The organism is Pseudomonas tolaasii NCPPB 2192 (genome assembly GCF_002813445.1).
GTDB lineage: Bacteria > Pseudomonadota > Gammaproteobacteria > Pseudomonadales > Pseudomonadaceae > Aquipseudomonas > Aquipseudomonas tolaasii.
In genome coordinates this window covers 3,038,478-3,490,305 of record NZ_PHHD01000001.1, presented here as the reverse complement: position 1 = coordinate 3,490,305, position 451,828 = coordinate 3,038,478, and the positions used below count along the sequence as shown (strand labels likewise).

General features: G+C 60.4%; 422 protein-coding genes, 2 tRNA genes, 1 other RNA gene, 5 pseudogenes and 1 riboswitch (2 of these 431 only partly in view). Of the genes and pseudogenes, 227 read left to right on the top strand and 203 right to left on the bottom strand.

Going from position 1 to position 451,828, the window contains the following annotated elements:
* A protein-coding gene (locus ATI14_RS16225; protein ID WP_016972433.1) for a PQQ-dependent sugar dehydrogenase crosses the window boundary here: on the top strand, nt 1–1,151 show its 3' portion. It extends 163 nt beyond the left edge of the window; 1,151 of the gene's 1,314 nt are visible here — the last part of the coding sequence; its start codon lies beyond the left edge, outside the window; its stop codon occupies nt 1,149–1,151.
* Between the two features lie 146 nt (nt 1,152–1,297).
* Here the strand turns inward: ATI14_RS16225 and ATI14_RS16215 are convergent, their stop codons facing one another.
* From ATI14_RS16215 to ATI14_RS16195, 5 genes are all read right to left on the bottom strand, one after another.
* On the bottom strand, nt 1,298–1,837 hold the full coding sequence (locus ATI14_RS16215) for a C40 family peptidase (protein ID WP_016972432.1): 540 nt from the start codon (nt 1,835–1,837) through the stop codon (nt 1,298–1,300).
* 145 nt (nt 1,838–1,982) lie between these two features.
* Nucleotides 1,983–2,612, bottom strand: a complete 630-nt coding sequence (locus tag ATI14_RS16210) for a C40 family peptidase (RefSeq protein WP_016972431.1) — start codon at nt 2,610–2,612, stop codon at nt 1,983–1,985.
* Nucleotides 2,613–2,825: 213 nt separating this feature from the next.
* Entirely contained in the window at nt 2,826–3,530 is a 705-nt protein-coding gene (hda, locus tag ATI14_RS16205; protein WP_016972430.1) for a DnaA regulatory inactivator Hda, read from the bottom strand.
* Nucleotides 3,531–3,733: 203 nt separating this feature from the next.
* Nucleotides 3,734–4,807, bottom strand: a complete 1,074-nt coding sequence (locus ATI14_RS16200; protein ID WP_016972429.1) for an AI-2E family transporter — start codon at nt 4,805–4,807, stop codon at nt 3,734–3,736.
* A 54-nt stretch (nt 4,808–4,861) separates the two neighbouring features.
* Entirely contained in the window at nt 4,862–5,902 is a 1,041-nt protein-coding gene (locus ATI14_RS16195; RefSeq protein WP_016972428.1) for a DUF2066 domain-containing protein, read from the bottom strand.
* A gap of 344 nt (nt 5,903–6,246) precedes the next feature.
* On the opposite strand from ATI14_RS16195, the gene purM reads away from it, so the two are divergent.
* From purM to ATI14_RS16160, 7 genes are all read left to right on the top strand, one after another.
* Complete coding sequence (gene purM / locus ATI14_RS16190) at nt 6,247–7,305, top strand: phosphoribosylformylglycinamidine cyclo-ligase (RefSeq protein WP_016972427.1); 1,059 nt, start codon at nt 6,247–6,249, stop codon at nt 7,303–7,305.
* Nucleotides 7,305–7,955, top strand: a complete 651-nt coding sequence (purN, locus tag ATI14_RS16185) for a phosphoribosylglycinamide formyltransferase (RefSeq protein ID WP_016972426.1) — start codon at nt 7,305–7,307, stop codon at nt 7,953–7,955. Before purM ends, purN begins: the two co-directional genes overlap by 1 nt.
* Before the next feature lie 8 nt (nt 7,956–7,963).
* A complete protein-coding gene (locus ATI14_RS16180; protein WP_016972425.1) occupies nt 7,964–8,677 on the top strand; it encodes a DUF3108 domain-containing protein in 714 nt (237 codons plus the stop codon).
* A 369-nt stretch (nt 8,678–9,046) separates the two neighbouring features.
* Entirely contained in the window at nt 9,047–9,235 is a 189-nt protein-coding gene (locus tag ATI14_RS16175) for a hypothetical protein (protein WP_016972424.1), read from the top strand.
* A 383-nt stretch (nt 9,236–9,618) separates the two neighbouring features.
* A complete protein-coding gene (locus ATI14_RS16170) occupies nt 9,619–11,544 on the top strand; it encodes an IucA/IucC family protein (protein WP_080520775.1) in 1,926 nt (641 codons plus the stop codon).
* A complete protein-coding gene (locus tag ATI14_RS16165; protein WP_016972422.1) occupies nt 11,534–12,760 on the top strand; it encodes an MFS transporter in 1,227 nt (408 codons plus the stop codon). Before ATI14_RS16170 ends, ATI14_RS16165 begins: the two co-directional genes overlap by 11 nt.
* On the top strand, nt 12,757–14,877 hold the full coding sequence (locus ATI14_RS16160) for a TonB-dependent receptor (RefSeq protein WP_016972421.1): 2,121 nt from the start codon (nt 12,757–12,759) through the stop codon (nt 14,875–14,877). The genes ATI14_RS16165 and ATI14_RS16160 overlap by 4 nt, the downstream gene beginning before the upstream one ends.
* 167 nt (nt 14,878–15,044) lie before the next feature.
* Here the strand turns inward: ATI14_RS16160 and ATI14_RS16155 are convergent, their stop codons facing one another.
* The 7 genes from ATI14_RS16155 to ATI14_RS16125 all read right to left on the bottom strand — a co-directional run bounded on the left by ATI14_RS16155 (nt 15,045) and on the right by ATI14_RS16125 (nt 22,979).
* Entirely contained in the window at nt 15,045–15,590 is a 546-nt protein-coding gene (locus ATI14_RS16155; RefSeq protein ID WP_016972420.1) for a DUF2058 domain-containing protein, read from the bottom strand.
* 25 nt (nt 15,591–15,615) lie between these two features.
* The gene (gene mazG / locus ATI14_RS16150; protein ID WP_080520136.1) at nt 15,616–16,449 is read right to left on the bottom strand and encodes a nucleoside triphosphate pyrophosphohydrolase; all 834 of its coding nucleotides are present in this window, start codon (nt 16,447–16,449) and stop codon (nt 15,616–15,618) included.
* 158 nt (nt 16,450–16,607) lie between these two features.
* The gene (gene relA / locus ATI14_RS16145) at nt 16,608–18,851 is read right to left on the bottom strand and encodes a GTP diphosphokinase (RefSeq protein WP_016973364.1); all 2,244 of its coding nucleotides are present in this window, start codon (nt 18,849–18,851) and stop codon (nt 16,608–16,610) included.
* A 151-nt stretch (nt 18,852–19,002) separates the two neighbouring features.
* Nucleotides 19,003–20,355: a 23S rRNA (uracil(1939)-C(5))-methyltransferase RlmD gene (gene rlmD / locus ATI14_RS16140; RefSeq protein ID WP_016973363.1), complete on the bottom strand. Its 1,353-nt coding sequence runs from the start codon at nt 20,353–20,355 to the stop codon at nt 19,003–19,005.
* On the bottom strand, nt 20,355–21,257 hold the full coding sequence (gene cysM / locus ATI14_RS16135) for a cysteine synthase CysM (RefSeq protein WP_016973362.1): 903 nt from the start codon (nt 21,255–21,257) through the stop codon (nt 20,355–20,357). The genes rlmD and cysM overlap by 1 nt, the downstream gene beginning before the upstream one ends.
* A gap of 218 nt (nt 21,258–21,475) precedes the next feature.
* Nucleotides 21,476–22,081 (bottom strand): tRNA-uridine aminocarboxypropyltransferase, encoded by a 606-nt coding sequence (locus ATI14_RS16130; protein ID WP_016973361.1) that lies wholly within the window; start codon nt 22,079–22,081, stop codon nt 21,476–21,478.
* Between the two features lie 4 nt (nt 22,082–22,085).
* Nucleotides 22,086–22,979 (bottom strand): LysR family transcriptional regulator, encoded by an 894-nt coding sequence (locus ATI14_RS16125; protein ID WP_016973360.1) that lies wholly within the window; start codon nt 22,977–22,979, stop codon nt 22,086–22,088.
* 256 nt (nt 22,980–23,235) lie between these two features.
* On the opposite strand from ATI14_RS16125, the gene speB reads away from it, so the two are divergent.
* From speB to ATI14_RS16105, 4 genes are all read left to right on the top strand, one after another.
* Nucleotides 23,236–24,186, top strand: coding sequence for an agmatinase (gene speB / locus ATI14_RS16120; RefSeq protein ID WP_016973359.1), 951 nt, complete (start codon nt 23,236–23,238; stop codon nt 24,184–24,186).
* Nucleotides 24,186–24,608: a YybH family protein gene (locus ATI14_RS16115; protein WP_016973358.1), complete on the top strand. Its 423-nt coding sequence runs from the start codon at nt 24,186–24,188 to the stop codon at nt 24,606–24,608. The genes speB and ATI14_RS16115 overlap by 1 nt, the downstream gene beginning before the upstream one ends.
* Before the next feature lie 21 nt (nt 24,609–24,629).
* On the top strand, nt 24,630–26,138 hold the full coding sequence (locus ATI14_RS16110) for a purine-cytosine permease family protein (RefSeq protein WP_016973357.1): 1,509 nt from the start codon (nt 24,630–24,632) through the stop codon (nt 26,136–26,138).
* Between the two features lie 96 nt (nt 26,139–26,234).
* Nucleotides 26,235–27,617 (top strand): sodium:solute symporter family protein, encoded by a 1,383-nt coding sequence (locus ATI14_RS16105; RefSeq protein WP_016973356.1) that lies wholly within the window; start codon nt 26,235–26,237, stop codon nt 27,615–27,617.
* Nucleotides 27,618–28,058: 441 nt separating this feature from the next.
* Here the strand turns inward: ATI14_RS16105 and ATI14_RS16095 are convergent, their stop codons facing one another.
* The 3 genes from ATI14_RS16095 to ptrR all read right to left on the bottom strand — a co-directional run bounded on the left by ATI14_RS16095 (nt 28,059) and on the right by ptrR (nt 30,057).
* Nucleotides 28,059–28,661 (bottom strand): peptidoglycan recognition protein family protein, encoded by a 603-nt coding sequence (locus ATI14_RS16095; protein ID WP_016973354.1) that lies wholly within the window; start codon nt 28,659–28,661, stop codon nt 28,059–28,061.
* A 237-nt stretch (nt 28,662–28,898) separates the two neighbouring features.
* Nucleotides 28,899–29,021, bottom strand: a complete 123-nt coding sequence (locus ATI14_RS31860; RefSeq protein WP_003193089.1) for a PA1414 family protein — start codon at nt 29,019–29,021, stop codon at nt 28,899–28,901.
* Nucleotides 29,022–29,163: 142 nt separating this feature from the next.
* Nucleotides 29,164–30,057, bottom strand: a complete 894-nt coding sequence (ptrR, locus tag ATI14_RS16090) for a putrescine utilization regulator PtrR (protein WP_016973353.1) — start codon at nt 30,055–30,057, stop codon at nt 29,164–29,166.
* A 103-nt stretch (nt 30,058–30,160) separates the two neighbouring features.
* Between ptrR and ATI14_RS16085 the strand changes: the two genes are divergently transcribed.
* Nucleotides 30,161–31,369, top strand: coding sequence for an MFS transporter (locus ATI14_RS16085; RefSeq protein WP_016973352.1), 1,209 nt, complete (start codon nt 30,161–30,163; stop codon nt 31,367–31,369).
* Here the strand turns inward: ATI14_RS16085 and ATI14_RS16080 are convergent.
* The 3 genes from ATI14_RS16080 to ATI14_RS16070 form a co-directional block, all read right to left on the bottom strand.
* Nucleotides 31,281–32,723, bottom strand: a complete 1,443-nt coding sequence (locus tag ATI14_RS16080) for an NCS1 family nucleobase:cation symporter-1 (protein ID WP_016973351.1) — start codon at nt 32,721–32,723, stop codon at nt 31,281–31,283. The two genes, ATI14_RS16085 and ATI14_RS16080, sit on opposite strands and share 89 nt — an antisense overlap.
* Nucleotides 32,724–32,920: 197 nt before the next feature.
* Nucleotides 32,921–33,319, bottom strand: coding sequence for a DUF2177 family protein (locus ATI14_RS16075; RefSeq protein WP_016973350.1), 399 nt, complete (start codon nt 33,317–33,319; stop codon nt 32,921–32,923).
* A gap of 52 nt (nt 33,320–33,371) precedes the next feature.
* A complete protein-coding gene (locus tag ATI14_RS16070; RefSeq protein ID WP_010208634.1) occupies nt 33,372–34,208 on the bottom strand; it encodes a CvfB family protein in 837 nt (278 codons plus the stop codon).
* Between the two features lie 323 nt (nt 34,209–34,531).
* Between ATI14_RS16070 and ATI14_RS16065 the strand changes: the two genes are divergently transcribed.
* The 3 genes from ATI14_RS16065 (at nt 34,532) to ATI14_RS16055 (ending at nt 36,572) form a co-directional block, all read left to right on the top strand.
* Nucleotides 34,532–34,711 (top strand): hypothetical protein, encoded by a 180-nt coding sequence (locus ATI14_RS16065; RefSeq protein WP_003193095.1) that lies wholly within the window; start codon nt 34,532–34,534, stop codon nt 34,709–34,711.
* Between the two features lie 206 nt (nt 34,712–34,917).
* Nucleotides 34,918–35,640 carry a TorF family putative porin gene (locus ATI14_RS16060; RefSeq protein ID WP_016973348.1) on the top strand — a complete coding sequence of 241 codons (723 nt, stop codon included), beginning with the start codon at nt 34,918–34,920 and terminating at the stop codon, nt 35,638–35,640.
* Between the two features lie 65 nt (nt 35,641–35,705).
* Nucleotides 35,706–36,572, top strand: coding sequence for a DUF6279 family lipoprotein (locus ATI14_RS16055; RefSeq protein ID WP_016973347.1), 867 nt, complete (start codon nt 35,706–35,708; stop codon nt 36,570–36,572).
* 135 nt (nt 36,573–36,707) lie between these two features.
* On the opposite strand, the gene ATI14_RS16050 is transcribed toward ATI14_RS16055, so the two are convergent.
* A complete protein-coding gene (locus ATI14_RS16050; protein WP_016973346.1) occupies nt 36,708–37,097 on the bottom strand; it encodes a hypothetical protein in 390 nt (129 codons plus the stop codon).
* 154 nt (nt 37,098–37,251) lie between these two features.
* Here ATI14_RS16050 and ATI14_RS16045 point away from each other — a divergent pair, with 154 nt between their 5' ends.
* The gene (locus ATI14_RS16045) at nt 37,252–37,527 is read left to right on the top strand and encodes a hypothetical protein (RefSeq protein ID WP_016973345.1); all 276 of its coding nucleotides are present in this window, start codon (nt 37,252–37,254) and stop codon (nt 37,525–37,527) included.
* Nucleotides 37,528–37,574: 47 nt separating this feature from the next.
* Here the strand turns inward: ATI14_RS16045 and ATI14_RS16040 are convergent, their stop codons facing one another.
* Complete coding sequence (locus tag ATI14_RS16040) at nt 37,575–38,921, bottom strand: DEAD/DEAH box helicase (RefSeq protein WP_016973344.1); 1,347 nt, start codon at nt 38,919–38,921, stop codon at nt 37,575–37,577.
* A 193-nt stretch (nt 38,922–39,114) separates the two neighbouring features.
* Between ATI14_RS16040 and ATI14_RS16035 the strand changes: the two genes are divergently transcribed.
* Complete coding sequence (locus tag ATI14_RS16035; protein ID WP_016973343.1) at nt 39,115–40,413, top strand: mechanosensitive ion channel family protein; 1,299 nt, start codon at nt 39,115–39,117, stop codon at nt 40,411–40,413.
* Between the two features lie 110 nt (nt 40,414–40,523).
* Here the strand turns inward: ATI14_RS16035 and ATI14_RS16030 are convergent, their stop codons facing one another.
* The 3 genes from ATI14_RS16030 to ATI14_RS16020 all read right to left on the bottom strand — a co-directional run bounded on the left by ATI14_RS16030 (nt 40,524) and on the right by ATI14_RS16020 (nt 42,659).
* The gene (locus tag ATI14_RS16030; RefSeq protein WP_016973342.1) at nt 40,524–41,390 is read right to left on the bottom strand and encodes a carboxylate/amino acid/amine transporter; all 867 of its coding nucleotides are present in this window, start codon (nt 41,388–41,390) and stop codon (nt 40,524–40,526) included.
* Between the two features lie 203 nt (nt 41,391–41,593).
* Nucleotides 41,594–42,193 carry an FMN-dependent NADH-azoreductase gene (locus tag ATI14_RS16025; protein WP_016973341.1) on the bottom strand — a complete coding sequence of 200 codons (600 nt, stop codon included), beginning with the start codon at nt 42,191–42,193 and terminating at the stop codon, nt 41,594–41,596.
* A gap of 151 nt (nt 42,194–42,344) precedes the next feature.
* Entirely contained in the window at nt 42,345–42,659 is a 315-nt protein-coding gene (locus tag ATI14_RS16020) for a hypothetical protein (RefSeq protein WP_026083246.1), read from the bottom strand.
* Nucleotides 42,660–42,708: 49 nt separating this feature from the next.
* Here ATI14_RS16020 and ATI14_RS16015 point away from each other — a divergent pair, with 49 nt between their 5' ends.
* The 4 genes from ATI14_RS16015 (at nt 42,709) to ATI14_RS16000 (ending at nt 46,932) form a co-directional block, all read left to right on the top strand.
* Complete coding sequence (locus ATI14_RS16015; protein ID WP_017255849.1) at nt 42,709–43,632, top strand: PA3225 family LysR-type transcriptional regulator; 924 nt, start codon at nt 42,709–42,711, stop codon at nt 43,630–43,632.
* Between the two features lie 14 nt (nt 43,633–43,646).
* Complete coding sequence (locus tag ATI14_RS16010) at nt 43,647–44,450, top strand: alpha/beta fold hydrolase (protein ID WP_016973338.1); 804 nt, start codon at nt 43,647–43,649, stop codon at nt 44,448–44,450.
* A gap of 3 nt (nt 44,451–44,453) precedes the next feature.
* Nucleotides 44,454–45,017, top strand: coding sequence for a peptidylprolyl isomerase A (locus ATI14_RS16005; RefSeq protein WP_016973337.1), 564 nt, complete (start codon nt 44,454–44,456; stop codon nt 45,015–45,017).
* 82 nt (nt 45,018–45,099) lie between these two features.
* Nucleotides 45,100–46,932, top strand: a complete 1,833-nt coding sequence (locus tag ATI14_RS16000; RefSeq protein ID WP_016973336.1) for an ABC transporter ATP-binding protein — start codon at nt 45,100–45,102, stop codon at nt 46,930–46,932.
* Between the two features lie 117 nt (nt 46,933–47,049).
* Here ATI14_RS16000 and ATI14_RS15995 read toward each other — a convergent pair whose 3' ends face one another.
* Complete coding sequence (locus tag ATI14_RS15995; RefSeq protein WP_020372610.1) at nt 47,050–48,174, bottom strand: GNAT family N-acetyltransferase; 1,125 nt, start codon at nt 48,172–48,174, stop codon at nt 47,050–47,052.
* A gap of 257 nt (nt 48,175–48,431) precedes the next feature.
* Here ATI14_RS15995 and ATI14_RS15990 point away from each other — a divergent pair, with 257 nt between their 5' ends.
* A complete protein-coding gene (locus ATI14_RS15990) occupies nt 48,432–49,754 on the top strand; it encodes a putative porin (protein WP_016973334.1) in 1,323 nt (440 codons plus the stop codon).
* 115 nt (nt 49,755–49,869) lie between these two features.
* On the opposite strand, the gene ATI14_RS15985 is transcribed toward ATI14_RS15990, so the two are convergent.
* The 5 genes from ATI14_RS15985 to aceK all read right to left on the bottom strand — a co-directional run bounded on the left by ATI14_RS15985 (nt 49,870) and on the right by aceK (nt 58,141).
* On the bottom strand, nt 49,870–50,103 hold the full coding sequence (locus ATI14_RS15985) for an anti-sigma factor family protein (RefSeq protein ID WP_016973333.1): 234 nt from the start codon (nt 50,101–50,103) through the stop codon (nt 49,870–49,872).
* Nucleotides 50,097–50,711, bottom strand: coding sequence for an RNA polymerase sigma factor (locus tag ATI14_RS15980; RefSeq protein ID WP_016973332.1), 615 nt, complete (start codon nt 50,709–50,711; stop codon nt 50,097–50,099). The genes ATI14_RS15985 and ATI14_RS15980 overlap by 7 nt, the downstream gene beginning before the upstream one ends.
* Nucleotides 50,712–50,833: 122 nt before the next feature.
* Entirely contained in the window at nt 50,834–51,955 is a 1,122-nt protein-coding gene (locus ATI14_RS15975) for a beta-ketoacyl-ACP synthase III (protein ID WP_016973331.1), read from the bottom strand.
* Between the two features lie 345 nt (nt 51,956–52,300).
* A complete protein-coding gene (gene hrpA, locus ATI14_RS15970; protein ID WP_031320237.1) occupies nt 52,301–56,212 on the bottom strand; it encodes an ATP-dependent RNA helicase HrpA in 3,912 nt (1,303 codons plus the stop codon).
* Between the two features lie 219 nt (nt 56,213–56,431).
* On the bottom strand, nt 56,432–58,141 hold the full coding sequence (gene aceK, locus ATI14_RS15965; protein WP_080520118.1) for a bifunctional isocitrate dehydrogenase kinase/phosphatase: 1,710 nt from the start codon (nt 58,139–58,141) through the stop codon (nt 56,432–56,434).
* Between the two features lie 389 nt (nt 58,142–58,530).
* Between aceK and ATI14_RS15960 the strand changes: the two genes are divergently transcribed.
* Complete coding sequence (locus ATI14_RS15960) at nt 58,531–60,156, top strand: methyl-accepting chemotaxis protein (RefSeq protein ID WP_080520119.1); 1,626 nt, start codon at nt 58,531–58,533, stop codon at nt 60,154–60,156.
* Between the two features lie 64 nt (nt 60,157–60,220).
* Nucleotides 60,221–61,117 carry a DMT family transporter gene (locus tag ATI14_RS15955; RefSeq protein ID WP_016973327.1) on the top strand — a complete coding sequence of 299 codons (897 nt, stop codon included), beginning with the start codon at nt 60,221–60,223 and terminating at the stop codon, nt 61,115–61,117.
* A gap of 64 nt (nt 61,118–61,181) precedes the next feature.
* Here ATI14_RS15955 and rfbC (ATI14_RS15950) read toward each other — a convergent pair whose 3' ends face one another.
* The 3 genes from rfbC (ATI14_RS15950) to rfbD (ATI14_RS15940) form a co-directional block, all read right to left on the bottom strand.
* Complete coding sequence (rfbC, locus tag ATI14_RS15950) at nt 61,182–61,727, bottom strand: dTDP-4-dehydrorhamnose 3,5-epimerase (RefSeq protein WP_016973326.1); 546 nt, start codon at nt 61,725–61,727, stop codon at nt 61,182–61,184.
* Between the two features lie 102 nt (nt 61,728–61,829).
* A complete protein-coding gene (gene rfbA / locus ATI14_RS15945) occupies nt 61,830–62,720 on the bottom strand; it encodes a glucose-1-phosphate thymidylyltransferase RfbA (RefSeq protein WP_016973325.1) in 891 nt (296 codons plus the stop codon).
* Nucleotides 62,717–63,700, bottom strand: coding sequence for a dTDP-4-dehydrorhamnose reductase (gene rfbD, locus ATI14_RS15940; RefSeq protein WP_256345982.1), 984 nt, complete (start codon nt 63,698–63,700; stop codon nt 62,717–62,719). Before rfbD (ATI14_RS15940) ends, rfbA (ATI14_RS15945) begins: the two co-directional genes overlap by 4 nt.
* Before the next feature lie 685 nt (nt 63,701–64,385).
* On the opposite strand from rfbD (ATI14_RS15940), the gene cysD reads away from it, so the two are divergent.
* Together cysD and cysN are read left to right on the top strand one after the other, a co-directional pair.
* Nucleotides 64,386–65,282 carry a sulfate adenylyltransferase subunit CysD gene (cysD, locus tag ATI14_RS15935; protein WP_231124431.1) on the top strand — a complete coding sequence of 299 codons (897 nt, stop codon included), beginning with the start codon at nt 64,386–64,388 and terminating at the stop codon, nt 65,280–65,282.
* Nucleotides 65,282–67,165, top strand: a complete 1,884-nt coding sequence (gene cysN / locus ATI14_RS15930) for a sulfate adenylyltransferase subunit CysN (RefSeq protein ID WP_016973322.1) — start codon at nt 65,282–65,284, stop codon at nt 67,163–67,165. Before cysD ends, cysN begins: the two co-directional genes overlap by 1 nt.
* A gap of 127 nt (nt 67,166–67,292) precedes the next feature.
* On the opposite strand, the gene ATI14_RS15925 is transcribed toward cysN, so the two are convergent.
* The 16 genes from ATI14_RS15925 to ATI14_RS31850 all read right to left on the bottom strand — a co-directional run bounded on the left by ATI14_RS15925 (nt 67,293) and on the right by ATI14_RS31850 (nt 81,759).
* On the bottom strand, nt 67,293–67,739 hold the full coding sequence (locus ATI14_RS15925) for a hypothetical protein (RefSeq protein ID WP_016973321.1): 447 nt from the start codon (nt 67,737–67,739) through the stop codon (nt 67,293–67,295).
* A 24-nt stretch (nt 67,740–67,763) separates the two neighbouring features.
* Entirely contained in the window at nt 67,764–68,834 is a 1,071-nt protein-coding gene (locus tag ATI14_RS15920; protein WP_016973320.1) for a glycosyltransferase, read from the bottom strand.
* Nucleotides 68,834–69,790, bottom strand: coding sequence for a glycosyltransferase (locus ATI14_RS15915; protein ID WP_016973319.1), 957 nt, complete (start codon nt 69,788–69,790; stop codon nt 68,834–68,836). Before ATI14_RS15915 ends, ATI14_RS15920 begins: the two co-directional genes overlap by 1 nt.
* A complete protein-coding gene (locus ATI14_RS15910; RefSeq protein WP_016973318.1) occupies nt 69,791–70,252 on the bottom strand; it encodes a MaoC family dehydratase in 462 nt (153 codons plus the stop codon). It lies immediately after the preceding gene.
* Nucleotides 70,249–70,920: an acetyltransferase gene (locus tag ATI14_RS15905; RefSeq protein ID WP_016973317.1), complete on the bottom strand. Its 672-nt coding sequence runs from the start codon at nt 70,918–70,920 to the stop codon at nt 70,249–70,251. The genes ATI14_RS15910 and ATI14_RS15905 overlap by 4 nt, the downstream gene beginning before the upstream one ends.
* Before the next feature lie 24 nt (nt 70,921–70,944).
* On the bottom strand, nt 70,945–71,871 hold the full coding sequence (locus tag ATI14_RS15900; RefSeq protein WP_218166446.1) for an acyltransferase family protein: 927 nt from the start codon (nt 71,869–71,871) through the stop codon (nt 70,945–70,947).
* Nucleotides 71,872–72,019: 148 nt separating this feature from the next.
* Nucleotides 72,020–73,102 carry a DegT/DnrJ/EryC1/StrS family aminotransferase gene (locus ATI14_RS15895; RefSeq protein ID WP_080520120.1) on the bottom strand — a complete coding sequence of 361 codons (1,083 nt, stop codon included), beginning with the start codon at nt 73,100–73,102 and terminating at the stop codon, nt 72,020–72,022.
* A gap of 14 nt (nt 73,103–73,116) precedes the next feature.
* Nucleotides 73,117–75,243, bottom strand: coding sequence for a sulfotransferase (locus ATI14_RS15890; RefSeq protein WP_016973314.1), 2,127 nt, complete (start codon nt 75,241–75,243; stop codon nt 73,117–73,119).
* Nucleotides 75,244–75,320: 77 nt separating this feature from the next.
* Nucleotides 75,321–76,652, bottom strand: coding sequence for an ABC transporter ATP-binding protein (locus ATI14_RS15885; protein WP_016973313.1), 1,332 nt, complete (start codon nt 76,650–76,652; stop codon nt 75,321–75,323).
* A complete protein-coding gene (locus ATI14_RS15880; protein WP_016973312.1) occupies nt 76,642–77,460 on the bottom strand; it encodes an ABC transporter permease in 819 nt (272 codons plus the stop codon). Before ATI14_RS15880 ends, ATI14_RS15885 begins: the two co-directional genes overlap by 11 nt.
* Nucleotides 77,460–78,005: a dTDP-4-dehydrorhamnose 3,5-epimerase gene (gene rfbC / locus ATI14_RS15875; protein ID WP_016973311.1), complete on the bottom strand. Its 546-nt coding sequence runs from the start codon at nt 78,003–78,005 to the stop codon at nt 77,460–77,462. The genes ATI14_RS15880 and rfbC (ATI14_RS15875) overlap by 1 nt, the downstream gene beginning before the upstream one ends.
* Nucleotides 78,005–78,889: a glucose-1-phosphate thymidylyltransferase RfbA gene (gene rfbA, locus ATI14_RS15870; RefSeq protein WP_016973310.1), complete on the bottom strand. Its 885-nt coding sequence runs from the start codon at nt 78,887–78,889 to the stop codon at nt 78,005–78,007. The genes rfbC (ATI14_RS15875) and rfbA (ATI14_RS15870) overlap by 1 nt, the downstream gene beginning before the upstream one ends.
* 2 nt (nt 78,890–78,891) lie before the next feature.
* Nucleotides 78,892–79,788, bottom strand: a complete 897-nt coding sequence (gene rfbD / locus ATI14_RS15865; RefSeq protein ID WP_016973309.1) for a dTDP-4-dehydrorhamnose reductase — start codon at nt 79,786–79,788, stop codon at nt 78,892–78,894.
* Nucleotides 79,785–80,855: a dTDP-glucose 4,6-dehydratase gene (rfbB, locus tag ATI14_RS15860; RefSeq protein WP_016973308.1), complete on the bottom strand. Its 1,071-nt coding sequence runs from the start codon at nt 80,853–80,855 to the stop codon at nt 79,785–79,787. The genes rfbD (ATI14_RS15865) and rfbB overlap by 4 nt, the downstream gene beginning before the upstream one ends.
* Nucleotides 80,856–80,859: 4 nt before the next feature.
* Nucleotides 80,860–81,432: a glycosyltransferase family protein gene (locus tag ATI14_RS31855; protein ID WP_278045759.1), complete on the bottom strand. Its 573-nt coding sequence runs from the start codon at nt 81,430–81,432 to the stop codon at nt 80,860–80,862.
* A 186-nt stretch (nt 81,433–81,618) separates the two neighbouring features.
* The gene (locus ATI14_RS31850; protein ID WP_278045760.1) at nt 81,619–81,759 is read right to left on the bottom strand and encodes a glycosyltransferase; all 141 of its coding nucleotides are present in this window, start codon (nt 81,757–81,759) and stop codon (nt 81,619–81,621) included.
* A 642-nt stretch (nt 81,760–82,401) separates the two neighbouring features.
* Between ATI14_RS31850 and ATI14_RS15850 the strand changes: the two genes are divergently transcribed.
* Entirely contained in the window at nt 82,402–83,805 is a 1,404-nt protein-coding gene (locus ATI14_RS15850; RefSeq protein WP_080520121.1) for an FAD/NAD(P)-binding protein, read from the top strand.
* Nucleotides 83,806–83,863: 58 nt separating this feature from the next.
* On the opposite strand, the gene ATI14_RS15845 is transcribed toward ATI14_RS15850, so the two are convergent.
* On the bottom strand, nt 83,864–84,724 hold the full coding sequence (locus ATI14_RS15845; RefSeq protein ID WP_016973305.1) for a DMT family transporter: 861 nt from the start codon (nt 84,722–84,724) through the stop codon (nt 83,864–83,866).
* A 421-nt stretch (nt 84,725–85,145) separates the two neighbouring features.
* Between ATI14_RS15845 and ATI14_RS15840 the strand changes: the two genes are divergently transcribed.
* Nucleotides 85,146–85,937, top strand: coding sequence for a CPBP family intramembrane glutamic endopeptidase (locus tag ATI14_RS15840; RefSeq protein WP_026083391.1), 792 nt, complete (start codon nt 85,146–85,148; stop codon nt 85,935–85,937).
* Nucleotides 85,938–86,010: 73 nt separating this feature from the next.
* A complete protein-coding gene (locus tag ATI14_RS15835) occupies nt 86,011–87,576 on the top strand; it encodes a methyl-accepting chemotaxis protein (RefSeq protein WP_016973303.1) in 1,566 nt (521 codons plus the stop codon).
* A gap of 102 nt (nt 87,577–87,678) precedes the next feature.
* On the opposite strand, the gene ATI14_RS15830 is transcribed toward ATI14_RS15835, so the two are convergent.
* The gene (locus ATI14_RS15830; RefSeq protein WP_016973302.1) at nt 87,679–88,362 is read right to left on the bottom strand and encodes an alpha/beta family hydrolase; all 684 of its coding nucleotides are present in this window, start codon (nt 88,360–88,362) and stop codon (nt 87,679–87,681) included.
* Nucleotides 88,363–88,441: 79 nt separating this feature from the next.
* Between ATI14_RS15830 and ccoN (ATI14_RS15825) the strand changes: the two genes are divergently transcribed.
* From ccoN (ATI14_RS15825) to hemN, 16 genes are all read left to right on the top strand, one after another.
* Nucleotides 88,442–89,866: a cytochrome-c oxidase, cbb3-type subunit I gene (ccoN, locus tag ATI14_RS15825; RefSeq protein WP_100831504.1), complete on the top strand. Its 1,425-nt coding sequence runs from the start codon at nt 88,442–88,444 to the stop codon at nt 89,864–89,866.
* A gap of 10 nt (nt 89,867–89,876) precedes the next feature.
* Nucleotides 89,877–90,485 carry a cytochrome-c oxidase, cbb3-type subunit II gene (gene ccoO, locus ATI14_RS15820; RefSeq protein WP_016973300.1) on the top strand — a complete coding sequence of 203 codons (609 nt, stop codon included), beginning with the start codon at nt 89,877–89,879 and terminating at the stop codon, nt 90,483–90,485.
* 3 nt (nt 90,486–90,488) lie between these two features.
* Nucleotides 90,489–90,689 carry a cbb3-type cytochrome oxidase subunit 3 gene (locus ATI14_RS15815; protein WP_016973299.1) on the top strand — a complete coding sequence of 67 codons (201 nt, stop codon included), beginning with the start codon at nt 90,489–90,491 and terminating at the stop codon, nt 90,687–90,689.
* A complete protein-coding gene (gene ccoP, locus ATI14_RS15810) occupies nt 90,686–91,621 on the top strand; it encodes a cytochrome-c oxidase, cbb3-type subunit III (protein ID WP_016973298.1) in 936 nt (311 codons plus the stop codon). Before ATI14_RS15815 ends, ccoP (ATI14_RS15810) begins: the two co-directional genes overlap by 4 nt.
* 144 nt (nt 91,622–91,765) lie before the next feature.
* Nucleotides 91,766–92,020 (top strand): type II toxin-antitoxin system Phd/YefM family antitoxin, encoded by a 255-nt coding sequence (locus ATI14_RS15805; protein ID WP_016973297.1) that lies wholly within the window; start codon nt 91,766–91,768, stop codon nt 92,018–92,020.
* Nucleotides 92,020–92,430, top strand: a complete 411-nt coding sequence (locus ATI14_RS15800) for a type II toxin-antitoxin system VapC family toxin (RefSeq protein ID WP_016973296.1) — start codon at nt 92,020–92,022, stop codon at nt 92,428–92,430. The genes ATI14_RS15805 and ATI14_RS15800 overlap by 1 nt, the downstream gene beginning before the upstream one ends.
* 495 nt (nt 92,431–92,925) lie before the next feature.
* On the top strand, nt 92,926–94,368 hold the full coding sequence (gene ccoN / locus ATI14_RS15795) for a cytochrome-c oxidase, cbb3-type subunit I (protein WP_016973295.1): 1,443 nt from the start codon (nt 92,926–92,928) through the stop codon (nt 94,366–94,368).
* On the top strand, nt 94,368–94,976 hold the full coding sequence (ccoO, locus tag ATI14_RS15790; RefSeq protein WP_017256665.1) for a cytochrome-c oxidase, cbb3-type subunit II: 609 nt from the start codon (nt 94,368–94,370) through the stop codon (nt 94,974–94,976). Before ccoN (ATI14_RS15795) ends, ccoO (ATI14_RS15790) begins: the two co-directional genes overlap by 1 nt.
* Nucleotides 94,977–94,981: 5 nt before the next feature.
* On the top strand, nt 94,982–95,167 hold the full coding sequence (locus ATI14_RS15785) for a CcoQ/FixQ family Cbb3-type cytochrome c oxidase assembly chaperone (RefSeq protein ID WP_020372609.1): 186 nt from the start codon (nt 94,982–94,984) through the stop codon (nt 95,165–95,167).
* Nucleotides 95,164–96,141 (top strand): cytochrome-c oxidase, cbb3-type subunit III, encoded by a 978-nt coding sequence (gene ccoP, locus ATI14_RS15780; RefSeq protein WP_016973293.1) that lies wholly within the window; start codon nt 95,164–95,166, stop codon nt 96,139–96,141. Before ATI14_RS15785 ends, ccoP (ATI14_RS15780) begins: the two co-directional genes overlap by 4 nt.
* A gap of 273 nt (nt 96,142–96,414) precedes the next feature.
* Nucleotides 96,415–97,818, top strand: a complete 1,404-nt coding sequence (gene ccoG, locus ATI14_RS15775) for a cytochrome c oxidase accessory protein CcoG (RefSeq protein WP_016973292.1) — start codon at nt 96,415–96,417, stop codon at nt 97,816–97,818.
* Between the two features lie 16 nt (nt 97,819–97,834).
* On the top strand, nt 97,835–98,374 hold the full coding sequence (locus tag ATI14_RS15770) for a FixH family protein (protein WP_016973291.1): 540 nt from the start codon (nt 97,835–97,837) through the stop codon (nt 98,372–98,374).
* 116 nt (nt 98,375–98,490) lie between these two features.
* The gene (locus tag ATI14_RS15765; protein ID WP_016973290.1) at nt 98,491–100,935 is read left to right on the top strand and encodes a heavy metal translocating P-type ATPase; all 2,445 of its coding nucleotides are present in this window, start codon (nt 98,491–98,493) and stop codon (nt 100,933–100,935) included.
* A gap of 22 nt (nt 100,936–100,957) precedes the next feature.
* Nucleotides 100,958–101,182: a cbb3-type cytochrome oxidase assembly protein CcoS gene (gene ccoS, locus ATI14_RS15760; RefSeq protein ID WP_016973289.1), complete on the top strand. Its 225-nt coding sequence runs from the start codon at nt 100,958–100,960 to the stop codon at nt 101,180–101,182.
* On the top strand, nt 101,175–101,858 hold the full coding sequence (locus tag ATI14_RS15755) for a sulfite exporter TauE/SafE family protein (protein ID WP_017256344.1): 684 nt from the start codon (nt 101,175–101,177) through the stop codon (nt 101,856–101,858). Before ccoS ends, ATI14_RS15755 begins: the two co-directional genes overlap by 8 nt.
* 330 nt (nt 101,859–102,188) lie before the next feature.
* Nucleotides 102,189–103,571 carry an oxygen-independent coproporphyrinogen III oxidase gene (hemN, locus tag ATI14_RS15750; RefSeq protein ID WP_016973174.1) on the top strand — a complete coding sequence of 461 codons (1,383 nt, stop codon included), beginning with the start codon at nt 102,189–102,191 and terminating at the stop codon, nt 103,569–103,571.
* Nucleotides 103,572–103,578: 7 nt separating this feature from the next.
* Here hemN and ATI14_RS15745 read toward each other — a convergent pair whose 3' ends face one another.
* On the bottom strand, nt 103,579–104,049 hold the full coding sequence (locus tag ATI14_RS15745) for a hypothetical protein (protein ID WP_016973175.1): 471 nt from the start codon (nt 104,047–104,049) through the stop codon (nt 103,579–103,581).
* A 153-nt stretch (nt 104,050–104,202) separates the two neighbouring features.
* Here ATI14_RS15745 and fnr point away from each other — a divergent pair, with 153 nt between their 5' ends.
* Nucleotides 104,203–104,937: a fumarate/nitrate reduction transcriptional regulator Fnr gene (gene fnr, locus ATI14_RS15740; protein WP_016973176.1), complete on the top strand. Its 735-nt coding sequence runs from the start codon at nt 104,203–104,205 to the stop codon at nt 104,935–104,937.
* An 80-nt stretch (nt 104,938–105,017) separates the two neighbouring features.
* On the top strand, nt 105,018–105,566 hold the full coding sequence (locus tag ATI14_RS15735) for an adenine phosphoribosyltransferase (protein WP_016973177.1): 549 nt from the start codon (nt 105,018–105,020) through the stop codon (nt 105,564–105,566).
* Between the two features lie 115 nt (nt 105,567–105,681).
* Here ATI14_RS15735 and ATI14_RS15730 read toward each other — a convergent pair whose 3' ends face one another.
* The 5 genes from ATI14_RS15730 to dnaX all read right to left on the bottom strand — a co-directional run bounded on the left by ATI14_RS15730 (nt 105,682) and on the right by dnaX (nt 111,378).
* Entirely contained in the window at nt 105,682–106,830 is a 1,149-nt protein-coding gene (locus tag ATI14_RS15730; RefSeq protein ID WP_016973178.1) for an acyl-CoA dehydrogenase family protein, read from the bottom strand.
* A gap of 214 nt (nt 106,831–107,044) precedes the next feature.
* Entirely contained in the window at nt 107,045–107,647 is a 603-nt protein-coding gene (gene recR, locus ATI14_RS15725) for a recombination mediator RecR (RefSeq protein WP_016973179.1), read from the bottom strand.
* 65 nt (nt 107,648–107,712) lie between these two features.
* Nucleotides 107,713–108,747: an NADP-dependent oxidoreductase gene (locus ATI14_RS15720; RefSeq protein WP_016973180.1), complete on the bottom strand. Its 1,035-nt coding sequence runs from the start codon at nt 108,745–108,747 to the stop codon at nt 107,713–107,715.
* A gap of 204 nt (nt 108,748–108,951) precedes the next feature.
* On the bottom strand, nt 108,952–109,290 hold the full coding sequence (locus tag ATI14_RS15715; protein WP_003175481.1) for a YbaB/EbfC family nucleoid-associated protein: 339 nt from the start codon (nt 109,288–109,290) through the stop codon (nt 108,952–108,954).
* A gap of 42 nt (nt 109,291–109,332) precedes the next feature.
* Nucleotides 109,333–111,378 carry a DNA polymerase III subunit gamma/tau gene (gene dnaX / locus ATI14_RS15710; protein WP_016973181.1) on the bottom strand — a complete coding sequence of 682 codons (2,046 nt, stop codon included), beginning with the start codon at nt 111,376–111,378 and terminating at the stop codon, nt 109,333–109,335.
* A 133-nt stretch (nt 111,379–111,511) separates the two neighbouring features.
* Between dnaX and ATI14_RS15705 the strand changes: the two genes are divergently transcribed.
* The gene (locus ATI14_RS15705) at nt 111,512–112,279 is read left to right on the top strand and encodes a substrate-binding periplasmic protein (protein WP_016973182.1); all 768 of its coding nucleotides are present in this window, start codon (nt 111,512–111,514) and stop codon (nt 112,277–112,279) included.
* Between the two features lie 53 nt (nt 112,280–112,332).
* On the top strand, nt 112,333–112,704 hold the full coding sequence (locus ATI14_RS15700; protein ID WP_016973183.1) for a VOC family protein: 372 nt from the start codon (nt 112,333–112,335) through the stop codon (nt 112,702–112,704).
* Here ATI14_RS15700 and ATI14_RS15695 read toward each other — a convergent pair.
* On the bottom strand, nt 112,618–113,577 hold the full coding sequence (locus ATI14_RS15695; RefSeq protein WP_016973184.1) for a DMT family transporter: 960 nt from the start codon (nt 113,575–113,577) through the stop codon (nt 112,618–112,620). The two genes, ATI14_RS15700 and ATI14_RS15695, sit on opposite strands and share 87 nt — an antisense overlap.
* 102 nt (nt 113,578–113,679) lie before the next feature.
* Here ATI14_RS15695 and ATI14_RS15690 point away from each other — a divergent pair, with 102 nt between their 5' ends.
* Nucleotides 113,680–114,543 carry a LysR family transcriptional regulator gene (locus ATI14_RS15690; RefSeq protein WP_016973185.1) on the top strand — a complete coding sequence of 288 codons (864 nt, stop codon included), beginning with the start codon at nt 113,680–113,682 and terminating at the stop codon, nt 114,541–114,543.
* 127 nt (nt 114,544–114,670) lie between these two features.
* Here ATI14_RS15690 and ATI14_RS15685 read toward each other — a convergent pair whose 3' ends face one another.
* From ATI14_RS15685 to ATI14_RS15645, 9 genes are all read right to left on the bottom strand, one after another.
* Nucleotides 114,671–115,261, bottom strand: a complete 591-nt coding sequence (locus ATI14_RS15685; RefSeq protein WP_016973186.1) for an SH3 domain-containing protein — start codon at nt 115,259–115,261, stop codon at nt 114,671–114,673.
* A gap of 1 nt (nt 115,262) precedes the next feature.
* Nucleotides 115,263–116,309 (bottom strand): N-acetylmuramidase family protein, encoded by a 1,047-nt coding sequence (locus tag ATI14_RS15680; protein WP_016973187.1) that lies wholly within the window; start codon nt 116,307–116,309, stop codon nt 115,263–115,265.
* Between the two features lie 187 nt (nt 116,310–116,496).
* Complete coding sequence (locus ATI14_RS15675; RefSeq protein ID WP_016973188.1) at nt 116,497–117,429, bottom strand: N-acetylmuramidase family protein; 933 nt, start codon at nt 117,427–117,429, stop codon at nt 116,497–116,499.
* A 202-nt stretch (nt 117,430–117,631) separates the two neighbouring features.
* Nucleotides 117,632–117,728, bottom strand: an RNA gene (ffs, locus tag ATI14_RS15670) — signal recognition particle sRNA small type.
* Nucleotides 117,729–117,966: 238 nt separating this feature from the next.
* Nucleotides 117,967–119,133: a zinc-binding metallopeptidase family protein gene (locus ATI14_RS15665; protein WP_080519953.1), complete on the bottom strand. Its 1,167-nt coding sequence runs from the start codon at nt 119,131–119,133 to the stop codon at nt 117,967–117,969.
* A 115-nt stretch (nt 119,134–119,248) separates the two neighbouring features.
* Complete coding sequence (gene ligA / locus ATI14_RS15660) at nt 119,249–121,606, bottom strand: NAD-dependent DNA ligase LigA (RefSeq protein ID WP_016973189.1); 2,358 nt, start codon at nt 121,604–121,606, stop codon at nt 119,249–119,251.
* A gap of 88 nt (nt 121,607–121,694) precedes the next feature.
* Nucleotides 121,695–122,561, bottom strand: a complete 867-nt coding sequence (zipA, locus tag ATI14_RS15655; protein ID WP_016973190.1) for a cell division protein ZipA — start codon at nt 122,559–122,561, stop codon at nt 121,695–121,697.
* A gap of 259 nt (nt 122,562–122,820) precedes the next feature.
* Nucleotides 122,821–126,309, bottom strand: a complete 3,489-nt coding sequence (gene smc / locus ATI14_RS15650) for a chromosome segregation protein SMC (RefSeq protein ID WP_016973191.1) — start codon at nt 126,307–126,309, stop codon at nt 122,821–122,823.
* A 2-nt stretch (nt 126,310–126,311) separates the two neighbouring features.
* The gene (locus tag ATI14_RS15645; protein ID WP_016973192.1) at nt 126,312–126,971 is read right to left on the bottom strand and encodes a GntR family transcriptional regulator; all 660 of its coding nucleotides are present in this window, start codon (nt 126,969–126,971) and stop codon (nt 126,312–126,314) included.
* 280 nt (nt 126,972–127,251) lie between these two features.
* Here ATI14_RS15645 and xdhA point away from each other — a divergent pair, with 280 nt between their 5' ends.
* From xdhA to guaD, 4 genes are all read left to right on the top strand, one after another.
* Nucleotides 127,252–128,700: a xanthine dehydrogenase small subunit gene (xdhA, locus tag ATI14_RS15640; RefSeq protein ID WP_016973193.1), complete on the top strand. Its 1,449-nt coding sequence runs from the start codon at nt 127,252–127,254 to the stop codon at nt 128,698–128,700.
* Nucleotides 128,693–131,080 (top strand): xanthine dehydrogenase molybdopterin binding subunit, encoded by a 2,388-nt coding sequence (xdhB, locus tag ATI14_RS15635; protein ID WP_016973194.1) that lies wholly within the window; start codon nt 128,693–128,695, stop codon nt 131,078–131,080. The genes xdhA and xdhB overlap by 8 nt, the downstream gene beginning before the upstream one ends.
* Nucleotides 131,081–131,200: 120 nt before the next feature.
* Complete coding sequence (gene xdhC, locus ATI14_RS15630; protein ID WP_016973195.1) at nt 131,201–132,040, top strand: xanthine dehydrogenase accessory protein XdhC; 840 nt, start codon at nt 131,201–131,203, stop codon at nt 132,038–132,040.
* A gap of 12 nt (nt 132,041–132,052) precedes the next feature.
* The gene (gene guaD, locus ATI14_RS15625) at nt 132,053–133,357 is read left to right on the top strand and encodes a guanine deaminase (RefSeq protein WP_080519952.1); all 1,305 of its coding nucleotides are present in this window, start codon (nt 132,053–132,055) and stop codon (nt 133,355–133,357) included.
* Between the two features lie 156 nt (nt 133,358–133,513).
* Here guaD and ATI14_RS15620 read toward each other — a convergent pair whose 3' ends face one another.
* On the bottom strand, nt 133,514–134,278 hold the full coding sequence (locus ATI14_RS15620; RefSeq protein WP_016973197.1) for a GntR family transcriptional regulator: 765 nt from the start codon (nt 134,276–134,278) through the stop codon (nt 133,514–133,516).
* Nucleotides 134,279–134,504: 226 nt separating this feature from the next.
* Between ATI14_RS15620 and ATI14_RS15615 the strand changes: the two genes are divergently transcribed.
* The gene (locus tag ATI14_RS15615) at nt 134,505–135,695 is read left to right on the top strand and encodes a benzoate/H(+) symporter BenE family transporter (protein WP_080519951.1); all 1,191 of its coding nucleotides are present in this window, start codon (nt 134,505–134,507) and stop codon (nt 135,693–135,695) included.
* Between the two features lie 33 nt (nt 135,696–135,728).
* Here ATI14_RS15615 and ATI14_RS15610 read toward each other — a convergent pair whose 3' ends face one another.
* On the bottom strand, nt 135,729–136,073 hold the full coding sequence (locus ATI14_RS15610; RefSeq protein WP_016973199.1) for a YggL family protein: 345 nt from the start codon (nt 136,071–136,073) through the stop codon (nt 135,729–135,731).
* Between the two features lie 236 nt (nt 136,074–136,309).
* On the opposite strand from ATI14_RS15610, the gene dacB reads away from it, so the two are divergent.
* Nucleotides 136,310–137,770, top strand: coding sequence for a D-alanyl-D-alanine carboxypeptidase/D-alanyl-D-alanine endopeptidase (gene dacB / locus ATI14_RS15605; RefSeq protein ID WP_016973200.1), 1,461 nt, complete (start codon nt 136,310–136,312; stop codon nt 137,768–137,770).
* Nucleotides 137,771–137,895: 125 nt separating this feature from the next.
* On the opposite strand, the gene ATI14_RS15600 is transcribed toward dacB, so the two are convergent.
* Nucleotides 137,896–140,280: a sensor domain-containing diguanylate cyclase gene (locus ATI14_RS15600; RefSeq protein ID WP_016973201.1), complete on the bottom strand. Its 2,385-nt coding sequence runs from the start codon at nt 140,278–140,280 to the stop codon at nt 137,896–137,898.
* 150 nt (nt 140,281–140,430) lie between these two features.
* Entirely contained in the window at nt 140,431–142,695 is a 2,265-nt protein-coding gene (gene rlmKL / locus ATI14_RS15595; RefSeq protein ID WP_016973577.1) for a bifunctional 23S rRNA (guanine(2069)-N(7))-methyltransferase RlmK/23S rRNA (guanine(2445)-N(2))-methyltransferase RlmL, read from the bottom strand.
* A 533-nt stretch (nt 142,696–143,228) separates the two neighbouring features.
* Between rlmKL and rmf the strand changes: the two genes are divergently transcribed.
* The gene (gene rmf, locus ATI14_RS15590) at nt 143,229–143,444 is read left to right on the top strand and encodes a ribosome modulation factor (protein ID WP_002553055.1); all 216 of its coding nucleotides are present in this window, start codon (nt 143,229–143,231) and stop codon (nt 143,442–143,444) included.
* 116 nt (nt 143,445–143,560) lie between these two features.
* Here the strand turns inward: rmf and ATI14_RS15585 are convergent, their stop codons facing one another.
* The 4 genes from ATI14_RS15585 to sctC form a co-directional block, all read right to left on the bottom strand.
* Entirely contained in the window at nt 143,561–144,586 is a 1,026-nt protein-coding gene (locus tag ATI14_RS15585) for a quinone-dependent dihydroorotate dehydrogenase (protein WP_016973578.1), read from the bottom strand.
* An 86-nt stretch (nt 144,587–144,672) separates the two neighbouring features.
* On the bottom strand, nt 144,673–145,128 hold the full coding sequence (locus tag ATI14_RS15580; protein ID WP_016973579.1) for a transglycosylase SLT domain-containing protein: 456 nt from the start codon (nt 145,126–145,128) through the stop codon (nt 144,673–144,675).
* Nucleotides 145,121–145,522, bottom strand: coding sequence for a winged helix-turn-helix domain-containing protein (locus ATI14_RS15575; protein WP_016973580.1), 402 nt, complete (start codon nt 145,520–145,522; stop codon nt 145,121–145,123). Before ATI14_RS15575 ends, ATI14_RS15580 begins: the two co-directional genes overlap by 8 nt.
* A gap of 172 nt (nt 145,523–145,694) precedes the next feature.
* Entirely contained in the window at nt 145,695–147,179 is a 1,485-nt protein-coding gene (gene sctC, locus ATI14_RS15570; RefSeq protein ID WP_080519950.1) for a type III secretion system outer membrane ring subunit SctC, read from the bottom strand.
* 246 nt (nt 147,180–147,425) lie between these two features.
* On the opposite strand from sctC, the gene ATI14_RS15565 reads away from it, so the two are divergent.
* From ATI14_RS15565 to cobA, 8 genes are all read left to right on the top strand, one after another.
* Nucleotides 147,426–148,652 carry a CmpA/NrtA family ABC transporter substrate-binding protein gene (locus tag ATI14_RS15565; RefSeq protein ID WP_016973582.1) on the top strand — a complete coding sequence of 409 codons (1,227 nt, stop codon included), beginning with the start codon at nt 147,426–147,428 and terminating at the stop codon, nt 148,650–148,652.
* Nucleotides 148,653–148,665: 13 nt separating this feature from the next.
* Complete coding sequence (locus ATI14_RS15560) at nt 148,666–149,241, top strand: ANTAR domain-containing response regulator (RefSeq protein WP_016973583.1); 576 nt, start codon at nt 148,666–148,668, stop codon at nt 149,239–149,241.
* 210 nt (nt 149,242–149,451) lie between these two features.
* Nucleotides 149,452–150,663 (top strand): nitrate/nitrite transporter, encoded by a 1,212-nt coding sequence (locus ATI14_RS15555; protein ID WP_016973584.1) that lies wholly within the window; start codon nt 149,452–149,454, stop codon nt 150,661–150,663.
* Nucleotides 150,663–152,333: a bifunctional protein-serine/threonine kinase/phosphatase gene (locus tag ATI14_RS15550; RefSeq protein WP_016973585.1), complete on the top strand. Its 1,671-nt coding sequence runs from the start codon at nt 150,663–150,665 to the stop codon at nt 152,331–152,333. Before ATI14_RS15555 ends, ATI14_RS15550 begins: the two co-directional genes overlap by 1 nt.
* 233 nt (nt 152,334–152,566) lie before the next feature.
* Nucleotides 152,567–155,020, top strand: a complete 2,454-nt coding sequence (gene nirB / locus ATI14_RS15545; RefSeq protein WP_080519949.1) for a nitrite reductase large subunit NirB — start codon at nt 152,567–152,569, stop codon at nt 155,018–155,020.
* On the top strand, nt 155,017–155,334 hold the full coding sequence (gene nirD / locus ATI14_RS15540; RefSeq protein WP_016973587.1) for a nitrite reductase small subunit NirD: 318 nt from the start codon (nt 155,017–155,019) through the stop codon (nt 155,332–155,334). Before nirB ends, nirD begins: the two co-directional genes overlap by 4 nt.
* Nucleotides 155,334–158,042 (top strand): nitrate reductase, encoded by a 2,709-nt coding sequence (locus ATI14_RS15535; protein ID WP_016973588.1) that lies wholly within the window; start codon nt 155,334–155,336, stop codon nt 158,040–158,042. The genes nirD and ATI14_RS15535 overlap by 1 nt, the downstream gene beginning before the upstream one ends.
* A gap of 10 nt (nt 158,043–158,052) precedes the next feature.
* The gene (gene cobA, locus ATI14_RS15530; RefSeq protein WP_080519948.1) at nt 158,053–158,796 is read left to right on the top strand and encodes a uroporphyrinogen-III C-methyltransferase; all 744 of its coding nucleotides are present in this window, start codon (nt 158,053–158,055) and stop codon (nt 158,794–158,796) included.
* Between the two features lie 60 nt (nt 158,797–158,856).
* Here cobA and ATI14_RS15525 read toward each other — a convergent pair whose 3' ends face one another.
* The 8 genes from ATI14_RS15525 to ppsA form a co-directional block, all read right to left on the bottom strand.
* Nucleotides 158,857–159,840 carry an OmpA family protein gene (locus ATI14_RS15525; protein ID WP_016973589.1) on the bottom strand — a complete coding sequence of 328 codons (984 nt, stop codon included), beginning with the start codon at nt 159,838–159,840 and terminating at the stop codon, nt 158,857–158,859.
* A 107-nt stretch (nt 159,841–159,947) separates the two neighbouring features.
* Nucleotides 159,948–160,538, bottom strand: coding sequence for an RNA polymerase sigma factor SigX (gene sigX / locus ATI14_RS15520; RefSeq protein ID WP_016973590.1), 591 nt, complete (start codon nt 160,536–160,538; stop codon nt 159,948–159,950).
* A gap of 87 nt (nt 160,539–160,625) precedes the next feature.
* A complete protein-coding gene (locus ATI14_RS15515) occupies nt 160,626–161,450 on the bottom strand; it encodes a mechanosensitive ion channel family protein (protein ID WP_016973591.1) in 825 nt (274 codons plus the stop codon).
* Nucleotides 161,451–161,452: 2 nt separating this feature from the next.
* Entirely contained in the window at nt 161,453–161,698 is a 246-nt protein-coding gene (locus ATI14_RS15510; RefSeq protein WP_005790375.1) for a hypothetical protein, read from the bottom strand.
* An 86-nt stretch (nt 161,699–161,784) separates the two neighbouring features.
* On the bottom strand, nt 161,785–162,780 hold the full coding sequence (locus ATI14_RS15505) for a zinc transporter ZntB (RefSeq protein ID WP_016973592.1): 996 nt from the start codon (nt 162,778–162,780) through the stop codon (nt 161,785–161,787).
* A gap of 25 nt (nt 162,781–162,805) precedes the next feature.
* The gene (rraA, locus tag ATI14_RS15500) at nt 162,806–163,297 is read right to left on the bottom strand and encodes a ribonuclease E activity regulator RraA (RefSeq protein WP_016973593.1); all 492 of its coding nucleotides are present in this window, start codon (nt 163,295–163,297) and stop codon (nt 162,806–162,808) included.
* 188 nt (nt 163,298–163,485) lie between these two features.
* Nucleotides 163,486–164,475, bottom strand: coding sequence for an alpha/beta fold hydrolase (locus ATI14_RS15495; protein ID WP_016973594.1), 990 nt, complete (start codon nt 164,473–164,475; stop codon nt 163,486–163,488).
* 106 nt (nt 164,476–164,581) lie between these two features.
* Nucleotides 164,582–166,957, bottom strand: coding sequence for a phosphoenolpyruvate synthase (gene ppsA, locus ATI14_RS15490; RefSeq protein ID WP_016973595.1), 2,376 nt, complete (start codon nt 166,955–166,957; stop codon nt 164,582–164,584).
* A 178-nt stretch (nt 166,958–167,135) separates the two neighbouring features.
* Between ppsA and ppsR the strand changes: the two genes are divergently transcribed.
* Complete coding sequence (ppsR, locus tag ATI14_RS15485; RefSeq protein WP_016973596.1) at nt 167,136–167,954, top strand: posphoenolpyruvate synthetase regulatory kinase/phosphorylase PpsR; 819 nt, start codon at nt 167,136–167,138, stop codon at nt 167,952–167,954.
* A gap of 118 nt (nt 167,955–168,072) precedes the next feature.
* Here ppsR and ATI14_RS15480 read toward each other — a convergent pair whose 3' ends face one another.
* On the bottom strand, nt 168,073–169,497 hold the full coding sequence (locus tag ATI14_RS15480; RefSeq protein WP_016973597.1) for an aminotransferase-like domain-containing protein: 1,425 nt from the start codon (nt 169,495–169,497) through the stop codon (nt 168,073–168,075).
* A gap of 160 nt (nt 169,498–169,657) precedes the next feature.
* Between ATI14_RS15480 and ATI14_RS15475 the strand changes: the two genes are divergently transcribed.
* From ATI14_RS15475 to ATI14_RS15455, 5 genes are read left to right on the top strand one after another with little or no spacing between them, the layout of a single operon-like run.
* Nucleotides 169,658–170,551 (top strand): DMT family transporter, encoded by an 894-nt coding sequence (locus ATI14_RS15475; RefSeq protein ID WP_165448226.1) that lies wholly within the window; start codon nt 169,658–169,660, stop codon nt 170,549–170,551.
* 38 nt (nt 170,552–170,589) lie between these two features.
* Entirely contained in the window at nt 170,590–172,452 is a 1,863-nt protein-coding gene (gene moeB / locus ATI14_RS15470) for a molybdopterin-synthase adenylyltransferase MoeB (RefSeq protein WP_031320320.1), read from the top strand.
* Between the two features lie 15 nt (nt 172,453–172,467).
* Nucleotides 172,468–173,382: a PLP-dependent cysteine synthase family protein gene (locus ATI14_RS15465; protein ID WP_016973600.1), complete on the top strand. Its 915-nt coding sequence runs from the start codon at nt 172,468–172,470 to the stop codon at nt 173,380–173,382.
* A 37-nt stretch (nt 173,383–173,419) separates the two neighbouring features.
* Entirely contained in the window at nt 173,420–174,412 is a 993-nt protein-coding gene (locus ATI14_RS15460) for a serine O-acetyltransferase (protein WP_016973601.1), read from the top strand.
* Nucleotides 174,413–174,414: 2 nt separating this feature from the next.
* Nucleotides 174,415–175,146 carry an alanyl-tRNA editing protein gene (locus ATI14_RS15455; RefSeq protein WP_016973602.1) on the top strand — a complete coding sequence of 244 codons (732 nt, stop codon included), beginning with the start codon at nt 174,415–174,417 and terminating at the stop codon, nt 175,144–175,146.
* 61 nt (nt 175,147–175,207) lie between these two features.
* Here ATI14_RS15455 and ATI14_RS15450 read toward each other — a convergent pair whose 3' ends face one another.
* Nucleotides 175,208–176,044 (bottom strand): hypothetical protein, encoded by an 837-nt coding sequence (locus tag ATI14_RS15450; RefSeq protein WP_020372615.1) that lies wholly within the window; start codon nt 176,042–176,044, stop codon nt 175,208–175,210.
* Nucleotides 176,045–176,454: 410 nt separating this feature from the next.
* On the opposite strand from ATI14_RS15450, the gene ATI14_RS15445 reads away from it, so the two are divergent.
* Complete coding sequence (locus ATI14_RS15445) at nt 176,455–178,200, top strand: ABC transporter permease (RefSeq protein ID WP_017255497.1); 1,746 nt, start codon at nt 176,455–176,457, stop codon at nt 178,198–178,200.
* A 14-nt stretch (nt 178,201–178,214) separates the two neighbouring features.
* Entirely contained in the window at nt 178,215–179,537 is a 1,323-nt protein-coding gene (locus ATI14_RS15440; protein ID WP_017255496.1) for an ABC transporter ATP-binding protein, read from the top strand.
* 129 nt (nt 179,538–179,666) lie between these two features.
* Here the strand turns inward: ATI14_RS15440 and prpD are convergent, their stop codons facing one another.
* The 6 genes from prpD to ATI14_RS15410 form a co-directional block, all read right to left on the bottom strand.
* Nucleotides 179,667–181,151, bottom strand: coding sequence for a 2-methylcitrate dehydratase (gene prpD, locus ATI14_RS15435; RefSeq protein WP_016973606.1), 1,485 nt, complete (start codon nt 181,149–181,151; stop codon nt 179,667–179,669).
* A gap of 217 nt (nt 181,152–181,368) precedes the next feature.
* Nucleotides 181,369–182,559, bottom strand: a complete 1,191-nt coding sequence (prpF, locus tag ATI14_RS15430; RefSeq protein WP_016973607.1) for a 2-methylaconitate cis-trans isomerase PrpF — start codon at nt 182,557–182,559, stop codon at nt 181,369–181,371.
* A 10-nt stretch (nt 182,560–182,569) separates the two neighbouring features.
* Nucleotides 182,570–185,164 (bottom strand): Fe/S-dependent 2-methylisocitrate dehydratase AcnD, encoded by a 2,595-nt coding sequence (acnD, locus tag ATI14_RS15425; protein WP_016973608.1) that lies wholly within the window; start codon nt 185,162–185,164, stop codon nt 182,570–182,572.
* Nucleotides 185,165–185,348: 184 nt separating this feature from the next.
* Complete coding sequence (gene prpC / locus ATI14_RS15420) at nt 185,349–186,476, bottom strand: bifunctional 2-methylcitrate synthase/citrate synthase (protein ID WP_016973609.1); 1,128 nt, start codon at nt 186,474–186,476, stop codon at nt 185,349–185,351.
* A 34-nt stretch (nt 186,477–186,510) separates the two neighbouring features.
* Entirely contained in the window at nt 186,511–187,404 is an 894-nt protein-coding gene (gene prpB / locus ATI14_RS15415) for a methylisocitrate lyase (RefSeq protein ID WP_016973610.1), read from the bottom strand.
* On the bottom strand, nt 187,401–188,111 hold the full coding sequence (locus ATI14_RS15410; RefSeq protein ID WP_016973611.1) for a GntR family transcriptional regulator: 711 nt from the start codon (nt 188,109–188,111) through the stop codon (nt 187,401–187,403). The genes prpB and ATI14_RS15410 overlap by 4 nt, the downstream gene beginning before the upstream one ends.
* 270 nt (nt 188,112–188,381) lie before the next feature.
* On the opposite strand from ATI14_RS15410, the gene rloA reads away from it, so the two are divergent.
* The 4 genes from rloA to pabB all read left to right on the top strand — a co-directional run bounded on the left by rloA (nt 188,382) and on the right by pabB (nt 192,985).
* The gene (gene rloA, locus ATI14_RS15405) at nt 188,382–188,918 is read left to right on the top strand and encodes a retropepsin-like aspartic peptidase RloA (protein WP_016973612.1); all 537 of its coding nucleotides are present in this window, start codon (nt 188,382–188,384) and stop codon (nt 188,916–188,918) included.
* A gap of 5 nt (nt 188,919–188,923) precedes the next feature.
* Nucleotides 188,924–190,456 carry an osmotic stress tolerance membrane protein RloB gene (rloB, locus tag ATI14_RS15400; protein ID WP_016973613.1) on the top strand — a complete coding sequence of 511 codons (1,533 nt, stop codon included), beginning with the start codon at nt 188,924–188,926 and terminating at the stop codon, nt 190,454–190,456.
* Nucleotides 190,456–191,442 carry an alpha-L-glutamate ligase-like protein gene (locus ATI14_RS15395; RefSeq protein WP_016973614.1) on the top strand — a complete coding sequence of 329 codons (987 nt, stop codon included), beginning with the start codon at nt 190,456–190,458 and terminating at the stop codon, nt 191,440–191,442. Before rloB ends, ATI14_RS15395 begins: the two co-directional genes overlap by 1 nt.
* A gap of 199 nt (nt 191,443–191,641) precedes the next feature.
* Complete coding sequence (gene pabB, locus ATI14_RS15390; protein WP_016973615.1) at nt 191,642–192,985, top strand: aminodeoxychorismate synthase component I; 1,344 nt, start codon at nt 191,642–191,644, stop codon at nt 192,983–192,985.
* Between the two features lie 112 nt (nt 192,986–193,097).
* Here the strand turns inward: pabB and thrH are convergent, their stop codons facing one another.
* Nucleotides 193,098–193,715, bottom strand: coding sequence for a bifunctional phosphoserine phosphatase/homoserine phosphotransferase ThrH (gene thrH, locus ATI14_RS15385; protein ID WP_016973616.1), 618 nt, complete (start codon nt 193,713–193,715; stop codon nt 193,098–193,100).
* Nucleotides 193,716–193,868: 153 nt separating this feature from the next.
* Here thrH and ATI14_RS15380 point away from each other — a divergent pair, with 153 nt between their 5' ends.
* The 3 genes from ATI14_RS15380 to ATI14_RS15370 all read left to right on the top strand — a co-directional run bounded on the left by ATI14_RS15380 (nt 193,869) and on the right by ATI14_RS15370 (nt 197,374).
* Nucleotides 193,869–194,603, top strand: coding sequence for a phosphoadenylyl-sulfate reductase (locus ATI14_RS15380; RefSeq protein WP_016973617.1), 735 nt, complete (start codon nt 193,869–193,871; stop codon nt 194,601–194,603).
* Between the two features lie 499 nt (nt 194,604–195,102).
* Entirely contained in the window at nt 195,103–196,632 is a 1,530-nt protein-coding gene (locus ATI14_RS15375; RefSeq protein WP_016973618.1) for an NCS1 family nucleobase:cation symporter-1, read from the top strand.
* Between the two features lie 13 nt (nt 196,633–196,645).
* The gene (locus ATI14_RS15370) at nt 196,646–197,374 is read left to right on the top strand and encodes an aspartate/glutamate racemase family protein (protein WP_016973619.1); all 729 of its coding nucleotides are present in this window, start codon (nt 196,646–196,648) and stop codon (nt 197,372–197,374) included.
* Between the two features lie 18 nt (nt 197,375–197,392).
* On the opposite strand, the gene ATI14_RS15365 is transcribed toward ATI14_RS15370, so the two are convergent.
* Nucleotides 197,393–198,316, bottom strand: a complete 924-nt coding sequence (locus tag ATI14_RS15365; protein WP_016973620.1) for a LysR family transcriptional regulator — start codon at nt 198,314–198,316, stop codon at nt 197,393–197,395.
* A 127-nt stretch (nt 198,317–198,443) separates the two neighbouring features.
* Here ATI14_RS15365 and ATI14_RS15360 point away from each other — a divergent pair, with 127 nt between their 5' ends.
* Nucleotides 198,444–199,190 (top strand): 3-oxoacyl-ACP reductase family protein, encoded by a 747-nt coding sequence (locus ATI14_RS15360; protein WP_016973621.1) that lies wholly within the window; start codon nt 198,444–198,446, stop codon nt 199,188–199,190.
* 127 nt (nt 199,191–199,317) lie between these two features.
* Here the strand turns inward: ATI14_RS15360 and ATI14_RS15355 are convergent, their stop codons facing one another.
* Entirely contained in the window at nt 199,318–200,007 is a 690-nt protein-coding gene (locus ATI14_RS15355; protein ID WP_016973622.1) for an HAD-IA family hydrolase, read from the bottom strand.
* Nucleotides 200,008–200,109: 102 nt separating this feature from the next.
* Nucleotides 200,110–201,069 (bottom strand): SDR family oxidoreductase, encoded by a 960-nt coding sequence (locus ATI14_RS15350; RefSeq protein WP_016973623.1) that lies wholly within the window; start codon nt 201,067–201,069, stop codon nt 200,110–200,112.
* Between the two features lie 96 nt (nt 201,070–201,165).
* Here ATI14_RS15350 and ATI14_RS15345 point away from each other — a divergent pair, with 96 nt between their 5' ends.
* The 6 genes from ATI14_RS15345 (at nt 201,166) to ATI14_RS15320 (ending at nt 206,542) form a co-directional block, all read left to right on the top strand.
* Entirely contained in the window at nt 201,166–202,050 is an 885-nt protein-coding gene (locus ATI14_RS15345; RefSeq protein ID WP_016973624.1) for a LysR family transcriptional regulator, read from the top strand.
* A 54-nt stretch (nt 202,051–202,104) separates the two neighbouring features.
* A complete protein-coding gene (locus ATI14_RS15340) occupies nt 202,105–202,683 on the top strand; it encodes a DUF4337 domain-containing protein (RefSeq protein ID WP_016973625.1) in 579 nt (192 codons plus the stop codon).
* Between the two features lie 185 nt (nt 202,684–202,868).
* Complete coding sequence (locus ATI14_RS15335; protein ID WP_016973626.1) at nt 202,869–203,204, top strand: hypothetical protein; 336 nt, start codon at nt 202,869–202,871, stop codon at nt 203,202–203,204.
* An 81-nt stretch (nt 203,205–203,285) separates the two neighbouring features.
* Nucleotides 203,286–204,326: a DMT family transporter gene (locus tag ATI14_RS15330; protein WP_016973627.1), complete on the top strand. Its 1,041-nt coding sequence runs from the start codon at nt 203,286–203,288 to the stop codon at nt 204,324–204,326.
* 1,172 nt (nt 204,327–205,498) lie between these two features.
* Nucleotides 205,499–205,837 (top strand): hypothetical protein, encoded by a 339-nt coding sequence (locus ATI14_RS15325; protein ID WP_100831503.1) that lies wholly within the window; start codon nt 205,499–205,501, stop codon nt 205,835–205,837.
* 24 nt (nt 205,838–205,861) lie between these two features.
* Nucleotides 205,862–206,542 (top strand): SOS response-associated peptidase family protein, encoded by a 681-nt coding sequence (locus ATI14_RS15320; protein WP_100831502.1) that lies wholly within the window; start codon nt 205,862–205,864, stop codon nt 206,540–206,542.
* Here the strand turns inward: ATI14_RS15320 and ATI14_RS15315 are convergent.
* The 3 genes from ATI14_RS15315 to ATI14_RS15305 all read right to left on the bottom strand — a co-directional run bounded on the left by ATI14_RS15315 (nt 206,539) and on the right by ATI14_RS15305 (nt 210,273).
* Complete coding sequence (locus ATI14_RS15315; protein ID WP_100831501.1) at nt 206,539–207,333, bottom strand: DNA adenine methylase; 795 nt, start codon at nt 207,331–207,333, stop codon at nt 206,539–206,541. The two genes, ATI14_RS15320 and ATI14_RS15315, sit on opposite strands and share 4 nt — an antisense overlap.
* A 157-nt stretch (nt 207,334–207,490) precedes the next feature.
* Nucleotides 207,491–208,513 carry a phage portal protein gene (locus ATI14_RS15310; protein WP_080520700.1) on the bottom strand — a complete coding sequence of 341 codons (1,023 nt, stop codon included), beginning with the start codon at nt 208,511–208,513 and terminating at the stop codon, nt 207,491–207,493.
* A complete protein-coding gene (locus ATI14_RS15305) occupies nt 208,513–210,273 on the bottom strand; it encodes a terminase ATPase subunit family protein (RefSeq protein WP_080520699.1) in 1,761 nt (586 codons plus the stop codon). Before ATI14_RS15305 ends, ATI14_RS15310 begins: the two co-directional genes overlap by 1 nt.
* A 153-nt stretch (nt 210,274–210,426) precedes the next feature.
* Here ATI14_RS15305 and ATI14_RS15300 point away from each other — a divergent pair, with 153 nt between their 5' ends.
* The 27 genes and pseudogenes from ATI14_RS15300 (at nt 210,427) to ATI14_RS15175 (ending at nt 229,853) form a co-directional block, all read left to right on the top strand.
* Nucleotides 210,427–211,272 (top strand): GPO family capsid scaffolding protein, encoded by an 846-nt coding sequence (locus ATI14_RS15300; RefSeq protein ID WP_080520698.1) that lies wholly within the window; start codon nt 210,427–210,429, stop codon nt 211,270–211,272.
* A 46-nt stretch (nt 211,273–211,318) separates the two neighbouring features.
* On the top strand, nt 211,319–212,371 hold the full coding sequence (locus ATI14_RS15295; RefSeq protein ID WP_080520697.1) for a phage major capsid protein, P2 family: 1,053 nt from the start codon (nt 211,319–211,321) through the stop codon (nt 212,369–212,371).
* 10 nt (nt 212,372–212,381) lie between these two features.
* On the top strand, nt 212,382–213,089 hold the full coding sequence (gene gpM / locus ATI14_RS15290; RefSeq protein WP_100831500.1) for a phage terminase small subunit: 708 nt from the start codon (nt 212,382–212,384) through the stop codon (nt 213,087–213,089).
* 104 nt (nt 213,090–213,193) lie between these two features.
* Nucleotides 213,194–213,655, top strand: a complete 462-nt coding sequence (locus ATI14_RS15285) for a head completion/stabilization protein (RefSeq protein ID WP_100831499.1) — start codon at nt 213,194–213,196, stop codon at nt 213,653–213,655.
* Nucleotides 213,655–213,867, top strand: a complete 213-nt coding sequence (locus ATI14_RS15280) for a tail protein X (RefSeq protein WP_100831498.1) — start codon at nt 213,655–213,657, stop codon at nt 213,865–213,867. Before ATI14_RS15285 ends, ATI14_RS15280 begins: the two co-directional genes overlap by 1 nt.
* Nucleotides 213,868–213,894: 27 nt before the next feature.
* Complete coding sequence (locus ATI14_RS15275) at nt 213,895–214,248, top strand: putative holin (protein WP_064451435.1); 354 nt, start codon at nt 213,895–213,897, stop codon at nt 214,246–214,248.
* Between the two features lies 1 nt (nt 214,249).
* Nucleotides 214,250–214,528: a phage holin family protein gene (locus ATI14_RS15270; RefSeq protein ID WP_100831497.1), complete on the top strand. Its 279-nt coding sequence runs from the start codon at nt 214,250–214,252 to the stop codon at nt 214,526–214,528.
* Nucleotides 214,525–215,370 (top strand): N-acetylmuramidase domain-containing protein, encoded by an 846-nt coding sequence (locus tag ATI14_RS15265; protein ID WP_100831496.1) that lies wholly within the window; start codon nt 214,525–214,527, stop codon nt 215,368–215,370. Before ATI14_RS15270 ends, ATI14_RS15265 begins: the two co-directional genes overlap by 4 nt.
* Nucleotides 215,367–215,570, top strand: coding sequence for a hypothetical protein (locus ATI14_RS15260; protein WP_100831495.1), 204 nt, complete (start codon nt 215,367–215,369; stop codon nt 215,568–215,570). Before ATI14_RS15265 ends, ATI14_RS15260 begins: the two co-directional genes overlap by 4 nt.
* Complete coding sequence (gene lysB / locus ATI14_RS15255) at nt 215,567–216,010, top strand: Rz-like lysis system protein LysB (RefSeq protein WP_100831494.1); 444 nt, start codon at nt 215,567–215,569, stop codon at nt 216,008–216,010. Before ATI14_RS15260 ends, lysB begins: the two co-directional genes overlap by 4 nt.
* Nucleotides 215,928–216,110: pseudogene (lysC, locus tag ATI14_RS31665) on the top strand (Rz1-like lysis system protein LysC); the annotation flags it as partial. The gene lysB and the pseudogene lysC, both read left to right, overlap by 83 nt.
* On the top strand, nt 216,107–216,589 hold the full coding sequence (locus ATI14_RS15250; protein ID WP_100831493.1) for a phage tail protein: 483 nt from the start codon (nt 216,107–216,109) through the stop codon (nt 216,587–216,589). The pseudogene lysC and the gene ATI14_RS15250, both read left to right, overlap by 4 nt.
* Complete coding sequence (locus tag ATI14_RS15245; RefSeq protein WP_080520432.1) at nt 216,579–217,037, top strand: phage virion morphogenesis protein; 459 nt, start codon at nt 216,579–216,581, stop codon at nt 217,035–217,037. Before ATI14_RS15250 ends, ATI14_RS15245 begins: the two co-directional genes overlap by 11 nt.
* A gap of 88 nt (nt 217,038–217,125) precedes the next feature.
* Complete coding sequence (locus tag ATI14_RS15240) at nt 217,126–217,845, top strand: DUF4145 domain-containing protein (protein ID WP_080520433.1); 720 nt, start codon at nt 217,126–217,128, stop codon at nt 217,843–217,845.
* A gap of 68 nt (nt 217,846–217,913) precedes the next feature.
* Nucleotides 217,914–218,492, top strand: coding sequence for a phage baseplate assembly protein V (locus tag ATI14_RS15235; protein ID WP_100831492.1), 579 nt, complete (start codon nt 217,914–217,916; stop codon nt 218,490–218,492).
* Complete coding sequence (locus ATI14_RS15230; protein ID WP_100831491.1) at nt 218,489–218,833, top strand: GPW/gp25 family protein; 345 nt, start codon at nt 218,489–218,491, stop codon at nt 218,831–218,833. Before ATI14_RS15235 ends, ATI14_RS15230 begins: the two co-directional genes overlap by 4 nt.
* The gene (locus ATI14_RS15225) at nt 218,830–219,741 is read left to right on the top strand and encodes a baseplate assembly protein (protein ID WP_080520584.1); all 912 of its coding nucleotides are present in this window, start codon (nt 218,830–218,832) and stop codon (nt 219,739–219,741) included. Before ATI14_RS15230 ends, ATI14_RS15225 begins: the two co-directional genes overlap by 4 nt.
* Complete coding sequence (locus ATI14_RS15220) at nt 219,741–220,361, top strand: phage tail protein I (protein WP_080520583.1); 621 nt, start codon at nt 219,741–219,743, stop codon at nt 220,359–220,361. Before ATI14_RS15225 ends, ATI14_RS15220 begins: the two co-directional genes overlap by 1 nt.
* Complete coding sequence (locus tag ATI14_RS15215; RefSeq protein WP_100831490.1) at nt 220,354–221,895, top strand: phage tail protein; 1,542 nt, start codon at nt 220,354–220,356, stop codon at nt 221,893–221,895. Before ATI14_RS15220 ends, ATI14_RS15215 begins: the two co-directional genes overlap by 8 nt.
* Nucleotides 221,896–221,916: 21 nt before the next feature.
* Complete coding sequence (locus ATI14_RS15210) at nt 221,917–222,342, top strand: tail fiber assembly protein (RefSeq protein WP_080520582.1); 426 nt, start codon at nt 221,917–221,919, stop codon at nt 222,340–222,342.
* Nucleotides 222,343–222,468: 126 nt separating this feature from the next.
* Nucleotides 222,469–223,638, top strand: coding sequence for a phage tail sheath protein (locus ATI14_RS15205; RefSeq protein WP_080520581.1), 1,170 nt, complete (start codon nt 222,469–222,471; stop codon nt 223,636–223,638).
* A gap of 57 nt (nt 223,639–223,695) precedes the next feature.
* Nucleotides 223,696–224,211, top strand: a complete 516-nt coding sequence (locus ATI14_RS15200; protein ID WP_080520580.1) for a phage major tail tube protein — start codon at nt 223,696–223,698, stop codon at nt 224,209–224,211.
* 49 nt (nt 224,212–224,260) lie between these two features.
* Nucleotides 224,261–224,596, top strand: a complete 336-nt coding sequence (locus ATI14_RS15195) for a phage tail assembly protein (RefSeq protein ID WP_064451420.1) — start codon at nt 224,261–224,263, stop codon at nt 224,594–224,596.
* An 8-nt stretch (nt 224,597–224,604) separates the two neighbouring features.
* Nucleotides 224,605–224,724, top strand: a complete 120-nt coding sequence (locus tag ATI14_RS15190) for a GpE family phage tail protein (RefSeq protein ID WP_080520579.1) — start codon at nt 224,605–224,607, stop codon at nt 224,722–224,724.
* Nucleotides 224,714–228,151 (top strand): phage tail tape measure protein, encoded by a 3,438-nt coding sequence (locus ATI14_RS15185; RefSeq protein WP_100831489.1) that lies wholly within the window; start codon nt 224,714–224,716, stop codon nt 228,149–228,151. The genes ATI14_RS15190 and ATI14_RS15185 overlap by 11 nt, the downstream gene beginning before the upstream one ends.
* A gap of 5 nt (nt 228,152–228,156) precedes the next feature.
* Nucleotides 228,157–228,597 (top strand): phage tail protein, encoded by a 441-nt coding sequence (locus ATI14_RS15180; RefSeq protein ID WP_080520008.1) that lies wholly within the window; start codon nt 228,157–228,159, stop codon nt 228,595–228,597.
* Complete coding sequence (locus ATI14_RS15175; protein WP_080520007.1) at nt 228,594–229,853, top strand: phage late control D family protein; 1,260 nt, start codon at nt 228,594–228,596, stop codon at nt 229,851–229,853. The genes ATI14_RS15180 and ATI14_RS15175 overlap by 4 nt, the downstream gene beginning before the upstream one ends.
* 30 nt (nt 229,854–229,883) lie before the next feature.
* Here ATI14_RS15175 and ATI14_RS15170 read toward each other — a convergent pair whose 3' ends face one another.
* The 3 genes from ATI14_RS15170 to ATI14_RS15160 all read right to left on the bottom strand — a co-directional run bounded on the left by ATI14_RS15170 (nt 229,884) and on the right by ATI14_RS15160 (nt 232,856).
* Nucleotides 229,884–231,068 carry a hypothetical protein gene (locus tag ATI14_RS15170; protein ID WP_080520006.1) on the bottom strand — a complete coding sequence of 395 codons (1,185 nt, stop codon included), beginning with the start codon at nt 231,066–231,068 and terminating at the stop codon, nt 229,884–229,886.
* Nucleotides 231,052–232,125 (bottom strand): nucleoid-associated protein, encoded by a 1,074-nt coding sequence (locus ATI14_RS15165; RefSeq protein WP_080520005.1) that lies wholly within the window; start codon nt 232,123–232,125, stop codon nt 231,052–231,054. Before ATI14_RS15165 ends, ATI14_RS15170 begins: the two co-directional genes overlap by 17 nt.
* A 323-nt stretch (nt 232,126–232,448) precedes the next feature.
* On the bottom strand, nt 232,449–232,856 hold the full coding sequence (locus ATI14_RS15160; RefSeq protein WP_080520004.1) for a helix-turn-helix domain-containing protein: 408 nt from the start codon (nt 232,854–232,856) through the stop codon (nt 232,449–232,451).
* Nucleotides 232,857–232,957: 101 nt separating this feature from the next.
* Between ATI14_RS15160 and ATI14_RS15155 the strand changes: the two genes are divergently transcribed.
* From ATI14_RS15155 to ATI14_RS15110, 9 genes are all read left to right on the top strand, one after another.
* Nucleotides 232,958–233,206, top strand: coding sequence for a helix-turn-helix domain-containing protein (locus ATI14_RS15155; RefSeq protein WP_044483570.1), 249 nt, complete (start codon nt 232,958–232,960; stop codon nt 233,204–233,206).
* 40 nt (nt 233,207–233,246) lie between these two features.
* A complete protein-coding gene (locus ATI14_RS15150) occupies nt 233,247–233,720 on the top strand; it encodes a YmfL family putative regulatory protein (protein WP_014717543.1) in 474 nt (157 codons plus the stop codon).
* Nucleotides 233,717–234,019: an ogr/Delta-like zinc finger family protein gene (locus tag ATI14_RS15145; RefSeq protein ID WP_054919910.1), complete on the top strand. Its 303-nt coding sequence runs from the start codon at nt 233,717–233,719 to the stop codon at nt 234,017–234,019. The genes ATI14_RS15150 and ATI14_RS15145 overlap by 4 nt, the downstream gene beginning before the upstream one ends.
* Nucleotides 234,016–234,390 carry a hypothetical protein gene (locus tag ATI14_RS15140; protein ID WP_080520003.1) on the top strand — a complete coding sequence of 125 codons (375 nt, stop codon included), beginning with the start codon at nt 234,016–234,018 and terminating at the stop codon, nt 234,388–234,390. Before ATI14_RS15145 ends, ATI14_RS15140 begins: the two co-directional genes overlap by 4 nt.
* A 70-nt stretch (nt 234,391–234,460) precedes the next feature.
* Nucleotides 234,461–234,706 carry a hypothetical protein gene (locus ATI14_RS15135; protein WP_014717540.1) on the top strand — a complete coding sequence of 82 codons (246 nt, stop codon included), beginning with the start codon at nt 234,461–234,463 and terminating at the stop codon, nt 234,704–234,706.
* A gap of 11 nt (nt 234,707–234,717) precedes the next feature.
* The gene (locus tag ATI14_RS15130) at nt 234,718–237,516 is read left to right on the top strand and encodes a toprim domain-containing protein (RefSeq protein WP_177030869.1); all 2,799 of its coding nucleotides are present in this window, start codon (nt 234,718–234,720) and stop codon (nt 237,514–237,516) included.
* A 62-nt stretch (nt 237,517–237,578) separates the two neighbouring features.
* Nucleotides 237,579–237,890, top strand: a complete 312-nt coding sequence (locus ATI14_RS15125) for a hypothetical protein (RefSeq protein ID WP_080520001.1) — start codon at nt 237,579–237,581, stop codon at nt 237,888–237,890.
* A 58-nt stretch (nt 237,891–237,948) separates the two neighbouring features.
* Nucleotides 237,949–238,209 (top strand): hypothetical protein, encoded by a 261-nt coding sequence (locus tag ATI14_RS15120; protein ID WP_080520000.1) that lies wholly within the window; start codon nt 237,949–237,951, stop codon nt 238,207–238,209.
* Nucleotides 238,210–238,474: 265 nt separating this feature from the next.
* On the top strand, nt 238,475–238,750 hold the full coding sequence (locus tag ATI14_RS15110; RefSeq protein ID WP_064451408.1) for a pyocin activator PrtN family protein: 276 nt from the start codon (nt 238,475–238,477) through the stop codon (nt 238,748–238,750).
* Here ATI14_RS15110 and ATI14_RS15105 read toward each other — a convergent pair.
* Entirely contained in the window at nt 238,725–239,876 is a 1,152-nt protein-coding gene (locus ATI14_RS15105; protein WP_080519998.1) for a site-specific integrase, read from the bottom strand. The two genes, ATI14_RS15110 and ATI14_RS15105, sit on opposite strands and share 26 nt — an antisense overlap.
* A 103-nt stretch (nt 239,877–239,979) precedes the next feature.
* On the opposite strand from ATI14_RS15105, the gene dusA reads away from it, so the two are divergent.
* Nucleotides 239,980–240,990 carry a tRNA dihydrouridine(20/20a) synthase DusA gene (gene dusA, locus ATI14_RS15100; RefSeq protein ID WP_080519997.1) on the top strand — a complete coding sequence of 337 codons (1,011 nt, stop codon included), beginning with the start codon at nt 239,980–239,982 and terminating at the stop codon, nt 240,988–240,990.
* Nucleotides 240,991–240,996: 6 nt separating this feature from the next.
* Here the strand turns inward: dusA and ATI14_RS15095 are convergent, their stop codons facing one another.
* Complete coding sequence (locus ATI14_RS15095) at nt 240,997–241,881, bottom strand: LysR family transcriptional regulator (protein WP_016971447.1); 885 nt, start codon at nt 241,879–241,881, stop codon at nt 240,997–240,999.
* Nucleotides 241,882–242,001: 120 nt separating this feature from the next.
* Here ATI14_RS15095 and ATI14_RS15090 point away from each other — a divergent pair, with 120 nt between their 5' ends.
* The 3 genes from ATI14_RS15090 (at nt 242,002) to tal (ending at nt 245,914) form a co-directional block, all read left to right on the top strand.
* The gene (locus tag ATI14_RS15090) at nt 242,002–243,387 is read left to right on the top strand and encodes a M20 family metallopeptidase (protein WP_017254182.1); all 1,386 of its coding nucleotides are present in this window, start codon (nt 242,002–242,004) and stop codon (nt 243,385–243,387) included.
* 66 nt (nt 243,388–243,453) lie between these two features.
* On the top strand, nt 243,454–244,743 hold the full coding sequence (locus ATI14_RS15085; protein ID WP_016971445.1) for an MFS transporter: 1,290 nt from the start codon (nt 243,454–243,456) through the stop codon (nt 244,741–244,743).
* 244 nt (nt 244,744–244,987) lie between these two features.
* Nucleotides 244,988–245,914 (top strand): transaldolase, encoded by a 927-nt coding sequence (gene tal / locus ATI14_RS15080; RefSeq protein WP_016971444.1) that lies wholly within the window; start codon nt 244,988–244,990, stop codon nt 245,912–245,914.
* Nucleotides 245,915–246,149: 235 nt separating this feature from the next.
* Here tal and rssC read toward each other — a convergent pair whose 3' ends face one another.
* Nucleotides 246,150–246,632: an anti-sigma factor antagonist RssC gene (rssC, locus tag ATI14_RS15075; RefSeq protein ID WP_003172602.1), complete on the bottom strand. Its 483-nt coding sequence runs from the start codon at nt 246,630–246,632 to the stop codon at nt 246,150–246,152.
* Nucleotides 246,632–247,813, bottom strand: a complete 1,182-nt coding sequence (gene rssB, locus ATI14_RS15070; protein WP_016971443.1) for a two-component system response regulator RssB — start codon at nt 247,811–247,813, stop codon at nt 246,632–246,634. The genes rssC and rssB overlap by 1 nt, the downstream gene beginning before the upstream one ends.
* 276 nt (nt 247,814–248,089) lie before the next feature.
* On the opposite strand from rssB, the gene ATI14_RS15060 reads away from it, so the two are divergent.
* The gene (locus ATI14_RS15060) at nt 248,090–248,386 is read left to right on the top strand and encodes a PilZ domain-containing protein (protein ID WP_016971441.1); all 297 of its coding nucleotides are present in this window, start codon (nt 248,090–248,092) and stop codon (nt 248,384–248,386) included.
* Nucleotides 248,387–248,448: 62 nt separating this feature from the next.
* On the opposite strand, the gene ATI14_RS15055 is transcribed toward ATI14_RS15060, so the two are convergent.
* Entirely contained in the window at nt 248,449–249,138 is a 690-nt protein-coding gene (locus tag ATI14_RS15055) for an MlaA family lipoprotein (RefSeq protein WP_016971440.1), read from the bottom strand.
* 196 nt (nt 249,139–249,334) lie between these two features.
* Between ATI14_RS15055 and pcrP the strand changes: the two genes are divergently transcribed.
* Both pcrP and ATI14_RS15045 read left to right on the top strand, forming a co-directional pair.
* Nucleotides 249,335–249,943 (top strand): HAD superfamily inactivated hydrolase PcrP, encoded by a 609-nt coding sequence (pcrP, locus tag ATI14_RS15050; protein ID WP_080519996.1) that lies wholly within the window; start codon nt 249,335–249,337, stop codon nt 249,941–249,943.
* Nucleotides 249,944–250,053: 110 nt separating this feature from the next.
* Nucleotides 250,054–250,320, top strand: a complete 267-nt coding sequence (locus tag ATI14_RS15045; RefSeq protein ID WP_016971438.1) for a DUF4404 family protein — start codon at nt 250,054–250,056, stop codon at nt 250,318–250,320.
* A 135-nt stretch (nt 250,321–250,455) separates the two neighbouring features.
* Here ATI14_RS15045 and queF read toward each other — a convergent pair whose 3' ends face one another.
* Both queF and copI read right to left on the bottom strand, forming a co-directional pair.
* A complete protein-coding gene (queF, locus tag ATI14_RS15040; RefSeq protein ID WP_016971437.1) occupies nt 250,456–251,286 on the bottom strand; it encodes an NADPH-dependent 7-cyano-7-deazaguanine reductase QueF in 831 nt (276 codons plus the stop codon).
* 66 nt (nt 251,287–251,352) lie between these two features.
* Nucleotides 251,353–251,865 (bottom strand): copper-resistant cuproprotein CopI, encoded by a 513-nt coding sequence (copI, locus tag ATI14_RS15035; protein WP_016971436.1) that lies wholly within the window; start codon nt 251,863–251,865, stop codon nt 251,353–251,355.
* A 154-nt stretch (nt 251,866–252,019) separates the two neighbouring features.
* Between copI and ATI14_RS15030 the strand changes: the two genes are divergently transcribed.
* On the top strand, nt 252,020–252,700 hold the full coding sequence (locus ATI14_RS15030; RefSeq protein ID WP_016971435.1) for a heavy metal response regulator transcription factor: 681 nt from the start codon (nt 252,020–252,022) through the stop codon (nt 252,698–252,700).
* Nucleotides 252,697–254,043 (top strand): heavy metal sensor histidine kinase, encoded by a 1,347-nt coding sequence (locus ATI14_RS15025; protein WP_080519995.1) that lies wholly within the window; start codon nt 252,697–252,699, stop codon nt 254,041–254,043. The genes ATI14_RS15030 and ATI14_RS15025 overlap by 4 nt, the downstream gene beginning before the upstream one ends.
* A gap of 107 nt (nt 254,044–254,150) precedes the next feature.
* On the opposite strand, the gene ATI14_RS15020 is transcribed toward ATI14_RS15025, so the two are convergent.
* The 3 genes from ATI14_RS15020 to ATI14_RS15010 form a co-directional block, all read right to left on the bottom strand.
* On the bottom strand, nt 254,151–255,398 hold the full coding sequence (locus ATI14_RS15020) for a lipoprotein-releasing ABC transporter permease subunit (RefSeq protein ID WP_016971433.1): 1,248 nt from the start codon (nt 255,396–255,398) through the stop codon (nt 254,151–254,153).
* A gap of 64 nt (nt 255,399–255,462) precedes the next feature.
* Nucleotides 255,463–256,146, bottom strand: a complete 684-nt coding sequence (gene lolD / locus ATI14_RS15015; protein ID WP_016971432.1) for a lipoprotein-releasing ABC transporter ATP-binding protein LolD — start codon at nt 256,144–256,146, stop codon at nt 255,463–255,465.
* Between the two features lie 7 nt (nt 256,147–256,153).
* Complete coding sequence (locus tag ATI14_RS15010; protein WP_016971431.1) at nt 256,154–257,404, bottom strand: lipoprotein-releasing ABC transporter permease subunit; 1,251 nt, start codon at nt 257,402–257,404, stop codon at nt 256,154–256,156.
* 94 nt (nt 257,405–257,498) lie between these two features.
* Here ATI14_RS15010 and ATI14_RS15005 point away from each other — a divergent pair, with 94 nt between their 5' ends.
* Both ATI14_RS15005 and ATI14_RS15000 read left to right on the top strand, forming a co-directional pair.
* Nucleotides 257,499–258,083 (top strand): PilZ domain-containing protein, encoded by a 585-nt coding sequence (locus ATI14_RS15005; RefSeq protein ID WP_080519994.1) that lies wholly within the window; start codon nt 257,499–257,501, stop codon nt 258,081–258,083.
* A gap of 43 nt (nt 258,084–258,126) precedes the next feature.
* A complete protein-coding gene (locus tag ATI14_RS15000; RefSeq protein ID WP_016971430.1) occupies nt 258,127–258,849 on the top strand; it encodes a glycerophosphodiester phosphodiesterase in 723 nt (240 codons plus the stop codon).
* 42 nt (nt 258,850–258,891) lie between these two features.
* Here the strand turns inward: ATI14_RS15000 and sthA are convergent, their stop codons facing one another.
* Nucleotides 258,892–260,286, bottom strand: a complete 1,395-nt coding sequence (sthA, locus tag ATI14_RS14995; RefSeq protein ID WP_016971429.1) for a Si-specific NAD(P)(+) transhydrogenase — start codon at nt 260,284–260,286, stop codon at nt 258,892–258,894.
* Between the two features lie 234 nt (nt 260,287–260,520).
* Here sthA and ATI14_RS14990 point away from each other — a divergent pair, with 234 nt between their 5' ends.
* Together ATI14_RS14990 and tcuC (ATI14_RS14985) are read left to right on the top strand one after the other, a co-directional pair.
* On the top strand, nt 260,521–261,063 hold the full coding sequence (locus tag ATI14_RS14990; protein ID WP_016971428.1) for a chalcone isomerase family protein: 543 nt from the start codon (nt 260,521–260,523) through the stop codon (nt 261,061–261,063).
* Between the two features lie 273 nt (nt 261,064–261,336).
* The gene (gene tcuC / locus ATI14_RS14985) at nt 261,337–262,635 is read left to right on the top strand and encodes an MFS transporter (protein ID WP_016971427.1); all 1,299 of its coding nucleotides are present in this window, start codon (nt 261,337–261,339) and stop codon (nt 262,633–262,635) included.
* A gap of 163 nt (nt 262,636–262,798) precedes the next feature.
* On the opposite strand, the gene ATI14_RS14980 is transcribed toward tcuC (ATI14_RS14985), so the two are convergent.
* Nucleotides 262,799–264,262 carry a glyceraldehyde-3-phosphate dehydrogenase gene (locus ATI14_RS14980; RefSeq protein ID WP_026083084.1) on the bottom strand — a complete coding sequence of 488 codons (1,464 nt, stop codon included), beginning with the start codon at nt 264,260–264,262 and terminating at the stop codon, nt 262,799–262,801.
* 340 nt (nt 264,263–264,602) lie between these two features.
* Here ATI14_RS14980 and mfd point away from each other — a divergent pair, with 340 nt between their 5' ends.
* Genes mfd through ATI14_RS14965 form a run of 3 tightly spaced genes read left to right on the top strand, consistent with a single transcriptional unit; the run spans nt 264,603 to nt 271,330 of the window.
* Complete coding sequence (gene mfd / locus ATI14_RS14975) at nt 264,603–268,052, top strand: transcription-repair coupling factor (RefSeq protein WP_017254792.1); 3,450 nt, start codon at nt 264,603–264,605, stop codon at nt 268,050–268,052.
* Nucleotides 268,053–268,063: 11 nt separating this feature from the next.
* On the top strand, nt 268,064–268,630 hold the full coding sequence (locus ATI14_RS14970) for a CsiV family protein (RefSeq protein ID WP_016971424.1): 567 nt from the start codon (nt 268,064–268,066) through the stop codon (nt 268,628–268,630).
* A 9-nt stretch (nt 268,631–268,639) separates the two neighbouring features.
* Nucleotides 268,640–271,330, top strand: a complete 2,691-nt coding sequence (locus tag ATI14_RS14965) for a DEAD/DEAH box helicase (protein WP_080519993.1) — start codon at nt 268,640–268,642, stop codon at nt 271,328–271,330.
* Nucleotides 271,331–271,431: 101 nt separating this feature from the next.
* Here the strand turns inward: ATI14_RS14965 and nagZ are convergent, their stop codons facing one another.
* Both nagZ and ATI14_RS14955 read right to left on the bottom strand, forming a co-directional pair.
* Nucleotides 271,432–272,442 (bottom strand): beta-N-acetylhexosaminidase, encoded by a 1,011-nt coding sequence (gene nagZ, locus ATI14_RS14960; protein ID WP_016971422.1) that lies wholly within the window; start codon nt 272,440–272,442, stop codon nt 271,432–271,434.
* A gap of 144 nt (nt 272,443–272,586) precedes the next feature.
* Nucleotides 272,587–273,294 (bottom strand): TetR/AcrR family transcriptional regulator, encoded by a 708-nt coding sequence (locus ATI14_RS14955; RefSeq protein WP_016971421.1) that lies wholly within the window; start codon nt 273,292–273,294, stop codon nt 272,587–272,589.
* 263 nt (nt 273,295–273,557) lie between these two features.
* Between ATI14_RS14955 and lexA the strand changes: the two genes are divergently transcribed.
* A complete protein-coding gene (lexA, locus tag ATI14_RS14950) occupies nt 273,558–274,166 on the top strand; it encodes a transcriptional repressor LexA (RefSeq protein ID WP_003172575.1) in 609 nt (202 codons plus the stop codon).
* 10 nt (nt 274,167–274,176) lie between these two features.
* The gene (gene sulA, locus ATI14_RS14945; RefSeq protein ID WP_016971420.1) at nt 274,177–274,650 is read left to right on the top strand and encodes an SOS-induced cell division inhibitor SulA; all 474 of its coding nucleotides are present in this window, start codon (nt 274,177–274,179) and stop codon (nt 274,648–274,650) included.
* 218 nt (nt 274,651–274,868) lie between these two features.
* On the opposite strand, the gene ATI14_RS14940 is transcribed toward sulA, so the two are convergent.
* The 7 genes from ATI14_RS14940 to ATI14_RS14905 form a co-directional block, all read right to left on the bottom strand.
* Complete coding sequence (locus ATI14_RS14940; RefSeq protein WP_017254451.1) at nt 274,869–275,102, bottom strand: hypothetical protein; 234 nt, start codon at nt 275,100–275,102, stop codon at nt 274,869–274,871.
* Between the two features lie 226 nt (nt 275,103–275,328).
* Nucleotides 275,329–275,850 (bottom strand): DUF6586 family protein, encoded by a 522-nt coding sequence (locus ATI14_RS14935; RefSeq protein WP_016971418.1) that lies wholly within the window; start codon nt 275,848–275,850, stop codon nt 275,329–275,331.
* Between the two features lie 173 nt (nt 275,851–276,023).
* Nucleotides 276,024–278,645, bottom strand: coding sequence for a type I DNA topoisomerase (topA, locus tag ATI14_RS14930; RefSeq protein ID WP_016971417.1), 2,622 nt, complete (start codon nt 278,643–278,645; stop codon nt 276,024–276,026).
* 114 nt (nt 278,646–278,759) lie between these two features.
* On the bottom strand, nt 278,760–278,996 hold the full coding sequence (locus ATI14_RS14925) for a DUF1653 domain-containing protein (protein ID WP_026083045.1): 237 nt from the start codon (nt 278,994–278,996) through the stop codon (nt 278,760–278,762).
* A 97-nt stretch (nt 278,997–279,093) separates the two neighbouring features.
* Nucleotides 279,094–280,269 carry an acetyl-CoA C-acyltransferase FadA gene (gene fadA / locus ATI14_RS14920; protein WP_016971415.1) on the bottom strand — a complete coding sequence of 392 codons (1,176 nt, stop codon included), beginning with the start codon at nt 280,267–280,269 and terminating at the stop codon, nt 279,094–279,096.
* Between the two features lie 29 nt (nt 280,270–280,298).
* Nucleotides 280,299–282,446: a fatty acid oxidation complex subunit alpha FadB gene (gene fadB, locus ATI14_RS14915; protein WP_016971414.1), complete on the bottom strand. Its 2,148-nt coding sequence runs from the start codon at nt 282,444–282,446 to the stop codon at nt 280,299–280,301.
* A gap of 495 nt (nt 282,447–282,941) precedes the next feature.
* Nucleotides 282,942–283,379, bottom strand: coding sequence for a hypothetical protein (locus tag ATI14_RS14905; RefSeq protein ID WP_016971413.1), 438 nt, complete (start codon nt 283,377–283,379; stop codon nt 282,942–282,944).
* Nucleotides 283,380–283,484: 105 nt separating this feature from the next.
* On the opposite strand from ATI14_RS14905, the gene ATI14_RS14900 reads away from it, so the two are divergent.
* Entirely contained in the window at nt 283,485–283,931 is a 447-nt protein-coding gene (locus tag ATI14_RS14900; RefSeq protein ID WP_016971412.1) for a universal stress protein, read from the top strand.
* 166 nt (nt 283,932–284,097) lie between these two features.
* Here ATI14_RS14900 and ATI14_RS14895 read toward each other — a convergent pair whose 3' ends face one another.
* Nucleotides 284,098–286,020, bottom strand: coding sequence for an ATP-binding cassette domain-containing protein (locus ATI14_RS14895; protein WP_016971411.1), 1,923 nt, complete (start codon nt 286,018–286,020; stop codon nt 284,098–284,100).
* 213 nt (nt 286,021–286,233) lie between these two features.
* Between ATI14_RS14895 and ATI14_RS14890 the strand changes: the two genes are divergently transcribed.
* Nucleotides 286,234–288,162, top strand: coding sequence for a transglycosylase SLT domain-containing protein (locus ATI14_RS14890; protein WP_016971410.1), 1,929 nt, complete (start codon nt 286,234–286,236; stop codon nt 288,160–288,162).
* 54 nt (nt 288,163–288,216) lie between these two features.
* Here ATI14_RS14890 and ATI14_RS14885 read toward each other — a convergent pair whose 3' ends face one another.
* Nucleotides 288,217–289,995 (bottom strand): ABC transporter transmembrane domain-containing protein, encoded by a 1,779-nt coding sequence (locus tag ATI14_RS14885; protein ID WP_165448238.1) that lies wholly within the window; start codon nt 289,993–289,995, stop codon nt 288,217–288,219.
* A 248-nt stretch (nt 289,996–290,243) separates the two neighbouring features.
* On the opposite strand from ATI14_RS14885, the gene ATI14_RS14880 reads away from it, so the two are divergent.
* Nucleotides 290,244–290,423, top strand: coding sequence for a PA1571 family protein (locus ATI14_RS14880; protein ID WP_016971408.1), 180 nt, complete (start codon nt 290,244–290,246; stop codon nt 290,421–290,423).
* A gap of 55 nt (nt 290,424–290,478) precedes the next feature.
* On the opposite strand, the gene pdxB is transcribed toward ATI14_RS14880, so the two are convergent.
* Nucleotides 290,479–291,621, bottom strand: coding sequence for a 4-phosphoerythronate dehydrogenase PdxB (gene pdxB / locus ATI14_RS14875; protein ID WP_016971407.1), 1,143 nt, complete (start codon nt 291,619–291,621; stop codon nt 290,479–290,481).
* A 256-nt stretch (nt 291,622–291,877) separates the two neighbouring features.
* On the opposite strand from pdxB, the gene ATI14_RS14870 reads away from it, so the two are divergent.
* A complete protein-coding gene (locus tag ATI14_RS14870; protein WP_016971406.1) occupies nt 291,878–293,272 on the top strand; it encodes an MATE family efflux transporter in 1,395 nt (464 codons plus the stop codon).
* On the opposite strand, the gene tusA is transcribed toward ATI14_RS14870, so the two are convergent.
* Both tusA and rlmM read right to left on the bottom strand, forming a co-directional pair.
* The gene (gene tusA / locus ATI14_RS14865; RefSeq protein ID WP_016971405.1) at nt 293,269–293,514 is read right to left on the bottom strand and encodes a sulfurtransferase TusA; all 246 of its coding nucleotides are present in this window, start codon (nt 293,512–293,514) and stop codon (nt 293,269–293,271) included. The genes ATI14_RS14870 and tusA overlap by 4 nt on opposite strands.
* A gap of 126 nt (nt 293,515–293,640) precedes the next feature.
* The gene (gene rlmM, locus ATI14_RS14860; RefSeq protein WP_016971404.1) at nt 293,641–294,717 is read right to left on the bottom strand and encodes a 23S rRNA (cytidine(2498)-2'-O)-methyltransferase RlmM; all 1,077 of its coding nucleotides are present in this window, start codon (nt 294,715–294,717) and stop codon (nt 293,641–293,643) included.
* 196 nt (nt 294,718–294,913) lie between these two features.
* Between rlmM and acnA the strand changes: the two genes are divergently transcribed.
* Entirely contained in the window at nt 294,914–297,655 is a 2,742-nt protein-coding gene (acnA, locus tag ATI14_RS14855; RefSeq protein ID WP_016971403.1) for an aconitate hydratase AcnA, read from the top strand.
* A gap of 128 nt (nt 297,656–297,783) precedes the next feature.
* On the opposite strand, the gene ATI14_RS14850 is transcribed toward acnA, so the two are convergent.
* Together ATI14_RS14850 and cysK are read right to left on the bottom strand one after the other, a co-directional pair.
* Nucleotides 297,784–298,722, bottom strand: a complete 939-nt coding sequence (locus tag ATI14_RS14850) for an aspartyl/asparaginyl beta-hydroxylase domain-containing protein (protein ID WP_016971402.1) — start codon at nt 298,720–298,722, stop codon at nt 297,784–297,786.
* A gap of 153 nt (nt 298,723–298,875) precedes the next feature.
* Nucleotides 298,876–299,850 (bottom strand): cysteine synthase A, encoded by a 975-nt coding sequence (cysK, locus tag ATI14_RS14845; protein WP_016971401.1) that lies wholly within the window; start codon nt 299,848–299,850, stop codon nt 298,876–298,878.
* 125 nt (nt 299,851–299,975) lie between these two features.
* On the opposite strand from cysK, the gene ATI14_RS14840 reads away from it, so the two are divergent.
* The 3 genes from ATI14_RS14840 to ATI14_RS14830 all read left to right on the top strand — a co-directional run bounded on the left by ATI14_RS14840 (nt 299,976) and on the right by ATI14_RS14830 (nt 303,292).
* Complete coding sequence (locus ATI14_RS14840) at nt 299,976–301,049, top strand: DUF748 domain-containing protein (protein ID WP_016971400.1); 1,074 nt, start codon at nt 299,976–299,978, stop codon at nt 301,047–301,049.
* Between the two features lie 219 nt (nt 301,050–301,268).
* Nucleotides 301,269–302,114 carry an AAA family ATPase gene (locus ATI14_RS14835; protein WP_003210690.1) on the top strand — a complete coding sequence of 282 codons (846 nt, stop codon included), beginning with the start codon at nt 301,269–301,271 and terminating at the stop codon, nt 302,112–302,114.
* A complete protein-coding gene (locus tag ATI14_RS14830) occupies nt 302,114–303,292 on the top strand; it encodes a vWA domain-containing protein (protein ID WP_016971399.1) in 1,179 nt (392 codons plus the stop codon). The genes ATI14_RS14835 and ATI14_RS14830 overlap by 1 nt, the downstream gene beginning before the upstream one ends.
* Nucleotides 303,293–303,396: 104 nt before the next feature.
* Here ATI14_RS14830 and ATI14_RS14825 read toward each other — a convergent pair whose 3' ends face one another.
* Genes ATI14_RS14825 through ATI14_RS14815 form a run of 3 tightly spaced genes read right to left on the bottom strand, consistent with a single transcriptional unit; the run spans nt 303,397 to nt 305,743 of the window.
* A complete protein-coding gene (locus ATI14_RS14825) occupies nt 303,397–304,305 on the bottom strand; it encodes a 5-oxoprolinase subunit C family protein (protein ID WP_016971398.1) in 909 nt (302 codons plus the stop codon).
* Nucleotides 304,302–305,006, bottom strand: coding sequence for a 5-oxoprolinase subunit B family protein (locus ATI14_RS14820; protein ID WP_016971397.1), 705 nt, complete (start codon nt 305,004–305,006; stop codon nt 304,302–304,304). The genes ATI14_RS14825 and ATI14_RS14820 overlap by 4 nt, the downstream gene beginning before the upstream one ends.
* Entirely contained in the window at nt 305,003–305,743 is a 741-nt protein-coding gene (locus tag ATI14_RS14815) for a 5-oxoprolinase subunit PxpA (protein WP_016971396.1), read from the bottom strand. Before ATI14_RS14815 ends, ATI14_RS14820 begins: the two co-directional genes overlap by 4 nt.
* Nucleotides 305,744–305,918: 175 nt before the next feature.
* Between ATI14_RS14815 and ATI14_RS14810 the strand changes: the two genes are divergently transcribed.
* A complete protein-coding gene (locus tag ATI14_RS14810; RefSeq protein WP_016971395.1) occupies nt 305,919–306,839 on the top strand; it encodes a LysR family transcriptional regulator in 921 nt (306 codons plus the stop codon).
* A 127-nt stretch (nt 306,840–306,966) separates the two neighbouring features.
* Here ATI14_RS14810 and ATI14_RS14805 read toward each other — a convergent pair whose 3' ends face one another.
* Genes ATI14_RS14805 through ATI14_RS14795 form a run of 3 tightly spaced genes read right to left on the bottom strand, consistent with a single transcriptional unit; the run spans nt 306,967 to nt 308,792 of the window.
* Nucleotides 306,967–307,509 carry a DUF2937 family protein gene (locus ATI14_RS14805; protein ID WP_016971394.1) on the bottom strand — a complete coding sequence of 181 codons (543 nt, stop codon included), beginning with the start codon at nt 307,507–307,509 and terminating at the stop codon, nt 306,967–306,969.
* An 11-nt stretch (nt 307,510–307,520) separates the two neighbouring features.
* Nucleotides 307,521–308,297 carry a class II glutamine amidotransferase gene (locus ATI14_RS14800; protein WP_016971393.1) on the bottom strand — a complete coding sequence of 259 codons (777 nt, stop codon included), beginning with the start codon at nt 308,295–308,297 and terminating at the stop codon, nt 307,521–307,523.
* A gap of 30 nt (nt 308,298–308,327) precedes the next feature.
* Nucleotides 308,328–308,792, bottom strand: coding sequence for a hypothetical protein (locus ATI14_RS14795; RefSeq protein WP_016971392.1), 465 nt, complete (start codon nt 308,790–308,792; stop codon nt 308,328–308,330).
* Between the two features lie 90 nt (nt 308,793–308,882).
* On the opposite strand from ATI14_RS14795, the gene ATI14_RS14790 reads away from it, so the two are divergent.
* Complete coding sequence (locus tag ATI14_RS14790; protein WP_016971391.1) at nt 308,883–310,925, top strand: S9 family peptidase; 2,043 nt, start codon at nt 308,883–308,885, stop codon at nt 310,923–310,925.
* A gap of 69 nt (nt 310,926–310,994) precedes the next feature.
* Entirely contained in the window at nt 310,995–311,468 is a 474-nt protein-coding gene (locus tag ATI14_RS14785; protein ID WP_016971390.1) for a cyclic nucleotide-binding domain-containing protein, read from the top strand.
* Here ATI14_RS14785 and ATI14_RS14780 read toward each other — a convergent pair.
* On the bottom strand, nt 311,465–311,749 hold the full coding sequence (locus ATI14_RS14780) for a hypothetical protein (protein WP_026083034.1): 285 nt from the start codon (nt 311,747–311,749) through the stop codon (nt 311,465–311,467). The two genes, ATI14_RS14785 and ATI14_RS14780, sit on opposite strands and share 4 nt — an antisense overlap.
* Nucleotides 311,750–311,827: 78 nt before the next feature.
* Here ATI14_RS14780 and ATI14_RS14775 point away from each other — a divergent pair, with 78 nt between their 5' ends.
* Complete coding sequence (locus tag ATI14_RS14775; protein ID WP_016971388.1) at nt 311,828–312,514, top strand: spermidine synthase; 687 nt, start codon at nt 311,828–311,830, stop codon at nt 312,512–312,514.
* Nucleotides 312,515–312,638: 124 nt separating this feature from the next.
* Here ATI14_RS14775 and ATI14_RS14770 read toward each other — a convergent pair whose 3' ends face one another.
* Entirely contained in the window at nt 312,639–313,559 is a 921-nt protein-coding gene (locus ATI14_RS14770) for a ParB/Srx family N-terminal domain-containing protein (RefSeq protein WP_016971387.1), read from the bottom strand.
* 151 nt (nt 313,560–313,710) lie between these two features.
* On the opposite strand from ATI14_RS14770, the gene ATI14_RS14765 reads away from it, so the two are divergent.
* The 3 genes from ATI14_RS14765 (at nt 313,711) to ATI14_RS14755 (ending at nt 315,143) form a co-directional block, all read left to right on the top strand.
* Nucleotides 313,711–314,085, top strand: a complete 375-nt coding sequence (locus ATI14_RS14765) for a YajD family HNH nuclease (protein WP_016971386.1) — start codon at nt 313,711–313,713, stop codon at nt 314,083–314,085.
* 171 nt (nt 314,086–314,256) lie between these two features.
* The gene (locus ATI14_RS14760; RefSeq protein ID WP_016971385.1) at nt 314,257–314,724 is read left to right on the top strand and encodes an RNA methyltransferase; all 468 of its coding nucleotides are present in this window, start codon (nt 314,257–314,259) and stop codon (nt 314,722–314,724) included.
* Nucleotides 314,725–314,792: 68 nt separating this feature from the next.
* A complete protein-coding gene (locus ATI14_RS14755; protein WP_016971384.1) occupies nt 314,793–315,143 on the top strand; it encodes a YgaP family membrane protein in 351 nt (116 codons plus the stop codon).
* 158 nt (nt 315,144–315,301) lie between these two features.
* On the opposite strand, the gene ATI14_RS14750 is transcribed toward ATI14_RS14755, so the two are convergent.
* The gene (locus tag ATI14_RS14750; RefSeq protein ID WP_016971383.1) at nt 315,302–316,522 is read right to left on the bottom strand and encodes a hypothetical protein; all 1,221 of its coding nucleotides are present in this window, start codon (nt 316,520–316,522) and stop codon (nt 315,302–315,304) included.
* 13 nt (nt 316,523–316,535) lie between these two features.
* Nucleotides 316,536–316,985, bottom strand: coding sequence for a YcgN family cysteine cluster protein (locus ATI14_RS14745; RefSeq protein ID WP_016971382.1), 450 nt, complete (start codon nt 316,983–316,985; stop codon nt 316,536–316,538).
* Between the two features lie 154 nt (nt 316,986–317,139).
* Here ATI14_RS14745 and ATI14_RS14740 point away from each other — a divergent pair, with 154 nt between their 5' ends.
* Nucleotides 317,140–317,724 (top strand): nitroreductase family protein, encoded by a 585-nt coding sequence (locus ATI14_RS14740; RefSeq protein ID WP_016971381.1) that lies wholly within the window; start codon nt 317,140–317,142, stop codon nt 317,722–317,724.
* A gap of 54 nt (nt 317,725–317,778) precedes the next feature.
* Here the strand turns inward: ATI14_RS14740 and ATI14_RS14735 are convergent, their stop codons facing one another.
* The 6 genes from ATI14_RS14735 to ATI14_RS14710 form a co-directional block, all read right to left on the bottom strand.
* The gene (locus ATI14_RS14735; protein ID WP_231124399.1) at nt 317,779–321,309 is read right to left on the bottom strand and encodes an OspG family effector kinase; all 3,531 of its coding nucleotides are present in this window, start codon (nt 321,307–321,309) and stop codon (nt 317,779–317,781) included.
* 140 nt (nt 321,310–321,449) lie between these two features.
* Nucleotides 321,450–322,382 carry a D-2-hydroxyacid dehydrogenase gene (locus tag ATI14_RS14730; RefSeq protein WP_016971379.1) on the bottom strand — a complete coding sequence of 311 codons (933 nt, stop codon included), beginning with the start codon at nt 322,380–322,382 and terminating at the stop codon, nt 321,450–321,452.
* Between the two features lie 108 nt (nt 322,383–322,490).
* A complete protein-coding gene (locus ATI14_RS14725; protein ID WP_016971378.1) occupies nt 322,491–322,784 on the bottom strand; it encodes a YcgL domain-containing protein in 294 nt (97 codons plus the stop codon).
* The gene (gene rnd / locus ATI14_RS14720; protein WP_016971377.1) at nt 322,781–323,914 is read right to left on the bottom strand and encodes a ribonuclease D; all 1,134 of its coding nucleotides are present in this window, start codon (nt 323,912–323,914) and stop codon (nt 322,781–322,783) included. The genes ATI14_RS14725 and rnd overlap by 4 nt, the downstream gene beginning before the upstream one ends.
* 122 nt (nt 323,915–324,036) lie before the next feature.
* Complete coding sequence (locus ATI14_RS14715; RefSeq protein ID WP_016971376.1) at nt 324,037–324,636, bottom strand: class I SAM-dependent methyltransferase; 600 nt, start codon at nt 324,634–324,636, stop codon at nt 324,037–324,039.
* Nucleotides 324,637–324,855: 219 nt separating this feature from the next.
* Nucleotides 324,856–326,226 carry a glutamine synthetase family protein gene (locus ATI14_RS14710; RefSeq protein ID WP_016971375.1) on the bottom strand — a complete coding sequence of 457 codons (1,371 nt, stop codon included), beginning with the start codon at nt 326,224–326,226 and terminating at the stop codon, nt 324,856–324,858.
* 403 nt (nt 326,227–326,629) lie between these two features.
* Here ATI14_RS14710 and ATI14_RS14705 point away from each other — a divergent pair, with 403 nt between their 5' ends.
* Complete coding sequence (locus tag ATI14_RS14705) at nt 326,630–327,394, top strand: transporter substrate-binding domain-containing protein (RefSeq protein WP_016971374.1); 765 nt, start codon at nt 326,630–326,632, stop codon at nt 327,392–327,394.
* A 51-nt stretch (nt 327,395–327,445) separates the two neighbouring features.
* Complete coding sequence (locus ATI14_RS14700; protein WP_080519991.1) at nt 327,446–328,285, top strand: cache domain-containing protein; 840 nt, start codon at nt 327,446–327,448, stop codon at nt 328,283–328,285.
* Nucleotides 328,286–328,417: 132 nt separating this feature from the next.
* Here the strand turns inward: ATI14_RS14700 and ATI14_RS14695 are convergent.
* Together ATI14_RS14695 and pobA are read right to left on the bottom strand one after the other, a co-directional pair.
* Nucleotides 328,418–329,950 (bottom strand): annotated as a pseudogene (locus ATI14_RS14695) (MDR family MFS transporter); the annotation flags it as partial.
* Nucleotides 329,951–330,009: 59 nt separating this feature from the next.
* Entirely contained in the window at nt 330,010–331,194 is a 1,185-nt protein-coding gene (pobA, locus tag ATI14_RS14690) for a 4-hydroxybenzoate 3-monooxygenase (protein WP_177007913.1), read from the bottom strand.
* A gap of 188 nt (nt 331,195–331,382) precedes the next feature.
* Between pobA and ATI14_RS14685 the strand changes: the two genes are divergently transcribed.
* Entirely contained in the window at nt 331,383–332,270 is an 888-nt protein-coding gene (locus ATI14_RS14685; RefSeq protein WP_016971371.1) for a helix-turn-helix domain-containing protein, read from the top strand.
* On the opposite strand, the gene ATI14_RS14680 is transcribed toward ATI14_RS14685, so the two are convergent.
* Both ATI14_RS14680 and ATI14_RS14675 read right to left on the bottom strand, forming a co-directional pair.
* Entirely contained in the window at nt 332,263–332,442 is a 180-nt protein-coding gene (locus tag ATI14_RS14680) for a hypothetical protein (protein WP_026083015.1), read from the bottom strand. The two genes, ATI14_RS14685 and ATI14_RS14680, sit on opposite strands and share 8 nt — an antisense overlap.
* A gap of 191 nt (nt 332,443–332,633) precedes the next feature.
* On the bottom strand, nt 332,634–333,539 hold the full coding sequence (locus ATI14_RS14675; RefSeq protein ID WP_016971369.1) for a LysR family transcriptional regulator: 906 nt from the start codon (nt 333,537–333,539) through the stop codon (nt 332,634–332,636).
* A gap of 104 nt (nt 333,540–333,643) precedes the next feature.
* Here ATI14_RS14675 and ATI14_RS14670 point away from each other — a divergent pair, with 104 nt between their 5' ends.
* Nucleotides 333,644–334,510 carry an MBL fold metallo-hydrolase gene (locus ATI14_RS14670; protein ID WP_080519990.1) on the top strand — a complete coding sequence of 289 codons (867 nt, stop codon included), beginning with the start codon at nt 333,644–333,646 and terminating at the stop codon, nt 334,508–334,510.
* Nucleotides 334,511–334,544: 34 nt separating this feature from the next.
* A complete protein-coding gene (locus tag ATI14_RS14665) occupies nt 334,545–335,159 on the top strand; it encodes an NAD(P)-dependent oxidoreductase (RefSeq protein ID WP_016971367.1) in 615 nt (204 codons plus the stop codon).
* Nucleotides 335,160–335,298: 139 nt separating this feature from the next.
* Here the strand turns inward: ATI14_RS14665 and ATI14_RS14660 are convergent, their stop codons facing one another.
* Entirely contained in the window at nt 335,299–336,171 is an 873-nt protein-coding gene (locus ATI14_RS14660; RefSeq protein WP_016971366.1) for a LysR substrate-binding domain-containing protein, read from the bottom strand.
* Between the two features lie 110 nt (nt 336,172–336,281).
* On the opposite strand from ATI14_RS14660, the gene ATI14_RS14655 reads away from it, so the two are divergent.
* The 3 genes from ATI14_RS14655 to ATI14_RS14645 all read left to right on the top strand — a co-directional run bounded on the left by ATI14_RS14655 (nt 336,282) and on the right by ATI14_RS14645 (nt 340,595).
* Complete coding sequence (locus tag ATI14_RS14655; protein ID WP_016971365.1) at nt 336,282–337,907, top strand: 5-guanidino-2-oxopentanoate decarboxylase; 1,626 nt, start codon at nt 336,282–336,284, stop codon at nt 337,905–337,907.
* The gene (locus ATI14_RS14650) at nt 337,904–339,346 is read left to right on the top strand and encodes an aldehyde dehydrogenase family protein (protein ID WP_016971364.1); all 1,443 of its coding nucleotides are present in this window, start codon (nt 337,904–337,906) and stop codon (nt 339,344–339,346) included. The genes ATI14_RS14655 and ATI14_RS14650 overlap by 4 nt, the downstream gene beginning before the upstream one ends.
* A 313-nt stretch (nt 339,347–339,659) precedes the next feature.
* Nucleotides 339,660–340,595 (top strand): LysR family transcriptional regulator, encoded by a 936-nt coding sequence (locus ATI14_RS14645; protein WP_016971363.1) that lies wholly within the window; start codon nt 339,660–339,662, stop codon nt 340,593–340,595.
* Between the two features lie 3 nt (nt 340,596–340,598).
* Here ATI14_RS14645 and ATI14_RS14640 read toward each other — a convergent pair whose 3' ends face one another.
* From ATI14_RS14640 to ATI14_RS31415, 3 genes are all read right to left on the bottom strand, one after another.
* A complete protein-coding gene (locus ATI14_RS14640) occupies nt 340,599–340,961 on the bottom strand; it encodes a 5-carboxymethyl-2-hydroxymuconate Delta-isomerase (RefSeq protein ID WP_016971362.1) in 363 nt (120 codons plus the stop codon).
* Between the two features lie 75 nt (nt 340,962–341,036).
* Nucleotides 341,037–341,960 (bottom strand): LysR substrate-binding domain-containing protein, encoded by a 924-nt coding sequence (locus ATI14_RS14635; RefSeq protein ID WP_016971361.1) that lies wholly within the window; start codon nt 341,958–341,960, stop codon nt 341,037–341,039.
* A 224-nt stretch (nt 341,961–342,184) separates the two neighbouring features.
* Entirely contained in the window at nt 342,185–342,328 is a 144-nt protein-coding gene (locus ATI14_RS31415) for a hypothetical protein (protein WP_016971360.1), read from the bottom strand.
* Nucleotides 342,329–342,526: 198 nt separating this feature from the next.
* On the opposite strand from ATI14_RS31415, the gene tcuC (ATI14_RS14625) reads away from it, so the two are divergent.
* The gene (gene tcuC / locus ATI14_RS14625; protein WP_016971359.1) at nt 342,527–343,831 is read left to right on the top strand and encodes an MFS transporter; all 1,305 of its coding nucleotides are present in this window, start codon (nt 342,527–342,529) and stop codon (nt 343,829–343,831) included.
* Nucleotides 343,831–344,589, top strand: coding sequence for a substrate-binding domain-containing protein (locus ATI14_RS14620; RefSeq protein WP_016971358.1), 759 nt, complete (start codon nt 343,831–343,833; stop codon nt 344,587–344,589). Before tcuC (ATI14_RS14625) ends, ATI14_RS14620 begins: the two co-directional genes overlap by 1 nt.
* On the opposite strand, the gene ATI14_RS14615 is transcribed toward ATI14_RS14620, so the two are convergent.
* Nucleotides 344,581–345,483 (bottom strand): LysR family transcriptional regulator, encoded by a 903-nt coding sequence (locus ATI14_RS14615; protein WP_016971357.1) that lies wholly within the window; start codon nt 345,481–345,483, stop codon nt 344,581–344,583. The two genes, ATI14_RS14620 and ATI14_RS14615, sit on opposite strands and share 9 nt — an antisense overlap.
* A gap of 267 nt (nt 345,484–345,750) precedes the next feature.
* Between ATI14_RS14615 and ATI14_RS14610 the strand changes: the two genes are divergently transcribed.
* Complete coding sequence (locus ATI14_RS14610; RefSeq protein WP_231124398.1) at nt 345,751–346,623, top strand: SMP-30/gluconolactonase/LRE family protein; 873 nt, start codon at nt 345,751–345,753, stop codon at nt 346,621–346,623.
* Between the two features lie 40 nt (nt 346,624–346,663).
* Here ATI14_RS14610 and ATI14_RS14605 read toward each other — a convergent pair whose 3' ends face one another.
* From ATI14_RS14605 to ATI14_RS14595, 3 genes are all read right to left on the bottom strand, one after another.
* Nucleotides 346,664–347,689 carry a histone deacetylase family protein gene (locus ATI14_RS14605; RefSeq protein WP_016971355.1) on the bottom strand — a complete coding sequence of 342 codons (1,026 nt, stop codon included), beginning with the start codon at nt 347,687–347,689 and terminating at the stop codon, nt 346,664–346,666.
* Between the two features lie 61 nt (nt 347,690–347,750).
* Nucleotides 347,751–348,980 carry a Zn-dependent hydrolase gene (locus ATI14_RS14600; RefSeq protein ID WP_016971354.1) on the bottom strand — a complete coding sequence of 410 codons (1,230 nt, stop codon included), beginning with the start codon at nt 348,978–348,980 and terminating at the stop codon, nt 347,751–347,753.
* Nucleotides 348,981–348,992: 12 nt separating this feature from the next.
* Complete coding sequence (locus ATI14_RS14595) at nt 348,993–350,312, bottom strand: MFS transporter (RefSeq protein ID WP_016971353.1); 1,320 nt, start codon at nt 350,310–350,312, stop codon at nt 348,993–348,995.
* 157 nt (nt 350,313–350,469) lie between these two features.
* Here ATI14_RS14595 and ATI14_RS14590 point away from each other — a divergent pair, with 157 nt between their 5' ends.
* The 3 genes from ATI14_RS14590 (at nt 350,470) to ATI14_RS14580 (ending at nt 353,399) form a co-directional block, all read left to right on the top strand.
* Nucleotides 350,470–351,450 carry a LysR family transcriptional regulator gene (locus tag ATI14_RS14590; RefSeq protein ID WP_016971352.1) on the top strand — a complete coding sequence of 327 codons (981 nt, stop codon included), beginning with the start codon at nt 350,470–350,472 and terminating at the stop codon, nt 351,448–351,450.
* A 74-nt stretch (nt 351,451–351,524) separates the two neighbouring features.
* A complete protein-coding gene (locus tag ATI14_RS14585; protein WP_016971351.1) occupies nt 351,525–352,346 on the top strand; it encodes an SDR family NAD(P)-dependent oxidoreductase in 822 nt (273 codons plus the stop codon).
* Nucleotides 352,347–352,373: 27 nt separating this feature from the next.
* Nucleotides 352,374–353,399, top strand: a complete 1,026-nt coding sequence (locus tag ATI14_RS14580) for an AraC family transcriptional regulator (RefSeq protein ID WP_016971350.1) — start codon at nt 352,374–352,376, stop codon at nt 353,397–353,399.
* Here ATI14_RS14580 and ATI14_RS14575 read toward each other — a convergent pair.
* From ATI14_RS14575 to ATI14_RS14560, 4 genes are read right to left on the bottom strand one after another with little or no spacing between them, the layout of a single operon-like run.
* The gene (locus ATI14_RS14575) at nt 353,388–354,155 is read right to left on the bottom strand and encodes an anti-sigma factor family protein (RefSeq protein ID WP_016971349.1); all 768 of its coding nucleotides are present in this window, start codon (nt 354,153–354,155) and stop codon (nt 353,388–353,390) included. The two genes, ATI14_RS14580 and ATI14_RS14575, sit on opposite strands and share 12 nt — an antisense overlap.
* Nucleotides 354,152–354,649: an RNA polymerase sigma factor gene (locus ATI14_RS14570; protein ID WP_016971348.1), complete on the bottom strand. Its 498-nt coding sequence runs from the start codon at nt 354,647–354,649 to the stop codon at nt 354,152–354,154. Before ATI14_RS14570 ends, ATI14_RS14575 begins: the two co-directional genes overlap by 4 nt.
* 60 nt (nt 354,650–354,709) lie before the next feature.
* Nucleotides 354,710–355,261, bottom strand: coding sequence for a tetratricopeptide repeat protein (locus tag ATI14_RS14565; RefSeq protein WP_031319812.1), 552 nt, complete (start codon nt 355,259–355,261; stop codon nt 354,710–354,712).
* A 43-nt stretch (nt 355,262–355,304) separates the two neighbouring features.
* Nucleotides 355,305–355,853, bottom strand: coding sequence for a cytochrome b (locus tag ATI14_RS14560; RefSeq protein WP_016971346.1), 549 nt, complete (start codon nt 355,851–355,853; stop codon nt 355,305–355,307).
* A 468-nt stretch (nt 355,854–356,321) separates the two neighbouring features.
* Between ATI14_RS14560 and ATI14_RS14555 the strand changes: the two genes are divergently transcribed.
* From ATI14_RS14555 to ATI14_RS14545, 3 genes are all read left to right on the top strand, one after another.
* Complete coding sequence (locus tag ATI14_RS14555; protein ID WP_080519989.1) at nt 356,322–357,548, top strand: MFS transporter; 1,227 nt, start codon at nt 356,322–356,324, stop codon at nt 357,546–357,548.
* 188 nt (nt 357,549–357,736) lie between these two features.
* On the top strand, nt 357,737–357,976 hold the full coding sequence (locus tag ATI14_RS14550) for a type II toxin-antitoxin system RelB/DinJ family antitoxin (protein ID WP_026083362.1): 240 nt from the start codon (nt 357,737–357,739) through the stop codon (nt 357,974–357,976).
* A complete protein-coding gene (locus tag ATI14_RS14545) occupies nt 357,966–358,253 on the top strand; it encodes a type II toxin-antitoxin system RelE family toxin (RefSeq protein ID WP_016971342.1) in 288 nt (95 codons plus the stop codon). Before ATI14_RS14550 ends, ATI14_RS14545 begins: the two co-directional genes overlap by 11 nt.
* Before the next feature lie 88 nt (nt 358,254–358,341).
* Here the strand turns inward: ATI14_RS14545 and ATI14_RS14540 are convergent.
* From ATI14_RS14540 to dapA, 5 genes are all read right to left on the bottom strand, one after another.
* Nucleotides 358,342–358,431: transfer RNA gene (locus tag ATI14_RS14540), tRNA-Ser, on the bottom strand.
* Nucleotides 358,432–358,514: 83 nt separating this feature from the next.
* Nucleotides 358,515–359,228: a phosphoribosylaminoimidazolesuccinocarboxamide synthase gene (purC, locus tag ATI14_RS14535; RefSeq protein WP_016971341.1), complete on the bottom strand. Its 714-nt coding sequence runs from the start codon at nt 359,226–359,228 to the stop codon at nt 358,515–358,517.
* Nucleotides 359,229–359,255: 27 nt separating this feature from the next.
* Nucleotides 359,256–360,014, bottom strand: coding sequence for an MBL fold metallo-hydrolase (locus ATI14_RS14530; RefSeq protein WP_016971340.1), 759 nt, complete (start codon nt 360,012–360,014; stop codon nt 359,256–359,258).
* 4 nt (nt 360,015–360,018) lie between these two features.
* Nucleotides 360,019–361,134: an outer membrane protein assembly factor BamC gene (gene bamC / locus ATI14_RS14525; RefSeq protein ID WP_016971339.1), complete on the bottom strand. Its 1,116-nt coding sequence runs from the start codon at nt 361,132–361,134 to the stop codon at nt 360,019–360,021.
* A 17-nt stretch (nt 361,135–361,151) separates the two neighbouring features.
* Nucleotides 361,152–362,030, bottom strand: a complete 879-nt coding sequence (gene dapA, locus ATI14_RS14520; RefSeq protein ID WP_016971338.1) for a 4-hydroxy-tetrahydrodipicolinate synthase — start codon at nt 362,028–362,030, stop codon at nt 361,152–361,154.
* Nucleotides 362,031–362,303: 273 nt separating this feature from the next.
* Between dapA and ATI14_RS14515 the strand changes: the two genes are divergently transcribed.
* Both ATI14_RS14515 and ATI14_RS14510 read left to right on the top strand, forming a co-directional pair.
* The gene (locus ATI14_RS14515) at nt 362,304–362,864 is read left to right on the top strand and encodes a glycine cleavage system transcriptional repressor (RefSeq protein WP_003189463.1); all 561 of its coding nucleotides are present in this window, start codon (nt 362,304–362,306) and stop codon (nt 362,862–362,864) included.
* Between the two features lie 11 nt (nt 362,865–362,875).
* A complete protein-coding gene (locus ATI14_RS14510) occupies nt 362,876–363,349 on the top strand; it encodes a peroxiredoxin (protein WP_016971337.1) in 474 nt (157 codons plus the stop codon).
* A 112-nt stretch (nt 363,350–363,461) separates the two neighbouring features.
* Here ATI14_RS14510 and ATI14_RS14505 read toward each other — a convergent pair whose 3' ends face one another.
* Nucleotides 363,462–364,532 carry an AI-2E family transporter gene (locus ATI14_RS14505; RefSeq protein WP_016971336.1) on the bottom strand — a complete coding sequence of 357 codons (1,071 nt, stop codon included), beginning with the start codon at nt 364,530–364,532 and terminating at the stop codon, nt 363,462–363,464.
* A gap of 32 nt (nt 364,533–364,564) precedes the next feature.
* Nucleotides 364,565–364,804: a sulfurtransferase TusA family protein gene (locus tag ATI14_RS14500; protein WP_010212198.1), complete on the bottom strand. Its 240-nt coding sequence runs from the start codon at nt 364,802–364,804 to the stop codon at nt 364,565–364,567.
* A 95-nt stretch (nt 364,805–364,899) separates the two neighbouring features.
* Here ATI14_RS14500 and ATI14_RS14495 point away from each other — a divergent pair, with 95 nt between their 5' ends.
* On the top strand, nt 364,900–366,333 hold the full coding sequence (locus tag ATI14_RS14495; protein ID WP_016971335.1) for a M48 family metalloprotease: 1,434 nt from the start codon (nt 364,900–364,902) through the stop codon (nt 366,331–366,333).
* Nucleotides 366,334–366,406: 73 nt separating this feature from the next.
* Here the strand turns inward: ATI14_RS14495 and ATI14_RS14490 are convergent, their stop codons facing one another.
* Nucleotides 366,407–367,846: a DegQ family serine endoprotease gene (locus ATI14_RS14490; protein ID WP_016971334.1), complete on the bottom strand. Its 1,440-nt coding sequence runs from the start codon at nt 367,844–367,846 to the stop codon at nt 366,407–366,409.
* A gap of 25 nt (nt 367,847–367,871) precedes the next feature.
* Between ATI14_RS14490 and ATI14_RS31410 the strand changes: the two genes are divergently transcribed.
* The gene (locus tag ATI14_RS31410; protein WP_165448237.1) at nt 367,872–368,051 is read left to right on the top strand and encodes a hypothetical protein; all 180 of its coding nucleotides are present in this window, start codon (nt 367,872–367,874) and stop codon (nt 368,049–368,051) included.
* Nucleotides 368,052–368,080: 29 nt separating this feature from the next.
* Here ATI14_RS31410 and ATI14_RS14485 read toward each other — a convergent pair whose 3' ends face one another.
* The 3 genes from ATI14_RS14485 to rpoE are packed head-to-tail and all read right to left on the bottom strand — an operon-like array spanning nt 368,081 to nt 370,258.
* Nucleotides 368,081–369,040, bottom strand: coding sequence for a MucB/RseB C-terminal domain-containing protein (locus tag ATI14_RS14485; protein WP_016971333.1), 960 nt, complete (start codon nt 369,038–369,040; stop codon nt 368,081–368,083).
* A 16-nt stretch (nt 369,041–369,056) separates the two neighbouring features.
* Complete coding sequence (locus tag ATI14_RS14480) at nt 369,057–369,644, bottom strand: sigma-E factor negative regulatory protein (RefSeq protein ID WP_016971332.1); 588 nt, start codon at nt 369,642–369,644, stop codon at nt 369,057–369,059.
* 32 nt (nt 369,645–369,676) lie between these two features.
* The gene (gene rpoE / locus ATI14_RS14475) at nt 369,677–370,258 is read right to left on the bottom strand and encodes an RNA polymerase sigma factor RpoE/AlgU (RefSeq protein WP_003172477.1); all 582 of its coding nucleotides are present in this window, start codon (nt 370,256–370,258) and stop codon (nt 369,677–369,679) included.
* Between the two features lie 463 nt (nt 370,259–370,721).
* On the opposite strand from rpoE, the gene nadB reads away from it, so the two are divergent.
* Nucleotides 370,722–372,338 (top strand): L-aspartate oxidase, encoded by a 1,617-nt coding sequence (gene nadB, locus ATI14_RS14470; protein WP_016971331.1) that lies wholly within the window; start codon nt 370,722–370,724, stop codon nt 372,336–372,338.
* On the opposite strand, the pseudogene ATI14_RS14465 reads toward nadB, so the two are convergent.
* Both ATI14_RS14465 and ATI14_RS14460 read right to left on the bottom strand, forming a co-directional pair.
* Nucleotides 372,307–372,752, bottom strand: a pseudogene (locus ATI14_RS14465) (protein YgfX). The gene nadB and the pseudogene ATI14_RS14465 sit on opposite strands and share 32 nt — an antisense overlap.
* The gene (locus tag ATI14_RS14460) at nt 372,736–372,990 is read right to left on the bottom strand and encodes an FAD assembly factor SdhE (protein WP_016971329.1); all 255 of its coding nucleotides are present in this window, start codon (nt 372,988–372,990) and stop codon (nt 372,736–372,738) included. The pseudogene ATI14_RS14465 and the gene ATI14_RS14460 overlap by 17 nt, the downstream one beginning before the upstream one ends.
* Nucleotides 372,991–373,130: 140 nt before the next feature.
* On the opposite strand from ATI14_RS14460, the gene ygfZ reads away from it, so the two are divergent.
* Both ygfZ and ATI14_RS14450 read left to right on the top strand, forming a co-directional pair.
* Nucleotides 373,131–374,072, top strand: coding sequence for a CAF17-like 4Fe-4S cluster assembly/insertion protein YgfZ (ygfZ, locus tag ATI14_RS14455; RefSeq protein ID WP_016971328.1), 942 nt, complete (start codon nt 373,131–373,133; stop codon nt 374,070–374,072).
* Nucleotides 374,073–374,109: 37 nt separating this feature from the next.
* The gene (locus tag ATI14_RS14450; RefSeq protein ID WP_016971327.1) at nt 374,110–374,931 is read left to right on the top strand and encodes an HDOD domain-containing protein; all 822 of its coding nucleotides are present in this window, start codon (nt 374,110–374,112) and stop codon (nt 374,929–374,931) included.
* On the opposite strand, the gene ATI14_RS14445 is transcribed toward ATI14_RS14450, so the two are convergent.
* Both ATI14_RS14445 and ATI14_RS14440 read right to left on the bottom strand, forming a co-directional pair.
* Complete coding sequence (locus ATI14_RS14445) at nt 374,932–376,317, bottom strand: sensor histidine kinase (protein ID WP_016971326.1); 1,386 nt, start codon at nt 376,315–376,317, stop codon at nt 374,932–374,934.
* The gene (locus ATI14_RS14440; RefSeq protein WP_016971325.1) at nt 376,310–376,981 is read right to left on the bottom strand and encodes a response regulator; all 672 of its coding nucleotides are present in this window, start codon (nt 376,979–376,981) and stop codon (nt 376,310–376,312) included. The genes ATI14_RS14445 and ATI14_RS14440 overlap by 8 nt, the downstream gene beginning before the upstream one ends.
* Nucleotides 376,982–377,216: 235 nt before the next feature.
* Here ATI14_RS14440 and ATI14_RS14435 point away from each other — a divergent pair, with 235 nt between their 5' ends.
* Genes ATI14_RS14435 through ATI14_RS14415 form a run of 5 tightly spaced genes read left to right on the top strand, consistent with a single transcriptional unit; the run spans nt 377,217 to nt 382,605 of the window.
* Nucleotides 377,217–378,509, top strand: a complete 1,293-nt coding sequence (locus ATI14_RS14435; RefSeq protein WP_016971324.1) for an OprD family porin — start codon at nt 377,217–377,219, stop codon at nt 378,507–378,509.
* Nucleotides 378,510–378,556: 47 nt separating this feature from the next.
* Nucleotides 378,557–379,540, top strand: coding sequence for a Bug family tripartite tricarboxylate transporter substrate binding protein (locus ATI14_RS14430; protein ID WP_016971323.1), 984 nt, complete (start codon nt 378,557–378,559; stop codon nt 379,538–379,540).
* A gap of 60 nt (nt 379,541–379,600) precedes the next feature.
* The gene (locus ATI14_RS14425) at nt 379,601–380,059 is read left to right on the top strand and encodes a tripartite tricarboxylate transporter TctB family protein (RefSeq protein ID WP_016971322.1); all 459 of its coding nucleotides are present in this window, start codon (nt 379,601–379,603) and stop codon (nt 380,057–380,059) included.
* 1 nt (nt 380,060) lies between these two features.
* Complete coding sequence (locus tag ATI14_RS14420; protein WP_016971321.1) at nt 380,061–381,575, top strand: tripartite tricarboxylate transporter permease; 1,515 nt, start codon at nt 380,061–380,063, stop codon at nt 381,573–381,575.
* Entirely contained in the window at nt 381,568–382,605 is a 1,038-nt protein-coding gene (locus ATI14_RS14415; protein WP_020372588.1) for an AbrB family transcriptional regulator, read from the top strand. The genes ATI14_RS14420 and ATI14_RS14415 overlap by 8 nt, the downstream gene beginning before the upstream one ends.
* A gap of 127 nt (nt 382,606–382,732) precedes the next feature.
* On the opposite strand, the gene ung is transcribed toward ATI14_RS14415, so the two are convergent.
* Nucleotides 382,733–383,425: a uracil-DNA glycosylase gene (gene ung / locus ATI14_RS14410; RefSeq protein ID WP_016971319.1), complete on the bottom strand. Its 693-nt coding sequence runs from the start codon at nt 383,423–383,425 to the stop codon at nt 382,733–382,735.
* A gap of 135 nt (nt 383,426–383,560) precedes the next feature.
* Here ung and ATI14_RS14405 point away from each other — a divergent pair, with 135 nt between their 5' ends.
* On the top strand, nt 383,561–384,673 hold the full coding sequence (locus ATI14_RS14405; protein ID WP_016971318.1) for an enoyl-CoA hydratase/isomerase family protein: 1,113 nt from the start codon (nt 383,561–383,563) through the stop codon (nt 384,671–384,673).
* On the opposite strand, the gene ATI14_RS14400 is transcribed toward ATI14_RS14405, so the two are convergent.
* Entirely contained in the window at nt 384,670–384,996 is a 327-nt protein-coding gene (locus ATI14_RS14400; RefSeq protein ID WP_016971317.1) for a hypothetical protein, read from the bottom strand. The two genes, ATI14_RS14405 and ATI14_RS14400, sit on opposite strands and share 4 nt — an antisense overlap.
* 313 nt (nt 384,997–385,309) lie before the next feature.
* Nucleotides 385,310–385,411, top strand: a riboswitch (guanidine-I (ykkC/yxkD leader).
* Nucleotides 385,412–385,471: 60 nt separating this feature from the next.
* Between ATI14_RS14400 and ATI14_RS14390 the strand changes: the two genes are divergently transcribed.
* The 14 genes and pseudogenes from ATI14_RS14390 (at nt 385,472) to ATI14_RS14325 (ending at nt 401,319) form a co-directional block, all read left to right on the top strand.
* On the top strand, nt 385,472–386,539 hold the full coding sequence (locus ATI14_RS14390; protein ID WP_016971316.1) for a putative urea ABC transporter substrate-binding protein: 1,068 nt from the start codon (nt 385,472–385,474) through the stop codon (nt 386,537–386,539).
* A 12-nt stretch (nt 386,540–386,551) separates the two neighbouring features.
* Nucleotides 386,552–387,367, top strand: coding sequence for an ABC transporter permease (locus tag ATI14_RS14385; RefSeq protein ID WP_016971315.1), 816 nt, complete (start codon nt 386,552–386,554; stop codon nt 387,365–387,367).
* On the top strand, nt 387,364–388,128 hold the full coding sequence (locus ATI14_RS14380; protein ID WP_080519988.1) for an ABC transporter ATP-binding protein: 765 nt from the start codon (nt 387,364–387,366) through the stop codon (nt 388,126–388,128). The genes ATI14_RS14385 and ATI14_RS14380 overlap by 4 nt, the downstream gene beginning before the upstream one ends.
* Entirely contained in the window at nt 388,125–388,850 is a 726-nt protein-coding gene (locus tag ATI14_RS14375; RefSeq protein WP_016971313.1) for an urea amidolyase associated protein UAAP1, read from the top strand. Before ATI14_RS14380 ends, ATI14_RS14375 begins: the two co-directional genes overlap by 4 nt.
* Before the next feature lie 9 nt (nt 388,851–388,859).
* Complete coding sequence (locus ATI14_RS14370) at nt 388,860–389,489, top strand: urea amidolyase associated protein UAAP2 (protein ID WP_016971312.1); 630 nt, start codon at nt 388,860–388,862, stop codon at nt 389,487–389,489.
* 258 nt (nt 389,490–389,747) lie between these two features.
* A pseudogene (gene uca, locus ATI14_RS14365) lies at nt 389,748–393,386 on the top strand (urea carboxylase).
* A gap of 28 nt (nt 393,387–393,414) precedes the next feature.
* Nucleotides 393,415–395,187: an allophanate hydrolase gene (gene atzF, locus ATI14_RS14360; RefSeq protein WP_080519822.1), complete on the top strand. Its 1,773-nt coding sequence runs from the start codon at nt 393,415–393,417 to the stop codon at nt 395,185–395,187.
* A gap of 64 nt (nt 395,188–395,251) precedes the next feature.
* On the top strand, nt 395,252–395,464 hold the full coding sequence (locus tag ATI14_RS14355) for a cysteine-rich CWC family protein (RefSeq protein ID WP_016971309.1): 213 nt from the start codon (nt 395,252–395,254) through the stop codon (nt 395,462–395,464).
* Entirely contained in the window at nt 395,464–396,156 is a 693-nt protein-coding gene (locus tag ATI14_RS14350; RefSeq protein WP_016971308.1) for a pseudouridine synthase, read from the top strand. Before ATI14_RS14355 ends, ATI14_RS14350 begins: the two co-directional genes overlap by 1 nt.
* Nucleotides 396,157–396,461: 305 nt before the next feature.
* A complete protein-coding gene (locus ATI14_RS14345; protein WP_016971307.1) occupies nt 396,462–397,346 on the top strand; it encodes an alpha/beta fold hydrolase in 885 nt (294 codons plus the stop codon).
* A 209-nt stretch (nt 397,347–397,555) separates the two neighbouring features.
* Nucleotides 397,556–397,629: transfer RNA gene (locus ATI14_RS14340), tRNA-Gly, on the top strand.
* A gap of 426 nt (nt 397,630–398,055) precedes the next feature.
* Nucleotides 398,056–399,138, top strand: a complete 1,083-nt coding sequence (locus tag ATI14_RS14335) for a SagB family peptide dehydrogenase (protein ID WP_016971306.1) — start codon at nt 398,056–398,058, stop codon at nt 399,136–399,138.
* Nucleotides 399,138–400,106, top strand: coding sequence for a diiron oxygenase (locus ATI14_RS14330; protein ID WP_016971305.1), 969 nt, complete (start codon nt 399,138–399,140; stop codon nt 400,104–400,106). Before ATI14_RS14335 ends, ATI14_RS14330 begins: the two co-directional genes overlap by 1 nt.
* Nucleotides 400,099–401,319: a multidrug effflux MFS transporter gene (locus ATI14_RS14325; RefSeq protein ID WP_016971304.1), complete on the top strand. Its 1,221-nt coding sequence runs from the start codon at nt 400,099–400,101 to the stop codon at nt 401,317–401,319. Before ATI14_RS14330 ends, ATI14_RS14325 begins: the two co-directional genes overlap by 8 nt.
* A gap of 11 nt (nt 401,320–401,330) precedes the next feature.
* Here ATI14_RS14325 and ATI14_RS14320 read toward each other — a convergent pair whose 3' ends face one another.
* Both ATI14_RS14320 and ATI14_RS14315 read right to left on the bottom strand, forming a co-directional pair.
* Complete coding sequence (locus ATI14_RS14320; protein ID WP_016971303.1) at nt 401,331–402,521, bottom strand: MFS transporter; 1,191 nt, start codon at nt 402,519–402,521, stop codon at nt 401,331–401,333.
* On the bottom strand, nt 402,518–403,681 hold the full coding sequence (locus ATI14_RS14315; protein WP_016971302.1) for an MFS transporter: 1,164 nt from the start codon (nt 403,679–403,681) through the stop codon (nt 402,518–402,520). The genes ATI14_RS14320 and ATI14_RS14315 overlap by 4 nt, the downstream gene beginning before the upstream one ends.
* A gap of 96 nt (nt 403,682–403,777) precedes the next feature.
* Between ATI14_RS14315 and ATI14_RS14310 the strand changes: the two genes are divergently transcribed.
* The 6 genes and pseudogenes from ATI14_RS14310 (at nt 403,778) to ATI14_RS14285 (ending at nt 407,009) form a co-directional block, all read left to right on the top strand.
* The gene (locus ATI14_RS14310; protein ID WP_016971301.1) at nt 403,778–404,671 is read left to right on the top strand and encodes a LysR family transcriptional regulator; all 894 of its coding nucleotides are present in this window, start codon (nt 403,778–403,780) and stop codon (nt 404,669–404,671) included.
* Nucleotides 404,672–404,839: 168 nt separating this feature from the next.
* Nucleotides 404,840–405,021 (top strand): annotated as a pseudogene (locus ATI14_RS14305) (type II toxin-antitoxin system HicA family toxin).
* A 22-nt stretch (nt 405,022–405,043) separates the two neighbouring features.
* Nucleotides 405,044–405,457 (top strand): type II toxin-antitoxin system HicB family antitoxin, encoded by a 414-nt coding sequence (locus ATI14_RS14300; RefSeq protein WP_016971300.1) that lies wholly within the window; start codon nt 405,044–405,046, stop codon nt 405,455–405,457.
* An 81-nt stretch (nt 405,458–405,538) separates the two neighbouring features.
* Complete coding sequence (locus ATI14_RS14295) at nt 405,539–405,871, top strand: hypothetical protein (protein ID WP_016971299.1); 333 nt, start codon at nt 405,539–405,541, stop codon at nt 405,869–405,871.
* Nucleotides 405,872–405,970: 99 nt separating this feature from the next.
* Nucleotides 405,971–406,471 (top strand): methylated-DNA--[protein]-cysteine S-methyltransferase, encoded by a 501-nt coding sequence (locus ATI14_RS14290; protein WP_016971298.1) that lies wholly within the window; start codon nt 405,971–405,973, stop codon nt 406,469–406,471.
* A 112-nt stretch (nt 406,472–406,583) separates the two neighbouring features.
* Entirely contained in the window at nt 406,584–407,009 is a 426-nt protein-coding gene (locus tag ATI14_RS14285; protein WP_016971297.1) for a low affinity iron permease family protein, read from the top strand.
* 53 nt (nt 407,010–407,062) lie between these two features.
* Here the strand turns inward: ATI14_RS14285 and ATI14_RS14280 are convergent, their stop codons facing one another.
* The 4 genes from ATI14_RS14280 to ATI14_RS14265 form a co-directional block, all read right to left on the bottom strand.
* Nucleotides 407,063–407,590 carry a DUF4142 domain-containing protein gene (locus ATI14_RS14280; RefSeq protein WP_016970450.1) on the bottom strand — a complete coding sequence of 176 codons (528 nt, stop codon included), beginning with the start codon at nt 407,588–407,590 and terminating at the stop codon, nt 407,063–407,065.
* Between the two features lie 119 nt (nt 407,591–407,709).
* Nucleotides 407,710–408,351 (bottom strand): LysE family translocator, encoded by a 642-nt coding sequence (locus tag ATI14_RS14275; protein WP_016970449.1) that lies wholly within the window; start codon nt 408,349–408,351, stop codon nt 407,710–407,712.
* 54 nt (nt 408,352–408,405) lie between these two features.
* Nucleotides 408,406–408,816: a fosfomycin resistance glutathione transferase gene (gene fos, locus ATI14_RS14270; RefSeq protein ID WP_016970448.1), complete on the bottom strand. Its 411-nt coding sequence runs from the start codon at nt 408,814–408,816 to the stop codon at nt 408,406–408,408.
* Between the two features lie 15 nt (nt 408,817–408,831).
* Complete coding sequence (locus ATI14_RS14265; protein ID WP_418330251.1) at nt 408,832–409,749, bottom strand: LysR family transcriptional regulator; 918 nt, start codon at nt 409,747–409,749, stop codon at nt 408,832–408,834.
* A gap of 77 nt (nt 409,750–409,826) precedes the next feature.
* On the opposite strand from ATI14_RS14265, the gene ATI14_RS14260 reads away from it, so the two are divergent.
* Nucleotides 409,827–410,315 (top strand): DMT family transporter, encoded by a 489-nt coding sequence (locus tag ATI14_RS14260; RefSeq protein ID WP_016970446.1) that lies wholly within the window; start codon nt 409,827–409,829, stop codon nt 410,313–410,315.
* Here ATI14_RS14260 and ATI14_RS14255 read toward each other — a convergent pair whose 3' ends face one another.
* The 6 genes from ATI14_RS14255 to yiaY form a co-directional block, all read right to left on the bottom strand.
* Nucleotides 410,316–411,647 carry an MFS transporter gene (locus tag ATI14_RS14255; RefSeq protein ID WP_016970445.1) on the bottom strand — a complete coding sequence of 444 codons (1,332 nt, stop codon included), beginning with the start codon at nt 411,645–411,647 and terminating at the stop codon, nt 410,316–410,318.
* A 59-nt stretch (nt 411,648–411,706) separates the two neighbouring features.
* A complete protein-coding gene (locus tag ATI14_RS14250) occupies nt 411,707–412,648 on the bottom strand; it encodes a hydroxymethylglutaryl-CoA lyase (RefSeq protein ID WP_016970444.1) in 942 nt (313 codons plus the stop codon).
* On the bottom strand, nt 412,645–413,838 hold the full coding sequence (locus tag ATI14_RS14245; RefSeq protein ID WP_016970443.1) for a CaiB/BaiF CoA transferase family protein: 1,194 nt from the start codon (nt 413,836–413,838) through the stop codon (nt 412,645–412,647). Before ATI14_RS14245 ends, ATI14_RS14250 begins: the two co-directional genes overlap by 4 nt.
* A gap of 199 nt (nt 413,839–414,037) precedes the next feature.
* The gene (locus ATI14_RS14240; RefSeq protein ID WP_016970442.1) at nt 414,038–414,949 is read right to left on the bottom strand and encodes a LysR family transcriptional regulator; all 912 of its coding nucleotides are present in this window, start codon (nt 414,947–414,949) and stop codon (nt 414,038–414,040) included.
* On the bottom strand, nt 414,949–415,623 hold the full coding sequence (locus ATI14_RS14235) for an NAD(P)H-binding protein (RefSeq protein WP_016970441.1): 675 nt from the start codon (nt 415,621–415,623) through the stop codon (nt 414,949–414,951). Before ATI14_RS14235 ends, ATI14_RS14240 begins: the two co-directional genes overlap by 1 nt.
* Before the next feature lie 93 nt (nt 415,624–415,716).
* Entirely contained in the window at nt 415,717–416,865 is a 1,149-nt protein-coding gene (yiaY, locus tag ATI14_RS14230; protein WP_016970440.1) for an L-threonine dehydrogenase, read from the bottom strand.
* A 123-nt stretch (nt 416,866–416,988) separates the two neighbouring features.
* Between yiaY and ATI14_RS14225 the strand changes: the two genes are divergently transcribed.
* Entirely contained in the window at nt 416,989–418,005 is a 1,017-nt protein-coding gene (locus ATI14_RS14225) for a DUF4917 family protein (RefSeq protein WP_016970439.1), read from the top strand.
* 141 nt (nt 418,006–418,146) lie between these two features.
* Here the strand turns inward: ATI14_RS14225 and ATI14_RS14220 are convergent, their stop codons facing one another.
* Complete coding sequence (locus ATI14_RS14220; protein ID WP_016970438.1) at nt 418,147–418,674, bottom strand: helix-turn-helix domain-containing protein; 528 nt, start codon at nt 418,672–418,674, stop codon at nt 418,147–418,149.
* Between the two features lie 105 nt (nt 418,675–418,779).
* Here ATI14_RS14220 and ATI14_RS14215 point away from each other — a divergent pair, with 105 nt between their 5' ends.
* From ATI14_RS14215 to ATI14_RS14190, 6 genes are all read left to right on the top strand, one after another.
* Entirely contained in the window at nt 418,780–419,562 is a 783-nt protein-coding gene (locus tag ATI14_RS14215) for an aldolase (RefSeq protein WP_016970437.1), read from the top strand.
* Nucleotides 419,563–419,586: 24 nt separating this feature from the next.
* Nucleotides 419,587–420,459 carry a dihydrodipicolinate synthase family protein gene (locus ATI14_RS14210; RefSeq protein ID WP_016970436.1) on the top strand — a complete coding sequence of 291 codons (873 nt, stop codon included), beginning with the start codon at nt 419,587–419,589 and terminating at the stop codon, nt 420,457–420,459.
* A 213-nt stretch (nt 420,460–420,672) separates the two neighbouring features.
* Nucleotides 420,673–421,212 carry an RNA polymerase sigma factor gene (locus tag ATI14_RS14205; protein ID WP_016970435.1) on the top strand — a complete coding sequence of 180 codons (540 nt, stop codon included), beginning with the start codon at nt 420,673–420,675 and terminating at the stop codon, nt 421,210–421,212.
* The gene (locus tag ATI14_RS14200; RefSeq protein ID WP_016970434.1) at nt 421,209–422,177 is read left to right on the top strand and encodes a FecR family protein; all 969 of its coding nucleotides are present in this window, start codon (nt 421,209–421,211) and stop codon (nt 422,175–422,177) included. The genes ATI14_RS14205 and ATI14_RS14200 overlap by 4 nt, the downstream gene beginning before the upstream one ends.
* A gap of 128 nt (nt 422,178–422,305) precedes the next feature.
* Complete coding sequence (locus tag ATI14_RS14195; RefSeq protein WP_016970433.1) at nt 422,306–424,864, top strand: TonB-dependent receptor; 2,559 nt, start codon at nt 422,306–422,308, stop codon at nt 424,862–424,864.
* Nucleotides 424,865–425,108: 244 nt separating this feature from the next.
* Nucleotides 425,109–426,008, top strand: a complete 900-nt coding sequence (locus tag ATI14_RS14190; RefSeq protein WP_016970432.1) for a DMT family transporter — start codon at nt 425,109–425,111, stop codon at nt 426,006–426,008.
* 116 nt (nt 426,009–426,124) lie between these two features.
* Here ATI14_RS14190 and ATI14_RS14185 read toward each other — a convergent pair whose 3' ends face one another.
* The 5 genes from ATI14_RS14185 to ATI14_RS14165 all read right to left on the bottom strand — a co-directional run bounded on the left by ATI14_RS14185 (nt 426,125) and on the right by ATI14_RS14165 (nt 430,434).
* On the bottom strand, nt 426,125–427,342 hold the full coding sequence (locus ATI14_RS14185) for a class I SAM-dependent methyltransferase (RefSeq protein ID WP_016970431.1): 1,218 nt from the start codon (nt 427,340–427,342) through the stop codon (nt 426,125–426,127).
* 349 nt (nt 427,343–427,691) lie between these two features.
* Nucleotides 427,692–428,309 (bottom strand): TPM domain-containing protein, encoded by a 618-nt coding sequence (locus tag ATI14_RS14180; RefSeq protein WP_016970430.1) that lies wholly within the window; start codon nt 428,307–428,309, stop codon nt 427,692–427,694.
* A gap of 28 nt (nt 428,310–428,337) precedes the next feature.
* On the bottom strand, nt 428,338–429,066 hold the full coding sequence (locus tag ATI14_RS31845) for a TPM domain-containing protein (protein WP_026083182.1): 729 nt from the start codon (nt 429,064–429,066) through the stop codon (nt 428,338–428,340).
* Between the two features lie 28 nt (nt 429,067–429,094).
* Nucleotides 429,095–429,826: a TPM domain-containing protein gene (locus tag ATI14_RS14170; RefSeq protein WP_016970428.1), complete on the bottom strand. Its 732-nt coding sequence runs from the start codon at nt 429,824–429,826 to the stop codon at nt 429,095–429,097.
* On the bottom strand, nt 429,826–430,434 hold the full coding sequence (locus tag ATI14_RS14165; RefSeq protein WP_026083181.1) for a LemA family protein: 609 nt from the start codon (nt 430,432–430,434) through the stop codon (nt 429,826–429,828). The genes ATI14_RS14170 and ATI14_RS14165 overlap by 1 nt, the downstream gene beginning before the upstream one ends.
* 238 nt (nt 430,435–430,672) lie before the next feature.
* Between ATI14_RS14165 and bglX the strand changes: the two genes are divergently transcribed.
* The gene (gene bglX, locus ATI14_RS14160) at nt 430,673–432,964 is read left to right on the top strand and encodes a beta-glucosidase BglX (RefSeq protein WP_016970426.1); all 2,292 of its coding nucleotides are present in this window, start codon (nt 430,673–430,675) and stop codon (nt 432,962–432,964) included.
* A 115-nt stretch (nt 432,965–433,079) separates the two neighbouring features.
* On the opposite strand, the gene ATI14_RS14155 is transcribed toward bglX, so the two are convergent.
* From ATI14_RS14155 to ATI14_RS14140, 4 genes are all read right to left on the bottom strand, one after another.
* A complete protein-coding gene (locus tag ATI14_RS14155) occupies nt 433,080–434,237 on the bottom strand; it encodes a phospholipase D-like domain-containing protein (RefSeq protein WP_016970425.1) in 1,158 nt (385 codons plus the stop codon).
* A 1-nt stretch (nt 434,238) separates the two neighbouring features.
* On the bottom strand, nt 434,239–434,817 hold the full coding sequence (locus ATI14_RS14150) for a YceI family protein (RefSeq protein ID WP_016970424.1): 579 nt from the start codon (nt 434,815–434,817) through the stop codon (nt 434,239–434,241).
* Between the two features lie 182 nt (nt 434,818–434,999).
* Entirely contained in the window at nt 435,000–435,314 is a 315-nt protein-coding gene (locus ATI14_RS14145) for a hypothetical protein (RefSeq protein WP_016970423.1), read from the bottom strand.
* Complete coding sequence (locus tag ATI14_RS14140; RefSeq protein ID WP_016970422.1) at nt 435,311–436,393, bottom strand: serine hydrolase domain-containing protein; 1,083 nt, start codon at nt 436,391–436,393, stop codon at nt 435,311–435,313. The genes ATI14_RS14145 and ATI14_RS14140 overlap by 4 nt, the downstream gene beginning before the upstream one ends.
* Before the next feature lie 233 nt (nt 436,394–436,626).
* Between ATI14_RS14140 and olsB the strand changes: the two genes are divergently transcribed.
* Together olsB and ATI14_RS14130 are read left to right on the top strand one after the other, a co-directional pair.
* Complete coding sequence (gene olsB / locus ATI14_RS14135) at nt 436,627–437,382, top strand: L-ornithine N(alpha)-acyltransferase (RefSeq protein ID WP_016970421.1); 756 nt, start codon at nt 436,627–436,629, stop codon at nt 437,380–437,382.
* Nucleotides 437,382–438,173 carry a lysophospholipid acyltransferase family protein gene (locus ATI14_RS14130; RefSeq protein WP_016970420.1) on the top strand — a complete coding sequence of 264 codons (792 nt, stop codon included), beginning with the start codon at nt 437,382–437,384 and terminating at the stop codon, nt 438,171–438,173. Before olsB ends, ATI14_RS14130 begins: the two co-directional genes overlap by 1 nt.
* A 92-nt stretch (nt 438,174–438,265) precedes the next feature.
* On the opposite strand, the gene ATI14_RS14125 is transcribed toward ATI14_RS14130, so the two are convergent.
* On the bottom strand, nt 438,266–438,850 hold the full coding sequence (locus tag ATI14_RS14125; protein ID WP_016970419.1) for an acyl carrier protein phosphodiesterase: 585 nt from the start codon (nt 438,848–438,850) through the stop codon (nt 438,266–438,268).
* Nucleotides 438,851–439,004: 154 nt separating this feature from the next.
* Between ATI14_RS14125 and ATI14_RS14120 the strand changes: the two genes are divergently transcribed.
* Genes ATI14_RS14120 through ATI14_RS14110 form a run of 3 tightly spaced genes read left to right on the top strand, consistent with a single transcriptional unit; the run spans nt 439,005 to nt 441,601 of the window.
* Nucleotides 439,005–439,334: an ArsR/SmtB family transcription factor gene (locus tag ATI14_RS14120; protein ID WP_016970418.1), complete on the top strand. Its 330-nt coding sequence runs from the start codon at nt 439,005–439,007 to the stop codon at nt 439,332–439,334.
* Nucleotides 439,335–439,347: 13 nt separating this feature from the next.
* Entirely contained in the window at nt 439,348–440,514 is a 1,167-nt protein-coding gene (locus ATI14_RS14115; protein WP_016970417.1) for an MFS transporter, read from the top strand.
* A 31-nt stretch (nt 440,515–440,545) separates the two neighbouring features.
* A complete protein-coding gene (locus ATI14_RS14110) occupies nt 440,546–441,601 on the top strand; it encodes an alkene reductase (protein WP_016970416.1) in 1,056 nt (351 codons plus the stop codon).
* Between the two features lie 383 nt (nt 441,602–441,984).
* Here the strand turns inward: ATI14_RS14110 and ATI14_RS14105 are convergent, their stop codons facing one another.
* A complete protein-coding gene (locus ATI14_RS14105; protein ID WP_016970415.1) occupies nt 441,985–442,617 on the bottom strand; it encodes a TetR family transcriptional regulator in 633 nt (210 codons plus the stop codon).
* 265 nt (nt 442,618–442,882) lie between these two features.
* Between ATI14_RS14105 and ATI14_RS14100 the strand changes: the two genes are divergently transcribed.
* The 5 genes from ATI14_RS14100 to ATI14_RS14080 all read left to right on the top strand — a co-directional run bounded on the left by ATI14_RS14100 (nt 442,883) and on the right by ATI14_RS14080 (nt 451,045).
* The gene (locus ATI14_RS14100; RefSeq protein ID WP_016970414.1) at nt 442,883–444,031 is read left to right on the top strand and encodes an efflux RND transporter periplasmic adaptor subunit; all 1,149 of its coding nucleotides are present in this window, start codon (nt 442,883–442,885) and stop codon (nt 444,029–444,031) included.
* Between the two features lie 3 nt (nt 444,032–444,034).
* Nucleotides 444,035–447,196 carry an efflux RND transporter permease subunit gene (locus tag ATI14_RS14095; RefSeq protein WP_016970413.1) on the top strand — a complete coding sequence of 1,054 codons (3,162 nt, stop codon included), beginning with the start codon at nt 444,035–444,037 and terminating at the stop codon, nt 447,194–447,196.
* Complete coding sequence (adeC, locus tag ATI14_RS14090) at nt 447,193–448,650, top strand: AdeC/AdeK/OprM family multidrug efflux complex outer membrane factor (protein ID WP_016970412.1); 1,458 nt, start codon at nt 447,193–447,195, stop codon at nt 448,648–448,650. The genes ATI14_RS14095 and adeC overlap by 4 nt, the downstream gene beginning before the upstream one ends.
* 170 nt (nt 448,651–448,820) lie before the next feature.
* Nucleotides 448,821–450,071 carry an OprD family porin gene (locus tag ATI14_RS14085; RefSeq protein WP_016970411.1) on the top strand — a complete coding sequence of 417 codons (1,251 nt, stop codon included), beginning with the start codon at nt 448,821–448,823 and terminating at the stop codon, nt 450,069–450,071.
* An 83-nt stretch (nt 450,072–450,154) separates the two neighbouring features.
* Nucleotides 450,155–451,045 carry a polysaccharide deacetylase family protein gene (locus tag ATI14_RS14080; RefSeq protein WP_016970410.1) on the top strand — a complete coding sequence of 297 codons (891 nt, stop codon included), beginning with the start codon at nt 450,155–450,157 and terminating at the stop codon, nt 451,043–451,045.
* Between the two features lie 159 nt (nt 451,046–451,204).
* On the opposite strand, the gene pcaC is transcribed toward ATI14_RS14080, so the two are convergent.
* Together pcaC and pcaD are read right to left on the bottom strand one after the other, a co-directional pair.
* Nucleotides 451,205–451,603, bottom strand: coding sequence for a 4-carboxymuconolactone decarboxylase (pcaC, locus tag ATI14_RS14075; protein ID WP_016970409.1), 399 nt, complete (start codon nt 451,601–451,603; stop codon nt 451,205–451,207).
* A 10-nt stretch (nt 451,604–451,613) separates the two neighbouring features.
* Nucleotides 451,614–451,828, bottom strand: the 3' end of a protein-coding gene (gene pcaD, locus ATI14_RS14070; protein WP_016970408.1) for a 3-oxoadipate enol-lactonase. The gene runs 577 nt beyond the window's last position; only the last 215 of its 792 coding nucleotides appear in the window; its start codon lies off the right edge, out of view; it ends in the stop codon at nt 451,614–451,616.

Here is a 451,828-nt window from a genome sequence, read left to right as displayed (position 1 = left end):
GCTGGCCTGCTGGCGTAAAGCCGACTCCGGCTGCAGGCACTCAGGTAGCGGCCTTCGCCGAAGGCCTGGACCACCCGCGCTGGCTGTATGTGCTGCCCAATGGCGACGTGCTGGTGGCGGAAACCAACGCGCCGCCCAAGCCGGATGACGCTAAGGGCATTCGTGGCTGGGTAATGGAGAAAGTCATGGGCCGCGCCGGTGCCGGCGTACCGAGCCCGAATCGCATCACACTGCTGCGTGATGCCGACCACGACGGCGTGGCCGAGACGCGCACGGTGTTCCTCGAGAACCTGAATTCACCCTTCGGTATGACGCTGGTGGGCAACGACCTGTATGTGGCCGACTCCGACAAGCTGCTGCGCTTCGCCTACACGCCGGGGGAAACCGCGATCAAGGGCGCTGGCACCACGGTCGTCGACCTGCCGGGCGGCAGCATCAACCACCACTGGACGAAAAACGTGGTGGCCAGCAAAGACGGCAGCAAGCTGTACGTGAGCGTCGGCTCCAACAGCAACGTCGGCGAAAATGGCCTGGAAGCGGAGGAAGGCCGGGCGGCCATCTGGGAGGTGGACCGCGCCACAGGCCAGCATCGCATTTTCGCCTCGGGCCTGCGCAACCCCAATGGCATGGCCTGGGAACCGCAGAGCGGCAAGCTGTGGACCGCCGTGAACGAGCGCGACGAGATCGGCAGCGACCTGGTGCCGGACTACATCACCTCGGTCAAGGACGGCGCGTTTTATGGCTGGCCTTTCAGCTATTACGGCCAGCATGTGGATGCGCGCGTGACGCCGCAAAACCCGGATCTGGTGGCCAAGGCCATTGCGCCGGACTATGCCGTGGGCCCGCACACCGCCTCGCTGGGCCTGTCCTTCGCCGAGGGCAACAAACTCCCGGCGCAATTCAGCAGCGGCGCGTTTATCGGCCAGCATGGGTCGTGGAACCGCAAGCCGCACAGTGGCTATAAGGTGATCTTCGTGCCGTTTGAAGGGGGCCAGCCCAAAGGGCAGCCGGTGGATGTGCTGACCGGTTTCCTCGACAAGGACGAGAAAGCCATGGGCCGGCCGGTGGGTGTGGTGATTGATCAGCAAGGGGACTTGCTGGTGGCCGATGATGTGGGGAATAAAGTGTGGCGGGTGTCGGCGGCGAAGTAAGCGGCTTCAAGACCTCCACAAACCCAATGTGGGAGCTGGCTCGCCCGCGATAGCATCGCCGCTGTGCAACTGATGCACCGAGGTGACTGCATCGCAGGCAAGCCAGCTCCCACACAAGCCCGCCCCCACATTGATTTCGGCTTGCCTTAAGGGTTGCGCGCCAGGTTGCCCGGCAATACGCGCTTGGCACTCAAGTAGGCATTTTGCCAATAGGCCTTGGACAAGGTGTCCAGCTTCACCGTCCCGCCGGTTTGCGGTGCGTGTACAAAGCGGCCTTCACCGACGTAGATCCCCGCGTGACTCACCTGCGAACCGCCACCGGTGGCGAAGAACAGTAGATCCCCCGTCTGCAGGTTCTGTTCGCTGACGTCCTGTGCACGCATCACGATCAGCTCGCGGGTGGTACGGGGCAAAGAGATGCCGGCGGCATCACGAAACACAAAACCGATCAAGCCACTGCAATCAAACCCGGAGTCCGGCGTGTTGCCACCCCAACGATAAGGCGTGCCGACCAGGCCCAACGCGCGAAAGAGCACGTCTTCAGCGGCAGGCGAATAACTTTGCGTGGAATAATTGAACACCGGCTTGGGCTTGACGGCTACGGGAGCCGGCGGCGGTGGGCGGCTTGCGCAGGCGCTGAGAAGCGCGGCGCAAACGAGAAGAAAGAGGCGGGCTGAGGTCGACATGGGCAGAACAATCCTGGTCTGGATGCGGCTTTTCGCTGCCGAACGCTGAAAACCAGAACGCGCAAGCAAAGCTCGCGCGAACGGATTACAACAACATCCAGGGATTCTAGCGCTTACACGTCAAACTTCAAGTATCACTTTAAGTTTACTTGCTGGCGGTAACCGTAGTCGGGGCCATGGCGAGGGCACGCTTGGCTTCGATGAAGGTTTTGCTCCAGTAGCTGTCGCCCAGGTTGTCGACTCGAACACCGCCACTACGGCGGCTGCTGGAGTGGATAAACTGGTTATCGCCCAGATAGATACCGGCGTGGCTAACGCGCCCACGACCTGCCGTGCTAAAGAAAAGCAGATCACCGGGCTTGAGGTTGTTGCGGGCGACCAACGGTGCATCCACGTTGATCATTTCGCGAGTAGAGCGCGGCAGGTTCATGCCGGCCTCTTCGCGAAACAGGTAGCCGATGAAGCCGCTGCAGTCGAAACCGGCTTCAGAGGTACCGCCGAAACGGTAACGGGTACCGATCAGGGACATGCCGCGTTCAAGAATGCTGTCGGCCAGAACGGGAAGCTGGTAAGGCTTGCTGCCGGCGAAGTCGGCAAGTTCTTTCTCGGTTGCAACTTCTTCCTCATAGACCGTGGAAGACTGCGATGCAACGAACTTTGCCTGGGACTGATGTTGGGTTTTTTGCTGCTCGACCACCTGTTGAGGGTGGGAGGCGCAACCAAACAACAGGGTAACGAGTGCGAGTGGCACGAGGGGTGCGAAGCGATTTAGCATGGGCACGACCGTGGCTGATGTGTAAAGAAGTCGAGACTATGCCCTCTATCACATCGATTTGCAAATTCAATCGTGATCTATGTGACTTCTTGTTCGGACTATGACATCTAAGCCCTTAACACCCATTTCTTGCCATTTACGTGGTCAAACCGGCCAAAACGCAGGTTTTCTGGCGCCTGAAATATGCCGAAAGCCTTGATTTGACTGGGCTGGCTACCAGCCGAGGGTTTCTTTCAGGAAGGGAATGGTGAGCTTGCGCTGGGCCTGCAAAGAGGCCTGATCGAGTTGTTCGAGCAAGTCGAACAACGCACTCATGCTGCGAGTGCCGCGGGTGAGGATGAAGTGCCCGACTTCGTCGGTCAGGTGCAAACCGCGACGGGAAGCACGCAATTGCAAGGCACGCAATTTGTCTTCGTCAGACAGCGGGCGCATCTGGAAGATCAGCGCCAGTGTCATGCGCGATTTGAGGTCAGCGAGCTTGATCGGCAGTTCACGCGGCGACGTGGACGCCGCGATCAGCAAACGCCTGCCACTGTCCCGCAGGCGGTTGAACAAGTGAAACAGCGCTTCTTCCCAATCCGCCTTGCCGGCGATGGCCTGCAAGTCATCCAGGCACACCAGTTCGTATTGCTCAAGGTGGTCGAAGATACCGGTTCCGCGGTCCATCAATTCAGCCAGCGGCAGATAAACCGCCGGTTCCCCCATCTGCTCGAAACGCAGGCACGCCGCCTGCAACAGGTGGGTACGCCCCACGCCGTGCTTGCCCCACAGATAGATCAGGCTTTCAGTCCACCCGGCGTCGGCTTCGCAGAGCCGCTCGACATAGCCGAGTGCAGCGGCATTGGCGCCTGGGTAGTAATTGATGAAGGTGGCGTCGTCACGCAGACGCACACCCAAGGGCAGCTGAATCGGTTTCATGCTGACTGAACGGCTCCAAACGAACCGTTAGTGGCCTCTGTGTAAAGTTTGCAAAGTTTATACCCGTGACGCCGGGCGCACAATGCAGCAGACCACAAGCAAAATCAAAGGTTTGCGTTAACTCGGAGCGATTTGCGCAAATTATTTGACCCCCACCCCCAGAAACAACAAACCCGGCCTGAGCCGGGTTTGTGACTTGATGGTTACAAGTCGGGGTCTTCGACGCCCGTGTACACATCCGAATCCTTGTACAGATCATGCACATGGCGCACCAGCACCATGATCACCGCCGCCACCGGCAGCGCCAGCAGGATACCGGTAAAGCCGAACAGCTCACCGCCTGCGAGGATCGCAAAGATCACCGCCACCGGGTGCAGGCCGATGCGGTCACCGACCAGCAGCGGCGTGAGCACCATACCTTCCAGCGCCTGGCCGACCATAAATACCGCGACAATCCCCAGCATCGGGTACAGGTCGCCGCCAAACTGGAACAGCCCCGCCACCAGCGCGGCACCAATGCCGATCACAAAGCCCATGTACGGCACGATCGCCGCCAGGCCTGCAATCAAGCCGATCAACAACCCCAGCTCCAGGCCGATGGCCATCAGGCCGGCGGCATAGATGATGCCGAGCGCCAGCATCACCAGCAACTGGCCACGCACGAACGCGCCAAGCACTTCATGACATTCCTCAGCCAGAGAAACGATGCGCTCCTCGCGATCACGCGGCAGCAGGCTGCGGATCTTGGCCATCATGATGTCCCAGTCGCGCAGCAGGTAGAACGCCACCACCGGGATCAGCACCAGGTTAGTCAGCCAGCCGATCAACGCCAGGCTGGACGCCGTGGCCTGGCTGAGGACCACGCCGACAATATCGGTGGTCTGGCCCATATGCTCGCTGATCGCGGCCTTGACCTTGTCGAACTTCCAGAAGCCATCTGCCAGCCCCAGTTTGGCCTGCGCCCACGGCATGGCCGTGTGCTGCAACCAGTCGAGCATCTGCGGCGCCAGTTCATACAAGCGAAACAGCTGTTTGGCGAGCATTGGCACCAGCACCAGCACCAACGCAGTGATGATCAAGGTGAACAAGGCAAACACCGCCACCACGCCCCAGGTGCGCGAAAGACCGACTTTCTCCAGGCGATCCACCACGGGATCGAACAGATAGGCGAGCAACAACGCGACCAGGAACGGCGTCAGAATCGAATGCAGCAAGAACACAAACACGCACAGCAGGACAATCCCGCCAAGCCACACCCAACGACGCGTATCCGCCATATACCACTCCTTCTGTTATCTATTTCCCGCTTCTATATATAGAAGGAAGAACGCTTACCAACGAAAACGCAGTTGTGCCTGAGGCTCAGGTGCAGCAGGCGGCTGCGTGCCGTCGGCTGCCGGTTGCTGGACAGGCGCCTCACCCGCAGGCACCTCCTGCAACTTGGCCAGGCTCAACTGGGTACGTAACTGATCGGCACTGCCGTTGACGCGATACACAATGCGGGTGCCGTCCACGAGCTGCGGCTGGCCGCCAAACGGCTCCAGCAAATGCCCCAGCGCGGCGTAGCGCTCCAGGGTCATGCCCTGCACTTCGAGCAATTGTTCGGTGCTGACACCCGGCTTGACCGCAAAACGTGGCGCCAGTTTCTGGCTGACGGCCAGCATCACGGCGTCGGCCACTGCGCCGGTGTCGGCCCCCTGAGCCGTGCCCTGCTCGCTCTTGTCGCCCAACCACAGGCGCCATTTGGCCTGCCATTGGTTACCTTCCTGACGGGCGTGCACGGCGAGCAACGCATCGGCGCCGTAGCGCTCGGAAGCGGCGCGCAGTGGCGTGGCGTCGGCACTTTCCAGATTCGGGGCGGTGGCGACGACCTGCTCATCAAGATCGCCCAGCGGCAAGCGCAGCGGCAAACCACGATGCTGCGCGGCACGACGCAGCGCCTGGGCGACGGCCTGGCCATCGCCGATCAGGCTGCTGCCTTCGGTGGAATCGTTCAGCCACCAGGCGAGCATTGACGGCCGATTGCTGCCCCAGATCGACAGGCCGGCTTCACGCAGCGCACGGTCGGCGCTCACCGGGTCGAAATCCACCTGCAGACTTTCTGGCGGACCGGCGTCGTAGCCGTATTGGCTGATGATTTGTTGCGGGTCCTTGCGGATCGCCGCCAGGCCCGGGCCATCGGCGGCCTTGGCGTCGCCGGTCAGACGGATGACCAGGGTTTGCACGGCCCGCTGGATGGCCTGGTCGCGCTCTTGCGGCGACTGGCTGCTGACCGGTTCAAGTACTTGATAAAGACCATTGAGGGTTTCGGCATGACTCGCCAGGCTGACCAACGACAAGCAGCCTACAAAAAAGAATTTACACAGACGCATGGAAGATTCCCGAACGACAAATTTAGCGGCTGGAAGAGACCGCGTGAACTCGGCTTGGCAAGGCTGTGACAGCAGCGGCCGGTAAAACATTCACAGGGTCTTGGTAAGTTTTCGCAACGTCATAACGATAGCGGATCCAAGGCTATACCTTAATACGTGGCGCAACAGGCCCGAATGGCATTTTTTTAACACCATATCGCCCTGCCCGTCGGCCCGAGGATGGCCGCTGCCCCTCAAGCCTGATAAAATCGCGCGCCTTCGCAGACCGTCAACGGCTGAGCCTCTTCATTGAAAGCCCTGCCAGCCCGGTCGTTACCCAGAAATCCCCCCTAAAGGCCTGGATCATGAGCAAGCAACCCTCCCTGAGCTACAAGGACGCCGGTGTAGACATCGACGCCGGTGAAGCATTGGTCGAACGCATCAAGAGCGTCGCCAAGCGCACTGCGCGCCCTGAAGTCATGGGCGGCCTGGGCGGTTTTGGCGCCCTCTGCGAAATCCCGGCCGGCTACAAGCAGCCTGTACTGGTCTCCGGCACCGACGGCGTGGGCACCAAGCTGCGCCTGGCGTTGAACCTGAACAAACACGACACCATCGGCATCGACCTGGTGGCCATGTGCGTGAACGACTTGGTGGTGTGCGGCGCAGAGCCGCTGTTCTTCCTCGACTATTACGCCACCGGCAAGCTGAACGTGGACACTGCTGCACAAGTGGTGACCGGCATCGGCGCTGGCTGCGAACTGTCGGGTTGCTCCCTGGTCGGCGGCGAAACCGCTGAAATGCCGGGCATGTACGAAGGCGAAGACTACGACCTGGCCGGCTTCTGCGTCGGCGTTGTGGAAAAAGCCGAAATCATCGACGGCTCCAAAGTCGCTGCCGGCGACGCCCTGCTGGCCCTGCCATCGTCCGGCCCGCACTCCAACGGTTACTCGCTGATCCGCAAGATCATCGAAGTATCGGGTGCCGAGATCGAGAACACCCAACTCGACGGCAAACCACTGACCGACCTGCTGATGGCGCCGACCCGCATCTACGTCAAGCCACTGCTCAAGCTGATCAAGGACACTGGCGCAGTTAAAGCCATGGCCCACATCACCGGTGGCGGCCTGCTGGACAACATCCCGCGCGTACTGCCAAAAGGCGCCCAGGCGATCGTCGACGTGGCCAGCTGGACCCGCCCGGCCGTCTTCGACTGGCTGCAAGAGAAAGGCAACGTCAACGAAACCGAAATGCACCGCGTGCTGAACTGCGGCGTGGGCATGGTCATCTGCGTGGCTCAAGAGCACGTCGAAACTGCGCTGAACGTACTGCGCGAAGCAGGCGAGCAACCTTGGGTCATCGGCCAGATCGCAACCGCTCCGGAAGGCGCGGCTCAGGTTGAACTGAAAAACCTCAAGGCGCACTGATGCCTGCAACCTGTAATGTCGTGGTGCTGCTCTCCGGCACCGGCAGTAACTTGCAGGCCCTGATCGACAGCACGCGTACCGGCGACAGCCCGGTGCGCATCGCTGCGGTGGTTTCCAACCGCAGCGACGCCTACGGCCTGCAACGCGCCAGGGACGCGGGCATCGAAACCCGCTCGCTGGACCACAAGGCCTTCGAAGGCCGTGAAGCCTTCGACAGCGCCCTGATCGAACTGATAGACGCCTTCAGCCCCCAACTCGTGGTTCTCGCCGGGTTCATGCGCATCCTCAGCGCCGATTTCGTGCGTCACTATGAAGGGCGCCTGCTCAATATCCACCCTTCCCTGTTGCCCAAGTACAAAGGCATGCACACGCACCAGCGCGCGCTCGATGCCGGCGACAGCGAGCACGGCTGCAGTGTGCACTTTGTGACCGAGGAACTCGATGGCGGGCCTCTGGTCGTACAGGCAGTGGTTCCGGTAGAGTCTGCAGACTCGGCGCAGACACTTGCGCAACGGGTTCACACTCAGGAACACAGAATTTATCCACTGGCTGTTCGCTGGTTTGCCGAGGGCCGGTTGATTCTCGGTGAACAGGGTGCATTATTGGACGGTCAGTTACTCGCGGCCAGCGGCCACTTGATTCGAACCTAGGAGATTTTATGCGTCGCGCCTTGCTCTTCGCTTTTGCGCTGTTCGCCTTGCCAGCCGTGCAAGCAGCAGACCTTCACCCCTTCTCCGCCAGCTACACCGCCGACTGGAAACAGTTGCCCATGAGTGGTTCGGCCGAGCGCAGCCTGACCAAGAATGACAACGGCTCGTGGACCTTGAATTTCAAGGCCTCCATGATGATCGCCAGCCTCACCGAAACCAGCGTCATCAATTTCGACAAGGACACCCTGCAACCGAAGAGCTATTCCTTCGAACGCGGTGGCCTGGGCAAGGCAAAGAAGATCAACCTGGACTTCGACCAGACCGCCAAGAAAGTCACCGGTTTCGAGAACAAGGACCCGGTCAATGTCACCCTCGAAAGTGGCATGCTCGACAAATCGACCTACCAGCTCGCCTTGCAGCGTGACGTGGCTGCCGGCAAGAAAAGCATGAGCTACCGCGTAGTCGAAGGCACCGACGTCGACACCTACGACTTCCGCGTGATCGGCCCGGAAAAGGTCCAGACCAAAGCCGGCTCCATCGATGCGATCAAGGTTGAGCGCGTGCGTGACCCGTCGCAAAGCAAACGCATCACCCAGATGTGGTTTGCCAAGGATTGGGGAGGCATCCTGGTGGCCCTGCGTCAGGTGGAAACCGACGGCAAGGAATACAACATCATGCTGTTGGACGGCACCGTTGACGGCAAGGCTGTCAAAGGTAGCTGATGGGTTGATGAGTCAGGAAAGAGCCTCGCGGAATGCGGGGCTTTTTTTCGTCTGCAGATTTTGTTGTGAAGCCATCGCAGGCAAGCCAGCTCCCACATTTGGAATGCACTTCAAAAGGTGGGAGCTGGCTTGCCTGCGATAGCGGCGGCCTGGTCAGTACGAGGCTAAAGCCTTACGCCAACATGAAACTTTTGTCATAAAACTCAGCGCCCTGTGACCAAATGCCACGGTTTACGAGGCCTGCAGCACTGTTGCGTTTTGTGCAATGAATTGTTGCGCGCAAAATCGGTTTACTTAGCAAGCTAACAAAACATATAAAAGAGGCCTGCGACGACTTGCCGCAGATCAACCAGAGATTGGAGCAAGCAGATGACTGTAAAAGTAACTGAACGCGACGATGAGCATATGTCCCACGAAGCAGTAGCCCACGGGATTCACATCTGGGATGTACATCAGCAAGACCAACTGGTCGGTATGTTTCACAACGAGAACGAAGCCCACAATTACAAAAACGAGCTCGAATCTCTCGAACTGAAACGCCAGACGCAAAGCTCCTGAAGCGCTGAAATCTCGCAGGTATCCAGCCCCACACAGCAGCTGGATGATCCGCAAACAAAACCCCGCCATTGAGCGGGGTTTTTCGTTTGAGGCCCATCGCTTTTTGGAACAGCGCAGTGATTCTTGTATAAATCGATACATCCTACAGAGCTTGAAGACCCGCACTACAACCCCCGCAAAAACGCTCAACTAGCCTGTTCCAGAGGCTTCCCGCTGGTATTTTCCCGTTCTATCACCAGGCACCTCCCTTGTGCGCCCTCCATTTTTCCCTGCGCGAATAATCGTTTCTGCAATTAATGTAACAACAAATAGACATTTGGTAATGATTCTCGATAGTATCGCGCCGCCTCTCACTCAGGCTCACGGATAAGGAGTTCAACATGATGAACGGGAACCGCAGGACGCCGGAAAAATCGTTGCTTGAGCGCTGGGGCGAAGCACTTGCCACGCCGCAATTCCAGGCCAACCACATCACCCTGGACGCTTTGATCGGCACCCTGGCGCCGGCCGCCGAGCGCAGCTTCCAACGCCTGATCCAGGCATTGTTCCGTGAAGGCCTCCTGGACCCCGGCACCCGCACCTACGACGAACACGGCCGATGCTGGCTGACATTGCCCGACCAAACCCGCCTTCGCTTCGATTATCTGCGCCCTGGCCGCATGGCGAGTTGGGAACTGCGCGGCGAAGTCACCCTCCTGCGCGAAGACCGGCCAGAACAGAAAATTCAATTTCCGTCGCAATTATTGACGCTATTGAACGGCGCGCTTGAATCGTCGGCCGACCTGCACGTCCTGAACCGCCTCAACACAGAAATCGACGACAGCTTCGTCAACGACACCCTGTGCCTGGCTTTTCACCAACAGTGGTCGCTCACACTGCAAGCCGCCATGGCCCCGGAGCACCAGCACAACCTGCTGACCCATCTCAAGAATGATCCAGGCGTCAGCAACCCCACTTCAGTACTCGAACAGTGGGGCACCCTGGGTCATCCATGGCACCCCAACTACAAGACCAAGTTGGGTCTGACCACCGATCAGGTCATCGATTTTTCGCCGGAGTTCGAAGCGCGCTTCCCGGTGTTCCTCTGTGCATTGCATCGCCAGTACGCGCATGTTGAAACATTGGCCAACACCGCCGATTACTGGACGTGGTGGAAGAACCACTTCCCGCAAGCCGCCCAGCAATTGACCGAAACCCTTGCCACCCAAGGCCTTGAGGCCTGCGACTACCTGCCCCTGCCAGCCCACCCCTGGCAAATACGCCAGGAGTTGCCGCAACTGTTCGCCAATGAAATCGGTGACAAGCTGCTGGTGCTGACCGACATCGTCGCCTTCACCGCCAACCCCACCATGTCCTTCAGAACCGTGCTGCCTGACGGCCGCGGCGACGCACCGATGGTCAAACTCCCGGTATCGCTGCGGTTGACGAGCGTGCAGCGCACCGTCTCGCCGCGCTCGGCGCGCATGGGTCCGCGGATCAGCCATCTGCTGCAGACCATTCTGGAGCGCGAGCCCGGGATTCAACAAATCCTCAGCATCGTTCCCGAGCGCATCGGCGTACATTTCAAGCCACAGCCTGCCAATGACGAGCATTCCCGCCACTTGGCCGTGCTCTATCGGGACAACCCGCAAAGCCTGCTGCAACCTGGCGAAATGGCCGTGCCGGTGGGCAGCCTGTTTGCCATTGATCAACACGGGCAACCCTTGCTGCGCCAGTGGGTTCGTTTGAGCAAAGGCCGGGACGATGGGCAGGCCATGCTCGCCTTCTTCCGCGACTACGCAGCGATAGCCGTACCCGCGTTGCTGGGCATGTACCTGCGCTACGGCGTGGCGTTCGAGGCCCACCAGCAGAACTCCTTCATGGTGATGGCCGCAGACGGGCAATTGAGCCGCCTGCTGTTGCGCGATTTCGGCGACATCCGCATCGACCGCAAAACCCTGCACGCCCATGGCCTGGACATTGAACTGCACGACCCGAAGATGACCCTGTATGACGACGCAGGCTTCGTACGCGACAAGCTGCTGCACACGGTATTCATGTGCCACCTGGGGGAATTGGTACTGCTCGGCGCGCGTCACTTTGACATTCCCCAGGCACTCCTCTGGAATGAGCTGTCGGCGCAGGTCAGCCAGTGCTTCGACCAAGTGCGCAGCGCGGTCGACCCCCTGCGCTGGGAGACAGAGCGCGAAGCGCTGCTGGTGCAGGACTGGCCGGCCAAATCGTTCATGCGCATGCGCCTGCTGGAAAGCCATGCCGATATTGTCGGGCGGCTGCCCAACCCACTGAGTGCCGCCGCCAATGCAGGCTAACAACACCGCGCTACGGCTGCTGGTGGTGATTCAACTGGTGTCGATGGGGGCCATGGAAATGAGCGGCCCCTTCTGGCCGCTGCAAATCCAGAAGCTGCTGGGTGTTGCCAATGCCCACTACACCGGCCTGTTGTCGTCACTGGTGTATGCCGGGCCGATGATGGCGGCGATGGTCCTCACGCCCATGTGGGGGCGATTGGGTGACCGTACCGGCCACAAACCGATGATCATCCGTGCGCTGCTGGCGCTGGCGGTGTGCCAGGCGTTGGCAGCGGTCACGTTCGATCCTTGGCTGCTGGTGGCGATCCGCGTGGCGCAAGGGGCGCTGGCGGGCTTCATTGCGGCGGCCCAAGCCTACGCGCTGGCCTGCTGCAGGGACGGCGGGCGCGGGCATATTCTGGCCCGGTTGCAATCGGCCACTGCCGTGGGCTCGCTGGCCGGGCCGGTGTTGGGCGGCTGGTTGATGGACGTGTCAGGCTTTGCCTTGCTGTGTTACAGCGCCACGGCCGTCTGCCTGTTGTGCGCAGTGATCAGCGTCTTGCTGCCGGCCGACTCGCCGCGATCACGCCCACTCACCGCCTCCAAATCCGTCGCACTGCCCAAAGGCTGGCTCGGCGCCATGCTGGGCATCATCGTGTTGATCCAGGCCGCGAAGATGATGCCCCAGCCGTTTTACGCCCTCTACGTCGCCGATGTTCTGCACGCACCGGCGTGGCTGATCGGCGCCAGCTACGCCGCCAGCGCACTGACCCTGGCGCTGTCCGCGCCGTTGTGGGGCCGCCTGTTTGACCGGCATCAACCGGCGCACACGCTGCGCGTTATCGAATGGGTCACCTGGTCCTGTGCCCTGACGCTGGCCTTTACAGCATTGGCCAGCGAATGGCTGGGCTTCCTCGCCAGTCGCCTGCTGTGGGGCGTGTGGCAAGGGGCGTTGCTGCCGGTCGCCTACACCTTGATCGCCAATACCGTAGCGTCCGGCCAGCAGGGGTTTGCCCTCGGCCTGGGCAACAGCGCCGCCAAGGGCGGGGCGCTGTGCGGGGCACTGATCGGCGGTATCGGCATGGGCATAGTGGGCCTGGCGCACAGCTTCTGGCTGGTCGCGCTGACCTATGCCCTCGCCGCCGTGGGCATTCGCGCCATCCGTTCGTTCACCCGCCCCCCCGAAACATCCGGTTTCTCTGTCAATACTTCTAATAACTCAAAGGCAAGTTCATGACCAAATCGCAATGGGCAGTTCTGCTGCCGCTTCTCGGGTCGATCAGCGCTCCTACCTGGGCTGATCAACCTGAGGAAACCCAGGCAGCGCCCGCCAACCTGCAGTTGCAGGCCACCGTGGTTTCGGCCACACGCAATGAAACCAGCATTGCGCAGATTCCCGGCTCCGTGCAGGTGATCAACGAAGACCAGGTCCGCCAGCAGGCCGCCGCCGGCCGTCGCGTCGCAGATATCCTCGGCCAATTGGTACCGGGCATTGCCCCCTCCAGCGGCGGCATGAGCAACTTCGGCCAGACGCTGCGCGGGCGCAACACGCTGATCCTGATCGACGGCGTTTCCCAGAACGCCACGCGCGACAATTTCCGCCAGCTCAACAGCGTGGCCCCGGAAAGCATCGAGCGCATCGAAGTGATCTCCGGCGCCAGCAGCGTTTACGGCGCGGGCGCCTCAGGCGGCATCATCAACATCATCACCAAGCGCAACAAAGGTGAAGATCTGGCGTTCAGCAGCAAAATCGGCATGACCACCGGCAACAATTTCAGCCACAAAGGGTTCTCCTACGACGCCTTTCAAAGCGCCACAGGCCGCAATGGCCCGGTGGATTGGTACCTCTCCGGCAACACCGTGCAACGTAACGACCAGTTTGACGGCAACGGCAAGCGCATTCCCCAGGACACGTCCCAGGGCAGCAACATGGACACCGACACCTACGATCTGCAAGGGCGTTTCGGTTACGAGCTGGATGACGACAAGAAAATCAGCCTGTCGCTGCAAGACTACAAAGACGAGCAAGACACGCGTTACACCAAAAACCCGCGTATCTCCAACGCAGCCGTCGCCGTAAAAGGCCTGGACCTGGACGACCAACCGTTCACCCACAACCAGGCGGTCAACCTGAACTACGCCGACAAGGATTTCTACGGCCAGGGTTTGCAGGTTGAAAGTTACTGGCGGCGTGCCGATGCGCTGTTCTTCCCGGACCTGTCCCGGGGCCGCGCCGGGGTTTCCGACAACAACAGCGTGCAGGACGTGTATGGCCTGCGTGCAGCCATCGATACGCAAATGCCGGATATAGGCCGCGCGACCGGCAACGTGGTCTGGGGGGCCGACTACGATCACGAAACCTCACGCCAGCGCGGCGACCAGTACCGGGTCAATGGCCTGACCTATACCAAGACCGGCACCACGTTTGAACTGGGGCCGGACATCACGACCACCACCAAAGCCATCTTTGGCCAGCTGTCCTACGACATCGATGACTGGACCCTGCGCGGTGGTATACGTCGCGAGTGGATCCAGAGCGAAATTTCCGACAGCATCGCCTATGGCGAAATCGTCCAGACCGGTAATCGCGCAACATTGCCGGGCGGCACACTCAAATACGATGACACCCTCTATAACCTGGGGGCCGTGTATCACCTGAGCGAAAACCAGGATGTGTTCTTCAACTTCAGTCAGGGCTTTTCCCTGCCGGATATCCAGCGCTTCCTGCGCGACGTGAACAGCAAGTACGACATTCAGAACCTGAATGCCCAGGCACTCAAAGTCGATAGCTATGAGCTGGGCTGGCGCGGCAATTGGGACAAGTGGCTGGCCAGCGTCACGGCGTATGAAAATACCTCGGATGTCACCCAGTTTTACGATGCCAATGACCGCGTACTGCGCCTGATCAACCAGAAAGAACGTGTACGCGGCGTCGAAACCACCCTGACCTACAACGTCACAGACCAGTGGTCGGTGGGCGGCACTTACGCCTACGCCAAAGGCGAAACACGCCAGAACGGCCAATGGATCGACCTGCCCGCCACGCGCATATCCCCGGCCAAAACCACTGCCTTCATCGGCTATGACCATGGCGACTACAGCCTGCGTTTGCAGGGCATGCGTCTGGACGACTATGACGCCGCGTTCAAGGACAACAACGGCCGCGACATCAAGGGTTACACCCTGGCCGATTTGCTCGGTTCAGTCAGGTTGCCGGTCGGCCGTCTGGAGGGTGCGGTGTACAACCTCACCAACCGCAACTACCAGAACATGTTCGCCCAGGCCAATGCCCGTGCACCGTACCCGAATGCCGAGGGTCGTACCTTCAGCGTGAGTTACGCGGTGGATTGGTAATCGGCTTGGCCAAGCGATAGAAAAGATAAACGCCACTGTGGCGAGGGAGCTTGCTCTCGGCGGGCGGCGAAGCGGCCCCAGTGCTTTGTTTGAAAAGACTGGGACTGCTGCGCAGTCCAGCGGGAGCAAGCTCCCTCGCCACAATTACCACTATTGGTTCCAGCGGCTTACCACATCAGATCGTCAGGGATCTGGTAGGCGGCGTACGGATCATCCTCATCCGGCACCTGGCTTTCGGTGAGGATGTTGAGTTGCACGATACGCTCCGGCGCACGTTCCTGAATCTTCAGTGCCGCTTCGCGCGGGATCACTTCATAGCCGCCACCGTGATGCACGATCGCCAGGGAGCCGTTGCTCAGCTTGTTGCGCATCAGCGTGTTGACCGACAGGCGCTTGACCTTCTTGTCGTCCACGAAGTTGTAGTAGTCCTCAGTCGTCAGCTTGGGCAGGCGCGAGGTTTCAATCAGTTGCTTGACCTGCGCGGTACGGGCTTTGGCTTCGGCCTTTTCCTGCTGCTGGCGGTTCAGTTCCTGGTCGCGCTTGACCTTCTCGGCCTGCGCTTCAGCCGCCAGACGTGCCTGGCTGTCGTCCGCCTCGATCTGGCCTTTGTGCACCAGACGCTGCTGTTTCTGTTTCTCTTTGCCGACCTGCTTGGCCTGCTTTTGGTTGACCAGCCCTGCTTTAAGCAACTGGTCGCGAAGGGAAAGGCTCATGGTGCTTACTCACTTAGGCAGCCGCTCAACCGCAGCTGGACACATTCTTTTCCTGACGTTTGGCTTCGCCCCACAGGGCGTCCAACTCTTCGAGGGTGCAATCTTCTATGGGTTTGTGCGTGTCGCGCAATGCCTGTTCGATAAATCGGAAACGTCGTTCGAACTTGGCATTGGCGCCACGCAGCGCGGTTTCCGGGTCAACCTTGAGGTGACGGGCCAGGTTGACCGCTGCAAACAGCAGGTCACCGACCTCATCGGCGATGGCCGCCGAGTCGTTGTCGGCCATGGCTTCGAGTACTTCATCCAGCTCTTCGCGCACGTTGTCCACCACCGGCAGGACCGAGGGCCAGTCGAAACCGACCTGGCTGGCACGCTTCTGCAACTTGGCGGCACGGGACAAGGACGGTAAGGCCGTGGGTACGTCATCAAGCAGGGAAAGTTGCTCCGGCGCGTCGGACTTTTCCGCACGCTCTTCGGCCTTGATCTGCTCCCAGCGCGCCTTGACCTGCTCCTCGCTCAGCTGCGGGATATCCAGCGGTGCATACAAATCGCCGGTGGGGAACACGTGAGGATGGCGACGGATGAGCTTGCGGGTGATGCTGTCGATCACGCCGGCAAATTCAAAGCGCCCTTCTTCCCGCGCCAGTTGGCTGTAATACACCACCTGAAACAGCAGGTCGCCGAGCTCACCTTGCAGGTGGTCGAAGTCACCGCGCTCGATGGCGTCGGCGACTTCATAGGCTTCTTCCAGGGTGTGCGGGACGATGGTGGCGTAGGTTTGCTTGATGTCCCACGGGCACCCGTATTGCGGGTCGCGCAAGCGGCTCATCAGGTGGAGCAGGTCTTCAAGTGAATACATCGGTCAATCTCTGCGTATATTTCCAGAACACTGAAAATCAAATGTGGGAGCTGGCTTGCCTGCGATTGCATCGCCTCGGTCTGACTCGTAGACCGAGGTGTTCGCATCGCAGGCAAGCCAGCTCCCACACAAGCCCGGTTCCCACAGGCTGAACCGCATCATGGGGTGCGGTTACGCCGCGTCTCGATGATGTTCGGCAACTGCGAAATCCGCCCCAACAACCGCCCCAATGCATCCAGCCCCGGAATCTCGATGGTCAGGGACATCAACGCGGTGTTGTCTTCTTTGTTCGAGCGGGTGTTGACCGCCAGCACGTTGATCCGCTCGTTGAGCAACACTTGCGACACATCACGCAGCAAACCGGAACGGTCGTAGGCACGGATCACGATGTCCACCGGGTAAGTAAGCACCGGCACCGGGCCCCAGCTGACCTGAATGATTCGCTCAGGCTCACGCCCGCCCAGTTGCAGCACCGAGGCGCAGTCCTGGCGGTGAATGCTCACGCCACGGCCCTGGGTGATGTAACCGACGATGGCGTCGCCCGGCAACGGCTGGCAGCAACCGGCCATTTGCGTCATCAGGTTGCCCACGCCCTGAATCTGGATATCGCCGCGCTTGCCCGGTTTGTAGCCCGTGGCCTTGCGCGGGATCAGCTCCAGCTGTTCGCTGCCGCGCTCCGGCTCGACCAGTTGCTGCGCCAGGTTGACCAGTTGAGCCAGGCGCAAATCACCGGCGCCGAGGGCAGCGAACATGTCTTCGGCGATCTTCATGTTGGCCTTTTCGGCCAGCTTGTCGAAGTCCACCTGCGGCAGGCCCAGGCGCGCCAATTCACGTTCAAGCAGGGTTTTGCCGGCGGCGACGTTCTGGTCACGCGCCTGCAGTTTGAACCAGTGGACGATCTTCGCCCGCGCCCGCGACGTGGTGATATAGCCCAGGTTCGGGTTCAGCCAGTCGCGGCTCGGCGTGCCGTGCTTGCTGGTGATGATCTCGACCTGCTCACCGGTTTGCAGGCTGTAGTTGAGCGGCACGATGCGCCCGTTGATCTTGGCGCCCCGGCAGTTGTGGCCGATTTCGGTGTGCACGCGGTAGGCGAAATCCAGCGGCGTGGCGCCCTTGGGCAGGTCGATGGCGTGGCCGTCGGGGGTGAAGATATAAACCCGGTCCGGCTCGATATCCACACGCAACTGTTCGGCGAGGCCGCCGATGTCGCCCAGTTCTTCGTGCCATTCCAGCACTTGGCGCAGCCAGGAAATTTTCTCTTCGTACTGGTTGGACCCGGCCTTGACGTCGGTGCCCTTGTAGCGCCAGTGCGCACACACCCCCAGCTCGGCTTCTTCGTGCATGGCATGGGTGCGGATCTGCACTTCCAGCACCTTGCCCTCGGGGCCGATCACAGCGGTGTGCAACGAGCGGTAACCGTTTTCCTTGGGGTTGGCGATGTAGTCGTCAAACTCCTTGGGAATGTGCCGCCACAGGGTGTGGACGATACCCAGCGCGGTGTAGCAGTCGCGCATTTCCGGCACCAGCACGCGCACGGCGCGCACATCATAGATCTGGCTGAAGGCCAGGCCCTTGCGCTGCATTTTGCGCCAGATGGAATAGATGTGCTTGGCGCGACCGCTGATGTCGGCGTCCACGCCGGTGGCCTGCAACTCTGAACGCAACTGGCTCATCACATCGGTGATAAAGCGCTCGCGGTCAAGCCGCCGCTCGTGCAGCAACGTTGCAATTTGTTTGTATTGATCGGGCTCGAGGTAGCGGAAGGACAAGTCCTCCAGCTCCCATTTGATATGGCCGATGCCCAGGCGATGGGCCAGCGGCGCGTAGATGTCGAACACCTCGCGGGCCACACGGTTGCGTTTTTCGTCATCGGCGGTCTTCACCGCGCGGATCGCGCACGTACGCTCGGCCAGCTTGATCAACGCGACGCGTACGTCGTCGACCATCGCCACCAGCATCTTGCGCAGGTTCTCGACCTGGCCCTGGGTGCCCAGCACCATGGACTGACGCGGGCTGAGGCTGGCGCTGATGGCGGCCATGCGCAGCACGCCGTCGATCAGCTTGGCCACCACGGCGCCGAAACGCTGGCTGACCAGCGGCAACGCAATATGCCCTTCGCGCACACCGCGATAGAGCACGGCGGCGATCAGCGAATCCTGATCCAGTTTGAGATCGGCGAGAATCTCGGCGATTTCCAACCCGGTGCGAAAGCTTGAAGTGCCTTCGGCCCACAGGTTCTTGGCCGCATTGTCTTGCTGCTCCGCCTCACGCGCGAACTCGCAGGCGGCCTTCAAGGCTTCACGGTCCAGTGCCGGGTCGACACTGACGGCATGATCCAGCCATGCCTCGAGATTGATACTGCCGTCGGTGTTGATCGGCTGGTGCGCTCTCACCTGTACCATCTTGCTTACCTTCCCTACGACGCATCTTCGATGCGCCAGAAATCATCGCTGACCTGCTGCGTAACCCGGGCCTTGCAACCTCTGGTTACTGACCACTCCCTGACAGGTCACGGCCCAGGAGACTACAGGCCAGTCGGATTAAACGGGCATCCTAGCCCGCTTCAAATAACGCCATGGCCTCGACATGTGCTGTCTGCGGAAACATGTCGAGGATCCCGGCACGCTTTAGCCGGTAGCCTTGCTTGACCAACTCAACCGTGTCCCGCGCCAGCGTGGCCGGGTTGCAGGACACATACACCAAACGTTTGGCCCCCAACGTGGCGAGCTCTCGCACAACCTCCAGGGCACCATCACGGGGTGGGTCCAAGAGTACCGCAGAAAAGCCCTGTTTGGCCCATTCCGCGTCGGTCAAAGGCTGGGACAAATCGGCCTGAAAAAACTGTGCATTATGCAAATTGTTGTTGATGGCGTTGAGTGCGGCACGGTCGACCATGGTCTGCACGCCCTCCACCGCCACCACTTCACGTACCTGCCTGGCCAGCGGCAACGCGAAGTTGCCCAGCCCGCAAAACAGATCCAGCACCCGTTCGTCGGGCTGTGGCGCCAGCCATTCCAGCGCCTGGGCAACCATCGCGTCGTTGACCCCGGCGTTGACCTGCACGAAGTCGCCAGGCCGGTAAGCCAGCTCCAGATCCCACTGCTGCAATCGAAAGCCCAACACCGAATCGGCCTCGACCGGCTCCGGCCCGCCCTCACCCTGCAGCCACAACTGGGCTTCATGGAAGGCACAAAATTCCTTCAATACCTGCAAGTCGCCTTCGGACAGTGGCGCCATGTGCCGCAACAGTACGGCGATGGACGTGCCGCTGAACAACTCCACATGGCCCAGGGCCTGCGGCTTGCTCAGGCGACGCAACATATTCGGCAAACGCTGCATGATCGGCTGCAAGGCCTGTACCAGCACCGGGCAATCGTCAATGGCGACAATGTCCTGGCTGGCCACCGCGCGGAAACCTACTTCAAGATGTTTCGCCTTGGCGTCCCAGCGCACCGCCACACGGGCGCGGCGGCGGTAACCAAACTCGGGGCCACTCAAAGGCGCTGCCCACGCTTGCGGTTCGACACCGGCCACACGGGACAGTTGCTCGGCGAGCATGCGCTGTTTCAGGGCAAGCTGTTCAACATGGGGCAGGTGTTGCACGCTGCAACCGCCACAGCGGCCGACGTGGGCGCACGGCGCCGGGCGGCGCAGTTCGCTGGCCTTGAACACACGCTCGGCGCGGGCCTCGACCACTTTGCCGTGGGCGCCCAGCACCCGCGCTTCCACCTCTTCGCCGGCCAGCGCGCCATTCACAAACCAGGTACGGCCTTCGAAGAACACGATGCCACGGCCGTCATTGGCCAGGCGCTCGATGGTCAGTTTTTGCTTCTTGCCCACCGGAATCTGCGGGGCCCGGCTGCCGCCCGTTGGCTGGAAGCGCAGGCCTCTCTCGTGCCTGGCCATCAGTTGGGCGCGTCGAAAATGCCGGTCGACAGGTAGCGGTCGCCTCGGTCACAGATGATCGCGACGATCACCGCGTTTTCCAGTTCTTTGGACAAGCGCAACATGCCGGCCACGGCGCCACCGGACGAGACGCCGCAGAAGATGCCTTCTTCACGGGCCAGGCGGCGGGTGGTGTCTTCGGCTTCACGCTGGGCCATGTCGATGATGCGGTCCACGCGAGTCGCGTTGTAGATCTTCGGCAGATATTCTTCAGGCCAGCGGCGGATACCCGGGATCGCCGCGCCTTCCATCGGTTGCAGGCCGACGATTTGGATCGCCGGGTTCTGTTCCTTGAGGTAGCGCGAGTTGCCCATGATGGTGCCGGTGGTGCCCATGGAGCTGACGAAATGGGTGATGGTGCCGCCCGTCTGCTGCCAGATTTCCGGACCGGTGGTGGTGTAGTGCGCTTCGGGGTTGTCACCGTTGGCGAACTGGTCCAGCACCAGGCCACGGCCTTCGGCGGCCATACGCTCGGCAAGGTCGCGGGCGCCTTCCATGCCTTCTTCCTGGGTCACCAGGATCAGTTGGGCACCGTAGGCGGTCATGGCGGCCTTGCGTTCGGCGCTGCCGTTGTCGGGCATGATCAGGATCATCTTGTAACCCTTGATCGCCGCGGCCATGGCCAGGGCGATGCCGGTGTTGCCCGAGGTGGCTTCGATCAGGGTGTCACCGGGCTTGATCTGCCCGCGCAGCTCGGCGCGGGTGATCATCGACAGCGCCGGGCGGTCCTTGACGGAACCGGCCGGGTTGTTCCCTTCGAGCTTGAGCAACAAGGTGTTGCTGGTTTCACCCGCCATGCGTTGCAAGCGGACCAGGGGCGTGTTGCCGACGCAATCGGCGATTGTAGGGTACTGCAAGGTCATGGCGTATTCGCAATCCAGACTGCGGGGCGCACATCATACCGGGAAAGGTCGGCGGGCCATATCACGCAAAGTGTGGTGCTTATGGCTTTAAGGAATAAGTAGAAGGTGTGCTGGCAGGGAGGACGCCATCGCAGGCAAGCCAGCTCCCACAGTTGAATTGCATTCATCTCCCCTGTGGGAGCTGGCTTGCCTGCGATGGCCGCAACTCGGTAAACCCGCTACCCCAACCGCCCGTCGCCATGATTGCGCTGAAACACCTCATCCCCCATCGCCGCAATCTGCCCCTCGATCAACGCTTCGAAAGGTTTGAGCAATGGCGCAAAAGAAGCGGGAGCCTCCAGCACCTCCAGTGCCTGCACAATGGCCTCCACCGTCGATAAAGCCCCCGGCCCCGGCGCCTTGCGCAATCGATAGCGCGACTCGGCCCCCTCGGCCAGGGTCACGCGGGGCAATGCTGCCAGCAATGGATTGAGGTGCAGCAATTTGCGCGCCTTGCGCCAGGTGCCGTCGGGGACAACCAAGAGCAATGGCTGGTCGCTGGGCGCATAGGCCTGCAACGGCTGGGCATCGTCGGCGGGAAACAACAACCGCGCCTGATAGCCCGGCGGGCTCAACAACGTCGCCAGGTCCTCAAACACCTCCCCCACCACCAACTGCGCATGGGTGAGGCCCAACGCCGCCAGCCGCGCCGTATTCAGCGCATGGTTGACCTCGCTCGGGTGCTGCAACAGCAATACGCGGGTGCGGCTGTCAAGGCTTGGAATCAGCGTGCAAAGGCAGTGGGTAACAGGCCGCAGGCAGCGGGAACATTGGGGTCTGGACATGATTTCAGGCCTGATTGAGCTGGGCTTTGAGCAAATCGCGGAACGTCTGGATCAGCGGTTCGCGGCTGCGGCCACGACGAATGATCATCGAGAATGGCGCCTGATAACCAAATGTCGCCGGCAGCAGTACCCGCAGGTCACCTTTGTCGGCCCAGGCCTGGGCGTAATGCTCGGGCAAGTAGCCGATGTAGGCGCCGGACAGCACCAGAATCAGCTGCGCCTCCATACTTTCCACCGTGGCGGCGCTGTGTTTGAAGCCGTGACGCGCCAGCTCCGCCTGGCTCCAATAACCGCGCCCGACCATGCGCTGCTGGGTGATGACCTGTTCGGGAATGCGCCGCTCGTTGAACAACGGATGCCGCGTGCTGCAATACAGCCAGTGTTGCTCGCGGTACAGCGGCATGTAGATCAGCCCGCTCATGCGGTTGGAGAAGCAGCCGATGGCCAGGTCCAGGCGGTTGTCCTGCACGCCGAGCTGCAGCTCGTAAGGGCTCATCACCGACAAATGCAGGTGCACCGCCGGATGTTCCAGGCTGTATGCGCCAATCGCTTCAGCAAACGGCAACGCGTTGTCGCTGACGGTGGAGTCGAGCACGCCGAGTTTGAGGGTGCCGCGCAACTCGCCTTTGAGCGCGGCGGCGTACTGCTCGAAGCCTTCGAGCTCGGCCAACAGACGCAGGGTTTCCTGATGAAACAACTCGCCCTTGCTGGTCAGGCTGAAACCACCGCGCCCGCGGTGGCACAACACCAGGCCCAACGCCGACTCCAGCTGGCTCATATAAGTGCTGATGGCCGAAGTGGACAAGTTGAGCTCGTGCTGAGCATTGGCAAACCCCTGATGGCGCACCACGCTGACGAAGATGCGCAGGAGTTTCAGGTCGGGCAAGGCGTTGGCCATCGGTTCTCCAGCTACACCTGAGGCACCGCAACCCCCTGTGGGAGCTGGCTTGCCTGCGATAGCGGTGGATCAATAAAGGAAGGGGTGGCTGGCAGACCGCTATCGCAGGCGAGCCAGCTCCCACAGTTGAGCGGAGTTTACCTCAGGCATTAGTTTAGAAAAATCTGAACTAAGTATTTGCCTCTGCCGATTCTTCCCGTCCCGGGCTTTTCGCAGAATCGGCCTCTAATAAACAAAACAACGATGAGGCACTCCCGTGGACAAGATTTTCCACCAACCACTGGGCGGCAACGAAATGCCGCGCTTCGCCGGCATCGCCACCATGATGCGTCTTCCCCACCTGCAAACAGCCAAAGGCCTGGACGCCGCCTTTGTCGGCGTGCCACTGGACATCGGCACCTCCCTGCGCGCCGGCACCCGTTTCGGGCCGCGTGAAATCCGCGCCGAATCCGTGATGATCCGCCCCTACAACATGGCCACCGGCGCCGCACCGTTCGACTCGCTGTCGGTTGCCGACATCGGCGACGTGGCGATCAACACCTTTAACCTGCTCGACGCCGTGCGCATCATCGAAGAAGCTTACGACGAGATCCTTGAGCACGACGTGATCCCGATGACCCTGGGCGGTGACCACACCATCACCCTGCCGATCCTGCGGGCGATCCACAAGAAACACGGCAAGGTCGGGCTGGTGCACATCGATGCCCACGCCGACGTCAACGACCATATGTTCGGCGAGAAAATCGCCCACGGCACCACCTTCCGCCGCGCCGTGGAAGAAGGTTTGCTGGACTGCGACCGCGTGGTGCAGATCGGCCTGCGCGCCCAGGGTTATACCGCCGAAGACTTCAACTGGAGCCGCAAGCAGGGCTTCCGTGTGGTTCAGGCCGAAGAATGCTGGCACCAGTCGCTGGCACCGCTGATGGCTGAAGTGCGTGAAAAAGTCGGCGGCGGCCCGGTGTACCTGAGCTTTGATATCGACGGCATCGACCCGGCTTGGGCGCCCGGCACCGGCACGCCGGAAATTGGCGGGCTGACCACCATCCAGGCCATCGAAATCATCCGTGGCTGCCAGGGCCTCGACCTGATTGGTTGTGATCTGGTAGAAGTTTCGCCGCCGTACGACACCACCGGCAACACCTCGCTGCTCGGCGCCAACCTGCTGTACGAGATGCTCTGCGTACTGCCCGGCGTGGCGCACCGCTGATGAGCGCGCAAGCCGTGCTTAACGCCGCCGCCGAGCTGGTGTCGGCGTTCGCCCGCAATGACCGCGCCGCGTATTTCGGCGCGTTCACGGCTGATGCCAGCTTTGTGTTTTACACCCTCCCCCAGCCATTGCTGAGTCGCGATGCCTACCAGGCCTTGTGGGACAGCTGGCGCGCGGATGAGGGGTTCGAAGTGCTGTCGTGCACGTCGAGCAACGCCTTTGTCAGCCTGCAGGGCGACGTGGCGATTTTTATTCATGACGTGGCCACCGAGCTGCGCATGAACGGGGAGCAATTCTTTAGCCAGGAACGCGAGACCATTGTCTTCAAACGGCAAGGGTCTGGCACACAACAACAAGAAGGCCTGTGGCTGGCCTGTCACGAACATTTGTCCGCAATGCCGGAAGGGCTGCCGCCCCCTTAGCCAATGTGATCGGAGCTGATCATGAATAATAAAAACAACGATAAAAGTATTCGAAAGATAGAAACCAACGGGGTCGAACAGATCCCGGACCACGAACGTACTGCCGGCCCCAGGGATCTGTTCCGACTGATCTTCGGCGGTGCCAACACCTTTGCCACCGCGGTGCTGGGCTCGTTCCCGGTACTGTTCGGTTTGTCGTTCCAGGCCGGCGTGTGGGCGATTGTGCTGGGCGTGCTGGTAGGCGCGCTGATCCTGGCGCCCATGGGCCTGTTCGGGCCGATCAATGGCACCAACAACGCCGTGTCTTCCGGTGCGCACTTCGGCGTGCACGGGCGCATTGTCGGCTCGTTTCTGTCATTGCTGACGGCGATTGCGTTCTTCTCATTGTCGGTGTGGAGTTCAGGCGATGCGTTGGTCGGCGGTGCGAAACGTCTGGTGGGCTTGCCGGAAACTGACCTGACGCTAGGCCTGGCTTACGGCCTGTTCGCCCTCCTCGTCCTCACGGTTTGCATCTACGGCTTTCGCTTCATGCTGTGGGTCAACCGCATTGCGGTGTGGGCGGCGAGCCTGCTGTTCCTGTTGGGCATTTTTGCCTTTGCACCCGCGTTTGACAGTCACTTCGCCGGCACCGTCGCCCTCGGCCAGACCGGTTTCTGGGCGGCGTTTATCGGGGCTGCGCTGGTGGCCATGAGCAACCCGATTTCCTTCGGGGCGTTCCTGGGTGACTGGTCGCGCTACATTCCGCGAGAAACGCCGAAAATGCGCATCATGGCGGCGGTGGTGCTGGCACAGATTGCCACGTTGATCCCTTTCCTCTTCGGCCTGGCCACCGCGACCATCGTCGCGATCAAGGCTCCTGACTATATCGCGGCCAACAACTATGTCGGCGGTTTGCTGGCGGTGGCACCGAGCTGGTTCTTCCTGCCGGTGTGCCTGATCGCGGTGATCGGCGGCATGTCCACCGGCACCACGTCGCTGTATGGCACCGGGTTGGACATGTCCAGCGTGTTCCCGCGTTTGCTCTCACGGGTCAAGGCGACGTTGCTGATCGGGGTGATGTCGATTGCCTTCATCTTCATCGGACGTTTCGCTGCCAATCTGGTGCAGAGCGTGTCGACCTTCGCCGTGCTGATCATCACCTGCACTACACCGTGGATGGTAATGATGATCATCGGCCTGATCGTGCGTCGCGGCTTCTACTGCCCGGATGACCTGCAAGTGTTTACCCGCGGTGAAACCGGCGGGCGCTACTGGTTCAACCATGGCTGGAACTGGCGCGGGCTGGGCGCGTGGATCCCGAGCGCGCTGGTGGGCCTGTGCTTCGTCAACCTGCCGGGGCAGTTCGTTGGGCCGTTGGGCAATCTGGCCGATGGCATCGACATCAGTTTGCCGGTGACGCTGGGGCTGGCGTCGGTGGTGTACCTGACGTTGCTGCGGGTGTTTCCAGAGCCGGCGGCGGTGTATGGACCGGCCGTTGTGGCGAGGGAGCTTGCTCCCGTTCGACTGCGCAGCAGTCGCGAAGCTGCATAGATCACAAGGGGCTGCTTCGCAGCCCAGCGGGAGCAAGCTCCCTCGCCACAAAAACCGCGCCTACAACATAAGAAAGACAATCGGAGACCCGCCGTCATGGCTTTGGATTTATTCGTCGTACTCATCTACGCCGCCGGCATGCTCGTGCTCGGCTATTACGGCATGCGCCGCGCCAAGACCCACGAAGACTACCTGGTGGCCGGGCGCAACCTGGGCCCGTCGCTGTACATGGGCACCATGGCCGCCACGGTTCTGGGCGGTGCATCCACCGTCGGCACCGTGCGCCTGGGTTATGTGCACGGTATCTCCGGCTTCTGGCTGTGCGCCGCGCTCGGTGCCGGGATCATCGCGCTGAACCTGTTCCTGGCCAAGCCGCTGCTGAAGCTGAAAATCTTCACCGTCACCCAGGTCCTTGAGAAACGCTACAACCCCATGGCCCGCCAGGCGAGCGCGGTGATCATGCTGGCCTACGCCTTGATGATCGGCGTGACCTCGATCCTGGCTATCGGCACCGTGCTGCAAGTGCTGTTCGGCCTGCCGTTCTGGGTCTCGGTGTTGCTCGGTGGTGGCGTGGTGGTGGTGTATTCGACCATCGGCGGCATGTGGTCGCTGACCCTGACCGACATTGTGCAGTTCGTGATCAAGACCGTCGGCCTGATGTTTATTCTGCTGCCGATCTGCCTGTACCGCGTCGGCGGCTGGGATGAGTTGGTGGCCAAGTTGCCGGCGTCGAATTTCAGCTTCACCGAAATCGGCTGGGACACGATCATCACCTACTTCATGATCTACTTCTTCGGCATCCTGATCGGCCAGGACATCTGGCAACGGGTGTTCACCGCCCGTGACGAAAAGGTCGCCAAGTATGCAGGCACCTTCGCCGGCTTCTACTGCATCCTCTACGGCCTGGCGTGCGCGCTGATCGGCATGGCGGCGCATGTACTGCTGCCAAACCTGGACAACGTAAACAACGCCTTCGCCGCCATCGTCAAAGCCTCGCTGCCGGACGGTATTCGCGGCCTGGTGATTGCCGCCGCGCTGGCCGCAATGATGTCCACCGCCAGCGCCGGTTTGCTGGCCGCCTCCACCGTGTTGACCGAAGACCTGCTGCCACGCCTGCGCGGCGGTAAACAGTCGAGCCTGGCGGTCAATCGCCTGTTCACCCTGCTGACCGGCATCGCCGTGCTGGGCATCGCCCTGGTGGTGAACGACGTGATCAGCGCCCTGACCCTGGCTTACAACCTGCTGGTGGGCGGCATGCTGATCCCGCTCATCGGGGCGATTTTCTGGAAACGCGCCACCACGTCCGGGGCGATCACCTCCATGACCCTGGGTTTTGTGACCGCGCTGGCGTTCATGATCAAGGACGGGCTGGATGCGAACACGCCGATCTACTACAGCCTGGCGATCGGGCTGGTCAGCTTTGTGGTGGTGAGCCTGCTGTCGCGCAGCTCCCAGCCACAGACGGCCCGGGCGATTTGATAACTGACAGGATTTAAAGCGGTTTCTTCAGCGGGTGTGGCGTCGGATGCCACACCCGTTTTTTTGTTATTCGGTGCTACTGTTTGATTCCTTTGAACAAATCGCCGCAGTCATTGCAGCCAAAGTACTGCTCGGTGGTCGAACACTCGATCTGCCCTGTAGCCCCCGCCCTCACCTGCCAGCTACACGCCTGTCCCTGAAACTTCAACTTACCTTCAAGGTAGCACGGCGCCCAGTCGTATTCGTTGTGCAGCGTTCGAGCATCGATTTGCTCGGCACGCCTGAAAAAGGCCACAACCTGTTGCTCATTCAACCCAACGTCTGACGGGCGGCAGCGTTCAGGCTCTTCGGATTGAAAGCGGCTAATGGATATCTCACTGAAATCTTGAGGGGCGGGCGAACATCCCGCTATTAGTACGCCCAACGAAAGACACACGTTCCTCATTGCCACACCGCACTGCTGGCTTCGCCGGGGTGTTTGTAAGAGATCTGCGGGTGCGTGTAGAAATCTGCTGAGGCCAGACCATAGTGACCGAACAACTCTGAGACCAGCCACTGAAGGGACTGGGTCTGCATAGCCGTAATGGCCTCGTAGCGGGCTGCATCCAAATGTTTGCCGACCAACTCGATACCCAGAGAATCCGAATTCATCGGGTATCGCTCAGGGTAGTTCTTCGTGCGCTCGTGGCGATCCAAAGCCCGGATCTGCAACGTCCAGGAAAGTGTATGAATTTTGGCCATTTGAGCGGTGTCGCAGGACGCCTTATCTACGGCCATGCATTTGGACCGAATGTAACGCCCTACGTGAAAACAGCGCTTTTTCATACTGGCGGTCTGGTAAATCACACCATTTTTTTCGATTAGAAAATGAGCCCCGCTCCCTTTGGAGCGGTAGCCATTGAACGTGTGCTCTGCAGTCGGCGCATCCGTCTGGTGGACAACCAACGCGCTGACGCTGCGCAAATCACCCTGCTCAATCGTTTGAAATCGACGATGTTCGACCTTGCTGGAAATCAACATTCCTTCACCATCCATGCTCGACATATCAGCGCCTTTCTTCCATGTGAAGACGAAAATATAGAAGGTCGAATGGAGAAAAAGATCAGATGACGAAACAACAGGAAGGGTCCGACATCGAGGCTCGATGAGTCGGACGTCCAGAGATGGCTGGCAGGTAAAGGAAGGGCTGAACTCAAGTCACAGGGATTGGCTCGGCCCCTGATTAAAAATCCGCTCGGTCAGCGTCCACGTAACCAACTACGTGAACGCTGTGAAATTGACTTACCTGCGACGCGGCCGGCGCTGCTCGTCATCCGTGCGAATCGGCACTGGTTGCAGCGGGGGCTCGATCAGGCCCAGCGCAACGCCGAGGTCGTGGAGCCAGTTTTGAATTTTCTCTTTCATGGTTGCCCCCTTTGAGGGTAATGCACGTTGGCGATGGTTCTGTCGCCTTTTCCTACAGTGATAGTAGCCCTAAGTCCTACGTAATGCTTGAACGAAACCACAACGAACTATTACTGAATTGATCTGAATCCTGACGGTTCGTTCAAGCAATTGCGCGGGTGTCTTGCTCAAACCCGGACTTGCCTTCCTGCTGCAGGTCGATCCATGCGTTGAGGTTAGCGCCGAGCATACCCTTTCGCCACATCAGCCAGGTGGTGGCCGTGGCAAAAGGCCCGGTCAGGGGATGAACGGACACGCTGTCCTTGCCGGGCAGGCTGTCGAGCATGGATTCGGACATCAAGGCCACGCCGGAGCCGGCGATCACACAGGCGAGCATGCCTTGATAAGACTCGATCTCGATGGCCCGGCCCATTGCCACATGATCGTGGGAAAACCAGGTTTCCAAGCGGGTGCGGTAAGCGCAACTGCGGCGAAAGGTAAACACCGAACGCCCGGCTACGTCCTGGGGACCGCGTACCGGCGGGTGGTCGGCTTCGCAAATCAGCACCAGGCGCTCCTCGCACAGGGGCACGCCGTCCAGGGAAGCAATGGTGATCGGGCCATCCACGAATGCCGCGTCCAGTCGCCCGGTGATCAAACCTTCGAGCAACTCCCCGCTCGGCGCCGACTGCACCTGAAGGTTCACCATCGGATACGCCTTGTGGTAGCGCGCCAGCAGTTTAGGTAAATGCACTGCGGCCGTGCTGTACATGCTGCCCAGTACAAATTCGCCAGCCGGCTGCCCGCCCTGCACCGCGCCATGGGCTTCGTCGTGCAACGCCAACAGACGGGTGCTGTAGTCCAGCAACACTTTGCCCGCAGGAGAAAGCTGCAAGCGCTGTCGCTCGCGGACGAACAGCTCAACCCCCAGTTGCTCTTCCATTTGCTTGAGCCGCGTCGACAGGTTTGACGGCACGCGGTGCAAACGGTCAGCCGCACGGGTAATGGAGCCCTCTTCCGCTACGGCCTGGAAAATCCGCAATTGACTGAATTCCACACCTTTCTCCAAAACTGAACAAGTTACTCACTATTATTCATTTTTACAGAAAGTCAATCCGCTTTAGCCTGAAGGTTATTCGCTTTCCTACAGGAACCAGAGCATGTCTCCCCTGATTCGCTTACTCGCCAGCTTTGTCGCCCTGATGATGGCCATGGGCATTGGCCGCTTCGCCCTCACGCCGCAGATGCCGCATTTGCTCAGCGAAGGGCAGATTGACCTGACCGGGGCGGGCCTGATCGCCGCCGCCAATTACCTGGGGTATTTCGTGGGTGCGGTGGATTCGATCTTCGCGCGCAGCCATCACCACGTGCGCGGGCGGTTGTACGGCGGCCTGTGGCTGTGTGTGCTGCTGACCTTCGCGTCCTATTGGGCACACGGGTTCTGGCCACATTTGCTGTTGCGCTTCGGTACGGGCGTCGCGAGTGCATGGGCGCTGGTGATGATCACCAGCTTGAGCCAGCCGCTGGCAATGGCTGCCGGGCGCCCTCGCTTGGGCGCCCTGGTATTTGCCGGACCTGGCTTGGGGATTATGCTCACAGGCTTGCTGGCGCTGGGCTCCAATTTGTTGAAACAAGACTCTGCAATCTTGTGGCTGGTCTATGGCGTGGTGGCGCTGGTGATGTTGCTGGCCATCCTGCCATTCCTGCCCAAACCCTCCGCGGCGAGCACGCCGGTGGTCAATCACAATGAAGCGGGCAGCAATGGCAGCATTGCACACCTGTGCTGGATCTATGTGTTGTACGGCCTGGGCTACATCATTCCGGCGACCTTTCTGTCGCAAATGGCCAGCGCGCAGTTCAAGGGCGCCTGGCAGGCCGACCTGTTCTGGCCATGTTTTGGCCTGGCGGCGGCGATTGGCGTGGTGGTGGCGAGCCTGCGCCGTAAAGACATGGACACCACTCGCCGCTGGCTGATGACTACTTTGTGGCTGCAAGCCGTCGGTGTGTTTGCCTGTCTGTTAGGCAATGGCTGGGGCCTGGCCCTCGGCGTTTTACTGTGCGGCGCGCCGTTCCTGGCGTGCATGCAGTTGGTGATGGCTCGCCTGCGTGAGGTAGCCCCCCACGGCTATCAGCGCAGCACCGGGCTGCTGACCGCCAGCTTTGCCATCGGCCAACTGAGTGGTCCGTTGCTGGCCTCGGTGAGCAGCCACCTCAGTGGCGGCCTGCAACCGGCGCTGATCGTCGCCGGCTGCGGGTTGGTGGTGGCCGGCGGGATCCTGGTCAACCGGCAACCAGCGGCGCGGGGATGCGAACCTGCTCGCGCCGAGCCAGCATCAGGAAAAACAGCCCTCCCAGGAAGCAGCCGGTAAACCAAGCGAAGTTGGCCATGCCCTGCAACGCCGGGGTGAAGGTAATCGCGACGCCCACCAGCGTCGCGGGCACCAGGGCCTTGACCGCCGTCCAGTTCACGCCACCGTCGAAGTAGTAGCGCCCGCGCGGGCTGTCATCGAACAGCGCGTCCACGTCGATCTGCTGCTTTTTGATCAGGTAGAAGTCCACCAGCAGAATGCCGAACAACGGCCCGATGAAGGCCGCGAGAATGTCCAGGGTGTAGTGGATCATCAGCGGGTTGTTGAACAGGTTCCACGGCGTGATAAAGATCGAGGCGACAGCAGCGATCATGCCGCCGGCGCGCCAACTGATTTTGCTCGGCGCGACGTTGGCGAAGTCAAACGCCGGGGAAACGAAATTGGCCACGATGTTGATGCCGATAGTCGCGGTGACAAAGGCGAAGGCACCGAGCAGCACCGCCATGCTGTTGTCGATGCGCGAAACGGTGGCGATCGGGTCATGGAGCATCTCGCCAAACACCGGCAAAGTACCCGACACAATCACCACAGTCACCAGCGAAAACGCCAGGAAATTCACCGGCAAGCCCCAGAAATTACCGCGGCGCACGTCCTGCATGGTCCGGCAATAACGGCTGAAATCACCGAAATTCAGCGTAGGCCCGGAGAAGTACGACACCACCAGCGCCGTGGCCACGATCACCTGACCGAACGCTTGCCAGCCCGGCAGGGATTTTTCCGACAGCGTGAAGTTGATATTCGCCCAGCCCGCTTTCCACACAATCCAGCCCGCCAGGGCAAACATCACCGCGTACACCACCGGCCCGGCCCAATCGATAAAGCGGCGAATGGACTCCATACCCGCCCAGAACACCGCCGCCTGCAGTACCCACAAGCTGAGGAAACCCATCCAGCCCAGGTAGGACAGGCCCGCAAAATGCGGCTCTGCATAGGCCGCCATTTGTGGGAAAAAGCGCAACACCACGATGATCAGGGCGCTCGAGGCCAAATACGTCTGAATCCCGTACCAGGCCACGGCGATCAAGCCACGGATGACCGCAGGAATATTCGCGCCAAACACGCCAAAGGCCAGCCGGCAGATGACCGGATACGGCACCGCGGCCTGCTGGCTTGGTTTGGCGACCAGATTGGCGATCCCTTGAACGATGCAAATGCCGGCGAGCAAGGCGATCAGCACCTGCCAGCTGGCCAGGCCAAGTGCGAACAGGCTCGCGGCGAACACATAGCCGCCGACGCTGTGCACGTCACTCATCCAGAAGGCGAAAATGTTGTACCAGTTCCATTTTTGCGGCAGCGGGCCCAAGTCCTTGTTGTACAGGCGTGGGCTGTAGCCATTGGGCAAGTGTTCGGTCATCGCGGGGCTCCTCGAAATACCGGCCTGCGCTACCGTCGCGGGTGCATACGGGAGGCGGCATGGTTTGTATACGAGGCATTCAGCAGAATGCGTGCCAATGGCACACAATCCCCGTGGCACGGCGTGCCAAAGGGTTTCATCGCGCTCAATGGATAGCGGTGATGCTCAGCAAAGGTGCACGCAAATCCTGTACACAATCACCGGTGCACTCGATGTGCACACAGATGGCCGACGGTGCAGCTGACCGCCGTGAGAAAGGTGCCCCAGGCCATGTCCATGGCGGACAAACCAGCGGACCAGCCGTGCAACGTGGCCCAGTTGCTCAGGTCGTAGGTACCGTAAGCCACCAGCCCAAGGAACGCACCCAGGCGCGCAGCACGTCGCCAGCTGCTACTTGGCAGGACCACAAACACCACACAACCGGTGACATACAGGAGATAAAACAAAACGGCGGGAAGCAGATTGGGCTGATCAAGCATCAGCGGCCCCAGCAGGCCTTTGTAGGTCGGGCCCATGAAGACGCCGAGCCAGAGGCCATCAAGCACCAGGAAAGCGAGCAAGGTGCCCAGGTAGGCAAAGAGGGTTTTTCGGGACATGGGTACAACCTCCGCAGGTGCCGACGGGCACCTACGGAAGAGCCGGCATCGATCAGCTTAGTTCAATGCGATCGGCGTGAATCACAATCTGGCCCTGCTTGTAGAGCGCACCAATGGCCTTCTTGAAGTTGCCTTTGCTGACGCCGAACAAGTTGCTGATCACCGCCGGGTCGCTTTTATCGCTGACCGGCAAGCTGCCATTGTTTTCACGCAACTTGGCGAGGATCTTGGAGTTGAGGCTGGAGGCGGCTTCCTGGCCGACCGGCTGCAGGCTCAGGCTGATGTTGCCGTCAGCGCGGATCTCCTTGATAAAGCCTTTCTCTTCTTTGCCCGGGCGCAGGAACTTGAACACTTCGTTCTTGTGAATCAGGCCCCAGTGCTTGTTGTTGATGATCGCCTTGAAGCCCATGTCGGTGGCTTCGGCCACCAGCAGGTCGACTTCCTGGCCGACCTGGTAGTTGGCCGGGGTCTTGTCCAGGTAGCGATCCAGGCGCGCGGTGGCGGTGATGCGCTTGGTGTGCTTATCGAGGTAGACGTGCACCACGCAATATTCACCGGCGCTCAACTGGCGTTTTTCTTCCGAATACGGCAGCAACAAATCCTTCGGCAACCCCCAATCGAGGAAGACACCAATACTGTTGACTTCCACAACTTTCAAACTGGCAAATTCGCCTACTTGAACTTTCGGCTTTTCAGTTGTAGCGATAAGTTTGTCATCGCTGTCCAGATAAATGAAAACGTTAAGCCAGTCTTCATCTTCGCTGGGAATATCTTTGGGGATATACCGATTGGGCAAGAGGATTTCGCCATCTTGCGCACCGTCCAGGTACAAACCAAAGTTAGTGTGTTTAACCACTTGCAAGCTGTTGTAGCGCCCGACTAAAGCCATTTCCAGATACCCTCGTTACGTGGGCGGCATTCTACCCGAGTTGAGGCCCGGACGCGCGCACGCCTGAAAAATCGCGGGCCGGCGTGGCGTTCTACTGGCATCGCCCCGCTCGTCAGATCAAATGAATGAATTTTGCCGCTGCCGCGCGCGCCGTTCGGCACAGGGTTTCGAGTTAAAACAGCAAGTTAGGGGATTAATTCGAAGATAAACTTTGTCGGATTTCAGCCCTGCTATTAATTTCTGGGGGATATTTGCCAAGCAATTGTCAAGTATTTCCTGTACGATGCCTGGCCAAGTTAATTTTCTACAGGTTAGTGGCCGCCATGCGCGTAAAAGCATCCAACAGCAAAGCAAAGCCAGCTCCCGCCGTTGAAACGAGCGAATCGATCAACAGCCAAATTGCTGCTTTTCTCAAATCCGGCGGCGAAATCCAGCAGATTGCCAAAGGTGTGAGTGGCCAGACTTTCGGCCCGTCCAAGCAAATCAGCCTGGGCAAAAAGTAAAATCTGCGCAACACGCCTGGTCCCTAAGCGCCTTGCCCTCAAGGCGCTAGGACTGGAGCCCGAAACACCCTCTTGCATCACCCTCTATCGTGCAAATCGACGAACGGACCTCATCCCCCGACATTCATCGGTATGCTTGCACACGTCTAGCACGGGCCTCTTCCCGATTTTTTCGTTAGTGCTCCTCGCTTTTCATGGAGTGAAGCGTGTTCAAACCCTGCATTTTCCTGCTCGCGGCCCTCACAGCCAGCCCCTTCGCGCAAGCACAGATCTTCCAGCGCGAACTGGGTGACTTCGACCTGAAGTTGGGCACCACGCCCAGCCGCAGCATGGCCCAGGGCCTGGTCAAGCCAACCTCGCCGGGAAGCGACTCATTTCATGGCGGTCTCGACTTGAGCCATGACAGCGGCCTTTATTTCGGCCAGTTCTCACCCAATCTGGGCTTGTCCTCGGCCAACAACCTCGAGGTCGATTCCTACATGGGTTTCAAACGTCCCTTCGACCAGACACTGGGCTACGAAGTCGGGCTGATCCACTACAGCTACCCCAAGCTCAGCCCCCTCGACAGTCAAGAGTTCTATGGCGGCCTGAACCTGCTGGGCAATCGTTTCGGCGCCTCCTTCAGCAATGACCCCGACCGCCACGACAGCACCCTGTTCGCCGACCTCGGTGGCACCCAGCCTTTCGGCATCGGCGTGAGCATGAAATACACCACCCACCAGTTGGGCACACCGGTCTCGGTCGAGGGCGGCTCGATCAGCAGCTTCAGCGATTGGTCAATTCAGTTTTCCCGCGCCTGGAAAGGCATCGACCTGGACCTTATCTACAGCGACTCCAGCCTCAGCGGCGGCGATTGCTCGGCCTACTCCGGACACAATTCGCAATGCGACGGCCTGTTGACCTTGAAGGCCGCCCGGTCGTTTTATTGAGGGGCTGAACTGTCGCACCTCACGCGGGTTCACATGCATACCCCTCATTGCGCAAGGACCTGCCCATGTTGCGTCGGCTCAAACTGCTGGTGGTATTGCTCACCCTGAGCCTGGCGCTCACCGCGTGCAACCGCGTGGGCCTGGCCTACCGCAACCTTGATGTGATCATTCCCTGGACACTCAACGACTATCTGGGCATGCACGCCGAGCAGAAAAGCTGGTTCAACGACACCCTTAAAGAACACCTGGCCTGGCATTGCACCACGCAGTTGCCCGGTTATCTGGATTGGCTCGACCGCCTGCAGCAGATGGTCGACACCCACCAGGTCACCGACGCCGCGCTGCAAGCCCGTACCGTCGAAGCCAAGCAGGCCATCGCCGAGATCGCACGCACCATCACTCCGTCGGCGGTCGAGCTGCTGCAGGGCCTGGACGACCAGCAGGTCAAGGACATGAATGACGCCCTGGCCAAGGATTTGCGCAAGCGCCAGGACGAATACCTCAAGCCTCCATTGGCGCAGCAGATCAGGGAGCGCGCGGAGCGCATGAGCAAACGTCTGGACGACTGGATGGGCCCGCTCAGCGACAGCCAGCAAAACCGCGTCACCGCCTGGTCAATAGCCCTGGGCGAGCAGAACCAGGAATGGATCGGCAACCGCGCACACTGGCAGGCGCAATTTATCGACGCCGTGCAGCAGCGCCACAGCCCTGATTTCCCGCAGAGAATCCAGCAGCTATTGGTGGACCGCGAAAGCCTGTGGACGCCGCAATACCAGCAAGCCTACGCCAGAACAGAGGCCGCAGCCCGCGGCCTGATCGTCGACCTGATGGCCGAGAGCAGCGTGCAACAACGCTTGAAACTCACCCAAAAGATCAACAAGGTACGGAGCGACTTCAAGGCGCTCAAATGCCTGAAAGCCACCTCAACCTAGAACTGGTTTTGTGTGGAAGCTTGCTTGTGTGGGAGCTGGCTTGCCTGCGATAGCATCGCCTCGGTCCGGCAGAAACACCGAGCGGCCTGCATCGCGGGCAAGCCCGCCCCCACATGTGATTTGAATTGTTCCTGGTTAAGCAATCTGCGCCTTGGACGCCACTTCAGCAAACGTCGCCGGGTCCAGCGCGTCCGACTGCTCATCCAATACCTGACGCGGGTGATCATTGCCCGGAATCGAACTGTCGATCAATGCCAGCAACTGGGCGCCGAGGGCCGTCAGGATAAAGTTCTCACCGTTACCGCCCTCTTCCGTCGGGCGCGACTCAATGAACCCGCGCTTGAACAGCAGCGCTTCGTAATCGGCAGCGGTCTTTTTCAATGTATCCAGGTTGCCGGTGGACTCGCCCGCCGTTGCCTTTTCGGCCGCTTCCTGCTCGGCGTATTTGCGCGGCGCGAAGCTGCCCTCGCCGTTCTGCACTTCATGCAGCAGACGTTCGATCAGATCCCAGTTGTAAGTCGTCATCCTGATTCCTCCTGCAGGCCGGTGGAAGTTAGCCCGTCAAAAGGTGTGACAGGCCGCACTCGTGGCCGTTCAGCCGGATAGACAGGCGTCATTACTGTGAACTTTCCGGTGCGCGGCGCCCTCCACTGAATATCCCTGCCAAGGAGGTCGAACCATGAAAGCCCTGAAAAACCTGGCCCTTGCGGCCACGCTGTTAAGCGCTTTGCCCGTGTGGGCCTGCACACCCGAAGAGGCCACCGCCAAACGCGAGCAATTGGCCAAGGAAGTTACCAAACTTACCCAGCAGAACCCGGCCAAGGCCAAGGAAATCAACGCAGAACTGCAGAAAATGGACATGGACACGGCTTCGGCCGACTTGCCCGACAAATGTCAGTTGATCGATGAGCGCCTCAAAGACCTCGACGACGCGGCGGCCAAAGCCAAAAACTGAGGCAAAAAAAACCGGACAATCGTCCGGTTTTTCATATCAAGGCAGGCTTACTCGGCAGCAGGCGCTTGCGGCTTGCGGCGCTTGAGCGGGGCCATGCCGTCCTTGCTGACGAGCGACAGATTGTCGGTCTTCGGCCGGTTGGCGATCTTGCGCTTGGTCGGCGACTTGGCGCCGGTTTTCTTCTTGTCGCCCTTGGCGTCGGTCTTTTTCTTTTTCACGCCAACGGCCTTGCCCGAGGCCTTGACCTTCTTCGGCCCGGTGTAGGTGCCTTTGACTTCCTTGATGGTGCGGCGCTCGAACGACTGCTTGAGGTAGCGCTCGATACTCGACATCAGGTTCCAGTCGCCGTGGCAGATCAGCGAGATGGCCAGGCCATCGTTGCCGGCACGCCCGGTACGGCCGATACGGTGTACATATTCGTCGCCGCTGCGCGGCATGTCGAAGTTGATCACCAGGTCCAGGCCGTCAACGTCCAGGCCGCGCGCAGCTACGTCGGTGGCCACGAGGATCTTCACGCCGCCGGCCTTCAGGCGGTCGATGGCCAGCTTGCGATCCTTCTGGTCCTTCTCGCCGTGCAGCACGAACGCCTTGTATTCCTGGGCCACCAGACGACCGTAGATACGGTCGGCGGCAGCGCGGGTGTTGGTGAACACGATGGCCTTCTGATAGGTCTCGTTGGCCAACAGCCAGTTGAGAATCTGCTCTTTGTGCACATTGTGGTCGGCGGTGACGATCTGCTGACGCGTGGTTTCGTTCAGGTCGCTGACGTTGTTGACCTGCAGGTGCTCAGGGTTATTCAGCACCTTGGCGACCATGTCGCGCAGGGTCGAACCGCCGGTGGTGGCGGAGAACAGCATGGTTTGCTGACGGTTGACGCACTCGCCGACCAGGCGCTGCACGTCATCGGCAAAACCCATGTCGAGCATGCGATCGGCCTCGTCGAGCACCAGCACTTCGACTTCCTTGAGGTCCAGGTTGCCGGCGTTGAGTTGCTCGATCATGCGGCCCGGGGTACCGATCAGGATATCCGGCACCTTGCGCAGCATGGCGGCCTGGACCTTGAAATCTTCGCCGCCGGTAATGATGCCGGACTTGATAAAGGTGAACTGCGAAAAGCGCTCGACTTCCTTCAACGTCTGCTGGGCCAGCTCGCGGGTCGGCAGCAGGATCAGGGTCTTGATGCTGACACGCACCTTGGCCGGGCCGATCAGGCGGTTCAGAACGGGCAGAACGAAAGCTGCGGTCTTGCCGCTGCCGGTTTGAGCTGTCACCCGCAGGTCACGCCCTTCGAGCGCGAGCGGGATGGCCGCTGCTTGCACAGGCGTAGGCTCGACAAATTTAAGCTCGGCCACGGCTTTGAGCAGGCGTTCGTGCAGGGCGAATTGGGAAAACACGGGTGCTACCTCGAAGAAATACAAAATATCAGCGGCATAGGTTACCGGTTTCGGGCGTCCAAACCGAGTTTCTTTACGCGAACGGTGCCAATCAGCCGGTTTTTTGTCAGTGATTTTGTCTGTAAAGCCAACTTTGTTGCACTTAAATGCTCTAATCGGCCCGTCATGCCTTACAGAAGAATCGCTTTCACCCATGGATATCAAACAGCTCTGGCGTAACATCCAAGACCTTTGGGGCGCCCTCGATGAACACCCGGTGTTGCATTCCAGCCTGGGTTTACTGGTGTTGCTGGTGGTCGCCCTGTTGCTCGGACGAGTGGCGCGCTACCTGATCCTGCACGCCGTCAAATTGCTCGGCCGCCAGCCGGCGCTGCATTGGCTCAACGACCTGCGGCACAACAAAGTGTTTCATCGCCTGGCGCAGATGACGCCGTCACTGGTGATTCAATTCGGCCTGTACCTGGTGCCGGACCTGAGCAAGACCGCCACCCTGTTCATCGGCAACGTGGCCCTGGCCTTCACCATCCTGTTCATGACCCTGGCGGTGAGCGCCCTGCTCAACGCGCTGCTGGACATCTACGCGCGCACCGAGCATGCACGCACACGCTCCATCAAAGGCTACGTGCAACTGGCCAAGATGGTGTTGTTTGTGTTTGCCGCGATCATCATCGTCGCCACCCTGATCGACCGCTCGCCGCTGTTGTTGCTCTCGGGTCTGGGCGCCATGTCGGCGGTCATTTTGCTGGTGTACAAGGACACGCTGCTGTCGTTCGTCGCCAGCGTGCAGCTGACCAGCAATGACATGTTGCGCGTGGGCGACTGGATCGAAATGCCCCAGGTCGGCGCGGATGGCGACGTGGTGGACATCACCCTGCACACCGTCAAGGTGCAGAATTTCGACAAAACCATCGTCTCCATCCCCACTTGGCGCCTGATGTCCGAGTCGTTCAAGAACTGGCGCGGCATGCAGGCTTCGGGCGGGCGGCGGATCAAGCGCAGCCTGTTCATCGACGCCAGCGGCGTGCGTTTTCTGCGTGACGATGAAGAAGTGCGCATGACCCAGGTGCACCTGCTCACCGACTACATCAGCCGCAAACAGGCCGAACTCAAGGCCTGGAACGAGGCCCAGGGCCACAGCGCGCAGCTGTCGGCCAACCGCCGGCGCATGACCAACCTCGGCACCTTCCGCGCCTACGCCCTGGCGTATTTGAAAAGCCACCCGGACATCCAGCCGAACATGACCTGCATGGTGCGCCAGATGCAAACCACCGCGCAGGGCGTGCCGCTGGAGATCTACTGCTTCACCCGCACCACGGCCTGGGCCGACTACGAGCGGATTCAGGGGGATATTTTTGATTATTTGCTGGCGGTATTGCCGGAGTTTGGCTTGAGCCTGTATCAGCAGCCCAGTGGCAATGACTTGCGGGCAGGGGTATTGCCGGCGGTGTTGGGGGCGAGTCATTTGCCGGCTCTGGAAAACAATTCGGCCTGACGCCACCCATCTCCTGTGGGAGCGGGCTTGCCCGCGATGGCGGTGTATCAGTTGAGATATCTGCAAACTGACACTCCGCTATCGCGGGCAAGCCCGCTCCCACAAGGGGTTCAGCGTGGGATTGGCTGTTTGCGCACACCCACTCGGCTGATCCACACCGCCCCCAGAATCACCAACCCGCCCAACGCCAGACGCCCCAGCGGCTCGTGCTGGTTCCAGATCAGCAGATTCAGCAGCAGCCCCACCGGCACATGCAGGTTGTTCATCACCGCCAACGTGCCGCCGTTGACCTGGCACGCACCCTTGTTCCACCAGTACATGCCCAGCGCGGTGCTGACCAGACCGAGGAACACCAGCACGCCCCATTGCAGCGGCGCTTCGGGCAAATAGTTGGCCTTGCCGAACAGCAGGAATGCCGGCAGCACCACTATCAAGGCGCCCAGGTAGAAGTAGCCGAAGCGTCGATAGTGCGGCAGGTCGCTCGGGTGGCGCGCCACCAGGTGCTTGTACATCACCTGCCCGGCGGCATAGGTGAAGTTGGCCAGTTGCAGAAGCAAGAAACCGCCGAGGAAGTTCGGGGTGATCTGGTCGAAACGGATCACCGCCGCGCCGCCTACCGCCACCAGCGCCGCCACCAGCGCCCACGGATTGAAGCGCCGGTTGAGGGCGTCTTCGATCAAGGTGACGTGCAACGGCGTGAGGATGGTGAACAGCAACACTTCCGGCACCGTGAGCACGCGAAAGCTCAGGTACAGGCACACATAGGTCACGCCGAACTGCAGCGCGCCGATCATCAGCATGCCGCGCATGAACGCGGGCTCCACCGAGCGCCAGCGGGTCAGCGGGATAAATACCAGCCCGGCCAGCACCACGCGCACCAGCACCGCAAAGTAGCTGTCGACATGACCGGCGAGGTATTCGCCGATCAAGCTGAAGGAAAATGCCTGAATCAGGGTGACAACCAGTAAATAGCCCATGCGCGCCTCATTTCGAATGGGCGGGACATTAAAGGTTTTCGGCGTTTACTGAAACTCGGGGCAAAAAAAACCCGACCTCGCTAAAGCGTCAGTCGGGCAGGAGCACTCAGGAGCAACAAGTGCAAAGGGAGGTTTGGTACGCGTACTTGAAGGGTTTGCGTGGGCCTAGATAAACACCGCGCGATTATCTGGCGATTAACGCATCAGGCGACCTGCGCCAGCAGCGCTTTCGCATGGTTGATGCCCTTTTCCTGGAAGTCACCGCTCAGGTTCACGCCTTCGGCGTGAATGAAGGTCACGTCATGAATCCCGATAAACGCCATGACCTGGCGCAGGTACGGTTCCTGGTGATCGGAGGCCGCACCGGTATGAATCCCGCCCCGCGCAGTCAGCACAATGGCGCGTTTGCCGGTGAGCAACCCCTGCGGGCCGGTGGCGGTGTACTTGAAGGTCACACCGGCCCGCAACACGTGGTCCAGCCAGGCCTTGAGGGTGCTGGGAATGGCGAAGTTGTACATCGGCGCGGCCATCACCAGCACGTCCGCGGCGAGCAATTCGTCAGTCAATTCGTTGGAGCGGTCCAGGGAGGCCTGTTCAACCGTGCTGCGCTGTTCGGCCGGTTTCATCCAGCCGCCGAGCAGGTTGGCGTCCAGGTGGGGAACCGGGTTCAGCGCGACGTCACGCACAGTGATCTGATCCGCCGGGTGTGCGACCTGCCATTGGCTGATGAACTGTTGAGTCAGTTGGCGGGAAATCGAATCCTGCTGGCGGGCGCTGCTTTCGATGATCAGAACGTTGGACATGGCGGTGTAGGCTCCATCTGTAAGTGCTGTAAGGCGATGGAGAAAAGATTAAGCCGGGCTCATTCGATTAAAAAGCGCAAATAACTGCTATAACCTATCCAGAAATTTGTTTATAAGCGGAGTCATGCGGTAGGCATGCTCCGCCGCTGCGTTATTTCGGGGCGCAGGTCAGCTTGATGCGCATTTTGATGATGCTGCGGCTGAAATTGACCGTGGTGTTGGTGCTTTGGCCCGCCTCAACCGTGACCTTGCGCGCACGGGGGGCTTCCGGGCCATTGGTGAAGACCAGCTTGCACACCGCGTCATTGGCGCCGTAATTGGTCAAGCGGATCGAGCTGATGTTGCTGTCGATGTCGGACGCACTGTAATCAATCTTCACCCCCTGAATATCCTTGGACACATCGGTGGTATAGGCAAACGCCGTCAATGGCAGCAGCGCCAGCAGCACACAACAGAATTTTCTCATTCGGCAGTCTCCAATAAGGACCGCCAGCTTAGGACAAGAGGAGCTCATCTTGAAAGCGCCCCGCGTTACCCTCGATCAATGGCGCACCTTGCAGGCCGTGGTCGACCATGGCGGCTTCGCCCAGGCGGCTGAAGCGCTGCACCGTTCGCAATCCTCGGTGAGTTACACCGTGGCCCGCATGCAGGACCAGCTCGGCGTGCCACTGCTGCGCATCGACGGGCGCAAGGCCGTGCTCACCGACGCCGGTGAAGTGCTGCTGCGCCGCTCCCGCCAACTGGTGAAAAACGCCAGCCAGCTGGAAGACCTCGCCCACCATATGGAGCAGGGCTGGGAGGCCGAAGTACGGCTGGTGGTGGACGCCGCCTACCCCAACGCACGCCTGGTGCGCGCCCTCACCGCCTTCATGCCGCAAAGCCGCGGCTGCCGGGTGCGGCTGCGTGAAGAAGTGCTCTCCGGCGTCGAAGAATTGTTACTGGATGGCATGGCTGACTTGGCAATCAGCGGCTTCATCATTCCGGGCTACCTGGGCACCGAAATGAGCGATGTGGAATTCATCGCCGTCGCCCACCCCGACCACTCGCTGCACCGCTTGAACCGCGAGCTGAGCTTTCAGGACCTCGAGAGCCAGATGCAGGTGGTCATCCGCGACTCCGGCCGCCAACAGCCGCGGGATGTGGGCTGGCTCGGTGCCGAACAACGCTGGACGGTCGGCAGCCTGCCCACCGCCGCGACCTTCGTCAGCAGCGGACTGGGCTTCGCCTGGCTGCCCAGGCACATGATCGAGCGCGAGCTCAACGAAGGCCTGCTCAAGCAGCTACCCTTGGAAAAAGGCGGCAGCCGCAACCCGACGTTTTACCTGTACTCGAACAAAGACAAACCCTTGGGGCCCGCCACGCAGATTCTGATCGACCTGCTGCGCACCTTTGACACCGCCCCTCTGGACGCGCCTTTCGCCGCACCACAACAAGCCTGAAACGGAGTTCACCCATGGCCTGGTTCGACCATGAAGGCTGCAGCCTGCATTACGAGGAATATGGCCATGGCGCCCCGCTGATTCTGATCCACGGCCTGGGTTCGAGCAGCCAGGATTGGGAGCTGCAGATTCCGGTGCTGGCCCGGCATTACCGCCTGATCGTGGTGGACGTGCGCGGCCACGGGCGCTCCGACAAACCCCGCGAGCGCTACAGCATTCGGGGCTTCACCTTCGACCTGATCGCGCTGATCGAGCACCTGGATCTGCCGCCGGCCCACGTAGTGGGCTTGTCCATGGGCGGCATGATCGCCTTCCAGTTGGCGGTGGACGAACCCGCGCGACTCAAGAGCCTGTGCATCGTCAACAGCGCGCCCGAGGTCAAGGTGCGCAGCGTCGATGACTATTGGCAGTGGGCCAAGCGCTGGAGCCTGGCGCGTGTGCTCAGCCTGGCCACCATCGGCAAGGCGTTGGGCGAGCGGCTGTTCCCCCAACCGCACCAAGCCGACCTGCGGCGCAAAATGGCCGAACGCTGGGCAAAAAACGACAAACGTGCTTATCTCGCCAGCTTTGATGCGATTGTGGGCTGGGGCGTGCAGGAACAACTTTCGCGAATTGCCTGTCCTACGCTGGTCATCAGCGCCGACCACGACTACACCCCCGTGGCGCAAAAAGAAAACTATGTAAAACTGCTGCCCGATGCGCGGCTGGTGGTGATCGCAGATTCCCGCCACGCCACGCCCTTGGATCAACCCGAAGTCTTTAACGCTACCTTGCTCGATTTTCTAAAGACAGTCGAAACCACTACCCAGGATCACTGACCCATGCTGAAAAAAATCGCCTTCTTCGCCGGTTCCGTATTGTTCGCCGCCAACCTGATGGCCGCCGAACCCGCCAAGGCCCAGCACGTACTGATCACCACCACCAACGGCGACATTGAAATCGAACTGGACCCGGTCAAGGCGCCGATCAGTACCAAGAACTTCCTGGCCTATGTCGACAAGGGTTTCTACACCAACACGATTTTCCACCGTGTGATCCCGGGCTTCATGGTTCAGGGCGGCGGGTTCACCGCGCAGATGTCGCAAAAACCGACCGACGCGCCGATCAAGAACGAAGCCAGCAACGGCCTGCATAACGTGCGTGGCACCCTGTCGATGGCGCGCACCAATGACCCGAACTCGGCCACCAGCCAGTTCTTCATCAACGTGGCCGACAATGCCTTCCTCGACCCGGGCCGCGACGCCGGTTATGCCGTGTTCGCCAAGGTCGTCAAAGGCATGGATGTGGTGGATATCATCGTCAACTCCCAGACCACCACCAAGCAGGGCATGCAGAACGTGCCAATCGATCCTGTTGTGATCAAGTCGGCCAAGCGCATCGACTGAGGTCTGCAGGAAACTCCGCGCGCAGCCCACAAGGCGGCGCGCGCATTTGAAAGGAGAGCCCGCCCGGCGGGCGTCAACCCCAATGCTCTATCGTCGTTTTGAACAACTGATCGATATCTTCCGCGACGCACCCAGCGCCGCGCCTCCCGATAAAGTCCTGCCGTTTTATATCTACTACCTGCGCCAGGTATGGCCGCATTTCGCCGCCTTGCTGGTGGTGGGCCTGATTGGCGCGCTGATCGAGGTGGCGCTGTTCAGCTACCTGAGCCGCATCATCGACCTGGCGCAGGGCACGCCGCCCGAGAATTTCTTCCAGCTTCACAGCAGCGAGCTGATCTGGATGGCCGTGGTCGCCCTGTTGCTGCGCCCGATTTTCGGCGCCCTGCATGACTTGCTGGTGCACCAGACCATCAGCCCCGGCATGACCAGCCTGATTCGCTGGCAAAACCACAGTTACGTGCTCAAACAGAGCCTGAACTTCTTCCAGAACGACTTCGCCGGGCGTATCGCCCAGCGCATCATGCAAACCGGCAACTCCCTGCGCGACTCCGCCGTGGCGGCCGTGGACGCGATCTGGCACGTGGCGATCTACGCCATCAGCTCGCTCGTGCTGTTTGCCGAAGCCGACTGGCGCTTGATGATCCCGTTGGTGACCTGGATCATCTGCTACAGCCTGGCCCTGCGTTACTTCGTGCCTCGGGTGAAGGAGCGCTCGGTGATTTCCTCCGAGGCGCGCTCCAAGCTGATGGGCCGTATCGTCGACGGCTACACCAACATCACCACCTTGAAGCTGTTCGCCCATACCCGCTATGAGCAGGAATACGCCAAGGAAGCGATCATCGAGCAAACCGAAAAAACCCAGCTGGCCAGCCGCGTGGTGACCAGCATGGACATCGTGATCACCAGCATGAACGGCCTGCTGATCGTGACCACCACCGGCCTGGCCCTGTGGTTGTGGACCCAGTCGCTGATCTCCGTCGGCGCCATCGCGCTGGCCACCGGTTTGGTGATTCGCATCGTCAACATGTCCGGCTGGATCATGTGGGTGGTCAACGGCATTTTCGAAAACATCGGCCAGGTGCAGGACGGCCTGAAGACCATCGCCCAGCCCCTGGCGGTGATCGACCGCGAGAACGCGCCGCGCCTGGTAGTGCCTCAAGGTGAAGTGCGCTTTGAGCAGGTAGATTTTCACTACGGCAAAAAGAGCGGGATCATTGGCGGCCTGAACCTTGAGATCAGGGCGGGCGAGAAAATCGGCTTGATCGGCCCGTCGGGCGCGGGCAAGTCGACTCTGGTCAACCTGCTGCTGCGTCTTTACGACCTGCAAGGCGGACGCATCCTGATCGACGGCCAGAACATTGCCGAAGTCGCCCAGGAATCATTGCGCGAGCAGATCGGCATGATCACCCAGGACACCTCGCTGCTGCACCGCTCGATCCGTGACAACCTGCTGTACGGCAAGCCGGACGCCACCGACGAAGAACTCTGGGCCGCCGTGCACAAGGCCCGCGCCGATGAGTTTATCCCGCTACTGTCGGACGCCGAAGGGCGCACCGGGCTGGATGCTCACGTGGGCGAGCGCGGGGTGAAACTCTCCGGCGGGCAACGCCAACGCATTGCCATCGCCCGCGTACTGCTCAAGGACGCGCCGATCCTGATCATGGACGAAGCCACCTCGGCGCTGGACTCGGAAGTGGAAGCGGCGATCCAGGAAAGCCTGGAAACCCTGATGCAGGGCAAAACCGTGATCGCGATTGCACACCGGCTGTCGACCATCGCCCGCATGGACCGCCTGGTGGTGCTGGAAAAAGGCCAGATTGCCGAGAGTGGCAGCCATGCCGAATTGCTGGCCCACGGCGGGCTGTACGCGCGGTTGTGGCAGCACCAGACCGGCGGGTTTGTCGGGATCGACTGAACACACACCAGTCAAACCTGTGGGAGCTGGCTTGCCTGCGACAGCGTTAGATCAGCCACTGAAGAGTTGGCTGACAGACCGTCATCGCAGGCAAGCCAGCTCCCACACTGGCCTCGCTCAACCTTGCCGATAAGGCAAGGCCGCCCTCGCCTCTTGCGCATACGCCACAATGCCCACGCGCTCGCGCTCGAGAAAATCCTCCACGGCATTTTTCAGGCCCGGGTGGCGCAGGTAATGCCACGATCGTGTGATCACCGGTTCAAACCCGCGAATCAGCTTGTGTTCGCCCTGAGCACCGGCGTCGAAACGTTGCAGGCCATGGGCGATGGCGTAGTCCATGCCCTGATAGAAACAGGTTTCGAAGTGCAGCCGGTCAAATTCCGCCAGGCAGCCCCAGTAGCGACCGTAGAAGCTGTCGCCGCCGATCAGGCTGAAGGCCATGGCCACCGGGCGTGCGCCCTGTTTGGCCAGCACCACGCGGATGGCTTCGGGCATGCGCTCGGCCAGCAGGCTGAAAAACGCGCGGGTCAGGTAGGGCGATTGGCGGCGCACCGCGTAGGTGTTGGCGTAGCAGGCGTAGACAAAATCCCACTGGGCTTCGCTCAGTTCATGGCCTAGCAGCCACTCAAAATCAATGCCCTGCCCCGCCACTTGCTCGCGCTCCTTGCGCATCTGTTTGCGCTTGCGTGAACTCAAGGCGTCAAGGAAATCCTGAAAATCGCGATAACCCCGGTTTTGCCAATGGAACTGGCAACCCAGGCGCTGCAGCCAGCCCGGTTGCTGCATCAGCGCTTCGTCGGCCAATGGGTCGGTGAAGTTGATGTGAGCGCTGGAGAGCCCTTCGATTTCCAGATAACCCGGCAACGCCTTCAGCAACTCGAAACCGTCCTGCGCATTTGCCGCCAACAAGCGAGGGCCGCTGACCGGGCTGAACGGCACCGCCGTGAGCAATTTGGGGTAGTAATCAATGCCCGCACGTTCGCAAGCATCCGCCCAGCCGTGATCAAACACGTACTCGCCGTAGGAATGCCATTTGCGGTAGCTGGGCAACGCTGCCACCAGCCGCTCGCCTTCCCAGTGCAGAAGATGTTCCGGCTGCCAGCCCGATTGCGGCCCCAGGCTGGCGCTGTCCTCCAGAGCACTTAAAAACGCATGCCGCACAAAGGGCTGGGCCTGCGGCACCAGGGCATCCCACACCTGCGGGGCGATTTCGGACAGGCTGTCCAGGCGTTGCAACGGCATCGGCATCCTCACTACTTCAGGGCGTGAAAGCCTGGCGAGTATCGCTTATCACCGGGGCTTCACGCATCTGTAAATGGCCGGACAAAACCCATGCCAGATAGTTCCTTTATAAATAAATTGTCATCTACATGACATCACTTAGCCACTGCTCCGTCATAAACGATCGTGATACTGACGCCTGTTTTTAGAGCGCCTGGTTCTAGCAGGCGGTTGTGTCCTGGAGGGTTTGCCTTCCCTCCTCACTTTCGGAGATTGATATGCGTCTTGCTTCCACCAAAACTGCGGCGGCCCTGTGTGGCGGCCTGTTGCTGGCACTCAGCCACCCGGCCAGCGCTGCAGTCGACGCTAAATTGCTCGACATGCTCAAGGCCAACGGCCAGATCACCGCGGCGCAGTACACTGAGCTGCAAGCGGAACTGGCGAAGGACCAGAAGGAAAAGCAGATCGCACAGCAAGCTCAACAAGAGACCAACGAGCAGATCGCCGCTACCGCGAAAAAAACCACCGAGTTGAGCAGCTTCGACCAGAAGCTGGCCTGGGCCGCGAAAACCCAGTTCAAGGGTGACGTGCGTTTCCGTCAGGAAACCGTGAAGATCCAGGGCGAATCCAACAACGGTGGCCGCGACAAGGACCGTCAGCGCATCCGTGCCCGTCTGGGCGCCTACACCGAGATCAACTCCCAGGTCGATACCGGCATCCGTATCGCCACCGGCAGCAGCGACGACGCTCGTTCGACCAACCAGGACCAGGACAACTACTTCGACAAGAAGTCGATCTGGCTGGACCTGGGCTACATCGACTACCACCCGGACCAGATCAAGAACCTGCACGTGATCGGCGGCAAGATGCTGCAGCCGTGGGTCAACATGGGCGACGTGATCTGGGATAGCGACATCAACCCGGAAGGTCTGGCCCTGACCTACAAATACCCGCTGGGCAGCAGCGCCGAGCTGTTCGGCAGCATCGGTAACTACAACCTCAAGGACAACGTGGACGGCGACGGCGTGCAGTTCCGTCACGACCTGCGCTTGACCTCGGGCCAGTTGGGTACGCGTTTCTCGGTCACCGACAACCTGAAAATGACCCTGGGCGGCAGCGTCTACGCCTACCAGAACGACAAGGACAGCCGCTGCACAACCACCACCACGCCTTGCGCGCTGGCAGTGAACGGCAACTCGGCCGACAACCAGTTCCGCCTGTATGAAGGTTTTGCCCAGGCTGACATCGGTGGCCTGGCAGTGCCGCTGGCGTTCTACGGCCAGTACGTGAAAAACAACGATGCCGTGACCGATCAGGACACCGCCTGGCTGGTAGGTGCCAAGTCCAAAGTGTTCGGTTTCAACCTGGACTACAACTACCGCGATATTCAACGTAACGCAGTGGTTGGCGCCTTCACTGACTCGGACTTCGCCAACGGCACCACCGGCTCGCGCGGTCACAAGATGAAGGTCAGCTACGACATCGACAAGAACTTCGCCCTGGGCGCCACGTACTTCCTGACCAAGGCTGACTACGCCAGCCGCACGCAGCGTGATGCCAACACCAACACCCTGCAGCTGGATGCCGAAGCCAAGTTCTAAATGTTCGTGTAACAAGCCTCGGGCCAGGACGGCCCGGGGTGGCTGCAACAGCCTTGCGTGGGGCCGGTCCCCATCATCCGTCCGGCTCACCCACGCGAGTCTGCCTTTCCCGCCTTTACTGATCTTTCAGCCGTTCGGCTACCAGCCGATCTGCCAATGCATCAGCGTCCTTTACCGGCTCTTCCGGCATAATCTTCAAAGTCGCCTGCATCAGGCGCATCTGACGGATAAATCGCCGACAGTTGGGGCAGAACATCAGGTGGTGACGCACCATCAGACGTTCGCGAAAGGTCAGTTGCCCATCGAGATAGTCACTGGAACGCGCCACTTGTTCTTTACAGGTCAACATTCGCCCGTTTCCTCAAAATGCTCCACCGTGGCGAAGACTTTAAGCCGTGCTCGATGCAACAGCACACGGACATTGGAGAGCGACAGCGTCAGAAGATTACAAATCTCTTCCAACTCCAGGCCCTGGCGTTCTCGCAGCACCAGCACGCTGCTTTGCAACTCGGACAAACTCAGAATCGTATGTTCCAGGCATTTGCGCAGTTCGTCTTCGGTGAGCAGTGCTTCCGGGGTGTCCTGATGCCAGGCATAGGGCGCGACGGCCCAGTGGCCATCGTCCGGCACGAAGCGGTCATCGCCGATGGTGCCGTGGGGCGAAGGCAAATCATCGAGCAAAACTTCCCGGCGGTTCTGTTTGTAACGGCCTTTGGCGGAGTTGGCAGTGATGGTCAGCAGCCAGGTCTTGAGGCTGGAGCGCCCTTCGAACTTGGCCAGGTTGCGTACCACCGACAGCCACGCGTCCTGCACCACTTCGTCGGCGTGGCGCTGGCCGACAATGGCATAGGCCACAGCGCGCATGGCGCTCTGGTAGGTGGTGACCAGTTCCTTGTAGGCCCGCTGCTCACCCTTGAGCAATCGTTCTAGCAGGTGCGCGTCGTCCGCTGCTGCCATCGTTTACCTCAATCCTGCTGTGGATACCTGTGGGAGCTGGCATGCCTGCGATAGCGGCGGTGAATTCACCCTCGTCATCGCAGGCAAGCCAGCTCCCACATTAACCGCATTCCGGCGCTATATCAGCGTTTACGCAGGATTACGCTGCCGATCGAGTAACCCGCGCCGAACGAGCTGAGCACCGCGACGGAGCCTTTCGGCAAATCGTCCTGATATTTGTGAAACGCAATCACCGATCCTGCGGAACTGGTGTTGGCGTAGGTGTCGAGAATCACCGGCGCTTCTTCCACCGAGGCTTCGCGGCCCAGCAGTTTCTTCACGATCAGGTGGTTCATGCTCAGGTTGGCCTGGTGCAGCCAGAATCGCTTCACATCGGCCACATCCAGTTGGTTTTCTTCCAGGTGCACACCAATCAGCTCGGCGACCATCGGGCACACATCGCGAAACACCTTGCGGCCTTCCTGCACGAACAGTTTGTCGGGCGCGCCGATGCCCTCTTCCGCCGTGCGGTTGAGGAAGCCAAAGTTGTTGCGGATGTTGTTGGAAAACTTGGTCAGCAGCTTGGTGCTCACCACATCGAACTGGTGCGCCGACGTCGCCAGGTCAGCACGCTCCAGCACCACTGCCGTGGCCGCATCGCCGAAGATGAAGTGGCTGTCGCGGTCACGGAAGTTCAGGTGGCCGGTGCAAACTTCCGGGTTGACCATCAAAATCGCCCGGGCCTGGCCCAGCTGGATGCTGTTGGCGGCGTTCTGAATGCCGAAGGTCGCCGAGGAGCAGGCCACGTTCATGTCGAAACCGAAGCCTTGGATACCCAGGGCTTCCTGCACTTCAATGGCGATGGCCGGGTAGGCGCGCTGCAGGTTGGAGCACGCGACGATCACGCCGTCGATGTCGGCGGCGGTTTTACCGGCGCGCTGCAGGGCTTGTTCGGCGGCGCCGACGGCCATCTGGCAGAGCACCGACCATTCGTCGTTGCTGCGCTCGGGCAGGCGCGGGGCCATGCGTTGCGGGTCGAGAATGCCGTCCTTGTCCATCACAAAACGGCTCTTGATGCCCGATGCCTTCTCGATAAAGGCCGCGCTGGACTCGGTTAGCGCTTGCACTTCGCCGCGCTCGATGGCTTCGGCATTGTCTTCGTTGAACTGTTGCACGTAAGCATTGAAAGACTGCACCAGCTCTTCGTTGGAGATGCTGTTGGCCGGGGTGTACAGGCCAGTGCCGCTGATGACGACGTTATGCACGGTCGTTCCTCTAAATCTGTCAGGCAGAAGATATTGGTACCGTCGTACCAAACTGTAAGTAGTCCGATCCCGCCCAGCGGACATCAAACTGGCATCGCTTTATTCCATCGCGTCGCAGCATTGCGCGACGATCCCGGCATTTATGACCGGGAAGTTTGCCACAACCCCACGGATTTGGCGCCATCCACCGGAAAAACCCCGAGTACGCCTTCGGGAGCTGGCTTGTGTGGGAGCTGGCTTGCCTTCGATATCATCACTGCGTCCTGCTGACATACCGAGGTGTCTGCATCGCAGGCAACCAGCTCCCACATTTGACCTGAGCAACTTTCAAAACCGGGAACGGCCTCAAGCCTCCACCAAACTCCACTGCTTGCTCAAACGCTTGTCGGAAATCGGCACCTTGGTGCCCAGCTGCTGGGCAAACAACGACACCCGGTATTCCTCCAGCCACCAGCGGTAAAGCTCCAGTTGAGGGTCGCGCTTGCCTTCCTGGGCATGTTTTTTCAGGCGGTTTTCGTATTGCGTCCACAAGCCCGCCAACTCACCACTCCACACGCGGTCCTTTTGCACCTGACTCGGCAGCTTTTCCAGGCGCAGTTCGATGGCCTTCAGGAACCGCGGCAATTCCTTGAACCATTGCGACGGGGTTTCCCGCACAAAGCCCGGGTACACCAGATTGCTCAATTGTTGCTTGATGTCGTTCAGGGCCACGGCCTGGGCCAGGTCGATCTTGCCCTTGAAGCGCTTTTGCAGGCCATGCCACAGCTTCAACACCTCCAGCGTGTGGCGCGCCAGGCGTTCAGCATGCTCGGTCCAACTGCCACGCTTGCGTTCAGCCAGCGCCGCCAGGCCGGCGCCATCGCGAGGCAAACTCGCTTCGCCTTCCAGCACGCAGGTGTCGAGGCTCGCCAGCAGAATGTCTTCCACCAAGGCGTCGACGCGCCCCAGTTCGCGGTACATCAGGCCCAATTCGGTCAGGCCGGGTAGCTTGCCGCGCAGGAATTTGGCCGGTTCGGCCAATTGCTGCATCAACAAACGCTGCAATGCGCGGCGGTGCTGGAACTCGGCTTCGGCGGCGGTGGAGAAACGCCCCTCCTTGACCGTGCCGTTGTCTTCGACCAGCGCCGGATACACCGTCATCGACAGCCCGGCAATCTTCTGCTGGGTCTTCTCGGCCACCGCCGCAAATACCTTGGCTTCCACCGGCTGCTGGCTTTTCGCGGTTTGCGGCACGGCCAACGCGGCCTGGCTGGCCTCGGCAAAGCGTGCGGTCAACTCGGCGAGGTCGCGGCCTTCTCCGAGGAACTTGCCCTGGCCGTCGACCACTTCCAGGTTCATCTTCAGGTGGTTCTCTACCTGCTGCGCCGCCTCGGCCCACGCCTCATCGCTGACGCGCGCGCCGGTCATGCGCAGCAATTCGCGCCCCAGCGCCTGAGGCAGCGAACCCTGGCCGAATTCGATCCGTTGCAGCGCAGCCTTGACGAAATCCGGCACCGGCACGAAGTTCTTGCGCAGCGCCTTCGGCAAGTTGCGCACCAGCGCAATGCATTTGGCTTCAATCACCCCCGGCACCAGCCACTCCAGGCGCTCCGGCGGCAAGGCCGGCAGCAGCGGCGCCGGCACGCGCAGAGTCACGCCGTCGCGCGGGTGGTTGGGCTCGAAGTGATAACTCAGGGCCAGCTCCAGGTCGCCCAGGTGCAGGGCGTCCGGGTAATGCAGCGCGGTGACTTCACTGGCCTCGCGGGCCAGCACGTCTTCTTCGCGCATGATCAGCAATTGCGGGTTTTTCTGGCTGTTGACCTTGTACCAGCTGTCGAACGTCGCGGTCTGGTGAATCTCCGCGGGTAAACGCGCGTCGTAGAAGGCGTACAGGGTTTCTTCGTCGGCCAGAATGTCGCGGCGGCGCGCCTTGGCTTCCAGCTCGTCCAGCTGCTCCAGCAATTGCTGGTTGGCCGTCAGGCACTTGGCCCGCGACTGAATCTCGCCGCGCACCAGCCCCTCGCGGATAAACAGCTCGCGCGACACCACCGGGTCAATCGGCCCGTAATGCACCGGGCGACGCCCGACCACAATCAGCCCAAACAGGGTGATTTGCTCAAACGCCACGACCTGGCCGCGCTTCTTCTCCCAATGCGGTTCGAAGTGATTTTTCTTGATCAAATGCCCGGCCAGGGGCTCGATCCAGTCGGCGTCTATTTTGGCGACCATGCGCGCATACAGCTTGGTGGTTTCCACCAGTTCGGCGGTCATCAGCCATTGCGGGCGTTTTTTGCCGATGCCCGACGAAGGGTGAATCCAGAAACGCCGCTGACGCGCCCCCAGGTAGTCACCGTCTTCGGTCTTCTGGCCGATCTGGCTGAGCAGGCCGGACAGCACCGCTTTGTGCAGCTTCGGATAATCCGCCGGGTCTTTGTTGATCGTCAGCTGCAGGTCGCGGCAAATCAGGCTGAGCTGGCGATGGGAATCGCGCCACTCGCGCAACCGCAGGTAGTTCAGGAAGTTCTTGCGGCACCAGTTGCGCAACGGGCTGGCGGTCAGTTCCTGACGCTGTTCTTCAAAGCCGCGCCACAGGTTCACCAGCCCGGCGAAGTCCGAATCCGCGTCTTTCCACTGTGCGTGGGCCTGGTCGGCGGCTTGCTGGCGCTCCGGCGGGCGCTCGCGCGGGTCCTGGATCGACATGGCACTGGCGACGATCAGCACCTCCTGCAAACTGCCGAGTTTGGCCGCTTCCAGCAACATGCGGCCCATGCGCGGGTCCACCGGCAGACGCGCCAACTGACGGCCCAACGGCGTGAGCTGGCTGTTGCGATCCACCGCCGAGAGTTCTTGCAGCAGGTTGAAACCGTCGCTGATGGCCTTGCCGTCCGGCGGCTCGATAAACGGGAAATCGGTGATCTCGCCGAGGCGCAGGTGCAGCATTTGCAGGATCACGGCCGCGAGGTTGGTGCGCAGGATCTCCGGGTCGGTAAATTCCGGACGCCCGATGAAATCCTCTTCGCTGTACAAGCGGATGCAGATGCCCGGCTCGACCCGGCCGCAGCGGCCTTTGCGCTGGTTCGCACTGGCCTGGGAAATCGCCTCGATCGGCAGGCGCTGCACCTTGGCGCGGTAGCTGTAGCGGCTGATGCGCGCGGTGCCACTGTCGATCACATAGCGAATGCCCGGCACGGTCAGCGAGGTTTCGGCGACATTGGTCGCCAGCACCACGCGACGGCCCGGGTGAGACTGGAAAATGCGCTGCTGCTCGGCCGGCGACAGGCGCGCGTACAGCGGCAGGATTTCGGTGTGTTTGAGCTGGGCTTTGCGCAGCATGTCGGCGGCGTCGCGAATCTCGCGCTCGCCCGGCAGAAACACCAGCACATCGCCGGGGCTGCGCCGTTCGCTGCGCTCGTAGGCGGCGATTTCATCGAGGGCGGCGAGGATCGCCTGGTCAACCGTCAAGTCATCTTCGACGCGGTTGCCCTCTTCGTCCTGTTCCAGGGTCAGCGGGCGGTACCAGGTATCGACCGGGAAGGTGCGGCCCGACACCTCGACAATCGGCGCGTCATCAAAATGCTTGGAAAAGCGCTCAAGATCGATGGTCGCCGAGGTGATGATGACTTTCAGGTCGGGGCGGCGCGGCAGCAGGGTTTTCAGGTAGCCCAGCAGAAAGTCGATGTTCAGGCTGCGCTCGTGGGCTTCGTCGACGATGATCGTGTCGTAGCGTTCGAGGTAGCGGTCGTTCTGGGTTTCGGCGAGCAGAATGCCGTCGGTCATCAATTTGATCAGGGTGTTGGAATCACTCTGATCTTCGAAACGCACCTGATAGCCGACCAGCGCGCCCAATGGCGTCGCCAGTTCTTCGGCAACCCGGCTGGCCACGCTGCGCGCAGCAATCCGGCGCGGCTGGGTGTGGCCGATCAGGCCGAACTGGCCGCGGCCGATTTCCAGGCAGATCTTCGGCAACTGGGTGGTTTTACCCGAACCGGTTTCACCGGCGATGATCAGCACCTGATGTTTGTTCAGCGCGGCTTTGATCTCGTCGCGCTTGGCGGCAATCGGCAGGCTGTCGTCATAACGAATCACCGGCAGGCTGGCGCGCCGCGCCGTGACCTGGGCGCAGGACGCCTGCATGCGCGCCACCCACTGCGCCAGCTTTTCCTCGTCGGGCTTTTTACGCAGCTCAAGCAACTGCCGCCGCAAGCGGTGGCGGTCGGCGAGCATGGCGTGGTCGAGGGTTTTGAGCAGTTGGTCGATAGTGGGCGCTTGGTCAGTCATCAGGTACTTGACGGTCATCTATATAGGCACGGCCGCCAAGTGTGGCAGAAAAGCGCCTCATCTGGCAGACGGCTGAGCGGCATCACGGATAAACCCAATCAAAGGTGGGAGCGGGCTTGCCCGCGATTACGTTCTGTCAGCAACACATCTACCGCCTGATACACCGCTATCGCGGGCAAGGCCGCTCCCACGCAAACCCGTCCCACAGGGGGATAGGTGTTACAGAGGGTCTTTGCGCCGGTACGGGAACACATCGATCACCTTGCCGGCGCGAATGGCTTCCTGCAGGCCTTTCCAGTAGTCGGCGTTGTACAGCTCGCCATGCAGCTCATCAAACAGCTTGCGCTGGCTGGCATCGGCGAACAGAAACGGCGGAAACTCTTCCGGAAACACGTCGTGCGGGCCGATGGAATACCAGGGTTCGGAGGCCATTTCATCCTCGGGCGTGCGTGGCGCGGGGATGTGGCGAAAGTTGGCCTCGGTGAGAAAGCAGATTTCGTCGTAGTCATAGAACACCACGCGACCATGGCGGGTGACGCCGAAGTTTTTCAGCAGCATGTCACCGGGAAAGATATTCGCCGCCGCCAGTTGCTTGATGGCCAGGCCGTAGTCTTCCAGCGCTTCGCGTATCTGCGCGGGGTTGGCATTGTCGAGGTAGAGGTTGAGCGGGGTCATGCGCCGTTCGGTCCAGCAGTGGCGAATCAGCACGGTGTCGCCTTCAACTTCGACGGTGCCGGCGGCGACTTCCAGCAATTCGGCCAGGCATTCGGGCTCGAACTTGCTCAGGGGAAAACGGAAATCGGCGAACTCCTGAGTGTCGGCCATGCGCCCTACCCGATCGACGCTTTTAACCAGCCGGTACTTTTCGATCACCGTGGCACGGTTGACGTTTTTCGACGGCGAGAAACGATCCTTGATGATCTTGAACACGGTGTTGAAGCCCGGCAGCGTGAACACGCTCATGACCATGCCGCGCACGCCGGGCGCCATGATGAAGCGGTCATCGGTGGTCGCCAGGTGATTGATCAGCGCGCGATAGAACTCTGACTTGCCGTGTTTGTAAAAGCCAATGGAGGTGTACAACTCGGCAATGTGTTTGCCCGGCAGGATGCGCTTGAGAAAGCCGATGAACTCGGCGGGCACCGGTACGTCCACCATGAAGTAGGAGCGGGTGAACGAGAAGATGATCGACACTTCGGCTTCGTCGGTAATCAGCGCGTCGATCTGAATGCCCCGCCCTTCGCGGTGCAGCAGCGGAATCACCAACGGCCATTGTTCGTCGCGGGTATAGAGGCGCCCGACCAGGTACGCGCCCTTGTTGCGGTAAAGCACCGAGGAAAACAGCTCGACGGTGAGATCCGGGTCTTTGCACACCCAGTCCGGCAGGTTTTCCCGCAGTTGTGCTTCGAGGCGGCGCAGGTCGGCGGGCAAATCGGCGTAGGGCTCGTTGAAACTGTAGTCGGCGAAGATCTGCGCGAGCATCTCGGTGATCTTGCCTGCCGGTGCGTACAGGCGGGTTTGCGCCGCCCGCGCGCGGCGCAGGCTGGGCCGGGTGGTGTGGATGAACATGCAGCCGTCGCTGATCAGGTCATGGCTGAACAGGCTGCAGAAAATCGAGTTGTACCAGGTCTCGGACAGCTCATCGTCGAAGCGCAGGTCGATCAAGCCGATATAAGCGCTTTTGACCACGGGCCACGCCTCGACATCCAGCAGGGTTTTCGCCTCAAAACCGCCACGCAGGCGCGCCGTCACTTCGGCGACTTTTTCTTCATACAAATTGATACGCGCCGCCGAGGCCGCTTGCCCGATTTGCCACTGCGCCTTCTCGAAACGTTCGCGGGCGCCAATGGTGATCCGGCGGAAATGCTCACGGTAATCGTCGAAGCCATCGAGGATCATCCGGGCGATGGCGAGGGCGGATTGCGGCATGCGAAAAACCTCGAACGGGTATCTGGAAGTCCTGAGCTTAGCCAGTGATCGCGGGCAGGAGAAGGAAGAATTTTCCAGCGACGTTGTACCTGCAAACCAACTTTGTACATTTATTTTCACTGCCCATAACTCGACCGACTGGTCAGGAAATGCACCAAAAAGTCGCACACTTAATCAGCACAGGCCTGAAACCCCGTGGCTTTGCGCTGGCAGTGTGAAAAGTCGGGCCCGCCGCGCTTTCACAACCTTTGTAGCCGCTTCGATACGGCGTAAGGGAAACCCTAGTTACCAGATTAATGGCACTTTGCTATATAGCGCGCCCTCTCCCACCCTAACAAGGTCTGAAGACCGATCCGGGAACAGGTTCTACCCGCCTAAGGAGCATTGAGATGTCATTGAGGAATGTGAGGATCGGTCTGCGCGCCAGCCTGAGTTTTGGGGTGTTGGCGAGCATGCTGGTGATTGTCGGCATGTTTGGCCTGGGGCAGATGGCCAAGCTGCGCGAAAGTGCATTGGTGATCGAAGAATCGTGGATGCCGAGCATCGAAAATATCCACGATGCGGCTGCCTGTATCGCAGCCATTCGTCTGGAATCCTTGCGTCTGGCGACCACCGACGAATCGCGCGTACGCGACACCAGCAAAAGCCTGATCACCCGTCAGCGCAGCGAACTGCAAACCCTGCTTGAACACCATGAAGAACTGCTGAGCGGCGACGAAGAGCGCGTGATGTTCAAACAGCTCAAGGCCGACGTGAACACCTACGTCACCATCGTCGCCCAGATGGTCGACCTGGTGGACAAAGACCAGCAGCAAGACGCCATCGACCTGCTCACCAGCCGCCTGGCCCCCCAGGGCACCGTGCTCAACAAAAGCCTGGAGGACATGATCAGCTTCAACCAGCAAGGCGTACAGAATGCGGCTGACTCGGCGGCGCAAATGTATTCCAGCGCCCAGTGGGTGGTCGGCCTGATCATCCTGTGTGCCCTGGTGGCCACCTTGCTGCTGGCCTGGCTGCTGACCCGCAGCATCACCGCACCGATCGCCCAGGCCTTGACCGTGGCGCGCACCATCGCCGCCGGCGACCTGAGCCAGCCGGTCGTGGTCACAGGCCATGACGAGCCGGCGCAACTGCTGACCGCACTGGCGACCATGCAGCAACAGTTGCGATCCACCATTCATGGCATCAGCGAATCCACCCAGCAGCTGGCTTCGGCCGCCGAGGAAATGAGCTCGGTGATGGAACAGAGCACCCGTGGCCTGCAGGCGCAGAACGATGAAATCGAACAAGCCGCCACCGCCGTCAACGAGATGAGTGCGGCAGTGGATGAAGTGGCGGGTAATGCGGTGTCCAGCGCCGAGGCCTCCAAGGCTTCCGATGAAGACAGCAAGCACGGCCACTATCAGATCAGCGAAACCATCAGCTCGATCCAGAACCTGGTGGACGAGGTACTCGGGGCGTCCAACAAGGCCGAAGGCCTGGCGGTACAGGCCCAGGACATCAGCAAGGTGCTGGAAGTGATTCGCGGCATCGCCGGGCAAACCAACTTGCTGGCCCTGAACGCCGCCATCGAAGCCGCCCGTGCAGGCGAAGCCGGGCGCGGGTTCGCGGTGGTGGCCGATGAGGTGCGTTCCCTGGCGCAACGAACCCAGGACTCCACCGAAGAAATCGAGCAGATGATCACCGGCATCCAGCAAGGCACGCAGGATACGGTCGGCGCCCTCAACAGCAGCGCCGAGCACGCCGGGCAGACCTTGCAGCGGGCCAACAGCGCGGGCAGCGCCCTGGAAAAAATCACCGCCGCCATCTCACAGATCAGCCAGCGCAACCTGGTGATCGCCAGCGCTGCCGAGCAACAGGCGCTGGTGGCCCGAGAAGTGGACCGCAGCCTGGTGAACATCCGCGACCTGTCCACGCAGACCGCCGCCGGCGCGACCCAGACCTCGGCCGCCAGCCAGGAACTGTCACGCCTGGCCGTGGACCTCAACGCGATGGTCACGCGGTTTGTTTTGTAATTAGTCATTGTGCCGGACAGGCCAGTGGGCAAAAATCGCCGCCTTATTTACAGAGGCGCGCGCCGTGAGACCTGTCGACACCTTGTACTTGCTGGGGCTCGCTGCCATTTGGGGCGCGAGCTTCCTGTTCATGCGCATCATCGCGCCGGAAATCGGTACGGTGCCCACCGCGTTTTTTCGTGTGTCGATTGCCGCCGCCGGTTTGTTGGTAATCCTTACGCTGATGCGCGTGAACTGGGACTTCCAGGGCAAATTCAAGACCGTGCTGCTGCTGGGCGTGATCAACTCCGGCATTCCCGCGACCCTGTATTCCGTAGCGGCCCAAGTGCTGCCGGCGGGTTACTCGGCCATCTTCAACGCCACCACGCCCTTGATGGGGGTGTTGATCGGCGGGCTGTTTTTCAGCGAGCGCCTCACGCCGTCAAAAATTGCCGGGGTATGCCTGGGCCTGTTCGGCGTGGGCGTGCTGACCCGCGCCGGGCCGGTGGCGTTTGATCTGGAATTGCTGACGGGCGCCCTCGCCTGCCTGTTGGCGACGACTTGCTATGGCTTCGCCGGCTTCCTGGCGCGGCGCTGGCTGGATCAACGCGGTGGCCTCGACAGCCGCCTTGCAGCCCTGGGCAGCATGCTCGGCGCCACCCTCTTCCTGCTGCCGATTTTCGCCTACAACGCCATCAGCCATCCGCCTGCAAGCTGGGGCGGCTGGCAGGTGTGGTCTTCGCTTTTGGGATTGGGGCTGGTGTGTACGGCATTTGCGTACATCCTGTACTTCCGCTTGCTGACGTCGATCGGGCCCGTCAAGTCGATGACCGTGACGTTCATGATTCCGCCGTTCGGGGTGTTGTGGGGCGCCTTGCTGCTGGATGAGCCGTTTTCGATGGCACACGTGTATGGCGGGGTGTTGATCGGGGGGGCGTTGTGGCTGGTGTTGCGCGCGGGAAAAGTGGCCAGGACCGCGTAGAGGCAGGCGTGCCCTGCCACTCGATGGTTAAACGCGCACGCCGCCGACGGGCCCGGCCCGATGGTTACGGGAAGACTTGCGCGTCCACAAAACGCACGGCATTTGCGTCTTTGGCGGAGAGCACCGGCGCGCCGGGCAGCGGCCAATCGATAGCCAGGTCAACGTCATTCCACACAAGGCTGCGCTCATGTTCGGGTGCCCAGTAATCGGTGGTTTTGTAGAGAAACTCGGCACTTTCCGAAAGCACTACAAAACCATGGGCAAACCCTTCAGGGATCCATAGCTGGGCCCGATTGCTCTCGCTGAGATACGCCCCCGTCCACTTGCCAAATGTCGGCGAGCTTTTGCGCAAATCCACCGCGACGTCAAAGACTTCACCCTGTGTCACCCGCACCAGCTTTCCTTGAGTTTGCTGAATCTGGTAGTGCAGGCCACGAAGAACCCCTTTCGCAGATTTCGAGTGGTTGTCCTGCACGAAATCAACGGACCTTCCGACAGCACTCTCAAACACTTTCTGATTGAAGCTTTCGTAAAAAAAACCTCGTTCATCTCCGAAAACTTTTGGCTCAAACAAAATAACGTCCGGAATGGCAAGTGAGGTGGTTTTCATCTTTACAACATCTCCAACGTGTTGCCAGGTTCGGCGCTCAAGCGCTGCTGGCAAATAGTGATCAAGGCAACGATTGCAAACGTCATGCGCCAGCCTGCCCCGTCAATAGATTTTCTGATGCAGCAATCGCATCAGGTACTGACCGTACCCACTCTTGGACAGCGGGGCAGCCAGCCTCTCCAGCTGCTGGGCATCAATCCATTTCTGACGAAACGCAATCTCTTCAGGGCAGGCTACTTTGAGTCCCTGACGATGCTCAAGGGTGGCGATGAAGCTGCTGGCATCCAGCAGCGAATCATGAGTGCCGGTGTCGAGCCACGCGTAGCCACGCCCCATGATTTCTACCGAGAGTTTGCCCCGCTCCATATAGAGGCGGTTGATGTCGGTGATCTCCAGCTCACCCCGCGCAGAGGGCTTGATGCCCTTCGCGATTTCGACCACATCCTGGTCGTAAAAATAAAGGCCGGTTACCGCGTAGCTTGACTTGGGTTTGAGCGGCTTCTCTTCCAGGCTGATCGCGTTGCCATGCCGATCAAAATCCACCACGCCGTAACGCTCGGGATCATTGACGTGGTAAGCGAAAACGGTAGCGCCATCCTTACGAAGCATCGCGCTCCGGAGCAGCTCGATAAAATCATGACCGTGATAGAGGTTGTCACCCAATACCAGGGCTGACAGGTCGTTGCCGATAAATTCTTTACCAATAATGAACGCCTGGGCCAGGCCATCCGGAGACGCCTGTACGGCGTAGGTAATATTCAACCCCCAATGGCTGCCGTCCCCCAGCAGTTGCTCGAAACGCGGGGTGTCCTGGGGTGTGGAAATGATCAGGATGTCGCGGATGCCCGCCAGCATGAGCGTGGTCAGCGGATAGTAGATCATCGGTTTGTCATAAACCGGCAGCAACTGCTTGGATATCGCCAGGGTTGCAGGGTGCAGGCGTGTGCCGGAACCGCCGGCCAGGATTAGTCCTTTACGTTTCGGCCTGTTCATTTCTCGAGAACCTCCGTGAGCATCCGTGCCACGCCGTCTTGCCAGTCAGGCAGGCGCAACGAAAAGGCCTTCTGCAGCTTTTGCGTGTTGAGCCGTGAATTGCCGGGGCGCCTGGCCGGCGTCGGATAGGCCGATGTGGGGATTGCACCTACGGCCTGTGGAGCCACCTTGAGCTGTACACCTGCGGCCCGGGCGTGTTCAAGCACGAAGCAGGCATAGCGGTACCATGTTGTTTCACCCGCTGGCGCAAGGTGATAACACCCGCTCAGCTGTGGCTGCTGGCCCACGCTACGGATCGCGTGGGCAGTGACATCGGCCAACAGGTCGGCGCCGGTCGGAGCACCGAATTGGTCGTCAATCACGTTCAAACTGTCACGTTCACTGGCCAGTCGCAGCATGGTCTTGGCGAAGTTGTTGCCCCGCGCGGCGTAGACCCAACTGGTGCGAAAGATCAGATGCGCACATCCGGACGCCTCAATGGCCTGCTCGCCTTGTAGCTTGGACGCCCCGTATACGCTGAGCGGCCCGACAGAATCGCTTTCCTTCCACGGCGTATCGCCGGTGCCATCAAACACATAATCGGTGGAATAGTGCACCAGCAGCGCCCCTGTCTTCAGGGCTTCTGCAGCCAATATCGCGGGCGCTTGCGCATTGACGAGCAACGCTTGAGCGGGCTCGCTCTCGGCCTTGTCCACTGCAGTGTAAGCCGCTGCATTGACGATAACGTCGGGAGCAAACCGCCGTACGGTAGACGCCAGCCCCTGCAAGTCACTCAGGTCACCGCAGTAATCCGTGCTTTTGGAGCTCAACGCCAGCACCGTGCCCAAAGGGGCCAAACTGCGTTGGAGTTCCCAGCCGACCTGCCCATTTTTGCCTAGCAGTAGAATTTTCATGCCTGCGGTCTGCACCTGCGTCTCGAGATAACACGACAGTATAGAGCGGCAAAAAAGGAACGGAGGGTCAGCTTGGGCATCTGGCATTTGACGTTGCCGTACGACAAGGCCACCAACTTCAACGTCGCAATTTGCTAAAGATCAAAAAAACCAAAGCAAAATCACACAAACATACGTAAATTGCACTCATCGAATACAGCATTTGAATAGTGCGACAAGGATAAAGATGCCTGAGCCAGACTTTTTCGGATTGGACGCTCCCCGGGTATGGGATACGCATTCAGCATTCCAGCATCTGCACGCTCTGCATAAGGCAGACACCAAGCGCACGGCAGAACGACGCTTGCATGAGTTGGGCTTGCTGACTGGCGAGTTGACCGCATCGAACCTGAAAGACGAACTGGGCCGCTCGCCCACTCCATCCGTTCTGGCCTGGGATATCGAAAGAGCGCGCGCCAAACGCAGGTTGGTGATATTCGCGCAGTTATTCCGCACATCGAGCGTTCAAGACTTCCTGCACATCAACGATGCAAGAGGTGGACGTTACTGGCTGCCACTGGGAGCCGAGCCGTTGAGTGCTCAGGCGCTGGGTGAGGCCCTGCAACGCGTGCAAGCCCACATCGGCAAATACCTCGTCGTCTTCCCGAGCGGACGCCTGACCGGCATTTGCAGGCAGACCCGCGCGCCGGCCAACGTAGAGTTCGGGCTGCTGAGCTACCCACCCGTACTGAATGAAGACGCCTTGCGCGCGCCACACGTCAGCTCACGCCAGCTGCCGCCTCACCTCCAACAGCTGGAAGCGCAAAGCGTACACATCCTGCGCGAAGCCGTGGCCGAATCAGGGAACCCGGCAATGCTTTACTCCATGGGCAAAGACAGTGCGGTCATGCTCCACCTTGCGCGCAAAGCCTTTTATCCGTCAGCGCCCCCCTTCCCGTTGCTGCATGTCGACAGCCGCTGGAAATTTCAGGAAATGTATATGTTCCGGGACTTCATGGCGCGGGAAAGCGGCATGGATCTTCTCGTGCATACCAACCCCGAAGCGGTCAGCAAGAATATCAACCCCTTCGACCACGGCTCGGCGCTGCACACCGATTTGACCAAGACCGAGGGGTTGAAGCAGGCGCTCGACAAGTATCAGTTTGACCTCGTATTCGGCGGAGCCCGTCGCGATGAAGAGACGTCTCGCGCCAAGGAGCGGGTTTTTTCGTTTCGCAGCAAAAGTCATCAATGGGACCCGAAAAATCAGCGACCCGAAGTGTGGAATCTCTACAACACGCACAAGAATCCGGGTGAGGCCATTCGCGTATTTCCGTTGTCCAACTGGACAGAACTCGATATCTGGCAATACATCCACCTGGAAAACATCCCCTTGGTATCCCTGTATTTTGCAAAACAAAGACCTGTCGTTATCCGTAATGGCATTGCACTCATGGTGGACGACTCACGCATGAAACTGCTACCGGATGAAAAAATTGAAGCGCGCAATGTGCGCTTTCGAACGCTGGGCTGCTACCCGCTGACCGGCGCCGTGGAGTCGAACGCCCTCACCGCCGCCGATGTATTGCTGGAGCTTCTGGGGACCACCCACTCCGAGCGACAAGGCCGAGCGATAGACAATGACGGCCCCTCGAGTATGGAAAAGAAGAAAAAAGAGGGCTATTTCTGATGCCCCTCCAACCATCGGCTTGTATTCCAAGCCTCGACAATTATCTGGCTCAACAACAACACCAGGATCTGCTGCGCTTCATTACATGTGGAAGCGTGGACGACGGCAAAAGCACCCTGATAGGACGCCTCTTGTGGGAGGCGCAGCAACTGACGGACGAGCAATTGGCTGCGCTGCAAGTCGACTCGAAAAAACACGGCACACAGGGCAAGGAACTCGACTTTGCACTGCTCGTCGATGGCCTGTCGGCGGAGCGTGAGCAAGGCATCACCATTGATGTTGCCTACCGCTTTTTCTCCACGCTCAAACGCAAATTTATCGTCGCCGATACCCCGGGACACGAGCAGTACACGCGCAATATGATCACAGGCGCGTCAACTGCCGAGGTCGCGGTGATTTTGATCGACGCACGCCAGGGTGTGCTCACGCAAACACGCCGGCATGCCTATCTGGTGTCAGTGATGGGCATTCGCCAAGTGGTTCTGGCCGTCAACAAAATGGACCTGGCGGGTTTCGATGAGACTGTATTTCGCCAGATCACCGATGAGTTTCTCCAGTTCTCGCAACCCCTGGGTTTGGGCAAGGTCGTTCCCATCCCGGTGAGTGCGTTGAAGGGTGACAACATCACGCAACGCTCAACCAACACCCCCTGGTACAACGGCCCGACCCTGATAGGCTGCCTTGAAACACTGGAAATTCCGGCGCCTGAATCCAAGCGTCTGGTGTTCCCTGTGCAATGGGTGAATCACCCCGATGCCTCTTTCCGGGGATTCAGTGGCTCTATCGCCGAAGGCCAGGTGCAGGTTGGCGACGAAGTACGCAACAGCATTTCCGGGCAGGTCGCTGTGGTCACCGACATCATCGGCATGGCCGGTCCCGTGCAGTCAGCCAGTGACCCGCAGGCCATTACCCTGCAGTTGAACCAGGCAATCGACATCTCGCGCGGTGACATCCTGTCCCTGAGCCGCAACCCGCTGGAAGTCACCGACCAGTTTGAAGCCGTGCTGATCTGGATGAACGAAGACGCGGGTCTGAACGGCCGCAGTTACGAGATCAAACTGGCAACACAATCTGCGTCCGCTGCCATCACCAACATCAAATACCGGATCGACACCAACACCCTCGCCCATCAGGCCAGCAAGCATCTGTCACTGAACGACATCAGCGTCTGCACGCTTGCAACCAGCAAACCCTTGGTATTCGACACCTACCAAAACTCCAAAACCCTCGGCAGTTTCATTCTGGTCGATCGCATCACCCATGCCACGGTGGCAGCAGGAATGATCAACCACAGCCTGCGACGGGCGCAAAACGTCCACAGGCAAGCCCTCTCAATCACTCGGGAGGACCGTGAAAAGCTCAACGGCCACAAAGGCAAGGTGATCTGGTTTACCGGCTTGTCCGGATCAGGCAAATCGACGCTGGCCAATGCCCTCGAACTGGAACTGCACGCCAACGGCCACCGAACCTACATCCTTGACGGCGATAACGTGCGCCAGGGGCTCAACAGGGATTTGGGGTTCACTGACGCGGATCGTGTCGAAAATATTCGACGGATCGCCGAAGTGGCCAAACTGATGATGGATGCGGGACTGATTGTTTTAACCGCCTTCATTTCCCCGTTCAGAAGAGAGCGGCAAATGGCGAAGGAATTGATCGGGGAGGATCGGTTTATTGAGGTGTACGTGAGCACATCACTTGAAGTGTGCGAAGAACGGGATGTGAAGGGGCTTTATAAAAAAGCCAGGGCCGGGCAACTGCCTAACTTATCGGGGGTAGGCAGTCCATACGAACCTCCTGAGCAGGCCGATGTGGAAATTGATGCCGCACGCATGGAAGTCAACAGCGCCACATCACTGCTGGCAAGCATGATCAAGGTTTAAGAACGCCGGCGGGTAAAAGGAAACACTCCAATTCAATGGAATGTTTCCTTTTGGCATCAACCCTTGGCATAAAAAGAGTGAGGCCCCCTAGCTTGCAAACATACCGGCTGCGTCAACTCGACTCGCATCAGGCCTTGGGCGCGACAACCTTGAACTTGACCGGGCTCTTGCAGACATAACGACGGGGCCCGTCTTCCTGAATGACGTTAATGCCATAAACGCCTGGCTTCAACGCACTGATATTGATATTACCGCCGAAACCCGCCATTTCCAGATCAGGTTTGCCAAACACTTTGGCAACATCCGGTCGGGACGAACGAATAACAGGTGCGGTCAGCACAACGTCTTTACTCGAAGAAATGATTTCGATGGAAACGTTCTTCGGGATGCTTCCATCACTGACGTTATACGCCCAGCCCCACGGCTCGAACGGCTTGTTATTCACCACGTCGACGGTGTTGGTCGGACTGTCCACCGAGCAGTAATCATTCGCCGCCACTTTCAACGTCTTATCTGCATCGCAGCCCGCCAGCACACCCAGCAGTACAATGGCAGGTACATAGAGATAACGCATATAACCTCCTTATAAAATCGCTCTTCAAGATTTAAAAAATTTCTTGAACGCTTGACGCGCGCCCAATGTTTTCTCACCAATAACGGCTACCATTTTCGGGCGCAACACGTCAATTTCGCCCATCTGCGCCTGAAACCAGCGGTCGTCTATACTGTAATCACGTTGGAGAATACTGAAATGCGCCGGGCTATTCAAAAGCGCGTTCAGCTTCAATAACCCGATCATTTTGTAAGGTGCACCCAACCATTGATTGTGATTAAAGAACAATAACGCACTTTCAATATCGACATGTTCCTGAGTAGGAACATCCTTGCACACCAGAATATCTGAAAAGCCTTCAATCAGGACTTTTGCCGATACATTATCAAAGAACGATTCCGCGATCAGGTAATGCTCATTGATCGTGCGAATAGAATTGGTGGCCGTTTGGCTGCTCGCGTTTTCACCCGGCATAATTCGGAAATTAATCAATTCATGTTCAGAAACGTGAATATCATATTTCTTGACCACCTTGACCCACATATCAAAATCAGGCAGTTGACGCATACGATTGCTGTAAAGACCTACGTCGTCATAGCACGCCTTGCGAATAAGCATGGTTGGGTGGCAAATACAGTTACCCAAATCAAAAAACCGCCGAAGCCAAAGCCCCTGTGAGCGGTTGTCCTGATCAAATACAGAGCCCGTAGGGAAGGATGACTTGTCCATCGGGACATCATGCTTGTCTACAAAACGCGCCCGACCAAAGGTGGCACCAATAGTGGGGTACTCACGCAGTATTTTTACCTGATACGCCAACTTGTCATCGACCGACCAATGGTCATCCGAGTTGATCAGAGCAATAAATTCACCCGAGGAACGCTGTATGAGCTCGTTGGTAACAACGCAAGCGCCCCGGTTGACCGTGTTGGGGAAAAAAGTGATTCGCTCATCCTTGATGGACGCCACCACGTCACGCGTGGTGTCGCTGGAGCCATCATCGGAAACAAGCAGTTCAAAATCGACATCCCGTTGCGACAACACGCTTCTGATAGCCTGCTCCACAAAGGGGGCATGGTTATAGGTGGGCATGATCACAGAAACAGTAGGTTTCATCAGGAACTCCTTCTATAAAGCGCTTTTAACAGCGCACGTTTGAACCTGACGGGCATGACGGCACGAAGGAATCTCATGACGAACTGGGGGATGTAATCTATAAAACCTGGCAACGCGCGAACGACAGGCTGCACCACAGCTTCAACGGCGTGCTCAACCTGAGAGGACGCAATCACATGCCGCAGACGGCTGGCCAACACTTCGAACTCATAGTGAAACACGTGATTGGTGAGCGCATCATAGGCGGGAATCACTTCAAGCTGAATTTTCAGCTGATTAACGTGAGACGTTTGCGTCCAGACCCCTTTGGAATGCAGGCGATACACCGACATCGGTTCTTCGAGGAACCCGATAAGGTTGGACCTGGAGATGCAAATATTGACGATCCAGTCATAGGAGCGGATGTCGAAGAGCGCCGGCGGAAGGGCATCCAGGGCGCTTTTGCGATACAGGCAAGTCGAAAAGTTGCCCACGAGATTATCGGCGATCAGGTCACGTGCCCCGATCATTTTATAAGAAGTGCCGGCGGGAATTCTCGGCGTAAATTGCGAGCGATCTTCTTCGTAGACGAGGTAGTTCACCGAACACAGTGAACATTCCCAATGGTTTTCCAGAAACTCAATCTGACGCGCCAACTTCAGCGGGCTGCACCAGTAGTCATCACCTTCCAAAACCGCAATATACTCACCGGCGCACGCAGCAAAGCTTCGCTGGTAGTTTTTGGTAATGCCCAGGTTTCCGTTGAATTCCAGAAAATTGAAAACAAACCGGGCGTCCTTACCCTCATACTCCCTGATAATCGCAAGGGTGTTGTCGCTTGACCCATCGTCTGCGATTACGAGTTCAATTTTTTCATCCAGCACTTGCCTGAAAAGGCCATCCAGCGCTTCGCGAATATACTTCTCGTGGTTATAGGTCACCAACAGAACAGACAGTTTATAAGCAGCGTGTGTCATTTAATTATTCTCCAGCCGACGAGAGGCACGCGGAATATATATTTCCGCCTCGCCTTCGATCACAATCTTCCCTTTTACCGAGCACAACGTGTCGAAAGTGACGACTTTCTTTTCGACGTTGATGCCCGTGACACGCACTTCTGCAACAACCGTGTCGCCCAAATAAACCGGCTTCTTGAATCGCAGGTTTTGCGATAAATAAACACAACCTGGACCAGGCAGACGGGTGCCGAAAAGAGCAGAAAAAAATCCGGCAGAGAATAAACCGTGAGCAATACGCGCCTTGAAGCGCGACTTCTCGGCGTATTCGTCACTCATGTGCACGGGGTTGTTGTCACCCGAGAGCCCGGCATAGGCTTTCACGTCAGCGTCGGTGATCGTATGCGAGTAGAAAGCCTGCATACCCAACTCAACCTGATCGATAGGCATCCCGCCAAAATTGTGTCCGTTGATACCCGTCACTTTTTCAACCCTTCTCTCGTCAGTGGTCGCGCAGGATTGCCTATTACGGTAACGCCCGCTGGCACACTTTTAGTGACGACAGCTCCCATTCCGACAATCGCACCACGCCCGATGACCAGGGGCTTGCCCTGCTTGCCCTGGATAATGGAAGCACCGGTACCGATGTAGGCATGATCTTCGATTGTTACGTTCCCGTTGCACTTAGCAGAAGGCGCAAAGGTCACGTAATCTCCAATAATGCAGTCATGCGCAACATAGGCATACAAGTTGGCGTGGAAATGACGGCCGATTTTGGCATTGGACGTGATGGTCACAAACGGGGAGAGCACAGCCCCTTCCGCGATCTCATTACAATCAAGAATGACCACGTTCTGCGCCACAATGGAAAACGCGGCAGCGCCCGCCTCTTCGCAAATAGAACTGATTCGTTCGCGCGCCGACGACGCACCGATAGCGATGTTAAAAAACCTGTCGCCCGGAAAGTTCAGGAACGTTTCCAAAGAGACAACAGGGTAATCATTAATAAGGTCGTGCTCGACGTCGCCCTCCACCACAAAATAGAGCTTCGCAGCACCGGATGACAATGCGTCTTTCAATTGTGCACGGGCAAGAGGCATCACCTCTCGACCGTAACCACCCGCACCCACTATTCCGTAAACAGCCGTCATACGTTCCCTCCCCTAAAAACAATCTTAAACTTTAAAGCGCAGCACTCGTTTCTCCAGCAAATGCCAGGATGCCATTGCCAGCACGTGCGTCACCGCCAACGACGACACGAACAAAATCAGTGGCGGCGGTGAAAACAAAGCAATTAGAGACTGCTGGACAGGCCAGGCATAAATGTAGAGACCATAAGAGTAATCATTGCGCAAATTAAGAACCGGCTTCACATACAACGCCAGCCAGATCAGTGCAAACGACAATGCAAAGAGAAAGAGCAGCGTGTAGTAATCCATGACGGACATGCCCGGTCCGTATAGAAAGGGAATCTGCTCAAAAAACCAGGTCCCGATCGAACCGCCGGTATCAACGCACAAGACAATCAGCAGCACAAAAAAGACAGGGCCGGAAATACGCAGATTGAATTGCTGCTCATTGAGAGCAATAACACTGCCGGTAAAAAACAGCAGGATCATGGGCGAAATGACAGCACTGGCATCGTTACTGCCAGGAATCAGGCAATACAACCCCCACGCAACCACAACAATAGCGGTCAGGACATTTTTATTTAATGCGCCGAACCACCACAAAAAGCCACACAGGGCGTAGCAAAGTACCTCCCAGGACAAGGTCCACACGGGGCCATTGACAATATACTCAACCGGATTACCGATGAATTTATTGAAATACACGCCAATAAAGTGACTGAATATCAGCGCCACGATCAGCGCGGGCGCAATTCGCAGGGTGCGATTCAGAGCAAACCCATACAAACTTGCCGAGCGAAGGCAACTGAGCGTGATCAAATAGCCGCTTAATGCAAAAAAGCATTTCACCGCCAGCGTGCCGAACCCATAACGGAATACGCCAGCCTCAGGCAGCCCCAGCAACCCAAAGGAATGCGAATAGATCACCAGGGCCGCCAGCACGTACCTCAGTAAGTGAAAGTTGTTCCCCATTTTAGCCGGCTTGCCATCCGGCAAGATTTCAACATGTTTTATCATAATGCCCCACTGTGTCCGTTCTGCCCGCAGATACTATTCTTTTATATTTTTTATTTACGCCAAGGGGTGAATCTCTTCACCCCTTGGCGAGCCGACGCGCGGCTTATTGCTCTATCGCCTTCTTCAACAACACGCATACCATGTCAACTTCCTCAGTCGACAGTGAGTGGTACAGCGGCAGGCAAATGATACGGCGAGAAATATCTTCAGCAATCGGCGAAGACTGGCCCTCAACGTAATGCAACTCAGACAGCGATGGATAAAAATAACGACGCGGGTAGATACTATGAAGGTTCAAATACTCAATAACCGCCAGCACGACCGCTTCACTTTCCATTATGACCGGAAAGTAGGCGTGGTTATAAACGGTGTTTTCGGCTATCTTCTGATACTTGAAGCCGCAGCCTTTCAAGTTCAGCAAGTAGCGTTGCGACAGCAGCTTGCGCTGTTCCAGAATGCTATCCACATATTTCAGATTGCACAGGCCCATCGCGGCATGGACTTCGGAGTTTTTACCGTTGATACCAATTTCGCCAAACTCGGTTGCCGACGAGTGGCCGAAGTTACGCATCATCGCCAAACGTTTGATCACGTGGGCGTCATTCGCGACGACAGCGCCCCCTTCAATGGTGTGAAAGAGTTTTGTCGCATGGAAACTGCACGTCGCAATATCACCATAGGCGAGCAATGAGCGCTCTTTGTAGGTCGTGCCAAACGCATGGACGGCATCGTAAATCACGTGCAGATTATGTTTTTTTGCAATCGCCTCGATGGCATCGACATCGCAAGGGTTACCAAATACATGCGTTGCCAGAATGGCTGACGTCTCGGCCGTGATGGCGGCCTCGATTTTGGCAGGGTCGATATTCAGGCTGTCCGGGCAAATATCAACCATCACCGGTGAGCAGTGCTCCCAGACGATGCTTGAGGTCGTCGCCACATAACTAAAAGGTGTCGTGATAATTTCACCCTTTAAGTCCAGGGCGCGAATCGCGATTTGCAAAGCGACAGTACCGTTACTCAGGAACAACAACTTTTCGACACCGAGGTTCTTTTTCAGCTCAATTTCAAGCTCATTAACCAAAGGTCCGTTATTGGTTAGCCACTCTCGCGCCCAAATCCCGGAAAGGTAGTTTTGGAATTCTGCAAAGGGCGGAATGAATGGTTTTGTCACGGTGATGTTCATAATGTACCGATCAATTATTTATGAAATTTTTGCCGAAAAGCCTGAAGTCTGCCGCACCAGGAAGCATTCAGTTGATCCAGAGACTCTTGCAAGCGCTGAGCGTCCATGCGCAGTTCATCGATCGTGGCTTGCTGTGCCATGACATCATGTTGCAACCCGCGAATCTCAGCGCCCTTAACATTGCTCTGCTCTTCCAGTTCACCGATACGGTCTAAACGCATTGATAACTGCGCACTCAACTCGCCGACTTGCTGGGTCATCCGGGCGCCAATGTCATTGAGCCCGACAATATGGTCTTCACGCGCAAGCAGCGTTTGTTCGAGCACGGACTTTTGTTCTTGAGCGGTTGATACCGCCTCTTCAAGACGGTGAATGTGTTGAGCCTGGGCACCGATGGTTTTGTCGAGTTCGACCGTATGCTCTTTCAGCACGGCAGCAGCGGTCTCTTGCTCGGACAAGCGCTCGCTATACAACGCCAGTTCAGAACCGAGGTGCTGAATGTGTTGTGCCTGGTCGGCCAGCGCCTGTTCAAGTATCGCTTTACGTTCACCGCACGCGATGACCTCAGCCTCATACGCTGTGTATTGCTCGACTCTCATCGCCAGCTCGGCGCTGAGTGCGGCGATATGTTTCGCCTGATCATCAAGCAGCTGGTTCAGCTCACAGATATAGTCGGCTCGTGCAGCAAACTCTTCAGTCAATTCCGAGTGCTGCCGAATCCGCGCCAGGCGATCTGCCTCGTGATCCTCCACGGACCGCGCAAGGTTTTCGATGGTTTGGTCCAGGCCTGATATATGTCGGGCGTGGGCTTTCAGTTCCGCCTCAAAATCCGCGATCAGTTTCGCACGTTGCGACAACTCAATATCGAGCCCAGAGATATGCTGGATCTGCTCATTGATGGTGTTGTTCAAACCCGCAATGTGCTGTCCACGATCGGTAAGCTCCTTCTCCAGCGCAGCGGTTCGTCCGGCGCGCAGAGCAAGCTCGGCATCCAGGCTGGAGATATGCTGGGTTTGATCATTGATCGTACTGGCCAGGCCGGCAATGTGTTCTCCACGTGCCTTTAGTGCTTGCTCAAATTCGACAATGCGCTTGGCACGTACTGCCAATTCAGACTCGACACTGCGTATATGCACGGACTGATCATTTATCGTCAGCTCCCTGCCCCCCACCGCCTCAGAAAGATCGGCGACCTTCGCCTCCAGGGAGGAGACGTAAAGCTTTACATTGTAATAGGGAGAGGCATTCTGCGAAGCGGCCTTGCCCTCTTCGGGGACGTCATAACCAAATAAGCTCAAGGACGCTTTTACATGCTCCGGCAGGTGTTCAAACCGGGAGCTTTTATCTTGTTTCCAGGCGTACGCACTGCCCTGAAACGAAGAAGACGATCCCTTGTTTTTTTTCCATGCCAGGTACGCCGCCGAAGAGAGGTTATCCATGTCAAACCGGCAGTAGCTGTCGTAATCGATAAAACCTTTGGGGTCCAGCTGGGCCGCTTCCAGGGTAATGCCGAGAAAGTCACAGATTCGCGAAACTTCAGCCTGTGTATCGGCCACCAGGTGTTCATATTTGACAACCAGGTAGTTTTCCGGACTGAGCAATGTTGCCGCGTCCGCCGCAATCTTTTTGATTTCCGTCGCCCAGCGCGTCAAGTTCAATTCGGCCTTTTTGAACCACCAAGGCGTGCGTGCGAATGATAAAGCCACGTCCCGACCGTCCCTGACGACGTGGATATATTTGGCGCTCGGAAACACCTGCGTCATGATATCCAGGCGTTGCCCGTACCACGGCGTTTGCTCAATCAGGACTTCTTTATTGTGCGACTTTGCAATCGCCTCATAATAACCAGCAAAAAAGTCCTGAATTGACGACAACGGATAGGTCAACCCGGCGCAGTAATCACGAAAGTTAAAGAACCGGGCCAGATCGTGCGGGCAACTGCGCTCAAGCAAATCAGCGGCGGCTTCGGCATCCGCAATCGCACCCAATGCAATATTTTCATAAAATCGGCTGCCGTTGGTGTCGTACTCAAAGACACACTGCATTTCCGGAGGCACACAGACCTTCGAGTGCGCATTGAGTATTTGCGCCAGGTAAGTAGTACCACAGCGACCCGTACCGATGATGAATGCGTTATTCATGATCGGTACAATCTAGGCGTGGCGCGAGTAAACACACCGGGGCCGCAAAGGCTTTCAAACGCAAACGATGTGACATGTTACACCTCAAACTCATGCAATTTCAGCTGCGAGAATCCGTGCACTTTTGACCACACCCTGGCCTTTTCCCAACGTCCCACTCTGAACACAACCGCATCACTGACGACATCAATAAATTCGGCAGTTTCATTTTCAACAATTGTCGAAGATATATTCACTCGAAGCGAATAATTGCCTTCCTGCAACGGCAGTTTAAGTGCGTATTCGGCCAAGTACCGCGCGCCGGCCTTAGTGACAAGATACGGCTGATCGATGTGCGGAAAGCCACAGCCGATAATATTGTTTTTCTTGTCGTCAAAAACGCTGATGTTCACTGAAATTTCTTTTTCGGCATAAGCCTCAAAATACACTTTTACAATGACTTCCTGATTAAACTCGACAAACACCAGGTCCTGGCCATCGGTATCAACCAATTCAACACAGGTCGATCTGACCTCTGCGCTGCCAAAACGAAACTGAGCAACCCGGGTTTCAAACTCGCTCGATCTCTTGAAATTGAGTTCATCCTTTTGTGCAACACGGTTACCCGATTGCGCCGCCGGTTTACCCGCAAAGCCCGGTACAGTCGTCTGCTTGCGGTGTTCGGCGTTCATTTCTTCCTGCATCGTGCGTATGTACCGCTCTGCCACGTCCGCGGCCGGCCCGACAGTGACCAGCCTGCCACGCTCAAGATAAACGCCGCGCGAGCACAGGCTCTTCACCGAGCCCACATCGTGACTGACGAACAAGATGGTCGCACCGTCATCCTGGATGCGAGTCAATGCGGTCATGCACTTGGCCTGGAAGTTCATGTCGCCGACAGAGAGCGCCTCGTCGACAATCATGATTTCCGGCCTGGACATAATGTTCGAGGCAAACGCCAATCGAACGAACATGCCACTGGAGTACGTTTTCACGGGCTGTTCAATGAAGTCGCCAATGTCGGCAAACGCGGCAATCTCTTCAAACCGGGCATCGACCTGATCTTCGGTCAACCCCAGAATAGCGCCGTTCATATAGACGTTTTCACGACCGGTAAACTCAGGGTTGAACCCGGCGCCCAGCTCAAGCAGCGCCGCGATTCGTCCGTTAGTGCGCACCGTACCGCTGGTGGGGTTCAACGTACCGCAGATCATCTGCAGCAACGTCGATTTACCACTGCCATTACGACCAATGATCCCGACCGTCTCGCCTTTCTTTATTTCAAACGAAACATCCCGCAGCGCCCAAAACTCTTTGAAGTACTGGCGGCGGCCGCGCATCAGCATTTGTTTCAGTCGATCATGGGGCTTGTCATAAATGTGGTAACACTTATTGAGGCCCTCGACTTGAATAGCGATATCAGAGGACATCGGCAAACCCCTTACGTGTCTTTTGGAACCAAGCAAAGCCTAACCACGCAAACAAGGCCGACCCGACCATATAGATGGACAAGACCTTCATATCCGGCAGCCGCCCCCAAAACAACACATCCCTGACGCCTTCAACCGCTGGCGTAAGAGGATTGAGCAAAAGAATATGCGCGTACTGCTGGGGCAAGGCACTCGAGGGATAAAAGATGGGCGACAGAAACATCAATACCGTGGTCAGAATTCCGATGAACTGGCTGACATCACGCAGGTAAACCCCCAGCGAAGCGAGCCCCCACGACAGCCCCATCACCAGAAATATCAGCGGCAGCATGATGATCGGCAACATCAAGGCCGTCAGGTGCGGGAGACCGAACAGGCAGAGGTAGGCAATCAACCAAACGCTGAGGCTGACCAGGAAATGGAACATTGCCGATCCGAGGTTGACCCAGGGCAGGATTTCCAACGGAAAAACCACCTTTTTGACATAGTTTGCATTGGCCAGAATGACACCTGGCGCCCGATTCACGCACTCTGCGAACAGGTTGAATACCATCAGGCCGCCGAACAGTACCAACGCAAATTCGGTCTTTGAATCCGTACCGCCACTCCATCGCGCCTTGAAAATCACGCTGAACACGAACGTGTAAACAGCGAGCATCAGCACCGGATTGAAAAAAGACCAAAAAATCCCCAGGAAGGAGCCTTTATAACGACCAATGACTTCCCGCTTGATCATGGCCTTGATCAGGCTGCGATTGCTCCAGACACTCTTGACGAGCGCCGTTGGGGATATCGAGTGCAATTGCATCAGGCAAACACCTCGGCATCACTCAGCAACTTTCCTTGCTGATCTTTACCCGAGAGTGTCGGCTCGCCGACAACAGGCCATTTAATGCCCAATGCAGGATCGTTCCAGGCAATGCAACGCTCATGCGTCGGCGCGTAGTAGTCCGTGGTCTTGTACAAAAACTCGGCAGACTCCGAGAGCACCACAAAGCCGTGAGCGAAGCCTTCAGGCACCCACAGTTGCCGCTTGTTTTCTGCGGAAAGCACTTCACCCACCCATTGACCAAACGTCGGCGAAGATTTGCGGATATCAACGACCACATCAAATACTTCGCCCGCGACGACCCTCACCAACTTGCCCTGCGGCTGCTGGATTTGATAATGCAGGCCACGCAATACGTTTTTTACGGAGCGCGAGTGATTGTCCTGAACAAACGTGACTTCTTTGCCAACCGCGGCTGAAAATTGCGCGTCATTGAAGCTTTCAAAGAAAAAGCCACGATCATCGCCAAATACCTTCGGCTCAAACAATACGACGTCAGATATGGCTAATGGTGTGGCTTTCATCAGTAAATCTTCTCTCGCAAAATACGTTGCAGGTATTGGCCGTAGCCATTTTTGGAAAGCGGTGCAGCAAGCTTTTCGAGCTGTTCGGTTCCAATCCAACCCTGCCTGAAGGCGATTTCTTCCGGACACGCCACTTTCAGCCCCTGGCGATGTTCGAGAGTGGCAATAAAGTGACTGGCTTCCAGCAGAGATTCGTGAGTGCCCGTATCCAGCCACGCGTAACCGCGGCCCATGATTTCCACGGACAGGCTGCCCTGTTCAAGGTAAATACGATTGACGTCGGTAATTTCCAGCTCGCCGCGCGGCGACGGTTTGATGCTTTTAGCGATATCAACCACTTGCTGGTCATAGAAGTACAGACCGGTAACCGCGTAATTCGACTTTGGCTTGAGCGGTTTCTCTTCCAGGCTGACGGCTTTGCCACCGGCATCAAAATCCACAACCCCATAACGCTCCGGGTCGTTTACGTGGTAAGCAAAGACGCTGGCGCCTTCATCGCGCGTCATTGCACTTTTGAGCAGTTGGCCAAAATCGTGACCGTGATAAATGTTATCGCCCAACACCAGTGCCGACAGATCGTTGCCGATAAAGTCTTTGCCAATAATGAAGGCTTGCGCCAGGCCATCGGGAGAGGCCTGCACGGCGTAGGAAATATTCAAACCCCAATTGCTGCCGTCACCCAAAAGCTGTTCGAACCGAGGGGTGTCCTGGGGCGTGGAAATGATCAGAATGTCGCGAATACCCGCCAGCATCAGCGTGGTCAACGGGTAGTAGATCATCGGTTTGTCGTACACCGGCAGCAACTGCTTGGAGATTGCCAGCGTTGCAGGGTGCAGCCGTGTGCCAGAGCCGCCTGCCAGAATGATTCCTTTACGTTTGAGCATGTTTATTTCTCTAGTGTCTCTATGAGCATCCGTGCCACACCGGCTTGCCATTCGGGCAAGCGCAATGAGAAGGCATTCTGCAGTTTTTGGGTATTGAGTCGGGAGTTGCCAGGGCGTCTGGCAGGTGTGGGGTACTGCGCGGTCGTAATTGCGCCTAACGCGGCAGGGTCAACCTTAAGCGACTCACCTGCGGTTTGGGCATGCTCCAGTACGAAGCGGGCATAACGATACCAAGTGGTCTCGCCCGAAGCAGCGAGGTGATAAACCCCTGCCAGTTGCGGGTTCGCACGCGTAGCGCGAATGGCATGTGCAGTCACATCAGCCAGTAACTCCGCACCGGTCGGGGTACCAAACTGATCATCGATAACGTTCAGGCTGTCTCGCTCACGCGCCAGGCGCAGCATGGTCTTGGCGAAATTGTTGCCTCGCGCCGCGTATACCCAGCTGGTGCGGAAGATCAAGTGCGCACAACCTGCGGCCTCAATGGCCTGCTCGCCCTGGAGTTTGGTCTGGCCATACACACTCAGCGGTCCTACCGGATCGTTTTCCTGCCAGGGTGTATCGCCATCGCCGGCGAACACGTAGTCCGTCGAATAGTGCACCAGCAAGGCGTTCAGCTTGCGAGCTTGGGCAGCCAGCATCGCCGGCGCTTCGGCATTGACGCGCAATGCCTGTGCGGGCTCGCTCTCGGCTTTGTCGACGGCGGTGTAGGCCGCCGCATTGACGATGATGTCCGGTGCAAAGCGCTGCACCGTAGCCGCCAACCCTTCCAAGTCGTTCAGGTCACCGCAGTAGTCCCGGCTTTTGGAGTCGAGCGCAAGCAACTGGCCCAATGGAGCCAGGCTGCGTTGAAGCTCCCAGCCCACTTGGCCATTTTTGCCAAGCAAAAGGATTTTCATGCCGAGCGCCCGGCGTAATTCTTTTCTACCCATTCACGATAGGAACCGGACTGGATATTGCTGACCCAAGCCTGGTTGTCCAGGTACCACTCTACTGTCTTGCGGATACCGGTCTCGAAGGTCTCGGCAGGCTTCCAGCCCAACTCACGCTCCAGTTTACGAGCGTCGATGGCGTAACGGCGGTCATGCCCGGGGCGGTCGGTCACGTAGGCGATCTGCTCGCTGTAAGGTTTGCCATCTGCCTTGGGGCGCAGTTCATCGAGCAGCGCACAAACGGTGTGCACGATGTCCAGGTTTGGCTTTTCATTCCAGCCACCCACGTTATAGACCTCGCCCACCGTGCCCGCTTCCAGCACACGACGGATTGCGCTGCAGTGATCTTTCACGTACAGCCAGTCACGAATTTGCTGACCATCGCCATACACCGGCAGCGCTTTACCGGCCAGTGCGTTAACGATCATCAACGGAATCAGTTTTTCGGGAAAGTGATACGGACCGTAGTTGTTCGAGCAGTTGGTGGTCAGTACCGGCAGGCCATAGGTGTGATGGTAGGCGCGCACCAAGTGATCGCTGGCAGCCTTGCTGGCCGAGTACGGGCTGTTGGGCTCGTACTGATGGTTTTCGGTGAACGCAGGATCGTCTTTGGCGAGCGAGCCGTAGACTTCGTCGGTGGACACGTGCAGAAAACGAAAAGCCTGACCCGCGCCTGCATCCAGCCCCTTCCAATACGCACGCACGGCTTCCAGCAAACGGAAGGTGCCTACGACGTTGGTCTCAATGAAGTCTTCAGGACCGTGAATGGAGCGATCAACATGAGACTCGGCAGCGAAATTCAGGATGGCGCGCGGCTGGTATTGCGCGAGCAAACGCTGAACCAACTGGCTATCGGCAATATCGCCATGCACAAATACGTGGCGTTTGTCGCCCTCGAGCGAGCTGAGGTTATCCAGGTTACCGGCGTACGTCAGCTTATCCAGGTTAATGACCGGCTCATCCGCCTGTGCTACCCAGTCCAATACAAAGTTTGCACCGATAAAGCCAGCGCCGCCGGTTACTAAGATAGTCATTGAGTCAGATCTTTTTCAGTAGTGTTGCAAGGATTAGCCCGAGGTTGCCCATCAACGTTTGCCGATATAACCCGGCGGAACGAAACCCCAGTATTCGTCTAAGTAGCGTTTGGCTGCGCGCGCTTTTAAACCGCGCAAGTGTCGCACGCTGCTCTTCGCAAAGACGGTGTTCCATGGCTTCGAGCGCACGAATATTTTGGTCGTTCCACTCGTGAAAACGTCCTTGAAAGATCATCCGTAGCCGAACCAGGCGCGCCGCCCAGCTGGAGTTGCTGCCAATCAGATTTTCATCATGCTGGCGGTACTGCATTTGAGGCTCGGGATCGTAATAAACGACGCCTCCAGCCCCCGTGACCAGTTGGTATGCCCACCAATCGTGAGAAGGCACGACCACATCCATGCCGGCTTCCATGATCAGTTGGCGGGCCGCCTGGTTGAAAACCATGGTGTTACCGCCCGCGATGCTCTGAACGAGGGCGTTCGAAAAATGGGGAGGCAACGAGAAAAGGGGAGAAAAACCGAGCATAACGCCGGAGTCGCCAACCAGGCGCGTACGCCCACAGTAGAGCGCCGGCATGTCCGACGGCTGGCTCTGCAACCAGTTAACCGCTACCTGTAGCTTTTCGTCGCCCCAGATATCGTCCTGGTCACACCATGCGAAATAATCCGCGTGAATGTCGTCGCGGCAGGTCAGCGAGAGGAAATTGGTAACAAAGCCCCTCTGGGGTCCGGCGACGACACTGAGCCGCTCATCCCCCCAACGTCAACGGTACGCCTGAAATACTTCCAGCGTCCTATCCGTTGACCCGTCATCGGAAACGACCAGCTGCCACCGGCTGTGACGCTGCCGTTCGATGGAGTCCAGCTGTTCAGCAACGAATGCCTCACCATTGTACGAGCACATCAAAACCGCGACCTTTGCTAAGCAAACATCGTTCGGTTGGATACAGGAAAAGCTATGCGAGGCGAAAATAGACACGACATCCCTTTGCGAACAAAGAACTCTTCCTGGACAGCTGAGAACAGTAGGATTCAAACGAATATATTGTAAGAATTATTACAGCATTACTCTGTAAGCACAATCTTACATCCTACGGCGACATCGGCCTACCGAACCCGCCTCTTCTTGCGTCAAAAAAGGGCGCGCTGCTCGCTCTTGAGAATGCCCCTCGGGATCGCAAGGAGAAGCCGCCCTCCCCCTGCGCATGAAGGGTGGCGAAGGGTGCTGAGCGCTCCAGGACAACGTGATCGGACGTGCGCGCTTGATTCAGGGCGATAAACGCAGCGTTTTTCCTGCCAGGCTGCCCAGGCCGAGGAGACGAGTTAATATTCAGTTATGCTATATCGCCAACCGCGTCGTTCGCTCAAACTGATATATATCAACGACCTCCAATCGCTGCCGTTGCACACTGGATGACATACCCGGCCCGCTTCATTATTTCGCCTATAACCTCCACCACCTTTACCAAACCTCTGTTGGCTCTAACAAAATCAAAAAAACTTCCTTGTCAAATGAGAAATGGACGGCGTTGAATCGGGAGCTGGAATGAGTACCAAGACCATCGCAATTGTCGGCGCAGGCTTCTGCGGCTCGACGCTGGCTATACATTTGTTGCGCCACCCACCGGCCAACCCTCTGAAGATCCTGCTTTTCAGCAAGCCTGGCAGCACGGCCCGGGGCGTTGCCTACGGCACGCTTGCCCCTGCTCACGTGCTCAATGTTCCGGCGGGCAGAATGGATGCGCTCGCAGGCGAAGACGGCAGTTTCCATAACTACGTCAAACGCAGCCTCCCTACCGCCGGCCCTGGCAGTTTCGTCGAACGGCGTCTTTACGGTGACTATCTGGAAGCGTTACTTCGCGAAGCCATCTGCAATGCTCCACCCCAGTGCGATTTTCAGGAAGTCGCGGGAGAAGTGATCAAGATAATTCCCCAGCCAGACGCAGGGGGCGGGATTTTATTAATGGAGAATGGCGAGCATTTCCGGGCCGACTCCATTGTCTTGAGCGTCGGTAACTGCGCCCGCCGCCCACCCTCCATTGCCCCTGAATTCCGTCCGTTCTACGACAGCCCACGCTACGTAAACGACCCCTGGCAACCGGGTGCACTCAATGGCATCGGCAATGATGACCCGGTATTTCTGATCGGTAGCGGCTTGACGATGCTGGATGTCGTGCTGGACCTTCGTGACCGGGGACACAGAGGCACTATCCACGCGGTGTCCCGCCGAGGCCTTTTGCCACAGCCTCATCGTGAATTGAGCGCACACCCTTCCTACGACAGCGGGTTGTCCGAGCACATGCTGACCCACTGCAGTGCACGTCACTATCTACGCTCAGTGCGCAGCGCGGTCAGGCAGCACGCGCTGGCCGATGGAGACTGGCGAGACATCATTGGAGGCTTGCGGTCTGCAACTCAGCAATTGTGGCATGCCCTACCCCTTGTTGAACGCCGGCGGTTCCTGAGGCACATACGCCCTTACTGGGACGCCCATCGCCATCGCTGCGCCCCGCAACCCGGCGCCCGTCTGCACGCAGAACTGGCAAGCGGTACGCTCAAGCTGTCGGCTGCACGCATCATCGGGTACAGATCAAACCCTCACAGCGTGAGCGTTTCCCTGCGTCGTCGCGGGGCATGCGCCGAAGAACAATTGCAAGCCACAGCGGTTATCAACTGCACAACACCTGCGCTGGATTTTCAGCAACTGGACACCCCTCTTCTCAACTCTTTACGTGAAGAAGGCCTTTTAACGCCCGACGCGCTCGGAACGGGTCTGAACATCGCCCCCTCCGGCGCCTTGCTGGACGGCAATGCCACGCCTTCAGGCTGGCTGTTTTACGTCGGCCCCTTCCTTCAGGCACGTGACTGGGAAGCCACGGCGGTCCCCGAACTGCGGGAATACGTGAAGCGTATGGCGGATACGCTCTGCGCATCACTCGCGCGCCCCTAGCTCTACCGCACACACCTCCCTGCTGCGCCTTAACGACGCAGGAGGGAGGCCTGGGTATTCAACCTTTGCGGAACACAAACACCAACCCGACAATGATCAACCCCATGCCCGCGATGCTTAACAGCGCAAGCCGGTTGCCAAAAATCAGGAAATCCATCACGGCCGTCACCGCCGGCACCAGATAAAACAGGCTGGTGACATTCACAAGATTGCCCCGGGCGATCAGGCGGTACAGCAACAGTGTCGCCAGCAGCGACACCACCAACCCCATCCACAACACCGGCAGGTAAAAACCGGCACTGTGCTCAATGTGAAAAGGCTGGAACGGCACGAACACCGAGCACAGCACCAGGCCCGCCAGGTATTGCACCGGCAGCGTACCCAGCGGATTGTCGGTGATGCGCTTCTGCATGATCGACCCGAACGTCATGCTCGCCAGGGCCAACAAGCCAAACAGCATCCCGGCGAGGGACATGCCGGACAGTCCGATGCCCTGATAAACCACCATGATCAACCCTGCCAACCCCAGCGCAAGCCCGAAGACACGCCTCCACGAACGCTGACGTTCCACCAGCACCACCGTGAGGATCGGCTGCACTCCCATGATGGTTGCCATCACGCCGGGAGTAACCTTGAGGTCCAGGGCCAGCAGATAAAAAATCTGATACGCCCCCAGCAACACCACCCCGGTGGCCGCCGCATACCACAGCGGCTTGCCGGGGCACGGCAGTTTCAACTTCAGCACGGGCACCAGAATTACCAGCCCCGCAAGGGCGATGGCAAAACGGGCCAACAGAAAGGCAAAGGGCGACGCGTGGACCAGGCCCAGCTTGGAGAAAATCGCGCCGCTGCTCCACAGCAGCACAAACAGGCTCGTCGAGGCCGCCGCGGCCGCGGATTGTTTCGAAATAACAGACATGAATACCACCTGTAATCAGGCAAAAAGCCAATTCAGCCAGAGCTGAAATTCAGTAGTTTTTTTCAGGCAGGCAGAGGGGAACAGCGGTTCGCTGATCAGCCCGAAATGCCGACACCCGGCGGTGATACGACTGCGTACACCGGTGTGCTACTGACAGGTGGGGGGTAGTGACTGATCTGCGCAGGCTGCTTGCTCCCGCACGGCACGACCACAGCGCTGACCGCTGAGTCGACTACCGCTATGCACCGGGAAGAAGCTGGCATGGGCTGATCTGTATGAAAGGATGAGGACCCGGCGACTATAACCAGCGGCTTACACACTTTGCAATCACTTCACCGCAGCCTTTTGCGTGGCGGAGTTTTCATGCCCGCGCGCACTGGCGGTCGTTATAATGCCGCCCAGTTTTTTCCAAGGATTTCACATGATCACTTTGCCCTGGCTGTATTTGCTGCTTCTTTCCGTTGGCTATGTACTGGCCCTGACCTACGGGCAATTGGGCGTGCTGGCTGTGGTGTCGGTTGCACTGCTGCTGATCGCCGGTTACGCCGTTCGCCAGCAACGTACCCCTTGGGCACGCTACCTCGGCCATGGCCTGTTCATCGTACTGGCCCTGGGCCTTGCGATGCACTGGCTGCCCGGCTTCTACAATGGACGCGGCATCGCGCCCCAGCGTCTGACGCCCGATGCCGTACCGTTTTCGCTGTACCTGAACCAAGACAAACCGCTGATCGGCTTCTGGCTGTTGCTCGCCTGCCCGTGGATTGTGGCGCGCCGCTCGTTGCGCCTGACGCTGTGTGTCAGCGCCCTCGCCCTGGCCCTCACGGCAGTCGCCGCACTGGGTGGCGCCGCCCTGCTGGGCATCATCAGTTGGGCACCGAAATGGCCGGAGCAGGCCTGGCTGTGGGTGCTCAATAACCTGCTGCTGGTGACCCTGGTCGAGGAAGCCCTGTTTCGGGGCTACGTTCAGGGCGGCCTCAGCCGACGCTTCAAACATCTGCCCTACGGCGAGAACCTTGCCTTGCTGCTGGCTTCGTTGCTGTTCGGTCTGGTGCACCTGGGCGCGGGCTGGCACTGGGTGCTGCTGGCGGGCATCGCCGGGCTCGGATACGGCCTGGCTTACCGTTTCGGCGGCTTGGGGGCTGCGATTGTCACGCACTTCGGCCTGAATCTGCTTCACTTCGGGCTGTTTACCTACCCGATGCTGGCCGGCTGATTGTTGCGAAAATAAGTTAAATAAATGCCCGCATCGGCCGACAACCCCTGAAAGCCTTGCGGATTGAACAACCATGCGTAATAACCAACCCGTTACCCAGCGCGAACGTACCTTCCCCGCTCAGCAACGGTTGATCTCCACCACAGACGCCAAAGGGGTGATCACTTACTGCAACGACGCCTTCGTCGAAATCAGTGGGTTCACCCGTGACGAACTGGTCCGTGCCCCGCACAACCTCGTGCGCCACCCCGACGTGCCGTCGGCCGTGTTCGCGCACATGTGGTCCACGCTCAAACAAGGCTTGCCATGGATGGGCATCGTCAAGAACCGCTGCAAGAGTGGTGATCACTATTGGGTAAACGCCTATGTGACGCCGGTCTTCGACGGCAATCAGGTGATCGGCTACGAATCAGTACGCATCAAGCCCACCGCCGAGCAGATCCGCCGCGCCGAAGCGCTCTATCAACGCATCAACCAGGGCAAGTCAGCCGTTCCCCAACGCGATAAATGGCTGCCGGTGTTGCAGGACTGGCTGCCGTTCATTCTGGTCAGCCAGTTGAGCTTCATGATCGGCGCCTCGCTCAACTCCCACTGGGGCTTTGCACTGGCTGCGGCGCTGTCGGTGCCGCTGGGCCTGCTGGGCCTGAGCTGGCAACAGCGCGGCCTCAAGCGCTTGCTGCGCCTGGCCGAGCAGACCACGTCCGACCCGCTCATCGCGCAGATGTACACCGACAGCCGTGGTGCTCAGGCGCGACTGGAAATGTCGATCCTCAGCCAGGAAGCGCGCCTGAAGACGTGCCTCACACGCCTGCAGGACACCGCCGAGCACCTCAACAGCCAGGCGGCGCAGTCCAACACCCTGGCGCACAACAGCTCCAGCGGCCTGGAGCGCCAGCGCGTGGAAACCGAGCAAGTGGCCACCGCCGTCAACCAGATGGCGGCGACCACTCAGGAAGTCGCCAGCCACGTGCAGCGCACGGCTGACGCGACTCAGGAAGCCAACCGCCTGACCGGGCGCGGGCGCGATATCGCCGGGGAAACCCGCGAGGCGATTCAGCGTCTGTCCGTTGCCGTGGGCGAAACCGGCGTGACCGTCACCCAACTGGCCAAGGACAGCGATGAAATCGGCGGTGTGGTGGACGTGATCAAAGGCATTGCCGACCAGACCAACCTGCTGGCACTGAACGCCGCCATCGAAGCCGCACGTGCCGGCGAGATGGGCCGTGGTTTTGCGGTAGTGGCTGACGAAGTCCGCCAGCTGGCCCAGCGCACCGCCGAATCCACCGGGCAAATCCATGCCCTGATCGCCAAGTTGCAGCAGACGGCCAGCGCCGCCGTGCAAACCATGGATGCCGGGCATCGCCAGGCGGAAGAAGGCGTGGCGCGGGTGATGGAAGCGGATCAGGCGCTGGTGGGCATCAGCGAGGCAGTGGCGCACATCACCGACATGACCACCCAGATCGCGGCGGCAACTGAAGAGCAAAGCTCGGTGGCCGAAGAGATCAGCCGTAACATCAGCACCATTGCATTGCTGGCGGATCAGACGTCGGAGCAAGCGTTGAATTCGGCGCAGTTGAGTGAAGAATTGACTCACACAGCCAATACCCAGTACTCCCTGGTCGAGCGTTTCAACCGGTAAACCGCTATCGCAGGCAAGCCAGCTCCCACATTGGATCGGGTTCACACATTTCTATTTGTGAATACCGTCAAATGTGGGAGCTGGCTTGCCTGCGATGAGGCCCTAACAGCCGCCGATGAACTTAGCCACCTGAACCGCCGTAACCTCCAAATGCTGCTCATGAGTGAACCCCGACGCCTTCAACGGCTTCAAGTCATGATCCCCTGCCACCAGCCACATCACCTCGATATTCGGCGATAAGTCATACCCCTCCACCGCCGCCCGATTACCCAGCGCATCCCGCTCGCCCTGCACAATCAAAGTCGGCGTCTTCAACCCGGCCAGATGCTCAGTCCGTGGTTTCTCCGGTTTACCCACCGCATAGAACGGATAACCCAGGCACACCAAGCCATCAACGCCCAATTCGTCAGCCAACAAACTGGCCATGCGCCCGCCCATGGACTTGCCGCCAATGGCAAGTTTCCCAGCGACATGACGTCGCACCTCGGTATGCACCTCGCGCCATGCTTGCAGCAGTTTCGGCGCCGGATTTGGCGGGCGCTTGCCGCCGTCCACACGGCGCTGGGCCATGTAGGGAAATTCGAAGCGCAACACGTTCACGCCCTGTGCGGCAAGGCGTGCCGCCATGTCGGTCATGAAACCCGAGTCCATCGGTGCGCCCGCGCCGTGAGCCAAAATCAACGTGCCTTGCGCCTTGCCTGACGCGGCATTCCACAACCACCCGCGCTCGCGCACACACTGCGCCCATTGATCCCCGTCAATACTGGCCTTGTGCTCTTCTCCCATGCTTGCCTCGCTTTTTAGTCTGCCTATAACTCCAGCCCAAGTGCCGCATCTGCTTGGGTTGAACCGTGGATGGGGAACCATGAACACTACTTTAAGTACCGCCTATAACTACAAGGTGGTCCGCCAATTCGCCATTATGACGGTGGTGTGGGGCATCGTCGGCATGGGGCTCGGGGTTTTTCTCGCGGCCCAATTGGTCTGGCCTGCTCTGAACTTCGATCTGCCGTGGACCAGCTTCGGTCGCCTGCGTCCGCTGCACACCAACGCGGTGATCTTCGCCTTCGGCGGCTGCGCGCTGTTCGCCAGCTCCTTCTACTCGGTGCAACGCACCTGCCAAACCCAGCTGTTCGCGCCGAAAATCGCCGCGTTCTGCTTCTGGGGCTGGCAGTTGGTCATCGTCCTGGCCGCGATCACCTTGCCGCTGGGCTACACCAGCTCCAAGGAATACGCCGAGCTGGAATGGCCGATCGACATTCTGATCACCATCGTCTGGGTGGCCTACGCCATCGTATTCTTCGGCACGGTGATGAAGCGCAACACCGAGCACATCTACGTCGGCAACTGGTTCTTCGGTGCGTTCATCATCACCGTGGCCATTCTGCACATCGTCAACAACCTGGAAATCCCGGTCAGCCTGACCAAGTCCTATTCCCTCTACGGCGGTGCGACAGATGCCATGGTGCAGTGGTGGTACGGGCATAACGCGGTAGGCTTTTTCCTCACTGCCGGCTTCCTGGGGATGATGTACTACTTCGTGCCCAAGCAAGCCGAACGTCCGGTGTATTCCTATCGCTTGTCCATCGTGCACTTCTGGGCGCTGATCACCCTGTACATCTGGGCAGGTCCCCACCACTTGCACTACACCGCGCTGCCGGACTGGGCACAGTCCCTGGGCATGGTGATGTCGCTGGTGCTGCTGGCACCGAGCTGGGGCGGCATGATCAACGGCATGATGACCCTGTCGGGCGCCTGGCATAAGTTGCGCAGCGACCCGATCCTGCGCTTCCTGGTGGTGTCCCTGGCGTTCTACGGCATGTCGACCTTCGAAGGCCCGATGATGGCGATCAAGACCGTCAACGCCCTCTCCCACTACACCGACTGGACCATCGGCCACGTACACGCCGGCGCGCTGGGCTGGGTGGCGATGATCTCCATCGGCGCGCTGTACCACATGATCCCGAAAATTTTCGGCCGCGAGCAGATGTACAGCCTCGGCCTGATCAACGCGCACTTTTGGCTGGCCACCATCGGCACCGTGCTCTACATCGCCTCGATGTGGGTCAACGGCATCGCCCAGGGCCTGATGTGGCGCGCGGTCAACGAAGACGGCACCCTGACCTACTCCTTCGTCGAAACCCTGGTGGCCAGCCACCCCGGCTTCATCGTGCGGCTGGTGGGCGGCGCGGTGTTCCTCAGCGGCATGTTCCTGATGGCTTACAACACTTGGCGCACCGTGCGTTCGGCGCAGCCTGCCCAAGTCACCGCAGCGGCGCAGATGGCCTGAGGAGTCGATGATGAAACACGAAACCATTGAAAAGAACGTCGGCCTGCTGATGCTGCTCATGGTGCTCGCCGTGAGCATCGGCGGCCTGACCCAGATCGTCCCGCTGTTCTTCCAGGACGTGACCAACAAGCCGGTGGAAGGCATGAAGCCCTACACCGCGCTGCAACTCGAGGGCCGTGACATCTATATCCGCGAAGGCTGCGTACAGTGCCACTCGCAGATGATCCGCCCGTTCCGCGCCGAGACCGAACGCTACGGCCATTACTCGGTAGCGGGCGAAAGCGTGTGGGACCACCCGTTCCTGTGGGGTTCCAAGCGCACCGGCCCGGACCTGGCGCGCGTCGGCGCCCGCTACTCGGACGACTGGCACCGCGCGCACTTGTACAACCCGCGCAACGTGGTGCCCGAGTCGAAAATGCCGGCCTACCCATGGCTGGTCACCGCCCAGGTCGACAGCAGCCACACCGAGACCAAATTGAAAGTGATGCGCACCCTCGGCGTGCCCTACACCGACGACAACATCAGTGGCGCCGTCGCTAGCCTCAAGGGCAAGACCGAGATGGACGCGCTGGTGGCGTACCTGCAAGTGCTCGGCACTGCCATCAAGAGCAAGAGGTGAGCCATGGGATTTGAATTCGATGCAGGCACCATCCGCGGCCTTGGCACGCTGGTGGTTGCCATCGCCTTTATCGGTCTGTCGCTGTGGGTATTCAACAACCGGCGCAACGCGGAATTCGAGCAGGCGCGCCTGCTGCCGTTTGCCGATGAACTTTCCCCAACCGACGCTCAAGAAGAGCCTGCAACAAGGAGCAACCAGCCATGACCCTGTTCTGGAGTACATGGATCTGCGTACTGACCCTCGGCAGCCTGATCGGCCTGACCTGGCTGCTGGTCGGCACCCGCAAGGGCGAAACCAAAGGCAGCGTGGACCAGACCATGGGCCACGCCTTCGACGGTATCGAGGAATACGACAACCCGCTGCCCCAGTGGTGGTTCATGCTGTTCGCCGGCACCCTGGTGTTTGCGGTCGGCTACCTGATCCTCTACCCGGGCCTGGGCAACTGGAAAGGTGTGCTGCCGGGTTATGAAGACGGCTGGACCCAGACCAAGGAATGGGACAAGGAAATGGCCAGGGCCGACGCCAAGTTCGGACCGATCTTCGCCAAATTCTCGGCCATGCCGGTGGAAGAAGTCGCCAAAGACCCGCAGGCGCTGAAAATGGGCGGCCGCCTGTTCGCCTCCAACTGCGCGGTGTGCCACGGCTCGGATGCCAAGGGCGCGTATGGCTTCCCGAACCTGGCCGATAACCTGTGGCGCTGGGGCGGTTCAGCCGAGGCGATCAAGGCGACGATCATGAACGGCCGCCACGCGGCGATGCCTGCCTGGGGTGAAGTGCTGGGCGAAGACGGAGTGAAAAACGTCGCAGCGTACGTGCGTCACGATCTGGCCAAATTGCCATTACCCGCCGACAGCACGGCCGACCTTGCCGCTGGCCAGGCCGCATTCAACACAACCTGCGTGGCGTGCCACGGCCCGCAAGGCCACGGCGTGGAAGCCATGGGCGCGCCGAACCTGACTGAGCCCGCCGGGTTCATCTACGGCACCAGCCTTGCGCAGCTGCAGCAAACCATTCGCCACGGCCGCCAGGGTCAGATGCCCGCGCAGGAGGTGCTGCAAGGCAACGACAAGGTGCACCTGCTGGCGGCTTACGTGTACAGCCTGTCTCATGGAGACACCAAGGCGGAAGAACGCTGAACCGCCTTCAACCATCAAGCCCCGCTCAGTGACCACTGGCGGGGCTTTTTTTGTAAGCGATGACCGCTCGTTCCCCCGTCCTTGCCCCCCGCGCCAGCGAAGTAGTAACGTCACTACATTCAAACTGATGAGGGGATCACTCCCATGACCATCACCACCATTTCCAGCCGTGAATTCAACCAGGACACAAGCGGTGCCAAAAAAGCCACCCGCCAGGGGCCGGTTTTTATTACCGACCGCGGCAAACCCGCCCATGTGCTGCTAAGCATTGAGGACTACCAGAAATTGACCGGCCTGAACGCCGACATCGTTGACTTGCTGGTCATGCCGGACGCTGCCGATATCGAACTCGAAACCGAACGCGCCGTGATCACTCATCGCCCCGTGGACCTCTCTTGATGTATCTACTCGACACCAATGTTATTTCCGAGCTGCGTAAACCCCAGGCAAACGCGAACGTCGTCGCCTGGGCCAAAAGCGTCATCGCTGCGCGTCTGTTCATCTCGGCAATTACACTCAAAGAGCTTGAGACCGGGGTGCTGCGCATTGAGCGCCGCGATGCGGCTCAGGGCAAGGTGTTACGCACCTGGCTCAAGCGTCATGTGATGCCCGCGTTCGATGCCAGGATTTTGCCAGTCGACGCCGCCGTCGCGCTGCGGTGTGCCCACCTGCATGTTCCCGACAAGGCCAACGAAAGTGACGCCCTGATCGCCGCGACCGCTTTGGTGCACGGGTTCACGGTAGTCACACGCAACGTCAGCGATTTCATATTCAGCGGCGTCAACGTGATCAATCCCTGGGAGGAATGACCGGCGCGCCTGCGACACCCCTCCCTGCTTCACACCTCAACTGACCCGAATGCTTGACGACGTCACCGCGCGACCTGTTGTCGCACCCTTCCCGCCCTCAACTTTCCCCTCCTGCCATTCGGGTCTACGCTTGTTCCCACAGTGGATCGGTATTGACCGGTCGACGGCCGATTTGCACTCGATGGGTTGAACATTTCTGCTCGATGACAGGCGCAAAGGCTGGCAGTGACCGGCTGTCATGCCACTGACCCCTTGTCATCCGCACAGCGTGTTTACACACACCAAGTTACAAGTCTTCCCGAACCGCAAAAATTCCTGTCTACTTGATCAGCTTTCCATTTTGGATTTTGTCCCTACGCAAAACATGGAAAGGGCGCAGAATCTGGCGTGGAACGCATTGATACAGGTCAGTCATTGCGTTGCAATGGCCCCTCGGTTTCTACATACTTGCGGCCGATTTTACCTATAAAAAAACCTAAACCGTGGAACCTTAGAATGAGCACAGCAATCAGTCCGACTGCTTATAACTATAAGGTCGTCCGCCAGTTCGCCATCATGACGGTGGTCTGGGGGATCCTTGGCATGGGGCTCGGGGTGTTCATCGCCTCGCAACTGGTTTGGCCGGAATTGAATTTCGGTTTGCCATGGACGACCTTCGGTCGCCTGCGCCCGCTGCACACCAACCTGGTGATTTTCGCCTTCGGCGGATGTGCATTGTTTGCCACCTCCTACTATGTCGTGCAGCGAACCTGCCAGACGCGACTGATCTCCGACGGCCTCGCCGCCTTCACCTTCTGGGGCTGGCAAGCCGTGATCCTCGGCGCCATCATCACCCTGCCGCTGGGTTACACCACCACCAAGGAATACGCCGAGCTGGAATGGCCGATCGCCATTTTGCTGGCCATCGTCTGGGTGACTTACGCCGTGGTGTTCTTCGGCACCATCGTCAAGCGCAAGACCAAGCATATTTATGTGGGCAACTGGTTCTACGGTGCCTTCATTCTGGTGACGGCGATGCTGCACATCGTCAACCACGCCTCGCTGCCGGTGAGCTGGTTCAAGTCCTACTCGGCCTACGCCGGCGCGACGGACGCGATGATCCAGTGGTGGTACGGCCACAACGCCGTGGGGTTCTTCCTCACCACCGGCTTCCTGGGAATGATGTACTACTTCGTGCCGAAACAGGCCGAACGCCCGATCTACTCCTATCGCCTGTCCATCGTGCACTTCTGGGCACTGATCACCCTGTACATCTGGGCGGGCCCGCACCACCTGCACTACACCGCATTGCCGGACTGGGCCCAGTCGCTGGGCATGGCGATGTCGATCATCCTGCTGGCGCCGAGCTGGGGCGGCATGATCAACGGCATGATGACCCTGTCGGGTGCCTGGCATAAATTGCGCACCGACCCGATTTTGCGTTTCCTCGTGGTGTCGCTGGCGTTCTACGGCATGTCGACCTTCGAAGGCCCGATGATGGCCATCAAGACGGTCAACTCGCTGTCCCACTACACCGACTGGACCATCGGCCACGTACACGCCGGCGCGCTGGGCTGGGTGGCGATGATCTCCATCGGCGCGCTGTACCACATGATTCCCAAGCTCTACGGCCGCGTGCAGATGCACAGCGTCGGGCTGATCAACGCGCACTTCTGGCTGGCCACCATCGGCACCGTGCTCTACATCGCCTCGATGTGGGTCAACGGCATCACCCAGGGCCTGATGTGGCGTGCGATCAACGATGACGGCACGCTGACTTACTCCTTCGTCGAAGCGCTGCAAGCCAGCCACCCGGGCTACATCGTGCGCGCCCTGGGCGGTGCATTCTTTGCCAGCGGCATGTTCCTGATGGCCTACAACGTGTGGCGCACCGTGCGTGCCGCCAACCCGGAAGAAGCCGAAGCCGCCGCCAAGATCGCCGTTGTGGGAGCTCACTGATGAAGCATGAAGTCGTCGAGAAGAATATTGGCCTGCTGGCCTTCTTCATGGTCATCGCCGTCAGCATCGGTGGCCTGACCCAAATCGTTCCGCTGTTTTTCCAGGACGTGACCAACAAGCCGGTCGAAGGCATGAAGCCGCGCACCGCCCTAGAAGTCGAGGGCCGTGACGTCTATATCGCCAACGGCTGCGTGGGTTGCCACTCGCAGATGATCCGCCCGTTCCGCGCCGAAACCGAACGCTATGGCCACTACTCGGTCGCCGGTGAAAGCGTGTGGGACCACCCGTTCCTGTGGGGCTCCAAACGCACCGGCCCGGACCTGGCCCGTGTGGGCGGGCGTTACTCCGATGACTGGCAGCGTGCGCACCTCTACAACCCGCGCAACGTGGTGCCCGAATCAAAAATGCCGGCCTACCCGTTCCTCGTGGAAAACAAGCTCGACGGCAAGGACACCGCGAAGAAACTTGAAGTCCTGCGTAGCCTGGGTGTGCCCTATACCGACGAAGACATCGCCGGTGCGGCCGCTGCCGTGAAGGGCAAGACCGAAATGGACGCATTGGTGGCCTACCTGCAAGGCCTGGGCACCCTCATCAAAAGCAAACGGTGATCTTCATGGATATAGGGATGATTCGAGGCCTGGGCACCGTTGTGGTGATGGTGGCCTTTGTCGGCCTGGCGTTGTGGGTGTTCAGCCCCAAGCGCAAGTCGGAGTTTGACGACGCAACCATGCTGCCCTTTGCGGATGATCCCGAAGCCATCAAGCACGTCGAGCAAGCTTCTAGGAGTAACAAAGAATGACTACGTTCTGGAGTCTGTACGTCACAGTCCTCAGTCTGGGTACCATCTTCGCCCTGACCTGGCTGCTGTTGTCGACCCGCCGGGGCCAGCGCAGCGAGCAAACGGACGAGACCGTCGGCCACTCGTTCGACGGCATCGAGGAATACGACAACCCGCTGCCCAAATGGTGGTTCATGCTGTTTGTCGGCACCATTATCTTCGCCCTCGGTTACCTGGCGCTGTACCCCGGCCTGGGCAACTGGAAAGGCCTGCTGCCCGGCTACAACTACCTCGACAACGACAAGCAAACCCCTTTCGCCAACGGCCAGACCGGCTGGACCGGCGTGCACGAATGGGAAAAGGAAATGGCCCGCTCGGACGCCAAGTTCGGGCCGATCTTCGCCAAATTCGCCTCGATGCCGATTGAAGAAGTGGCCAAGGACCCGCAAGCCTTGAAAATGGGCGGCCGCCTGTTTGCGTCCAACTGCTCGGTGTGCCACGGCTCCGACGCCAAGGGCGCATACGGCTTCCCTAACCTGACCGACGCCGACTGGCGCTGGGGCGGCGAGCCGGCCACCATCAAGGAAACCATCATGAAAGGCCGCCACGCGGTGATGCCGGCCTGGGCCGAGGTCATTGGCGAGCAAGGCGTGGCAGACGTGGCCGGTTTTGTGGTGACCAACCTCGATGGCCGCAAACTGCCGGAAGGCGCCAAGGCCGACGTGGCCAATGGCGCGAAACTCTTCGCCGCCAACTGCGTGGCCTGCCACGGCCCGGCCGGTAAAGGCACCCCGGCCATGGGCGCGCCCGATCTGACCCACCCGGGCGCCTTCATCTACGGCTCGAGCTTCGCCCAACTGCAACAAACCATCCGTTATGGCCGCCAGGGCCAGATGCCTGCACAGGAACAATTGCAGGGCAACGACAAGGTGCACTTGCTGGCGGCGTATGTTTACAGCTTGTCCCATGGGGACAAAAAAGCTGAAGAGCAGTAAATGTGGGAGCGGGCTTGCCCGCGAATAGCGGTGTATCAGTCAACTTATTTGTGACTGATACACCCTAATCGCGGGCAAGCCCGCTCCCACATTGGATCTCCTTCGCTTTCACGATCGGGCTAGTCAAACTGCCAGGTCCATTGATCCAGATCATGCAGGTCGCCCCCGATCGGCAGCAACGCAGGCGTATCATAACGCCACTGCAACAGCCTGTTTCGACCCCGGTTGGCACGTACTGGCCGAGGCAAATCTCCACCGCCGTGGGATGCAATGATGAGCGACCAAATACCGGTACATGACGTTACCCCGCCTGCCAAAACCGTCGACCTCTACGCCTCGCGCGAAAAGATCTACACCCGCGCCTTCACCGGCCTGTTCCGCAACTTGCGCATGCTCGGCGGCGCCGGTTTGTTCCTGCTCTACTTCGGCACCGTGTGGCTGAACTGGGGTGGCCACCAGGCTGTGTGGTGGAACCTGCCGGAGCGCAAATTCTTCATTTTTGGCGCGACCTTCTGGCCTCAGGATTTCATCCTGCTCTCGGGCATTCTCATCGTCGCCGCGTTCGGCCTGTTCTTCATCACCGTGTACGCCGGCCGCGTGTGGTGCGGTTATACCTGCCCGCAAAGCGTGTGGACGTGGATCTTCATGTGGTGTGAAAAAATCACCGAAGGTGACCGTAACCAACGCATCAAGCTCGACAAGGCCCCCATGGGCGCCAACAAATTCCTGCGCAAATTCAGCAAACACACGCTGTGGCTGTTGATCGGCTTTGTGACCGGCATGACCTTCGTCGGTTACTTCTCGCCGATCCGCGAACTGGTGTTCGACTTCTTCACCGGCCAGGCCGATGGCTGGTCGTATTTCTGGGTGGGGTTCTTCACCCTCGCCACTTACGGCAACGCCGGCTGGCTGCGCGAACAGGTGTGCATCTACATGTGCCCGTATGCGCGCTTCCAGAGCGTGATGTTCGACAAGGACACCCTGATCGTGTCCTACGACCCGCGCCGCGGCGAACTGCGCGGGCCGCGTAAAAAGGGCACCGACTACAAGGCCCAGGGCCTGGGCGACTGCATCGACTGCACGATGTGTGTGCAGGTCTGCCCCACCGGCATCGACATCCGCGACGGCCTGCAAATCGAGTGCATCGGCTGCGCCGCGTGCATCGACGCCTGCGACAACATCATGGACAAGATGGAGTACCCGCGAGGCCTGATCAGCTACACCACCGAGCACAATTTGTCCGGGCAAAAAACCCACAAGCTGCGCCCGCGCCTGATCGGTTACGCGCTGGTGCTGCTGGCGATGATCAGCTTGCTGGTCGCGGCATTTTTCATGCGCTCGCTGGTGGGGTTCGACGTCAGCAAAGACCGCGTGCTGTACCGCGAAAACGCCGAAGGCCGCATCGAAAACGTCTACAGCCTGAAGATCATGAACAAGGACCAGCGCGACCACACTTACGTGCTCGACGCCGCCGGCCTGCCGGACCTCAAACTGCAAGGCCGCCGCGAAATCAAGGTGGCCGCCGGTGATATCGTCAGCATGCCGGTGGAACTGTCGAGCGCGCCGGAGCAATTGCCGTCGAGCACCAATGAGGTGAAATTCATCCTCACCGATGCCGATGACGCCAGCGTTCACATTGAAGCCAAGAGCCGATTTATCGGCCCCCAAGTCCGTTAATTCAAGAGAGCAGACAATGCCCGCAGCCACCGCCGCAAGCCCCTGGTACAAACACCTCTGGCCCTGGATCATCATCGCAATCCTGGCCTGCTCGGTGACCCTGACCCTGTCCATGGTGACCATCGCGGTAAACAACCCGGACAACCTGGTCAATGACAACTACTACGAGGCCGGCAAGGGCATCAACCGTTCCCTTGACCGCGAACGGCTGGCGCAGACCCTGCAACTGCGCGCCAAGGTGCATTTGGACGAGCTGACCGGCGAGGTCGAGGTGAACCTCACGGGCTACAGCAACCCGAAAACCCTGGAACTGAACCTGATTTCCCCGACCCAGCCGGGCAAGGATCGCAAGATCAGCCTGGCGCGCAGCGACAGCGAGCCTGGCCGCTACATCGGCCAGGTCACCGACAAGGTCGAAGGCCGGCGTTTTGTAGAATTGCTTGGCGTCGAAGGCGACCGCACCTGGCGGATGTTCGAAGAAGAACAGGTCAGCCACGACAAGGATTTGCTTCTGGGCGATGAGCCGTTGCAGGGGGCCGAAGACCTGAAAAAGTAAAAAGCCTGCGCTTCGCGCATCGCGGGCAAGCCCGGCTCCTACATTGGATTGCGGTCCCCTGTGGGAGCCGGGCTTGCCCGCGATGAGGCCCTCCCAGCCACCACAGATTTCAACCCATGACCACCCCCTGCTACCACTGCGCCCTGCCCGTCCCCTCGGGCAGCCGCTTCACCACCCTCATCCTCGGCGAGCGCCGCGAGCTCTGCTGCCCGGGCTGTCAGGCGGTGGCCGAAGCCATTGTGGCCGGCGGCCTGGAAAGTTATTACCAGCACCGCAGCGAAGCCTCGACCAACCCCGACGCATTGCCGGTGCAGTTGGTGGACGAACTTGCGCTGTACGACCGCGCCGACGTCCAGCAGCCCTTCGTGCACCACACGGGCGAACTGGCCGAAACCACCCTGTTGATGGAAGGCATCAGTTGCGCAGCCTGCGGCTGGCTGATCGAAAAACACCTGCGCGGCCTGCCCGCCGTGGCCGAGGCGCGGTTGAACCTGTCCAACCATCGCCTGCATGTGCAATGGGCCGATGGGCAACTGCCGCTCAGCCAATTGCTCAGCGAACTGCGCCATATCGGTTACGCCGCCCACCCGTATCAGGCGGATCGCGCCGCCGAGCAACTGGCCGGCGAAAACCGCCTGGCCTTGCGCCAACTGGGCGTGGCCGGTTTGCTGTGGTTCCAGGCGATGATGGCAACCATGGCCACCTGGCCCGAATTCAATATCGACCTGAGCCCGGAACTGCACGTCATCCTGCGCTGGGTGGCGATGTTTCTGACAACCCCCATCGTGTTTTACAGCTGCGCACCGTTTTTCAAAGGTGCCCTGCGCGACCTGCGCACCCGCCACCTGACCATGGACGTGTCGGTGTCCCTGGCGATTGGCGGCGCCTATCTGGCCGGCATCTGGACCGCAATCACCGGCACCGGCGAGTTGTATTTCGATGCAGTGGGCATGTTCGCGCTGTTCCTGCTGGCCGGCCGCTACCTGGAACGCCGCGCCCGGGAACGTACGGCGGCCGCCACCGCGCAGTTGGTCAACCTGCTGCCGGCGTCGTGCCTGCGCCTGCACCATGACGGGCAAAGTGAACGCATCCTGCTCAGTGAATTGGCCCTGGGTGACCGCGTGCTGGTACACCCCGGCGCCGTGCTGCCGGCAGATGGCGTGATTCTCGACGGCCAATCGAGCATTGATGAATCGCTGCTCACCGGCGAATACCTGCCACAACCCCGGCATGCCGGCGACAGCGTCACTGCGGGCACACTCAATGTTGAAGGCGCGTTGACCGTCGAAGTTCGCGCCCTGGGCCATGACACGCGCCTGTCCGCCATCGTGCGCCTGCTGGAGCGCGCCCAGGCCGAGAAACCGCGTCTGGCGCAAATCGCCGACCGCGCGGCCCAGTGGTTCCTGCTGTGTTCGTTGATTGCGGCGGCGGTGATTGGCCTGGTGTGGTGGGAGCTGGACGCGTCGCGCGCGTTCTGGATCGTGCTGGCCATGCTGGTGGCGACCTGCCCGTGCGCGCTGTCCCTCGCCACACCGACCGCCCTGACCGCCGCCACCGGCTCCCTGCACAAACTCGGGCTGTTGCTGACGCGCGGCCATGTACTCGAAGGCCTGAACCAGATCGACACGGTGATCTTCGACAAGACCGGCACCCTCACCGAAGGCCGGCTGGCGCTGCGCGCAATTCGCCCGCTGGGCACGCTGAACAGCGATGAATGCCTGAGCCTCGCCGCTGCGCTGGAAAACCGCTCCGAACACCCGATTGCCCGCGCCTTTGGCCGCGCGCCGCTGGCCGCTGACGAAGTGCACAGTTCCCCCGGTCTGGGGCTCGAAGGCCGAGTGGGCGAACGCCTGATGCGCATCGGCCAGCCCGGCTATGTCTGCGAGTTAAGTGGGTGCCCGATACCCGCGTCACCCGACGAAGCCGGCCAATGGCTGCTGCTCGGCGACCGCGACGGTGCCCTTGCCTGGTTCGTGCTGGACGACCGCCTGCGCAGTGACGCCCCCGCCCTGTTGGCCGCGTGCAAGGCGCGCGGCTGGCGGACATTGCTGCTGTCGGGCGACAGTTCGCCGATGGTTGCCAGTGTCGCCGCCGAGCTGGGTATCGACGAGGCCCGCGGCGGCCTGCGCCCCGACGACAAGCTGCAGGTGCTGCAACAACTGCACAAGGAAGGCCGCAAGGTGTTGATGCTCGGCGATGGCGTCAACGACGTGCCGGTGCTCGCCGCCGCCGATATCAGTGTGGCCATGGGCTCGGCCACGGACCTGGCGAAAACCAGCGCCGATGCCGTGCTGCTTTCCAACCGGCTCGATGCGTTGGTGCAAGCCTTCGCCCTCGCGCGGCGCACACGGCGGGTGATCATCGAAAACCTGCTGTGGGCCGGGTTGTACAATGGGCTTATGCTGCCGTTTGCCGCCCTCGGCTGGGTCACGCCGATCTGGGCCGCGGTCGGCATGTCCGTCAGTTCGTTGACCGTGGTGCTCAATGCCCTGCGCCTGACTCGCCTGCCGGGCGCGCACGCTGCCAGCGCCCCTTTATCAACCCGCCCGCTGCCGGCATGAGCCGCACAGGCATGGAGTACCGATGCCAGCTTTATACGTGATGATTCCGGCGGCGCTGTTGTTGGTGGGTGTGGCCATCTACATCTTCTTCTGGGCGGTGGACAGCGGTCAGTACGACGACCTCGACGGCCCCGCCCACAGCGTGCTGTTCGACGACCAGGACCCCAACCACCTGGCCGCCGTCGACGAAGCCAACCGCCCCGAACAACCGGCCGAGCAGCCGCCCAAAGCGCCGCCCCATGCTTGAATTGGCGCCGCTGCTGGTTTCCGCGCTGATCCTCGGTCTGCTCGGCGGCGGGCATTGCCTGGGCATGTGCGGCGGGCTGATGGGCGCGTTGACCCTGGCGATTCCCAGGGAACAACGCAGCCGGCGTTTTCGCCTGCTGCTGGCGTACAACCTGGGGCGTATTCTCAGCTATGCCACGGCCGGGTTGTTGATCGGCCTGGCGGGCTGGGCAGTGGCCAACAGCCCGGCGGCGATGGTCCTGCGTGTGCTCGCCGGGTTGTTGCTGATCAGCATGGGCCTGTACCTGGCCGGCTGGTGGAGCGGCCTGACCCGCATCGAACGCCTCGGGCGCGGCCTGTGGCGCTTTATCCAGCCGGTCGCCAACCGTTTGCTGCCGGTGTCCAGCCTGCCGCGTGCCTTGCTGCTCGGCGCGCTGTGGGGCTGGCTGCCATGCGGATTGGTCTACAGCACCCTGCTGTGGGCGGCGAGCCAGGGCAATGCGTGGGACAGCGCGCTCTTGATGCTCGCGTTTGGCTTGGGCACCTGGCCCGTGCTGCTGGCAACCGGGCTGGCCGCTGAACGTGTCACCGCCTTGCTGCGCAAACGCAGCGTTCGCGTGGCCGGAGGGTTGCTGGTGATGCTGTTTGGCGTGTGGACATTGCCGGGGCCTCACCAACACTGGTTAATGGGTCATTGAACCAAGCCTTTCAGCCGGTATGGAGCCTGACATTGTGGCGAGCGGGCTTGTCCCGCGTTGGACTGCGAAGCAGCCCCATTTCAGACAACCGCGTTCCTTCATATGGGCCTTGGTCTTCAGGTTTTGGGGCTGCTGCGCAGCCCGACGCGGGGCAAGCCCGCTCGCCACAGGTTCCTGTGGTCCCCATCCTGTCTCTGACTCACTTGAGTTCCAGGATTGGCCATTGAACCACCCTGTGGCATAGCGCCGCTGCCCGTTGATGCAAATCAAGATGCCACCGGCGACACGCCCCTAGACTCGGTCCACTAGCCAATCCGGGGGACCGCCCGCATGCTCGACGCCATTCGTTGGGACACCGATCTGATTCACCGCTACGACCTGCCGGGGCCGCGCTATACGTCCTACCCCACCGCCGTACAATTCGACAGCCAGGTCGGCACCTTCGACCTGCTCCACGCCCTGCGCGACAGCCGCAAGGCAGCACGGCCCTTGTCGCTGTATGTGCACGTGCCGTTCTGCGCCAACATTTGCTACTACTGCGCCTGCAACAAGGTCATCACCAAAGACCGTGGCCGCGCCCAGGCCTACCTGCAGCGCCTGGAACAGGAAATCCAGCTGGTGGCCTGCCACCTCGACCCGAAACAGCCCGTGGAGCAATTGCACTTCGGCGGCGGTACGCCGACGTTTCTCAGCCACGACGAACTGCGCCAGGTCATGACGCGCCTGCGCCAGCACTTCAACGTGCTGGACGACGATTCCGGCGACTACGGCATCGAAATCGACCCGCGCGAGGCTGACTGGGCAACCATGGGCCTGCTGCGCGAATTGGGCTTCAACCGCGTCAGCATCGGCCTGCAAGACCTCGACCCCGAGGTGCAGCGCGCCGTGAACCGCCTGCAAAGCCTGGAAGAAACCCGCGCGGTGATTGATGCGGCGCGCACCCTGCAGTTTCGCTCGATCAACATCGACCTGATCTACGGCCTGCCCAAACAATCGCCGCTGAGCTTTGCGCGCACGGTGGAAGAAGTGATCAGGCTGCAACCGGACCGCCTGTCAGTGTTCAACTACGCGCATCTGCCCGAGCGTTTCATGCCCCAGCGGCGCATCAACAGCGATGACTTGCCCTCGCCGGCGGCCAAGCTGCTGATGCTGCAAACCACCATTGAACAACTGACCCAGGCCGGTTACCGCTACATCGGCATGGACCACTTTGCCCTGCCGGACGACGAACTGGCGGTGGCCCAGGAAGAAGGCACGCTGCAGCGCAATTTCCAGGGTTACACCACCCACGGGCATTGCGATTTGATCGGCTTGGGCGTCTCGGCGATCAGCCAGATCGGCGACTTGTATTGCCAGAACAGCAGCGACCTCAATCACTACCAAAATGCTCTAGCCGGGGCGCAACTGGCCACCAGCCGGGGCCTGGTATGCACCACCGATGATCGGTTGCGGCGGGCAGTGATTCAGCAGTTGATCTGCAACTTCAGCCTGTCATTCGACAGCATTGAACACGCCTTCAACGTCGACTTTCGCGGTTATTTCGCCGACGTTTGGCCACAGCTGGAGACAATGGCCGCAGACGGCCTGATCGAACTGAATGCCCAGGGAATCCACGTGCTGCCGGCCGGGCGCCTGCTGGTGCGCTCGGTGTGCATGGTGTTCGACGCCTGCCTGGAGCACCAGAACCGGCAGCGCTTCTCGCGGGTGATCTAGGCCCGGCTTACTTCGCCAGCAGCGACATGGCTTTCAACTGAGCCTCAGGTGATTCATTTTTCAGCGACTTGGCCAGTTGGGACTGGGCCGTCATCAACCCGGCCTGGATTGTCGCGATATCCCCCTGCAGGCTGGAGACCTTGGCCTGACGTGCTTCCGGGGACAAGGTGGTGTCATTCATGGCTGCCGACAGTTGAGCCATCTTTTCGGCGAGCTGTTTGCGCAGTTCGCGGATCATCTTCAACAATTGCTTGATGTTGTCTTTCAGGCCGCTGTCGTCGATGTCCTTGTTCGGGTTGCTACCGGCCTGGGAGGCTTTCATCCCGGCGCCGGAGATGGTCACCACCACCCCTTCGCCGGGCGTCGGTGGAGGCGCAGGTTTGTCGTCGACCTTTTTGCCCGCAAGTGCATCAGCCGCCGTCAGAATCTTCGGCGTCTTGGTTGTAATGACAGGGTTATTCAAGGGTGTTACCGACATGACCTGAGCTCCAGCCCATAGGGATTCACCGATGTATCGGCATCGATACACAAAGCTTTATACCGTTGCCGGTTTTTTGTACACGCTGGCCTCATCGCCCCCCGGTGCGTTACCCTTACGTCTTATGTGTGTTTTCCCACAAGGATTTAAGAAATGTCCGAGCCAGTCAAACTGCGCGCTCACAGCCAGGCTCATTGCAAGGATTGCAGCCTGGCCCCCCTCTGCCTGCCACTTTCGCTGAATCTGGAAGACATGGATGCGCTGGACGACATCGTTAAACGCGGCCGCCCGCTGAAAAAAGGCGAGTTTCTGTTTCGCCAGGGCGACAAGTTTGACTCCGTGTATGCCGTCCGTTCAGGCGCGCTGAAAACGTTTAGCCTGAGTGACAGCGGCGAAGAACAAATCACCGGTTTCCACCTGCCCAGCGAGTTGGTCGGGCTGTCCGGCATGGACACCGAGATTCATCCGGTGTCGGCCCAGGCGCTGGAGACTACGTCAGTGTGCGAAATTCCCTTCGATCGTCTCGACGAATTGGCCTTGCAGTTGCCGCAACTGCGCCGCCAACTGATGCGCGTGATGAGCCGTGAAATTCGCGACGACCAACAGATGATGCTGTTGCTGTCGAAGAAAACCGCCGACGAGCGGATTGCCACATTCCTGGTCAACCTGTCGGCCCGTTTCCGCGCACGGGGATTTTCGGCCAACCAGTTCCGCCTGAGCATGTCGCGCAATGAAATCGGCAATTACCTGGGCCTGGCGGTGGAAACCGTGTCCCGCGTGTTCACGCGCTTCCAGCAGAACGAGCTGATCGCCGCCGAAGGCAAAGAGGTGCATATCCTCGACCCGATCCAGCTGTGCGCACTGGCCGGCGGCACCCTCGACAGCTGATCCAGACACTCGCGGCCGCGCCAACCGGCGAGGCCGCAGGTATACTTCGAGTCCGTTTTCAGCCCCAGGACTCCTCGACGATGACTTTCGATTCGTTCGACATCAAATCCCTGATCCGCCCTGTCATCGACTTCCCCAAGCCTGGGGTGATCTTTCGTGATATCACGCCGCTGTTCCAGTCGCCCCGCGCCCTGCGCCTGGTGGCTGACAGCTTTGCGCACCGCTATGTCGAAGCCGACTTCACCCACATCGGCGCGATGGATGCGCGGGGTTTCCTGATCGGCTCGATCATCGCTTACCAATTGAACAAGCCACTGATCCTGTTCCGCAAACAGGGCAAACTGCCGGCTGACGTGCTGGCCGAGGGTTATCAGACCGAATACGGCGAAGCCTTCCTGGAAGTGCACGCCGACAGCCTGTGTGAAGGTGATTCAGTGCTGATGTTCGATGATTTGATCGCGACCGGTGGCACCCTGATCGCAGCGGCGAACCTGGTGCGGCGCATGGGGGCGAAGATTTTTGAAGCGGCGGCGATTATTGATTTGCCGGAGCTGGGTGGGTCGCAGCGCCTGGAAGACATGGGCATCCCGACCTTCTGCCTGACGCAGTTCGGCTTGACTGAAAAATAGCAGTCGCCTGGAACCGCCTCATCGCAGGCAAGCCAGCTCCCACATTTGAATGTATTCACACATCCAAATGTGGGAGCTGGCTTGCCTGCGATGGGGGCCTCAAGAACACCCTGGCTTACAACCCCATCTGCTTGCTGATGATTTCATTCATCACTTCCCGCGTCCCCCCGCCGATCGACAGAATGCGGTTGTCCCGGTACAGCCGCTCCACCAGGCTGCCGCGCATATACCCCTGCCCTCCAAGAATCTGCACGGCGTCATACGTCACGCGGTCAGCCGTGTCGGTCGCCAGGTTCTTGGCCATGGAAATCTCTTTGATCACACTTTTGCCGGCCGCCATTTTCGCCGCCTGGCGGTAGGTGAACTCCCGGGAAACCTCCACCGCCGTGGCCATTTCCGCCAGGCGATGCTTGATCACCTGGAATTTACCGATGGGTTTGCCAAATGCCTCGCGCTCGGCCGCCCATTTCAGGCTTTCTTCCAGCGCAAGTTGTGCGGTCATATTGGCCATCAAGGCCAGGGCCAGGCGCTCGCTCTGGAAGTTGCCCATGATGCAGGCAAAGCCCATGTTCTCGGCGCCGATCAAATGGCCGACGGGTACGCGGCAATCGTCGAAGAACAATTGCGCCGTGTCTGACGCCCACCAACCCATTTTTTTCAACGGCTGGCCGACGCTGAAACCGGGCGTGCCTTTTTCGATGAGCAACAGGCTGATGCCGCCAAACCCCGGGCCTCCAGTGCGCACGGCCACGGTGTAGAAGTCGGCACGGATGCCGCTGGTGATGAAGGTTTTGCTGCCGCTGACGCGGTAATGGTCGCCCTCACGCACGGCGCGGGTTTGCAGGTTGGCCACATCCGAACCGCCCCCGGGCTCGGTCACTGCGAGTGCGCAAATCTTCTCGCCAGCCAATACCGGCGGCGCCACCCGCTCGCGCACCTCGGGGCGCGCCCATTTGACGATCGGCGGCAGGCCGATATCCAGCGATCCAAGCCCGGCCACTACGCCGCCAGACCCACAGCGCATCAGTTCTTCGCTGGCGGCGACCTTCGCAAACAGGTCGCCCTCATGGCTACCGCCCAGGCTTTCGGGGTAACCGATGCCGAGAATGCCTGCCGCGCCGGCCTTGAGGTACAACGCTCGGGGAAAGCTCTCGGCTTCTTCCCACTGCTCGACGTTCGGCAACATCTCGCGCTCGACGAAACGGCGCACGCTGTCGCGGACCAATTGGTGGCTGGGATCGAAGTAGTCCTGAAAGGCAGACATCGGCAAGCTCCACGGAGAGGTGGAGCGAACTTACCAAGCGCTTGCTTGGTTATCAAGCCTGAGGCCAATATCGCTGACGCTGCAAAACTAATGTGGGAGCTGGCTTGTGTGGGAGCCGGGCTTGCCCGCGATGCAGGCACTGAGGTGTATCAGTCACGCTGCGGTGATGCTATCGCAGGCAAGCCAGCTCCCACATTTTGATGTGTGTCGCTCTTTAGAGGGCGATGGGTTTGCGGCCGGCGAAGGAGTGCGCCAGCGTGCCGCCATCCACCAGTTCCAGCTCGCCACCCAGCGGCACGCCGTGGGCGATGCGCGAGGTGATCAGGCCTTTATTGGTCAGTAGTTGAGCGATGTAATGCGCGGTCGCCTCGCCTTCCACCGTCGGGTTAGTGGCCAGGATCACTTCAGTGAACGTGCCCTGCTCTTCGATGCGCGCCACCAACTGCGGAATGCCGATAGCTTCAGGGCCCAGCCCGTCCAGCGGCGACAGATGCCCCTTGAGTACAAAGTAGCGCCCGCGATAGCCGGTCTGCTCCACTGCATACACGTCCATTGGCCCTTCCACCACGCACAGCAGCGTGTCGTCACGGCGCGGGTCGGCGCACTGCGGGCAGAGTTCTTCTTCGGTAAGCGTACGGCATTGGCGGCAGTGGCCTACGCCGGTCATGGCCTGGCTCAGGGCCTGTGCCAATCGGGTGCCGCCGCTGCGGTCGCGCTCCAGCAGCTGCAGGGCCATGCGCTGGGCGGTTTTCTGGCCGACACCCGGCAAAATGCGCAGGGCGTCGATCAGTTGGCGAATCAGGGGGCTGAAGCTCATGGGGAAAGGTCCGACAAAACAACGAGACGCGGTTTATACCCGCGCCCCGGATTAGCGTCAAATGCTCAATCCTGCGCGACGCGTACCACCAACTTGCCGAAGTTGCGCCCTTCCAGCAGGCCAATAAAGGCCTCGGGCGCCTGCTCCAGGCCGTTGACCACGTCTTCGCGGAACTTGATCTTGCCGTCGCGTACCCACGGCGCCATCGCGCTGAGAAACTCGGGTTGGCGATCGCCATAGTCGTCAAACACGATAAAGCCCTGGATGCGCACGCGCTTGGTCAGCAAGGTGCGTTGCAACGCCGGTAGACGATCCGGACCGCTGGGCGCCTCATGGGCGTTATAGCCGGCGATCAGCCCGCACAGTGGAATTCGCGCCTTGGGGTTGAGCAGCGGCACCACGGCGTCAAAGACCTTGCCGCCGACGTTTTCAAAGTAGATGTCCACGCCCTTGAAACAGGCCAGGGCCAGCTCATTGGCAAAATCAGCACTCTTGTGGTCGATACAGGCATCAAAGCCCAGCTCGTCCACCACATAGCGGCACTTGTCAGCGCCACCGGCGATACCCACCACGCGCAAGCCCTTGAGCTTGGCCACCTGCCCCACCACCGAGCCCACAGCGCCCGACGCCGCGGCCACCACCAGGGTTTCCCCGGCCTTGGGCTGGCCGATGTCCATCAAGCCCATGTAAGCGGTCATGCCCGGCATGCCGAGCACACCCAGGGCCATCGACGGGCTGGCGAGCCCCTTGGGCACCGGGATCAGGTTGCGGCCGTCGGAAATGCTGTGGCTCTGCCAGCCGGTAGAGCCGACCACCAGGTCGCCCACTTCGAATTTCGGATTACGCGACTGCTCGATACGGCTGACAGCGCCACCGGTCATGACCTCGTCGATTTCCACCGGCGCTGCGTAGGACGGCGCGTCGCTCATGCGCCCCCGCATGTAGGGATCGAGGGACAGGTACAGGGTTTTCAACAACACCTGGCCGTCCGCCAATTCCGGCAGGTTCACCCGTTCCAGGCGGAAATTCTCCGGGGTCGGCGCGCCGTGCGGGCGTGAAACCAGGACGATGCGCTGGTTCAGAATCGGTTCTTGAGGCATCTGGGGCTCCTTTCGCAAATCCATCGGTATAGGGTGCAGACCATGACAGAGCGGTTGGGGTTCGATGTTTTATCAGTAGCACCGTAGTGAATGCATCGCAGCGGTGCGGCGATCCGACAAGCCAACTCCCACAGGGGGCGCGGCGCGCGCAAAAAAAATGCCAGGCACAAGGCCTGGCATTGGAGTCTAGCCAAGGCTAGCGAATCAGAACGGCAGTTTCATGCCCGGCGGCAGTTGCATGCCGGCGGTCACGCCGCCCATTTTTTCCTGGCTGTTGGCTTCGATCTTGCGCACGGCGTCGTTGACGGCCGCAGCGAACAAGGCCTCGAGCATTTCCAGGTCATCTTCGCCCACGCCCGGCAATACGCTTGGGTCGATGCTCACACGCTTGATGTCGTGACGACCGGTCATCACCACGCTGACCATATCGCCACCGGCTTTACCGGTGACTTCGGCGTTGGCCAGTTCTTCCTGCATCTTGGCCATTTTTTCCTGCATCTGCTGCGCCTGCTTCATCAGGCCGGCCATGCCACCTTTCATCATGGGAATCACCTCAAAGTACGTGGATCAATTAGTTGCCCGGTGTTACGAAGCCTGGGGCACCGGGGCGTCGACAGGTTCAATAGTATCGTGACGAACGACCGCACCGAACTGTTGCATCATTTGCTGGATGAGCGGGTCGGCGTGGATCGAGCTTTCCGCATCACGCTGACGGTTCAGGCGCCGACGGGTCGCGGCCTGGGCCGGGGTCTCCTGCTCGGGCTTGATCAGTTCGATGGCGATGGTCAGCGTGCGCTCATGGTACTGGTTCAGCGCGTCGTTAAGGCGGCGCTGCTGGGTTGCGTTGAACAGGGCGCTGTGGGCCGGGTCCAGGTGCAACAGCCAGTGGTCGCCCTCAATGGAAATCAGGGTACAGTTGGCGGCGATGCTGCCGGTCATGCCGGAAATCGGCAGTTTCGGGAACAGTTCCAGCCATTGCAGGGCCAGGCCGGTGGCGGGCGCCGCAGCAGGTTCGGGCTCAGGCTCCGGGACCGGTTCGGCGGTGTGTTCGCTGGCCAGGTCATCCAGGTAGCTATAGGCCGAATCCATGTCCGGCTCGATGTAGTCTTCGTCCAGCGGCGGCTCGTCATCCAGGTCGATGCCCGGCGTAGCGGCGTCAACCTGGGCCACGGTGGGCTCGGGAACCGGCGCGGACACCCATTCCGGCGCATCCGGCACCACGCTGTCCGGAGTCGGCGTGGGCATCGGCGTGAGCTCGGGCTGTTCGCCGGTGGTTTCCAGCACGGGCTCTACGGCAGGTTGCAACTCGGCTTCCGGTTCGGCCTCGGCTTCTACCGGGTCATTCCACGGCAAATCGACGACGGGTTCAGGTTCGATGACCGGCACAGTTTCGGCGGCCACGGGCTCAGGCACGGGCGGCGCGACCGGAACAGGCGCAGCCGCCACTGGCGCAACAATTGCCGCGCCAGCCACTGGTTTGGCGGAATCAACTGTGGCCTGGCTGATCCCCACTGGCTTTAGCGGCTGTCTCGGCGCGTCTGCCGAGTCGGCGGGCCGGAACGCCAGCATTCGCAGCAGCACCATTTCAAAACCGCCGCGCGGGTCCGGCGCCAGGGGCAGGTCGCGACGACCGATCAGGCCCATCTGGTAGTAGAACTGCACATCTTCAGCAGGTAACGCCTGGGCCAGGGCCAGCACGCGGTCGCGGTCGCCGTGGCCGTTGTCGACGCCTTCAGGCAAGGCCTGAGCGATGGCGACGCGGTGCAGCACGTTGAGGATTTCCGACAGCACGCCGTTCCAGTCCGGGCCTTGCTCCGACAAGTGGCGCACGGCTTCGAGCAACGCCTTGGCGTCGCCGTCGATCAGCGCGTGCAGCACGTCGAACACCTGGCCATGGTCGAGGGTACCGAGCATGGCGCGCACGTCGGCGGCCATGACCTTGCCTTCACCAAAGGCGATGGCCTGGTCGGTAAGGCTCATGGCGTCACGCATCGAGCCGTCGGCAGCGCGGCCGAGCAGCCACAGCGCGTCGTCCTCGAACGGCACGTTCTCGACGCCCAGCACATGGGTCAAATGCTCGACCACGCGCTCGGGGGTCATGTTTTTCAGGGAGAACTGCAGGCACCGCGACAAAATCGTTGCAGGAAGTTTCTGCGGGTCGGTGGTGGCCAGGATGAATTTGACGTAGGGCGGTGGCTCTTCCAGGGTTTTCAACAGCGCGTTGAAAGAGTGGCTGGACAGCATGTGCACTTCGTCGATCAGGTAGACCTTGAAACGGCCACGGCTCGGCGCGTACTGCACGTTGTCGAGCAGCTCGCGGGTGTCTTCGACCTTGGTGCGGCTCGCGGCGTCGATCTCGATCAGGTCGACAAAGCGCCCTTCGTCGATTTCCCGGCACACCGAGCAGGTGCCGCACGGCGTGGAAGTGATACCGGTTTCACAATTCAGGCATTTGGCGATGATGCGCGCGATGGTGGTCTTGCCCACCCCGCGCGTTCCCGTGAACAGATAGGCGTGGTGCAGCCGTTGGCTGTCCAAGGCATTGATCAGAGCCTTGAGCACATGGGTCTGGCCGACCATTTCGCGGAACGAGCGCGGACGCCATTTACGTGCAAGAACCTGATAACTCATCGAAAACCGTCGCAACTGGGAAGCGGAAGCCGGTAATGCTAGCGGAGCAAGGGGGAAATTGCATCCGGCACGCTCGCCTAATCTGACTAAGCTCACCTCGTTGGCCCCGCAAAGGCCTGAACCCGGAGGGTGTATGCGCGTAGTCCTGGGCGCTTTATGGATGATTTCCCTCGCCAGCCTCGCGGCCCCTGCCCCGTTGCGCTTCGCAGTTTCCGACAGCTGGGCGATGCCGATGGCCGAGGTGGAAGACGACCGCCCCACCCAGGGCATCCTGTATGACCTGATGCTGAGCCTGGCCACTCAAGTGGGGCACCCCGCCGAATTTCACGTGCTGCCACGGGCACGCATCGCCGGTGCGATGGAGCATGGCGACATTGATGTGCGCTGTTATGTCGCCCAGGCCTGGCTCGACGAGGCGTCCGGGGACTACACCTGGAGCGTCCCGTTGATGGTGCAACGCAATGTGCTGGTCAGCCGGCACACAACCCCGCAGCCTGTGCACGTCGAAGGGTTGGTGCAGCAGTCGATCGGCACGGTGCTGAACTATCGCTACGCCACCCTTGACCCCTTGTTCGCAACCGGCCGCCTCAGCCGCGACGACTCGCGCAGCGAGGACCTGGTGCTGCACAAGCTGGTGGCGGGGCGATTCAACTACGCCGTGATCAATGAATGGATTCTGGACCGCTTCAACCTGGGCCTGCCCCCCGGCAAAAAACTGCACAACGTGGCCGTCATCGGCGAGCAGAGCCTGGGCTGCATCGTGCGCAACGACCCGAACGTGCCGGTACAGCGAATATTGCGCACGTTGTTGCGCATGAAGATGTCGGGCGAGATCGACGACATCATCCAGTTGTACACCGGCGAAAACGCGTCACCCTTGCAGACTCCTGACAAGAACTGACAGTACCGGCTTTTAGACTGGGCACCTCAACCCGCCGCTCTCAAGGAGATTGCATGAACACCGTCGCCCATTACTTCCTGCTGTACGTCGACAGCCCGGCCACCAGCGCCAACTTCTACAGCCGCCTGCTGGGCAAGCCGCCGGTGGAGTTGAACCCGACCTTCGCCCTGTTCATCCTCGACAACGGCGTGAAGCTGGGGCTGTGGTCGCGCCACACCGTGGAACCTGCCGCGACCATCACCGGCGGTGGCGGCGAAGTCGGCTTCTCCCTGCCAGACACCGCCGCCATCGACGCGCTGCACGCGCAGTGGGTGGAGCGTGGCGCGACGATCATCCAGTCACCGACTACCCTGGACTTTGGCTACACCTTTGTCGCCGAGGACCTCGACGGCCACCGGCTGCGGGCGTTCAGCCTGAGCGAGTGAACGCCAGCGCCCCTCCAGGCTGATGGCCGCCACGCTGGCCAGCACGATCACCGCGCCGAGCATCACTTGTACGGCAACGTGCTCGCCCAGCAGCGTCGCGGCCAGCAGCATGGCGACCGGCGGGATCAGGTACATCGCCACCGACGCGCGGCTGACGTCCACGTGTTTGAGCACATACCCCCAGGCCAGATACGCCAGCGCGCTCGGGAAAATCCCCAGCACCAGCACCGCCAGGTTTTCCGGCAAGGGCGCTTGCACCACGGCAGCGGGCAGGCCTGGCAGGTTCACGCAGAGCATCAGGGTGCCGGACCAGACCATGTAGCACGCCATGGTCAGCGGGCTGTAACGGTGTGCGTAGTGCTTCTGAATGGCGAAATACACACTCCACGACAGCGCGGCCAGCAGGATCAGCAAGCCGCGCGGGTCAATGTCCCCTACGCCGTGATCACCCCAGATCACCACCAGCACGCCGAGCAACCCGAGCAGCACGCAGCTCCAGCGCCACAGGCTGACGCGCTCTTTCAAGCAGAAAAACGCAATCAACACACTGAACAGCGGCGCCGACTGCGCCAGCACGCTGGACGCCGCTGCCGTGACCCACTGCTGCCCGTTATTCAGGCTGGTGTGGTGCAGGAACACGCCGAAAAAACCCAGCACCAGCAGCCACGGCACGTCACGCCACTGCGGCCGGCCAATGCCCATCACCAGTGCCACGCCGCCCATGAACACCGACGCGATCAGAAATCGCAGCAATGCCAGTTGCCCGGGGCTGTAGCTGTGCAGCCCCATGTGCACGCCAATCGGCGAATACGCCCAGCAGAGGATGACGCCGGCAATGACTAGCGTAAGCTTTAGAGGTGAAGGGGTATTCATCAACGGCACTCGGAAACCGGGAAGGAGTGCCGTCAGTCTTCGCCCTCGCAAGGCGCAGGACAATTAAGCGTTTCTGACTTCTGAAATCACTGGAACTGAGCAATGGAACTGGCCCAACTGAAAATGGTGCGAGCCGTGGCGCAAACCGGCAGCGTGGCCCAGGCCGCGCTGCAATTGCACTGTGTGCCGTCCAACATCACCACACGCATCAAACAGCTGGAAAGCGAGTTGGGTACACCGTTGTTTATTCGCGCGGGGCGCGGGCTGGCGATCAGCGCCGCCGGTGAGATCTTCCTGGATTACTGCGAGCGCATCCTGGCGCTGGTGGACGAATCCAAGCGTGCGGTCGACGCCAACGCCATCCCCCGTGGCACGTTGCGCATCGGCGCGGTGGAGTCCAGCGCCAGCGGCCGTTTGCCGCCGCTGCTGGCCGAATATCACCGGCGCTACCCGGACGTCAGCCTGGAACTGGTGACGGGCGCCTGGGCCGAGTTGCTCGATGACCTGCAGCACCACCGCCTCGACGTCGCGCTGGTGGCGGCCGGCGGCAAGCGCGCCAAGCTTGAACACAGCGTGGTCTACAGCGAGCGGCTGGTGCTGATCGCCAGCGCGTCCAGCGAGCCGATCAACAGTGCCGAAGACCTGGCCGGGCGCACCTTGCTCGTGTGGCCGCCCGGCTGCCCGTATCGCGCGGCGCTGGAAAACTGGGTCAAGCCCCACGACTTCAAACCCAGCATTGCCAGCTATGCCAGTTGGGGCACGATCATCGGCTGCGTGAGTGCAGGCATTGGCGTGGCGCTGGCGCCGGAAGGCATTCTGGCGCGCTATGAGCAGGCCAATCAGTTGGCGTCTTACCGTTTCGAGGAATTGCAGGCCGTGGACAACCTGCTGTTCTGGCACAAGGACACCCAACGGCACCTGGCGCGGGATGCGTTTGCCGGCCTGTTGCGGGAAACGTTCGGCTGACAGCTGTCGAAACTATGGGAGCGGGCTTGCTCGCGAATATGGAGTGTCAGTCGACATAAGCCTTGGCTGATACACCGCTTTCGCGAGCAAGCCCGCTCCCACACCTGGAAAGGCGTTGTCGCTCACCTCAGCCTTTCGGCGCAACCAGGTGTGCATATTGGTCCTGGCTGATCCAGCCGGTATACGTATGATCCTTGGCGTTGGTGAACTCAACCTGCGCCCAGCCATCCTTGTAGGCCAGTACGCCCACCACGTCATCCTTGACGATATACGGACGCTTGGCCGCATCGGCGCCAGGCTCTGTCAGCAAGTAGGCCTTGTCGGCCGAGACCGTGACCAGGCCAATCCATTGCGCCTTGGCGGTCTGGGTCAGCTCAAGGCCCGTGGCGATTTCCGGCATCAGCACACTCATGCAGCCGGGGTGCTGACGGCCCTGCTCCACGGTCAGTGTCACGCCATCGGACGAAGGCGCCACGCTGCCGGGGTAAGACTCATCCAGCCAGGTCGTCAGCGCTTGCGGCTCGCCTTGCAGGTAGAAGGCGCAGCTGCGGGTCACGCCCTCGCCCAGTTCCTCCGCGTAATAACCTTCAACCTGATGCTGCGGCGTCACTGCCAGCATCAAGCCTTCGTACTTGCCCGAATGCAACGCTGTTTCGCCTGCGAAGGCCGGTGCAACCGCGCACAACGACAAGACACCCACTGCCAGAAAACGCATCATCTTATTTTTTCCCTTCAAGTGCCTCGTAGGCCTTTTTGATTCGGTTGTCATAGTCGCCGTAATCCTTGCCGTTATAGTTGCGCGCCATGGCGACATAATCTTTATCTTTCATGGCTTTAATCAAAGCCGGGCTTTGGCTGCAAAAACCGATAAAAGCCTTAAGTTGATTGCCGGCATTAACCTTTAAGGCGGCGGCAAACTCAAACACGGTTTTGTAACCGCACGACGTAAAGTTGAACCCCATGATCTGAAACATGCCCCAGGAGGCCGACATCAATGCCGCCTCCTGGTCCAGGGCAAAGGCCGTGGCCATGGTTTCCCAGGCTTTGGTCTGGTCCTTGTTATTGGCCTGCCACTGCGGCCCGGCTTTCTTCACGTAGGGGTAGGACAGCAGCGGGTGCGCCTGGTCGTAGATGTGCTTGGTGTACTTGCGAAACAGGTGCCCTTCAAAGGCGATCACCGGCAGTTTGGCCGGGCCAAAACCCGAGCGCCCGCCGGATTCCACGGTGGCGAAGGCCTTGATGATGTTCACCGAAATGCCGCTGCCCAACTGCGTGGCGGCATTCTGGAAGTCGGTGTCGGTGAGGGTCATGCCCCCGTCGCACGTGGCCTGCAGCATCAGCTGGCGGTTGCGCCGCTCGGCCTCGACCATCGCGCGCATGCGGTCCAGATACACATTCACCGTAGCCTGCACCGCGTCGCCATTGTTATTGCCGAACACGTTCAGAAAGCTCGGAATGCGCATCGTCGGAAAGGCCTTTACCGGCACCTTCACCGCTTCTTCGATCAGGCTGTTGAAGGTACGGCCCGTCGGATCGATCACACCATCGGGGTGCGCGTACTTGAGGTGACGGAACTGATATTGACTGATGCACTGCACCAACTGGCCATCGCACTTGCCGTTTTCAGCCAGCGGAAAGCCCATCTTGGGAATGATCAAATTAAATAAATACTGGATGCACTGAACATCGGCGGGCAAGTTGCGCGCTTTACCCGGAGCGCCGACGGAAGCACTGATAAGACGGGGCAACCCTTGCAGGCTTTTCATGACAGACATCCCTGTTAGTTAAAGAAGTGATAGCACTTCAATATCAACTTATTACTGTTGTCACACTCTGAAACAAGTGGCTGGCGCACGCTAACAAGTTGGTTTTGGGTTGTCCAGTAGGCGCATTGATTGCTGTGAGACAGCTATCAATGCGCCGTGCACTTAACCTGGAAACGGTGTTGTTGGGCTACTTTTTCTTCTCCAGTGCTTCATAGGTTTTCTGGATTCGCTTGTCGTAGTCGCCAAAGTCCTTGCCGTTGTAGTTGCGGGCCATGCCCACATAATCCTTGGTCTTCATGGCCTTGATCAACGCCGGGTTCTTGCTGCAAAAACCCACGAACGCCTTCAATTGCTGCCCGGCATTGAGCTTCAACGCGGCCACAAAATCGAACACGTTCTTGTACCCGCAGGCTGCGAAGTTGAAGCCCATGATTTGAAACATGCCGTAGGACGCCGACATCAAGGCAGCCTCAGGGTCGAGGTTGAATGCCGCCAGCATGGTTTTCCAGGCCGTGGCCTGGTCCTTGTTATTGGCACGCCATTGCGGGCCGGCCTTTTCCAGGTAGGGGTAGGACAAAAAGGGGTAAGCCTTGTCGTATTTTTGCTGGGTGTACTTGCGGAAAATGTGCCCTTCATAGGCCACGACCGGCATCAATGCCGGGCTGAACCCGGAACGCCCGCCGGATTCCACAATGGCGAAGGCCTTGATGATGTTCACCGCAATGCCGTTGCCCAATTGAGCGGCGGCGTTCTGGAAATCAGCGTCGGTCAATGTCACGTTGCCGTCGCAGGTGGCCTTGGTCACCAGGTGTTGCTTGTCCGAGCCGGGGGCTTGAGCTGCCTTGCGCGCCTCATCGAGCAGGCTATTGAAAGTCCGTCCGGCGGGGTCAATGATCCCGTCAGGTTTGGTGGCTTTCAGGCGGCTCACTTGATAATCCGTGATGCGCTGCATCAGTTTGGGGCCGGACTTGCCGTCCTCGACCAAGGGCAATTCGGACGTTGACTTGATCAGATTGAACAGGCGCTGGATGTTTCGGACATCGGCAGGCTCATTGACCGCCTTGCCAGGGGTGCCGACGGAAGTCTTGATGGAAAGGGGTAAATCCTGGGGGCTGGGCATGGCAATCATCCTTAATCAGGGATTGAGTGCCATCACTTCTTCACTACTCCAGCACTGGGGTCGTTTGCATCATTGACGCTAGCAGGCGGCGTGAGGTTGTCCAGCCGTCATCGACCGCGCCATAAACATGGGCAGGTGACTGAAAAGTGGTTTTTTGATTTGAAATGCAGGGTTACAGCGAGGAAGAGCGTTATGGAGGCAACCCCACCAGCCACACCCCGGCACACAATGTTCCCGCTGTGGCTGCTGCCTTCCGGCTCTGACCAGGTTCACGGGTAATCGTTGCGGGGGGACCGATGGGGTCACCATAACGACGCCTGCCTCTCGGCAAGCCGCGCCATTGTACCGATCTCATCGGAAGTTACAACTGTTGGTTCCGGATTAAAAACATTCGATGGTTCAAGCACTTGCCCGCGGCCCCTAACCCGCACCGCCCCCCTCTGGGAGCCGGGCTTGCCCGCGATGCAGGCAACGCGGTGTGTCAGCGGTATCGCGCTGATACTATCGCGGGCAAGCCCGGCTCCCACACAAAGCAGGTTAGTGCGCCTGCACTGCCTCATCCGCCCGGCCGCCCTCTTCCTGGATCACCAGGTGAATGAAGTGCAGCTTGGCGATCACCGCCGGCGGCAACACGAAGGGATAAAAATCCGGCTGCCCCATACTGCGCGACAGTTCATTGAGCATGCCCGCCAGTTCGATCCAGGCGTTGACGAATGACAGAAACGCCGCGCCGCCGGGGTGTTCGGGGTCGTAAAGGGTGGTGAGCGGGAACGGTTGGTAGTCCAGATCCATTTCGCGGGCGCTCATGCCGAAGCCGAGGGCCGTGTCGACGGCGTCCATCATGTGCAGGTAATGCGCCCAGGTTTCCGCCCAGTCTTCCCACGGGTGCATGGTGGCATAGGCGCTGACGCAGGTGTGTTGCCACTCAGGACGCGGTCCGTTGCGGTAATGCTGGTCGAGCGCGTCGGCGTAACTGGCACGTTCATCGCCGAACAGGTTGCGAAACGGCTCGATCCAATGGGTGTTGGCGATAAGGCGATCCCAATAGTAATGCCCGACCTCATGGCGAAAATGCCCGAGCAGGGTGCGATACGGCTCGCGCATCTGCACGCGGACCTTTTCGCGGTGGGCGTCGTCGGCTTCCTTGATATCCAGGGTAATCAAGCCATTGGCGTGGCCTGTCATGGGCGCGTTGCCGTCCAGGTCGATGCCGACGAAGTCGAACGCGAGGCCGTTTTCCTCGTCGACGCTTTTAGGCACCACGCGCAGGCCAAGGCTGATCAACTGGGCCACCAGACGACGCTTGGCGGTTTCCACCTTGCGCCAGCGCTCGGGGTTTTCCGGAATCGACAGGTCAGGAATGGTGCGATTCAGGCTGCACGCCACGCACAATGGCGCGGTGCTGTGGGCCGGAATCAGCCAGTTACAAGCCGCCGGAGTGTTGAGGTTGGCGCAACGCCGGAAGGCGCCGGCGTCGAGGTTGTCATCCTGCAGCCAGGTGTCGACGACCGGGCCGGGTTGCAGCGAAGACAAACGACTTTGTTGCGGCTGGTAACCCAGCAGCGCCGAGCACGCCAGGCACTGGCTGTTGCGAAAGAACAGCGATTGCCCGCAGCGGCACTGCCACACTTTGCTGTTGCGCGACGAACCCGCCGTGAACGGCGCGGCGATGCGTGAACTGAGCTGCTCGAAATAGCGGAACATGACGGTCTCTCCCAGGTGACAGAGACTAGATCATCGTCCGGAAGAGATCGTTCATTTTCCTGATGGGGCTGCTGCGCAGCCCGGCGGGAGCAAGCTCCCTCGCCACAGTAGCGGGTCAGACGGTGATGTTGTGCCTGGCCAGGAAGGCGACGAAAGCTTCTTCGTCGAGCACCTTCAAGCCCAGCTCGGTGGCCTTGGCCAGTTTGGAGCCGGCGCCCGGCCCCGCCACCACACAGTGAGTTTTCGCCGAAACGGAACCCGCCACCTTGGCGCCGAGGCTTTCGAGCTTGTCCTTGGCCACGTCGCGGCTCATCAGCTCAAGGGAGCCGGTCAGCACCCAGGTATGGCCCGCTTCCGGCAAGCCTTCCACGACCTTCTTCTCGCTCTGCCAGTGCATGCCGAAGTCTTTGAGCTGCTGCTCGATGGCCAGCGCGTGGCTCGCATTGTCAGGGTTATCGAAAAACTCGCGCACGGCCTTGGCCTGCTTCTCGGGCAGCGCCTGGCGCATGTCCAGCCAGTCGGCTCTGATCACGCCTTCCAGGGTGATGAACTTGTCCGCCAGTTTTTGCGCAGCGCCCGGGCCGACGCTCGGCACATGCAGCTTGTCGAGCAAACCGCCCAGCGTGGTGCTGGCGGCAAACTCGGCACTCAATTCGCCCTGATCCTGCAATTGCAGCGCGCACTCGTCCGGCGACAACAGCGCGCCGATTACGTCGCGGTTGTGGCTGTCTTCAAAAAAGCTGTGAATCTCGTGCGCCACTTCCAGGCCCACGTCCGGCAGGTAGGTCAACACTTCGGGCAAGGCCTTCTGCACGCGCTCCAGGGAGGCCAGCGAACGTGCCAGCACCTTGGCCGTCTCCTCGCCCACATCCGGAATGCCCAAGGCGTAGATAAACCGAGCCAACGTCGGCGACTTGCTGTTTTCGATGGCGGTGATCAGCTTCTTGCTGGAAATATCGGCAAAGCCTTCCAGGTCGATAATCTGCTCATACCTGAGTTTGTACAGATCCGCCGGCGAGCCGATGAGTTTTTCATCCACCAGTTGCTCGATGGTCTTGTCGCCCAGCCCGTCAATGTCCATGGCGCGGCGCGAGACGAAGTGAATGATCGCCTGCTTGAGCTGCGCACCACAGGCCAGGCGCCCGACGCAGCGGTACACCGCGCCCTCGCTGACGGTTTCCTTGCCCTTGCTGCGCTTGACCAATTGCGTGCGCTCCACGTGAGAGCCGCATACCGGACAGCTTTCGGGGATCTGCACCGCGCGGGCGTTTTCCGGGCGGCGCTCAGGCACCACCGACACCACCTGCGGAATCACATCACCGGCGCGGCGGATGATCACCGTATCGCCAATCATCAAGCCCAGGCGCGCCACTTCGTCCATGTTGTGCAGCGTGGCGTTGGACACGGTCACACCCGCCACCTTCACCGGTTTCAAGCGTGCCACCGGCGTCACGGCGCCGGTACGGCCGACCTGGAATTCGACGTCGAGCAACTCGGTCAGCTCTTCCATGGCCGGGAATTTATGTGCAATGGCCCAGCGCGGTTCGCGGGCGCGGAAGCCCAGTTCCCGCTGGGACGCAATGCTGTTGACCTTGAACACCACGCCGTCAATCTCGTATGGCAGGCTGTTGCGCCGCTCGCCGATATCGCGGTAGTAGTCCAGGCAATCCTGAATACCCTTGGCCAGCTTCAGCTCGTGGCTGATGGGCATGCCCCACTTCTTGAGCTGCTGCAGGTTACCGATGTGGGTGTCGCTGATATCGGTGGTCACGCCATAGCAACAGAATTCCAGCGGGCGGCTGGCGGTGATTTTCGAGTCCAGCTGGCGCAGGCTGCCGGCAGCGGCGTTGCGCGGGTTGGCGAAGGTCTTGCCACCGACTTCCAACTGCGAGGCGTTCAGGCGCTCGAAACCGGCCTTGGACATGAACACTTCGCCACGCACTTCCAGGGTCGCCGGCCAGCCGCTGCTGTGCAGCTTCAGCGGGATATTGCGCACGGTGCGCACGTTGACGCTGATGTCTTCGCCGGTGGTGCCGTCGCCACGGGTGGCGCCGCGTGTCAGCTCGCCATTTTCATATAACAGGCTGACCGCCAGGCCATCCAGTTTGGGTTCACAGCTGTACTCCACCGCCGCGCCGCCGCCAAACAGGTCGCCCACCGGCAGGTCGAGGCCTTCAGTAACGCGCCGATCGAACTCCAGCAGGGTGGTTTCATCAAACGCGTTGCCGAGGCTGAGCATCGGAATGGCGTGCTTGACCTGGGTGAACGCCGACAGCGCCGCACTGCCGACCCGCTGCGTCGGCGAATCCCGCGTCACCAACTCCGGGTGCTCGGCCTCAAGAGCCTTGAGCTCGTGATACAGCCGGTCGTACTCGGCGTCCGGAATGCTCGGCTCGTCGAGGACGTGGTAACGGTAGTTGTGCTGATCCAGTTCAGCGCGCAGTTCGAGGATGCGGGTGTGGGCGGCGGTCATGGGTGTTCTCTCAGAAAGCAAAAGAGCAGCCGAAGCTGCTCAATATGTTAGTGCGCTTATTCTATCCGACAACGCCGAGGAGCAATCCTCAGCGTTTTTGTGTCAGGGCGCGACGCTCGAACTCGACGATGCGCTGACGGTAATGCTCGATGGTCTGGGCCGTCAGGACGCTGCGTTGATCGTCCTTCAACTCGCCATTCAACTCCTGGGACAGCTTGCGGGCGGCGGCCACCATCACGTCGAACGCTTGTTTCGGGTGACGCGGGCCCGGCAGGCCGAGGAAGAAACTCACGGCCGGCGTGCTGAACAGGTCGATATCGTCCAGGTCGAACGTGCCCGGTTTGACCGCGTTGGCCATGGAGAACAGCACTTCGCCGTTGCCCGCCATGCTTTCGTGACGGTGGAAAATATCCATTTCGCCGAAACGCAGGCCGCTTTCCAGAATGTTCTGCAACAGCGCCGGGCCCTTGAAGCCGGCGGCGTCACGGCAGATCACGCTGATTACCAGCACCTCTTCGGCGGCCGGCTGATCATTGACCGATTGGCGTGGCGCACTGCTTTTGGCCGGGGTTTCGTCAGGGAAGTCGTCATCACGGCTGCTGAAGCTCGGGCCATCATCCACGTCCAGGTTCAGGTCGCCCTGGTGCGGTTCGGCAACCGGTGCGCTGTTGCGCTTGCCACGCTTGGAAGACGGTTCACGGGCTTCGCGCACCGGCGCGCTCATGGACGGCAAGTCGTGTTCGTCCAGTTGCGGCTCTTTATGGGTGTCCAGCACACGGGGCGGCCCCAGCAGCTCGGCGCTGCCGTCGTCGTCTGGCAAGTTGGACAGGTTACGGTCCAGACGGAATTTGAGCTTGCCCTTGCCACCGCGCATGCGGCGCCAGCCATCAAAAAGAATACCGGCAATGACAATAATGCCGATGACGATCAGCCACTCGCGCAGACCGATTTCCATGTAATCCCGTGCCTCTAATAAAAAATGCTGAAAAATAAGGGGTTTAGCAACATCCAAACCGCTTTAAAACGTGGCGCCAACTCTATGTTCTGACTGACGTTTTGCCCACGCATACGAAAATTTGACATTAAACTAGCACGACCAAAGATAACTTTACACCGTCTGTCAAAATGCCTTGAACAAATATGTCCATTTGCCATATTTCACAGCCGGGTCCATCACCTTACATCCTGCCGAAAATTCTCTTTCAAAGCCCGGGTCAGGATTCCACCATCGCCATCGCTTCTTCCACATCCACCGCCACCAAGCGCGAACAACCCGGTTCGTGCATCGTCACACCCATCAGTTGATCGGCCATTTCCATGGCGATCTTGTTGTGGGTGATATAGATGAACTGCACGGTCTGGGACATCTCTTTAACCAGCCGCGCGTACCGTCCAACGTTAGCGTCATCCAGCGGGGCGTCAACTTCGTCGAGCATGCAGAACGGCGCCGGGTTCAACTTGAAGATGGCAAATACCAGGGCCAATGCGGTCAGTGCCTTCTCGCCACCGGACAACAAATGGATGGTGCTGTTCTTCTTGCCCGGAGGCCGCGCCATGATCGTTACCCCTGTATCGAGTAGATCTTCGCCCGTCAGTTCCAAGTAAGCGCTGCCTCCACCGAAAACTTTCGGGAATAAGGCCTGTAAACCGCCATTAATCTGATCAAAGGTATCTTTGAAACGATTACGGGTTTCCTTGTCGATCTTGCGGATCACGTTTTCCAGGGTGTCCAGGGCTTCCACGAGGTCGGCGTCCTGGGCATCCAGATAACGTTTGCGCTCGGACTGTTGCTGGTATTCGTCGATGGCCGCGAGGTTGATCGCGCCGAGGCGCTGAATGCGTGCAGCAATGCGCTCAAGTTCTTCTTCGGCTTCTTTCTCGCTGGCCTGGGCGGTCAGGGTATTGAGCACGCCGTGCAAGTCGTAGCCGTCTTCGAGCAACTGGTCTTGCAGGGTCTTGCGCCGCACGGTCAGGGCTTGCCATTCCATGCGCTGCTGTTCGAGCTGGCCGCGAATCAGCTGGGATTGCTGCTCAGCCTGGGTCCGGCGTTTTTCGGCGTCGCGCAGTTCGCGGTCGGCGTCTTCCAGGGCGATTTGCGCGGTCTTGAGTTCTTCGTCGACGGTCATGCGCTTGTCGAGCAATTCCTCGAGCTTGAGGCGCAACTCTTCCAGCGGCGCTTCGCCCTCCTCGAGGTTGAGGCTCAGTTGCTCGCGCTTTTCGGTGAGGCGTTCGGACTGCATCTCCAGGCGCTCAAGGGCCTGGGCCGTGGACGCGTGCTGAGCCTTGAGCGAACCCAGGCGCACGGCCAACTGATGAGCATGATCCTTGTGCTGACGGGCTTCCTGACGCACGCGGTCAAGGCGTTCGCGCAGGCTGTCGCGCTGGGCCAGCAGCAATTCGCGCTGTTCGGTGTCCAGCGCCATGCTGTCGAGGGCCTCCTGCAGTTGCAGACGCGCTTCGCCGATTTGTTCGTGTTCGAGGGCGCGTTGCTCGCCCATCTCCGCCACTTCCTCATCGAGACGGGTGCGGCGCAGGGTCAACTGCTCGACCTTGGCCTTGCTGGCGGAAAGCTGGGCTTTCAGTTCGCCTTGCTGACGCGCTTCGTCCTGCAACAGGCGGCGCAAGTGTTCGCGGCCGGTCTCTTGCTGGCGCTGGGTGGCGCGCAGGGTTTGCAGTTCGGTTTCCAGGCTTTCCAGCGTGGCTTCGCGCTCTTCGCGCTCGGCGATCAGGTTGACTATCTCCTGGCCGCGAGCCAACACGCCGCTTTCGGCGTCACTGGCGCGGCGCACGCGCAGGAAGTGACGGCCGACCCAATAGCCGTCGCGGCTGATCAGGCTTTCGCCGGCACCCAGCTGGCCGCGCTGGGCCAAGGCTTGCTCAAGGGATTCAACCGGCTTGACCTGGCCCAGCCAAGGCGACAGATCAATGGCCGACTCAACCTTGTCCAGCAGGCTGCCCGGCACCCGCGCGCCATCAGCGGCGGGGCTGAGCAAACGCAAATCGCCCTGGGCAAAACCGGCCAGGTCAAAGCCGCCAAAATCATCCACCAGCACCGCTTGCAGGTCGGCGCCTAAAACGGTCTCAACCGCCAGCTCCCAACCGGCTTCAACTTTCAACCCTTCCGCCAGACGCGGGCGCTCGGCCAAGTGCTGATCACGCAACCACTCAGCCGTGCCGGTGCCGGGGTCCAACGCCGCCTGCTGCAAGGCTTCCAGCGATGCGAGCCGGCCATTGAGCCGCTGCAAATCGCCCTGGGCCTGCTGCTGGGCCTGGGTCGCCTGTTGCAGTTGCTGACGCAGTTGCTCCAGGCGCTCCACTTGTTGTTCTTCGCTGGCTTCCAGCTCTTCCAGCGTCATTTCGCTTTCGGCCAGTTGCTCGCTCAGTTCCATGATTGCCGCATCTTCCGGGTCGGCAGCGAGCAACGCGCGCTCTTCCTGCATCCGGCGCTGGCGCTCGGCCAGGCGCTCCATGCTGGTTTCCAGTTGCTGGATGCGCGACTGCTGCACCTCGGCCTGGCGGCGTGGCTCGGCGGATTGCAGGTTGAAGGCGTCCCACTGCTCCTGCCAGCCGTGCATGGTGGTTTCGGATTCTTCCAGGGCGGCGGCGGCTTCTTCGGCGGCGGCGCTGGTGACTTCCTGCTCGGGCGTGAGCATGTCCAGCTCTTCGCCGAGGGTCAGCAGCAAAGTGCGGTCGTGGCCCAGGTGGGATTCGGTCTCCAGACGCGCGCGTTCGGCTTCCTTCAAATCATCCTGCAACTGGCGCAGGCGTTGCTGGCCATGCTGGATGCTTTGCTCGACGCGGGCAATGTCGCCGCCCACCGAATAGAAGCGGCCCTGCACCAGATTGAAGCGCTCGGACAGGTCATGGTGCCCGTCACGCAGGCGTTCGATGCTGGCGTCGGCATTGCGCTGCTCGGCCACCAGCGCTTCAAAGCTGATTTCCTGGGTGCCGATGATCGCTTCGCGCTGGCCCACCTGATCGTTCAGCGCCTGCCAGCGCAGGGCCGAGAGCTGCGCCTTGAGCTGACGCTCCTCGCCCTTGTATTCCTGATACTTCTCGGCGGCCTGGGCCTGGCGGTGCAGGCGTTCCAACTGGCGCTCCAGTTCTTCGCGCAAGTCGGTGAGGCGGGCGAGGTTTTCATGGGTGCGACGGATGCGGTTTTCAGTTTCGCGGCGCCGCTCCTTGTACTTGGAGATGCCGGCCGCCTCTTCAATAAAGTTGCGCAGGTCTTCAGGCTTGGCTTCGATCAGCTTGGAGATCATGCCTTGCTCGATGATCGAGTAGCTGCGCGGGCCCAGGCCGGTGCCGAGGAAGATGTCGGTAATGTCGCGGCGACGGCATTTGGTGCCGTTGAGGAAATAGCTGTTCTGGCTGTCGCGGGTCACTTTGCGGCGAATGGAAATTTCCGCGTAGGCGGCGTACTCACCAATCAAGGTGCCATCGGAGTTATCGAACACCAGTTCGATGCTAGCCTGGCTCACCGGTTTGCGGCTGGTGGAGCCGTTGAAGATGACGTCGGTCATCGACTCGCCGCGCAGGTTTTTCGCCGAGCTCTCGCCCATCACCCAGCGCACGGCGTCGATGATGTTCGACTTGCCGCAACCATTGGGCCCGACCACCGCCGCCATATTACTGGGGAAGTTCACCGTGGTCGGGTCGACGAAGGATTTGAACCCCGCCAGTTTGATGCACTTGAGCCGCACGCTTAGGCGTCCGCCAGCGCTGCGATGACCAGCGAGCTACTGCGCTGGCCATAGGCCGATAGCACTTGGCGAATCTGCGGCAAGTCACGGGCCAGCACGGCGCCGAGCAGTTGCTCGAACAATTCCAGGTACTCGCTCATGGATGCCTTGCGTTGATCCAGCGCCAGGTAATAGGCGCGGTTCATCGCCGGCTGCAGGTTATCGATGGTTTCCTGCAAATACGGGTTGTCGGCGAAGGGGTACGCGGCGCGCATCACATTGAAGCTTTCTTCGACGAAAGCACGGATGTCCTGGCGTTCGAAACTGGCGATCAGGCGTTGCTGGATCTGCAGGAACGGCGTCATGTCGGCCTGGGTCTGCCAGCCTTCGGCAACCGCATTGCCGAGCAAAATGTACAACTCGCCCATCAGCGTGCACAGGCTCTGCACCTTGTGCGCGGTGAGTTCGGTGACGTGGGCGCCACGGCGCGGCAGGATCGCAATCAAATGGCGGCGCTCAAGGATCAGCAAGGCTTCGCGCACGGAACCACGGCTGACATTGAGTGCCAGCGTGACCTTCTGCTCCTGGATCCGCTCCCCAGGCTTGAGATCGCCGCGAATGATACGTTCGGCGAGGTGGTGAGCAATTTGCTCGGCGAGACTGTCCGGCGCCTTGAACGTCATGTTTTCCCTTCAAAATCTTCTATCGGTACAAGCGCGGCAGTGTAGCGCAATTGCTGCCTGATGGCGCTGGGCCCACGGGGACGAATTTGGCATGAAACACGCAGCGATTAAAAGCCAAAAGCCCCTGAAAACGCCAGTTTCAGAAGACTGGACCATAATTGAATGAGTTGTTGCCGCAATTTCTTGACCTTATGGTCAGAAAATCATTGACCGAAAAGTCAGAGATGACTAGATTCGGCGCAAAGCGGTTAACAACAATAATGAGTCTGCGAGGCCTTCCGTGATCCAGTTTTTACTTAACCAGGAGCTCCGTAGCGAGCACGCCCTGGACCCCAACCTGACAGTGCTCAACTATCTACGCGAGCATCTGGGCAAATCCGGTACCAAGGAAGGCTGCGCCAGCGGCGATTGCGGTGCGTGCACCGTGGTGGTTGGCGAGTTGCACACCGATGACCAAGGTGCGGAGCAGATTCGCTACCGCAGCCTCAACTCGTGCCTGACGTTTGTGTCGTCGTTGCACGGCAAGCAGTTGATCAGCGTCGAAGACCTTAAACATCAGGGCCAACTGCACAGCGTGCAGCAGGCCATGGTCGAGTGCCACGGCTCGCAATGCGGCTTTTGCACGCCCGGCTTCGTGATGTCGTTGTTCGCGTTGCAAAAGAACAGCGACGCCCCCGACAGCCAAAAAGCCCACGAAGCCCTGGCCGGCAACCTGTGCCGCTGCACCGGTTATCGCCCGATTCTCGCCGCCGCCGAACAAGCCTGCTGTAACAAGCCTCAGGACCAGTTCGACAGCCGCCAGGCTGAAACCATCGCCCGCCTCAAAGCCATCGCGCCGACCCAGACCGGCGAGCTGAACAGTGGTGATAAACGCTGCCTGGTGCCGCTGACCGTCGCCGACCTGGCCGACCTCTATGACGCCTATCCGCAAGCCCGGCTGCTGGCCGGCGGCACCGACCTTGCGCTGGAAGTCACCCAATTCCACCGCACGCTGCCGGTGATGATTTACGTGGGCAACATTGAAGAAATGAAGCGCATCGAGCGCTTCGATGACCGCCTGGAAATCGGCGCGGCCACGGCCCTCTCCGACTGCTACACCGCGCTGCACCACGAATACCCGGACTTCGGCGAACTGCTGCACCGCTTCGCCTCGTTGCAGATCCGCAACCAGGGCACCCTCGGCGGCAATATCGGCAACGCCTCGCCGATCGGTGATTCACCGCCCCTGCTGATCGCCCTCGGCGCGCAGATCGTGCTGTGCAAGGGCAATACCCGGCGCACCCTGGCGCTGGAGGACTACTTCATCGACTACCGCGTCACCGCGCGGCAGGACAGTGAATTCATCGAGAAAATCATCGTGCCCAAAGGCCATACGCTGTTCCGCGCCTACAAGGTGTCCAAGCGTCTGGACGATGATATCTCCGCGGTGTGCGCCGCCTTCAACCTGACCATTGAAAACGGTGTCATCAGCGACGCCCGTGTGGCGTTCGGCGGTATGGCCGCCACGCCAAAACGCGCGAAAAGCTGCGAGGCCGTGCTGGTCGGCGCCACCTGGAACGCCGCCACCGTGGAAAAAGCCTGCGCCGCGCTGGCCGAAGATTTCACTCCGCTGTCGGATTTCCGCGCGAGCAAGGAATACCGCCTGCTCGGCGCACAGAACCTGCTGCGCAAATACTTCATCGAACTGCAAACGCCGCACATCGAGACTCGGGTGACCGCTTATGTCTAACCATCACGACGTGGTAAAAACCCAGGCCGAACTGGCCGAGTTGTTCGCACAGGACCTGACCTCCGGTGTCGGCCGCAGCGTCAAGCACGACAGCGCCGCCAAGCATGTGTCCGGCGAAGCGCAGTACATCGATGACCGCCTGGAATTCCCGAACCAGTTGCACCTGTATGCACGCATGTCCGACCGTGCCCACGCGCGTATCCTCAGCATCGACACCGCGCCCTGCTACGCCTTTGAAGGCGTGCGCATCGCCATCACCCACGAAGACGTGCCGGGCCTTAAAGACATCGGCCCGCTGATGCCAGGCGACCCGCTGCTTGCCATCGACACCGTGCAGTTTGTCGGCCAGGTGGTGTTGGCGGTGGCCGCCCGCGACCTGGAAACCGCGCGCAAGGCGGCGATGGCCGCGGTCATCGAATACGAAGACCTGGAACCGGTGCTGGATGTGGTCGAGGCGTTTCGCAAGAAACACTTCGTGCTCGACAGCCACACCCACCAGCGCGGTGATTCGGCCGGTGCCTTGGCCACGGCGAAACACCGCATCCAGGGCACCCTGCACATCGGCGGCCAGGAACACTTCTACCTGGAAACCCAGATTTCCTCGGTGATGCCCACCGAAGATGGCGGCATGATTGTCTACTGCTCCACGCAAAACCCCACCGAAGTGCAGAAGCTGGTGGCTGAAGTGCTGGACGTATCGATGAACAAAATCGTCGTCGACATGCGCCGCATGGGCGGCGGTTTCGGCGGCAAGGAAACCCAGGCCGCCAGCCCCGCGTGCCTGTGCGCAGTGGTGGCGCGCCTCACCGGCCAGCCGACCAAGATGCGCCTGCCGCGCGTCGAAGACATGCTGATGACAGGCAAGCGCCACCCGTTCTATATCGAATACGACGTGGGTTTTGACGACACGGGCCGCCTGCACGGCATCAACCTGGATCTGGCGGGCAACTGCGGCTGCTCGCCGGACCTGTCGAACTCGATTGTCGACCGCGCCATGTTCCACTCCGACAACTCGTATTACCTGGGCGACGCCACGGTCAACGGCCACCGCTGCAAGACCAACACCGCGTCCAACACCGCCTATCGCGGCTTCGGCGGCCCGCAAGGCATGGTCGCCATCGAAGAGGTGATGGATGCCATCGCCCGCCATCTGGCGCTGGACCCGCTGGCGGTGCGCAAGGTCAATTACTACGGCAAGACCGAGCGCAACGTTACCCATTACTACCAGACCGTCGAGCACAACATGCTCGAAGAGATGACCGCCGAGCTTGAGGCCAGCAGCCAATACGCCGAGCGCCGCGAAGCGATCCGCCTGTACAACGCCCACAGCCCGATCCTGAAAAAAGGCCTGGCGCTGACGCCGGTGAAGTTCGGCATTTCGTTTACCGCCAGCTTCCTCAACCAGGCCGGCGCCTTGATTCACATCTACACCGACGGCAGCATCCACCTCAACCACGGCGGCACCGAGATGGGCCAGGGCTTGAACACCAAGGTGGCGCAGGTGGTGGCCGAGGTGTTCCAGGTTGAAATCGACCGCGTGCAAATCACCGCCACCAACACCGACAAGGTGCCCAACACCTCGCCGACCGCCGCTTCCAGCGGTGCCGACCTGAACGGCAAGGCCGCGCAGAATGCCGCCGAAACCATCAAGCAGCGCCTGGTGGAGTTTGCCGCGCGCAAATACGACGTGAGCGAAGCCGACGTGGAATTCCACAACGGCCATGTGCGCGTGCGCGACCAGATCCTGACGTTCGAGGCATTGATTCAACAGGCGTATTTCGCCCAGGTGTCGCTGTCGAGCACCGGGTTCTACAAGACTCCGAAAATCTATTACGACCGCAGCCAGTCGCGCGGGCGGCCGTTTTACTACTTCGCGTTCGGCGCAGCCTGCTGTGAAGTGATCGTCGACACCCTGACCGGCGAATACAAGATGCTGCGCACCGACATCCTTCACGACGTCGGCGCCTCGCTGAACCCGGCCATCGACATTGGCCAGGTGGAAGGCGGTTTCATCCAGGGCATGGGCTGGCTGACCATGGAAGAACTGGTGTGGAACAACAAAGGCAAACTGATGACCAACGGCCCGGCCAGCTACAAGATCCCGGCCGTGGCCGATATGCCGCTGGATTTGCGTGTGAAGCTGGTGGAAAACCGCAAGAACCCGGAAGACACGGTGTTCCATTCCAAGGCCGTGGGCGAGCCGCCGTTCATGCTCGGGATTGCGTCCTGGTGTGCGATCAAGGATGCCGTGGCGAGCCTGGGTGACTATCGCCATCAGCCGAAAATTGACGCCCCGGCGACGCCGGAGCGGGTGTTGTGGGGGTGTGAGCAGATGCGGCAGTTGCAGACAGTCGCACTTGTGGAAACCGTGTTGGCTTGATCGTTCCCACGCTCTGCGTGGGAATGCCGCCATGGACGCTCTGCGTCCGCTCTTGTGACGCAGAGCGTCACGGTATGCATTCCCACGCGGAGCATGGGAACGATCTGACTGGAGGTGACTATGAACTACTGGATCAGCGCCCTCGCCGACCTGCAAAATCGCGGTGAACCCTGCGTCCTCGTGACCATCATCGAAGAGCTCGGCTCCACGCCGCGCAACGCCGGCTCGAAAATGGTGATCAGTGCCACGCAAACCTTCGACACCATCGGCGGCGGGCACCTGGAATACAAGGCCATGCAGATCGCCCGCGACATGCTCGTGCGTGGCCAGCAGAACACCCATCTGGAGCGTTTCAGCCTCGGCGCCAGCCTGGGTCAGTGTTGCGGCGGCGTGACCGTGTTGCTGTTCGAACCCATGGGCCAGGTGCAGGCGCAGATCGCGGTGTTTGGCGCAGGCCACGTGGGCCGTGCGCTGGTGCCATTGCTGGCGAGCCTGCCGTGCCGGGTGCGCTGGATTGACTCGCGTGACCAGGAGTTTCCGGAACACATCCCGCAAGGCGTGCGAAAAATCGTCAGTGAAGAACCGGTGGACGAAATTGCCGACCTGCCGGCGGGCAGTTACTGCATCGTCATGACCCATAATCACGCACTGGACCTGGAACTCACCGCCGCCCTGCTCAAGCGCAACGACTTCACCTACTTCGGCCTGATCGGCTCCAAGACCAAACGCGTCAAGTTCGAACACCGCCTGCGCGATCGCGGCTTCGACGCCGCGCAACTGCAACGCATGCGCTGCCCCATGGGCCTCACCGAGGTGAAGGGCAAATTGCCGGTGGAGATCGCCATCTCCATCGCCGGCGAAATTATTGCCACCTATAACGCGAATTTCGGCCAGCACACCGCGAGCGCCGAACCCATTGCCAAACTGCTGCCGGCCTCGCGCCGCAGCCAAGCCATTTGAATTGAGACGAACATGCCTTTGACTCGCAAAGCCTACCGTGCCGCCATCCTGCACAGCATCGCCGACCCAGCTGAAGTGGGGATCGAAGCCTCCTACAAGTATTTCGAAGACGGCCTGCTGGTGATCGAAAACGGGCAGATCAGCGCGGTTGGCCATGCCGGCGATTTGCTGCCGACGCTGCCGGCCGACATTGACATCACCCATTATCAGGACGCGCTGATCACCCCAGGCTTGATCGATACCCACATTCACCTGCCGCAAACCGGCATGGTCGGCGCCTATGGCGAGCAGTTGCTGGACTGGCTGAACACCTACACCTTCCCGTGCGAAAGCCAGTTCGCCGACAAGGCCCACGCCGAGGAAGTCGCGGATATCTTCATCAAGGAACTGCTGCGCAACGGCACCACCACGGCGCTGGTGTTCGGCAGTGTGCACCCGCAGTCGGTGAATGCATTCTTCGAAGCCGCCGAGAAACTCGACCTGCGCATGATCGCCGGCAAGGTGATGATGGACCGCAACGCGCCGGACTACCTGACCGACACGGCTGAAAGCGGCTACCAGGAAAGCAAGGCGCTGATCGAGCGCTGGCATGGCAAGGGCCGCCTGCACTACGCGGTTACCCCGCGTTTCGCCCCAACCAGCACACCTGAGCAACTGGAACTCGCCGGGCAACTGCTGGGCGAATACCCGGACCTGTACATGCAGACTCACATCAGTGAGAACAAGCAGGAAGTCGAGTGGGTGAAGGAGTTGTTCCCGGAGCGCAAAGGCTACCTGGACGTGTACGACCACTACAAACTGCTGGGCGAACGCTCGGTATTTGCCCACGGCGTGCACCTGTGCGACGACGAATGCGCGCGGCTGGCCGAAACCGGCTCGGCGGTCGCGTTCTGCCCGACGTCGAACTTCTTCCTCGGCAGCGGCCTGTTCAACTTGCCGATGGCCGAGAAACACAAATTGAATGTCGGCCTGGGCACCGACGTGGGCGGCGGCACCAGTTTTTCGCTGCTGCAAACCCTGAATGAAGCCTACAAGGTCATGCAATTGCAGGGCGCGCGCTTGAGCCCGTTCAAGTCGCTGTACCTGGCGACGCTGGGCGGTGCGCGGGCGCTGCGTCTGGAAGACAAGGTCGGCACCTTGCAGCCGGGCACGGATGCGGACTTTTTGGTATTGGATTACAACGCCACGCCGCTTCTGAGCTACCGCTTGAAGCAGGCGAACAACATTGCCGAGACGTTGTTTGTACTGATGACGCTGGGGGATGACCGGACGGTGTTGCAGACCTATGCGGCGGGGCAACTCGTGCACCAGCGCTGATTCCGGCCACACCACAAAACAAATGTGGGAGCAGCTTGTTGTGGGAGCTGGCTTGCCTGCGATGCAAACACCTCGGTCTCTCAGTTAGACCAAGGTGATGCCATCGCAGGCAAGCCAGCTCCCACACAAGCCCAGCTCCCACATTTTTTATTGGGGTCAGAGTTTGATCGAAGAACGCCCCGGCTTCTTGGTCTGCAGCAAATGCGAGAACACCGCATGCAGATCATCCGACGCGCTCTCTTCATCGAGGTTGAGCTTGCTGTCGATGTGATCCATGTGATGCATCATCAAATTCACCGCCAGTGTCGCATCGCGCGCTTCGATCGCGTCGATCAACTGGGTGTGCTCATCGTAGGAGCAGTGCGAGCGGTTGCCGCTTTCGTACTGGGCGATGATCAATGAAGTCTGGGAAACCAGGCTGCGCTGGAAGCTGATCAACGGCGCATTCTTCGCCGCTTCGGCCAGCTTCAGGTGGAATTCGCCGGAAAGGCGGATGCCGGCACCACGATCGCCGCGCGAAAAGCTGTCGCGTTCGTCGTTGACCATCTGCCGCAACTCGGCCAGTTGCTCGGCGGTCGCGTGCTGCACCGCCAGCTCCGTGATCGCCCGCTCTACCAGCCGACGGGCCAGAAACACCTGGCGCGCTTCCTCCACGCTTGGGCTTGCTACCACCGCGCCACGGTTGGGCCGCAGCAGTACCACGCCTTCATGGGCCAGACGCGACAGCGCGCGACGGATAATGGTGCGGCTCACGCCGAAGATTTCGCCCAGTGCCTCTTCACTCAATTTGGTACCGGGTGCCAGGCGTTGTTCGAGGATCGCCTCGAAGATATGCGCATAGACGATATCGTCCTGGGTTCCGCTGCGACCAGCCTTGCCGGCTCGCGGTTGTTTCTTGAGAGGTTGCAACTGTTCGTTCATGGGCACTCGGGTTTGGAGAACGGCGGCGAATTAACGGTAATACGTCAACAACAGGTTGCTGGCAAGTATCACCTAAAAACAGGGCACATTGTACACAACCGAATGCGCCAACACACTGTACGGCTGTTTGCGGGCACGGCTGTATTGCAATGACTCGTTACGTTTGAGTTTAGGCTTGAATCCGCGCCCCTATCGGCAACTCCCCAGGTAAAAGGAACACCTCCCCATGACCGACGCCACTCAAGCGCCTTTGCGCCCACTGGCCGACACTTCTGCGTCGGCCGTCGTTGCCGGCTTTATCGCCATGATGACCGGTTACACCAGTTCCCTGGTGCTGATGTTCCAGGCCGGTCAGGCTGCCGGCTTGACCACGGCGCAGATTTCATCGTGGATCTGGGCGATTTCCATCGGCATGGCGGTGTGCAGCATCGGCCTGTCCCTGCGCTACCGCACGCCGATCACCATTGCCTGGTCCACGCCGGGCGCGGCGCTGTTGATCACCAGCCTGGGCGGCGTGAGTTACGGCGAAGCCATCGGCGCCTACATCACCTGCGCAGTGCTGGTGACGCTGTGCGGGCTGACCGGCAGCTTTGAAAAGCTGGTCAAGCGCATTCCGGCGTCATTGGCGGCAGCGCTGCTGGCGGGGATTCTGTTCAAGATCGGCAGCGAGATTTTCGTCGCCGCACAACACCGCACCGGCCTGGTGCTGGGGATGATTTTCACCTACCTGATCATCAAGCGCCTGTCGCCACGCTATGCGGTGCTGGCCGCACTGATCATCGGCACCCTGCTGTCCGGCATCATGGGGCTGCTGGATTTCAGCGGCTTTCACCTGGAAGTGGCGACGCCGGTGTGGACCACGCCGCACTTCTCGCTGGCGGCGACCATCAGCATCGGCATCCCGCTGTTCGTGGTGGCGATGACCTCGCAGAACATGCCCGGCGTTGCCGTGTTGCGCGCCGACGGCTACACCGTGCCGGCCTCACCGCTGATCACCGCCACCGGGTTGGCGTCGCTGGTGCTGGCGCCCTTCGGCTCCCACGGCATCAACCTGGCCGCCATCAGCGCGGCAATCTGCACCGGGCCCCACGCCCATGAAGACCGCAACAAGCGCTACACCGCAGCGGTGTGGTGCGGCGTGTTCTACGGCATTGCCGGCGTGTTTGGCGCAACGCTCGCAGCATTGTTCGCCGCCCTGCCCAAAGAGCTGGTGCTGTCGATTGCGGCCCTGGCGTTGTTTGGCTCGATCATCAATGGCCTGAGCATCGCCATGAATGAGCCGAAGGAACGGGAAGCGGCGCTGATCACTTTTATGGTCACTGCGTCAGGCTTGACGCTGTTTTCCATCGGGTCGGCGTTCTGGGGGATTGTGGCGGGGGTGTTGACGCTGCTGATACTGAACTGGCGCAAGGCATAAAAAAAGGCGACCCGAGGGTCGCCTTTTTTAACATCACTTGGCCGCGTTGATCGGCTTGTCCGGGTACCAGACGTCCAGCAATGGGCTGACTTCAGCGCTTTTCAGCTCGCTGCGGCCTTTGAGCCAGCTTTCAACAGCAGCACGCTGTTCTGCGCTGACCGAGCCACGCTTCTGCAGGCAAACCAGACCGTAGTCATCGCCGCCCACATAGCCGAGGCCATTGGCCTCCATCGCTTCTTTCAGGAATGCGTCGAGGAAAGCGTCAATAGCTTCTTCACTCAGGCCTTCGTTGAAGTCCAGGTTCAGTTCGAAACCCAGCTCTTGAAATTCATCAACGCACAGTTTTTTGCGCAGACGCTGGGAACGGTTAGTCGCCATGGAACAATCCTCTTAAGTAATAACGGGCGGCACTTTAGCAGTTTAAGGCGGCGATTGCCCGACTCTCTGGGACAGGCGGCACAATGCCTGTAAAAAAAACGCCCAATACCAGCTATCGTTCAGCTACAAGTGGATCCACCTTGGGGCATAATGCCGACACTTTCATGACTAATGAGGGATTTTCTTACACACCCCTCGCCTTTTTCACCCTTCTCAGCAGTAGGGTCTTATTCCTTATGATCAAATCCTTGCGTCCATTTTTGCTTGCCAGCGTTCTTCTGCCACTGGCCTTTTCCATCTCCGCCGCCCCCATCAACAACACCCTGCCGCCGAATGTTCAGCAGGCGCTTCAGAAAGCCAAGATTCCCAATACCTCACTGTCTCTGGTGATGCTGCCGCTCAACGGCCCCGGCACCCCAACCGTGTTCAACGCCGACGTCTCGGTGAACCCGGCCTCCACCATGAAGCTGGTCACCACGTACGCGGCCCTGGAAATGCTCGGCCCCAACCACCAGTGGAAAACCGAGTTCTACACCGACGGCACCCTCAGCGGTGGCGTGTTGCACGGCAACCTGTACCTCAAGGGCGGCGGCGACCCCAAGCTGAACATGGAAAAGCTCTGGCTGCTGATGCGTGACCTGCGTGCCAACGGCGTGCAGCAAGTCACCGGCGACTTGGTACTCGACCGCAGTTTCTTCAACCAGCCGCAACTGCCCGAATTCAACGACGACGGCAACGACGAGAACAAGCCGTTCCTGGTCAAGCCGGATGCCCTGCTGGTTAACCTCAAGGCCCTGCGTTTCGTCACGCGCAATGATTCGGGCCGGGTCATCGTGTCGGTGGAACCGCCGATTGCGAGCATTCGTATCGACAACCAGGTGAAAGTCTCAAACGCCAAGCAATGCACGGGCGACGTGCGCTACAGCCCGGTGACCGCCGCCGATGGCAGCGTGACCGTGACCGTCAGCGGCCAATTGGCCGACGGCTGCAGTTCGCAGACTTATCTGTCGCTGCTGGACCACGCCACCTACACCGCCGGCGCCGTGCGCGCTATCTGGCAGGAATTGGGCGGGACCATCCAGGGCCGTGACATCCAGGCACCTGTACCGAAAGACGCGAAGGTGCTGGCCCGTGCGTTCTCGCCGGACCTGGCGGAAATCATCCGCGACATCAACAAATTCAGTAACAACACCATGGCCCAGCAGCTGTTCCTGAGCCTGGGCGCGCAGTTCCGCAACGATGCCGACGGCGACGACGCCAGGGCCGCGCAACGTGTGGTGCGCCAGTGGCTGGCGAAGAAAGGCATCACCGCGCCGCACCTGGTCATGGAGAACGGCTCCGGCCTGTCCCGCGCCGAACGGGTCAGCGCCCGCGAGATGGCGGCCATGCTGCAGGCCGCGTGGAAAGGCCCGTACGCCGCGGAATACATCAGCTCGCTGCCGATTGCCGGTACCGATGGCACCATGCGCAAACGCTTGAAAACCACCGCCATGCGCGGTGAGGCCCACGTCAAGACCGGCACCTTGAACACCGTGCGCGCCATCGCCGGTTTCAGTCGCGACAACAACGGCAACTCGTGGGTGGTGGTAGCGATCCTCAACGACTCGAAACCGTGGGGTGCATCGTCAGTGCTGGATCAGGTGCTGCTGGACCTGTATCGCCAGCCCAAAGCCGTAGCAGCCGCCCCGGTCCTCTAGGCAACACGCAATCCCCTGTGGGAGCGGGCTTGCTCGCGAAAGCGGTGAATCAGTCAACACATCTGAGACTGACACTCCGTATTCGCGGGCAAGCCCGCTCCCACATTGTTGTCACGCGTCGATATTCAGGCGCTTAGCCGTTCAGCCTCCACCCGGTCCCGGCCTGCCTGCTTGGCCACATACACGGCCGAGTCCGCGCGCAGTAACAGCCCGTCAATGCCCTCATCGAGCCGCCAACTGGCCACACCAAAGCTGGCGGTCACCACCCCTACCGCGTCCATCGGCGCACTGCGCAATGACTGCCACAATTCCAGGGCCACGCTGTAAGCCTGGTCGGCGTCGGTGTTGGGGCACAGCACCACAAATTCTTCGCCGCCCAAACGGCAGAACACATCGGTGCGCCGCAGGCGCTGGCCAATGCGCTTGCACACTTCCTGCAACACTCCGTCGCCCACACCGTGACCGTGCTGGTCATTGATGCGCTTGAAGTGATCGATATCGAGCATGATCAGCGACAACGCACCCGAGGTGCGATTGAGCCGCAGCATTTCGGCCTTGAGCCGGTCCTGGAAATAGCGGCGGTTGTGAATGCCCGTCAGCGCGTCGGTGATCGACAACGCGCGCAGCTCCTCTTCAACCCGTTTGAGGTCGGAAATGTCCGACACATATCCGTGCCAAAGCGTCCCCCCACCCGCCAACTCTTCCGGCGTGGCTTCACCGCGAATCCAGCGCAGGCCCCGGTGCGGCAGCAGCACGCGGTATTCTTCGCGCCAATGGCTCAATTGCAGCGCCGACAGGCGAATCGACGCCCGCACCCGCTCGGCGTCCTGCGGGTGAATGCGCTCGAAGACCTTGTTCGCATCCTGCTGCAACACGGCAGGTTCGATTTCATAGATGTCGCGTATGCCATCGCTGGCATAGATGAAACGCCAGTTGTCCTGAGGCTCCAGGGTGAACTGGAAAATCCCGCCGGGAACATGGGAACTGAGTTTTTTCAGCAGCCGGTCGCGCACGGCCAGCGCTTCGTAGGCGCGCTTTTGTTCGGTAACGTCCAGGTAAATCGCCAGGTGCCCGATCCACAGGCCGTGGTCATCCAGCAATACCGTCCCGAGCATATTGACGGTCAGCGGGCTGTTGTCCTGACGCAGCAACGTCCACTCGCGGGCTTCGTGCAAATTATCCGGGCTCTCCACCAGCATGGCCTGGCTCGGCGGGATTCGCTTGCCCAGTGCCACACTCAAATTCGCGGCGCGCGCTTCAAGCTCGGTGGCCAGGTGCAGACTTTCCAGGGTCATGCGCCCCAGCACCTGTTCGGACTTGAAGCCCAGCATCTGCTCGGCGCCCGCATTGAAGGTGTTGATGACGCCACGCAGGTCAGTGGCAATGATCGCAACCTGGGTGGCGGCATTCAGCACACTGCGCAATTGCCCGTGCGCGCCGCGCAACTCCTGCTCACGCTGGCGCAACTGAACGGTGCGTTGGTCCACCAGTTTCAACGCCCGCTGGCGCTGACTGACCAACACGTACAGCAACGCGCTGAGCAACAGGCTGAGAAGCCCGCCCATGGTCAGGATGGTGCTCATCGAGGAGTGATTGGCCTGGTCGAACACCTGGCTGGTGCGCACGGTCAGCGCATAAACGTGGTCACCAAGGGTGAGGCGACGCGCCGCCGTGAGGTCGCTTTTGCCCACGGCATTGCTGGATGCGTACAGCACGCGTTGCTGGGTGTCGGAGGTGTCGACAATCTGCATCACCAGGTTGTCGCGGTTGGGTTTGGGCAAACCGTCAGCCACCAGCTGGCGCATGCTGATTACCGCCATCACAAACCCATAGGGCTCGGCTTCCGGGGCCTTGCTGACGGGAGACACCAACAGCACCCCGGCAGCATAAGCCGGCTCCACGCCCACCAATTGCATCGGTTGGGACACCGCCGGCTTGCCGGTTTTTTGCGCGCGCTCAAGGGCCGAGCGTCGCAGCGGTTGAGCCAGCAGGTCAAAACCCAGGGGCGAACCGAGCAGGCTTTGGGTCTGGCTGTAGAGCACCGGCACGTATTCATCACGCTCGGAAGCCGGCGCCAGTTCACCCGCCGAGTTGAGTTCACGGATGGCAAACGGCACACCGCGCTGGCGGGAGATTTCCTGCTCAAACTGGCTGCGCTGGTCCCGATAAATCCGCGGCGCCCACGCATAAGCCCTGGCGCGCAACAGCAACGGCTGAGCGAAACCGTCGAACTCGGCACGGGACACATCACTGGAGTTGATGAAGAAACGGCGCAGGCTTCCCAGGCGCTGCTCCTGGTCCTCAAAACGTTCTTGCAGCCGGGTGTAGCGCTCGTTGACCAGCAACTGGAAACGCTGACGCACCTGTTGTTGATAAAGGTCGGCAGCCGCCCACGCGATGATCACCGTCAGCGCGCCACCTGCCAATAACACCACCAATGCCACCAGCCAAGCCGACGCCTGCTCACTGATAAAGCCAAGGATTTTCGGGCGGACGGCTTGTAACGGCATAGGCAACACTCACAACGCCAGCGTGCGGGGGTGTCACTTTGGCTAGGCTTTCAATTATAGCCACAGGCATTGTGTTTGACCAGCGCAAAAAAGCCGCAAGCCTCGAATAATCAAGGCTTGCGGCTTTTTTGTACCAACTTGGTGCAGTGATCAGCGCGCGGTGATTTTCCACGCCCGGTGAATCTTCGCGTTACGGGCGAAATCCGGGTCGATGGTCTTGTCGCTGATTTCCTCCACCGCATAACGTTCGCTGAGGTTGTCCTCCAGCGCGAACTTGCGGAAGTTGTTCGAGAAGTACAACACGCCGCCCGGCGCCAGGCGTGCCATGGCCAGGTCAAGCAACTGCACATGGTCGCGCTGCACGTCGAAGATGCCTTCCATGCGCTTGGAATTGGAGAAGGTCGGCGGGTCGATGAAGATCAAGTCGAACTCATCGCGGCTGGCCTCCAGCCACGCCATCACATCACCCTGCTCCAGACGGTTCTTGTCGGAGAAACCGTTGAGGGAGAAGTTGCGACGCGCCCAGTCCAGATAGGTCTTGGACAGGTCGACGCTGGTAGTGCTGCGCGCACCGCCCTTGGCCGCGTGCACACTCGCCGTGGCGGTGTAGCAGTACAGGTTGAGGAAGCGCTTGCCGGCCGCTTCTTTCTGGATGCGCAGGCGCATCGGGCGGTGGTCGAGGAACAGGCCGGTGTCCAGGTAATCGGTGAGGTTGACGAGCAACTTCACGCCGCCTTCGCTGACCTCGGTGAACTTGCCCTGGGCGCTCTGACGCTCGTATTGCTTGGTGCCGCTCTGACGTTCGCGACGCTTGACCACCACGCGGCTCTTGTCGATGTTCAGCGCCTGGGGAATGGCCGCCAGGGCATCGAACATGCGCGCGGAGGCTTTTTCCGGGTCGATGGATTTGGGCGCGGCGTACTCCTGCACGTGGACCCAGTCGTGGTACAGGTCGATGGCCATGGAGTATTCCGGCATGTCGGCGTCGTACACGCGGTAGCAATCCACGCCTTCACGTTTGGCCCACTTGCCCAGCAGTTTGAGATTCTTCTGCAGGCGGTTGGCGAACATCTGCCCGCCTTCGCTCAGACGCGCCTGTTCAACCACAGGCGCCGGTGCCGGTTTGATCGGGTTGCCGTTCTTGTTGTACTGACGTTCTTGCGGCTCGGTCGGGGCCTGGTCATAAGCGGCTTGCTCGCGCTCGGCCTGTCGTTGTTCCGGAGTGCGACGCTCGCCGGTGACGAACTGGTCCGGGTTGACCTTGATCAGCAGCAACTTGCACGGCAACGCGCCGTTCCAGAACGAATACTGCTTGTGGCTGCGGATACCCATGCGCTTGCCCAGGTCCGGCGCGCCGGTAAACACCGCCGCTTCCCAGCCCATGCACGCCTGGCGCAAACGCTCGCCGAGGTTCTGGTAGAGGTACAACAGGCTGGCTTCGTCACCCAAACGCTCGCCGTATGGCGGGTTGCAGATGACCAGGCCTTTCTGATTCTGGTCCGGGCGCGGCTCGAAGGTGCCGACTTCGCCCTGGTACACCTTGATCCAGTGGCTCAGGCCGGCACGTTCGATGTTGTTGCGCGCGGGCTGGATCAAACGCGGGTCGGCTTCGTAGCCACGGATCCACAGCGGCGGCTTGTTCATGCCGATGGCGGCACGTTCTGCGGCCTCGGCGTGCAGTTTTTTCCACAGCGCCGGGACGTGGCCGAGCCAGGTGGTGAAGCCCCACAGTTCACGGTTGAGGTTGGGGGCCATGTCGGAGGCGATCATCGCGCCTTCTACCAGGAAGGTCCCCACACCGCACATCGGGTCGCTCAGCGCGCCGCCTTCGGCAGCAATGCGCGGCCAGCCGGCACGGATCAAAATGGCAGCCGCCAGGTTTTCCTTCAACGGTGCCGCGCCCTGCTGCAGGCGGTAGCCGCGCTGGTGCAGGCTGTGGCCGGACAGGTCGAGAGAAAGGATGGCTTCGCCGCGGTCCAGGCGCAGGTGAATGCGCAGGTCCGGGTTGATCTTGTCGATGGACGGGCGCTCGCCGGTCGGCGTGCGCAGTTTGTCGACGATGGCGTCCTTGACCTTCAGCGCGCCGAAGTGAGTGTTGTCGATGCCCGAGCCGTGACCGCTGAATTCCACGGCCAAGGTGCCATCGGGAACCATGTGGTCGGCCCAGTCGATGTCCAGCACGCCATGGTACAGGTCTTCGGCGTCCTTCATCGGGAAGCGCTTGAGCACCAGCAACACGCGGTTGGCCAGGCGCGACCAGAGGCAGAGGCGGTAGGCGGTTTCCATGTCGGCCATGCCGCGCACGGCCGAGGTGTGCTCGCGAGCGTCCTCAAGGCCAAGCCCGACGGCTTCCTCGATCAGCAGGCCTTCGAGGCCCTTGGGGCAGGTGAGGAAGAGTTCAAAACGGTCCGACATGGGGCATTCCAGGCTTTTCAGCAATAAGTGAACGGGCGACGCATCGCCGGCTCGGTTTTTTATCAAGCACTTTTCTCGAAGAGTGCCCGCGTGGCACACATGTGCCGTTCCACCTCGTCTTCAGGGCATTTGGCCCATTGATTGTCGAAGCAGATAAAGAATGTGTAGCAACAAAAAGAAATATTCCGACCCTTCGTCGAATAATAACCGACTGCATCGGGCGGGCATTCTCACTAAAGGATTAAACCCATCCTCTTTGCAGGGCACATCATAGCTGGGTTTGCCTTTTAAATGGGGCGAAAAGCCATCCCAGCTTATGGCTATAGCATCACTATCGTTACGTGCTTATGACAAAACGATCATTGAATCCATGTGACCTATTGGTTAGAACTCAACACAGGTCGATGCCGTAACGACGTCGACACATTGGCTCGCCACGCCGGCAGCGAGCCCACCAACGGCAGAAAAACTCTGCCCGACCTCCCCCGGGGTCGAAGGATATCTAGACAGTCAACAAGTGAGGGAAACACCCTATGAGAAGACTTAAGCGTGATCCGTTGGAAAGAGCATTTTTACGCGGATATCAATATGGCGTTCATGGTAAATCCCGTGAGCTTTGCCCATTTACTCTACCGTCGGTACGCCAAGCCTGGATCAACGGCTGGCGAGAAGGACGCGGCGACAACTGGGACGGTATGACTGGCACTGCGGGCATCCACAGACTCAACGAACTTCACGCCGTCGGCTAATCAAGGGCATTTAATTCCGACACCACCACGAATCTGCAACGACTTAACCACGCGCGCCCCATCCGGGCGGCGGGCTTCGGCCCAGGGGCTCCTTCACGGAGCCCTTTTTATTGGGCTCAAGCTTTCGGCAGAGCGGCGATCGCATCCACCGATTCGCGAATCAGCGCCGGGCCTTTGTAGATGAAGCCCGAATACAACTGCACCAGGCTGGCACCTGCGGCGATCTTCTCGGCCGCGTGCTTGCCCTCGGTAATGCCGCCCACGGCGATGATCGGCAGGCGCCCCGCCAGCTCGGCAGCCAACACCTTGACGATATGCGTGCTTTTGTCCCGCACCGGCGCGCCCGACAGCCCGCCCGCCTCGTCACCATGAGCCAACCCTTCAACGCCGACACGGCTGAGGGTGGTATTGGTGGCGATGACTGCATCCATACCCGAATCCACCAGCGCCTGAGCCACCAGCACGGTCTCTTCGTCACTCATGTCCGGAGCAATCTTGATCGCCAACGGCACACGCTTGCCGTGGCGCACCGCCAGGTCTTCCTGACGCTGGCGCAGGGCTTCGAGCAATTGCTTGAGAGAGTCGCCAAATTGCAGGCTGCGCAGCCCCGGGGTATTGGGCGAGCTGACGTTGACGGTGACATAGCTGGCGTGGGCGTAGACCTTGTCCAGGCAAATCAAATAGTCATCCACTGCATTCTCGACCGGCGTATCGAAGTTCTTGCCGATGTTGATGCCCAGAATGCCCTTGTATTTGGCTGCCTGAACCCGCGACAGCAGGTGGTCAACGCCCAGGTTGTTGAAGCCCATGCGGTTGATGATGGCCTGCGCCTCAGGCAAACGGAAGATACGCGGCTTGGGGTTGCCGGGCTGCGGACGTGGCGTCACGGTGCCGATTTCGACAAAGCCAAAACCCAATTGCGCAAAACCGTCGATGGCCGCGCCGTTCTTGTCCAGGCCGGCAGCCAGACCGACAGGGTTGGGAAAATCAAGCCCCATCACCGACACCGGCATTTTCGCCGGAGCCTTGCATACCAGGCCATTGAGCCCCAGGCGGCCACCGGCACCGATCAGGTCCAGGGACAGATCGTGGGAGGTTTCCGGAGAGAGTTTGAACAACAGCTGGCGGGCCAGGGTATACATGGGCGGGCTAGACTCGGTTGGCGGCAAAAGGTGGCGCCGATTATAGCCGGGCTGGCGCCTCGGGTGCGAGGCGTGCCGCCCAATCGTCAACGCCGTTGCGCCACCAATGCTTCATACCGCGCCCAGATTTTTTCTGCGTAACGCAAGCGCAACGCCTCACGCTCGGGGGCCGCACCTGCGTTGTAGGAACCGACGGCGGTCCAGTTGTAACCGAAACGCTGGATGAACTCGGCAAGAATCGATGCGCCGACTTCTATCGACAAACAAGGCTCACTCATCAGCCGCTGCTCGGTAATCCCCAGTTTGGCCAGGCGTGGCAGATGCATGCTGTTGATCTGCATCAGGCCGATGTCCCTGGAGCCGTCGCTATTGGAGGCGTTCATCGCATCGGCGCGATAACCCGACTCCACGGCGGCGATGGCCTGTAATAACTCGGGCTCGATGTCGTATCGGCGAGCCACTTCATCCCAGCAACCCGCCCAGGCCTGACCGGCGCCCACCAGCACGGCAAACATCAGGCAGTTGTTCAGGCGCCTAATCATGTTTCACCTGGCCACAGCTCAGGCAAACGTGCTGTACCCCCTCCCCGCCTGCCAATCGACGTCCGTGCGGCTCAACGCTCACGGCACAGGTAAAGCGATAGCCCCTGCCATAGATGGTTTTGATAAATCCCTTGTCCGCCTTCAGGTGCTTGCGCAACGCATAAATACAGCGAGTGAGCGACTCTTCGGCCACATCCCCATGGGGCCACGCCATCTCAAGCAAGCGATCCTTGGTCATCAGCGCCCCTTCGGAGGCCAGCAGCAGCCGCAGCACATGCCATTCTTTGGGCGGTAACTGAATGTCCACACCTTCGCCGGTCAGCCGGCCATCACCCTGCAAAGTCCACCCGGCAAAAAACCGTGAGGCCGTTGGCCGATCACTGTCGATGGTCATACACACCTCTGCATCCGACTACTGACATTGAATTCCTAGTTTCCAAAAACGGCCGATACGCCAATACGGCGACTATAAAAACCTGTGCGCGGGGCAACGTTAGGAAAAAGCCGACGTGAATAAGGCTTGTGGCAGGTAATGCGTAGGATTTGTCCACCTAACGACAACGAACTCATTCCAGCGCCGGGGCTTCGCGGTTTTCCCGTACAAATGCACGCTGCACGCGCTCGTACTGGCTTGGGGTCAAGGGCGGGGGGCCAATAGCCCCAGCCAACATCCTGGGTTCATTTCCTGTTGCTCGTGCCTGGATGACAAACAGGCGCACCTCGCCTCGTCGGCTGCCCATGCGCTCCTCGCCTTCGCGCCGGAAACCACCGACCCAAAGACGCCGCCCCTGAGCCAACCGGACGACCGTGCTGACCGTTACCCGCCCTACCGTCGCCGCCAAGTCGGGTTGGGGCTTGCCTACCATCTGCCGGTCATCTTCAAGGTTCAGTTGCATTTCTATTTGATTCGCTTGTGCAAAGCGCGGCAGCACACTGGCTTGGGTGCCATAACGCACAGGCTGCCAATCACCGCCCTCGCCCGGACGCCCGGGCAGGTAAAAGGTGTGGTTATCCTGAAAAACCGCCGGCACATTTTCCTGAGTGAGAATCACCGGAAACGCGACAATACTGGCCTTGCGCCGACGCTCCAGCGCAGTGAATTGCGCCATCAAGCGATTGTCTTCCAAAGGTTCGGCCACATGGGTCGACGGCGTCGCAGGGCTGCCCTCCCGGGCCCACGCCACATCCATTTTCTGCAGTTCGTGACGGTCCACATCCACCCGCCACAGCGCCACTTCGATCGCGCGCTTGGGCTTGTCAAGCTCCGCCACCAAGTCCTCAAGTGCCTTGACCTGTGCAGGTTTGCCCTTGATCAACAAGCTGTTGGAATCCGGGTAGGGGATCACCACCAGGCTTTTGTCAGCCAAGGGACTATGGGGAGGCTTCGTTTCATTCTTCTGCTCGATCGCCAGCACCGTTTCGATCATCGAGGCCATGCCCGGCACGTTGACCTTCTCGTCACCCATTGCGTACTGACGGTCTGCCACATAGGTATTGAACACCTGCACCACCCCGAAGGTTTGTGCACCCACGCGAACTTCCGAACGCGGCTTGTCCATCAGTTGAGCCAGGTGCAACACCTGATCCACATAATTGGGTGGGCCCGTCACATAAAAGGTGCGCCCGCCGCTCTCCCGGAGCGGATAGCGCGATTCATCCAGCCCCGAGCGTCGCATCAAGGTGCGCAGCCTGTCGGCCGAGATATGCCGCAACGTCACCGCAGAGCTTTTTGCCTCGGCGGCGTCGTACACATAAAAGGCCCGCCCGTCGCTGTACCAGATCAGCCCTCGCTGCGCGGCTACCCGTTCAAAAACCTGCTGCGCCACATCCAGATCGAACGTTCCGGAAACGCGCTTGCGCGCCACCTCGCGGCTGACCACCACGGGCAACCCCAGGGGTGCCGACAACGCGGTAAACAACGTATGCAAACTTTCATCCCGCGCCTGATAGGTATCGGCCAGGGCGCCAATGCTGGCGGCCATCAACATCAGGCACAGCAACCATCGGTACAACCGATGGCAACTCATCATGGCCGGGGAATCAATCGACACCGTGGGGTTCCTGGCAGGCTGGCGTAAAGAGGTCGCCATACTGAGAGGCGGTCGGCTTTCAATCTTGATGGAAAGCTGACGGCGGACCGCGCCTTTCGGCCCATGGCATGTGCCTTGCTAACGACTCTTTATCAGAGCGCGCGCCAACGTCGGAACGCGCTGACGGACAAAGGCGTCGCTACCTGCAATGGCTCGCATCGCCATCTGAAGGAGCGACGTTTTTTTTGAGCGAAAAGGTAGGTGTTGATGAACGATTCGGTCGGCAACAGCCCGGTGAACAATCCGCTGGCCTGGGTAAACGGCAGCGATGGCCCGGAAAAAAGCAGCCTCGACCTTGGCTTCATGGCCCTGACCGATTGCGCCTCGCTGGTGGTTGCCGCCACCCAGGGCTTTGCCCAGCCCTATGGCCTGACGCTCAACCTCAAACGCCAATCCTCCTGGGCCAACCTGCGCGACAAACTGGTCAACGGTGAACTGGACGCCGCCCACAGCCTGTATGGGCTGATCTACGCCGTGCACCTGGGCATCGGCGGCGTCGCGCCGATCGACATGGCCGTATTGATGGGGCTCAATCAAAATGGCCAGAGCATCAACCTGTCCCACGGTTTGCAACAACAAGGGGTGATCACTCCTGAGGCGCTGGACCACCACGTGCACCAAAGCCGAACAAAACTGACTTTCGCCCAGACATTTCCCACAGGCACTCACGCCATGTGGCTGTACTACTGGCTGGCAAGCCAAGGCATTCATCCATTGCAGGATGTAAACAGCGTGGTCGTACCACCGCCGCAGATGGTCGCGCACCTGCAAGCCGGGCGTATTGACGGTTTCTGTGTGGGTGAACCGTGGTGCGCCAGTGCGGTGAAACAGAACCAGGGCTTTACGTTGGCCACGACTCAGGCGATCTGGCCCAACCATCCTGAAAAAGTCCTCGGCTGCACCCAGGCCTTCGTCGACCAATACCCCAATACTGCCCGCATACTGATCATGGCGATCCTGGAGGCCAGCCGTTTTATAGAAGAAAGCCAGGAAAACCGTCGTTCTACAGCACAACTGCTCAGCGCCCGCGATTACCTTGACGCGCCGCTGGACTGTATCGAGCCTCGCCTGCTGGGCACTTATGAGGACGGGCTGGGCAACCGCTGGCAAGACCCTCACGCCCTGCGCTTTTTTGCTGAGGGCGAAGTGAACCTGCCCTATGTGTCCGACGGCATGTGGTTCATGACTCAATTTCGACGTTGGGGCCTGTTGCGCGAAGACCCGGACTACCTCGGTATTGCCCGTCAAGTGCAACAGCTTGAGCTGTACCGCCAGGCAGCCGGTGCTGTGGGCGTGCAGGCCAGCAAAGAAGACCTGCGCAGCAGCCAATTGATCGACGGCAAAGTCTGGGACGGCGCCGCCCCCGCCGCCTACGCCCGCAGCTTCCGCCTGCACGCCATGGCCGATGACACCGGCCTTCAGGCCTTGCGCTGACAGGAGAACGGATATGTTACGAATCCTGTTGATCGACGACACCCCGCGCAAGGTCGGCCGCCTCAGGGCTGCGCTGATTGAAGCCGGTTTCGAGGTGATCGACGAGTCCGGCCTGACCATCGACCTGCCCGCGCGCGTCGAAACGGTGCGCCCGGACGTGATCCTGATCGATACCGAGTCACCCGGGCGCGATGTGATGGAGCAAGTGGTGCTGGTCAGCCGCGACCAACCCCGGGCCATCGTGATGTTTACCGACGAGCACGACCCGAACGTCATGCGCCAGGCGATCAAGTCCGGCGTCAGTGCCTACATTGTCGAGGGCATTCAGGCCCAGCGCCTGCAGCCGATTCTCGACGTGGCCATGGCGCGCTTCGAGAGCGACCAGGCCCTGCGCGCTCAGTTGCAGGCCCGCGACCAGCAGCTCGCCGAGCGCAAACGCATCGAGCTGGCCAAGGGCATGCTGATGAAAATGAAGCATTGCAATGAGGAAGAGGCCTACACCTTGATGCGCCGCCAGGCCATGAGCCGCCAGCAGAAACTGATCCAGGTGGCGGAGCAGATTATCGCCATGAGCGAGTTGCTCGGCTGATCTGGCTCAGCTCTTGCTAAGCATTCATCACAGGTAACCAACGGCGGTTGCCCCTCCACGACAAAGACGTCGCCCATCCGGTTTGCCCTCGCGAACCCGGTGGCGGCGTTTTTTCGTTTTGGCCCCAGTGCATGGGGCCGGTGGGGCGGCCTGCTACGGGTTGCTCCATCACTTGGCCTTCTGACAAGACCCCAACCGTTGAGGTGCGTGATGAAATCAAGCTTCTGGAAATCCGGGCACACCCCGACCCTGTTTGCCGCGTTCCTGTATTTCGACCTGAGTTTCATGGTCTGGTACCTGCTGGGCCCCTTGGCGGTACAGATTGCCGCCGACCTGCACCTGACCACCCAGCAGCGTGGCCTGGTCGTGGCGACGCCAATCCTGGCAGGCGCGGTGCTGCGCTTTCTGATGGGTATGCTGGCCGACAAGCTGTCACCCAAAACCGCCGGGCTGATCGGCCAGGCGATTGTCATCGCAGCGCTGTTGGGCGCCTGGAAGCTCGGCATTCACAGCTATGAACAAGCATTGTTGCTGGGTGTGTTCCTGGGCATGGCCGGTGCATCCTTTGCGGTCGCCCTGCCGCTCGCGTCCCAGTGGTACCCGGCTGAACATCAAGGCAAAGCCATGGGCATCGCCGGCGCCGGCAACTCCGGCACTGTGTTTGCTGCCTTGCTGGCACCGGTGCTGGCCGCCGCGTTTGGCTGGAGCAACGTGTTCGGCTTTGCGCTGATTCCACTGGTGATCACGCTGATCGTCTTCGCCTGGCTCGCACGCAATGCGCCGCAGCGCCCGAAAGCCAAGTCCATGGCTGACTACTTCAAAGCCTTGGGCGACCGCGACAGCTGGTGGTTCATGTTCTTCTACAGCGTGACCTTCGGCGGTTTCATCGGCCTGGCCAGCGCCCTGCCCGGCTACTTCAACGACCAATATGGCCTGAGCCCTGTGACTGCCGGCTACTACACCGCCGCCTGCGTGTTCGGCGGCAGCCTGATGCGCCCGCTGGGTGGCGCGCTGGCCGACCGTTTCGGCGGTATTCGTACCTTGCTCGCCATGTACAGCGTGGCGGCCATCTGCATCGCGGCGGTGGGATTCAACCTGCCCAGTTCCTACGCGGCATTGGCTCTTTTCGTCTGCACGATGCTAGGCCTTGGCGCAGGAAACGGCGCAGTGTTCCAGCTGGTGCCCCAGCGCTTTCGCCGTGAAATCGGCGTGATGACCGGCCTGATCGGCATGGCAGGCGGCATCGGTGGTTTTGCGCTGGCGGCCGGCATGGGCGCAATCAAGCAAAGCACCGGCAGCTACCAGATGGCCTTGTGGTTGTTCGCCAGCCTTGGCGTGCTGGCCTGGTTCGGCCTGCATGGCGTCAAACGTCGCTGGAGAACCACCTGGGGCTCGGCTGCCGTGACTGCCGCCCGCGTCTGATGAGCCTGCAACTGAGCATCGCTCAGGCCAGCGCCATTGGGCCTCGAGCGGAAAATCAGGACGCACTGCGGGTGGTCACCCCCGTGGCGGAATTGGCCGCGAGCAAAGGCTATTTGTGCGCATTGGCCGACGGCGTGAGCCAATGCGCCGATGGCGGCCTGGCTGCGCGCTCGACCCTGCAGGCGCTGGCCCTGGACTATTACGCCACGCCGCAAACCTGGGGCGTGGCCCAGGCACTCGAACGGCTGCTGCTCGCACAAAACCGTTGGCTGCAGGCCAACGGCGGTGGCCAGCCGCTGCTGACGACCCTCAGCGCACTGGTGTTTCGCGGCCAGCGTTTTACCCTCGCCCATGTGGGCGATTGCCGGGTGTACCGCTGGTTTGACGACGAGCTGCAGCGCATCACCGAGGATCACGTGTGGGAGCAACCGGGCATGCAACACGTGCTCAAGCGCGCCCTCGGCCTCGATCAGCACCTCGTGCTGGACTTCATGGACGGCGAGTTGCGCGAGGGCGAATGTTTCCTGCTGCTCACCGACGGCGTGTGGGCCACCCTGGGCGAACACAGCATTCGCGCGATCCTGCGCGAGCAAACGGACCTGGATGTGGCGGTCAACACACTGGTCAATGCCGCGCACCTGGCCGGCAGCCTGGACAACGCCAGCGCGCTGCTGGTGCGCATCGACCAGCTCGGCGCGGCCACTCTCGGCGATGCGCTGGTGCAGTTGCAGCAATGGCCATTGCCGCCGCCCCTCAAACCCGGCCAGCGCTTTGAAGGCTGGCAGGTCGAATGCCTGCTCTCGCAGAGCCGGCAGTCCATTGTGTACCGGGTGCGTGATACCCAGCAGCAAGCCTGGCTGCTGAAAACCTTGCCCCTTCACCGCGACGATGACAGCGACGCCGGCCAGGCCTTGTTATCGGAGGAGTGGTTTCTGCGGCGGGTGGCCGGGCGTGCGTTTCCTGAAGTGCACGCCGCCGCCGGTCGTCAGCATTTGTACTACGTGATGCGCGAATATTCCGGGCAAACCCTGGCAGAGCTGTTCAAGCAACAAGGCCCGTTGCCCCTGGCGCAATGGCAGTCCATCGCCGAGCGCTTGCTGCGGGCGGTGGGCATGCTGCATCGACGGCAGATCCTGCATCGCGACATCAAGCCGGAAAACCTGTTGCTGGGCGACGACGGCGAACTGCGCGTGCTGGACTTTGGCCTGGCCTATTGCCCGGGACTCTCCGAGGACCGCGCCCACCTGCTGCCCGGCACACCCAGTTTTATCGCACCTGAGGCGTTCGGTGGTGAGCGGCCTACACCACAGCAGGATTTGTATGGCGTAGGCGTAACCTTGTATTACCTGCTGACCGGTCACTATCCCTACGGTGAAATCGAAGCCTTCCAGCGACCGCGGTTCACCTTGCCTGTCAGCGCCAGTCGCTATCGTCCCGACTTGCCGGATTGGTTACCGCTCAGCCTGGAAAAGGCGGTGGCCGCGCAACCCGCGCAACGTTATGAAACCGCCGAAGAATGGTTATTGGTGCTGGAGCAGGCCGACCGCCATGAACTGAGCGTGCGGCCCCGGCCCTTGCTGGAGCGTGAACCGTTGAAGGTCTGGCAAACCCTGGCGATGGCCTCCTTGTTGATCAATCTGGTGCTTTTGTACTGGCTGCTGCACCACTAAAGCGCGCAATGCAGCCACGCGCCGGGCGCAAGCCCAATAAAACCGGGCGCCACCCGACTTGGCACAAGCGCTGCATTGGTTAATCCAACACCCCACATATAGCCGCCCCTTCAACGTCGAAGGGGCGAGTTTCCCGAGAGAACGGGACCAGGACAAAGGCGTCCTCGCTGGATAAACAGCGGGGACGCCTTTTTTGTTTGCGCGCGATTTGTCGAGCCATTGCGGAGAACGACATGAAAAAACTCAAATTGGTGATGATCGGCAACGGCATGGCCGGGGTTCGCACCCTTGAAGAATTGCTCAAGCTGAGCAACGACCTGTACGACATCACCGTGTTCGGCGCCGAGCCGCACACCAACTACAACCGCATTCTGCTGTCGCCGGTGCTCGCCGGTGAGCAGACCTTCGAAGAGATCGTGCTCAACGACCTCGACTGGTACCTGAACAACAACATCAAACTGTTACTCAACCGCAAGGTGGTGCAGATTGATCGCGTCAAACGCATCGTCATTGCCGAAGACGGCACCGAGGCCGAGTACGACCGCCTGTTGATTGCCACCGGCTCGACGCCGTTCATCCTGCCGATTCCGGGCAATACGTTGCAGGGTGTCATCGGCTACCGCGACATCGCCGACACCCAAGCCATGATCAACACCGCCAAAACCCACAAGCACGCGGTGGTGATCGGCGGCGGCCTGCTCGGCCTGGAAGCCGCCAACGGCCTGATGCTGCGCGGCATGCAGGTGACCGTGGTGCACATCGGCGAGTGGTTGCTGGAGCGGCAACTGGACAAGACCAGTGGCCAATTGCTGCAAACCGAACTGGAAAGCCGTGGCCTGGTGTTTCGCCTGTGCGAACAAACCCAGGCGTTGCACGATGCCGGCAATGGCCGGGTCGGCTCGGTGCAATTCAAAAATGGCGACATCATTCCCGCCGACCTGGTGGTGATGGCCGCCGGCATTCGCCCCAACACCGAACTGGCGGAAAAATCCGGCATTCCGTGCAACCGCGGGATTCTGGTCAACGACACCCTGCAAACCTACGACCCGCGCATCTACGCAATCGGCGAATGCGCCAGCCATCGTGGCATTGCCTACGGGTTGGTGGCCCCTTTGTTCGAACAGGCCAAGGTCTGCGCCAACCACCTCGCTCAGTTGGGTTTCGCCACTTATAAAGGCTCGGTCACCTCGACCAAGCTGAAGGTCACCGGTATCGACCTGTTCTCCGCCGGCGACTTCATGGGCGGTGAAGGCACCGAGACCATCACCCTCTCCGACCCGATTGGCGGCGTGTACAAAAAACTGGTGATCAAGGACGACATCCTCGTCGGAGCCTGCCTGTACGGTGACACCGCCGACGGCGGTTGGTATTTCCGTCAGATCCGTGAGAACCATGCCATTGGCGAGATCCGCGATCACCTGATGTTCGGCGAAAACGCCTTGGGCGATGTCGGCCATCAAGGCCAGGACAAAGCCATGAGCATGGCCGACAACGCCGAAGTCTGCGGCTGCAACGGCGTGTGCAAGGGCACCATCGTCAAGGCGATCCAGGAACAGGGGCTGTTCAGTGTCGATGAGGTGAAAAAACACACCAAGGCCGCCAGTTCCTGCGGTTCTTGTGCAGGTTTGGTGGAGCAAATCCTGATCAACACCGTGGGCGGCGCGGCCGACGTCAAACCGAAAAGCGAAAAGGCCATTTGCGGTTGCAGCGACCTCAATCACGGGCAAATCCGCCAAGCCATCCGCGACCAGCACCTGCTGACCATCGCCGGCACCATGAGCTACCTGAACTGGCGCACACCGAATGGCTGCGCCACCTGCCGCCCTGCGCTGAATTACTACCTGATTTCCACCTGGCCCGGCGAAGCCAGGGACGACCCGCAATCGCGCCTCATCAACGAAAGGGCCCACGCCAATATTCAGAAAGACGGCACTTACTCCGTAGTCCCACGGATGTGGGGCGGTGTGACCAATCCTTCAGAACTGCGGCGCATTGCCGACGTGGCCGACAAGTACAACGTGCCGATGGTCAAGGTCACCGGCGGCCAGCGCATCGACCTGCTGGGCATCAAGAAGCAGGATTTGCCGGGTGTGTGGAAAGACCTCGACATGCCGTCCGGGCATGCCTACGGCAAATCCATCCGCACCGTGAAGACCTGCGTCGGCAGCGAGTTCTGCCGCTTTGGCACGCAGAACTCGACGCAGCTGGGCATCGAACTGGAGCATGACCTGTTCAAAATGTGGTCGCCGCACAAGGTGAAGCTGGCGGTGTCCGGTTGCCCACGCAATTGCTCGGAAGCAGGCATTAAAGATGTGGGAATTATCGGCGTCGACTCCGGCTGGGAGATGTACATCGGCGGCAACGGCGGGATCAAAACCGAAGTCGCGGAGTTCTTCGTCAAGCTGAAAACCGCCGAAGAAGTGCGCGAGTACAACGGCGCGTTCCTGCAGCTGTACCGCGAAGAAGCTTTTTACCTGGAGCGCACCGTGCACTACCTGCAACGGGTGGGCATGGAGCATATCAAGAAAGCCGTGCTGGAAGACCCGGAACGGCGCAAGGCGCTTAACGAACGGCTGCAATTTTCGCTGTCGTTCGAACAGGACCCGTGGAAGGAGCGCCTGGAACAGCCATTGCTGAAGAAAGAATTCGATGTGATCCCCGTCAAACAGCTGGAGGTGCCGGCATGAACTGGCTGGATATCTGTGCCCTCGAAGAAATCAACGCCCTGGGCTCGCGCATCATCAATGGGCCGAAGGGCGATATCGCGATTTTTCGTACAAGTGACGACGAAGTTTTCGCACTCGACGATCGCTGCCCGCACAAAGGTGGGCCACTGTCCCAAGGCTTGATCTATGGCAAACGCGTAGCCTGCCCGTTGCACAACTGGCAGATCGACCTGGCTTCCGGCGAGGCCCAGGCACCCGACGTCGGCTGCGCCCATCACCATCCGGCCCGCGTGGAAAACGGCCGGGTGATGCTGGCCCTGCGGGACGCCGGTTGATGAACCGCCAGACCACCGCGTCCACCTGCTGTTACTGCGGGGTGGGTTGCGGCGTGCTGATTGAGCATGATGGTTCGCAGATCCTCGGCGTGACGGGCGATCCGAGCCACCCGGCAAACTTTGGAAAACTGTGCAGCAAAGGGTCCAGCCTGCACCTGACCGGTGACTTGAACGCCCGCGCTTTATACCCCGAGCTACGCCTGGGCAAAGCGCTCGCGCGCGCGCGCACCGATTGGGACACCGCGCTGGAACACGCCGCCAATGTGTTCGCCGAAACCATCGCCGAACACGGGCCGAACAGCGTGGCGTTCTACATTTCCGGGCAATTGCTCACCGAGGACTACTACAGCTTCAACAAGCTGGCGCGGGCATTGGTGGGCACCAACAATATCGACAGCAACTCGCGGCTGTGCATGTCTTCGGCGGTGGTCGGCTACAAACGCAGCCTGGGTGCGGACGCGCCGCCGTGCAGCTATGAAGACCTTGAGTGCAGCGACTGCGTGATGATCGTCGGCAGCAATATGGCCTACGCCCATCCGGTATTGTTCCGACGCCTGGAGGAAGCCAAGGCTCGGCGCCCGCAGATGAAAGTGCTGGTGATCGACCCACGGCGTACCGATACCTGCGATTTGGCTGACCTGCACCTGGCAATCTTGCCCGGGACGGATGTGGCACTGTTCCATGGGATTTTGCATCTGCTGCTGTGGGAAGACTGGATCGACCGTACGTTTATCCAGGCGCACACCGAAGGATTGGCCGAGCTGAAGCGGCTGGTGCATGACTACACACCGCAGATGGTCACGCAGTTGTGCGGGATCAGCGTCGAGCAGTTGCGCCTGTGCGCAGAGTGGGTAGGTACGTCCAGCAGTTTTCTGTCGTTGTGGTGCATGGGGCTGAATCAGTCCACTGCGGGCAGCGCGAAAAACAGCGCGTTGATCAACCTGCACCTGGCGACCGGCACGATTGGCCGGCCGGGTTGCGGGCCGTTTTCCCTGACCGGCCAACCGAATGCCATGGGCGGGCGCGAGACGGGCAGTTTGTCGAATTTGCTGCCGGGTCATCGAGACGCTGCGAACCCTGAACATCGGGCGGAAGTCGCCGCTTACTGGGGTGTTGAATCGCTGCCGGCGCCAACCGGGCTAACGGCCATCGAACTGTTTGAGAGCGTCCGGGCAGGCAAGATCAAGGCGTTATGGATTGCCTGCACCAACCCCGCGCAATCCTTGCCGGACCAGAATGCCGTGCGCGCGGCATTGGCGAGCTGCCCTTTTGTGGTTCTGCAAGAAGCCTTTCGCACCACGGAAACCGCCACTTATGCCGACCTGCTGTTACCCGCCGCCAGTTGGGGCGAGAAGGAAGGCAGCGTGACCAACTCCGAACGGCGAATTTCCCACGTGCGTCGCGCCATTGTCCCACCGGGAGAGGCACGACCGGACTGGGCAATTACCGTGGATTTCGCACAGCGCCTGGAGAAGCGTCTGCTGCCTGGCCTGGAGAGCCTGTTTGCGTTTGAGGGACCGGCGCAGATTTTCGATGAGTACAAGTTGTTGACCCGTGAGCGTGACCTCGACTTGTCGGGCATCAGCCATGCGCTGCTGGACCAGATCGGGCCGCAACAATGGCCCTTTCCATCGGGCGCAAGCGCTGGGACCCCGCGCCTGTACACCGATGGCGTCTTCCCGACCGCCACCGGCCGTGCGCAGTTTATTGCCGACCCTTACCGCGCTGCCAAGGAACAGCGTGACGCGCGCTTCCCGCTGACCTTGATCACCGGGCGCTTGCGCGACCAGTGGCACGGCATGAGCCGCACCGGAACGGCAGCGCAATTATTCGGGCATGTCAGCGAAGCCCTGTTGAGCCTGCACCCGGATGAACTGCGCCGACACCGGTTCAAGGAAGGCGATCTGGTCAATTTGAAGAGCCGTCGCGGCAATGTGATCGTCGCCGTCAGCAGTGATGACAGCGTGCGACCAGGCCAGGCATTTCTGCCAATGCATTGGGGTGACCGATTTCTCAAGGGTGGGGTCAACGCCCTCACGCAGCCGGCGTTTGACCCGCTGTCGAAACAGCCGGAACTCAAGCACAGCGGCGTGCGCCTGGAAGCCGTGCAATTGCCATGGCAACTCTTTGCATTGATCGAAGGAAATGTTCAGCAACACTTTGACGCGCTGCGCCCGCTGTGTGAAGGCTTTGCCTACGTCAGCCTGAGCCTGACCGGACGTGATCGGCCCGCTTTATTGGTGCGCGCGGCACATACCGAGGCGCCCGACTTGCCACTGCTGACCCGGATCGATGAACTGCTGGGCCTCAACGACGGTCCGGTGATGGCCTACGACGACCCGCGCCGCTCAATCGGCAAGCGTGTGAAGATCGAGAAAGGCCGCATCACCGCCCTGCGTCTGGCCGGTGAAACCCTGGCGCGGCACTGGCTGCAAAGCCTGTGGCTGGAGGGTCGCACCGACGATCAACTACGCCGCTGGTTGCTGGCGCCGCTCAGTGCACCACCAGGCGGTGCCGCGTCCAGCAGCAAGATTCTGTGTAACTGCAAAAACGTCAGCGAGAGCGCGGTGTGCGCCGGTATCGCTCGCGGGCTGAGCCTCGATGGGCTGAAACAGGAGCTTGGGTGCGGCACGCAATGCGGTTCCTGCGTTCCGGAAATCAAACGCCTTTTGGCCAGCAAGCCGCAGCCAATCGCAATCAACAGGTGAGGGAAACAACATGAGCGCAAAAGTCTGGCTGGTGGGCGCGGGGCCCGGAGATCCGGAGCTGTTGACCCTCAAAGCAGTAAGGGCAATGAGCGAGGCCGATGTGGTATTGATCGATGATCTCGTCAACCCGGCTGTGCTGGAACACTGTGCGGGCGCGCGGGTCATCACCGTGGGTAAACGGGGGGGCTGCCGCTCGACACCGCAGGATTTTATCCATCGTTTGATGCTGCGGTATGCGCGCCAGGGCAAGTGCGTGGTGCGGCTCAAAGGTGGCGACCCATGCATTTTTGGCCGGGGTGGCGAAGAGGCAACATGGCTGCGCGAGCGCGGGGTGGAAGCAGAGGTGGTGAACGGGATCACGGCAGGACTGGCGGGTGCGACGAATTGCGATATACCGCTGACCTTGCGTGGCGTCAGTCGTGGCGTGACGCTGGTCACGGCGCACACCCAGGACGACAGCCGTTTGAATTGGCGGGCGCTGGCTGAGGGCGGGACGACACTGGTGGTGTATATGGGCGTAGCCAAGCTTGAGCAGATTCAGCAGCAACTGCTGGACGGAGGAATGGCTGCAGATATGCCGGTGGCAATGATCGAAAATGCGTCACTGCCCCAGCAACGCGAGTGTCGCAGCAACCTGGCTCGCATGCACACGGACGCGCAGTCGTTCGCCTTGAAAAGCCCGGCCATCCTGGTGATCGGCAGCGTCGCAGGCAGTGGGCAAGCGACGAGTGTAGCCGTCTGCGCCAGCGCCTGAAGCAAATTCAAGGCGAAAAAAAGCCCGGCCTGAGCCGGGCTTTTTTCTACTACTCAGTAATTACTGAGCAGCTTGAGCTTCTACCGAGGCTTCTACGCGACGGTTGATAGCACGGCCTGCTTCAGTTGCGTTGTCAGCAACTGGACGGGATTTACCGTAGCCAACCGAGCTAACGCGGTTAGGAGCGATACCGTCTTTGACCAGAACTTGCTTGACCGCGTCAGCACGACGCTGGGACAGCTTCTGGTTGTAAGCGTCTGGACCTACGGAGTCAGTGTGACCTTCAACCACGGTGGTGGTTTGTGGGTACTGCTTCATGAAGTCGGCCAGGTTTTTCACGTCGCCGTAGCTGTTAGGCTTAACAACGGACTTGTCGAAGTCGAACTTGACGTCCAGCTCAACACGAACAACCTGAGCAACTGGAGCTTCTGGCTCTGGAGTTGGCTCTGGAGCTGGTGCCGGGGTAGGAGCTGGAGCAGCTGCGCCAGCGTTGCCGCCGAAGTTCACACCCAGGCCGACCAGTGCGGAGTAGTCCCACTTGCCGTTGTCGATTGCGTAGTCAGCTTCAACACCAGCACGAGCGTACAGGTTGTTGGTGAAGTAGTACTTCACGCCAGCGCCAGCGATAGCCAGGGTGGATTGATCGCGACCTTTGTGGCCGTCAGCTTCAACGTTGCTGCGGCTCTGGTGACCGAAACCACCTTCAACGTATGGACGCAGGCTGTCGACGCCAGCCTGACCGAAGTGGTACTGAGCAGTCAGGCTGCCAGTGTCGCCACCGATCTTCTGGTTGCCAGTGCCGTCGTTCGAACGGGTGTGGTTAGTCTTGTCGTAGGACAAGTTCAAGGACAGATCGTCGGTCAGGAAGTAACCAATGCGAGCGCCTGGGTTGAAGCCGTCTTCGATGTGCTTGACGCTATCGTTGTACTGCTTCTTGTAGAACAGCTCGCCTTCAACTGCGCCTTGGCCTTGTGCCAGTGCGCCGAAAGAAGTAGCGGCAATAAGAGTACCAATGGCCAAGCCCAAGGTGTTTTTCAGTTTCATCCGTTAAATCCCCATCTGGTGATTGTAAAGCAGTCCCACAAACCGGGGGACAACTCGGCGACAAGTCTAACAGAACTTGCCTACACGTAAGAGATATTTGCCACGCACTAAGTTTCAGTCTCGTCCGCAAATTTCTCACGTAATTTATCAAGAGCACGTTTGTAACGCATTTTTGTAGCACTCAAACCCATGTGCATGATGTCAGCAATTTCCTGAAACTCCAGCTCTGCGACAAAACGTAGCACCAGAATTTCACGGTCAATCGGATTCACATGCACCAACCAGCGATCAAGCCCGGCCTTTTCCTCGGGTACCGGCGCCTTTTCTTCAGACGCTTCCTCAAGGGGGTCCAGACTCAAAGCGTCCATCAAGCGACGCTTACGCCGTTCCTTACGATACTGCGTGATGCACTCGTTGTACGTGATGCTATAGAGCCATGTCTTGAACTTCGATTTGCCCTCAAAGTTCTTCAGGCCATACAGCACCTTGAGCATCACTTCCTGACAGACATCGTCCGCATCTCTATCGTTCCCTAAATACCTTGAACAAACGTTGAACAGAGTGCGTTGATATCTGCGCATCAATTCTTCGTACGCGCGTGTTACGTGAAACAGCTCCGTGTGCGAGCGCGCGACCAACTCCTCATCAGAGAGCTCACGGGGGTCATAGCGCGTAGACAGCGTTTGGGCTTTATTCAAAACAAGTCGTGCCGACAGTCAGGTCAATGTCCGCTACAGCCCGGTCAGCCGGGTTTGCGGCGGCGTACATTAGCAGGGTTTGCCGGGTTAGCGGCTACTGACCTGCTGCTCCAGGAGAATGCGATTGGACAGCGACACCAGTTCACCGTCATCGGTCAGCACCGTTGTCTTGACCGTACCGATCTCCTCGATTTGCCCTTCGACCTCGCCCACACGCACCTGTTGCCCAACCTGATACAACTCACGCACATAGATTCCCGCAAGAATCTGACCAGCAATTTCCCGGCTTCCCAGGCCCATGGCCAGCGCAACGGCCAGACCAACGGTAATCAAAACGATCACGATCACATGGTTGAGCAGGTCGGTCTTGACCTCCAACTGGCTGATCGCGACGGAAATACTGATGATGATCACCAGGCCCTGGGCGATTCGCCCCAGGCCGGCAGCATAGTCCAACCCCACGCCTTCAGCGGCCCCGCGCACCAGCCCGTTGGCCAGTTGCGCCAGTAAAACGCCTACCAGCAGTACCAGCGCGCCACCGAAAACTTTCGGCAAATACAGTGCCAGCATGTCGAGCGTAGCTGAAACTCGCTCAAGTCCAAGGGATTGAGCCGCAGAAACCAGAAAAATAAGCAAAATAAACCAGTAGACGATCTTCCCGATCAAGGTAGAGATCGGCACCTGCAGCCCCACGCGGCCCAACATCTTGGTCAGGCCGGTGCCTGCCATCAGGCGGTCAAGGCCCAGCTTGGCAAGTAATTTGGACAGCAGCGTATCGAGCAGCTTGGCCACGACAAACCCGAGCAGTACCAGTACCAGGGCACCAAACAGGTTGGGAATGAAGTTCGCCACCTTGGTCCACAATGCGGTCATCGCGGTGACCAGGCTCTGGGTCCAGAGATCAAGTTCCATATTCAATCAGCCTTATCAGCAGTGCGAGCAAGAGGTTTACGGCGGGAAACCGGTGATACATGGGCCGAACCGTTGTTCAGGGCCATCATCAACGCCGGCAGCCAGCGCCCGAGCAGACCGAACAGATCCCCCGCCCCCACCTGACGGTTGGCGGTTTTCAATACGCGGCCCAAGCAGGCATCGTCGTCACGGTTGGACGGCGACGCATTGAGCATGTCACGCAAAGACTGTTCGAACGGATCGTGCATAAAGACCTCTCGCAAGTGATTTAAAAGACGAGGGTAAAATTCTTGGGGTCACATAGGACCCTTCCTACGTTCAGGTCATATTCAGGTCAAACCCAGCGCAATCGTCGAAATAGCCACCATTGTCCCAGCGCAACGGCCACCATCATCAAGCAGGCAATCATGAATCCGTAGGGGCTGGCGGAGAACGGAATACCCCCCACATTGATACCCAGCAGCCCGGTGAGAAAACTCATCGGCAAGAATATTCCGGTGATGATCCCGAAGCGGTACATCGTTCGATTCATGCGTACGCTCAAGCGCCGGTCTTCGGCCTCAAGTACCAGCCCCACGCGCTCCCGGGTCAATTCGAGCTCTTCCAGGTAGCGGGTCAGGCTGTTGTTCAATTCGTTCCAGTAATCGGCATCGTCGTCACAAAACCACGGCAATTTGATCCGTGTCAGTTGCGCAAAAATATCCCGCTGCGGCGCCAGAAAACGCTTGAGCCCGGCCGCCCGCCGACGGATCTGCAAAACATTGCCATGCTCCGGGGTATACCGTTCGTCGGCATCGAGTTTTTCTTCTTCGGAATCGACGATTTCCGACAAATCCGTGACCAGGTCCTGCACCTTGTTGGTCAGGTATTGGGCCATATAAAGGATGAGTTCGGACGCCGTTTTCGGCCCCTTGCCGTCCGCCAATTGCACCAGCAGCTCATCGGTGGCGCGCAGTGGGCGCAGGCGCAGGGAAATCACGCGGTTGGCCGCTGCAAAAATGCGCACCGATACCATGTCCTCCGGCTCGGCGCCCGGGTTGAGGTTCACGCCCCGCAAAAACAGCAGCAATTCGGCGTCCGGCAGCGGCAACAGGCGCGGACGGGTGTTTTCTTCCAGCAGCAGGTCGCAGGCAAACTCACTTAAACCGCTGGATTTGCGCAACCAGGTCTGGGTTTGCGGATGGCTGCGATCCCAGTGCAGCCACAGGCTTTCCTGAGGCTGCAATTGCAAGTCGTCGAGCTCAGTCCGGGCAATCGAACGCGCACCGCCTTTACCGTCAAGCACCAGGGCATGCACCAGCCCCCATTGCGCGTTTTCTTCCTCGAACATCCTCACCCCTGTCGGCTATTACGGTTCATTCAGGCATTTTCAGCGGGCTTGGCGACACGATCACGCCATTGTTGTCGGCGTAAACGTACTCACCCGGACGAAACGTCACGCCCGCGAAGGTCACGACCACGTTGAGGTCGCCAATGCCGCGCTTGTCGGTTTTCATCGGGTGGGTCGCCAGGGCCTGCACACCCAGATCCGTTTGAGCGATGACATCCACATCACGAATGCAGCCGTAGATCACCAGCCCTTCCCAGCCGTTTTTCGCAGCTTTCTCGGCGATCATGTCACCCAGCAGCGCGCGACGCAGGGAACCACCACCATCGACCACCAGCACCTTGCCGGCACCTGGCTGATCGGCTTGTTCCTTGACCAGGGAATTGTCTTCGAAGCATTTAATGGTGACGATTTCGCCGCCGAAGGAATCCCGGCCGCCGAAATTACTGAACATCGGCTCCAGTACCTGTACCAGGTCCGGGTAGGCGTCGCACAAGTCGGGGGTCACGTAATGGTTCATTGAAAAATTCCTTTGGGTCAAAGAAGTGTCTTTCGAAAGAAACGCCAAGTGATGCGGACGGGGAACATCCCATCCACGCCGCCGTAACGCAATAGCCACTGCGCGACTGAATATGACCAGAAGCGTTTAACGCGTCATATCTTAGCCGCAACCACGCACGAGTGAAACGCCCTTGGTAGAGCCCCGGGTCAAACCGCGGCCCCCACTTCGGACTGCGTCCCGAATAAAGGTGTCAACGGATCTTTCAACCATTGCTCCACCAATGGCCACACTTCGGCCTGGGCCGCTTTGCTGACCAGCATTTCAACATGCCCGAAATCGCCGGTAAAACCTTGTCGGCGGCCCAGGCACAGGTATTGACGATGCTGCGAACCGACTTGTTCGAACAACTTGCGGCACGCCCAGTCGGGGTCCTGCTGGTCGCCGGCTGCGCTGACGGCCAGTAACGGCACTTCGACTTCAGCCAGGCCTTTCCACCAGTCCCGCTCGGAATCGCCAAAGCGGCCGAACAGGCCATTCCAGCGCATGGCCTCGATCATCACGCCCGCCGGCTCATCTTCGGGGCCGCGCTTGAAGCGCGGGCCGGAGACGTGGGCGAAACGCTTGAGAAGCAGGCGGCTGCCCCACTCCACCGGCGGAATTTTCAGCGGCCAATGGGTACGGCTGACCTGGCAGCCGAACAACGCCACAGAAGCCACTGCGGATACGCCAAGGTGTTGCCCACCAAGGGCTGCAGCCAGGGTCGTCGCGCCGAGGGAATGGCCGACCCAATGGGGAATCTGCCCGTTTTGCTCGCACACAAATGCGCCGATGGCAGGCAAATCGTACCGCGCGTAGTCCGCCACGCGATTTTTGGCGTAATTCTGGTTGCGCTTGGATAAACCGTGACCGCGCATTTCCGGGATCCAGACATCAAACCCCTGACGCGCCAGGTACGCCCCCAAACCGATGCCCTTGGGCGAATACCAGAAGCGTCGGTTGGAAAAACTGCCATGCAACAAAATAACCGGCGTGCCCCGGTTTTCCGGGACATCAGCCAGGCCCAAACGCGTCACGGCCAGCTCGACGGTGCCGTCGGGGCTGTTGCCGGGTTTGAGGCGATACACATCTTCACTCAGGTCGCCACGACGTTCAGCACTGATCAGGGCGACGGGAAACAGGTTGCTGCTGCTTTGCATAATGCTCTTGCACAAAAAAGGGCGGCGTCCGCAAGGATTCCCGCCCTGTACAGATAAGAATGCCGGTCACCCTTAACGAGTGACCGGCACTTTTGACGTGTCGACCTTAGGCGGACGCTTGGCCTTCCGCCAGGAAGAACCAGGTTTCCAGTACGGAATCGGGGTTCAGCGAGACGCTTTCGATGCCCTGTTCCATCAGCCATTTGGCCAGGTCAGGGTGGTCGGAAGGGCCCTGGCCGCAGATACCGATGTACTTGCCCGCTTTGTTACAGGCCTGAATGGCGTTGGCCAGCAGCTTCTTGACCGCAGGGTTACGCTCGTCGAACAGGTGCGCGATGATCCCCGAGTCGCGGTCCAGACCGAGGGTCAGCTGGGTCAGGTCGTTGGAGCCGATGGAGAAACCGTCGAAGAATTCCAGGAACTCTTCGGCGAGGATCGCGTTGGATGGCAATTCGCACATCATGATCACGCGCAGACCGTTTTCGCCACGGCTCAGGCCATTTTCCGCCAGCAGGTCGATAACCTGGCTCGCTTCGCCCAGCGTGCGCACGAATGGCACCATGATTTCGACGTTGTCCAGGCCCATCTCGTTGCGCACGCGCTTGAGCGCGCGGCATTCGAGCTCGAAGCAGTCACGGAACGATTCGCTGATGTAACGCGAGGCGCCCCGGAAGCCCAGCATCGGGTTTTCTTCTTCCGGCTCGTAGAGTTTGCCGCCGATCAGGTTGGCGTATTCGTTGGACTTGAAGTCCGAGAGACGCACGATGACCTTCTTGGGATAGAACGCGGCCGCCAGGGTGCTGATGCCTTCCACCAGTTTCTCGACGTAGAAGCCCACCGGGTCGTTGTAACCGGCGATGCGCTTGTCGACGCTTTCCTTGATGTCCGGCGGCAGGCCGTCGTAGTTCAGCAGGGCCTTGGGGTGCACGCCGATCATGCGGTTGATGATGAACTCCAGGCGGGCCAGGCCCACACCGGCATTCGGCAACTGCGCGAAATCGAAGGCACGGTCCGGGTTGCCGACGTTCATCATGATCTTGAACGGCAGATCGGGCATGGCGTCGATGGAGTTTTGCTTGATGTCGAAACCCAGCTCGCCTTCAAAGATGAAACCGGTGTCGCCTTCGGCGCAGGAAACGGTCACACCCTGGCCGTCTTTCAACAGTTGGGTGGCGTTGCCGCAACCCACGACGGCTGGAATGCCCAGCTCACGGGCGATGATCGCCGCGTGGCAGGTACGCCCGCCACGGTTGGTGACGATGGCGCTGGCGCGCTTCATGACCGGTTCCCAGTCCGGGTCGGTCATGTCGGAGACCAGTACGTCGCCGGGCTGGACTTTGTCCATTTCGGACACGTCCTTGATGATCCGTACCTTGCCCGCGCCGATGCGCTGGCCGATGGCACGGCCTTCCACCAGCACTTTGCCGGTTTCCTTGAGCAGGTAGCGCTCCATGACGTTGGCCGAAGTGCGGCTTTTCACGGTTTCCGGGCGGGCCTGCACGATGTAGAGCTTGCCGTCGTCGCCATCTTTGGCCCATTCGATGTCCATCGGGCACTGGTAGTGCTTTTCGATGATCATCGCTTGTTTGGCCAGTTCGCTGACTTCAGCATCGGTCAGGCAGAAACGCGCGCGCTCGGCCTTGTCGACTTCAACGGTTTTGACCGAGCGACCGGCCTTGGCCTCGTCGCCGTAGATCATCTTGATGGCCTTGCTGCCCAGGTTGCGGCGCAGGATCGCCGGGCGACCGGCTTCAAGGGTGTGTTTGTGTACGTAGAATTCGTCCGGGTTAACCGCGCCTTGTACGACAGTTTCGCCCAGGCCGTAGGCGCCGGTGATGAATACCACGTCACGGAAGCCGGATTCGGTGTCCAGGGTGAACATCACCCCGGCGGTACCGGTTTCCGAACGCACCATGCGCTGCACACCGGCAGACAGGGCCACCAGCTTGTGGTCGAAACCCTGGTGTACACGGTAGGAAATGGCGCGGTCGTTGAACAGCGAAGCGAACACTTCCTTGGCCGCGCGGATCACGTTTTCCACGCCGCGGATGTTGAGGAAGGTTTCCTGCTGGCCGGCGAAGGAGGCGTCGGGCAAGTCTTCAGCGGTGGCCGAGGAGCGCACGGCGACGGCCATGTCCGGGTTGCCGGCCGACAGGGTGGCGAAGGCGGTGCGGATTTCTTCGTTGAGCTTCTCGGGGAACTCGGCTTCCATGATCCACTGGCGGATCTGGCTGCCGGTCTTGGCCAGGGCGTTGACGTCATCGACGTCCAGGGCGTCCAGCGCGGCGTGGATCTGAGCATTGAGGCCGCTCAGTTCGAGGAAATCGCGGTAAGCCTGGGCCGTGGTGGCGAAACCACCGGGCACCGAGACACCAGCGCCTGCAAGATTACTGATCATCTCGCCGAGGGATGCGTTCTTGCCCCCCACATGCTCTACATCATGGACGCCGAGCTTATCGAGGGAAACTACGTACTCTACCAAGGTGATCTCTCCACTAACTGTGTTGGAAAAGCTCAGGACGCCGGATGCTCAGTAGGAGCTTTCTCCGGCGTTTGTGGCCTGGACCTGGAAAATAAGTGAGAATGCGGCCCACTGCGGGACGGCAAAATCGCGCCTATCATATCCAAGATTCGCCATCAGCTTAAGGCCCAGGGCTCAAATGAAACGATCTGCTTTCTTTATCTCCGACGGCACCGGCATCACAGCCGAAACACTGGGTCAAAGCCTGCTTGCGCAGTTCGAAAACATTACCTTCGCCAAATTCACCCGGCCCTACATCGACAGCGTGGACAAGGCGCGGGCCATGGTACAACAAATCAATCTGGCGGCTGAAAAAGACGGTTTTCGTCCGATCATTTTCGACACCATCGTCAATCAAGACATTCGTGAGATCCTCGCAACCTCCAATGGTTTCATGATCGACATCTTCTCCACGTTCCTGGCGCCGCTGGAACAGGAGTTGAGCGAACACTCGTCTTATTCCGTAGGAAAGTCCCACTCCATCGGCCACAACTCCAACTATATGGAGCGGATCGAGGCCGTGAACTTCGCCCTCGATAACGACGACGGCGCTCGCACCCACTACTACGACAAGGCGGATTTGATCCTGGTGGGCGTGTCCCGTTGCGGCAAGACGCCCACCTGCCTTTATATGGCCATGCAGTTCGGCATCCGCGCGGCGAACTACCCGCTGACCGAAGATGACATGGAACACCTCACCCTGCCCGCCGCCCTACGCGCACACCGGCACAAGCTGTTCGGCCTGACCATCGACCCGGACCGCCTGACCTCCATCCGTAACGAGCGCAAGCCCAACAGCCGCTACTCCAGCTATGCCCAGTGCGAGTTCGAAGTGCGCGAAGTGGAAAATCTGTTCCGTCGCGAGAATATTGCGCATATCAATTCCACGCATTTTTCGGTGGAAGAGATTTCGGCAAAGATTCTGGTGGAGAAAGGGGTGGAGCGCAGATTCAAATAATTTTTGTTGACTGAGCCGGCCTCATCGCAGGCAAGCCAGCTCCCACCTTTTGAATGTATTCACAAATCAAATGTGGGAGCTGGCTTGCCTGCGATGAACGATAACGCGGTCAGCCTGCCTACAGATGAAACCGGCCGCCACCCTGCCCCAACGCCGTAGCCAACGCATCAAACCCGTCGCGCAACAACTGGTCATCCCCTGACGTATTGCAAATGCTCGCCCGAATAAACTGCGGCACCGCCGTTTGCCCCACGGCAAATGCCTCGGCTGTGGCGATCAGGTAATTATTCTGCTTGAGCTCCGCCTCGATTTCCGACGCGCGCCATGGCTCCGGCACTTCGATCCAGAAGTGCGGGCTGTTCAGGTGCGTGCGGTATTCCAAGCCCGTGAGCAAGTCGCGCACCAAGGCTTTGCGTCGGCTGATCTCGTGGATTTGCTGGCGCAGCAGGTATTCCGCCGTACCGTTTTCGATCCACTGCGTCGCCAGTTCAAGGGTCACCGGCGTGGCCATCCAGCAGGTGGAGCGCAATGCGGCGGAAATACGGCTGACCAGCGCCGGCGGCGCATGCACATAACCCACGCGTAAACCGGCTGACACCGCCTTGCTCAGGCTGCTGATCAAAATCGTACGCTCAGGGGCGAAAAAACTCAGGGGTGGCGGGCGATCTTCCACGAGCACACCGTGGGCTTCGTCCTCAAGAATCAGCAGATTGTGATCGCGGCACACTTTGGCCAGGGCTTCGCGGCGCGGGATCGACAGCACCGCCGTGGTCGGGTTTTGAATGGTCGGCGTGCAATACAACGCCGAAACCCGGTGATTTCGACAGATTTCATCCAGCGCGCCCGGCAGCACGCCTTCTTCATCCATCTCCAGGCCGATCAGACGCACACCCAGCATGCGCGCGGCGGTAATCAGCCCGGGGTAAGTCAACTGTTCGGTGACCACGGTGTCACCGGCCCGCAGCAGCGCCATCATCGAACACAGCAAGCCATGCTGGCCGCCATTGACGCAGATGACCTGTTCGGGAATCGGGTGGAAATCGCGCTGCACCAGCCACTGCGCCCCCGCCTCACGGTAACGCGGCAGACCGGCGTCCGGGGTGTAGGCGCTGATGTCCTGCAGGAATTTGGCGTTGGTCGACAGGGTTTGGAAGCTTTGGGCGAGAAACACCGTTTCCTGCCCCGGAATGTGCATGTTGCGGCTCATGTCGAAGTACTGGCGCGGCTCTTCGCTGACGTTGCGAAAGCCTTCATCGCGCTGGCGTTCCATCCCGCGCTTGCGTACGAAGGTGCCGTCCCCCACGCGCGCCACCACCAGCCCCAAACGTTCAAGCTCGCCGTAAGCCCGGCTGATGGTGCCGATCGTCACACCCAGATTGTCGGAAAGCACCCGATGGGGCGGCAGTTTTCTTCCCGGTTCAATCAAGCCTTCAAGGATGCCCCGTTCCATGACATCGGACAGGCGCTTGTACTTCACGCCCTGCCCGTTGGACAACCCCTCACGCATAATTGACACCATGTCAATATTTGTTTTGACAGCCATCTTTCGCCCTAATAGTGTGCTTTTACGGGTTCAATCACCGGATGAAACAACTTAATACACAGTCAATATAGAGTTCAATACCGGCTCAGGGAAGCAATAAACGATGCCAATGTCCGCCGTTCTCGAAAACACAACAAAAACAAAAACTCAGAAACAGTGGCTGGCCGGGCTGATTACCAACCTGATGTTTCTTGTCGTGTGCCTCAGTTGGGGCACCACCTGGCTGGGCATCAAGATCGCCGTGGAGAGCGTGCCGCCGCTGACGTCCGCAGGCTTGCGCTTTCTGATCGCCTTTCCGCTGTTCCTGTGTTTTGCCATGGTGCGCCGCGAGCCCGTCCTGTTTCCGCGGGAAAGCCGCTGGTTCTTCGTCTTCGTGACCCTTTCCTATTTCAGCGTTCCTTATTACCTGCTCAATTACGGCGAGATGCATGTCTCGTCCGGTCTCACCGCCCTGCTGTTCAGCTGCATGCCGGTGTTCATCCTGATCTTCTCGGCTTTGTTCCTGCGCGAACGCATCTATTTTTCCCAAGTGGTCGGTATCGGCATCGGCTTCGGCAGCCTGTACATGATCATCAAGAGCCAGGGCCTGCACCTGGATCACGCCGAGTTCTTCGGGGTGCTGGCCATTCTCACTGCCGCGATCATGCACGCCCTGTGCTACGTGATTACCAAGCAAAAAGGCAGCGCCATCAGCGTGATCACCTATAACACGCTGCCGATCGGCATTGCCGGGCTGATGCTGTTCGTGGCCGGGCTGTGGTTTGAAACCCCCACCTTCGAGGCCATCACCCTGCGCTCTTGGGGCGCACTGTTCTATCTTGGGCTGGTGGCGTCGGTGGGCGGCTTCATCGTGTATTTCATGCTGCTCAAGCGCCTGAGCCCGATCATCCTGTCGTTCGTATTCATCATTTTCCCGGTGTTCGCCGTGATCATCGGCGCCTGGTATGAAGGCGTGGCGATTTCCCGCGACCTGATGCTCTACTCGGCGATCCTGCTGGCCGGTTTTGCCATCACCAAGTTGCCGATTGAAAAGCTGCTGGCCAAGAAAAATTGACCTTCCCCAACCACTCACACCCACCTCGCGAGAGAAACATGGAAGTCCTCCGCCCCACCGCTCTGGAACAGATCTACGCCCACGCCAGCCGCAGCTACCCCGAGGAATGCTGTGGTTTTGTCTTCGCCGACGGCAGCGTGTACCTGGGCAGCAACATCCAGAACGAGTTGCACCGCAAGAACCCGCAGATGTACCCGCGCAGCGCGGCCAATGGCTACACCTTTTCAGTGGCAGACACACTGCTGATGAACAAGGCGTTTCGCAGCGACAACCCGGTGGTGGTGATCTACCACTCCCACCCGGACGTCGGCGCGTATTTCAGTGACGAAGACCAGGACAAGGCCCTGTTCATGGGTGAACCGATCTACCCCGTCAGCTACCTGGTGGTGGATGTTCGCCAGGGCCAGGCCCTGGGCTCCAAGCTGTTTGCCTGGGATGGCAAGCAGTTCGCCCTCAACCCTTTCAACGACCTGCACACGGAGTTGTCCATGAACGCTGTCTCTTTCCCCGACATTCTGGTTCGCGTGGCCAAGCTGCCGGAATCGACCCTTGAGGGCGCCGGATCGACATTGCGCGAAGTCATTGAAAACCTCTGCAGCAGCCACCCGCAATTGCGTGCACACCTGTTTCATGAGAAGAACAACCAGCTCAAGGAACACTTCTTGTTCACCGCCGAAGAGGAACTCATCGGCGCGGACGAGCCGCTTCCGGAAAAGGCCCGCATCGAAGTGTTGCTCGCCACGTCCGGCGGTATGGATACGGATTCCCTGAGCAACGAGGAAGTGCAGCGTTACGTGCGCCACATCACCTTGCCGGGGGTTGGCCGCGAAGGTCAGTTGAACCTGAAAAAAGCCAGGGTGCTGATCATCGGCACCGGCGGCCTGGGCTCGCCCATCAGCCTGTACCTGGCCGCAGCCGGCATTGGCACCCTCGGGCTGGTGGATTTTGACGTGGTGGAAAGCAGCAACCTGCAACGCCAGATTGTCCACGGCAACAGCACGCTGGGCATGCCCAAGGTCGAATCCGCCAAGCGGCGCCTGCAGGATCTGAACAGCCATATCCGGATCAACGCCCACGATACGGCGCTGAACGCCGACAACGCCCTGGAACTGGTCGGCGCCTACGACCTGGTGATCGACGGCACCGACAATTTCGACACCCGCTACATGGTCAACGACGCCTGCGTGCAACTCGGCAAGCCGTTGGTCTACGGTGCCATCTACCGTTTCGACGGGCAGATCAGCGTGTTGAACTACAAAGGCGGCCCATGCTACCGCTGCCTGTTCCCCTCGCCGCCGCCTGCGGAATTGGCGCCCAACTGCAGCGCCGGCGGCGTGATCGGTGTGCTGCCCGGCGTGGTCGGCATGATCCAGGCCACCGAGGCCATCAAGTTGCTGATCGGCATCGGCGAGCCTTTGTCCGGTCGCCTGATGCGTTTTGACGCCCTGGCGATGAAATTCAGCGAAATACGCTTCAAACGCCGCACCGACTGCCCTTGCTGCTCCGAGCGGCGCCACAGCGAAACCCTGGCTCCGGCCGTTTGCGCCGACGCCATACCGAGCCGGCCATCCCTCGCCGAAGAGCGCTACATCCAGCCGCGTGTACTCAAGCAAGTGATCGACCACCACAGCAGTGCCGACGTGCTGCTGGACGTGCGCGACGCCAGTGAGCTGGAGGTGTGCAAATTGCCGGGCGTGGTGCATATCCCCCTCGCCGAACTGGACGGGCAGCTCGACAGCCTCAGCCGCGACAATACCCACTACCTGATCTGTTACGCCGGCACCCGGGCCGAGCAGGCCGCCACGACCTTGCTGGCCGCAGGTTTTGCCAATACCAAAGTGCTGCAGGGCGGCATGAAGCATTGGGTACGCGATGTCGAACCCGACATGCCGTTGTACTGAGGCGGGGGCTGACTGATGCTGCATAACTCCATTCTCGACGTGATCGGCCAAACGCCAATCGTGCGCCTGGCGCAGTTTTCCGAAGACCTCGGCATCGAGGTCTACGCCAAGCTGGAATCCCTCAACCCCGGCGGCAGCCACAAGGCGCGCATCGCCCTGGGCATGATCCTCGACGCCGAGCGCCGCGGCGTGCTGATCCGTGATTCCGGGCAAACCATCATCGAACCCAGCGGCGGCAACACCGGCATCGGGCTGGTGATGGCCGGCAATGTGCTGGGCTACAAAGTGGTGCTGGTGATTCCCGACAACTACAGCCCCGAAAAACAGAAACTGCTGCGCCTGTACGGCGCGAAGGTGGTGCTGTCGGACAGCCGTCTGGGCAACAACTCCCATGGCGAAAAATGCATGGAATTGCAGCTGGAAAACCCCAACTACGTGATGCTCAACCAGCAGCGCAATGGTGCCAACCCGCAAACCCATCGCGACACCACTGCGCCGGAAATCCTTCGCGCATTTGGCGAGCGCCGCGTGGACTACTTCGTCAGCGGCATCGGCACCGGCGGGCACATCACCGGCATCGGCGAAACCCTCAAGGCTGCCTGGCCGCAACTGCGTGTGATGGGCGTGGAGCCTGAAGAGTGCGACCTGCTCAAAGACCAGCATGCGCCGCACCATATCCAGGGGCTGTCGATCGGCCTGATTCCGAGCATTCTCAATGTGAACGTACTGGACGGCATGCTCAAAGTGTCGCGCCAGGCGTGCATCGACATGATGAAACGCATCATGCGCACCGACGCCATCAGCCTGGGGCTGTCGTCGGCCGCCAATATGGTCGCCATCGCCCAACTCGCCCCCGAACTGCCGCCCGAAACGGTGGTGTTGACCATGGTCTACGACAATGCCGACAGCTACCTGCCCAGCTTCGAATAACCGGTTCTCTTACCTACCAGAATGCGGGGGTGCCTCCATGGGGGGCTTTATCGACATGCAACAGCTGCACGATGAGCTGCTCACCCACCTCATCACGACCCTGACGCCTGCGCAGATGAAGCAGTTGGAACCACACCTGGCACCGCTGATTCAGAACGCGGCGCAGGCGGTGGCCGAAGACTTGATCGCCTACGCCTATCGCGACCCTGCGTCACGTGGCCGTGGCGAGCTGATCCTTGAGTCTTACGCTTCGTTCAAGGCCGTGCTGTTCTACCGCCTGGCGCACCTGGTGTGGAATTTCCCCGACCAGACCAACGGCGTGTTTTCGCGCATGGCCCTCAAGCTCAGCAACCAGGGCAAGATCCTGTCCGGCGCCGAAATCCACCCGGCGGCGCGCATCGGCCGGCGCTTTGTGCTCGACCACGGCTACGGCACGGTGATTGGCGAAACCTGCGAAATCGGCAACGACTGCTACATCCTCTGCGGCGTCACCCTCGGCGCGCGCGGCATCGCCAACAACCCGGACGGCAAGCGCCACCCGCGCCTGGGCAACAATGTCGAGGTGGGCTCCGGCGCCCGCGTGCTGGGCTACGTGCTGATCGGCGACAACGTATTTATCAGCCCGTCCTGTGTCATTACCCAGGATGTACCGGCAGGCACCAAGGTCAAGGTGGTCAACCAGGTGCAGCTGCAGAAAAACACCGAGTCGGACCAGAGCAGCTACCTCGGGGCTTTTGCCCTGGATGAACGCTTGCACGTGGTGGGCGAGGTCAGTGCCAGCCACAGGGTCACGGTGCTGGACGCCGATTTCCACCCGTTGCAGGGGCTGATGCTGGAACCCACGGTGAAAGAGCGCCACCACCTGCAATTTCGCCTGCGGCGCCTGGATACAGGTGAGCAACTGCCTCGCCTGCCGCTGAACCTGAAAGTCAGTGGCCCGGAATTTGAAATCACCCTGCTCTCCCCCCCTGGCTTGAGCGCAATGGTGCGCCACCTGCTGCAAGCCAGCCCCTTGATCGTCGGAGGTTGAAGATGTCTGTGCACACCATGGAAACCCTGGCGCTGTTTGACAGCGCGCCTTACCAGAACGCCTTCAGCGCCCGGGTGATTGCCGTCAGCGAACACGGCGTCGCCCTGGAGCACACGCTGTTTTACCCCACCGGTGGTGGGCAACCGGGCGATACCGGGCACTTCACCCTGGCCGACGGTACGCGGGTCCTCGTGACCGGTACCGTGCGCGACCCGGTACTGCGTTCGATCATCTGGCACCAGGTGGAGCACTTCCCCGAGCAATTGGCCGCCGGGGTACAAGTCGACGCCGGCCTGGATTGGGAGCGTCGCTACCAGCACATGAAGATGCACACCTGCCTGCACCTGCTGTGCTCGATCATCGATGCGCCCGTGACCGGTTGCAGCATCAGCGCCGACAAAGGCCGCTTGGATTTTGACCTGCCGGAAATGACCCTCGACAAAGACAGCATCACCCGCGACCTCAACGCCCTGATCGAACAGGCCCACGCGGTGAAAACCCTGTCGATGCCCGCTTCGGAGTATTCGACCCTGCTGCAAATTACCCGCACCCAGGCCGTCGCGCCCCCCGTCATCCAGGGGTCGGTGCGGGTGATCGAAATCAGCGGAATCGACATCCAGCCCTGCGGCGGCACCCACGTGATCAATACCGAGGAAATCGGCCGGGTGTTCTGCGAAAAAATCGAGAAGAAGAGCAAGCACAACCGCCGGGTGATTCTGCGGTTTGAGGGCTAGGCAGCGCTGATGCCACAAGCGTGGGCGCGAATGCCCACGCTTGCGGCGGCGAGGCCGAGCGTTACTGCTTTGGCGGGTTGAGGCGTGCTTTCACGTCCTCAATGGACTTTTCAAGCGCTGAAATTTCGGTGTCAAACTGAGTCCGGGTGCTCGCAATCATCTGCTCCAGCTCCGCGTTGCTGTTCCTGTAGTCATCCGCGGTCGGTGCGTCCTGCCCTGACGTTTCACGCGTAAACGTCGACTGTTCATTGGGCTGCGGTGCCGAGGTTTCAGGCGGCATGTGGGGTTCAGCTTTGTTCATGGCCTTGACTTGCTGAAGCACCTTCTCAAGCTCCTTTTTCAACTGTGCAAATGCCTCAATGATCGTGCGGATGAGTTCGTTGATGTCCTGGCGTAACTCGGTATTGAGCTTGTCCGCCTCGTCAAGATCCGGTTGCCGGGTTGGCGCGGTAACGGGCGGCGCTGCCTTTTGCTCCTGGGTAGGGCTTTGGGGCTGGGTGTCCGGGGCAATCGCGTTTTTATCGGTACCGGTACCTGATGCATCGAGTTGCTGGCTCAGCCCGGCGAGCTCTTTTTGGAGTGCTGCAATCTTCGCCTGGCATTCGCCAAGAAGCGTTTTGTATTCGCCGAGAAGCTGATTGTTTTTGCTCGCCAACGTCAGTAATTCACGCGTTGCATCAGCCTGCGGCGACGGCTGCTGATTGACCAGGTTGTTGTGGCTCGAAAACTGACCGCGCTGCTCCGGGGTCATCGGGGCCTTGGGAGGTGCAGAGTTGGCCTGTGCACCTGCACGTTCTGAGGTATCGGCGTTGGTTACCTCGGTGGACGGGGCCGGGTTTTGATCCGCTTCATAGTTTGCGGTGTAAGGCGTTTGTGGCCGGGTGTTTACGCTAGTCATAGGGCACCTTTCAGGGTCGGATATTCAATGCTTGTGGGGCGACAGGCGGAAGGCCTGCGGCGGCAAGTCATCTGGTTACCTGATTGGCATTTGTCTGAAAGAGGTTCCCGGCCTGCGTGACGCCTAAGTGGCCAATTGTGTCGTCAGCTGAAAAGTGCCGGTTTTGCCTCAAGGAGCGGGCTTAAAAGCGGCGTTTCGTACAGGAAACTGACAGCAAATTTATGCGCTTGTAACATTTAGAAACGTACAATTCCGCCAACAGCCCATCTCCCCCAGATGCGCTGCCCCTGGCTCATGGAGAAGCGCGCCCGCCCCTTCTCGGTGAGTGCTTGAAGAGAAGCTAAGCTCACATCCACTGCGCCTTTGCGAACCTGACTGCCGCAGGACTGACTGCCTATGAGCAATTGCCTATGAATCGAGTCTTTCGTGACTACCTGCCGGCGTCGACCCTGCGCTTGCTGCCTAACCGCTGGGACCTGGTCGCCCTGCCGCTGGTGATCGGTTTTCTGCTGTTTTTCTCGATTACTGCCCGGGAAACCTGGGCGCCCATCGCGACATTGCAAAGCGAAGTCATCTCGCTGGACCCGGCCAACCTGCCGGAATACGCAATGCGCACTACCTTGCGCATGCTCGCGGCGATGGTGGCGGCGCTGGTGTTTACCTTTTTATACGGCACGCTGGCCGCCAAAAGCCGGCGCGCCGAAAAGCTGCTGGTGCCGGTGCTCGACATCCTGCAATCGGTGCCGGTGCTCGGCTATATCTCGTTTACCGTGACGTTCTTTCTGCTGTTGTTCCCAGGCCGCGTGTTGGGGGCGGAGTTCGCGGCTATCTTCGCGATTTTCACCAGCCAGGCCTGGAACATGACGTTCAGCTTCTACCAGTCGCTGCGCATGCTGCCCCATGACTTGGTCGAGGTGTCGACCAACCTGCGGCTTTCCGGCTGGCAGAAGTTCTGGAAGCTCGACGTGCCGTTCGCCATGCCGGGGCTGGTGTGGAACATGATGATGAGCATGTCCGGCGGCTGGTTCTTCGTGGTCGCCTCCGAAGCCATCACCGTCGGTGACAAGACCATCACCCTGCCCGGCGTGGGTTCGTACCTGGCCCTGGCCATCGCCCAGAAAGACCTGCACGCCGTGGGTTATGTGATCCTGGCGATGATTGCGGTGATCCTGATCTACGACCAGTTTCTGTTCCGCCCGCTGGTGGCCTGGGCCGACAAGTTCCGCATGGAAACCACCGCCTCCCAGGGCGCCGCGCCGCAGTCCTGGCTGCTGAACCTGATCCAGCGCACGCGCATCGTGCAGCGCATCCTGCGCCCGATCACCCGCGCCATCAGCCGAATCGGCAACAAGCGTTTCAGCCTGGGCGGCGGTGCGCTCAAGGCATTGCCGGCAGAAACCCCGGCCGCCTCGAAAGTGATCGATGTGCTGTGGGGCACAGTGATCGCGCTGATGGCCGCCTACGCGCTGTATCACATCGTGTTGTACGTGGGCACCGAAGTGACTTTCGGCGAAGTCGGCCATGTATTCGTGCTGGGCCTGATCACGCTGTTGCGGGTGGCCGGGCTGATCCTGATCGCCTCGCTGATCTGGGTGCCGCTGGGGGTGATGATCGGCCTGCGCCCGCGCCTGGCGGAAAAAATCCAGCCGCTGGCGCAGTTCCTCGCGGCGTTCCCGGCGAACCTGTTGTTCCCGGTGTTTGTGATCGTGATCCTGCACTACAACCTCAACCCGGACATCTGGCTGAGCCCGCTGATCGTGCTGGGCACCCAGTGGTACATCCTGTTCAACGTGATCGCCGGGGCCAGCGCCTTTCCCAATGACTTCAAGGAAGCTGCCGCCAACTTCCGCATTCGCGGCTGGTTGTGGTGGCGCAAGGTGATGTTGCCGGGGATTTTCCCTTATTACGTCACCGGCGCGATTACCGCGTCGGGTGGTGCCTGGAACGCCAGCATCGTCTCCGAGTACGTGTCGTGGGGCCAGGACAACGTGGTCGCCCACGGCCTGGGCGCCTACATCGCCCAAACCACTGCCGCCGGCGACTTCCCCAAAATCGCCCTGGGCGTGGTGGTGATGTCGATCTTCGTGGTGGCCTTCAACCGCGCGGTCTGGCGGCCGATGTACGCCATCGCTGAAAACAAACTTCGTTTGAATTGACGGGATTCGCCGTGATGACTACCCCTACTGAAAACACTGTCGACACCCCGCAAATTTACTCGCTGAAAAACGTCAACCGCGTGTTCGGCAAAGGCAAGGACGAGCTGCAAGTGCTCAGCGGCGTGGACCTGAGCCTGCACGAAGGCGAGATCGTCGGCATGCTTGGCCGCTCCGGCTCCGGCAAATCCACGCTGCTGCGCATTATCGCCGGGCTGATCCAACCGTCGTCCGGTGAGGTGCGCTACCAGGGCAAGCCGCTTAATGGCCCGGCCGAAGGCGTGGCCATGGTGTTCCAGACCTTTGCCCTGTTCCCGTGGCTGACCGTGCTGGAAAACGTCGAAGCCGGTCTGCAAGCCTTGCAGGTCGAGCGCAAGGAAACCCGCCGGCGCGCCCTGGCCGCCATCGACCTGATCGGCCTCGACGGGTTTGAAAACGCCTACCCCCGTGAATTGTCCGGCGGCATGCGCCAGCGCGTGGGCTTTGCCCGCGGCCTGGTGGTCAACCCGACGCTGCTGTTGATGGACGAACCCTTCTCGGCGCTGGACGTACTCACCGCCGAAACCCTGCGCACCGACCTGCTGGACTTGTGGAGCGGCAAGCAGTTGCCGATCAAGTCGATCCTGATCGTGACCCATAACATCGAAGAAGCGGTGCTGATGTGCGACCGAATTCTGGTGCTGTCGTCCAACCCTGGCCGTGTGGTCGCCGAGATCAAGGTGCCGTTTGCCCACCCGCGCAACCGCCTGGACCCGACGTTCCGGCAGATGGTTGATGACATCTACGCGCTGATGACGGACCGGCGCAGCGCCGACGCCAGCCGTGGCCTGCCCGAGCTGAAAATGGGCAGCCTGTTGCCGGAAGTGTCGACCAACCTGATGGCCGGCCTGATCGAAACCCTCGCCGCCGAGCCCTACAACGGCCACGCCGGTTTGCCGACCGTGGCCGAGCGGCGCTTGCTGGAAGTCGACGACCTGTTCCCGGTGGCCGAGATGCTCGAGCACCTGGGCTTTGCCGAACTCAAAGGCGCCGACATCACCCTCACCGACGCCGGCAAGTTGTTCGCCGACTACGGCACCCAGGAACGCAAAACCCTGTTCGCCGAGCATTTGATCCGCCACGTGCCACTGGCCGCGCGCATTCATCAGGTGCTGCTGGAACGCAGCGGCCACCGTGCGCCACGGGTGCGTTTCGAACAGGAACTGGAAGACTCGATGACCGAAGCGTTTGTCGAGAAAACCCTGGAAAGCGTGGTGGCGTGGGGGCGGTACGCGGAGATTTTTTCGTATGACGACCACACCGAGACGTTCAGCCTGGATGATGTGGAAGGCAGTATGTAATTGCCTTGAGCAACACAAAACAAACTGTGGGAGCTGGCTTGCCTGCGATAGCGGTAGGTCAGCCACACAGATGGCACAGATAGACCGCTATCGCAGGCAAGCCAGCTCCCACATTGACCGCGTTGTTATTCAGATCACGAACAGGTCCATAAATCGGTTGACCGGCGTGGCCTCAAGCCGCGCCTGATCCTTGCACAACGCAAAAATCTCCCCGCTGCGCTGCGCGGTAAACCGCGTGGCCAGGTTGGCCTTGAACTTGTCTTCCAGCAATGGAATGCCGTCTGCCCGGCGGCGGCGGTGGCCGATCGGGTATTCCACGGCCACCTGTTCGGTGCTGGAGCCGTCCTTGAAAAACACCTGCACCGCGTTGGCGATGGAGCGTTTATCGGCCTCCAGGTATTCACGGCTGTAACGCGGGTCTTCGACGATTTCCATCTTGGCGCGCAACTCGTCGATGATCGGGTGCGCGGCGTGGAATTCATCTTCGTACTGCTCCGCCACCAGATTGCCGAAGGCCACTGGCACGGCGGTCATGTATTGCAGGCAGTGGTCACGGTCGGCGGCGTTGGCCAGTTGGCCGACCTTGGAAATGATGCGGATCGCCGACTCATGGGTGGTGATCACGATGCGCGCGATGTCATGCAACCGATGCTTGACCTGCGGGTGTAAGGTCACCGCCGCCTCGCACGCGGTTTGCGCGTGAAATTCGGCGGGGAAGCTGATCTTGAACAGCACGTTTTCCATCACGTAAGTGCCGTAAGGCTGGGACAGGCTGAACGCGCGCTTGTCCTCGGGCTTGAGCGCCAAATCCTTGTTGGTGTGGCTGAACAGCACGTCGTAGAAGCCCCACTGAGGCGCACTCAACACGCCGGGAATGCCCATCTCGCCGCGCAGTGCGATATCCGCCAGGCGCACGCCACGGCTCGAAGCGTCCCCCGCCGCCCAGGACTTGCGCGAGCCCGCATTCGGCGCGTGACGGTAAGTGCGCAAGGCCTGGCCATCGACAAACGCGTGGGACAGGGCCGCCAGCAGTTGTTCACGGTTGGCACCCATCAGCTTGGCAGTAACGGCCGTGGAGGCGACTTTCACCAGTAATACGTGATCAAGCCCTACACGGTTGAAAGAGTTTTCCAAGGCGATCACGCCCTGGATTTCGTGGGCCATGATCATCGCTTCCAGCACCGCACGCACGGTCAGCGGCGCATCGCCATTGGCCACGCGTTTTTGCGAGAGGTGATCGGCCACGGCGAGGATGCCGCCGAGGTTGTCGGAGGGGTGGCCCCACTCGGCGGCGAGCCAGGTGTCGTTGTAGTCGAGCCAGCGCACGATGCAGCCGATGTCCCACGCGGCTTTCACCGGGTCCAGGCGAAACGATGTGCCGGGTACACGCGCGCCAAAGGGTACGACCGTGCCTTCGACGACAGGCCCCAGGTGCTTGGTGCACTCGGGGAAGCGCAGGGCCAGCAGGCCGCAACCCAGGGTGTCCATCAGGCAGTTGCGGGCGGTGTCCAGAGCGGCCTGGGATTCGATCCGGTAAGTGAGGACGTAATCGGCAATGTCCTGCAAAACCTGGTCGTAGTCGGGGCGGTTGTTCTGGTCGACGTTGGCGCTCATGGCAGTACTCCAAAGATTAGTTGGGGTTAGTCCTCGGGCTTACGGTTAATGGTTTTTTGGCAGGTCTGATTGCCTGCTTGGATCGTTCCCACGCTCTGCGTGGGAATGCCGCCCGGGACGCTCCGCGTCCAGCCATCGACGCAAGGATCAAGTCCTGCGCAATGGTGACGCGGAGCGTCACGTGATGCATTCCCACGCGGAGCGTGGGAACGATCAATTAAAAGGCGTCGCCGGGCACGCGCACGAAGCCCTCCATCAACACTCGCGCGCTGCGGCTCATGATGGCTTTTTTCACCACCCATTCGCCGTCCACCTGGCTGGCTTCGGCGCCCACACGCAAGGTGCCGGACGGATGCCCGAACCTCACCGCGTTGCGCTCTACACCACCCGCCGCCAGGTTGACCAGGGTCCCGGAAATGGCCGCCGCCGTGCCAATCGCCACGGCCGCCGTGCCCATCATCGCGTGGTGCAGTTTGCCCATCGACAGCGCGCGCACCAGCAAATCCACGTCACCGGCCTTTATCGCCTTGCCGCTCGACGCCACGTAGTCCGCAGGTTTGGCCACAAACGCCACCTTCGGCGTGTGCTGGCGTTGGGCGGCTTCGTCCAGGTGTTTGATCAGGCCCATGCGCAAGGCGCCATGGGCGCGCACGGTCTCGAACATCGCCAGGGCTTTCGGGTCGCTGTTGATTGCGCCTTGCAGCTCGGTGCCGGTGTAGCCGAGGTCTTCGGCGTTGATGAAAATCGTCGGGATGCCCGCGTTGATCAGCGTGGCCTTGAAGGTGCCGACACCCGGCACCTCCAGGTCGTCGATCAGGTTGCCGGTGGGGAACATCGAACCGCCGCCGCCCTCTTCTTCCGCTGCCGGGTCCATGAATTCCAGCTGCACTTCGGCGGCCGGGAAGGTCACGCCGTCGAGTTCGAAATCACCGGTTTCCTGCACCGCGCCATCGGTAATTGGCACGTGGGCGATGATGGTCTTGCCGATATTGGCCTGCCACACCCGCACCACGGCCACGCCGTTGTGGGGCACGCGGGCCGGGTCTACCAGCCCGGCGCTGATGGCAAACGAGCCCACCGCCGCCGACAGGTTGCCGCAGTTGCCGCTCCAGTCCACGAATGGCTTGTCGATGGACACCTGACCGAACAGGTAGTCCACGTCGTGCCCGGCGCGGGTGCTTTTGGCCAGGATCACGGTTTTGCTGGTGCTGGAGGTCGCTCCGCCCATGCCGTCGATTTGCTTGTCATAGGGGTCGGGGCTGCCGATCACCCGCAACAGCAAGGCATCGCGCGCGGCGCCCGGCACCTGCGCCGCTTCGGGCAGGTCCTCGAGGCTGAAAAACACGCCCTTGCTGGTGCCGCCACGCATGTAAGTGGCGGGGATTTTGATTTGCGCAACGTGTGCCATGGTTGTCCCCTTAAGCGGTGGCCGCCGATTCCAGGAAGTCCTGGGCAAAACGTTGCAACACGCCGCCCGCCTCGTAGATCGACACTTCTTCGGCGGTGTCCAGGCGGCAGGTCACCGGCACTTCGACACGCTCGCCATTCTTGCGGTTGATCACCAGCGTCAGCTGCGCGCGCGGGGTGCGCTCGCCCACCACGTCGTAGGTTTCGCTGCCGTCGATCTTCAGCGTATGGCGATCGGTGCCCGGCAGAAACTCCAGCGGCAACACGCCCATGCCCACCAGGTTGGTGCGGTGGATACGCTCAAAACCTTCGGCGGCAATTGCTTCAACACCCGCCAGGCGTACACCCTTGGCCGCCCAGTCACGGGACGAACCCTGGCCGTAGTCAGCGCCTGCGATGATGATCAGCGGCTGTTTGCGCTCCATGTAGGTTTCGATGGCTTCCCACATCCGCGTGACTTGGCCTTCCGGCTCGATCCGCGCCAGCGAGCCCTGTTTGACCTTGCCGTTTTCCTGGACCATTTCGTTGAACAGTTTCGGGTTGGCGAACGTCGCGCGCTGCGCGGTCAGGTGGTCGCCGCGATGCGTCGCGTAAGAGTTGAAGTCGACTTCCGGCAAGCCCATTTTCGCCAGGTACTCACCGGCGGCACTGTCCAGCATGATCGCGTTGGAGGGCGACAGGTGGTCGGTGGTGATGTTGTCGGGCAGCACCGCCAGCGGGCGCATGCCCTTGAGCGGCCGCGCCCCGGCCAGCGCGCCTTCCCAGTACGGCGGGCGGCGGATGTAGGTGCTTTGCGGGCGCCAGTCATACAGCGGCGCAACTTTCGGGCCGGTGTCTTCGTGGATGGCAAACATCGGGATGTAGACCTTGCGGAACTGCTCCGGCTTGACCGCAGACTTGACCACCGCGTCGATTTCTTCGTCGCTCGGCCAGATGTCTTTCAGGCGGATTTCCTTGCCGTTGGCGTCGAGGCCCAGCACGTCCTTTTCGATGTCAAAACGGATGGTGCCCGCAATCGCGTAAGCCACCACCAGCGGTGGCGAAGCGAGGAAAGCTTGCTTGGCGTACGGGTGAATGCGCCCGTCAAAGTTGCGGTTACCCGACAACACGGCGGTGGCGTACAGGTCGCGGTCGATGATTTCCTGCTGGATCACCGGGTCGAGCGCGCCCGACATGCCGTTGCAGGTGGTGCAGGCAAACGCCACCACGCCGAAGCCGAGCTTTTCCAGCTCATGGCCCAAGCCGGCTTCCTCCAGGTACATGGCCACGGTTTTCGAGCCCGGCGCCAGCGAGGATTTGACCCACGGCTTGCGCGCCAGCCCGAGCTTGTTGGCGTTGCGCGCCAACAGGCCTGCGGCGATCACGTTGCGCGGGTTGCTGGTGTTGGTGCAACTGGTGATGGCCGCAATGATGACCGCGCCGTCGGGCATTTGGCCGGGCACTTCTTCCCATTGGCCGCTGATCCCCTTGGCCGCCAGGTCGCTGGTGGCGACGCGGGCGTGCGGGTTGCTCGGACCGGCCATGTTGCGCACGACGCTGGACAGGTCGAACGTCAGGCCGCGCTCGTAGCGCGCGCCTTTGAGGTCATCGGCCCACAGGCCGGTGTGGCGGGCGTATTGCTCCACCAGGGTGACTTGCTCGTCTTCGCGGCCGGTGAGTTTGAGGTAGGCAATGGTCTGCTGGTCGATATAGAACATCGCCGCCGTGGCGCCATATTCCGGGGCCATGTTGGAGATGGTCGCGCGGTCGCCCAGTGTGAGGGCCGAGGCCCCTTCGCCGAAGAACTCCAGCCACGCGCCGACGACTTTTTGCTTGCGCAGGAACTCGGTCAGCGCCAGCACCATATCGGTGGCAGTGATGCCGGGCTGCAGCTTGCCCGTCAGCTCCACGCCGACGCTTTCCGGCAGGCGCATCCACGAGGCGCGGCCGAGCATGACACTCTCGGCTTCAAGGCCGCCGACGCCAATGGCGATCACGCCCAGCGCGTCCACGTGGGGGGTGTGGCTGTCGGTGCCGACGCAGGTGTCGGGGAAGGCCACGCCGTCACGCACCTGGATCACCGGGGACATTTTCTCCAGGTTGATCTGGTGCATGATGCCGTTGCCCGGCGGGATCACGTCGACGTTCTTGAAGGCCTTTTTGGTCCACTCGATAAAGTGGAAACGGTCTTCGTTGCGGCGGTCTTCGATGGCGCGGTTTTTCTCGAACGCCTGCGGGTCGAAACCACCGGCTTCGACGGCCAGGGAGTGGTCGACGATCAGTTGGGTGGGCACCACCGGGTTGACCTGCGCCGGGTCGCCACCTTGCTGGGCGATGGCATCGCGCAGGCCGGCGAGGTCCACCAGGGCGGTCTGGCCGAGGATGTCGTGGCACACCACACGGGCGGGGAACCATGGAAAGTCGAGGTCGCGCTTGCGCTCGATCAGCTGGCTCAGGGACGCATTGAGGGTGGCCGGGTCGCAACGGCGGACGAGGTTTTCCGCGAGCACGCGGGAGGTGTAAGGCAAGGTGGCGTAGGCGCCGGGGGTGATGGCTTCGACAGCCGCCCGGGCGTCGAAGAAATCCAGGCGGCTGCCGGGCAGCGGTTTGCGAAATTCAGTGTTCATCGGTCAGGACTCGGTCACGGTAGGTTCACAGGGCGAACAGTCGACACTGGCCGGGCTCTTTGTGGGAGCTGGCTTGCCTGCGATGGCATCAACGCGGTGTACCTGTTACACCGCAGTGATCCAATCGCAGGCAAGCCAGCTCCCACAGAAAAGCACATTGGCCCGTGTGCTCGGTTCATCCCACTCAGCGACGTTCGATTGGCACGAACTTGCGCTGTTCTACGCCGGTGTACTCGGCGCTTGGACGGATGATGCGGTTATTGGCACGCTGCTCGAACACATGCGCGGCCCAGCCGGTCAGGCGCGAGCACACGAAAATCGGCGTGAACAGCTTGGTTGGAATACCCATGAAGTGGTACGCCGAGGCATGGTAGAAGTCGGCGTTGGGGAACAGTTTTTTCTGTTCCCACATGGTCTTGTCGATGGCTTCGGAGACCGGGAACAACACGATGTCGCCCACTTCGTCGGCCAGCTTTTTCGCCCAGCCCTTGATCACTTCATTGCGCGGGTCGCTGTCTTTGTAGATCGCGTGACCGAAGCCCATGATCTTGTCCTTGCGCGCCAGCATGCCGAGGGTGCCTTCGACGGCTTCTTCAGCCGAACCAAAACGCTCGATCATTTCCATCGCCGCTTCGTTGGCGCCGCCGTGCAGCGGGCCGCGCAGGGAGCCGATGGCGGCGGTGACACAGGAATACAAGTCGGACAGGGTCGACGCACACACGCGGGCGGTGAAGGTCGAAGCGTTGAATTCGTGCTCGGCGTAGAGAATCAGCGAGACGTTCATCACCTTGACGTGCAGCTCGCTCGGCTTCTTGCCGTGCAACAGGTGCAGGAAGTGGCCGCCGATGCTTGGCTCGTCAGTCACGCAGTCGATGCGCTTGCCGTCGTGGCTGAAGCGGTACCAGTAGCACATGATCGCCGGGAAGGCGGCGAGCAGGCGGTCGGTGACGTCATGCTGCGCGCTGAAATCCTTCTCGGGCTCGATGTTGCCCAGAAACGAGCAACCGGTGCGCATCACGTCCATCGGGTGGGCGTCGGCAGGGATGCGCTCCAGCACTTCCTTCAGCGCTTGGGGCAGGTCACGCAGTTTGCTCAGCTTGGCGCTGTAGGCAGCCAGCTCGGTTTTACTCGGCAGTTCGCCGTACAGCAACAGGTAGGCGACTTCTTCAAACTGCGCATCGGCCGCCAGTTCACGCACGTCGTAACCGCGATAGGTCAGCCCGGCGCCGGCCTGGCCCACGGTCGACAGTGCGGTCTGCCCGGCCACCTGGCCACGCAGGCCGGCGCCACTCAGTACTTTTGCTTCAGCCATGGTGCTTCTCCAATTTTGTATTTATACGCAGGCTTTATTTTTTCGCGGCGAACAGCGCGTCAAGCTTCTGCTCGAAGGTGTGGTAGTCGATGCGATCGTAAAGCTCCATGCGGGTTTGCATGGTGTCGATCACGTTCTGTTGGGTGCCGTCGCGACGGATCGCGGTGTAGACGTTTTCGGCCGCCTTGTTCATGGCGCGGAAGGCCGACAACGGGTACAGCACGATGGAAACATCGGCAGATTTCAGTTGTTCAGTGGTGTAAAGCGGCGTAGCGCCGAACTCGGTGATGTTGGCCAGGATCGGCGCCTTCACGCGGGATGCGAACAGTTTGTACATGTCCAGCTCGGTGATGGCTTCCGGGAACACCATGTCGGCACCCGCTTCGATGCAAGCGGCGGCACGCTCCAGCGCCGACTCCAGGCCTTCGACCGCCAGCGCGTCGGTGCGCGCCATGATCACGAAGCTGTCATCGGTACGCGCGTCCACGGCGGCCTTGATGCGGTCGACCATTTCCTGCTGGGACACGATTTCTTTATTCGGGCGATGGCCGCAGCGCTTGGCGCCCACCTGGTCTTCGATATGGATGGCGGCCGCGCCGAACTTGATCATCGACTTGACGGTGCGCGCCACGTTGAAGGCCGAAGAACCGAAACCGGTGTCCACGTCCACCAGCAGCGGCAGGTCGCACACGTCGGTGATGCGGCGCACGTCGGTCAGCACGTCATCCAGGCCGGTAATCCCCAGGTCCGGCACGCCGAGGGAACCGGCTGCCACACCGCCGCCCGACAGGTAAATCGCCTTGAAGCCTGCGCGCTTGGCCAGCAGCGCGTGGTTGGCGTTGATCGCGCCGACCACTTGCAGCGGGTGCTCGCTGGCGACCGCCTCACGGAAACGCTGGCCGGGTGTGCTTTTATTGTTCGAACTCATGACTCACCTCTTTCAGGGGCACCGCCGGGGAAATGACGGGCAATGTTGCGTTTGGACGCGCCGATGTGGCGGCGCATCAACAGTTCGGCCAGTTCGCCGTCGCGGTCGGCAATCGCGTCGAGGATGCGGTGATGCTCGGCGAATGCCTGGCGTGGACGATTGGGGGTCGCGGAAAACTGGATGCGGTACATGCGCACCAACTGGTACAGCTCGCCACAGAGCATTTGAGTCAGGGTGCGGTTGCCGGCGCCCTGGATGATCCGGTAATGAAAGTCGAAGTCGCCTTCCTGCTGGTAATAACCGAGGCCGGCCTGGAAGGCTTCGTCGCGTTCGTGGGTGTGCAGCACCTGGCGCAGCTCTTCGATTTCCGCGTCGGTCATGCGCTCGGCAGCCAGGCGGCAGGCCATGCCTTCGAGGGATTCACGGATTTCATAGAGTTCGATGAGTTCGGCGTGGCTCAGGGAAACCACCCGCGCGCCCACGTGAGGCACGCGCACCAGCAGGCGCTGGCCTTCGAGGCGATGGATCGCTTCGCGCAGCGGGCCACGGCTGATGCCATAGGTGCGTGCCAGTTCCGGCTCGGAGATCTTGCTGCCGGGTGCAATTTCACCCTTGACGATGGCCGCCTGGATACGCCGAAAGACATTCTCGGACATGGTCTGGGAATCGTCTTGGGCGACCACTGGGGTTTCCAGTTGATCCAGCATATTGTCGACACCTTTAAAAGCAATGCCGCAAAAACTAGCGAATCAGCCCCGCCGAGTCAAAGAATAAATCCACATTGTCGACAATCGTCTAATAACCACCCTTGCACCCATGAGAGGCATGGCCGCCTGCCAGCGCTGGCGCCAAAAAAGCATCATGCTAGAATGCCCGCCGCTTTTGCCTGACATCATTGGATGAAACGGCGCACAAGAGATTGCGCAGCAATGCCAGTCGCCATGAATTGAACATTGCACTGCACTGCCTCAGGATTTATGACTCTCAAGCCCTTCCTTCTATTGTTCTGCCTGCTGGCTTTACCGGGCCTTGGCGTTGCCGCCGAGAAGACCGTGTATGGCCTGAACGAATACGCCAAGCTGGCGGGCATCGACCTGGAAGTCGCCGCCAAGCTCGACACCGGCGCCAAGACCGCCTCCCTCAGCGCCCGCGACATCAAGCGTTTCAAGCGCAATGGCGAATCCTGGGTCCGTTTTTATCTGGCCATCGACACCGCCCATTCCCACCCCATCGAACGCCCACTGGCCCGCGTCAGCAAAATCAAGCGCCGCGCCGGTGACTACGACCCCGATGAGGACAAGAACTACACCGCCCGCCCGGTCATCGCGCTGGATATCTGCATGGGCACCGCTTTACGCAGCATCGAAGTGAACTTGACTGACCGCAGCGCATTCCAATATCCGCTGCTGATCGGCTCCGAAGCGTTGAAACGCTTTGATGCGCTGGTCGACCCCAGTCTTAAATACGCAGCAGGCAAACCTGCCTGCGCCACCGACGCTCATACCGCCGAGTAAACCGAATGCGCTCCTTGACCCTGCACCTGAGAATCCTGATCACCGTTTTGGTGGTGCTGGGTATTTCGGTCACCGCCTACCAGATTTTCGTACTGGGCATTCCCGTCACCGAAGACGCCACCGACGACTTGTGGAACATCGACGCCAAGGTCGAGTTCGTCGCCAACCCCAAGGACCCGGTGAAAATCTCGATGTTCGTGCCGCCGCTGAGCCGCGACTTCGTCAGCCTCAATGAAAGCTTCATCTCGAACAACTACGGCGTGAGCGTCAACCGCACCGACGGCAACCGCAAGGTCACCTGGTCGGCCCGCCGCGCCAAGGGCAACCAGACCCTGTATTACCGCCTGGTGCTGACCAAGCGTTACAGCGGCGAGAAGGTCAAGGTCAAAGGCCCGACCTTCCGCGACAGCATTGCCGTGGAAGGCCCGGAAAAAATCGCCGCCGAAGCCCTGCTCGCCCCTATCCGCCAGCACTCGGCGGACGTGGAAACCTTTATCACCGAAGCCATCAAGCGCACCAACAACCTCAACGACGACAACGTGAAGCTGCTGCTGGCGGGAGACCCGTCGACACCGCACAAGGCCAAGATCGTCGAGTTGCTGCTGTCCATCGCCCACGTGCCGGTGGAGAAAGTCCACACCATCCGCCTGGTCGCCGACCAGCCGCAAGCCCCGGAACTGTGGCTGCGCAGCTTCAATGGCAACGACTGGCTGTACTTCAACCCGGAAACCGGCGAACAGGGCCTGCCGGCGGACCGCCTGCTGTGGTGGACCGGCGATGAAAATCTGATCACGGTGGAAGGCGGCAAGAAAGCCATGGTCACCTTCAGCCTGAACAACAGCGAGATGAACGCGATTCGTCTGGCCAAGCTGACGGATGAAAACACCGACGCCAACTTCCTCGAATACTCGCTGTACGGCCTGCCGCTGCAAACCCAGCAAACCTTCATGATCATGGTGATGATCCCGATCGGCGTGCTGGTGATCCTCATCCTGCGCAACCTGATCGGCCTGCAGACCCTCGGCACCTTTACCCCGGTGCTGATTGCCCTGGCGTTCCGCGAGACGCAACTGGGCTTCGGGATCGTGCTGTTCACCATTATTACGGCACTGGGGTTGTCCCTCAGGTCGTACCTTGAACATTTGAAGCTGCAGATGCTGCCAAGGCTGTCGGTGGTGCTCACGTTTGTGGTGGTGCTGATCGCGGCCATCAGCCTGTTCAGCCACAAACTGGGGCTGGAGCGCGGGCTGTCGGTGGCGCTGTTCCCGATGGTGATTCTGACCATGACCATCGAACGTCTGTCCATCACCTGGGAAGAACGCGGCGCCAACCATGCGCTGAAAGTCGCGGTGGGCACCTTGTTCGCCGCCGCCCTGGCGCACATCATCATGAGCGTGCCGGAACTGGTGTACTTCGTGTTCACCTTCCCGGCGATCCTGCTGATTCTGGTGGGCTTTATGCTGGCCATGGGGCGCTATCGCGGCTACCGCCTGACCGAACTGGTGCGCTTTAAAGCCTTTTTGAAGGCTGACCGGTAATGTTCGGCTTCTGGAAAACCTGGAAGGCCCTGGAAGCGCGGGGGATCATGGGCATCAACCGGCGTAATGCCGACTATGTGCTCAAATACAACAAGCGCAGCCTGTACCCGCTGGTGGATGACAAGATCATCACCAAGGAACGTGCCCTGGCTGCCGGCCTGCATGTTCCCGAAATGTATGGCGTGATCACCACCGAAAAGGAAATCGACAAACTCGACGACATTATCGGCGGGCGCAGCGACTTCGTGATCAAACCCGCTCAGGGCGCCGGCGGTGACGGCATTCTGGTGGTGGCCGACCGGTTTGAAGGACGCTACCGCACGGTGTCCGGCAAGATCATCAGCCATGAAGAAATCGAACATCAGGTTTCCAGCATCCTCACCGGCCTGTATTCCCTGGGCGGCCACCGTGACCGGGCGCTGATCGAATACCGGGTGGTACCCGACCAGATCTTCAAGAGCATCAGTTACGAAGGCGTGCCCGACATCCGCATCATTGTGCTGATGGGCTACCCGGTGATGGCCATGCTGCGCTTGCCGACCCGGCAGTCCGGCGGCAAGGCCAACCTGCACCAGGGCGCGATTGGCGTAGGCGTTGACCTCGCCACCGGCCTGACCCTGCGCGGCACCTGGCTGAACAGCATGATCACCAAGCATCCCGACACCACCAACGCGGTGGATGGCGTACAACTGCCCAACTGGGACGGTTTCATGCAACTCGCGGCCGGTTGCTACGAGCTGTGCGGGCTGGGCTATATCGGCGTGGACATGGTGCTGGACCAGGAAAAAGGCCCGCTGATCCTCGAATTGAACGCTAGGCCCGGGCTGAATATCCAGATTGCCAACGATTGCGGGTTGACCCTGCGCACTCACGCCGTTGAAGCACGACTGGAAGAATTGAAAGCTGCCGGTATCACCGAAACGCCGGAAGAGCGGGTCAGGTTTGTGCAGGATATGTTTGGGCACATTCCTGCTGTGGAGGGCTGAGAGCCTCATCGCAGGCAAGCCAGCTCCCACAGTTGAATGCATTCCAGGGTGGGAGCTGGCTTGCCTGCGATGACGATCTGGCAAGCAACTCACCTTCAAGAACGGCCCTCAATCTGCCTATCCCCGACATCCCCTCTAGGACCAGAACCGACAGGGGACTACAATCCCCTCCCCCAAGCCAACCGCTGATCCGCTTCGCATGTCGACCTGTTCCGTACACCCGCTGCCCTACCGGGCCAATCCCGCCGAGTATTTCACGGCGATCCGCCACGCCCCCGGCGCGGTGCTGCTCGACAGTGGCCGCCCGGCTGCCGAGCGCGGGCGTTACGACCTGCTGAGCGCCTGGCCGGATGTGACGTTGACGGTAGCGCCCGACGAGAGCGGTGGCGATTTCCTGCAACGGTTACGGCAAAACCTCACACAGCTAGGTGAAGCCGCCTTGCCTGCGGGTTATGAATTGCCGTTCGTCGGTGGCTTGATCGGTTACCTGAGTTATGACTTCGGCCGGCACCTTGAGCACCTGCCGCACCTCGCCGCAGACGATTTGCACCTGCCGGATGCGCGTTTCGGGCTGTATGCCTGGGCGTTGATCAGCGACCACCAGGCGCAAACCAGCCAACTGGTGTTTCACCCCTCGCTGGCTGACGGCGAACGGCAACGCTTGATAGCGCTGTTCGGCCAGGAAATCATCGACACCGCCGCGAGCTTCACACTGCACGGCCCCATGGTGCCGGACCTGACCGCCGAGGCGTACCGGCAGGCCATCGTGCGCATTCAAGACTACATCCAGGCCGGCGATTGCTATCAGGTCAACTTCGCCCAGCGCTTTCGCGCGCCGTGTGTGGGTGACCCCTGGGCGGCCTATTGCGCGCTGCGCGAGGCCTGCCCTACGCCGTTTTCCGGCTACCAAAGCCTGCCGGACGACGGCGCGGTGGTGAGCCTGTCGCCGGAGCGCTTTGTGCACATCAGCGAGCATCGCGTTGAAACCCGTCCCATCAAAGGCACCCGCCCCCGGGGGCTGACGCCCGAAGAAGACGCCGCCAACGCCGCCGAACTGTTGGCCAGCCCCAAGGACCGCGCCGAAAACCTGATGATCGTCGACCTGCTGCGCAACGACCTCGGCCGCACCTGTCGCACCGGCTCGGTGAAAGTGCCGGAGCTGTTCAGCCTGGAAAGCTACCCCAACGTGCACCACCTGGTCAGCAGCGTGACCGGTGAACTGGCGGCCGGCAAAGACGCCCTCGACCTGATCGCCGGCAGCTTCCCCGGCGGCTCCATCACCGGCGCCCCGAAGATCCGCGCCATGCAAATCATCGACGAACTGGAGCCGACGCGCCGCGGGCTTTACTGCGGCTCGCTGCTGTACCTGGACGTGCGCGGCGAGATGGACAGCTCCATCGCTATCCGCAGCCTGCTGGTCAAGGACGGCCAGGTATGCTGCTGGGGCGGCGGCGGAATCGTCGCGGATTCGGAGTGGGAGGCTGAATATCAGGAGTCGCTGACCAAGGTGCAGGTGTTGTTGAAGACACTGGAAGGCTTGTAGTGACTGGGCTGGCCTCTTCGCGGGCAAGCCCGCTCCCACATTAGATCGGGTTCACACCCTTCAAATGTGGGAGCTGGCTTGCCTGCGATGAGGCCGTCAGCCCCACTAAAACTTACAGGCCCAACTGCCGATTCGAAGCCTTGATGAACTCTTTCTTCAAATCCTCGAACGTGTGCACCGCCGGAAATTGCGGGAACTCGCGAATCACATTCTCCGGTGCGTGGAACAGAATCCCGCGGTCGGCCTCGCCCAGCATGGTGGTGTCGTTGTAGGAATCGCCGGCGGCGATCACGCGGTAGTAGAGGGTCTTGAAGGCCAGCACCGACTGGCGCTTAGGGTCTTTCTGACGCAGTTGGTAGCTCACCACCCGGTCGTTTTCGTCGGTAATGAGCCGATGGCACAGCAGGGTCGGAAACCCCAGCTGGCGCATCAATGGCTGGGAAAACTCATAGAACGTGTCTGACAGAATCACCACCTGGAAACGCTCGCGCAGCCAGTTGACGAACTCGATGGCGCCTTCCAGCGGTTTGAGGGTGGCGATCACTTCCTGGATATCCGCGAGCTTCAGGCCGTGTTCGTCGAGGATGCGCAGGCGCTGCTTCATCAACACGTCGTAGTCCGGGATGTCACGGGTGGTGGCCCGCAGGGATTCAATACCGGTTTTTTCGGCGAAGGCGATCCAGATTTCCGGAACCAGTACCCCTTCCAGGTCGAGACAGGCAATTTCCACAAGACACTCCCATTTTTGATGTTGTCTGTTGAGCGAGCAAAAGGACTGCCGAACTCTAGCGATTCAAGCTCGCCGCCGCAACGCAGGGCGGATTTTGATACCATCGCTCCCCTATAGAGCGCTCAGCGCCACTGACCTGTAGGAACCGTCCTGATGAACCAAGCCTTCGACGTCGCTGAACTCGCCGCGACTTATGCCAACAAATCCGCCCAGGACATTCTCAAGCTGGCGTTCAGCCAGTTCGGTGATGACCTGTGGATTTCCTTCAGCGGTGCCGAGGACGTGGTGCTGGTAGACATGGCCTGGAAGCTCAACAAGAACGTCAAGGTGTTCAGCCTCGACACCGGCCGCCTGCACCCGGAGACCTACCGGTTCATCGAGCAGGTGCGCGACTTCTACAAAATCGACATCGAACTGATCTCGCCGGACCAGAGCAAACTGGAACCTTTCGTCAAGGAAAAAGGCCTGTTCAGCTTCTATAAAGATGGCCATGGCGAGTGCTGCGGCGTGCGCAAGATTGAGCCGCTGCGCCGCAAGCTCTCCGGCGTCAGCGCCTGGGCCACCGGCCAGCGCCGTGACCAGAGCCCCGGCACCCGCAGCCAGGTGGCCGCGCTGGAAATCGACACAGCCTTCTCCACGCCGGAACGTACCCTGTACAAGTTCAACCCGCTGGCACAGATGACCAGCGAGGAAGTCTGGGGTTACATCCGCATGCTGGAGCTGCCGTACAATAGCCTGCACGAGCGCGGTTTTATCAGCATCGGCTGCGAGCCATGCACTCGCCCGGTGCTGCCAAACCAGCATGAGCGCGAGGGCCGCTGGTGGTGGGAAGAAGCCACGCAGAAAGAGTGTGGGCTGCATGCGGGCAATATCATCAGCAAGGCGTAAGCCTTGGCGCAATAATGTGCGGGAGCTGGCTTGTGTGGGAGCTGGCTTGCCTGCGATAGCATCACCCCGGTATCACTGATACACCGAGGTGCCTGCATCGCGGGCAAGCCCGGCTCCCACACAAGCCCACTCTCACATTTGTTTTGTGTCGATTTCAAAAATGTACACACACATATGTAACCATCGGTGCCATTTATGTGTGCAATTTATCGTTATCCGCACCATTACGTAACACCTCTTCCCGCCGATACACCCCGCTCTTAAATCACCCTCCTTCCCGATAAAAATAAATACCTGTTCAAACGGTCAATTTTTATTGCTTAAAATTCAGCATGTTAATTATCCGATCTAATAAAAAGAAATTAAACAGGATTTTCATAGACCAAAAACTGGCACGCATGTGGCTTAAGGTGAAATGCGCTTTGTATACAATTAATACAAAACATACATACACTTTGCCATCCTCCGTTTTCCGCAGGATGCGCCGGAGCCTGCCGGAATGCGTACAAGCCTCTCAAACAACATCGCACTGGATCTGCCCTCCACCTCATTGAAGCCCGAGGCTGCCAGCCCCGGCCCGCTGGTTCTCAGCCCGCGCCTGCACAACAGGGACCTGGCACCCACCAAGGTCGAAGGCCGACGCTGGGGGCGCTACAGCATTTTTGCGTTGTGGACCAACGACGTGCACAACATTGCCAACTACTCCTTTGCCATCGGCTTGTATGCGCTGGGCCTTGGCGGCTGGCAAATCCTGTTATCGCTGGGGATCGGTGCGGCGCTGGTGTATTTCTTCATGAACTTGTCGGGCTACATGGGCCAGAAGACCGGTGTGCCGTTTCCGGTGATCAGCCGCATCAGCTTCGGGATTCATGGCGCGCAGATTCCAGCGCTGATCCGCGCGGTGATTGCGATTGCCTGGTTCGGGATACAAACCTACCTGGCCTCGGTGGTTTTCCGCGTGCTGCTGTCGGCGATTCATCCAGGGTTTTCCGACTATGACCACAATTCGATTCTCGGCCTGTCGACCCTGGGCTGGGCGTGTTTCGTGACCATCTGGTTCGTGCAACTGGCGATCCTGGCGTACGGCATGGAGATGGTGCGCCGCTATGAAGCGTTCGCCGGGCCGGTGATTCTGGTCACCGTGGCTTCGCTGGCGGGCTGGATGTACTTTCAGGTCGGCGGCCATATCGCGTGGTCGATCCGTGAGCCTCTGAGTGGCGGCGAGATGTGGCGCAATATCTTCGCCGGCGGCGCCTTATGGCTGACCATCTACGGCACGCTGATCCTCAACTTTTGCGACTTCGCCCGTTCCTCGCCCTGCCGCAAGACCATCCAGGTCGGCAACTTCTGGGGCCTGCCGGTAAACATCCTGGTATTCGCCGCCATCACCGTGCTGCTGTGCGGCGGGCAGTTCCAGCTCGATGGCCGGGTGATCGAAAGCCCTACCGAAATCATCGCCGCCATCCCCAATACCTTCTTTCTGGTGCTGGGCTGCCTGGCGTTTCTGATCGTCACCGTGGCGGTGAATATCATGGCCAACTTCGTCGCGCCGGCCTTTGTGCTGAGCAACCTGGCGCCCAAGTACCTGAACTTCCGCCGCGCCGGGTTGATCAGCGCAACGTTGGCGGTGTTGATTTTGCCGTGGAACCTCTACAACAGCCCGCTGGTGATCGTGTATTTCCTTTCCGGCCTGGGTGCGCTGCTGGGGCCGTTGTACGGGGTGATCATGGTCGATTACTGGCTGATTCGTAAAAGCCGCGTCGACGTTTTGCAGTTGTACAGCGAAGACCCGAACGGCGTTTATTACTACAGCCGCGGGGTGAATTTACGTGCGGTCGCGGCGTTCATTCCTGCAGCGGTGATCGCCATTCTGCTGGCGCTGTTGCCCGGCTTTGCCAGCGTCGCCCCGTTCTCCTGGATGTTTGGCGCCGGTATTGCAGGGTTGCTCTACCTGCTGATCGCCAAGCGCCAGCCGTTCTACGCCGATGTCAGCGGCGAAAGCATTGCAGTCGATAACGTCAGTCATTAATCAAGGACATTCCATGCGTATCCTCGTGGTCAACGTCAACACCACCGAATCCATCACGGAAACCATCGCCCAGCAGGCACGCGCTGTGGCCGCGCCGGGTACCGAGATCGTCGGGCTCACGCCGTACTTTGGCGCCGAATCGGTGGAGGGCAATTTTGAAAGTTACCTGGCGGCCATCGCCGTGATGGACCGGGTGATGGCTTACGACCAGCCGTTTGATGCGGTGATCCAGGCCGGTTATGGCGAGCATGGCCGTGAAGGCCTGCAGGAATTATTGAATGTGCCGGTGGTGGACATCACCGAAGCCGCCGCCAGCACGGCGATGTTTCTGGGCCATGCCTATTCGGTGGTCACCACCCTGGACCGCACGGTGCCGTTGATTGAAGACCGCCTGAAACTCGCCGGGCTGTACCAGCGCTGCGCCTCGGTGCGCGCCAGCGGCATGGCGGTACTGGAGCTGGAAGAGGATCCGCTGGCCGCCATGGAAGCCATCGTGCGCCAGGCCGAGCTGGCGATCAGCGAAGACAAGGCCGAAGTGATCTGCCTGGGCTGCGGCGGCATGGCCGGGCTGGATGAGCAGATTCGCCTACGCACCGGCGTGCCGGTGGTGGATGGCGTGACGACGGCGGTGACCATTGCCGAATCGCTGGTGCGGCTGGGGTTGTCGACCTCGAAAATCCGCACCTATGCGACGCCGCGGCCGAAGAAAGTCATGGGCTGGCCGGGGCGGTCTGGCCGGTAGATCGAGTCGCGGCCATGCTCACACCGCACTGAACCGCCGCCCCAAGCCCTGCTCGGCAAACTGCTCAATGATGAAATCCACAAACGCCCGGGTCTTGCCAGGCAGCAGTTTGTGCTCGGCGTAATAGATGGAAATGTTGCCGTCATCCACATACCAGTCGGGCAGCACACGCACCACCGCGCCGCTGTCGAGGAAAGGCACGGCCATCGGCATGCTGATCAGCGCGATACCCAGCCCTTGGGCGCCGGCGCAGCAGGCGGCTTCGGAATCGCTCATGGTCATGCCGGGCTTGAGTACCAGCGGGCGATGCTCGCGCTCAAGGCTGGTCAATTGCCAGGAGCGCACGCGACCGGTTTGGGGTGAGCGGATCAGGATGCCCGTACAACGCGCCAGATCTTCGGGAGTTTTCACCGGCAGGCGTTGCGCCAAATAACCCGGCGAAGCCACCAGCACCCGGTGCGCCGGCGTGAGTTTGCGCGCGACCACGCCCGGAGGCAGCTCAAAACCGCCGCCAATGGCCGCATCAAACCCCTGGCCGATCAGGTCCACCTGGCGGTTATCGAAATGCCAGTCCGGGCTGATGTCCGGAAAGCGCCGCATAAACTCGCCCAGCAACGGCACCACATAACGGTTGCCGAACACCGTCCCCATACTGACCTTCAGCGTACCCACCGGCCGCCCTTCGGCGCTGGCCAGGTTGGCCACCGCATTCTGGATGGTGGTGAGGCTGCCGCTGACCTCTTCGAGAAACAGCTTGCCGGCTTCCGTCAGGGTCAGGCGACGTGTACTACGCTGGAACAGCCGAACCCCCAGACGCGCCTCCAACTTGGCAACGCTTTTTCCGACGGCCGCAGGCGTCAGGCTCAGGTGCCGCGCCGCTTCGGCAAAGCTGCCGCCTTCGGCACTGCGCACAAAGCATTCGATACTGCCAAAGCTCTCCATACCGCCACACTCTAAACTTTTGGTTTACACAGACTATAGCAATCACGGTCTACCGGGGGGCGGCGCTGAAGTCGATACTCGGTTCCAACAACAAGGCACTCCCGCCTTGAACCTTCAGGAGATCGACATGACCACACAAGACCTCAGCGGCAAAGTTGCCTTGATTCAAGGCGGTTCCCGCGGCATCGGCGCCGCTATCGTCAAACGCCTCGCCGCACAGGGTGCAGCGGTCGCCTTCACCTACGTCAGCTCGGCCGCCAAGGCGCAAGAACTGCAAAACAGCGTGATCAGTGAAGGCGGCAAAGCCCTGGCGATTCACGCCGACAGCGCCGACGCCGAGGCGATCCGCAATGCGGTCAACGCCACCGTCAAAGCCTTTGGCCGCCTGGATATCCTGGTGAACAACGCCGGTGTGTTGGCCATCGCGCCGCTGGAAGACTTCAAGCTGGAAGACTTTGACCAGACCCTGGCGATCAACGTGCGCAGCGTGTTCATCGCCACCCAGGAAGCGGCCAATCACATGGGTAACGGCGGCCGAGTGATCAATATCGGCAGCACCAACGCCGAACGCATGCCCTTCGGCGGCGGCGGTCCGTATGCGATGAGCAAGGCGGCGCTGGTGGGTCTGACCAAAGGTTTGGCACGCGACCTGGGGCCACGCGGCATCACCATCAACAACGTACAACCCGGCCCGGTGGACACCGACATGAACCCGGCGAACAGTGAGTTTGCAGACAGCTTGATCGGGCTGATGGCGGTTGGGCGGTACGGGCACGTGGAAGAGATTGCCAGCTTTGTGGCGTACCTGGCGGGGCCGGAAGCCGGGTATATCACCGGTGCCAGTTTGACGATTGATGGTGGTTTCAGCGCCTGAATCCGGGTGGGAACTGACTCGTGTGGGAGCTGGCTTGCCTGCGATGGCGGTGTATCAGTGCCAGATGGTTGGCTGGCACACCGGTATCGCAGGCAAGCCAGCTCCCACATTTTTTACCGCGCATCAGTCAACGCAATGGCGGCAAGCCATAGGCCGCCAGATCAAAGTCCGCCAGCTTGCGGATGATCTGGTCGGCGTGGTCGTACTTGCTGTCAGCCATGGCCTCATCCGGCACAGCGATGGCCGTCATATTGGCGGCCTTCGCGGCCGTCACCCCAAAGGGCGAATCCTCGAACACCAAGCAATCCTCGGGTGCAACGCCCAGTCGGCGCGCAGCGGTGAGGAAAATATCCGGCGCCGGTTTCGCCGCGCCGACTTCCGGGTCATCCGCCGTCACAATCGTACCGAACAGGCTGAACCACTCGCGGTGCAACGTGGTTTTGTGGCCAAACGAATTGCGCGACGAACTGGTGCCCACGGCAATCGGAATGTTGTGCGCCTTCAAGTGCCGCACCAACGCTTCGGCACCGGGCATGCCTTGGGCCTTGGGGAAACGCTCGCTCATCAGCGGCTCGCGAATCTTCAGGAACTCGGCTGCCGTAATCGGCAACTCCAGCGCCTTGACCACGTAATCGGCCAGGTCCTGGGCACCACGCCCGATGATGTGCTGCTTGATGCCCCAATCGTAGGTGCGCCCATAGCGTTCGGCGATGATCTGTGTGACTTCGGTGTAGATGCCTTCCGTATCCAGCAACAACCCGTCCATATCGAAAATCACGGCCTTGATCGGACCGGCAGCAGTACGCGGTGCATTCATCACAACAAAACCCTGGGGGAAGGACTAAAAGGATTCAGCACAATAACGGCCCGCGCGCCTTGCAAGCAACCGTTGCGGCCCGCTATGTACTGCCCTCGGCGCTTAAGCCAGGCACCCCATGCCAACAAGCGTCGCCTCCACCGCCTGATCCAGCGGTGTATGCGGTTCTTTGCCGAGCACCTCGACCAGCCGCGCGTTATCCAGGCGCAGCGGCGTGCTCCACAGGTAACGCATCTCCTGCAGCTCACGCAAAGTCACTACAAAAGGCGCCGCCAATTTCAACAGCCACCAAGGGAACGTGCCTACACGGGGTTGCCGGCCCGTTCTGCGCTGCACCACGCGCTGAATCGCCTTGCTCATCTGCGTGCCATCGGTGTCGATGTGCCCGGCCATATGAAAGCGCGCAAAGGCGTCGAGGCTGGCCCGACGCGCCAGTAACTCAACCATGGTGCGCGCCACATCCGGCAAGTACGCCCATTGATGGGCCAGGCCCGGCGCGCCCGGATTGCTGATGGTGTGCACCGGTTTGCCGGGTTTGACAACCCCTTGGGAGAACCAACTGTTGGCCGCCTGCCCGCCAAAAAAGTCACCGGCCCGCACGATTATTACGCGCGCGCCGTGGCGGGATGCGTCTTCCAGCCGCTGCTCCAGTTGCACACGGATCGCGCCCTTGCGGGTTTGCGGGTGCTGGGGCGAGCTTTCGTGCAACACGGGAAACGCATCCGGCCCGTAGTTGTAGACCGTGCCCGGCAGCACGATCGTTGCGCCTTCGGCAATGGCCGCTGCGATGGTGTTATCGATCATTGGCAGCACCAGTTCTGCCCAGTTGCGATAACCGGGCGGGTTCACTGCATGCACAATGACCTCGCAGCCCCGGGCGGCGGCAAGTACCTCGTCGCGATTCATTGCATCGCCCTTGAGCCAGGTAAACGTCGCATTCTGGCGGCGCGCTTTGTCCACGTCCCGGGCCAACGCGCGCACCTCCCAACCTGCGGCTTTCAATTGCCGCGCCACTTCGCCACCGATCCCGCCGGTTGCACCCAACACCAGTACCTTATTCATCGCGCCGCCCACCTTTGTCAGTTGTTGAAGCCAGTGTGTGCGTGGGACTGCTATAGATAAATTGCCGAAGATTGCCGATCAGCTATACATTTATGTATGGCATTGAATATTGGTTGGGAGCTTTACCGGTCGTTCCTCGGCGTACTCAAGGAAGGGTCGCTGTCGGGGGCTGCGCGGCTGCTCGGCATCACACAGCCTACGGTCGGCCGGCACATTGCCGCGCTGGAAACGGCACTGGGCGTGGTGTTGTTCACTCGCTCGCCGCAAGGTTTGCTGCCCACCGCCGTCGCCCACACCTTGCGCGCCCACGCTGAAACCATGGAGCGTACCGCCGCCGCACTGGAACGCGCGGCGTCCTCTCAAGGCGACGAAGTGCGCGGCGTTGTGCGCATCTCCGCCAGTGAAGTGGTCGGTGTGGAAGTGCTGCCGCCCATCGTCAGCCAATTGCGCCGCCAGCACCCACACTTGAAAGTCGAACTGACCCTGACCAACCGCCTCAGCGACCTGCTGCAACTGGAGGCCGACATTGCCGTGCGCATGGTCCGCCCCAGCCAGGAGCAACTGCTGGCACGGCGCATCGGTTTGATTGAAGTCGGCTTGCACGCCCGCGATGACTACCTGCAGCAACACGGCATCCCGCTGCACATGCAGGACCTGGCCAGCCATTCGGTGATCGGTTTCGACCAGGAAAACGCCTTTATCCGCAGCCTCGCCATCAAAGGCTTTGAACGCAGCGCCTTTGCCCTCAGCAGCGACAGTGACCTGGCGCAACTCGCGCTGATTCGCGCCGGTGCCGGAATCGGCGGCTGCCAGGTCCAGTTAGCCAGGCGCAATCCGAGTTTGCGGCGCGTGTTGCCGCAGGCATTCGCGCTCAAACTGGACACCTGGGTAACCATGCACGAAGACCTGCGCAACAGCCCGCGCTGCCGAGTGACGTTTGATGCGCTGGTAGAAGGTTTGCAGCATTACGTACAGGATTGAGACAGCTGCGCTGGTGAAGAATCAGACTCCCTCATTCCCTTCACAGACGCCCCCATGTCCGAAGCCTTCGAAGTCCCCAGCCCCCACGAAAAACACATCGAACACACCACCGAGCACGCCCACGGACGCGGCGACAGTTTCGCCAGCCGCATCGCCGTGATGACCGCGCTGATGGCTACCCTGGGCGCCATGCTCAGCTACCAGGCCGGCTCCACCGAGAGCGAAGCGGCGATGGACAAGAACAACGCCGCCATCATCAAGACCGAAGCCGCCAACCAATGGAACTACTACCAGGCCAAATCCAGCCGCCAGAACCTGGCGGAACTGGCCACCCACATTCCCGGCGTGGACGCGGCGCATTACAAGGACGAGATCGAGCGTTACAAAAGCCAGAAGGAAGAGGTGCGTAAACAGGCTGAAAAGCTTGAGGCCACCTCAAGGGAATGGGACCAGAAATCAGAAGAGGCCCTGCATCAGCATCACCGCTGGGCGCAGGCGATGACGGCGATTCAGATCGCGATTTCGTTGGCGGCGATTACGTTGTTGACGCGCAAGGAATGGTTGAAGCGCCTTTCGTACACCGCCGGCGGCGTCGCAGTGGTGCTGGGTAGCCTGGCTTGGCTGCACCTCTAAACATGTGGGAGCTGGGCTCGGCCAGCACGACGCAATGCTCGGCTATTCGCAAAGCTGACCGCCTGGGCGTACGTGCAGGCGTGAAGATGAAACTTTCGGGGAATTAATTTCAATCTGCCAGCATCGAGATTAAAGTGGCGCCCCTTCGAGAAATGGATCTCGATTTTTGCCCATGGAGTTACCCCGTGAAGTACATCAGTAAAGTCGCTGCAGCCGCCGTTCTTGGTTTTGCCCTCGCAGGCTGCACCGGCACCGCCATCAAATCCCCGCAGTACGACAGCAACCAGTACACCGTTCTGGGCCACAGCGAAGCCAGCGCCACCGGCATCATGCTGTTCGGCATCATCCCGATCGGCCAGAACAGCCGTTTCGTACGCGCCCAGGATGCAGCCATCAAGGCCAAGGGCGGCGACGCACTGATCAATACCCAAGTGCAGGAAAACTGGTTTTGGGCCTGGGTACTCAGCGGCTACACCACCAAGATTTCCGGTGACGTGATCAAGCTGAAAACTGCGCAATAAATGATTATGAAGTTGGCAAAAACGCCAGGGCTTTAACCCCGCCCTGCGACGTATCATGGGCCAGACTTTCGAGGCTGGCCCATGAACCTCAGTATTCTCTATGCACTCGCCGCCGCCGCCCTGTTCGGCGCCAGCACCCCGCTCGCCAAAAGCCTCGGCACGGGCCTTTCGCCAGTGTTGCTTGCCGGTTTGCTCTACCTTGGCAGCGGCATCGGCCTCGCGGGCGCACGCCTGATCCGTGATCGCGGCTGGCAACCCACCGGGCTCACCTCTTCGGAATGGCCCTGGCTGATCGGCGCCATCGCCTTTGGCGGCATTCTCGGCCCCGTCGCCCTAATGTTCGGCCTGACCCGCACCGCCGGCACAACGGCCTCCCTGATGCTCAACCTTGAATCGGTACTGACCGCCGTCATCGCCTGGCTGGTGTTCAGGGAGAACGCCGACCGACGCATTGTGCTGGGGATGATCGCGATAGTGCTGGGGGGTGTGGTGCTGTCCTGGTCAGACGGCGGCGGCGCGAGCCATGACTGGACCGGGCCGTTTGCCGTGGCACTTGCATGCCTGTGCTGGGGGATTGATAACAATTTGACGCGCAAAGTGTCGGCATCGGACGCGCTGTTTATCGCCGGGGCCAAGGGATTGGTTGCGGGCGTGGTGAACTGTGGTTTGGCGCTTTATCTCGGGGCGCAGCTGCCGGGGCTCGCGCAGCTGGGGCCGGTCTTGCTGGTTGGCTTTTTGGGGTATGGCGTCAGCCTGGTGATGTTTGTGCTGGCATTGCGCGGGTTGGGCAGTGCGCGCACGGGCGCCTACTTCTCGACCGCGCCGTTCCTCGGTGCTGCTGTAGCGCTGCTGATATTTGGGGAGTCGGTGTCAGCGGCATTCTGGATCGCGCTGGCATTGATGGCCGTGGGCGTTTGGCTGCACCTGACGGAACGGCATGCCCATGAACATCTGCATGAGGCGACAGAGCATTCGCACCGGCATGTGCATGATGAGCATCATCAGCATGAGCATGGGTTTGAGTGGGAACCGGGGGAGTCGCATAGCCATGTGCATGTGCACAGCCCGTTGCGGCATAGTCATGCGCATTTTCCGGATGTGCATCATCGGCATGGGCATTGAGGGCACCGAAGCATGTCATAAGCCAGCGCCGGAATATGCCAGGCGCATAACCTGAGGAAGCCAGATTTTCAAACCCCACAAATCACAAAACCCCTGGTCTCTTTCGAAACCAGGGGTTTTGTTTACATCGAATTTGGCGGTGAAGGAGAGATTCGAAAGTACCCGCACCCTCGATCGAGAAGCAGAGGCCCCGGAATATAAGGGCTCCAGCGGTGCCGGTTGCGCGAAAGCGTTCCCACGCCATTCCCACGGACCTCAGATTGCACCGCGTTACGCGTGCGCACCACACGTGTAGGGAGCTGAGATTCGAAATCTAGAGGGGGGCAAAAAAAAGAGTAACATAAGTAATCTTGACCGTTTTTAAGGCTCAAGCCGTTGAAATTAAAGGGTTTTATATTTCGGCCAAAAGGTAATTTTTAAGTAATATTGAAGTGATCTGATTACTCTTTATAAATGTAATTCTCATGTTTATAAAAACCCTTTAAAAACAATGCGTTGGCAAAAAATTACTTTTTCAATTACTTATCTGTTACTCCTTTTTGTAACACCGACCCCCACGGAATACGCGGCCTCCAGCCCGTTGCCCATACGTGGTTACTGAAATTACTCTTTTTGAAATACCCCCCCTCTACCTGCACAGCAACGCATCCAGACCTTTCGAAGGAATACCCCCTCGGTGCAGGGTTCCGCAGGCTTTCATCCTCCCTCCAACGCCAAGCAAGCGCCCAGCCTAAGCCGCCGGGAGTGGCCCGCAGGGGCGCAGAAAAAACGACCCATTTAGCCCGCAGGCGAGGTGGGGGGACGACGGCGCGCGCCAGGTCCAGACGAGCCTACCCGCAGCCTGTAGCACGTCACTCCCCCCAAATAATGTGGCACGTCAACTCCCCAGCCTGGGGACTGCGAGCGTGGTACTCCCCTGGCTTCGACCGGCAGTCAGCGAAGCGCTAAAATTCCCGTGTTTATTGGCCCGCGCAGACCCTTACGCTTGCCGTGACACCCTGCTAATGCTATGTTGAGGTGGGTTTTTTCATGCTGATGAAGGGCAAACTTTCATCTGTTCCCGCCGGCTTTTCCGACTCAAACCCGTTCTCTGCCTTGCAGCTCGTCGCCTCAAATCGCATCATGGCCAAACGTCATTTACTGTATGCGCATACAGTAACGGATTCCTAACCATGGAAAATGATGAAGACACCCTCGGATGGCTTGGCCTTCCCACACCATTGCAGATGTACCGACAGCATTGCCACCTGCTGGAGAACGAGATCCAGGAACTCAACCTCCAATTACGCAAAGCCCGTGCGGACGTTTACGGCATCAGTCAAATGCTGCTGGAAGCCCAGGCGAAGAATACGGAGTTTGCGGGGTATCTCCGGGAACGTGGAGCCGAAGCGGCATCAATGCGTAAGCAAATCGCGGACTTGACCACATTGTCCAATGTGAGCAGGCGAGAGGCGGATGGGCTGCGGCGCATCGTCAATGAAATGAGACCTAGGCCGACCACGATTGTCTAATGTCAAACTGAAAGAGGGTTTGCCATGTGCGGAAGACTGTCGCAGTACCGGGGAATCCACGACTTTGTCGCGGCGCTGAGCATGCCCAATGCCCTGGCAAACTCGGTGGGTGATCAGCCGATCGAGCGGTACAACGTCGCCCCAACGACTCACGTGGCGTTACTGCACCAGCAGGGTGAGTTGCTGCACGCCGATACCGTGCGGTGGGGATGGCGCCCGCATTGGGCGAAAGACCGCGCCGCGCCCATCAACGCACGCGTCGAAAAGGTAGCCCACGGCCCGTTCTTCAGGGCGATCTGGCCACACCGTGCGATCACACCCATCGACAACTGGTTCGAGTGGGTGGATGAAGGCGGACCGAAGAAACAGCCTTATCTGATCCGCAGGCGGGACGGCGCGCCGATCTTGTGCGCAGCTATTGGTCAACTACCAGACGCAGATGAAGGCCCAGGAGAGCATGACGGCTTTGTGATCATCACCGCGGATAGCGCTGGTGGTATGGTGGACATCCATGACAGAAGGCCCGTGGTACTCACACCGGACCTCGCCCGCGAATGGCTGAACCCAGCAACGCCGAAGGAGCGCGCCGAGCAGATGGTGTTGCACCAGGGCGAGCCGGCCGAGTCCTTTGAATGGTTCAAGGTCAGCACCGCCGTGGGCAACGTAAGAAACAAGGAAGCCAGTTTGATCGATCCGGTTCTTTAGAACAGACCACCCAGTGCATTGGGTTCCCAATTCATGATGACCAGCTCCCCGCTCACCTCGGTTTTCCCCTGCCGCTGATTCGCCGTGCTGTATCGAATATCCACCATCTCGAAGTGAAACCCGTCAAACACACGACGAATATCCGGGTGGTCGTTGATGCTGACCATCACTTTCCCCTTGCAGCGGCGCATGAAGTCGGCCATCCGCTCGTAGTTTTCAAAAGGAAAGTCAACGCCATATCCAGCGGTCTGCCAGTAAGGCGGGTCCATGTAATGGAAGGTGTGCGGCCGGTCGTAGCGTTCGGCGCATTCAAGCCAGCCTAGGTTCTCGACATAGGTGCCAGACAACCGTTGCCAAGCTGCAGACAGGTTCTCCTCGATCCGCAACAGGTTGATAGCTGGGCCAGTGGTGGCGGTACCGAAGGTCTGCCCGCTGACCTTTCCGGCGAATGCATGGTGCTGCAGGTAGAAAAACCTCGCAGCCCGCTGGATGTCGGTGAGTGTTTCCGGCCTGGTCATCTTCTGCCATTCGAACACTTGGCGGGAGCTGAGCGCCCACTTGAACTGGCGCACAAACTCCTCCAGGTGGTTCTGCACCACGCGGTACAGCGTCACAAGATCGCCGTTGATGTCATTGAGGACTTCAACCGGCGCAGCCTGGGGCCGCATAAAGTAAAGCGCGGCGCCGCCGGCAAAGACCTCGACGTAACATTCGTGAGGTGGAAACAGCGGAATAAGGCGATCTGCCAGGCGACGTTTGCCGCCCATCCACGGGATAATTGGTGTGCTCATTAAGTGATCCTTGTTTCGACAATTGGATTCGCTTAGGCTTCGCACCCCCTGCGCAGTGGGGCGAGGCCTTGGTTGGAGCACTCGGCACGTTCGAGTGATTCAGCGTCGAGCGGGTGTTAGCGCACCAGCTCGTCGCCTCGTTTACTGCGCGGGGGTACTATTTCTCCCCCGCTCCAAGTTCAAATGGCTTGAAGCGCACGACCTCCTCGCCGACCCAATCATTTAGAAGGGCCAAGCGAGTCTGAATCGGCTCAAGTTCCAGAGTGGCCCAGACCTCCCCTGCTTCCTTCGGCGAGCCAAAGCCGCCGGCGTTTTTCGGCACGATGCCCATCAGTTGGGGATAAACCCGCAAGGCGGCAAGAACGTCGCCCTGGGTCTGGTCCTTGATCGAGTTAAATTCGTCTTTCGCTGACACCTCGCTTACTGGTATCAGTTGGATGCCTTCCTTCTTCCCGTTCGGCGCATACACAAAGAGGTTGCGGAAGTTGCCAGGCCCTTTGGAGTTTTTCAGCGCCACGCGCAAGTCTTCAATATCGGACTCGTTCTGTGCCGCGTCCGTCATGTACAGGATGAAACCAGCATGGCTACCGTTCTCGTAATACTTGCGACGGAAGAGCGTCGCCGACTGATTCAACAGCGCCGATTGCAGCGCGCACAGCCACTCGGGCAAACCGTAAATTTCTTGATGCAGGTCGAGTTCGCGCAAATGGAAGATGCTGTCCTGATCAAACTCATGCTCCTGTTTCCAGCCTTGCACCTGAAAGAAACGCCGGTCCTTCCCCACACGCATGTATTTAGCCAGCGATGGTTTTAATGCTACTGGCGTGCCCAACAGTGACCGCCGCGCCTCCACATAACCATTCCCGAGCGCCAAGTAATCCTGAGCGTACTGGTCGAACGCCTCGCGGGTCAGCAGCTTGTGCGGGATGAACGTGCGGGTCAGTTGGTTACGCTTGAAACGTAGTCCCGAGTCGAGGTGAACGCTCGCCTTAACCGACCGAGCAAGTCCATCCAGCGACAATGGCGGCTCATACCAGCGCCCGTTAAACCAGCACTCCAACGAATCGAATATTTCCCTGGCCGACAACACCGACTCCGGCTCACCAAACGTGAACGCCACCGACTTGTGCTCACTCACGGCCTGCTCCGTAGCAACCGCCACCTCATTGTTCGTACTCATCAAAAAAGCTCCATCCGCCCGGTATTGGCAGCCGTCTGCCCTTCGAGCGGTTCGTGGTGTAGTGCATGGAAAAGCGCCCAGGCCAGGTCGGCGTGGCCGGTTGATTCGCTGCGTCCGGCGGTATAGGTGAACTGCCGGCCGCTGGCGGTGATGGTTTTGCGGATAGCCATCAGTGACTGCGCGAAGTCCGTCCAGCCGGCGTCGAACTCCAGCCGGCCCTTGTGGATCACGTCATAGGCTTTCATCACCAAGCGCGACTTAACCTCTGGCGAATAGCTGAACGTGGTCAGTCCGGGGAAGAACTGCCGCACCAGCTGCGCCACGCCAGAGCCCATGCCGGTTGTGTCAATACCGATATAGGTGACCCAGTAACGCTGGGTCACCAAGCGGATTGACTCGGCCTGCGCCGCGAAGTCCATGCCACGGAACTGGTGCCGCTCAAGAACCCGGAACTTACCGCCTGGCACCATCGGTGGTGCCACGACCACTAGACCGGAACTATCGCCCGTTTCGGCCGGGTCATAACCCAACCACACCTGACGGTCGGCCAACGGTCGCGGTGCCAACGGTTTGTAGTCCTCGGCCCATTCGACCCAGCTGTCCACCATGCAAGACTGCAACATCGACAGAGGAAAGATGCTCGCCCCGTCGTCCACAAACTGGCACATCAGCAAGTTCTGGAACGCCTCGGCGTCGTACTCCTGACGCAACTCCTCAAGGTCAAACAGGTCACAACCGCGCTGCTCGGCGTCCAAAATCGTGACGATCTGCCGCCACACCTTGTCCTCGCTCAACCGCCCCTGCTGCAGGGCATCGTGGGAAACATCTACCGAAATACGGTTGGCGGCGGGTTTGCCCTTATTGAATCGCTCACCCGTCCAGAACGTGTATGCCTCGTGGGCCATGCTCGACGGCGTGCTGAAGTAGGTGCGGCGATATTGCTTCTGCATCGCCATACCGGAGGCGACCTTGTTCAGTTCCTTGAACTTGAACGTCCAGAAGAATTCGTCGAAGTAGAAGTTGCCGTGGTAGCCCTGGGCGGTTCGTGCGTTCGTGCCCAGGAAGTGCAGCTCCGCGCCGTTCGCGAGCGTGATGGGATCGCCAGTCAGCTCAACGCCGACGACTTCCCTGGCAAAAGATTGAATATACGATTTGAAAATGTGCGCTTGATTCTTCGACGCCGACAGGAAGATCTGGTTACGCCCCGTGGTCAGCGCATCAATCAACGCCTCCCGAGCAAAGTAGAAAGTCGCCCCGATCTGCCGGCTTTTCAGAATGGCCCTGGTGCGCTGATTACCCGCCTTGTACCAATCCAACTGATAACCAAAGCACCCATCGACAAACGCCTGGGTGAGCAGCTCGATATGCTCTTCACTGAACTCATTGCGGCTCGGTTTTTTCTTGGGCCCGCTGTTGCGGTCATTCAGTTTCGGGTTTAGCTCAGACTCGGTACCGCCGCCCTTGAACCGCTCGATTCGGGCCTGGCGTTCTAACTGCCGGTGGAGCAGGTCAATTTCCTTGAAATCGCCGCCGGTCTTGCCTTCCTTCAGGATCAACTGCACCAACCGTGCTTCCAATGCCCCGCCAATTCGCTCGACGTTATCCGCCCGGTCCCATTCGTCACGGGCTTTCCAGCTGTGTACGGTCTTCTCTTTTTCGTCCAGGTACTCGGCAATTTCAGTGATGCGCCAACCCGTCCAGTACAAAAATTTGGCCTGGCGACGGTTATCACGGATGGGAATTTCAGCGAGAGCATTCATGGCGCAGATGCTGCCTTCCGCGCGCGTGGTACACCCGCCTCGCTCCCTGTAGAGCCTTGCTCTACAAGTGCGGCTCGTTGCCCGCGAGGCCGCAGCTGCCGACCATGCCCACATCGCAACGGCAGTTCGCCGCCACCGCACTGAGGACTCCCCATGGCCAGCAGCACCAAACAGAAATTCCGCTCCAAGTGGACCCGCATTGCCGTAGAAGGCGCGACCACCGATGGCCGCATCATCGAGCGGAGCTGGATTGACGACATGGCCTCGCAGTACAGCCAGAACACCTACGGCGCTCGCATCAACTGCGAACACATCAAGGGATACTGGCCCGGCGGTGAATTCGGCGCTTACGGCGACGTAGTGGCGCTTAAGGCTGAAGAAGTCGACATTGCCGGCATCAAGAAACTGGCGTTGTTCGCCCAGCTCGAACCCAATGACGCGCTTTTGGCCTTAAATAAGGCCGGTCAAAAGGTCTACACCTCAGTCGAGATCCAGCCAAAGTTTGCCGATAGCGGCAAGGCCTACCTGGTCGGCCTCGCCATCACTGACACCCCAGCCAGCCTGGGCACCGAAGCCCTGAGCTTCAGCGCTACACATGGCACCTTGGCCGGACGCAAACAGGACAAAGACAACCTGTTCAGCGCTGCCGAGGAAGCCTCACTCGAATTCGAGGAAGTCACCGACCAGCCGAGTGCTTTTGCAGCAATCAAGGCCAAGCTCGGTGAGTTCATCAAAATGAGCAAGGACAAGGATGGCAAGGACGCCAACACTTTCTCCGACATCGGTGAAGCGCTGGAAAGCCTGGTAACCCTCGCCACCCAGCAGGCTGAGCAAGCCGACGCTTCAAGCAAGGCCTTGGTAGATCTGAAAAAGCAGTTCACCAGCCTGGATACCGAGCTGAAAGAGCTCAAAACCAAGCTCGGCCAAACCGCTGACCTCAGCCAACCACAGCGTCCGCACAGCACGGGCGGTGCAGGCACCGTACTGACTGCTTACTGAACACACGGCCCGACACCGACAAGCCTATTCACCGGAGAACACCCCCATGCGTAAAGAAACACGCTTCGCCTTCGCCGCCCTGGCCGTGCAGATCGCCCTGCTCAATGGCGTAGCCAGTGCCCACGAAAAATTCAGCGTCGACCCCAGCATCCAGCAAAAACTGGAAGTTGCAGTGCAGGAGTCCGATGGATTCCTGAAACAGATCAATATCATTGGCGTCGACGAGCAGTCAGGCGAGGCCCTGCTGCTGGGTGTCAATGGCCCGGTAGCAAGCCGCACCGATACCTCCGGTGGCACTCGCCGCAGCCCACTGAGCCGCAGCACACTGAGCAAAGACACCTACATCTGCAAACAGACCAACTTCGACAGCGCGTTCCCCTATGCGCTGCTGGATGCCTGGGCCAAGTTTCCAGACTTCCAAGTCAAGCTGAGCAACGCGATCATCCTGCGCCAGGCCCTGGACCGCATCATGATCGGCTTCAACGGCACCAGCGCCGCTGCAACCACCAACCGGGCCGCCAATCCCCTGTTGCAAGACGTCAACATCGGTTGGCTGCAAAAAATCCGCCTCAGCGCCGATGACCGCGTGCTCGACACGGCCACCATTGGCCCCCGCAAAGTCATCAAGGTTGCGGGAGTCGATACCGTTTTTGAAGGTGATTACGCCAACCTCGACGGCCTGGTGTTCGACGCAATCCAAATGCTCGACCCATGGCACCGCACCCGCCCGGATCTGCGCGTATTGGTTTCCCGCAACCTAATGCACAGCAAACTGCTGGCAGCCGTGGAAAAGGGGGCCGACTCCAACCAGGAAGAAAACGCCGCTCAAGAGATTGTCAGCCGCGCCCGTTTGGGTGGCCTGCCGGTCGTCGACGCTCCGTTCTTCCCGGATAACACCGTACTGGTCACCACCCTCAGCAACCTTTCGATCTACTACCAGAACGGTGCACGTCGCCGTCACCTGAAAGACGAACCTGAGCTGGATCGTATCGCCGACTACCAGTCCTCGAACGAAGCCTACGTGATCGAAGACTTCGGCCTGGTCGCCCTGGTGGAAAACATCACGGCCGTCAACTACCCGGCTCCAACCGGGGCATAAGAGGCGCGCCATGCACCAGACACCAGCCCAACGCAACCAGCTGCGCAAACGCGCAGCCATTGAGTCCGCCGCGACTGCGCCGGCCACTTCAATGGAAGGCGCAACCGCCTACGAGCACCAACTTGCCCAGCTGGCTCAGCACCGCGCGCGTCTAAAGCAGGTGCAGTCCAACCAGGGCAAAGCCGAGCTCAAAGCTCTGCTGATCCCTGAGTACGAACCCTATGTGCAAGGTGTACTGGATGCCGGCAACGGCGCCCAAGACGAGGTGCTCACCACCATCATGCTCTGGTGCATTGATGCCGGAGGCTACGTCGGAGCGCTGCAGATCGCCGAATACGTCATCAAGCACGGCCTGAAAATGCCGGACCGCTTCGAGCGCTCCACTGGGACATTGATCGCCGAGGAAATCGCCGAAGCGGCCCTTAAGGCACAAAAGGCGGGCGACAGTTTCCCGCTGTGGATTCTGGAGCAGGCCGAACGCATCACCGCCGAGCAGGATATGCCTGACCAAGCCCGCGCCAAGCTACACCTGGCAATTGGTAAGGAAAACGCTGCCAAAGTACCGAATGAAGACCTCACGACAACTGATGTCGGGTTTCTGGTGGTAGCAAAGGCTCACCTGAGCAAAGCCATCGACCTGCACAGCAATTGCGGCGGCAAAAAGGATCTGGAGCGCGTTGAGCGCCTCCTCAAGAAATACGCTGCTCCCAGCAGCTAACCGAGCGTCCCCACGCACCCCGCCGGCTCGGGGCGGATCGGCCAGGCCGCTCCTCCTGAACGTGAAGCCCCGACCACCGGCGACCTTTTTTCGAGTGCAGTCTCATGAGCGCATTTGTAGCCAGCGGCACCGTCGCCAGCGGCCATATCAACACCGACCCGTTCTGGCCGTCGATTGATCTGGACAACCTGCGCGCCACTCTGCGAATCGATGCCAGCGTCACCCCAGCTCGCCTGGAAACCGCCGTGATCGCTGCCGCAATCAACCTCAACCGTGAGTTGAGCGACTGGCGAGCAGCTCAGCAGGCCGCCGGCTACACCACGCTGGATGAAGTCCCTGGTGATCGGATCAAAGACGTATCGGTAAAGGCCCACCTCTACCGCCGAGCGATCGAAGCTGGCACCGGCGCCGAAGTATGCGAGCGGTACCGCGACTACAGCGCTACCAACACGGGCAACAACAAGGCCGAAGAGGTTGCCCCCAGCATCGACGATTACCGGCGCGATCTAAGGTGGGCCATCCGCGACTTTCTTGAAAAAAGCCGCACCACCGTGGAGCTGATCTGATGCCCACCGCCGTCCGCGCCAACCAAAACGACACCGTCGACGCCCTTTGCTGGCGATTTTACGGCCGCACTACTGGCGTCACGGAGGCCGTGCTGGAGGCCAACCCCGGCCTGGCCGACCATGGGCCAATCCTGCCTCAAGGCCTTGTCATCAACATGCCCGAAGCCCAAACCAGCGCGCCCCAGCGGCAGATGGTGAATCTATGGGACTGATCCTCTGCAACCAAGGAAACCCACACCATGGCTGATCCGACTTCCAGCGTTGTGTCCGGCCTGCTTATTGGCTTGGGCCTGGCGAGCGTCACGCCCGTCATCGACGATGGCGCGCTATTCGGCGCCATCCTCGGTGCCTGGCTGGTTACCAGCACCAAGCGTGACCTCAAGGTCTGGCAGCGGCTGGGCTCACTGTTCCTGTCGGCCGGCGTGGGCTATCTGTTCGCGCCTATGGCCCTGCAGGCAATCCCGTTTATCACCAGCGGTGGCAGCGCCTTTATTTGTGCCCTGGTGGTCATCCCGATCAGCATCAAACTGATGGTTTGGGTGGAAAAGGCGGATATCTGGGACATCTGGCGTCGCATCCGAGGGGGCACCTGACATGCCGAACATCGAACTGGCCGTGCAGTTGATCGCGGCAATCGCCTACTTGCTGAGCGCCCTGCGCCTGGCCTGCTACACCCGAGGCGCGGCGCGGTACCGGCGCAGCATCTCACTGCTGGCGAGCCTGTTTGGCGCCACGTTGTGCATATGCGGACTGGAAATCTTGCTGGACCGTCAACCAACCAGCCTCGGACAGGCCGCATCCATCGTGCTGCTCTGCATCCTTATTTTCCGTTCACGCGGCAACGTCGCCGCCCTGTTGAGGCCCAGCGCATGACCACCACTCTTCGCCATGGCGACCGTTCGCAAGCCGTGCTTATCCTGCAAAAGAACCTCAACAGGCAAGGTGCCAATCTGGTGCCGGACGGCCATTACGGTGATGCCACGGAGGCAGCCGTGCGCGCATACCAGCTGAAGGTTGGTCTGGTGGCCGATGGCGTCGCTGGCACCAAGACCCAAGCAAGCCTCGCTGGTGGCGACTGTGCCCGGTTGCTGCGCAACCATGATCTGGTAAACGCTGCTGAACGTCTCGGCGTCCCGCTGGCAGCTATCTACGCAGTCAACGAAGTGGAATCGAAAGGCAAGGGCTTCCTCGATAACGGCAAGCCAGTGATCTTGTTCGAACGGCACATCATGTACCGCCAACTCGCCAAGGTTCGGCGCGTGGGGGATGACCCGGCAGAGGTCAAACGCCACGCCGATGATCTGGCCGCGGCTAACCCAGCCCTGGTCAACCCGAAGGCAGGTGGCTACATCGGCGGTACCGCCGAACACCAGCGCCTGGCAATGGCACGTCTGATCGATGACACCGCCGCCCTGGAGTCAGCGTCCTGGGGCGCCTTTCAGATCATGGGGTTCCACTGGCAACGCCTCGGCTACGCCAGCGTGCAGGACTTCGTCGCGGCGATGAGTGCCGGCGAATCTCAACAGTTCGACGCCTTCACCCGCTTTATCGAAACCGATCCGGTGCTGCACAAGGCTCTGAAAGCCCGCAAATGGGCCGAGTTCGCCCGGCTTTATAACGGGCCGGATTACTTGCGCAATCTCTACGACACCAAGCTACAGCGCGCCTACGAACGGCACACCAGCTGCGAGTGCGGGCAAGGGGTGGCGGCATGATCGACTTCAAAGCACTGCAAAAATTACGCGTGCAGGACGGTGACCTACTGGTAGTTCCCGAATCGACCGAACAGGACGACATGCAGCTGTTGGCCGAGTCCATCCAGATAATGAACGGCGCCCGTGCCGTGATCGTGCGCGGCCCGATCAAGCAGCTCGACACCGCAGCCATGAACAAGCTCGGCTGGTACCGCGCGTGATTACCCTGCGCCAGACTATGTATGGCACCGCCCTGCTCGGCGCCATGGGTCTGCTGATCTGGATCCAAGAAACACGCATCGACGTCGCTGAGGGCAAAACCGAAAAGGCACAAGATGCAGCGAAGACCGCCCGCGACGACGCCGACCGTAACCTGAAAACTGCCAACACGCTTACAGACATATTGAGACAGGAGCGTGACGCGCAGAGCAACCTGCGGGCCCAACAGGATCAGTTGCGCCTGAGCCTGGCAAAGCGCGAGCGGACAATAGAGGAACTGAAGCTTGAAAATGACGACATTCGAAAATGGGCTGATCAGCTTTTGCCTGACGCTGCTCGGCGGCTGCGCGAGCGCCCCGCCATCACCGGCGCCGCCGCTTATCGTGACTGGCTGTCCGGCCGTGGTGCCGTGCCAACTGCCGGCGACCAGCCCTCGCAGTAATGGCGACCAACTCACCGACCAGGACCGCGTTGAAGCCGCTTGGGCAGACTGCGCCGCACAAGTCGATATGGTTTATCAACATCAGCAGGCTGCTCAATGAACAAGCCCGAAAGCCTGCGCGCTCATCTGCTGGCCACCGTCGCCGAACTCCAGCACAACCCCGACCTCTTGCTGATATTCATCGACAACGGCAAGGTCCGCTGCACCGCTGCGGCAAGCCTGTCCTTTGAATACAGTTACGATCTGCAGATCATCATCACCGCATTTGCGGGCCACCCTGACAGCGTCATGCTGCCCTTGCTCGGATGGATAAGCGTCAATCAGCCTGAACTGTTGGAGAACTACGATAAAGCGCAAAACGGCGTGCAGTTCGAGGCCGACATTCTCGACAAGGACAAAGTAGACCTCGGCCTGACACTGCACCTGACAGAGCGGGTGGTGATAGGCAAGGATGACCAGGGCAATACCACTGTGAGGCATGCCGGCGAGCCGCAGCGTGTGGCGGGTTATCTCGATCCGAACTGGGTGCCAGGTTCCCAAGGCAATGCCGGCGAATGGGTAGTACCAGATGGCCGATAAGCTGGAAGCGCTTGAAACCTGGGCGGCCGGCCTGCTGGAGCAACTCCAGCCCACTGCCCGGAATCAGCTTGCCCGCTCCATCGGCCAGGAATTGCGCCGTAGCCAGCAGAAGCGCGTGCAGACGCAGCAAAACCCGGACGGCAGCAAATTCGCGCCACGTAAAAAGCGGGATTTGCGCGGTAAGCAGGGCCGCATCCAGCGCAAGGTTGAAATGTTCAAAAAACTGCGCACGGCGACCTACATGAAGGCCCGAGGCGACAGCAATGCAGTAACGGTAGGGTTCACCGGACGAATAGCTCGGATCGCAAGGGTTCACCAGTACGGGTTGAAGGATCGAGCGGAGCGTGGCGCGCCCGATGTGCGCTACGAACAACGTGAGGTTTTGGGTTTCACCAAAACTGACCTCAATCTGATTCGAGATAGCTTGCTTACTCATTTAACGACATAGACTCCAGAGCCTGGTCGGTGTAAAAGCTCACCAAAAGCTAAGATCGCTGCTGGGCAAAGCTTAAACCGGACAGAATGGAGTTGTTCAAATGACAGGCGCTATGCATGCACACTGCCCGAGATGTGATGGACAAAGAATTTGCATCATACATGGCACCTTCGATCAGCCATGGAGTGTGGAAGATGGAAGAAACCATATGGAGGGACAGATAGATCACAAACTACTCCAGTGCGCAGGCTGCGAAACAGTTTTTTATCACCAGAGCAGTTGGAACTCTGAAGATTGGGACGGTGATTATCACCCTACTACTGGGGAAAGTATTATCACCCACCCGCGTACAATTGAAACTTACCCAGCCCCAGAGAAAAAAGGCCAAAAGCCTGACTGGGTATGGAGTATTGCCCAAAAAGACCCACAGCTGTTCACAATTCTAAATGAGGTTTATCAAGCCTATGAGGCTAGGTCTTTTATACTGGCGGCAGTTGGTTTAAGAACTGCGTTTGATTTAACGACTACTTATCTAAAAATAGATCCCGGACATACGTTGGAAGACAAAGTCAAAGAGTTACGGGAAAATGGCTTTATTGGAGAAACAGAGGCTATGACTCTCGCGACAGTTGCTGAAGCGGGCAGTGCAGCTGCACACCGTGGATGGGCTCCTGATCAAAAGACATTTCAATTGTTGCTTACGACTCTAGAACAATTCGTATATAGGGTAGTTGTAAGTGGCCAAGAAGCTCTAAGCGTGAACGACAAAATTCCCGCGCGCCAACCAAGGCCAAAAAAGAAGCCTAAGCCCGGTAGTTAAATTGTACATGCCTACCTTACAACCCGCCTAAGCTGCACCGCCACGCGCGTGGCGCCACCATCGGCGCCATGAACGATCTCGCCGCCCTCTCCCGCATGCTCGAAAACCTCATCCGCTTCGGCGTCATCGCCGCCGTGCAGATGGAGCCCCCGCGCGCGCAGGTAATTACCGGAACGCTGACCACCGCCTGGCTTCCCTGGCTAGCGTTGCGTGCTGGGTCTGATCGCGAGTGGGACCCGCCCACCATCGGGGAGCAGGTGATCCTGTTCAGCCCATCCGGCCAGCTCGCCAACGGTATTATTTTGACGGGCGTGTTCAGTGACCATATCCCGGCCAACGGCAACCGCGCCGGCCTCCACCGCCGCACCTACGTGGACGGTACGGTAATCGAGTACGACAGCGTGGCCCACCATCTTAACGCCACGCTGGTCGACGGCGGCACCACCAATCTTATCAGCCGCGGTGGCATCAACCTGGTCGGCAACATCACGCACCAGGGCGACTACACCCAAACCGGCAATCAGAACATCACCGGCCGGGTCGACGTTTCGGATGACGTGGTCGCAGCGGACGTCAGTCTGGTGAATCACCTGACCTCTGGCGTTAAGCAAGGCGGCGATCAGTCTGGGAGGCCTATCCCATCATGAACCGACAAACCGGCGGCGCCATCAGCGAGCGCGACCACATCAGTCAGGCCATCACCGACATTCTCACCACCCGAATCGGCACCCGTGTGATGCGCCGCGAATACGGCAGCCTGTTGCCCGAACTGGTAGACCACCCTTTTAACGACGTCACCCGCCTGCGCGTATACGCGGCCACCGTCATGGCAGTGATGCGTTGGGAAACCCGCATCAGCTTGAGTCGCGTGCAATTTTTCGGAGCGAACATGCAAGGTCAGGCATCGATCGATCTGGAGGGCACAGTGGTGGACACGAATGAACCTTTGAGCCTCAGCGTGCCGTTGCAGCTGGGAGGCAGTGTATGAACAGCTTCGCCGCCATCGACCTTAGCCAACTCCCGCCGCCGCAGATCGTCGAGCAAGTCGACTTCGAAAAGATCTTGGCCGAGCGTAAGGCCTATGCGATCAGCCTGTGGCCGGTCGAAGAACAGGCGGAAATTGCCGCGCGTCTGGAAATGGAATCCGAGCCACTGACCAAGCTGCTGCAAGAGAATGCCTACCGCGAAACCGTATGGCGGCAACGCGTCAACGAAGCATCCCTGGCCAACCTGCTCGCCACGGCGCGAGGGACAGACCTGGAACAGTTGGCCGCAAACTTCAACGTCAAGCGCCTGGTGATCCAGGAGGGCCGAGCCAACGCCATCCCCCCCGTGCCAAAGCTCATGGAAGGAGACGACAGTTTGCGCGAGCGTGCGCAGATGGCCTGGGAAGGTTTGAGCACTGCCGGCCCACGCAACAGCTACATCTTTCACGCCAGGGCGGCGGATGGTCGGGTAGCTGATGCCACAGCCGAAAGCCCCTCACCTGCCGTTGCCGTCGTTACCGTGCAATCACTTCTGGGTGATGGCACGGCTGCGCCTGAACTGCTCGCCGTCGTCAACACCTACCTCAGCGACGAGGACCGTCGGCCGGTGGCCGACCGCTTGATTGTACAGGGCGCACAAATCCTCAATTATCAGGTCAAGGCCAAGCTGTATTTGCTATCGAGCGGGCCGGAGTCGGAACCGATTCTTGCCGCCTCTGAAGCGCGCTTACTGGCTTACGTCAATCAACGCCGTCGACTCGGTATGGAAGTGTCAGAGTCGGCTCTGCACGCTGCCGCGCACGTCGAGGGTGTGCGCAAGGTCGAGCTGGATGGCTGGGTAGATATCGTCGCGACCAAAGCCCAGGCACCCTTCTGCACCAAAGTTACCGTTACCCGTGGTGCTGAATAATGACCGCCCAACAGCTGCTACCGGGGAACTCCACGCCGCTGGAGCGCCAAGCAGCGCAGGCGCTCGCACAGATCCAGCACGTACCGATCCCCCTGCGTCAGCTCTGCAACGCGGACACCTGCCCCGTCGATCTTCTGCCGTACCTGGCCTGGGCCTTTTCGGTCGACCGCTGGGATAGCAAATGGACGGAGGCTGCCAAGCGCGCCGCCATCCGCTCATCCCACTACATCCACTCGCGCAAGGGCACCATCGGCGCACTGCGCCGTGTCGTCGAGCCGCTGGGCTACCTGATTGAGGTGCTGGAGTGGTGGCAGACCACCCCGCTGGGCGTGCCGGGTACTTTCGCCATCAAGGTCGGAGTACTCGACACCGGGATAACCGAAGAGATGTATCAAGAACTCACCTGGCTGATTGATGACGCCAGGCCGGTGACCCGACATCTGACAGGCCTGGCAATCAGCCTCGAAACACAAGGGGTTTTGAACATTTGTGTTGCCTTGTACGAAGGCGACGAAATCGACGTTTACCCACCGGCCATGCGTGATATTGAGGTCACTGGGACCATAAGCATAGTCGGGCGCGAACACTCCATAGACACACTGGACGTTTATTATGATTGATGCGAACTCTCAGTTTTTCGCGATCCTCACCGTCGTGGGGAGAGCCAAGCAGGCGAACGCCGACGCGCTCGGCGTGCCATGGAAACTCACCGAGATGGGCGTGGGTGATGCCAATGGTACGGACCCCATTCCGAACGAACTGCAAACCCGGCTCATCAACGAGTGGCGACGCCGTCCGCTGAATCAGCTGCGAGTCGATCCCGTCAACGCCGCCGTGATTATTGCTGAACAGATCATTCCGGCCGATGAAGGCGGACGCTGGATCCGTGAGATCGGTCTGTACGACGCGGACGGTGACCTGGTGGCCGTGGCGAACTGCGCGCCCAGCTATAAGCCGGCGCTATCGCAAGGGTCAGGGCGTACTCAAGTCGTGCGGATGAATTTCATCGTTGCCAGTACCGGCAACATCACACTCAAGATTGACCCGGCGGTGGTGCTGGCAACTCGCGAGTACGTCGATCTGCGGATCATGGAAGAGCTGTACAAGCTCGACAACAAGCAATCGGTACGTGTGGCTACCACGGCCAACATCGCCCTGGCGGGCCTACAGACCATCGACGGTGTTGTGTTGGTTGCTGGGGATCGCGTGCTGGTAAAAAACCAGACTGTCGCCAAGGACAACGGCCTGTACGTTGCTGCGGCAGCCGTATGGAAGCGTTCGGACGATGCTGACAGCAACGCAGAAGTGACGTCGGCGCTTCTGGTGTCGGTCGAGCAAGGCGCCACATTGGCCGATACGCGCTGGCAGTTGATCACGGATGGTGTGATCGTTCTAGGCACCACGCCATTGACCTTTCAGAACGTGACTCAAGGTTTTGCGCCGATCAATTCTCCCGCGCTCCTGGGGTCTCCGGCCGCACCAACCCCTGCACAGTTTGATATCAGCAAGCGGTTAGCGACTACTGAGTATGTGCAGCGCGCTCTTGGCAGTTATGCAGGGCAAACGAACTACACGGGTGACACAGCTTTAACTGCGGCAGATGTGGGAAGGTTGAGTAACTTCGCACAACTTTCGACGGTTGCGTTACCCCCAGCGTCGAGTGTCGGGGCCGCGTCATTGGTCACTATCGGCAGCTCTTTGTCCGGCGGTGTCTGGGTGGTCGCTGCAACTGGGGACACCCTGACAAATACGATTACTGAGCCAGGGCCATTTTTCATCCCGGTCGGCTCCCTGGGCGTATTCCGCCGACTGTTAGGGGGGAGCGGATGGAGTTTTGATGGTGGGGACGCCTCGCTTAAGTACTCGCCGGGTTTCTCCGCGCGTCTTACGGCGAACGGCTATCAGAAATTGCCTTCCGGTCATATCGAGCAATGGGGCATCGTCCCCCCGATCCCAGCTGGCGGTTCGGTTCTGATCAATTACCCGATCAAATTCCCCAATGGCCCCTTGGCGATTGTGGCCGGGGCGGGAGCTTCGCAGGCGGGTAGTCCTGGGATTAACTCATATAACGAATCCGCGGGTCAGGTCAGATTCTGGAATTCATCACTCACTGTCGCCACGCAAGCAAGCACCTATTTTGCGAAAGGCATTTAGATCTCTTTAGGAGATGGATTTATGTTCGCATCCAAAAAAACTGGTTACTTTTACGATCCAGCAATTAACGAATTGATGCCGTCGGATGCTGTGGAAATTGACGCTGAAATACATGCCGCTCTATTGAAGGGGCAAGGTGAAGGCAAGGTAATTACTTGGGCTGAGGATGGTTATCCATTCCTGTCGGATCCCACACCGCCCTCCCAAGAAGAACTCGCAGCGGTTGAACGGGCATGGCGTGACTTGCAGCTCGCCGCAACGGATAGCGTCGTAACGCGGCACCGCGACGAACTCGAGGACGGTTCGCCAACTTCCCTTACGCCCGACCAGTACGCTGAGCTGCAAGCCTATCGCCGACAGTTACGTGATTGGCCGAAAGCAGGCGAATTCCCTTTGAACGAGCATCGGCCAACGGCGCCTGGGTGGCTGGCCATCACTGAGCGATGATTCGATATTGTGATCACTCGCCACTTGATCCTGTAGCCGCACCTCTTACAAACCCCGCCGCTCGCCCAATCGGCGCGCGCGCGGCAGCCTGTGCACTGTCATTCCATCACAGCGCAGGCATAACCCATGGCCGATTATCTCCACGGCGTGCGGGTCATCGAACTCAACGACGGCACCCGCCCCATTCGCACTATTCCCACCGCAGTTATCGGCATGGTTTGCACGGCTGAAGATGCGGACCCACTGGTTTTCCCTCTGGACACGCCCGTCCTGCTCACCAACGTGCAAACTGCCGTCGGCAAAGCCGGCGTCAAGGGCACCCTGGCCGCGAGCCTGCAAGGCATCGCCGACCAGACCAAGCCCTACGTCATCGTGGTGCGGGTCAAGGAAGGCGCCGACGAAGCGGCTACCACCAGCGCCCTGATCGGCGGCACCACCCCGACCGGCCAATACACCGGCATGAAAGCCCTGCTCGCCGCCAAGTCACGCGTGGGCATGACGCCTCGCATTCTCGGCGTGCCAGGTCTGGACAGTTTGCCGGTGGCCACCGCCCTCGGCGCCATCGCCAAAGACCTTCGCGCCTTTGCTTACGTCAGCGCCTGGGGCTGCAAAACCAAGGAAGAGGTGGTCGCTTACCGCGAGAACTTCGGCGCCCGCGAAATGATGGTGATCTGGCCGGACTTCCAGAACTGGGACAGCGTCGCCAACAAGACCGCCACCGCCTCGGCAGTGGCCCGTGCGCTGGGCCTGCGCGCCAAGATCGATCAGGAGACAGGTTGGCACAAGACCCTGTCCAACGTAGCCGTAAGCGGCGTCACAGGTATCAGCGCCGATGTGTTCTGGGATCTGCAAAACCCGGCTACCGACGCCAACTACCTGAACAGTAACGACGTCACCACGTTGATCAATGCCAACGGCTTCCGCTTCTGGGGTAGCCGTACTTGCAGCGACGATCCGCAGTTCGCTTTCGAAAACTACACGCGCACTGCGCAGATCCTCGCGGACACCATGGCCGAAGCGCATATGTGGGCCATCGACCGCCCTATGCACGCCTCGCTGGTACGGGACCTGGTCGAAGGCGTGAACGCCAAGATGCGCGAGCTGAAATCCCAGGGTTACTTGATCGGGGGCAACTGCTGGTATCCGGACGACATCAACACCAAGGACACCCTCAAGGCCGGCAAGCTCTGGGTGGATTATGACTACACCCCAGTGCCGCCGCTTGAAGACCTCACCTTCCGCCAGCGAATCACCGACCGTTACCTGATCGACTTCGCCAAAGGCATCAATAGCTAAACCGGGCCTCCCCGAAAGGGGAGTTCACCCTCAACACGTCTCCCGGAGAACACCGCCATGGCAATGCCTCGCAAGCTCAAAAACCTCAACCTGTTCAATGACGGCAACAGCTACCTCGGCGTGGCGAAGTCCGTCACCCTGCCCGCCCTCGGCCGCAAGATGGAAGCCTATCGCGGCGGCGGGATGAATGGCCCGGTCAAATCTGACCTGGGCTTTTCTGATGACGGCATCCAGTTCGAATGGAAGACCGGTGGCCTCGATCTGATCTCTCTGCGCCAGTTCGGCGCCGTCAACGCCTCCAGCGTGGCCCTGCGATTCTCTGGCCCATACCAACAGGACGACACGGGCGAAACGAGCAACGTGGAAGTGGTCGTGCGAGGTCGTCACGAGACCATCGAGATGGGCGAAGCCAAGGCCGGCGAAGACACCGAACACTCCATGAAAACCACCTGCAGCTACTACAAGCTGACCGTGGATGGCGAAGAAATCATCGAAATCGACCTGCTCAACTTCGTCGAGAAAGTCAACGGCGTGGACATGCTGGAGAAGCACCGCACCGCCATGGGCATCTGACCCGCCCGCTCGATCAAGCCTCACCCTTTAATCACCAGGAGCAAATCCAATGAAAGACGAAACCATCGAACAGCCCGACGTGCAGCAGCTGGCCGACGACAACACCGTCACCCTCGACACTCCAATTCGTCGAGGCACTACCACTATCGACACCATCACCCTGCGCAAGCCGAACTCCGGCGAATTGCGCGGCGTGAGCCTGGTAGAGCTGCTGCAGATGGACGTCGGCAGTTTGATCAAGGTTCTGCCACGCATCAGCGCACCGAGCCTCACCGCTGTAGAAGTTGCAGGCATGGACCCGGCCGACCTTCTGGCCTTGAGTAGCAAAATCTCTGGTTTTTTGTTGCAGAAGTCGGCGAAGACGGATGCATCCCTCGTCGCGTAGAAGACGCCATGGCCGATCTGGCCGTGGTTTTTCACTGGGCACCGGCTGATATGGATCAGTTGGGCCTGCAAGACCTGATGGACTGGCGCGAGCGCGCTAGGGTGCGGAGTTCCACTGATGGCGAATGATCTGAGGCTACAGGTGCTGCTCAGCGCCATCGACCAAGCCACGGGACCACTGAAGAAAATCACGGGCGGCAGCCAGGAAACCGCCCGAGCGCTCAAGGCTGCACGTGACCGCCTGAAGGAACTCAACACCCAGCAGCGCGACGTCATCGCCTGGCGCGAGCTACAAGCCGCTACCAAAGCCACCTCCGAGGCACTGGCTGCGAACAACTCGAAGGTAGGCGAACTCGCCCGCACCACTGCCAAAGTCCGGCAACAGCTCGCACCGACTCAAGCACTTTTCGAACAGTCCCGGCAGAAGGTTGACGCTCTCAAAACCAGTCAATCCGACCTCAAGCGCGAACTCACGGGAACGCGTAACGCTTTGGGTTTGCTTGGCGACGAACACCGTCAATCAGGCAGCCAGATCGCCGCCCTGAATGCTGTGATGCAAAAGGGCAATGCCCTCACCCGCGAGCAGCAAGCTGAGTACACCCGACTGACGGCTGCTCAGCGCGAGCGTAAAACTCAGCTGGATCAGCTTGCAGCCAAGGAAAAGACCTTGGCAGACCGCTACACGCTTAGCACCGCGCAGCTGCGCACCAGTCGCGCCGGCCATTCCAGTCTGCGTGACGAAATTCTCCGGTTGGAAACTCCGTTCAAAGCCCAGCTCACTCTGCTCAAGCAACACACCGCCGAGTCGAAACGTTTGGGCGAGCAGTACGGCCAGCAGCAAGTAAAACTCGGCAACCTCGGCGTGCAGCTCAAAAACGCCGGCATCAGCACCAATGCCCTGGGCGCACATGAGTTGAAGCTCAAGCGCGATATCGACACCGCCACCCAGGCCATGAAATTGCAGATGGACCACCTGGATGCGTTGAAGCGCAAGCAGGACAGCCTGGCTAAGGCCCGAGCCACCTACGATAAAACTCAGAGTTTAGCCGGCAGTGTTGCTGTTTCTGGTGCCGCCGGGCTTGGCGTGGGGTACGCCGCCAGCCGGCCCGTGGTGTCGGCAATCAAAGCCTTTGCCCCGAATGAGGACTCTGCCACGCAGCTCAAGGTGTCGATGATGGACGACACCGGCAAGGTTTCCGCCGACTTCCAGAAGATCACGGACCTGGCCACCAAGCTTGGCGACCGGCTGCCAGGCACCACGGCCGACTTCCAGAACATGATGACGATGCTTCGACGGCAGGGCATCAGTGCCCAAAGCATCCTGGGCGGCACCGGGGAGGCAGCAGCATATCTCGGCGTGCAAATGAAGATGGAAGCCACTCAGGCGGCTGAGTTTGCAGCCAAAATGCAGGACGCCACGCGGACCACTGAAAAAGACATGATGGGGCTCATGGACACCATCCAGCGCGGCTTCTATGCAGGTATGGATCCAAGCAACATGATTCAGGGCTTCAGCAAAATCTCACCTGTCATGGATGTCATCAAGAAGTCGGGCATTGATGCAGCTAAAGAACTCGCACCACTGCTCATCATGATGGACCAGGCCAGCATGGACGGCAGCTCAGCGGGTAACGCTTTTCGTAAAATTTTCCAGGCAGGTTTGAATCAAGACAAAGTCGATAAAGCCAACAGCATCGCAGCAGGCGCGAACAAGGGCGTCTCTCTCAAATTCACGGATGACAAAGGCAACTTTGCTGGCCTGGAGAACCTGTACGCGCAAGTCGAAAAGCTGAAGGTTCTGAACGATACCGACCGTACAGCCGTCATCAGTAAGCTCTTTGGCGACGACGCTGAAACAATGACCACCTTGAACACCATGATGAACAAGGGGCTGGCCGGCTATCAGGAAATTCAAGAAAAGCTGAGAGTCCAGGCGGATCTGCGCACCCGCGTTAACGAACAGCTCGGCACCCTCACCAACGTCATGGAAGCCGCTGAGGGTAGCTTCACCAACGCCATGGCTGAATTCGGTGCAGCAGTTGCCCCCGACTTGAAAGACCTGATCAATACAGCCGGTGAAATCGCAAACAGGGTAGGCACCTGGGCACGGGAAAATCCGAAGCTGGCCGCGGGCTTGGTCAAAGTTGTCGCCGCCGTAGCAGCGGCGGCTCTGGTGTTCGGTACTTTGGCGTTGACCATGGCAAGCATGCTCGGCCCCTTCGCAGTACTGCGGTATGGCATGGCGCTGTTTGGCATTCGCTTGGGCAGCATCAAAGCTCAGTTGATCGGCACCCGTATTGCTGCCGCCGGCGCCGGTACCGAGGTCGGCCGAATGGGCCGAATCTGGAAGACGGTCACAGCCAGTCATGCCGCTGGCGGCATGATGAGCGTTATCCCTACGCTAGTCAGCTCTGCACGGATTGCTGCGGTCAGCGTATTGCCAATGCTCGGCGGCGCAATTAGCGCGGTAGGCGCAGCCATACTTGCTACACCGGTCGGATGGCTGATCGCCGCTGTCACTGGCCTGGTCGCCATTGCAGCGCTGATTTACAAATACTGGAAGCCGATTAAAGGATTCTTCCTCGGCTTCTGGCAGGGACTCACTGAAGCCCTGCAGCCGGTCCTTGCCGGGTTTGGTAAGTTCGGCGGGCTGCTGATCAGCCTGGCGAAAGCCGCCTACTCCATCCCGATTATCGGTTTCGCGTTGCGCCTGCTTGGCAGCATTGTCCGCCCGTTGTTCAGCATGATCTCCTCCGGGATCAGTGGAGTGATCGGTTGGTTCACTGACCTGCTGAAACCGGTCGAAGACGTCGGCGGTGCAGCACAGTCGATGGGCCAGCGATTTGGCGCGGCCATCGGCAACATGCTCATGACCCTGATGCAGAGTATCGGCTCTATCGTAACCGGCGCAGTCAACGTGTGGAACACCATCAAAGCCAGCTTTGACCAGGGCCTCGCCGGCATCCTGCAATTGATCACCAACTTTAGTCCGCTTGGCTTGTTCTACCAGGCGTTCGCCGGGGTGATGAATTACTTCGGCGTAGAGCTGCCGGGGAAATTCGCCGAGTTCGGCGGCATGATAGTCAACGGTCTGGTCAATGGCCTGACCGCAGGGCTCGGCGCTGTGAAGGGCGCTATCAGCTCAATCGCTGACTCCAGCATCGGTTGGTTCAAGGAAAAGCTAGGCATCCACAGCCCGTCCCGCGTGTTCGCGGAACTGGGCGGCTTCACCATGGAAGGGCTGACAAAAGGCCTGGAGGGTGGACAGAAAGGGCCTCTCAACGCCTTGTCGAGCATGAGCAAACAACTGACCGCCGCCGGCACTCTGGCGCTAAGCGCAACAGTCATGCCGGCGTTGGCTGTCGATGATCGCCCACCGATCAGCAGCGCGGGCACATCGACGGTTTACGACAGTCACGACACCTACCAAATCACTATCGCTGCTGCGCCTGGCATGGACATGCAAGCCATGGAGAAAAGCCTGCGCGCCATGCTCAACAAGATTGAAAACGAGAAACGCGCCCGTCAGCGCAGCAAGTTATCGGACCGGGATTAATCACCATGATGCTCAGCCTCGGCATGTTCGTGTTCAGCCTATCGACCCTCGCTTACCAGGAGCTGCAGCGCCAAACCAATTGGCGCCATGCCAGCAACAGTCGCGTCGGTGCACCACCCGCGCTGCAATTTGTCGGCCGTGGCGACGACACCGTTACCCTCCCCGGCATCATCCTCCCGGAACTGGCGGGCAGCGTGCTCAGCCTGGACGCTTTGCGGTTGATGGCGAACACCGGCAAGGCCTGGCCGATGGTCGAGGGCACCGGCCGGATTTACGGGTTGTGGGTGATCGAGAGCCTGAGCGAGACAAAAAATGTGTTCTTCAGAGACGGCACGCCACGGCGCATTGAGTTCACGCTTACGCTCAAGCGTACCGATGACGACCGCATCGACCTGCTCGGCGCGGCTACAAGCACCGGGCTCAATATTCTGCGGGGGCTGCTGTGATAGAGGCCGCGCTGTCCAAAGTCACCGGTTACCTCGTGGATACGGCGGAACGCTTCGTCCGGGATGCCGCCTGTCCTGTTCCGGCCTTCCGTCTCACGGTGGACGGCAACGATATCGCCATGAAGGTCAGTCCGCGGCTGATGAACTTGGATCTAACCGACAACCGTGGCGTCGAGGCCGACCAACTCACGATCACATTGAGCGACCATGACGGCCTGCTGTCGATACCGCCAAAGGGCGCAGTACTTCGCTTGTGGTTGGGCTGGAGCGACACCGGCCTGGTGGACAAGGGCACCTACACCGTCGACGAGACAGAGCACAGCGGCGCGCCAGATGTACTCAGCATCCGCGCTCGATCAGCAGACCTGCGCAAAGGGCTGAAGACCAAGCGCGAGCGCAGCTGGAGCAACACCACGCTGGGCAAAGTCATCGGCGATATCGCCATGGGAAACAACCTCACCTCGACCGTGGCTGGGGCACTCGGTGCGTTGCCGATCCTGCAGTTAGACCAGGCCAACGAATCGGACGCCAACCTGATCACGCGCCTGGGCGAAGAATTCGACGCGGTGGCCAGCGTCAAGGCTGGGTGTTTGCTGTGCATCCCTGCAGGCGGCGGCAAGACCGCCAGTGGGCTTCCCCTGCCCCACATTACCCTCACACGCGCCGACGGCGATCAGCACCGTTACCTGCAGGCGGATCGCGACAGCTACGACGGTGTGCGCGCCTATTTCTACGATGTGCACAGCGCCAAAAAACAGGAAGCGATTGCCGGCGGTGGCGAGAACCTCAAAGACCTTCGCCATACCTACAGCGACCAACAGTCAGCGCTGAGGGCTGCAAGGGCCGAGTTTCGACGCCTGCAACGCGGCAGTGCCACGCTCAGCTACACGCTCGCGATGGGCCGGCCGGATCTGATCCCAGAACTGACCTACACGCTCCAGGGCGTTAAAGCGGAAATCGACGAGATCATCTGGTACGGCGGCAACGTGCAGCACAACCTGAGCCCGGATGGTGGCTATACCGTCAGCCTGGAGCTGGAGAGCAAATTGCCGGAGGACAACGTTGAAGATCTGGCGGAGGAGAACCAGGGCGATTACACGGGGATAATCGCTTACTACCGCGATCAGAGAAACGGGAAGGAAAAGTCGGTTACAGCGGGGGATCAAACAAAGCCGAAACGCTTGCGGTGGTTATATGCAAGTGAGCGATCAGCTAGACGCGCCGTACAAAGAGAATGGAACAAATCGAAAACTTGATATTTACGACAGTCAAATGACAACCTTCATCTAAAACAAAATACCGTATATCGGTCGAGTGTGAACCACGTAATAGACGGCGGAACCGCAGAACATCAATACATCCAGAACCCCCACCGCATAAACTGCTGCGTACTGCCAGCTCAAGCGTTTCGTTATCGCAGCAAACTCTTCTAGATATGCCACTTGCTTTGTTTCAAATCTTTTTTCAAAAATCTTTTTCTGCCGCAAAACCTCTTGCTTAATCGTATCTAATGTAGCGTGCTGGTTTACTAAAAACCCTATCAACAACAAACAAAAAACCAAAACACCGAAAAATATAACCGTATTAGCAGCAAATTGAGCATTTAGAGCAGTAGTCTTTTTAAGTTGACTAAGAGCAATAAACGTAGCGATCGGAATGCCTAAAACCTGAGCCTGTATATCGGTAATAGCTTTATGAATTTTAGTTATTACATCAACCTTAAACGCATGTACCTCAGTGACAGCTTTTTCATAGGTATAATCTGAGGCAAAAAGATTATAACCTGCCTGTAGTCGACTATACAAATCACTGAGCTGAGAAATCAAATGAGAAAATCTTTGACTCACTGGAACCATAGAAAGCATTTCAATCAAATTTTCACCGAGCATTTTTACTTTTTGCTCTTTGTGATACGGATCGAGCACGAACCGTTCCAACAATTCAAAAACAGGAAAGTCCAACGCGTTGACTTCTTGTACTCCATACACAAGAGGCACAACAAACCGACCGTCTTTATAGAAGACCAGTTCTTCCTTTGCGGAATCTAAGTAATGAGCCGCCTCATTAATCAACCCTATCAACCTTAAAACCCTACGGTATCTATTTACAATAGTAATTACCGGTTGATCAGAGGATGAGAACGCCTCATCAATCAAAAAATAATTATCTCTCTCTTTGACTCTAGCACCCGTCGTCGATGTAATATATTTGGAAAAATTTTCAGCAAGAATACCTAAACCTAACCTTGGCTGAGCAACAGCCAGGATAAATACATCACCAAGATTAATATTTTCGTAGTCACCTTGACGCACAGCAATACCTGACTCATCGATATTCGAGTCATCAATTGCAAGCGCCAAGGCACTCTTCAAAACATCATTTGTGATTACAAGCTTATAAAGAGAGCCAGGAGCTTTCTCCATGGCTCTGTATATAGGCAGCAAATCTACAAATTTAATCCTCTTCGCCATCTTGACTAACTTCCACTCTAAGACGAGCAAGCAATTCTTCTGGCAACTTTTTAATTACCAAAGTTTCAGTCTCAATATTAAACTCTATCTCATCATTACTCAAGGCTGCTCGATCAAACATTATTCGCCAGTTCTTAGTCGCTCCGCTGAATTTCACGAGGCTACGAAGAGAGCGTTTATCGGGTATAAAACCATCAGAAATATCTAGACCCGATGCTTCAAAGGAGTCGCTAAGCTCCTGAGGAGCTTCGGGCCAAAGCTCGTTTGCAAAAGCTTCTAACTCAAAAGGGGTATCCTTGTCTGCATAACGCTTACAAACTGTGTAAGCATTTTGCAAGAACTCTTCTCGTGACTCTTCGTCCATTTCTTTCGAAAGAGCAAATGATTCAAGGGCGGTACTGAGCTTTTGCGTTTCCAACACAGCTGCAACGGAGTTATTACAACCGAGAAACAACTTAAAAAACTCGGACACTTTATCCTGACCGCGCCCCTTGATAAAACTCAGATACTTATCACCACCATCAGCCCAAGTTGTTAGATTAACTCGACCTGCCAGGCGGAACCCCTTAATATCAAGATGCAGCGCATCTACAACCTCTTTAGATTTATTTAAAGCTGCACCCAGCTCATCATTGAGGATAGCCACGATAAGGTAGTGCGATTGATCTGCCGCTCTTTTGAAATGTGCGAAGAAGACGTGCCCGCCAGTCGAAGCTGTGCCTTGAGCTGACATCTTAAGATTTTCAGTCATCTGCAAAGTGGTAGCTACGAAGTCACTATCGCCTACCGTGTAATAGGCTTCCAGAAATTTGGAGACAGGATAATTATCTACATCATCCTCAAATCGACCATGCGACTTCCCTGTTTTTGCTGCATATATCTTAGCCAACTGGTCTATCAGGCGCTGAATAGTTTCACCAACCTCCAAAACCTCCTTTCGCCCATCAATTACGAACCCACCATCTACTTTATTAAGACTATGAACAATAACATTCATTATCTCGTTTTCTAATTTAACATCTGCCGCCGCAACGGCCTTATCACGTCCATCTCCCATACCCTAGCCCTCTAAAACACTTATAAAATATTTATTATATTTTCTTATCACCGTATAACCCTAGCTTCACTTCTGACCACTATATTCACGGCATATTTTAGAACGCAGACCTGCCGTCAAGCAGACGCATGTATAAAGCCTTTGTAATATTGGTAAGTAAATCGAAGGGAGAACCCGTAAAGGCAAATGTATAATCCATGACCCACGTCCCTGTATTCGTTGTAAGCGGCGCCAATTACCGCCCTCACAAACTCGATTATTCAGCCTCGACAAGCGGACCATCGGCGTTCCTGCCTGACTGATCCGTTCTTAATGGGTACAGATTATGCTGGCCGTTTGGTATCGGCAAGGGCTTCAGTCAAATCCTTGAGGCGCTGCTCGACATCCATTAAGCGTTTCTTTTCCTCAGCAGCGCTCTGTATCTCCCGCTTACCTGCCTCTCCAAGCGAGCGGAACAGCTCAAGGATGGCCTCCTCCTGCTGATTAACGGTCCGCGCATCCGATGATTCGGCCGAAACACCCAGACACATAGAGCCTTCGCCTGTCAGCAACCAATCCAGGCTTATACCCAAATGAGTGCGAATGGCAGCCATGGCCTTCGCGTTAGGCTCCCGCTCACCCAGAAGGTAGTTTTGGAGCGTCCTGTATGGGATCCCCACTACCTCTGAGGCCTCCTTAATAGACATGCCTCTGTCGTCGATAACGCTGCGCAGGCGAGTGGCTATACTCATTTTTTCATGAATTCCAATTGACGCACCCGTTTTGGTGCGTATACTGCGAACAAACAGGTACATCTTAACCAACTAGGAACACTCGAACCATGAGCCAAGCCATGGAAAAACGCCAGATCCAAGCACGACTGATCGAGCGTGGCAGTAACTTCCGTCAGTTCGCCCTAAGCCATGGCTATGAGGTGCGCACAGTGACGCAAGTGGTTCAGCGTTGGGCGGGAAACAACAAGCTGCCCCGTGGCAGATTGACGTTCCAAATCCTACGAGACCTGTCTCGGATGATCGGCAAAGAAATATTGCCGGGAATCCTCGCGGAAAGCGCCGAGCAAAACTCAGCACCGGCTGTATGAAACGACTGTAGGGGCGATGACTCCAGGGAGAAACCAGAAGATGAAACGCCCAGTTCTAGCGACCAAGCGCCAGGTAATGAGCGCAGTGATCAACGACTACGAAGGTGGCCGTGAATGCGCTGCAGCCCGCCTTGGATACGAACTCAAGAAGTTCGATAACCACATCTACGAAAACGCCGGCAGTCGGCCCCTTAGCGATGAACAGATCCATCTGTTAGAGCAGGACATGGGCACCACCTACCTGCCGGAATACATCGCAGCGATGTACGGCGGCATGTTCGTACCCCTCGCCAAGCCTGAAACACTGGACAACGTGGACCTCTACAACCGTTCAGTGCGTGCTGCAGCCAAGCGCGGTGTGGTCGACCAGATCATTGCAAAGGCACTGGACGACGGCGTCATCGAGCGGGACGAAGCTGAGGCAATTTTGCGCGCTCACAGCCATTACATGGCGGCTCGTCACTCCGAAGTCCTGGCAACGATTCTGCTGCACAGTCGGGGGCCAAAGCATTGAGCACCTACAAGCTGGTCTGTCCCTGCTGCGGCAGCTCGATGCGCATTCGTACCTCCGAGGGGCAGACGCCTTGCTTCCGCTCAATGTATTCGGAATGCACCAACCTGCTGTGCGGCGCCACGTTTTCCGGCTCTTTGGTTTGGGAATACCAGCTGAGCCCATCAGGCATCGAGCGCCCCCTTACAGTTCTGCCCATGGCGCCCACCAAAGTGCGCCTCCTTGCTCGACAGAACCTCACGGCAAAGACCGATCAACCCGATTTGCTGGATCAACTGGAAATGGAGGCCGCACCTGTATGAACACCATCCCCCTGACTACCAACCCCGCCAGTGACTACCGTGCCGCGATGCAACAAGCGGCCGTAGCCTATCTGTACCGCCACCGTTGCGAGCATCTTGCCGGCGACAGCCAGCTTTTAGAGAACTGCACACGGTACTTGACCCAGTCGCTTGAGGTGCCCACGCACCTGGTGCAACGCATTGCTGAACTGGCGGTGGCCGAGTTCGAAAGCATGACCTGCAAGCGTGTGGCCTGGTTGGGTATCCATCCCACCAGCGGCCCTTTCCGCCCGGTGATCTTGCTGCTCGACAACTGCACCCAACAGCGACATCCCGTTTCAGCACGCTTGCTCCCCACACGCCTGCTGCTGACTCGCAACCTCCCGCACTAATCCGAAACCCTCCCTGTTAGATGCCCGCACCGCGTGGGTAGGGGAAATTTGCAACTTACTGGTGGCCGAAATGAGCAAAATCACCATAAAACTGGAGCTGGACGAACAACAGGCGCAGCACTACCTGTTGTGGTTGACCAGTCAGTACGAAGTCACCATGGCTGATATTTGGTACTCCGACCGCTACCGGAATGTGCCAAGTGGTCAGCGGGCGCCGAAGGTGCTTGAGGACTTGCCCTACCTGGCAGGTATCTGCAAGACGCGCAGCGAGCTGAAAAAGCAGCTCGTCGTCACGGTCGCGGAGCATGTGCAGTGATTCGCAAGCCCATGGAAGACAAGATCCGCGCTGATGTCCTTCAGCGCCTGGAATCTGATTACGGCCTTCAGCACATGAAAGGCACGCATTACATGCGTAAGGGCACCTGCCCGCAGTGCAATCAGAAACGTTTGTTTTCGCGCCACGATGAACCCTGGTTCATCCGCTGTGGCCGCGAGAAAAATTGCCGGTACATGGCTCCCACCAAAGAGCTTTACCCGGACCTGTTCGACGATTGGAGCAAGCGTGCACCGGCCACCCGAGACGAGCCTGCCGCCAGCGCAAAGGCCTACCTGACATTTGCCCGAGGTTTCCGCGTTGAGCTGATAGAGGGCTGGTACACCCAGGAAAGCTACTTTGATCGCGACCTGAATATTGGCTCTGCCACCGTGCGCTTCCCTCTGGAACACGGCGGGTACTGGGAGCGCTTGATTGACCAACCGTCACGGTTCGGTAAGAAGAAGGCCCGCTTTCAACCCCTCAAGAGCTACAGGGGACACTGGTGGTGCCCGCCGTGCGTGGATCTGCTGGAAGTAAATGAGCTGTGGATCGTTGAAGGCATCTTCGACGCCATAGCGCTCATTCAAAACGGTATCTCTGCGGTTGCGGCGCTGTCCTCAAACGCCTTTCCAGAGGAATCGCTCAAGGCCCTGATCACCGCTCGCGGCGGTAAAACCCCGAAGCTGGTTTGGGCTCTGGATAACGAGCCAGGCGCTCACAAGTACACCCGTATGTGGGTCAACCGTGCCCGCGAACTCGGTTTTACCTGCGAGGCTGCTCAGCTGTCACAGCCTGACGCCCGCAAGGTTGATTGGAACGATCTGCATCAACGCTGGGCGTTTATCGACGACGAAAAAGCCCGCGCTGATCGCATCGAAAGTGACTTGAAAGAAGCCCGCCACCAGGGCGCCCTGCTGATCGCAGAAAGTGCCAGCGACAAGGCATTGCTCATGTACCAGTGGCGCGAACGGGAGGAATTCCACTTCTGTTTCGACTCCCGCCTGTACTGGTGGAAGTTGGACCTGGCGAAATACAACAACGCCAAGCAGGCCCTCGAAAAGAGCGATGGCCACGAAGCCCAAACACTCAATGAAAAGCAGCTGCGGGAGAAGGCACTGAACGTCGCCGGCTGCGTCGTCGAGATCGCCAACTGCTACCCCAAAGCCCTCTATTTCCAGCGCAACGAGATTACCGACGAGTCCTGGTACTTCTTCCGCGTCGACTTCCCGCACGACGGCGGCTCAGTGAAAAACACCTTCACGGGCGGACAGGTCGCCGCTGCGAGCGAATTCAAAAAAAGACTTCTCGGCATGGGTGCCGGAGCCGTGTTCACCGGCAGTGGACAGCAATTGGACAAACTCATGAAAGACCAGCTTTTCGGCATCAAGACGGTTCAGACCATCGACTACGTGGGCTACAGCAAGGAATACCACTGCTACGTGTTCAACGACGTCGCCATCCGTGAAGGCCAGGTGATCCACATCAACGAGGAAGAGTTTTTTGAGATGGGCAAGTTGAAACTCAAGACTCTGCAAAAGGGTGTGAAGATCGATCTTGAAAAGGATGGCAAAAAGTACGATGACCAGTGGCTAGGTCTTCTGTGGCAGTGCTTTGGTGCCCAGGGCATCGTGGCGTTGACCTTCTGGTTTGGCTCGCTGTTCGCCGAGCAGATCCGCGGCAGGTACCAGTCGTTTCCTTTCCTTGAGGCCACTGGCGAGGCCGGCGCCGGAAAGACCACGCTGCTCACGCTGCTGTGGAAACTCGCTGGCCGCGGCGGATACGAAGGGTTTGACCCGTCCAAATCCACCAAGGCCGGCCGCAGCCGCTTGATGGGCCAGGTCTCCGGCATGCCCATCGTGCTACTGGAATCAGACCGTAGCGGCGACGACAAGGCCCACGCCAAAACCTTCGAATGGGACGAACTCAAGGATTACTACGGCGGCGGCACCCTGGCGACGAAGGGCGTTAAAACCGCCGGTAACGAAACCTACGAACCGCCGTTTCGCGGCACCATCGCCATCAGCCAGAACGCTCCTGTTGTGGCTTCAGAGGCGATCATGACTCGGATCGTCAAACTGCACTTTGTGCGACCCAACGTCACTGCTCAAAGCCGTGCGGCGGCAGATCGGCTCAATGCATTGGAAGGTTCGACGCTCAGCAACTTTGTGTTGCAGGCCGTGCGCAAAGAACTGGAGGTCATGGAGCTGTTCAGCCGGCGGATAACTGGCTACGAGGCGAAGTTACGCAACCTGCACTCCCACTGCTTTGCATGCGATACCCCATTTAAAGACGAGCACAGCGAATGTTGCCATTGCGGCAACAAACTGCGCGGCTACATCCGTGTGGAGCGGATCAACAAGAACCACGCCCAATTGCTCACCCTGCTGGACTGCCTGTGCATGGTGGTGCCGCTCACGGACGCACACGTCGAGCATACCCGCTCGCAGATCATCCGCATGGCAATCGAACGCCAAGCCTCGATCAGCTCCGACCATCCGGTGGTGGCTGAATTCTGGGAAGTTTACGAATACCTGGAAGGCCTCGACGCCGATGGCCCGGTGGTCAACCACAGTAAGAAAGACCATGTCATCGCCATCAACCTCAACGACTTCGTGAAATGCGCTGCAGAAAACCGGCAAAAAATCGCCGACGTCAGCGAGCTGCGCGAGCGCTTGAAAGACTCCCGCTCGCGGAAGCTGCTTGACGTCAACAAGGCGACCGACAGCGCTGTACGGGCTCACCAGGCCAGTAAAACCAACGCGGTAATAACCAAGCAACCCATCGTCAAGTGCTGGCACTTCCAGGCCTGACACATCAACAGCTTTACCCGTCAGGCGCTGCAACGTCTGCCACGACCCAAAGGAGAAGCACCATGCACGTACAAGTCATCACCGGCGACGCCCAACAGGGCGAGACCAACCGCCTTCGGCACCTGAAGGAGCTGAAGGCATGGTTTAACGAGTCGGGGAAAATTGTTCACGCCGAAGCCTACGACCCGGCCGGCCTGGTCGCGATCCTTGAGGTCCGCGCGGTCAGCGACAAAGAAATCGTGGTGCTTGAGTGCAGCCGGGAACAGATCCAGGCAGTCCTGGAATGGCAGTCGGCAACCGATGAAGTTGTCGAGTTTGAAAACCTGCTGCTGCACCTGGTGCGGAAGCAAAACCCAACCGGCGAAAGCCAGTAAGAAGGTGGTGTCGAGGGGCTGCAACCCCTCGACACCGACCACCCAAAGGAGAAGCACCATGCAAGTGAATCAACCCCAAGGCGGCACCGCAAAGGCTACCACACCCCCACTGAATGTCGGCGACAAGGCCAGCTACATTGAAATGAGCGGTGGCGGTCGGGAATACCGTCTCAGCGCACGTATAGGCGTGATAGTAGGGATCGACGGTAACGTTGCCACCTTGCGTGCAGCAACCGGCCGCACCATCACCCAACCCCTCGACAAGCTTACACCCGACGGCCAGCCCAATGCGCTGACGCGCATGCTCATCGGAGGTTAGCGTATGACAGTATTCCTTCTTGTTTATCTGTGCATGGATGCTACCCGGACGGATTGCCGGGTGGTGAAGGTTGATAGCTGGAATGGCCCTTACGCCAATGAGCAATGCAGCGACGCCTTAAAGGGCCTGACAGAGGCAATGACTGCCCCCAATCGGGAGCGGCATCGGTTTGTTTGCGAGATCCAAGGCAATGTAGCGAAACCCGCAGAACATAAGGCTCCGCCGTCGTCCATTCATCAATCTTTTCGAATGTAAGGGGATCATCATGAAGACATCTTTCATCCTGATGGCCCAATACGATGGTCAAGCGATCATCTCGCTGGAGCTGGTGTGCCGGGATTACTTCACACACCTGACGCCGGATATGTTCCAGCGCAAGGTGATGAGTGGTCAGATCAAGCTGCCTATCACCCGCCTGGAAAAAAGCCAAAAATCTGCCAAAGGCATACACCTGACTGATCTGGCGGCTTATCTCGACCTGCAGCGCGCCGCTGCGGTTAAAGAGCACAACCAACTCAACGGGTTAAAACACGTCGTTTAAGCCACTTCATTGATGCGGCGCCCAGCTGGACGGGCGCCCTCAATATCTTCTCGTGCCATTCCCAAGCCAAATAACGATCTCCCTTGCCACGCAAGTGCGTGTATCGCCGCATCGAATTCCAATCCCTGTGTCCGGAAACACTCGCCACACGTGGGATATCCCAGTCCATTTCAAACAGACGGCTGATACCTTCATGGCGTAGGTCGTGGAAGTGCAGATCTGAGATCTCCAGGAACTTGCACGCTTTCGCCCAGGATGTGGATATCGAGTCAGGGCTGTAGGGAAATATGTCTTCGCCGGCCTTGGGCATGGTCTGGAGGATCTGCCACGCTTCGTCCGGCAGATAGCACCACACATCGTTGCCGATCTTCTGACCGGGGTTTTTCATGTCGCGCACCAGCACACGCTGACCAGGCTCGTCGACGTCCGCCCAGCGAATACGGGTTATTTCATCTAGCCGACGAGTGGAGAACAGCGCAAAGCCAACGACTTTCAGCATATTGGTGACAGTCGGGCGCCTCGCCTGCATGGCCTGATAGTGCGTTAGCACCTTTCCCAGCTCGTCCAACGTCGGCCGGCGGTCACGTTCGCGGCTTTTCAGGTTGTAGCCCAGCTTCCTCAGTACCCGCCGAGCGCCGCCCATCGCGAGCGGATCGACCTGGTACCCCCACGCATCTTTGGCAATCGCCAGAACAGCCCCGAGGTGCGCCAGGTCATTACCGGCTGTTTGAGGCTGGACCCCGCCGCCCTCCTTGCTCATTCGCCAAAGAGCAAAGTCGACGAGGGTCTGGGTGGTGATGTCTGTATCGGTCAACTGGCCTAGGTATGTCTCGCCGATGGCTGTCAGCGTCGCGCGCTTGGTCTTGCCCAATGGTCGGGCTTTTTCGACCTCGACCAGGTACCGAGCATTCATCTCTTTGACCGTGGCGCCTATGCGACTCGCCCGCTCGATCGCACCTGGCTCATCCAGCTCCGTTTCGCGCTTACGCGCCCAAGCCTGTGCGGCCTGTTTTCGGGCGAAGGTCTGGCTCTCTTGGTAGACTTGCACTCCGTCGCGTTTGATGCGGATTTGAGCCGTGTAGCTCACAGTCCCATCCGCCAGTTTTCTTGCCCTGATAGTCGCCATATAAAAAGTGGTACGCGTCAGTTTTTAGGTGGTACATCGTACCACCGAGCCTTCAAAAACGCCTGAAAACGCCCTAAAACACGCCCAGAACACGTTGAGTAAAATGCTAGATAAACAGAGCTTTAGCCCAGCAGAATCAAGCCCCGCACTGTCTCGGCGCTTTAGCGTTGCACCCATGATGGATTGGACGGACCGCCATTGCCGGTTCTTCCTGCGCCTGCTCTCCAAACACGCCCTGCTTTACACCGAGATGGTCACCACCGGCGCTATCCTTCACGGCGACCACGAGCGCTTCCTGCGTCACAACGAAGCCGAGCACCCGCTTGCACTGCAACTGGGCGGTAGTGTCCCCGCGGACTTGGCCGCGTGCGCGCGCATGGCTGAGGTGGCGGGTTATGACGAAGTGAACCTGAACGTCGGTTGCCCGAGTGATCGGGTGCAGAACAATATGATCGGCGCGATCTTGATGGCGCACCCGGCGTTGGTGGCCGATTGCGTGAAAGCGATGCGGGATGCGGTGTCGATTCCGGTGACGGTGAAGCATCGTATCGGGATCAATGGGCGGGACAGTTATGCCGAGTTGTGTGATTTCGTCGGGACGGTGAAGGACGCGGGCTGCACCAGTTTTACCGTGCATGCGCGAATTGCGATTCTGGAGGGGCTGTCGCCGAAGGAGAATCGCGATATTCCGCCGTTGCGTTATGACGTGGCGGCGCAGTTGAAGCGGGACTTTCCTGGGCTTGAATTCATTCTCAACGGCGGGATCAAGACGCTGGAGCAGTGCCAGGAACATTTGCAGACGTTTGACGGGGTGATGCTGGGCCGGGAGGCTTATCACAACCCGTATTTGCTGGCCGAGGTGGACCAGCAGTTGTTCGGCAGCGCGGCGCCGGTGATCAGCCGGGCCGAGGCGTTGGCGCAGCTGCGGCCTTATATTGCCGAGCATTTGGCCGGTGGCGGGACGATGCATCACATCACCCGGCATGTGCTGGGGCTGGGTACCGGTTTTCCGGGGGCGCGCAAGTTTCGGCAGTTGTTGTCGGTGGACATTCACAAGGCCAGTGATCCGCTGGCATTGCTGGATCAGGCGGGGGCGTTGCTGGAAGGTCGCTGATCGGCCTCAGTTGACCGCCTTAAGGCAGGCAATCAGGGTTTCGATAAACCGCTGCAACGAGGGTGGCAGTGTGCGTTTGGGCATGGTCAGGACTTGAATGGTACGGTCGGCAAACCGGGGGTTTGTCAGCGGCACCGAGACCAGCTCATCACTGCCATTGACTCGCTGGCTGATGGCGCCGCCCAGCGCAATGGTGTCGGTGTGGCGGACGAACTCGTGGATGGCCCCGGAGTAGTTGCAGGTCATGACGTGGTTGAAGGCCAGCCCTTCCATTTCGCACACTAGGTCGAACAGCTGCCGTTGGGTCGTGCCCTTGGGGGTAAGCGCCAAGGGGAACGGCGCGAGCGCGTTCAGGGGCAATTGCTTGTGCGCCGCCAGTGGATGGCCGGTGCGCATGATCGCGCGAATCGCCGAGCGGCCTGAATAGAGAATCTCGACACCGTCGGTGGGCTCTGTGCTGAACGTCAGCCCCACGTCGGCATCACCGCGTTTGATTTTCTCTGCGCATTCAAACGGTGACATCACTTCCAACACATACTGGAAGTCCGGGTGTTGGTGATAATGCTGGATCAATACGTTCGGCAAAAAATACCGCGAGAGCCCTTCTGTGGACACCAGGCGAATGACCCGCGCACCGGGATAATCACCGCCGCGCAATTCCGACAGCAGGGCCTGTTCTTCCAGCGAGGCGCGTCTGGCGTGGCGGGCCAATGCGCTGCCCGCCGCCGTCGGCTCCATGCCCCGTGGCCGACGCTCGAACAGGGCTACGCCGATACTCTCCTCCAGCAAGGCTATCTGGCGGCTGACCGCGCTGGGTGCGATGTGCAAGTGCTCACCGGCAGCGGCCAGCGAACCTGAATCAAACACGGCCAGAAAATAACGATAGTCCATGGGTTTTGCGCTCATAAAGGCTTCTATTAATTAGATGCCAGCCTTGAAAAAACAGCAATATACAGTGCGATGGGTGACTTCTATATTGGCCTGAATCTGTCAGCCCTAATCGGAATGGTCATGTCCAAGCAACAAGCACTCGCCAGTGTTCGCCACCACTTCGCCGACGGGTATTTCGAAGCCGACTTGCGTCGCCGGGTCGCTATCCGCAGTGAAAGCCAGGCCCCCGGCCAGGCGCCGGAATTGACGCGTTACCTGCAAGAAGAAATACAACCGGCGCTAGAGCGGATGGGCTTTGAATGCCAGCCACTGGAAAATCCAAAGGGTGCCGGCCCACTGTTGTTCGCGTCGCGTCACGAAGGTGCGGACCTGCCGACGGTGCTGACCTACGGGCACGGTGACGTTGTACTCGGTTACGCCGAACAATGGCGTGAAGGCCTCGACCCCTGGATGCTGACGGTGGAAGGCGACCGCTGGTACGGGCGCGGCACCGCCGATAACAAAGGCCAGCACAGCATTAACCTGGCGGCGCTGGAGGCAGTGATCGAGGCCCGCGGGGGGCGGCTGGGATTTAACATCAAAGTTCTGTTCGAGACCGGCGAAGAATGTGGCTCGCCCGGATTGCGCGAGGCCTGCACCGAGCATCGGCAGTTGCTGCAAGCCGATTTATTTATCGCGTCGGACGGCCCGCGCTTGAGTGATAGTCGCCCGACGATTTTTCTCGGCTCTCGGGGCTCGGCGCTGTTTTCTCTTGAGGTGCAGGCACGCGACAAGGGTTTGCATTCTGGAAACTGGGGCGGCGTGATGTCCAACCCGGCCGTGGTGCTGGCCAATGCACTGGCCAGCCTGGTGGATCAGAACGGCCAAATGCTGTGCCGGGGGCTGGTGCCCTCTTCCATTCCCGACTCCGTGCGTGAGGCCATCCACGACCTGGGCATCCATCAACACTCCCTCGGCCGCGCCCTGGACGTTGACTGGGGCGAGCCGGGGCTCACCCTGGGGGAACGACTGTTTGCGTGGAACACCCTGGAAATCCTCGCGTTCACGGCGGGCAACCCGGCCAAGCCGGTGAATGCCATTCCCCCGTCGGCAGTCGCCCATTGCCAATTGCGCTTTGTGGTCGGCACGGATTGGAAGAACCTGGAGACCTTACTGCGCCAGCATCTGGATGCGGCGGGCTTCCACGGCGTCAACATCGTGATGGATCGTTGCACGCCCAGCACTCGGCTGGACCCGGACAACCCATGGGTACGCTTCGCGAAAAAGGTCATCAGCGACACCACACCGAGGCAGCTCGCGGTATTGCCCAACCTTGCCGGTACGCTGCCCAACGACATTTTCGCGGATGTGCTGGGGCTGCCGACTTTGTGGATCCCGCACTCCTACCCCGGCTGCTCGCAACATGCGCCCGATGAACATCTGCTCGGTTCAGTGGTGCTGGAAGGCCTGCAAATCATGACCGCGCTGTTCTGGGAACTGGGCGATGCGGCGCAAACCCACGCCTGAAAAACAGGGCTTTGATCCACCTTTTATCTGCCGCTCACACACTTACAAAAACCCGGAGCGTCGAACATGACAGCGTTGTCGTCCACCCCCGTTACACCTGCCGCCGAGCAGGCCCAGCCCTTATGGAAACCGGTCGGCGCCGCTTTGATCGGCAACACCCTTGAATGGTTTGACCTGTCGGTTTACGCCTACTTTGCGTTAACCATCAGCAAGGTATTTTTCCCCGCAGCAGACCCGGCAGTCTCGCTGTTTCTGGCATTCGCGACGTTCGGCATTTCGTTTCTGATTCGTCCGCTGGGTGCTGCGGTGCTGGGCTCTTATGCCGACCGGCAAGGCCGCAAGAAAGCCTTGAGCCTGTCCATTTTGCTGATGCTGATCGGCACGGCGATGATCGCGGTGATGCCCGCCTATGCCGCCATCGGGGTCATCGCCCCCATCGGCATTCTGTTTGCGCGTTTGCTGCAAGGCTTCTCCGCCGGTGGTGAGTTCGGCAGTTCAACCGCGTTCATGATGGAACACGCCCCGCAAAAGACCCGCAACTTTGTCGCGAGCCTGCAATTTGCGAGTCAGGGCTTTGGCGTGGTGATCGCCTCGTTGTTCGGCTATTTCCTGACGACTAACCTGGATGATCAACAGATGCTCGCGTGGGGTTGGCGGGTGCCGTTTTTCTTTGGTTTGATTCTGGGCCCCGTGGGGCTGTATATCCGCCGTACGGTGGATGAGTCGCCTGACTTCAAGGAGAGCGAGCCGGGTTCGCAGCCGTTAAGGGAGGTGCTTCTTTCCCAGAAGACATTGCTGTTGGTGGCGATGGGCGTGCTGATCGTGTCGACAGCCTCCAATTTCATGATGAAGTACATGCCGTCCTATGCCTCAACCACGCTGAATATTCCACAGTCTTCGGGCTTTCTGGCAACGCTGACCGGCGGCCTGATCCTGACCCTGGTGACGCCCATTGTCGGTTTCATCGCCGGGTTCGTCAGCCGTATCAAGATCATGCTCTGGGCGTCGATCATCTACATCCTGAGTATTTTTCCGGCGTTCGTCTGGCTGAACAAAGTACCCAGTGCCACGTCGTTGCTACTCGTGGTCTCGATGATGGCCCTGATCAAGGCCGTTTACTTCGCACCGCTGGCCTCACTGATGGCGGATGTGTTCCCCATTCGGACCCGGGTGACGGGCATGTCGCTGAGCTACAACCTGTCGGTGACCATCTTCGGTGGCTTTGCGCCCGTGATTGCCACGGGGCTGATTGCGTTGACCGGGTCGCAGCTGGCGCCCAGTTTTTATCTGATTCTGGCGGCGGCGCTTAGTATCAGTGCCTTGTGGGTGGCCAAGCGTAAGCTGAAGCTGTCGTAACTCAGCCTCTGTGATTGCGGCGGTGATGCTGCCGGCGCTATCGCAGGCAAGCCAGCTCCCACAGGCTGGGTGGCACTTGGGTTGAACCTGCTGGCCGAATTGGCCTCCTATTGTGCAGGTAGGCCGGTATTTCAAACGGCTGTTTTCAGGATGTTGCCCTCGCAAACGATCGAACGCATTTGCGCCCTTGAGCGCCTGTCGGCGCTCGGGTAATGTCATCAGACCCACAGGACAGAGCACGCCCATGACTTCCAAGCTGGAACAACTCAAGCAATTCACCACCGTCGTAGCCGATACCGGCGACTTTTCCACCCTCGCCAAGCTCAAGCCACAAGACGCCACCACCAACCCTTCCCTGCTGCTCAAGGCCGCGTCGATTTCGGCGTATGCGCCTTTGCTGGATGCGGCCGTCAAAGACTGCAACGGTGACGTAGGCCTGGCCAGCGACCGTTTTGCGGTGGCGGTGGGTCAAGAAATCCTCAAAGTAGTACCGGGCCGCATTTCCACTGAGGTGGATGCCCGCTTGTCGTTTGACGAAGCCGCCATTCTCAAGCGTGCGCACCGTCTGATCGACCTGTACGACAAAGCCGGCGTTGGCCGTGACCGCGTGCTGATCAAGATCGCTTCCACCTGGGAAGGCATCCGCGCGGCGGAGAAGCTGGAAAAAGAAGGCATTCAGACCAACCTCACACTGCTGTTCTCGTTTGCCCAGGCCGTGGCCTGCGCCGAAGCCGGTGTATTCCTGATTTCGCCGTTCGTGGGCCGTATCTACGACTGGTACAAAAAGGCCAATGGCAACGACTACACCGGTGCCGATGACCCGGGCGTGCAGTCGGTGACGCGCATCTACAACTACTACAAGGCCAATGGCTACAAGACCGTGGTGATGGGTGCGAGCTTCCGCAACCTCAGCCAGATTGAAGAGCTGGCCGGGTGCGATCGCCTGACCATCAGCCCGGACCTGCTGGAGAAGCTGGCAGCGGATGAAGGCAAGCTGGAGCGCAAGTTGGCCCCAGGCCACGCCGGTGAAGCGCGGGTGCATTTGACTGAAGCGCAGTTCCGTTGGGAGTCCAACGAGGACGCGATGGCGACCGAAAAGCTGGCAGAGGGGATTCGTCAGTTTGCTCGCGACCAGGAGAAGCTGGAGGCGCTGTTGACTGCCAAGTTGTAAGGCAGGCGATGGCAAAAAGGGCGGCACCCTTGCGGGTGCCGCCCTTTTTTGTGGTTGCTGAGCTCAAGCCAGTCACCGTTCAAATTTGGGAACAGGACTGTTGTGGCGAGGGAGCTTGCTCCCGTTCGGCTGCGCAGCAGTCGCCGGCTTTTGGGGGCGCTTCGCACCCCAGCGGGAGCAAGCTCCCTCGCCACAAGAGCCAGCTCCCACATTCGGATTGTGTTTCAAGCCGGGATCAGTGGCGCTCTAGCGCATTGACGAGGTCGTGAAACGCTTCGCGATTGGACTCGTTCAAGCCCATCAAGATCTTGTGCGCTTCCAGCACTTTGACCCGCACGACTTCCTCGGACTGGTCCTGGGAAGGCAGGTCGGTCAGGCATTCCGGGCACGGGATCGGGCGGTCAACGATGTTGAACACCTGATCGAAGCCCATGGACTGCAGCAGACGGGTGATGTCTTCGTGGGTGGTGACGACGGTGGGCAACAGGCCGACCTTCTGCCGAGACAGAATGGACAACTTGGCCAACAGCCCAAGGGTGGTGCTATCGATGCTGCGGGTTTCGGTCAGATCGATCACGATCGCCGAGAAGTTCAGCGCTGTGAAGATCCGCTCAATCGTCGCATCCAGCGCCGAACACAAGGTCAGGCGCACTTCACCGACAAATTTCAGGACGAAGGTCCCGTCTTGCTCGGCGAACTGGATTCTTCCGGTACTCATCAAAGATTCCTGCTCAACACCAATAGGGCGATATCATCCGGCATCTCCCCTAGCGTGGCCAATCCAAAAACTTGCCGCAGGCCATCCAGGCTGCCGCCCGCCGACTTGACCTTTTGGGGCAAGGCGGCTTCTTTCTCTTTGAGTGTAGGCTCTGTGAGAAGGTCCAGGATGCCGTCGGACATCAGCGTCAGGCTGAAGGTCGGCGGCAACTCCAGGATGTGGTCTTCGTAGGTGGCTTCATTGAACAAGCCCACCGGCAAACCACGCCCTTCCAGGTAGCGCACACTGTCAGGAGTGTATAAAACCGGCATCGGCAGGTGACCTCCGATGCTGTAGGTCAAAAGACCGGTTTCTTCATCAATCACGCCGCCGACCATCGTCACGTGCTTGCCCAGCTTGCAGCTGATCAAGCCCCGGTTGATGTGGCCCAGCACCTCGGAGGGGGTGAACTCCGGCAAGGTGCCATTGCGCTTGGATTCAAACAGCAGCCGTGTGGTCATGAACTTCAACAACACGGTGACAAATGCAGACGAAGCACCATGGCCGGACACGTCGGCCAGGTAAAACGCCACACGGCGCTCGTCTACGCGAAAATAGTCGACAAAATCACCCGACAGGTACAACGACGGGATGATCTGGTGCGCGAATTTGAAATCGTCGATGGCCCACGGGCTCACCGGCAGCATGTTCATCTGCACCTGGCGACCGGCGTTCTGGTCTTCCTGCAGCAGATTGAGGCTGGCTTCGAGTTCGCGGTTGGCGGTTTCGAGCTTTTCGCGGTAGCGCTGGTTTTCGACCAGCAGGCGCGCACGGTCCAGCGCGCGGCGCACCGAGTGCTCCAGTACGGCGAGGTCTTCCAGAGGCTTGATCAGGTAGTCGGCGGCGCCCAGGCGCAAGGCCTCGACGGCATCGTTCATCACGCCGGCACCGGACACGACAATCACCGGAGTCTGCGGGGCGAGCTCGGTCACCTGGCGAATCAGCTCAAGGCCGCCCATCTGGGGCATGCGCAAGTCGCAGATCACGAGGTCGGGCTTGTCGCGCTCGAACACCTGGAGACCCTGTTGGCCATTACCGGCCTGCAGGACGCTGAAGCCACTGTCTTCCAAATAGGCCGCGAGGCTCGCGCGCACTACTTCGTCGTCATCGATTATCAGCAGCGTGGCACTGGTTTTTTGCATGTGGGCAAACGGCGCCAGAATTAGGTTGGCGTAGGTGGCGCGACAATGGCCGGGCTCACGTACTGGATTCGCTTTCTAGCCTCTCTGTCCTACAAGGCGCGGGCTTTTGGCCTACGCACAACGGTAAAGCAGAGGTGCCCTTCTAAGGCGCAGACGGTACTCCCATCCGTCAGGGGTTTCAAGCTCATGCCGATGGTCGCCGGGCGTCTTTACACCGCAAATCACCGGGAGTTATAAGAACAGCCACCACCACAACACAAAGTAAGGATGAAACCGATGAGCGAACACGAGCGCGACTACGCCGAAAAACGCGATTTCATCCGCATGCGCGTGGATGCCGATGTGTCGCTGATCCACGCCGGGCAAGAGATTGCGGGGGTTTGCGTGGACCTTTCCAGCTCTGGCATGCAAGTTGAGGCACCTCGCCAGTTTCAGGTAGGTGATGAACTCACCGTGCGTATCGACTCCGAACACGCCGCCCTCGCCGGCCTTGAAGCCGACACGCAAGTGGTGTGGGCGAGAAATGAAGGCGAGCGCCAGCACCTGGGCCTCAAGATCTTGAAAATGCACTAAAAAATCGCATGCATAAAAAAGGCGACCCTGAGGTCGCCTTTTTCATTTCAAAACGTCACGACTTAAAAGTCGTCGACCACCTTGCCGTCTTTTACCTTGAACTCACGGTTCTGCAGGTAAGCGTTACGGATAAAGGTGTATTTGTCGCCGGTGATCAGCTTCTCGCTGTCGAGCAGGCTGGCACGGGTGTCGACGATGTTCAGGCCGAAAGTGCTGTTGCGCCAGCCGATATCGTTCATGTAGCGATACGGTTGGGTGTAACTGTCGACGTATTTGGACGGTGCATCACGCAGGGTGCTTGGGCCCAGCAGCGGCAGCATTACGTAAGGGCCGCTGCCCACGCCCCAGTAGCCGAGGGTCTGACCGAAGTCTTCGTCATTGCGCTTCAGGCCCATTTTGGTGCCGACATCAATAAAACCCAGCACGCCGAACGTGGTGTTCACCAGCAGACGCGCGGTGTCGACACCGGCCGCGTGCGGCTTGAGCTGCAACACGTCGTTGGCAAAGTTGCCGACGTCGCCGATGTTGCGGAAGAAATTATGGATGCCCGTTTGCACGAATTGCGGCGTGACGAACTGGTAGCCCTGGGCCAATGGCTTCAGGGCATAGGTGTCAACGGTGTCGTTGAAAGTGAAGATCGGGCGGTTGACGCTTTCCCACGGGTCGTCTTCCGATGCAGCCTGGGCGGCGAACGGCGCCAGCAGAACAGTGGCACACACAGATAGCTGAGCGAGGTAGTGGCTCCAGCGCATAGCTTTGGCTCCTTGAATGGTCTGTCATGGGCGCTATGCCCTGAATAAGAACGTGAGTATATGACGGAAGTGTCAAATTAGGCAGCCAGTAGGAAAGGTCAGATGGAAAATGCACAAAATTCCTACAATTGCTTGTCAGTGTCACGCGCTTGTCATCCTGGCGGGATAGCGTCTCTGTTATTTCAGGGATGTCGAGATGCCTCACGCCGAAATTGCCGTCGCCAGTGCCCCGTCTTTGACTGCCGTGCTGTTTGGCCTGAGTGGCTGCCTGGTGGACTTCGGTTCCCGCGCGCGCACCGACGCCCCTTCCCCTGAGACCTCCCCCACACCCGGCGCACTCCAGATTCTGCGCAGCCTCAAGGATCAGGGCGTGCCCTGCGCCTGGCTGGATGAACTCCCCGCCGCCGTGACCACCCCGCTGGCCGCAGCGCTGCCGAGCTGGCTGAAGGCCGCCTCGCCCTCCTCCATTCGCTGGCCGGCGCCCCATGCCTGCTGGCAAGCCTTGATGGAATTGAACATCGAACGTCTGGAAGGCTGCGTACTGGTGAGCGGCGAGCCTCGCCTCCTGCAATCAGGCCTGAACGCCGGGATGTGGACCATCGGCCTGGCGTCCTGCGGCTCGCTCTGCGGCCTGGACCCCGAGCAATGGCAAGCACTGACCGAACAGCAACGCGAGCACAAGCGTGGCAAAGCCACGGTGGCGCTGTACGGGCTGGGGGTTCACTCGGTGATCGACCACCTCGGCGAGCTGGGCACCTGCCTGGCGGACATCAGCCTGCGTCAGCTCAAAGGCGAGAAGCCCTGATAGAGATCATGCACTGAAGGCGCCGGTGGATTAATCTACAGGTCAGCCCGTAGACCTTTCACGGCGCACCGTGGTCTATGCCAGTGCCTATCGATAAAAGGAAACACGTCATGCCTGATCGCAAAAAACTGGAAGAACAGGTCGAAATCCTGCGCGGGCAGTTGGAACAGGAGCCGCCGCTGTCGGAAGAAAAGCGTGAAGCGCTGGAAGCGTTGATTGCCAAGTTTGAATTGCAACTTGAGCTTGAGCCGGCCACTCAGACGCCCAGCATCTCCGACGATGTGAATAAGGCAGCCATTGAGTTCGACGATGAGCACCCGGTCATTTCCGGGACATTGCGCAATATCATGATCACCTTGGGCAATATCGGGATCTGAACCAAGCCTCAAACCAACACAGACCCCAATGTGGGAGCTGGCTTGCCTGCGATGACGGTGTATCAGTCACTTGATGTATGACTGTAAGACCGCTATCGCAGGCAAGCCAGCTCCCACATTTGATTTGCGTGAAGGCTACTGGCGAGCCAAACGCACGTTCTGGAACGCTACATCCTCAGTGCTGCGATACGGGTTGATGTCCAATCCACCGCGTCGCACATACCGCGCATACACGGTCAATTTCTCCGGCTTCAGCAAGCGCTGCAGGTCCAGGAAGATCCGCTCAACACACTGCTCATGAAAATCCGAATGCTGGCGGAAGCTCACGATGTATTCGAGCAGGCTGGCGTGATCCAGTGCGTGGCCACGGTATTCCACCACCACACTGCCCCAGTCCGGCTGGCTGGTGACCGGGCAGTTGGATTTGAGCAAATGGCTGTGCACGCTCTCTTCAACAACGCGCGCATCATCGCAACGCAACAGCTCCGGGCGGGGGTGCTCATAGCTGCTGACGTTGATATTCAGGTCGTCAATGCACACACCCGGCAACGCCATCACGCCCTCGGCCTCGATCTCCGCCAGACTGCGGATACGCACGGTCACAGGCTTGCCCGCGGCGGCGCTGAGGTCGGTGCGCAGGGTCGCTTCCAGGCTTGCCGTATCGGTAAACGCGGTCTGGTTCAGCGAGTTGAGGTACAGCTTGAAAGACTTGGACTCGATGATGTTCGGCGAGTCAGCTGGAATGCTGAACTCACCGATGGCCACCACCGGTTTGCCTGAGGGCAGCAGCCAGGACAGTTCGAAGCAGTTCCAGAAATCCACGCCCTTGTAAGGCAGGGTCTCGGCGCTCAGGCCCAGCTCGGCCCACTTGGCGGCGCGCGGAATCGGGAACAGCAACGACGGAGTGTAAGTGGAAATGTATTCACTGGACTTGCCCAGCGGCGAATGTTCGGCTGCGGGATGCATGGCGGAAACCTGGCTAAATAAACCGCGCCAGTCTAACAGCCTTTGCTCCCGCCCTTAAGAATCGCCTCACTCAACGGTCAGTTTGCCGACCATACCCGCCTGATAGTGCCCGGGAATGTTGCAGGCAAACTCCAGGCCCGTGGCCTTGTTGAAGGTCCAGGTCAGTTCGGCGGTTTTGCCCGGCTCCACCAGGACACTGTTGGGGTCATCATGTTTCATCGCGCCATGGCCCATGGCGGCGTGGTCCATCGGGCCCATGCCGGTGGCAGTGAGCATGCCGCTGGCCTGCATCTGCAACATTTCCTTCTGGTGTTCGGCATGCATCGCCGCGTCGCCCAGGTTGAATTCATGCAGCAACTGGCCTTTGTTCACCAGCACAAAGCGCACCGTCTCACCGGCCTTGACGTCCAGAGACTTGGGCGAAAAGGAAATGTCCTGCAGCGTCACTTCCACGGTGCGCGTGGCTTTGCTCGCCGGCGCCGGCTGGCCGAATGCGTAGGTGTGGGCCACGTCAGCCACCGCATCGAAACTCAACGCCAGCAGGCACGCCGCCAGTAACAGGGGTTTACGCAATGCCATTTCTATACTCCAAAGTGTTTAACACGCTTGGGAAGCACTCTAAGATCGAGCCGCTGCCAGCGAGCTGACTGCCAGATTACAACTTTGTCAGGTTGCGCCCTGCCCCTGATAGCCACGGTATAAAGCCGTCGTCACCTGTTACCAAGAGCTGCCCATGAAATTGCTGATCGTCGAAGACCAACCCAAAACCGGCCACTACCTACGCCAGGGCCTGGCCGAGGCGGGCTTCACCACTGAACTGGTGGCCGACGGCGCTACGGGTCAACACCTGGCGCTGACCGGGGATTTCGACCTGCTGATCCTCGACGTGATGCTGCCGGGCCGTGACGGCTGGCAAATCCTGCAAGCGGTACGCGGCGCCGGCCTGGACATCCCGGTGCTGTTTCTCACCGCCCGCGATGCCGTAGAAGACCGCGTGCACGGCCTGGAACTCGGCGCCGACGACTATTTGGTCAAACCTTTCGCCTTCTCCGAACTGCTGGCCCGGGTGCGCAGCCTGTTGCGCCGTGGCAGCAGCGCACCGCAGGAAACTGCACTGCAACTGGCCGACCTGCGGCTGGACCTGATCCGCCGCCGTGTCGAGCGCGACGGCCAGCGCATCGACCTCACGGCCAAGGAATTCTCGCTGCTGGAGTTGCTGCTGCGCCGTCAGGGCGAGGTGCTGCCCAAATCGCTGATTGCCTCCCAGGTGTGGGACATGAACTTCGACAGCGACACCAACATCATCGAGGTGGCCATCCGCCGCCTGCGCCTGAAAGTCGACGACCACTCCCCCAACAAGCTGATCCACACCGTGCGCGGCATGGGTTATGTGCTGGAGGAGCGCGTCAATTGATCAAGCGCCTGTCCCTGACGAGCCGCCTGGCGCTGCTGTTTGCCGCCTGCACCGCCGTGGTTTCGCTGGTGGCCGGGGTGTTGTTCAACCGCGCCAGCGAGGCGCATTTCGTCGAACTGGACCAGCAGTTGCTCGACGGCAAACTTGTGGCGCTGCGCAGTACCTTGCAGGGTGTCGACACGCCGCAGTTGTTCGCGGAGCGTGAGGCGCAATTGCGCACCGAGCTTAGCCGCCAGCCTGACCTGGCCCTGCGCATCACGGTGGGCGGCCAGCGCTGGTACGACGCGGCTCCCGGCGTCAACTTGCCCGAAGCTCCCGGCCTGCACAGCCTGCAAAACGCCGGTACCGAATACCGCGTGTACAACGTGCCGCTGCAACCGGGCCAGCCGGGGTCGCCCCAACTGAGCCTGATGCTCGACATCACTCACCACCAACACTTTCTGCAACGCATGCAGCACCTGATCTGGCTCACCGTGGGCTTGTCGGCGCTGGCCACCGCGCTGCTCGGCGCCTGGGCGGCACGCAGCGGGCTGCGGCCATTGCGACGCATGGGCGAAGTGGCGGCTGGTGTGTCGGCGCACTCCCTGACCCAGCGCCTGCCCCAGCAACACATGCCGGTGGAACTGGCTGAGCTGGCCCAGGCCTTCAACGCCATGCTGGGCCGCCTGGACGACGCCTTTCAGCGCCTTTCAGCGTTCTCCGCCGACATCGCCCACGAACTGCGCACGCCGTTGTCGAACCTGCTGACCCAAACCCAGGTCATCCTCACCCAGCCGCGCCCGCTGGAGGATTACCGCGAGGCGCTGCACAGCAACCTCGAAGAGTTGCAATGGATGGCGCAACTGGTGAATGACATGTTGTACCTGGCCAAGGCGGATCACGGCTTGCTGGTGCCCAAGCGCGAAACCTTGGCGCTGGAGGACGAAGTGGACGCGCTGCTGGAGTTTTTCGCGCTGCTGGCGGAAGACGATCACGTCAGCCTGGTGCGCGAGGGCACTGCCCATACCACGGGCGATCGCGGGATGTTGCGCCGGGCATTGTCGAATCTGCTGGATAACGCGCTGCGCTTTACCCCGCCGGGCGGCGAAGTGCGGGTGCGGCTGGAAGATGGGGTGAGGCTTTCAGTCGAGAACACCGGAGAAGGTATTCCGCCTGAGTTGTTGCCGAAGTTGTTCGATCGTTTCTACCGGGCAGACCCGGCGCGTCATGAAGGCAGCAGTGAGCATGCGGGGCTGGGGTTGGCGATTACCCAATCGATCGTGCGGGCGCATGGGGGGCGGATTTTGTGTGAATCCGGGGAGGGGTGGACGCGGTTTGTGATTGAGTTACCCGGGGTAGATTGATGCAAGTGGGGCCCGCCTCATCGCAGGCAAGCCAGCTCCCACATTTTGAATGTATTCACAAATCAAAACTGTGGGAGCTGGCTTGCCTGCGATAGCGATCTCAGAGGTTACGAATACCTGAGGGCATGCGCCGGCTCGATCTTCGCCGCCCGGTACGCCGGGTAAATCGTCGCCAAAAAGCTCAACACAAACCCCGCCGTGCAAATCAGCAGCACATCGCCGCCCTGCAGTTCCGATGGCAAGTTGCTGACGAAATACACGTCCGAACTGAAGATATGCTGCCCGGTCACGCGCTCCAGCCAGCCCACCATTTCACTCACATTCAGCGCGGCAATCACCCCGAGAACGCCGCCGATCAGGGTGCCGACAATGCCGATCACCGTGCCCTGCACCATGAAAATCGCCATGATTTGCCGCGGCGTAGCGCCGATGGTACGCAGAATGGCAATGTCTGCGCCCTTGTCGTTCACCACCATGATCAGGGTCGCGATGATGTTGAACGCCGCCACGGCGACGATCATCAGCAACAGCAGGCCGATCATGGTCTTTTCCATTTTCATCGCGCTGAACAGGCTGCCCTGGGTGTGGGTCCAGTCATCCGGCTTGTAGGCCGTGCCGAGGCTTGTGGCGATGTCCGCCGAGACCTTGGGCGCCGCGTACAGGTCTTTCACCGCCAGGCGCACGCTTTGCACCTGGTTCGGCTGCCAATGCTGAATTTCCGCTGCGTCGGCCATGTGGATCAGGGCCATGGAGCCATCCAGCTCGGCGCCGACCTTGAAGATGCCGACCACGTTCAGCCGCTGCATGCGCGGGGTAATGCCGCCCGGCGCCGCTGCGCTGACTTCCGGCACGATCAGGGTGAGTTTGTCGCCCACATTCAGGCGGAAACGCCGCGCCGTGATGTCGCCGACCACCACACCGAACTCGCCTGGTTTGAGGTCATCGAGTTTGCCGCGCACGATGTGCTGGGCCACGATGGACACCTTGCCTTCCTGGGCCGGGTCGACACCGTTGATTTCAATCGGCTGCATCGCGCCTTTGTAGGAGAACATGCCGTCCATCTGTGTGAAGGGCACGGCGGCGGTGACTTCCGGGTTCTTCATCGCGGCGTCGGCCACGGGTTGCCAGTTGTCGATCGGGTTCACGCCGACGATGGTGGCGTGGGGCACCATGCCGAGGATGCGCGAGCTCATTTCGCGCTGGAAGCCGTTCATCACCGACAGCACCACGATCATCGCCAGCACGCCCAGGGCGAGGCCGATCATCGAGGTCATCGAGATAAACGAAACAAAACGGTTGCGGCGCTTGGCGCGGGTATAGCGCGTGCCGATGAAAATCGATAACGGTCTGAACATTCGCTTGCACCGCCTGAAAAAATGAAAAAGCCCGGCACCACCACAGTACCGGGCTTGAAACGGGTCAGATGGCGACCAGGTGACCTTCCTGCAGGTGCAGCACGCGGTCCATCTGGCGGGCCATGCTCATGTCATGGGTCACCACCAGGAACGCGGTGCGCATCTGGGTGCTCAGTTCCAGCATCAAGTCCTTGATGCCCTGGGCGGTGTGGGAGTCAAGGTTGCCGGTGGGCTCGTCGAGCATCACCAGCCCCGGGTTGTTCACCAGGGCACGGGCGATGGCCACACGCTGGCGTTCGCCACCGGACAGCTCGGCCGGTTTGTGCTCCAGGCGATGACCGAGGCCGACGCGCTCCAGCAAGGCCTTGGCACGCTGACGCGCTTCCGGAATCGCGGTCTTGCCGATCAGCAGCGGCATGCACACGTTTTCCAGCGCGGTGAATTCCGGCAGCAGATGGTGGAACTGGTACACAAAACCGAGCGAACGGTTGCGCAGCTGGCCACGGGCTTTTTCACCCAGGGCCGACAGTTCTTCGCCGGCCAACCAGACACTGCCCTGGGACGGCGTATCAAGGCCGCCCAACAGGTTCAGCAAGGTACTTTTGCCGGAACCGGAACTGCCGACGATCGCCACGCGCTCGCCCGGGTGCAACTCCAGTTGCAGGTCTGACAGCACCACCACCGATTCCGGGCCTTCCTCGTAGGATTTGCCCAGGTTGCGGCAGCTCAGGATTGCTTTTTCACTCATGCCCGATTCACTCATAACGTAAGGCCTGTGCTGGCTGGGTACGCGCCGCGCGCCAGGCTGGATACAGGGTGGCAAGGAAGCTCAGGACCAACGCCGCGCCGCCCACCATCAACACGTCCTGGGCCTGAACCTGGGACGGCAAGTAGTCGATGAAGTAAACGTCGGCGTTGAGAAACTTGTGACCGATGACTTTTTCCAGCGCGGCGATGGCGGCGCTGACGTTCAGCGCGGCCAAAATGCCGACGGCGGTGCCAATGACGGTGCCGACCACGCCGATCACGGTGCCCTGCACCATGAAGATCGCCATGATCTGCCCCGGCGTGGCGCCCAGGGTGCGCAAAATCGCGATATCGCCCTTCTTGTCGTTCACCACCATCACCAGCGTGGAGATGATGTTGAACGCGGCCACGGCAACGATCAGCAGCAACAGCAGGCCGATCATGGCTTTTTCCATGCGGATGGCCTGGTAGAGATTGCCGTGGGTGCGGGTCCAGTCGCGGGCGTAGTACTGGGATTCACCCAAATGCTGGGCGATTTCCCACGCGGCGCGCGGGGCGTCGAACAGGTCGTTGAACTTCAGGCGCAAGCCTTGAACCTGATCCGGCTGCCAGCGATGCAGGCGCGCCAGGTCGGTGAGGTTGGTCAGGCCGATATAACCGTCGATCTCGCCCGCGCCCACATGGAAGGTGCCGACCACGGTGAAGCGCTTCATGCGCGGGAACATGCCAGCCGGGGTCACGGTGACTTCCGGCGCGACGAAGGTCAGCTTGTCGCCGATGTTCACGCCCAGCTTGGCCGCGGCCTTGTCGCCGATCACGATGCCGAAGCTGCCGGGCGACAGGTCGTCGAGTTTGCCCTGCAACATGAACTTGTCGATGATCGAGACGTTGCGCTCCTGGGCCGGGTCGATGCCATTGAGCAGGACCTTCTGCACCTTGCCGTCATCTGTCAGCAGCCCCTGCATCTGGGTAAACGGCGCGACGGCCACCACCTTGGGGTTCTGCCTGACCTTGTCGGCCAGGGCTTGCCAGTCATTGATCGGCGCATCGCCTTCAATGGTCGCGTGGGGCACCATGCCCAGCACGCGGGTGCGCATCTCATGATCGAAGCCGTTCATCACCGACAACACCACGATCATCACGACCACGCCCAAGGCGAGCCCGATAATCGAGGTCAAGGAAATGAACGACACAAAATGATTGCGGCGCTTTGCACGGGTATAACGCGTGCCGATAAATACGAAGAGAGGTCTGAACATGTCGGGGCTTGTTCGGAGGAAAAGAAGACGTCCCGGTGGCGGGGTCTGGTAAGCAGCTTTACACTCTGACCATTACCGTTACCTGGGGTTCGCCATGTCGACATTAGATGAAGAAGAACGCCGCGAATACTACCGTATCGACGACATGATCGCACTCCAAATCAGCAGCCTTTCCGGGCCTGACGCAACGAGCAAGGAAGTGTTGCTGGATGATTCCCCGCTGTTCAATTTGCTCAGCGAACTGCACCTCAGCGAATTCGAAGCCCAACACCTGCTGCGCCAGATCAGCGAGAAAGACCGCAGCCTGGCCGCCTTTCTCAAAGTGCAGAACAAACGCCTGGATTTGCTCAGCCAGGTGATGGCGCGCGGCCTGTTGAGCGAGGTCGGCGAGCCCCAGCCGGTGATCATTTCCGAAGGTGGCATCGACTTCCAGCACCCCACCCCGTTCCCCCCCGACACTCATCTGGCCGTCAAGCTGGTGCTGATGCCCCAGGCGCTCGGCCTGTTGCTGCGCGCGCGCGTGACCCATTGCGACTCCAAGGGCGACGGCTTTGACGTGGGCACCGAGTTCGAGTCCATGACCGATGCCCAGCGCCAATTGCTGGCGCGCTACATTCTGCAAAAACAAGCCCAGGAACGCCGCCTGGCGCGGGAACAAAGCGACGCCCTGGACACCTGAATTCGTATTATCCCGCCGGGCTGTCCGGCGCAAAGGAGCAACTGTGACCCTGATTTACGGCCACCGCGGTGCCAAAGGCGAAGCACCGGAAAACACCCTGACCAGCTTTCAGGAGTGCCTCAAGCACGGCGTACGCCGCTGCGAACTGGATTTGCACCTGTCCATGGACGGCGAGTTGATGGTCATCCACGACCCGACCCTCAAGCGCACCACCGACCGGCGCGGCAAGGTCGTCGAGTATTCGGCGGCGGACCTGATGAAGATGGACGCGCGCAAAGGTGGCCCCGGCTGGGTCAAGCCGTGCCCGATTCCGCGTCTGGAAGCGTTGTTTGAGCAGTGTGATTTCGATCACTGGCAGTTGGAAGTCAAAAGCGCTTCGCGCACCCGCGCAGCAACTACCGTGCTGGCGATTCGCGAAATGGCGGTGCGCCATGGGTTGATGGACAAGGTCACCGTGACCTCAAGTTCGCGGGAAGTGCTCAAAGCGGCGGTGGAACTCACCCCTGACCTGTCACGCGGGCTGGTGGCCGAATACGCCTGGCTCGACCCACTGAAGGTCGCGCAAAACTACGGCTGTGAAATTCTGGCGTTGAACTGGACGTTGTGCACCCCCGAGCGTCTGGAAAAAGCCCAGCGCCAGGGCTTGCACGTATCCGTGTGGACGGTCAACGAACCTGCGCTGATGCGCAGGCTCGCCGACTTCGGCGTAGATAGCCTGATTACAGACTTTCCCGGTTTGGCCACTGCCACCCTCGAGAATTACTGAAATCGGTCTCCCCGGCCGGCTCAGGCCACCGGCCGGAGCCGCTCAAAAAAGCCGGTTGAGGCCGTCGTAGGCCGCTACCCGATAGGCTTCAGCCATGGTCGGGTAGTTGAACGTGGTGTTCACGAAATACTTGAGGGTATTTTGCTCACCCGGCTGGTTCATGATGGCCTGGCCGATGTGCACGATCTCCGAGGCCTGGTAGCCGAAGCAGTGCACGCCGAGGACTTCCAGGGTTTCGCGGTGGAACAGAATCTTCAGCATGCCTTGCGGCTCACCGGCGATCTGCGCACGCGCCATGCTCTTGAAGAACGCCTTGCCCACTTCATAAGGCACCTTGGCCTTGGTCAGTTCGTGCTCGTTCTTGCCGATCGAGCTGATCTCGGGAATGGTGTAGATCCCGGTCGGCACGTCGTTCACATAACGCCAGCTGCCATTGTCGACGATGCTGCCGGCCGCCGAACGGCCCTGGTCATGGGCGGCACTGGCCAGGCTCGGCCAGCCGATCACGTCGCCGGCGCCGTAGATGTTCGGCACGCAAGTGCGGTAGTTCTCGTCCACCTCGATCTGGCCACGGCTGTTGACCTTGACCCCGATGTTCTCCATGCCCAGCTTGTCGGTGTTGCCGGTACGGCCGTTGCACCACAACAAGGCGTCGGCCTTGATCTTCTTACCGGACTTGAGGTGCAGGATCACCCCGTTGTCCAGGCCTTCGACCCGCTCGTACTCTTCGTTGTGGCGCACGGTGATGTTGTTGTTGCTGAAGTGGTAGCTCAACGCCTGGGAAATTTCCGAGTCGAGGAAGCTCAGCAACTGGTCGCGGTTATCCACCAGCTCGACCAGCACGCCCAGGCCGCTGAAGATCGAAGCGTATTCACAGCCGATCACGCCGGCGCCATAGATTATCAGTTTGCGCGGAGTGTGGCCCAGGCTCAGGATGGTGTCGCTATCGTAGATACGCGGGTGGTGGAAATCGATATCGGCCGGGCGATACGGGCGCGAACCGGTGGCAATGATGATGTGCTTGGCCACCAGTTTCTCGACCACACCGTTGGAGCACACGACTTCGACCGTTTGCTCATCGGCGAAGCTGCCGGTGCCGAAGAACAGGTCGACACGGTTGCGCGCGTAGTAGCCGGTGCGCGACGCCACTTGCTTGGAGATGACTTTCTCGGCGCTTTTCAACACGTCCGGGAACGAGAACCAACGCGGCTCGCCAATGGCCCGGAACATCGGGTTGGTGTTGAACTGCATGATCTGGCGCACGGAGTGACGCAAGGCCTTGGACGGGATGGTACCCAGGTGGGTGCAGTTACCGCCGACCTGGCGACGGCTATCGACCATCGCCACCTTGCGCCCCGCTTTGGCGGCATTCATTGCCGCACCTTCTCCAGCCGGGCCGGAACCCAGTACCACCACGTCGTAGTTGTAGACAGCCATGCGTACTCCTCAGAACAGGCCAGGCGCACGGTTGAACGCCTGGCTAAATCATGCCGCGGCCAGCGGGCATGAAGGACAATTTGGCTCAAGTGTGTGAACCGGGGCACAGTCTATATAAGGCTCAACGCCGCGCACATTAACCCTTGGTCGCGTCGTAGGCCAGTATTGCGTTTACTACAGACCCGGGAAATTGCAATTACACTCACCTCACGCACCTTCGCAGGACGAGCCATTATGCGGCATGTGGTTTTCTGTTTAATGTTGATCTTGTCGATCACGGTGCAGGCCAGTGAAGCGGACCGGCTCAAACAGGCCGGTTTTCCTGCCCAATCCCACGAACTGTTGCTGAAAAACCAGACGGTGCTGATCTACCTTTGGGCGGATGTGTACGCCGCCGCGTTGTACGCCCCGGCCAACCTCAGTGCGAAGCAGGCCTGGGACCAGCAAAAAGACCTGCGCCTGGCGTTGTATTACTTTCGCGACATCGACCGCAGCGACGTGATCAAGGCAGCCACCACCGCCCTCGAACGCCAGCAAACAAGTGCCACCCTCGCCCGCCTGAAGCCAGAACTGGATCAACTGCACGCCCGCTTTCGGGACATCCGCAGTGGCGATCGCTATGCCCTGGATTTTCGCCCCGGTCGCGGCTTTAACCTTGAGATCGATGACCAGGTGGTGTTCAGCAGCCGCAATGATGACCTGGCGAAGGTTTACCTCGGTATCTGGCTCGCGCCCAAAGGCCTGTCAGACAACCTGCGCAACACCCTCCTGAATTAATCACCGCTCGCAAAAACTCCAACGAACCAATGCGGGAGCTGGCTTGCCTGCGATAGCGGTGGGTCAGCCATTCATTTGCTTGCTGACACACTGCAATCGCAGGCAAGCCAGCTCCCACAGTGATTTCCATCGACAATGACATTCGCGCATTTAGTCAGCGTGCTATCGATTTTTATTGCCGGTAGTGGCTAATACACATATGGTTACAAAACGGCAGCACGGACGAAAAATGACCAGGGATCACGAATAAGATAGCCAGAATGAGTGAATGACATGTCCACATCAACGGGCAAGGGCAAGGCGATTTTTCGCGTTGTCAGCGGTAACTTCCTCGAAATGTTCGACTTCATGGTCTACGGCTTCTACGCCACGGCCATTGCCAAAACCTTCTTTCCCAGCGACAGCGCCTTTGCCTCGCTGATGCTGTCCCTGGCGACCTTCGGCGCAGGTTTCCTGATGCGGCCGCTGGGCGCAATCTTCCTCGGCGCTTATATCGACCGTCACGGCCGCAAAAAAGGCCTGGTGATCACCCTCGCCCTGATGGCCGCCGGCACCATCCTTATTGCTTGCGTGCCGGGCTACGCCACGTTGGGTGTGGCCGCGCCGCTGCTGGTGTTATTTGGCCGGCTGTTGCAGGGTTTCTCTGCCGGCGTCGAGCTGGGCGGTGTGTCGGTGTACCTGGCGGAAATCGCCACACCGGGCCGCAAGGGCTTCTTCGTCAGCTGGCAGTCTGCGAGCCAACAAGCGGCGGTGGTATTCGCGGGTTTGCTCGGCGTAGGCCTGAACCACTGGCTCAGCCCGCAAGACATGGGCGACTGGGGCTGGCGCGTGCCCTTCCTGATCGGTTGCCTGATCGTGCCGGTGATCTTCGTGATTCGCCGCTCACTGGAAGAAACCCCTGAATTCCAGGCACGTAAACATCGGCCTACCCTGCAGGAAATTGTGCGCTCCATCGGTCAGAACTTTGGCGTGGTCATCGCGGGCATGGCGCTGGTGGTCATGACCACTGTGTCGTTCTACCTGATCACCGCCTACACCCCCACCTTCGGCAAGGCCGAGCTGCACCTGTCCGACTTTGACGCGCTGCTGGTGACGGTGTGCGTGGGCATTTCCAATTTTATCTGGCTGCCGGTGATGGGCGCGGTGTCCGACAAGATCGGACGTAAACCCCTGCTGCTCGGCGCGACGATTCTGGCGATCCTCACCGCCTATCCAGCACTGTCGTGGCTGGTGGCCAACCCGAGTTTCAGCCATTTGCTGATTGTGCTGCTGTGGCTGTCGTTCCTGTATGGCTCGTACAACGGGGCGATGGTGGTGGCGCTGACCGAGATCATGCCGATTGAGGTGCGCACTACCGGGTTCTCGCTGGCCTACAGCCTGGCGACGGCGACCTTCGGCGGGTTTACCCCGGCGGCCTGCACCTATTTGATCCATGTGCTGGATAACAAGGCAGCGCCGGGGATCTGGCTGAGTGGTGCGGCAGTGCTGGGGTTGATTGCGACATTGGTGCTGTTTAAAGGCAATCGGCATGAGCTGAGGACGGCGCAGGCTTCTGTAGTCGGTGGCGCCTGATTAGCCGTCATCGCAGGCAAGCCAGCTCCCACACTTGGATCTGTGAATACATTTCAAATGTGGGAGCTGGCCTGCCTGCGATGAGGCCCTACCAATCAACACAAACCCAACAGGCATAAAAAGGCCCCGAACCAGTCGGGGCTTTTTCATTCAGCGCTAAGGCTTAGCGCGGGAAAGATGGCGGGTTGACCCCAGCCATGTCTTCCATCACGCGAACCACCTGGCAGCTGTAACCGAACTCGTTGTCGTACCACACGTACAGCACAACGCGGTTGTCCTGGGTGATGGTCGCCTCGGCGTCCACCACACCGGCGTGGCGCGAGCCCACGAAGTCGGTGGAGACCACTTCCTGCGAGTTGACGAAGTCGATTTGCTTGTGCAGATCGGAGTGCAGCGCCATGTAGCGCAGGTACTCGTTCATCTCTTCACGGGTGGCGGCTTTCTCAAGGTTCAGGTTGAGAATGGCCATCGACACGTTAGGCGTCGGAACGCGGATCGCGTTACCGGTCAGCTTGCCGGCCAGCTCAGGCAGGGCCTTGGCCGCAGCGGTGGCAGCACCGGTTTCAGTGATTACCATGTTCAGCGCGGCGCTGCGGCCACGGCGATCGCCTTTGTGGAAGTTGTCGATCAGGTTCTGGTCGTTGGTGTACGAGTGAACGGTCTCAACATGGCCGTTAACGATACCGAACTTGTCATTTACAGCTTTCAGCACCGGCACGATGGCGTTGGTGGTGCAGGAAGCGGCGGACACGATCTTGTCGTCAGCGGTGATTTCGGCATGGTTGATGCCGTGGACGATGTTTTTCAGCTTGCCCTTGCCCGGTGCGGTCAGGACAACGCGGTCGATACCCGGGCAGGCCAGGTGCTGGCCCAGGCCCTCGGCGTCACGCCACACGCCGGTGTTGTCCACCAGTAGGGCGTCCTTGATGCCGTACTGGGTGTAATCCACCTCGGACGGGTTCTTCGCGTAGATCACCTGAATCAGGTTACCGTTGGCGGTGATGGTGTTGTTTTCTTCGTCGATGACGATGGTGCCGTTGAACGGACCGTGTACCGAGTCGCGACGCAGCAGGCTGGCGCGCTTGGTCAGGTCGTTCTCGGCGCCTTTGCGTACCACGATGGCGCGCAGACGCAGGCCGTCGCCGCCGCCGGTTTTTTCAACCAGGATGCGCGCCAGCAGACGGCCGATACGACCGAAACCGTACAGCACAACGTCAGTGCCTTTGCGGGCGGCAGCGTTTTGCTGACCCACCACATCGGCCATCTCTTCACGCACGAACTGCTCGGCGCTGCGGCCGTTGCCTTCGTTGCGGAATTTGTAGGCCAGCTTGCCCAGGTCTACCGAAGCCGCGCCGAGCTTTAGCTCGCTCATGGCTTTGAGCAGCGGGAATGTTTCGTGGACGGAGAGTTCGCTGTCGTCGGCAGAACGGTGACGCGCAAAGCGATGCGCTTTGAGAATCGCGATGACAGACTGGTTGATCAGGCTGCGGCCATAGATCGAGCTCACCACATTGTTATTGCGGTACAGCTGACCGATAAGCGGAATCATCGCTTCAGCGAGTGCTTCACGGTCGATCCATTCACCAAGACACTGGTCGGGCTTCTGAGTCACGGGAACCTTCCACATGTAGGGGCAGAAAAAAGGGGCTACATTATGCCGCCCGACTGCCTTCGGAGCAATGCGCCCCAGCCAACAAAAAGTGCTTGCGAAAAATTGACACCCCGCTGCAAGCCAGTAAATACGCGGCTTCCAGAGGGTCGCCGAATTGGCGCACAGGGCAACTTGTCCGTAACCCTCCGAAAACCTCGTGGTTTTTGACACTACATATTGAGTCAAAACCGGCCATTGTTTGTCTTAGCCACTACATTTCCTGCAAACCGTAATAGGCTCAGTCAGCAACTGACAGACGGCGTCCGGGACCGTTACAATTACCGACTTTGTCGCAACGCTTGGAGCTCAACCTTCCGTGCCCGTTCTGCGTCTACCGCTTCTCCCTGCCGCGGCAGGTAAACAGCACTGGGGCAACCTGCCCGGTGCCGCCCTGAGCCTGGCCATTGCCGAGGCTGCCAGCGCAGCCAAGCGCTTTACCCTGCTGCTCACCGCCGACAGCCAGAGCGCCGAGCGGCTGGAGCAGGAGCTGAGCTTCTTCGCCCCGGATTTGCCGGTGCTGCATTTCCCCGACTGGGAAACCCTGCCCTACGACCTGTTCTCGCCGCATCAGGACATCATTTCCCAGCGCATCGCCAGCCTGTACCGCCTGCCGGAACTGGCGCACGGCGTGCTGGTGGTGCCGATCACCACCGCGCTGCATCGCCTGGCGCCGACCAAGTTCCTGCTCGGCAGCAGCCTGGTGCTGGACGTCGGCCAGAAGCTCGACGTCGAGCACATGCGCACACGCCTGGAAGCCAGCGGCTACCGCTGCGTCGACACGGTGTACGAACACGGTGAATTCGCCGTCCGTGGCGCCTTGATCGACCTGTTCCCGATGGGCAGTAAATTGCCCTACCGCATCGACCTGTTCGATGACGAAATTGAAACACTGCGCACCTTCGACCCGGAGAACCAGCGCTCCATCGATAAAGTGGAGTCGGTCAAGCTGTTGCCCGCGCGCGAGTTCCCGCTGCAAAAAGACGCCGTCACGCGCTTCAAGGCGCGCTTTCGTGAACGCTTTGACGTGGACTTCCGCCGCTGCCCGATCTTTCAGGATTTAAGCAGCGGGATTACACCGGCCGGTATCGAGTACTACTTGCCGCTGTTCTTTGATGAAACGTCCACGCTGTTCGATTACCTGCCCCAGGACACCCAGGTGTTCTCGCTGCCGGGCATTGAGCAGGCGGCGGAAAACTTCTGGAACGACGTGCGCAACCGCTATGAAGAGCGCCGCGTCGATCCGTCCCGTCCTTTGTTGCCGCCCGCCGAGCTGTTCCTGCCGGTGGAAGACTGCTTTGCGCGCCTCAAAAGCTGGCCGCGTGTGGTCGCCAGCCAGCAGGACGTGGAAAGCGGTGCCGGGCGCGAGCGCTTTCCCGCGCAAACGCTGCCGGACCTGGCGATTCAGGCCAAGGCCAACCAGCCACTGGAAGCGCTGTCGAATTTCCTCGGCGACTTCCCCGGCCGTGTGCTGTTCACCGCCGAATCCGCCGGCCGCCGTGAAGTGCTGCTGGAACTGCTGGAACGCCTGAAGCTGCGCCCGAAAACCGTCGACAGCTGGCCGGATTTTGTCGCGAGCAAGGACCGCCTGGCGATCACCATCGCGCCACTGGATGAAGGCCTGCTGCTGGACGACCCGGCTCTGGCACTGATTGCCGAGAGCCCGCTGTTCGGCCAGCGCGTGATGCAGCGCCGGCGCCGTGAAAAACGTGCCGATGCCAACAACGACGCAGTGATCAAGAACCTCACCGAGCTGCGCGAAGGCGCGCCGGTGGTGCATATCGACCACGGCGTGGGCCGCTACCTCGGTCTGCAAACCCTGGAGATCGATAACCAGGCCGCCGAATTCCTCACCATGGAATACGCCGAGGGCGCCAAGCTCTACGTGCCGGTGGCCAACCTGCACTTGATCGCGCGCTACACCGGCAGCGACGACGCCCTGGCGCCGTTGCACCGCCTGGGCTCCGAAACCTGGCAGAAAGCCAAGCGCAAAGCCGCCGAACAGGTGCGCGACGTGGCCGCCGAGTTGCTCGACATCTATGCCCGCCGCGCTGCGCGCGAGGGCTACGCGTTCGCCGACCCGAAAGCCGATTACGCCACCTTCAGCGCCGGTTTCGCCTTCGAAGAAACCCCGGATCAGCAAACCACCATCGAAGCGGTGCGCGCCGACATGCTCGCGCCCAAGCCGATGGACCGCCTGGTGTGCGGCGACGTGGGCTTCGGCAAGACCGAGGTGGCCATGCGCGCCGCCTTCATCGCGGTACACGGTGGCAAGCAAGTGGCGATTCTGGTGCCCACCACCCTGCTCGCCCAGCAGCATTACAACAGCTTCCGCGACCGCTTTGCCGACTGGCCGGTGACCGTGGAAGTGATGAGCCGCTTCAAGTCCGCCAAGGAAGTGAACGCCGCCGTCGCCGACTTGGCCGAAGGCAAGATCGACATCGTGATCGGCACGCACAAGCTGCTGTCCGATGACGTGAAGATCAAGAACCTGGGCCTGGTGATCATCGACGAAGAACACCGTTTCGGCGTGCGCCAGAAAGAACAGCTCAAGGCCTTGCGCAGCGAAGTCGACATCCTCACCCTGACCGCCACGCCGATTCCGCGCACGCTGAACATGGCGGTGTCGGGCATGCGCGACCTGTCGATCATTGCCACGCCGCCCGCACGCCGCCTGTCGGTGCGCACCTTCGTGATGGAGCAGAACAAAAGCACGGTCAAGGAAGCGCTGCTGCGCGAATTGCTGCGCGGCGGGCAGGTGTACTACCTGCACAACGACGTGAAAACCATCGAAAAATGTGCCGCTGACCTCGCCGAGCTGGTGCCGGAGGCGCGTATCGCCATCGGTCATGGGCAAATGCGCGAGCGCGAACTCGAACAGGTGATGAGCGACTTCTATCACAAGCGTTTCAACGTGCTGATTGCCTCGACCATCATCGAAACCGGCATCGACGTGCCGAGCGCCAACACCATCATCATCGAGCGCGCCGACAAATTCGGCCTGGCCCAGTTGCACCAGCTGCGTGGCCGGGTTGGCCGCAGTCACCACCAGGCCTACGCCTACCTGCTCACGCCGCCGCGTCAGCAAATCACCGGCGACGCCGAGAAACGCCTGGAAGCCATCGCCAACACCCAGGACCTCGGTGCCGGATTTGTATTGGCCACCAACGACCTGGAAATCCGTGGCGCCGGGGAGTTGCTGGGCGACGGCCAGAGCGGGCAAATCCAGGCGGTCGGTTTCACCCTTTATATGGAGATGCTTGAGCGCGCGGTGAAAGCCATCCGCAAAGGCGAGCAACCGAACCTCGACCAGCCGCTGGGCGGTGGCCCGGAAATCAACCTGCGTTTGCCGGCGCTGATTCCCGAAGACTACCTGCCCGACGTGCACGCGCGGCTGATCCTGTACAAGCGCATCGCCTCGGCCACCGACGAAGAAGGCTTGAAAGACTTGCAGGTGGAAATGATCGACCGCTTCGGCCTGTTGCCGGAACCGACCAAAAACCTGGTGCGCCTGACCCTGCTTAAATTGCAGGCCGAGCAGCTGGGTATCAAGAAGGTCGACGCCGGGCCGCAGGGCGGGCGCATTGAGTTCGAAGCGCAAACGCCGGTGGACCCTCTGGTACTGATCAAGCTGATTCAGGGCCAGCCCAACCGCTATAAGTTTGAAGGGGCTACGCTGTTCAAATTCATGGTGCCGATGGAACGTGCCGAAGAACGCTTTAATACCCTGGAGGCGCTGTTTGAGCGCCTCATCCCGAAATCCGCTTGAAGGACGCCCCCATGCGCCTGTTCCGCACTCTGAGCTTGTTGTTGGTGGTCGTGGCACCTGCGGCGTTCGCCGACAGCCCGTACCAGGTGGAAATGATCCTGGTACGCCAGAATGCGGAGCCGGTGATCAACAGCCGGCCCGCGCCGGAAAACTGGGATGCGGGAGCTCAACGTCTGGGCGACAAACTGAGCCCGCCGCGCCTGTCCAACATCGTCGACAAGCTGCGCGCCGACAACAGCTACACGGTGCTGGCGCACAAGGCCTGGGAGCAAAACCTGGGCGAGCAGCCGGTGAAAATCGCCATCACGGACGGACAGGAGCAATTCGGCCAGTTCCCCATCGAAGGCGTGTTGAACCTGCAATTGGGCCGCTTCACCGACATCGACGCTGACTTCTGGATCAACCAGTTCGACAGCAACGGCAGCGTGGTGGCCAGCGAGCACCTGAACCAGACCGACGTGCGCACCAAGAACAACCAGCTCAATTACCTGGACGGCGGCCACCTCGCGTTGCTGATCAAGATCACTTCGCTGACCGCCAAGCCACCCAGCGCTCCACCGCCCGACATTCAGGACTGATCCAGCGCCATGCCCCTGACGTCGCCGTTGACCAAACCCCTGGCCCCCTCGTGGGCCAACCGCTTCAAAGAGCAAAGCCTTGAGCGCGGGCGGCGTTACGCCCTGGAAAACCGCGTGCGCATCGTCGAGTCCGGTGACAGCACCATCATCGCCAGTTGCGAAGGTTCGGGCGGCAACGTCTATCGGCAAACCATCTCGTTGCGCGAGTCAGCCAAGGGCACGCTGATTCTGGTGGACAGCCGCTGTACCTGCCCGGTGCACACCAACTGCAAACACATTGCGGCGGTGCTGCTCAAGGTTCAGGAAACCCTGGCCTACCCGGCCGCTGCCCAGGATGCCGAGCTGCTGGAAAAGCTCCAGGCCGTGCTGGATAACCGTGTGGTACTGCCGCAAGTGCTGATGGAGGACGTGCTGCCCGTGCCGCGCCTGTGGATGGCCAGCGTCGAGTTCAGCGCGTTCGAGCCGCGCAACGGCAAGATGCAGCTCTATATCCAGCACCGCGCGGCGCTGTCGTTCAATTACCTGGGCAACTATGTCAGCGGCCAGAAAAATGCCGACATCATCGTGCGTCAGGAAACCCGCAGCCTGCGCATCAAGCGTCATCCCGAGGTAGAACAACGCTATCGCGAGCAACTGCGGTTGCTGGGTTTCAAGATCGCCACCCGCCAGAGCAAGGCGCTGCCCGAAAGTGCCGGCGAGCTGTTCGAGATGGTCAATGACAGCGCCTGGCTGACGTTCACCCTCAATGCCACCCCGACGTTGCGTGCCGAGGGCTGGGAGTTGCTGATCGATGATGATTTCGGCTTTGACCTGAGCGCCGTCGATGACTGGTACGCCACCGTCGATGAAGGCCCGGAGCGTGACTGGTTCGATCTGGAGCTGGGAATTATCGTCAACGGCCAGCGCCTGAGCCTGCTGCCGATCCTGTTGAACCTGATGCGCTCCCATACCGAGATTCTCAACCCCGAAAAGCTCGCGCGGCGTCGGGATCATGAGCTGATCCTGGTGAATATTCCGGGCCTGCCCAATGGCCACGGCCCGATCCAAGTGGCGTTGCCCTACGGCCGGCTTAAACCTGTTCTGGCCACCCTCGGCGAGTTTTACCTGCAGGAAACCGGCGCCACTGCGCTGCGCCTGGCCAAGGCCGATGCGATTCGCCTGAACCCGCTGGAAGACCTGCCGCTGCAATGGGAAGGCGGCGAGAAGATCCGCAACTTTGCCCAGCGCCTGCGGGACATCAAGGATTTCACCTGCGTAGCGCCTGAAGGCTTGAACGCGACGTTGCGCCCCTACCAGCTGGAAGGCTTGAGCTGGATGCAGTCGCTGCGCCAACTGGACGTCGGCGGCATACTTGCGGATGACATGGGCCTGGGCAAAACGCTACAGACCCTGGCGCATATTCTCAGCGAGAAAACAGCCGGGCGCCTGGATCGACCCTGCATGGTCGTAATGCCCACCAGCCTGATCCCCAACTGGCTCGATGAGGCGGCGCACTTCACGCCGCAACTCAAGGTGCTGGCGCTGTACGGCGCAACGCGCAAGAAACATTTCCCGAATCTGCAGAACTACGACCTGCTGTTGACCACCTACGCGTTACTGCCCAAGGACATCGAACAGCTTGCCGCCCTGCCCTTGCATGTACTGATTCTCGACGAGGCCCAGTACATCAAGAACCCGTCCAGCAAAGCGGCACAGGCTGCGCGTGAGCTGAATGCTCGTCAACGTCTGTGCCTGAGCGGCACACCGCTGGAAAATCATCTTGGGGAGCTGTGGTCGCTGTTCCACTTTCTGCTGCCGGGCTGGCTGGGTGACGTTAAAAGCTTCAACCGGGACTACCGCGTGCCCATCGAAAAGCGCGCCAGCGATGTGCGATTGCAACACCTCAACGGTCGGATAAAACCCTTCCTGCTGCGCCGCACCAAGGAACAGGTGGCCACCGAGCTGCCGCCCAAGACCGAAATTATCCATTGGGTTGACCTCAACGAAGCTCAGCGCGATGTGTACGAAACCATGCGCCTGGCCATGGACAAAAAAGTACGCGACGAAATCACCCGCAAAGGCGTGGCGCGCAGCCAGATCATCATTCTTGAAGCGCTGCTGAAACTGCGCCAGGTGTGCTGCGATTTGCGCCTGGTCAACGACGCCACCCTGCCCGCCCGTGGCAGCAGCTCGGGCAAGCTCGACAGCCTGATGGAAATGCTGGAAGAGCTGTTCGCGGAAGGTCGGCGGATTTTGCTGTTTTCCCAGTTCACCTCGATGCTGAGCCTGATTGAAATCGAGCTGAAAAAACGCGGCGTCGCCTACGCCTTGTTGACCGGCCAGACCCGCGACCGGCGCACCCCGGTGAAGGATTTCCAGAGCGGCAAGCTGCAGATTTTTCTGATCAGTTTGAAGGCCGGTGGCGTCGGATTGAACCTGACCGAGGCTGACACGGTGATCCACTACGACCCCTGGTGGAACCCGGCCACGGAAAACCAGGCCACCGACCGGGCTTATCGTATTGGCCAGGAGAAGCCGGTGTTTGTCTACAAGATGATTGCCCGGGGCACGGTCGAGGAGAAAATCCAGCACCTGCAGAAGGAAAAGTCCGACTTGGCGGCGGGCGTGTTGGATGGGCGTACGACGGGGGATTGGCAGTTGGGCAACGAGGATATCGAGGCGCTGTTTGCGCCGTTGCCCAATAAGCAAGAGAAGCGCTGACGGTCAGACCGCCATCGCAGGCAAGCCAGCTCCCACATGTTGATTTGTGAACACATTCAAGTGTGGGAGCTGGCTCGCCTGCGATGGCCGCAACCCGGTCTTCAGTCGATCAACTGAGCATCCCGCAACGCCGTCAGCGCCGCCAACCACCGTGGGTTCTGTTTGTAGTCCGTGGACGCAATCGCCTGCCCCCTCATCCGCGCAATCCGCGCCGACGGCGTAACCTTCATCCGCTGCGCCGCGCTCAATGCCAGCTCCGCCGCTGCGCGATCGTTGCACACCAACCCCATGTCGCACCCCGCCGTCAGCGCAGCTTCAATTCGGCTGGCCGCGTCGCCGACCACATGGGCACCTGCCATCGACAAGTCGTCACTGAAAATCACCCCGTCAAACTGCAACTCGCCGCGCAGAATGTCCTGCAACCAGCGGCGCGAAAAACCCGCAGGCTGGGCATCCACTTGCGGGTAAATCACGTGGGCAGGCATCACCGCCGCCAATTGCTGGCTCAGGCGTGCGAAAGGCACCAGGTCATGGGTGCGAATCTGTTCCAGGCTGCGCTCGTCAGTGGGAATGGCGACGTGGGAATCCGCCTCGGCCCAACCGTGGCCCGGGAAGTGCTTGCCGGTGGCCGCCATACCGGCGCTGTTCATGCCACGGATGAAGGCACCCGCCAGCACTGCGGCGCGCTCGGGGTCGCCTTCGAAGGAGCGGGTGCCGACCACGGCGCTGCGCTGGTAGTCCAGATCCAGCACCGGGGCGAAACTGAGGTCGAGGCCGACGGCCAGCACTTCAGTGGCCATGATCCAGCCGCACTGCTCGGCCAGGTATTCGGCATTGGGGTTATCTGCCAATGCGCGCATGGCTGGCAGGCGCACGAAACCCTGACGCAGGCGCTGCACGCGACCGCCTTCCTGATCGACGGCCAGCAGCAGGTCGGGGCGCACCGCACGAATCGCCGCACTCAACTCACGCACCTGACGTGGATGCTCGATATTGCGTGCAAAAATGATCAGGCCACCCACTTCCGGTTGGCGCAACAGGTGGCGATCCTCGGCTGTGAGCCAGGTACCGGCCACGTCGACCATCAAAGAACCTTGCAGGGCAGCAGTCATAAACCTTCCTTATAGAACGCACACAACCCGCGGCACTCATGCTGCGCGACAGGCGCAGTGAGTGCAGCGGGTTGTGAATAAATAGCTGAAATCGGCATGGCGGCTAGCTTAGCGGATGCAAGCGGCCGCGCACACCCGGGACGGTCACGCCTTGGCGACAGCCGGCACGGATTTGCTGCGCGGGCGCAACTGGGCGGCCGCCATGGTCTGGTCGGTCACGCCGGTTTCGGCGCGCATGCCCGCGGCGAGGAACGGCACCATCAGGCGCATCACCTGCTCAATCGAAGTGTTCACGCCGAAATCGGTCTCGGCGATGGCGCGCAACGCTTTGATGCCGGACATGCTGAACGCGGCGGCGCCGAGCATGAAATGCACGCGCCAGAACAACTCGATGGGAGGAATGCGTGGCGCGGCTTCGTTGACCAGCAGCATGTAACGACGGAAAACCTTGCCGTACATATCTTCCAGATAACGACGCAGGTGACCCTGGCTTTGGCTGAACGCCAGGCCAAGCAAGCGCATGAAGATCGACAGGTCGTTGCCACTGCGCGGTTGCACCACCAGGGCTTGCTCGACGAGGATTTCCAGCAACTCTTCCAGGCTTGGTTTGTGTTCGGGTTTGGTCTGGCGGCGCTCCAGCTCACGGTCGAGACTGGCGCAGAACGGCCCGAGGAAGCGTGAGAACACCGCCTGGATCAAGGCTTTTTTCGAACCGAAATGGTAGTTCACCGCCGCCAGATTGACCCCAGCCTTGCTGGTGATCAGGCGCAATGAAGTTTCAGCAAATCCTTTTTCCGCGAACAACTGCTCGGCAGCATCGAGAATGCGTTCAACGGTTTCCGACTGGGCCATGGCTACTCCGCCTGACAAACACTTGTTTGAAACATACGTTTCAGAGTATGTCTTGTCAAGCCTGCGGGTCCGTTTTCCGGCTGGGCAGTCATCTATTTCATCGCTATTTAATCACATCCGTATCGGTCTGTAGGCAGCGCTGTCTCTGCCTTGTAGGAGAGGTGACGAATGACCGTCCAGCGGAGTGACTGAAAAGGATGATTGCCAAGTACAGTCCACTGTATATAATCCCAGTCACTGTATAAAAAGACAGAGCGATCAACATGCTAAAACTGACGCCACGCCAAGCTGAGATTCTGGCTTTTATCAAGCGCTGCCTCGATGACAACGGCTACCCGCCGACACGAGCGGAAATTGCGCTGGAACTGGGGTTCAAGTCCCCCAACGCTGCCGAAGAACACCTCAAGGCCCTCGCCCGCAAAGGTGCGATCGAGATGACCCCGGGTGCCTCACGCGGCATTCGCATTCCCGGCTTTGAAGCCAAGGCAGACGAATCGACCCTGCCGATCATCGGCCGCGTCGCTGCGGGTGCGCCCATTCTGGCGCAACAGCACGTCGAAGAATCCTGCAACATCAACCCGACCTTTTTTCATCCCCGCGCCGACTACCTGTTGCGCGTTCACGGCATGAGCATGAAGGACGTGGGCATTTTCGACGGCGACCTGCTGGCCGTCCATACCACACGCGAAGCCCGCAACGGCCAGATCGTCGTCGCGCGTATTGGCGATGAAGTCACCGTCAAACGTTTCAAGCGCGAAGGCAGCAAGGTCTGGCTGTTGGCCGAGAACCCTGAGTTCGCCCCGATTGAAGTGAACCTGAAAGATCAGGACCTGGTGATAGAAGGCCTGAGTGTCGGCGTCATTCGCCGCTAGAGGAGGCACCATGCAATTCATGCACACCCCGCAACAGGCACAACTATCGCTGTTTGAGGCCTTTATGGCCCAACCCCTTGCGCCCATCCTCAAGGAAACGGTCGAAGCGCCCTGGTGCGCCGAGCCTGAGGCGTTCAGCGAGCTGTCGTTGCGCGGTGCAGCAGGAAGTTGCCTGAGCCTGCTGGCCCCGATCCTGCGCGAACTGAGCGAAGAGCAGGATGCGCGCTGGCTCACACTGATCGCCCCGCCTGCCAGCCTGACACAGGCCTGGCTGCGGGACGCAGGCCTCAACCGTGAACGCATCCTGTTGCTGCAGCCGCGCGGTACGCAAAGCGCTCAGCAGTTGACCTGTGAGGCGCTGCGCCTGGGCCGCAGCCATACGGTAGTGAGTTGGCTGAGCCCGTTGAATGCGAGCGCCAAGCAGCAGTTGATCACTGCCGCACGCGTGGGCGATGCACAGAGTTTGAATATTCGATTGGGATAAAACACAGGCTGGCTTGTAGCAGGCGAGCTTATTGTGGCGAGCGAGCTTGCTCGCGCTGGGCTGCGAAGCAGCCCCAAAACCAGGCACCGTGGAATGCCTGAGATACCGTATCAATCCATTCAGGGCCGCTTCGCAGCCCAGCGCGAGCAAGCTCGCTCGCCGCAAAAAAAATCGCTCACCACAGAGGCCACCTTAACCACAATGGCCGCCTTCGGGTCTCAGTGAAGCACCCGCGGCCCATCTTCCTTCTCCGGCTCACCTTCAGCCAGACGACCCGCCATCTGCACACCGACGCTCAACATGGCTTTCGCCACTTCAACGTGCTGGCCTTGCAGAAACGCTTTTGCGTCTTCTGAAAAATCCAGAATAACCAGAGAACCCTCGTCCTCAGCCCGGCGCAGCTCGATTCGGCCGTCAGGCAGTTCAACAATTTCCAGAAAGGACGTTGGCATAAAAGTCTGTTCTCCACGAAAGGCCGGGATTATATCAGTCATCCACCCGGCATCGCGTGGGATCTGAACAGGTTTCTTTACGGCTTGATGAATGGTGGTCTCGGGAACGCACTTGTCACTGTGGAAGCTGGCTTGCCTGCGATGCAGACACTTCGGTCTTTCAGTCAAAATCGAGGCGATGCTATCGCAGGCAAGCCAGCTCCCACTTTTTTTCAGTGCAAACCTCTCAGCACTCGTTCAAACCTTCACGAAAGCGCAGCGCCATCTTCTTCAGCTCCTGACGCCAACTCTCAAGTTCTTCGCGGCTCAGCGGCTTGGGTTCGTCCTCTTCCAGCGCAACGGCCACGATCAGCGGCTGGGTCACATCACCCTTTGGCACATGAGGAATACGCGGCGGCTGAAACATGTCGGCGTGGGCCTTGAGCAAGCGCGCCACCCAGCTATCAGGGCTCTGAGCCATTTCTACCAGCTCAGCCAGTTCGGGAATGGCCATGGCTTCCAGCACTTCGCGGGTCATGATCATTTCTGCACGGGGCGAACCGGCCTGGGGCAGGCGGTAGAACCCGGCAATCTCATGACACAAGCCCAACAAGGCACCGTATAGATGGAACAACGCCGCCTCACGCCCCGCCTGGACCAGCGCGATGGCGTTCATCTCTTTCCCTTCCTCGGCACGGCCAAGGGCTTCCAGGGACAAACCCGCGAAGTAAATTTTTTGATTGGTACGGGTATAGAGTTCGTTGGCCATAACGGCAGTCTCCGCAACGAAAAAGCGTGATGCTGGCTGTGTAATGTGGCGAGGGCGCTTGCTCTCGCCCGGTTGCGAAGCGCCCTGAAAAGTTGGGCCTGCTGCGCAGTCCAGCGGGAGCAAGCTCCCTCGCCACAGCAAGCCCGCTCTTACCTGATGGGCAGATTAACCGATCAAGCGCCCTGGCGCTTGTCCTCGACCTTCCACTTGCCGCCGTCGTAGAACGCTTTCCAGCCGGTAGGCTTGCCGTCCACTTCGGTCTGAACGTACTGCTCCTTGGTTTTGCGGCTGTAGCGGATCACGGCCGGGCGACCGTCGGGATCCTTCTTCGGCGCTTCACACAGAAAGTGGTACTTCGGATCAATTTCGTCCTTGTGCGGCACGATCTCCAGCACCAGCGGAGCGCGGGTCTCGCGGTTTTTCGGGAACTGGCTGGCCGCCAGGAACAGGCCCGAAGCGCCGTCACGCAGGATGTAGGTGTCGTTGACCTTCTCACACTTGAGCTCAGGCATCTTCACCGGGTCCATCTTCGGCGGCGCCGCGTCACCGCTTTTCAGCAGTTTGCGCGTGTTTTTGCAGGTCGGGTTGGTGCAGCCGAAGAACTTGCCGAAGCGGCCGGTCTTGAGTTGCATCTCGCTGCCGCACTTGTCGCACTCCAGGCTCGGACCTTCGTAGCCCTTGATGCGGTAAGTACCCTCTTCGATCTCGTAGCCATTGCAATCCGGGTTGTTACCGCAGATGTGCAGCTTGTGCTTCTCGTCCAGCAGGTAGGCGTCCATCGCCGTACTGCAGATCGGGCAGCGGTGCTTGCCACGCAGTACCAGCGACTCGGACTCACCCTCGTCGTCAGCGGCGATTTCATCGCCCGGCACCAGGTTGACGGTGGCCTTGCAGCGCTCTTTGGGCGGCAGGCTGTAACCCGAGCAACCCAGGAACACACCGGTGGATGCCGTACGAATCTGCATCGGGCGGCCGCAGGTCTGGCACGGGATGTCAGTCATCACCGGCTGGTTGGCGCGCATGCCGCTGTCAGGGCTTTCGGCCACTTCGAGTTTCTTTTTGAAGTCGCCGTAGAACTCGTCCAGCACATTTTTCCAGTCGCGTTCGCCCTGGGCCACGTCATCGAGGTTCTCTTCCATGCCGGCGGTGAAGCCGTAGTCCATGAGGTTGGAGAAGCTCTCGGACAGACGCTCGGTCACGATATCGCCCATCTTTTCCGAGTAGAAACGACGGTTGTGCAGCGCTACGTAGCCACGGTCCTGAATGGTCGAGATGATCGCCGCGTAGGTCGAAGGACGACCAATGCCGCGTTTTTCCATCTCTTTGACCAGGCTGGCTTCCGAATAACGCGCCGGCGGCTTGGTGAAGTGCTGGGACGGATCGAGCTTGATCAGCTTCAGCGTGTCGCCCTGGGCCATGTCCGGCAGCACGTCGTCATCACCCGGCTTGGCGATTTGCGGCATCACGCGGGTGTAGCCGTCGAACTTGAGGATACGGCCCTTGGCACGCAGCTCGAAGTCGCCAGCACCCACGCTCACGGTAGTGGACAGGTATTGCGCCGGCAGCATCTGGCAGGCCAGGAACTGGCGCCAGATCAGCTCGTAGAGGCGCTCAGCGTCACGCTCCATGCCGCTCAGCTTGGCAGGCGTGGTGTTGGCGTCAGAGGGACGAATCGCTTCGTGAGCCTCTTGTGCGCCTTCCTTGCTGCTGTAGACGTTCGGACTCTCCGGCAGGTACTTCTTGCCGAACTCGCCTTCAATATAAGTGCGCGCCATCGCGACCGCGTCCACCGACAGGTTGGTGGAGTCAGTACGCATATACGTGATGTAGCCAGCTTCGTACAAACGCTGGGCCATCATCATGGTTTTCTTCACACCAAAGCCCAGGCGGTTACTCGCGGCCTGCTGCAGGGTGGAGGTAATGAACGGCGCCGACGGCTTGCTGCTGGTCGGTTTGTCTTCACGCTTGACGATGCTGTAGCTGGACGCCTTGAGCTTTTCCAGCGCAGCCATGGCCTGAGCTTCGTTCAGCGGCTTGAAGGCCTCGCCTTTTTCGCGGGCCACTTCAAAGCGCACGTTGGCGCCCTTGGCGGTGCCGAGGTCGACGTGGACTTCCCAGTACTCTTCGGGGATGAACGCACGAATCTCGCGCTCACGCTCCACCACCAGCTTTACCGCAACCGATTGCACACGGCCAGCGGACAACCCACGGGCGATCTTCGCCCACAGCAATGGCGAAACCATGTAACCCACAACGCGGTCGAGGAAACGACGAGCCTGTTGGGCGTTGACACGGTCGATATCCAGCTCGCCCGGCTTGGAGAAGGCTTCCTGGATGGCTTTCTTGGTGATTTCGTTGAACACCACGCGCTTGTAGCGGCTGTCATCACCGCCGATGGCTTCCCGCAGGTGCCAGGCAATGGCTTCCCCTTCGCGGTCCAAGTCCGTTGCGAGATAGATGGTGTCGGCATCCTTGGCGAGCCGGCGCAGCTCTTCGATGACCTTTTCCTTGCCTGGAAGGATTTCGTACTTGGCCTTCCAGCCATGATCCGGGTCCACACCCATGCGCGAGACCAGCTGCTTGCGCGCTTTCTCTTTAGGGGTGAGCACCGGACCCTCGCCCGCAGCCGCCTTGCCGCGCTTGGCGGCTGGCTCCTTGCTGGCGCTAGCCGAACCGCTGGTGGGCAGGTCTCGGATATGGCCGATACTCGACTTCACCACGTACTCGTTGCCCAAGTACTTGTTGATGGTCTTGGCCTTAGCCGGGGATTCCACAATGACCAGCGATTTGCCCATGGATCGGAAAATTCCTGAATTCGAGAAGTGAAAGGCAGTTGGCGCCTGTCGCGGCAACGCTATATATAGTGGCAACAAGGTGAGGTCAAGCGCAGCATTCTGCGCGGCCTGCCGTTATTGCCCTGAAAAAAGACTGGGTTCGGCCTGGACCAAAGCAAAGCGCGGGACCTGCTCGCCGTCAACTTCGACGGTCTCCACAAACATGCTCAATGGGCGTACCCAAAAGCCGTAATCGCCATACAGTGCTTGGTAAAACACCACTTCTTCTTCGGTCTCCGAGTGCCGCGCCACGTTAAAAACGCGGTACTGCGGCCCCTTATAATGTCGGTAGAGCCCTGGTTCGACTTTCATGCTCTGGCCCTCGTACAAATTTTGTTGAAAAAAAATATTAAAAATTCCAAAAAACAAAAACCGGGGCACTGGGCCCCGGCTTCCGTCAACCCGACGCTTAAACGCGTTCGAAGACGGTGGAAATGCCTTGGCCGAGACCAATGCACATGGTTGCAACCCCAAGGTTGCCGCCATTTTGCTTCATCACGTTAAGCAGAGTGCCGGAAATACGTGCACCGGAGCAACCGAATGGGTGGCCCAGGGCAATCGCACCGCCGTGCAGGTTAACCTTCTCATTCATCTTGTCGAGTACTTTCAAATCTTTCAGCACGGGCAGAGCCTGTGCCGCGAAAGCTTCGTTGAGCTCGAAGAAGTCGATGTCGTTGATGGTCAAGCCCGCGCGCTTCAAGGCTTTTTGTGTGGCCGGTACTGGACCATAGCCCATGATTGCCGGGTCCACACCCGCCACGGCCATCGAACGGATCACGGCCAGCGGCTGGATACCCAGGTCCTGAGCACGCTGCGCCGACATCACGATCATGCACGAGGCGCCGTCGGTGATTTGCGACGAAGTGCCGGCAGTCACGGTGCCGCCCTTTGGATTGAACGCTGGCTTCAGAGCCGCCAGGCTTTCCAGGGTGGTGTCCGGACGAATGGTTTCGTCGTAGTCGAACAGTTTCAGGAAACCGTTCTCGTCGTAACCGTTCATCGGGATGATTTCATCCTTGAACTTGCCTTCCACGGTCGCCTTGTGGGCCAACTGGTGGGAACGCAGGCCGAATGCGTCCTGGGCTTCGCGGGTAATGCCGTGCATTTTGCCGAGCATTTCCGCGGTCAGGCCCATCATGCCCGAGGCTTTTGCCGCGTACAGCGACATGTGCGGGTTCGGGTCGACGCCGTGCATCATGCTGACGTGGCCCATGTGCTCCACGCCACCGACCACGAATACATCGCCGTTACCGGTCATGATCGCTTGCGCAGCGGTGTGCAGCGCGCTCATCGACGAACCGCACAGACGGCTGACGGTTTGGCCAGCGGCCGTGTGCGGAATCTGGGTCATCAGCGACGCCATGCGCGCGATGTTCCAGCCCTGCTCCAGGGTCTGGTTGACGCAGCCCCAGATCACGTCCTCGACTTCGTTCGGATCGACCTTGGTGTTGCGCTCAAGCACTTTGCTGATCAGGTGCGCCGACATGTCTTCAGCGCGGGTGTTGCGGTGCATGCCGCCCTTGGAGCGGCCCATCGGAGTACGACCGAAGTCGACAATCACGACGTCTCTTGGATTCAAGCTCATAAATATTCTCGCTCTAGTCGTCTGGGCACTTAGCCGAAGAAGCTCTGGCCATTTTTGGCCATCTCACGCAGCTTCGCGGTCGGGTGGTACAGCGGGCCCAAATCAGCGTATTTGTCAGCCAGGGCAACGAACTCGGCCACACCGATCGAGTCGATGTAACGCAGCGCACCGCCACGGAATGGAGGGAAACCAATACCGTACACCAGGCCCATATCGGCTTCGGCGGCGGTTTCAACGATGCCGTCTTCCAGGCAGCGTACGGTTTCCAGGCACAGGGCGATCATCATCCAGTTGATGATGTCTTCGTCCGACACTTCACGCTGTTCGTAGATGACCGGAGCCAGCACTTCGTGCACCGACGGGTCGGCCACTTTCTTCTGCTTGCCCTTTTTGTCGGCCTCATAGGCGTAGAAACCCTTGCCGTTCTTCTGGCCCAGGCGCTTGGCCTCGTACAGCGCGTCGATCGCGGAGCGGCGGTCGTCCTTCATGCGGTCCGGGAAGCCTTCAGCCATGACGTCGCGACCGTGGTGGCCGGTGTCGATGCCGACCACGTCCATCAGGTACGCCGGGCCCATTGGCCAGCCGAATTTTTCCATCACTTTGTCGATGCGCACGAAGTCCACACCGGCACTGACCAGCTTGGCGAAACCGCCGAAGTACGGGAACAGCACGCGGTTGACCAGGAAGCCCGGGCAGTCGTTGACCACGATCGGGTTCTTGCCCATTTTCTTGGCGTAGGCAACGGTGGTCGCCACGGCTTGCTCACTGGACTTCTCGCCGCGGATCACTTCCACCAGCGGCATCATGTGCACCGGGTTGAAGAAGTGCATGCCGACAAAGTTTTCCGGACGCTTCAAGGCCTTGGCCAGCAGCGAGATGGAAATGGTCGAGGTGTTGGAGGCCAGGATAGTGTCTTCCTTAACCTGGGCTTCCACTTCGGCCAGTACCGCTTGCTTGACCTTCGGGTTCTCGACAACCGCTTCGACCACCAGGTCGACGTGGCCGAAATCGCCGTAGGACAGCGTAGGACGAATGCCGTTAAGCACTTCAGCCATTTTCGCAGCCGTCATGCGACCTTTATCAACGCGGCCGACCAGCAGCTTGGCAGCTTCGGCCAGGCCTTGCTCGATGCCGTGCTCGTTGATGTCTTTCATCAGGATCGGCGTGCCTTTGGACGCCGACTGGTAGGCGATACCGCCGCCCATGATCCCGGCGCCGAGTACGGCAGCCTGTTTCACGTCTTTGGCGATTTCGTCGTAGGCCTTGGCCTTTTTCTTCAGTTCCTGATCGTTCAGGAACAGGCCGATCAGGCTCTGGGCTGCGGAGGTTTTCGCCAGTTTGACGAAGCCAGCCGCTTCCACTTCCAGCGCCTTGTCGCGACCGAAGTTCGCGGCTTTCTGGATGGTCTTGATCGCTTCAACCGGTGCTGGGTAGTTCGGGCCGGCCTGGCCAGCCACGAAACCTTTGGCGGTTTCGAACGACATCATTTGTTCGATGGCGTTGAGTTTCAGTTTTTCCAGCTTCGGCTGACGCTTGGCCTTGTAGTCAAATTCGCCGCTGATGGCGCCCTTGATCAGGTTCAGTGCCGCTTCCGCCAGTTTTTCCGGGGCAACCACAGCGTCAACGGCACCGACTTTCAGTGCGTCTTCGGCTTTGTTTTCCTTACCGGCGGCAATCCACTCGATAGCGTTGTCGGCGCCGATCAGGCGCGGCAGGCGTACGGTGCCGCCAAAACCCGGGTAGATGCCCAGCTTGACTTCAGGCAGGCCGATTTTGGCGGTGGCCGACATCACACGGAAGTCTGCGGCCAGGCACATTTCCAGGCCGCCGCCCAGCGCGATGCCATTGATGGCAGCCACGGTTGGCACATTGAGGTCTTCGAAATCGCTGAAAATCTTGTTGGCTTCGAGGTTGCCGGCCACAAGCTCTGCATCGGGCAGCTTGAAGTTGTCGACGAATTCGGTGATGTCAGCGCCGACGATGAACACGTCCTTGCCGCTGGAGACGATCACGCCCTTGACCGAAGTATCTGCTTTGATGGTGTCTACGGCCTGACGCAATTCATTCAGGGTTAGACGGTTGAACTTGTTGACGGACTCACCCTTGAGGTCGAATTTCAGTTCGACGATGCCACTTTCAAGAGCCTTAACCGTGATGGCTTTACCTTCGTAAATCATCAACTGATCTCCACGATATGGAAGCTGAACAGTACACACTGGACGCTGGCCTCTGGTCTGACACCGACGTTTGCGTCAATGCTCATGCCAATCCGCCAGGCACACCCGCCAATGCGATAGTCGGGGTTATGTATGAGACGTCCGACAGACAAACGCTCAATTCATACGCCCGTTTGATTTGGGTACGCCACCTTCTTCCAATTCCGGGCAGTTGTCAATCGCTCGAAAGGCTAGGAAAAACGCGACTTTCCAGTCATTTCAGAACCTCAACCATAGGCCCGCGACTCATCAATATTCAACTATTCACGAAATCAATAATGGAAAACTTGTGGGAAAAGGCTGTACAGAACGGGATATGCCGCTAGGCTAGCGACAACCGAAACGCGCCTGGGTGAACACCCGACGCGGGCACTACAGATTTACCGGCCTGCCTGGCCAACTCCAGCCCGATGATGATGTCGGGCTTTTTATTGCCGTTTTTTTATTCAACAGGCCTCACGCCAGGGCCTTGAGCAATTTATCAATGTCCTGCAACACACTTGCCTCGCCCTTCTCGCCCCAATACAAGGCGACCATTTGCTTGTCGGCTTCCACTTTGTAGACGTTCGCCGGCAGCGTCGCAAAATGCGGCAACAACTTCTCGTCCACGCACGTTTCGCGCCATTGGTTGACCCATACGCCCGGCTCCAGTTGCCAATAACTCCACAGGGCCGGCGAGCTGCCGCGACGTGGCCGGCAGTACTGCGCGCACGGGCTCGGCGGCTCGTGTTTGAGCCAGTGCGGCCACTCCTGGGGCGCCAATTGCATGGCCAGTCCGATGCGCCGCGCCTCCATCCGCAGCCCCATGCGCCCGCTCTGATGGCGCGACGGGCGCAGCCATGCCAGAGGGCTCAGCACCACCAGAAGGATTGACACCACTATCCAGACCGTCATATGTGTACTCCCGAATTTCCAGATGAGCGGATTTGATCTGACGCAACCCCATCCGCTTGAAAGCAGCCATACTGAATTTATTGCAGTCCCCTGGAGGAACGCCCCATGTCATACGAACATATTCTGGTCGCGGTAGATCTGACCGAAGAGTGCGATCCAGTGATCAAGCGCGCCCGCGCTTTCGCCGTCGCCAGCGGCGCCAAACTGTCGCTGGTGCATATCGTCGAACCCATGGCCATGGCCTTTGGTGGCGACGTGCCCATGGACCTTTCCCAATTGCAGCAACAACAGTTCGATCAGGCCAAAGAGCGCCTGGACCGCTTGATCCTCAAATACCCCGAAGTGACCAAGGAGAATTCCCACCTCACTTACGGCCAGCCGCGCCAGGAAATTCACCACCTGGCCAAGGAACAGCACTGCGACCTGATCGTGGTGGGCAGTCATGGCCGGCATGGACTGGCGTTGCTGCTGGGGTCGACTGCCAATGATGTGCTGCACGGCGCGCCGTGTGATGTGCTGGCGGTGAAGCTGGTCAAAGACGCCGGCAAGTAAGACCGATGAAGCTCCAATGTGGGAGCTGGCTTGCCTGCGATAACGGTGTGTCAGTTACCGCATGTATCAACTGACAGACTGCAATCGCAGGCAAGCCCGCTCCCACATTATGAAAAACCCGGTGTTCATCAGATGAACACCGGGTTTTTTAACGCCCCTGAATCACTCAGGCATCCAGCTCGGCCCAACGCTCAACCAGCGCTTCCAGCTCCTGGTTCAACGTTTCCAGGGACGCGATGACTTTGGCGGTTTCCGCCGCCGGGCGCAGGTAGAAGCCTGCGTCAGCCATTTCGGCTTCCACGGCGGCGATCTGCTGCTCCTTGGCGTCGATATCACCCGGCAAGGCTTCCAGCTCGCGCTGCAGCTTGTAGCTGAGTTTCTTCTTGCTGTTGGCAGCCGGCGCGGCTTCCGGAGCCGGTGCAGCAGCGACCGGAGCCACCACCGCCGACGTCAAATCAGCCTTGCCGGACTTGCTCTCGGTCACGCCCAGCAGACGCGGCGAGCCGCCCTGGCGCAGCCAGTCCTGGTAACCACCGACATATTCACGCACCTTGCCTTCGCCTTCGAACACCAGGGTGCTGGTGACCACGTTGTCGAGGAATGCCCGGTCGTGACTGACCATCAGCACAGTGCCGTTGAAGGTCAGCAGCACTTCTTCCAACAGCTCGAGGGTTTCCACGTCGAGGTCGTTGGTCGGTTCGTCGAGCACCAGCAGGTTGGCCGGTTTGCTGAACAGCTTGGCCAGCAGCAGGCGCGCGCGCTCGCCACCAGACAAGGCTTTCACCGGCGTGCGCGCACGTTGCGGGCTGAACAGGAAGTCGCCCAGGTAACTCAGCACATGGCGGCTCTGGCCGTCGATGTCGATAAAGTCACGGCCTTCAGCGACGTTGTCGATCACGGTCTTTTCCAGGTCCAACTGGTGGCGCAACTGGTCGAAGTAGGCCACGTCAATCCTGGTGCCCTCCTCAACCTTGCCGCTGGTCGGCTGCAGGCCGCTGAGCATCAGCTTGAGCAAAGTAGTCTTGCCGGTGCCGTTGGCGCCCAGCAGGCCGATACGGTCGCCGCGCTGCAGGACCATGGAGAAGTCCTTGATCAGGAACGGACCGTCCGGGTGATGGAAGCTGACGTTTTCCAGCACCATCACCTGCTTGCCCGACTTCTCGGCAGTATCCAGCTGAATATTCGCCTTGCCGGTGCGTTCGCGGCGTTCGCTGCGCTCAACGCGCAGGGCTTTCAACGCACGCACCCGGCCTTCGTTACGGGTGCGGCGCGCCTTGATGCCCTGGCGGATCCAGACTTCTTCCTGGGCCAGCTTCTTGTCGAACAAGGCGTTGGCGGTTTCTTCAGCGGCCAGCGCGGCCTCTTTGTGCACCAGGAAGCTGGCGTAATCACCGTTCCAGTCGATCAGGCCGCCACGGTCCAGCTCGAGAATGCGCGTGGCCAGGCTTTGCAGGAAGGCCCGATCGTGCGTGATGAACAGCACAGCGCCCTGGAAGTCCTTGATGGCCTCTTCCAGCCAGGCAATCGCGCCGATGTCCAGGTGGTTGGTTGGCTCATCGAGCAGCAGCAAATCCGGCTCGGACACCAACGCCTGGGCCAGCAACACACGACGACGCCAGCCACCGGACAATTCGGCGAGGGTCTTGTCGGCCGGCAACTGCAGGCGGCTGAGGGTGCTGTCGACCAGTTGCTGCAAGCGCCAGCCGTCACGGGCTTCCAGTGCCTGCTGCACGTGCATCAGTTTGTCCAGGTCTTCTTCGGTGACGCAGTTCTGCGCCAGGTGATGGTATTCGGCGAGCAAGGCGCCCACGCCATCGAGGCCTTCAGCGACCACGTCGAACACGGTCCGTCCGTCGGCCACCGGCAATTCTTGCGGCAGTTCGCCGATTTTCAGGCCCGGGGCGCGCCAAACAGAGCCGTCATCGGGCTTCTGGTCGCCCTTGACCAGCTTCATCATGCTGGATTTGCCGGTGCCGTTACGGCCGATGATGCACACCCGCTCACCACGGGCGATCTGCCAGGACACCTTGTCCAACAACGGCATAGCGCCGAAAGCAAGGGACACATCGCTGAATTTGAGCAGGGTCATACGTTTCTCCAAAAACCGGGCGCGCATTCTACCTGAGTTGAGGGTGGGATGCGGTCGGCATTTTTACCGTCGACACGTTCTGCAGAACATTTGCAGGGAACTTAAGCCAGCGGGCCGGCAAAGCTTTCGCCGGCCGCTGGCAAAAGGCTAAGCTAGGGGCAATCAGTGTCGGCCGAGCCGGTGCTAGTCGTGATTTCTCTGCACGGACGTCTCATGCGCAGTCGCCTTTTCAACTTTTTATCCTGTCTGCTTCTTTCCGCCACCGCCGTTCAATCCGCCCAGGCCGTGGACCTCACCACCCAACGTCAATATTACGATGAAGCCAAACGCGCCCTCGCCAAAGGCGATACGGGCCCTTACATGCAATACAGCGCGGCGCTGGCCGACTACCCGCTCACGCCGTACCTGGCCTATGACGAGCTGACCGCGCGCCTGAAAACCGCGAGCAACGAGGAAATCGAACAGTTCCTCGCCAAAAACGGCGACCTGCCCCAGGCCAACTGGATGAAGTTGCGCTGGCTGCGCTGGTTGTCCGACCGCGGCGACTGGCAGACCTTTGAAAAGTACTACGACGCCAAGCTCAATTTCGTCGAGCTGGACTGCCTTCACGCTCAGTACCAACTCACCCACAACCTGAAAGCCGAAGGTTACAAGAACACCGAAAAGCTCTGGCTCACCGGCAAATCCCAACCGGCCGCCTGTGACGCCACCTTCGGCCAGTGGGCCGCCGATGGGCAACTCACCGAACAGAAAATCTGGGACCGCGCCAAGCTCGCTGCCGAAGCGCGCAACTACGCACTCGCCAATAGCCTGGTGAAAACCCTGCCGACCCTCGGGGCCCAGGGCCGCCTGATGGTAGACGTGGCACAGAATCCCAACCTGCTCGGCGACCCGTCGCGCTTCCTGCCGGCCAACGAGGCCATGTCTGACGCCGTGGGCCTGGGCCTGCGCCGTCTGGCGCGCCAGGATCCGGACAAGGCCATGGCCCTGCTCGACGGCTATGCCAGCAGCATGCACTTCTCCCGTGACGAAAAAGTGTCGATCGCCCGTGAAATCGGCTTGACCCTCGCGCGCCGCTACGACCCGCGCGCCCTCGATGTCATGACCCAATACGACCCGGAGCTGCGTGACAACACCGTGTCCGAATGGCGCCTGCGCCTGCTGTTGCGACTGGCCCGCTGGGAAGATGCCTACCAGTTGACCCGTAAACTCCCACAGGATCTGGCGACCACCAACCGCTGGCGCTACTGGCAGGCACGCAGCCTGGAACTGGCCGAGCCGAAGAACCCGCAAGCCCTGGTGCTGTACAAAAACGTGGCCAAGGAGCGGGACTTCTATGGCTTCCTCGCCGCCGACCGCTCCAAATCCCCGTATCAGCTCACCAACAAGCCGCTGATGATGAGCCAGGCGTTGATGAACAAGGTGCGCAACACCCCCGGCGTGCGCCGCGCCCTGGAGTTCTACGCCCGTGGCCAGGTGGTCGATGGCCGCCGTGAGTGGTACCACGTCAGCCGCCATTTCAACCGTGACGAAATGGTCGCCCAGGCCAAGCTGGCCTACGACATGAAGTGGTACTTCCCGGCGATCCGCACCATCAGCCAGGCGCAGTACTGGGATGACCTGGACATCCGTTTCCCGATGGCCCACCGCGACACGCTGGTGCGTGAGGCCAAGGTACGCGGCCTGCATTCGAGCTGGGTATTCGCCATCACCCGCCAGGAAAGCGCCTTCATGGACGACGCCCGCTCCGGCGTCGGCGCCAGCGGCCTGATGCAACTGATGCCCGGCACCGCCAAGGAAACCGCGCGCAAGTTCAGCATTCCGCTGGCCTCCCCGGCCCAGGTGCTGGACCCGGACAAGAACATCCAGCTCGGCGCGGCTTACCTGAGCCAGGTGCACAGCCAGTTCAACGGCAACCGCGTGCTCGCCTCCGCCGCCTACAACGCCGGCCCCGGTCGCGTGCGCCAATGGCTGCGCGGCGCCGACCACCTGAGTTTCGACGTATGGGTAGAAAGCATTCCGTTCGACGAAACCCGCCAATACGTGCAGAACGTGCTGTCTTATTCGGTGATCTACGGGCAGAAGCTCAACTCACCGCAGCCGCTGGTGGATTGGCATGAACGGTATTTTGATGACCAATAAGGCTGGCTGAGGGCTCTGTGGCGAGCAAGCTTGCTCGCTCGCCACAATTAAGCCTCACTGCCCCTCACTTTCCCCATCACTGAACTGCAACGCCGCCAGCCGGGCGTACAGCGGGTTGCCGGCAATCAACTGCTGATGCGTCCCCACCGCCACCAGCTTGCCCTGGTCCATCACCGCAATCCGGTCGGCGTTCTTCACCGTCGCCAAGCGGTGGGCAATCACCAGCGTGGTACGCCCCTGCATCAACTGCGGCAAGGCTTGTTGAATCAAGTGTTCACTTTGTGCATCCAGCGCGCTGGTGGCTTCGTCCAGCAGCAGGATCGGCGCGTCCACCAGTAACGCACGGGCGATGGCCAAGCGCTGGCGCTGGCCGCCGGAAAGGCCCATCCCCCCGTCACCCAGGTGGGTCTGGTAGCCGTCGGGCATTTGCACAATGAAATCGTGGGCGTGAGCGATGCGCGCGGCAGCCTCGACCTGTTCGCGGGTAGCGGACGGGTTACCGTAACGGATGTTTTCTTCAACGCTGCCAAAGAACAGCGCAGGGCTCTGGGACACCAGTGCGAAGTGACGGCGAAGGTCCATCGGGTCCAGTTCGGTCAGCGGGTGGCCTTCGAGCAGAATGCGACCTTGCCGGGGATCATAAAACCGCAGCAGTAAATCAAACATCGTCGACTTGCCTGCACCGGACGGCCCCACCAATGCCAGGGTTTCACCCGGGTTGATGGTCAGGTTCACACCGTCGATGGCGTAGCTGTCGGGCCGCGAGGGGTAGGAAAAACGCAGGTCTTGCAGCTCCATGCGACCACTGACGCGCTCCGGCAACGGCACAACGCCCTCGGTTGGCGCCTGGATGTCGTTGCTCGACTGCAACAGTTCACCAATACGCTCGGCGGCACCCGCGGCACGCTGCAACTCGCCAAGTACTTCGCTCAAGGTGCCGACGGCGCTGCCGACGATCAGGCTGTAGAACACAAATGCCGCCAGCTCACCGCCGGAAATGCGCCCGCCGATCACGTCCATGCCACCGACCCAGAGCATCACACCCACGGCCCCCAGCACCAACATGATCACCAGCGTAATCAGCCAGGCACGCTGGACAATACGCTTGCGCGCCGTGGTGAATGCGTCCTCCACCGTCGCGGCGAAGCGTTGCTCGTCTTGCACCTGGTGGTTGTAGGCCTGCACGGTCTTGATCTGGCCGAGGGTCTCCGACACATAGCTGCCCACATCGGCGATACGGTCCTGGCTCAGGCGCGACAAGCTGCGCACGCGGCGCCCGAAGATCAAAATCGGCGCCAGCACCAGCGGCAGCGCCACCACCACGATGCTGGTGAGCTTGGGGTTGGTGACAAACAGCAGCACGATCCCGCCGATGACCATCAACGCATTGCGCAAAAACAGCGACAGCGACGAGCCGATCACCGATTGCAGCAACGTGGTGTCAGTGGTCAATCGCGACTGAATTTCCGAACTGCGGTTGTTCTCGTAGAAGCCGGGGTGAAGGTAGATCAGGTGGTTGAACACCTGCCGGCGAATGTCTGCGACCACGCGCTCGCCAATCCACGACACCAGGTAAAACCGCGCAAAGGTGCCCACAGCCAGACCCAGCACCAAAACCATGAACAAGCCGATGGACTGGTTGAGCAAATGCGGCGACTGGGTCATGAAACCCTGATCCACCAACAGGCGAATGCCCTGCCCCATGGACAGGGTAATGCCGGCAGTGATGATCAGCGCGAGCAAGGCTCCCAACGCCTGCCAGCGATAGGGCGCAACAAAGCGGCTGGCCAGGCGGATCGCTCGGCGTTGACGGACTGAAAACATGAAGGGCATCACCTGATGGGAGGGAGATAGGTCTCTACACCCTCAACATTGGGGGAACTTGAGTCAATAACAATGAGTCAGGTTAATTATGCCCGCCCATGCTGGCGCCTAGAGGTTATTGGTCTAACGTCTGGCTGGAAATCTGTATCGGTTTCTGGTGCACTGGGCGTTCGAACCGGTGACTTTGTAAGGAGTTGTAATAGCTTGGTCACGCGGGGGAATTAAAATGGGTACACAACCTGATGAGGAGACAGGCCATGACCTTGCACACCAGCAGCACTGACAAAGTAGAAGTCATCCGCAAAGAGCATCAGGCTCATCTGGGTTGCTCGATTATCGATGCCCAAGGGCGCGAAGTGCCGATTACTGAAGACATGATCCAGCAGGCTTGCCGTGAGCTGGAACAGCGACTGGTCAACCCTGCCAAGCAAGGCTGAAGCGCCCGCGCTCTGCCAAACCCGGCCACCCTTGGCCGGGTTTTTTATTGCTCGCTTAACGTATGACCGCGCCCAACGCCGTGACGATGTTCGACAGCACCTGCGACTCGCCCTGGATGCGCACCTTCAGCCCATCGATCTCACGACGCTCCGGGTAGTTTTTGCGCAGCAGGTCAAACGCCTTGCGCTGTTCTTCCACAGTGCCCACAAGGCTGCGGCGAAAATCCGCGTCATCACGGCGCGGGTCGTACACGCTGCGGCACAAGGTCGCCAGCGCCCAGGCCGGGTCGGTGGAAGCATTCAAATGCACTTCGGCCAGCCATGGCTGCGGCAGCAACTCACTCAATTGAATAACGGCCGGCTGCCCCACATGCGCGCAGAACGCCTGATAGATCTGCGCCGTACCGCGTTGTTTGCCGTCCAGGCTGTAGCCGGCGATATGCGGGGTAGCCAGCACACACAGGTCGGCCAGGTCGACGTCCACTTGCGGCTCGCCTTCCCACACGTCCAGCACGGCTTGCAGGTCTTCGCGCGCCAGCAACACTTCGCGCAGCGCGGCGTTGTCCACCACCGGGCCACGGCTGGCGTTGATCAGCCAGGTGCCGGGCTTGAGGCGTTCAAGACGTTGACGGTCGAACAGGTGCCAGGTAGAGCCATTGCCGGATTTGGTCAGCGGCGTGTGCAGGCTGATCACATCGCACTGCTCAATGATCTGCTCCAGGCTCACGTAGTCACCGTCTTCGGCGATCTGGCGCGGCGGGTCGCACACCAGCACGTTCCAGCCCAGGCCCTTGAGCACCTTGACCAGGCGCCCGCCAACTTCACCGGCTCCCACCACGCCGTAGGTGCGCGCGTTCAGCTCGACACCTTCGATTTCGGCCAGGGTTTGCAGGCTGCCCAGCACATAATCCACCACGCCACGGGCATTGCAGCCCGGCGCGCTGGCCCACTCAATGCCGGCCTGCCGGAAATAGTCGAGGTCCAAATGATCGGTGCCAATGGTGCAGGTGCCGACAAAGCGCACGTTGGTCCCGTCCAGCAAGGCGCGGTTGACGTTCGTCACCGAGCGCACCAGCAGCACGTCCGCCTGCTCGACCGTGGCGCGGTCGATGGAACGGCCGGGCACGCGGCGAATCTCGCCAAACCCTTCGAAGAATGCATCAAGCAGCGGGATATTTTCGTCGGCAACAATCAACATGGCAGGCTCCTTTCGCGGACTCGCAGTGTACAGGTGTGGGAGCTGGCTTGCCTGCGATGCAAACACCTCGGTCTATCAGCTGTACCGAGATGATGCTATCGCAGGCAAGCCAGCTCCCACACAAGGCCGTCCCACAGGGGGCCAGCGTCTGCGGGAGAGGCGCTTACAAATCGCTAACACAGGTTTTTTCCTGACCACTGCGTCAAAGCGTAGACTTCGCGCTCCTTGCGCTCTCTCTTTGACTGGACACCCGTACGTGAACACTGCCACCGCCCTCCTCTCCCGCCCCGCCCGCGTCAGCCGGGAAGTGCGCGGCCTGCTGACGCTTGCGCTGCCGATCATGATCGGCCAGTTGGCCACCACCGCGATGAGCTTTGTCGACGCGGTGATGGCCGGGCGCGTCAGCCCGCAGGATCTGGCGGCGGTGGGGCTGGGCAACTCGATCTGGATTCCGGTGTACCTGCTGATGACCGGCACCCTGCTGGCCACCACGCCGAAAGTCGCCCAGCGTTACGGCGCCGGCCAGTTCAGCGACATTGGCCCGCTGGTGCGCCAGTCGTTATGGCTGGCGATCGTGGTCGGGATTACCGCGTCATTGTTGTTGCTCAGCGCCGAGCCGATCCTGCATGCAATGAAGGTTGAGCCGGACCTGATCAAGCCGTCCATGGGCTACCTTCACGGCATTGCCGCAGGCATGCCGGCGATTGCGCTGTATTACGTGCTGCGCTGTTTCAGCGACGGCCTGGGCCGTACGCGGCCGAGCATGGTCATGGGCCTGTGCGGGCTGGCGCTGAACATTCCGCTCAATTACATCTTTATCTACGGCCACCTGGGCGTACCCGCCATGGGCGGCGTGGGCTGCGGCTGGGCGACGGCGATCGCGATGTGGGTGATGATGCTCGGCCTGGCCGGCTGGACGCGCTGGGGCCCGGCGTATCAGAGCAGCGAGTTGTTCAAACGCTTTGACTGGCCAGATTGGGCAGTGATCAAGCGCGTGCTGGGCATCGGCCTGCCTATCGGCGTCGCCATCTTTGCCGAGTCGAGCATCTTTGCGGTGATCGCCTTGCTGATCGGCAGCCTCGGCGCCACTGTGGTCTCGGGCCATCAAATCGCCCTGAACGTCAGCTCGCTGGTGTTCATGATCCCGTATTCCCTGAGCATGGCCGTGACCGTGCGCGTCGGCCAGGCCCTGGGCCGTGGCGAGCCCCGTGAAGCGCGATTTGCCGCCGGCGTCGGCATGGGCACCGCGCTAGCCTACGCCTGCCTGTCGTGCAGCCTGATGCTGTTGTTTCGCGAGCAGATTGCGACCATCTACACCCCCGACCCGGTGGTGATCCACCTGGCCTCGATGCTGATCGTGTATTCCGCGCTGTTCCAGTTCTCCGACTCGATCCAGGTCACGGCGGCGGGTGCCTTGCGCGGCTATCAGGACACCCGGGTGACCATGGTGCTGACGCTGTTCGCTTACTGGGGCGTGGGGCTGCCGGTCGGCTACGCATTGGGCCTGACCGACTGGCTCGGCGAGCCCAGCGGCCCGAGCGGCTTGTGGCAAGGGCTGATCGTTGGCTTGAGCTGTGCGGCGGGGATGTTGCTGGTGCGCCTGGCGCGCAGTGCACGCCGGCGCATCCGCGCCGAGAGGGTGCGGGCTTAAGCGGAGTTCTTGCGAATCCAGTACAGGTACGTACCGGCCTGCTCCTGCTGATCCACCAGTTCGTGGTCGAGGAACACGCAGAATTTGGGGATATCGCGACGGGTCGACGGGTCGGTCGCAATCACCTTGAGCAGGCCGCCCGGCGGCAGGTCGCGGATGTGCTGGTGCAGCATCATCACAGGTTCCGGGCAGTTGAGGCCGGTGGCGTCGAGGGTCCCATCGACAGGTAGATCAATACTCATTAGTCACTCCTGAAACAGACCCGCTCTTCTGTGGGAGCGGGCTTGCCCGCGATGACGGGGGCACATTCAACATAGATTTCGACTGTTATACCGCTATCGCGGGCAAGCCCGCTCCCACATTTGATATCAGTGTTTTTTGGGTTTCTTTACGTCTACCAGCCGGCGCAAATGGCACGTCACTTCCTCACGGTCGTGATACAGCTGCTTGCAGCCAATTTCCACGCGAATGCCGCGCGCCTTGAAGCCTTCCTCGATGCGCTCCAGCAAGCGTTTCACCTCGGCGTAACGCTGCTTCATCGGTAACTTCAGGTTCACCACCGCTTCACGGCAGTGGCCTTCGCCGATCCAGGTTTCGAGCAAGGCGGCGTTGCGCGCAGGCTTTTCGACGATGTCACACACCATCCAGTCCACCGGCTGCTTGGGCACGAAGGTGAAGCCATCAGCCATCAGGTGCTGCACCAGGCCGGTGTCCATCAGGCTTTCGGCCATCGGGCCGTTGTCGATGGCGGTCACCAGCATGCCACGGTTGACCAGTTGCCAGGTCCAGCCGCCGGGAGCAGCGCCGAGGTCGACGCCGGTCATGTCGCCGTGCAGACGCTCGTCCCACTGGTCGCGAGGGATAAAGTGGTGCCAGGCCTCTTCCAGCTTCAAGGTCGAACGGCTTGGGGCCTCACGCGGGAATTTCAGGCGCGGAATGCCCATGGGCCACATCGCCGAATTGTTCGACTCCGCCAGGCCCATGAACACCTCACGGCCACTTTTAAAGGTCAGCAACAAGCGCGGCTTGCTCGGGTCGTCCACCAGCTTGCCGGCGTTGAGCAGGGCCTTGCGCAGGTGCACTTCGAACTTCTTGCAGAAGTTGGACAGTTCCTTGCCATCGTTGGTGTCGACCATTTCCAGCCACAGGCTGCCGCACACCGGGAATTCGCGCAGGTGCGCAAGGATCACGCTGATGCGGTCGGTTTCCGGCAGGTCGATAAACACCCCGCGCGCCCACTGCCGCGGAAAGATCAGCTCGGCAAAGCGCTGGCCGTGCATCAGGCGCTGGGCGCCGTCTTCTTCGGTGCAGACAAATTCGGCGCAGGCGCTGCCGGTCTTGGCTTTGGCGTAGCCGGACACGTTCAGGCGCGCGGCGTGCTCCGCGATCTCGGAACAGACTTCGCCTTCAAAACCCGGGCGGCAGTGCATAAAAAGGGTGTTCATCAACTCTCCAAGTGAATCAACCGGCCTTGCGCTATCGCAATACCTGTCATGAAAACCCGCGCATGATAACGGAGTTCGGAACCTTGGACTTAACGATAGAGTCCAGTTATTAGCCTGCTAATGAAAACAGGGCTAAGTTGAAAGCTCTGTTCGTCCCGTCAGGTCCGTAGCCGTGCGGACCATAAGGAGTCATGTAATGTCATCCGTTGATAGCCTGAGAACCCTTAAAACACTGGAAATAGACAGCAAGACCTACCACTACTTCAGCTTGCCCGAGGCCGCCAGGAGCCTGGGTGACCTGGACAAGCTGCCGATGTCGCTCAAGGTGCTGCTGGAAAACCTGCTGCGCTGGGAAGACAACAAAACCGTCACCGGCGCCGACCTCAAGGCCATTGCCGCCTGGCTCAAAGAGCGCCAGTCCGAGCGCGAAATCCAGTACCGCCCCGCCCGCGTGCTGATGCAGGACTTTACCGGCGTGCCCGCCGTAGTTGACCTGGCCGCCATGCGCGCCGCCGTGGCCAAGGCCGGGGGCGACCCGCAGCGCATCAACCCGCTGTCGCCGGTGGACCTGGTGATCGACCACTCGGTGATGGTCGACAAGTTCGGCTCCACCAGCGCCTTCGAGCAGAACGTCGACATTGAAATGCAACGCAACGGCGAACGCTACGCTTTCCTGCGCTGGGGCCAAAGCGCCTTCGACAACTTCAGCGTAGTGCCGCCGGGCACTGGCATCTGCCACCAGGTCAACCTGGAATACCTGGGCCGCACCGTGTGGACCAAAGACGAAGACGGCCGCACCTATGCCTTCCCCGACACGCTGGTGGGCACCGACTCCCACACCACCATGATCAACGGCCTGGGCGTGCTCGGCTGGGGCGTGGGCGGTATCGAAGCCGAAGCGGCGATGCTCGGCCAACCGGTGTCGATGCTGATTCCGGAAGTGATCGGCTTCAAACTCACCGGCAAACTCAAGGAAGGCATCACCGCCACCGACCTGGTGCTGACGGTGACCCAAATGCTGCGCAAAAAAGGCGTGGTGGGTAAATTCGTCGAATTCTATGGCGATGGCCTGGCCGACCTGCCACTCGCCGACCGCGCCACCATCGCCAACATGGCCCCGGAATACGGCGCCACCTGTGGCTTCTTCCCGGTGGACGACGTCACCCTGGACTACCTGCGCCTGTCGGGCCGCCCGGCCGAAACCGTCAAACTGGTGGAGGCCTACACCAAGGCCCAGGGCCTGTGGCGCAACGCGGGCCAGGAGCCGGTCTTCACCGACACCCTGGCGCTGGACATGGGCAGTGTTGAAGCCAGCCTCGCCGGGCCCAAACGCCCACAAGACCGCGTGGCCCTGCCCAACGTCGGCCAGGCGTTCAGCGACTTCCTTGATCTGCAATTCAAGCCGACCAACAAGGAAGAAGGCCGCCTGGAAAGTGAAGGCGGTGGCGGCGTCGCCGTGGGCAATGCCGACCTGGTGGGCGAGACCGATTATGAATATGACGGCCACACCTATCGCCTGAAAAACGGCGCGGTGGTGATCGCGGCGATCACGTCTTGCACCAACACCTCCAACCCGAGCGTCATGATGGCGGCCGGGCTGGTGGCGAAGAAAGCCGTGGAAAAAGGCCTGACCCGCAAGCCGTGGGTGAAAACCTCGCTGGCGCCGGGCTCCAAGGTGGTCACCGACTACTACAAGGCCGCCGGCCTGACCCAATACCTCGACAGGCTCGGCTTCGACCTCGTGGGGTATGGCTGCACCACCTGCATCGGCAACTCCGGGCCGTTGCCCGAGCCGATCGAAAAAGCCATCCAGAAAGCCGACCTCGCGGTGGCGTCGGTGCTGTCCGGCAATCGTAACTTCGAAGGCCGCGTGCACCCGCTGGTGAAAACCAACTGGCTGGCCTCGCCGCCGCTGGTCGTCGCCTACGCGCTGGCCGGCACCGTGCGCATCGACATCAGCACTGAGCCGCTGGGCGAAGGCAAAGACGGCAAGCCGGTGTACCTCAAGGACATCTGGCCGAGCAGCCAGGAGATTGCCGACGCCGTGGCCCAGGTCAGCACCGGTATGTTCCACAAGGAATATGCCGAGGTGTTTGCCGGTGACGAGCAGTGGCAGGCCATTGAAGTGCCGCAGGCCGCGACTTACGTGTGGCAGAAGGACTCCACCTACATCCAGCACCCGCCGTTCTTCGACGATATTTCCGGGCCTTTGCCGCAAATCAAGGACGTCAAAGGCGCGAATGTGCTGGCGCTGCTGGGCGATTCGGTAACTACCGACCACATCTCCCCCGCCGGCAACATCAAGACCGACAGCCCCGCCGGGCGCTACCTGCGCGAGCAAGGCGTGGAGCCGCGTGATTTCAACTCCTACGGCTCACGCCGGGGCAACCACGAAGTGATGATGCGCGGCACCTTCGCCAACATCCGTATCCGCAATGAAATGCTCGGCGGCGAAGAAGGCGGCAATACGCTGTACATCCCTACTGGCGAGAAGATGGCGATCTACGACGCTTCGATGAAATATCAAGCCTCGGGCACGCCGCTGGTGGTGGTTGCCGGGCAGGAATACGGCACCGGGTCGAGCCGTGACTGGGCGGCCAAGGGCACCAACCTGCTGGGCGTGAAGGCGGTGATTGCCGAGAGCTTCGAGCGCATCCACCGCTCCAACCTGGTGGGCATGGGCGTGCTGCCGTTGCAGTTCAAGCTGGACCAGAACCGCAAGTCGCTCAAACTGACCGGCAAGGAGAAAATCGACATTCTCGGGCTGACCGATGCCGAGATCGAACCGCGCATGAACCTGACGCTGGTGATTACTCGGGAAGATGGCAGCAGCGAGAAAGTGGAGGTGCTGTGCCGGATTGATACGCTCAATGAAGTTGAGTACTTCAAGGCAGGGGGGATTCTGCACTACGTGTTGCGCCAGCTGATCGCCTCCTGAGCAACGCTGGAGATGATCGTTCCCACGCTCTGCGTGGGAATGCCTCTAGCGACGCTCCGCGTCACGGTTTCAAGAGCGGACGCTGAGCGTCCAGGGCTGCATTCCCACGCGGAGCGTGGGAACGATCATTAGCCGAACAGCCACTTCCACAGCAGTACCAGAACCACCACCGCCAACACCGGCCGCGCAATGCGGTAGGCCTTGGGATGCTTGCGCTTCCACTGTTTGACCTTGCCGCTGAACGTGTCGCTGAAGGTTTTGCTCCAGGCGTAGGCCTGGTTGATCCCGCCCACGCGTTCGTCGTCCAGGTTCTGCGGTGCCGTCGCACGGCCTAGCTGTTTGCTGACCCAGCGGTTGATGCGGGTCATCAGGCGGTTGCTCAGCGGGCGTTCGATGTCGCAGAACAGGATCACGCGGGTTTGTTCGGTTTCGTTCTTGACCCAGTGCACGTAGGTTTCGTCGAACATCACGTCTTCACCGTCGCGCCAGGCGTAGACCTGGCCGTCGACGAAGATGCGGCAGTCATCGGAGTTCGGTGTGGTCAGCCCCAGGTGGTAGCGCAGGGAGCCGGCAAACGGGTCGCGGTGCGGGTTGAGGTGGCTGCCGCCCGGCAACAGCGCGAACATGGCGCCTTTGACGTTGGGAATGCTGCTGACCAGCGCCACGGTTTTCGGGCACAGCGCCTCGGCCGATGGCAGGGGTTTGTCGTACCACTTGAGGTAGAAGCGCTTCCAGCCCTTCTTGAAGAACGAGCCGAAACCGGCGTCGTTGTTCTTTTCGGCGGCGCGGATGTAACCCTCGTCGAACAGGTGCATGGCCTCTTCGCGGATCACTTCCCAATTGTTTTTGAGTACATCCAGTTCCGGAAACTTGCTGCGGTCCAGGTAGGGCTTGGACGGCACCGCCGAAAACAGGTACATCAGGGCGTTATAGGGCGCGAACAGCGCCGAATGGTTGACGAACTGGCGCAACAACGGCAAACGCGCCTTGCCGCGCAAATGCACATACAGAATGCTGCAGATAAACAGCAGCAACACCGACAGTTTGGCGGCCAACGAAAAGGTCATGCAGCAACTCCTGAAAATAAGCGCCTGGCCAACAGCAGACGTAGCAGCCGGCCATGATAAACACTTGGACCATTATGCAGAAGGCCCAGGCCGACCGGCTGACATACATCAAACCTGTGGCGAGAGAGCTTGCTCCCTCGCCACAGGGGATCGTCAGGCCTGGTTTTCCTGCTCGGTAAACAAATCGCTGAACAGCATGCTCGACAGGTAGCGCTCACCGGAGTCCGGCAAAATCACCACAATGGTCTTGCCCTGCATTTCCGGCTTCTCGGCCAGGCGCACAGCCACGGCCATTGCGGCGCCGCAGGAAATACCGCACAAAATCCCCTCTTCCTGCATCAGGCGCAAAGCCATGGCCTTGGATTCGTCGTCAGTCACCAGTTCCACGCGGTCAACCATCGACAAGTCGAGGTTTTTCGGCACAAACCCGGCGCCAATCCCCTGGATCTTGTGCGGGCTCGGCTTGATTTCTTCACCGGCCAGCGCCTGGGTAATCACCGGCGACACAACAGGCTCGACGGCCACCGACAGAATCGGTTTGCCGGCAATGTTCTTGATATAGCGCGACACCCCGGTGATGGTCCCACCGGTGCCCACGCCCGCCACCAGCACGTCCACCGCGCCGTCGGTGTCGTTCCAGATTTCCGGGCCGGTGGTTTTCTCGTGGATCGCCGGGTTGGCCGGGTTTTCGAACTGGGCCGGCATAAAGTACTGAGCCGGGTCACCGGCGACGATTTCGCCGGCTTTCTCGATAGCGCCTTTCATACCCTTGGCCGGCTCGGTCAGCACCAGCTCGGCGCCGAGGGCCTTGAGCACTTTGCGCCGCTCGATGCTCATGGAAGCCGGCATGGTCAGCAGCAATTTGTAGCCACGAGCGGCAGCGACAAACGCCAAGCCAATCCCGGTGTTGCCCGACGTCGGTTCTACAATGGTCATGCCCGGTTTGAGTTTGCCGCTGCTTTCGGCGTCCCAGATCATGTTGGCGCCAATGCGGCACTTCACCGAGTAACCCGGGTTACGCCCTTCGATCTTGGCCAGGATGGTCACGCCACGCGGAGCAATGCGGTTGATCTGAACCAGGGGCGTGTTACCGATGGAGTGCGCGTTGTCTGCAAAAATGCGGCTCATGACGGGTCCTTAAGGCGAATTCAAAGAAGGCCCCAAGGGTATGCCTCAGGCCTTTGGGCGTCCAGTCAGAGGAACGTTGCGCCCGCGTGCGCGGTCCATCGCCTATACCCTGGGAGAAACGCTCAATGAAACGTCGCTACAGTGGGCTGCTATGGATCGTCGCCGTGCTGGTGGTTGTGCTGATTGCCCTGGATTTGGCCCTGCCCTATCTGGTGCGCAATTACCTGAACGACAAGCTCGCCGACATGGGCGATTACCGTGGCCAGGTCGCGGATGTGGACGTGGCCCTGTGGCGCGGCGCCTACAAGATCAACGGCCTGCAGATTGTGAAAGTCGACGGCAAAGTGCCGGTGCCGTTCGTCAAGGCGCCGCTCATCGATCTCTCGGTCAGCTGGCATTCGCTGTGGTACGACCATGCCGTGGTGGCCGAGGTGCAGTTCTTCCAGCCCGAGCTCAACTTTGTCGACGGCGGCAACCAACAGGCATCCCAGACCGGTAAGGGCACCGACTGGCGCGAACAGTTGGGCAAACTGTTACCGATCACCCTCAACGAAGTGCGCATCCAGGACGGCAAAATCGCCTTTCACAACTTCAACTCCAAGCCCGCCGTAAATATCTACGCCACCGCGGTCAACGCCAGCTTCTATAACCTTACCAACGTGGTCGACGTCAAAGGCAAGCGCGACGCCACCTTTGAAGGCAAGGGCATGCTGCTCGGCCAGGCGCCGCTGGAAGCCACCGCCGCCTTCGACCCGCTGAGCAACTTTGAAGACTTTGAATTCCGCTTTCGCGCCAAAGACATCCAGCTCAAACGCCTGAATGACTTCGCCTCGGCCTATGGCAAGTTCGACTTCAGCGCCGGCAACGGCGACCTGGTGGTCGAAGCCCAGGCGGAAAAGGGCCAGTTGACCGGCTACATCAAACCGTTGCTGCGCGATGTGGAAGTGTTCAACTGGCAGCAGGATGTGGAGAACAAGGACAAAGGCATTTTCCGCTCGATCTGGGAAGCCGTGGTCGGCGCCAGCGAAACCGTGTTGAAAAACCAGAACAAAAACCAGTTTGCCACCCGCGTGGAACTCAGTGGCAGCGTGCACCAGCAAAATATCAGCGCGTTCTCGGCATTTTTGGCGATTTTGCGTAATGGGTTTATTCAGGCTTTCAACGCCCGCTATGAACAACCCAAGCCTTCCGCAGATTAAATCTGGAAACTGGCTTGTGTGGGAGCTGGCTTGCCTGCGATGCAAGCACCTCGGTTTATCAGTATCACTGAGGCGATGCTATCGCAGGCAAGCCAGCTCCCACACAAGAGCGTGCCCCCAACGTGACTGCTCATTCAGAGACTGAATAACCCGTCTGCGTTCACAGTCGCCGGGGCCGCGCGGTATAGTCGGGCATTGCTGATTTTCGAGGAATGACCGATGAAGTTCGAAGGCACCCAGGCCTATGTGGCTACCGATGACCTGAAACTGGCCGTCAACGCCGCCATTACCCTGGAGCGGCCGCTGCTGGTCAAGGGCGAACCGGGCACCGGCAAGACCATGCTCGCCGAGCAACTGGCCGAGTCCTTCGGCGCCAAGTTGATCACCTGGCACATCAAATCCACCACTAAGGCTCACCAGGGTCTTTACGAGTACGACGCGGTCAGCCGCCTGCGCGACTCGCAACTGGGTGTGGACAAGGTGCACGACGTGCGCAACTACCTGAAGAAGGGCAAGCTCTGGGAAGCCTTCGAGTCCGAGGAGCGGGTGATTCTGCTGATCGATGAAATCGACAAGGCCGACATCGAATTCCCCAACGACCTGCTGCAAGAACTCGACAAGATGGAGTTCTACGTCTACGAAATCGACGAAACCATCAAGGCCAAAAAGCGCCCGATCATCATCATTACCTCCAACAACGAAAAAGAGCTGCCGGACGCGTTTCTGCGCCGCTGCTTCTTCCACTACATCGCCTTTCCCGACCGCACGACCCTGCAAAAAATCGTCGATGTGCACTACCCCGATATCAAGAAAGACCTGGTCAGCGAAGCACTCGACGTGTTCTTCGACGTGCGCAAAGTGCCGGGCCTGAAGAAAAAGCCTTCCACCTCCGAACTGGTGGACTGGCTCAAGTTGCTGATGGCCGACAACATCGGCGAAGCCGTGCTGCGCGAACGCGACCCGACCAAGGCGATCCCGCCCCTGGCCGGTGCCTTGGTGAAGAACGAGCAAGACGTGCAGTTGCTGGAGCGTCTGGCGTTCATGAGCCGTCGCGGTAACCGCTGATGCTGCTCAACCTGTTCAATGAAATGCGCGCCGCCAAGGTGCCGGTGTCGGTGCGCGAGCTGCTGGACCTGATCAACGCGCTGAAAATGCGCGTAACCTTCGCCGACATGGACGAGTTCTACTACCTGGCACGGGCGATTCTGGTCAAGGACGAGCGGCATTTCGACAAGTTCGACCGCGCGTTCGGCGCCTACTTCAATGGCCTGGAAAAGCTCGACGACCACTTGCAGGCGCTGATCCCCGAAGAATGGCTGCGCAAGGAGTTCGAACGTTCGCTGACGGACGAGGAACGCGCGCAAATCCAGTCCCTCGGCGGCCTCGACAAGCTGATCGAAGAGTTCAAGAAGCGCCTGGAAGAACAAAAAGAACGCCACGCCGGCGGCAACAAGTGGATCGGCACCGGCGGCACCAGCCCGTTCGGCTCCGGCGGCTATAACCCGGAAGGCATCCGCGTCGGCGATGCGGGCAAGCGCCAGGGCAAGGCCGTGAAAGTCTGGGACCAGCGCGAGTACAAGAACCTCGACGACCAGGTGGAACTGGGCACGCGCAACATCAAGATCGCCCTGCGCCGCCTGCGCAAATTCGCGCGCCAGGGGGCGGCCGAAGAACTCGACATCGACGGCACCATCGACCACACCGCCCGCGACGCCGGGCTGCTGAACATCCAGATGCGCCCGGAGCGGCGCAATACCATCAAGCTGTTGCTGCTGTTTGATATCGGCGGTTCGATGGACGCCCATGTGAAGATCTGCGAAGAGCTGTTTTCGGCCTGCAAGACCGAGTTCAAGCATTTGGAGTACTTCTACTTCCACAACTTCGTGTACGAATCGGTGTGGAAGAACAACCAGCGCCGCACCTCGGAGCGCACCTCCACCCAGGATCTGCTGCACAAATACGGCGCCGATTACAAAGTGATCTTTATTGGTGACGCGTCGATGGCGCCCTATGAAATCACCCAGGCCGGCGGCAGTGTGGAGCACTGGAACGAGGAGCCGGGTTATGTGTGGATGCAGCGTTTCATGGCCAAGTACAAGAAGCTGATCTGGATTAACCCGTATCCGAAGGACACCTGGGGGTATACGGCGTCAACGGGAATTGTGCGGGAGTTGATTGAAGATCAGATGTACCCGCTGACGTTGCGGGGCCTGGAAGAAGGCATGCGCTTCCTCTCCAAATAGATCGTTCCCACGCTCCGCGTGGGAATGCCTCTTGTGACGCTCCGCGTCACGCTTTGGGACGCAGAGCGTCCTCGGCTGTATTCCCACGCGGAGCGTGGGAACGATCAGGTGAACTGGCGCAAAAAATCGAGGTGTTGCCGGTGCGCCGTCTCCTGCACAACCGGCACCAGCCGCACTTTTTCCCCCGGCAGACACTGCGCCAGCCGGGCCAGCGCCAACGGCGTCAAAGCCCCCAAACGCGGATACCCACCAATCGTCTGCCGATCATTGAGCAACACAATCGGCTGCCCGTCCGGCGGCACCTGGATTGCCCCCAAGGGAATGCCCTCGGAAATCAGTGACGGCCCCTGGTACTGCAACGGCGCGCCCAACAGGCGCATGCCCATGCGGTCGGCGCGGCTGTCCAGTGCCCACTCGGTGTTGAACGCATCAAACAGGCTTTGCCCGCTGAACTGGCCAATCTGCGCGCCGACGATCACGTCCAATGGCGCCTTGGCTGGCAAACCCGGTGTGCCGAGCACTCTCATCGCCCCTCCGACACCGGAATACTCAAGGCGCCCGCCTTCAGCCAGCGCCTTGCCGAAACCGTTCACGCCGCCCAGTTCCTCGCGCACCACCGTGGCGCAACTGCCCAATACATCCGGCGCGTCAAACCCGCCCGGCGCAGCCAAATAGGCGCGCGCGCCGTTGAACGGCTGGGTAAAGCGCAGACGCTGGCCTTTTTGCAGGATAAAACTGCGCCCCGGGCTGATGGCACGTTCGTCGATATAAGCGCCCAGGTCCGCACCGGCCAGCGCCAGCAAACAATAGTCCTCGGCCCTCAGGGTAAAACCACCCAGGGTGATTTCCACCACCGGCGCATCCAGCGCATTGCCCAGCAGCCAGTTGGCCCAGGACATCGATACCCAATCCAGCGCCCCGCCCTGGGTCACGCCCAGGTGGCGCACGCCGAAACGCCCGGCGTCCTGCAGCAGGCACAACGGTGTGCTGGCCTCGATGATCAAGCGGCTCATGCCTGCGCCTCCAACGGCGTGTCGTCGCCACCCAGGTTGATAAATTCAGCGTGGTCGACGGGTTCGAACCGCACGGTGTCGCCGGGCTGCATCAGGCTGTAGCCGTCACGCTTGCGGTCGAACAGTTTGGCGGGGGTGCGGCCGATCAGGTTCCAGCCGCCCGGCGACACCACCGGGTAGGCGGCGGTTTGCCGTTCGGCGATGCCGACGCTGCCGGCCGCCACGCGTTTGCGCGGCGTGTTCAGGCGCGGCGAGGCGAGGATTTCATCCACCAAACCCATAAAGGCGAAGCCCGGCGCAAAACCGAGGGCGAACACCTGGTATTCGTGTGAGCTGTGGCGGCGGATCACGTCATCCACCGACAGGCCGCTGCGCTGGCTGAGCAGCGCCAGTTCGGGGCCGACGCTCAGGTCATACCACACCGGCAGCACGTGGCACTGGCCGCTGCCTTGCGTCTGGGGTTGCAGGTCGGTCAGCGCCTGGTCGATCAGCTCGCGGGCCTGGGCCGGGCTCAGTGCCGTGAGATCGTAATGCACCATCAACGTGGTGTAGGACGGCACCAGATCCACCAGCGCCGCGCCGAAAGCTTCACGCAAACGCCGGGTGCCGGCGAGCATCCACGGCATGTTGGCTTCGGCGATCACCTCAAATAAACGCACCATCAGGCAGTCGATGGCCACCACTTCAATCCGTGCCTTCATGCTGGCTTCAACGCCTGGCGAATGCGCTGTACGGCGGCAATCGAACTGGCGTTGTCACCGTGCACGCACAGGGTGTTGGCGTGCAGCGCCAGCGCGCTGCCGTCACTGGCGGTCAACGGTTCGCCGCGGGAAATGGTCAGCGCCTGCTGCACGATGGTCTCGGCGTCGTGGTGCACGGCGCCCGGCAACTGTCGGGAAACCAGGTGGCCCTTGGCATCGTAAGCGCGGTCGGCGAAGGCTTCGAACCACAGGGTGACGCCGTACTCATCGCCCACTGCTTGCGCGGCGCTGTTATCGCGGATCGCCAGCAGCATCAATGGCAGGTCGCCATAAGCCGCCACGGCCTGGATCACCGCGCGCAATTGCGCCGGGTTGGCCATCATGTCGTTGTACATCGCGCCGTGGGGCTTGACGTAACTGACCCGCGTCCCCTGCGCACGGCAGATGCCGTCGAGGGCGCCGATCTGGTAGTGCAGCAGGTCCTGGATTTCCTGGGGCGTGTAGTTCATGGAGCGGCGGCCGAAGCCTTGCAGGTCCTGATACGCCGGGTGCGCCCCCACTTGCACGCCGTGCTTGAGCGCCAGGCTGACGGTCTTGCGCATGATGCTCGGGTCGCCGGCATGAAAGCCGCAGGCCACGTTGGCGCAATCGATGAACGGCATGACCTCGGCGTCCAGACCCATGGTCCAGTTACCAAAGCTTTCGCCAATATCGCAATTCAATAGCAGACGGCTCACGGCGGGTGCTCCTGTAGGCTTTATAGTTTTTGTAGTGTGGGATTTTTCATACAGAACTCGCAACTTGTCCTGACACCCCAACGACGCTTATCGTGGAATGGCCCGATTTTTGGCGCTGACCCGCTGCGGCGTCCAACTAATAAAAACCGATCCAAGCATAAGAAAAGTTGATCCCATGAATTTGAAGTTCCTTGAAACCTTCATCTGGGTGGCCAAACTCAAGAGTTTTCGCCTGACCGCCGAGAAGCTGTTCACCACCCAGGCGTCGATTTCCAGCCGCATTGCCGTGCTCGAAAGCGAGTTGGGGGTGAAGCTGTTTCTGCGCGATTCGCGGGGCGTGAGCCTGACGCCGGAAGGCTTGAAGGTGCTCGATTATGCCGAGCAGATGATGGAGACCATGCAGGGCTTGAAGCAGTCCCTGGAAACCACCAGCAGCAAGGTCGGGCGCATCCGGATCGGCGCCATGGACACGGTGATCCACACCTGGCTCAGCCCGTTGGTGGCGGAGTTGATGGACCATTTCCCGCTGGTGGAAATCGAGTTGGTCGCCGACACCGCACTGAACCTCAGCGATCAGCTGCAAAAAGGCTTTCTCGATTTGATCCTGCAAACCGACCTGTTGCGCCTCGAAACCGTGCGCAGCCTGGAGCTGTGCAGCCACCCGATGGCCTGGATCACCGCCAGCCATTCGATCTACAACCGTGATTACACCTCCCTCGCCGAACTGGCCCGGGAGCGCATCATCACCTATTCGAAAAACTCCCATCCGCATCAGGACGTATTGAGCCTGATGCAAGCCAACGGCGTGGCCGCGCCGCGCATGAACTGTGTGAACTCGGTGTCGGCGATCACCCGGTTGCTGCGCGATGGCTTCGGCATTGGCGCATTGCCGCCGGTGCTGGTCAGCGAGGAATTGGCGCGCGGCGAACTGGTGATGCTGCCGATGGCGCAGAAACTGCCGAACTTGCAGGTGGTGGTGTCGTGGCGGGTGGGGGTGGAGTTGGTGGACGAGATTGTGGGGTTGTGCCAGAAGGTGGTGGCGCGGTATGCCGAAGAAGTCGGCCCGGAGCGAATGCTGCTGGCAAAACCCGATTAAAAACTGTGGGAGCTGGCTTGCCCGCGATAGCGGTGTTTCATCTTGAACATCTGTAGCTGATACACCGCTATCGCAGCGATGCGGCGACCCGACAAGCCAGCTCCCACATTTTTGACCGCATTGGTCTTTAAAGCCCCTTGAGGTCCCGCTCTTCGATGGGCCGGCTCTGGCGCAGGCGCTTGCCGCCCAACACCACCCAGTCGATCAAGCGGAACAGGCATTCCAGCCCGAACGACAACAGCATCGCCCCGCCCAACCCCCAGCCCATGGCCTCAGGCGTCAGCAAAATCTGGTAGCTGTAACCGTTCCAGGTTTCCCGGCGAATGTCCGGGTCGGCCGCCACCGCCACTTGCAGCGCTCGGATGTACCACGGGCCCTGCATGGCCTGGAATTGCTTGTCGAGGGCGACCTGGCGATCCAGCAAGGTGCCCAGGCTGTTGGCATCGCTGCGAAACACCGGGTCATCGCTGGCGCGATAGTGCGCCACCAGCGCCTGCAAATCGCCGTTGAAGAACTGCTGAGCCGTGGATTCAAAGCCGCGCAGGCCGGTCTGGGCCTCGATCAAATGGGCTTCGACGCGCTTGGCATAGTCGTTGATAAACCCCGGCACTTGCACGCCCACCAACAAACCAATGGCAAACAGCACCAACCGCAGATAACTGAGCAACATGGTCGATATCCTTACTCGGTGACGCCCTGGCTGACGCATTCACCGCGTCGCCACAGGCTCCATTGGCCCGGTTCGTAGCGGGTCCAGTTTTCGTTGTCGGTCAACGGCTCGGTGGCGATGACCGTCACCACGTCATTGGGGGTGGTTTCGGCCTGAAAATCCACGATCACGTCGACATCTTTCAACCGCGCCGGGCCAAACGGGGCGCGCCGGGTGATTTGTGCAAGCTTGGTCGAGCAATAGCAAAACAGCCAGTCGCCGTCGCTGAGCATGCAGTTGAACACGCCTTTGCTGCGGTATTCGGCACAGGCGGCGATCAAATCCGGCAGCACTTGCTCGATTTCCACCGGCTCCGGGAAGGCTTCGCGCACGCGGTTGAGCAGGTCACAGAACGCCGCTTCGCTGTCGGTATCGCCGACCGGGCGGTAGAAGGTGGCGCGAGGGGCAAAGTCGGCCAATTGGCCGTTATGGGCAAAACACCAGTTGCGCCCCCACAGCTCGCGCACGAACGGGTGGGTGTTGGCCAGGCTGACCTTGCCCACATTGGCCTGGCGGATATGGCCGATCACCACTTCACTTTTGATGGGATAACGCTGCACCAGCAGCGCGACTTCCGATTCGCTGCTGGCCGCCGGGTCCTGAAACAGGCGCAGGCCGCGGCCTTCATAAAACGCGATGCCCCAACCATCGCGGTGGGGGCCGGTACGTCCGCCCCGCTGCATCAGCCCGGTAAAGCTGAACACGATGTCGGTGGGGACGTTGGCACTCATGCCCAATAATTCACACATGCCAGGGCTCTCGCTGCAGGGCGGACAACGTTAAAGGCGCGGCTCGACCCGCCGGCCGCTGACCGGCGCCGGGCGGCGGAAAGGCTCGTCGTCTTCCACCGGCTCGGCGGCCAGGGCCGCGTCGGCAGCAGCCTTGCGCTCGCGGCGAGCGTTGGCGGCGCGCTCGATGGGCCAGCGGATCAACACGAACACGAGGTACACGGCGAGCGCGATCATGGTGTACATGAACAAATCGGAGATGGCCCGCCAGGCGTTGTTGCCCACATGCAGTACCAGGTCCAGCGCGGTAATGGCCACGGCCGGTGCGAACTGGGTCTTTACCGGGTCGACGATGGTCGGGCTGAACAGCAACACCGCCATCAGCAACTGCAGCGGCTCGCGTAGCCAGCGCCAGATCCAGCGGGTCATGCGCCACCATACCAACAGGCAGCCCAAAGCGGCGAAGGCGTAAAGGCCCCAAGCGATCAGATAGTCGTTCTCGGTCATGGTGTCCATGGCAAGGCTGGCAAAGAGGCGGCTATGATAACGGCTTTTGCGTGTCGCGGCTGCAATGCCTGCGGCAAACCGCCAGACAGAGAGGGATCCATGCCTACATCGACCGCTCCGATTGCCCACAAGGCCCCAGGCCAGGATCCATACGCCTGGCTGCAAGAGCGTGACAGCACCGAGGTGCTGGACTACCTCAAGGCCGAAAACGCCTGGCAGGAAGCGCAACTCGCCGACCAGCAGGCGCTGCGCGAAACCCTGTTCGAAGAGATCAAGGGCCGCATCCTCGAAACCGACCTGTCCCTGCCCTCCCCGTGGGGCCCGTACCTGTATTACACCCGCACCACCGCCGGCGACGAATACGCCCGCCACTACCGCTGCCGCCGCCCGGCGGATGACAGCCATGCCGTGGACGAGACCAGCGAAGAACTGCTGCTGGACCCGAACGTGCTGGCCAATGGCGGCTTTTTCTCCCTCGGCGCGTTCAGCATCAGCCCCGACCACCAACGCCTGGCCTACAGCCTCGACACCAGCGGGGATGAGATCTACACCCTGTTCGTGAAGGAATTGGCGACCGGCAAGGTCAGCGAACTGGAATTCCAGGACTGCGACGGCAGCATGACCTGGGCCAACGACAGCCTGACCCTGTTCTTCGGCGAGCTGGACGACACCCATCGCCCGCACAAGCTCTATCGCTACCGCCTGGACGGCACAGCGGCGCAGGAAGTGTTCCACGAGCCTGACGGCCGCTTCTTCCTGCATTGCTACCGTTCCAGCTCCGAGCGCCAGTTGCTGCTGGCGCTGGGCAGCAAGACCACCAGCGAAATCTGGGCGCTGGACGCCGACCAGCCGCAGCAGGCCTTCACTTGCCTGGCGCCACGGGTGGAAGACCACGAATACGACGTGGACCACGGCGTGCTTGACGGCGAGTGGACCTGGTTTATCCGCAGCAACCGCGACGGCATCAACTACGCGCTGTTCGTCGCGCCGGACACCGGCAACGTGCCGACCGAAGACCAGTGGCAGAACCTGATTCCGCACAGCGACGAAGTGATGCTCGATGGCGTGAGCCTGAACGTCAGCGCCATGACCCTGAGCCTGCGCATCGGCGGGCTGCCGGTGATCGAAGTGCACCCGCAGGGCGTACCTGCTTATCGCGTGGAATTGCCTGACGCCGCCTACAGCCTCTACGTACAGAACAGCCTGGAATTTGTCAGCGACAGGATCCGCCTGCGCTACGAAGCCCTCAACCGTCCGGCCCAGGTGCGTCAGCTTGAGCTGGTGACAGGCGCGCAGGTGGTGCTCAAGGAAACCCCGGTACTCGGCGTGTTCAATGCCGATGACTACGTGAGCCAACGTCTGTGGGCCACCTCCGCCGATGGCACCCGGGTGCCGATCAGCCTGGTGGTCAAGCGCGATCAACTCGGCAAACCCACGCCGCTGTATCTCTACGGCTACGGCGCCTATGGCCACAGCCTCGACCCGTGGTTCTCCCATGCGCGCCTGAGCCTGCTGGACCGGGGCGTGGCGTTTGCCATCGCCCATGTGCGCGGCGGCGGCGAACTGGGCGAAGCCTGGTACCGCAACGGCAAGCAGGAGCACAAACAGAACACCTTCAGCGACTTTATCGCCTGCGCCGAACACGTGATCGCCGAGGGCCTGACCACTGCCAAACAACTGGCGATCAGCGGCGGCAGCGCCGGTGGCCTGTTGATCGGCGCCGTGCTCAACCAGCGCCCGGAGCTGTTCCGGGCAGCCATTGCCGAAGTGCCGTTTGTCGACGTGCTCAACACAATGCTCGACCCGGAACTGCCGCTGACCATCACCGAATACGACGAGTGGGGCAACCCCGAAGAGCCCGAGGTGTATGAGCGCATCAAGGCTTACGCGCCGTATGAAAACGTCAGCGCCCAGGCCTATCCGAACCTGCTAGTGATCGCCGGATACAACGACAGCCGCGTGCAGTACTGGGAAGCGGCCAAGTGGGTGGCCAAATTACGGAGCACCAAGACCGACGACAACCTGCTGCTGCTCAAGACGGAACTGGGCGCCGGCCATGGCGGAATGAGCGGTCGTTACCAGGGATTACGTGACGTAGCGCTCGAATATGGATTTGTGTTCAAGGCCCTCGGCCTGATTTAGGAACTAAGTGCGGCGGTTTTGTCTGAACACAGAACCGCCCTACTGGATTGACGGACCAAGATTACAGCCATGCCACTACCGACCCTGATGAACAGCGAAATCCGCGACATGCTCATGGATTGTGGCTTGTTCGACCCTCTGTTGCCGGAGGACTTTCACGTCGCCGCCGGCTACTTCAACATCAGCAGCATTGCCCGCGATGAGGTGATTTTCCTCGAAGGCGATGCCGGCACTTTCATGTGCATCATCCACAGCGGCCAAGTGTCGGTGCAAAAAACCAACCACGCGGGTCAGCGCCTGACCATCGCCACCCTGCGCAGCGGCCGCGCCTTCGGCGAAATGGCCGTGCTCGACGGCGAGCGGCGTTCGGCCAGTTGCGTGGCCGCCAGTGACTGCGTGCTGTTGAACCTGGGCAAGGATTCCCTGGAAAAAATGCTCAACGAAGCGCCGCGAGTGGCTGCCAAAATCATCCGGGCGATTGCGATTGCCCTGTCCAAACGCCTGCGCATGGCTGACGGGCAACTGCTTTCCCAGCAGTTTTAACCGCCCGGCGTTTTGGGTTTGCTGTCGTTTTGCAGCAGGCCGGGCACCGTTTGATCCTTCGGCGGTGCGGGCAACACAATCGGCACCAGCGCCGGCGCACCATTGGCGGTAGCCTTGGGCGCGACGGGCGGGGTGACTTGGGGGTACAACGTCGGCGTCGGCGTGCCCGGCGCACCGGGGGTTGGCGCGGGTGCGACGGGCACGGTTTGCACCTCTTGAGCCTGCGCCGTGCCCAATGTGAGCGCGCCGAGCACAATGACCGTTAGAATGCTGCACTTCATCGATGGCTCCATGGCCTGACCGGAATGTCGTAAGGCTACTCCCAACCGCGCAAGAATGCCCTTCCCAATGAGATTTCCATGAAACGTTTCGTTCTGCTGGACACCACCCCGATCCCCGACAACGGCGGTGCCCTGTGCCTGTTCGAATACGGTGAGGATTTTGTCATCAAGATTCAGGGCGGCGACGGCGGCCAGTTGATGAACACACGCATGCACGGGTCCGAAGACGCGCTGGCTGAAATTCCCTGCCGCAAGGTCGCCGGGCGCCCGAACTCTCGGGTACTGATCGGCGGGCTGGGGATGGGCTTTACCCTGGCCTCGGCGCTCAAGCATTTGGGCAAGGCGGCCGAAGTCGTCGTCGCCGAACTGGTGCCGGGTGTTGTGGAGTGGAACCGCGGGCCGCTGGGGGAAAAATCCGGCCGCCCATTGCTGGACCCGCGCACCGTCATCCGCCTGGAAGACGTGGCCAAGGTGCTGCAGGCCGAGCCTCAGGGCTTTGACGCGATCATGCTCGACGTCGACAACGGTCCCGAAGGCCTCACGCAAAAAGCCAACAGTTGGCTGTACTCCACCGGTGGCCTGGCCGCGTGCGCCAAGGCGCTGCGCCCCAAAGGCGTGCTGGCTGTTTGGTCGGCCAGCGCCGACAAGCTGTTCAGCGACAAACTGCGCAAGGCTGGTTTCAAGGCCGAGGAAGTACAAGTGTTTGCCCATGGCAACAAAGGCACCCGGCACACGATCTGGATTGCCGAGAAACTCAAGGGCTGATCACTGACACAGGTGATCCCCTGTGGGAGCGGGCTTGCCCGCGATAGCGATGTATCAGTCAAGACTGCAGTGGTTGATACACCGCAATCGCGGGCAAGCCCGCTCCCACAGTTTTTGTACTGCGTCAGTGTTGGGTTTTGCGGTAATTGATCACATACGGCACTTTCTTTTCGAAAGTTTTTTCCAGCTCGCCCTGGTCGAGTTGGGTCATACCGCCCAACTGATGGGCAGTGAAACCGCTGTCACCCACCTGGGCATTCGGCGCCAGGCTGACCATACGCTTGGCCACCGATTCAATGGCGTCTTTATAGCCGCCCTTCTTGTTCAGGTTGAACGCGCTCAGATCGATCTGGCTGCGCAGCCAGTTACCCCAGTAGAACTCCAGAAACTCCGGCGCGATCGTGCCATCGTCCGGCTTGCCATAAGCCGCCTTGCGCGTGAAATACACCAGGCTGCGGAAAGTGTCGTCCTGCAGGTTCTTGAAACCCAGGTGCGCCGGTAATTGCTCGGGCGGCAGGGTTTGGCCCTTGTTGTCCTTGAGCCAGACCTTGCGCGCCGCCTGCATGCGCTGCCAAAAGGTAGCCATGTTCGGGCTGTTGCTGAAATCGTCGGTGACTTTGACCCACATCTTCAGCTGCGCGCCGCCGCCGGGCACTTCCCACAGTGTGGTGAAGCTGTGATGACCGTCGGTCAGGTACAGTTGGCCGCCGGGGCCGACCACCACGGTTTTCATGTCGTCGGGGTGGGTGCCCACCGGGTCCTTGCAAGTGAAGCTGGACGGTTGGTGCAGGTCGGCCTTTTTCGGCACGTTGCCGGCAGCACCCTGGCCGTTGGTCTCGCAGTATTCGTCAAAAACCTTGGCGGGTTTGTCGGCGAACAGGCCGAGGCTGTAATAAATCTGGTCAAACCCCACCACCGCCTGGGTGGGGTGCAGCTGTTCGAGGGCCACCTCGATCACCTGGCCCGGCTTTGGCGTGGAAAACGCCTGGGCCTGAGCGGCCAGAAGGCCAAGCAGAAATGCCGCAGTCCATGTGTGCAAACGCATAGGTTTCAGATCCTTGTGAATGAAATGAGCCGATACTACAAACGAATGCCAGGGCCAGGCTGTACCGCAGCTGAAAAAGCCAGCGGTCATTTGCGGCGCGAGCGGCTAGAATCAACCCTGTCCGTGAACCCCAAAATAGCCAGGAGCCATGATGAGCTCGACCAACCCGCCCTCCCATACCGCCAAGCTGGACCGCATCCTCGCCGATGCCCAGCGCGACCGGGAAATGGGCTACCGCGACAAAGCCCTGAAAATGTACCCCCACGTGTGCGGACGCTGCACCCGTGAGTTTTCCGGCAAACGCTTGAGTGAACTGACGGTACATCACCGTAACCATAATCATGATGACAACCCTCAGGATGGTTCGAACTGGGAGTTGCTGTGCCTGTATTGCCACGACAACGAGCACTCACGCTACACCGACCAGCAATACTTCAGCGAAGGCTCCACCAGCAGCCCGTCGATTGCCAAAGCCACGCATAACCCGTTTGCGGCGTTGGCCGGTCTGATGAAGAAAGACGACTGATTAGACGTTCTTTGCCGGCTCGGGCCTCATCGCAGGCAAGCCAGCTCCCACCTTTTGAATGTGTGAATACCTTCAAATGTGGGAGCTGGCTTGCCTGCGATGGCGATCCCCAAGCACTGCATGACTTGCAGGCCGTATAATCGCGGCTTTTCCTCCAAGGCACCCTTCCCCGTGGGCAATAAACGCTACAGCTGCATCGGTCTGTATAACCCCAAATCCCCCGAAAACGTTGGCTCGGTGATGCGCGCCGCCGGCTGCTACGGCGTGGCCTCGGTGTTCTACACCGGCGTGCGTTACGAGCGCGCGCGGGATTTCGTTACCGACACCAAAAAAGTCCACCACGACATCCCCCTGATCGGCATCGACGACCTGAAAAAAATCCTGCCGCTGGGTTGCATCCCGGTCGCCGTGGAATTGGTGGAAGGCGCCCGCCCGCTGCCCGAATACACCCACCCCGACCGCGCGCTGTACATCTTCGGCCCGGAAGACGGTTCACTGGACAAAGAGATTCGCGACTGGTGCGAAGACGTGGTCTACATCCCGACCACCGGTTGCATGAACCTCGCGGCCACCGTGAACGTGGTGCTTTATGACCGCCTGGCCAAGGGCAACAACACCCGCTCGGGGCCCAAATACTGATTTTTACGGAACATCCGGCGCCGGCGGGCAGTCAGCTACTTATCAATAGCCCTTGTTGGAGACAGATCATGAGCGACAGCAAAATCCTGCGACCTATCATCGAACACGACCCGCGCGAGCCACAGCCTACCCAGAACGTGCACGGCTGGGAGCGTATCGGCTCGGTGGCCGGCGGTGTGATGATGGTCGGCAAAGGCCTGCGCCGTGGCGGTATCTTCGGGCTGATCCAGGTGGCGATCGGCGGCGTGGCACTGGCCCGTGGCTTTACCGGCCACAGCTCGCTCAAGGACAAGCTGGAACAGGGCCGCCAGGAAATGAACAGCGTGCGCACCAGGATCGAACGCGCGGGGGCGGAGCTGAAGAACTTGAAGACCAAGGCGGAAGTGGCGGCTGAGAAGGCCACCAAAACCCCAGCCTGAAACCCTTCTCCAAACTGGTTGAGATCCAAATGTGGGAGCTGGCTTGCCTGCGATACAGGCAACTCGGTGGGTCTGTCAGACCTGGGTGATGCTATCGCAGGCAAGCCAGCTCCCACATAAGCCAGCTCCCACATTTTGTTTTGTGTAGGGTTTGGGACTCAGCGCAACAGCTTGTTATCCAACACCACTGAAGACTCGCCAATAATGCTTTCGGCCAGTTGCACAAACTCCGGTGTGGTGGTGCTGTTCGCCCGCATCACCGCCTGCGCCAGGTCATCGAGCGAACGCTTGTTGTGGGTTTTCACGCGGATCTCGCGGTCCAGTTCCTGCAACAGCAATACTGCCTGCGCCACGGCGGCCGGGCTGACATGTTCGCCACGCAACGTGGTGACGCCCTTGCCCTCCTTGCCCAACCGCGCCTGGATCGCCGCATACCGTTCATCGGTGATGCCACCCGCGCGGCGCACCAGTTCGATGGCGTAATACTCGCCCAGCCCTTCGCTGATCCAGTCACTGCTGTCATGGTCATTGAAACGGCCGATGGCCTGTACCACTTCGCGGATCAACGGGCTGCTGCCATTTTCACTGACCAGTGGCGTGCGGCTGTTGAGGTAGATCGAATCGCGCGATGAAAACACGCCGCGACGCATCGGGTCACTGGCGCCGACCACCAGCAACTTCGCCGGGTGGCGCGGAAACGCCGCCTCGATTTGCGGCCACACGAAGGTCAGCAACGTCAGCACATCCATACGGCGCATGGCCTGGCCCTTGGGCGAGGCCACGGTGACTTCGGTCTCGCCCAGGCGCACGCGACGGCTGCCCAGGTTGCCGGCGAGCATCCAGCCGGTGGGCCGGTCGAACAGGCGCGAGACGTTGTCGATGCGGAACTTGTACTTGCCGATACGCGGCCAGGCGGTTTCGACGCTTTTCCAGCCGGCAGGCAATTCGAATATCAGCCGCGAGACCAGCTCGGCGCCGTCCTGCTGGTCGAGCCGCGCGGGCGGCACCAGGTCTTCGCCGCGAAACAGCGCCCAACCCGGCGTCATCCGCGCCTCATAGACGCCGGGTTTGCGCGCGTGGGTCAGGCGTACGCGGTAAGTCAGGCTGGCCGCGTCGGTGCCGGGCTGCCACAGGCCACGGCTGCCGGTGACTTTCCACTGGCCGTCGGCCTTGAAGTCGCTGTAGTCACCGGCACGGCCGAGGTCGAAGTCCAGGCTGCGCACCGCCGAGCCGTGGGACAGGCTCACACGCACTTCGGCCTGCTCGGACTGCGGCAGCAGCTTGACGTGATAATCCAGGTCGACTTTCTTCGCGCACCAACCGTGCCCGCTCAGGCTCAGCAATATCAGGCTTGCGGCCAGCTTGACTCCCACCCTCATGCCCATTCCTTTTTCAGCCCGCGCGGAAGATCAGGTAATCCTCCCAGTCGTCTTCGGGCACGCTGCCTTCGCTGAGCATGCGCCCGGACTGGGAAATGCGTTCATGGTGCACGGCATCGCGGTCGCCGCACACCAGGTGATGCCACAACGGCAGGTCCTTGCGCTCGCTGACCAGGCGGTAGCCGCAGGTCGGCGGCAGCCATTTGAATTGGTCGGCCTGACCGGGGGTGAGCTGGATGCAATCGGGCACCGACGCACGACGGTTGGGGTAGTCGGTGCACTGGCAGGTTTTCAGGTCCAGCAGCTTGCAGGCGATGCGGGTGTAATAGACGCTGTTGTCCTCTTCATCCTCAAGTTTTTGCAGGCAGCACAGGCCACAGCCGTCGCACAACGACTCCCACTCCTCCTGATCGAGGTGTTCGAGGGTTTTGCGTATCCAGAAAGGTTCGACTTTGGCGGCCATGGCTCTGCATCAGTATCGGTAGGTGAAAAGGCCGCCAGTCTAGTGCCACAGGGCCGTGGGGCCAAGCGCTTGCGACCTGCGGTGTAACAACACTTGTCAGTCTAGTGGGCGCGCAGTAGCTTTGAACGCCGAATTGACGATCAGGAACTGCTCCATGACACGTGTTGCCGATTATCCGATCCACACCCAGTTCACCGAACGCTGGTCGCCCCGCGCCTTTACCGGCGAGAGCATCCCGAAGGACACCCTGCTGAGCTTTTTCGAAGCCGCGCGCTGGGCGCCGTCGGCCTACAACTCGCAGCCATGGCGTTTTCTCTACGCGCGCCGCGACACGCCGGACTGGGAACGCTTCCTGGGCCTGCTCAATGAATTCAACCGCAACTGGGCGCAGCACGCCTCGGCCCTGGTGATCATCGCCTCGAAAACCGACTTCACCGCCCCCGGCGCCACCGAAGAAACCCCGGCGCTATGGCACACCTTCGACACCGGCTCGGCCTGGGGCCACCTGGCGCTGCAAGCCAGCCTCAGCGGCTGGCACACCCACGGCATGGCCGGATTCGATCAGGAACTGACCCGTCAAGAACTGAAAATCCCCGAAGGTTATGCCCTGCACGCCGCCGTGGCCGTGGGCAAGCTGGGTGACAAGTCGACCTTGCCGGAGTACCTGCAAGGCCGTGAAGCGCCGAGCCCGCGCAAACCGCTGAGCGAGCTGGTGTCGGAAGGTGATTTCAGCCTGTAACGCATTGCCGGCGGGGATCCAGTCATGGCTCACCGCCGGCACGCAGCCGTGTGACTACGGAGCTATCAACAACCTGTTGAAGTCGTTGTACAAACTCGCCTTATACAGATCGTAGTCATCCATAACGTCCTCCGGCACGGGGTCACCGATAGTGAGGTCGCTACGTGTCTTGGGGCTGATATCGATCGGGTAAATTTTCTTGTCGCGGGCCGAATACAAAAAATTGCCCAAGTGCAAATCTCCCTGAAAAATGTTTTTTTCCTCCATTGATTTGATTGCATCATCCAAAAGGCTGCGCGTCTGCACCGGCAAACCAGTGGGCTGAAGACTGGCAAGGCTGACGCCATCGAGCTTTTTCATTTTGATATAGGCGTCGCCCATGCTGGTGAACGCCTCGGCAAAACCTTCTCCGTAGTAAAGGTTCAAGGCATCGGCTTGAATGATGACTGCATTGATATCAAATGACTCGACCTCGGTGTCGAAGCATTTATACACACTGCTCCCATCGAGGCTCTCATACACCACAGCCTCGGCGCCGGAACCAACCTGCCGTCCACAATCACTGTTTACCCGGTGGGGATAACCGCCCTTCGCGCCCAGGCGTTGCCACTGGTCACCCTGAACACGCTGCATTAGCAGCTCGGTTTGCCGATTGTTGTGATAAACCCGCGCCTGGACAATTCCGTCTTCGGTACGGCTGATTTGCCGCACTTCATACACCGACCGATGCCCCAGGTGATCGGTATGGCGTATATAGGAAGAATGTCCATTCGCCGCCGTATAAACGCCCTGGCTGTTGCGCGGCAGGCCGCTGATCGTCGACTCCGGCACCTTGAAAGCGGTATGCAGCGTGTTGTCTAACTCAGCACCTCGCGGGATGCTCTTCGCCTGAATCACGCCGGTTATCGCGTGGGTGTCGGGCGCAAACGCTTCAAGCGGGCTGCCATAGGGGCGCAGTTTTTTCACATCCAGCGCGTACCACTGGCCCTTATGTAAAACCGCCCCGCCTTCGACGGTATCGCCCGCCAGCCTGAAGGTGCCTATTGCAGCGGCGCCATGTTGCCGGCTCGCGGCTTTGAGCAAATCGTAGCTACGGCTTGCGCCCCTCAGCCGATGCACGCCCGTCGCACCTTTGGAGATCAGCAGACGGCTGCCTTTTTTGACAAGCCCGCCGACCCCCACAGCCAAATCACCGGCCCCACTCAAGGGGTTGAATGCCTCGATGGCTGCAGCGCCTACAAATCGCGTGGCCTTTGCCAATCCGCGGGAGGTGGATAGACCTTTTGAAAAGGCTTTACCCGCTTGCACAGCCTTGCCGGCACCCAGCGTGACCAAGCCAATGAAATCCAGGCTCAGGTCGAGCAACCCGTCGGCGACGTTACCGTTGCTGAAGTTGACGATGGCGGACCGCAGAGGAATGAGGTTCAGGAAAAACTCGCCGACGGCCTGACTGGTCGCGGTGTCCTCGTCGAAGGAGGTAATACCTCTGGCCTGCTGCAATAAATCGGCATTGTGCAAATCGAGAGAGCTGGCGAACACCCGGCCAATATAGTCACTGCGCGACGAGCCGAACCTGGGCACGGCCACAGCAGGAACCGGCTTCTCCCTGGCTTGATCCAGCTCAACCTTGAAGGGATCAAACAGCACCGTTTTACTGATGACGTTGGCTTCTCTCTGGTGCAGTTTTGTGTCCGTATAAGGCGGTGTGTAACGGTTTATCCAATAATTCTGTTTTTCGACGCGGGCGTTTCTGGTGTCTACCTCATAAATATTCACTTCGCCGTTGAGCGTGGTTTTGACCCGCAAGGTATGCCCTCGCGTTCTGAGGCTGGGTTTGGAAAACAGGTCCCCAGCCATCGTGTACTCATTGGTGTGAAAAAACTCCAACTGCCCGTATTCAAGGTTTTTCCGGTCCTGGGGCGCCAGGGTGGAGATCAGGTATTGGGCCAGTCCCTGATGCCCCTTCTCGATCAACGTGATCGCCTGGTCATAGTCCGCCTTGAAGGGCTTGGCGACGTCCAGCTTGCCTGCTTCATACAAGGCACAGAACCTTGCGACCGGAATCCGCCCGTCCCGTGAGAACCAGTGCTCGTTAGCCCCCAATACGCCGCCATTCATGACGATATCCAGCATCGAGCGCATTCCTGGAAACCGACCGCCACCACCCTCGATTCGAAATACCTTCACAAGGCTGGGCGCCTCGAACAGCTTGGGGTCAAGCGCAGGAAATGCCGCCTTGAGCACGTCCAGCGCCATCTTCCGACGGTCAGGAATGGATGTTTGTGCCAGGCTGCTTGCCGCCCTCAACGCCTCCATTTGACGATTGTATTCAACCCGCACAGTGTCTATCTCGGACGTGCGGGGCGTGTGGGTTGCCAGCAAACCGTTGGCCCACCCCCAATCTGCAAGCGCATTTTGCTGAATGCTTTGAAGCGAAGACTCACTCGTGTCGACCTGTTCGGCAAATGCGAGCACTTCGGCATAACTGAGATTCAGCGCACGTCCTGGCGAATCCGCTTCAATCCTGGCGGTGGCCATGGCCAATTGGGTCCAGGTCAGGCTGCCATAGGTCACGCTGGCGGGGATGTCCTTGACCAGAAATGCCGGGGCCGATCTGGCCAGCAACAGCCGCGCGCCCAGGGTTGCGGTTTGTGCCGTCACCCGGCCTTTTTCCAGCAAGTGCCGGCTGAGGTTATCGATTATCGTCGAAGGGCGTTGCCCTGTGTGCTGACGGTGCCCAAGGTCAAAACCCGCCACGCTGTTGCGAGCAGGCGTGTCACAGGACTCGGGGTCCAACCCCAACTGAACCGCCGCCAAGAGGTACTCGTTCAAGCTGCTGTCGGTCGCAAAACCACCCAGCTCGGTCTGAATGGCCAACCCCAACGTCTGAGCCTTGAGCGTGCCGAGCAATTTTTCAATGGCGATGGTCGGCGTTTTTAAATCCTCATCGGATACAGCGCTGCCACTGAGCAGATAACCCAGCGCGCCCTTGCGCGCATCCGCCAACGGCAGGCCGGGCAACCCGGAGCGATCGCTTTGCAACAGCTCGGCAATCGTGCGTCGCCCCTGCGTGCCAAGCGGCACGGGCCAGGACAGCGCACCACTGAAATTACCCAACGGGTGCACCTGAGACCGCTGGGTGATCAGGGCAGACAATTCGATCAGTTCGGCCCTGGAGCCGGGCACCTTCAAGTGGCTGCCCTTGAGGTACTGCTCAAGGCTGACCACGCTGGCGGGTGTCAATGCGTGCTGTCGATAGTAGGTGGAGTCCTCGCAGACGGGAATTGTGGTGTGCTTCAGGCGCGTAGCCAGCTCGGCAGCCAGGGCTTCACCGCGCGCCTGACCGGCGTCAGGAAACTGCTGGTTCAGGGCAACCGTGATTGCCTGAAGTTTTTTCGCCAGCGTTTTCCAGTCACAACTATCGCCAAATGCGGTTTTCAAGGCCGCCGGGTTGTTCAACCCTGCCTGCATCCTTTGCGGGGCAGAAGAATGAACCTGATTGGCGATAACCGGTGGGTTCTGTGTAGCAGGGTTAATAGAAGAAACAGAGCGCACAGAGGCGCTCGGGGGCATGACAACCGTCATAAAGATACCTGTCCATAGCTGAGAAATTCGTCCTGCGGGGCGCAGCGCTTGCGCATGCCCCGCGCTCACTGGGTGTCAACCCCAGGGACAAGGTTCCAGCCTGATTGTCAGGTTTTATGTCGGCCGTAAGAGGGGCAGCCTCAGTAGCCGCGCTCGAAGCTCACCTCGCCGCGCAACGCTTCCTTGGCCTGATAGGCGCGCAAGTTCTGCACAAACAACGCTACCATCATCGAAGGCGACGTCGGCGCCGAGCTGTGCCCGGTCAGCAGCAGGCCCCAGGCGGTCCAGAATGGATGGCGCTGGGGCAAGGGCTCCTGGCGGCACACATCGATCACCGCGCCCGCCAGGTGCCCTTCTTTCAGGGCCTCGACCAGATCAGCGTCGACCACCGCCACACCGCGCCCGACATTGATGAACAGCCCGGTCGGCTTGAATTGCTTGAACAGCGCCGCGTCGTAAAGGTCGTGGGTGTTTGGCGTGTTGGGCAACAGGTTGATGACGTAATCCACCTCGCCCACCAGGCGGCCCAGTTGATCCAGCCCGGCCACTTCAATAAACGGCGCCTGCTCACGCGCAGTGCTGGCAATGCCGTACAGCTTCACGCCAAACGGCAGCAAAAAGTCCGCAACACTCTGGCCAATGTCACCGGTGCCCACGATCAACGCCTTGCGCCCCGCCAGACTCTGGCCCATGCGGTTGTCCCATTTGCGCTCGACCTGGCTGACCAGCCGCGCCAGCACTTCGCGTTCGTGGCCGAGCATGTAGGTGAGCACGAACTCGGCCATGACCTGGCCAAAGATCCCCACCGCACGGGTCAGACGATAATCGCGGGGCAAGCCGTCGGCGAGCAGCGGCGTGATGCCGGCCCAGGTCGATTGCAGCCATTGCGGCGTGTGCCCCTGGCGCAACAGGGTGGCGAGCAGGTCGGGCTGGCCGAGCCAGATCGGGCAGTCAGCGGCCAGGCGCGACAACTCGGCCGAGTCACCGCTGGTCAAGACTTCCAGGTCCGGTGCCGCTTCACTCAGCAGTTGGGCGTAGAGCGGGTGATCCTGTTCAGCAATCAGAACACGCATGGTTCAAACCTTTCAAAAACAGTGCAGACGGCCGCCCGCTTCCTTACGGCCACCGCCAAACGAATACGTTTTCCTGGATGAAAGTGCCCAGGACAGGGCACCCATCGATCACATCGGGTCGTTGCGGCGCAGCAGCTCTTCGGGCAAGTGCTCGATGTACTCGTCCTCGGCCGGCGGCATTTGCAGGTGGTAACCCTGCTTGTCGAGGTTTTCCAGGACTTGCACGATGTCTTCCTGCTGCAGCTTGCGCTCGGGCGTGAGCACCAGGTCGAAGGCATGCGCCGGCTTGCCGAAAATGGTCAACAGGCCTTCCGGCACGCGTTCGAGGGCATCGCTTTTAAGCACATACAGGTACATGCCGGTGCGTTTGGAGCTGCGATAAATGGAGCAAATACGTTTCAAGGCTGTTCTCCGGCAGTGGCCAGGCTGTCGAGCAGCGCCTGGCCCATCAACTCGCGGCGCCAGCCACGCAGCGAGTCTGGCAATTGGTAAGGCCCGTCGGGGTAGCCACTTTTGACCAGGGCTTCGAGGGTTTTCTTGCGCAGCATCAGCTCCGGCGCCATGTTCAGGCGCTCGGCTTCTGTCTGGCCATAGGCGCGCAATTGCTTGATCAGCGCGGCGGCGTCCACCGGCAGCGGTTCAGCAATGGCAGGCGGCCATTGGTCCATGGGCACGCTGCCGGCACGTTTGATCAGGTCCAGCAGGAACTGGCCGTCCTGACGCACGGTGCGCGGGTGCATGTCTTCGATTTTGCCCAGGGCGGCGAGGTTATCCGGCTGGGATTTGGCCAATGGCCACAACGAGTGTTCGCGAATGATGCGGTTGCGCGGCAGGTCGCGGGCCCGGGCTTGCTGCTCACGCCAGGCGCACAGTTCGCGCAGCACGGCCAGTTGAGCGCGGGACAGTTTCCAGGCCAGCTTGGCGTCGCGGTACACCTCGTACGGGTCGACTTCGCGGCGCAGGTTGGCCACCAGTTCGGCGCCGTCTTCCAGCACCCAGGCGTACTTGTCGTCAGACAGCTGCGGGCGCAGGCGCGTGTAGACCTCGGCCAGGTGCACCGCGTCTTCAGCGGCGTAGCTCACCTGGGTCTCGGACAGCGGCCGCTGCAGCCAGTCCGAGCGGGTTTCACCCTTGGGCAGCTCGATATCCAGCACGGCCTGCACCAGGCGCGAATAGCCCATGGAGAAGCCGAGGTTCAGGTAGGCCGCAGCCAATTGGGTGTCGAACAGCGGCACGGGCAGGCTGCCGGTCAGGCGCAGCAACACTTCGAGGTCTTCGCTGCAGGCGTGCACCACCTTGATCACGCCTGAATTTTCCAGCAAGGCGGCCAACGGCTGCCAGTTATCGATGGTCAGGGGGTCGATCAGGTAAGCGCGTTTGCCATCGCCAATCTGGATCAGCCCGGCAATGGGATAAAAGGTGTCGACCCGCATGAATTCGGTGTCGAGGGCGACGAATGGCAACTGCTGCCATTCGGCGCAATGCTGGCCGAGGCTATCGTTGTCGCAGATCCAGTGAATATCGATGGCCACACGGCTCTCCCTTGAAGAATGGCGCGCAGTATATATCGCGAAAGGGAGTTGCGAGCATCCGCAGTGCACACGCCTTCATGAAAACTCCGACAAGAGTTGAAGAATAGTCCGACGAACGGGACTTATCCTCTCTTACGCAAAACGTAGACGCGCCAGAGTTTTGAACCGGGCAGAAACTCTTGCTGGTTCAAGACCTTGAACCCGGCCGCTCGGAACTCGGCTTCCATCGGCGTGCTGGAGTTCACCGAAACGATCACCGTGTCGCGGCTGACCCGATGAAACTCGCGCAGCAGCATCAGGCGCACGTCGGTGCCGGGCACATGGCGAAACAGTTCGAGGCAGAAAATGCAGTCCACCGCATTCGCCGACAGGCCGATGGAAAACGCCGAGCCCTGAAAGGTTTTCACGCGTTTAAGCAGCGAGGCCGGGTGATGGGTGAGCGCGTGGTCGAGCATGGCCTGGGAGTGGTCGGACGCCAGAATCACACGGTTGACGTGTTCGGCGAGCACCGGCCAGAACCGCCCGGAACCACACGCCAGGTCCAGGATCAGCCCCGGCTCGCCCGCGACTTTCAGCGCCTGGCGCACCAACCGCTCATCCCGCCAGGCGCCCAGCCGCTTGAGCAGCGCCGGGGGGCGCGTGTCGCCGCAGACCCTGGCATGCTCGCGATCGCAGCGCTCGGTGAATTCAATCTCGATGGAGGAAGGCGGTTGTGACGACATCACGGGCTCATATGAGTGGAACGGTAGTGAACGACCTTGATCCGCAGGTTAACCCGTGCAACGTGAAAAAAAAGTCGAAAGCCTCAGAGGCTGCAGAGCCCCAGTGTGACGAGCGGACCTGTTATGGATAGCGGGCCTCTTGTGGCGAGCGGGGCAAGCCCGCTCGCCACAAAAAGCCCACATGCAGCAATAAGCGCGAGCGCTACAACAGCCGGGGGATCACGCCTGATTCAGGTACCAGCGCCAGTCCTGTTCGCCGACTTCGCCCATGAATTGGCGGTATTCGGCGCGTTTGACCGCCAGGTAAACCCCAAGAAACTCACTGCCGAACGCATCACGCGCCCAGCTTGAATGCTCCAGCGCGCGCAAGGTGGTGAGCCAGTCGGTGGGCAAAAGCTCCTTGGCCTGGGCATAACCGTTGCCCTCCACCGGGGCGCCGGGGTCGCGTTTTTCGCGGATGCCACGGTGAATGCCCGCCAGAATCGCCGCAGCCGCCAGATAAGGGTTGGCATCCGCGCCGCAGATACGGTGTTCGATGTGCCGCGAATTCGCCGGGCCGCCGGGCACGCGCAGGCTGACGGTGCGGTTGTCCACGCCCCAGGTCGCCGCCAGCGGCGCGTAGCTGTTGCTCTGAAAGCGTCGATAGGAGTTGGCATTCGGGCAAAACATCAGCAACGCGTCGAGCAAGGTGCTGAGCATGCCGCCCACGGCCTGGCGCAGCAGTGGCGTGCCGTCGGCGGCCTCGCTGGCGAACAGGTTATGGCCATCGGCGTCCGCGAGGCTGACGTGCATGTGCATGCCGGTGCCGGCCAGGTCGTCGAACGGCTTGGCCATGAAACAGGCGGTCATGCCGTGCTTGTGCGCCACGCCCTTGACCAGGCGCTTGTAACGCACCGCTTCGTCCATGGCTTGCAGGGCATCGGCGCGGTGTTCCAGGGTGATTTCGACCTGGCCCGGAGCGTATTCGGAAATGGCCGTGCGCGCCGGAATGCCTTGCAGTTTGCAGGCGCTATAAAGGTCGGCAAGGAACGGCTCGATCTGCTCCAGCTCGCGCAGGCCGTAGACCTGGGTCGAACGCGGGCGCTGGCCGTCCACATCCCGCGCCGGTTGCGGACGGCCATTGGCGTCGGGTTTCTGGTCGAGCAGATAAAACTCCAGTTCCGCCGCCATCACCGGGTAATAACCGTCGGCCTTGAGCCCGTTAATGACTTTTTCCAGCAAGTGCCGGGGGTCGGCCACGGTGGCGGGCAAACCTTCGGTGGGGTGCATGCTGACCTGCACCGCCGCCGTCGGAATCAGGCGCCACGGCATGCGCTGCAAACTGCCGCTGACCGGGTAGGCGCGGCAGTCGATATCACCGACTTCCCACACCAGCCCGGAATTTTCCACGTCGTCGCCATTGATGGTCAGGCCAAGGATGGTACTGGGCAAGGGTCGCCCGCTTTCGTACACCGCCAGCAGCTCGTCGCGGTGCAGCAACTTGCCGCGCGGCACGCCGTTGTTGTCGAGGATAAACAGCTCGAACATCTCGATGTCCGGGTGCTGTTCAAGGAAGGATCGGGCTTCTTGCAGGCTCGCGAAAACACTCATGACAATTCTCATACGTTTGCGTCAGGCAGGCGCACAGGCGCCGCCGGGCAGATGCGCACAGGTGCGCGTCATCCATGGGGCAGATCAACGCAAGAGAAAGGTATCCGGGGGGCGCGCGTGGCGGCAGTGGAACAGGGCCCAGAACGCCAGCTCGGAAGGCAGTGCCTCGACAACCGTCGCACAGCCGGGCACCAAGGCGCCAGGCGATGTCTCGGGGTGAGTGTCGGGGGAACCGTCCATGCGGGCGCCACAGTGAGGAAGATGCCCGGCAGCGTCACACGCCGGCAAAGGTTGTTCAATTCAGGGTTGACGGAGTTTGGTTGCACCTGTGCTAAACAATTGCCATCTAATCGCCAGCTGGAAATAATGGCAGCCCCGCCCATGCCTCCAAGGACCCGACCGCATGAAAGCTCCCCTGGCCTTCTGTTTATTGGCAAGCCTGGCCACCCCTGCCCTCGCCGAATCGCGGCTTGACGAGGTGCTGCAACGCGGCACCCTCAACGTCTGCACCACCGGCGACTACAAGCCCTACACCTCGCTGCGCGCCAATGGCCGCTATGAAGGCATCGACATTGCCATGGCCGAGTCCCTGGCCAAGAGCCTCAACGCCACCATCACCTGGGTGCCCACCACCTGGAAAACCCTGATGCCGGACTTCCTGGCCCAGCGCTGCGACATCGCCGTGGGCGGGATTTCAGTGTCGCTGGAACGCCAGAAAAAAGCCTTTTTCAGCCAGCCTCTGGGCGTGGACGGCAAGATCCCGCTGGTGCGCTGCGCCGACGTGCAACGCTACCAGACCGTCGAGCACATCAACCGCCCCGAAGTGCGAGTGATCGAGCCCGCAGGCGGCACAAACGAAATCTTCGCCCGCGCCCACTTGGGCCAGGCGCAGATCCGCTTGCACGACAATGTCACCATTTTCGACGAACTGCTGGCGGGCAAGGCCGACGTGATGATCACCGACGCCAGCGAGGCCCGGTACCAGCAAAAGCTCAAGCCCGGCCTATGCGCAGTCAACCCCGAGCGCCAAATGCAATACAGCGAAAAAGCTTTCCTGCTGCCCCGCGATGACGTGGCGTGGAAGAGCTACGTCGACCAGTGGCTGCACCTGAGCGTGGCCACCGGGGTTTACCAAAACATCGTCAACCAATGGCTGGCGGCGCCCTGAGCCCCGGCGGTCTACGCTGTGGTCACATCTAACAAGAACGAGGAACGGGTCATGAAGGGACTGCTCCGATTCACCTTGCTGCTGTTGTTGGGCTGCGGCCAGGTGTATGCAGCCACTGCGCAGGAAGAAGACGCAACGGCGGCCAAGGCATTGCTGGAAAAAGCCCTGGCGTACTACAAGAACAACGGTGACAAGGCTTTTGCAGCCTTCAGCCGCCAGGGCGAGTTTGTCGACCATGACCGCTATGTATTTGTGGTCAATACCAAGGGCGTATTGCTTGCCAGTGGCGGGCCCTCCTCCGCGTTGATCGGTCGTGATGTGTCCGAGGTGCTGGGGCCGGATTTGCGCCAGTCATTCAAGGACGCCTTGAAGGTGCCGGAAGGCCAGGGCATCCAGCAGGCCGACTACCGCTGGCAGAACTGGAACGACGGCAAGGTGGAACACAAATATGTGTTCTACCAGCGTGTGGGCGAGCGGATTCTGGCCGTGGGGTATTACCTGCCACGGGCCACACCGGAGCAGGCACGGGCGCTGCGCAACAAGGCGGCGACCGCGTTGATAAAGGACGAAGCCGGGACGCTGAAGGCGATCAATTCGTTGCAGGGCGGGTTTCTGCAGGATGATTTGTATGTGTTTGTGGTGGACCTGAACACCGGGCGGTATGTGGCGCACGGGACCAATTTGCGCTTGGTGAATACGGATTTTCGCAAGATCAAAGACCCGGATGGCCGGCCGGTGGGGGAGCCGATGTTGAAGATCATGGCGGAGCAGGATCAGGGGGAATACAAGTATCGGTGGAAGAACCCGGTGACGGACCGGGTTGAGAATAAGCATGCTTATGTGCGTAAGGCCGGGCATTTTATGGTTGCGGTGGGTTACTACAGCCCCTGATCAACCTTGAAATGCACACCCCTGTGGGAGCTGGCTTGCCTGCGATAGCGGTGTATCAATGGCAACTGTGCCAACGGGTCGAGCGCAATCGCAGGCAAGCCAGCTCCCACATTTGGATCTATCGAGTGTCAGTTATCTAGCCTTGTCTTCACGGCCGCGCAGCAAGCGATTCGGCATGGCAACCGCCGCCGCCAACCCCAACAACGACACCCCCGCACTCACCATCAGCAAATGCCGAAACGTTACCGCCAACTCGCCGCGCAACGCATCCTGCGCCGGGCCGGGCGCGGCGTTCAGGCCGTCGAGCAAAACGTTACCCGACCCACCCTCACTCGCTAACGCGCCACTGGCCAGGTGCGCAAAACTCGAATCCTGCAACAACGCCAACAGCAGTGCCGACATGCACGCTACCCCCACCGCCCCACCCAGGGAGCGGAACAGATTGGTGGTGCTCGTGGCAACGCCGATATCCCGCTGTTCCACCGAGTTTTGCGTTCCCACCAGGGACGTCGGAAACTGCATCCCCGCCGCAATCCCGCACAGCAACATGAACACCGCCGTCAGCACCACCGCCTGGGGCGCGCTGTAGGCCATGCCCAGAATCGCCAACGGGCTCAACAACGCGCCGCTGAGGATCATCGGTTTATAGCGCCCGGTCACCGACGTCATGCGCCCGGCGAAATAGGCGCCCATCGGCAAGCCCATCGCCAGCGGCAATAAATGCAATGCCGCGCTGTCGGCCCCGGAGCCGGTCACCGTCTGGTACCGCAACGGCATCAGCACCGTCAGGGAAATTGCCTGGAAGCTGGTAAAGAAAATCGTGCACCAGCACAACACCGCGCTGCGGTTGGCAAACAGGTGCATGGGCAACAGCGGCTCGCGGGCACGGCGTTCGTGCCACACAAACACACTCAGCGCCACCAGCGCGCAGGCCAGCAGGCCCAGCACTTGCTGATCACGCCAGTGATGGCCCTGGCCGATTTCGGTGATGCCCAGCAACAAGGCGGTCAAGCCGATGATCATCAGCAACGTGCCGAGGTAATCGATGATCGGCTTGCGTTGCGGCACCGGCAGCCCGACCAGGGTGCGATGGGCCACGTACCAGGCACCGGCGCCCAGTGGCAGGTTGATCAGGAACACCCAGCGCCACGACAGGTACTCGGTCATGTAACCGCCCAATACGGGTCCGGCCACGCTGGCCACCGCGTACATGCTGCTGAAATAGCCCTGATAACGCCCGCGCTCGCGGGGCGGAATAATGTCGCCGATGATCGCCTGGCTCACCGAGATCATGCCGCCGGCACCAATGCCCTGGAGAATCCGCGCCAGCACCAATTGCTCCATGCTTTGCGCCATGCCGCAGAACAGCGAGGCCACGGTGAACACGCCCATGCCGATCAGCATCATCGGCCGGCGCCCGTACAGGTCGCCGAGCTTGCCGTAGATCGGTACCGCCACGGTCATCGCCACCATGTAGCCGGAGATCACCCAGGCCAGCAGGTTGACGTCATGGAACTGTGCGGAAATGGCGGGCATGGACACGGCGACAATGGTCTGGTCCAAAGCCCCCAGGAAAATCGCCAGCATCAAGGCGGCGAGCACACTGCGTACGGCGGGAACGGGTTGGGCGGGCTGATTCAGATTGGTCACGGCAGAACCTTCGAGCTGGGCCCGCGAGCGAGGAAAGGCTCGCGGGAATGCTCAACATCTTACTCGATAGCTGGCTATTCGATAGCCTCGTAAGGAAGCCCGACGTAATTTTCTGCAATGGTTTTGCGACCGGCTTCAGAGTGGATGAAATACGACAACTCACTCTCGGCGATGCGCCGGCTGAAGCCGTCCGCTTCGGGGAATTCGTGCAGCATCGAGGTCATCCACCAGGAAAACCGCTCGGCCTTCCACACGCGGCGCAGGCAGATGGCCGAGTATTGTTCCAGCAAGTCCACACGCCCCTCGCGGTACACCTTGAGCAGGATGCGATACAGCGTGCTCACATCGCTGGCCGCCAGGTTCAGGCCCTTGGCGCCGGTGGGCGGCACGATGTGCGCGGCGTCGCCGAGCAAAAACAGGCGCCCGTACTGCATCGGTTCCACCACAAAGCTGCGCAGCGGCGCGATGCTTTTCTCGATGGACGGCCCGGTGACCAGCCTCTCGGCCAGTTCAGGCGGCAGGCGGCTTTTCAGTTCGTCCCAGAAACGCTCATCCGGCCACTCCTCCAGCGACTCTTGCGCCGGCACCTGCAGGTAATAGCGGCTGCGGGTCGACGAACGCATGCTGCACAGGGCAAAGCCGCGCGGGTGTTTGGCGTAGACCAGCTCAGGATGCACCGGCGGCGTGTCGGCGAGCAGGCCCAGCCAGCCGAAGGGATACACGCGCTCGAACACGTGCAGTGATTCGGCAGGAATCGATTGGCGTGCCACGCCGTGAAAGCCGTCGCAACCGGCGATGTAGTCGCAGTCCAGCCGGAAACGTTCACCCTGATGCTCGAACGTCAGCCAGGGCCGATCGGTTTTCATGTCATGGGGTTGCACATTGCTGGCTTCGTAAAGCGTGACGGCACCGGCGTCGGCCCGGGCCGCCATCAGGTCGCGGGTGACTTCGGTCTGGCCGTAGACCATCACCGACTGGCCGCCGGTCAAGGCGTTGAGGTCGATAGGGCTTAGCTGGCCATCGAGTGCCAGCTCAAACCCGTGATGCACCAGGCCTTCGGCATCCATGCGCCGGCTCACACCGGCCTCGCGCAGCAGGTCGACCATGCCTTGCTCCAGCACCCCGGCACGGATGCGGCCCTTCACATAATCGGCGCGCTGGCGCTCCACAATCAGGGTCTGGATGCCGGCGTTATGCAGCAGTTGGCCGAGCAGCAATCCCGAAGGACCGGCGCCAATAATGGCGACTTGGGTTTTCAGCGTTTTCATTATTTTTATGGCCCGCAAGCTTCACCGAACGGATTGGGTGAAAGAGTTGTCATTGAACTGGTTGCTGGCATTTTTCACTTGAGTGGCCGGCATAAGAAGGTGAAAACTGAGCCAATGCCTGCGCTTTTTGCCAATCGGGGCGATTACCGCACCACTATCCTGAGTATCGGATTGAAACCATGACCAAAACTGCCAGTTCCGCGATCCCGGTGTTCAAGCTGTACGGTGAAAGCCAGCAATGGCCAACGCCAGACCTGCTGCACTGCGAGACTATCTCTCGGCGCAGCCGGGAATATCAGTGGGAAATCCAGCCCCACCGGCACGCGGATCTGTGCCAGTTGCTGTACGTACACAAAGGCCAGGCGCAACTGGAAATCGAAGGCCAGCGCACCACGCTCAACGAAGCCACGTTGCAGGTGCTGCCGCCGCTGTGCGTGCACGGCTTTCGGTTTTCCGAAGATGTGGAAGGCTACGTCGTCACCCTGGCGGCGCCGCTGGTCAGCCATTTGCAGGAACAATTGGGCACGACGGTGGACGGGCTACAGGCCCTGGGCAATTACCCGGCGGGCAAGGACAGTGACTACCTCAATGCGCAATTCGCCCGCCTGCAGACTGAATATGCCGATGAGCAACCCGCGCGGGACATGATGATGCATGCCCTGGTCAGCGTGCTGCTGGTGTGGATCAGCCGCCAGGCCATTCAGCGTCGCCACCCGCGTGCGCCGCGTGGCCGTGAATATTTCCGGCGCTTCACCCAGTTGGTCGAGCAGCATTATCGCGAGCACCCGAAGATTGAAGATTTGGCCCACAAGCTGGGCATCTCGGTCTCACACCTGAACGGGACGTGTCGGGAATTGGGCGGGCAGCCCGCGTTGCAGATCATGCATGATCGCCAGTTGCTGGAAGCCAAGCGCCTGCTGACCTACACCAGCATGACCATCAACGAAATGTCGGAAGTGCTGGGCTTTTCCGACCCCACCAACTTCTCGCGGTTATTCCGCCGACGGGTCGGCTTCTCACCCAAGGCCTTTCGCGAGCAGTTGAAGGCAGACCAGGCGGTTACCTGAGTGCGCTGAAACTGCCGGTGCGCGGCACGCACAAATCCTGATGGCAGTTGACGGCGAACGCCGCCGGCTGCATGCGTGTTTGCTCGACGCGATAAGCGGCAGTGCCATACAGCGCCGTCGCCAGGGCGCACAGGGTGAAAATCATCAGGTACTTTCTGATTTTTAGAGTCATGGCAAAGACCTCTGAACAGACCTTCACGGTCCTGTTTAAAGCATAGGTCAGTCACGGCGACTTGCCATTATCGGGCGCCATTCAACACATTTATGTCGGCCTCAAGGCCGCCCCTTAAACAACGAGTCAGCTAAGGGCGAACGCTGTACCTGTGGCGAGGGAGCTTGCTCCCTCGCCACAGGTACTGGTCGTCAGAGCCCGTTATCCCACGCCGGCTCCTCCGGAAACCTGAGCACCAGAAAATCCATCAGGCTGCGCAGCGCCAGCGGCATGTGTTTGCGCGAGGCATACACCGCGTACACATTCATTTGCTGCGGCTCGGCCTCGGGCAGCAGACGAATCAGCTCGCCGCTGCGGATGTAGTCCCCGGCCTGATAGCTCGGGAGCCGCGCCACCCCTGCCCCGGCCAGCGTCACCCGCAGCAGGGTCGTGGCTTCGTTGGCGGTGATATTGCCCTGCACCGCCACCGACACCGGCTCGCCGTTCTCGGTGAAATGCCACAGGCTCTTGCCGAAGTAGGAGTGCGTCAGGCAATTGTGCTCCGCCAACTCGTGCACCTGCCGGGGTTGCGGATGTTCCTGCAGGTAGGCCGGTGAGGCGCAGATCACCGAACGGCACAGCGTGAGCTTGCGCGCGATCAGGTTGGGGTCCAGCTCGAAACTGGTGCGGATGGCCAGGTCGATACGCTCGTCCACCAGGTTCACCGTGCGGTCGAGCATCTGCATGTCGATGCTGACCAAGGGGTAAAGCTTGACGAACTCGGCCACCGCATCGGCCAACTGGGCCTGGCCGAACGAACTGCTGACGCTCAGGCGAATCTGGCCGCGCGGGGCCTCATCCGGCTCGGTGACGGCGGCTTGCATGTCGTTGCACAACTCCAGCATCTGCCGGCAGCGCGGCAGCATTTCGCTGCCGGCGGCGGTAAGGCTCAGCTTGCGCGTGGTGCGATGCATCAACCGCGCGCCCACCCAGTCTTCCAGCTCGGCCAGATAGCGCGACACCACCGGCCGCGACAGGTCCAGATGATCAGCGGCGGCGGACTGGCTGCCCAGGTCCACGACGCTCACAAACACACGCATTGCTTGAAGACGGTCCATGATTTGCCCGGTTTCAGAAACAAACTATGTTCAAGCATGGCATTTTTTGTGACGTTTGGTGCAACTAAGCTCTGTGCATCCTTTACCTGTTGCTGGAGCTGCACATGATTGCGATGTTCAAACGACTGGCCACCGCCACGGCGGCTCTGGCCTTCGCCGCCCACGCCGCTGCCGCCGAGCTGAAACTCGATGTGTACAACCCGGGCGAAGCCGCCATTTTCCCGGTGACCTCCGTGCTGGTCAGCGGCGACAAGGACGCGATCCTGGTGGACGCACAATTCGGCAAAGGCCAGGCCGAGCAATTGGTGCAAAAGATCCGTGCCAGCGGCAAGCACCTGACCACCATTTACATCAGCCATGGCGACCCGGACTACTACTTCGGCCTCGACACCCTGACCGCCGCCTTCCCCGACGCCAAGGTGGTGGCACCGCAACCGGTGATCGACCATATCAAAGCGACCGTCGAGCAAAAACTTGCGTTCTGGGGCCCGAAAATGGGCGCCGATAAACCGGCCGCCACGATCATGCCCGCTGTACTTGAAGGCCACAGCCTGAACCTTGAAGGGCAAACGCTGGAGGTGATCGGTCTGGACGGTCCACAACCCGATCGGACATTCGTGTGGATTCCTTCCATCAAGACCGTGGTCGGCGGCGTAGTGGTCGCGCAAAACATCCACGTTTGGATGGCTGACACCCAGACGCCGAAGTCCCATACCGACTGGCTGGCCACCCTCAAACGCATTGAAGACCTGAAACCGCACACCGTGATTCCCGGCCACTACCTGGGCAACCCGAGCGTGCAATCGGTAGGGTTTACCGCCGGCTACATCAAGGCATTCGACATCGAAACCGGCAAGGCCAAAGACTCCGCCGCTCTGATCGCGACCATGAAAAAGCGTTACCCGAACCTCGCCGACGAAAGCAGCCTGGAATTGGGTGCCAAAGTCGCCAAGGGCGAAATGAAGTGGTGAATGGTTTTAAACCCTGACCTGACTGGAGAACGTCATGAGCAAAATCGCAATCATTGGTGCCACCGGCCGTGCCGGTAGCCAACTGCTGGAAGAAGCACTGCGTCGCGGGCATAGCGTGACCGCCATTGCGCGTAACACCGACAAGATCGCCGTACGCCCTGGCGTCACCGTCAAACAGGTGGATGCACTGGACGCTCTGGCCTTGCAACAGGCCGTCAGCGGCAGCGATGTGGTGATCAGCGCAGCACACTTCGCCACCCTGCCCGCCAGCGCAGTCATCGGCCCGGTGACGGCGGCCGGTGTAAAACGCTTGCTGGTGGTGGGCGGTGCCGGTTCGTTGCTGTTGCCGGACGGCGGCCGCGTCATCGACAGCCCGGGCTTCCCGGCCGAATACAAAACTGAAGCCAGCGCGGGCGCCGAGTTTCTCGCCACGCTGCGGCAGGAGAAAGGTCTGGATTGGACCTTCCTGTCGCCGTCGGCCGAGTTCGTCGAGACCGAGCGCACCGGCAAATTCCGCCTGGGCCAGGATGATTTGCTGGTCAGCAGCGAAGGCCGCAGCTGGATCAGCTTTGCGGACTACGCCATCGCGTTGATCGACGAAGTGGAAACACCCAAGCACTCGCGCCAGCGTTTCACCGTCGGTTACTGATAGAGGACTCATGTGGGAGCTGGCTTGTCGAATCGTCGCACCGCTGCGATAGCATCACCGAGGTATGACTGATGCACCGAGGTGCCTGAATCGCAGGCAAGCCAGCTCCCACACAAGCTCTGCTCCCCCCGTTGGTTCTTCAGGGCTGTTGTGCCTGGCTCACCAGCCAATTCATAAGCGCTTCAAGCCCGGCCGACGGCTCCGTCGCCGGCGGATACACTAGGTAATACCCCATCCCCGTCGGCACGCGCAGTTCAAATGGCGTCGCCAGCCGCCCTGCTTTCAGGTCCTCGCCAATCAGCGCACTGTCGCCAATCGCCACGCCCGAACCTTGGGATGCCACCGTCATGGCCAAATCGAGCGTTTCGAAATGATGCCCCTGAGCCAGGTTGCTCAGCCGCGTATTTGCAGCCTTTAACCACAATGCCCAATCGCGCTCATCCCGCGTGGGGTGTAACAGCACCTGCTGCTGCAAGTCGGCGGGCGTGTGTAAACCTGCCAGCAATGCCGGCGCGCAAACCGGTGTGAGTTGCTCATCAAACAAGTGCCGGGCCTGCGCAGATTGCTCGGCGATGGGGGCGTAGATCACCGCCGCATCGAATTGCTCGCGACGAAAATCCACGGTATAGGCCACGGTGGTGGTCAGCTCCACCGGCACCTCCGGACGCTCTTTTTGCCAGCGCATCAACCGCGGCAACAGCCAGCGCATCACGCAGGTGGAGGCCTTGAGTTGCAGGGTTTCGCGGCGACTGCCGATCTGCTCCACCGCATCGCCGATCAGGCCGAACACCTGTTGCACGCGCTGCGACCATTCGCGGCCTTCCTCGGTGAGGCTCAAGCCGCGCGCCTGGCGCTGAAACAGCGGGTAACCCAAATGGCTTTCCAGCCCGGCGATCTGCCGGCTCACCGCGCCCTGGGTGATGTGCAATTGCTCGGCGGCGCGGGTGAAGTTGCAGCACTGGGCCGTGACCCAGAAGGTGTGCAGCGCAGGCAGGGACGGGAGGCGTTTCATCGGGTCAAGCCATGACGTGGGGACATGGCTAGTATGACTTTTTATCGATTGTTGCCGCTACCGGCCAGCCGGTCCAATACCGCCTCGAATCCATAACAAGAGCGACATTTATGGCGACCTGCGGCGAAGTATTGGTCAACCTTCTGGAAAGCTACGGCGTGGACCAGGTGTTCGGCATTCCCGGCGTGCACACCGTCGAGCTGTATCGCGGCCTGGCCCGTTCGAGTATCCGCCACGTCACCCCGCGCCACGAGCAGGGCGCAGGCTTTATGGCCGACGGCTATGCGCGCACCAGCGGTAAACCCGGCGTGTGTTTCATCATCACCGGGCCGGGCATGACCAATATCACCACCGCCATGGGCCAGGCCTACGCCGACTCGATCCCGATGCTGGTGATTTCCAGCGTGCAGTCGCGCAGCCAGCTGGGCGGCGGGCGCGGCAAGTTGCATGAACTGCCGAACCAGAGCGCGATGATCGCCGGCGTGGCGGCGTTCTCCCACACTCTGATGTCGGCTGCCGAATTGCCCGCGGTGCTGGCACGCGCGTTTGCGCTGTTCCAGGCCGGTCGTCCGCGCCCGGTGCACATTGAAATCCCGCTGGACGTGCTGGTGGAAAACGCCGACGCGTTGCTCGGCAGCGAGCCGGTCAGCGTGGCGCGAGCCGGTGCGGCGCCGTCGGCGGTCAAGCAGATGAGCCAGTTGCTGGCGGCGGCCAAACGCCCGCTGATCCTGGCCGGTGGCGGCGCCATCGACGCCGCGCCCGAGCTGACCCGCCTCGCCGAAACCCTCGGCGCCCCGGTGGCCCTGACCATCAACGCCAAGGGCATGCTGCCGGGCGCGCACCCGCTGCTGATCGGCTCGACCCAAACCCTGGTCGCCACCCGCGCATTGGTCGCCGAGGCGGACGTGGTGCTGGCCATCGGCACGGAGCTGGCGGAAACCGACTACGACGTGACCTTCGCCGGTGGTTTCGAGATTCCCGGCACGCTGCTGCGCGTCGACATCGACGCCGACCAGACCGTGCGCAATTACCCGCCGCAGCTGGCGCTGGTGGCCGACGCACAGATGGCCGCCGAGGCCTTGCTGGCCGAGCTGAACAGCAAGCCATTGCCTGCCCGCGATCCACAGTGGGGCGCGCAACGTGTCGCGCATTTATGGGCGCAATTGACGCCCGCCTGGGACGCCGCCACTCGCGCGCAAACCCTGTTTCTCACCACTGTGCTGGAAGAACTGCCCCACGCCGTGCTGGTCGGCGACTCCACCCAACCGGTGTACAGCGGCAACCTGACCCTGAACCTCGACCACCCGCGCCGCTGGTTCAACTCATCCACCGGCTACGGCACCCTCGGTTATGCCTTGCCCGCCGCCATCGGCGCCTGGCTGGGGCGCGGCGACGGGCAGCCGGTGGTGTGCCTGATCGGTGACGGCGGCCTGCAATTCAGCCTGCCGGAACTGGCCAGCGCCGTGGAAGCGCGCGTGCCGGTGATCGTGCTGTTGTGGAATAACCAGGGCTACGAAGAAATCAAAAAATACATGGTCAACCGCGCCATCGAGCCGGTCGGCGTGGACATCTACACCCCGGACTTCATCGGCGTGGCCAAGGCATTCGGTTGCGCCACCGAGAGCATCCAGGGCCTCGCCCATCTGCGCAACGCGTTGCGCGCCGCCGCTGATCGCCTGGGGCCGACGCTGATTGAAATCGACCAGGGGCTTTGGATGAAGGAGGTAGCGGTATGAGCGCAGTGTTGAACGGTGTGTTTATCGGCGGCGAGTGGCAGGCAGGCCGTGAAGTGCTGGAGGTGATCAACCCGGCGACCGAGGCCACGCTTGCGCAAGTCAGCGTGGGCGATGCCGCGACGGTAACGCGGGCGGTGGACGCGGCCAGCGCGGCCTTTGGTGACTGGTCGAAAAGCACCGGGCGTGATCGCGGCACGTTGCTGCGCAAAATTGCCCAGGGCGTCAGCGAACAGCGCGAGCAGTTGATGCAGTTGCAGTCGAGCAACAACGGCAAGCCGCTGTTCGAAGCCGGCATCGACGTGGACGACGTGATCGCCACTTTCGAGTACTACGCCGGTGTGGCTGAAGAACTGGACACCGCGCAAGATCGCCCCGTTGCGCTGCCCAGCAATGATTTCAGCGCGCGCCTGCGCCGCGAGCCATGCGGCGTGGTCGGGCTGATCGTGCCGTGGAATTTCCCGATGGTCACCACCGCCTGGAAGCTCGCCCCGGCCCTGGCCGCCGGGTGCTGCGTGGTGCTCAAGCCGTCAGAAGTCACGCCGTTGGCCGAGCTGCAACTGGCGCGCATCATTGCCGAGGCGGGCGTGCCGGCCGGCGTGTTCAACCTGGTCTGCGGCACAGGGTTGGCCGTGGGCGCACCATTGGCGGCGGACCGCCGCGTGGCAAAGATTTCCTTCACCGGCAGCAATGCCGTGGGCGTGCAGGTGATGCAACGCGCAGCGGAAACCATCAAGGGCGTGAGCCTGGAATTGGGCGGTAAATCCTCGTTGCTGGTGCTGGCCGATGCCGACCTCGACCTCGCGGTTGAACTGGCCTGCGGCGGCGGTTTTTTCAACGCCGGGCAAATCTGTTCGGCCACCAGCCGCGTGCTGGTGGCTGACAGCCTGGCGGATGAATTCCTGCAACGTTTGCAGGCGCGCGCTGAAGGCATTCGCGTGGCAGAGCCATTTGCCGATGACGTGGAAATGGGTGCGCTGATCAACCGGGCGCAGTATCAGAGAGTGCTCGGGCATATCAGGCGTGGCATTGACGATGGCGCGCGTTTGCTGTGCGGCGGTGAGCGCCCGGCAGGCCTGGCGAAAGGCTTTTTCATCCGGCCCACGGTGTTTACCGACGTGCCGCTGAACAGTGCTTTGTGGAATGAAGAAATCTTCGGCCCGGTGCTGTGTGTACGCCGTTTTGCCACTGAGGATGAAGCCGTCGCGCTGGCCAACGACAGTGACTTCGGCCTGGTGGCCAGTGTGGTCACGGCCAATGCCGACACCGCAGACCGCGTGGCAAATGCCTTGCAGGCCGGGCTGGTGTGGGTCAATGCACCGCAGGTGATCTTCCCGCAGACCGCGTGGGGTGGCTACAAGCAGAGCAGCATCGGCCGCGAGCTGGGGCCGTGGGGGTTGGCGGCGTTTCAAGAGGTCAAGCATGTGATCAAGTCTGTCTAACCCCACAAAACCCCTGTGGGAGCTGGCTTGCCTGCGATAGCGGTGCTTCAGTCGAAAATGCATTAACTGACGGATCGCTATCGCAGGCAAGTCAGCTCCCACAGTTTGAATGTGTGGTGTGTCAGGCTGATCGTGACGGCTTCGGTCCAAAGCATTACACACGACATATTCGCTGACGTCGTGTTACCAACAGTATTTGTCCCACGCCAAACATAGAACCGACCTACAGCACTTTCTATTGGCACGAACGTTCCGTTAAGCTTTTGGCCTTGTCGCGCGCTGCCACGGTGCCAAGGCTTATCGGACGGAACGGATGCTAAACAGTAATTTGCTCAGAAAGCTCGATATGCAGGACTTGATGGTGTTTATCGCCGTCTATGACCAGAGCAGCGTTACCGAGGTGTCTGAAACGCTGTTTGTCAGCCAGTCCACCGTGAGTTACAGCCTGAAAAAACTGCGCACCAGTTTTGAAGATGAGCTGTTTATCAACACCCGCGCGGGCATGCGTCCGACGTACAAGGCCACCACCATGTACGGCCATGTGCAGAAGATTCTGGAGAGCATCAACCTGTGTCACGCCGGATGTCAGGCCTTCGACCCAACGCACAAGGCCGTGACCTTCAATGTGTGTGCCCCGGAATATTTCGAACAGTTGATCCTGCCGCGCCTGTTGAAGAATTTCGACCGTGCCGAGCTGCCGGTGATGGTCAATGTGCAGAAGCTGGAAACCGACATTCCCGCCGATGACCTGCGCGAAGGCCGCCTCGACCTGGTGATTTGTTTCGGCCCGAATGTTCACCGTACCCACAAAGACTTCAAGACCCGGATGTTGCTGGAGGACGATTTGGTCTGCGTGTTCGACAAACGCTCAGCACCCAGGGAACCGGCGTTCAGCCTGCAATCCTTTGTCGAGCGGCGTCATGTTTTTCCAACACCGTGGTCGTGCGACACCCACATGATCGACGGCTGGCTGGCGCGCCAGGCCCGCAAGTGTCAGGTGATCGCCCGGGCCAACAGCTACAGCGCGGCGTTGAAAATGATCGCCGGCACCGATTTTGTGGTCACCCTGCCCCGCCGCGTGCAAAAGCTGCTGGCGCCCGCGCCGGCGTTCGGCCATTGCGAAGCGCCCAACGGGTTGCCGGGCTTTACGCTGGACATGCAGTGGAACGAAACCGGTGAGCACAACAGCGCCAATACCTGGTTTCGCGAGCAAGTGGTAAAGGTGTGCGCGGATCAGGGCTTGCTGTAAGCCTCAGCCGATGGCGACTTTGCTGTAGGACTCACGGTCCATGTCCACCAGTTGCACACTGAGTTGAACGTGCAAACCTTCCGGCCACTCGCCCACATCCTGCAGCGCCGCCAACAGGCTTTCCGACAACTGTTTCTTGACCTGGGGCGAGCGCCCGCTGAGCAACGACAATTTCACCGCGATAAAGCCGCGCGGCGTGAGAGAGGTGCCCACCTGGAAGCTTTCGACCCTGAAGGCGCGGCTCTTGATGTCCACTTCGGCGCCAAACTGCCCGGACGCCATCAACACGTTGTTGAGCCGCAACAAGGTTTTCTCAACGGCCAGGTCTGGCAGGTTGGCGGTGTATTCCAGGTGCAGATGGGGCATAAGTTTCTCCAGGCAACATTGTAGGAAGGTTCGTACCTATAGCACGGCGCAAACGGCTCCGGCATGAAAGCACTGTCAGATAGGCGCGGCCAAAGCCCGATCACTCATGAACGCCTCCAGCCGCGAGCGCATCCAGCGTTCGGCCGGGTCGGTGTCGACGTGGCTGAGCCAGACCATGGACAGGTCCAACGTCGGGGTTTCGAACGGGAACGGCTCGCAGAACAGGTTGCCGCCGGCCGCCATGGCGTGGGCGGTGTAGTCCGGCAGGCTGGCGATCAGGTCGGTACCCGCGAGCAGCGCCGGCAGCGCACTGTACTGCGGCACCGACAACACCACGTGACGCTTGCGCCCGACTTCCGCCAGCCATTCATCGGCAAACCCCGACACGTTGGCGGTGTGGGACACCAGCACGTGGGGGCGTGCGCAGTATTCGTCGAGGGTCAGCGGCGTGTCCGACGCATCGGCACGCAACAGACACGGGCGGATATGCCGCAACAGCTTGCGCTTGGCATTGGCCGGCAGGCCGCGGGTCTGGGTGATGCCCACGGTGATATCGCCAGACGCCAACAGGTCGGGAATGCGCCAGTAATCCACGTGCTGCACCACGAACACCACCATCGGTGCCTCCTGGCGCAAGGCCCGCAGCAACGGCGGCAGCAAGCCGAACTCGACATCATCGGACAGACCGATGCGAAAGGTCATGGTGCTGATGGACGGGTCGAAATCGTGGGTCAGGCTCAGGGCCGACGACAGTGAATCCAGGGCCGGCGACAGGTGCTGGATAATTTCTTCGGCGCGCGCGGTAGGTTCCATGCGGTGGCCGACGCGAATGAACAGCGGGTCGTTGAACAAGGTGCGCAAACGATTGAGGGCCGAGCTGATGGTGGGTTGGCCGAGAAACAGCTTCTCCGCCACGCGCGTTACATTGCGCTCCAGCATCAGTGCTTCGAAGACCACCATCAAATTGATGTCGGCCTTGCGTAGTTCATTACGATTCATCGGCGCCTGCCCCTCTCCCCAAGACAAGCCGCAGTTTAGAAAGCCCGCGGGGCTGCGTCTATGCACATACGGGCTTTGGAACGGTGAATGGGTCGAGGGAACACGTTCGGTGTGGGAGCTGGCTTGCCTGCGATGGCGGCTTGTCAGTCAGCACGTCCCTACTGGATACACCGCCATCGCAGGCAAGCCAGCTCCCACATTTTTAACTGCGTACTCCCGGAGAATCAGGGCTTGAGCGGCCTTTCCTGGTCACGCTCCGACAGTTCGGTGCCATCGTCCGGGTGCTTCCAGGTCTGGGGTTTTTCTTCTTCGCGGCGCCGGGGTTGCTCACGCTCCGGTTCGTCGCGGCGCTTGTGTTCATCAGCCATTGCCACCTCCCATCCGTAAGATTTGGTCACACCTTGCAGCATAGAACAGGGACGCCATTTTGGATGAGCCAGCCGATTGATAGCTTTGGCGCATTAATACATCCAAATTACTCACTTATCATTTCTAAATGTGTCAGCCACTATCCGCGGTCTTAAGCGAAACAAGCACTTTAAAAAGAACGCTGGAGACACAAAACCATGACTAGCCCTTCCCGGCCCGCCTCTGCCCGCTCGAAAGTTGGTGCGGTTTTCCGCGTTACTTCGGGCAACTTCCTCGAACAGTTCGACTTCTTTCTGTTCGGCTTCTACGCCACCTATATCGCCGCTGCGTTCTTCCCCGCCGCCAATGAGTTTGCGTCATTAATGATGACCTTCGCCGTGTTCGGCGCAGGCTTTCTGATGCGACCCCTGGGCGCGATCATTCTGGGTGCCTACATTGATGACGTCGGTCGCCGCAAAGGCCTGATTGTCACCCTGTCGATCATGGCCAGCGGTACGCTGCTGATCGTGCTGGTACCGGGTTATCACAGCATTGGCCTGTGGGCGCCGGCACTCGTGCTGCTGGGCCGCTTGCTGCAAGGCTTCTCGGCCGGTGCGGAACTGGGTGGTGTGTCGGTTTACCTGGCTGAAATGGCCACCCCGGGCCGCAAGGGGTTCTACACCAGCTGGCAGTCGGGCAGCCAACAGATCTCCATCGTGGTCGCCGCCGCACTCGGCTATGGCCTGAACGTGTGGATGGAACCGGCCGTCGTGGCCGACTGGGGCTGGCGCATTCCGTTCGCCATCGGCTGCGTGATCATTCCGTTCATCTTCATCCTGCGTCGCAACCTGCAAGAGACCGAAGAGTTCGCCAACCGCAAGCATCGCCCGACCATGCGCGAAGTGCTGGCAACCCTGGCGAAGAACTGGACCGTGGTCATCGGCGGCATGCTGATGGTGGCCATGACCACTACCGCGTTCTACCTGATCACCGTGTACGCGCCGACCTTCGGCAAGACCGTGCTGCAACTGAGCACCTCCGACGCCCTGCTGGTGACCTTGCTGGTGGCCGTGTCGAACTTTGTCTGGCTGCCGATCGGCGGTACCCTCAGCGACCGTTTCGGCCGCAAGCCGGTGCTGCTGGTCATGACCGCCCTGACCGTGATCACCGCCTACCCGGCGCTGTCCTTCGTGGTCAACGCGCCAAGCTTCGGCCATATGCTCGAAACCCTGCTGTGGTTCTCCTTCCTGTATGGCATGTACAACGGCGCGATGATCCCGGCGCTGACCGAAATCATGCCGGTGGAAGTGCGCGTGGCGGGTTTCTCGCTGGCCTATAGCCTGGCCACCGCGATTTTCGGCGGTTTCACCCCGGCGATCTCTACCTGGTTCATCCACATCACCGAAGACAAGGCCTCGCCGGCCTACTGGATGATGTTCGCTGCCGCGTGCGCCCTGTGCTCGACCCTGGCGCTCTACCGTCGCGCCAATGCACGTGGCCAGGTGATGCAGGAGGCGGCGTAATGAAGCCTTTGCTCAAAACCCTGACAGCCCTGGCCCTCGGCGCACTCGCGCTGACGGCCCAGGCCGAAGAGCTCAAGGTGATGACCTCCGGTGGCTTCACTGCTGCGTACAAATTGCTCGGCCCGCAGTACGCCAAACAAAGCGGCGATACCCTGGATACCATCCTCGGCCCGTCCATGGGCAAGGCGCCGGAAGCGATTCCCAACCGCCTGGCCCGTGGCGAACACGCCGACGTGGTGATCATGGTCGGTTACGCCCTGGATGACTTGATCAAGCAGGGCAAGGTCGACCCGGCGTCCCGCGTGGAACTGGCGGACTCGCGCATCGGCCTGGTGGTGAAGCAAGGCGCGGCCAAGCCGGCGATCGGCACCGATGCCGAACTGAAAGCGGTGCTGAGCCAGGCCAGGTCCGTGGCGTATTCGGACAGCGCCAGCGGTGTGTATGTGGAAAAAGAGCTGTTCAAGAAGCTCGGCATGCCGGCCAAAGGCACCATGATCGAACGCCTGCCGGTGGCCGAACAAGTCGCCAAGGGTGACTACGAAGTGGGCCTGCAACAGGTGGCGGAATTGCTGCCGGTGGCAGGCGTGACGTACGTGGGCAAGATCCCGGAAGACGTGCAATCGGTGACGCGCTTTGCGGCGGGCATTCCGGTTAACGCCGAGCACCCGGAGCAGGCCAGGGCATTGCTGCATTACCTGGCCTCGCCCCAGGCGCAGCCGGTGGTGCAATCCACCGGCCTGGACTCGGTGTCACACTGACCGAAACGGCATCTCGCGCACCAACCGCTCCAACTCCAGCGCCGCTGGCGGCAATGTCCGCCCGCGGCGTTTTATCAAGCCCACGTTGCGCATCACCTGCGGCTCCACCAGCGGCACACTCACCAGAATCGGGTGCGTGCCGGCCGGCATAGCAATCGACGGCACCATCGCCACGCCCAGGCCCGCTTCCACCAGACCGATCATGGTGGTCACGTGGTGGGTTTCGCAGATACTCGGTTTTTTAACCCGCACGCCACGCAACGCCTGGTCCAGCAGGAAGCGGTTGCCTGAGGTTTTGTCCACCGTGATGTAGTCATGTTCATAGGCCTCGACCCAGGTCACGCTCTCGCGCCCAGCCAGCGGATGGTCGCGGCGACAGGCCAGCACATAGCGCTCCTGCAACAGCAGTTCGAACTCCACTTCATCGGCCAGGCTGCCGCTGAAACTCACGCCGAAATCCGCCTCGCCGCTTTCCACCGCGTTGCACACCTCGCCGGCACTCGCGTCCAGCACACGCAGGCGAATCTTCGGATAGAGCTTGTGGAATTCGGAGATCACATGGGGCATGAAGTAGTACGCCGTGGACGGCACGCAGGCGATCGTCACATTGCCCATGCGCGTGGAGGCGACGTTGCTGATACCCATCAACGCGATGTCGAGGTCATCGAGCATGCGTTCCACTTGCGGCAGGAACGCGCGCCCGACCATGGTCAGGCTGACCCGCCGCGTGGTGCGCTCGAACAGTTTTACATCAAGGGCCGATTCGAGCTTTTCGATGCGCCGGCTGAGGGCCGGTTGCGAGATACGGATAGCCTCGGCGGCCCCTCGAAAGCTGCCCTTGTCCACCACGGCGCGAAAGGCCTGGAGGTCGTTGAGGTCGAAATTGATGATCACGTGGGTTGGCCGGTGTGGTCGATTTGAGGGGCATTATCGTATGGGTGGGGGTGATGCGCCATGTGCGTCGGGACCGCGCGATTGCGTAACTGCGTCACTGCTTGCAGCCCGCCCCGTTTGAACAGGGCTGACAATCTACGAAAAGGCGTTGAGAAACAGTGAGCTACCCGATAGCCTTTTCACCGCAAGCGCTAACACGATAAGACGCTGGACAGGCTCGATCGCGGGTTTGTTCTACGCTGCAATTTATAACCAAGGACGTCTGCAATGAAGGGTAACGGATCGCTGACTAGAGCGCTGCGAGTGGGATCAGGCCTGCTCGGTTTGACCGGCGTCGCCGCCCTGGGCTTCTTCGCCTGGCAAAGCTTTTACCCCGTCAGCGCAGCAACCGGCTGGAGCGTGCAGACCGTGCACCGCGACGTGCCGAAAGCCGCGTCACTGATGCCACTGGCGGACGGCTCGCTGATGGTCAGCCAGGAACTCAACGACGCCAAGGGCAGCATCGTGCGCATCCACCCCGATGGCCAGCGCGACGTGGTGGTGGCCAACCTGTCCAAACCCGACGGCATGTTCGCCACCCACGGCGGTTGGGTGTTCAGCCAGGAAACCGGCGACGCGCCCGTGAGTTTTCTCAAGGATGGCGTGGTCACCGAACTGTTCCGGGGCGAAAACGTGCAGGGTTTGTGGGTCGAAGGCGATGACCTCTACGCCATTGAAGACCGCAAGGAAAACGGGCGGCTGATGCGCTACCGCTGGAGCGACCAGTCCCTGACCGTGCTGCGCGACCAGTTGAACGAAGGCGAGTCCATTGCGCGCTGTACCGACGGGCGCATGCTCTACACCGAAAAGAAAAAAGGCGTGATACGCCAACTGACCGACGACCGCAGCGACCCGGTAATCGTGGCCGGCTTGAACAAGCCGACCTTCCTGATGTGCGACGAACGCGGGTTATGGGTCAATGAAGACTCGACGCACCGGGCGCGGCTGCTGTTGATCGACCAGCACGGACGCCAGCAGACGATCCTGTCATTCCTGAAGGCGCCGCAGTCGATAGTGCGGACCGGTGACGGCACCTATTTACTGGCGGAAGGCGGCCGTGACCGCGTCCTGAAACTGGCCATCGATGGCGTGAAACCCTGAATCACTGCGCCAGGTGCCCATCTTTGGCGATGGGCTTTTGTCACAGTGCCCAGGCTTGCGGGCACTCGAAAAATGCCTGCGCATTACTGTCCAGCGTTTCCAGATGGTACCCGCCCTCCTGCACGATCACGCACGGCAGCCCCAGCCCGCGCAGGCATTCACCCAGTCGCGCAAAGCCTTCGCGCGTCACCGCGACTTTGCTCTGCGGGTCCAGCTCGTAGATATCAAACCCCAGTGACACCACCAGCACATCCGCCGAGAACGCCTTCACTGCCGCCAGGGCCAGTTCGAGCTTTTCGAAGAACAGCGCTTCACTGGCGCCGTGGGGCATCGGCAAATTGAGGTTAAAGCCGTCACCCGCACCGGCACCCCGCTCATCGTCAAAACCGGCGACGCCCGGATAGAAGTTGGTGGGGTCGCCATGGATCGACACATACAGCACGTCGTCGCGTTCGTAGAAAATCTCCTGAATGCCTTGCCCGTGGTGCATGTCGGTATCCAGCACGGCGACACGCTGGAACCCTTCGCGCAGGACCTGCGCCGCCACCGCGGCATTGTTGATGTAGCAGAAACCACCCGCCGCCTCATGACGGGCGTGGTGGCCCGGCGGACGGCACAAGGCGTAGGCGGCGGGCGCGCCATCGAGTATGTCCCGGGCGGCGGCCACCGCACTTTGCGCTGACCAGTACGCCGAGCGCCAGGTCAGTTCGCCGATCGGGCAACTGCCATCGGCCAGGTAGCGTGCGGCCTGGGCGAGAATCCCGCGCAAGGCGTTGGGTTCGCGCACGAAGATGTTGGACATGACTTCATCGCCCCAGTCCTCGGGAATGTCCTTCCAGCGCTGATGCGCTTCCTGCAGGAATGCGAGGTAAGGCGCGCCGTGTACGGCGAGCAAGGGGTCGAGGCCGAAGTCCGCCGGTTGCTGGATATCGAAGCCCAGGGTTTGCGCCGCCTGCAACAGGTTGCGGGCACGCTCGGGGACTTCCTGCGGCGTGCGCATCTGGCCACGGGAGTAATAACTGCGCGGATGGTGCAGGAGTTGTTCGGGGTGAAAGTAAGTACGCATCAAATGCTCCTGGATGACCATGAAACCTGTGGAATGGGTTCGGTAGTTCAGAACGGGGTTGTCAGTCAACCCGGCCGGCGCGCTGCAACACGGCGTTGAGCAATACATCAGTGCCCTGGCGCACGTCCTCGGGCAGCACATCTTCGGCTTCGTTGTGGCTCAAGCCGCCGACGCACGGGATAAAGATCATCGCCGTCGGGCAGTAACGGGCCAGGTGAATGGCGTCGTGCCCGGCGCCACTGACGATGCGTTGCTGGCTGTAACCCAACGCGTCCACCGCCGTTTGCACACACGCCACACAGTCGGCATCAAACGGTGTGGCGGGGCTGATCCAGTGCGGGCTGATGGTGATACTCAGGCCGCGCTTGTCAGCGATAGCCTGCAGGCGCGCGCGCACTTGCTGCTCCATGGCATCGATGTCGGCGTCACGGTGATGGCGCAGGTCCACAGTGAAATTCAACAGGCCGGGAATGGTGTTGCGCGAGGACTTGGCAATGCTCAGTTCACCCACGGTGGTCAGACCTTCGGGGGCGAAATCCGCCGCGAGGTTTTCCAGGGCCTGGATCATTTTGGCGGCGCCGTACAGCGCGTCCTTGCGCAGTGGCATCGGCGTGGTGCCGGCGTGCGCGGCCATGCCTTCGACACGTACATCGAGCCAGCGAATCGCTTGGCCGCCGGTGACCACGCCGATGCTTTTGGCGTTGTCTTCCAGAATCGGCCCCTGTTCGATGTGGGCTTCAAAGTACGCATCCACCGCACCGCCCAACGGGCGCTCACCGTTGTAGCCGCTGCTGCGCAATGCCTCTGCGACGCTGATGCCGTCGATGTCCGCCGTGGCCAGCGCCTTGTCCAGCGCCAAGGTCCCGGTGAACACCGCCGAACCGAGCATGGCAGGGGTAAAACGGGCGCCCTCCTCGTTGGTCCACACCGCAATTTCCAGAGGTTTGCGCGTCTGAATGCCGTGATCGTCGAGGCTGCGCAGCACTTCAAGGCCTGCCAGTACGCCGTAGACGCCATCGAAGCGCCCGCCTTCGGGCTGGGTGTCGAGATGGCTGCCCATCATCACCGGGGCCGCCTCCTGTTCAGTTCCGGCGCGGCGGGCGAACAGGTTGCCGATGGCGTCCACACTCAGGGTCAGGCCGGCGGCGGTGCACCAGTGGCTGAACAGTTCGCGACCGGCTTTATCTTCGGCACTCAACGCCAGGCGGCAGCTGCCGCCGCGTGCGGTAGCGCCGACTTCGGCCATGGCCATCAGGCTCGCCCACAGGCGCTCGCCATTGATTTTCAACATTACAAATCTCCCTCAAACACTGTGAGCCATTTCAAGGCGATGGGCCGTGGCGTGACGGCGCGACAACGCCAACACGCACACCAGCGAAACCGCCGCGATCAGGCTGTAAAACACTGCCATCGGCCACCATTGGCCCTGGTATTCATGGGCCAGCCAAGTGCCGATCAGCGGCGTGAGGCCACCCGCCAGCGCGCCGCACACCTGATAGGCCATGGAAATCGCGGTGTAGCGCACGCGGGTTTCAAACAGCCCGCTGACAAAGCCTGCGATCACCGCATAAAACGAGGCCATGCACACCACCGCCAACGCGATGCCGAGGATGATCAGCGGCGCCTGGCCACTGCTGACCAGCACAAACATGGGATAAGGAGAAGCCATCGCCAATACGGTCATGGCGCACAGAAAACGCGTGGCCCCGACTTTCTCTGCCACCCAGGCAGCCAGCGGCTGGATGCAGAACTGGATGATGGCAACGAAGAACAGGCACTCCAGAATCAGCGAGCGTGGCAGGCCCAGTTGTTGCGTGCTGTAGGCAATCATGAAGGTGTTGGTGAAATACACACCGGCAATGCCCAGGGTGTTGGCACCGATGCACAGCAGCAGTGGGCGCCAGGCGGTCCTCAATACTTCAAGCACCGGGGCCTGGTCTTTCTTGATGGCCCGGGCTTTTTCGGCGAGGGCTTTGTCTTCAAGGAACTCCGGCGACTCGTTCACGCCCAGGCGGATCGCCAGGCCGACAACCAACAACAGGGCACTGGCCAGAAACGGCAGGCGCCAGCCCCAGCTCAGCAAGGCGTCTTCCGGCAGGCGCGTCACCGCACTGAAGGCCAGCAGCGACAGGATCAACCCCGCCGGGCTGCCCAGTTGCGCGAAAGACGCAAAGAAGTTGCGGCGGCCCTTGGGCGCATGCTCGCCGGCCATCAACACCGCTCCGCCCCACTCGCCACCGACGGCAATGCCTTGTACCACGCGCAGCAGAATCAACAGCACCGGTGCCGCCACACCGATCTGCGCATAGGTCGGCAACAGGCCGATGCAGACGGTGACCACGCCCATCATCACCAGGGTGATCACCAGGGATTTCTTGCGCCCGATACGGTCGCCGATGTGCCCGAACACAATGCCACCCAACGGCCGTGCGAAGAAGCCCACGGCAAAGGTGCCGAACGCGGCCATGGTGCTGAACAGTTTGTCGTCGGAGGGAAAAAACAGCTGGCCAAACACCAGCGCGGCGGCGGTGGCGTAGATGTAAAAGTCGTACCACTCGATCATGGTGCCGATAAAAGCGGCGGCCGCAGCACGGCGAGGCTGCGGCGAAGCGGATGGCTTCATGGGGCTGGCTCCTTTGGTTATTTTTTTGGCAGGAGAAAATCAGTCAGGTGCGCTCTGATGGCGCTCGTTAAGGGTGATTTATCGTCGCGGGGCTATGATTAGTCAATTTTCTATTTATTATTCCAATTATAAATCCTGCTTATTATTGAGCCGCACCATGTCTGACCTTCGCCGTGATATTCACCCGCTGCTCAACGACCGGCTGGACTGGAACCTGCTGCGCACCTTCCGCGTGATCGGCCAAGAACTGAGCATCAGCCGCGCCGCCGCCCGCCTGCACCTGACACAACCGGCGATCAGCCAGGCGCTGAAACGCCTGGAGGAACAGCTCGACTGCCAACTGATCGTGCGCCGCGGTCCGCGTTTTGTACTCACCGAGGCGGGCGAGCAGATCTTCGCCATCGCCGGCGAGATGTATGGCCAGGTGTCGCAGATGAGCAACGCCCTGCAAAAACCCGGCGATGAAGTGATCGGCAAAGTGCGCCTGCTGATGATCAGCCGCATCAACTCGGACACCTTTGATGACTTCCTCGCCGGCTTTCACCGCGAGCACCCGCGCGTGGACCTGGAGGTTGAAGTGATGCGCAGCTCGGACATCGTCGCCGCCCTGCTGGAGAAAACCGCCACCCTGGGCCTGAGCCTCAACCGCCGGCCACAACCGCGCCTGGAACAGCACCTGTTCCTGCGCCAGCGTTATGCGTTTTTTTGCGGGCGACACCATCCTTTGTTCGGGCGCAGCGGTTTGGCCGAGGGCGATTTGCAGTCGGAAAACTTCGTGAGTTTCACCAGCGACCAGATCGGCGGAATGCTCTCGCCCCTGACGATTTTCCGTGACCAGCAGGGCTTCAGCGGGCGGATCGTGGCCTCGTCCTCAAGCCTTGAAGAAGTACGGCGCCTGGTGATCGCCGGGTTTGGCCTGGGTTGCCTGCCGATTCATGTGGTAGCCGACGACGTGAAAAACGGCCTGCTGTGGCGGCTGCCGCCGGATGAAGGGATTGCGGACGTGGATATTCACCTGCTGTGGAACCGGGAGCAGAAGATGAGCCGGGCGGAGACGGTGTTTATTGAGAGCCTTTCGGGGCGGTTGGCCGACCAACAATTGGCGCACTTTGCAAGTCACCTGGCGCCCTCCCGCTAGTGTAGTCACCGACTCCATCGCCCATCCTTTGTGCTCTGGCTTTTTTAAGCCATCCCACACAAAGAGGTGTTTACATGTCCAGGATCTGGTTTATTACCGGCAGCTCACGTGGCCTTGGCCGCGCCATTACCGAGGCGGCATTGCGTGCGGGTGACCGGGTGGCGGCCACTGCACGCAACCCTCGTCAGTTGGATGATCTGGTCGCCGAATTCGGCGATGCGGTCTATTCCTTGCCGCTGGATGTGACCGACATCAGCCAGGTGGCGCAGGCTGTCGACAAGGCCGTGGCGCATTTTGGCCGCCTGGATGTGGTGGTCAACAATGCAGGCTATGGCGATGTGGCGTCGGTGGAAGATGTAACGCCGGACGATTTCAAGGCGCAGATCGACACCAACTTCTATGGTGTGGTGAACGTGAGCAAGGCCGTGGTGCCGGTGCTGCGACGCCAGGGCAGCGGGCATATTATTCAGGTATCGTCCCTGGGCGGGCGCATTGGCATGCCGGGCCTGGCGGCTTACCAGAGTGCAAAATGGGCCGTTGGCGGGTTTTCCACGGTGCTGGCGCAAGAGGTCGCACCGCTGGGCGTTCAGGTGACAGTGCTGGAACCAGGTGGCATGCGCACGGATTGGTCGGGCAGTTCCATGACGATTCCAGCGATCAGCGAGCCCTATCAGCAAACCGTCGGTGCACTCGTGCAACTGATCGGCTCTCCGGGCATTCTGCCGACCGGCCCGGCGCGGGTGGCCGAGATCGTACTGGAACTGGCCCTGAGCAAAGACGCGCCGCTGCGCCTGTTGATCGGTGCCGACGCCGTGCAATATGCGGCCAGGGCAGCCGAAGATTTGGCGGCCTCCGACAAAAAATGGCATGACCTCAGTGTGTCGGCCTCTGACTGATGTGATCGTTTGACAGCAAGGTGCCCCATGCCTGACACACGCCCATCGCGCTTCAATATCCCGGATGTTTTCTGGCAAGCCCTCAGAAACATCGGGCTGGAACCGTCTGCGGTGCTGCGTCAGGCACGCTTGCCGGTGACGCTTAACTTGCATGAACGCCGGGACCGCCGCCAGGTCAGCACCCACGAATTTTTTCGCTTGTGGGAGGCGGTGAGCGTGCTCAACCCGGACCCGGCAGCCGGAATTCTGCTGGTCACCGGGCTTGAGAGCACCCGCCTGCCGCCCTCCAGTTTTGCGGCGTTTATTGCCCGCGACTTTCGCGACGGGCTGCAGCGCCTCGCGCGCTTCAAGCAGCTGTGTACGCCCGAGCGGATGCGGCTGGTCGAAGCCGGTAATGCCTGCACCCTCACCATCGATTGGCTGCGCACTCAGGAGCAATCGCCCAGCTTATTGATCGACGCGGCATTCGTGTCGTTCGTCGAACTGGGCCGACGCGGCTCCGGGGTGCACATCGTGCCGCGCAGCGTCGAACTCGCCCGGCCGAAAAGCGGCAATACCGCCCTGGCCGACTTCTTCGGCTGCCCTGTACGCTACGGGGCCGAGCGCAATGCACTGGTGTTCAATGCTGACGATTTGAACCGGCCGTTTCCGGGGCACAACCCTGAACTGCTCGACATGCTCAACCCGGCACTGGTGGCGGCACTGGCGGAAGTGACGGCACCGAATACGGTCAGCCAACAGGTCAAACGCGCCCTCAAACACATTCTCGCCAGCGGCCGGCCCGAGATGGTCGATGTGGCGCGGGAAATGGGCATGAGTGAGCGCACGTTGCAGCGACGCATTACCGAGGAAGGCACGAGCTTTCGTCAGTTAATGCTGGAGACGCGCCAGGAAGTGGTGCGCCACCTGCTTGCCGAGCCCTCTATCGAAATGGATGAGATTGCTTGCCTGCTCGGCTACGAAGACACCAACTCGTTCTACCGGGCGTTCCGCTCGTGGGAAGGCACCACGCCCGCACGCTGGCGGGCGTCGCAGGTGCCTTCAAGCCATTAATGCCTTCTCCACGCTGCCAGCCATGATGCGCAGGTCCTCAAACGGGTTTCTGCCGATCAACATGAAGGCATGGGACGGGCTGGACCAAAACACCACGTTCATCCCCCGACGCTGCTCGTTGGCCATGGGCTGCGGGCCCTTCTTTGCAGCCGTGATGCACAGCGCCAACGGGCCGTGACGCGGGTCCAGATAGGTCAATTGGCCGATCATTACGCCGTCATAGTCGAGGATCTGCGCGCGGCGGAACTCGGCGCCGGGCAAGCTCACGGACGCCATCGATAAAGGCAAACCCAACTGCTCGCCCACGGAGCTGAGCTGGGCAAGGTGCACAGCCGGGTCGGCGCTGAGGTTTTCCAGCGTCTGCGGCGTGTACAAGGCCATGTATTCAGCGACCGACGCGCGCCAGCCCTGCCCGGATTCTGTATGGGGCCAGCCCATGAACAGGCGGTCGGCGACAACGCCCGCCACCGCGAAACTGGCTGCAACGGCCAGAAAGCCGCGCCGGCTCATGGTGGCGGTTGGAGTTGGTGGCAATGCCTTGAGCATGGCATGCAGGCGCTCGTCCGGGGCCTGCTCCAGCAGCGAATCAAACGCCGCTTTGAACGGTAGATCCGCACACAACAAGGCTTGCAGACGAGCAGCCAGCTCGGAATCTGTTTGAAGCCGGTCGGCGATAAGCTGATGCTGGTCAGCCTCCAGTTCACCGTCCAGGTAAGCCACCAACAGTTCGTCGGACGGTGCATTAGGGTGAGTCATCGCCGTTCTCCGCCGGTTTTTTCCTGCACGCTTTTTGGCGGGTTTGTTTGCGCAAGCTTCAGGCGTGCAGCCGCCAGCCGGCTCATCACCGTTCCCACCGGAATGTGCAACACGTCGGCAATCTCCTTGTAGGAAAGCCCTTCGACATACGCCAGAAATACCGTTTCCCGTTGCGCTTCCGGCAGCCCGTTCACGCGCTTGATGACCTGCGCGGCCAGCACCTGATCCTGGGCCAGGCTTTCTCCGTCGAAGGCCAGTTCCTGCTCCGCATCGACAAAACCCTGCCCTTGCCTGACGCGCTGCGAGCGCAGTTCGTTAAGCCAGATCGAGTGCATGATCGCCAGCAACCAGCGGTCCAGCCGCGTGCCGGAGGCAAACTGCCCGGCACGCTCCAACGCCCGCACGCAGGTGGCCTGCACCAGGTCCTCGGCCACATGCTTTTGTCGCGACAACACCAGGCCGTATCGCCATAAACGCGGCAACAGCAGGCCCAACTCGCGACGAAACTCAGCCTCTTGAGTAATGGCGGCCCCCTGCGTTTTTACTCACCGGGTTCAGGCCTGGGGCGCTGCGGCAATGGCTTGGGCCAGGTCTTCGTATTCTTCACAGGTGGTGCTGCACAAGGCCTTGATTTTCACCAACTGTTCCTGGGCCAAATCAACGCGGCCCTTGATCACGTAGGCCTCACCCAGGTACTCGCGAACCTGGGCGTAGTTGGGGTCCAGGGCCACGGACTGGAGGTAATAGCCGATGCCTTCATCGGTACGCCCGAGTTTGCGGGTGGCATAACCGCGATAGTTGAGGGCCTTGGCCGTGTTCGGTTGTTGCAGGGTGTCGAGCAGGGCCAGGGCTTCGTCGTAGCGCCCATCCTTCGCCAGGCGATAGGCGTAATCGGTGCGATCGGCGTCCGAAGTGGCCTTGCTGGTTTGCAGCACACACTTGCCGGTTTTGCTGTCCCACACCTGACCTTTGGGGCAGTTGGGCTTGGGCGGTGCCGACTCGTCGCCCGAGGCGCGCGCCTGGCCGGCCAGCAATGCAGCAGCCATGCAGGCGCCGAAAAACAGCGCGGTGCGGTAGGTGATCGGATGTTCGTGGCGGTTCTTCATGGCGGTCATGCTCCGTAGCGAAAGGGAGGTACAGCAGCAATGCTCATTTTTGAAGGGCGCCGGGCAGCATGCGGCGCAAGGTGTTATCGCCCATCACGTAGTGATGCCACAGAGCTGCCCCGGCATGCAGGCCTGCCAGCAGGATGATCGCCCAGGCCACATTGTTATGCAGGCCGCCGAGGGTACCGCGCCAGGCGTGATCAATCGCGAAGGGCGCCGGGACGGAGAACAGGCCGAAAAAGCTGAACGGCTCCCCTTGAGCCCAGCGAAATACAAAGCCCAACACGATCTGCGCCAGCAACAACAGATACAGGCAACCATGCGCCATTTTCGCCAGGCGGTTAAGCGCGGGGTGACTGTCGGCTTTTGGGTGATTGCCGCCGCTGAGACGCCAGATAATCCGCGCCGCGATCAACACGGCCAGGGCGATACCCAGCGAGATATGCACCGATTGCAGGCCCTTGCGTAACGGCGTGCCTTTCTCGAGGTTCTCCCAGATGTGCGCGCTGGCGAACATGAAGATCACCACGGCGGCAGTCAGCCAATGAAAAATGCGGGTCAGGCGGTCGTAGCGGGCGACGGTGGTGTTCATGGACATTTCCTGGGTGGTCTGTGGGGTGAACACCGCAGCGCGGGAAAATATTCGGGGAGCTCGTCATTATTTGTTTCATTTGCGGCCAGCCCTACAAAAAAGCCCCGTAGCGTGCTCGGCTACGGGGCTGTTCGGCTTAGCTTCTGGTGTATCTCAATTGCCGCGCTCCTTGTTGGCCTGGGAAAGCACCGAGGCCGCGAGGCTTTTGGCGATGGCAGAGGCGTCGGGGTTGCTCAGGGTTTCAGCGGCCGGTGGTATCACAATGCGCCGCCTGTAGGCAGGGTTTTGGAGAGCTGTGCGAAACACGGACGGGTGATGCAGTGCGTGCTAGAGCGTTGCATCGATTGCACTGATGATTACTATCGAAACGAGCGCCTGCCCGATTTTCAACACTGATTCCTATAATCGCCTCCACTTTCCCTCCCCCTCGCCTGGCTTCAGGCGACGCTCAACCTGGAACCCGACACCATGCCAAGTGCCAGCCAGGCCCCTCGCGGCCTTCCCGAACATAGCCAACAAAGCGTCAAACAGCAGTGGTTGGCGATTTTGTCGGTCGCCGTGGGCGCCTTCGCCCTGGTGACCAGTGAATTTCTGCCGGTGGGCGTACTCAACGACGTCGCCGCCGACCTGGGCATCAGCGCCGGCCACGCCGGCCTGATGGTGACCCTGCCCGGCATCATGGCCGCCCTCGCCGCGCCGTTGCTGTCCGTCATCATCGGCGCAATGGACCGCCGCTACCTGCTGATCGGCCTGACGCTGATCATGATCGTCGCCAACATGGTCGTGGCCTACGCCAGCGACTTCAGCCTGCTGCTGTTCGGCCGCGTGCTGCTGGGCATCAGCATCGGCGGGTTCTGGGCGACCGCCATTGCCCTCAGTGGCCGCCTGGCGCCCAACGGCGTGGGCGTCGCGAAGGCCACCTCGATCATCATGATGGGCGTGACCCTGGCCACCGTACTGGGCGTGCCGGTCGGCACCTGGCTCAGCGGCCTGATGGGCTGGCGCATGACCTTCCTGGTGACCGCACTGCTCGGCATCCCGGTGCTGGTGGCGCAGCTGTTCCTGTTGCCTACGCTGAAACCGGAAAAAGCCATCCTCGTGCGTGACCTGCCGGCCTTGTTTATCAACCCGCGCGCACGGGTCGGCCTGATCGCCGTCTTGCTGATCGGCCTGGCGCACTTTGCCGCCTACACCTATGTGGCGCCGTTCTTCAAAAACAGCTCCGGCTTTGATGGCCCGACCATCGGCTCCCTGCTGCTGATGTTTGGCGTGGCAGGCGTTGCGGGTAACGTTTTCGCCGGTTTCGCCGCCAATCGCAGCGTGCGTTACACGCTGTTGCTGGTCGCACTGATGATCGGCACCAGCACCGCCCTGTTTCCGTACTTCGCCACCGGTTTGACCGGCGCAACCATGCTCATCGCTCTCTGGGGCTTCGCCTTCGGCGCCTTCCCGGCCTGCGCAAGTATCTGGATGTTTGTGGTAGCGCCCCAGGACGTAGAACGCGGTATGCCGCTGTTTGTCGCGCTGTTCCAGGTGATTATCGCGCTGGGCTCGTTCTTCGGCGGGCGGATTGTTGACCAGATGGGCACGTCGGTGCTGTTGAGCCTGGCCACGGCGTTGGTTGGCGTTGGCTTTGTGACGGTGCTGGTGTTGGGGCGCAATGTGAGTAATAGCGCGGTGGCACAAGCCGCCTGACCTGTCCGTAACGACCAAAAAAGCCTGCTGAGCGTTGAGCTCTGCAGGCTTTTTTTTGTTGCAGGTACGGCGTGATGCGGTCACCGAGGGGCGTGGCGGAAAATGAGGACCATGCGTCGACACGTACTTGCCAACAATGCAGGCTTGATTCAAGGTAATGACAAATGTCATTACACGGTTTTTTTTTCATGGCCTCCATCAATATTCGAATCGACGACGACCTGAAAGCTCGCGCCTACCTTGAACTGGAAAAACTCGGCGTCACGCCTTCCGAACTCATGCGCCAAGCGCTGCAGTATGTGGCAGACCGTGGTCAGTTGCCCTTCAAGCCGGTGCTGATGACTGAGGACGATGAAGCCCTGATGGCCACTGTGCGAGAACGACTGGCGTCTCCTCAACGCGTAAAGGTTTCCATAGATGACCTATAGCCTCGATTTTGATGCCCGCGCATTGAAGGAATGGCAAAAACTCGGCGACACCGTCCGTCAGCAGCTCAAGAAGAAGTTGGTGGAAATCCTGAAAAATCCACGCGTTGAAACTAACCGCCTGCATGGCCTGCCGGACTGTTACAAGATAAAGCTGCGTAGCAGTGGTTACAGGCTGGTTTATCAAGTGATTGATCAGGAAATTACCGTGTTTGTGGTGGCCGTAGATAAACGGGAGCGTGATCAGGTTTATCAGAAGGCATCCGAGCGATTGAGCTAGCCGTAAATTTGATGGCCCTGTCATAAACAAATTCGTCAAAACAAAAAAGCCCCGTAGCTTATTCAGCTGCGGGGCTTTTTCTATGTAATGGCGGAGAGATAGGGATTCGAACCCTAGGTACCGGTGAAGGTACAACGGATTTCGAATCCGTCCCATTCGGCCACTCTGGCATCTCTCCAACGGCGCGCATCATAACAGTGTGTTTCTCGGAAGCAAACCCCAAATGCGATTTTTTTCCGTGCTATCAGATGCTTGCGTCGATTAAAGCGGTACGCCCAGACGGTTGGCGACTTCTTCATAGGCTTCGATCACGTCACCGAGGCCCTGGCGGAAGCGATCTTTGTCCATCTTCTTCTTGGTGTCCTTGTCCCACAGGCGGCAGCCGTCGGGGCTGAATTCGTCGCCCAGGACGATGGAGCCGTCGTGGAACACGCCGAACTCCAGTTTGAAGTCGACCAGTAGCAGGCCGGCGTCGTCGAACAATTTGCTCAGGACTTCGTTGACCTTGAGGGACAACTCCTTCATGCGCGCCAGTTGCTCGGCGGTGCCCCAACCGAATGCCACCACGTGGGATTCGTTGATGAACGGGTCGCCCTTGGCGTCGTCCTTCAGGAACAGCTCGAAGGTGTAAGGGTTGAGCTTGAGGCCTTCCTCAACGCCCAGACGCTTGACCAGGCTGCCGGCGGCGTAGTTACGCACGACGCATTCAACCGGGATCATGTCGAGCTTCTTGACCAGGCACTCGTTGTCGCCCAGCAGTTTGTCGAATTGGGTCGGAATGCCGGCCGCTTCGAGCTTTTGCATGATGAAGGCATTGAACTTGTTGTTCACCATGCCCTTGCGATCCAGTTGTTCGATGCGCTTGCCGTCGAACGCCGAGGTGTCGTTGCGAAACAGCAGGATCAGGCGGTTGGCGTCGTCGGTCTTGTACACCGACTTGGCTTTGCCGCGGTAGAGTTCTTCACGTTTTTCCATGATGGGCTCCGCTTGCTAAAAGGTGGGCTAGGCGATGTGTCGCCAGTCGAGCCCTGAATCTTGATCGGCCAGTTGCAGCCAGTCCGGGTCGCACCCGAGGGTGTCGACAAAACATTGCCGGGCCAGCTGCGGCAGGTTGTTCTTGCTGCTCAGGTGGGCCAGGACCAGGTGTTGCAAGTCTTGCCAGCCCAACTCATACACCAGGTACGCCGCCTGGTGGTTGTTCAAATGCCCCAGCTCGCCGCCCACCCGCTGCTTGAGAAAGTAGGGATAGTGACCGCGCGCCAGCAGGTCCCGGCAGTGGTTGGACTCGATCATCAAGGCATCGAGGTCACGGTAACCGTCCAGCACCTTTGAGCAGTAGGAGCCCAGGTCAGTGAGCACGCCGAAACGCCGCTCACCATCACTGAACACATACTGCGTCGGCTCCTGGGCATCGTGCGCCACGGCAATCACATCAATGCTCAAGGCACCGATCCGAAGCTGTTCGCCACCGGCCAGGAAGCCTGCGGGTTCAATGGGTTTGCGCATCCCGCGCAGCGTGCCGCGACTCAAATACACCGGGAGATTGTAGCGCCGAGACAGCAAACCCACGCCATGCACGTGGTCGGCATGTTCGTGGGTCACCAGAATCGCGCTCAGCTGCGCGGGGTGAACCCCCAGGCGCAGCAGGCGCCGCTCGGTTTCCTTGAGCGAGAAACCACAATCCACCAGCACATACGTGTCGTCATGTGCGACCAGCGTGCCGTTCCCTTGGCTACCGCTGCCGAGAACGGCAAAACGCATCGGATCAGCCCAGGTTGTCCTGAATCACGCCCAACACTTTGCGGGCTGTTTCAGCCGGCGCAACGGTGTTGATATTCTTCTCGACGGTAACCTGCACACTTTCGCCCACCTTGCTCAAACGAACCTGATAACGCTCGGCGCGGGTTTCGATCTCTTCCTTGGTCGGCTTGCTGCCGAACAATTTGCCGAAGAAGCCTGGCTCGTCGTCCTTCTTCTCGGCCTTTTCAGCCACGTTGATGTAGTACAGGCCCAGGCTGCGGTTGATGTCTTCAACGCGCCACGGCCCCTGCTCCAGGGCACGGCCAACGCTGGCCCAGGCACGGTCAAGGTCTTCACCCAGGTTCAGGACCACGTTACCGCTGCCATCTTCGGTGAGGCTGACGCGGTTGGGCGTGTCGTAATCGCGAGCGGCCAGCAGGGAAACCGAACCGCCTTTCTCGGAGATACGGCTCATGCTGGCGAGCATTTCGTCGACCAGTGCAGCGTCCACGCCGGTGTTGACCGAGCGCGGGGTGAAATCGACAGTGGACGTGCTGCCGGCAGGACGCTCGGCGCTGACCACATACACTTCACTGGTGTTGCGCTGCACGCCTGGCTCGATACGCACGCGCACACGGGCTTCGCTGTCGGTTGCTACGCCACCGGCCTGCAGGCGCTGGGCCATGTTGGCCGACAGCTCGCTGCCGCGCTGCCAGGCCGTGGTGAACTCACCGGTCTGCGGGCGCTGCTGGTCAATGCGGAAACCGTTGTCCTGGAAGAACTGCAACGCCACCGGCCAGACTTCGGCAGGTGGGCGCTGGGCGATGATCCAGCGGTTGTCGCCGCTCTTCTGCAGGCTGTAATCGCTAGCCTCCGCTACAGCCGAAATAGGCTGTGGACGTGGCACCACGAACTCGCCCTTGGCGGTATCGTCGGCGACGTTGCGCGGAATCGGCAGCAACGGGTCAAGGCGCTTGGCGACATTGACGTCCGGTGGCAATTGCATCGGTTTGGTTGCTTGTGCTTCCAGGTAATCGCTGCCGCGGTCACGGAAGTAGCCTTCCGGGCCCCAGATCCAACCGCAGCCACTGGTGCTGGAGATAATCAAGGCAAGTGCGGAAAGTCCGGCCAATCGCTTCATGCGTAGTGCTTCCTCAATTAAACCAGGACGCCGGACTGGCGCAGGGCCAATCGCAGCGGTTCGTGACAGGCTTCGCTGAGGCGGGTGAGCGGCAGACGGATACCGTCCGGCATCAGGCCCATCTCGAACAATGCCCATTTCACGGGGATAGGGTTGGATTCGATAAACAGTGTTTTGTTGAGCGGCATCAGCTTCTCGTGGATTTCACGGGCTTTTGCGGCGTCACCGGCGATGGCGGCGGCGCACATGTCGCTCATGGCACGCGGGGCGACGTTGGCGGTCACGGAAATGTTGCCCTTGCCGCCCAGCAGGATCAGCTCAACAGCGGTGGCGTCGTCGCCGGAATACAGCAGGAAGTCACTGCTGACGCCGGCCAGGATGTCCTTGGCGCGCTGCAGGTCGCCGGTGGCTTCCTTGATGCCGATGATATTCGGCACGGTGGACAGGCGAATCACGGTCTCGGCCTTCATGTCGCAGGCGGTACGGCCAGGCACGTTGTAGAGGATTTGCGGGATGTCTACGGCTTCGGCGATGGCACGGAAATGCTGATACAGGCCTTCCTGGGTCGGCTTGTTGTAGTACGGAGTCACCAGCAGGCAGGCGTCGGCGCCGGCCTTCTTGGCGTTTTTGGTCAGTTCGATGGCTTCACGCGTGGAGTTGGCGCCTGTACCTGCGATCACGGCGATACGGCCCGCGACACGCTTGACCACGAATTCGATGACCTGGATGTGTTCTTCCACATCGAGGGTGGCCGACTCACCTGTGGTGCCGACCGCCACGATGGCATTGGTGCCCTCTTGCAGGTGGAAGTCCACCAGTTTGCCCAGGCTATCCCAGTCGAGATGACCTTGTGCATCCATGGGTGTGACCAGTGCCACCATACTGCCCGCAATCATGCAACCGCTCCTGCCGGAAAAAGAGAGCCGTAATGGTACTGGCGCCAAGATGCTTGTACAAGCGAAGTACCGCGTGAGGATGCGTTCTGCAGCAACTAAACGACGGGCAATGCCATCATTGGCCCAATGCCTGGCTTGAAGCACGCTGAAATCAGACCGATCGCGTAATGAAAACGCCACCTCCTAGCCCTTGGCGGCGCTTTTCGCTACCCTTCATCCTTTGATCGATACAGCCCATACGGTATCGACCGCTCATCGCTTTAGGAAGGCTGCATGTCCACCCCCACAGTTCGCGAACAATTCCTTGTCATCAGTGCCCTCGGCGCCAACCCCATGGAGCTGACCAACGTCCTGTGCCGCGCCAGCCATGAGAACCGCTGCGCTGTCGTGACCTCCCGCCTGACCCGCCACGGCGAGTGCAGCGCACTGGTCCTGCAGATTTCCGGCAGTTGGGATGCCCTGGCACGCCTCGAAACCGGTTTGCCGGGCCTGGCCAAGAAGCATGACTTCACGGTCAACGTGGTGCGCAGCGCCGCGCTGGAAAACCGTCCGCAGGCGCTGCCGTATGTGGCGTATGTCAGCTCGGCCTACCGCTCGGACATCGTCAACGAGCTGTGCCAGTTCTTCATCGACCACAACGTCGAGCTGGAGAACCTGACCTGCGACACCTACCAGGCCCCGCAAACCGGCGGCACCATGTTGAACGCCACGTTTACCGTAACCTTGCCGGCCGGCGTGCAAATCAGTTGGTTGCGCGATCAGTTCCTCGACTTCGCCGATGCGCTGAATCTCGACGCACTGATCGAACCCTGGCGCCCACAGAACCCAATGTAAGGAAGCTTTTCATGGCTGTAGTCATCGATAAACCGGTAGCCGACTTCGAAGCCCAGGCCACCAGCGGCCAGACCTTCAGCCTCGCCGGGCTCAAGGGCAAGCAAGTGGTGATCTATTTCTACCCCAAAGACAGCACCCCGGGCTGCACCACTGAAGGTCAGGGTTTTCGTGACCAGTACGCCGCGTTCAAGGCCGCCCACACTGAAGTATTTGGTGTGTCGCGCGACAGCGTGAAGTCCCACGAGAACTTCAAGGGCAAGCAGGAATTCCCCTTTGAGCTGATCAGCGATAAAGATGAGGCGGTTTGCCAGCTGTTTGACGTGATCAAACTGAAGAAGCTGTATGGCAAGGAATACCTGGGCGTGGACCGCAGCACGTTCCTGATCGACAAGGAGGGTGTGCTGCGCCAGGAATGGCGTGGTGTGAAGGTGCCAGGGCATGTGGATGCTGTACTGGCCGCCGCTCAGGCGCTGCACAAGGCCTGATTCGCCTGTTGTGGCGAGGGAGCTTGCTCCCGCTGGGTCGCGTAGCGGCCCTAAAAACGGGAGCGCTTCGCACTCCAGCGCGAGCAAGCTCGCTCGCCACAGTTGGACGGCATTACAACAAGGGCGCCACCACCGGCTCTTGCCGCGGCCACGCATCGAGCACCGCCTTGAACAGCGTCGCCAGGGGAATCGCAAAGAACACCCCCCAAAAACCCCACAACCCGCCAAACAACAAGACCGCGCAGATAATTGCCACCGGATGCAGGTTGACCGCCTCCGAAAACAACAAAGGCACCAGTACGTTGCCATCCAGCGTCTGAATGATGCCGTACACCGCCATCAGGTAGATGAACTGGTCGCTCCAGCCCCACTGGAATAACGCGATCAGCAGCACAGGCACCGTCACCACCACGGCACCGACATACGGCACCACCACCGACACACCCACCAGCAATGCCAGCAGCGCCGCGTAGTTCAGCCCGAGCGCGACAAAAGCAATGTAGGTCACGCCACCGCAGATTACGATCTCGATAACCTTGCCACGAATGTAATTGGCGATCTGCCGGTTCATCTCCTCGGCCACCCGAGTGATCAGCGCCCGCTCACGCGGCAGATATCCGCGCACCCAGCGGCCGATCATTGCGCGGTCCTTGAGAAAGAAAAACACCAGGATCGGCACCAACACCAGGTAGATCATGATGTTAACCAGCAATGGCAGGCTGGACAGTGAAAAGGTCAGCGCCCATTGCCCGAATTTTCCGATCTCGCCGCGCGCCACATCGATGGCCTGCAACACCTGCTCGTCCGACACCAGGTGCGGATAGCGCTCCGGCAACAACAGCAACAGGGATTGCCATTTGGCGAGCATCCCCGGCAATTCATTGAACAGAGTGATTAACTGATGCCAGAGCAATGGCAACACCACCACGATGAACACCACCAGCAAGCCCATGAACAAGGCAAACACCAGCCCCACCGCCACCCCACCCGGCAGGCGCAGACGCTCAAGCGTGGTGACCAAGCCCTGCATCAAGTACGCCAGCACCATGCCGGCCAGGACGGGAGCGAGCATGCCGCCCAAAGTGAGCACGGCGGTAAAGGCCAGAAACAGAAGGACTGCCAGCACCACGGCCTCTTCGTCGGAGAAGTAGCGCTGAATCCAGTCTCGTAACACTTTGAACATCAATCAACCTCGGGTGGTGTGGGGCGAACGATTCAGGCCTTGCGCAACCAGTACCGGTAAACACCGGCGGCGTCTTCTTCGTGCAATAACGTGTGCCCGGCCAGTTTGGCAAATGTGCGGAAATCCCGCTGGGAGCCCGCATCCGTGGCGATCACTTTGAGTACCGCACCACTGGCCAATCGATTGAGCTCCAGCTTGGCCTTGAGCAAGGGCAACGGGCAATTGAGGCCGCTGGCATCAAGTTCGGCGTCAAAGGCTACAGCGTCGGTCATGGTTTTACTCCGGGCACGCGGTTGGGCCGCTTAGAATATCTGGTCCGAAGCTCAGTGTCCGGCTACAGTAAGCTCTTTGTCGAAAGGCTTTGTGCATGACTTTTTTGCGCCCTACCCTGCTGACGCTGGCCTGCCTGCTGGCCTCTCCAGGCTTTGCTGACGACCTGCCGTCACTTGGCGACGCCAGTTCTGCCATTGTCTCGCCACAACAGGAATTTCAACTGGGTCGTGCGTGGCTGGCCTACCTGCGCGGCCAGGTCTCGCAACTCAACGACCCGCAACTCAAGGATTATGTCGAAACCAGCGTTTACAAACTGGTGGAGACCAGCCAGGTCAATGACCGGCGCCTTGAGTTCATCCTGATCAACAGCCCGCAGCTCAACGCCTTTGCCGCACCTGGCGGCATCGTCGGGGTCAACGGCGGCTTGTTTCTGAATGCCCAGACCGAAGGCGAATATGCCTCGGTGCTGGCCCACGAATTGGCTCACCTGTCCCAGCGCCACTTTGCCCGGGGCATGGAAGCACAGTCGCGCATGCAAATCCCGATGATGGCCGCCCTGCTTGGCGGCATCATTGCCGCCGCCGCCGGTGCAGGCGACGCGGGGATTGCCGCGATTGCAGGCAGCCAGGCTGCGGCGATCCAGGAGCAACGCCGGTTCTCCCGCCAGAACGAGCAGGAAGCTGACCGCATCGGCATTCTCAATCTGGAAAAAGCCGGTTACGACCCGCGCTCCATGCCGACCATGTTCGAACGCCTGATGCGCCAATACCGTTTTGACGCCAAGCCTCCGGAATTCCTGCTGACTCACCCGGTGACAGAATCGCGAATTGCCGACACCCGCAACCGCGCTGAACAGGCCAAACCCGGCGGCAAGGAAGACAGCCTGCGCTATCAGCTGATTCGCGCTCGCGTTCAGTTGCAATACGAGGACACACCGGGCCTTGCGGCCAAGCGTTTCCAGGCACAACTGGACGAAAACCCGAAAAACGATGTGGCGCGCTATGGCTTGGCCATCGCCCAAATCAAAGGCACTCAGTACAAAGAAGCGCGGGAAAGCCTGCTGCCGCTGCTCGCCAAGGCGCCTAACGACATCACTTACAACCTTGCGCAAATCGAGTTGGATATCGACAGCAATCGCCTGCCGGATGCCCAGCAGCGGACTGATCGCATGCTGACTCAGTACCCCGGCAACTATCCGCTGAATCAGGTACGGGTGGACTTGCTGCTCAAGCAAAACCGCACTGCCGATGCGGAAAAGGCACTGGATGGTTTGCTCAAATCGCGCCCCGATGACCCGGATGTCTGGTATCAGGTTGCAGAAACCCGCGGCCTGTCCGGCAATATCATTGGCCTGCATCAAGCACGCGCCGAGTACTTTGCGCTGGTGGGCGACTTTCAACAGGCCATCCAGCAACTGGACTTCGCCAAACGTCGGGCTGGCAACAACTTCCCGTTGTCGTCGCGTATCGACGCACGCCAGCGTGAGCTGATCGAACAGGAACGCTTGGTCAAAAACATGATGAGCTAAACCCATCGCGCACAAAAAAGCCCCGCTTTCGCTAAACGAAAGCGGGGCTTTTTTATTGGATCAGACCAGCAAATTACTCAGCCAGCTTGAAGGTGATGAAGCTGGCACGCCCTTGGCGCAGAACGCGCATCGACACAGAACGGTTCTTCGGCAGCGCCTTGGCGATGTCGGTGAACTGCTTGGTGGAGTCGATGGCCTGATTGTTCAAGTGGGTGATGACATCACCCGGCTGCAGGCCGATCAGGGACGCAGGGCCGTCCTGCACTTCCTTGATCACGACACCGCTCTTGAGGTCGAAGCTCTTTTTCTGCTCATCAGTCAGCTCGACCACAGCAATGCCCAGGCGGTTGCTGCTGCGCTCGGCACCCGGTTTGGCGTTGCCCAGCGCGTCAAGAGTTGCGCCCTCTTCCGGAATGGCGCCAACCGTCAGCTCAACAGTCTGGCGCTTGCCTTCACGAATCACTTCCAGCTTGGCCTTGCTACCCGCCTTGAGCGCGCCCACCAAGTGCGGCAGGTCGGCAGACATGACGATCGGCTGGCCGTTCATGCTCAGAATGACATCACCCACCTGCAGACCGCCCTTGGCAGCCGGACCGTCATCCTGAATCTGCGCGACCAAAGCACCAGCCGGTTTGTCGAGACCGAAGGACTCAGCCAGATCCTTGTTCACTTCCTGAATCACGACGCCCAACCAGCCACGGCTGACCTTGCCACCGCTTTTGAGCTGGTTGGAAACATCCATGGCCACGTCAATCGGGATAGCGAACGACACGCCCATGAAGCCACCGGAACGGGTGTAGATCTGCGAGTTGATCCCCACCACTTCGCCCGCCAGGTTGAACAGCGGGCCACCGGAGTTGCCCGGGTTGATCGGCACGTCGGTCTGGATGAACGGCACATAGTTTTCGTTTGGCAGGCTGCGGCCGATGGCGCTGACGATACCTTGGGTCACGGTGTGGTCAAAGCCGAATGGCGAACCAATCGCGACCACCCATTGCCCGGCTTTCAGATCCTGGGACTTACCCAGTTTCAGCACCGGCAGGTCTTTGCCTTCGATTTTCAGCAGAGCCACGTCGGAGCGTGGATCGGTGCCGACCAGTTTGGCCTTCAACTCGCTGCGATCGGCCAGGCGAACGAGGATTTCGTCAGCATCGGCAATGACGTGGTTGTTGGTGAGGATGTAACCATCCGGTGAAATGATGAAGCCCGAGCCCAGGGACTGCGCTTCACGCTGACCACCGCCGCCGCCACGGGGCGCACGCTGTTGCGGCATGCCACGCTCGAAGAACTCGCGCAGCATCGGCGGCAGGCCTTCGAGATCCGGCATCTGCTGATTTGAAACCTTGCGGTCCGGCAGCTTCTGCGTGGTACTGATGTTCACCACGGCCGGCGAGGCCTGCTCGACCAATTGCGTGAAATCAGGCAGTTCAGCCGCTTGCGCGGACACGGCCTGACCCAGCACCAATACCGTGGCGATTATGGATAAATAGGACTTCAAACGTGGTATCGACATACAGCTCCCGTTACGACGAGCAGGGTTGAGCGACAGGGTTCAAGAAACGCCGAAAACTGCGACCGACATCTTTGTTCCGCGAACAAAACAAGGCCAGAGCCGACAAGCCCTGACCTATAAAAAACATGGGGATTTTTTGCAAGTGAAAATGCTGATCCAGACATTTCATGCTCTCGGCAGCCAACCTGGCATGGACGAAGATTGAAAGGGCAGGATGAACACAGGATTAACGATTCACGGTTTGCCGGCGGGCTTTTCGCCACGCACCGACAGCGCAATGCGCTCGGCAGTACCGATGGGGATTTCACCGACGACCGTCACCATCACCTCGCCTTCAACCGTATTCAAACGCCGGGATACCGCAACTGTTGGGCCCAGTTGCGTGCGGGTTTCCGTCACGCTCGCGCCATCGGTGGATTCAAGGAACACGGAGAAACGTGCAAGACCATCGTCGTACATCAGGCTATCGACAGTGGATTTGGTCTGGGTGTCTTTGCGCGAAACGCTATTGGTGAGCTGGAAGCCGGGGGGCAGCCAATCCAGGTGCCACGCCTGAGTGGCGGGGACTTCGGGCGCCTTGCTGTGGGTCTGAGCGATAGGTGTGCATTCGCTGCTGGGCTGCAGATCCTTATCCGCGAGCGCGGTTGACGTGTTCAATCGGGTGAACTGAAAACGTTCCAGCAACTGCCCTAGATCATTGAGCAGCAGTGATTTGAGCGGCAGACCGGTTTCACGGTCCAGATGCAACTCAAAGCCATAACGGTATTGATCACGCGGCGCGATAGACACAATCACCGCATTACGACCGGCCACGCGCGATTTGCCGATGACGGCCAGCTCATAGAATTGAGTGAGTTTTTTTGGATCAAGCGCACGCGATGGCGCGTCGGGCGAATTGCCCAAGCCAGCAACGAGTGTACCGCTGACGCATTGAGTCCGACCGTCTAGCCGAACGACTTCCTGAGCGGAGCCATCCAGTTGCAACAGACGTTCGCGAACTTGACCGTCCTGGACTCGATGCCAGATGTCATGGGTGGAAAAGCTACCGTTACGCTCATAAATGAACGTACCTTCGAAGCTTTGCTGCTGCTCTGCACGCCCAAGTCGATCAAGCCAGTCTTGGGCTTCATCGGCATGGGCGGATAGTGCAAACCAACTACTGAGCAAAAGCGTAAGGAGCGGTATGGCGCGCATAGGGCCCCTTAGCGGTTCAGCGGTTTTCCAGGCTTGCAGCACGAGCGTATGGCAGAGCGCTTTCAGTGCCTTTCAGAGCCGATTCCTGGGCGTGTTGGCGCAGGTAGCCAGGAAGACGCTGGTCCTGCCAGCCGGATTGCCCTTGCAGTACACCATTGGCCATCGGGCCGGTGCTGTCAGCGCTTTCCTTGTAGCCGGCCAGTACCGCTGGGCCTTTGACTTGAGGTCCAGCCATCACCGGCTGCTGAGTCTGTTGAGCCAGTTCCGCACCGGCGATTTCGTCCTGATTGTACAGGCGAACACCAGCCAAAACGGCAACAGTGACCGAGGCAGCGACTGCCAGGCGACCCAGGCTACGCCATGGACCACGAGCAGCTTTTGCCGGAACGGCTTCATCAGCCAGCGCAGCAGAAACGGCCGCAGCAATATCCAGACGAGGGATTAGAAGATCCTTGTGCATCACCGCCCGAGCGACTTGGTAACGAGACCAGGTATCACGGGTTTCGGCATCATCAAATGCATTGAGCACTCGACGAAGTTCCAGTTCATCCGCTTCGTTATCCATCACTGCGGACAGCGATTCCTGCAGGGCATCACGACTCATGGCGGTTCCTCTCTTGGCTGTCGCCGCTGTCTTTAGTTTTCCTGCAACAACGGTTGCAAGGCTTTATCGATGGCTTCCCGGGCCCGGAAAATCCGTGACCTTACAGTCCCCACCGGACACTGCATGACGCTCGCAATGTCTTCATAACTCAGACCATCGAATTCACGTAAAGTTAATGCAGTACGCAAATCTTCTGGCAGTTGCTGAATTGTGCGATGAACGGTGCCTTCGATCTCGTCGCGCAGCAATGCACGCTCCGGCGACTCGAGATCTTTGAGGCCGTGATCACCATCGTAAAATTCTGCATCTTCCGAACTCACATCACTATCTGGCGGGCGGCGACCGCGAGAGACCAGATAGTTCTTCGCCGTGTTGATGGCGATGCGGTACAGCCACGTATAAAACGCACTGTCACCACGGAAATTGCCCAGTGCACGGTATGCCTTGATAAAAGCTTCCTGTGCAACGTCCTGCGCTTCATGGGTGTCGTGCACAAACCGCACGATCAACCCGAGAATTTTGTGCTGGTATTTCAGCACTAGCAGATCAAATGCTCGCTTGTCGCCACGTTGAACGCGCTCGACCAGCTGCTGATCCTCTTCCTGGGTTAGCATGAACACTCCTCGTTGTACTTGAAGGAGGCTTGCATAACTAAACGATCAGGCTTGCAAACATAGACTCGGACTTTTCGCAAAAGTTCTCCCCCTTCAAGCAAGTTTCCGGCACGCACTGATTTGGCACACACGAAAAACGCAGCGCGGGCGAAGCCGGCTGCGCGAATAATCTTGTCGCCGGTTTTCTGACGCGTCCAATGCTCCCGACGGGCCAACAAACACAACGTTTTCCCAGCTTTCGGGCAACCTGCTATTGAGTCAGGGCTTATGCAAAAAGTTCCCGCTCCAATAACCGGCCGATTTTACCCCGACTGTGCACCGTAATCTCACATTGCCACGAATGCCCGGCTATTGTGCCGGTCCCCCCCTCTATATACTAGTGGGCCGTGTGACCCTTTGATTCGCCGATCCAGGCGTCCTGTTTGCGCCACCCCTTTGGATCGCTTTTTGCGGAATCCTTCAAATGAGCCAACAGTTTCAACACGATGTCCTGGTGATCGGTAGCGGCGCGGCAGGTTTAAGCCTTGCACTGACGCTCCCCAGCCACCTGCGCATTGCCGTATTGAGCAAGGGCGACCTGGCCAATGGTTCGACATTCTGGGCCCAGGGCGGCGTCGCAGCGGTATTGGACGACACCGATACTGTTGAATCCCACGTCGAGGACACTCTCAACGCCGGCGGCGGCCTGTGCAATGAAGACGCGGTGCGCTTCACCGTCGAGCATAGCCGCGAAGCCATCCAGTGGCTGATCGACCAGGGCGTGCCCTTCACCCGTGACGAGCACGCCGGCAGCGATGACGGCGGATTCGAATTCCACCTGACCCGTGAAGGCGGCCACAGCCACCGCCGCATCATCCACGCCGCCGATGCCACCGGCGCCGCCATTTTCAAGACGTTGCTGCACCAAGCCCGCCAGCGCCCCAACATTGAACTGCTGGAGCAGCGTGTCGCCGTCGACCTGATCACCGAAAAACGCCTGGGCCTGGACGGCGAGCGCTGCCTCGGTGCCTATGTGCTCAACCGCGCCAGCGGCGAAGTCGACACCTACGGCGCACGCTTCACCATTCTCGCCTCAGGCGGTGCCGCCAAGGTCTACCTCTATACCAGCAACCCCGACGGCGCCTGCGGTGACGGCATCGCCATGGCCTGGCGCTCGGGTTGCCGCGTCGCCAACCTGGAATTCAACCAGTTCCACCCCACCTGCCTGTATCACCCGCAGGCCAAGAGTTTCCTGATCACCGAAGCCCTGCGCGGCGAAGGTGCACACCTGAAGCTGCCGAACGGCGAGCGCTTCATGCAGCGCTTCGACCCACGCGCCGAGCTGGCGCCACGGGATATCGTGGCCCGCGCCATCGACCATGAAATGAAGCGTCTGGGCATCGACTGCGTCTACCTGGACATCAGCCACAAGCCCGAAGCTTTCATCAAGACGCACTTTCCGACGGTCTACGAGCGCTGCCTCACCTTCAACATCGACATCACCAAAGGCCCGATCCCCGTCGTGCCCGCCGCGCACTACACCTGCGGTGGCGTGATGGTCGACAGGAATGGGCGCACCGATGTGCCCGGCCTCTACGCCATCGGCGAAACCAGCTTCACCGGCCTGCATGGCGCCAACCGCATGGCCAGCAACTCGTTGCTGGAATGTTTCGTCTACGCCCGCTCGGCCGCTGCGGACATCCTCGAGCAACTGCCGCGCGTCCCGGTGCCCGCCGCCCTGCCCCGCTGGGATGCCAGCCAGGTCACCGATTCGGACGAAGACGTCATCATCGCCCACAACTGGGATGAACTTCGCCGTTTCATGTGGGACTACGTGGGCATTGTGCGCACCAACAAGCGTCTGGCGCGTGCGCAGCATCGGGTTCGATTGCTGCTGGATGAAATCGATGAGTTCTACAGCAACTATAAAGTCAGCCGCGACCTGATCGAACTGCGCAACCTGGCCCAGGTAGCCGAACTGATGATCCGCTCGGCCATGGAGCGCAAAGAGAGCCGGGGCCTGCATTACACTCTCGACTACCCGCAGATGCTGCCCGAAGCCCGCGACACTATTCTGGTGCCAGCCACCTACGGCGACTGAACTTCAGACGAACCCGCAGGCGCCGATGCAGATCGGCGGCCTGCGAATCCCTCGGCACGCAAATCGAGCGTACACCCCACTTTCCCGGCACGCGGTAGCGCAGTACGACGAGCAGCGGCAACGCCAGGCTGTCGGGACGTAATTGCACGCTGTGCCAGCCTCGCTCGACGCTGAATAACTGCCAGCCATCTTCATCGCGGCGCAGGCCACAAACCGACGAACGGTGGTAAGCAGAATATGTCGCGGTAAAACCCAGGCGGCATGGGCCAGGCACAGCACAACCCCAAGGCTTGCATAAGGCAGATCGAGAACACACAAGGCGCCCAACGCGAACAGCTGGGCGAGAAGATACGCCGCCAGCAAGAGCCGAGAGGCCCGCCAGCGGCATTCGAACGTATTACTTGGGCTGAACACGGTCCAGGATCATCCGGACCATGCGCTGCAGCTCCGGGTCTTCCGATTCCGAGCGTTCCATGAACCAGCCGAACATGTCCTGATCTTCGCACGTCAGCAGCCGCACGTAGAGGTCACGGTCCACCTGATCAAGCGTCGCGTACACTTCTTTGGTGAAAGGCACCAGCAACACATCCAGTTCCAGCATGCCGCGGCGGCTGTGCCAGAAGAGGCGATTGATTTCTACATCTTCGACCATGGAGCGCTCCTCAAATAGGCGGCAAGTATACAGGCCCGACGGCAGCGGGACACTCGGCTTTGGTCGCCCCATATGGAAACTATCCATTTACCGGGCGCCCCTCTATGATGCACCCATCACTTTTTTACCTGCGATGAACCATGGCTGACTCTGCTTTCTTCTGCCCCCTGTCACACGAAGGCGTTCTCGCCGTCCGCGGCTCCGACGCCTCCAAGTTCCTGCAAGGGCAACTGACCTGCAACCTCAATTACCTGAGCGACACCCAGGCCAGCCTGGGTGCGCGCTGCACGCAAAAAGGGCGCATGCAGTCGAGCTTTCGCATTGTGTTGCAAGGTGATGGCGTGCTCCTGGCCATGGCCACCGAACTGCTCGAACCGCAGTTGGCGGACCTGAAGAAATACGCTGTGTTTTCCAAATCCAAACTCACCGACGAAAGCGCCGGCTGGGCACGCTTCGGTCTGGCCGATGCGGATCAAGCCCTGGCCAGCTTCGGCCTTGAGCTGCCGGCTGAAACCGACAGTGTCGTACGCACCGGCACATTGATCGCCATTCGCGTCTCCCCCGGCCGCGCCGAACTCTGGGTGCCTGCCGATCTAGCCGAAACGACACGTAACCAACTGGCTGCGCAGTTGAAAGAAGCCGACCTGAACGCTTGGCTGCTGGGCCAGATCCGCGCCGGTATCGGCCAGGTCATGCCGCAAACCCGCGAGCTGTTCATCCCCCAGATGCTCAACCTGCAAGCCGTCGGCGGCGTCAGCTTCAAGAAAGGCTGCTACACCGGCCAGGAAATCGTCGCGCGCATGCAGTACCTGGGCAAACTCAAGCGCCGCCTGTACCGCCTGAACCTCAACGCCGCCGAGCTGCCGGAGCCAGGCACCCCGCTGTTCTCGCCCAGCCACAACAGTTCTATCGGCGAAGTTGTCATCGCCGCGAAAGCTGACCAGTCGATTGAACTTCTGGCCGTGCTGCAAGCCGAAGCTGCCGACAGTGGCGACGTGCACTTAGGCACCCTGGAAGGCCCCGGCTTGCAACTGCTTGACCTGCCCTACCAACTGGACCGTGATCGAGAGATCCAGCGTTAATCGCCGTACCTTTTTTGCAGCACCCTAGAGAGCATGAATGAACAAGCTGGCGGAAAAAGTCCAACAGGCTTTGGTAACGGCCATCGACAACGATGACCTGGTTCTGCCGACATTACCGGAAGTGGCCCTGAACATACGTCAGGCCGCGGAAGATCCGGATATCAGCATCAGCCACTTGAGCAAAGTGATCGGTCGCGATACCGCCCTGTCGGCGCGCCTGATCAAAGTGGTCAACAGCCCGCTGCTGCGCGCCACCCAGGAAGTCACCGACCTGCACACCGCCATCACCCGTCTGGGCACCAACTACAGCAGCAACCTGGCGATCGGGTTGGTGATGGAGCAAATCTTCCACGCCCGCTCCGAAGCCGTCGAACAGAAAATGCGCGATGTGTGGCGCCGCAGCCTGGAAGTGGCCGGCGTGAGCTATGCCTTGTGCCGCAGCCACAGCCAGCTCAAGCCGGACCAGGCGGCCCTCGGCGGGCTGGTACACCAGATTGGCGTGCTGCCGATCCTCACCTATGCCGAAGACCACTACGAGCTGCTGTCCGACCCGGTCAGCCTCAACCATGTGATAGAAAGCATCCACCCGGTATTGGGCGACAAATTGTTGGGCCGCTGGGACTTCCCGGAGATGCTCGCGAAGCTGCCCGGGCAATATCTGGACCTGGAGCGCGACTCTCCAAGCCTGGATTACATCGACCTGGTGCAAGTCGCCGCACTGTATTGCCACCGTGGCACCGATCATCCGCTGGCGAGCGTGCCGGTTTCCCATTTGCCGGCCATCAAAAAGCTGCGTGTGGATCCTTACAGCGACACCCTGCGCGCCGAGCTGGATGAAGCACGGTCGATGTTTTACTGATCAGCCCGCAATAAAACTCACGCGCACCTTCAACCCCGCCAGCTCACCATCGTGCAGGCTGATCTGCGCCAGGTGCGCGCGGCAGATCTCACCGACAATCGCCAGCCCCAGCCCCGAGCCCATGCCCTGCTGGTTGCGTCGATAGAAGCGCTCGAATACCCGGTCCCGCTCGTCAAGCGGGATGCCCGGGCCATCATCTTCCACTTCCAGAACCGCGGGCGCACTCACCCGCAAGATCACGTTGCCGCCGGGTGGCGTGTGAGCCAGCGCGTTGTCCACCAGGTTGCTCAGCAGCTCATTCAACAAGGTCGGCTCACCGCGCAACCACACCGGCTCATCCGCCTCCAGCGCCAGCGCAACGCCGCGCGCGTGAGCCAGCGGCGCCATGGCCATGCCGAGTTCACGGGCCAATTGGCTGAGATCGAGCAACTGCGCGCCACCTTCGGCAATCGCCCTGGCGCCGTTTTCAATGCGCGCCAGAGACAGCAACTGATTGGCCAAATGAGTCAAGCGGTCCGTGCCCTGGGCCGCGCTCTCCAGCGTGCTGCGCCAGGTGGCCGGGTCTTCGGCTCGCAACCCCAGTTCCAGGCGGGCCTTGAGCGCGGCCAATGGCGTGCGCAATTCGTGGGAAGCGTCGGCAATAAACTGTGCCTGGCGCTCGAACTGACCACGCAGGCGTTCGGTGAAGTGGTTGAGCGAACGCACCAGCGGGCCGAACTCATGCTGCACCTCGACCAGCGGCAATGGCCTCAGGTCATCCGGCTGGCGCTCTTCCACCGCCGTGCGCAGGCGCTCCAGCGGGCGCAGCGCGGCGCTCACGGCAAACCACACCAGCAGCAGCGCGCCAACGGCCAGCATGCCGAGGCGCAACAAGGTGTCCGCCATCAGGCTGCGCGCCATGCTTTCGCGTGCTTCGTCGGTTTCCGCCACGCGGATTTCCGCCATGCCGTTCATGTTCGGTTCGGAAACAGCCTTGAGCAGGCTGACCACACGCACTTGCTGGCCCTGGTAAGTGGCATTGTAGAACCTTGCCAAGGCCGGGTAATCATCGGTACGCGGCGTGCCGGGCGGCGGGCCGGGGAGGTTTTCGTAGCCGGAAATGAGCTTGCGGTCGATGTCATTGACCTGGTAATAAATTCGCCCCGCGCTGTCGTAGGCAAAGGTGTCGAGGGCGACATACGGAACGTTGGCGCTCAAGGTGCCATCCACTTGCGTAAGCCCTGCGGCAATGGTCCGCGCCGAGGCCAGCAACGTGCGGTCGTAGGCCGTGTCGGCGGCTTCGCGGCCATTCCAGTAGGCGCTCATGCCACTGGCCAGCATCAGCACCACCAGCAACAGCGCCAGGTTCCACAGCAGGCGCCAACGCAGGCTGCTCGGCTTATGCATCGCGGGCTTCCAGCAGGTAGCCGAGGCCACGGAAGGTCACAATGGCGATCGGCTGGCCGTCGAGTTTCTTGCGCAGGCGGTGCACGTAGATTTCGATGGCATCGGGGCTGGCTTCTTCGTCCAAACCGAACACTTGCGAGGCCAGTTGCTCCTTGCTCATTACCCGGCCCGGGCGCGCGATCAAGGCTTCGAGTACGGCCTGCTCGCGGGACGTCAGCGTCATCAGCTCGCCGCCTACGGTGAACCGCCGGGTGTCCAGGTCATACACCAGCACACCACAGGTTTGCTGGCGCTCGCCGCCCAGCACACTGCGGCGCAGCAATGCCTTGACCCGCGCTTCCAGCTCCGTCAGTTCGAAAGGTTTGGCCAGGTAGTCGTCGGCGCCCAGGTTCAGGCCGTGTACGCGGTCTTTCACATCACTGCGGGCGGTGAGCATCAACACAGGCAGATTTTTCCCACGCGCCCGCAAACGTGCGAGCACCTCAAAACCGTCCATGCGCGGCAACCCCACATCGAGCACCACCGCCGCGTATTCCTCGCTGCCCAGGGCCAGGTCGGCGGCCACGCCGTCGTGCAGCACGTCGACGGTCAAACCCATGCCCTTGAGCGCCTGGGCGACACTTTCGGCCAGTTGCAGATGGTCTTCAACCAGGAGGACACGCATGGATTTTCACCTCATTCGGGCATGGTCGACGCCACGCTTTGCCGGGCAGTTTACAGGCGGCGACTGCCCTGTGAAGCCCGAAAACATTGAAAGACAACTGAAAGGTTAGTGAAAGCTTCGCCCTTTAGCATCAAGTGACGGTGGGTAATGCCTGCCCAGCTGCCTGATCCGCAGCGCCCGAAAAACGCCTCGAAGCGTTTTCGCCAAAATAAGAACAATAACGGAGTATGCAACGATGCTGTCGACCCAGCCCCAGGCCCGTCCGCCTGTGCGTTTTTCCCGTCTTTCCCAAACCGCCCTTGCCAGTGCCGCTGCCCTTGCCGGCTTTTCGCCGCTCAGCCAGGCTGCCTTTTTCGAAGACAGCAGCGGTACCCTCGAAACCCGCAACATGTATTTCAACCGCGACTTTCGCGACGGCACCAGCGCACAACAATCCAAACGCGATGAATGGGCCCAGGGTTTCATGCTCAACCTGCAATCGGGCTACACCGACGGCACCGTCGGCTTCGGCGTGGACGCGTTGGGCATGCTCGGCGTCAAGCTCGACTCCAGCCCCGACCGCACCGGCACCGGCCTGTTGCCGACACACGATGACGGCCGCGCCGCCAACGAATACTCCAAGCTGGGTGTGACCGGCAAAGTGAAGATTTCCGCCACCGAGCTTAAAATCGGCGCGCTGATCCCGGAACTGCCGATCCTCAAGCCCAACGACGGGCGCATCCTGCCGCAGACCTTCAACGGCGGCCTGCTGACCTCCAGGGAATTCAAAAACCTGGTGCTCACCGGCGGCCGTCTCGACAAGGCCAAGGACCGCGACGACACCCACTACGAAGACATCACCCTCAACAACAAGAACAGCCGCTTCCGCAGTGGCGCCACCGGCAAGCATTTCAACTTCGGCGGCGCGGATTACAAGTTCGCCGACAAGGTCACCGGCAGCTACCACTTCGCTCAACTCGACGACGTGTACCGCCAGCACTTCCTCGGCCTGGTCGCCTCCCGCCCGATGGGTCCAGGCACGTTCGGCGCCGATGTGCGCCTGGCCATCAGTGATGACACCGGCGCAGCCCGTGGCGGCAAGATCGACAACAAATCCTTCAGCAGCCTGTTCAGCTACGGCCTCAATGGCCATAAGCTCAGCGCCGGCTACCAGCGCATGTTCGGCGACAGCGCGTTCCCCTATGTGGATGGCAGCGACCCGTACCTCGTCAACTTTGTGCAGATCAACGACTTTGCCGGCGCCGAAGAGCGCTCCTGGCAGGCACGTTACGACTACGACTTCGCCAAGCTGGGCATTCCCGGTTTGAGTTTCATGAGCCGTTACCTGTCGGGTGACAACATCAAGCTCAAGAACGGCGAGACCGCCAAGGAGTGGGAACGTAACAGCGAAGTGCGTTACGTGGTGCAGAGCGGCACGTTCAAGGACGTGGCCTTCCGCCTGCGTAACGCCACCTATCGCACCAACTATTCGGCCCGTGATGCGGACGAAGTGCGCGTGCTGGTGAGCTACAGCGTCGCGCTCTGGTAAGCAGTACCCGGCAAGCAATACCCATAACAACAAAGACGGAGACAACCATGACCTTTTCACTGCGTAAACTGGCCCTCGCCGCCGGCTGCATGATGTTCGCCGGCCAGTTGCTGGCCGCCGACGAACCCAAGCGCCCGGAGTGCATCGCCCCCGCCTCCCCCGGCGGTGGTTTTGACCTGACCTGCAAACTGGCGCAAAGCGCGCTGGTCAACGAGAAGCTGCTGAGCAAGCCGATGCGCGTGACCTACATGCCCGGCGGCGTGGGCGCGGTGGCCTACAACGCGGTAGTTGCTCAGCGCCCGGCGGACGCCGGTACGCTGGTGGCCTGGTCGAGCGGTTCGCTGTTGAACCTGGCCCAGGGCAAGTTCGGCCGCTTCGATGAAAGCGCCGTGCGCTGGCTGGCGGCCGTCGGCACCAGCTACGGTGCCATCGCGGTGAAAAGCGATTCGCCCTACAAGACCCTGGACGATCTCGTCAAAGCCTTGAAGAAAGATCCGGGCAGCGTGGTGATCGGTTCCGGCGGCACCGTCGGCAGCCAGGACTGGATGCAAACCGCCCTGATCGCCAAGGCCGCGGGGATCAACCCGCGCGAGCTGCGTTACGTGGCCCTCGAAGGCGGCGGTGAAATCGCTACTGCCCTGCTCGGCGGCCACATTCAGGTGGGCAGCACCGACATCTCCGACTCCATGCCGCACATCCTGAGTGGTGACATGCGCCTGCTGGCCGTGTTCTCCGAGCAGCGCCTGGACGAGCCGGAAATGAAGAACATTCCGACCGCCAAAGAGCAAGGCTACGACATCGTCTGGCCAGTGGTGCGTGGCTTCTACCTCGGGCCAAAGGTCAGCGATGCGGAATACGCCTGGTGGAAGGAAGCGTTCGACAAACTGCTGGCCTCCGAGGAGTTCGCCAAGCTGCGTGACCAGCGCGAACTGTTCCCGTTCGCCATGACCGGCCCGGAGCTGGACACCTACGTGAAAAAACAGGTGGCGGACTACAAAGTGCTGGCCAAAGAGTTCGGCCTGATCCAGTAATCGCTCCTCTTTTGCTCGGCCGCGCCCTTTTGAACAGGCGGCGCGGCCCAGGAGTTCCACATGTTCTTACAACGCATTTTCGCCTCGGTGATGCTGCTGGTCTGCGCCGGCCTGGCGCTGATGGCCTGGCCTTATCAAGCGTCGTTTTCCTACGAGCCGGTCGGCCCGCGCGCCTACCCGCTGCTGATGCTCGGGCTGATGAGCCTGGGCCTGATCTACATGCTGTTCCGCCCGCAGCCAACCAAACACACGGAAGAAGAGCCCGCGCTGGACCGCGAAACCCTGATCAAGATCGGCATCTGCGTGGCGTTGCTGATCGTGTTCGCCGGTACTTTCGAACCGCTGGGCTTCATCCTCAGCAGCATGCTGATCGGCATTCCCATGGCGCGCCTGTATGGCGGCCGCTGGTTGCCGAGCCTGGTGATTGTCACGTTGATGGCCATCGGCTTGTACCTGCTGTTCGACAAAGCCATGGATGTACCGCTGCCCCTCGGCCTGCTCGACGTTCTGGAGAACTGACATGGATACTTTCAGCTATTTGGGTCAGGGCTTCGGCGTTGCACTGTCCCCGTACAACCTGGTGACCGCCCTGTGCGGCACCCTGATCGGCACCGTGGTCGGCCTGCTGCCCGGCCTGGGCCCGATCAACGGCGTGGCGCTGTTGATCCCCATCGCGTTCGCGTTGGGCCTGCCGCCGGAGTCGGCCTTGATCCTGCTGGCAGCCGTGTACCTGGGCTGTGAATACGGCGGGCGTATCAGCTCGATCCTGCTCAACATTCCGGGCGAAGCCTCCACCGTGATGACCACCCTCGACGGCTACCCGATGGCCCGCAAAGGTCTGGCCGGTGTGGCGCTGTCGCTGTCGGCCTGGAGTTCGTTCATCGGCGCGTTTATCGCCACCTGCGGCATGGTGCTGTTTGCCCCGCTGCTGGCCAAGTGGGCGATTGCCTTCGGCCCGGCGGAATATTTCGTACTGATGGTGTTCGCGATTGTCTGCCTCGGCGGCATGGCAGGTGACAAGCCGTTGAAAACCTTTGTTGCGGCATTGATCGGCCTGTTCCTTTCAGCCGTGGGCATCGACGCCAACAGCGGCGTGTACCGTTTCACCGGCGACAATATTCACCTGACCGACGGCATCCAGTTTGTGGTGCTGGTGCTGGGCCTGTTCTCCATCAGCGAAATCCTGTTGCTGCTGGAAAAAACCCACCGTGGCCAGGAAGCGGTCAAAGCCACGGGGCGGATGATGTTCAACCTCAAGGAAGCGGGTGCGGTCTTTGTGGTGAACATTCGTTGCGGCCTGCTGGGCTTCATCATGGGCGTGTTGCCAGGCGCCGGTGCCACACTCGCGTCAGCCGTTGCCTACATGACCGAGAAACGCCTGGCCGGTGCCAGCGGTAAATTCGGACAAGGCGACATGCGTGGCCTCGCCGCCCCGGAGACCGCCATTGGCGCCTCCGCCTGTGGTGCTCTCGTACCGATGCTGACCCTCGGCGTACCCGGCTCGGGCACCACCGCGGTGATGATCGGCGCCCTGTCGCTGTACAACATCACCCCCGGCCCGCTGCTGTTCCAACAGCAACCGGACATCGTCTGGGGCCTGATCGCCTCGTTGTTCATCGCCAACATCATGCTGGTGATCCTCAACATCCCGATGATCCGCATCTTCACGCGCATCCTTGCCGTGCCGAACTGGGCGCTGGTGCCGGTGATCGCCATCATCACCGCGATCGGTGTGTACGCGGTTCACGCCACCACCTTCGACCTGTTCCTGATGGTCGGTATCGGCATCTTCGGTTACATCCTGCGCAAGCTGGATTTCCCGCTGTCGCCAGTGTTGCTGGGCTTTATCCTCGGCGGCCTGATGGAACAGAACCTGCGCCGCGCGCTGTCGATTTCCAACGGTGACCTGCAGATCCTCTGGTCCAGCCCGATCACCTTTGGTGTGTGGGTACTGACCGCGCTGATGCTGGCCTTCCCGCTGGTGCGCATCTACCGCAAACGTGCCCTGCAGCGTCGTGCCCTGGCCGATGTCTGAGGTCACCTTTAAACATTGGTGGGGAACACCGCTGGTCGGCCTGGCCGGCGGTTACCTGGCCAGCCTTGTCGGCTGGCCTTTGCCGTATATGGTCGGCTCGTTGCTGGCGATTATCCTGGTGCGCTGCCTGACGCCGTGGCAGTTGGCGGAGATTCCCGGCGGGCGCAAATGCGGCCAATGGGTGGTGGGCATCGGCATTGGCCTGCACTTCACCCCGGTGGTGATCGAGCAGGTGATGAGCCACTTCGGCCTGATTTTTTTCGGCGCGCTGGTCACCAGCCTGTCGAGCATTGTCGGCGTGTGGTTGATGCGCCGCAGCGGCGAAGACCGTGCCACCGCGTTTTTCTCCAGCATGCCGGGCGGTTCCGGTGAGATGGTCAACCTCGGTGCCCGCAATGGCGCGGTGCTCAGCCGTGTCGCGGCGGGCCAGAGTTTGCGCGTGCTGGCGGTGGTGCTGTGTGTGCCGGCAATCTTCAAATATTTGCTCGAAGGCGGAACGCCGCAGTTTCATCCGGCGCCGGTGAGTTGGGCGTGGCTGGCGCTGTTGTTTCCGCTGGGCGCGTTGGTGGCCTGGGGCTGGCAGCGTCTGCGTCAGCCAAACCCTTGGCTGTTCGGGCCATTGCTGGTCAGCGCGACCGCAAGTGTCGTGTGGGACTTGCATTACGGCCTGCCCAACGGTGGCAGCCAGATCGGCCAATGGCTGATCGGCAGCGGGTTGGGTTGCCACTTCAACCGCCAGTTCTTTCGCCGGGCGCCGTCGTTCATGGGCAGAACCCTGATCGGCACGGCCTTGACCATGGCACTGGCGACACTGGCGGCGGTGGGTTTGAGTGCGCTCACGCAACTGGATTTGCGTTCACTGACCCTGGGCATGATGCCGGGCGGCATTGCCGAAATGAGCCTCACGGCCGAGACCCTGCAACTGTCGGTGCCGTTGGTCACGGCCATGCAGGTGATGCGCTTGCTGTTTGTGTTGTTTCTGGCGGAGCCGTTGTTCAGGCACTGGAATCGCCAGCCGGAAAAACTCTGAACACGCGACACAGTTCAAATGTGGGAGCTGGCTTGCCTGCGATAGCGGTTTATCAGCCACTGAACCTGTCAGCTGACATACCGCCATCGCGGGCAAGCCCGCTCCCACATAGGATTGTGGTCAGCCGCTAGACCGGCGGCAACCGCCACTCGATCGGCGTCTCGCCATTCTGCTCGAGAAACTTGTTGGTGCGGCTGAAATGCCCGCAGCCCAAAAACCCGCGATACGCCGACAACGGCGACGGATGCACCGACGTCAGCACCAGGTGTTTGGTCGCATCCACCAGCTTCTGCTTGCCTTGAGCATGGGCGCCCCACAGCAGGAACACCAAGTGCGGCTGATGCTCGCTGACCACCTGGATAATCCGATCCGTAAAGTGCTGCCAGCCCTTGCCCGCATGGGCGTTGGCATTGGCGCGTTCGACGGTCATGGTGGTATTGAGCAGCAACACGCCCTGGTCGGCCCAGCTTTGCAGGCAACCGTGGTTGGGGATGTCGATATTCAGGTCGCGCTTGAGCTCTTTATAGATATTGACCAGCGACGGCGGCGTCGGCACGCCCGGCTGCACCGAGAAACACAAGCCGTGAGCCTGGCCCGGGCCGTGGTACGGGTCCTGGCCAAGAATCACCACTTTCACCTTGTCCAGCGGTGTGGAATTGAGCGCGTTGAAAATCAGCGGGCCGGGCGGGTAGATCTCTTTGCCGGCCGCGTGTTCCTGGCGCAGAAACTCGCGCAGTTCGGCCATGTAGGGCTGGTCGAACTCGTCCCGCAGGGCATGCTTCCAGCTCGGTTCGAGTTTGATTCGGTCGCCGTCGGTCATCGTGGGGCCATCGTGTAAAAAAGAATGGGCGAACCCTAGGAAAGCCCACTCCGCTTGTCAATTGATCTGACACACAACCGCCACTTTCCTGCGAAGCGATCATACTGATCCTTCACTGTCTCGATTGAGGTCATGATGAACCTGCACTTCGAAGAACTGACCGGCAGCGACGGTGCCCGCCTCGGCATCGCCAGCCTGGACGCGGAAAAATCCCTCAACGCGCTGTCGTTACCCATGATTCTGGCCTTGAGCGACCGTTTGGACGCCTGGGCGAAAGACCCGAACATCCGCTGCGTGCTGCTGCGCGGCAACGGCCCCAAGGCGTTTTGTGCCGGCGGCGAGGTACGCAGCCTGGCCCAGGCCTGCCGCGAGAACCCCGGCGTCGTGCCGCCGCAGGCTGCGCAGTTCTTCGCCGCCGAATACCGGCTCGATTATCGCCTGCACACCTACCCCAAGCCGGTTATCTGCTGGGGCCACGGTTATGTACTGGGCGGTGGTATGGGCCTGCTGCAAAGCGCGGCGGTGCGCATTGTCACACCGGGCAGCCGCCTGGCCATGCCCGAAATCAGCATCGGCCTGTACCCGGACGTGGGCGCCAGTTGGTTTCTGTCACGCCTGCCCGGCAAGCTCGGCTTGTTTCTGGGACTGACCGGCGCGCACATCAACGGCCGTGACGCGCTGGATCTGGGCCTGGCCGACCGTTTCCTGCGCGATGACCAGCAGGACGCATTGATCGAAGGCCTGCTGCAATTGAACTGGCAAGAACAAACCGCCACTCAACTCAACAGTTTGCTCAGGGCACTGGCCCACGAAGCCATCGACCAGCAACCCCAAGCGCAATGGCTGCCGCGCAGGGCACAGATCGACGAATGGCTGGATGTGGGGGATGTGCGCTGCGCCTGGCGCGCCTTGAGTTTGCTGCGCGACCACGCCGACCCGCTGTTCAGTCGCGCCGGCAAGACGCTGAGCGAAGGCTGCCCGCTGACGGCGCACCTGGTATGGGAACAGATTCGGCGCGCGCAGCATTTGTCGTTGGCCGAGGTGTTTCAGATGGAATACACCTTGAGCCTGAACTGCTGCCGCCATCCGGAATTTGCCGAAGGCGTGCGCGCGAGGTTGATCGACAAGGACCAGACGCCCCATTGGCACTGGCCCGATATCAATACAATTCCCGAGGCGGTGGTAGACGCGCATTTTCACAAAGCCTGGGAAGGTCGGCACCCGCTGGCGGATCTGTCCGACTATTAACGGTGCCCGCCGTGGCCGCCGCCGTTATGGCCGCCGCCATTGCCCCATCGGTTACCCCAGCCCTGCGCCGGATAAGGCCGGTAACCGGGCCTTGGATAATAGCGCGGCGCAGGCTGGTAATAGCGCGGCGCCGAATAGTAGCGCGGGGGTGGCGCGTAATAACCGCGCCCGTAGGGGTAATACGCCGGGCCGCCATAGTAGTAAGCCGGCGCCGGTGCGGTGTAGACCTCGGAGCGATAGTACGTAGCGCCTCCATCGTAATAAGGCACGCAAGCGCAAAGAGTCAGGCCGAGCAAAGCGGTGAGCAGCAGTCGTCGATACATGGCGGCCTCCCGGACCGCGAAAGAGCACATCCAGCGACGCTGGAGGGCGGCATTCGGATTTCACCGAATGACGAAATATCTGACATCGAAAACCGAATCTGGTGCGTTTTGGACACAGGTTGAAACATGTGTTTCAGACGAACAGAACGCCTCATTGCAGTGCAACCCCGCACCAGCACAACGCACGAAAATCGCCCCAAAAAAAGCTTGTTGCACGCAAACCCTTGATCTACACGCCCGCCTCTGACTTGGCACGACTCTCGCTTTGCCCCTCTTGTGCAGGATTGATCACAGGTTCGCGGCACCACAATTTGCAATGGCTGACTAGGGTTCCGGCTCGCTTGACGCGAGTGACTGGTCCGAGAGTTGGCGACCTCCAGTTGAGGTTACACGGCGGGATAAAAGCCCGGGAGACAAGCCACCGTTCGCGGTGCCGCGTTGCTCCTGCTCGCCCATGTTCAACTGGAGAAGCACCATGCCCTCATTGCGTTTACCCGCCTTGCTCGCCGCCGCCTTTGCCGCCGTGCTGAGCGTTCAGACCCAAGCCGCCGTCAAAGACCACTTCAGTGTGTGCTGGACCATTTACGCCGGCTGGATGCCCTGGGAGTACGCCGGCAGCAGAGGCATCCTCGACAAGTGGGCGAAAAAGTACGGCATCAAAATCGACATGGTGCAGCTCAATGACTATGTCGAATCCATCAACCAGTACACCGCCGGCCAGTTCGACGGTTGCACCATGACCAACATGGACGCCCTGACCATCCCCGCCGCCGGTGGCGTGGACAGCACTGCGCTGGTGGTCAGCGACTTTTCCAACGGCAACGATGGCGTGGTGATCAAGGGCACCGGCAAGACCGTGGCGGACCTCAAGGGCATGAACGTCAACCTGGTGGAACTCTCGGTCTCCCACTACCTGCTGGCCCGCGCGCTGGAGTCCGCCGACCTTACCGAAAAAGACCTGAAAGTGGTCAACACCTCCGACGCCGACATCGCCGCGGCCTTCAACACCGACCAAGTGCAAGCCGTGACCACCTGGAACCCGATGCTCTCCGAGATCAAGGCCAAGCCCGGTGTCACCCAAGTGTTCGACTCCAGCAAAGTGCCCGGCGAAATCATGGACATGATGGTGGTCAACACCCAGACCCTTAAAGACAACCCAAAACTTGGCAAAGCGCTGACCGGCGCCTGGTTTGAAGTGGTGGCGCTGATGAATGCCAAAAACGCCGCCGGTACCGCAGCCCTGGAACACATGGCCAAGGCATCGGGCACCGACCTCAAGGGGTTCCAGGCGCAACTGGACACCACCAAGCTGTTCGCCACCCCCAAGGAAGCCCTGGCGTTTGCCACCAGTGCGCAGTTGCCCGCGACCATGCGCAAGGTTGCCGAGTTCTCGTTTGAACATGGCCTGCTCGGCGAAGGCGCCAAGGACACCAGCGCCGTGGGCATGAGCTTCGCCAATGGCGTGACCAGCGGCGACACCGCCAACCTCAAGCTGCATTTCGACCCCGCCTACGTGCAGATGGCCGCCGACGGCACCCTGTAAGAGGACCCGGCCATGCGCCTGATCAACCGTCACCCGGAACGCTCCAGCCGACTGTTACTGGTACTGCTGCCGTTCGCTTTGCTGCTGTTCGCCTATTTTGTGGGCTCGGCGGAGCGATTGGCGCAGAACCCCAACGACAAGCTGCTGCCCAGCGCCGTGCAAATGGGCGACGCGATAAAACGCCTGGCGTTGAGCGCCGATGCGCGCACCGGTGAATATGTGCTGTGGCAAGACAGCGCGTCGAGCCTGCGCCGCCTCACCATCGGCTTGGGCATTAGCGCCCTCGCCGGCCTGTGCCTGGGCATCGCCGCCGGCACGCTGCCGCTGTTTGGTGCGCCGCTGTCGCCGCTGCTCACCGTGCTGTCGATGGTGCCGCCGCTGGCGATCCTGCCGATTCTGTTCATCGTGTTCGGGCTGGGGGAGTTGTCCAAGGTGATGCTGATCGTGATCGGCATCACCCCGGCCCTGGCGCGCGACCTGGAACAGCGTGCCCGGGAGATTCCCGTCGAGTTGCTGGTAAAAGCCCAGACCCTGGGCGCCTCCACCTGGACCCTGATACTGCGCGTGGTGCTGCCGCAATTGCTGCCGCGCCTGCTGATTTCGCTGCGGCTGATGCTCGGCTCGGCGTGGTTGTTCCTCATCGCTGCCGAGGCCATCGCCTCCACCGACGGCCTGGGCTACCGGATCTTCCTGGTGCGCCGCTACCTGGCGATGGACGTGATTCTGCCCTACGTGGTGTGGATCACCCTGCTCGCCTGGCTGATGGACTGGGGCCTGAAAACCCTGACCCGACGTGCATTCCCCTGGTACGAAGGAGCACGGGCATGAGCTTTATCATCGTCAACAACGTGTGGCAGCGCTATGGCGACCAGGTGGTGCTCGAAGGCCTGGACCTGCAGGTGGCCGAGGGCGAGTTCTGCACCCTGGTCGGTACCTCGGGCTGCGGCAAGTCGACTTTTCTGCGCCTGCTGCTGGGCCAGGAAACCGCCAACAAAGGCCAGATCCTGCTGGACGGCCAGCCCCTCGCCGCCGAACCGGATGCCAGCCGCGGCGTGGTGTTCCAGCGCTATTCGGTGTTCCCGCATTTGAGCGTGCTGGATAACGTCGCCCTGGGTCTGGAACTGCCCCGTTCACGGTGGCTGGGCCGACTGTTCGGCAACGCCAAAAAGCAGGCCCGCGAAAGGGCCGCCGCCCTGCTGCACAAGGTCGGCCTCGGCCATGCACTGGACAAGTACCCCGCGCAGCTCTCCGGCGGCATGCAACAACGACTGGCCATCGCCCAGGCGCTGATCATGCAGCCACGCGTGCTGCTGCTGGACGAACCCTTCGGCGCCCTCGACCCGGGCATTCGCAAAGACATGCACCAGCTGTTGCTGGAACTGTGGCGCGAAACCCGGTTGACGGTGTTCATGGTCACCCACGACCTCAGCGAAGGTTTCAGCCTCGGCACGCGCTTGCTGGTGTTCGACAAGGTCCGCGTCGACCCCCACGCCCCCGGCGCCTATGGCGCGCGCATCACTTACGACATCCCTTTGAACAGCGAGCGCCGTAAAGCCCTCGCCGCCGAACTTGGAGCCACTTCCAAATGACCGATTCCACTCAACTGTTCCCCCCCTTCGCCGAGGAAATGCTCCCCGGCGGCGGCCACCGCTCCTTCGTGCTCAAGCGCGGCCAGTTGCTGCGCCTCACCGACATTCGCGGCGGCGCCAATGTCAGCCTCACCCTGCTCAACGCCAATGAAAAAACCGAGCGCCTGAACCTGCCCGACAGCCTCAAATGCCAACACACGGCCAAGCTCACCACCGGTCATTGCCTGTATTCGGACATGGGCCGCGTGCTGGCCGCGATCACCGCCGACACCTGCGGCTGGAGTGACAGCATCGGCGGCGTCCTGTGTGCCTCAGAGGTGGCCGAGAAGTACGGCCAGGGCCGCTATCAGGAGCTGCGCAACGGCTTCTTCCGCAATGGCACCGACAACCTGCTGGTGGAACTGGGCAAGTGGGGCCTGGGGCTTTGCGACTTGCTGATGACCCTCAACCTGTTCAGTCGGGTCAGCGTTGATGGTGAAGGTGGCTTGCACTTCGTGCCGGGCAATTCCAGGGCCGGCGACTACATCGAGCTTTACGCGCCGATGGACACGCTGGTGGTACTCACCGCCCTGCAACATCCGATGGACCCCAACCCCGCCTACGCGCCGCAACCGCTGAAGCTCAGCTGGATGAACGCCGACCCAAGCGTCGCCGAACACTGCCGCACATCGCGCCCGGAAAACGAGCGCGGTTTTATCAACACCGATCGCCTGTTCGCCTGAGGAGCCGCCATGTCCACCCCACTGAAACAACCTGACGCCGCGGTGTACCGCGCGACCATTCCCGCCGGCGAGCCGTGGCTGATGGAGGTCAAGGCCGGCCAGACCTTGCGCATCCTCGACCTTGAGGGCAACCAGGCCGTCGACACGCTGTTCTACAGCCTGAAAAACCCGCGTGAACGCTATGACGTGCAACGCACCCTGCGCCGACAGAACAGCGTCTACCTGAGCACCGGCAGCGTGCTGTATTCCAATCTCGGCCAGCCGATGCTGACCATCGTCGACGACACCTGCGGGCGCCACGACACCCTCGGCGGTGCGTGTGCCCAGGAGAGCAACACCGTGCGTTACGCCCTGGAAAAACGCTACATGCATAGCTGCCGCGACAACTACCTGCGCGCCTGTGCCCACGACGGCCGCCTGGGTAAGGGCGACATCGGGCCGAACATCAATTTTTTCATGAATGTGCCGGTCACGGCTGACGGCGGGCTGACCTTCGAGGACGGCATTTCCGCCCCCGGCAAGTACGTCGACCTGCGCGCGGAGATGGACGTGATCGTGCTGATTTCCAACTGCCCGCAACTGAATAACCCCTGCAACGCCTACAACCCCACCCCTGCGGAGTTACTGGTATGGAACTGAAGCTCAAGCGCCTGCGCCAATGGTTGTTCACCCTGTGCCAGGCCCGCGCCGGGCAGTGCCTCAAAAAACAATGAAGATCAACTGTGGGAGCTGGCTTGCCTGCGATAGCGGTGTATCAGCCTACACATGGGTTAGCTGACACACCGCCATCGCGGGCAAGCCCGACTCCCGCAGTTGATCTCCATCTGTTTCGGAATGTGCGCTGCGGACGACCGCAGCGCCTACCCCCTTTTGCGGGACGGCCCGCAGGGTTTTGCCATGTTCGAAAAACTCTTGATCGCCAACCGTGGCGCCATCGCCTGTCGCATCCTGCGCACTTTGCGCGAGCTGAACGTCAAAGGCATCGCTGTATACGCCGAGGCCGATGCCGCCAGCCTGCATATCCGCCAGGCCGACGAGGCGTTCAGCCTCGGTGAAGGCGCAGCGGCAGGTACGTATCTGGCGGTAGAAAAGATTCTGGCCACCGCCAAGGCCTGTGGCGCAAAGGCGATTCATCCCGGCTACGGTTTTCTTTCGGAAAACGCAGCCTTTGCCCAAGCCTGTGAAGACGCCGGCATCGCCTTTGTCGGACCCACCCCGCAACAATTGCGCGTGTTCGGCCTCAAGCACACCGCGCGGGCCTTGGCCAGGCAACATCAAATTCCGTTACTGGAAGGCACCGAATTGCTCGACAGCCTGCAGGCGGCGCTGTCGGCAGCCGACTACGTGGGCTACCCGGTGATGCTCAAAAGCACGGCGGGCGGCGGTGGCATCGGCATGCGCGTGTGCCGCAGCGCGGTGGAATTGGGTGAGTGTTTCGACGCCGTCAAACGCCTGGGGCAGAACAATTTCAGCGACGCCGGTGTATTCATCGAAAAATACATCCAGCACGCGCGCCACCTCGAAGTGCAGGTGTTTGGCGACGGCGCCGGCGGCGTCATCGCCCTTGGCGTGCGCGACTGTTCCGTGCAGCGGCGCAACCAGAAAGTCCTCGAGGAAACCCCGGCCCCCAACCTGCCCGAAGGCATGGCCGAAGCGTTATGTGCAGCGGCGATCACGCTGGCCAAAGCCGTCGACTACCGCAGCGCCGGCACCGTGGAGTTTATCTACGACAGTGCCGACGGCCGCTTCTACTTTCTGGAAGTGAACACGCGGTTGCAGGTGGAGCACGGCGTCACCGAACAAGTGTGGGGCGTCGACCTGGTGCGCTGGATGGTGCAACTGGCCGCCGGTGAATTGCCGCCGTTGAACACGCTGGTGCTCACCCCCCAGGGCCATGCGATTCAGGCACGGCTGTACGCAGAAGACCCGGGCAAGGATTTCCAGCCCAGCCCCGGCCTGGTGACCCGCGTTGACTTCCCGCAGGCGGCGGGCCTGCGGATCGACACCTGGGTCGAAGCCGGCTGCGAGATTGCGCCTTACTTCGACCCCATGATCGCCAAGCTCATCGCCTGGGCGCCAACCCGCGAACAGGCACGCCTGGATCTGCACCAGGCGTTGAGCGACAGCCACCTCTACGGCGTGGAAACCAACCGCGATTACCTGCGCCAGATTCTGCAGGCCGCACCGTTTGCCAGCGGGCGCCCGTGGACGCGTTGCCTGGAAGATTTGGTCTACACCGCCAACACCTTTGAAGTGCTCAGCGCCGGCACCCAAACCAGTGTGCAGGACTACCCGGGGCGCCTGGGCTACTGGGCGGTCGGCGTTCCGCCTTCCGGGCCAATGGACAGCCGCGCGTTGCGCCTGGGTAACCGCTTGCTGGGCAACGGCGACGGCGAAGCTGCCTTGGAAATCACCATGAGCGGGCCGCTGTTGCGCTTCAATTGCGCGGCCGTGGTGGCGGTCACCGGGGCCGACATTGCGTTGCACCTGAATGACAACGCGGTGCCGATGAACACCGCGCTGCTGATTGAGCCGGGCGGCGTATTGAGCCTTGGCGCTATCGCCGGAGCCGGTGCGCGCAGCTATCTGTGCCTGCGTGGCGGGCTGCAAGTGCCGGACTATCTGGGCAGCAAAAGCACCTTCACCCTCGGCCAGTTCGGCGGCCATGGCGGACGCGCGTTACGGGCCGGGGATGTGTTGCATGTGTTGCCGTTGGTGGACGTCAGCGCCGGGCAAAACCTGCCTGCGCAGCCGCTGGCCCAGGTACGCACACTGCGCGTGATCTACGGCCCCCACGGCGCGCCGGAGTACTTCAAGCCTGAATACATCGCTACCTTCTTCGCCACGCAATGGGAAGTGCATTTCAATTCCAGCCGCACCGGCGTGCGCCTGATCGGGCCCAAACCGGTGTGGGCACGCACCGACGGCGGTGAAGCAGGGCTGCACCCCTCGAACATTCATGACAACCCCTACGCCATCGGCGCGGTGGATTTCACCGGAGACATGCCGGTGATCCTCGGGCCGGACGGGCCGAGCCTGGGCGGTTTTGTGTGCCCCGTCACCGTGATCGAGGCAGACCTTTGGCAGCTCGGGCAGTTGAAGGCGGGTGACAGGCTCATGTTCGCGCCTGTCGACCTCAAGACCGCCCGCGATCTCGCCTTGAACTGGGACCAAAGTGGGAGCTGGCTCGCCTGCGATACTGACCACTCGGTCCTTCAGGCAGACCACCGTGATGCCATCGCGGGCTAGCCCGGCTCCCACCTTGATCTCAATTCACTTGAGCTGGCGTCGCCGGTGGTTCTGGACGTCGCTGACGGTGACACTCGCCTCGTTGCGCGCCTTGCCGGTGATACCCACCTGCTGCTGGAAGTCGGTGCGCCTGAACTCGACCTGGTGCTGCGCTTTCGCGCCCACGCCTTGATGCAGGCGCTCGAAGCCCGTGCCCTGCCCGGTGTGATCGACCTGACCCCGGGCATTCGCTCATTGCAAATCCACTACCAGCCCGAGCAACTGCCGCTGGCCGATCTCTTGCCGCTGATTGCCCGTGAATGGACCCGCGTATGCGCTACGCCGAACCTGCAAGTGCCTTCGCGCATCGTGCATTTGCCGCTGTCATGGGACGACCCGGCGTGCCAACTCGCCATCGAAAAATACATGACTACCGTGCGCAAGGACGCGCCCTGGTGCCCGAACAACCTGGAGTTCATCCGCCGCATCAATGACCTGGCCAGCCTCGACGCAGTACGCCACACGGTGTTCGACGCCAGCTACCTGGTGATGGGCCTGGGCGACGTTTACCTCGGCGCGCCGGTGGCCACACCGCTCGACCCGCGCCATCGTCTGGTGACCACCAAATACAACCCGGCACGCACCTGGACCGCCGAAAACTCGGTGGGCATCGGCGGGGCCTACCTGTGCGTGTATGGCATGGAAGGCCCCGGCGGCTATCAGTTTGTGGGGCGCACCTTGCAGATGTGGAACCGCTATCGGGAAGTGGCGGCGTTTGACGGCAAGCCGTGGTTGCTGCGGTTTTTTGACCAGATTCGTTTTTACCCGGTGAGCGCTCAAGAACTGGTGCGCATTCGTCAGGATTTTCCCCTCGGGCGCTTTGAGCTGAACATTGAGCACAGCCAGTTGAACCTGGCGGATTACCAGGCATTTCTGGTGCAGGAAGCCTCCGGTATCGAGGCGTTCCGCGACCATCAGCAACGCGCATTCAATGCCGAACGCGAGCGCTGGATCGCCAGCGGCCAGGCGCATTTCGACAGTGAGGAACAGGCCGCGCCGCTGAATGCAGACACGCCACTGCGCACCCACGAATGCAGTATCGACAGCCCCATCGCCGGCAACCTCTGGCAGGTTCAGGTCGCGGTGGGCGAGCCGGTCAAAAGCGGCGATGTGCTGGTGGTTCTGGAGTCCATGAAAATGGAAATTCCTGTGGTGGCGCCGTTTGCCGGCACCGTGCGCGAGATCCCCGTTCAACCCGGTAGCGGCATCGCTGCCGGCCAGCGTGTGGTGGTGCTGGAACGTGACTGACTTTTCTATTTTCACAGGTGGACAACCCATGGACCTGCAACTGGACAACCTGCGTAATGCCTACCTCAGCGGCGATACCACGCCACGCGAAGTCGTGCTGCAGCTACGCGAAAAAGCCGCGCAGTTGAACCCCGACTATCACCTGTTCATTCACCTGCTCAGCGTGGCGGACCTGGAGCCGTACCTGGCAGCCCTGAACGGTCGCGAGCCATCGCAAATGCCGCTGTACGGAATACCCTTTGCCATCAAGGACAACATTGACTTGGCGGGCATTCCCACCACGGCCGCGTGCCCGGCGTTTGCCTACGTACCGCAGCGCAGCGCGACAGTGGTCGAACAGTTGATCGCCCTGGGCGCGGTGCCGCTGGGCAAGACCAACCTCGACCAGTTCGCCACCGGCCTCAATGGCAGCCGTTCGCCCTACGGTGCCTGCCCCAACAGCGTGCTGCCGGATTACCCGGCGGGCGGTTCCAGCGCAGGGTCGTCGCTGGCGGTCGCATTGGGCGTGGCCAGTTTTGCCTTGGGCACCGACACCGCCGGCTCCGGACGCGTGCCGGCAGCGCTGAATAACCTGGTGGGGCTCAAGGCGAGCAAAGGGCTGATTTCCACCGCGGGTGTAGTACCGGCGTGCCGCACACTGGATTGCGTCACCACCTTCACCCGCACGGCGCGGGAGGCCAGCCAATTGCTGGCGCTGACCGCCCGGCTGGACCCGCTGGACGCCTACAGTCGGCAAAACCCGGCGTGGAATGATGCCTCGGCGTTTGGCGCACCGAAGCCGTTTCACTTTGGCGTGCCGCGCGCGCAGGACCTGGAATTCTTCGGCTGCAAACAAGGCCCGCAGCTGTTTCAGCAGGCCATCGCGCGCATGCTTGCACTGGGCGGCGAGCCGGTTGAATTGGACCTGTCGCCTTTCCTGGAGGCCGCACGCTTGCTGTACGAAGGGCCGTGGGTGGCCGAGCGTTACAGCGTCGCGGGTGAGTTGATGGCGCGTGAGCCCGACGCCGTGCTGCCGGTGATTCGCGCAGTACTGGCCACGGCGCCGGCCGTGACGGGCGTCGACACCTTCCGCGCGCAGTACCGGCTGCAAGCCTTGAAAGCCGAATGTGACCGACTGCTGGAAGGGCTCGATTGCGTGCTGACGCCGACCATCGGCCGCCCGGTGACACTGGAAGAACTGCGCGCCGAACCGGTGCTGCGCAATGCCGAACTGGGCTACTACACCAACTTCATGAACCTGCTCGACTACGCCGCCGTCGCGGTGCCCGGCGGCGTGATGAGCAACGGGCTGCCCTGGGGGGTAACGCTGTTTGGCCGTGCCTTCACCGATCACTACCTGCTGGGGGTGGCGGATGCCTTGCAGCGTCAGCAGGATGCCTCCCTCGGCACCCCCACCGGCAGCGCCAGCCATGACCACACGCGGCTGGTGGTGTGCGGCGCGCATTTGCAAGGGTTGGCGCTGAACGGTCAGCTCTTGCGCCGTGGCGCGCGCCTGCTGGAATGCACACACAGCTCGGCGGATTACCAGTTGTTTGCCCTGGCGGGCGGGCCGCCGTTTCGCCCCGGCATGCTGCGGGTTAGCGAGGGCGGCGTGGCCATCGAGGTGGAAGTGTGGGCGTTGCCAAGCGCAGAGCTGGGCTCCTTCCTCACCGGCATCCCGGCGCCGTTGGGCCTTGGCAAGGTGCAACTGGCCGATGGGCGCTGGGAGACCGGCTTCATCTGCGAACCCTACGGGCTCAAGGGCGCTGTGGATATCAGCCACTTCGGAGGCTGGCGCGCCTATCTGCGCAGCTTGCAATAGCCCGGCGGCGCTGTATCGTGCAGGGAACCCCGGGACCCTGCCCGATCACTGCCCGAACCAAACGATGACCCCACCCAGCCTCTGCCCCGCCTGCGGCGCCCGTAACGATTGCTCCCTCGCCGACCCGCGTACCGCCGGTCAGGCGTGCTGGTGCTACACAGTGACCATCGATCCGGCTGTGCTTGAAGCCCTGCCGGACGCGTTGCGCAACAAGGCCTGCTTGTGCCCGCGCTGTGCCCAAGTGGATGCGCAATTGCGCGAGGCTGATCAGCCGTAATGCGCGTGGACCGTTTTCTCAGCAACCTGCCACGCTTCAATCGCAAGCAAGTGCGCGTGCTGCTGGTTGAGCGACGGGTAAGCGTGGACGGCGTGGCGGTCAGCGACCCACACCATGAAGTGCGCGAATTCAGCCGCGTGTGTGTCGACGATCAAGTGCTGCAAGCCGGCAAGCCCGCGCGCTATTTCATGCTGCACAAACCTCAAGGCTGTGTGAGCGCCACCGCCGACCCGGTGCACGCCACGGTTTTGGATCTGTTGCACGAGCCGGACAAACACGAGCTGCACATCGCCGGGCGTCTGGACTTCAACACCACCGGGCTGATGCTGATCACCAACGATGGCCAATGGTCGCGCCGCCTCACGCAGCCGCAGACCAAGCTGCCCAAGGTCTACCTCGTGGAAACCGAGCAGGACATCGGCCCGCACTACGCGGCAACCTTCAAGGCCGGCCTGTACTTCGCCTTTGAAGACCTCACCACCCAGCCCGCCGAACTCGAACTGCTGGGCGCGAGGACTGCGCGGTTAAGCATCATCGAAGGTCGCTATCACCAGGTGAAACGCATGTTCGGGCATTTTGATAACAAGGTCATTGGCCTGCACCGAGAACGCATGGGGCCTTTGGTACTGGATGCCGCCCTGGCGCCGGGCGAGTACCGGGCGTTGACCAGCGACGAAATACGACAGGTCTGACGACCGTTCAGCCGATGGTGGCAAAAAACCAGCCGGGCGCCTTGCGAGGTGGCGAATCGGCTGCTTGAATCCAACCTGCCGGCCGGATTATGACCGACGAGTCGCCCATAACCTCCAAGAAACACCTTGCCCCGCCCGCGCTTGATTTGCGGGCCTCTCAGGCAAACAGCCCGCCATAACAACACCCGTCGGCCAGCCGTCACCGGACTGACATGGGCCCTTCTCTTCCAGGCGTATGCCTACCTGTCACAAAGCTCGTGCAGAGTGATCTGCGCGCACTACCCGCTTGCCAGGAGTCTTACGACATGAGGCCAGAAATCGCTGTGCTGGATATACAGGGTCAGTATCGGGTTTACACGGAGTTCTATCGCGCGGATGCTGCTGAAAAGACCATCATCCTGGTCAACGGCTCGATGGCCACCACGGCCTCCTTCGCCCAAACCGTGAAAAGCCTGTACCCGCAATTCAATGTGGTTTTGTACGACCAGCCCTACGCTGGCCGCTCCAAAATCCATAATCGCCATGAGCAGATGCTGACGAAGGAAGTCGAAGGGCAGATTCTGCTGGAATTGATCGACCACTTCGCCGCCGAGCACGTGTTGTCATTTTCCTGGGGGGGCGCCGCAGCACTCGTCGCCCTCGCCCAACGGCCACGGCGTGTCGAAAAAGCCGTGATCAGTTCGTTTTCGCCGGTGATCAATGCCCCCATGCGTGACTACCTCGAACGCGGCGTCGACTACCTTGGCAGCCTTGATCGCCACAGTGTCGGACACCTGGTCAACAGCACCATCGGCAAACATTTGCCGTCGCTGTTCAAGCGCTTCAATTACAAACATGTGAGCAGTCTGGCCGAACACGAATACGGGCAGATGCACTTTCACATCAGCCACGTCCTGCATGGCGACCGGCTGTGTTACCTGAAGGCGGCGAAACAGATCGACATTCCGGTGCTGTTCCTCAATGGCGAATGGGACGAATACACCAGCGCCGAGGACGCCAGGCTGTTTGGCCAACACGTCGCCAACAGCCGTTTCAGCACGATCCAGGCGACCGGGCACTTCCTGGACATGGAGCACAAAGCCGCCTGCCGGGACAGCCGGGACGCGGTGGTAGGCTTCTTGAAGCCCCAGCGCCCGTTCAGCCGCTTGAGGTATCAGCACGGCCAGACGCAGCATGCCTTTGCGATTTGAGATGAACGCTTGGTTAACCCATCCGCTTGTGTGGGAGCCGGGCTTGCCCGCGATACAGACGCCTCGGTATGTCTCAGGCACACCAGGTGAAGCCATCGCAGGCAAGCCAGCTCCCACGCAAGCCTGTGCCGGGATGAACGTAACCCACACATTTTTGAAGAAAAACTTCAAATTCGGGCGAACATCTGGTACAAAGTCAGCCGCTCTGAGCGGGTATAGTTTAATGGTAGAACAGTAGCTTCCCAAGCTTCCGACGAGGGTTCGATTCCCTCTACCCGCTCCACTCCAATTTTGCTTTCGCGTCAGGTTGGTTATTGACGCAAAGGCATAAAAGAACCGGCTCTTGGTGGCCGGTTTTTTTATGCCCAATATTTGGATCTGCGGCCTGTCTGAATGGGCTTTTACCGCAGGTTGATCGTTCACGCCCCCTCAGGCCTGATGCGCCAGTAAAAGGGGACAGGTCGAAGAATACAAACCCGCCATCTCCTTGATAACTCAGGCCCCCTGACTAGGCTCGGAGTGTCGCATTGAAGCGGCACTCACTTACTGTTCAGGAGTAACACCATGAAAGCTATCAGCCTCGAATCGAAAAAAATCGCCAACCTGCACTGCCTCATTGCGGCCAAAGCCCGCTAAGTGAAGTGAATGATGAAGCTGGGAGGATGACCTTCCAGCTTCATCACTGGCCATGTTCGGGGTTACACACACAATGCATATCAACCCACACTTCTTCATCCTTGCACGCCCGCCTTATACCGTTATCTGGAACTACAAAGACCACACCCAGTTTGAACTGGACTCGCTGTATTCCTCCCGCCTCATAAGCCTGATTGAAGACCCCTCCTTGTTCGACGGCGCAAGTGAAATCGACGCGGCCTTCCTGAGCGCCGGGTTGTTGTGCGTCGATGAGCCTGTGCAACCTGAATGGGGTTGGGACGAGCTGTCGAAGATTTTCCACATCGGCACCAAGAACCTGCCCTTTGAACACGTCCCCAGCGATATTCACGAATGGTCCGCGCAGTATCTGGAGCATTGCCAGGAAGTACTCGACACACAACCTCCCGCCGCACGTTTCAGCAAACACTCCAATGCGCAGCTGATTTCCTTGCCGGTACCGGCGCTGGAGAGCCCCGGAAATGACCTCACACGCGTCCTTCTTCAAAGAAAAACCTCGCGTTCGTTCTCAGAGCAAGCTGTCACGCTGGATGATTTAAGCCGCCTGCTTTATCTGGCCCTGGGCTATCTCAAGGAGCGCGAAGCCGATACCGGCGACAATGTCCCCGAAGCCTTCAGGGCACGGCGCAGCAGCCCGTCCGGGGGTGGCCTGAACGCCTGCGAAGGCTACGTTTACGCGGTGCGCGTCGAAGGCCTGGAACCCGGTATTTATTACTACCACCCGGAACGGCATGCGTTACGGCGCGTCCATGCGCTGCCCGCGGCACCATTAGGGCAATTGCTGGCAGGGCAACACTTTATCAATGACCTGCCGCTGGGTTTGTTCCTCACAGCGCGTTTTGACAAGTTGTGGTGGAAGTATGAGCACTCGCGCGCGTACCGCATGGCTTACGTCGAGGCCGGGCATATCTCTCAAACGTTCCAGCTGGCCGCAACCGACCTGGGATTGTCCACCTGGTTGACCGGAGCACTGAGTGACGAACAGGTGGAGAAATTGCTCGGGCTCGAAGAGGCCGCAGAGCAACCGTTGTTCTTTGTCGGCGCGGGCTTCGGCGACGGCCAGGCGCAATGCAAGGAACTCAAGGCGCTGATGGAAAACCCGGAGCACACGCAGTAATGCCTTCCCTCACCACCGGGGCTGGCCGCAGCCGCCAATACACGCTGGGGGACTGGCATAACCGAGCGTCGGTGCGCACTAAAAAGAACAGCTATGCGCTGCCACCCGTGGCTGATCTGGAGCAGCAGCTGCACACCAAAGGCTGGTTCCCGCCCTCGTTCATCCATTATTTTGCCCACCCGGCGATCGAACAGGCTTCGCGGCAGGCTCGTCACCGGTTGGCGGCGAATCACTTGGTGTACTTCCTCAACTACACGACGATACTCGAACACAAGATCGTCAACCGCGCGGTGGAAGTCCTTATTCACGACGAATTGCGCATCCAGCTGCCGCACGCGATGAAGATTGCGGCATTGCAGTTGTACACCGACGAGGGTTATCACGCGCTGTTCTCCTACGAACTGGCGGCGCAGGTGGCGGAGTTTTATCGGATGCCCGTGTGGGACGCGCCGCCAAAGCGCATCCGCTTGTTACTCGATTTGCTCGACATCGGCAGCGACAGCAGCCGTGCGTTGCGCTGGTTCATGGTCGGTTTTGTCTCCGAAACGATCATCGCCAAGGAGCTGCTGGACCTCACCGGTGACACGCTGGTGCCCACGGTGTACCAGATGTTCAGGGAACACCTGGAAGACGAAGCCCGGCACAGCCGGTATTTTTGCGAAGTATTCCAGTACCTCTGGCCACGTTTGTCGTCGGCTCAGCAACTCGCCTCAGCCCGGCAATTGATCGATATCATCCTGGTGTTCTCTGAGGTGGACGAACACTGGTTGGCTGCCAGCCTGGCCAGCGCAGGCATTGCGCCAAACGAGGCAGAACAGGTCATCCAGCAAGTTGTGGCACCCGACGCCCGCGCCCGACGCGCTCGGTCCGGTGCCACAGCGACACTCCTGGCGATGAAACGCGCCGGTTTTTTTGAGCAGCAGGCCCACAGGGAATTGTTCAGCATGGCGGGACTCATCGATGCCTGAAGTACTGGATCGCACTCAACGCGCAACCAAGGTTGCCGCCGTCGTACTGCTCATGACCATGGTCATGCTCGGCGTATTCCCGATCGATGTGCTTCTGCCATCGTTCCCCGCGCTTTCAACACACTTCAACACCACGCCTTCGGACATTGCATTGTCCGTCAGCGTGTTTGCTATCGGCATTTCCCTCTCGCAGCTGCTGATCGGGCCCTTGTCTGACGCACTCGGTCGCAAGAACCTGCTGCTGGGCGGCATGGCCGTCTCGATGGTGGGGGCACTGGGCTGCGTGTGGGCCAGGGACTACAGCGCCTTTCTGATATTCCGCGTAATCCAGGCGGTAGGCTGCGGCTGTTTTGTATTATCCCAGGCGTTGGTGCAGGACTTGTTTGTGGGTAAAGAGCGTGACCGTCTGCGCATCCTGATGGTGACGGCAAGCGGGATCTTCATTTCGATCTCGCCCCTGGTGGGCACCGTGTTGCAACACGTACTGGATTGGCAGGGCAGCTTTTATGTGTTCGCCGCCATTGCCGTCGTGGTATTCGTCAAGGCATGGGTGTCGCTGCGCAACCCGCCGGCACCGAATGTGAGGCCGGGTTTCAACCTCTTCAAAACCTACCGGCAGCTGTTTCGCAACCTCCATTTCATTGCGTACTGGCTGATCTGCGCCATTGTGTTTGCCTGCCATTTCTCGTTTATCGTGGTTTCGCCCCTGGTCTTCATCGAACAGTTGCACATGAGCAACTATGAGTTCTCGCTGATGCTGTTGCTTTACGGTGCCGCTTACGTGCTGGGTGGCATGCTCGCCGGTGTGCTCAATAAACGCATGGAATCCTCCACCCAAATAAGCACGGGCCTGGGCCTGATTGTGCTTGCCGGGCTGACGATGATGCTGCTGGCGAGCCTTTACGGCTTGACCCCCGTCACAGTGTTGGTGCCCATGATGATCTGCACGGCAGGCACGACCATCACGCGACCCGCCGCAACCTCCAGAGCGATGGAGTTGTTCCCGGACAACGCCGGCGCCTCGGCTTCGGCGGGCAATACGATCATTTTTATCGGCGGCGGGTTGATCAGTGCGTTGGTCAATCTCAGCTTTTATGATCTTCAAATGACGCTGGCCATCAGCTTCATCGTCCTTGGCAGCCTTGCGCTGCTGATCAACGAACGCATCAATCGGGCCGCCTCTGCCAGACAAAAACCGTTGGCGGAGTCTTGACCCATGGGCAATCAAGGCCTGGCACATCCCCGCTGCACCACCCACGCCAACGGCAACGTCAAACACAACAGCCCCGCCAGCACCGTGGCCGCCACCGGCACGCCCAGCGCGTCCCCCACACCACCGAACAGCACCGGTGCCAGCGCGCCGCCGCCAATCGTGCCGGTATAGAACACTGCGAAGGCCTGCTCGCGTTTACCCGCGCCAGCCAGGTCCGGCACAGCCCCGTACAGCACGGAAGATGTGCCATTCAGCGCCAGGCCCAGCACAGGCAACATCAGCATCAGCCCTGTCAGCGGCAGGTACACCGCGGCGACGATCAACAGCGCCGTAGACGTTTCGGTCAGCCACACGGTCTTCATCATGCCAATGCGTACGCCGAGGTAGCCGCAGAGCAATTTGCCGAAGGCGCCGCCGATGAACAGCATCGTCAGCGCCAGGCCAATGCCTGCAGTGCCTGCCCCCTTGGCTTGCAGCAGGAACGGCAGAAACGTCAGGAAGCCCATGCGCACAGCGCTGTCCAGTGTCCCGGTGAGGACAAGGGCGCGCAGGCCCGTCGCGGAGCCGGTTCCGCTGAGGGACTTGGCCTTGTTTGTCGAGGAAAATTCGGATGCTTGAGCAGGAACGCACCACCACAACAGGCCCGCCGCTGCCAACCCCAACAGCCCAAGCAACGTAGCGCTGGCGCGCCAACTGATCACGGTAAGCAACAGGCCAACCAGGCCCGGGATCAGGGTTTTGCCGATGTCACCGCAGAAGTTGTATTGAGACAACGCTTGCTTGACCCCGCCACCGTTTTCGTAAGCCTCCGTAATCATTGAAGAAGCCAGCGGGTGTTGAGTGCTGGCGCCCAGACCGCCCAACACCAATGCCATCAACAACACGGCCAATCCCGTCGCTTGCCCCGCCCATAAATACGCAACACCCGCCAGCGCGGTGCCGCCCACCAATAAAGGGACACGCCCCCAGCGCCTGGCGGCGCGACTGGCCATCAACTGAAAGACCGCCATCATCCCGGAATAGGCGCCGCGTAAAAGTCCGATCTGGGCGTAGGACAACGCGAACTGAGCCTGCCAGATCGGCAGTAGCACATAGATGGCGTCGGTCAGCCCGTCGTGTACGGCATGAGCGCTGCAACCGGCGATCAAGGTGCGGCGCCGGGTTGAGACGTCCAAGGCAGGCATGGCAGCGGTGTCACTCATGGTGTAGGCACCCGCTCAGGTTTGAGGGGCTTCCAGCCGGTCAGGGCTATCAGCAGCGTCAACAGTTGAAAACCGATAATCAGCGCTACGCAGCCTGTCCAGCCCCAACGTGCCCAGATCAACGCCGGAAACAGGGCACCGCAACTGCCGCCCAGGTAATAACACGTGAGGTAAACGCCTACCGCGCCGGCTTTGTTGTCGCGCGCGTTGGCGGTGGTAAAGGCATTCGCGGCGGCCTGGGCGAGAAATACGCCGGTGGAACTCAGAGCCAGCCCTGCAACGATGGACCACAACGAAGGCAACAGGGTCAGCGCCGAGCCAGTCACGCCGAGCACAGCGGCAACGGTCAGCAGTTCTGCATGGGGCCTGGCTTTGCTCAGACGCCCCGCAACCGGGATGACCACTAATGCCAACAGGAACACCGTGTAAAGCGTACCCAAAGCTGCAGGGCCGAGGTTGAAAGGCGGCAAGCCAAGGTACAAACCTGCGTAGGTAAATGCCGCAACCTGGGAGAACAGTACGCAAAATCCTACGGCATACGCGGCGAGCAAAGGTCTGCGGAAAATGCCAGAGACAGAGGCGTCAACCGTTGAGGTTTGCCGGGGGTTGGGCGGCAACAAAAACTGAATGAAACCACCCACCATCAGGCTCACCGCCGCCAGCAATTCAAAGGCTTCGCGCCACCCGACATACTCGGTCATCCACCCTGTGAGAAAGCGCCCGGCGAACCCGCCCAGTACCGTACCGGCTACATAGAGGCTGGTGACTTCGGTCACCGTGCCGCCGCGCCACCGGTCGCCGATATAGGCCACGCTGGTGGCAAACACCACCGGGATCAACAGGCCTTCGGCAAAGCGCCATACCAGCACTTGCGCAAAACTGTCGGCATGGGCAGTCATCAACGCGGGCAGCGCCAGCAACAGTGCCGCCGCGACAATGACCGTGCGCTGCTCAAAGCGCCCGGTCAGCCGGCTGACAAACGGTGCCGTCATCGCCACGGCCAGTGTGGTCACCGTGATGCTCCAGCCTGCCATATCCGTGCTGACGTGAAACTGCGCGGCAAAGGTTTGCAGGATGCTCTGGGTGGCATAGAGGTTGAGAAACGCCGCACAGCCACACAGGAACAGGGCCAGCCGGGCGCAATGCAGGCGCGGTTTCATGAAACCTCTCGTTTTATTTTGTGCGGTCTTTATAGAATGGCCGACGGGTCTTCAACCAATACCGATTTCCAACCGATCAATACCCCAAGGATCAGGATGCTCGACCTACGCAAGCTGCGGTACTTTCTGACCGTCGCCGAAGAATTGCACTTCGGCCGCGCCGCCCTTCGCCTGCACCTGGCACAGCCACCCCTGACCCGGCAGATCTCGGCACTGGAAACCGAGTTGGGTTTCAAGCTGTTTGATCGCACCAGCCGCACGGTGACCCTCACCGCTCAGGGCCGCTCGTTTTTGCCCTACGCGCGTGGCGTGCTGGAGCAGGTCGAACTGACGCAAACAATCGCCAACAAACTGGCCGCCGGCACGGCCGGGCAATTGGCGCTGGGGTACGTCAGCTCGATTGCCCTGTCGGACTTGTTCAGCCAGGCGATCCAGGCATTTGCCCAGCGGTTTCCCGACGTGCAACTGACCCTGGTCGAATGCGCTTCCGGCAGCCTGGGTGCACAGGTAGCGGATGGGCGCCTGGATATCGGCCTGAGCCGCCTTCTGCCGCATAACGATGAGGTGCAGGCATTGTCACTTGGAGAGGAGCGCCTGGTGGCGGCGATATCAGTCGACAACCCGCTGGCAGACCACTCCCACGTCAGCCTGGCGCAACTCAGTGCTCACCCGCTGATTCTGTTTCCACCGGATTATGGCTCGGGGCTGAACCAGTCCATCGAACAGCTCTACCGGCACCACGGCCAACCGCTGCGGCCCGGGCCGACGGGCCGGCAAATCACCTCGATTATTGCGCTGGTTGCTGCCGGGCAAGGGGTGGCGCTGGTGCCGGAGTGCACGCAAAGTCTGATGAACAAAGGCGTGACCTATCGACCCTTGGTGGAAGCAGACGCCTGTGCGCAGTTGCTGGTTCTGACTCCGACTGCAACAAAAAGTGTGCTAGTTGATGCCTTTCTCACCGTCATTACCGAAGCCTTACACACCCGGTAACACCCCCGCAAAACCCCGCAATACCTCTCTCCGGCGGCATCCCACGGTGCTCATACACTTCAGACACTCTCCTGCCAAAGACCGGTCATCGACCGACAGTAGGTAGAGTGGTGATCATTTATTTTTAGTGGTTATAGTCACCACCAACACACGCCACAAGGAGGTGATGTGGATAGCCGATATTTGATAGGGCATATCGTCGCGGACGGCTGGTATCTGGTACGCACCCGAGGCAGTCACATCATTTCAAGCACCCGACCAAACCAGGCCTGGTGACAATTCCCCATCCAAAGAAGGACCTGTTGGACAAGACCGCCAAGAGCATTTTGAAACAGGCTCTGTTGGGTTAATCGTCCGTGGAGGACAACAGACATGCTTTACCCCATCGCAATTTCAACCGGCGACGAAGACCACGCCTGGGGTGTGGAAGTGCCGGACATTCCGGGCTGCTACTCGGCAGGCGACGACCTTGACGACGCCATGGCCATGGCCCGCGAGGCCATTGAAGGGCACTTCGAGATTCTGGCCGAGGACGGCGCGCCGATTCCAGGCGCACAGAAAGTCACCCTGCATGCGGCCAACCCGAAATACGCAGGCTGCACCTGGGCGGTGGTCGATATCGATGTGACCAAGTACCTGGGCAAGGCGCAGAAGCTCAATATCACCCTGCCCGGCTACCTGCTGAACCGTATTGATGAATATGTGTTGAACCACCCGGAGGAAAAAAGCCGTTCCGGCTTTCTCGCGTCGGCGGCGCTTAAGGTGTTGCAGCAGGAACGCCAATAGCTGCCCGGAAAAGTCCTACGAAGAGGATGAGCTCGTTTCGGGATGATATCGGCACGCATCACCGATACCAGGAACACAACAATGCTTGAGCCCACACAACGCACGCCAAAACATGTTCTGCGGCAAGTAACAGGCTGGGTGCTGGTTTTGCCACTGCTCGTCTCGTTTTTGTCATTGCCATTTCCCTTTGGGGGGGTACTCGCACTGGGATCGATTGCCGCGTCGGTTTATGGCACAAGGTTCGCCAGGCGCTGCGCCAGTCGAGGTGTGGCGATGTTCGCGTTGATCATCACGCTGCTTAACGTTATTTCGCTGGTAGGGATCAGCGAAGCCTCACTGCTTAAAGGGCTCTATCGAATATCCTGGCTGTATTGGTACCCGTACTACTCCAATTGGGTTTACTGGAACCTTTGAGCGCTGGGAGAATTCGACCGCAAGAAACGTAGTTTCCAGCCCGTAGAGGAGAACTACAGTAGCGCTGCACCTGTTAAATGCCCTTCGAGGAACCCGCCCATGGCCTACGAATACACACTCATGCCCTCCCCCGTTGGCCAACTGACACTGGTGGCTCGCGACGGCAAGCTCTGCGCGATCCTGTGGGAGCAAGACCGCCCCAACCGGGTACGCCTCGGCCCGTTGTACGAAGCCAATGACAGCCCGGTCCTGCTGGAAACCGAGCGCCAGTTGAAAGAGTACTTCGCCGGCACGCGCAACCACTTCGAGGTGGAACTGGACTTCGCGGGCACAGACTTCCAGAAGCAGGTCTGGCACGCGCTGTTGACCATTCCCTTTGGCGAAACCCGCAGCTACAGCCAGATCGCTCATCAGATCGGCAACCCGAAAGCCGTGCGCGCCGTGGGCGCGGCCAACGGGCGCAACCCCATTTCGATCATCGCGCCGTGCCACCGAGTGATTGGTGCGTCGGGCGGCCTGACCGGGTTCGCCGGGGGGCTGGAAGCCAAGCAGTATTTGCTTGCACTGGAAGGCCCGGAGCAAGCGGAGCTGGCCTTTTGAGGGGCGCGAAACCAAGGCGAAAACGTCGCTCATCGGGCTAATTGTAAAAAGAAATTTCAGCGCACCCCTGCGGTCCATATTTTCATCACCCTCCCTTTCAAGGAAAACGGTCATGAAATTCTCCGCAGTCTCGCAAACCCTGTCCCGCTGGGCAGGCAGCCCCCGCACGTTCTACGCCGCGGTGGCGCTGATTCTGGCGTGGAGCCTGAGCGGGCCGTATTTCCACTACAACGACACCTGGCAATTGATCATCAACACCTCGACCACCATCATCACCTTCCTGATGGTGTTCCTGATCCAGAACACGCAAAACCGCGACAACGACATTCTGCACATCAAAATCGACGAGCTGCTGCGCGTCTCCAAGGATGCACAAAACGCTGTGTTGAGCCTGGATGGACTGGACCGCAAAGAGCTGGAAAAACTGCGCAAGGAATATCGCAGCATCGGCAGCGCCGGCACCGTGAGCCTCAACAGCAGCTGCGGCGCCTCGGCTGACGACGCAGCGCAGGCCAAGACGGATCTGAACCAGGCATAAAAAACGGCGGCTGGATACTCTCCAGCCGCCGTTTTTTGTATTAAGAAACGCGATCAACCGTCGCCTTGATGCCCCTTGCCGTAGGTCGATGCCAAGGCGCGGGCCTTCTGCAGACGCTCCTCCAGCTTGGGCAGCGTCTCATCCACCAGCGCCTTTATTTCCGGCACTTCGGAGGCGGCACCCTCCTGTTTGAACAGGGCAATGGCGTCTTCATTTTCCTTGACCTGCTGCGCCGTGTAGGCGGCATCAAAGGAGTCGCCGTCCTTGAGTTCAGGCATCAGGGTTTCGGCCTTGTCCACGATCTTTTCCCGCGGCGCCACCGGCAGGTCGAGCTTCCTGGCGATGGCTGCCAAGTGCTGATTGGCCAATGTGCGCTCGTTGATCACCTCGATGGTGTAGTCCTTGATTTCCTGGGACGAGGTCTTGGCGTGGGCCATGCGGCTGGTTTCGATATCGGCCATCCCTTTGGCCGAAGCCTGCTCGATGAATTCAGCCGGCGACTGGGCGAAAGCATTGCTGGCGCCGAGGCCCAGCAGCATCGCGAAACTGGCGGTGCGTAACCGGATAGCCATACGGCTCATGGTGGGTTCCTCCAGGGCAAAAATAAGGTCGAGGGGATTACCCCCGCCCTGAATTCGAATTTTCAGGGCGGCAAAGGTTTAGAAAAAACTCGCCAGTGCGACGAACGGTCATCCGTTGTTCAGGCCGGTTTGCTGCCGAAAAGCCCCGGCAACGCATGCGCCAAGGCGTTAATGGCAAAGCCGATAAACATCACGCCGCAGAGTTTGGTGATCAGGATTTCATGGCGCTGATACACGGTGCGCACACGCTGGGCGCCGACCACACCGACCAGTATCGCGTAGGCCAGCAAGCCGCCCACGAAGCTGAGAAAAATCAGCGACGGCAACATCGCCCAGGTCAGCAATTCGGCGCGGCTGGACAACAACGCCGTGAAGGTCGCGACCGCTACCGGGTAAGCCTTCGGGTTGGTCAGGCCAAACAGAATGCCGTGCCAGAACGGATGCCGCGCCGCGCCCTGAGGAGCGTCGCTGCTGCGACGCTGGGTACGGATTGCGCGCCAGCCGAGCCAGAACAGGTACAGGCCGCTCAGCACGCCCAGCACGTCGAAGGCGCTGCTGCCGACTTCCCGTGCGCCGACAATCGCAATCAGCGCGGTACTGCACCACACCACATCTCCCAGCAAATGCCCGCACAGGAAACCCGCCCCGGCACGACGGCCACGCGCGGCACCAATGCCAAACACAGCGAGCACGCCCGGACCAGGCGTAATACCGTAGATAAAACCCGAAGCGAGGACGGCGAGCAGCAAGGATGGGGTCATGGTCGCGACTCTGACAGACGGTTAAGAAGTGCAGGGATTCTGCACGTTCTGACGCTACGGGTAAAACTTCATTCCTGCATAGGGCCTGGCATGACAGGCTTGCAGGCGCGAGGCCAAGTCACCGACATGGGCCTCCAGCTTGTGACCATCGGGGTCGAGAAAATAGAACGACGCGCCTTCGCTGCGGTTATCACGCCACTCCTGCACGCCAGCGCCGCGCAGGCGCGTGACCAACGCGGTGAAATCAACGGCATCGATGCTGAACGCATAATGGGTGTAGTCGGCAGCCGAGGTTGAATCGCGCATGGGGTCAAGTGACAGGCACAACCACAGGCCGGGCAATGACAGGTAGGCGCCGTTGTCCCACGTGGCGTCGAGTTTCAACTGCAGCAGTTCATGATAGAAATCGACGCTGCGCGACACGTCCGTGACGGCCAGGGTCAGGTGGTTGAGGCCTGAGAGCATGGTGTTCTTATCCTGTTAGCGTTGGTCTTCGGACAATACACCCTGCACCCGCCCAATCAACCACTGCAACCCCGAATCGCCGCCGCGCCGCACATGCCACGCCAGCTCCACCGCAAAGGATGGGATATGAAACGGTGGCGGCACAGCCACCAGGTGCTGATGATCAATGTTGAGCAAACCCCGTGACGACACCGTGAGAATCAGGTCGGTGCCCTGGATCAACTGCGGCGCCACGCCCCAGTGCGGCAAGCTGATTGCCACATGCCGCCGCTGACGAATCGCCTTCAATGCCCGCTCGATTTCCGGCGTGCCGCTGCCGCGCATTTCCAGCAACACATGGGGGCGCGACAGATAGGTAGGCAAATCCAGAGCAGCGTTTTCCGCCAGGCTGTGGCGGTCCACCAGGCAGGTGTAATGCTCTTCGAACAACGGCGTGGTACGCAGCTCGGCGGGCATGTCAGGGAAGACACCGGCGGCTACGTCGAGATCGCCATTGAGCACGCCGTCCACCATGCCCTCGCGGCTGGCCTGGACGATTTGCAGGTCAATGCCGGGGGCTTCACGGCGTAGAACCCGCACGAGATTTGGCAGGAAAATCGCCGCACTGTAGTCCGACATCGCCACACGAAATGTGCGCTTGGCCGATGCCGGGTCGAAACGGTTTGGCGCCAGCAATGCCTGCACTTGGGCCAACGCTTCGGCCAGGGGAGTGGCCAGCTCCAACGCCCGCGCCGTCGGCACCAGGCTACCGCCCTGACGAACCAATAGTGGGTCGCCCAACAGATCTCTCAAGCGGGCCAATGCGTGGCTGACCGCCGGCTGACTCAGGTGCAAACGCTCGGCCGCGCGGGTGACGTGTTGCTCCGCGAGCAAAGCGTCGAGGATCACCAGCAGGTTGAGGTCGATACGGCGCAGATCATTCACCAGTTGCATACCCGGCATAAGAACTTGGAATTTAAATTTGCGCGACGAATGCCCTACAGTCCAGAAAAACATCCGGGAGATTCAACATGACGACGTTGCATTGGGCAGGCTTGTTGGCGCTGGCGGTCATCGCCGGGGCGGTGGTGCCGTTTCAGAGTGCGATCAACGCCAACCTCGGCCGTGGGCTCGGCCACCCGCTGTGGGCCACCCTGGCCTCGCTGTTGGTGAGCATTATTGTGTTGCTGCCGGTGATTCTGGCGATGCGCCTGCCACTGCCCAGCCTGGCGTTTATTAAACAGGCGCCGCTGTGGATGTGGGCCGGTGGCGCCTTTGGTGTGTGTTTTATTTCCCTGGCGCTGATGCTGTTGCCCAAGCTCGGCGCTTCCGGCTTTATTGCCCTGGCGATGGCCGGGCAGATACTGGCGTCACTGGTGCTCGACCACTTCGGCCTGTTCGGGCTGGTGGAGCGCCAACTGACAACGCCCCGCGTGTTGGGGGCGTTGTTGTTGATCGGCGGCGTGGTGTTGATTCAATTCAGCGCCACACCCGCCCGCGCACTGGCAACGGCGGGCTGATCAGCCCTTGTCGAGGGTACGCAGTTTTTGCGGCAAGCCCCACAGCAACAGCGCCGCCGCCAGCAGTGCGCACACGCCAATCACGTAAAGCGCCGGAGTGGTGCTGCCGGTGAGGTCCTTGATGCGCCCCACCATCACCGGGCTGACGATGCCGCCAAACTGCCCCAGGGTGTTGATCACCGCAATGCCGCCTGCCGCGCCTGCCCCGGCGCCGGCCAGCAGCTTGGGCGGCAAAGTCCAGAAGGTCGGGATCGAGGCGATAATGCCCGCGCCCAACATGCCCAGGGCAATGATCAGGAACGTGGTGTGATCGGCAAAAATCCCGGCACTGAAAAAGCCGATCGCGCCGAGCACCACCAACCCGCAGACAAATTTGCGCCGCTCACCGGTGGCGTCCGACAAGCGCCCGATCACTACCATGCTGATCGCACCGCACACATAAGGAATCGCCGTGAGCAGGCCGATCATCACCGGGCTCTGGGTACCGGCGCTGCGGATCAGTTGCGGGGCCCAGAAGTTGAGGCCGTAGGACGCCACCTGGATCAGGAAGTAGATAAACCCAAGCATCAGGAACCCCGGAATGCGCAGCGCCGACAACAGCGAGCCACCGTGCTGGTTGGGTTCATGTTTGGCGATGCGGCTGGCCAGCAGGGTTTTCTCCGCAGGCGTCAGCCAATGGGCGTCTTCGATGCGGTCCTTGAGCATTGTCAGCACCAGGAAGCCCAGGCCAATGCAGGGCAAGCCGCCGAGCAGAAACAACCAATGCCAGCCGCGCATCTGCAGCACGCCATCAAGGTGTTCCAGCACCAGGCCGGAGAATGGCGCGCCTACCAAACCGGCGAACGCCGATGCCAGAAACAGCATCGAGGTAATACGCCCCCGGAAGTGCTGCGGAAACCACAAGGTCAGGTAATACAACACGCCCGGCGCAAAACCCGCCTCCATCGCACCGATTAAAAAGCGCAGTGTGTAGAACTGCCATTCGGCGGTGACAAACACCATGGCCGCCGTTGCCAGCCCCCAGGACATCATGATCCGCGCGATCCAGCGCCGCGCGCCGACCTTGTAGAGCATCATGTTGCTCGGCACTTCGAAGATCACGTAACCCACCACAAACAACCCGGCACCCAGGCCGTAGGCGGTGTCGCTCAGGCTCAGGTCGGCTTGCAGCTGGAACTTGGCGAAACTGATGTTGATGCGATCAAAAAACGCAAACAGATAGCACACCATGATCAGCGGCATCAGGCGCCAGGCGACCTTGCTGACCAGGGCTTTTTCGGCATCGATTTCAGCGGCCGGGCGCGCGCCGGCCTCCAACGTATTAGTGCTCATGGTTTCTCTCCAGCGGGCTGCTCACAGGCGCCCGATTGTTTTTGTTGTCTGGTGCGGGTTTACAGCGTGGCGATATAAGCCGGTGGCGGATGCAGGTCGCAATTACGCCCGGCTTTGGCCACTTGGCCGGGTAGTTCATGACCCAGCAAGGCGGTCAAACGGCAAGACAGTTGCAGCACATGCGGCAAGTCGATGCCGGTGTAAATGCCGACCTCTTCGCACAGGTTGACCAGGTCTTCGGTGCAGATATTGCCCGACGCCCCCGGCGCAAACGGGCAACCCCCCAGGCCGCCGAGCGCGGCATCAAAACGCCTGGCCCCGGCTTCGTAGGCGGCCAGCACATTGCACAAGCCCAGGCCACGGGTGTTGTGGAAATGCAGGGTCAAATCCCTGGCCGAAACGCGTTGCAACACGCGCTTGACCAGCCGCTCGACCTGACGCGGGTTGGCCATGCCGGTGGTGTCGGCGAGGCTGATGCCCTGAATACCCAGCGCCTGATACGCGTCGACGATTTGCAGTACGCGGTCTTCATCGATCTTGCCTTCGAACGGGCAGCCGAACGTGGTGGCGATGCTGGCGTTGAGGCGCACCGGATGGTCGGCGGCAAAGCGTGTGATATCGCCAAATGCCGCCAGCGACGCCTCGCACCGCATGCGCATGTTTGCCAGGTTGTGGGTCTGGCTGGCCGACATCACCAGGTTCAGTTCATCGGCGCGCGACTCGATGGCGCGCTGGGCACCCTTGAGGTTGGGGATCAGTGCCACGTAGATCACGTCGGGGTTGCGCTCGATGCCCTGGAAGACTTGCTCGCCATCGCGCAGTGCCGGGATGGCTTTAGGCGAGACGAACGAGCCCGCTTCAATCCGCGAAAAACCGGCGATGGAAAGCTGGTCGATCAACGCGATTTTGTCGGCGGTCTCAACCCAGGTCGGCTCGATCTGCAAGCCATCGCGCGGCGACACTTCCTGCACGATCAGCGCGTCGGAATAATCAGAAATCATTGCACCACTCCCGAGGTTTTCAGGCGTTGAATATCGGCCACTGTCAGGCCCAGGCTGCCGAGGATGTCGTCCGTGTGCTGGCCCAGCGTCGGACCTTGCCAATTCACTTCGCCAGGGGTTTCGGACAGCTTGGGCACGATGCCGGGCATTTTTACCGACACACCGCCGGGCAGTTCGGCATTGAGCAGCATGTCACGCGCCTGATAGTGCGGGTCGCCGACGATATCGGCCACCGAGTAGATGCGCCCGGCCGGTACTTCGGCGGCTTCCAGGGCACTGAGCACCGCGTCGATCGGCAGGCTGCTGGTCCAGTGGGTGATGGCGGCATCGAGCAAACCACTCTTGGCGGCGCGGCCATCGTTGTGGGCAAATTCCGGTGCGTCGGCCAGGTCCGCGCGGCCGATGGTGTGCATCAGGCGCTTGTAGATCGGGTCGCTGTTGCCGGCGATCACCACATAGGCGCCGTCGGCGGTCAGGTAAGTATTGGAGGGCGCGATACCCGGCAAGGCGCCGCCGCTGCGTTCACGCACATGGCCGAGCATGTCGTATTCCGGCACCAGGCTTTCCATCAGGTTGAACACGCTTTCGGCCAGCGACACGTCCACAATCTGCCCGTCGCCCTGGCCGGTCTTGACCCGCAGCAACGACATCAACGCGCCGATCACGCCGTGCAGGGAGGCCAGTGAATCCCCCAGGCTCACACCCACCCGCGCCGGCGGCGAATCCGGGTTGCCGGTGGTATAGCGGATGCCGCCCATGGCCTCGCCGATCGCGCCAAAGCCCGGGCGGTCGCGGTATGGCCCGGTCTGGCCGTAGCCGGAGATGCGCACCAGGGTCAGCTTGGGGTTGATGGCGTGCAGCACGTCCCAGCCCAGCCCGAGTTTTTCCAGGCCGCCGGGGCGCAGGTTTTCGATCAGCACGTCGGCATCGCCGAGCAGTTGCTTGATCAGGCCCAGGCCTTCCAGGGACTTGAGGTCCAGCGCCAGGGACTTCTTGTTACGCGATTGCAGGTACCACCACAGCGACGTGCCTTCATGCAGCTTTCGCCATTTGCGAAGCGGATCACCCTGCCCCATGGCTTCGATCTTGATCACCTCGGCGCCAAACTCGGCCATCAGCCGGGCGGCGAATGGCGCGGCAATCAGCGTGCCGATCTCGATCACCTTGATACCGCTCAGGGGAGCCGTCATCGGGTGTACCTCTTGTTCTTGGAATGTGGGGCCAAGACTAGAGGACTGAAACGGTGGAAATCCAACCGTCAGTTGGCAAGTAGCGTTCTCGAATGGCGAACGCTTGAAGACGCCATCGCGGGCGAGCCCGGCTCCCACCTGGGAACGCGGTCACCTGTGGGAGCCGAGCTTGCCCGCGATGGGGCCGCCAGGGTTTCGCTTAATCCATTGACCTGCTCAGGTACTCAAACAACAACTGACTGACCGGCGACAACTGCGCCTCATCACGCACCACCAAAATCAACCGGCGATCCGACCACGCATCCGTCAGCGGCACGGCATGCAAGCCCAGCGCGCGGCCAAACAGCTCATAGGCTTTCTGCGGCAGGATGCCAATGCCCATGTTCGCCTGCACCATCCGGCACATCGCATCAAACCCCGGCACATGGATGCGCAGGCGCAAGGTCTGGCCGGCCTCACGCGCGGCGGCGTGGGTGCGCATGTTGATGGAACTGGCCGCATGCAGGCCGACGTAATCGCTGCCCAGGGTTTCGGCAAACGCCAGACGCGTGCGCGACGCCAATGCATGATCGGCGGGCATCAGCACCACCAGTTTGTCGTGGCGATACAGCACGCTGGGCAGGCCTTTGGTGTCGGTATCGCTGGAGCAAATGCCCAGGTCCGCCACACCGTCGAGCACGCCTTGCACCACGCCGTGGCTGGGGCGCTCCTCCAGATCGGTTTTTACCGCAGGGTGCAACTCGGAAAAGTCCCGCAAATCTTCAGGAAGAAACTGAATAATTGCCGACAGATTGGCCAGCATGCGCACGTAACCACGCACCCCGTGGCTGTGTTCGCCCAGCTCCAGGCCCATTTTTTCGACGTTGAACAGCATCTGCCGTGCATGGTGCAGCAGCGTTTCACCGGCGGCCGTCAGGTCCATGCCCTTGGCCCGCCGCACAAACAGGCTGACGCCCAGCACCTGCTCCAACTCCATCAGGCGCTTGCTCGCTGCCGACACGGCGATGGCTTCGCGAGCCGCCGCGCGGGTCAGCGTGCCTTCTTCGAACACCGCCACAAACAACTGCAGGGTGATCAGGTCCAGGCGGCGCACCAGACTCTTGTGCAACATCAGCGGCGCTCGTCGGCCAAACGATTGATTCCGGCTTGCTCGACCACCGGTTGCGGCGCCCCTGCGCTCGCCGCCTGCAACATTGCCCGACCCACCGTTTCAGTGCTGATCACCCAGTCCGGTTTAAGGCGGCGGAAAAACGACAGCAACGGCCCGAGCACGGTATAGAACGACTGGTACAACGGCGTCTTCGAACGCACACCGTGCAACGGCTGAATCACCCCCGGCCGGAACAGGTACACCGCCTTGAACGGCAGGCGCAGCAAGGCGTTTTCAGTCTTGCCCTTGACCCGCGCCCACATCGATTTACCCGCTTCGGAGCTGTCGGTGCCGGCGCCGGACACGTAGATAAAGGTCATCTGCGGGTTGAGCCGGGCCAGGGTGCTGGCCGCGACCAGCGTCAGGTCATAGGTGAGGTGGGTGTATTTGGTTTCATTCATGCCCGCCGACGACACGCCGAGGCAGAAGAAGCAGGCATCGAAGCCTTGCAACAGGTTTTCCAGGGGCTGGAAGTCCAGCATGTCACTGTGCAACACCTGGTGCAGCTTGCCGTGTTCCTGGGTGAGGGGCGTACGGCCGACGGCGACCACTTCCTGCACGTCATCGGCCAGCAGGCACTCGCGCAGCACGCCTTGGCCGACCATGCCGGTGGCGCCGAAAAGCAGAACTCTCATAGGGGGGACCTCAGCGGCAAGCCGCACGCTTCATGCTCAAGTTGAATGCAGATCAGCTTGTAGCTTAACGCTTGCCGCTCAAGGCTGCCCCTATCAAAACGCGTTGCGGAAAATCTCCTCGATCTGACGCTGATCGGCCCGCCGCGGGTTGGTCAGCCCGCAGGCATCCTTCAGGGCATTGGTGGCCAGCAGAGGAATGTCCTGCAGCCTGGCGCCCAGCTCGCGCAAACCGGCCGGAATGTCCACGTCATGGGCCAGAGTGCGAATTGCCGCGATAGCCGCCTGGGCGCCCTCTTCGGGGGTGATGCCCTTGATATCGGCGCCCAGTGCACGGGCCACGTCGCTCAAGCGTTTGGCGCTCACGCTGGCGTTGAAGCTCTGCACATGGGGCAGCAATACCGCGTTGCACACACCGTGGGGCAAGTCATACAAACCGCCCAACTGATGCGCCATGGCGTGTACAAACCCCAGCGACGCATTGTTGAAAGCCATGCCGGCGAGGAACTGCGCGTAGGCCATGTTTTCCCGTGCGGTCTTGTCGCTGCCGTCGCGCACGGCCAGGCGCAGGTTGGCGCTGATCAGTTCGATGCCCTTGATCGCGCAGGCGTCGGTGATCGGTGTGGCGGCAGTAGACACATAGGCTTCGATGGCGTGGGTCAGCGCGTCCATGCCGGTGGCGGCGGTCAGGCCCTTGGGCATGCCGACCATCAGCGCCGGGTCGTTGACCGACAGCAGCGGCGTGACGTTGCGGTCGACGATGGCCATTTTCACATGGCGAGTTTCATCGGTGATGATGCAAAACCGCGTCATCTCGCTGGCCGTGCCGGCAGTGGTGTTGATGGCCACCAGCGGCAGCTGCGGTTTGCTCGAGCGGTCAACGCCTTCGTAGTCGCCGATGTGCCCGCCGTTGGTGGCACACAGCGCAATGCCCTTGGCGCAGTCATGGGGCGAACCGCCGCCGAGCGACACCACGAAATCGCAGGCATTGGCTTCCAGCAGCGCCAGGCCTTTCTCGACGTTGTCCACATTCGGGTTGGGCTTGGCGCCGTCGTAAATCACCGAGTCGATGTCCTGCATCGCCAGCTTTTCGGCGATCATGCCGGCCACGCCCGCATTCGCCAGCCCGACGTCGGTGACAATCAACGCCTTGCGAAAGCCGTAGTTGCGGATCGCAGTCATGGCCTCGTCGAGGCAGTCAGTGCCCATGATGTTCACGGCGGGGATGAAAAAGGTGCTGCTCATGGTCAATCCTCAGAGGCGTTATGCCCACAGCATCAACCTCTACCACGCAGCGCATCTTGATCAGGATCAACGCCGGCTCGTGATAAAGTCACCGCCCAGCCGATTTCGAGTAGACCCGCCGCAATGAAGGATTTCCAGGATATTGACGCCCACCTTGAAGACTGGAGCGCACTGCGCGCAGCCGTCGACTTCAGCGGGATTCTGATCGGTAACGGCGCAAGCCGTACGATTTGGGAAGACTTCTCCTACGACTCGCTGTTTGAAAACGCACGCACGGTGGAAGAAAAACCTCTTGGCCAGTCTGAACTCAGCGTGTTCGACGCCCTGCAAACGCGCAGCTTCGAGCAAGCCCTGGGCGCGCTGAAAACCACCAGCCGGGTCAACAAGGCCCTGGCCGTCAGCTCGGCGGCGCCGCGTAACCGCTACTACGCGATCAAGGAAGCGCTGATCAACACCATCCACGCCGTGCACATTCCGTGGCGCCTGGTGCAGCCGTCAACGCTGGCGACGATCAACGCCGAACTGGCGCGCTACGCCACGGTGTTCACCAGCAATTACGACCTGCTCAATTACTGGGCGATCCTGCACACACCGGGTATCGATGACCTGTTCCGCAGCGCCGACGCCAGCTTTGATCTGCGCGACACCCGCACCGAGGCCACACGCATTCTCTACCTGCACGGCGGCCTGCACCTGGTGCGCAACCTGGATGGCACCGCGCGCAAACTGCCGTCCACCGACAGCACCTTGCTCAGCAGTTTTGCCATCAACAACACGATCAAGACGCTGGACGATGTGCCGCTGTTTGTCAGCGAAGGCAAGGTTGAGGAGAAGCTCAAGACCATCCGCAGTTCGGATTACCTGTCGTTCTGTTATGAGCAATTGCTGAGCCACAAAGGGGCGCTGTGCATCTTTGGCCATGAGCTGGGGGCCCAGGATAAACATCTGGTGGATGCGATTCGCCAGGCCAGGCTGACGACTTTGGCGATCTCGGTGTCGGGGCGCAGTGACGGGTTTATTCGTCAGCAGAAGCGGCGGTATTCGGAGTTGTTCGAGGGCACGGGTGTTGAGTTGAAATTCTTTGCGGCGCGCACGCATCCGCTGGGCAACCCGGCGCTGTCCGTCCCCGTCGAACGCTGACCCCCGAACATAACAGATCAAAAATGTGGGAGCTGGCTTGCCTGCGAAAGCGGTGTGTCAGCTTGTACATTTGTCACTGATAAACAGCTATCGCAGGCAAGCCAGCTCCCACATAAATTGCATTTCAAATGTCGATCAGCGTCATTCTTCAGCGCTGTGGACAACGACCAGCAGCTGCGCCTGCACCTCCCCCACCGAGCGAATCCGGTGCGGCTTCTGCGCATTGAAATGCAGCGCATCCCCCCGTTCCAGAATCACCCGCTCATTCATGAAGTCCACTTCCACCTGGCCTTCATGCACAAACAAAAACTCCTCACCCACGTGTTCCTTGAAGGTCTTGTCGGTGAATTCCGCCGGCGGATAAATGATGAACGGCAGCAGGCTGCGCTCGCTGACCTGATGGGCCAGCACCGCGTAACCCGGCGCCGTGTCCGGGCGTTCATGGCTGCGCACCAGGCTGTAGCTGTCGACGCTCACGCTGTCTTCGCTGAACAGCTCTTCAACCTTCACGTTCAATGCCTTGGCCAGTTTCAGCGCAGCGGCAATCGACGGCGTGTTGAGCCCGCGCTCGACCTTGGACAGGTAGCTCTTGGTCATCCCGGATTTTTCAGCCAATACATCCAGGGTTACGCCAAGTTTTTTTCTCAATAATTTCAAACGGATAGACATGTGCTGCGATTAATCCATGCAGAAAGGCGAGAGCTGCGCTTGCTAATGACACAAAGTGTCATATAGCATCTTTAGTGTCATTTGCAGCCACCGAGGGCACCCGATATGGCCAAGACATTAGCACTCCCCAAAGACCAACTGGTCAAGCAAGCGCTGATCCAGATGCAAAACACCCTGGCGGATAATACGTGGACTGACCGGCAAAAGCTGGCGCTCACCTGCCGCATCCTCTTCGAACACGGCCACGACTCCGGCCTGGCCGGGCAGATCACTGCACGCGGGCCAAAACCTGGCACCTATTACACCCAGCAATTGGGCCTGGGTTTTGACGAGATCACCGCCAGCAATCTGCTGCTGGTCAACGAGGATCTTGAGGTGCTCGAAGGCCACGGCATTCCCAACCCGGCCAACCGTTTTCACACGTGGGTGTACCGCGGACGGCCGGATGTGAACTGCATCATCCATACCCACCCCACGCACATTGCAGCGCTGTCGATGCTGGAAGTGCCGCTGCAGGTGTCGCACATGGACCTGTGCCCGCTGTATGAAGACTGCGCGTTTCTGCAAGCCTGGCCGGGCGTGCCGGTGGGCAATGAAGAAGGGGAAATCATCACCGCCGCGTTGGGCGACAAGCGCGCGATATTGCTCTCGCACCACGGCCAGCTGTCCACCGGGGCGAGCATCGAGGAAACCTGCGTGATCGCCCAGCTGATCGAGCGCGCGGCGAAATTGCAGCTGCTGGCGATGTCGGCAGGCAGCATCAAACCGATCCTGCCCGAGCTTGGGCGCGAGGCCCATGACTGGATCTCCAAGCCCAAGCGCCATGGCGCCGCGTTCAATTACTACGCCCGGCAGAACCTGCGCAAGCACGCCGATTGCCTGAACTGATCCCTTTTCGACCGGAGACTTCCCATGTCCAGCCCCCCTATTCACGGCATCATCGGCTACACCATCACCCCGTTCAGCGCCGACGGCTCACGCATCGACCTTGACGCACTCGGCACCTCCATCGACCGTTTGATCGCCAGCGGCGTACACGCCATCGCCCCGTTGGGCAGCACTGGCGAAGGCGCCTACTTGAGCGATGCCGAATGGGATGAAGTGAGTGCCTACAGCCTGGCGAAAATCGCCCGGCGCGTGCCGACCGTCGTCAGCGTGTCCGACCTCACCACCGCCAAGGCCGTGCGCCGTGCGCGGTACGCCGAGGCCAACGGCGCCGACGTGGTGATGGTGTTGCCCGCCTCGTACTGGAAGCTCAGCGAAGCGGAAATCCTTGCCCATTACGCCGCGATTGGCGACAGCATCGGCGTGCCGATCATGCTCTACAACAACCCGGCCACCAGCGGCACGGACATGTCGGTGAATTTGATCCAGCGCATCATCAAGCAGGTGGCCAATGTGACCATGGTCAAGGAAAGCACCGGGGATATTCAGCGCATGCACCAACTGCGTCGCCAGACAGAGGTGCCGTTCTACAACGGCTGCAACCCGCTGGCGCTGGAAGCCTTCGCGGCCGGCGCCAAGGGCTGGTGCACGGCGGCGCCGAACCTCATTCCTCAGCTGAATCTGGATTTGTATGACGCGGTGCTGGCAAATGATCTGACGAAGGCACGGGAGCTGTTTTATCGTCAGTTACCTCTGCTGGAGTTCATCCTCAAGGGTGGTTTGCCGGCGACGGTCAAGGCCGGGTTGCGTTTGACCGGGTTGGAGGTGGGTGATCCACGGTTGCCAGTGTTCCCGTTGGGTGAAGCCGGGATCGAACAGCTGAAAACACTGCTGCGCTAACGCCGCAGCCCCTGTGGGAGCTGGCTTGCCTGCGATAGCAACACCGCGGTCTTTCAAGTGAACCGAGGCGATGCCATCGCGGGCAAGCCCGGCTCCCACAGGAATCAGGTCTCATATTTTTGACGGGCAGATTTCTTACATAGAGACAAATGACAATAGTTCTCGATATCATTCGCGACTTTTCTACGTCGTGCTTCGTCAAGAAGGATATCCATGTCTCGTCCAGAGCCCGACCCGTTGTCGGCCGATGCCTTTCGCGGGTTTTATGCAGACATTCTGCATTTCCTGCGCAAGCGCACCGACAACGCCAGCGACGCGGCGGACATGACCCAGGATGTTTTCACTCAATGGCTGGACTACCGCGACCGGGCCAAGGTCGAGCAGCCACGGGCGTTTCTGTTCCAGATGGCGCGCAATCTGCTGCGTGACCACTGGCGCAAACAGAAGGTACGGCAAACCACTCACCCGGATCAGGCCGAAAGGGACGCCGAGCCGGTCGCCGACGAGCAAACCGACCCCATGGCCGCCGCGCAGCGCTTGCAACGCCTGGAACAGTTGAAAGAAGTCCTCGCAGAACTCTCGCCCCGCAGGCGAGAAGCCCTTATGCTGCACCGCTTCGAAGGCCTCAGCCAGGCGCAGATCGCCGAGCGCATGGGCATTTCGACCAGCATGGTGGAAAAGCACATCGCTTTTGCCCTGCTGCACTGCAAGCGACGCCTTCAAATCGAACCCGGCACGGAGCAGCCAGAATGAACCGCCTGAGCGACACCGACGCTTTGGACATCGAGCACAGCGACTCCATCGATGCCCAAGCCGCCAGCTGGTTTGCCCGCAACCGCAGCGAAGCGGGGCGAGCCGACCGCAAGGCTTTTGCCGCCTGGCAAGCCGAACCCGCCCATGCGCGCGCCTATGCCGAATTCGAGCAACTGTGGGCCGACCTCGCCCAGCTACAGCAATTGAACAAACCCGTGGCACTGCCCAAGCGCAAAGCATCGATGTGGCGCCCTGCCCTCGCGGTGGCGGCTGCACTGGTGTGCGCAGTGCTGACCACCAATGTCGGCGCACCCCGCACGCTGTATCACGCCCAGGTCGCCGCCCACTCCAAGGGCATGCGCACCCTGAACCTGCCCGACGGCAGCACCTTGTACGTGAACGCCAACACGCGCCTGCGCCTGGCGTTCAGCGCCGATCAACGCATCATTCATCTGGACAAGGGCCAGCTGTATATCGAAGTCGCTGCCGATAAAGAGCGACCGTTGTATGTGCAGGCCGGCGAGGCGACGGTGCGGGTGGTGGGTACCGGGTTTGATGTACGGCGCAGCCAGCAGCAACTGGTGGTCAGCGTCGCCCATGGCCAGGTCGCGTTTGAACCGGACGCCAAAAGCCCCGTGGCCCTGCTCGGCGCCCAGCAACGCGCCATCTACAGCTACGCCAAAGCCGGCCTGCAACAACAAACCCTTACCGCCGAAGAAGTGGCGGACTGGCGCAGCGGGCATTTGTCATTTCGCAACCGCGAACTGGCCAGCCTGATCGACGAACTGAGCCTCTACCGCCCCCAGGCCCCGTTGCAGGTGAACAAGGCCGTGGCTCAGTTGAAGGTCTCGGGCAACCTGGACGTGAATGATCCGGACGCCCTGCTCAACGCCCTGCCCGCCCTGCTGCCGGTGAAAACCGTGGCCTCGGCCGACGGCATTGTGAGAATCGAACCCCGCAAATAAGGCGCCCCGGCACACACTTGAGAATATTTTGCATTCGCATGTGTGGATTTTTTTGCCTGCCCCGTCTTCTTCCCGACTGTGTTTGATACGCACACCTTTCCGGCCATTTGGCCACCCCGGGGGATTTCATGTTTCGCGCGCCTTGCCACGCTTCGCACCTGTTTCTTCGACCGTCCATCATTGCCGCCTGCATGGCCGTGAGCTTCACGGCTCAGGCTGAGTCGCTCAAGCTGCAACTGCCTGCACAGCCGCTGGCCACGTCCTTGAGCCAAGTGGCGCAGCAGGCGAAAATTCAGCTGCTGTTCGATGAAACCCTGCTCAAGAACGTGCAGGCGCCGGCACTGAATGGTGACTACACCCCGGAAGTGGCCATCCGAACGTTGCTGAAAAACGGCGAGTTCACGCTGATCAAAGTCGGCTCCACCTACGTGGTGCGCCCCGACGAGGGCAAAACCACTCACAGCGGTGCCATCCAGCTGGACGCCCTCAGCGTGATTGGCACCGGTAACGAAGTCGATTCCAGCACCGTCAACCGCTCGACCATGACCCAGGCGGACATCGACCGTTACCAGTCCAACAACATTCCGAGTCTGTTGCAGACCTTGCCCGGCGTGAGCCAGGGCGGCTCGCTCAAACCCGGCGGCCAAACCATCAATATCCGGGGTTTCGGCGACGCCGAGGACGTGCCGATGACCGTCGACGGCGCCACCAAAACCGGCTTTGAGCGCTACCAGCAAGGCACGGTGTTTATCGAGCCCGAGTTGATCAAAAGCATCGAAGTCGAAAAAGGTCCCAACTCGCCGTTCACGGGTAACGGCGGTTTTGGCGGCACGGTCAACATGACCACCAAAGATGCGCCCGATTTGCTCCAGGACGGCCGCAACAGCGGCGCCATGCTCAAATACGGTTACTCCAGCAACGACCACGAACAGATTTACAGCAGCGCCGTGTATGGCCGCACCGACGACGGCCGTTTTGACGCCCTCGCCTACCTCACCCAACGCGACGGCGGCGACATGAAGGTGGCCGCCAAGCTGCCCAACGAAAACAACCAGTACCCGATCAACCCCCAGCGCCTGCCCAACAGCGCCCAGGATGTGGACGGCAAACTGTTCAAGGTCAACGCGCATTTCACCGAGGAACACAGTGCCGGTTTTTCCTACTCGCGCTCCCACAGCAACCGCTGGACACCCTTCTCGGCCGCCAGCTACCCGACGCCGCCGACCCAGGCCAACATCGACCGCTACGGCTACGAAAACGCGCTGCGACGTTTTCTGGCTCAGCGTGACACCACCGACACCACCTGGTCGGGCAAATACGAATACACCCCCGCGAACAACCCGCTGGTGGACCTGACCATCAAGTACTCGCAGTCCAACACCGACCAGACCGACGAACGCGACGCCACCGCGTTTTTCCAGCTGGCCACCGGCGGGCGCAAGATGGACACGGCCTACACCGACAAAAACCTCGACATCCGCAACGTCAGCCTGTTCGACACCGGCCCCTTGCAGCATGCGCTGACCGTCGGCGGGCAAATTCGCAAACACATCCGCGAAACCGAAATGTGGATGCCGGGCGCCACCTACAACACCGCACGCTACAACTACGGGCACTTCCAGCCGGGCTTCATGCCCCACGGCAAGGTCGATACCAACAGCTTCTTCGTGCAGGACGCGGTCACAGTGGGCGACGTAACCATCACCCCATCCCTGCGTTATGACCACGTGCGCAATCGTGGCGAAGGCAACGACGCGCCGTACTACGACAACCCCGATCCGTCATTCGGCCACGATTACAGCGACCGCACCTACACCGGCTGGTCACCGCGCCTGGCGTTGTTCTGGAACGTCACGCCCAACCTGGGGCTGTTCGCCAACTGGAGCAAAACCTGGCGTGCGCCGGTGATCGACGAGCAATACGAAGTGCAAGGCCTGGGCAGTCGCACCGCCACCAGTGTCGACCTCGACCCGGAGCGCATCACCTCGATCACCGTGGGCAGCGTCAGCAGCTTCGATAACCTGATCGCCCAGAATGACAACCTGCAAGTGCGCACCACGTTTTTCCACAACAAGGTCGAGGACGAAATCTTCAAGGCCACAGGTGTGGGTTGCCAGAACCAGGCCGTCAACGGCGGCAGCATTGCCAGCGCCTGCCCCACGGGGCCGATGGCCAACTACCGCAATATTGGCGGGCTGACCATCAAGGGCTTTGAATTCGAAACCTACTACAACTCTACTTACCTGTTCGGCTCGGTGTCGTTCGCCTACGCCAAGGGCGACCACGAAGGCGCCTACACCAACCCGTGGGGGCCGGACGTGGCGGCGCGGGATATCCCGCCGACCAAGTGGGTATTGGTGCTCGGCACCAACATCCCTGCCTGGGATGCCCAGGTCGGCTGGACCGGCCAATTCATCGGCGCCACCGACCGCCTGCCCAGCGACAAATACTCCGGCGGCCCGGGCAGCGCCGTGGGTGATTTGTTCTACGATCAATACGGCAACAAGCGCTACAACACCCAGGGCCTGTTCGCCAAATGGAAACCGCAACAGGCTTACCTGAAAGGCACCGAGGTGAACTTCACCGTGGACAACCTGTTCAACGAAAACTTCCGCCCGGCCCTGAGCGGCGACCGCGCCTACACCAAAGGCCGCGACGCGAAGATCAGCGTGACGCGGTTCTTCTAAACCCAAGTGGGAACGGGCCTATGTGAGCTGGCTTGTCGAATCGTCGCACCGCTGCGATACAGGCACCTCGGTTCGGCAGTAACACCGAGGCGATCCCATCGCAGGCAAGCCAGCTCCCACATTTGAATTTCAGTGTCTGCGCAAACTGTACGGATAAATCTGCCATCAGCTGTAGGCCCGCAATGGGCGGGGGTTGTGGCTAGATGGGTTTCCCTTGAAGCCCTTCTGATCCCGGTCCCCCACCATGAGTTCGCGCGAAAACACCGGCATGGCCCTCGGCCTGCTGGGCGTCATCATCTTCAGCCTGACCCTGCCCTTCACCCGCATTGTGGTGCAGGAAATCCACCCGCTGCTCAACGGCCTGGGCCGCGCGCTGTTCGCGGCGATCCCGGCGGCGGCGCTGTTGCTGTGGCGACGCGAGCGCTGGCCGACCTGGCGCCAGGTGCGCGGGCTGTGCCTGGTGATTGCCGGGGTGATCCTGGGGTTTCCGGTGTTGTCGGCCTGGGCCATGCAAACGCTGCCGGCGTCCCATGGCGCGTTGGTCAACGGCTTGCAACCGCTGTGTGTGGCGCTGTATGCGGCGTGGCTGTCCCATGAGCGGCCGTCCAAAGCCTTCTGGGCCTGCGCGGCACTGGGCAGTGCGTTGGTGTTGAGTTACGCGTTGATCACCGGCGCCGGCAGCATTCAGGCGGGCGACTTGTTGATGCTCGGGGCGATTGCCGTGGGCGGCCTGGGCTATGCCGAAGGTGGCCGGCTGGCCAAGGAAATGGGCGGCTGGCAGGTCATCTGCTGGGCGCTGGTGTTGTCCACGCCGGTGCTGATCGGCCCGGTGTGGTACCTGGCGGCGCAGCATCAAGGTGCAATTTCGGTGCGCGCCTGGTGGGCGTTCGGTTACGTGTCGCTGTTCTCGCAGTTTCTGGGCTTCTTCGCCTGGTACGCCGGGCTGGCCATGGGCGGCATTGCGCGGGTCAGCCAGATCCAGCTGCTGCAGATTTTCTTCACCATCGCGTTTTCGGCGCTGTTTTTTGGTGAACATATCGAGCCAATTACGTGGTTGTTTGCCTGCGGGGTGATTGTGACGGTGATGCTGGGGCGCAAGACGGCGGTGCAACCTGCGCCGGCTGCCAAGGTCAACACAATCTAATGTAAAAGCAGGCTTGTGTGGGAGCGGGCTTGCCCGCGATGCAGGCAACTCGGTCTTCAGCTAAACCGCGCTGATGCCATCGCAGGCAAGCCAGCTCCCACATTTTGGTTCTGTGTTCAGCCTAAATAGCCATCCGCGCGCAGCAGGGTTTCCAGGCAGTGTTCGGTGATGTGGTAGAACGCCTTCAACTCCTGGATTTTCTCCAGCAACTGCGTGTTGTCCACCGGCTCGGCACGCTTCACCGCCAGGATCATCTTGTTCTTGTTGGTGTGTTCCAGCGAGATGAACTCGAACACCTTGGTTTCATAGCCACAGGCCTCGAGGAACAACGCGCGCAGGCTGTCGGTGACCATTTCCGCCTGCTGGCCCAAATGCAGGCCATATTGCAGCATCGGCTTGAGCAGCACCGGGCTCTGGATCTGCAGGCGGATCTGTTTGTGGCAGCACGGCGAGCACATGATGATCGACGCACCGGAGCGGATGCCGGTGTGGATCGCATAGTCGGTGGCAATGTCGCAGGCATGCAGCGCGATCATCACGTCCAGCTCGCTCGGTGCCACGCTGCGCACGTCGCCGCATTTGAACACCAGGCCCGGGTGTTCCAGGCGCGCAGCCGCGGTGTTGCACAGTGTGACCATGTCTTCGCGTAGCTCAACACCGGTGACCTCGCCCTCGGCCTTGAGCGTGTTGCGCAGGTAGTCGTGGATGGCGAAGGTCAGGTAACCCTTGCCCGAGCCGAAATCAGCGACGCGCACCGGCTGGTCGAGTTTCAACGGTGATGAAGTCAGCGCATGGCTGAACACTTCGATGAACTTGTTGATCTGCTTCCACTTGCGCGACATCGACGGGATCAGCGCCTGCCTGGCGTCGGTCACGCCCAGGTCGGCCAGGAAGGGCCGGCTGAGGTCAAGGAAGCGGTTCTTCTCACGGTTATGCTCGGCCGAAGGCGCTTCGCGCAATTGCTGCGGCTTGCTTTTGAACAGGGAGCTTTTGTTCTTTTTGCTGTATTCCAGCTGGGCTTCGTCGGTCAGCGACAGCAGGTGTGCGTTCTTGAATGATGCCGGCAACAGCCCGGCAATCGCCGCCACGCCTTCGGCCTGGGGAAAATTTTTGGTGATATCGCGGGTTTTGTAGCGGTAGACGAAAGACAGGCAGGGCTGCTCCTTGACCACCACCGGCTTGATGATCAGCCGCTGCAACTCGGCTTCCTCGCCCACGTATTTGGCCAGCACCAGCTTGATAAAGGCGTTCTGCGCGAGGCTTGCGCGCACAAGTTCGATGAACTGGGCGTGATGATCCGGCGCTGGGCGCGCAGGTGGAGCGGTGACGGACATAAACAAAAACGCCTCGGGCTGGGAATGCCGGGCATTTTAGGGGGGATAGGGGTTGAGGGCACGGGGTTATTTGATCAACGGTCGATTCGTACAGCCACGACCCGGCTTGTGTGGGGGCTGGCTTGCCTGAGATACAACCACCTCGGTTTGTCAGTCACACCGAGGCGACCCCATCGCAGCCTCGCCCAGGCTCGACAGCTCCCACAGGAGATCGGCGGTCAATGGAGATCTACTGTGGGAGCTGGCTTGCCTGCGATGCAGACACCTCGGTGTATCTGGCAAATCGAGGGGATGCTATCGCAGGCAAGCCAGCTCCCACACAAGCCAGCTCCAGATCAGCGTGCCAGGGTTATTCGAGCACGATTAAACGATTGGGCAGCTCATTGCGCGTCTGCGTCAACGGCACATGCACCTTGAGCAATTCACCGCAGGCCTCGATACAGGCGATAAACCCGGCCAGCGTCTGCCCCTGTTTCACCTGCTGGGTAAACGCCTTGACGATCACGTCCCAGCTGCTGTCGTCCAGGTGTCTGGAAATCCCGTCATCCACCAGAATCTCCACATACCGCTCGGCTTCGCTGACAAAAATCAGCACGCCAGTGCTGCCCAGGGTGTGGTGCAGGTTCTGTTCCAGGAACTGGCGTCGCGCCAGGTTCGACGCACGCCAATGCCGAACTGAACGGGGAATCAAGCGCGTGGTAACCCTGGGCAAACGAAACACCAGGCACAACACGATAAACGTCGCCCATTGCGCCAGCAGCAAGGTGTACATGGTCAGGTAACCCGACAGGTAATGCACCACGCCAGGCACCACCAGCGCGATCAAACTGGCCCACAACAGTGGAATGTAAGCGTAATCGTCGGCGCGAGCCGCCAGCACGGTCACGATTTCCGCGTCGGTGGTTTTCTCGACGCGGGCGATCGCTTCAGCGACCTGGCGCTGCTCGTGCTCTGTCAGTAATGCCATGGTTGTCGTTGCTCTCTCATTATTATCATCACCAGCCGCCCGAAGCCCCGCCGCCGCCAAAACCACCGCCACCGCCACGGAAGCCACCACCACCGCCTCCCCCGCCGCCGCCACGTCCGCTGCTGCTGAGGATGGCCAGCAGGATAGCGCCAACCGGCAGGCCCAGGCGATTGCACAACCACAACACGCCGATCAGCAGGATAAACAGACCGATGGAAAACCCGGGATTATCCTTGGCGAAATTCGCGTCCGCCACATGGGCCGGCACCGCCAATGGCTCGCCGCCCACGACCTGCAGCATCGCCGCCACGCCGTCACTGATGCCCTGACTGTAATTGCCGGCCTTGAACTTCGGTGCAATCACCTGGTTGATGATCACCCACGACTGCGCATCCGTCAGCACGCCTTCCAGACCATAGCCGACTTCGATGCGCAACTTGCGCTCGTCACGCGCGACGATCAACAGCGCGCCGTTGTCCTTGCCCTTCTGGCCGATGCCCCATTCGCGGCCCAGTTGATAACCGAAATCCTCAATCGGCACGCCTTGCAGGTCCGGCACCGTGACCACCACAATCTGGTCGCCGGTGGTTTGCTCCAGCGCCTGCAACTGCCGGGTAAGCTGCTGACGCGTGGCCGGGTCGATCATCTGCGCGTTGTCCACCACGCGCCCGGTCAGCGCTGGAAAGGTCAGCGCCGCCTGGGCCGACAGGGCGGCCCACATCAACAACAGCGCCAGGCCCATTCGTATTAATCGCATCGTGCCCCCTTGGCCCGTGAATGCTTCACTACCAGCTACCGCTCGTCCCACCGCCGCCGAAACTGCCACCGCCGCCTCCGGCATTGTCAGAACGTTTGCCGCTGTCCGTCGGGCGCGGTGTCTCGTCGTCATCGTTCGGCGTGGTCGGCTTTCCGTATTTGATCACCACAAAACCGATGACCAGCACAAACAACCCGGCCAGCGCGAAGATCAGCCACACCCATTTTTTGCTCTGGGCCTTGGCGTGCACCGGCTGCCCACCCAACACCTGGACCATCGCCTTGACGCCCGCCGTAATGCCCTGGGCGAACTGGTTCTGTTTGAATTTGGGCAAGATCACCTGATTAATGATCACCGAGCCCTGGGCATCGGTGAGGCGATCTTCCAGGCCATAACCCACTTCGATCCGCACCCGATGTTCCGCGGGCACCACAATCAACAGCGCACCGCTGTTCTTGCCCTTCTCGCCCACGCCCCAGTAACGCCCGAGCCTGTAGCCGAAGTCTTCGATGGGATTGCCGCGCAAGCTGTCCAGGGTGACGACCACAATCTGCTCGCCGGTCTGTTGCTCGTGCGTGTCCAGCGTGTGCTTGAGCGCCGCCGTGCTGGCGGCGTCAAGCAGGCCTGCACGGTCGACGATGCGACCGTCCAGGAGGGAAAACTGCTCGGCGATCAAGGCGTCTACCGACTCGTTCGAGTCGGCCGCCAGCACCTGACCGCACAGCAAAACCGCGGCGAACAACAGGCCACGTACACCCATCAGAATTTCACTTGGGGCGCTTTGTCAGCATCGGCACTGGTGGCTTCGAAGTTGGCGCGGATCGGCAGGTCGCTGTACATCACGCTGTGCCACAGACGGCCTGGAAAGGTGCGGATTTCAGTGTTATAGGCCTGCACCGCCTGGATAAAGTCGCGGCGGGCCACGGCAATGCGGTTTTCAGTGCCTTCAAGTTGCGATTGCAGAGCCAGGAAGTTCTGGTTGGCCTTGAGGTCCGGGTAACGCTCGGACACCACCATCAAGCGGTTGAGCGCGCCGCTCAAGCCATCCTGAGCCTGTTGGAACTGTTTGAGTTTTTCAGGGTTGTCGAGGGTGCTGGCGTCCACCTGGATCGACGTGGCCTTGGCTCGCGCTTCAATCACTGCGGTGAGGGTGTCTTGCTCATGGGCCGCATAGCCCTTGACCACTTCCACCAGGTTGGGGATCAGGTCGGCGCGCCGCTGATACTGGTTCTGCACCTGGGCCCAGGCCGCTTTGGCCTGCTCATCGAGCGTCGGGATCTTGTTGATGCCGCAACCGCTCAACACCGTGCCGATCAGCAGCAATGCCGCTGCCTTGAAACCCCAGCGATATCCTTGAATTGTAGTCATATGTTTCTCCGCGACCTTCCTGTGAAATTTGATAACCCTGTAAAACCTGCGCCTGGGGCATAATCGGCCACCACTGGCATGCTTGCAGCCAATCAGCTAAAAGATGCCAGGCACGCACCAGAGTTCAGATGTGTGCTGCATTCGTCTGACATAACACCCGAACAACAACATATGTTCCAACACTTTGGCCGAGCAGCGTGCCCTTTGTCGCTGCGCAGTACGCCACGAAAGGATATTCATGAAGAAGCTGTGTTTGCTCGGCCTAGTGGCCACACTGGCCTGCCATCCCGTCTGGGCCGAAACAGCGCCCGCCGTACTCAAGGACAAGGACGCGTTCGTCAACGACCTGCTCAAGCAGATGACCCTCGATGAAAAGATAGGCCAATTGCGCCTGATCAGCATCGGCCCCGAAATGCCGCGCGAGCTGATCCGCAAGGAAATCGCCGCCGGACGCATCGGTGGCACGTTCAACTCTATCACCCGCCCGGAAAACCGCCCCATGCAGGACGCGGCGATGCGCAGCCGGTTGAAGATCCCGATGTTCTTCGCCTATGACGTGATCCACGGCCACCGCACCATTTTCCCGATCAGCCTGGCCCTGGCCTCCAGCTGGGACATGGACGCCATCGGCCGCTCCGGGCGCATCGCCGCCCAGGAAGCCGCCGCCGACAGCCTCGACATCACTTTTGCGCCGATGGTCGACATTTCCCGCGACCCGCGCTGGGGCCGCACCTCCGAAGGTTTCGGCGAAGACACCTACCTCGTATCGCGTATTGCCGAAGTGATGGTCAAGGCCTTTCAGGGCGCCAGCCCCGCGAACGTCGACAGCATCATGGCCAGCGTCAAGCACTTCGCCCTGTATGGCGCGGTGGAAGGCGGCCGCGACTACAACGTGGTCGACATGAGCCCGGTCAAGATGTACCAGGACTATCTGCCACCCTACCACGCGGCGATCAAGGCCGGTTCCGGCGGCGTGATGGTGGCGTTGAACTCGATTAACGGCGTACCGGCCACCGCCAACACCTGGCTGATGAACGACCTGCTGCGCAAGGATTGGGGCTTCAAGGGCCTGGCCGTGAGCGACCATGGCGCAATCGTCGAGCTGATCAAGCACGGCGTGGCCAAGGACGGGCGTGAAGCCGCGAAGCTGGCGATCAAGGCCGGCATCGACATGAGCATGAACGACTCGCTGTACGGCAAGGAATTGCCCGGCCTGCTTAAATCCGGCGAGATCCAGCAAAGCGACATCGACAACGCCGTGCGTGAAGTGCTCGGCGCCAAGTACGACATGGGCCTGTTCAAGGACCCGTACCTGCGCATCGGCAAGGCCGAGGATGACCCGGCCGACACCTATTCCGAAGACCGCCTGCACCGCGCCGACGCCCGCGACATCGCGCGCCGCAGCCTGGTGTTGCTGAAAAACCAGAACAACGCCCTGCCGCTGAAAAAATCCGCCACCGTGGCACTGGTCGGCCCGCTGGCCGATGCCCCCATCGACATCATGGGCAGCTGGGCCGCCGCCGGCCGCCCTGCGCAATCGGTGACCCTGCTCAAAGGCATGACCGACGCCCTCGCCGGCAAAGGCAAGCTGGTGTATGCGCGCGGCGCCAACATCACCAATGACAAGGCCGTGGTCGACTACCTCAACTTCCTCAATTTCGACACCCCGGAAGTCGTGGATGACCCTCGCTCGCCGCAGGTACTGATCGATGATGCGATCAAGGCCGCGAAAAACGCCGACGTGATCGTGGCCGCCGTGGGCGAGTCCCGTGGCATGTCCCACGAATCGTCCAGCCGCACCGACCTGAACATCCCGCAAAGCCAGCGCGACCTGATCAAGGCCCTCAAAGCCACCGGCAAACCGCTGGTGCTGGTGCTGATGAACGGCCGCCCGCTGTCGATTCTCGACGAAAACCAACAGGCCGATGCGATCCTGGAAACCTGGTTCGCCGGCACCGAAGGCGGCAACGCCATCGCCGACGTGCTGTTCGGTGACTACAACCCGTCGGGCAAGCTGCCGATCACCTTCCCACGCTCGGTCGGGCAGATTCCGACCTACTACAACCACCTGACCATTGGCCGGCCGTTCACACCGGGCAAGCCGGGCAACTACACCTCGCAGTACTTCGATGACATCACCGGGCCGCTGTTTCCGTTCGGTTATGGCCTGAGCTACACCACGTTCAGCCTGTCGGACATGGCGTTGTCGTCCACCACCCTGAACAAGACCGGCAAGCTCGACGCCAGTGTCACAGTGAAAAACACCGGCAAGGTCGACGGCGAAACCGTGGTGCAGCTGTATATCCAGGACGTGGCCGGCTCGATGATCCGCCCGATCAAGGAGCTGAAGAACTTCCAGAAGGTCATGCTCAAGGCCGGTGAAGAGCGCACGCTGCATTTCACCATCACCGAAGAAGAGCTGAAGTTCTACAACACCCAGCTCAAGTACGCGGCGGAGCCTGGCGAGTTCAATGTGCAGATCGGGCTGGATTCCCAGGATGTGCAGCAGCAGACGTTCGAATTGCTCTGATCCAGTACTGCAAACACAGTCAATGTGGGAGCTGGCTTGCCTGCGATATCGGTGGAACATTCACCACTGCTATCGCAGGCAAGCCAGCTCCCACAAGTGATTAACGGCGTTCTCGCTACCCCCGCCGATCCAACAGGTTGACCACCAGCCGGTCAATCCAGCCCCACACTCGCTGCTTCACCCGCCGCCACAATGGCCGCGACTTCCACGCCTCCAGGCTCACGGCCTGGCTCTGGGCGAAATCCCGCTCGAAACTGCCCGCCACCGCCAGCGTCAATTCCGGGTCCAGCGCCTCCAGATTGGCTTCCAGGTTGAAGCGCAAATTCCAGTGATCGAAATTGCACGAGCCGACGCTGACCCAACCGTCCACCAGCACCATTTTCAAGTGCAGAAAGCACGGCTGGTATTCAAATATCTGCACCCCGGCGCGCAGCAAGCGCGGGTAATAACGGTGCCCGGCGTAGCGCACCGAAGGGTGATCGGTACGCGGGCCGGTCAGCAGCAAACGCACATCCACACCGCGCCCGGCCGCCCGGCGCAAAGCCCGGCGCACGCTCCAGGTGGGCAGGAAGTACGGCGTGGCCAGCCAGATGCGTTGCTGGCTGCTGTTCAAGGCGCGGATCAGCGATTGCAGGATATCGCGGTGTTGACGGGCATCGGCGTAAGCCACGCGGCCAAGCCCTGGCCCGGTCGCCGGCACTTTGGGCAACCGTGGCAAGCCAAAATGTTTGGCGGGTTTCCATTCACGGCGCGCAGCGTTGGCATGCCACTGGCGGTCGAACAGCGCCTGCCAGTCCAGTACCAACGGGCCGCTGATTTGCACCATCACTTCGTGCCACTCGGCAGTGTCCTGGCCGGGCGTCCAGAATTCGTCGGTCACGCCGGTGCCGCCGACCACGGCGACGTTCTGGTCGATCAGCAACAGCTTGCGATGGTCGCGATACAAGTTGCGCATCCAGCGGCGCCAGCTCAGGCGATTGTAAAAACGCAGTTCCACGCCGGCATCGGTCAAGCGTTTGCGCAAACCCAGGGTAAACGCGAGGCTGCCGTAATCATCAAACAGACAACGCACGCGCACGCCGCGCTCGGCGGCCAGCACCAGTGCCTGCACCATCGCGTCGGCGCACGCCCCGGCCTCGACCAAGTACAACTCCAGGTCAACCTGCTGCTCGGCCCGGGCGATGCCCACCAGCATCTGCGGAAAGAAACTCGGCCCGTCGATCAACAACTCGAAGCGGTTGGCGCTGCGCCACGGGAACACCGCGCCGCTCATGTCAGCGCGCCGTAAAGATCAGCACCGCACCCACCGGCACCGACAAACTGATCGACTCAAGCCCCGCCACTTTGCGCAACGCGGCGACGCCCGGCGCCAGATCAAAATCTTCGGCATGCAGCACCACCGGCTCCAGCGTGACGACTTGAAAGCGTCGGTCATCCAGGCGCGTGGCCAGGATTTCAGCGCTGTAGGTCTGGGTTTTGCCGCGCAGGGTGACGGACAGCGGCAGGCGCAGCTCGATTTGCGCGCCGGGAGCCAGGTCGTTGATCGGTTGCAGATTGATCTGCGCACTGATCAACGCTTCCGGGAATGTCTTGATCTCAAACAAGTCATTGCGCATGCGCTCGTCCCGCAGCGGGATACCGCTGTTGATCGACTCCAGCTCCACTTCCAACTGCGCCGCGCCTTTGCTGTCGACCTTGCCGTGCAACACCAGAAAGCGCTGGACTTCAGCGATTTCGGTGTTTTTGGTGGTGACGAACGACAGCCGCGAGGATTCGTTATCCAGGTACCAGTCGGCGTGGGCAGGCACGGCGGCGGCCAACAGGGCGAAGGCCAGGGGTTTGGGATTGAACATAAAGACTCGTGGGGCAAAAAACCTGCCCGAACCTTAAGCTCAATGTCATGAACGGCGCAAACCCAATGTGGCAACTGGTTTGTGTGGGAGCTGGCTTGCCTGCGATAACATCACCCCGGTCTGTCTGAAATACCGAGTTGCCCGCATCGCAGGCAAGCCAGCTCCCACAGGTTTTTTGTGTGTCAGGGGTTGAGGCGGCAGCCTTGTCGGTCGCCTAACCAACGCGCCGTATGCGTACGGCCCAACCCACTCGCCGTCACCTCACTGCGCTCCGGGTTATCCCTGAACGCACTGGTGGGCACGTACTGCTTCACATAACCCCGGCAATACTCGGCCGGGTTGTTCTCCACATAACGGCACGAGCAGTACTCCTTGGCCGTGTACGCCGCGATGATATCGGGGAAGGCCTGCAGGTTGACGCGCTCGTGCCAGATCCACCCGAGCAAGGCGAGCAACATCAGCAGGAAGAGACTGGTGAAGGGTCGACGACGAATCATGGTTGCACCGCCGCGAGTACGCGTTTGAGAAGTTCGTTGTGGCGGTAAGTGCCGTCGCGGTCGTCGGCGTAACGCACGATCACCAGGTGTTCGTCGGGCATCACGAACAGGGCCTGGCCCCAATGCCCGAGGGCGGCGAAGGTGTCGGCGGGGGCGTCAGGCCAGGGTCGGGCGGCGCCCTGCACTTCGCGGTTGAGCCACCATTGCCCACCGGCGACGGCTTCGTCCTGGCCGGCCTGGTAGTGATCGAAAGGTTTGCGGTTGAAGGCGACCCAATCCTTGGGCACCAATTGCTGCTCCCCCCAGCGGCCGTCCCGCGCCATCAGCAGGCCTATGCGCGCCAGGTCACGGGCGGTGAGGTAGGCATAAGACGAACCGACGAAGGTTTCATCGGCGTCGGTTTCCCAGGTGGCGTTGCGAATGCCCAGCGGTTTGAACAACGCATCCCACGGGTAGCTCATGTACGCCTTGTGGCCGAGCATGCCTTTGAGGGTGGCAGACAGAATGTTGCTGTCACCACTGGAATAGCGAAATACCTGGCCCGGTGCCGCGGCGGCTTCGGTGTCGGCCGCGAACTCGGCCATGTCGCTGCGGCCACGGGTGTAGAGCATCGCCACTACCGAGGAATTCAGCGGGGCGTATTCGTAGTCTTCCTGCCAGTCGAGGCCCGACGCCCAGTGCAGCAGGTCGGCCATGGTGACTTTGGGGTGTTGTTTCATCGGCGGGTAAAAGCGCGCGGCGGGGTCGGTGAGTTTGAAGCGGTTTTCGCCATAGGCCACGCCCAATACCGTCGCCATGATGCTTTTGCTGACAGACCAGGTGAGGTGTGGCGTGCTGACCGTGGTGGGCGCGCCATAGCGTTCGTAGATGATTTGACCGTCGCGAATGACCAGCAACGCGTCAGTGCGCACGCCTTGGCGGGTGGCGTCGTCACGCGGCGGGAATGCGTAGGCGTCCAGAGCGTCGACCGCGGGGCCGGTGAGTGGAGTGCCTTTGGCCCAGTCCTTGTCGGGCCAGGTGTCGGCGTGGGCTGTCAGTGTGACAAACAGTAGGGCGACGTACAGCAAGCCTCTGAGCATGGACGCTAACTCAATCAAGGGGGCATTCGTGCCCGCGAGGCTAGACGAGGTGGATGACGGTTTTGTTACGGTTTGCTGGCGGGGCACCGCCGTTATCCGGGTAACGCAGATGCCCAAACCCCTGTCATCCAACCGTCACCGTAACTTCATGGAGCTGACACCGAGCCTACATAGCCTGAGTTTGGACAAACAAGTCGACCGGCCGGTATGTGGCCGGCACTCGGAGATTCGCCATGACTCAGATCGCCCGCATCAGCGACACCGGCAATGAACGCCGCCTGCAAGCCGAACGCCTGATCGGCGCGAAGGCCTTGCAGGAAGCCCAGGCCCTGCGTTTCAACGTTTTCAGCGGCGAGTTCAACGCCAAGCTGAAGGGCGCAGAACACGGTCTGGACATGGATGATTATGATGTTCACTGCAGCCATATCGGCGTGCGGGATATGAACAGCGGTCGACTGGTGGCCACCACCCGCCTGCTGGACCACCAGGCCGCCAGCACCCTGGGCCGGTTCTACAGCGAAGAAGAATTCAGCCTGCACGGTTTGCTGCACTTGCAGGGCCCGATCCTGGAGATCGGCCGTACCTGCGTCGACCCAGCCTACCGCAACGGCGGCACCATCGCCGTATTGTGGGGCGAGTTGGCCGAAGTGTTGAACCAGGGCGGCTACAGCTACCTGATGGGCTGCGCGAGCATCCCGATGCACGACGGTGGCGTCCAGGCCCACGCGATCATGCAGCGCCTGCGCGAACGCTACCTGTGCAACGAACACCTGCGCGCCGAGCCGAAAAAACCGCTGCCGGCACTCGACTTGCCATCCAACGTCATCGCCGAAATGCCGCCGCTGCTCAAGGCTTACATGCGCCTGGGCGCGAAGATCTGCGGCGAGCCGTGCTGGGACGAAGACTTCCAGGTCGCCGACGTGTTCATCCTGCTCAAGCGCGACGAGTTGTGCCCGCGTTACGCCCGCCACTTCAAGGCGGCCATGTAATGAGCCGCCTGCGGGTGTACGGGCGCATTGCCCGCGTGCTGCTGGTGGTAGCGTTGGGCTTGAGCATGGCCAGTGTGTTCGGCCTGTTCGAGCGATTGGGCATTGCCAACTCGATGGTGCGACGCCAGCGCTGGTCGCGGTTTTTCATGGCGCGGCTGACCAATGCCCTGCCCTTTCGCGTCACGGTTCACGGTGAACTGCCGACGCAGCCGATGCTGTGGGTGAGCAATCACGTGTCCTGGACCGACATTCCACTGCTGGGCGCGGTGGCGCCGATGTCGTTTCTGTCCAAGGCCGAAGTGCGCACCTGGCCGGTGGCCGGCTGGTTGGCGGCCAAGGCCGGCAGCCTGTTTATCCGCCGCGGTTCGGGCGACAGCCAATTGATCCGCAAACAGATGACCCGTCATCTGGAACAACAGCATCCGTTGCTGATGTTCCCCGAAGGCACCACCACCGACGGGCGCAGCCTGCGCACGTTCCACGGGCGTTTGCTGGCCAGTGCGATTGATGCGAATGTTTCGCTGCAACCGGTGGCGATCCGTTATTTGCGCGACGGCCAAGTGGACGCGCTGGCACCGTTTATTGGCGATGATGATTTGCTCTCGCACCTGATGCGGTTGTTTGGCAATGACCAGGGCGATGTGGAAATTCATGTGCTCAAGCCGATTGCCTGCGCCGGGCAGGAACGCGCGGCGCTGGCGTTCCAGGCACAGCAGGCGGTGCAGAAAGTGTTGTTTGGACCGGTGCCGGAAGCAGAACAGGTAGGCGCCAGACCTGCATTCGCTGCTTAAAATGTGGGAGCTGGCTTGCCTGCGATAGCGGTGGGTCAGCTACATTTCTTTCAACTGACAGACTGCTATCGCAGGCAAGCCTGCTCCCACATTTAGATCCCGGCAGTCAGTTGGGCCTGTGCAAACTTCTGTAGCTCGGGATAGAAAATCCGAAAGTCTGCACTCAACGGCTCATACAACTCGCGCAGTTCCTGCATCGCAAACCCCAATTCCTCCGGTTGCGACAGCCGCCGCGAAATCCCGCGCAGCACCTGCTCCATCACCGCAAAATCACGATACGAGCCCAGCCAGTCATCCGCCGCCATCCAGGGCGCAATCTGCGCCAGCCGCCCCGGCAACTGCGGTTCGGCCGCCAGCACGCGGTACACCTGCGAGGTGAAGCGCTCCAATGGCTGGTCTGCATACAGCGCCCAATCCCGCGCCAGGCAATGGTCGAAAAACACATCGAGGACGATCCCCGCGTAGCGCTTGCGCGTCAGGTTGAAGCGCGACAGCGCCTCCCCCACCAGCGGGTGGCTGTCGGTGAAGCGGTCGATCGAACGGTGCAACTGGATCGCCGCCTCGATTTGCGGGCTGAACTGGCCCTGCAGGCGGCCTTTGACAAAATCGCCATAGAGGCTGCCCAGCAGTTGCGCAGGAAGTTGGCCGCCCAGGTGCAGATGTGCGAGATAATTCATGGCGCGCAGTCTATCACTGCCATTCACGTATCGTTATAACCCGATATACCGATTCATTCTGGATTAAGACCAAAATCATATTGGTATATCGGGATAGACCGATTTAAAGTTCGCCTCATCGCGATATAACGCTTTACGAAACCGAGCAACCGCCATGTCCATCGACCTCGACGAAATAATAAAAGCCCTGGCACACCCAGTACGACGAGACATCCTCACCTGGCTGAAAGACCCGAAAGTGCAATTCCCCGAGCAAGTGCACAACCACGAGTACGGCATCTGCGCCGGGCAAATCGACCAGCGCTGCGGTTTGTCGCAGTCAACCGTGTCGGCCCACCTGGCCACGCTGCAACGGGCGGGTTTGATCAGCAGCCAGAAGGCCGGGCAGTGGCACTTTTTCAAGCGCAACGAGGAAACCATTCAGGCCTTCCTCGATGCGCTCATCACCGAGCTCAAACCAGATATCAGCGCACCGGCGCTGTAACAAGGAAACCCAAATGCCCCTCTCGCTCCTCATACTGGCCCTGAGCGCCTTCGCCATCGGCACCACCGAGTTCGTCATCATGGGCTTGCTGCCCGACGTGGCGACGGACCTGGGTGTATCGATTCCCGGCGCCGGCTGGCTGGTCACCGGTTACGCCCTGGGCGTGGCCATCGGCGCACCGTTCATGGCACTGGCCACCGCCAAACTGCCACGCAAGGCCGCCCTGGTAGCGTTGATGGGCATCTTTATTATCGGCAACCTGCTCTGCGCCCTGGCCAGTGACTACAACGTGCTGATGTTTGCTCGTGTGGTCACCGCCCTGTGCCACGGTGCCTTCTTCGGTATCGGTTCGGTAGTCGCCGCCAACCTGGTGCCGGCCAACAAACGTGCTTCGGCCGTGGCCTTGATGTTCACCGGCCTGACCCTGGCCAACGTGCTCGGCGTGCCATTGGGTACTGCACTGGGCCAACAGGCCGGCTGGCGTTCGACCTTCTGGGCCGTGACGGTGATCGGCGTGATCGCGCTGATCGGCCTGATCCGCTTCCTGCCGGCCAAGCGTGACGAAGAAAAACTCGACATGCGCGCCGAACTCAAGGCCCTCAAGGGCGCCGGCATCTGGCTGTCGCTGACCATGACCGCGCTGTTCTCCGCGTCCATGTTCACCCTCTTTACCTACGTCGCGCCGTTGCTGGGCGATGTCACCGGCGTGTCGCCCAAGGGCGTGACCTGGACCCTGCTGCTGATCGGCCTGGGCCTGACCGTGGGCAACATCATTGGCGGCAAGCTGGCAGACAAACGCCTGGCTGCCACCCTGATCGGCGTGTTCATCAGCATGGCGGTAGTGTCCACCCTGCTGACCTGGACCAGCGCCGCGGTGATCCCGACTGAAATCACCCTGTTCCTGTGGGCAGCCGCCGCATTTGCCGCCGTGCCTGCATTGCAGATCAACGTGGTGACCTTCGGCAAGGCGGCACCGAACCTGGTGTCCACCCTGAACATCGGCGCCTTCAACATCGGCAATGCCCTCGGCGCCTGGGTTGGCGGCACAGTGATTGCCCACGGTTTCGGCCTGACCAGCGTGCCGCTGGCCGCGGCTGCCCTGGCGATCCTGGCGCTGCTGGTGACCCTGATTACTTTCCGTCAGGGCGGCGATGCCGACCTGGCCCCTGCGACCAACTGATCAATCCACTTAAAGAGAAGGCTGTTATCCCATGACGACTATTTTCGATCCGATCAAACTGGGCGACCTGGAATTGTCCAACCGCATCATCATGGCGCCGCTGACCCGTTGCCGCGCCGATGAAGGCCGCGTGCCCAACTCGCTGATGGCCGAGTACTACGTACAACGCGCTTCCGCCGGGCTGATCCTCAGCGAAGCCACTTCCGTAACGCCATTGGGCGTGGGCTACCCGGACACCCCAGGCATCTGGTCCAACGACCAGGTCCGCGGCTGGGCCAATGTGACCAAGGCCATTCACGGCGCCGGCGGCAAGATTTTCCTGCAACTGTGGCACGTGGGGCGTATTTCCCATGAGTCCTACCTGAACGGCGAAAGCCCGGTGGCACCGAGCGCGATCCAGCCCAAGGGCCACGTCAGCCTGGTACGCCCACTGGCCGACTACCCGACCCCGCGCGCCCTGGAAACCGCTGAAATCGCCGACATTGTCGACGCTTACCGCACCGGTGCCGAAAATGCCAAGGCTGCAGGCTTTGACGGCGTGGAAATCCACGGCGCCAACGGCTACCTGCTCGACCAGTTCCTGCAAAGCAGCACCAACAAGCGCACTGATAACTACGGCGGCTCCCTGGAAAACCGTGCACGCCTGCTGCTGGAAGTGACGGACGCCGCCATTGAGGTCTGGGGCGCAGGCCGCGTAGGTGTGCACCTGGCACCACGCGCCGACTCCCACGACATGGGCGACGACAACCTGGCGGAAACCTTCACCTACGTCGCCAGCGAATTGGGCAAGCGCGGCATCGCCTTCATCTGCTCGCGCGAGAAAGAAGCCGGCGACAGCCTCGGCCCACAACTGAAGAAAGCCTTTGGCGGCGCGTACATCGCCAACGAGCGCTTCACCAAAGACAGCGCCAATGCGTGGCTGGCCGCCGGCAAGGCAGATGCGGTCGCCTTCGGCGTACCGTTCATTGCCAACCCGGACCTGCCGGCTCGTTTGAAGGCCGATGCACCGCTGAACGAACCGCACCCGGAAACCTTCTACGGCAAAGGCCCGGTCGGTTATATCGACTACCCGACACTGGCGCTGTAATGTAAAAAGCTGAAACGAAAAAGCCCCGGTTCGCAGGAACCGGGGCTTTTTCATGGGCGCTGGGAAACATTCCTTCACAGCCTTATGGATCGTTCCCACGCTCTGCGTGGGAATGCCGCCCTGGACGCTCTGCGTCCGCACCCAAAGCGTGACGCGGAGCGTCACAGGATGCGTTCCCACGCAGAGCGTGGGAACGATCGTACGAAGGTCAGGAAACATTCCTTCACAGCCTTGCAACAATATTGCTACAAAATACTTAGGCGGCTACCTATCAACCCTCCGCCAGCCCGTATATAAAGTCACCCCACCAATAAGGCAAAGGGACGATTGACTGTCTCTGGACTTTACTGTTGACACAACTGGACGCAATTACGCATTTTGTCTTAATTGCGCAGGCTGGGGCTCAGGCGCAGCATGTCAAGCCCTGCATCCACCCAACGCTCGGCGTCCTGGTGCAGCTGGAAGCTGTCAGGTACCAGCAGCCACTGGCCAATCAGCCCGTGGATAAAGGCATGGATGCACACCGCACCCCGCGTGGTGTCCAGGTTTTCCGGAAGTTGCCCGCGATGGACCGCGTTGCGCAATGTCAGGCCGATGCGCAGGTTGCATTCAAGGCTGTGGGTCTGACGTTGACGCCGCATGTCACACATTTCATCGGTGAACTCGCACTTATGAAACAGGATTTCGTTGATGCGCCGGGTTTTCGGGTCCAGGGCCACTTGATGATAGAGACGAATCAACAGCTTGCGCATGCAACCCAACGGGTCGACTTCGTCTTCGCTTTCACTGGCGCGGGCCAGGTCGTCCAGGGGCTCGTGGAGCGTGTCGAGCAGCGCCTGCAACAGGTCGGACTTGTTGCTGAAGTGCCAATAGATGGCGCCACGCGTCACGCCGGCCAACGTGGCGATGTCCGCCAGCGTGGTGCGCGCGACGCCGCGCTGATAGAAGGCTTGCTCGGCGGCATCGAGAATCTGGCTGCGCGTTTCCTGAGCTTCCTCTTTGGTGCGACGAACCATGGCAGTAAAACCTCAATCGGGACACTGTGGATGGTGCTTGACCATCATCTGAATAATTGTGGGACGACACCGTCATGGGCGCCGAACGTACTAAAATCGAGGCTTCGGGCGTTGCTTTGTCAACATTCCGCGCAGCCTGTCAAGAGTTTACAAACAACCATGAACGTAAGTATATTGCGTAGCAAGCTACTTATCTACTCACAGCTTGTTTTTTACCCTTCCACACTTCTTGTGCGCTCTTTGCGCGCCTGACCCGAGGATCTTCATGCAACTTAAGCCAGCTGTTACCGCTCTGGTCACTGCCGTCGCCCTGGCATCGCTGCTCAGCGGATGTAAAAAGGAAGAAGCGGCTCCGCCCGCTCAAACCCCTCAGGTCGGCGTGGTCACCATTCAACCGCAAGCCTTTACCCTGACCTCCGAACTGCCGGGCCGTACAACGGCCTACCGCATTGCGGAAGTTCGCCCTCAGGTCAACGGCATCATTCTCAAGCGCCTGTTCAAGGAAGGCGCGGACGTGAAGGAAGGGCAGCAGCTCTACCAGATCGACCCGTCGGTGTATGACGCCACCCTGAAAAGCGCCCAGGCCAGCCTGACCCAGACCAAGTCCATCACCGACCGCTACAAGCAGTTGGTCGATGAACAGGCCGTCAGCCGTCAGGAATACGACACCGCCGTCGCCAACCGCATGACCGCCGAAGCAAACGTTCAAACCGCCCAGATCAACGTGCGCTACACCAAAGTGTTCGCGCCGATCTCCGGTCGCATCGGCCGTTCTTCGGTGACCGAAGGCGCGCTGGTCAGCAATGGCCAGACCGACGCCATGGCCGTGATCCAGCAACTGGACCCGATCTACGTCGACGTCACCCAGTCTTCGGCTGAAATGCTGAAACTGCGCCGCGACCTGGAAAGCGGCCAGTTGCAAAAAGCCGGCGACAACGCGGCCAAGGTCAAGCTGACCCTGGAAGATGGCAGCGCCTACGCCCAGGACGGCAAGCTGGAATTCTCCGAAGTGTCGGTCGACCAGACCACCGGTTCGGTCACCCTGCGCGCCGTGTTCCCCAACCCCGACCACACCCTGTTGCCTGGCATGTTCGTGCACGCCCAACTGCAAGCCGGTGTGAACAGCAAGGCCATCCTGGCACCTCAGCAAGGCGTGACCCGTGACCTCAAGGGCATTCCGACCGCGCTGATCGTGAACAAGGACAACAAGGTCGAGCAACGTCAACTCGTCGCCAACCGCACGGCCGGTGCCTACTGGCTGGTGGAAAAAGGCCTCGACGCCGGTGACCGCGTGATCACCGAAGGTCTGCAATTCATCAAGCCGGGCATCGAGGTCAAGGTCAAGGACGCTGACAACGCCAAACCCGCCGGAAGTGCTGCAGCGCCTGCTGCCGCCGCTGGTAAAGGGGAGTAATCCATGTCGAAATTTTTTATCGACCGTCCCATTTTTGCCTGGGTAATTGCCCTGGTGATCATGCTGGTCGGGGCACTGTCGATCCTGAAGTTGCCCATCAACCAATACCCGGCCATTGCGCCGACCGCCATCGACATCCAGGTGACCTACCCGGGCGCGTCTGCACAAACCGTGCAGGACACCGTGGTGCAGGTGATCGAGCAACAGCTCAACGGTATCGACAACCTGCGTTACGTCGCCTCGGACAGTAACTCCGACGGCAGCATGACCATCACCGCGACGTTCAACCAGGGTACCAACCCGGACATCGCCCAGGTTCAGGTGCAGAACAAGCTGAACCTGGCGACCCCGCTGCTGCCGCAAGAAGTGCAGCAACAGGGTATCCGCGTGACCAAGTCGGTGAAGAACTTCCTGATGGTGATCGGTCTGGTGTCGGAAGACGGCAGCATGACCAAGGACGACCTGTCCAACTACATCGTGTCCAACATCCAGGACCCGATCTCGCGGACTGCGGGTGTCGGTGACTTCCAGGTCTTCGGTTCGCAATACGCCATGCGTATCTGGCTCGACCCGGCCAAGCTGAACAACTTCCAGCTCACGCCGGTGGATGTCAGCAACGCCATCGCGGCACAGAACGTCCAGGTAGCGACCGGTCAACTGGGTGGCTTGCCTGCCCTGCCCGGCACGCAACTGAACGCGACCATCATCGGCAAGACCCGTCTGCAAACCGCGGAAGCGTTCGGCAAGATCCTGATGAAGGTCAACGCCGACGGCTCCCAGGTTCGCCTGGCTGACGTGGCGCGTATCGAACTGGGCGGCCAGAACTACAGCATCAGTGCACAGTTCAACGGCAAACCGGCTTCCGGTATGGCGATCAAGCTGGCGGCGGGTGCCAACGCCCTGGACACCGGCAAGGCCATCCGCGCCACCGTGGCGTCCCTGGAGCCGTTTTTCCCGCCTGGCATGAAGGCCGTGGTGCCGTATGACACCACGCCTGTGGTGACCGAATCGATCTCCGGTGTGGTGCACACCCTGGTCGAAGCGATCGTGCTGGTGTTCCTGGTGATGTTCCTGTTCCTGCAGAACTTCCGCGCCACCATCATCACCACCATGACTGTTCCGGTGGTATTGCTGGGCACCTTCGGTATCCTCGCGGCCGCCGGTTTCACCATCAACACCCTGACCATGTTCGGCATGATCCTGGCCATCGGCTTGCTGGTGGACGACGCCATCGTTGTGGTGGAAAACGTCGAACGGGTAATGGCCGAGGAACACTTGTCGCCCAAAGAGGCAACGATCAAATCCATGGGCCAGATCCAGGGCGCCCTGGTGGGTATTGCCCTGGTACTGTCGGCGGTTCTGTTGCCGATGGCCTTCTTCGGCGGCTCCACCGGTGTGATTTACCGGCAGTTCTCCATCACCATTGTGTCGGCGATGGCCTTGTCGGTGCTGGTTGCCCTGATCTTCACTCCGGCCTTGTGCGCCACCATGCTCAAGCCGATCGACCCGGAAAAACACGGCCAACCCAAGCGCGGTTTCTTCGGCTGGTTCAACCGCACCTTCGACCGCGGCGTACTGAAGTACGAGCGCGGTGTGGGCGGCATGATCAAGCACAAGCTCCCGGCATTCCTGGTGTACGCCTTGATCCTGGCCGGCATGATCTGGATGTTCACCCGCATTCCAAGTGCGTTCCTGCCCGAGGAAGACCAGGGTGTGATCTTCGCCCAGGTACAGACACCGGTGGGTTCGTCGGCTGAACGTACGCAGAAAGTCATCGACGACATGCGGGCCTTCCTGCTCAACGACAAGGAAGGCGAGCCGGGCGAAGGCAAGGCCGTGAACTCGGTATTTACCGTGAACGGCTTCAACTTCGCCGGCCGTGGCCAGAGCTCGGGCCTTGCGTTCGTGATGCTCAAGCCATGGGACGAGCGTGACTCGAGCCAGTCGGTATTCGAAGTGGCCAAGCGTGCCCAGGGTTACTTCTTTGGCGCTTTCAAGGACGCCATGGTGTTCGCCATCGTGCCGCCTTCGGTTCTGGAGTTGGGTAACGCCACCGGTTTCGACGTGTTCCTGCAAGACCAGGGTGGCGTTGGCCACGAGAAACTGATGGCTGCACGCAACCAGTTCCTCGGCGCCGCGGCACAAAGCAAGATCCTGGCGGGTGTGCGCCCCAACGGCGTGAACGATGAGCCGCAGTACGAGCTGACCGTTGACGACGAAAAAGCCAGCGCCCAGGGCATCAGCCTCGCGGACATCCAGCAGACCCTGGCGATTGCCCTGGGTGGCAGCTACATCAACGACTTCATCGACCGTGGTCGGGTGAAGAAGGTGTATGTACAGGGTGACGCGGCCAGCCGGATGTCCCCGGAAGACTTGGACAAATGGTACGTGCGCAGCAACGACGGGAAGATGGTGCCGTTGTCGGCCATCTCGTCGGGCAAGTGGATCTACGGCTCGCCGAAGCTCTCGCGTTACAACGGTGTAGCGGCGATGGAAATCCTCGGTACGCCGGCACCGGGCTACAGTACCGGTGACGCGATGGCGGAAGTCGAGCGCATTGCCAAGGACTTGCCGGCAGGTGTCGGTTACTCCTGGACCGGCCTGTCGTACGAAGAACGTCTGTCCGGCTCCCAGGCGCCTGCGCTGTACGCCTTGTCGCTGCTGGTGGTGTTCCTGTGCCTCGCGGCCCTGTACGAAAGCTGGTCGATCCCGATCGCGGTGATTCTGGTGGTGCCACTGGGTGTGATCGGTGCACTGATCGCCACCAGCCTGCGCGGCCTGTCCAACGACGTGTTCTTCCAGGTGGGCTTGCTGGTGACGGTGGGTCTGGCGGCGAAGAACGCCATCCTGATCGTGGAGTTCGCCAAAGAGCTTCACGAGCAGGGCAAAGGCATCGTCGAGGCGGCCATTGAAGCGTCCCGCATGCGTCTGCGTCCGATCATCATGACGTCCATGGCGTTCATGCTCGGCGTACTGCCGCTGGCGATTTCCACCGGTGCAGGTTCAGGCAGCCAGCACGCCATCGGTACCGGCGTGATTGGCGGTATGATCACGGCCACCGTGCTGGCGATCTTCTGGGTGCCACTGTTCTATGCAACCGTGTCGTCTGCCGGCGAACGTAAAAAGAAAGACACTACTGAAACTCCTAAAGAGGCTGGCCAATGAGCAAGTCGCTACTTTCCCTGGCCGTCACGGCATTCGTGCTCAGTGGCTGCTCGTTGATCCCTGACTACCAGCGCCCCGAAGCGCCGGTGGCCGCGCAGTTCCCGCAGGGGCCGGCGTATTCGTCGGCCCAGGCGCCGGGTCAGGCCGCTGCCGAGCAGGGCTGGAAGCAGTTTTTCCATGACCCTGCCCTGCAACAGCTGATCCAGACCGCGTTGGTGAATAACCGTGACCTGCGTGTCGCGGCCCTGAACATCGACGCTTACGCGGCGCAGTACCAGATCCAGCGTGCCGATCTGTTCCCGGCGGTTTCGGCCACCGGCAGCGGCAGCCGCCAACGCACTCCGGCCAAGCTGTCGCAAACCGGCGAAGCCAGCATCAACAGCCAGTACTCGGCAGGCCTGGGGATCAGTTCCTACGAGCTGGACCTGTTCGGTCGCGTGCGCAGCCTGAGTGAAGAAGCCCTGCAAAAGTACTTCGCCACTGAAGAAGCACGGCGCAGCACCCAGATCAGCCTGGTGGCCAGTGTGGCCAACGCCTACCTGACCTGGCAGGCCGACAAGGAACTGCTCAAGCTGACCCAGGACACCCTCGGCGCGTTCGAGCAAAGCTACAAGCTGACCTCGCGCAGCAACGAAGTCGGCGTGGCCTCGGCCCTCGACCTCAGCCAGGCGCGCACCTCGGTGGAAAACGCCCGTGTGCAACTGGCGCGCTACACCCGCCAGGTGGCCCAGGACGAAAACAGCCTGACGCTGCTGCTGGGCGCCGGCTTGCCGGCCAACATCACCAGCAAACCGCTGTCGGATGACCTGCTCAGCGAAGTGCCGGCCGGGTTGCCATCGGACCTGTTGCAACGTCGCCCCGACATCGTGCAGGCCGAGTACAACCTGAAAGCGGCCAACGCCAATATCGGCGCGGCCCGTGCAGCGTTCTTCCCAAGCATCAGCCTGACGGCCAGCGCCGGTACCGCCAGCCCTACCCTGGGCGGCCTGTTCAAGGGCGGTTCGGGTACCTGGTCGTTCGCCCCGCAGATCAACATCCCGATCTTCAACGCCGGTAGCCTGCGCGCAAGCCTGGACTACTCGAAGATCCAGAAAGAGATCAACGTGGCCAACTACGAGAAGGCGATTCAGACCGGCTTCCAGGAAGTGTCCGACGGCCTCGCCGCACGCGAGACCTACAAGCAGCAGTTGGACGCCCAGCGTGGCTTCGTCGCGGCCAACCAGGATTACTACCGCCTGGCCGAGCGTCGCTACCGCATTGGTGTCGACAGCAACCTGACCTTCCTCGACGCCCAGCGCCAACTGTTCAGTGCCCAGCAATCGCTGATCACCGACCGCCTGGCGCAGCTGACCAGCGAGGTCAACCTGTACAAGGCCCTCGGCGGTGGCTGGAACGAGCAGACCGCGAAGAACGAGCCGTTGAAAGAAGAAGCACCGCCGCTGAAGTTGTTCTGATAGCGCAGTGACAAAAAAACCGCCTCCCTGACAGGAAGCGGTTTTTTTATGCCCGCCAACTTGCGTTCGATCATCGCCCACAACCCGCCCTCCCCCACTTTCATCCCGCCCGCCCCGCCACGCACCATGGCCGGCACCTGCATAACCCCAATAACAACAGGTCCCTCGCCATGAGCACTTTGCACCCGCGCCAGCTGTTGCTGGCCACCGCTGTCGCCAGCTTTGCCTTGCCCGTCGTCGCCGAAGAACACGGCTTTCTCGAAGACGCCAGCGCCAACCTCAACCTGCGCAACTTCTTCTTCAACCGCAATTACACCAACCCCACCAAAGCCCAGGGCGGCGCGCAGGAGTGGACGCAAAGTTTCATCCTCGACGCCCGCTCCGGCTTCACCCAAGGCACGGTGGGTTTCGGTGTGGACGTGCTGGGCTTGTACTCACAGAAGCTCGACGGCGGGCGCGGTACCGGCGGCACGCAACTATTGCCGCTGGACCACGACGGGCGCCCGGCCGACAACTTCGGGCGCCTGGGTGTGGCCTTCAAGGCGCGGGTGTCGAAGACGGAATTGAAGGTCGGCGAATGGATGCCGGTGCTGCCGATCTTGCGCTCAGACGACGGCCGCTCACTCCCGCAAACCCTGCGCGGCGGGCAGATCACCTCCAGGGAAATCGACGGCCTGACCCTCTACGGCGGCCAATTCCGCGCCAACAGCCCGCGTGACGACAGCAGCATGACGGACCTGTCGATGTTCGGGAAAACCGCCTTCACCTCGGACCGCTTCAACTTCCAGGGCGGCGAGTATGCGTTCAACGACAAACGCACCCAGGTCGGCCTGTGGAACGCCCAGCTCAAGGACATCTACCGACAGCAGTTCGTCAACCTGATCCACAGCCAGCCGCTGGGCGACTGGACCCTGGGCGCCAACCTCGGGTTCTTCTACGGCAAGGACGACGGCAGCGCCCGCGCGGGCGACCTCGACAACAAGACCTGGTCCGGCCTGTTCTCGGCCCGCTACGGCGGCAACACCTTCTACGTGGGCCTGCAAAAACTCACCGGCAACAGCGCGTGGATGCGCGTCAACGGTACCAGCGGCGGCACCCTCGCCAACGACAGCTACAACGCCAGCTACGACAACGCCCGGGAGAAATCCTGGCAAGTGCGCCACGACTTCAACTTCGTGGTGCTCGGCCTCCCCGGCCTGACCCTGATGAACCGCTATATCAGCGGCAGCAACGTGCACACCGGCACCGTCACCGACGGCAAGGAATGGGGGCGCGAAAGCGAACTGGGTTACACCGTGCAAAGCGGCACGCTCAAAGACCTCAACGTTCGCTGGCGCAATTCCAGCATGCGCCGCGACTACAGCAACAATGAGTTCGACGAGAACCGGTTGATCGTCAGTTACCCAATCAGCCTGCTGTAAACCGTCGCCAGACTTGCTGTATGGTGCGCGCCTGCCGCTGCTGATCTCCCCGGCAGCGGCCTTCAAACGAGCCCGCGCACACCATGAAATCTTTCGCCATCGCACTTGCCCTGGCGCTGAGCCTCAGCGGCTGCATCGGCGCGCCCATTGCCCTGACGCCGCAAACCGAGCAACGTTTGCAGGCCCAGGCGCCGATCCGTTTTCTGCTGACGTTCGACGATGGCCCCAGCGCTTCGGGCTACAACAACCCCAGCCGCTCCGTGGCGGCAGACCTGGCGCACAACCCGATTCTGCCGGGCATCAAGGCGGTGTTTTTTCTGCAAACCGAAGCCTCCCGCTCCGGCGGCAGCCCCCGTGGCCGCAAGACCATGCAGCGCGAGTACGCCGCCGGCCATGTGCTGGCCTTCCACACGGCCACGGCGTTTCATACCAACCACCGCTGGCTCAACGATGCCGAACTGGAAAGCACGCTGGCTCGGGGTTCCGCCGACATCGCCTCCATTACCGGCAAACCGCCTGCGCTGGTACGCCCGCCCTTCTGGAATTACGACAAACGCACCTTCGCCGCCTACACGCGCCATGGCATGCACGTGCTGCTGACCGACCTGAGTGCCAACGACGGCAAGATCTGGGGCTTCAACGGCAGCCCGCGCCGCCGCGCGAATTTGTATCGGCAACTGTCGGTAGTGCGCGAGCACATTGCCCTGGGTGAATTGCCGACGGTGGACGGCGTGATTCCGGTGGTCGTGACCTTCCACGACATCAACCGCTACACCGCCCGGCATATGCAGGAATACTTGCAGATCCTGCTGGACAGCGCGCGGATCAACGGCATGAAAGTCGCCACCGAGCCGTTCTACACCGACACTGCCACGCTGGAGCGTGCGGCGCTGGCGCGCACGGTTAAGGACGTGAATGAAGCGGTGCATTTGCCGGGGGTGTGGAATTGGCTGTGGGATGCCGATACCCATTGATCCTGAGGCGATGAAGCGTCTGTGGGAGCCGGGCTTGTGTGGGAGCTGGCTTGCCTGCGATAGCATCTCCTCGGCTGATCTGTTGAACCGAGGCGCCTGCATCGCGGGCAAGCCCGGCTCCCACACAAGCCAGCTCCCACAGTTGATTGCATTTCACATTTAAAGGGTTTGCCGGGACTCAACCCCCAGTTCATCCCACACCGATTCGGCCAGGTGAAAGGTCGCATTCGCCGCCGGTATCCCGCAGTAGATCGCGCTCTGCATCAGCACTTCCTTGATCTCGGCACGGGTCACGCCGTTGCTGGCCGCCGCGCGCAGGTGCAGCTTGAGTTCTTCACTGCGGTTCATGCCGATCAGCATGGCGATGGTGATCAGGCTGCGGGTATGCCGCGGCAAGCCCGGACGGGTCCAGATATCGCCCCAGGCGTGACGGGTGATCATTTCCTGAAACTCGTTGTTGAACTCGGTCAGCGCATTGAGGCTGCGGTCCACATGGGCATCGCCGAGTACTTCGCGGCGCACTTGCAGGCCGTCGGCATAACGTTGTTTCTCGTCCACAAAAAGCTCCTCAGCGGGCCAGCAAAAATTCAATCACCCGGTCGCTGAAGTCAGCACCGGCCTGGACATTGGACAGGTGCGCCGCATAGAACTCGGCATATTCGGCGCCCTGCACGTGGGCCTGGATAAAGTGGCTGCCGGCGGGCGGTGTCACCGCATCTTCACTGCCGGCAATCACCAGGGTCGGCACCTTGATCCGGGCCAGTTGCTCGCGGAAATCGGCAT

Excerpts from the sequence above, each read along its gene's own strand:
- ATI14_RS16215 (WP_016972432.1), bottom strand. The coding sequence starts at position 1,837 with ATGTCGACCTCAGCCCGCCTCTTTCTTCTCGTTTGCGCCGCGCTTCTC.
- ATI14_RS16210 (WP_016972431.1), bottom strand. The coding sequence starts at position 2,612 with ATGCTAAATCGCTTCGCACCCCTCGTGCCACTCGCACTCGTTACCCTG.
- hda (WP_016972430.1), bottom strand. The coding sequence starts at position 3,530 with ATGAAACCGATTCAGCTGCCCTTGGGTGTGCGTCTGCGTGACGACGCC.
- ATI14_RS16200 (WP_016972429.1), bottom strand. The coding sequence starts at position 4,807 with ATGGCGGATACGCGTCGTTGGGTGTGGCTTGGCGGGATTGTCCTGCTG.
- ATI14_RS16195 (WP_016972428.1), bottom strand. The coding sequence starts at position 5,902 with ATGCGTCTGTGTAAATTCTTTTTTGTAGGCTGCTTGTCGTTGGTCAGC.
- purM (WP_016972427.1), top strand. The coding sequence starts at position 6,247 with ATGAGCAAGCAACCCTCCCTGAGCTACAAGGACGCCGGTGTAGACATC.
- purN (WP_016972426.1), top strand. The coding sequence starts at position 7,305 with ATGCCTGCAACCTGTAATGTCGTGGTGCTGCTCTCCGGCACCGGCAGT.
- ATI14_RS16180 (WP_016972425.1), top strand. The coding sequence starts at position 7,964 with ATGCGTCGCGCCTTGCTCTTCGCTTTTGCGCTGTTCGCCTTGCCAGCC.
- ATI14_RS16175 (WP_016972424.1), top strand. The coding sequence starts at position 9,047 with ATGACTGTAAAAGTAACTGAACGCGACGATGAGCATATGTCCCACGAA.
- ATI14_RS16170 (WP_080520775.1), top strand. The coding sequence starts at position 9,619 with ATGAACGGGAACCGCAGGACGCCGGAAAAATCGTTGCTTGAGCGCTGG.
- ATI14_RS16165 (WP_016972422.1), top strand. The coding sequence starts at position 11,534 with ATGCAGGCTAACAACACCGCGCTACGGCTGCTGGTGGTGATTCAACTG.
- ATI14_RS16160 (WP_016972421.1), top strand. The coding sequence starts at position 12,757 with ATGACCAAATCGCAATGGGCAGTTCTGCTGCCGCTTCTCGGGTCGATC.
- ATI14_RS16155 (WP_016972420.1), bottom strand. The coding sequence starts at position 15,590 with ATGAGCCTTTCCCTTCGCGACCAGTTGCTTAAAGCAGGGCTGGTCAAC.
- mazG (WP_080520136.1), bottom strand. The coding sequence starts at position 16,449 with ATGTATTCACTTGAAGACCTGCTCCACCTGATGAGCCGCTTGCGCGAC.
- relA (WP_016973364.1), bottom strand. The coding sequence starts at position 18,851 with ATGGTACAGGTGAGAGCGCACCAGCCGATCAACACCGACGGCAGTATC.
- rlmD (WP_016973363.1), bottom strand. The coding sequence starts at position 20,355 with ATGGCCAGGCACGAGAGAGGCCTGCGCTTCCAGCCAACGGGCGGCAGC.
- cysM (WP_016973362.1), bottom strand. The coding sequence starts at position 21,257 with ATGACCTTGCAGTACCCTACAATCGCCGATTGCGTCGGCAACACGCCC.
- ATI14_RS16130 (WP_016973361.1), bottom strand. The coding sequence starts at position 22,081 with ATGTCCAGACCCCAATGTTCCCGCTGCCTGCGGCCTGTTACCCACTGC.
- ATI14_RS16125 (WP_016973360.1), bottom strand. The coding sequence starts at position 22,979 with ATGGCCAACGCCTTGCCCGACCTGAAACTCCTGCGCATCTTCGTCAGC.
- ATI14_RS16115 (WP_016973358.1), top strand. The coding sequence starts at position 24,186 with ATGAGCGCGCAAGCCGTGCTTAACGCCGCCGCCGAGCTGGTGTCGGCG.
- ATI14_RS16110 (WP_016973357.1), top strand. The coding sequence starts at position 24,630 with ATGAATAATAAAAACAACGATAAAAGTATTCGAAAGATAGAAACCAAC.
- ATI14_RS16105 (WP_016973356.1), top strand. The coding sequence starts at position 26,235 with ATGGCTTTGGATTTATTCGTCGTACTCATCTACGCCGCCGGCATGCTC.
- ATI14_RS16095 (WP_016973354.1), bottom strand. The coding sequence starts at position 28,661 with ATGTCGAGCATGGATGGTGAAGGAATGTTGATTTCCAGCAAGGTCGAA.
- ATI14_RS31860 (WP_003193089.1), bottom strand. The coding sequence starts at position 29,021 with ATGAAAGAGAAAATTCAAAACTGGCTCCACGACCTCGGCGTTGCGCTG.
- ATI14_RS16085 (WP_016973352.1), top strand. The coding sequence starts at position 30,161 with ATGTCTCCCCTGATTCGCTTACTCGCCAGCTTTGTCGCCCTGATGATG.
- ATI14_RS16080 (WP_016973351.1), bottom strand. The coding sequence starts at position 32,723 with ATGACCGAACACTTGCCCAATGGCTACAGCCCACGCCTGTACAACAAG.
- ATI14_RS16075 (WP_016973350.1), bottom strand. The coding sequence starts at position 33,319 with ATGTCCCGAAAAACCCTCTTTGCCTACCTGGGCACCTTGCTCGCTTTC.
- ATI14_RS16070 (WP_010208634.1), bottom strand. The coding sequence starts at position 34,208 with ATGGCTTTAGTCGGGCGCTACAACAGCTTGCAAGTGGTTAAACACACT.
- ATI14_RS16065 (WP_003193095.1), top strand. The coding sequence starts at position 34,532 with ATGCGCGTAAAAGCATCCAACAGCAAAGCAAAGCCAGCTCCCGCCGTT.
- ATI14_RS16055 (WP_016973347.1), top strand. The coding sequence starts at position 35,706 with ATGTTGCGTCGGCTCAAACTGCTGGTGGTATTGCTCACCCTGAGCCTG.
- ATI14_RS16050 (WP_016973346.1), bottom strand. The coding sequence starts at position 37,097 with ATGACGACTTACAACTGGGATCTGATCGAACGTCTGCTGCATGAAGTG.
- ATI14_RS16045 (WP_016973345.1), top strand. The coding sequence starts at position 37,252 with ATGAAAGCCCTGAAAAACCTGGCCCTTGCGGCCACGCTGTTAAGCGCT.
- ATI14_RS16035 (WP_016973343.1), top strand. The coding sequence starts at position 39,115 with ATGGATATCAAACAGCTCTGGCGTAACATCCAAGACCTTTGGGGCGCC.
- ATI14_RS16030 (WP_016973342.1), bottom strand. The coding sequence starts at position 41,390 with ATGGGCTATTTACTGGTTGTCACCCTGATTCAGGCATTTTCCTTCAGC.
- ATI14_RS16025 (WP_016973341.1), bottom strand. The coding sequence starts at position 42,193 with ATGTCCAACGTTCTGATCATCGAAAGCAGCGCCCGCCAGCAGGATTCG.
- ATI14_RS16020 (WP_026083246.1), bottom strand. The coding sequence starts at position 42,659 with ATGAGAAAATTCTGTTGTGTGCTGCTGGCGCTGCTGCCATTGACGGCG.
- ATI14_RS16010 (WP_016973338.1), top strand. The coding sequence starts at position 43,647 with ATGGCCTGGTTCGACCATGAAGGCTGCAGCCTGCATTACGAGGAATAT.
- ATI14_RS16005 (WP_016973337.1), top strand. The coding sequence starts at position 44,454 with ATGCTGAAAAAAATCGCCTTCTTCGCCGGTTCCGTATTGTTCGCCGCC.
- ATI14_RS16000 (WP_016973336.1), top strand. The coding sequence starts at position 45,100 with ATGCTCTATCGTCGTTTTGAACAACTGATCGATATCTTCCGCGACGCA.
- ATI14_RS15995 (WP_020372610.1), bottom strand. The coding sequence starts at position 48,174 with ATGCCGTTGCAACGCCTGGACAGCCTGTCCGAAATCGCCCCGCAGGTG.
- ATI14_RS15990 (WP_016973334.1), top strand. The coding sequence starts at position 48,432 with ATGCGTCTTGCTTCCACCAAAACTGCGGCGGCCCTGTGTGGCGGCCTG.
- ATI14_RS15985 (WP_016973333.1), bottom strand. The coding sequence starts at position 50,103 with ATGTTGACCTGTAAAGAACAAGTGGCGCGTTCCAGTGACTATCTCGAT.
- ATI14_RS15980 (WP_016973332.1), bottom strand. The coding sequence starts at position 50,711 with ATGGCAGCAGCGGACGACGCGCACCTGCTAGAACGATTGCTCAAGGGT.
- hrpA (WP_031320237.1), bottom strand. The coding sequence starts at position 56,212 with ATGACTGACCAAGCGCCCACTATCGACCAACTGCTCAAAACCCTCGAC.
- aceK (WP_080520118.1), bottom strand. The coding sequence starts at position 58,141 with ATGCCGCAATCCGCCCTCGCCATCGCCCGGATGATCCTCGATGGCTTC.
- ATI14_RS15960 (WP_080520119.1), top strand. The coding sequence starts at position 58,531 with ATGTCATTGAGGAATGTGAGGATCGGTCTGCGCGCCAGCCTGAGTTTT.
- rfbC (WP_016973326.1), bottom strand. The coding sequence starts at position 61,727 with ATGAAAACCACCTCACTTGCCATTCCGGACGTTATTTTGTTTGAGCCA.
- rfbA (WP_016973325.1), bottom strand. The coding sequence starts at position 62,720 with ATGAACAGGCCGAAACGTAAAGGACTAATCCTGGCCGGCGGTTCCGGC.
- rfbD (WP_256345982.1), bottom strand. The coding sequence starts at position 63,700 with ATGCCAGATGCCCAAGCTGACCCTCCGTTCCTTTTTTGCCGCTCTATA.
- cysN (WP_016973322.1), top strand. The coding sequence starts at position 65,282 with ATGCCCCTCCAACCATCGGCTTGTATTCCAAGCCTCGACAATTATCTG.
- ATI14_RS15925 (WP_016973321.1), bottom strand. The coding sequence starts at position 67,739 with ATGCGTTATCTCTATGTACCTGCCATTGTACTGCTGGGTGTGCTGGCG.
- ATI14_RS15920 (WP_016973320.1), bottom strand. The coding sequence starts at position 68,834 with ATGAAACCTACTGTTTCTGTGATCATGCCCACCTATAACCATGCCCCC.
- ATI14_RS15915 (WP_016973319.1), bottom strand. The coding sequence starts at position 69,790 with ATGACACACGCTGCTTATAAACTGTCTGTTCTGTTGGTGACCTATAAC.
- ATI14_RS15905 (WP_016973317.1), bottom strand. The coding sequence starts at position 70,920 with ATGACGGCTGTTTACGGAATAGTGGGTGCGGGTGGTTACGGTCGAGAG.
- ATI14_RS15900 (WP_218166446.1), bottom strand. The coding sequence starts at position 71,871 with ATGGGGAACAACTTTCACTTACTGAGGTACGTGCTGGCGGCCCTGGTG.
- ATI14_RS15895 (WP_080520120.1), bottom strand. The coding sequence starts at position 73,102 with ATGAACATCACCGTGACAAAACCATTCATTCCGCCCTTTGCAGAATTC.
- ATI14_RS15890 (WP_016973314.1), bottom strand. The coding sequence starts at position 75,243 with ATGAATAACGCATTCATCATCGGTACGGGTCGCTGTGGTACTACTTAC.
- ATI14_RS15885 (WP_016973313.1), bottom strand. The coding sequence starts at position 76,652 with ATGTCCTCTGATATCGCTATTCAAGTCGAGGGCCTCAATAAGTGTTAC.
- ATI14_RS15880 (WP_016973312.1), bottom strand. The coding sequence starts at position 77,460 with ATGCAATTGCACTCGATATCCCCAACGGCGCTCGTCAAGAGTGTCTGG.
- rfbC (WP_016973311.1), bottom strand. The coding sequence starts at position 78,005 with ATGAAAGCCACACCATTAGCCATATCTGACGTCGTATTGTTTGAGCCG.
- rfbA (WP_016973310.1), bottom strand. The coding sequence starts at position 78,889 with ATGCTCAAACGTAAAGGAATCATTCTGGCAGGCGGCTCTGGCACACGG.
- rfbD (WP_016973309.1), bottom strand. The coding sequence starts at position 79,788 with ATGAAAATCCTTTTGCTTGGCAAAAATGGCCAAGTGGGCTGGGAGCTT.
- rfbB (WP_016973308.1), bottom strand. The coding sequence starts at position 80,855 with ATGACTATCTTAGTAACCGGCGGCGCTGGCTTTATCGGTGCAAACTTT.
- ATI14_RS31855 (WP_278045759.1), bottom strand. The coding sequence starts at position 81,432 with ATGCCGGCGCTCTACTGTGGGCGTACGCGCCTGGTTGGCGACTCCGGC.
- ATI14_RS31850 (WP_278045760.1), bottom strand. The coding sequence starts at position 81,759 with ATGTGCTCGTACAATGGTGAGGCATTCGTTGCTGAACAGCTGGACTCC.
- ATI14_RS15850 (WP_080520121.1), top strand. The coding sequence starts at position 82,402 with ATGAGTACCAAGACCATCGCAATTGTCGGCGCAGGCTTCTGCGGCTCG.
- ATI14_RS15845 (WP_016973305.1), bottom strand. The coding sequence starts at position 84,724 with ATGTCTGTTATTTCGAAACAATCCGCGGCCGCGGCGGCCTCGACGAGC.
- ATI14_RS15840 (WP_026083391.1), top strand. The coding sequence starts at position 85,146 with ATGATCACTTTGCCCTGGCTGTATTTGCTGCTTCTTTCCGTTGGCTAT.
- ATI14_RS15835 (WP_016973303.1), top strand. The coding sequence starts at position 86,011 with ATGCGTAATAACCAACCCGTTACCCAGCGCGAACGTACCTTCCCCGCT.
- ATI14_RS15830 (WP_016973302.1), bottom strand. The coding sequence starts at position 88,362 with ATGGGAGAAGAGCACAAGGCCAGTATTGACGGGGATCAATGGGCGCAG.
- ccoN (WP_100831504.1), top strand. The coding sequence starts at position 88,442 with ATGAACACTACTTTAAGTACCGCCTATAACTACAAGGTGGTCCGCCAA.
- ccoO (WP_016973300.1), top strand. The coding sequence starts at position 89,877 with ATGAAACACGAAACCATTGAAAAGAACGTCGGCCTGCTGATGCTGCTC.
- ATI14_RS15815 (WP_016973299.1), top strand. The coding sequence starts at position 90,489 with ATGGGATTTGAATTCGATGCAGGCACCATCCGCGGCCTTGGCACGCTG.
- ccoP (WP_016973298.1), top strand. The coding sequence starts at position 90,686 with ATGACCCTGTTCTGGAGTACATGGATCTGCGTACTGACCCTCGGCAGC.
- ATI14_RS15805 (WP_016973297.1), top strand. The coding sequence starts at position 91,766 with ATGACCATCACCACCATTTCCAGCCGTGAATTCAACCAGGACACAAGC.
- ATI14_RS15800 (WP_016973296.1), top strand. The coding sequence starts at position 92,020 with ATGTATCTACTCGACACCAATGTTATTTCCGAGCTGCGTAAACCCCAG.
- ccoN (WP_016973295.1), top strand. The coding sequence starts at position 92,926 with ATGAGCACAGCAATCAGTCCGACTGCTTATAACTATAAGGTCGTCCGC.
- ccoO (WP_017256665.1), top strand. The coding sequence starts at position 94,368 with ATGAAGCATGAAGTCGTCGAGAAGAATATTGGCCTGCTGGCCTTCTTC.
- ATI14_RS15785 (WP_020372609.1), top strand. The coding sequence starts at position 94,982 with ATGGATATAGGGATGATTCGAGGCCTGGGCACCGTTGTGGTGATGGTG.
- ccoP (WP_016973293.1), top strand. The coding sequence starts at position 95,164 with ATGACTACGTTCTGGAGTCTGTACGTCACAGTCCTCAGTCTGGGTACC.
- ccoG (WP_016973292.1), top strand. The coding sequence starts at position 96,415 with ATGAGCGACCAAATACCGGTACATGACGTTACCCCGCCTGCCAAAACC.
- ATI14_RS15770 (WP_016973291.1), top strand. The coding sequence starts at position 97,835 with ATGCCCGCAGCCACCGCCGCAAGCCCCTGGTACAAACACCTCTGGCCC.
- ATI14_RS15765 (WP_016973290.1), top strand. The coding sequence starts at position 98,491 with ATGACCACCCCCTGCTACCACTGCGCCCTGCCCGTCCCCTCGGGCAGC.
- ccoS (WP_016973289.1), top strand. The coding sequence starts at position 100,958 with ATGCCAGCTTTATACGTGATGATTCCGGCGGCGCTGTTGTTGGTGGGT.
- ATI14_RS15755 (WP_017256344.1), top strand. The coding sequence starts at position 101,175 with ATGCTTGAATTGGCGCCGCTGCTGGTTTCCGCGCTGATCCTCGGTCTG.
- hemN (WP_016973174.1), top strand. The coding sequence starts at position 102,189 with ATGCTCGACGCCATTCGTTGGGACACCGATCTGATTCACCGCTACGAC.
- ATI14_RS15745 (WP_016973175.1), bottom strand. The coding sequence starts at position 104,049 with ATGTCGGTAACACCCTTGAATAACCCTGTCATTACAACCAAGACGCCG.
- fnr (WP_016973176.1), top strand. The coding sequence starts at position 104,203 with ATGTCCGAGCCAGTCAAACTGCGCGCTCACAGCCAGGCTCATTGCAAG.
- ATI14_RS15735 (WP_016973177.1), top strand. The coding sequence starts at position 105,018 with ATGACTTTCGATTCGTTCGACATCAAATCCCTGATCCGCCCTGTCATC.
- ATI14_RS15730 (WP_016973178.1), bottom strand. The coding sequence starts at position 106,830 with ATGTCTGCCTTTCAGGACTACTTCGATCCCAGCCACCAATTGGTCCGC.
- recR (WP_016973179.1), bottom strand. The coding sequence starts at position 107,647 with ATGAGCTTCAGCCCCCTGATTCGCCAACTGATCGACGCCCTGCGCATT.
- ATI14_RS15720 (WP_016973180.1), bottom strand. The coding sequence starts at position 108,747 with ATGCCTCAAGAACCGATTCTGAACCAGCGCATCGTCCTGGTTTCACGC.
- ATI14_RS15715 (WP_003175481.1), bottom strand. The coding sequence starts at position 109,290 with ATGATGAAAGGTGGCATGGCCGGCCTGATGAAGCAGGCGCAGCAGATG.
- dnaX (WP_016973181.1), bottom strand. The coding sequence starts at position 111,378 with ATGAGTTATCAGGTTCTTGCACGTAAATGGCGTCCGCGCTCGTTCCGC.
- ATI14_RS15705 (WP_016973182.1), top strand. The coding sequence starts at position 111,512 with ATGCGCGTAGTCCTGGGCGCTTTATGGATGATTTCCCTCGCCAGCCTC.
- ATI14_RS15700 (WP_016973183.1), top strand. The coding sequence starts at position 112,333 with ATGAACACCGTCGCCCATTACTTCCTGCTGTACGTCGACAGCCCGGCC.
- ATI14_RS15695 (WP_016973184.1), bottom strand. The coding sequence starts at position 113,577 with ATGAATACCCCTTCACCTCTAAAGCTTACGCTAGTCATTGCCGGCGTC.
- ATI14_RS15690 (WP_016973185.1), top strand. The coding sequence starts at position 113,680 with ATGGAACTGGCCCAACTGAAAATGGTGCGAGCCGTGGCGCAAACCGGC.
- ATI14_RS15685 (WP_016973186.1), bottom strand. The coding sequence starts at position 115,261 with ATGATGCGTTTTCTGGCAGTGGGTGTCTTGTCGTTGTGCGCGGTTGCA.
- ATI14_RS15680 (WP_016973187.1), bottom strand. The coding sequence starts at position 116,309 with ATGAAAAGCCTGCAAGGGTTGCCCCGTCTTATCAGTGCTTCCGTCGGC.
- ATI14_RS15675 (WP_016973188.1), bottom strand. The coding sequence starts at position 117,429 with ATGCCCAGCCCCCAGGATTTACCCCTTTCCATCAAGACTTCCGTCGGC.
- ATI14_RS15665 (WP_080519953.1), bottom strand. The coding sequence starts at position 119,133 with ATGTTCCGCTATTTCGAGCAGCTCAGTTCACGCATCGCCGCGCCGTTC.
- ligA (WP_016973189.1), bottom strand. The coding sequence starts at position 121,606 with ATGACCGCCGCCCACACCCGCATCCTCGAACTGCGCGCTGAACTGGAT.
- zipA (WP_016973190.1), bottom strand. The coding sequence starts at position 122,561 with ATGGAAATCGGTCTGCGCGAGTGGCTGATCGTCATCGGCATTATTGTC.
- ATI14_RS15645 (WP_016973192.1), bottom strand. The coding sequence starts at position 126,971 with ATGACGTTCAAGGCGCCGGACAGTCTCGCCGAGCAAATTGCTCACCAC.
- xdhB (WP_016973194.1), top strand. The coding sequence starts at position 128,693 with ATGTCTAACCATCACGACGTGGTAAAAACCCAGGCCGAACTGGCCGAG.
- xdhC (WP_016973195.1), top strand. The coding sequence starts at position 131,201 with ATGAACTACTGGATCAGCGCCCTCGCCGACCTGCAAAATCGCGGTGAA.
- guaD (WP_080519952.1), top strand. The coding sequence starts at position 132,053 with ATGCCTTTGACTCGCAAAGCCTACCGTGCCGCCATCCTGCACAGCATC.
- ATI14_RS15620 (WP_016973197.1), bottom strand. The coding sequence starts at position 134,278 with ATGAACGAACAGTTGCAACCTCTCAAGAAACAACCGCGAGCCGGCAAG.
- ATI14_RS15615 (WP_080519951.1), top strand. The coding sequence starts at position 134,505 with ATGACCGACGCCACTCAAGCGCCTTTGCGCCCACTGGCCGACACTTCT.
- ATI14_RS15610 (WP_016973199.1), bottom strand. The coding sequence starts at position 136,073 with ATGGCGACTAACCGTTCCCAGCGTCTGCGCAAAAAACTGTGCGTTGAT.
- dacB (WP_016973200.1), top strand. The coding sequence starts at position 136,310 with ATGATCAAATCCTTGCGTCCATTTTTGCTTGCCAGCGTTCTTCTGCCA.
- ATI14_RS15600 (WP_016973201.1), bottom strand. The coding sequence starts at position 140,280 with ATGCCGTTACAAGCCGTCCGCCCGAAAATCCTTGGCTTTATCAGTGAG.
- rlmKL (WP_016973577.1), bottom strand. The coding sequence starts at position 142,695 with ATGTCGGACCGTTTTGAACTCTTCCTCACCTGCCCCAAGGGCCTCGAA.
- rmf (WP_002553055.1), top strand. The coding sequence starts at position 143,229 with ATGAGAAGACTTAAGCGTGATCCGTTGGAAAGAGCATTTTTACGCGGA.
- ATI14_RS15585 (WP_016973578.1), bottom strand. The coding sequence starts at position 144,586 with ATGTATACCCTGGCCCGCCAGCTGTTGTTCAAACTCTCTCCGGAAACC.
- ATI14_RS15580 (WP_016973579.1), bottom strand. The coding sequence starts at position 145,128 with ATGATTAGGCGCCTGAACAACTGCCTGATGTTTGCCGTGCTGGTGGGC.
- ATI14_RS15575 (WP_016973580.1), bottom strand. The coding sequence starts at position 145,522 with ATGACCATCGACAGTGATCGGCCAACGGCCTCACGGTTTTTTGCCGGG.
- ATI14_RS15565 (WP_016973582.1), top strand. The coding sequence starts at position 147,426 with ATGAACGATTCGGTCGGCAACAGCCCGGTGAACAATCCGCTGGCCTGG.
- ATI14_RS15560 (WP_016973583.1), top strand. The coding sequence starts at position 148,666 with ATGTTACGAATCCTGTTGATCGACGACACCCCGCGCAAGGTCGGCCGC.
- ATI14_RS15555 (WP_016973584.1), top strand. The coding sequence starts at position 149,452 with ATGAAATCAAGCTTCTGGAAATCCGGGCACACCCCGACCCTGTTTGCC.
- ATI14_RS15550 (WP_016973585.1), top strand. The coding sequence starts at position 150,663 with ATGAGCCTGCAACTGAGCATCGCTCAGGCCAGCGCCATTGGGCCTCGA.
- nirB (WP_080519949.1), top strand. The coding sequence starts at position 152,567 with ATGAAAAAACTCAAATTGGTGATGATCGGCAACGGCATGGCCGGGGTT.
- nirD (WP_016973587.1), top strand. The coding sequence starts at position 155,017 with ATGAACTGGCTGGATATCTGTGCCCTCGAAGAAATCAACGCCCTGGGC.
- ATI14_RS15535 (WP_016973588.1), top strand. The coding sequence starts at position 155,334 with ATGAACCGCCAGACCACCGCGTCCACCTGCTGTTACTGCGGGGTGGGT.
- cobA (WP_080519948.1), top strand. The coding sequence starts at position 158,053 with ATGAGCGCAAAAGTCTGGCTGGTGGGCGCGGGGCCCGGAGATCCGGAG.
- ATI14_RS15525 (WP_016973589.1), bottom strand. The coding sequence starts at position 159,840 with ATGAAACTGAAAAACACCTTGGGCTTGGCCATTGGTACTCTTATTGCC.
- ATI14_RS15515 (WP_016973591.1), bottom strand. The coding sequence starts at position 161,450 with ATGGAACTTGATCTCTGGACCCAGAGCCTGGTCACCGCGATGACCGCA.
- ATI14_RS15510 (WP_005790375.1), bottom strand. The coding sequence starts at position 161,698 with ATGCACGATCCGTTCGAACAGTCTTTGCGTGACATGCTCAATGCGTCG.
- ATI14_RS15505 (WP_016973592.1), bottom strand. The coding sequence starts at position 162,780 with ATGTTCGAGGAAGAAAACGCGCAATGGGGGCTGGTGCATGCCCTGGTG.
- rraA (WP_016973593.1), bottom strand. The coding sequence starts at position 163,297 with ATGAACCATTACGTGACCCCCGACTTGTGCGACGCCTACCCGGACCTG.
- ATI14_RS15495 (WP_016973594.1), bottom strand. The coding sequence starts at position 164,475 with ATGCAAAGCAGCAGCAACCTGTTTCCCGTCGCCCTGATCAGTGCTGAA.
- ppsR (WP_016973596.1), top strand. The coding sequence starts at position 167,136 with ATGAAACGATCTGCTTTCTTTATCTCCGACGGCACCGGCATCACAGCC.
- ATI14_RS15480 (WP_016973597.1), bottom strand. The coding sequence starts at position 169,497 with ATGGCTGTCAAAACAAATATTGACATGGTGTCAATTATGCGTGAGGGG.
- moeB (WP_031320320.1), top strand. The coding sequence starts at position 170,590 with ATGGAAGTCCTCCGCCCCACCGCTCTGGAACAGATCTACGCCCACGCC.
- ATI14_RS15465 (WP_016973600.1), top strand. The coding sequence starts at position 172,468 with ATGCTGCATAACTCCATTCTCGACGTGATCGGCCAAACGCCAATCGTG.
- ATI14_RS15460 (WP_016973601.1), top strand. The coding sequence starts at position 173,420 with ATGGGGGGCTTTATCGACATGCAACAGCTGCACGATGAGCTGCTCACC.
- ATI14_RS15455 (WP_016973602.1), top strand. The coding sequence starts at position 174,415 with ATGTCTGTGCACACCATGGAAACCCTGGCGCTGTTTGACAGCGCGCCT.
- ATI14_RS15450 (WP_020372615.1), bottom strand. The coding sequence starts at position 176,044 with ATGACTAGCGTAAACACCCGGCCACAAACGCCTTACACCGCAAACTAT.
- ATI14_RS15445 (WP_017255497.1), top strand. The coding sequence starts at position 176,455 with ATGAATCGAGTCTTTCGTGACTACCTGCCGGCGTCGACCCTGCGCTTG.
- ATI14_RS15440 (WP_017255496.1), top strand. The coding sequence starts at position 178,215 with ATGACTACCCCTACTGAAAACACTGTCGACACCCCGCAAATTTACTCG.
- prpD (WP_016973606.1), bottom strand. The coding sequence starts at position 181,151 with ATGAGCGCCAACGTCGACCAGAACAACCGCCCCGACTACGACCAGGTT.
- prpF (WP_016973607.1), bottom strand. The coding sequence starts at position 182,559 with ATGGCACACGTTGCGCAAATCAAAATCCCCGCCACTTACATGCGTGGC.
- acnD (WP_016973608.1), bottom strand. The coding sequence starts at position 185,164 with ATGAACACTGAATTTCGCAAACCGCTGCCCGGCAGCCGCCTGGATTTC.
- prpC (WP_016973609.1), bottom strand. The coding sequence starts at position 186,476 with ATGGCTGAAGCAAAAGTACTGAGTGGCGCCGGCCTGCGTGGCCAGGTG.
- prpB (WP_016973610.1), bottom strand. The coding sequence starts at position 187,404 with ATGAGTTCGAACAATAAAAGCACACCCGGCCAGCGTTTCCGTGAGGCG.
- ATI14_RS15410 (WP_016973611.1), bottom strand. The coding sequence starts at position 188,111 with ATGCTGGATCAACTGGAAACCCCAGTGGTCGCCCAAGACGATTCCCAG.
- rloA (WP_016973612.1), top strand. The coding sequence starts at position 188,382 with ATGACTCTCAAGCCCTTCCTTCTATTGTTCTGCCTGCTGGCTTTACCG.
- rloB (WP_016973613.1), top strand. The coding sequence starts at position 188,924 with ATGCGCTCCTTGACCCTGCACCTGAGAATCCTGATCACCGTTTTGGTG.
- ATI14_RS15395 (WP_016973614.1), top strand. The coding sequence starts at position 190,456 with ATGTTCGGCTTCTGGAAAACCTGGAAGGCCCTGGAAGCGCGGGGGATC.
- pabB (WP_016973615.1), top strand. The coding sequence starts at position 191,642 with ATGTCGACCTGTTCCGTACACCCGCTGCCCTACCGGGCCAATCCCGCC.
- ATI14_RS15380 (WP_016973617.1), top strand. The coding sequence starts at position 193,869 with ATGAACCAAGCCTTCGACGTCGCTGAACTCGCCGCGACTTATGCCAAC.
- ATI14_RS15375 (WP_016973618.1), top strand. The coding sequence starts at position 195,103 with ATGCGTACAAGCCTCTCAAACAACATCGCACTGGATCTGCCCTCCACC.
- ATI14_RS15370 (WP_016973619.1), top strand. The coding sequence starts at position 196,646 with ATGCGTATCCTCGTGGTCAACGTCAACACCACCGAATCCATCACGGAA.
- ATI14_RS15365 (WP_016973620.1), bottom strand. The coding sequence starts at position 198,316 with ATGGAGAGCTTTGGCAGTATCGAATGCTTTGTGCGCAGTGCCGAAGGC.
- ATI14_RS15360 (WP_016973621.1), top strand. The coding sequence starts at position 198,444 with ATGACCACACAAGACCTCAGCGGCAAAGTTGCCTTGATTCAAGGCGGT.
- ATI14_RS15355 (WP_016973622.1), bottom strand. The coding sequence starts at position 200,007 with ATGAATGCACCGCGTACTGCTGCCGGTCCGATCAAGGCCGTGATTTTC.
- ATI14_RS15350 (WP_016973623.1), bottom strand. The coding sequence starts at position 201,069 with ATGAATAAGGTACTGGTGTTGGGTGCAACCGGCGGGATCGGTGGCGAA.
- ATI14_RS15345 (WP_016973624.1), top strand. The coding sequence starts at position 201,166 with ATGGCATTGAATATTGGTTGGGAGCTTTACCGGTCGTTCCTCGGCGTA.
- ATI14_RS15340 (WP_016973625.1), top strand. The coding sequence starts at position 202,105 with ATGTCCGAAGCCTTCGAAGTCCCCAGCCCCCACGAAAAACACATCGAA.
- ATI14_RS15330 (WP_016973627.1), top strand. The coding sequence starts at position 203,286 with ATGAACCTCAGTATTCTCTATGCACTCGCCGCCGCCGCCCTGTTCGGC.
- ATI14_RS15325 (WP_100831503.1), top strand. The coding sequence starts at position 205,499 with ATGGAAAATGATGAAGACACCCTCGGATGGCTTGGCCTTCCCACACCA.
- ATI14_RS15320 (WP_100831502.1), top strand. The coding sequence starts at position 205,862 with ATGTGCGGAAGACTGTCGCAGTACCGGGGAATCCACGACTTTGTCGCG.
- ATI14_RS15315 (WP_100831501.1), bottom strand. The coding sequence starts at position 207,333 with ATGAGCACACCAATTATCCCGTGGATGGGCGGCAAACGTCGCCTGGCA.
- ATI14_RS15310 (WP_080520700.1), bottom strand. The coding sequence starts at position 208,513 with ATGAGTACGAACAATGAGGTGGCGGTTGCTACGGAGCAGGCCGTGAGT.
- ATI14_RS15305 (WP_080520699.1), bottom strand. The coding sequence starts at position 210,273 with ATGAATGCTCTCGCTGAAATTCCCATCCGTGATAACCGTCGCCAGGCC.
- ATI14_RS15300 (WP_080520698.1), top strand. The coding sequence starts at position 210,427 with ATGGCCAGCAGCACCAAACAGAAATTCCGCTCCAAGTGGACCCGCATT.
- ATI14_RS15295 (WP_080520697.1), top strand. The coding sequence starts at position 211,319 with ATGCGTAAAGAAACACGCTTCGCCTTCGCCGCCCTGGCCGTGCAGATC.
- gpM (WP_100831500.1), top strand. The coding sequence starts at position 212,382 with ATGCACCAGACACCAGCCCAACGCAACCAGCTGCGCAAACGCGCAGCC.
- ATI14_RS15285 (WP_100831499.1), top strand. The coding sequence starts at position 213,194 with ATGAGCGCATTTGTAGCCAGCGGCACCGTCGCCAGCGGCCATATCAAC.
- ATI14_RS15280 (WP_100831498.1), top strand. The coding sequence starts at position 213,655 with ATGCCCACCGCCGTCCGCGCCAACCAAAACGACACCGTCGACGCCCTT.
- ATI14_RS15275 (WP_064451435.1), top strand. The coding sequence starts at position 213,895 with ATGGCTGATCCGACTTCCAGCGTTGTGTCCGGCCTGCTTATTGGCTTG.
- ATI14_RS15270 (WP_100831497.1), top strand. The coding sequence starts at position 214,250 with ATGCCGAACATCGAACTGGCCGTGCAGTTGATCGCGGCAATCGCCTAC.
- ATI14_RS15265 (WP_100831496.1), top strand. The coding sequence starts at position 214,525 with ATGACCACCACTCTTCGCCATGGCGACCGTTCGCAAGCCGTGCTTATC.
- ATI14_RS15260 (WP_100831495.1), top strand. The coding sequence starts at position 215,367 with ATGATCGACTTCAAAGCACTGCAAAAATTACGCGTGCAGGACGGTGAC.
- ATI14_RS15250 (WP_100831493.1), top strand. The coding sequence starts at position 216,107 with ATGAACAAGCCCGAAAGCCTGCGCGCTCATCTGCTGGCCACCGTCGCC.
- ATI14_RS15245 (WP_080520432.1), top strand. The coding sequence starts at position 216,579 with ATGGCCGATAAGCTGGAAGCGCTTGAAACCTGGGCGGCCGGCCTGCTG.
- ATI14_RS15240 (WP_080520433.1), top strand. The coding sequence starts at position 217,126 with ATGACAGGCGCTATGCATGCACACTGCCCGAGATGTGATGGACAAAGA.
- ATI14_RS15235 (WP_100831492.1), top strand. The coding sequence starts at position 217,914 with ATGAACGATCTCGCCGCCCTCTCCCGCATGCTCGAAAACCTCATCCGC.
- ATI14_RS15230 (WP_100831491.1), top strand. The coding sequence starts at position 218,489 with ATGAACCGACAAACCGGCGGCGCCATCAGCGAGCGCGACCACATCAGT.
- ATI14_RS15225 (WP_080520584.1), top strand. The coding sequence starts at position 218,830 with ATGAACAGCTTCGCCGCCATCGACCTTAGCCAACTCCCGCCGCCGCAG.
- ATI14_RS15220 (WP_080520583.1), top strand. The coding sequence starts at position 219,741 with ATGACCGCCCAACAGCTGCTACCGGGGAACTCCACGCCGCTGGAGCGC.
- ATI14_RS15215 (WP_100831490.1), top strand. The coding sequence starts at position 220,354 with ATGATTGATGCGAACTCTCAGTTTTTCGCGATCCTCACCGTCGTGGGG.
- ATI14_RS15210 (WP_080520582.1), top strand. The coding sequence starts at position 221,917 with ATGTTCGCATCCAAAAAAACTGGTTACTTTTACGATCCAGCAATTAAC.
- ATI14_RS15205 (WP_080520581.1), top strand. The coding sequence starts at position 222,469 with ATGGCCGATTATCTCCACGGCGTGCGGGTCATCGAACTCAACGACGGC.
- ATI14_RS15200 (WP_080520580.1), top strand. The coding sequence starts at position 223,696 with ATGGCAATGCCTCGCAAGCTCAAAAACCTCAACCTGTTCAATGACGGC.
- ATI14_RS15195 (WP_064451420.1), top strand. The coding sequence starts at position 224,261 with ATGAAAGACGAAACCATCGAACAGCCCGACGTGCAGCAGCTGGCCGAC.
- ATI14_RS15190 (WP_080520579.1), top strand. The coding sequence starts at position 224,605 with ATGGCCGATCTGGCCGTGGTTTTTCACTGGGCACCGGCTGATATGGAT.
- ATI14_RS15185 (WP_100831489.1), top strand. The coding sequence starts at position 224,714 with ATGGCGAATGATCTGAGGCTACAGGTGCTGCTCAGCGCCATCGACCAA.
- ATI14_RS15180 (WP_080520008.1), top strand. The coding sequence starts at position 228,157 with ATGATGCTCAGCCTCGGCATGTTCGTGTTCAGCCTATCGACCCTCGCT.
- ATI14_RS15170 (WP_080520006.1), bottom strand. The coding sequence starts at position 231,068 with ATGGCGAAGAGGATTAAATTTGTAGATTTGCTGCCTATATACAGAGCC.
- ATI14_RS15165 (WP_080520005.1), bottom strand. The coding sequence starts at position 232,125 with ATGGGAGATGGACGTGATAAGGCCGTTGCGGCGGCAGATGTTAAATTA.
- ATI14_RS15160 (WP_080520004.1), bottom strand. The coding sequence starts at position 232,856 with ATGAGTATAGCCACTCGCCTGCGCAGCGTTATCGACGACAGAGGCATG.
- ATI14_RS15155 (WP_044483570.1), top strand. The coding sequence starts at position 232,958 with ATGGAAAAACGCCAGATCCAAGCACGACTGATCGAGCGTGGCAGTAAC.
- ATI14_RS15150 (WP_014717543.1), top strand. The coding sequence starts at position 233,247 with ATGAAACGCCCAGTTCTAGCGACCAAGCGCCAGGTAATGAGCGCAGTG.
- ATI14_RS15140 (WP_080520003.1), top strand. The coding sequence starts at position 234,016 with ATGAACACCATCCCCCTGACTACCAACCCCGCCAGTGACTACCGTGCC.
- ATI14_RS15135 (WP_014717540.1), top strand. The coding sequence starts at position 234,461 with ATGAGCAAAATCACCATAAAACTGGAGCTGGACGAACAACAGGCGCAG.
- ATI14_RS15130 (WP_177030869.1), top strand. The coding sequence starts at position 234,718 with ATGGAAGACAAGATCCGCGCTGATGTCCTTCAGCGCCTGGAATCTGAT.
- ATI14_RS15125 (WP_080520001.1), top strand. The coding sequence starts at position 237,579 with ATGCACGTACAAGTCATCACCGGCGACGCCCAACAGGGCGAGACCAAC.
- ATI14_RS15120 (WP_080520000.1), top strand. The coding sequence starts at position 237,949 with ATGCAAGTGAATCAACCCCAAGGCGGCACCGCAAAGGCTACCACACCC.
- ATI14_RS15110 (WP_064451408.1), top strand. The coding sequence starts at position 238,475 with ATGAAGACATCTTTCATCCTGATGGCCCAATACGATGGTCAAGCGATC.
- ATI14_RS15105 (WP_080519998.1), bottom strand. The coding sequence starts at position 239,876 with ATGGCGACTATCAGGGCAAGAAAACTGGCGGATGGGACTGTGAGCTAC.
- dusA (WP_080519997.1), top strand. The coding sequence starts at position 239,980 with ATGCTAGATAAACAGAGCTTTAGCCCAGCAGAATCAAGCCCCGCACTG.
- ATI14_RS15095 (WP_016971447.1), bottom strand. The coding sequence starts at position 241,881 with ATGGACTATCGTTATTTTCTGGCCGTGTTTGATTCAGGTTCGCTGGCC.
- ATI14_RS15090 (WP_017254182.1), top strand. The coding sequence starts at position 242,002 with ATGTCCAAGCAACAAGCACTCGCCAGTGTTCGCCACCACTTCGCCGAC.
- ATI14_RS15085 (WP_016971445.1), top strand. The coding sequence starts at position 243,454 with ATGACAGCGTTGTCGTCCACCCCCGTTACACCTGCCGCCGAGCAGGCC.
- tal (WP_016971444.1), top strand. The coding sequence starts at position 244,988 with ATGACTTCCAAGCTGGAACAACTCAAGCAATTCACCACCGTCGTAGCC.
- rssC (WP_003172602.1), bottom strand. The coding sequence starts at position 246,632 with ATGAGTACCGGAAGAATCCAGTTCGCCGAGCAAGACGGGACCTTCGTC.
- rssB (WP_016971443.1), bottom strand. The coding sequence starts at position 247,813 with ATGCAAAAAACCAGTGCCACGCTGCTGATAATCGATGACGACGAAGTA.
- ATI14_RS15060 (WP_016971441.1), top strand. The coding sequence starts at position 248,090 with ATGAGCGAACACGAGCGCGACTACGCCGAAAAACGCGATTTCATCCGC.
- ATI14_RS15055 (WP_016971440.1), bottom strand. The coding sequence starts at position 249,138 with ATGCGCTGGAGCCACTACCTCGCTCAGCTATCTGTGTGTGCCACTGTT.
- pcrP (WP_080519996.1), top strand. The coding sequence starts at position 249,335 with ATGCCTCACGCCGAAATTGCCGTCGCCAGTGCCCCGTCTTTGACTGCC.
- ATI14_RS15045 (WP_016971438.1), top strand. The coding sequence starts at position 250,054 with ATGCCTGATCGCAAAAAACTGGAAGAACAGGTCGAAATCCTGCGCGGG.
- queF (WP_016971437.1), bottom strand. The coding sequence starts at position 251,286 with ATGCATCCCGCAGCCGAACATTCGCCGCTGGGCAAGTCCAGTGAATAC.
- copI (WP_016971436.1), bottom strand. The coding sequence starts at position 251,865 with ATGGCATTGCGTAAACCCCTGTTACTGGCGGCGTGCCTGCTGGCGTTG.
- ATI14_RS15030 (WP_016971435.1), top strand. The coding sequence starts at position 252,020 with ATGAAATTGCTGATCGTCGAAGACCAACCCAAAACCGGCCACTACCTA.
- ATI14_RS15020 (WP_016971433.1), bottom strand. The coding sequence starts at position 255,398 with ATGTTCAGACCGTTATCGATTTTCATCGGCACGCGCTATACCCGCGCC.
- lolD (WP_016971432.1), bottom strand. The coding sequence starts at position 256,146 with ATGAGTGAAAAAGCAATCCTGAGCTGCCGCAACCTGGGCAAATCCTAC.
- ATI14_RS15010 (WP_016971431.1), bottom strand. The coding sequence starts at position 257,404 with ATGTTCAGACCTCTCTTCGTATTTATCGGCACGCGTTATACCCGTGCA.
- ATI14_RS15005 (WP_080519994.1), top strand. The coding sequence starts at position 257,499 with ATGTCGACATTAGATGAAGAAGAACGCCGCGAATACTACCGTATCGAC.
- sthA (WP_016971429.1), bottom strand. The coding sequence starts at position 260,286 with ATGGCTGTCTACAACTACGACGTGGTGGTACTGGGTTCCGGCCCGGCT.
- ATI14_RS14990 (WP_016971428.1), top strand. The coding sequence starts at position 260,521 with ATGCGGCATGTGGTTTTCTGTTTAATGTTGATCTTGTCGATCACGGTG.
- tcuC (WP_016971427.1), top strand. The coding sequence starts at position 261,337 with ATGTCCACATCAACGGGCAAGGGCAAGGCGATTTTTCGCGTTGTCAGC.
- ATI14_RS14980 (WP_026083084.1), bottom strand. The coding sequence starts at position 264,262 with ATGTGGAAGGTTCCCGTGACTCAGAAGCCCGACCAGTGTCTTGGTGAA.
- ATI14_RS14970 (WP_016971424.1), top strand. The coding sequence starts at position 268,064 with ATGCGCCTGTTCCGCACTCTGAGCTTGTTGTTGGTGGTCGTGGCACCT.
- ATI14_RS14965 (WP_080519993.1), top strand. The coding sequence starts at position 268,640 with ATGCCCCTGACGTCGCCGTTGACCAAACCCCTGGCCCCCTCGTGGGCC.
- nagZ (WP_016971422.1), bottom strand. The coding sequence starts at position 272,442 with ATGACTGCTGCCCTGCAAGGTTCTTTGATGGTCGACGTGGCCGGTACC.
- ATI14_RS14955 (WP_016971421.1), bottom strand. The coding sequence starts at position 273,294 with ATGGCCCAGTCGGAAACCGTTGAACGCATTCTCGATGCTGCCGAGCAG.
- lexA (WP_003172575.1), top strand. The coding sequence starts at position 273,558 with ATGCTAAAACTGACGCCACGCCAAGCTGAGATTCTGGCTTTTATCAAG.
- sulA (WP_016971420.1), top strand. The coding sequence starts at position 274,177 with ATGCAATTCATGCACACCCCGCAACAGGCACAACTATCGCTGTTTGAG.
- ATI14_RS14940 (WP_017254451.1), bottom strand. The coding sequence starts at position 275,102 with ATGCCAACGTCCTTTCTGGAAATTGTTGAACTGCCTGACGGCCGAATC.
- ATI14_RS14935 (WP_016971418.1), bottom strand. The coding sequence starts at position 275,850 with ATGGCCAACGAACTCTATACCCGTACCAATCAAAAAATTTACTTCGCG.
- topA (WP_016971417.1), bottom strand. The coding sequence starts at position 278,645 with ATGGGCAAATCGCTGGTCATTGTGGAATCCCCGGCTAAGGCCAAGACC.
- ATI14_RS14925 (WP_026083045.1), bottom strand. The coding sequence starts at position 278,996 with ATGAAAGTCGAACCAGGGCTCTACCGACATTATAAGGGGCCGCAGTAC.
- fadA (WP_016971415.1), bottom strand. The coding sequence starts at position 280,269 with ATGAGCTTGAATCCAAGAGACGTCGTGATTGTCGACTTCGGTCGTACT.
- fadB (WP_016971414.1), bottom strand. The coding sequence starts at position 282,446 with ATGATTTACGAAGGTAAAGCCATCACGGTTAAGGCTCTTGAAAGTGGC.
- ATI14_RS14905 (WP_016971413.1), bottom strand. The coding sequence starts at position 283,379 with ATGACGGTCTGGATAGTGGTGTCAATCCTTCTGGTGGTGCTGAGCCCT.
- ATI14_RS14900 (WP_016971412.1), top strand. The coding sequence starts at position 283,485 with ATGTCATACGAACATATTCTGGTCGCGGTAGATCTGACCGAAGAGTGC.
- ATI14_RS14895 (WP_016971411.1), bottom strand. The coding sequence starts at position 286,020 with ATGACCCTGCTCAAATTCAGCGATGTGTCCCTTGCTTTCGGCGCTATG.
- ATI14_RS14890 (WP_016971410.1), top strand. The coding sequence starts at position 286,234 with ATGCGCAGTCGCCTTTTCAACTTTTTATCCTGTCTGCTTCTTTCCGCC.
- ATI14_RS14885 (WP_165448238.1), bottom strand. The coding sequence starts at position 289,995 with ATGCCCTTCATGTTTTCAGTCCGTCAACGCCGAGCGATCCGCCTGGCC.
- ATI14_RS14880 (WP_016971408.1), top strand. The coding sequence starts at position 290,244 with ATGACCTTGCACACCAGCAGCACTGACAAAGTAGAAGTCATCCGCAAA.
- pdxB (WP_016971407.1), bottom strand. The coding sequence starts at position 291,621 with ATGTTGATTGTTGCCGACGAAAATATCCCGCTGCTTGATGCATTCTTC.
- tusA (WP_016971405.1), bottom strand. The coding sequence starts at position 293,514 with ATGAGTATTGATCTACCTGTCGATGGGACCCTCGACGCCACCGGCCTC.
- rlmM (WP_016971404.1), bottom strand. The coding sequence starts at position 294,717 with ATGAACACCCTTTTTATGCACTGCCGCCCGGGTTTTGAAGGCGAAGTC.
- acnA (WP_016971403.1), top strand. The coding sequence starts at position 294,914 with ATGTCATCCGTTGATAGCCTGAGAACCCTTAAAACACTGGAAATAGAC.
- ATI14_RS14850 (WP_016971402.1), bottom strand. The coding sequence starts at position 298,722 with ATGACCTTTTCGTTGGCCGCCAAACTGTCGGTGTTGCTGCTGTTTATC.
- cysK (WP_016971401.1), bottom strand. The coding sequence starts at position 299,850 with ATGAGCCGCATTTTTGCAGACAACGCGCACTCCATCGGTAACACGCCC.
- ATI14_RS14840 (WP_016971400.1), top strand. The coding sequence starts at position 299,976 with ATGAAACGTCGCTACAGTGGGCTGCTATGGATCGTCGCCGTGCTGGTG.
- ATI14_RS14835 (WP_003210690.1), top strand. The coding sequence starts at position 301,269 with ATGAAGTTCGAAGGCACCCAGGCCTATGTGGCTACCGATGACCTGAAA.
- ATI14_RS14830 (WP_016971399.1), top strand. The coding sequence starts at position 302,114 with ATGCTGCTCAACCTGTTCAATGAAATGCGCGCCGCCAAGGTGCCGGTG.
- ATI14_RS14825 (WP_016971398.1), bottom strand. The coding sequence starts at position 304,305 with ATGAGCCGCTTGATCATCGAGGCCAGCACACCGTTGTGCCTGCTGCAG.
- ATI14_RS14820 (WP_016971397.1), bottom strand. The coding sequence starts at position 305,006 with ATGAAGGCACGGATTGAAGTGGTGGCCATCGACTGCCTGATGGTGCGT.
- ATI14_RS14810 (WP_016971395.1), top strand. The coding sequence starts at position 305,919 with ATGAATTTGAAGTTCCTTGAAACCTTCATCTGGGTGGCCAAACTCAAG.
- ATI14_RS14805 (WP_016971394.1), bottom strand. The coding sequence starts at position 307,509 with ATGTTGCTCAGTTATCTGCGGTTGGTGCTGTTTGCCATTGGTTTGTTG.
- ATI14_RS14800 (WP_016971393.1), bottom strand. The coding sequence starts at position 308,297 with ATGTGTGAATTATTGGGCATGAGTGCCAACGTCCCCACCGACATCGTG.
- ATI14_RS14795 (WP_016971392.1), bottom strand. The coding sequence starts at position 308,792 with ATGGACACCATGACCGAGAACGACTATCTGATCGCTTGGGGCCTTTAC.
- ATI14_RS14790 (WP_016971391.1), top strand. The coding sequence starts at position 308,883 with ATGCCTACATCGACCGCTCCGATTGCCCACAAGGCCCCAGGCCAGGAT.
- ATI14_RS14785 (WP_016971390.1), top strand. The coding sequence starts at position 310,995 with ATGCCACTACCGACCCTGATGAACAGCGAAATCCGCGACATGCTCATG.
- ATI14_RS14780 (WP_026083034.1), bottom strand. The coding sequence starts at position 311,749 with ATGAAGTGCAGCATTCTAACGGTCATTGTGCTCGGCGCGCTCACATTG.
- ATI14_RS14775 (WP_016971388.1), top strand. The coding sequence starts at position 311,828 with ATGAAACGTTTCGTTCTGCTGGACACCACCCCGATCCCCGACAACGGC.
- ATI14_RS14770 (WP_016971387.1), bottom strand. The coding sequence starts at position 313,559 with ATGCGTTTGCACACATGGACTGCGGCATTTCTGCTTGGCCTTCTGGCC.
- ATI14_RS14765 (WP_016971386.1), top strand. The coding sequence starts at position 313,711 with ATGAGCTCGACCAACCCGCCCTCCCATACCGCCAAGCTGGACCGCATC.
- ATI14_RS14755 (WP_016971384.1), top strand. The coding sequence starts at position 314,793 with ATGAGCGACAGCAAAATCCTGCGACCTATCATCGAACACGACCCGCGC.
- ATI14_RS14750 (WP_016971383.1), bottom strand. The coding sequence starts at position 316,522 with ATGAGGGTGGGAGTCAAGCTGGCCGCAAGCCTGATATTGCTGAGCCTG.
- ATI14_RS14745 (WP_016971382.1), bottom strand. The coding sequence starts at position 316,985 with ATGGCCGCCAAAGTCGAACCTTTCTGGATACGCAAAACCCTCGAACAC.
- ATI14_RS14740 (WP_016971381.1), top strand. The coding sequence starts at position 317,140 with ATGACACGTGTTGCCGATTATCCGATCCACACCCAGTTCACCGAACGC.
- ATI14_RS14735 (WP_231124399.1), bottom strand. The coding sequence starts at position 321,309 with ATGACGGTTGTCATGCCCCCGAGCGCCTCTGTGCGCTCTGTTTCTTCT.
- ATI14_RS14730 (WP_016971379.1), bottom strand. The coding sequence starts at position 322,382 with ATGCGTGTTCTGATTGCTGAACAGGATCACCCGCTCTACGCCCAACTG.
- ATI14_RS14715 (WP_016971376.1), bottom strand. The coding sequence starts at position 324,636 with ATGTCGTCACAACCGCCTTCCTCCATCGAGATTGAATTCACCGAGCGC.
- ATI14_RS14710 (WP_016971375.1), bottom strand. The coding sequence starts at position 326,226 with ATGAGTGTTTTCGCGAGCCTGCAAGAAGCCCGATCCTTCCTTGAACAG.
- ATI14_RS14705 (WP_016971374.1), top strand. The coding sequence starts at position 326,630 with ATGAAAGCTCCCCTGGCCTTCTGTTTATTGGCAAGCCTGGCCACCCCT.
- ATI14_RS14700 (WP_080519991.1), top strand. The coding sequence starts at position 327,446 with ATGAAGGGACTGCTCCGATTCACCTTGCTGCTGTTGTTGGGCTGCGGC.
- ATI14_RS14685 (WP_016971371.1), top strand. The coding sequence starts at position 331,383 with ATGACCAAAACTGCCAGTTCCGCGATCCCGGTGTTCAAGCTGTACGGT.
- ATI14_RS14680 (WP_026083015.1), bottom strand. The coding sequence starts at position 332,442 with ATGACTCTAAAAATCAGAAAGTACCTGATGATTTTCACCCTGTGCGCC.
- ATI14_RS14675 (WP_016971369.1), bottom strand. The coding sequence starts at position 333,539 with ATGGACCGTCTTCAAGCAATGCGTGTGTTTGTGAGCGTCGTGGACCTG.
- ATI14_RS14670 (WP_080519990.1), top strand. The coding sequence starts at position 333,644 with ATGATTGCGATGTTCAAACGACTGGCCACCGCCACGGCGGCTCTGGCC.
- ATI14_RS14665 (WP_016971367.1), top strand. The coding sequence starts at position 334,545 with ATGAGCAAAATCGCAATCATTGGTGCCACCGGCCGTGCCGGTAGCCAA.
- ATI14_RS14660 (WP_016971366.1), bottom strand. The coding sequence starts at position 336,171 with ATGAAACGCCTCCCGTCCCTGCCTGCGCTGCACACCTTCTGGGTCACG.
- ATI14_RS14655 (WP_016971365.1), top strand. The coding sequence starts at position 336,282 with ATGGCGACCTGCGGCGAAGTATTGGTCAACCTTCTGGAAAGCTACGGC.
- ATI14_RS14650 (WP_016971364.1), top strand. The coding sequence starts at position 337,904 with ATGAGCGCAGTGTTGAACGGTGTGTTTATCGGCGGCGAGTGGCAGGCA.
- ATI14_RS14645 (WP_016971363.1), top strand. The coding sequence starts at position 339,660 with ATGCTAAACAGTAATTTGCTCAGAAAGCTCGATATGCAGGACTTGATG.
- ATI14_RS14640 (WP_016971362.1), bottom strand. The coding sequence starts at position 340,961 with ATGCCCCATCTGCACCTGGAATACACCGCCAACCTGCCAGACCTGGCC.
- ATI14_RS14635 (WP_016971361.1), bottom strand. The coding sequence starts at position 341,960 with ATGAATCGTAATGAACTACGCAAGGCCGACATCAATTTGATGGTGGTC.
- ATI14_RS31415 (WP_016971360.1), bottom strand. The coding sequence starts at position 342,328 with ATGGCTGATGAACACAAGCGCCGCGACGAACCGGAGCGTGAGCAACCC.
- tcuC (WP_016971359.1), top strand. The coding sequence starts at position 342,527 with ATGACTAGCCCTTCCCGGCCCGCCTCTGCCCGCTCGAAAGTTGGTGCG.
- ATI14_RS14620 (WP_016971358.1), top strand. The coding sequence starts at position 343,831 with ATGAAGCCTTTGCTCAAAACCCTGACAGCCCTGGCCCTCGGCGCACTC.
- ATI14_RS14610 (WP_231124398.1), top strand. The coding sequence starts at position 345,751 with ATGAAGGGTAACGGATCGCTGACTAGAGCGCTGCGAGTGGGATCAGGC.
- ATI14_RS14605 (WP_016971355.1), bottom strand. The coding sequence starts at position 347,689 with ATGCGTACTTACTTTCACCCCGAACAACTCCTGCACCATCCGCGCAGT.
- ATI14_RS14600 (WP_016971354.1), bottom strand. The coding sequence starts at position 348,980 with ATGTTGAAAATCAATGGCGAGCGCCTGTGGGCGAGCCTGATGGCCATG.
- ATI14_RS14595 (WP_016971353.1), bottom strand. The coding sequence starts at position 350,312 with ATGAAGCCATCCGCTTCGCCGCAGCCTCGCCGTGCTGCGGCCGCCGCT.
- ATI14_RS14590 (WP_016971352.1), top strand. The coding sequence starts at position 350,470 with ATGTCTGACCTTCGCCGTGATATTCACCCGCTGCTCAACGACCGGCTG.
- ATI14_RS14585 (WP_016971351.1), top strand. The coding sequence starts at position 351,525 with ATGTCCAGGATCTGGTTTATTACCGGCAGCTCACGTGGCCTTGGCCGC.
- ATI14_RS14580 (WP_016971350.1), top strand. The coding sequence starts at position 352,374 with ATGCCTGACACACGCCCATCGCGCTTCAATATCCCGGATGTTTTCTGG.
- ATI14_RS14575 (WP_016971349.1), bottom strand. The coding sequence starts at position 354,155 with ATGACTCACCCTAATGCACCGTCCGACGAACTGTTGGTGGCTTACCTG.
- ATI14_RS14565 (WP_031319812.1), bottom strand. The coding sequence starts at position 355,261 with ATGAAGAACCGCCACGAACATCCGATCACCTACCGCACCGCGCTGTTT.
- ATI14_RS14560 (WP_016971346.1), bottom strand. The coding sequence starts at position 355,853 with ATGAACACCACCGTCGCCCGCTACGACCGCCTGACCCGCATTTTTCAT.
- ATI14_RS14555 (WP_080519989.1), top strand. The coding sequence starts at position 356,322 with ATGCCAAGTGCCAGCCAGGCCCCTCGCGGCCTTCCCGAACATAGCCAA.
- ATI14_RS14550 (WP_026083362.1), top strand. The coding sequence starts at position 357,737 with ATGGCCTCCATCAATATTCGAATCGACGACGACCTGAAAGCTCGCGCC.
- ATI14_RS14545 (WP_016971342.1), top strand. The coding sequence starts at position 357,966 with ATGACCTATAGCCTCGATTTTGATGCCCGCGCATTGAAGGAATGGCAA.
- purC (WP_016971341.1), bottom strand. The coding sequence starts at position 359,228 with ATGGAAAAACGTGAAGAACTCTACCGCGGCAAAGCCAAGTCGGTGTAC.
- ATI14_RS14530 (WP_016971340.1), bottom strand. The coding sequence starts at position 360,014 with ATGCGTTTTGCCGTTCTCGGCAGCGGTAGCCAAGGGAACGGCACGCTG.
- bamC (WP_016971339.1), bottom strand. The coding sequence starts at position 361,134 with ATGAAGCGATTGGCCGGACTTTCCGCACTTGCCTTGATTATCTCCAGC.
- dapA (WP_016971338.1), bottom strand. The coding sequence starts at position 362,030 with ATGATTGCGGGCAGTATGGTGGCACTGGTCACACCCATGGATGCACAA.
- ATI14_RS14515 (WP_003189463.1), top strand. The coding sequence starts at position 362,304 with ATGTCCACCCCCACAGTTCGCGAACAATTCCTTGTCATCAGTGCCCTC.
- ATI14_RS14510 (WP_016971337.1), top strand. The coding sequence starts at position 362,876 with ATGGCTGTAGTCATCGATAAACCGGTAGCCGACTTCGAAGCCCAGGCC.
- ATI14_RS14505 (WP_016971336.1), bottom strand. The coding sequence starts at position 364,532 with ATGTTCAAAGTGTTACGAGACTGGATTCAGCGCTACTTCTCCGACGAA.
- ATI14_RS14500 (WP_010212198.1), bottom strand. The coding sequence starts at position 364,804 with ATGACCGACGCTGTAGCCTTTGACGCCGAACTTGATGCCAGCGGCCTC.
- ATI14_RS14495 (WP_016971335.1), top strand. The coding sequence starts at position 364,900 with ATGACTTTTTTGCGCCCTACCCTGCTGACGCTGGCCTGCCTGCTGGCC.
- ATI14_RS14490 (WP_016971334.1), bottom strand. The coding sequence starts at position 367,846 with ATGTCGATACCACGTTTGAAGTCCTATTTATCCATAATCGCCACGGTA.
- ATI14_RS14485 (WP_016971333.1), bottom strand. The coding sequence starts at position 369,040 with ATGCGCGCCATACCGCTCCTTACGCTTTTGCTCAGTAGTTGGTTTGCA.
- ATI14_RS14480 (WP_016971332.1), bottom strand. The coding sequence starts at position 369,644 with ATGAGTCGTGATGCCCTGCAGGAATCGCTGTCCGCAGTGATGGATAAC.
- rpoE (WP_003172477.1), bottom strand. The coding sequence starts at position 370,258 with ATGCTAACCCAGGAAGAGGATCAGCAGCTGGTCGAGCGCGTTCAACGT.
- nadB (WP_016971331.1), top strand. The coding sequence starts at position 370,722 with ATGAGCCAACAGTTTCAACACGATGTCCTGGTGATCGGTAGCGGCGCG.
- ATI14_RS14460 (WP_016971329.1), bottom strand. The coding sequence starts at position 372,990 with ATGGTCGAAGATGTAGAAATCAATCGCCTCTTCTGGCACAGCCGCCGC.
- ygfZ (WP_016971328.1), top strand. The coding sequence starts at position 373,131 with ATGGCTGACTCTGCTTTCTTCTGCCCCCTGTCACACGAAGGCGTTCTC.
- ATI14_RS14450 (WP_016971327.1), top strand. The coding sequence starts at position 374,110 with ATGAACAAGCTGGCGGAAAAAGTCCAACAGGCTTTGGTAACGGCCATC.
- ATI14_RS14445 (WP_016971326.1), bottom strand. The coding sequence starts at position 376,317 with ATGCATAAGCCGAGCAGCCTGCGTTGGCGCCTGCTGTGGAACCTGGCG.
- ATI14_RS14440 (WP_016971325.1), bottom strand. The coding sequence starts at position 376,981 with ATGCGTGTCCTCCTGGTTGAAGACCATCTGCAACTGGCCGAAAGTGTC.
- ATI14_RS14435 (WP_016971324.1), top strand. The coding sequence starts at position 377,217 with ATGCTGTCGACCCAGCCCCAGGCCCGTCCGCCTGTGCGTTTTTCCCGT.
- ATI14_RS14430 (WP_016971323.1), top strand. The coding sequence starts at position 378,557 with ATGACCTTTTCACTGCGTAAACTGGCCCTCGCCGCCGGCTGCATGATG.
- ATI14_RS14425 (WP_016971322.1), top strand. The coding sequence starts at position 379,601 with ATGTTCTTACAACGCATTTTCGCCTCGGTGATGCTGCTGGTCTGCGCC.
- ATI14_RS14420 (WP_016971321.1), top strand. The coding sequence starts at position 380,061 with ATGGATACTTTCAGCTATTTGGGTCAGGGCTTCGGCGTTGCACTGTCC.
- ATI14_RS14415 (WP_020372588.1), top strand. The coding sequence starts at position 381,568 with ATGTCTGAGGTCACCTTTAAACATTGGTGGGGAACACCGCTGGTCGGC.
- ung (WP_016971319.1), bottom strand. The coding sequence starts at position 383,425 with ATGACCGACGGCGACCGAATCAAACTCGAACCGAGCTGGAAGCATGCC.
- ATI14_RS14405 (WP_016971318.1), top strand. The coding sequence starts at position 383,561 with ATGAACCTGCACTTCGAAGAACTGACCGGCAGCGACGGTGCCCGCCTC.
- ATI14_RS14400 (WP_016971317.1), bottom strand. The coding sequence starts at position 384,996 with ATGTATCGACGACTGCTGCTCACCGCTTTGCTCGGCCTGACTCTTTGC.
- ATI14_RS14390 (WP_016971316.1), top strand. The coding sequence starts at position 385,472 with ATGCCCTCATTGCGTTTACCCGCCTTGCTCGCCGCCGCCTTTGCCGCC.
- ATI14_RS14385 (WP_016971315.1), top strand. The coding sequence starts at position 386,552 with ATGCGCCTGATCAACCGTCACCCGGAACGCTCCAGCCGACTGTTACTG.
- ATI14_RS14380 (WP_080519988.1), top strand. The coding sequence starts at position 387,364 with ATGAGCTTTATCATCGTCAACAACGTGTGGCAGCGCTATGGCGACCAG.
- ATI14_RS14375 (WP_016971313.1), top strand. The coding sequence starts at position 388,125 with ATGACCGATTCCACTCAACTGTTCCCCCCCTTCGCCGAGGAAATGCTC.
- ATI14_RS14370 (WP_016971312.1), top strand. The coding sequence starts at position 388,860 with ATGTCCACCCCACTGAAACAACCTGACGCCGCGGTGTACCGCGCGACC.
- atzF (WP_080519822.1), top strand. The coding sequence starts at position 393,415 with ATGGACCTGCAACTGGACAACCTGCGTAATGCCTACCTCAGCGGCGAT.
- ATI14_RS14355 (WP_016971309.1), top strand. The coding sequence starts at position 395,252 with ATGACCCCACCCAGCCTCTGCCCCGCCTGCGGCGCCCGTAACGATTGC.
- ATI14_RS14350 (WP_016971308.1), top strand. The coding sequence starts at position 395,464 with ATGCGCGTGGACCGTTTTCTCAGCAACCTGCCACGCTTCAATCGCAAG.
- ATI14_RS14345 (WP_016971307.1), top strand. The coding sequence starts at position 396,462 with ATGAGGCCAGAAATCGCTGTGCTGGATATACAGGGTCAGTATCGGGTT.
- ATI14_RS14335 (WP_016971306.1), top strand. The coding sequence starts at position 398,056 with ATGCATATCAACCCACACTTCTTCATCCTTGCACGCCCGCCTTATACC.
- ATI14_RS14330 (WP_016971305.1), top strand. The coding sequence starts at position 399,138 with ATGCCTTCCCTCACCACCGGGGCTGGCCGCAGCCGCCAATACACGCTG.
- ATI14_RS14325 (WP_016971304.1), top strand. The coding sequence starts at position 400,099 with ATGCCTGAAGTACTGGATCGCACTCAACGCGCAACCAAGGTTGCCGCC.
- ATI14_RS14320 (WP_016971303.1), bottom strand. The coding sequence starts at position 402,521 with ATGAGTGACACCGCTGCCATGCCTGCCTTGGACGTCTCAACCCGGCGC.
- ATI14_RS14315 (WP_016971302.1), bottom strand. The coding sequence starts at position 403,681 with ATGAAACCGCGCCTGCATTGCGCCCGGCTGGCCCTGTTCCTGTGTGGC.
- ATI14_RS14310 (WP_016971301.1), top strand. The coding sequence starts at position 403,778 with ATGCTCGACCTACGCAAGCTGCGGTACTTTCTGACCGTCGCCGAAGAA.
- ATI14_RS14300 (WP_016971300.1), top strand. The coding sequence starts at position 405,044 with ATGCTTTACCCCATCGCAATTTCAACCGGCGACGAAGACCACGCCTGG.
- ATI14_RS14295 (WP_016971299.1), top strand. The coding sequence starts at position 405,539 with ATGCTTGAGCCCACACAACGCACGCCAAAACATGTTCTGCGGCAAGTA.
- ATI14_RS14290 (WP_016971298.1), top strand. The coding sequence starts at position 405,971 with ATGGCCTACGAATACACACTCATGCCCTCCCCCGTTGGCCAACTGACA.
- ATI14_RS14285 (WP_016971297.1), top strand. The coding sequence starts at position 406,584 with ATGAAATTCTCCGCAGTCTCGCAAACCCTGTCCCGCTGGGCAGGCAGC.
- ATI14_RS14280 (WP_016970450.1), bottom strand. The coding sequence starts at position 407,590 with ATGAGCCGTATGGCTATCCGGTTACGCACCGCCAGTTTCGCGATGCTG.
- ATI14_RS14275 (WP_016970449.1), bottom strand. The coding sequence starts at position 408,351 with ATGACCCCATCCTTGCTGCTCGCCGTCCTCGCTTCGGGTTTTATCTAC.
- fos (WP_016970448.1), bottom strand. The coding sequence starts at position 408,816 with ATGCTCTCAGGCCTCAACCACCTGACCCTGGCCGTCACGGACGTGTCG.
- ATI14_RS14265 (WP_418330251.1), bottom strand. The coding sequence starts at position 409,749 with ATGCAACTGGTGAATGATCTGCGCCGTATCGACCTCAACCTGCTGGTG.
- ATI14_RS14260 (WP_016970446.1), top strand. The coding sequence starts at position 409,827 with ATGACGACGTTGCATTGGGCAGGCTTGTTGGCGCTGGCGGTCATCGCC.
- ATI14_RS14255 (WP_016970445.1), bottom strand. The coding sequence starts at position 411,647 with ATGAGCACTAATACGTTGGAGGCCGGCGCGCGCCCGGCCGCTGAAATC.
- ATI14_RS14250 (WP_016970444.1), bottom strand. The coding sequence starts at position 412,648 with ATGATTTCTGATTATTCCGACGCGCTGATCGTGCAGGAAGTGTCGCCG.
- ATI14_RS14245 (WP_016970443.1), bottom strand. The coding sequence starts at position 413,838 with ATGACGGCTCCCCTGAGCGGTATCAAGGTGATCGAGATCGGCACGCTG.
- ATI14_RS14240 (WP_016970442.1), bottom strand. The coding sequence starts at position 414,949 with ATGTTGCACAAGAGTCTGGTGCGCCGCCTGGACCTGATCACCCTGCAG.
- ATI14_RS14235 (WP_016970441.1), bottom strand. The coding sequence starts at position 415,623 with ATGAGAGTTCTGCTTTTCGGCGCCACCGGCATGGTCGGCCAAGGCGTG.
- yiaY (WP_016970440.1), bottom strand. The coding sequence starts at position 416,865 with ATGAGCAGCACCTTTTTCATCCCCGCCGTGAACATCATGGGCACTGAC.
- ATI14_RS14225 (WP_016970439.1), top strand. The coding sequence starts at position 416,989 with ATGAAGGATTTCCAGGATATTGACGCCCACCTTGAAGACTGGAGCGCA.
- ATI14_RS14220 (WP_016970438.1), bottom strand. The coding sequence starts at position 418,674 with ATGTCTATCCGTTTGAAATTATTGAGAAAAAAACTTGGCGTAACCCTG.
- ATI14_RS14215 (WP_016970437.1), top strand. The coding sequence starts at position 418,780 with ATGGCCAAGACATTAGCACTCCCCAAAGACCAACTGGTCAAGCAAGCG.
- ATI14_RS14210 (WP_016970436.1), top strand. The coding sequence starts at position 419,587 with ATGTCCAGCCCCCCTATTCACGGCATCATCGGCTACACCATCACCCCG.
- ATI14_RS14205 (WP_016970435.1), top strand. The coding sequence starts at position 420,673 with ATGTCTCGTCCAGAGCCCGACCCGTTGTCGGCCGATGCCTTTCGCGGG.
- ATI14_RS14200 (WP_016970434.1), top strand. The coding sequence starts at position 421,209 with ATGAACCGCCTGAGCGACACCGACGCTTTGGACATCGAGCACAGCGAC.
- ATI14_RS14195 (WP_016970433.1), top strand. The coding sequence starts at position 422,306 with ATGTTTCGCGCGCCTTGCCACGCTTCGCACCTGTTTCTTCGACCGTCC.
- ATI14_RS14190 (WP_016970432.1), top strand. The coding sequence starts at position 425,109 with ATGAGTTCGCGCGAAAACACCGGCATGGCCCTCGGCCTGCTGGGCGTC.
- ATI14_RS14185 (WP_016970431.1), bottom strand. The coding sequence starts at position 427,342 with ATGTCCGTCACCGCTCCACCTGCGCGCCCAGCGCCGGATCATCACGCC.
- ATI14_RS14180 (WP_016970430.1), bottom strand. The coding sequence starts at position 428,309 with ATGGCATTACTGACAGAGCACGAGCAGCGCCAGGTCGCTGAAGCGATC.
- ATI14_RS31845 (WP_026083182.1), bottom strand. The coding sequence starts at position 429,066 with ATGCGATTAATACGAATGGGCCTGGCGCTGTTGTTGATGTGGGCCGCC.
- ATI14_RS14170 (WP_016970428.1), bottom strand. The coding sequence starts at position 429,826 with ATGGGTGTACGTGGCCTGTTGTTCGCCGCGGTTTTGCTGTGCGGTCAG.
- ATI14_RS14165 (WP_026083181.1), bottom strand. The coding sequence starts at position 430,434 with ATGACTACAATTCAAGGATATCGCTGGGGTTTCAAGGCAGCGGCATTG.
- bglX (WP_016970426.1), top strand. The coding sequence starts at position 430,673 with ATGAAGAAGCTGTGTTTGCTCGGCCTAGTGGCCACACTGGCCTGCCAT.
- ATI14_RS14155 (WP_016970425.1), bottom strand. The coding sequence starts at position 434,237 with ATGAGCGGCGCGGTGTTCCCGTGGCGCAGCGCCAACCGCTTCGAGTTG.
- ATI14_RS14150 (WP_016970424.1), bottom strand. The coding sequence starts at position 434,817 with ATGTTCAATCCCAAACCCCTGGCCTTCGCCCTGTTGGCCGCCGCCGTG.
- ATI14_RS14145 (WP_016970423.1), bottom strand. The coding sequence starts at position 435,314 with ATGATTCGTCGTCGACCCTTCACCAGTCTCTTCCTGCTGATGTTGCTC.
- ATI14_RS14140 (WP_016970422.1), bottom strand. The coding sequence starts at position 436,393 with ATGCTCAGAGGCTTGCTGTACGTCGCCCTACTGTTTGTCACACTGACA.
- olsB (WP_016970421.1), top strand. The coding sequence starts at position 436,627 with ATGACTCAGATCGCCCGCATCAGCGACACCGGCAATGAACGCCGCCTG.
- ATI14_RS14130 (WP_016970420.1), top strand. The coding sequence starts at position 437,382 with ATGAGCCGCCTGCGGGTGTACGGGCGCATTGCCCGCGTGCTGCTGGTG.
- ATI14_RS14125 (WP_016970419.1), bottom strand. The coding sequence starts at position 438,850 with ATGAATTATCTCGCACATCTGCACCTGGGCGGCCAACTTCCTGCGCAA.
- ATI14_RS14120 (WP_016970418.1), top strand. The coding sequence starts at position 439,005 with ATGTCCATCGACCTCGACGAAATAATAAAAGCCCTGGCACACCCAGTA.
- ATI14_RS14115 (WP_016970417.1), top strand. The coding sequence starts at position 439,348 with ATGCCCCTCTCGCTCCTCATACTGGCCCTGAGCGCCTTCGCCATCGGC.
- ATI14_RS14110 (WP_016970416.1), top strand. The coding sequence starts at position 440,546 with ATGACGACTATTTTCGATCCGATCAAACTGGGCGACCTGGAATTGTCC.
- ATI14_RS14105 (WP_016970415.1), bottom strand. The coding sequence starts at position 442,617 with ATGGTTCGTCGCACCAAAGAGGAAGCTCAGGAAACGCGCAGCCAGATT.
- ATI14_RS14100 (WP_016970414.1), top strand. The coding sequence starts at position 442,883 with ATGCAACTTAAGCCAGCTGTTACCGCTCTGGTCACTGCCGTCGCCCTG.
- ATI14_RS14095 (WP_016970413.1), top strand. The coding sequence starts at position 444,035 with ATGTCGAAATTTTTTATCGACCGTCCCATTTTTGCCTGGGTAATTGCC.
- adeC (WP_016970412.1), top strand. The coding sequence starts at position 447,193 with ATGAGCAAGTCGCTACTTTCCCTGGCCGTCACGGCATTCGTGCTCAGT.
- ATI14_RS14085 (WP_016970411.1), top strand. The coding sequence starts at position 448,821 with ATGAGCACTTTGCACCCGCGCCAGCTGTTGCTGGCCACCGCTGTCGCC.
- ATI14_RS14080 (WP_016970410.1), top strand. The coding sequence starts at position 450,155 with ATGAAATCTTTCGCCATCGCACTTGCCCTGGCGCTGAGCCTCAGCGGC.